352 protein-coding genes, 3 tRNA genes and 4 pseudogenes (2 of these 359 only partly in view) are annotated in these 461,373 nt (G+C 60.1%); 222 read left to right on the top strand and 137 right to left on the bottom strand.

What is annotated here, in order from left to right; all coding sequences use genetic code 11:
- Positions 1-946 carry the 3' portion of an acetylornithine deacetylase gene (gene argE, locus H2O77_RS12565; protein WP_240548601.1) on the top strand. Its footprint begins 293 nt before the window's first position, so only the last 946 of its 1,239 coding nucleotides appear in the window; the start codon falls outside the window, past its left edge; the stop codon is at positions 944-946.
- Positions 947-985: 39 nt separating this feature from the next.
- On the opposite strand, the gene H2O77_RS12560 is transcribed toward argE, so the two are convergent.
- A complete protein-coding gene (locus H2O77_RS12560; protein ID WP_215823224.1) occupies positions 986-1,924 on the bottom strand; it encodes a LysR family transcriptional regulator ArgP in 939 nt (312 codons plus the stop codon).
- A gap of 135 nt (positions 1,925-2,059) precedes the next feature.
- Here H2O77_RS12560 and H2O77_RS12555 point away from each other — a divergent pair, with 135 nt between their 5' ends.
- The gene (locus H2O77_RS12555; RefSeq protein WP_043331275.1) at positions 2,060-2,665 is read left to right on the top strand and encodes a LysE/ArgO family amino acid transporter; all 606 of its coding nucleotides are present in this window, start codon (positions 2,060-2,062) and stop codon (positions 2,663-2,665) included.
- A 358-nt stretch (positions 2,666-3,023) separates the two neighbouring features.
- The gene (hppD, locus tag H2O77_RS12550) at positions 3,024-4,103 is read left to right on the top strand and encodes a 4-hydroxyphenylpyruvate dioxygenase (RefSeq protein ID WP_153636268.1); all 1,080 of its coding nucleotides are present in this window, start codon (positions 3,024-3,026) and stop codon (positions 4,101-4,103) included.
- Between the two features lie 126 nt (positions 4,104-4,229).
- Here the strand turns inward: hppD and H2O77_RS12545 are convergent, their stop codons facing one another.
- Entirely contained in the window at positions 4,230-4,718 is a 489-nt protein-coding gene (locus H2O77_RS12545; protein ID WP_043331273.1) for an Lrp/AsnC family transcriptional regulator, read from the bottom strand.
- A gap of 557 nt (positions 4,719-5,275) precedes the next feature.
- On the opposite strand from H2O77_RS12545, the gene H2O77_RS12540 reads away from it, so the two are divergent.
- The gene (locus tag H2O77_RS12540) at positions 5,276-7,000 is read left to right on the top strand and encodes a 2-isopropylmalate synthase (protein ID WP_043331272.1); all 1,725 of its coding nucleotides are present in this window, start codon (positions 5,276-5,278) and stop codon (positions 6,998-7,000) included.
- Between the two features lie 457 nt (positions 7,001-7,457).
- Positions 7,458-8,648, top strand: a complete 1,191-nt coding sequence (gene gltS / locus H2O77_RS12535) for a sodium/glutamate symporter (RefSeq protein WP_043331271.1) — start codon at positions 7,458-7,460, stop codon at positions 8,646-8,648.
- 232 nt (positions 8,649-8,880) lie between these two features.
- Here the strand turns inward: gltS and H2O77_RS12530 are convergent, their stop codons facing one another.
- Entirely contained in the window at positions 8,881-10,377 is a 1,497-nt protein-coding gene (locus tag H2O77_RS12530; protein WP_215823223.1) for an SLC13 family permease, read from the bottom strand.
- A 523-nt stretch (positions 10,378-10,900) separates the two neighbouring features.
- Here H2O77_RS12530 and galE point away from each other — a divergent pair.
- The 15 genes from galE to ihfA all read left to right on the top strand — a co-directional run bounded on the left by galE (position 10,901) and on the right by ihfA (position 28,173).
- Positions 10,901-11,923 (top strand): UDP-glucose 4-epimerase GalE, encoded by a 1,023-nt coding sequence (gene galE, locus H2O77_RS12525; protein ID WP_054555473.1) that lies wholly within the window; start codon positions 10,901-10,903, stop codon positions 11,921-11,923.
- 229 nt (positions 11,924-12,152) lie between these two features.
- On the top strand, positions 12,153-12,980 hold the full coding sequence (cysQ, locus tag H2O77_RS12520) for a 3'(2'),5'-bisphosphate nucleotidase CysQ (RefSeq protein ID WP_107336293.1): 828 nt from the start codon (positions 12,153-12,155) through the stop codon (positions 12,978-12,980).
- Between the two features lie 79 nt (positions 12,981-13,059).
- Positions 13,060-14,910, top strand: coding sequence for a phosphoethanolamine transferase (locus H2O77_RS12515; protein WP_215823222.1), 1,851 nt, complete (start codon positions 13,060-13,062; stop codon positions 14,908-14,910).
- Between the two features lies 1 nt (position 14,911).
- A complete protein-coding gene (locus H2O77_RS12510; protein WP_215823221.1) occupies positions 14,912-16,264 on the top strand; it encodes a UDP-glucose/GDP-mannose dehydrogenase family protein in 1,353 nt (450 codons plus the stop codon).
- Positions 16,261-17,394: a glycosyltransferase family 4 protein gene (locus H2O77_RS12505; protein ID WP_215823220.1), complete on the top strand. Its 1,134-nt coding sequence runs from the start codon at positions 16,261-16,263 to the stop codon at positions 17,392-17,394. The genes H2O77_RS12510 and H2O77_RS12505 overlap by 4 nt, the downstream gene beginning before the upstream one ends.
- 231 nt (positions 17,395-17,625) lie before the next feature.
- Positions 17,626-18,138, top strand: coding sequence for a DUF2489 domain-containing protein (locus tag H2O77_RS12500; RefSeq protein WP_082388255.1), 513 nt, complete (start codon positions 17,626-17,628; stop codon positions 18,136-18,138).
- Positions 18,139-18,158: 20 nt separating this feature from the next.
- Positions 18,159-19,313 (top strand): amidohydrolase, encoded by a 1,155-nt coding sequence (locus H2O77_RS12495; protein WP_215823219.1) that lies wholly within the window; start codon positions 18,159-18,161, stop codon positions 19,311-19,313.
- 277 nt (positions 19,314-19,590) lie between these two features.
- Complete coding sequence (locus tag H2O77_RS12490) at positions 19,591-20,466, top strand: OmpA family protein (protein ID WP_043335655.1); 876 nt, start codon at positions 19,591-19,593, stop codon at positions 20,464-20,466.
- A gap of 338 nt (positions 20,467-20,804) precedes the next feature.
- Entirely contained in the window at positions 20,805-22,703 is a 1,899-nt protein-coding gene (thrS, locus tag H2O77_RS12485) for a threonine--tRNA ligase (protein ID WP_043335653.1), read from the top strand.
- A gap of 34 nt (positions 22,704-22,737) precedes the next feature.
- Positions 22,738-23,277, top strand: coding sequence for a translation initiation factor IF-3 (gene infC, locus H2O77_RS12480; RefSeq protein WP_082388253.1), 540 nt, complete (start codon positions 22,738-22,740; stop codon positions 23,275-23,277).
- A 100-nt stretch (positions 23,278-23,377) separates the two neighbouring features.
- Positions 23,378-23,572: a 50S ribosomal protein L35 gene (gene rpmI, locus H2O77_RS12475; protein WP_043335648.1), complete on the top strand. Its 195-nt coding sequence runs from the start codon at positions 23,378-23,380 to the stop codon at positions 23,570-23,572.
- A gap of 45 nt (positions 23,573-23,617) precedes the next feature.
- Entirely contained in the window at positions 23,618-23,971 is a 354-nt protein-coding gene (rplT, locus tag H2O77_RS12470; protein ID WP_043335644.1) for a 50S ribosomal protein L20, read from the top strand.
- A gap of 358 nt (positions 23,972-24,329) precedes the next feature.
- Complete coding sequence (gene pheS / locus H2O77_RS12465) at positions 24,330-25,349, top strand: phenylalanine--tRNA ligase subunit alpha (RefSeq protein ID WP_215823218.1); 1,020 nt, start codon at positions 24,330-24,332, stop codon at positions 25,347-25,349.
- 56 nt (positions 25,350-25,405) lie between these two features.
- Complete coding sequence (pheT, locus tag H2O77_RS12460; RefSeq protein ID WP_215823217.1) at positions 25,406-27,790, top strand: phenylalanine--tRNA ligase subunit beta; 2,385 nt, start codon at positions 25,406-25,408, stop codon at positions 27,788-27,790.
- A 26-nt stretch (positions 27,791-27,816) separates the two neighbouring features.
- On the top strand, positions 27,817-28,173 hold the full coding sequence (ihfA, locus tag H2O77_RS12455; protein ID WP_107336300.1) for an integration host factor subunit alpha: 357 nt from the start codon (positions 27,817-27,819) through the stop codon (positions 28,171-28,173).
- A 125-nt stretch (positions 28,174-28,298) separates the two neighbouring features.
- On the opposite strand, the gene H2O77_RS12450 is transcribed toward ihfA, so the two are convergent.
- Together H2O77_RS12450 and H2O77_RS12445 are read right to left on the bottom strand one after the other, a co-directional pair.
- Positions 28,299-29,693, bottom strand: coding sequence for a potassium transporter TrkG (locus H2O77_RS12450; RefSeq protein ID WP_215823216.1), 1,395 nt, complete (start codon positions 29,691-29,693; stop codon positions 28,299-28,301).
- Positions 29,690-30,343, bottom strand: a complete 654-nt coding sequence (locus H2O77_RS12445; protein ID WP_215823215.1) for a TrkA family potassium uptake protein — start codon at positions 30,341-30,343, stop codon at positions 29,690-29,692. The genes H2O77_RS12450 and H2O77_RS12445 overlap by 4 nt, the downstream gene beginning before the upstream one ends.
- 448 nt (positions 30,344-30,791) lie before the next feature.
- Here H2O77_RS12445 and H2O77_RS12440 point away from each other — a divergent pair, with 448 nt between their 5' ends.
- On the top strand, positions 30,792-32,255 hold the full coding sequence (locus H2O77_RS12440) for a sodium-dependent transporter (protein WP_215823214.1): 1,464 nt from the start codon (positions 30,792-30,794) through the stop codon (positions 32,253-32,255).
- A gap of 171 nt (positions 32,256-32,426) precedes the next feature.
- On the opposite strand, the gene lapB is transcribed toward H2O77_RS12440, so the two are convergent.
- From lapB to H2O77_RS12425, 3 genes are all read right to left on the bottom strand, one after another.
- Positions 32,427-33,605: a lipopolysaccharide assembly protein LapB gene (gene lapB, locus H2O77_RS12435; protein WP_043335632.1), complete on the bottom strand. Its 1,179-nt coding sequence runs from the start codon at positions 33,603-33,605 to the stop codon at positions 32,427-32,429.
- Positions 33,606-33,911, bottom strand: a complete 306-nt coding sequence (locus tag H2O77_RS12430; RefSeq protein WP_054555462.1) for a LapA family protein — start codon at positions 33,909-33,911, stop codon at positions 33,606-33,608.
- A gap of 242 nt (positions 33,912-34,153) precedes the next feature.
- Positions 34,154-34,450 carry an integration host factor subunit beta gene (locus H2O77_RS12425; protein ID WP_043335630.1) on the bottom strand — a complete coding sequence of 99 codons (297 nt, stop codon included), beginning with the start codon at positions 34,448-34,450 and terminating at the stop codon, positions 34,154-34,156.
- A gap of 269 nt (positions 34,451-34,719) precedes the next feature.
- On the opposite strand from H2O77_RS12425, the gene H2O77_RS12420 reads away from it, so the two are divergent.
- Positions 34,720-34,995 (top strand): succinate dehydrogenase assembly factor 2, encoded by a 276-nt coding sequence (locus H2O77_RS12420; protein WP_043335628.1) that lies wholly within the window; start codon positions 34,720-34,722, stop codon positions 34,993-34,995.
- Positions 34,955-35,821 (top strand): hypothetical protein, encoded by an 867-nt coding sequence (locus H2O77_RS12415; protein ID WP_215823213.1) that lies wholly within the window; start codon positions 34,955-34,957, stop codon positions 35,819-35,821. The genes H2O77_RS12420 and H2O77_RS12415 overlap by 41 nt, the downstream gene beginning before the upstream one ends.
- A gap of 5 nt (positions 35,822-35,826) precedes the next feature.
- Here H2O77_RS12415 and nadB read toward each other — a convergent pair whose 3' ends face one another.
- Entirely contained in the window at positions 35,827-37,533 is a 1,707-nt protein-coding gene (gene nadB, locus H2O77_RS12410) for an L-aspartate oxidase (protein WP_215823212.1), read from the bottom strand.
- The gene (locus H2O77_RS12405; protein ID WP_215823211.1) at positions 37,530-38,879 is read right to left on the bottom strand and encodes an FUSC family protein; all 1,350 of its coding nucleotides are present in this window, start codon (positions 38,877-38,879) and stop codon (positions 37,530-37,532) included. Before H2O77_RS12405 ends, nadB begins: the two co-directional genes overlap by 4 nt.
- Before the next feature lie 570 nt (positions 38,880-39,449).
- Here H2O77_RS12405 and H2O77_RS12400 point away from each other — a divergent pair.
- The gene (locus tag H2O77_RS12400; protein ID WP_215823210.1) at positions 39,450-40,841 is read left to right on the top strand and encodes a class II fumarate hydratase; all 1,392 of its coding nucleotides are present in this window, start codon (positions 39,450-39,452) and stop codon (positions 40,839-40,841) included.
- 104 nt (positions 40,842-40,945) lie between these two features.
- On the opposite strand, the gene glpD is transcribed toward H2O77_RS12400, so the two are convergent.
- Together glpD and H2O77_RS12390 are read right to left on the bottom strand one after the other, a co-directional pair.
- A complete protein-coding gene (gene glpD / locus H2O77_RS12395; protein WP_215823209.1) occupies positions 40,946-42,448 on the bottom strand; it encodes a glycerol-3-phosphate dehydrogenase in 1,503 nt (500 codons plus the stop codon).
- Positions 42,449-43,036: 588 nt separating this feature from the next.
- On the bottom strand, positions 43,037-43,828 hold the full coding sequence (locus tag H2O77_RS12390; protein ID WP_215823208.1) for a DeoR/GlpR family transcriptional regulator: 792 nt from the start codon (positions 43,826-43,828) through the stop codon (positions 43,037-43,039).
- A gap of 471 nt (positions 43,829-44,299) precedes the next feature.
- On the opposite strand from H2O77_RS12390, the gene glpK reads away from it, so the two are divergent.
- The 6 genes from glpK to H2O77_RS12360 all read left to right on the top strand — a co-directional run bounded on the left by glpK (position 44,300) and on the right by H2O77_RS12360 (position 48,177).
- Positions 44,300-45,832 (top strand): glycerol kinase GlpK, encoded by a 1,533-nt coding sequence (glpK, locus tag H2O77_RS12385; RefSeq protein WP_215823207.1) that lies wholly within the window; start codon positions 44,300-44,302, stop codon positions 45,830-45,832.
- Positions 45,833-45,834: 2 nt separating this feature from the next.
- The gene (locus H2O77_RS12380; protein WP_052384798.1) at positions 45,835-46,557 is read left to right on the top strand and encodes an MIP/aquaporin family protein; all 723 of its coding nucleotides are present in this window, start codon (positions 45,835-45,837) and stop codon (positions 46,555-46,557) included.
- Between the two features lie 216 nt (positions 46,558-46,773).
- Positions 46,774-47,496 carry an MIP/aquaporin family protein gene (locus H2O77_RS12375; protein ID WP_215823206.1) on the top strand — a complete coding sequence of 241 codons (723 nt, stop codon included), beginning with the start codon at positions 46,774-46,776 and terminating at the stop codon, positions 47,494-47,496.
- Positions 47,497-47,859: 363 nt separating this feature from the next.
- Positions 47,860-47,936: transfer RNA gene (locus tag H2O77_RS12370), tRNA-Val, on the top strand.
- Between the two features lie 37 nt (positions 47,937-47,973).
- A tRNA-Val gene (locus H2O77_RS12365) sits at positions 47,974-48,050 on the top strand.
- 50 nt (positions 48,051-48,100) lie between these two features.
- Positions 48,101-48,177, top strand: a tRNA-Val gene (locus tag H2O77_RS12360).
- 125 nt (positions 48,178-48,302) lie between these two features.
- Here the strand turns inward: H2O77_RS12360 and H2O77_RS12355 are convergent.
- The 5 genes from H2O77_RS12355 to H2O77_RS12335 form a co-directional block, all read right to left on the bottom strand.
- Positions 48,303-49,352 carry an alpha/beta hydrolase gene (locus H2O77_RS12355; protein ID WP_276315206.1) on the bottom strand — a complete coding sequence of 350 codons (1,050 nt, stop codon included), beginning with the start codon at positions 49,350-49,352 and terminating at the stop codon, positions 48,303-48,305.
- A 163-nt stretch (positions 49,353-49,515) separates the two neighbouring features.
- Entirely contained in the window at positions 49,516-50,004 is a 489-nt protein-coding gene (locus H2O77_RS12350; protein ID WP_131432461.1) for a GAF domain-containing protein, read from the bottom strand.
- 217 nt (positions 50,005-50,221) lie between these two features.
- A complete protein-coding gene (locus H2O77_RS12345; RefSeq protein WP_043335679.1) occupies positions 50,222-51,040 on the bottom strand; it encodes a MetQ/NlpA family ABC transporter substrate-binding protein in 819 nt (272 codons plus the stop codon).
- Positions 51,041-51,200: 160 nt separating this feature from the next.
- On the bottom strand, positions 51,201-51,854 hold the full coding sequence (locus H2O77_RS12340) for a methionine ABC transporter permease (RefSeq protein ID WP_107336314.1): 654 nt from the start codon (positions 51,852-51,854) through the stop codon (positions 51,201-51,203).
- Positions 51,835-52,878 carry a methionine ABC transporter ATP-binding protein gene (locus H2O77_RS12335; protein WP_192837611.1) on the bottom strand — a complete coding sequence of 348 codons (1,044 nt, stop codon included), beginning with the start codon at positions 52,876-52,878 and terminating at the stop codon, positions 51,835-51,837. The genes H2O77_RS12340 and H2O77_RS12335 overlap by 20 nt, the downstream gene beginning before the upstream one ends.
- A 693-nt stretch (positions 52,879-53,571) precedes the next feature.
- On the opposite strand from H2O77_RS12335, the gene H2O77_RS12330 reads away from it, so the two are divergent.
- The 8 genes from H2O77_RS12330 (at position 53,572) to H2O77_RS12295 (ending at position 60,602) form a co-directional block, all read left to right on the top strand.
- Complete coding sequence (locus H2O77_RS12330) at positions 53,572-54,183, top strand: riboflavin synthase subunit alpha (RefSeq protein ID WP_215824598.1); 612 nt, start codon at positions 53,572-53,574, stop codon at positions 54,181-54,183.
- A gap of 300 nt (positions 54,184-54,483) precedes the next feature.
- Entirely contained in the window at positions 54,484-55,785 is a 1,302-nt protein-coding gene (locus H2O77_RS12325; protein WP_192837612.1) for an NCS2 family permease, read from the top strand.
- Positions 55,785-56,330, top strand: a complete 546-nt coding sequence (locus tag H2O77_RS12320; protein WP_043335609.1) for an adenine phosphoribosyltransferase — start codon at positions 55,785-55,787, stop codon at positions 56,328-56,330. Before H2O77_RS12325 ends, H2O77_RS12320 begins: the two co-directional genes overlap by 1 nt.
- Positions 56,331-56,501: 171 nt before the next feature.
- Positions 56,502-56,999, top strand: a complete 498-nt coding sequence (gene gpt / locus H2O77_RS12315) for a xanthine phosphoribosyltransferase (protein ID WP_043335607.1) — start codon at positions 56,502-56,504, stop codon at positions 56,997-56,999.
- 1 nt (position 57,000) lies between these two features.
- Entirely contained in the window at positions 57,001-57,702 is a 702-nt protein-coding gene (gene ung, locus H2O77_RS12310; RefSeq protein WP_215823205.1) for a uracil-DNA glycosylase, read from the top strand.
- Positions 57,703-57,769: 67 nt separating this feature from the next.
- Positions 57,770-58,894 carry a UDP-N-acetylglucosamine 2-epimerase gene (gene neuC / locus H2O77_RS12305; RefSeq protein WP_215823204.1) on the top strand — a complete coding sequence of 375 codons (1,125 nt, stop codon included), beginning with the start codon at positions 57,770-57,772 and terminating at the stop codon, positions 58,892-58,894.
- Entirely contained in the window at positions 58,891-59,568 is a 678-nt protein-coding gene (locus H2O77_RS12300; protein WP_215823203.1) for an acylneuraminate cytidylyltransferase family protein, read from the top strand. Before neuC ends, H2O77_RS12300 begins: the two co-directional genes overlap by 4 nt.
- Positions 59,565-60,602, top strand: coding sequence for an N-acetylneuraminate synthase family protein (locus H2O77_RS12295; RefSeq protein ID WP_215823202.1), 1,038 nt, complete (start codon positions 59,565-59,567; stop codon positions 60,600-60,602). The genes H2O77_RS12300 and H2O77_RS12295 overlap by 4 nt, the downstream gene beginning before the upstream one ends.
- A gap of 61 nt (positions 60,603-60,663) precedes the next feature.
- Here the strand turns inward: H2O77_RS12295 and H2O77_RS12290 are convergent, their stop codons facing one another.
- Both H2O77_RS12290 and H2O77_RS12285 read right to left on the bottom strand, forming a co-directional pair.
- The gene (locus H2O77_RS12290) at positions 60,664-61,647 is read right to left on the bottom strand and encodes a polysialyltransferase family glycosyltransferase (protein ID WP_192837617.1); all 984 of its coding nucleotides are present in this window, start codon (positions 61,645-61,647) and stop codon (positions 60,664-60,666) included.
- Between the two features lie 309 nt (positions 61,648-61,956).
- Complete coding sequence (locus tag H2O77_RS12285) at positions 61,957-62,889, bottom strand: glycosyltransferase family 8 protein (protein ID WP_215823201.1); 933 nt, start codon at positions 62,887-62,889, stop codon at positions 61,957-61,959.
- A gap of 332 nt (positions 62,890-63,221) precedes the next feature.
- Between H2O77_RS12285 and upp the strand changes: the two genes are divergently transcribed.
- The 3 genes from upp to H2O77_RS12270 all read left to right on the top strand — a co-directional run bounded on the left by upp (position 63,222) and on the right by H2O77_RS12270 (position 66,672).
- Positions 63,222-63,851 carry a uracil phosphoribosyltransferase gene (upp, locus tag H2O77_RS12280; protein ID WP_043335602.1) on the top strand — a complete coding sequence of 210 codons (630 nt, stop codon included), beginning with the start codon at positions 63,222-63,224 and terminating at the stop codon, positions 63,849-63,851.
- A gap of 120 nt (positions 63,852-63,971) precedes the next feature.
- Positions 63,972-65,258, top strand: a complete 1,287-nt coding sequence (locus H2O77_RS12275; protein WP_215823200.1) for a uracil-xanthine permease family protein — start codon at positions 63,972-63,974, stop codon at positions 65,256-65,258.
- Positions 65,259-65,448: 190 nt separating this feature from the next.
- Positions 65,449-66,672, top strand: a complete 1,224-nt coding sequence (locus H2O77_RS12270) for a glycosyltransferase (RefSeq protein ID WP_240548599.1) — start codon at positions 65,449-65,451, stop codon at positions 66,670-66,672.
- 508 nt (positions 66,673-67,180) lie between these two features.
- Here the strand turns inward: H2O77_RS12270 and H2O77_RS18120 are convergent.
- The 3 genes and pseudogenes from H2O77_RS18120 to H2O77_RS12255 form a co-directional block, all read right to left on the bottom strand.
- Positions 67,181-67,390 (bottom strand): annotated as a pseudogene (locus H2O77_RS18120) (helix-turn-helix domain-containing protein); the annotation flags it as partial.
- Between the two features lie 198 nt (positions 67,391-67,588).
- Positions 67,589-69,856, bottom strand: a complete 2,268-nt coding sequence (locus tag H2O77_RS12260; RefSeq protein WP_215823199.1) for a cache domain-containing protein — start codon at positions 69,854-69,856, stop codon at positions 67,589-67,591.
- Positions 69,853-71,439, bottom strand: a complete 1,587-nt coding sequence (locus H2O77_RS12255; RefSeq protein WP_215823198.1) for a sigma-54 dependent transcriptional regulator — start codon at positions 71,437-71,439, stop codon at positions 69,853-69,855. Before H2O77_RS12255 ends, H2O77_RS12260 begins: the two co-directional genes overlap by 4 nt.
- Positions 71,440-72,078: 639 nt before the next feature.
- Between H2O77_RS12255 and H2O77_RS12250 the strand changes: the two genes are divergently transcribed.
- The 10 genes and pseudogenes from H2O77_RS12250 to H2O77_RS12205 all read left to right on the top strand — a co-directional run bounded on the left by H2O77_RS12250 (position 72,079) and on the right by H2O77_RS12205 (position 81,186).
- Positions 72,079-73,002 (top strand): substrate-binding domain-containing protein, encoded by a 924-nt coding sequence (locus H2O77_RS12250; protein ID WP_215823197.1) that lies wholly within the window; start codon positions 72,079-72,081, stop codon positions 73,000-73,002.
- 26 nt (positions 73,003-73,028) lie between these two features.
- Positions 73,029-73,703 (top strand): ABC transporter permease, encoded by a 675-nt coding sequence (locus H2O77_RS12245; protein ID WP_199852303.1) that lies wholly within the window; start codon positions 73,029-73,031, stop codon positions 73,701-73,703.
- Between the two features lie 118 nt (positions 73,704-73,821).
- The gene (locus H2O77_RS12240) at positions 73,822-74,634 is read left to right on the top strand and encodes an ATP-binding cassette domain-containing protein (protein ID WP_215823196.1); all 813 of its coding nucleotides are present in this window, start codon (positions 73,822-73,824) and stop codon (positions 74,632-74,634) included.
- A 153-nt stretch (positions 74,635-74,787) separates the two neighbouring features.
- Complete coding sequence (mobA, locus tag H2O77_RS12235; RefSeq protein WP_215823195.1) at positions 74,788-75,504, top strand: molybdenum cofactor guanylyltransferase; 717 nt, start codon at positions 74,788-74,790, stop codon at positions 75,502-75,504.
- Between the two features lie 516 nt (positions 75,505-76,020).
- Entirely contained in the window at positions 76,021-76,620 is a 600-nt protein-coding gene (gene mobB, locus H2O77_RS12230; protein WP_215824595.1) for a molybdopterin-guanine dinucleotide biosynthesis protein B, read from the top strand.
- A complete protein-coding gene (gene glp, locus H2O77_RS12225; protein ID WP_215823194.1) occupies positions 76,617-78,056 on the top strand; it encodes a gephyrin-like molybdotransferase Glp in 1,440 nt (479 codons plus the stop codon). The genes mobB and glp overlap by 4 nt, the downstream gene beginning before the upstream one ends.
- A gap of 163 nt (positions 78,057-78,219) precedes the next feature.
- Complete coding sequence (gene moaC, locus H2O77_RS12220; RefSeq protein WP_215823193.1) at positions 78,220-79,053, top strand: cyclic pyranopterin monophosphate synthase MoaC; 834 nt, start codon at positions 78,220-78,222, stop codon at positions 79,051-79,053.
- Between the two features lies 1 nt (position 79,054).
- Positions 79,055-79,516, top strand: a pseudogene (locus H2O77_RS12215) (molybdenum cofactor biosynthesis protein MoaE); the annotation flags it as partial.
- Positions 79,517-79,671: 155 nt separating this feature from the next.
- A complete protein-coding gene (gene moaA, locus H2O77_RS12210) occupies positions 79,672-80,661 on the top strand; it encodes a GTP 3',8-cyclase MoaA (RefSeq protein WP_054556294.1) in 990 nt (329 codons plus the stop codon).
- Between the two features lie 240 nt (positions 80,662-80,901).
- Complete coding sequence (locus H2O77_RS12205; RefSeq protein ID WP_043336782.1) at positions 80,902-81,186, top strand: hypothetical protein; 285 nt, start codon at positions 80,902-80,904, stop codon at positions 81,184-81,186.
- Positions 81,187-81,395: 209 nt separating this feature from the next.
- Here H2O77_RS12205 and H2O77_RS12200 read toward each other — a convergent pair whose 3' ends face one another.
- Positions 81,396-82,976 carry a ribonuclease J gene (locus tag H2O77_RS12200; RefSeq protein WP_043336797.1) on the bottom strand — a complete coding sequence of 527 codons (1,581 nt, stop codon included), beginning with the start codon at positions 82,974-82,976 and terminating at the stop codon, positions 81,396-81,398.
- Positions 82,977-83,390: 414 nt separating this feature from the next.
- Here H2O77_RS12200 and purU point away from each other — a divergent pair, with 414 nt between their 5' ends.
- Positions 83,391-84,245, top strand: a complete 855-nt coding sequence (gene purU, locus H2O77_RS12195; protein ID WP_043336780.1) for a formyltetrahydrofolate deformylase — start codon at positions 83,391-83,393, stop codon at positions 84,243-84,245.
- A gap of 117 nt (positions 84,246-84,362) precedes the next feature.
- Here purU and dinB read toward each other — a convergent pair whose 3' ends face one another.
- Positions 84,363-85,421, bottom strand: coding sequence for a DNA polymerase IV (gene dinB / locus H2O77_RS12190; RefSeq protein WP_054556292.1), 1,059 nt, complete (start codon positions 85,419-85,421; stop codon positions 84,363-84,365).
- Positions 85,422-85,585: 164 nt separating this feature from the next.
- On the bottom strand, positions 85,586-86,932 hold the full coding sequence (locus H2O77_RS12185; protein WP_213114862.1) for a Na+/H+ antiporter family protein: 1,347 nt from the start codon (positions 86,930-86,932) through the stop codon (positions 85,586-85,588).
- A 330-nt stretch (positions 86,933-87,262) separates the two neighbouring features.
- On the opposite strand from H2O77_RS12185, the gene H2O77_RS12180 reads away from it, so the two are divergent.
- A complete protein-coding gene (locus tag H2O77_RS12180) occupies positions 87,263-87,880 on the top strand; it encodes a YrbL family protein (protein WP_043336773.1) in 618 nt (205 codons plus the stop codon).
- Positions 87,881-88,018: 138 nt separating this feature from the next.
- Here H2O77_RS12180 and bioA read toward each other — a convergent pair whose 3' ends face one another.
- Positions 88,019-89,329 carry an adenosylmethionine--8-amino-7-oxononanoate transaminase gene (bioA, locus tag H2O77_RS12175; protein WP_240548597.1) on the bottom strand — a complete coding sequence of 437 codons (1,311 nt, stop codon included), beginning with the start codon at positions 89,327-89,329 and terminating at the stop codon, positions 88,019-88,021.
- 75 nt (positions 89,330-89,404) lie between these two features.
- Positions 89,405-89,602, bottom strand: a complete 198-nt coding sequence (locus H2O77_RS12170; RefSeq protein WP_152965394.1) for a hypothetical protein — start codon at positions 89,600-89,602, stop codon at positions 89,405-89,407.
- Positions 89,603-90,046: 444 nt separating this feature from the next.
- Between H2O77_RS12170 and H2O77_RS12165 the strand changes: the two genes are divergently transcribed.
- Positions 90,047-90,430 carry a histone-like nucleoid-structuring protein, MvaT/MvaU family gene (locus H2O77_RS12165; protein WP_043336770.1) on the top strand — a complete coding sequence of 128 codons (384 nt, stop codon included), beginning with the start codon at positions 90,047-90,049 and terminating at the stop codon, positions 90,428-90,430.
- Positions 90,431-90,660: 230 nt separating this feature from the next.
- Here the strand turns inward: H2O77_RS12165 and H2O77_RS12160 are convergent, their stop codons facing one another.
- Both H2O77_RS12160 and H2O77_RS12155 read right to left on the bottom strand, forming a co-directional pair.
- Complete coding sequence (locus tag H2O77_RS12160) at positions 90,661-91,485, bottom strand: anti-sigma factor (RefSeq protein ID WP_215823191.1); 825 nt, start codon at positions 91,483-91,485, stop codon at positions 90,661-90,663.
- A complete protein-coding gene (locus tag H2O77_RS12155) occupies positions 91,482-92,060 on the bottom strand; it encodes a sigma-70 family RNA polymerase sigma factor (RefSeq protein WP_043334088.1) in 579 nt (192 codons plus the stop codon). The genes H2O77_RS12160 and H2O77_RS12155 overlap by 4 nt, the downstream gene beginning before the upstream one ends.
- 323 nt (positions 92,061-92,383) lie before the next feature.
- Between H2O77_RS12155 and H2O77_RS12150 the strand changes: the two genes are divergently transcribed.
- From H2O77_RS12150 to H2O77_RS12130, 5 genes are all read left to right on the top strand, one after another.
- Entirely contained in the window at positions 92,384-93,268 is an 885-nt protein-coding gene (locus H2O77_RS12150; protein WP_043334090.1) for an NAD(+) kinase, read from the top strand.
- Between the two features lie 16 nt (positions 93,269-93,284).
- Positions 93,285-94,361 (top strand): metallophosphoesterase, encoded by a 1,077-nt coding sequence (locus tag H2O77_RS12145; RefSeq protein WP_052384625.1) that lies wholly within the window; start codon positions 93,285-93,287, stop codon positions 94,359-94,361.
- A gap of 301 nt (positions 94,362-94,662) precedes the next feature.
- Positions 94,663-95,568 (top strand): rhomboid family intramembrane serine protease, encoded by a 906-nt coding sequence (locus H2O77_RS12140; protein WP_215823190.1) that lies wholly within the window; start codon positions 94,663-94,665, stop codon positions 95,566-95,568.
- Between the two features lie 138 nt (positions 95,569-95,706).
- Positions 95,707-95,982, top strand: coding sequence for a DUF1315 family protein (locus H2O77_RS12135; RefSeq protein ID WP_131432440.1), 276 nt, complete (start codon positions 95,707-95,709; stop codon positions 95,980-95,982).
- Entirely contained in the window at positions 95,970-96,941 is a 972-nt protein-coding gene (locus H2O77_RS12130) for a DUF2797 domain-containing protein (protein WP_240548596.1), read from the top strand. Before H2O77_RS12135 ends, H2O77_RS12130 begins: the two co-directional genes overlap by 13 nt.
- Positions 96,942-97,099: 158 nt before the next feature.
- On the opposite strand, the gene H2O77_RS12125 is transcribed toward H2O77_RS12130, so the two are convergent.
- Positions 97,100-98,695 (bottom strand): RimK family protein, encoded by a 1,596-nt coding sequence (locus tag H2O77_RS12125; protein WP_346428185.1) that lies wholly within the window; start codon positions 98,693-98,695, stop codon positions 97,100-97,102.
- A gap of 168 nt (positions 98,696-98,863) precedes the next feature.
- Between H2O77_RS12125 and H2O77_RS12120 the strand changes: the two genes are divergently transcribed.
- From H2O77_RS12120 to pepN, 6 genes are all read left to right on the top strand, one after another.
- On the top strand, positions 98,864-99,505 hold the full coding sequence (locus H2O77_RS12120) for an N-acetyltransferase (RefSeq protein ID WP_215823189.1): 642 nt from the start codon (positions 98,864-98,866) through the stop codon (positions 99,503-99,505).
- 78 nt (positions 99,506-99,583) lie between these two features.
- A complete protein-coding gene (locus H2O77_RS12115) occupies positions 99,584-100,072 on the top strand; it encodes a YajQ family cyclic di-GMP-binding protein (RefSeq protein ID WP_054556286.1) in 489 nt (162 codons plus the stop codon).
- 301 nt (positions 100,073-100,373) lie between these two features.
- Positions 100,374-101,216, top strand: coding sequence for a S1-like domain-containing RNA-binding protein (locus H2O77_RS12110; protein WP_054556285.1), 843 nt, complete (start codon positions 100,374-100,376; stop codon positions 101,214-101,216).
- Between the two features lie 162 nt (positions 101,217-101,378).
- On the top strand, positions 101,379-102,590 hold the full coding sequence (locus H2O77_RS12105) for a glycerate kinase (RefSeq protein ID WP_215823188.1): 1,212 nt from the start codon (positions 101,379-101,381) through the stop codon (positions 102,588-102,590).
- 264 nt (positions 102,591-102,854) lie between these two features.
- The gene (locus H2O77_RS12100) at positions 102,855-103,280 is read left to right on the top strand and encodes a YbaN family protein (RefSeq protein ID WP_225996323.1); all 426 of its coding nucleotides are present in this window, start codon (positions 102,855-102,857) and stop codon (positions 103,278-103,280) included.
- Positions 103,281-103,379: 99 nt separating this feature from the next.
- Entirely contained in the window at positions 103,380-106,031 is a 2,652-nt protein-coding gene (gene pepN, locus H2O77_RS12095) for an aminopeptidase N (protein ID WP_215823187.1), read from the top strand.
- 215 nt (positions 106,032-106,246) lie between these two features.
- Here pepN and H2O77_RS12090 read toward each other — a convergent pair whose 3' ends face one another.
- The 10 genes from H2O77_RS12090 to H2O77_RS12045 all read right to left on the bottom strand — a co-directional run bounded on the left by H2O77_RS12090 (position 106,247) and on the right by H2O77_RS12045 (position 116,915).
- On the bottom strand, positions 106,247-106,534 hold the full coding sequence (locus H2O77_RS12090) for a hypothetical protein (protein ID WP_043334097.1): 288 nt from the start codon (positions 106,532-106,534) through the stop codon (positions 106,247-106,249).
- Between the two features lie 61 nt (positions 106,535-106,595).
- Complete coding sequence (locus H2O77_RS12085) at positions 106,596-108,803, bottom strand: EAL domain-containing protein (RefSeq protein ID WP_215823186.1); 2,208 nt, start codon at positions 108,801-108,803, stop codon at positions 106,596-106,598.
- A gap of 232 nt (positions 108,804-109,035) precedes the next feature.
- Positions 109,036-109,671, bottom strand: a complete 636-nt coding sequence (gene nth / locus H2O77_RS12080) for an endonuclease III (protein WP_043334098.1) — start codon at positions 109,669-109,671, stop codon at positions 109,036-109,038.
- Between the two features lie 90 nt (positions 109,672-109,761).
- On the bottom strand, positions 109,762-110,472 hold the full coding sequence (locus tag H2O77_RS12075) for an electron transport complex subunit E (RefSeq protein WP_043334099.1): 711 nt from the start codon (positions 110,470-110,472) through the stop codon (positions 109,762-109,764).
- A complete protein-coding gene (gene rsxG / locus H2O77_RS12070; protein WP_215823185.1) occupies positions 110,465-111,244 on the bottom strand; it encodes an electron transport complex subunit RsxG in 780 nt (259 codons plus the stop codon). The genes H2O77_RS12075 and rsxG overlap by 8 nt, the downstream gene beginning before the upstream one ends.
- Positions 111,241-112,281: an electron transport complex subunit RsxD gene (rsxD, locus tag H2O77_RS12065; RefSeq protein ID WP_153636224.1), complete on the bottom strand. Its 1,041-nt coding sequence runs from the start codon at positions 112,279-112,281 to the stop codon at positions 111,241-111,243. Before rsxD ends, rsxG begins: the two co-directional genes overlap by 4 nt.
- Positions 112,282-112,372: 91 nt before the next feature.
- Positions 112,373-115,387 (bottom strand): electron transport complex subunit RsxC, encoded by a 3,015-nt coding sequence (gene rsxC / locus H2O77_RS12060; RefSeq protein WP_215823184.1) that lies wholly within the window; start codon positions 115,385-115,387, stop codon positions 112,373-112,375.
- On the bottom strand, positions 115,387-116,025 hold the full coding sequence (rsxB, locus tag H2O77_RS12055) for an electron transport complex subunit RsxB (protein WP_043334101.1): 639 nt from the start codon (positions 116,023-116,025) through the stop codon (positions 115,387-115,389). The genes rsxC and rsxB overlap by 1 nt, the downstream gene beginning before the upstream one ends.
- Position 116,026: 1 nt before the next feature.
- Positions 116,027-116,608, bottom strand: a complete 582-nt coding sequence (gene rsxA / locus H2O77_RS12050) for an electron transport complex subunit RsxA (protein WP_043334102.1) — start codon at positions 116,606-116,608, stop codon at positions 116,027-116,029.
- A 16-nt stretch (positions 116,609-116,624) separates the two neighbouring features.
- On the bottom strand, positions 116,625-116,915 hold the full coding sequence (locus H2O77_RS12045; RefSeq protein WP_215823183.1) for a hypothetical protein: 291 nt from the start codon (positions 116,913-116,915) through the stop codon (positions 116,625-116,627).
- 29 nt (positions 116,916-116,944) lie between these two features.
- Between H2O77_RS12045 and H2O77_RS12040 the strand changes: the two genes are divergently transcribed.
- Positions 116,945-117,451, top strand: a complete 507-nt coding sequence (locus H2O77_RS12040; protein ID WP_043334103.1) for a DUF3465 domain-containing protein — start codon at positions 116,945-116,947, stop codon at positions 117,449-117,451.
- 125 nt (positions 117,452-117,576) lie between these two features.
- Here H2O77_RS12040 and metG read toward each other — a convergent pair whose 3' ends face one another.
- Complete coding sequence (gene metG, locus H2O77_RS12035) at positions 117,577-119,628, bottom strand: methionine--tRNA ligase (protein WP_043334104.1); 2,052 nt, start codon at positions 119,626-119,628, stop codon at positions 117,577-117,579.
- A gap of 249 nt (positions 119,629-119,877) precedes the next feature.
- Between metG and H2O77_RS12030 the strand changes: the two genes are divergently transcribed.
- Entirely contained in the window at positions 119,878-120,351 is a 474-nt protein-coding gene (locus H2O77_RS12030) for a TerB family tellurite resistance protein (RefSeq protein WP_215823182.1), read from the top strand.
- A 193-nt stretch (positions 120,352-120,544) separates the two neighbouring features.
- Here H2O77_RS12030 and H2O77_RS12025 read toward each other — a convergent pair whose 3' ends face one another.
- On the bottom strand, positions 120,545-121,222 hold the full coding sequence (locus H2O77_RS12025) for a cell wall hydrolase (RefSeq protein WP_192837648.1): 678 nt from the start codon (positions 121,220-121,222) through the stop codon (positions 120,545-120,547).
- A gap of 619 nt (positions 121,223-121,841) precedes the next feature.
- Here H2O77_RS12025 and H2O77_RS12020 point away from each other — a divergent pair.
- From H2O77_RS12020 to H2O77_RS12005, 4 genes are all read left to right on the top strand, one after another.
- The gene (locus H2O77_RS12020; RefSeq protein ID WP_159055855.1) at positions 121,842-122,555 is read left to right on the top strand and encodes an RNA pseudouridine synthase; all 714 of its coding nucleotides are present in this window, start codon (positions 121,842-121,844) and stop codon (positions 122,553-122,555) included.
- Between the two features lie 162 nt (positions 122,556-122,717).
- Complete coding sequence (gene apbC, locus H2O77_RS12015; protein WP_276315243.1) at positions 122,718-123,554, top strand: iron-sulfur cluster carrier protein ApbC; 837 nt, start codon at positions 122,718-122,720, stop codon at positions 123,552-123,554.
- 125 nt (positions 123,555-123,679) lie between these two features.
- Positions 123,680-124,246: a dCTP deaminase gene (gene dcd / locus H2O77_RS12010; RefSeq protein WP_043334107.1), complete on the top strand. Its 567-nt coding sequence runs from the start codon at positions 123,680-123,682 to the stop codon at positions 124,244-124,246.
- Positions 124,247-124,607: 361 nt separating this feature from the next.
- Positions 124,608-126,593 (top strand): autotransporter domain-containing protein, encoded by a 1,986-nt coding sequence (locus H2O77_RS12005; protein ID WP_215823181.1) that lies wholly within the window; start codon positions 124,608-124,610, stop codon positions 126,591-126,593.
- Between the two features lie 154 nt (positions 126,594-126,747).
- Here H2O77_RS12005 and purN read toward each other — a convergent pair whose 3' ends face one another.
- Positions 126,748-127,524 carry a phosphoribosylglycinamide formyltransferase gene (purN, locus tag H2O77_RS12000; RefSeq protein ID WP_054556275.1) on the bottom strand — a complete coding sequence of 259 codons (777 nt, stop codon included), beginning with the start codon at positions 127,522-127,524 and terminating at the stop codon, positions 126,748-126,750.
- Entirely contained in the window at positions 127,521-128,603 is a 1,083-nt protein-coding gene (gene purM / locus H2O77_RS11995) for a phosphoribosylformylglycinamidine cyclo-ligase (RefSeq protein ID WP_054556274.1), read from the bottom strand. The genes purN and purM overlap by 4 nt, the downstream gene beginning before the upstream one ends.
- Positions 128,604-128,915: 312 nt before the next feature.
- On the opposite strand from purM, the gene H2O77_RS11990 reads away from it, so the two are divergent.
- The 3 genes from H2O77_RS11990 (at position 128,916) to H2O77_RS11980 (ending at position 131,340) form a co-directional block, all read left to right on the top strand.
- The gene (locus tag H2O77_RS11990) at positions 128,916-130,025 is read left to right on the top strand and encodes an AI-2E family transporter (RefSeq protein WP_215823180.1); all 1,110 of its coding nucleotides are present in this window, start codon (positions 128,916-128,918) and stop codon (positions 130,023-130,025) included.
- Between the two features lie 40 nt (positions 130,026-130,065).
- Positions 130,066-130,764, top strand: coding sequence for a DnaA regulatory inactivator Hda (gene hda, locus H2O77_RS11985; protein WP_043334111.1), 699 nt, complete (start codon positions 130,066-130,068; stop codon positions 130,762-130,764).
- A 102-nt stretch (positions 130,765-130,866) separates the two neighbouring features.
- The gene (locus H2O77_RS11980; protein WP_107336345.1) at positions 130,867-131,340 is read left to right on the top strand and encodes a phosphate-starvation-inducible PsiE family protein; all 474 of its coding nucleotides are present in this window, start codon (positions 130,867-130,869) and stop codon (positions 131,338-131,340) included.
- 58 nt (positions 131,341-131,398) lie between these two features.
- Here H2O77_RS11980 and H2O77_RS11975 read toward each other — a convergent pair whose 3' ends face one another.
- Positions 131,399-131,830, bottom strand: coding sequence for a secondary thiamine-phosphate synthase enzyme YjbQ (locus tag H2O77_RS11975; protein ID WP_215823179.1), 432 nt, complete (start codon positions 131,828-131,830; stop codon positions 131,399-131,401).
- A 172-nt stretch (positions 131,831-132,002) separates the two neighbouring features.
- Between H2O77_RS11975 and H2O77_RS11970 the strand changes: the two genes are divergently transcribed.
- The gene (locus tag H2O77_RS11970; protein WP_215823178.1) at positions 132,003-133,793 is read left to right on the top strand and encodes an anti-phage dCTP deaminase; all 1,791 of its coding nucleotides are present in this window, start codon (positions 132,003-132,005) and stop codon (positions 133,791-133,793) included.
- Positions 133,794-133,923: 130 nt separating this feature from the next.
- On the opposite strand, the gene H2O77_RS11965 is transcribed toward H2O77_RS11970, so the two are convergent.
- Positions 133,924-134,832 carry a LysR family transcriptional regulator gene (locus H2O77_RS11965; RefSeq protein WP_043334115.1) on the bottom strand — a complete coding sequence of 303 codons (909 nt, stop codon included), beginning with the start codon at positions 134,830-134,832 and terminating at the stop codon, positions 133,924-133,926.
- A gap of 698 nt (positions 134,833-135,530) precedes the next feature.
- Between H2O77_RS11965 and H2O77_RS11960 the strand changes: the two genes are divergently transcribed.
- From H2O77_RS11960 to H2O77_RS11950, 3 genes are all read left to right on the top strand, one after another.
- A complete protein-coding gene (locus H2O77_RS11960; RefSeq protein WP_215823177.1) occupies positions 135,531-137,552 on the top strand; it encodes a TonB-dependent receptor in 2,022 nt (673 codons plus the stop codon).
- A 347-nt stretch (positions 137,553-137,899) separates the two neighbouring features.
- On the top strand, positions 137,900-138,361 hold the full coding sequence (locus H2O77_RS11955) for a flavodoxin domain-containing protein (RefSeq protein WP_043334117.1): 462 nt from the start codon (positions 137,900-137,902) through the stop codon (positions 138,359-138,361).
- A gap of 69 nt (positions 138,362-138,430) precedes the next feature.
- Positions 138,431-138,847 (top strand): hypothetical protein, encoded by a 417-nt coding sequence (locus H2O77_RS11950; protein WP_215823176.1) that lies wholly within the window; start codon positions 138,431-138,433, stop codon positions 138,845-138,847.
- Positions 138,848-139,049: 202 nt separating this feature from the next.
- Here H2O77_RS11950 and ppnN read toward each other — a convergent pair whose 3' ends face one another.
- A complete protein-coding gene (ppnN, locus tag H2O77_RS11945) occupies positions 139,050-140,462 on the bottom strand; it encodes a nucleotide 5'-monophosphate nucleosidase PpnN (RefSeq protein ID WP_276315205.1) in 1,413 nt (470 codons plus the stop codon).
- A gap of 16 nt (positions 140,463-140,478) precedes the next feature.
- Positions 140,479-140,778, bottom strand: coding sequence for a hypothetical protein (locus H2O77_RS11940; RefSeq protein WP_043334118.1), 300 nt, complete (start codon positions 140,776-140,778; stop codon positions 140,479-140,481).
- A 307-nt stretch (positions 140,779-141,085) separates the two neighbouring features.
- Between H2O77_RS11940 and H2O77_RS11935 the strand changes: the two genes are divergently transcribed.
- Both H2O77_RS11935 and H2O77_RS11930 read left to right on the top strand, forming a co-directional pair.
- Positions 141,086-142,027 carry a LysR family transcriptional regulator gene (locus H2O77_RS11935; protein WP_043334148.1) on the top strand — a complete coding sequence of 314 codons (942 nt, stop codon included), beginning with the start codon at positions 141,086-141,088 and terminating at the stop codon, positions 142,025-142,027.
- A gap of 324 nt (positions 142,028-142,351) precedes the next feature.
- On the top strand, positions 142,352-144,088 hold the full coding sequence (locus tag H2O77_RS11930; RefSeq protein WP_240548595.1) for an acetyl-CoA hydrolase/transferase family protein: 1,737 nt from the start codon (positions 142,352-142,354) through the stop codon (positions 144,086-144,088).
- Positions 144,089-144,188: 100 nt separating this feature from the next.
- Here H2O77_RS11930 and H2O77_RS11925 read toward each other — a convergent pair whose 3' ends face one another.
- From H2O77_RS11925 to H2O77_RS11905, 5 genes are all read right to left on the bottom strand, one after another.
- On the bottom strand, positions 144,189-144,518 hold the full coding sequence (locus H2O77_RS11925) for a YkgJ family cysteine cluster protein (protein ID WP_054556269.1): 330 nt from the start codon (positions 144,516-144,518) through the stop codon (positions 144,189-144,191).
- Positions 144,519-144,597: 79 nt separating this feature from the next.
- On the bottom strand, positions 144,598-147,072 hold the full coding sequence (locus H2O77_RS11920) for a YjbH domain-containing protein (protein ID WP_215823175.1): 2,475 nt from the start codon (positions 147,070-147,072) through the stop codon (positions 144,598-144,600).
- A 113-nt stretch (positions 147,073-147,185) separates the two neighbouring features.
- Positions 147,186-148,076 carry a hypothetical protein gene (locus H2O77_RS11915; RefSeq protein WP_215823174.1) on the bottom strand — a complete coding sequence of 297 codons (891 nt, stop codon included), beginning with the start codon at positions 148,074-148,076 and terminating at the stop codon, positions 147,186-147,188.
- Positions 148,070-148,858, bottom strand: coding sequence for a YjbF family lipoprotein (locus H2O77_RS11910; RefSeq protein ID WP_215823173.1), 789 nt, complete (start codon positions 148,856-148,858; stop codon positions 148,070-148,072). The genes H2O77_RS11915 and H2O77_RS11910 overlap by 7 nt, the downstream gene beginning before the upstream one ends.
- Positions 148,858-149,298 carry a hypothetical protein gene (locus tag H2O77_RS11905; RefSeq protein WP_215823172.1) on the bottom strand — a complete coding sequence of 147 codons (441 nt, stop codon included), beginning with the start codon at positions 149,296-149,298 and terminating at the stop codon, positions 148,858-148,860. Before H2O77_RS11905 ends, H2O77_RS11910 begins: the two co-directional genes overlap by 1 nt.
- A 788-nt stretch (positions 149,299-150,086) precedes the next feature.
- Between H2O77_RS11905 and H2O77_RS11900 the strand changes: the two genes are divergently transcribed.
- The 12 genes from H2O77_RS11900 to glmS all read left to right on the top strand — a co-directional run bounded on the left by H2O77_RS11900 (position 150,087) and on the right by glmS (position 167,137).
- Entirely contained in the window at positions 150,087-150,263 is a 177-nt protein-coding gene (locus tag H2O77_RS11900) for a hypothetical protein (RefSeq protein ID WP_160317867.1), read from the top strand.
- Positions 150,264-150,741: 478 nt separating this feature from the next.
- A complete protein-coding gene (locus H2O77_RS11895) occupies positions 150,742-151,941 on the top strand; it encodes a polysaccharide export protein (protein WP_215823171.1) in 1,200 nt (399 codons plus the stop codon).
- A 73-nt stretch (positions 151,942-152,014) separates the two neighbouring features.
- Positions 152,015-154,378, top strand: coding sequence for a GNVR domain-containing protein (locus H2O77_RS11890; protein ID WP_215823170.1), 2,364 nt, complete (start codon positions 152,015-152,017; stop codon positions 154,376-154,378).
- Positions 154,379-154,576: 198 nt separating this feature from the next.
- On the top strand, positions 154,577-155,872 hold the full coding sequence (locus tag H2O77_RS17935) for a sugar transferase (protein ID WP_052384635.1): 1,296 nt from the start codon (positions 154,577-154,579) through the stop codon (positions 155,870-155,872).
- 2 nt (positions 155,873-155,874) lie between these two features.
- A complete protein-coding gene (locus H2O77_RS11880) occupies positions 155,875-156,942 on the top strand; it encodes an EpsG family protein (RefSeq protein ID WP_215823169.1) in 1,068 nt (355 codons plus the stop codon).
- Positions 156,939-158,330, top strand: coding sequence for a hypothetical protein (locus H2O77_RS11875; RefSeq protein ID WP_215823168.1), 1,392 nt, complete (start codon positions 156,939-156,941; stop codon positions 158,328-158,330). Before H2O77_RS11880 ends, H2O77_RS11875 begins: the two co-directional genes overlap by 4 nt.
- Positions 158,331-158,481: 151 nt before the next feature.
- Complete coding sequence (locus H2O77_RS11870) at positions 158,482-160,017, top strand: polysaccharide pyruvyl transferase family protein (RefSeq protein WP_159055858.1); 1,536 nt, start codon at positions 158,482-158,484, stop codon at positions 160,015-160,017.
- A gap of 1 nt (position 160,018) precedes the next feature.
- A complete protein-coding gene (locus H2O77_RS11865) occupies positions 160,019-161,293 on the top strand; it encodes a glycosyltransferase (protein ID WP_215823167.1) in 1,275 nt (424 codons plus the stop codon).
- The gene (locus H2O77_RS11860; protein WP_043334128.1) at positions 161,286-162,041 is read left to right on the top strand and encodes a glycosyltransferase family 2 protein; all 756 of its coding nucleotides are present in this window, start codon (positions 161,286-161,288) and stop codon (positions 162,039-162,041) included. The genes H2O77_RS11865 and H2O77_RS11860 overlap by 8 nt, the downstream gene beginning before the upstream one ends.
- Positions 162,025-162,975 carry a glycosyltransferase family A protein gene (locus H2O77_RS11855; RefSeq protein ID WP_043334129.1) on the top strand — a complete coding sequence of 317 codons (951 nt, stop codon included), beginning with the start codon at positions 162,025-162,027 and terminating at the stop codon, positions 162,973-162,975. The genes H2O77_RS11860 and H2O77_RS11855 overlap by 17 nt, the downstream gene beginning before the upstream one ends.
- 649 nt (positions 162,976-163,624) lie before the next feature.
- Entirely contained in the window at positions 163,625-164,971 is a 1,347-nt protein-coding gene (locus H2O77_RS11850) for a UDP-glucose/GDP-mannose dehydrogenase family protein (protein WP_153636201.1), read from the top strand.
- A gap of 207 nt (positions 164,972-165,178) precedes the next feature.
- Positions 165,179-167,137, top strand: coding sequence for a glutamine--fructose-6-phosphate transaminase (isomerizing) (gene glmS / locus H2O77_RS11845; RefSeq protein ID WP_215823166.1), 1,959 nt, complete (start codon positions 165,179-165,181; stop codon positions 167,135-167,137).
- A 125-nt stretch (positions 167,138-167,262) separates the two neighbouring features.
- Here the strand turns inward: glmS and H2O77_RS11840 are convergent, their stop codons facing one another.
- Both H2O77_RS11840 and H2O77_RS11835 read right to left on the bottom strand, forming a co-directional pair.
- On the bottom strand, positions 167,263-167,589 hold the full coding sequence (locus H2O77_RS11840; RefSeq protein ID WP_215823165.1) for a hypothetical protein: 327 nt from the start codon (positions 167,587-167,589) through the stop codon (positions 167,263-167,265).
- A complete protein-coding gene (locus H2O77_RS11835; RefSeq protein ID WP_215823164.1) occupies positions 167,589-168,350 on the bottom strand; it encodes a sulfite exporter TauE/SafE family protein in 762 nt (253 codons plus the stop codon). Before H2O77_RS11835 ends, H2O77_RS11840 begins: the two co-directional genes overlap by 1 nt.
- Before the next feature lie 699 nt (positions 168,351-169,049).
- Between H2O77_RS11835 and H2O77_RS11830 the strand changes: the two genes are divergently transcribed.
- From H2O77_RS11830 to H2O77_RS11755, 16 genes are all read left to right on the top strand, one after another.
- On the top strand, positions 169,050-170,102 hold the full coding sequence (locus H2O77_RS11830; RefSeq protein ID WP_107336366.1) for a glycosyltransferase family 2 protein: 1,053 nt from the start codon (positions 169,050-169,052) through the stop codon (positions 170,100-170,102).
- Positions 170,099-171,280 carry a glycosyltransferase family 4 protein gene (locus H2O77_RS11825; protein ID WP_215823163.1) on the top strand — a complete coding sequence of 394 codons (1,182 nt, stop codon included), beginning with the start codon at positions 170,099-170,101 and terminating at the stop codon, positions 171,278-171,280. Before H2O77_RS11830 ends, H2O77_RS11825 begins: the two co-directional genes overlap by 4 nt.
- Before the next feature lie 119 nt (positions 171,281-171,399).
- Entirely contained in the window at positions 171,400-172,509 is a 1,110-nt protein-coding gene (locus H2O77_RS11820; protein ID WP_240548809.1) for a glycosyltransferase family 4 protein, read from the top strand.
- A gap of 1,646 nt (positions 172,510-174,155) precedes the next feature.
- Positions 174,156-175,274 (top strand): polysaccharide export protein, encoded by a 1,119-nt coding sequence (locus tag H2O77_RS11815; protein ID WP_054556249.1) that lies wholly within the window; start codon positions 174,156-174,158, stop codon positions 175,272-175,274.
- A gap of 90 nt (positions 175,275-175,364) precedes the next feature.
- The gene (locus H2O77_RS11810; RefSeq protein ID WP_107336369.1) at positions 175,365-177,584 is read left to right on the top strand and encodes a polysaccharide biosynthesis tyrosine autokinase; all 2,220 of its coding nucleotides are present in this window, start codon (positions 175,365-175,367) and stop codon (positions 177,582-177,584) included.
- 55 nt (positions 177,585-177,639) lie between these two features.
- Positions 177,640-178,950 (top strand): exopolysaccharide biosynthesis polyprenyl glycosylphosphotransferase, encoded by a 1,311-nt coding sequence (locus H2O77_RS11805; RefSeq protein ID WP_225996327.1) that lies wholly within the window; start codon positions 177,640-177,642, stop codon positions 178,948-178,950.
- Positions 178,951-179,128: 178 nt separating this feature from the next.
- On the top strand, positions 179,129-180,271 hold the full coding sequence (locus H2O77_RS11800; protein ID WP_054556247.1) for a DegT/DnrJ/EryC1/StrS family aminotransferase: 1,143 nt from the start codon (positions 179,129-179,131) through the stop codon (positions 180,269-180,271).
- Positions 180,272-180,273: 2 nt separating this feature from the next.
- The gene (locus H2O77_RS11795; protein ID WP_215823161.1) at positions 180,274-181,113 is read left to right on the top strand and encodes a WbqC family protein; all 840 of its coding nucleotides are present in this window, start codon (positions 180,274-180,276) and stop codon (positions 181,111-181,113) included.
- A complete protein-coding gene (locus tag H2O77_RS11790; protein WP_153636194.1) occupies positions 181,104-182,573 on the top strand; it encodes a lipopolysaccharide biosynthesis protein in 1,470 nt (489 codons plus the stop codon). The genes H2O77_RS11795 and H2O77_RS11790 overlap by 10 nt, the downstream gene beginning before the upstream one ends.
- The gene (locus H2O77_RS11785) at positions 182,567-183,691 is read left to right on the top strand and encodes a glycosyltransferase (RefSeq protein WP_107336372.1); all 1,125 of its coding nucleotides are present in this window, start codon (positions 182,567-182,569) and stop codon (positions 183,689-183,691) included. The genes H2O77_RS11790 and H2O77_RS11785 overlap by 7 nt, the downstream gene beginning before the upstream one ends.
- Before the next feature lie 143 nt (positions 183,692-183,834).
- Positions 183,835-184,824 carry a phosphoribosyltransferase family protein gene (locus tag H2O77_RS11780; RefSeq protein ID WP_215823160.1) on the top strand — a complete coding sequence of 330 codons (990 nt, stop codon included), beginning with the start codon at positions 183,835-183,837 and terminating at the stop codon, positions 184,822-184,824.
- A gap of 114 nt (positions 184,825-184,938) precedes the next feature.
- Positions 184,939-185,736: a glycosyltransferase family 4 protein gene (locus tag H2O77_RS11775; RefSeq protein ID WP_215823159.1), complete on the top strand. Its 798-nt coding sequence runs from the start codon at positions 184,939-184,941 to the stop codon at positions 185,734-185,736.
- A gap of 8 nt (positions 185,737-185,744) precedes the next feature.
- Positions 185,745-186,863, top strand: coding sequence for a hypothetical protein (locus tag H2O77_RS11770; RefSeq protein ID WP_052384903.1), 1,119 nt, complete (start codon positions 185,745-185,747; stop codon positions 186,861-186,863).
- Positions 186,864-187,069: 206 nt separating this feature from the next.
- Positions 187,070-188,236: a glycosyltransferase family 4 protein gene (locus H2O77_RS11765; RefSeq protein ID WP_215823158.1), complete on the top strand. Its 1,167-nt coding sequence runs from the start codon at positions 187,070-187,072 to the stop codon at positions 188,234-188,236.
- A gap of 17 nt (positions 188,237-188,253) precedes the next feature.
- On the top strand, positions 188,254-188,733 hold the full coding sequence (locus H2O77_RS11760; protein WP_215823157.1) for a hypothetical protein: 480 nt from the start codon (positions 188,254-188,256) through the stop codon (positions 188,731-188,733).
- A gap of 692 nt (positions 188,734-189,425) precedes the next feature.
- A complete protein-coding gene (locus H2O77_RS11755) occupies positions 189,426-190,532 on the top strand; it encodes a glycosyltransferase family 4 protein (protein WP_215823156.1) in 1,107 nt (368 codons plus the stop codon).
- A gap of 14 nt (positions 190,533-190,546) precedes the next feature.
- Here H2O77_RS11755 and H2O77_RS11750 read toward each other — a convergent pair whose 3' ends face one another.
- The 3 genes from H2O77_RS11750 to H2O77_RS11740 all read right to left on the bottom strand — a co-directional run bounded on the left by H2O77_RS11750 (position 190,547) and on the right by H2O77_RS11740 (position 194,013).
- Positions 190,547-191,803: an FAD-dependent oxidoreductase gene (locus H2O77_RS11750; protein ID WP_215823155.1), complete on the bottom strand. Its 1,257-nt coding sequence runs from the start codon at positions 191,801-191,803 to the stop codon at positions 190,547-190,549.
- 243 nt (positions 191,804-192,046) lie between these two features.
- A complete protein-coding gene (locus H2O77_RS11745; RefSeq protein ID WP_215823154.1) occupies positions 192,047-192,619 on the bottom strand; it encodes a carboxymuconolactone decarboxylase family protein in 573 nt (190 codons plus the stop codon).
- Positions 192,620-192,684: 65 nt separating this feature from the next.
- Positions 192,685-194,013: an aspartate aminotransferase family protein gene (locus H2O77_RS11740; RefSeq protein WP_215823153.1), complete on the bottom strand. Its 1,329-nt coding sequence runs from the start codon at positions 194,011-194,013 to the stop codon at positions 192,685-192,687.
- 166 nt (positions 194,014-194,179) lie between these two features.
- Between H2O77_RS11740 and H2O77_RS11735 the strand changes: the two genes are divergently transcribed.
- From H2O77_RS11735 to eat, 5 genes and pseudogenes are all read left to right on the top strand, one after another.
- The gene (locus H2O77_RS11735; protein WP_107336380.1) at positions 194,180-195,112 is read left to right on the top strand and encodes a MurR/RpiR family transcriptional regulator; all 933 of its coding nucleotides are present in this window, start codon (positions 194,180-194,182) and stop codon (positions 195,110-195,112) included.
- A 178-nt stretch (positions 195,113-195,290) separates the two neighbouring features.
- Complete coding sequence (locus H2O77_RS11730) at positions 195,291-196,697, top strand: ethanolamine ammonia-lyase subunit EutB (RefSeq protein WP_215823152.1); 1,407 nt, start codon at positions 195,291-195,293, stop codon at positions 196,695-196,697.
- Positions 196,694-197,014 (top strand): annotated as a pseudogene (locus H2O77_RS18115) (ethanolamine ammonia-lyase light chain EutC); the annotation flags it as partial. The gene H2O77_RS11730 and the pseudogene H2O77_RS18115, both read left to right, overlap by 4 nt.
- A gap of 19 nt (positions 197,015-197,033) precedes the next feature.
- Complete coding sequence (locus H2O77_RS18110; protein WP_346428204.1) at positions 197,034-197,546, top strand: ethanolamine ammonia-lyase light chain EutC; 513 nt, start codon at positions 197,034-197,036, stop codon at positions 197,544-197,546.
- Positions 197,547-197,619: 73 nt separating this feature from the next.
- Entirely contained in the window at positions 197,620-199,038 is a 1,419-nt protein-coding gene (eat, locus tag H2O77_RS11720; protein ID WP_215823151.1) for an ethanolamine permease, read from the top strand.
- 120 nt (positions 199,039-199,158) lie between these two features.
- On the opposite strand, the gene thiE is transcribed toward eat, so the two are convergent.
- Both thiE and thiM read right to left on the bottom strand, forming a co-directional pair.
- Positions 199,159-199,782 carry a thiamine phosphate synthase gene (gene thiE / locus H2O77_RS11715; protein ID WP_215823150.1) on the bottom strand — a complete coding sequence of 208 codons (624 nt, stop codon included), beginning with the start codon at positions 199,780-199,782 and terminating at the stop codon, positions 199,159-199,161.
- Positions 199,772-200,611 carry a hydroxyethylthiazole kinase gene (gene thiM, locus H2O77_RS11710; protein WP_215823149.1) on the bottom strand — a complete coding sequence of 280 codons (840 nt, stop codon included), beginning with the start codon at positions 200,609-200,611 and terminating at the stop codon, positions 199,772-199,774. Before thiM ends, thiE begins: the two co-directional genes overlap by 11 nt.
- A 406-nt stretch (positions 200,612-201,017) precedes the next feature.
- Between thiM and H2O77_RS11705 the strand changes: the two genes are divergently transcribed.
- Positions 201,018-202,103 carry an endonuclease/exonuclease/phosphatase family protein gene (locus tag H2O77_RS11705; RefSeq protein ID WP_215823148.1) on the top strand — a complete coding sequence of 362 codons (1,086 nt, stop codon included), beginning with the start codon at positions 201,018-201,020 and terminating at the stop codon, positions 202,101-202,103.
- A 143-nt stretch (positions 202,104-202,246) separates the two neighbouring features.
- Here H2O77_RS11705 and yghX read toward each other — a convergent pair whose 3' ends face one another.
- A complete protein-coding gene (yghX, locus tag H2O77_RS11700; protein ID WP_215823147.1) occupies positions 202,247-203,179 on the bottom strand; it encodes a YghX family hydrolase in 933 nt (310 codons plus the stop codon).
- Positions 203,180-203,539: 360 nt separating this feature from the next.
- Between yghX and H2O77_RS11695 the strand changes: the two genes are divergently transcribed.
- From H2O77_RS11695 to H2O77_RS11670, 6 genes are all read left to right on the top strand, one after another.
- Entirely contained in the window at positions 203,540-204,622 is a 1,083-nt protein-coding gene (locus tag H2O77_RS11695; RefSeq protein WP_215823146.1) for an iron ABC transporter permease, read from the top strand.
- Positions 204,619-205,470, top strand: a complete 852-nt coding sequence (locus H2O77_RS11690; protein ID WP_215823145.1) for an ABC transporter ATP-binding protein — start codon at positions 204,619-204,621, stop codon at positions 205,468-205,470. The genes H2O77_RS11695 and H2O77_RS11690 overlap by 4 nt, the downstream gene beginning before the upstream one ends.
- Positions 205,467-206,690: an ABC transporter substrate-binding protein gene (locus tag H2O77_RS11685; protein WP_240548594.1), complete on the top strand. Its 1,224-nt coding sequence runs from the start codon at positions 205,467-205,469 to the stop codon at positions 206,688-206,690. The genes H2O77_RS11690 and H2O77_RS11685 overlap by 4 nt, the downstream gene beginning before the upstream one ends.
- A gap of 119 nt (positions 206,691-206,809) precedes the next feature.
- Positions 206,810-206,980, top strand: coding sequence for a hypothetical protein (locus H2O77_RS11680; RefSeq protein ID WP_153636178.1), 171 nt, complete (start codon positions 206,810-206,812; stop codon positions 206,978-206,980).
- 51 nt (positions 206,981-207,031) lie between these two features.
- Positions 207,032-207,415, top strand: coding sequence for a Lin0512 family protein (locus tag H2O77_RS11675; protein WP_215823144.1), 384 nt, complete (start codon positions 207,032-207,034; stop codon positions 207,413-207,415).
- Positions 207,412-207,780 carry a Lin0512 family protein gene (locus H2O77_RS11670; protein WP_215823143.1) on the top strand — a complete coding sequence of 123 codons (369 nt, stop codon included), beginning with the start codon at positions 207,412-207,414 and terminating at the stop codon, positions 207,778-207,780. Before H2O77_RS11675 ends, H2O77_RS11670 begins: the two co-directional genes overlap by 4 nt.
- A gap of 135 nt (positions 207,781-207,915) precedes the next feature.
- Here the strand turns inward: H2O77_RS11670 and H2O77_RS11665 are convergent, their stop codons facing one another.
- From H2O77_RS11665 to H2O77_RS11655, 3 genes are all read right to left on the bottom strand, one after another.
- Positions 207,916-209,010 carry an NAD(P)-dependent alcohol dehydrogenase gene (locus tag H2O77_RS11665; RefSeq protein ID WP_215823142.1) on the bottom strand — a complete coding sequence of 365 codons (1,095 nt, stop codon included), beginning with the start codon at positions 209,008-209,010 and terminating at the stop codon, positions 207,916-207,918.
- A gap of 156 nt (positions 209,011-209,166) precedes the next feature.
- Positions 209,167-210,195: an HlyD family secretion protein gene (locus H2O77_RS11660; RefSeq protein ID WP_054556224.1), complete on the bottom strand. Its 1,029-nt coding sequence runs from the start codon at positions 210,193-210,195 to the stop codon at positions 209,167-209,169.
- A gap of 86 nt (positions 210,196-210,281) precedes the next feature.
- Entirely contained in the window at positions 210,282-211,889 is a 1,608-nt protein-coding gene (locus H2O77_RS11655; RefSeq protein ID WP_215823141.1) for an MFS transporter, read from the bottom strand.
- Positions 211,890-212,009: 120 nt separating this feature from the next.
- Between H2O77_RS11655 and H2O77_RS11650 the strand changes: the two genes are divergently transcribed.
- Positions 212,010-212,759: an IclR family transcriptional regulator gene (locus tag H2O77_RS11650; protein WP_215823140.1), complete on the top strand. Its 750-nt coding sequence runs from the start codon at positions 212,010-212,012 to the stop codon at positions 212,757-212,759.
- Between the two features lie 261 nt (positions 212,760-213,020).
- Here the strand turns inward: H2O77_RS11650 and H2O77_RS11645 are convergent, their stop codons facing one another.
- Positions 213,021-213,716 (bottom strand): haloacid dehalogenase type II, encoded by a 696-nt coding sequence (locus H2O77_RS11645; RefSeq protein WP_215823139.1) that lies wholly within the window; start codon positions 213,714-213,716, stop codon positions 213,021-213,023.
- Between the two features lie 336 nt (positions 213,717-214,052).
- On the opposite strand from H2O77_RS11645, the gene H2O77_RS18080 reads away from it, so the two are divergent.
- Entirely contained in the window at positions 214,053-214,178 is a 126-nt protein-coding gene (locus H2O77_RS18080; protein ID WP_276315204.1) for a hypothetical protein, read from the top strand.
- 448 nt (positions 214,179-214,626) lie between these two features.
- The gene (locus tag H2O77_RS11640) at positions 214,627-214,872 is read left to right on the top strand and encodes a hypothetical protein (RefSeq protein ID WP_043333917.1); all 246 of its coding nucleotides are present in this window, start codon (positions 214,627-214,629) and stop codon (positions 214,870-214,872) included.
- Between the two features lie 154 nt (positions 214,873-215,026).
- Here the strand turns inward: H2O77_RS11640 and H2O77_RS11635 are convergent, their stop codons facing one another.
- Entirely contained in the window at positions 215,027-215,542 is a 516-nt protein-coding gene (locus H2O77_RS11635) for a lactoylglutathione lyase family protein (protein ID WP_043333918.1), read from the bottom strand.
- A 203-nt stretch (positions 215,543-215,745) separates the two neighbouring features.
- Here H2O77_RS11635 and H2O77_RS11630 point away from each other — a divergent pair, with 203 nt between their 5' ends.
- The gene (locus tag H2O77_RS11630) at positions 215,746-216,621 is read left to right on the top strand and encodes a LysR family transcriptional regulator (protein ID WP_215823138.1); all 876 of its coding nucleotides are present in this window, start codon (positions 215,746-215,748) and stop codon (positions 216,619-216,621) included.
- Between the two features lie 67 nt (positions 216,622-216,688).
- Here H2O77_RS11630 and H2O77_RS11625 read toward each other — a convergent pair whose 3' ends face one another.
- The 8 genes from H2O77_RS11625 to H2O77_RS11590 all read right to left on the bottom strand — a co-directional run bounded on the left by H2O77_RS11625 (position 216,689) and on the right by H2O77_RS11590 (position 224,822).
- Positions 216,689-217,018: a gamma-glutamylcyclotransferase family protein gene (locus H2O77_RS11625; protein ID WP_215823137.1), complete on the bottom strand. Its 330-nt coding sequence runs from the start codon at positions 217,016-217,018 to the stop codon at positions 216,689-216,691.
- 76 nt (positions 217,019-217,094) lie between these two features.
- On the bottom strand, positions 217,095-218,078 hold the full coding sequence (locus tag H2O77_RS11620) for a LysR substrate-binding domain-containing protein (RefSeq protein WP_165873978.1): 984 nt from the start codon (positions 218,076-218,078) through the stop codon (positions 217,095-217,097).
- 284 nt (positions 218,079-218,362) lie between these two features.
- Complete coding sequence (locus H2O77_RS11615) at positions 218,363-218,839, bottom strand: GFA family protein (protein WP_054556217.1); 477 nt, start codon at positions 218,837-218,839, stop codon at positions 218,363-218,365.
- Between the two features lie 198 nt (positions 218,840-219,037).
- Positions 219,038-219,364, bottom strand: coding sequence for a gamma-glutamylcyclotransferase family protein (locus tag H2O77_RS11610; protein ID WP_054556216.1), 327 nt, complete (start codon positions 219,362-219,364; stop codon positions 219,038-219,040).
- A 257-nt stretch (positions 219,365-219,621) separates the two neighbouring features.
- A complete protein-coding gene (locus H2O77_RS11605; protein WP_054556215.1) occupies positions 219,622-220,221 on the bottom strand; it encodes an HD domain-containing protein in 600 nt (199 codons plus the stop codon).
- Positions 220,221-221,390, bottom strand: a complete 1,170-nt coding sequence (locus H2O77_RS11600; protein ID WP_054556214.1) for a TauD/TfdA family dioxygenase — start codon at positions 221,388-221,390, stop codon at positions 220,221-220,223. The genes H2O77_RS11605 and H2O77_RS11600 overlap by 1 nt, the downstream gene beginning before the upstream one ends.
- A gap of 1,207 nt (positions 221,391-222,597) precedes the next feature.
- On the bottom strand, positions 222,598-224,127 hold the full coding sequence (locus tag H2O77_RS11595; protein WP_215823136.1) for a DEAD/DEAH box helicase family protein: 1,530 nt from the start codon (positions 224,125-224,127) through the stop codon (positions 222,598-222,600).
- On the bottom strand, positions 224,124-224,822 hold the full coding sequence (locus H2O77_RS11590) for a hypothetical protein (RefSeq protein WP_215823135.1): 699 nt from the start codon (positions 224,820-224,822) through the stop codon (positions 224,124-224,126). Before H2O77_RS11590 ends, H2O77_RS11595 begins: the two co-directional genes overlap by 4 nt.
- 1,463 nt (positions 224,823-226,285) lie before the next feature.
- Here H2O77_RS11590 and H2O77_RS11585 point away from each other — a divergent pair.
- On the top strand, positions 226,286-228,778 hold the full coding sequence (locus tag H2O77_RS11585) for an EAL domain-containing protein (RefSeq protein ID WP_215823134.1): 2,493 nt from the start codon (positions 226,286-226,288) through the stop codon (positions 228,776-228,778).
- Between the two features lie 307 nt (positions 228,779-229,085).
- Here the strand turns inward: H2O77_RS11585 and betT are convergent, their stop codons facing one another.
- Positions 229,086-231,215, bottom strand: a complete 2,130-nt coding sequence (betT, locus tag H2O77_RS11580) for a choline BCCT transporter BetT (protein WP_215824588.1) — start codon at positions 231,213-231,215, stop codon at positions 229,086-229,088.
- 788 nt (positions 231,216-232,003) lie between these two features.
- On the opposite strand from betT, the gene H2O77_RS11575 reads away from it, so the two are divergent.
- Positions 232,004-232,939, top strand: coding sequence for a LysR substrate-binding domain-containing protein (locus H2O77_RS11575; RefSeq protein WP_215823133.1), 936 nt, complete (start codon positions 232,004-232,006; stop codon positions 232,937-232,939).
- A gap of 276 nt (positions 232,940-233,215) precedes the next feature.
- Here the strand turns inward: H2O77_RS11575 and H2O77_RS11570 are convergent, their stop codons facing one another.
- From H2O77_RS11570 to H2O77_RS11555, 4 genes are all read right to left on the bottom strand, one after another.
- Positions 233,216-234,988 carry a GMC family oxidoreductase gene (locus H2O77_RS11570; protein WP_215823132.1) on the bottom strand — a complete coding sequence of 591 codons (1,773 nt, stop codon included), beginning with the start codon at positions 234,986-234,988 and terminating at the stop codon, positions 233,216-233,218.
- A gap of 13 nt (positions 234,989-235,001) precedes the next feature.
- On the bottom strand, positions 235,002-236,390 hold the full coding sequence (locus tag H2O77_RS11565) for a cytochrome c (protein WP_215823131.1): 1,389 nt from the start codon (positions 236,388-236,390) through the stop codon (positions 235,002-235,004).
- Positions 236,391-236,520: 130 nt separating this feature from the next.
- Positions 236,521-237,246, bottom strand: coding sequence for a gluconate 2-dehydrogenase subunit 3 family protein (locus H2O77_RS11560; protein ID WP_215823130.1), 726 nt, complete (start codon positions 237,244-237,246; stop codon positions 236,521-236,523).
- 1,205 nt (positions 237,247-238,451) lie between these two features.
- Positions 238,452-238,637 (bottom strand): DUF2188 domain-containing protein, encoded by a 186-nt coding sequence (locus H2O77_RS11555; protein WP_215823129.1) that lies wholly within the window; start codon positions 238,635-238,637, stop codon positions 238,452-238,454.
- A 298-nt stretch (positions 238,638-238,935) separates the two neighbouring features.
- Here H2O77_RS11555 and H2O77_RS11550 point away from each other — a divergent pair, with 298 nt between their 5' ends.
- The gene (locus H2O77_RS11550; RefSeq protein ID WP_276315203.1) at positions 238,936-239,316 is read left to right on the top strand and encodes a helix-turn-helix domain-containing protein; all 381 of its coding nucleotides are present in this window, start codon (positions 238,936-238,938) and stop codon (positions 239,314-239,316) included.
- A 775-nt stretch (positions 239,317-240,091) separates the two neighbouring features.
- On the opposite strand, the gene H2O77_RS11545 is transcribed toward H2O77_RS11550, so the two are convergent.
- From H2O77_RS11545 to H2O77_RS11525, 5 genes are all read right to left on the bottom strand, one after another.
- Complete coding sequence (locus H2O77_RS11545) at positions 240,092-240,556, bottom strand: RES family NAD+ phosphorylase (RefSeq protein ID WP_082388599.1); 465 nt, start codon at positions 240,554-240,556, stop codon at positions 240,092-240,094.
- On the bottom strand, positions 240,553-241,005 hold the full coding sequence (locus H2O77_RS11540; RefSeq protein ID WP_215823128.1) for an antitoxin Xre/MbcA/ParS toxin-binding domain-containing protein: 453 nt from the start codon (positions 241,003-241,005) through the stop codon (positions 240,553-240,555). Before H2O77_RS11540 ends, H2O77_RS11545 begins: the two co-directional genes overlap by 4 nt.
- Positions 241,006-241,279: 274 nt before the next feature.
- The gene (locus tag H2O77_RS11535) at positions 241,280-242,284 is read right to left on the bottom strand and encodes a methylenetetrahydrofolate reductase (protein ID WP_215823127.1); all 1,005 of its coding nucleotides are present in this window, start codon (positions 242,282-242,284) and stop codon (positions 241,280-241,282) included.
- On the bottom strand, positions 242,281-242,745 hold the full coding sequence (locus H2O77_RS11530; RefSeq protein WP_077373944.1) for a methylenetetrahydrofolate reductase C-terminal domain-containing protein: 465 nt from the start codon (positions 242,743-242,745) through the stop codon (positions 242,281-242,283). The genes H2O77_RS11535 and H2O77_RS11530 overlap by 4 nt, the downstream gene beginning before the upstream one ends.
- 152 nt (positions 242,746-242,897) lie before the next feature.
- A complete protein-coding gene (locus tag H2O77_RS11525; protein WP_131432367.1) occupies positions 242,898-243,779 on the bottom strand; it encodes a LysR family transcriptional regulator in 882 nt (293 codons plus the stop codon).
- A 114-nt stretch (positions 243,780-243,893) separates the two neighbouring features.
- Between H2O77_RS11525 and H2O77_RS11520 the strand changes: the two genes are divergently transcribed.
- The 6 genes from H2O77_RS11520 (at position 243,894) to H2O77_RS11495 (ending at position 251,187) form a co-directional block, all read left to right on the top strand.
- The gene (locus tag H2O77_RS11520) at positions 243,894-245,360 is read left to right on the top strand and encodes an aldehyde dehydrogenase family protein (protein ID WP_215823126.1); all 1,467 of its coding nucleotides are present in this window, start codon (positions 243,894-243,896) and stop codon (positions 245,358-245,360) included.
- 9 nt (positions 245,361-245,369) lie between these two features.
- Positions 245,370-246,371, top strand: coding sequence for a dipeptidase (locus H2O77_RS11515; protein ID WP_215823125.1), 1,002 nt, complete (start codon positions 245,370-245,372; stop codon positions 246,369-246,371).
- 119 nt (positions 246,372-246,490) lie between these two features.
- Complete coding sequence (locus H2O77_RS11510) at positions 246,491-248,107, top strand: BCCT family transporter (RefSeq protein ID WP_215823124.1); 1,617 nt, start codon at positions 246,491-246,493, stop codon at positions 248,105-248,107.
- A 1-nt stretch (position 248,108) separates the two neighbouring features.
- Positions 248,109-249,908: a hypothetical protein gene (locus H2O77_RS11505; RefSeq protein ID WP_215823123.1), complete on the top strand. Its 1,800-nt coding sequence runs from the start codon at positions 248,109-248,111 to the stop codon at positions 249,906-249,908.
- Entirely contained in the window at positions 249,905-250,693 is a 789-nt protein-coding gene (locus tag H2O77_RS11500; RefSeq protein WP_215823122.1) for a DUF3726 domain-containing protein, read from the top strand. The genes H2O77_RS11505 and H2O77_RS11500 overlap by 4 nt, the downstream gene beginning before the upstream one ends.
- 98 nt (positions 250,694-250,791) lie before the next feature.
- Positions 250,792-251,187 carry a RidA family protein gene (locus H2O77_RS11495; RefSeq protein WP_215823121.1) on the top strand — a complete coding sequence of 132 codons (396 nt, stop codon included), beginning with the start codon at positions 250,792-250,794 and terminating at the stop codon, positions 251,185-251,187.
- Positions 251,188-251,302: 115 nt separating this feature from the next.
- Here the strand turns inward: H2O77_RS11495 and H2O77_RS11490 are convergent, their stop codons facing one another.
- The 4 genes from H2O77_RS11490 to H2O77_RS11475 all read right to left on the bottom strand — a co-directional run bounded on the left by H2O77_RS11490 (position 251,303) and on the right by H2O77_RS11475 (position 258,357).
- A complete protein-coding gene (locus H2O77_RS11490) occupies positions 251,303-254,002 on the bottom strand; it encodes a hypothetical protein (protein WP_215823120.1) in 2,700 nt (899 codons plus the stop codon).
- The gene (locus H2O77_RS11485; RefSeq protein ID WP_215823119.1) at positions 253,999-256,440 is read right to left on the bottom strand and encodes a hypothetical protein; all 2,442 of its coding nucleotides are present in this window, start codon (positions 256,438-256,440) and stop codon (positions 253,999-254,001) included. Before H2O77_RS11485 ends, H2O77_RS11490 begins: the two co-directional genes overlap by 4 nt.
- Positions 256,437-257,249: a hypothetical protein gene (locus H2O77_RS11480; RefSeq protein ID WP_215823118.1), complete on the bottom strand. Its 813-nt coding sequence runs from the start codon at positions 257,247-257,249 to the stop codon at positions 256,437-256,439. The genes H2O77_RS11485 and H2O77_RS11480 overlap by 4 nt, the downstream gene beginning before the upstream one ends.
- A gap of 115 nt (positions 257,250-257,364) precedes the next feature.
- Positions 257,365-258,357 carry a site-specific integrase gene (locus H2O77_RS11475; protein ID WP_240548592.1) on the bottom strand — a complete coding sequence of 331 codons (993 nt, stop codon included), beginning with the start codon at positions 258,355-258,357 and terminating at the stop codon, positions 257,365-257,367.
- Positions 258,358-259,019: 662 nt separating this feature from the next.
- Here H2O77_RS11475 and urtA point away from each other — a divergent pair.
- From urtA to zigA, 14 genes are all read left to right on the top strand, one after another.
- Positions 259,020-260,294 (top strand): urea ABC transporter substrate-binding protein, encoded by a 1,275-nt coding sequence (gene urtA, locus H2O77_RS11470; RefSeq protein ID WP_215824586.1) that lies wholly within the window; start codon positions 259,020-259,022, stop codon positions 260,292-260,294.
- A 135-nt stretch (positions 260,295-260,429) separates the two neighbouring features.
- Positions 260,430-262,082 carry an urea ABC transporter permease subunit UrtB gene (gene urtB, locus H2O77_RS11465; protein ID WP_240548591.1) on the top strand — a complete coding sequence of 551 codons (1,653 nt, stop codon included), beginning with the start codon at positions 260,430-260,432 and terminating at the stop codon, positions 262,080-262,082.
- A gap of 3 nt (positions 262,083-262,085) precedes the next feature.
- Positions 262,086-263,267: an urea ABC transporter permease subunit UrtC gene (urtC, locus tag H2O77_RS11460; RefSeq protein ID WP_215823117.1), complete on the top strand. Its 1,182-nt coding sequence runs from the start codon at positions 262,086-262,088 to the stop codon at positions 263,265-263,267.
- Positions 263,264-264,091 (top strand): urea ABC transporter ATP-binding protein UrtD, encoded by an 828-nt coding sequence (urtD, locus tag H2O77_RS11455; protein WP_175089551.1) that lies wholly within the window; start codon positions 263,264-263,266, stop codon positions 264,089-264,091. The genes urtC and urtD overlap by 4 nt, the downstream gene beginning before the upstream one ends.
- Positions 264,092-264,138: 47 nt before the next feature.
- The gene (gene urtE / locus H2O77_RS11450; RefSeq protein ID WP_215824584.1) at positions 264,139-264,888 is read left to right on the top strand and encodes an urea ABC transporter ATP-binding subunit UrtE; all 750 of its coding nucleotides are present in this window, start codon (positions 264,139-264,141) and stop codon (positions 264,886-264,888) included.
- Between the two features lie 32 nt (positions 264,889-264,920).
- A complete protein-coding gene (locus tag H2O77_RS11445; protein WP_240548808.1) occupies positions 264,921-265,823 on the top strand; it encodes an urease accessory protein UreD in 903 nt (300 codons plus the stop codon).
- A gap of 41 nt (positions 265,824-265,864) precedes the next feature.
- The gene (ureA, locus tag H2O77_RS11440) at positions 265,865-266,167 is read left to right on the top strand and encodes an urease subunit gamma (RefSeq protein WP_024952521.1); all 303 of its coding nucleotides are present in this window, start codon (positions 265,865-265,867) and stop codon (positions 266,165-266,167) included.
- An 11-nt stretch (positions 266,168-266,178) separates the two neighbouring features.
- Entirely contained in the window at positions 266,179-266,541 is a 363-nt protein-coding gene (locus H2O77_RS11435) for an urease subunit beta (protein ID WP_215823115.1), read from the top strand.
- Between the two features lie 114 nt (positions 266,542-266,655).
- Positions 266,656-268,359: an urease subunit alpha gene (gene ureC / locus H2O77_RS11430; RefSeq protein ID WP_215823114.1), complete on the top strand. Its 1,704-nt coding sequence runs from the start codon at positions 266,656-266,658 to the stop codon at positions 268,357-268,359.
- Between the two features lie 48 nt (positions 268,360-268,407).
- Positions 268,408-269,061, top strand: a complete 654-nt coding sequence (locus H2O77_RS11425) for an urease accessory protein UreE (protein ID WP_215823113.1) — start codon at positions 268,408-268,410, stop codon at positions 269,059-269,061.
- Complete coding sequence (locus tag H2O77_RS11420) at positions 269,051-269,752, top strand: urease accessory UreF family protein (protein WP_024952524.1); 702 nt, start codon at positions 269,051-269,053, stop codon at positions 269,750-269,752. The genes H2O77_RS11425 and H2O77_RS11420 overlap by 11 nt, the downstream gene beginning before the upstream one ends.
- 81 nt (positions 269,753-269,833) lie before the next feature.
- On the top strand, positions 269,834-270,472 hold the full coding sequence (gene ureG / locus H2O77_RS11415; protein WP_175089557.1) for an urease accessory protein UreG: 639 nt from the start codon (positions 269,834-269,836) through the stop codon (positions 270,470-270,472).
- Positions 270,473-270,575: 103 nt separating this feature from the next.
- Positions 270,576-271,160, top strand: a complete 585-nt coding sequence (locus tag H2O77_RS11410; RefSeq protein ID WP_215823112.1) for a HupE/UreJ family protein — start codon at positions 270,576-270,578, stop codon at positions 271,158-271,160.
- A gap of 301 nt (positions 271,161-271,461) precedes the next feature.
- A complete protein-coding gene (gene zigA, locus H2O77_RS11405; protein WP_215823111.1) occupies positions 271,462-272,718 on the top strand; it encodes a zinc metallochaperone GTPase ZigA in 1,257 nt (418 codons plus the stop codon).
- Positions 272,719-272,868: 150 nt separating this feature from the next.
- On the opposite strand, the gene H2O77_RS11400 is transcribed toward zigA, so the two are convergent.
- Positions 272,869-273,738, bottom strand: a complete 870-nt coding sequence (locus tag H2O77_RS11400; protein WP_215823110.1) for an EamA family transporter — start codon at positions 273,736-273,738, stop codon at positions 272,869-272,871.
- A 133-nt stretch (positions 273,739-273,871) separates the two neighbouring features.
- On the opposite strand from H2O77_RS11400, the gene H2O77_RS11395 reads away from it, so the two are divergent.
- The 4 genes from H2O77_RS11395 to H2O77_RS11380 all read left to right on the top strand — a co-directional run bounded on the left by H2O77_RS11395 (position 273,872) and on the right by H2O77_RS11380 (position 278,116).
- Complete coding sequence (locus tag H2O77_RS11395) at positions 273,872-274,357, top strand: MarR family transcriptional regulator (protein ID WP_024952529.1); 486 nt, start codon at positions 273,872-273,874, stop codon at positions 274,355-274,357.
- An 871-nt stretch (positions 274,358-275,228) separates the two neighbouring features.
- Entirely contained in the window at positions 275,229-276,203 is a 975-nt protein-coding gene (locus tag H2O77_RS11390) for a TRAP transporter substrate-binding protein (RefSeq protein WP_215823109.1), read from the top strand.
- Positions 276,204-276,206: 3 nt separating this feature from the next.
- Positions 276,207-276,836: a TRAP transporter small permease subunit gene (locus H2O77_RS11385; RefSeq protein WP_215823108.1), complete on the top strand. Its 630-nt coding sequence runs from the start codon at positions 276,207-276,209 to the stop codon at positions 276,834-276,836.
- Positions 276,833-278,116 (top strand): TRAP transporter large permease, encoded by a 1,284-nt coding sequence (locus tag H2O77_RS11380; RefSeq protein WP_215823107.1) that lies wholly within the window; start codon positions 276,833-276,835, stop codon positions 278,114-278,116. Before H2O77_RS11385 ends, H2O77_RS11380 begins: the two co-directional genes overlap by 4 nt.
- Before the next feature lie 187 nt (positions 278,117-278,303).
- On the opposite strand, the gene H2O77_RS11375 is transcribed toward H2O77_RS11380, so the two are convergent.
- Entirely contained in the window at positions 278,304-279,245 is a 942-nt protein-coding gene (locus H2O77_RS11375; RefSeq protein ID WP_276315202.1) for a DMT family transporter, read from the bottom strand.
- Between the two features lie 204 nt (positions 279,246-279,449).
- On the opposite strand from H2O77_RS11375, the gene H2O77_RS11370 reads away from it, so the two are divergent.
- The gene (locus tag H2O77_RS11370) at positions 279,450-280,370 is read left to right on the top strand and encodes a LysR substrate-binding domain-containing protein (protein ID WP_215823105.1); all 921 of its coding nucleotides are present in this window, start codon (positions 279,450-279,452) and stop codon (positions 280,368-280,370) included.
- Between the two features lie 128 nt (positions 280,371-280,498).
- Here the strand turns inward: H2O77_RS11370 and H2O77_RS11365 are convergent, their stop codons facing one another.
- The 12 genes from H2O77_RS11365 to H2O77_RS11310 all read right to left on the bottom strand — a co-directional run bounded on the left by H2O77_RS11365 (position 280,499) and on the right by H2O77_RS11310 (position 294,174).
- Entirely contained in the window at positions 280,499-282,079 is a 1,581-nt protein-coding gene (locus tag H2O77_RS11365) for an aldehyde dehydrogenase (NADP(+)) (protein WP_215823104.1), read from the bottom strand.
- A 42-nt stretch (positions 282,080-282,121) separates the two neighbouring features.
- Positions 282,122-283,186: an amidohydrolase family protein gene (locus H2O77_RS11360; RefSeq protein WP_215823103.1), complete on the bottom strand. Its 1,065-nt coding sequence runs from the start codon at positions 283,184-283,186 to the stop codon at positions 282,122-282,124.
- A gap of 43 nt (positions 283,187-283,229) precedes the next feature.
- Positions 283,230-284,165, bottom strand: a complete 936-nt coding sequence (locus H2O77_RS11355; protein WP_215823102.1) for a YncE family protein — start codon at positions 284,163-284,165, stop codon at positions 283,230-283,232.
- Positions 284,166-284,249: 84 nt separating this feature from the next.
- Positions 284,250-285,302: a TRAP transporter substrate-binding protein gene (locus H2O77_RS11350; protein ID WP_215823101.1), complete on the bottom strand. Its 1,053-nt coding sequence runs from the start codon at positions 285,300-285,302 to the stop codon at positions 284,250-284,252.
- 129 nt (positions 285,303-285,431) lie between these two features.
- Positions 285,432-286,712: a TRAP transporter large permease subunit gene (locus H2O77_RS11345; protein WP_084208304.1), complete on the bottom strand. Its 1,281-nt coding sequence runs from the start codon at positions 286,710-286,712 to the stop codon at positions 285,432-285,434.
- On the bottom strand, positions 286,709-287,413 hold the full coding sequence (locus tag H2O77_RS11340) for a TRAP transporter small permease (protein WP_215823100.1): 705 nt from the start codon (positions 287,411-287,413) through the stop codon (positions 286,709-286,711). Before H2O77_RS11340 ends, H2O77_RS11345 begins: the two co-directional genes overlap by 4 nt.
- A 145-nt stretch (positions 287,414-287,558) precedes the next feature.
- Positions 287,559-288,602: a TRAP transporter substrate-binding protein gene (locus H2O77_RS11335; RefSeq protein WP_215823099.1), complete on the bottom strand. Its 1,044-nt coding sequence runs from the start codon at positions 288,600-288,602 to the stop codon at positions 287,559-287,561.
- 68 nt (positions 288,603-288,670) lie between these two features.
- A complete protein-coding gene (locus H2O77_RS11330) occupies positions 288,671-289,705 on the bottom strand; it encodes an amidohydrolase family protein (RefSeq protein ID WP_215823098.1) in 1,035 nt (344 codons plus the stop codon).
- Between the two features lie 38 nt (positions 289,706-289,743).
- A complete protein-coding gene (locus tag H2O77_RS11325) occupies positions 289,744-290,742 on the bottom strand; it encodes a TRAP transporter substrate-binding protein (protein ID WP_215823097.1) in 999 nt (332 codons plus the stop codon).
- A gap of 146 nt (positions 290,743-290,888) precedes the next feature.
- Positions 290,889-291,902, bottom strand: a complete 1,014-nt coding sequence (gene araD1 / locus H2O77_RS11320) for an AraD1 family protein (RefSeq protein ID WP_215823096.1) — start codon at positions 291,900-291,902, stop codon at positions 290,889-290,891.
- 10 nt (positions 291,903-291,912) lie between these two features.
- A complete protein-coding gene (locus H2O77_RS11315; RefSeq protein ID WP_024952543.1) occupies positions 291,913-293,085 on the bottom strand; it encodes an L-rhamnonate dehydratase in 1,173 nt (390 codons plus the stop codon).
- A 60-nt stretch (positions 293,086-293,145) separates the two neighbouring features.
- Positions 293,146-294,174: a 4-hydroxythreonine-4-phosphate dehydrogenase PdxA gene (locus H2O77_RS11310; protein WP_215823095.1), complete on the bottom strand. Its 1,029-nt coding sequence runs from the start codon at positions 294,172-294,174 to the stop codon at positions 293,146-293,148.
- A 224-nt stretch (positions 294,175-294,398) separates the two neighbouring features.
- Between H2O77_RS11310 and H2O77_RS11305 the strand changes: the two genes are divergently transcribed.
- A complete protein-coding gene (locus H2O77_RS11305) occupies positions 294,399-295,127 on the top strand; it encodes an FCD domain-containing protein (protein ID WP_215823094.1) in 729 nt (242 codons plus the stop codon).
- A 254-nt stretch (positions 295,128-295,381) separates the two neighbouring features.
- On the opposite strand, the gene H2O77_RS11300 is transcribed toward H2O77_RS11305, so the two are convergent.
- From H2O77_RS11300 to H2O77_RS11275, 6 genes are all read right to left on the bottom strand, one after another.
- Positions 295,382-296,047, bottom strand: a complete 666-nt coding sequence (locus H2O77_RS11300; protein ID WP_215823093.1) for a GntR family transcriptional regulator — start codon at positions 296,045-296,047, stop codon at positions 295,382-295,384.
- Between the two features lie 174 nt (positions 296,048-296,221).
- Positions 296,222-297,370 carry a mandelate racemase/muconate lactonizing enzyme family protein gene (locus H2O77_RS11295; protein ID WP_215823092.1) on the bottom strand — a complete coding sequence of 383 codons (1,149 nt, stop codon included), beginning with the start codon at positions 297,368-297,370 and terminating at the stop codon, positions 296,222-296,224.
- Between the two features lie 47 nt (positions 297,371-297,417).
- Positions 297,418-298,059 (bottom strand): 2-dehydro-3-deoxy-6-phosphogalactonate aldolase, encoded by a 642-nt coding sequence (locus H2O77_RS11290; RefSeq protein WP_215823091.1) that lies wholly within the window; start codon positions 298,057-298,059, stop codon positions 297,418-297,420.
- On the bottom strand, positions 298,053-298,973 hold the full coding sequence (locus H2O77_RS11285) for a 2-dehydro-3-deoxygalactonokinase (RefSeq protein WP_215823090.1): 921 nt from the start codon (positions 298,971-298,973) through the stop codon (positions 298,053-298,055). Before H2O77_RS11285 ends, H2O77_RS11290 begins: the two co-directional genes overlap by 7 nt.
- Before the next feature lies 1 nt (position 298,974).
- The gene (locus H2O77_RS11280; protein ID WP_215823089.1) at positions 298,975-299,646 is read right to left on the bottom strand and encodes an RraA family protein; all 672 of its coding nucleotides are present in this window, start codon (positions 299,644-299,646) and stop codon (positions 298,975-298,977) included.
- Positions 299,647-299,680: 34 nt separating this feature from the next.
- Positions 299,681-300,670, bottom strand: a complete 990-nt coding sequence (locus H2O77_RS11275; protein ID WP_215823088.1) for a C-terminal binding protein — start codon at positions 300,668-300,670, stop codon at positions 299,681-299,683.
- A 436-nt stretch (positions 300,671-301,106) separates the two neighbouring features.
- Here H2O77_RS11275 and H2O77_RS11270 point away from each other — a divergent pair, with 436 nt between their 5' ends.
- From H2O77_RS11270 to H2O77_RS11260, 3 genes are all read left to right on the top strand, one after another.
- Positions 301,107-302,093 (top strand): TRAP transporter substrate-binding protein, encoded by a 987-nt coding sequence (locus tag H2O77_RS11270; RefSeq protein WP_192837794.1) that lies wholly within the window; start codon positions 301,107-301,109, stop codon positions 302,091-302,093.
- Between the two features lie 88 nt (positions 302,094-302,181).
- On the top strand, positions 302,182-302,679 hold the full coding sequence (locus H2O77_RS11265; RefSeq protein ID WP_192837795.1) for a TRAP transporter small permease: 498 nt from the start codon (positions 302,182-302,184) through the stop codon (positions 302,677-302,679).
- Complete coding sequence (locus H2O77_RS11260; protein WP_215823087.1) at positions 302,676-303,956, top strand: TRAP transporter large permease; 1,281 nt, start codon at positions 302,676-302,678, stop codon at positions 303,954-303,956. Before H2O77_RS11265 ends, H2O77_RS11260 begins: the two co-directional genes overlap by 4 nt.
- 266 nt (positions 303,957-304,222) lie before the next feature.
- On the opposite strand, the gene H2O77_RS11255 is transcribed toward H2O77_RS11260, so the two are convergent.
- The 4 genes from H2O77_RS11255 to H2O77_RS11240 form a co-directional block, all read right to left on the bottom strand.
- Positions 304,223-304,846 carry an XRE family transcriptional regulator gene (locus H2O77_RS11255; protein ID WP_215823086.1) on the bottom strand — a complete coding sequence of 208 codons (624 nt, stop codon included), beginning with the start codon at positions 304,844-304,846 and terminating at the stop codon, positions 304,223-304,225.
- Between the two features lie 270 nt (positions 304,847-305,116).
- Entirely contained in the window at positions 305,117-305,497 is a 381-nt protein-coding gene (locus H2O77_RS11250; RefSeq protein ID WP_215823085.1) for a nuclear transport factor 2 family protein, read from the bottom strand.
- A 144-nt stretch (positions 305,498-305,641) separates the two neighbouring features.
- Positions 305,642-307,018, bottom strand: a complete 1,377-nt coding sequence (locus H2O77_RS11245) for an FAD-binding oxidoreductase (RefSeq protein WP_215823084.1) — start codon at positions 307,016-307,018, stop codon at positions 305,642-305,644.
- A 140-nt stretch (positions 307,019-307,158) separates the two neighbouring features.
- On the bottom strand, positions 307,159-308,922 hold the full coding sequence (locus tag H2O77_RS11240) for a BCCT family transporter (protein ID WP_215823083.1): 1,764 nt from the start codon (positions 308,920-308,922) through the stop codon (positions 307,159-307,161).
- A gap of 1,103 nt (positions 308,923-310,025) precedes the next feature.
- Between H2O77_RS11240 and H2O77_RS11235 the strand changes: the two genes are divergently transcribed.
- From H2O77_RS11235 to H2O77_RS11215, 5 genes are all read left to right on the top strand, one after another.
- Positions 310,026-326,156: an Ig-like domain-containing protein gene (locus H2O77_RS11235; protein WP_346428184.1), complete on the top strand. Its 16,131-nt coding sequence runs from the start codon at positions 310,026-310,028 to the stop codon at positions 326,154-326,156.
- Between the two features lie 10 nt (positions 326,157-326,166).
- Positions 326,167-328,035, top strand: coding sequence for a TolC family protein (locus H2O77_RS11230; RefSeq protein WP_215823081.1), 1,869 nt, complete (start codon positions 326,167-326,169; stop codon positions 328,033-328,035).
- A 21-nt stretch (positions 328,036-328,056) separates the two neighbouring features.
- Positions 328,057-328,926, top strand: coding sequence for an efflux RND transporter periplasmic adaptor subunit (locus tag H2O77_RS11225; protein ID WP_215823080.1), 870 nt, complete (start codon positions 328,057-328,059; stop codon positions 328,924-328,926).
- Positions 328,927-328,959: 33 nt separating this feature from the next.
- Positions 328,960-330,300, top strand: coding sequence for an HlyD family efflux transporter periplasmic adaptor subunit (locus H2O77_RS11220; protein ID WP_215823079.1), 1,341 nt, complete (start codon positions 328,960-328,962; stop codon positions 330,298-330,300).
- Positions 330,301-330,432: 132 nt separating this feature from the next.
- Positions 330,433-332,466 carry an HlyD family efflux transporter periplasmic adaptor subunit gene (locus tag H2O77_RS11215; RefSeq protein ID WP_215823078.1) on the top strand — a complete coding sequence of 678 codons (2,034 nt, stop codon included), beginning with the start codon at positions 330,433-330,435 and terminating at the stop codon, positions 332,464-332,466.
- A gap of 28 nt (positions 332,467-332,494) precedes the next feature.
- Here H2O77_RS11215 and H2O77_RS11210 read toward each other — a convergent pair whose 3' ends face one another.
- Entirely contained in the window at positions 332,495-333,610 is a 1,116-nt protein-coding gene (locus tag H2O77_RS11210) for a nitronate monooxygenase (RefSeq protein WP_240548588.1), read from the bottom strand.
- A 193-nt stretch (positions 333,611-333,803) separates the two neighbouring features.
- Between H2O77_RS11210 and H2O77_RS11205 the strand changes: the two genes are divergently transcribed.
- Positions 333,804-335,534: a thiamine pyrophosphate-dependent enzyme gene (locus H2O77_RS11205; RefSeq protein ID WP_215823077.1), complete on the top strand. Its 1,731-nt coding sequence runs from the start codon at positions 333,804-333,806 to the stop codon at positions 335,532-335,534.
- A 152-nt stretch (positions 335,535-335,686) separates the two neighbouring features.
- On the opposite strand, the gene H2O77_RS11200 is transcribed toward H2O77_RS11205, so the two are convergent.
- The 4 genes from H2O77_RS11200 to H2O77_RS11185 form a co-directional block, all read right to left on the bottom strand.
- Entirely contained in the window at positions 335,687-337,915 is a 2,229-nt protein-coding gene (locus H2O77_RS11200; RefSeq protein ID WP_240548587.1) for a YjbH domain-containing protein, read from the bottom strand.
- A 65-nt stretch (positions 337,916-337,980) separates the two neighbouring features.
- The gene (locus tag H2O77_RS11195) at positions 337,981-338,913 is read right to left on the bottom strand and encodes a capsule biosynthesis GfcC family protein (protein ID WP_215823076.1); all 933 of its coding nucleotides are present in this window, start codon (positions 338,911-338,913) and stop codon (positions 337,981-337,983) included.
- A gap of 109 nt (positions 338,914-339,022) precedes the next feature.
- Positions 339,023-339,742 (bottom strand): hypothetical protein, encoded by a 720-nt coding sequence (locus H2O77_RS11190; RefSeq protein WP_215823075.1) that lies wholly within the window; start codon positions 339,740-339,742, stop codon positions 339,023-339,025.
- Between the two features lie 10 nt (positions 339,743-339,752).
- Positions 339,753-340,979 carry a hypothetical protein gene (locus tag H2O77_RS11185; protein WP_215823074.1) on the bottom strand — a complete coding sequence of 409 codons (1,227 nt, stop codon included), beginning with the start codon at positions 340,977-340,979 and terminating at the stop codon, positions 339,753-339,755.
- 1,698 nt (positions 340,980-342,677) lie between these two features.
- Between H2O77_RS11185 and H2O77_RS11180 the strand changes: the two genes are divergently transcribed.
- From H2O77_RS11180 to H2O77_RS11160, 5 genes are all read left to right on the top strand, one after another.
- A complete protein-coding gene (locus H2O77_RS11180) occupies positions 342,678-343,832 on the top strand; it encodes a polysaccharide export protein (protein ID WP_240548586.1) in 1,155 nt (384 codons plus the stop codon).
- Positions 343,833-343,911: 79 nt separating this feature from the next.
- Positions 343,912-346,110: a polysaccharide biosynthesis tyrosine autokinase gene (locus H2O77_RS11175; protein WP_215823073.1), complete on the top strand. Its 2,199-nt coding sequence runs from the start codon at positions 343,912-343,914 to the stop codon at positions 346,108-346,110.
- 51 nt (positions 346,111-346,161) lie between these two features.
- Positions 346,162-347,457, top strand: coding sequence for an exopolysaccharide biosynthesis polyprenyl glycosylphosphotransferase (locus H2O77_RS17930; RefSeq protein ID WP_240548585.1), 1,296 nt, complete (start codon positions 346,162-346,164; stop codon positions 347,455-347,457).
- Positions 347,458-347,555: 98 nt separating this feature from the next.
- Positions 347,556-349,376, top strand: coding sequence for an ABC transporter ATP-binding protein (locus H2O77_RS11165; RefSeq protein ID WP_215823072.1), 1,821 nt, complete (start codon positions 347,556-347,558; stop codon positions 349,374-349,376).
- Between the two features lie 45 nt (positions 349,377-349,421).
- A complete protein-coding gene (locus tag H2O77_RS11160; protein WP_215823071.1) occupies positions 349,422-350,342 on the top strand; it encodes a glycosyltransferase family 2 protein in 921 nt (306 codons plus the stop codon).
- Between the two features lie 375 nt (positions 350,343-350,717).
- On the opposite strand, the pseudogene H2O77_RS11155 reads toward H2O77_RS11160, so the two are convergent.
- Positions 350,718-351,554 (bottom strand): annotated as a pseudogene (locus tag H2O77_RS11155) (IS5 family transposase).
- A gap of 102 nt (positions 351,555-351,656) precedes the next feature.
- Between H2O77_RS11155 and H2O77_RS11150 the strand changes: the two are divergent.
- The 11 genes from H2O77_RS11150 to H2O77_RS11100 all read left to right on the top strand — a co-directional run bounded on the left by H2O77_RS11150 (position 351,657) and on the right by H2O77_RS11100 (position 363,903).
- On the top strand, positions 351,657-352,622 hold the full coding sequence (locus H2O77_RS11150; RefSeq protein WP_215823070.1) for a glycosyltransferase family A protein: 966 nt from the start codon (positions 351,657-351,659) through the stop codon (positions 352,620-352,622).
- Positions 352,623-352,676: 54 nt separating this feature from the next.
- The gene (locus tag H2O77_RS11145; RefSeq protein ID WP_215823069.1) at positions 352,677-353,750 is read left to right on the top strand and encodes a glycosyltransferase; all 1,074 of its coding nucleotides are present in this window, start codon (positions 352,677-352,679) and stop codon (positions 353,748-353,750) included.
- Positions 353,751-353,770: 20 nt separating this feature from the next.
- Positions 353,771-354,895 (top strand): glycosyltransferase family 4 protein, encoded by a 1,125-nt coding sequence (locus H2O77_RS11140; RefSeq protein WP_215823068.1) that lies wholly within the window; start codon positions 353,771-353,773, stop codon positions 354,893-354,895.
- Positions 354,882-355,694 (top strand): glycosyltransferase family 25 protein, encoded by an 813-nt coding sequence (locus tag H2O77_RS11135; protein WP_215823067.1) that lies wholly within the window; start codon positions 354,882-354,884, stop codon positions 355,692-355,694. Before H2O77_RS11140 ends, H2O77_RS11135 begins: the two co-directional genes overlap by 14 nt.
- Positions 355,695-355,708: 14 nt before the next feature.
- Positions 355,709-356,536, top strand: a complete 828-nt coding sequence (locus H2O77_RS11130; RefSeq protein ID WP_215823066.1) for a glycosyltransferase family 2 protein — start codon at positions 355,709-355,711, stop codon at positions 356,534-356,536.
- Positions 356,536-357,867, top strand: a complete 1,332-nt coding sequence (locus H2O77_RS11125) for an O-antigen ligase family protein (protein WP_215823065.1) — start codon at positions 356,536-356,538, stop codon at positions 357,865-357,867. Before H2O77_RS11130 ends, H2O77_RS11125 begins: the two co-directional genes overlap by 1 nt.
- Positions 357,864-359,012, top strand: coding sequence for a glycosyltransferase family 4 protein (locus H2O77_RS11120; RefSeq protein WP_215823064.1), 1,149 nt, complete (start codon positions 357,864-357,866; stop codon positions 359,010-359,012). Before H2O77_RS11125 ends, H2O77_RS11120 begins: the two co-directional genes overlap by 4 nt.
- Entirely contained in the window at positions 359,009-360,172 is a 1,164-nt protein-coding gene (locus tag H2O77_RS11115) for a glycosyltransferase family 4 protein (RefSeq protein ID WP_215823063.1), read from the top strand. The genes H2O77_RS11120 and H2O77_RS11115 overlap by 4 nt, the downstream gene beginning before the upstream one ends.
- Before the next feature lie 94 nt (positions 360,173-360,266).
- Positions 360,267-361,433, top strand: coding sequence for a nucleotide sugar dehydrogenase (locus tag H2O77_RS11110; protein WP_215823062.1), 1,167 nt, complete (start codon positions 360,267-360,269; stop codon positions 361,431-361,433).
- Positions 361,434-361,682: 249 nt separating this feature from the next.
- Positions 361,683-363,020 carry an O-antigen ligase family protein gene (locus tag H2O77_RS11105; protein ID WP_215823061.1) on the top strand — a complete coding sequence of 446 codons (1,338 nt, stop codon included), beginning with the start codon at positions 361,683-361,685 and terminating at the stop codon, positions 363,018-363,020.
- A gap of 232 nt (positions 363,021-363,252) precedes the next feature.
- Positions 363,253-363,903, top strand: coding sequence for a DsbA family oxidoreductase (locus tag H2O77_RS11100; RefSeq protein ID WP_215823060.1), 651 nt, complete (start codon positions 363,253-363,255; stop codon positions 363,901-363,903).
- Between the two features lie 179 nt (positions 363,904-364,082).
- Here the strand turns inward: H2O77_RS11100 and H2O77_RS11095 are convergent, their stop codons facing one another.
- The 6 genes from H2O77_RS11095 to H2O77_RS11070 form a co-directional block, all read right to left on the bottom strand.
- Positions 364,083-365,420, bottom strand: coding sequence for an aminotransferase class I/II-fold pyridoxal phosphate-dependent enzyme (locus tag H2O77_RS11095; protein WP_215824579.1), 1,338 nt, complete (start codon positions 365,418-365,420; stop codon positions 364,083-364,085).
- A 331-nt stretch (positions 365,421-365,751) separates the two neighbouring features.
- The gene (locus H2O77_RS11090) at positions 365,752-366,090 is read right to left on the bottom strand and encodes a hypothetical protein (RefSeq protein ID WP_107336470.1); all 339 of its coding nucleotides are present in this window, start codon (positions 366,088-366,090) and stop codon (positions 365,752-365,754) included.
- A gap of 153 nt (positions 366,091-366,243) precedes the next feature.
- Positions 366,244-367,431, bottom strand: coding sequence for an HlyD family efflux transporter periplasmic adaptor subunit (locus H2O77_RS11085; RefSeq protein WP_215823059.1), 1,188 nt, complete (start codon positions 367,429-367,431; stop codon positions 366,244-366,246).
- Positions 367,428-369,683, bottom strand: coding sequence for a type I secretion system permease/ATPase (locus tag H2O77_RS11080; protein WP_215823058.1), 2,256 nt, complete (start codon positions 369,681-369,683; stop codon positions 367,428-367,430). The genes H2O77_RS11085 and H2O77_RS11080 overlap by 4 nt, the downstream gene beginning before the upstream one ends.
- A complete protein-coding gene (locus tag H2O77_RS11075) occupies positions 369,680-371,002 on the bottom strand; it encodes a TolC family protein (RefSeq protein ID WP_215823057.1) in 1,323 nt (440 codons plus the stop codon). Before H2O77_RS11075 ends, H2O77_RS11080 begins: the two co-directional genes overlap by 4 nt.
- A gap of 204 nt (positions 371,003-371,206) precedes the next feature.
- Positions 371,207-382,834, bottom strand: coding sequence for an Ig-like domain-containing protein (locus H2O77_RS11070; RefSeq protein WP_215823056.1), 11,628 nt, complete (start codon positions 382,832-382,834; stop codon positions 371,207-371,209).
- Between the two features lie 574 nt (positions 382,835-383,408).
- On the opposite strand from H2O77_RS11070, the gene H2O77_RS11065 reads away from it, so the two are divergent.
- A complete protein-coding gene (locus H2O77_RS11065) occupies positions 383,409-383,804 on the top strand; it encodes a helix-turn-helix domain-containing protein (RefSeq protein ID WP_107334472.1) in 396 nt (131 codons plus the stop codon).
- A gap of 108 nt (positions 383,805-383,912) precedes the next feature.
- Here H2O77_RS11065 and H2O77_RS17925 read toward each other — a convergent pair whose 3' ends face one another.
- The 5 genes from H2O77_RS17925 to H2O77_RS11035 all read right to left on the bottom strand — a co-directional run bounded on the left by H2O77_RS17925 (position 383,913) and on the right by H2O77_RS11035 (position 399,076).
- Entirely contained in the window at positions 383,913-392,123 is an 8,211-nt protein-coding gene (locus H2O77_RS17925; protein WP_240548584.1) for a type I polyketide synthase, read from the bottom strand.
- Entirely contained in the window at positions 392,120-393,841 is a 1,722-nt protein-coding gene (locus H2O77_RS11050) for an LTA synthase family protein (protein ID WP_215823055.1), read from the bottom strand. Before H2O77_RS11050 ends, H2O77_RS17925 begins: the two co-directional genes overlap by 4 nt.
- A gap of 378 nt (positions 393,842-394,219) precedes the next feature.
- Positions 394,220-395,104 carry an SDR family NAD(P)-dependent oxidoreductase gene (locus H2O77_RS11045; protein ID WP_240548583.1) on the bottom strand — a complete coding sequence of 295 codons (885 nt, stop codon included), beginning with the start codon at positions 395,102-395,104 and terminating at the stop codon, positions 394,220-394,222.
- A 132-nt stretch (positions 395,105-395,236) separates the two neighbouring features.
- The gene (locus H2O77_RS11040) at positions 395,237-396,451 is read right to left on the bottom strand and encodes a capsular biosynthesis protein (protein WP_215823054.1); all 1,215 of its coding nucleotides are present in this window, start codon (positions 396,449-396,451) and stop codon (positions 395,237-395,239) included.
- A 258-nt stretch (positions 396,452-396,709) separates the two neighbouring features.
- Positions 396,710-399,076: a capsular polysaccharide biosynthesis protein gene (locus H2O77_RS11035; protein ID WP_240548582.1), complete on the bottom strand. Its 2,367-nt coding sequence runs from the start codon at positions 399,074-399,076 to the stop codon at positions 396,710-396,712.
- A 368-nt stretch (positions 399,077-399,444) separates the two neighbouring features.
- On the opposite strand from H2O77_RS11035, the gene H2O77_RS11030 reads away from it, so the two are divergent.
- The 22 genes from H2O77_RS11030 (at position 399,445) to H2O77_RS10925 (ending at position 426,539) form a co-directional block, all read left to right on the top strand.
- Positions 399,445-401,205, top strand: coding sequence for an SLC13 family permease (locus H2O77_RS11030; RefSeq protein ID WP_215823053.1), 1,761 nt, complete (start codon positions 399,445-399,447; stop codon positions 401,203-401,205).
- Positions 401,206-401,295: 90 nt separating this feature from the next.
- Positions 401,296-402,144 (top strand): 3'(2'),5'-bisphosphate nucleotidase CysQ, encoded by an 849-nt coding sequence (cysQ, locus tag H2O77_RS11025; protein ID WP_240548581.1) that lies wholly within the window; start codon positions 401,296-401,298, stop codon positions 402,142-402,144.
- Positions 402,145-402,304: 160 nt separating this feature from the next.
- Complete coding sequence (gene cysD, locus H2O77_RS11020; RefSeq protein ID WP_131432150.1) at positions 402,305-403,246, top strand: sulfate adenylyltransferase subunit CysD; 942 nt, start codon at positions 402,305-402,307, stop codon at positions 403,244-403,246.
- Between the two features lie 171 nt (positions 403,247-403,417).
- On the top strand, positions 403,418-405,331 hold the full coding sequence (cysN, locus tag H2O77_RS11015; protein ID WP_215823052.1) for a sulfate adenylyltransferase subunit CysN: 1,914 nt from the start codon (positions 403,418-403,420) through the stop codon (positions 405,329-405,331).
- A gap of 62 nt (positions 405,332-405,393) precedes the next feature.
- A complete protein-coding gene (locus H2O77_RS11010) occupies positions 405,394-405,822 on the top strand; it encodes a DVU3141 family protein (RefSeq protein WP_215823051.1) in 429 nt (142 codons plus the stop codon).
- Positions 405,823-406,073: 251 nt separating this feature from the next.
- Positions 406,074-407,717, top strand: coding sequence for a polysaccharide biosynthesis/export family protein (locus tag H2O77_RS11005; protein WP_240548580.1), 1,644 nt, complete (start codon positions 406,074-406,076; stop codon positions 407,715-407,717).
- A gap of 26 nt (positions 407,718-407,743) precedes the next feature.
- A complete protein-coding gene (locus tag H2O77_RS11000; RefSeq protein ID WP_215823049.1) occupies positions 407,744-408,574 on the top strand; it encodes an ABC transporter permease in 831 nt (276 codons plus the stop codon).
- Between the two features lie 3 nt (positions 408,575-408,577).
- Positions 408,578-409,660, top strand: coding sequence for a chain-length determining protein (locus tag H2O77_RS10995; protein ID WP_215823048.1), 1,083 nt, complete (start codon positions 408,578-408,580; stop codon positions 409,658-409,660).
- 2 nt (positions 409,661-409,662) lie between these two features.
- A complete protein-coding gene (locus tag H2O77_RS10990; protein ID WP_215823047.1) occupies positions 409,663-410,790 on the top strand; it encodes an ABC transporter ATP-binding protein in 1,128 nt (375 codons plus the stop codon).
- 40 nt (positions 410,791-410,830) lie between these two features.
- On the top strand, positions 410,831-412,402 hold the full coding sequence (locus tag H2O77_RS10985) for a glycosyltransferase family 4 protein (protein ID WP_215823046.1): 1,572 nt from the start codon (positions 410,831-410,833) through the stop codon (positions 412,400-412,402).
- A complete protein-coding gene (locus tag H2O77_RS10980) occupies positions 412,399-413,886 on the top strand; it encodes a CDP-glycerol glycerophosphotransferase family protein (protein WP_215823045.1) in 1,488 nt (495 codons plus the stop codon). Before H2O77_RS10985 ends, H2O77_RS10980 begins: the two co-directional genes overlap by 4 nt.
- On the top strand, positions 413,883-415,277 hold the full coding sequence (locus H2O77_RS10975) for a mannose-1-phosphate guanylyltransferase/mannose-6-phosphate isomerase (protein ID WP_215823044.1): 1,395 nt from the start codon (positions 413,883-413,885) through the stop codon (positions 415,275-415,277). Before H2O77_RS10980 ends, H2O77_RS10975 begins: the two co-directional genes overlap by 4 nt.
- Positions 415,278-415,292: 15 nt before the next feature.
- Positions 415,293-416,528 (top strand): hypothetical protein, encoded by a 1,236-nt coding sequence (locus H2O77_RS10970; RefSeq protein ID WP_215823043.1) that lies wholly within the window; start codon positions 415,293-415,295, stop codon positions 416,526-416,528.
- Complete coding sequence (locus H2O77_RS10965) at positions 416,525-417,316, top strand: hypothetical protein (RefSeq protein ID WP_215823042.1); 792 nt, start codon at positions 416,525-416,527, stop codon at positions 417,314-417,316. Before H2O77_RS10970 ends, H2O77_RS10965 begins: the two co-directional genes overlap by 4 nt.
- An 11-nt stretch (positions 417,317-417,327) precedes the next feature.
- Positions 417,328-418,164, top strand: a complete 837-nt coding sequence (gene kdsA / locus H2O77_RS10960; RefSeq protein ID WP_215823041.1) for a 3-deoxy-8-phosphooctulonate synthase — start codon at positions 417,328-417,330, stop codon at positions 418,162-418,164.
- A gap of 21 nt (positions 418,165-418,185) precedes the next feature.
- Positions 418,186-419,475, top strand: coding sequence for a 3-deoxy-manno-octulosonate cytidylyltransferase (gene kdsB / locus H2O77_RS10955; RefSeq protein WP_240548579.1), 1,290 nt, complete (start codon positions 418,186-418,188; stop codon positions 419,473-419,475).
- A gap of 67 nt (positions 419,476-419,542) precedes the next feature.
- Positions 419,543-420,490 carry a KpsF/GutQ family sugar-phosphate isomerase gene (locus H2O77_RS10950; protein ID WP_215823040.1) on the top strand — a complete coding sequence of 316 codons (948 nt, stop codon included), beginning with the start codon at positions 419,543-419,545 and terminating at the stop codon, positions 420,488-420,490.
- Positions 420,491-420,524: 34 nt separating this feature from the next.
- A complete protein-coding gene (locus H2O77_RS10945; RefSeq protein ID WP_215823039.1) occupies positions 420,525-421,541 on the top strand; it encodes a phytanoyl-CoA dioxygenase family protein in 1,017 nt (338 codons plus the stop codon).
- A 456-nt stretch (positions 421,542-421,997) separates the two neighbouring features.
- Positions 421,998-423,071, top strand: coding sequence for a dTDP-glucose 4,6-dehydratase (gene rfbB, locus H2O77_RS10940; protein WP_215823038.1), 1,074 nt, complete (start codon positions 421,998-422,000; stop codon positions 423,069-423,071).
- A gap of 321 nt (positions 423,072-423,392) precedes the next feature.
- Positions 423,393-424,319, top strand: coding sequence for a glucose-1-phosphate thymidylyltransferase RfbA (gene rfbA / locus H2O77_RS10935; protein ID WP_215823037.1), 927 nt, complete (start codon positions 423,393-423,395; stop codon positions 424,317-424,319).
- Positions 424,320-424,644: 325 nt separating this feature from the next.
- On the top strand, positions 424,645-425,697 hold the full coding sequence (locus H2O77_RS10930; protein ID WP_215823036.1) for a glycosyltransferase: 1,053 nt from the start codon (positions 424,645-424,647) through the stop codon (positions 425,695-425,697).
- A gap of 173 nt (positions 425,698-425,870) precedes the next feature.
- Entirely contained in the window at positions 425,871-426,539 is a 669-nt protein-coding gene (locus H2O77_RS10925) for a DUF938 domain-containing protein (protein WP_215823035.1), read from the top strand.
- Between the two features lie 417 nt (positions 426,540-426,956).
- Here H2O77_RS10925 and H2O77_RS10920 read toward each other — a convergent pair whose 3' ends face one another.
- From H2O77_RS10920 to H2O77_RS10905, 4 genes are all read right to left on the bottom strand, one after another.
- Positions 426,957-427,133 (bottom strand): hypothetical protein, encoded by a 177-nt coding sequence (locus tag H2O77_RS10920; protein WP_159055698.1) that lies wholly within the window; start codon positions 427,131-427,133, stop codon positions 426,957-426,959.
- A gap of 131 nt (positions 427,134-427,264) precedes the next feature.
- Positions 427,265-427,582, bottom strand: a complete 318-nt coding sequence (locus H2O77_RS10915) for a hypothetical protein (RefSeq protein ID WP_215823034.1) — start codon at positions 427,580-427,582, stop codon at positions 427,265-427,267.
- 86 nt (positions 427,583-427,668) lie between these two features.
- Positions 427,669-428,037, bottom strand: a complete 369-nt coding sequence (locus tag H2O77_RS10910; RefSeq protein ID WP_054557116.1) for a PH domain-containing protein — start codon at positions 428,035-428,037, stop codon at positions 427,669-427,671.
- A gap of 280 nt (positions 428,038-428,317) precedes the next feature.
- Positions 428,318-429,214: a LysR family transcriptional regulator gene (locus tag H2O77_RS10905; RefSeq protein ID WP_215823033.1), complete on the bottom strand. Its 897-nt coding sequence runs from the start codon at positions 429,212-429,214 to the stop codon at positions 428,318-428,320.
- Positions 429,215-429,668: 454 nt separating this feature from the next.
- Here H2O77_RS10905 and H2O77_RS10900 point away from each other — a divergent pair, with 454 nt between their 5' ends.
- From H2O77_RS10900 to H2O77_RS10815, 18 genes are all read left to right on the top strand, one after another.
- On the top strand, positions 429,669-431,186 hold the full coding sequence (locus tag H2O77_RS10900) for a CoA-acylating methylmalonate-semialdehyde dehydrogenase (RefSeq protein ID WP_107334494.1): 1,518 nt from the start codon (positions 429,669-429,671) through the stop codon (positions 431,184-431,186).
- A gap of 74 nt (positions 431,187-431,260) precedes the next feature.
- The gene (locus H2O77_RS10895; protein WP_215823032.1) at positions 431,261-433,018 is read left to right on the top strand and encodes a GMC family oxidoreductase N-terminal domain-containing protein; all 1,758 of its coding nucleotides are present in this window, start codon (positions 431,261-431,263) and stop codon (positions 433,016-433,018) included.
- 26 nt (positions 433,019-433,044) lie between these two features.
- On the top strand, positions 433,045-434,457 hold the full coding sequence (locus H2O77_RS10890) for a CoA transferase (protein WP_240548578.1): 1,413 nt from the start codon (positions 433,045-433,047) through the stop codon (positions 434,455-434,457).
- A gap of 156 nt (positions 434,458-434,613) precedes the next feature.
- On the top strand, positions 434,614-435,375 hold the full coding sequence (locus H2O77_RS10885; RefSeq protein WP_131433075.1) for an enoyl-CoA hydratase-related protein: 762 nt from the start codon (positions 434,614-434,616) through the stop codon (positions 435,373-435,375).
- Between the two features lie 68 nt (positions 435,376-435,443).
- Positions 435,444-435,812 carry a tautomerase family protein gene (locus H2O77_RS10880; protein WP_215823030.1) on the top strand — a complete coding sequence of 123 codons (369 nt, stop codon included), beginning with the start codon at positions 435,444-435,446 and terminating at the stop codon, positions 435,810-435,812.
- 196 nt (positions 435,813-436,008) lie between these two features.
- Positions 436,009-437,646 (top strand): BCCT family transporter, encoded by a 1,638-nt coding sequence (locus H2O77_RS10875; RefSeq protein ID WP_215823029.1) that lies wholly within the window; start codon positions 436,009-436,011, stop codon positions 437,644-437,646.
- Between the two features lie 99 nt (positions 437,647-437,745).
- The gene (locus H2O77_RS10870) at positions 437,746-440,256 is read left to right on the top strand and encodes a CoA transferase (RefSeq protein WP_215823028.1); all 2,511 of its coding nucleotides are present in this window, start codon (positions 437,746-437,748) and stop codon (positions 440,254-440,256) included.
- A 514-nt stretch (positions 440,257-440,770) separates the two neighbouring features.
- The gene (locus H2O77_RS10865; RefSeq protein ID WP_215823027.1) at positions 440,771-441,628 is read left to right on the top strand and encodes an N-acyl homoserine lactonase family protein; all 858 of its coding nucleotides are present in this window, start codon (positions 440,771-440,773) and stop codon (positions 441,626-441,628) included.
- Positions 441,625-442,002 (top strand): hypothetical protein, encoded by a 378-nt coding sequence (locus H2O77_RS10860; protein ID WP_107334499.1) that lies wholly within the window; start codon positions 441,625-441,627, stop codon positions 442,000-442,002. Before H2O77_RS10865 ends, H2O77_RS10860 begins: the two co-directional genes overlap by 4 nt.
- Before the next feature lie 273 nt (positions 442,003-442,275).
- Entirely contained in the window at positions 442,276-443,367 is a 1,092-nt protein-coding gene (locus H2O77_RS10855) for a zinc-binding dehydrogenase (RefSeq protein WP_215823026.1), read from the top strand.
- Between the two features lie 150 nt (positions 443,368-443,517).
- Positions 443,518-444,870 (top strand): adenylosuccinate lyase family protein, encoded by a 1,353-nt coding sequence (locus H2O77_RS10850; protein ID WP_215823025.1) that lies wholly within the window; start codon positions 443,518-443,520, stop codon positions 444,868-444,870.
- Positions 444,871-445,147: 277 nt separating this feature from the next.
- The gene (locus H2O77_RS10845; protein WP_107334502.1) at positions 445,148-446,740 is read left to right on the top strand and encodes a BCCT family transporter; all 1,593 of its coding nucleotides are present in this window, start codon (positions 445,148-445,150) and stop codon (positions 446,738-446,740) included.
- Positions 446,741-446,881: 141 nt separating this feature from the next.
- Positions 446,882-447,805, top strand: a complete 924-nt coding sequence (locus tag H2O77_RS10840; protein ID WP_215823024.1) for a LysR substrate-binding domain-containing protein — start codon at positions 446,882-446,884, stop codon at positions 447,803-447,805.
- Positions 447,806-447,935: 130 nt separating this feature from the next.
- Positions 447,936-449,360 (top strand): NAD-dependent succinate-semialdehyde dehydrogenase, encoded by a 1,425-nt coding sequence (locus tag H2O77_RS10835; protein WP_215823023.1) that lies wholly within the window; start codon positions 447,936-447,938, stop codon positions 449,358-449,360.
- 552 nt (positions 449,361-449,912) lie between these two features.
- Entirely contained in the window at positions 449,913-451,520 is a 1,608-nt protein-coding gene (locus H2O77_RS10830) for a BCCT family transporter (RefSeq protein WP_215823022.1), read from the top strand.
- Positions 451,521-452,231: 711 nt separating this feature from the next.
- On the top strand, positions 452,232-453,770 hold the full coding sequence (locus H2O77_RS10825) for a catalase (RefSeq protein WP_276315201.1): 1,539 nt from the start codon (positions 452,232-452,234) through the stop codon (positions 453,768-453,770).
- A 192-nt stretch (positions 453,771-453,962) separates the two neighbouring features.
- A complete protein-coding gene (locus H2O77_RS10820; RefSeq protein WP_215823021.1) occupies positions 453,963-454,553 on the top strand; it encodes an ankyrin repeat domain-containing protein in 591 nt (196 codons plus the stop codon).
- Between the two features lie 229 nt (positions 454,554-454,782).
- Positions 454,783-455,127, top strand: coding sequence for a hypothetical protein (locus tag H2O77_RS10815; protein ID WP_153636037.1), 345 nt, complete (start codon positions 454,783-454,785; stop codon positions 455,125-455,127).
- A 330-nt stretch (positions 455,128-455,457) separates the two neighbouring features.
- Here H2O77_RS10815 and H2O77_RS10810 read toward each other — a convergent pair whose 3' ends face one another.
- The 3 genes from H2O77_RS10810 to H2O77_RS10800 form a co-directional block, all read right to left on the bottom strand.
- Positions 455,458-456,153, bottom strand: coding sequence for a fibrobacter succinogenes major paralogous domain-containing protein (locus H2O77_RS10810; protein WP_215823020.1), 696 nt, complete (start codon positions 456,151-456,153; stop codon positions 455,458-455,460).
- A gap of 49 nt (positions 456,154-456,202) precedes the next feature.
- Positions 456,203-457,291, bottom strand: coding sequence for an SDR family oxidoreductase (locus tag H2O77_RS10805; RefSeq protein WP_240548577.1), 1,089 nt, complete (start codon positions 457,289-457,291; stop codon positions 456,203-456,205).
- A 497-nt stretch (positions 457,292-457,788) separates the two neighbouring features.
- A complete protein-coding gene (locus H2O77_RS10800; RefSeq protein ID WP_215823019.1) occupies positions 457,789-459,030 on the bottom strand; it encodes a DUF2235 domain-containing protein in 1,242 nt (413 codons plus the stop codon).
- A 347-nt stretch (positions 459,031-459,377) separates the two neighbouring features.
- Here H2O77_RS10800 and H2O77_RS18075 point away from each other — a divergent pair, with 347 nt between their 5' ends.
- A complete protein-coding gene (locus H2O77_RS18075) occupies positions 459,378-459,506 on the top strand; it encodes a hypothetical protein (RefSeq protein ID WP_276315200.1) in 129 nt (42 codons plus the stop codon).
- Between the two features lie 102 nt (positions 459,507-459,608).
- Here the strand turns inward: H2O77_RS18075 and H2O77_RS10795 are convergent, their stop codons facing one another.
- Positions 459,609-460,277 (bottom strand): HAD-IA family hydrolase, encoded by a 669-nt coding sequence (locus H2O77_RS10795; RefSeq protein ID WP_215823018.1) that lies wholly within the window; start codon positions 460,275-460,277, stop codon positions 459,609-459,611.
- Positions 460,278-460,553: 276 nt separating this feature from the next.
- Here H2O77_RS10795 and H2O77_RS10790 point away from each other — a divergent pair, with 276 nt between their 5' ends.
- The gene (locus tag H2O77_RS10790; RefSeq protein WP_200906817.1) at positions 460,554-461,000 is read left to right on the top strand and encodes a MarR family transcriptional regulator; all 447 of its coding nucleotides are present in this window, start codon (positions 460,554-460,556) and stop codon (positions 460,998-461,000) included.
- On the top strand, positions 460,993-461,373 hold the 5' portion of the coding sequence (locus H2O77_RS10785; RefSeq protein WP_215823017.1) for a siderophore-interacting protein. The gene runs 366 nt beyond the window's last position; the window shows 381 of its 747 coding nt (coding positions 1-381); it begins with the start codon at positions 460,993-460,995; its stop codon lies off the right edge, out of view. Before H2O77_RS10790 ends, H2O77_RS10785 begins: the two co-directional genes overlap by 8 nt.

Raw genomic sequence — 461,373 nt, 5'->3', positions numbered from 1 at the left:
GGTGGAGGGCCAGGCCTGGGACAGCGATCCCTTCACGCTGCGTGAGGCCGAGGGTCGCCTTCATGGGCGCGGTTCCGCCGACATGAAGGGCTTCATCGCCTGCTGCATGGCGGCGGTGCCGGCGCTGGTGAATGCCCAACGTGCGGGCACGCTGAAAAAGCCGGTGATTCTTGCCTTCTCCTATGACGAGGAGATCGGCTGTCTGGGCGCGCCGCGCATGATCGCACGCCTGCGTGACCGCCTGCCGCGTCCGGCGGCGGTGCTGGTGGGCGAGCCGACCATGATGGCGATCGTCGATGCTCACAAGGGCATTACCGATCTGCGCACCACGGTGACCGGCAAGCCGTCGCATTCCAGCCTGGTCTATCAGGGGGTGAGTGCCATCCATCTGGCGGCGCGCATGGTGACCTTCATCGAGGACCGCATGCAGGCGCGCATCGACTGCGGCCATCTGGACGAGCGCTTCGATGTGCCCCACGCCAGCCTGCACGTCGGGCGTATCGAGGGCGGCACGGCGGTCAACATCACCGCCGGGGAGTGCATCTTCGACTGGGAGCTGCGTCATCTGCCGGGCGAGGATGTCGAGGCGATGCTGGCGGAGATCGATGCCCACGCCGAGCGTCTGGTCGCCCCCTATCGTGAGCGGGCGCCAGAAGTGGCGATTCGTAGCGAACGCACGGTGGAAACGGTGCCGTCGCTGGGGCATGGCGATCGGGATCCGGCCATTCGCCTCTGCCAGCGTCTGCTGGGCGATGAGCGGGCCAGCGAGGCTGTGGCGTACACCACCGAGGCGGGCCAGTTCCAGAGCGAAGGCTGGCCGACGGTGGTCTGCGGGCCAGGCTCCATCGGGGTCGCGCACCAGGCCAATGAGTATATCGAGCTCAGCCAGCTGGCGGCCTGTGATCGCTTCCTGGCCCAGCTGGTGCGTGAGCAACAGGGCGGCTGAGGCTTTGTGTTGAGCCTGATGCACGACTGACACGTGCTCTCACAGCATGCCGGGGCGGGGCGTCTCCTGCTCCGGCATCGGGCGCAATGCCGTGGCACATTCCCGCAGCAGATGGTCGGTGAGCTTGTCCAGCGTGCTGCCACCGTGGCGCCAGTGATGCCAGTAAAGCGGCACATCGAGGGCATGGTTCGGCGCGATATCCACCAGCTCACCACTGGCCAGCAGATGCGCCGCCTGCTGCTCGGGAATCATGCCGTAGCCCATGCCGCTCAAGGCCAGGCGCACGAAACCTTCCGACGACGGGCAGAGATGGTGGGGGAAGGGCTCATCGAAGCCCATGGTCGACAATAGCCGGTGCTGCAGGCGGTCATCACGGCCATAGACGATGGCGGGCATGCTGCGCAGGGTCTCGGCCGGCAGAAGGGGCGGGATGGCGTGGCCTTTTTTCGCGATATGGCGCTGCACGAAGTCCGGGCTGGCCAGCGCCCGATAGCGCATGCTGCCCAGCGGGTGGGAGCGCGCACCCTGCACCGGGCGCGGCGTGGCACAGATGCAGCCCGCGACTTCCCCATCACGCATGCGCCTGAGCGCCACTTCCTGATCCTCCACCAGCATGTCCAGCAACAGGTCACGCTCGCGACAGAAACTGCCGGTGACGGTCGGCCACCAGGTGGCCAGCGAATCGGCATTGATGGCGATGCGCAGCCGCTGCTCGCTCTCGCCGAGGGCGGGAATCTGGTCGAGCAGGTCGTGCTCCAGCAGGCGCACCTGCTGGACATGATTGAGCAGGCGCCGCCCGAGCGGCGTCGGCCCCAGGCGTGGTGTACGCACTAGTACCGGCTGTCCCAGCCGTGCCTCCAGCAACTTGATGCGCTGCGAGACCGCTGACTGCGTCAGCCCCAGTGCTCGCGCCCCGCGTTCAAAGCCCGCCTGATCGATGACGGCCGCCAGTGCCTCCAGCAGTTTATAGTCCAGCATCAGTATTCCTTATGATCCATTCCCTGAATCAATTTCCTTGATGGATTCATCCTAGCGTACTCTGCCTGCCTCAGCACTGACAGCCGTGGCAGGCGTCGTCAGTCACGGCAACGACACGACGAAAGGACAGGCGATATGTGGTGGTCATTCTTCAATGGGGCAGGGGTAGGCGCAGGCTTGATCATCGCCATCGGGGCGCAGAACGCCTTCGTGCTGGGGCAGGGACTCAAGCGCGAGCATCAATGGTGGGTGGCGGGGCTCTGCGCGCTGTGTGATGGCGTGCTGATCATCGCCGGTGTGCTCGGGCTGGGGGCGCTGATGCAGCAGTCGCCGCTGTTGATGAGCATTGCCCGCTGGGGCGGGGTGGCGTTTCTGCTCTGGCAGGCACTCAAGGCGTTGGGGCGCATGCGCACTGGCGGCCAGCTGACGGCGAGCAATGCCCTCAAGGCCAATCTCGGCAAGGTGCTGGCGGCGACCTTGGCCGTCACGCTGCTCAACCCGCAGGTCTATCTGGATACGCTGGTGATGCTGGGCGCGATCGGCGCGCAGCAGCCGTCCCCGCAAAGCTTCATCGTCGGGGCGAGCCTGGCCTCCTTCGGCTGGTTCTTCGGCCTGGTGGCATGTGCCGGTTGGCTGGCGCCACGCCTGACCAGCCCGCGTGCCTGGCAGGTCATCGAGGCCTTCATCGCCACGATTCTGCTGTGGGTGGCCTGGCAGCTGGGCAGCGGTGCCTGGCTCTAGCGGCCAACGCAAGATGGGAAAGAGGCAACAGCAGGCGTGACGCGCCGATAGGTGTAAAGAAAGCATGACGCAGTGTCAGGCGCTGGCGGCAATGGGAATGCCCCGAGGGGGCAGTGTCGAGATGGCCGTCAGCGCCATGGCAGGGTTTCGTTACATGTCTGGCGTGAGAAGAGGCCGGACACGGCACCAATGAGGGCGCAAGGCGCATGGGCAGGGCGGCAGGCAAGGCATAGATTTCCGATAACGGAATCGGGACACGACAGGTGATCATCGCGATCCGTTCGCCTGTCGTGAAGGATGTTGCCCGCCTTTTCTCTACCTTGCCTGCCTTGTCGGCAGCCTGACTCAGGAGCCCCTCATGAACGCACCGGCGCGTATCGAACAGCACAATCCCATCGGCACGGACGGCTTCGAGTTCGTCGAATTCACGGCCCCGGATGCGGCCGGCATCGATGCCTTGCGCAAGTTGTTCAACCAGCTCGGATTTACCGAGACCCGTCGCCATCGCTCCAAGCAGGTGTTCCTGTTCCAACAGCACGGCATCAATGTGGTGCTCAACGCCGAGCCGAACAGCCCGGCGGCGGAATTCGCGGCGATCCACGGACCGAGTGCCTGTGCGATGGCCTGGCGCGTGGCGGATGCCGAGCAGGCGCATCGCTACGCCCTGGCGCACGGTGCGCGCAGCGTCGAGCATCCGGTCGGGCCGGGCGAGGTGGGCATCCCCGCGGTGCAAGGCATCGGCGGTTCGGTGCTGTACTTCGTGGACCATCACCGTGAGCGCTCGATCTACGATACCGACTTCGTCGCCATCGACGGCGCAATCGAGAATGCCAACAGTGTCGGCCTGCATACGCTGGATCACCTGACCCACAATGTCGGGCGTGGCCAGATGGATGTGTGGGCAGACTTCTATGCGCGTATCGCCAACTTCCGCGAGATCCGCTATTTCGATATCGAAGGCAAGATGACTGGGCTCTTCTCGCGCGCGATGACGGCACCGTGCGGCAAGATGCACATTCCCATCAACGAGTCAGCGGATGATGACTCCCAGATCGCGGAATTCATCCGCGAATACCATGGCGAGGGCATCCAGCATCTGGCGATGGCGACGGATGATATCCATGCCACCGTCAAGGCGCTCAAGGCCAATGGCGTCACCTTCCTGACCACGCCGGCCACCTATTATGAGAAGGTCGATGCGCGGGTGCCCAACCATGAAGAGAATGTCGAGGACCTCAAGGCATTGAATCTGCTGGTCGATGGCGCGCCGGGGGAGGGGATTCTGTTGCAGATCTTCACCGAGACGGTGATCGGACCGATCTTCTTCGAGATCATCCAGCGCAAGGGCAACGATGGTTTCGGCGAGGGCAACTTCAAGGCGCTGTTCGAATCCATCGAGGAAGACCAGATCCGCCGCGGCATCATCGGCGCCGAGTGATCCACCCATTCCGGCACGCCCTGATCACCGCGTGATCACGATGGTATCTTCAGCAACACGAAAGCCCCGCCGGTGATAGCCGACGGGGCTTTCGTGTTGCTGAAGTCTTGATTCAGGCAGTCAGGCTCAGGAGGTCGTCGGGACGCGCTGGTGATCGATCACCTGGCGCAGCACGAAGCTTGAATGCACGCCGGTCACACCTTCGATCCGCGTGATCTGCTTGAGCAGCAGGTCGTGATAGTCATCCATGTCCTTGACCACCACCTTGAGCTGGTAATCGGCTTCCTGGCCGGTGATCAGCAGGCATTCCATCACCTGGGGCAGCGAGGCGATGGTGTCCTCGAAGTTGGTGAAGCGCTCCGGGGTGTGGCGGTCCATCGAGATATGCAGCAACGCCATCAGGCTGAGGCCCAGCTTGCGGGCATCTATCTGGGCGCGGTAGCCGGTGATCATGCCGCTTTCTTCCAGCGCACGGACACGGCGCAGGCAAGGCGACGGTGACAGGCCAATGCGCTCCGCGAGTTCCTGATTGCTGATGCGACCCGAGTGCTGAAGCTCGTCAAGAATGCGACGGTCGAAGCGGTCCAGTGTCGGGAGAGGAATATTCTGGCTCATTTTCGCAATCCATTAGCGGTGAAGATGTGAATGGTGAAATAATCTGCTTTTAAGATGGCGATGTCATGTGGTTTTCGCAATCGTCCGCCCTGATATGCGGCATATACTGTAATCACTGCTCAGCGATGAAGACGCCCGTTCGGGTCGTGGCTGTCGCATGACACGACGCACGACACGAACGACAGACCTGAGCAGGATGAGCCACCGGCGCTGGCGACACGCCTCTTGCAACCGGTGAACGCGGAACGCAGTCGGCTTCTGATCGAAGCGAGGCTGCCGAAAGGGCTCTGGTGGTGATCCCACCGTCCTTCTCTTCGCGCTGGTGACCGTGATCCGGTCCCGGAGCTTGCGGCGGGCAGTGACGTTACGCTGCCCCCGACTTGCTTGCTTGCCCTGCTGACGGCAAGCTTTCGGATGCAAGGCCTTCACGCCTTCGTCATCTCACATTTACTCAGGCGCCCCGATTGGGACACTGTTGAGTGCGAAAGGTGCCATCGATCTCCCGTATCGGGCCTCGATTGCCGGTTTTTCGCACCCAGACCGCCAAGGACACGACCATGACTGCTGCATCCACGCCAAGTGCTGCCTTCGACCACACCAAATATCGCCCCGTGACCCCTGTTGCACTGACCGACCGCCAGTGGCCGTCGCGTACCGTGACCCAGGCGCCGCTATGGGCGAGTGTCGACCTGCGTGATGGCAATCAGGCGCTGCTCGAGCCGATGACGGTCGAGCAGAAGAAGCTGATGTGGAAGCTGCTGGTCAAGATCGGCCTCAAGGAGATCGAAGTCGGTTTCCCCTCCGCCAGTCAGCTCGATTTCGACTTCGTGCGCTGGTTGATCGAGGAAGACCAGGTCCCGGAAGGCGTCAGCATCCAGGTGCTGGTGCAGGCGCGTGAGCATCTGATCGCGCGTACCTTCGAATCGCTGGTCGGCGCGCGTGATGCCGTCGTTCACGTCTACAACTCCACCTCCACCGTGCAGCGTGAGCGGGTGTTCGAGATGGACCGTGACGGCATCAAGGCCATCGCCGTCGAGGGTGCACAGCTGGTCAAGGACTACGCCGAGCGCTACCCGGACACCAACTGGGTGTTCCAGTACTCGCCGGAGAGTTTCACCTCTACCGAGATGGATTACGCCGTCGAGGTATGTGAGGCGGTGATGGATGTCTGGCAGCCGACGCCGGAAAAACGCTGCATCCTCAACCTGCCGGCCACGGTGGAAGTGGGCCCGGCCAATCACTTCGCCGACCAGGTCGAGTACTTCATCAAGCACCTGAGCCGTCGTGACTGCGCGATCATCTCGCTGCACACCCACAACGACCGCGGTGGCGCCGCTGCCGCCGCCGAACTTGGCCTGCTGGCCGGCGCTGATCGCATCGAAGGCACCCTGCTGGGCAACGGTGAGCGCACCGGCAATATGGACCTGATCACCCTGGCGATGAACCTCTACAGCCAGGGCATCGATCCGGAGCTGGATCTCTCCAACCCGGACGAGATCATCCAGGTCTACACCGAGTGCACCAATCTGCCGGTTCACCCGCGTCACCCGTGGGTCGGCGAGCTGGTCTACACCGCCTTCTCCGGCAGTCACCAGGACGCCATCCGCAAGTGCCTCAAGAAGCAGCAGCCTGACGAGCCGTGGCAGGTCGCCTATCTGCCCATCGACCCGCAGGACCTGGGCCGCGACTTCCAGGCGGTGATCCGCGTCAACAGTCAGTCCGGCAAGGGTGGCATGGCCTTCCTGCTCGAGCGCGATCATGGCATCAGCCTGCCGCGCTGGATGAGCCTCGAGCTTGCGCCGCACGTGCAGAAGGCCAGCGAGCAGGTCAGTGGTGAGCTGTCCAGCGACCAGATTCGCGCGATTCTCGATGCCAGCTTCAAGCGTGAAGCGCCGCTGAGTCTCAAGGGCTATCGTCTGGATCGTGAAGGGGCCGAGCAGCTCACCGCGACACTGGTCGATGACAAGGGCGAGCAGATTGCGCTGGCCGGCGAAGGCAACGGTGCCATCTCCGCCTTCATGGATGCCTGGCAGCGTCACACCGGTTCCACCGTCAGCGTGGTGGACTACGGTGAGCACGCCCTCGGCGAAGGCAGCGATGCCGTCGCGGTGGCCTTCGTGATGCTCAACCTGGATGGCAAGCGTGTCTGCGGCATGGCCGAGGATGGCGATACCGTGAGCGCATCGCTCAAGGCCGTGCTGTCGGCGGTCAATCGCGGCCTGGAAAGCAGTGCACGCAGCGAAGCGGAACGTGCCGAGGAAGCCGGCCCGGTCGCTGTCTGACGACAACACGCCTCATGCATGACTGATCAGGGGCTTTTTTGCCTCTCTCGAGACCCTCGCTCATCAGAGCGGGGGTCTTTGCGTTTCGCGGCAGGGCAGAAGTTGTCCAGCTGGCGCTCACGCCCGCCGTTGCTGGGCTGACACGGGCAGGCTTGCGTGGAAAATACGTGTCATGCTCGCCAGGCCGCTATAGACTTTTGTCTGATGTTGACGGCTCAGTCAACATCCGGGCTTGCACCGGTGCCCACCCTGCGTATCATCGCTGCACCCGCATAATGATAACGATCTGGTGGCAGACCGGATTCGAGAACACAACAATTCCAAGCGGTGCAAAGGCAAACCCCCTGATTGAAGAGATAATGGATGCGTCCCCATCCCTGCTCTGATCGGGCATCGCCAGTGCACCTCTCGTTCAGGAGGTCCGCTAGAACAACCCACAACTACTCATCGGTATCGCATGATTCAACTTGATGCTATCACCACCCTGTTGCTGGCGGCGCTTGTCCTCGTCGTTGGCCATCTGATCGTCGAGCGCGTGCGCGTGCTGCGCGAATTCAATATCCCCGAGCCTGTGGTCGGCGGCCTCATCGCTACCATCATCGTCACCGGCCTGCGCGGCCTGGGTTACGAGTTCCAGTTCTTCGGCGGTCTCCAGACTCCCTTCATGTTGCTGTTCTTCGGCTCCGTCGGCCTGTCGGCAGACGTGCGCATGATTCGTGCCGGCGGCAGCAAGCTGGTGCTGTTCCTCGCGCTGGTCATCGGTCTGCTCATCCTGCAGAACCTGCTGGGTGTCGGTGTTGCCAGTCTGTTCGGTCTTGATCCGGTACTGGGTCTGCTCGGCGGTTCCATCACCATGTCCGGTGGCCACGGTACCGGCGCGGCATGGGCCAACGTCTTCGCCGACGAATATGGCATCAATGGCGCGATGGAAGTCGCGATGGCCTGTGCCACCTTCGGGCTGGTGTTCGGTTCCCTGATCGGTGGGCCGACGGCGCGTTTCCTGATCAATCGCATGAAGCGTGAAGGGCAGGACATCAACGCCCAGGTCAGCGATTCCGAATATGACGAGACGGAAGTCCAGCATCCGCTGAATACGTCCAATGCCCTGAAGACACTCTTCATGCTGCTGCTCGGGGTCGTCTGTGGCCAGCAGCTGCAGTCACTCACGTCGGGCACCGCCTTCTCGCTGCCGACCTTCGTGTGGGTGCTGTTCAGCTGTATCGTCATCGGCAACGTGGTGCGCGCCTTCGGCGACAAGCACCTCAATACCCACGCCGTGGATGTGCTGGGCAACATCAGCCTGTCCATTTTCCTCGCGCTGGCGCTGATGACGCTCAAGCTCTGGGATCTAGCCAATCTGGCACTGCCGATTCTGGCCATCCTGCTGGCACAGGTCGCGCTGGTGTTCCTCTACACCACCCAGGTCACCTTCCGCCTGATGGGCAAGAACTATGACGCTGCGGTACTGGTCGCGGGTAACTGTGGTTTCGGCATGGGTGCCACGCCGACGGCGATCGCCAACATGCAGGCGGTCACGCAGCACCACGGGCCGTCGCGTCTGGCCTTCATCATCGTGCCGGTGGTGGGGGGGTTCCTGATCGATATCGCCAACTCGCTGATCATCAAGGGCTTCCTCGGCTTCTTCTGAACATCACAGCAGGTGTCATGATGAGAAGTCGCAGAATCTGCCTGGCATGAACGACAACGCCGGACTCCATTGGAGTCCGGCGTTGTCGTTTCGGGGAGGCTGAGGCTTGCAGGTTTCCAGGGCTCAGGCTTCAAGGGCGGTGAGAAGCTCGTCAGGCGCTTGTGCTCTCGCCCTCGTTCTCACCTTCGCTTTCACCTTCGTTCTCTTCCAGGCCCCGCGTCAGCACTTGCCTCTACACCCACAGTGCCACGATCAGGCCATAGGCCAGCAGGGTGACGACCACGGTACCGGCCAGGTTCAGGAAGAAGCCGGCGCGCATCATGGTCTGGATCTTGAGGTGGCCGGTGGCGAACACGATGGCGTTGGGCGGAGTCGCCACCGGCATCATGAAGGCACAGCTGGCCGCGATGGCCGCCGGCACGGTGATCAGCAGCGGATCGATGTCCAGTGACAGCGCCAGTGCTCCCAGCAGCGGCAGGAAGGCAGCTGCCGTCGCGGTATTGGAGGTGACCTCGGTCAGGAAGATGATCACCACGACCACGATGGCGACCAGGCCGATGAGCGGCAGCACGCTGAACATCGATAGCTGGCCGGCGATCCACTCGGCGAGGCCCGAGCTCTTGATCACGCCCGCCAGTGCCAGACCACCCCCGAACAGCAGCAACACGCCCCAGGGCAGGTCACGCGCGTCTTCCCACACCAGCAGGCGGCGGCCGCGTGAGGTGCCGGAGGGAATGGCGAACAGGCCCACGCCGATGGCCATGGCGATGCCGGTGTCCGACAGCCAGGCAAGGCCCATCTGGTTGATCAGCGGACGGAACATCCACAGCAGGGCAGCCACCAGGAAGGCGACGCCGACACGTTTCTCGGCGCTGCTCATGGCGCCCAGTGCCTTGAGCTCACGGCTGATCATCTCGCCGCTGTCTGCCGTCTCGGACTTGAAGGAGAAGGGCGTGCGCGTCAGCCACCACCAGGTGATGGCGCACATGGCGATGGCGACCGGTAGGCCGACGACCATCCACTGGGCGAAGCCGATCTCGATGCCTTGATCGCTGGACAGGTAGCCTGCCAGCAGGGCATTGGGCGGCGTGCCGATCAGGGTCGCGATGCCGCCGAGGCTGGCGGAGTAGGCGATGCCCAGCAGCAGGGCGGCGGCGTAGCGCTTCAGTTCCGGGTCATTACTGTCGCGCTCATCCTGACCACTGGACATCAGGCTGACCACTGACATGCCGATGGGCAGCATCATGATGCTGGTGGCGGTGTTGGACACCCACATGCTGATGAAGCCGGTGGCGATCATGAAGCCGGCGATCTGGCGGCGCGGCGAGTGACCGGCAAGCTTCAGCGTATGCAGGGCCACGCGGCGATGCAGGTCCCAGCGCTGCATGGCGATCCCGAGCAGGAAGCCACCGAGGAACAGGTAGATGGTCGGGTTGGCATAGGCGGCGGTGGTGCTCTTGATGTCGTCGATGCCAAGCGCCGGCACCAGCACGATGGGCAGCAGCGAGGTCACCGGAATCGGCAGGGCCTCGGTGGCCCACCAGGTGGCCATCAGCAGGGCCAGGCCGACGCAGAACCAGGCGCTGTCCGGCATGTCACCCGGCGCCGGTGTCAGCCAGGTCAGCAGCAACAGGAGGGGTCCGAGTATCAGGCCGATGCGCGCCGCGAGTGGCGCTTGTGGCGGCGTAGTGGATTGATCAGCGACGTGATCGGGAGATTGCTCAGGCATGTCGACTCCAGAGAAGCCGGTCGGCGACTGGCTTCCTCATCATGGTGGTCATCGTGTTGTTGGTATGGGTCATGGTAGGTGATGGCGAGTTGTCGTATTGGTGTTATTCATTACATGTCGCGCATGTATCCCCGGTCGGGGTGACGTGCACGGCGTGTCATGTTGCCTGCCTTGTCAGAAAGTCGCTCGCGAGTCGATCAGCCGGGCGCTCAGGCGGCAAGGCGCGGCCATTGTCTCAGCATTGCGGCGCGGCTCAATAGCCTTCATTGCCTGTTTTGAAACTCCGGCAAGTGAAACCTTGACGCCGCGCAAGCGCGGCGCTTGATCCGAGGTGCTCACACCTCGGGCCAGGCCCTGTGTGACGCCATCTTGCACGGGTCAGGTTGCTGTCTGGCGACAGACGCTGTCGTTGGCTGTGGACTTGTGAGCGCAAGGGCTGGAAGGTAGGGTTAGCAGCCATGAACAGGGCCAGCGCAGGACAACTGCGTGGCCCACTGTCGCGTTACTTTCACAAGGAAGATGATTGATGATTCTGGTCACGGGTGGTGCAGGCTACATCGGCTCTCATACGGTATTGGCGCTCATGGAGGCCGGCCATCAGGTGCTGGTGCTGGACAACCTGTCCAATGCCAGTGAAGCCTCTCTTGCGCGTGTGGCGACGCTTGCCGGACGCGAAGTGCCGTTCGTCGAAGGGGATATCCGCAACGGCGCGCTGCTCGACAGCCTGTTCGAGCGTCACGATATCGAGGCCGTGGTCCACTTCGCCGGGCTCAAGGCGGTCGGCGAGAGCGTCGCCAAGCCGCTGGCCTATTACGACAACAACGTCAACGGCACCCTGGTGCTGTGTGACGCCATGGCGCGTGCCGGCGTCAAGCGTATCGTGTTCTCTTCCTCCGCCACCGTGTATGGCGATCCGGCCTCCACGCCTATCCGTGAAGACTTCCCGACTTCCGCGACCAACCCCTATGGCCGCTCCAAGCTGATGGTCGAGGAAGTGCTGCGCGACCTGGCCGTCGCGGATGACAGCTGGCGCATCGCGCTGCTGCGCTACTTCAATCCGGTGGGCGCTCATGAGTCCGGCACCATCGGTGAAGACCCCAACGGCATCCCCAACAACCTGGTGCCGTATATCAGCCAGGTCGCCGTGGGCCGCCTCGAGGAACTGGCCGTGTTCGGTGATGACTACCCGACGCCGGATGGCACCGGGGTGCGCGACTACATCCACGTCGTCGACCTGGCCGATGGCCACCTCAAGGCGCTGGATTACCTGGCCGGTGATGCGCGGGATGGCGTTCATACCTACAACCTGGGCACCGGGACCGGCTACAGCGTGCTGGACATGGTCAAGGCGTTCGAGAAGGCCAGCGGTCGTCCGGTGCCGTATCGCATCGCACCGCGTCGCGCCGGTGATATCGCCGAATGCTGGGCAGAGCCGGACAAGGCCTTCAACGAGCTGAAGTGGAAGGCCGAGCTGGGTCTCGACCGCATGATGGCCGACAGCTGGCGTTGGCAGTCACGCAACCCCAACGGCTATCGCAGTGCCTAAACCTGACACTGCAGGGTCAGTGCGCCGAAGTTGACCGAGCTTGAATTGACCGAGCTTGAGTTTACCGAGCTTGAGTTGACCAAGCTTGAATTGACCGAGCTTGAGTTGACGGCGCTTGTGTGAAGACCTCTCGAAGCGGTCGCGGGCAGCATCCGCGGCCGCTTTTGCGTATGATGACGGCGGGCCGAAGGGCCCGTGTCGACTCCTTCGAATTCTCTGCGAGACCCCCATGACCCAGTCTGATGTCACCCTCGATCTTGAACTGCTGACGGCCATTGAACAGCTTTGCCGTGAAGCGGGGCAGGCGATACTCGCCGTTGCCCGTGGGGGAGAGCTCGGCACGCGTGCCAAGGCGGATGACAGCCCCGTGACGGCGGCGGATATGGCGGCGCATCATGTGCTGGTCGAGGGGCTGGCCCGCCTGACGCCGCAGATTCCGGTGCTCTCGGAGGAGAGCGACAAGGCCGATATCGCGGCGCGGCGTGACTGGCAGACCTTCTGGCTGGTCGACCCGCTGGATGGCACGCGTGAATTCGTCACCGGCAGCGGTGAATACACCGTCAACGTGGCACTGATCCAGGGTTCGCGCAGCGTGCTGGGCGTGGTGGATGCGCCGGTGCTGGAGACGACCTGGAGCGGGCTCGCCGGTGTGGGGGCCTTCCGGGAAGACGCCACCGGGCGTGTCGCGATCACGGTCAGCCCGGAGCCTGAGGTATTGAGAGTCGTGGCCAGCAAGTCGCATCTCGATGCGCGCACGGCGGCGCTGATCGAGCGACTGACACCGGTGGAGAACGTCAGCTGTGGCAGCTCGCTCAAGTTCTGTCGCATCGCGGAAGGCAATGCGGATCTCTATCCGCGCTACGCGCCGACCAGCGAGTGGGACACCGCGGCGGCCCAGGCCGTGTTGGAAGCGGCCGGCGGCCAGGTCTTCGATGCCGAGTCATTGCCCGCACAGCCGCGTCGTCTGGACTACAACGCCCGCGATACGCTGGTGAATCCCTTCTTCATCGCCTGTGGCCAAGCGGATGGTCGCTGGCGCCAGGCGCTGGACGTCTGAGGGTGGCCGGGGCTCGACGGCTCGTGCATCTGCTGGCTCGCGTAAGGGCTGAAGCGTTCATGCCGTTGCGGGGACGTTCATGAAGGGCCTGCTGCAGCGCCTCGTCCGTCGCCTGTTTGCGCGCAGCGATCAGGCGAGCAAGCGGGCCGGGGTGATCTCCGCCATCACGCTGGCCCTGCTGGCGAGTCTGGTGCCGTTGATCTATCACGGCCTGCTCGAGGGCGGCCTGATCCTGCTCGGCAATCTGTTGCTGTGGCCGTGTCTGCTGGCGGCGCTGCATCGTCCGCGCTGGCGTTGGCCGGCGCTGGGGCTGATGGCGGCGCTGGGCGTCAATCTCTCCGCAAGCGTGGTCAGCGCCGTCTATTACGATTCCCGCTATGGGCTGGCCTTTGCGCTCAGCTCGCTGGATACCAGCCGCAGCGAATCGATGGCGATGCTGTTCAAGTTTCCGCTGGCCCTGATCGTTCCGCTGGGGTTCTTCCTGCTGGCGCTGTCACTGGGCAATCGCTTCGGAGCGGGGCTGGCTCGCGCCCGGCTGGGCGGGCGCAGCGGAATCGCCTTCGTGCTCTGGATGCTGATGCTGCTGGCCGGCAGCTGGCAGTGGGGGCGGGCCAGCGTGCCGTTGGCCATCACGACGCTGTCGGTCTCGCCGGGCTGGAACCTGGCCACCACCTCGCATGCCTGGTGGGAGAAGGAGCGCTACAAGGCGCTGATGGCGGATGACTATGATTTCGGTGGCGTCTCGCGCAGCCCCGAGGTGTCGGATGACGCCGTCTTCGTCCTGATCATCGGCGAATCCCAGCGCCGCGATCAGCTGTCGCTGTATGGCTATTCCCGCGCCACGACGCCGAATCTCGATGCGCGTCGCGACGAGTTGGTGGTCTTCGATCAGGCCATCGCGCCGGCGCCGCAGACCGTGCTGGCGGTACCGATGCTGGCCAGCCTGACCGACCCGCGGACCTTCTCGCCGCGCTACCTGGACGCCAATCTGATCTCGCTGGCCAATCAGGCCGGCTATCATACCGAGTGGCTGTCGCGCCAGGGGCTTGATATCACTTCCGAGCGCACCTGGATCACCGCCATCGCCCAGCGTGCCGATGTCGCTCGCACCATCATGACCGACTATGACGATGGCTTGCTGGATGCACTGGATGAGGCGCTGGCGCGCGAGGTCGAGGGGCCGCGGCTGATCGTGCTGCATCTCTACGGCAGTCACCCGCCGGCCAGCCTGCAGTACCCGGATTCACTGCGCTATTTCCTGACCCCGGACAGCCGCTCGCCGCTGACCGATGCCTACGATGACAGCATCCGCTTCACGGATCAGGTGATCGAGGGTGTCTTCCAGCGCCTCGAAGGACGACCCGCTGGCGTGCTCTATCTATCGGACCACGGCCTCGAGCATGACCCGCTCAGTGACGCCTATGTGCATGGCGGTGACCGCCCCAGTCAGGCGCCGTACCGCATTCCGCTGTGGCTGTGGCAGACGGGGCAGGCGCCCAATCCCGCGCGCGAGCTGACGCGCCTGCGCTCGCACGCCGATGAGCCTTTCGCCAGTTTTGACCTGCCCTATCTGGCCAGCGACTGGCTGGGCATCCGTTTCTCCGGTGACAAGCCGTGCCTGTCGCCCTGGGCGGTCTGCTATCAGCCGCGTGAGCGTCATCCGGTGCTGGACCAGCTGGGACGATTGAACTTCTATGAAGCCCTGCCGTCGGACTTTCTTTCCCGACCTCTCGCGCCGGGTGCCGAAGAGCTCGAGGAAGCGGTCGAGGCGACCACCGAGCTGCTGGAGCGTCCGGAGTTCATGTCCGGGCAGGGCGCGAAACGCGACGGGCAAGCCCCACAACCGGATTCCCGCGTGACGCCGTCAGAGGATTCATCGGCGTTCACCTTGTCACCTGCTTCATTACCTTCAGAAACCCTCAAGGACTGACATGAAAATCACTGTCTTCGGAACAGGCTACGTAGGCCTGGTGACTGGCACCTGTCTGGCCGATGTCGGCCATGACGTGATCTGCATGGACGTTGATGCGGCCAAGATCGATGGCCTCAAGCAAGGCGAGATCCCCATCTTCGAGCCGGGGCTGGAGAGCATGGTGCTGCGCAATGTCGAGGCCGGCCGTCTCAACTTCACCACTGACGCGCGTGAAGCCGTCGAGCATGGCGTGCTGCAGTTCATCGCCGTGGGCACACCGCCGGACGAAGACGGCAGCGCCGATCTCAAGTACGTGCTTGCGGTGGCCGGCACCATCGGCGAGCACATGAATGACTACAAGGTCATCATCGACAAGTCCACCGTGCCGGTGGGCACGGCGGATCGTGTCACGGCGCGAGTCGCCGAAGTGCTTGCCGAGCGCGGCGAACGTGTCGACTTCGATGTCTGCTCCAACCCGGAATTTCTCAAGGAAGGCGCGGCGCTGGAGGACTTCACGCGTGGCGCGCGCATCGTGGTCGGCACCGATTCCGAGAAGGTGCGTGAGCGCATGCGCGAATGCTACGCGCCTTACAACCGCAACCATGAAAAGCTGATGTTCATGGACGTGCGCGCCGCCGAGCTGACCAAGTACGCCGCCAACGCCATGCTGGCGACCAAGATCAGCTTCATGAACGAGATCTCCAATCTGGCCGAGCGCCTGGGCGCGGACATCGAGGAAGTGCGTCGCGGCATCGGCAGTGATCCGCGTATCGGTTACCACTTCATCTATCCGGGCTGTGGTTATGGTGGCTCCTGCTTCCCGAAGGACGTCCAGGCGCTGGCACGTACTGCCAGCCAGATCGGCTATGAAGCCGAGTTGCTGACCGCCGTGGAATCCGTCAACAAGCGCCAGAAGGTCACCCTGTTCGACAAGCTGTCGCGGGCCTTCGATGGCGACCTCAAGGGCAAGACCATCGCCGTCTGGGGGCTGGCCTTCAAGCCCAACACCGATGACATGCGCGATGCGCCGAGTCGCACGCTGATGGAAGCGCTGTGGGCCGCTGGTGCGACCGTGCAGGCCTATGACCCGGAAGCGATGAAGGAATGCCGCCGCATCTACGGCGAGCGTGATGAGCTGGTGCTGGTCGCGGACCGTCAGCAGGCGGTCAAGGGCGCCGATGCGCTGGTGGTGTGCACCGAGTGGAAGGAATTCCGCACCTTGGATGGCGAGTGGCTTAAATCCCAGCTTGGCTTCCCGGTGGTGGTCGATGGCCGCAACCTGTTCGAGCCTGCCGCCATGAAGGCCGCCGGCCTGATGTACTACGCGGTCGGCCGCGGTGACTCCATGCGCCGTGTGCAGGAGGCGTCGTGAGCACTGGTGCAGGCAAGCTGGCCGCGATCGCCATTCGTCAGGTCGAGAAGAACACCGGTGCCAGCCGCAATGCCTTCGAGCAGGCGGATGCGTTGCGCGCGCTGGGCTATCGCGTGGTGATTCTCGCCGAGCGCGGCAAGCCTGAACTGGCTCGCGCCCACGGCGCGGAGCTGGTGCGCCTGTGGCGCTGGCCCTTCAAGGGGGCGTATCGACGTTTCTGGTTCAATCGCCGTGTTCAGGCCTGGGCCAGCCGTCATGCGCCCGACCTGCTGATCAGCCATGGTGACTGCGAAAGCCCGGATACCGTCTATCTGCACAATTGCGTGCACCTTGCCTCGCAGTGCATCCATGGCCGTGAGCTGCCTCGCGACCACGAAGTGGCGGCGATTCATGATCACGTGCTCAAGGGTGGCAAGTTCCGTCAGGTTGCGGTCAATTCGCGCATGATGGGCGAGGACCTGATGGCGCGCTACGGTATCGCGCCTGAGCGGATCGAGATCAGCTACCCGGGCTATGACCCGGTGCAATTCACGGTCGAGCGCGCGCGCGCAGGGCGCACCGCCCAGCGTGAGGCATTGGGCGTGGCTGAGGATGAGCTGCTGGTCGGTCTGGTGTCGTCCGGCAACTTCACCAAGCGCAACGTGGCCGGGTTCGTGGCGATGGCAGCGCTGATGGAGCAGGCCTCACCGGGCCGCTATCGCTTCCTGGTGGTAGGCAAGGATGATGCCGCGCCTTACCAGCAGCAGGCCAGGGAGGCGGGCATCGCCGAGCGCATGATCTGGCGCTCGACCATCCCGGAAGTCGAGACGCTCTATGGTGCGCTGGACCTGTTCGTGATGCCGGCCCATATCGAGGAGTTCGGGCGTGTCGCGCTGGAGGCGATGGCCTGTGGTGCGCCGGTGCTGCTCAATGCGCGGGTTGGCTCGGCTGAGCTGCTCGATGACCACCCTGAGCTGGTCATGGCGGCAGAGTCCACGCCACAGCAGTGGGCCGAGCGCTGCACCCATCTGCTCGAGAGCGACACGCAGGCGCTGAGCGCTGCGCTGGCCAGTCTGGCACGCAATTACTCGCATCAGGCGCAGAATCTCAAGCTCAAGGCCAGCTTCGAGGCCTTGATGGCGGGGCGGTGAAGATCTGCGCTGACAGATTGATCGCTCGCGTGCCGGACGAAGCATGAGTGCGACAGAGAAAAGCGTGCAAGAGTGAATGACGCGACTGGCCCCGTATCCCTGATGCGGGGCCTTTTGTTGACGCAAGGGGTGGGCGAGGGCGGGCTGCGTGGTCATCGGTCGCAGTGCCCCGCCTTGGGTGTCGCGTGTGCAGTCCCTATACTCATGGCTTGTTTACCGCAGGAGAAAGGCATGTCCCTGACTATCAGCATCATTCTGGCCGTCATCGCGATCATCATCATCGCGGGATTGGCGTTCTATGCCCTCAAGCTGCGCCGCGAGGTCAAGGTGCGTGAGGCGCGTCGTGAGCAAGAGCTCATCCAGGCGCGCGCCAACTGTCTGGAAAGCCTCGAAGCCATCGCACGCGCCATGCAGGCCGGGCAGGTCGACATGGTGGAAGGCGGTCTGCGCTGCAAGGTGTTGATCGAGATTCTCGATACCAGTTTGGCCGAAGATGACGTGCTCTCGGTCTTCGGTGTACTGCATGGGCGGGTATCACACCTGCACACCCATTCGGCGCGCAAGGAGCTGTCGCCGCGTGAACGCCTTGCCGAAGACAAGGAGCGCATCGCCGTCGAGGAAGCGCTGGCGGAGCCGCTGCAGCTGGCGGCGAGTCGCGTGCTGAGCAACATGGAGTTCTGGCATCAGCATTACCTGGGGCGCAAGCGTCCCGCTTCGCCAGCAGATCTGGGGCAGGCCGTCTGATGAGTCTTCACGAGGCAGGCATGAACACGACACTTTCCTTGCTGGGCACGCCGCTGGCCGAGCTGCGTCACGCGCTGCACCGCTCACCGGAACTCTCCGGACAGGAAGCCGCCACGGCGGCCTGCATCGCCGGCTGGATGCAGGAGGCCGGCGCCGAGGTGGTCAGCGGGCTGGGTGGGCATGGTCTGGCCGCCATCTTCCGCGGTACTGAGCCAGGCCCGCGCGTCATGCTGCGCTGTGAGCTGGATGCGCTGCCCATCGATGAGGCGCCACGCGGCGACTGGTCCTCCTGTCACCCGCATGTCGGGCACCTGTGTGGCCATGACGGCCACATGAGCTGGATGCTGGGCGTGGCGCAGCGCCTGGCGGCGTCTCCGGTCGCCAGGGGCGAGGTGGTGTTGCTGTTCCAGCCCGCCGAGGAAACCGGCGAAGGCGCGCGCGCCGTCGTGCGCAGCAAGGCCTTTGCCGCGCTCAAGCCGGACTATCTCTATTCGTGCCACAACTTGCCGGGGCGCCCCCTCGGGGAAGTCAGCGTGCGCGACCATGCCTTCACCTGTGCCTCACGCGGCATGATCGTGCGGCTTTCCGGGCTCTGTGCACATGCGGCCCACCCGGAAAATGGTCGCAGCCCGGCGATGGCCATGTGTCGCATCATGCAAGGCCTGTCGCGTCTGCCGTTGCAATTTGCCGATGAGACCGGACTTGCGATGGTGACCCTGATTCATGCGCGCCTGGGCGAGGTCGCGTTCGGCACCTCACCGGGCGACGCCGAGGTGATGGTCACCCTGCGCACCGAGAGCGATGACATGATGAAGGCGCTGGCCGAAGCGGCGGTCTCACTGGCACGCAGCGAGGCGGAAGAAGACCGTCTGGGCATCGATGTGGACTGGTGTGACACCTTCGATGCGACCTGGAATTCGCCTGAGGCGAACGACATGATTCGCCGCGTGGCGCGACAGCAAGGGCTTGATTGCGTGGAACTTTCTCAGGCACATCGCTGGTCCGAGGACTTTGGCGTGTTGGCACGTGACTGCCATGCCGCCATGTTCACATTTGGCGCAGGTGAGGAAATGCCGGGGCTTCACCACCCCGATTACGATTTTCCTGATACGCTGTTGGCGCCCGGCGTCGAGATTTTCGAGGGGCTGGTGCGCCAGCACCTTGGAAGAGAGTAAAACAGCGGTTTTACAGCGTCGCCATTCTGATACAGTTAGTGTCAAAGTTTTTCGACGTTGCAAAAAACACTGTTTTCCTTCACCGTATGCCTGAGGATCGGTACCGTTTTCAAGGGAAACAGACCCGATCAGAGCTGGAAGGACGCACCTGCATGTGCTTTCTTCTTAAAGGAAGATTTGAATAAAATTCCTTTCATCGTAACGAGTTCGGCTCTTATACTGAGTCGATACGTAACACCCTCGTTACATATTGCGCTGTGTTAAGAAGGAGTCTTACATGAAAAGATCTACGACTGGCCTGGTTCTGGGTTCTGCATTGGTTGTTGGCCTGTCTGGCTGCGCAAGCTCTGCTTCCCAGTCTTCATCTGCTGAGAAGCCCTGGTACAGCCAGCCGTTCGTCTGCGGTCTGGCCGGTGGCCTGATCGGTGGCGGGATTGGTTACGGCGTCTCTGGCGACAGCGACGAAGACACCGGCGCTTCTCTGGGTGCTGTCGGCGGCGCGACCGCTGGCGCACTGCTGTGTGCTGACGATGCTCCGAAGTCCATGGACGACGATGGCGACGGCGTGCCGAACGACCGTGACGAATGCCCGGGGACTCCGGCAGGCGTCGCTGTTGATGCGAAAGGCTGCCCGCTGGACACCGACGGTGACGGCGTTGCTGACTACAAGGACCAGTGCCCGGGTACTCCGGCCGGCGTCACTGTTGACGCGAAAGGCTGCCCGCTCGATTCCGACGGTGACGGCGTGCCGGACTACCAGGACCAGTGCCCGAACACCCCGGCCGGCGCCAAGGTCAATGCACTGGGCTGTGTCGCTGACCTCGTCCTGCGTGACGTGAACTTCGAGTTCGACTCCGCCAAGCTGACTGCCAACGCTGAGAAAGTGCTGAACGGTGTGGCGGCCAAGCTGGTCTCCAACGAGAACGTCCGCGTTCGCGTCGAAGGTCACACTGACTCCGTGGGTTCTGACTCCTACAACAAGCAGCTGTCCCAGAAGCGTGCTGACTCCGTGAAGGCCTACCTGGCTTCCGAAGGTGTTGGCGCCAACCGTATCCAGACTGTGGGTTACGGTGAAGAGCAGCCGGTCGCCAGCAACGATACCGCTGCAGGCCGTGCCGAAAACCGTCGTGTCGAGCTTGCTGAAGTCAAGTAAGCCGAACGCGGTAAGCTGAATCAGACGGGGCGCCTCAGGGCGCCCCGTCTGCGTTCGTGTCGTGCATGGTCTTCAGTGGCTCAAGCGTATCTTTACGACTTTTGAACGGGCTGCTAAGGTCTTGCCTCGCTCATGTTCCCGCGTTATGTGTCCACACCCTGACTGGTCGCTCGATCATCATGGGGCAGTGGGCGGCGCCCCAGGCATTGTAGGCCGGGGTCAGTAGCGTGAGGGGCGTGATCGTCATTGCCCCCATTTCGAGCCGACGCCCCGTGTTCGGCCAAATTCGCTTCACGTGACCCTTGGTAAGGGCCACCACTGAACGCAAGGAATTCTTCATGCCTATCGTTACTCTGCCTGACGGCAGCCAGCGTACCTTCGATACCCCGATTTCCGTGATGCAGCTGGCCGAGTCCATCGGTCCCGGTCTTGCCAAGGCCTGTGTGGCCGGCAAGATCAATGGCGTCGAGGTCGATGCCGCTGACATGATCACCGAAGACGCCAACGTCGCCATTCTCACGGCGCGTGATGCGGAAGGCCTGGACGTGATTCGTCACTCCTGCGCGCATCTGATCGGTCATGCCGTCAAGCAGCTCTACCCGGAGGCCAAGATGGCCATCGGCCCGGTCATCGATGACGGTTTCTATTACGACATCGACTTTGGCCGCTCGGTCACCCCGGAAGATCTCGAGACCATCGAGAAGCGCATGAAGCAGCTGATCGACAGCGAGTACGATGTGGTGCGTGAGTATGTCTCGCGTGACCAGGCCATGGCCGCTTTCGAGAAGCGCGATGAGCCGTACAAGCAGGAGATCATCGAGGGCATCGGCGAAGGCGACACCATCCGCCTTTACCATCACGAAGAATACACCGACATGTGCCGCGGCCCGCACGTGCCGAATACCCGTCACCTCAAGCACTTCCAGCTGCTCAAGCTGGCCGGTGCCTACTGGCGTGGTGATTCCACCAAGCCGATGCTGACTCGCATCTATGGCACCGCCTGGCCGGACAAGAAGCAGCTCAAGGCCTACCTCAAGCGTCTCGAGGAAGCCGAGAAGCGCGATCACCGCAAGCTGGCCAAGAAGCTGGACCTCTTCCATATGCAGGAAGAAGCGCCGGGCATGGTGTTCTGGCACCCGAATGGCTGGACCATGTATCAGGTGCTCGAGCAGTACATGCGTCGTATCCAGCGTGCCAATGGCTACCAGGAGATCAAGACGCCGCAGGTGGTCGATCTTTCGCTGTGGAAGAAGTCCGGGCACTGGGGGCATTACAACGAGCTGATGTTCACCACCGAGTCCGAGAAGCGTGAGTACGCGGTCAAGCCGATGAACTGCCCGTGTCACGTCCAGGTCTTCAATCAGGGCCTTAAGAGCTACCGTGACCTGCCGTTGCGTCTGGCCGAGTTCGGCTCCTGCCATCGCAACGAGCCGTCCGGCTCTCTGCATGGCCTGATGCGTGTGCGTGGCTTCACCCAGGATGACGCCCACATCTTCTGTACCGAGAATCAGGTCGAGTCCGAGGCCGAGGACTTCATCCGTCTGACGCTGGAAGTCTACCGTCAGTTCGGTTTCGAAGACGTCGAACTGAAGCTCTCCACCCGTCCGGAATCCTTCATCGGTGAGCCGGAAGCGTGGGACAAGGCCGAAGCCGGCCTGCAGGCAGCACTGGATGCGACTGGCCTGCCGTGGGAGCTGCAGCCGGGTGAGGGTGCCTTCTATGGACCAAAGATTGAATTCTCTCTGCGAGATTGTCTGAATCGTGTCTGGCAGTGTGGTACTCTACAGCTCGACTTCAATCTGCCTGAGCGTCTCAGTGCCCAGTTTGTCGATGAAAGTGGAGAGCGTCGCATGCCGGTCATGTTGCACCGCGCGATTCTCGGCTCCTTCGAGCGCTTCCTCGGCATCCTGATCGAGCACCACGCAGGCGCGATGCCATTCTGGCTCGCCCCGGAGCAGGTTGTCGTAATGAATATCACGGATTCCCAGGCAGAATATGCCAAGGATCTGGTCTCCCGCCTCGAGAAACATGACATCCGTGTCAAAGCAGACTTGAGGAACGAGAAGATCGGCTTTAAAATCCGTGAGCATACTCTGCAGAAGGTTCCTTACCTCATCGTCGTTGGCGACAAGGAAGTGGAAGCTGATGCAGTAGCTGTCAGAACCCGTTCCGGTGAAGACCTCGGCACCATGAAAGTTTCAGAATTCATGGAACGCCTGAAGGAAGAACAGGTCTGACAGTAACGAATTTCAGCCAAACGGAGACGCAACGATCAAGCGGAATAATCAGCGCGGACGCCCCCAGGAAAAGCGGGCTCCCATCAATGACCGTATTCGTGCGGACGAAGTCCGCCTCATCGACGCAGATGGCGAGCAGGTTGGCGTAGTGTCAACCAAAGATGCGCTTGTCAAGGCCGAAGAGGCAGGGCTCGACCTCGTCCAGATTTCCAATGCCGACCCCATCGTCTGCAAGATCATGGATTACGGCAAGTTTCTTTTCGACGAGAAGAAACAGAAGAATCTGCAGAAGAAGAAGCAGAAACAGATCCAGGTCAAGGAAGTCAAATTCCGTCCTGGTACCGATGAAGGCGATTATCAGGTCAAGCTACGCAACCTGACTCGCTTCATCGAAGGCGGAGACAAGGGTAAGGTAACCTTGCGCTTCCGTGGTCGCGAAATGGCGCACCAGGACATCGGCCGCAAGCTGATGGAACGGATCGCCGGCGACCTCTCGGAGCTCGTGACCGTCGAGTCCTTCCCGAAAATGGAAGGCCGTCAGATGATCATGATTCTCGCGCCGAAAAAGAAGTGATCCATAGGCAGTAAAACGGACACATCAGGGTCACGCCTGCGGGCGTGGCTCTTTTTGTCGGCCCTGGATTTTCTCAAGAAACCGAGCGGAGTTAATACTCATGCCGAAGATCAAGACTAACCGCGGCGCTGCCAAGCGCTTCAAGAAGACTGCCAACGGCTTCAAGCACAAGCAGTCCTTCCGTAGCCACATCCTGACCAAGAAGTCGACCAAGCGTAAGCGTCAGCTGCGTGGCATGAAGCAGGTTCACGCTGCAGACAAGGCGCTGATCCAGCGCATGCTGCCGAACCTGTAAGCCGTCCTTACCTCGGTCCAACTTTCTTAATATCAGGAGTACGCTATGTCCCGCGTCAAGCGTGGCGTCGTCGCACGTCGCCGTCACAAGAAGATCATGAAGCAGGCCAAGGGTTACTACGGAGCGCGTTCACGCGTCTTCCGCGTAGCCAAGCAGGCTGTCATCAAGGCCGGCCAGTACGCTTACCGTGACCGTCGTGTCCGCAAGCGTCAGTTCCGTGCCCTGTGGATCGCGCGTATCAACGCTGCGGCCCGCATCAATGGCATGTCCTACAGCCGCTTCATCGCTGGTCTGAAGAAGGCCAATATCGAGATCGACCGCAAGGTCCTCGCCGATATCGCGGTTCACGAAAAAGCTGCCTTTGCTGCCATCGTCGAGAAGGCCAAGGCTGCTCAGTAAGTGACCGGATCAGATGTCGCCCAGTCCCGGCGAGCCGCTCATGTGGCGAACCGGGCCGTGACTGTCGAATGCTTGCATTGGACAACTCAGGCGGTATCGAGATGACGTGTTACGTCACAGGGGAAGAGCAGCCGCTCTTCCCCTGTTTTTGTTTGGCCTGCCGTCAGAGAACCGGCGGTGGGTCAGCAGCGACATGAACGGGATTGGCCGCGTTGTGGGCCGGTCTCTGGCAAGGGCGCGATCGTCTGCGTGACTCACCGCAGGCGGAGCGCTCTCCCTGCCGACCTTCGGGTCGGCGCGACTTCCATTGGTGGCGGACATTGCCGCGCCAGTGACTCAAGCGATCGGAGCTGAACGGATGGAACATCTTTCCACCCTGGTGGACGAAGCACGCACCGCGATCCAGGCGGCCGAAGACGTCCAGACCCTCGACGAGGTACGGGTACGTTTTCTCGGCAAGAAGGGCGAGATCACCGCACTGCTCAAGGGCCTCGGCAAGCTGTCCCCCGAAGAGCGTCCCAAGGCCGGTGAGACCATCAACGAAGCCAAGCAGCTGCTGAGTGGCGAGTTGGATGCACGTCGCAATATGCTGGAAACGGCGGCGCTCAATGCGCGTCTTGCCGCCGAGCGCGTCGATGTGACCCTGCCGGGCCGTGGTGAGCCGGTAGGCGGCCTGCACCCGGTCACCCGCACGCTTGAGCGTATCGAAAGCTTCTTCTCGCACATCGGCTACGGTGTCGCTGAAGGGCCGGAAATCGAAGATGACCATCACAACTTCGAAGCGCTGAACATCCCGTCGCATCACCCGGCGCGCGCGATGCATGACACCTTCTATTTCGATGCCACGCGTCTTCTGCGCACTCACACCTCACCGGTGCAGGTACGCAGCATGAAGGCCAGTGAGCCGCCGCTGCGCATCGTCTGCCCGGGCCGCGTCTATCGCTGCGACTCCGATCTGACCCATACCCCGATGTTCCATCAGGTCGAGGGTCTGCTGGTCGACGAGAATGTCAGCTTCGCCGACCTCAAGGGCACCGTCGAAGAATTCCTGCATGCCTTCTTCGAGCGTGATGACCTGGAAGTCCGCTTCCGTCCGTCCTACTTCCCGTTCACCGAACCGTCCGCTGAAGTCGATATCCAGTGCGTGATGTGTGCCGGTGACGGCTGTCGTGTCTGCTCCCACACCGGCTGGCTCGAGGTGATGGGGTGCGGCATGGTGCATCCGGAAGTCTTCCGTCACTCCGGTATCGATAGCGAGCGCTTCCGCGGCTTCGCCTTCGGCATGGGCGTGGAGCGTCTGGCGATGCTGCGTTACGGCGTCAACGACCTGCGGTTGTTCTTCGAGAACGACCTGCGTTTCCTTCGCCAGTTCAGCTAGGCACTCATTCACGTATCGCGCCTTGAGGGCGTGAACTTACGGAACAGGACAGCAAGATGAAATTTTCCGAACAGTGGCTGCGTGAGTGGGTGTCGCCGGAACTGAACACCCAGCAGCTTGCCGATCAGGTCACCATGGCCGGTCTGGAAGTCGATGGTATCGAACCGGTCGCCGGTGAGTTCACCGGTGTAGTCGTGGCCGAGGTCAAGGACAAGCAACCGCACCCGGAGGCTGATCGCCTCAATGTCTGCCAGGTGGATGATGGCAGCGGTGCGCTGGTGCAGGTCGTCTGTGGCGCGCCGAATGTCGCCGCTGGCCAGAAGGTGCTCTTCGCTCAGGTCGGCGCCAAGCTGCCGGGCGACTTCAAGATTCGCAAGGCCAAGCTGCGCGGTGTCGAATCCCGCGGCATGATCTGTGGTGCCTCCGAGCTGGGCCTGGAAGCCGAGGCCTCCGACGGCATCATGGTGCTGGCCGCGGATGCGCCGGTGGGCCGTGATGCACGTGACTTCCTGAATCTTGACGACAACGCCATCGAGGTCGATCTGACCCCGAACCGCGGCGACTGCCTGAGCGTCAAGGGTCTGGCGCGCGAAGTCGGCGTGCTCAACCGTCTCGCTGTCACGGCGCCGAGCATCGAGCCGGTCGCCGCCCAGATCGACGATACCTTCCCGGTTACCGTCAGCGCGCCAGAGGCGTGCCCGCGCTATCTGGGGCGTGTCGTGCGTGACGTCAATGTCGCCGCGACCTCGCCGCTGTGGCTCGAGGAGCGTCTGCGTCGCAGTGGCATCCGCAGCATCGACCCCGTCGTCGACGTCACCAACTACGTGCTGCTCGAACTCGGCCAGCCGATGCACGCCTTCGATCTGGCACGCCTGAACGGTGGCATCGAGGTGCGCATGGCAGCCGCTGAAGAGCCGCTGACGCTGCTCGACGGTCAGGAAGTCGCGCTGCGTGACGACACCCTGGTCATCGCCGATGAGAAGGGCCCGCTGGCCATCGCTGGCGTGATGGGCGGCGAAGGCAGTGGCGTGAACGCCGAGACGCGCGACATCTTCTTCGAGTCGGCCTTCTTCGCGCCGTTGAGCGTCGCTGGCAAGGCGCGCAGCTACGGCCTGCACACCGACAGCTCGCATCGTTTCGAGCGTGGTGTGGACGCCCAGCTGCAGCGTGATGCCATCGAGCGCGCGACGGCCCTGCTGCTCGAGATCACCGGCGGCAAGCCGGGCCCGATCATCGAGGTCGCCAGCGACTCAGCACTGCCCAAGGCCGCCGTCGTCAGCCTGAGCGGCGCCAGTGTCGAGCGCACGCTGGGCATGGCGCTGCCGGATGACGAGATCGTCGAGATTCTCGAGCGTCTGGGCATGCAGGTCGCCGCGAATGGCGATAGCCAATGGCAGGTGACGGTGCCGAGCTGGCGTTTCGATGTCAGCATCGAGGCTGACCTGATCGAAGAGCTGGCGCGCATCCACGGCTACAACAATCTGCCGGTCAGCCGTCCGAATGCGCGTCTGGCACCGGCCGTGGCCAATGAGACCACCCAGCCGCTGACCAGCCTGCGTCGTCAGCTGGTGGCGCGGGGCTATCAGGAAGCGATCAGCTACAGCTTCGTCGCCCCTGAGCTGCAGAAGACGCTGGACCCGCAAGGGGTGGCACCGGCACTGGCCAACCCGATTTCCAGCGACATGGCCGTGATGCGCAGCTCGCTGCTGCCGGGGCTGGTCAAGGCGCTGAGCCACAACCTCAATCGTCAGCAGTCGCGCGTGCGCCTGTTCGAGACCGGGCTTGTGTTCCGCGGCGAGCTGGACTCCCTCGAGCAGACGCCGATGATCGGCGGCCTGATCACCGGTGCACGTCTGCCGGAAGGCTGGAATGGCGGTCGTGACAAGGTCGACTTCTTCGATCTCAAGGGCGATGTCGAGGCACTGCTGGCACTGGGCGGCAATCTGGATGCCTGGCGCTTCGAAGCCGCCGAGCATCCGGCACTGCACCCGGGCCAGTGCGCTCAGCTGTTCTTCAATGGCGAGCAGGCGGGCTGGATGGGGGCCCTGCACCCGGCCGCGCGCGCCGAGCTTGGCCTGAAGGTCGAGGTGTTCGTGTTCGAGATCACGCTGGCCTCTGCCTGCGCTGGCCGTCTGCCGCGCTTCGCGCCGCTCTCCAAGTATCCGGAAGTGCGTCGTGACCTAGCCTTCGTGGTCAAAGAGGGCGTTCACGTGCAGTCGCTGCTCGACGCCATCCGCGCGCAAGCCGGTGAATGGCTGACGGACCTGCGCCTGTTTGACGTCTATCAGGGCCAGGGGGTAGCCGATGGTCACAAGTCGCTCGCCCTGGGCTTGACCTGGCAGCATCCTTCGCGCACGCTGAATGATGAGGAAATCAATCAGTTAGTCGATGCGATCGTCACCGATGGCCACACACGTTTCGGGGCGGCGCTGAGAGCATGAGTCGCCACTTGAACGAGGGAGCGGACATGGGAGCGTTGACCAAGGCGGAACTTGCCGAGCATCTGCACGCAGAACTCGGCATGTCCAAGCGCGAAGCCAAGTCGATGGTAGAGGTATTCTTCGACGAGATTCGCGGTTGTCTGCGGGAAAATGAACAGGTGAAGCTGTCCGGTTTCGGCAACTTCGATCTACGTGACAAGCGCGAGCGTCCGGGGCGCAATCCCAAGACAGGCGAGGAGATTCCGATCTCCGCGCGTCGCGTGGTGACATTCCGCCCAGGTCAGAAGCTCAAGGCCCGAGTGGATGAGTACGACGGCGAGACGCACGCACATCAGCGTCTTGAAGAGCATGATGACCACGATGATCATGATGATGATCACTGAGGTCATTGCCTGATCGCACCCGCCGCTCCCTGAGCGGGTGACCATGCTCACGAAAGCCCCGACGCCTTGCGTCGGGGCTTTCGTCGTTCTGAGGCATCGTTTGTTGTGTCATCAGCCGTGCGTCATCAGCCGATCGAGAGCTCGGTGCGTGCATAGCTGATGCCGGGGCGGCTGCGGGTCGCCAGCAGATAGCCGAGGGCGAGTGGTCCGGTGCGGCCCAGCAGCATGGTCGCGATGATCAGCAATTGCCCGCCGGGCGAGAGCTCGGGCGTCAGGCCGTGGCTCAGGCCGACGGTGCCGAAGGCCGAGACGGTCTCGAAGGCCAGCGACAGAAAGGCGTGGTCCGGATCGGTGATGGTCAGGCCGAACAGCATGCTGAAGATCAGCAGCATCGCCGCCAGTGCCACGGCGATCGACTTGAAGACGGTGTCATCGCCGATGCGGCGGCCATGCAGGGTGGGGGAGGGCTCGCTGCGCAGAAAGGCGCGCGTGGTCAGCAGCAGCACCACGAAGGTGGTCAGCTTGATGCCGCTGGCCGTCGAACCGCTGCCGCCGCCGATGAACATCAGCGCCATGGTCCACAGGGTCGAGGCTTGTGTCATCTCGGCGGAATCAATGACGCTGAACCCGGCGGTGCGCGGTGTGATGGCCATGAAGGCAGCGGCGAGCAGGCGTTCGCCATGACTGGCCATGGCGCCCAGCGTGCCGGGGTTGCGCCATTCAAGCGCCAGTATCACCACCAGGCTCAGCAGGTTGAGTGCCACGGTGGCTTCGATCACCAGGCGTGTCTGCACCGAGAAGCGTGACGGCTGCAGCAATACGCGCCAGCCATGTTGGCGACGCCGCTCGCGCAGCTCGCCGATGACGGCAAAGCCGATGCCGCCGGTCATGAACAGGATGCCGATCACGCCGCTGGTCAGAGGGTTGGCCGCCTCGCGCATCAGGCTGTCCGGCCACAGGGTGAAGCCGGCATTGTTGAAGGCCGAGACCGAGTGGAAGAGGCTCAGCCAGAGCCCCTCCTGCCAGCCGTACTCGGGCACCCAGTCCAACGCCAGCAAGGAGGCACCTGCCAGCTCGAGCGTCAGCGCAAAGGCGGTGATGATCTTGAGCAGGCGGCCTATCTCGCGTGAGCTGCTGCGATTGAGCGCCTCGCGCAGCAGGCTGGTCTGATGCATCGGCAGGCGCTGGCCCAGCATCACCAGCGACAGGGCGGCGATGGTCATGAAGCCGAGTCCACCGAGCTGGATCAGTATCAGCACGATGGTCTGGCCTGCGAGGGTGAAGTCGCTGAGCGGAGTGACGGAGAGGCCGGTGACCGTGACGGCAGAGGTCGCGGTGAACAGCGCCGACAGCCAGCTCAAGCCCTGCTGATGCATGCCGGGCAGTTTCAGCAGGCAGGCGCCCAGCATGCCGAGGCCCAGAAAGCCGCTCAGCAGAATCTCCGGCGGCGATAGATGGATGATGGGCCCGCGTGGGCTGCGGGTCAGGGGGCGGAGATAGCGCCGGTAGCGCTGCCTCATAGATGCGCTCCCAGCTTGCGCAGCGCGCTCAGCTCGCCGATCAGAACCAGATGGTCGCCGGCGGCCAGTCGCGTGCTGCCGGAGGGTTGGCGATCGAGTGTCTTGCCCTTGCGCAGCGCGATCACACTGATGTCGTCATCGATGGGCAGCTGATTGAGCTGCTGGCAGTCATCGCCCAGTCGTGCACTGACCTCCAGCTCGACCACGAACTGGTGATCGCCGAGATGGATGAAGTCGACCATGGCATGGTAGGCGAGGCTTTCCGCCACGCGCACGCCCAGGTCGTACTCCGGATGCACGATGTGATCGACACCCAGACGACTGAGCAGCTTGTGGTGTGCATCCGAGGTGGCCTTGACCCACAGCTCCCTGGCGCCGAGCTCCTTGGCCAGCAGCGCGCAGATCAGGCTCTGTTCCATCGAGTCGGCCAGATCGATCAAGACGGCGTCGTACTGCTCAAGCCCCAGCTCCTGCAGGGCATGTTCGTCGGTGGGGTCCGCGATCACGGCCTGGTTGAGCAGGTCTGCCACGGCATTGAGGCGCTTCTCATCGGCGTCCACGCCGAGCACTTCATGGTCATGGCGCCTGAGCTCCCGCGCGACGGTGCTGCCGAAATAGCCCAGTCCGATAACCGCGAATTGACGATGCATGACGACTCCTTGTCTGCGCTGCTGGGTGAGGCCAGACGCTCTTTGTCCCGACGCTTTCTGGCCAGGCACTCTCAGGCCCAGCACTCTCTGGCCCAGCCCGCTCTAGCCAGAGCGTTCTGGTCGGCGCCTCTTGAATGAGCCTACTCCAGTGATGCGTTGATGTCGGGTCCTTTTGCGGCGCGGTGCGTCTCAGGCGAGGTTGCTTGTCAGGCCTGGGAGGCAGGCATCGTTTCAAATGTTACCAATTTGAAGCATCTAATGTAGAGTGATTGCCGTCGTGTGGTGATGGCGTTTTCGCAGACGAATTCTGAGGGAATCGTGGTGATTTTCGATGGGAATCGCGGACGAACCTGCTTCATATCAGTAAAATGGTCTGTGTGAGCACCCAAGACGGCCAGGAGTTGCGTCGATCACCACTGGCTCACAACAATAACTCGTAAGGTATTCCATGACGGCAAGACAGCAACCCAAGAATCTCTGGATCAGTCGCTGGGGCTTCATCCTTGCAGCTACCGGTTCCGCGGTAGGGCTGGGCAATATCTGGAAGTTTCCCTATATCACCGGTGAGTACGGCGGTGGCGCCTTCGTGCTGGTGTATCTGGCCTGCATTCTCGCCGTGGGCGTGCCCGTGATGATGGCGGAGATCGCCTTCGGGCGGCGCGGGCGCGGCAGCCCCATCGAGGCGATTGCCAATCTGGCGCGTGAGGCGGGGGCCAGTCCGTTGTGGAAGGTCTTCGGCTGGATCGCGATGCTGGCCGGCTTCATGATCCTGTCGTTCTATGTCGTGGTGGCGGGGTGGTCGTTCAGTTACCTGTGGAAGATGGCCAGTGGCGCGTTGTCCGGACACAGCGTCGCGGAGCTGGGCGCCATCTTCGAGGCCGGCAACGCCAACCCCTGGGCGCTGGGTGGCTGGGCCACGCTGGTGACGGTGGTGACGATGCTGATCGTCGGGCGAGGGGTGCAGGAAGGCGTCGAGAAGAGCGTGCGCTGGATGATGCCGGGCATGGTGATCATGCTGCTGATCATGATCGGCTATGCCCTGACCTCGGGCAACTTCTCGGCAGGCTTCCACTTCCTGTTCGATTTCGATGTCACGCGCTTGAGCAGCGAAGGGGTGCTGGCCGCGCTGGGGCATGCCTTCTTTACCCTGTCGCTGGCCTCCGGTGCCATCCTCACCTACGGCTCCTACCTGCCGTCGGGCACCTCCATCGCCCGCACCACCTTCACGGTGGCGATCGCCGATACCCTGGTGGCACTGATGGCGGGGTTGGCGATCTTCCCGATCATCTTCGCCAATGGCATGGACCCGTCCTCCGGGCCGGGGCTGATCTTCATGAGTCTGCCGGTGGCCTTCAACCAGATGCCCTTCGGGCAGCTGTTCGGGGTGCTGTTCTTCGCCATGCTCTCGATCGCCGCCCTGACTTCTGCCATCTCGATGATCGAGGCGACCGTCGCCTGGCTGAGCGAGAACCGCAACATGAGCCGCATCAAGGCCTCATGGCTGGCTGGCAGCGTGCTGTGGCTGGTGGCGATGTTCGCGATGCTGTCGTTCAATCTCGGCGCGGACTGGACGCTGGCCGGCAAGCACTTCTTCGACTGGCTCGATTACCTGACCTCGCGCTGGATGATGCCGATCGGTGGCATCGCCATGGCGCTGCTGGCCGGGTTCGTCTTCAAGAGCAGCATGCTGCGCGATGAGCTGAATCTGAGCGATGCCGGCTATCGTCTGTGGCTGTTCATGATTCGCTATGTCAGTCCGGTCTGCATCCTGGCGATCTTCGTCGATGCCCTGGGCGTCGCAGAGCTGTCATTCGGCGACTGGCCGTATTTCGTGGCCGTCATCCTGGCAGCCTGTCTCGTGGGCGAGCTGCTCTCGCCGCGCCTGCGCGAGCGTGCCGCCGAGCAGGGCTGATATGATCGCTGGCGTCAGTTCGATAGCGCCAGCCCGGAAGCCATGAAAGCGGCATGAAAAAGCCCCCTGCAGCGTGCTGCAGGGGGCTTTTCGTTCTGATGTCTGTGGTCTGTCTGCTGGTATCTGTCTGCTGGTATCTGTCTGCTGGTATCTGTCTAACAGCTGGCGCCGTTACTCGCCTTCCAGGCCGGTGATCGGCTTGACCGTGCCCCAGTGGCGGCACTTCGGACATTGCCAGAGCAGCATCGAGGCTTCGAAGCCGCAGCGATGGCAGCGATGGCGAGGACGTGCCTGGATCAGTTGCTGGGTATGACGCTTGAGCAGATTGAAACGCTCGGTCTCGCGCTCATCGGCGTCCAGCAGGTAGAGATCGAGCAGGTAGTCGACGCCGCGCAGGCTGGGGTGACGATGCAGTTGCTCGCTGGCGAAGCTGGCGGCGGCCTCGACGCCCTCGCGGCGCTCGATCAATTGCGCAAGGCTGATGACCGTCGTGGTGTAGGGCGCGCGCTCGACTTCCTGATGCAGCAGGCGTACCAGGCCGCTCTCGTCATCCAGCATGCGAAAGGCGTTGCCCAATGGCTCAAGGATGATGGGGGTGAAGCCGGTGTCCTGACGCGGGATGCGCTGCAGCAGGCGGATGCACTGCTTGTAGTTGGCATGATCGAATTCGATCTCGGCCAGCATCCAGTTGGCGCGTACGCATTTCTCATCGGTGGAGAGCGCCTGCTTGAGGCGCTTGCGGGCCATCGCCTGACTGCCTTCGGCGATATCCAGCGCGGCCAGTTCGCAATGCCAGTGGGCCGCCGCGCGGCGGATGCCACCTTCCTGGCGCAGAATGGCGTGGGCGACTTCGAGTGCGGCTTCCCATTCGCGTTCCCGCTCGAGGAGGTCGATCAACAGGCGGCGGCCGGCACGCCGATGGCTGTCGTGCTGCGCTTGCTTGAGGAGGGTTTCCAGCAGCTTCTCGGCGCGGTCATAGACACCGCTGCGCATGAAGTCGCGGGCCAGTTCCAGCTGGACACGCTCGCCTTGTTCGCTATCCAGGGCAGGGCGGGCCAGCAGGTTCTGGTGAATCTTGACGGCACGATCGACTTCGCCGCGACTGCGATAGAGATTGCCCAGCGCGATGTGGGTATCGACGGTGTCGCTGTTGACTTCCAGGGCCTGAACGAAGGTTTCGATGGCACGATCAGGCTGCTCATTGAGCAGATGATTGAGGCCGACGAAGTAGTCGCGGGACAGGGTGGCAGGAGCCGGTGCTTGTTCATCGGGGCGACGATCACGCCGCCCCAGCCAGAATCCGATGGCGATGGCCGCCATCAGCAATCCCAGCAATATCAGATCAGGCATTTATGCCACTTCCTTGATCTCCTGGATGCGCAGTTGGTCCAGTTCCTTGCGTTGCTGCTGGTTGCGGCGCTGGGCACGGGTCAACAGCGTGCGCAGGCGCAGGTACATGCCGGTCATCGCGACCATGCCAAGCACGACGCCGACGGCCAGCGAGAACAGCAGCCACATGGAAAGGGACGCAGCAGGCAGCTCTACCCAGATGAGGTCGAGGGGCACGGCTTGCTGGTTGTGAACGGCAAAGAGAATACCGACCAGCAGGACGATCAGCAGGATCACGGCCAGAACGAGACCTTTTAGCCAACGCATAACGGTTTCCTTGTCATGAAATGCAGTCGTGAATCATCTGGGAGCGAGTGTATCACTGCCCATCGCGCGAGTCTTGGCGGCGACGCCGTGAGGTGGGTGGCTGTCGTCTCTGGCATGACGGCTTGAGCAGATATCGGCCGGCACTGAGCCAGCCGGCCCCGTCACGCCGGGTCTTCCTCTGCGGGCAACGCTGTCAGTCAGCCGCGCCGTCGTCTTTGGCACTGTCATCAGTCGCGCTGTCGTCAATACCCCAGGGCGCGACTGGCATCGACCTGCTCGCGCAGCTCCTTGCCGGGTTTGAAGTGGGGGACGAACTTGCCATCCAGGTCCACCGGCTCACCGGTCTTGGGGTTGCGCCCCAGTCGCGGCTCACGGTAGTGCAGCGAGAAGCTGCCGAAACCGCGAATCTCGACGCGACCGCCATGGGCCAGGGCGTCTGTCACATCATCGAGGATGATGCGAACCGCGGCCTCTACATCCTTGAGCGACAACTCAGGCTGTCGCATGGCTATCTGTTCGATCAGCTCGGACTTGGTCATCGGATCTCTCCATGCCTGCACCTTTCTCGCGAAAGGCGTTCGTGATGCGGCAGCCGGGCGACCTCTTGTCACCGGACAGGCACACGCATCCTTGTGATTGTTATCTCCTCAGCATAATGGGCAAATCCTGAGAAAACAACGCACTAGGGACATCATTGCCGATCACGGCACGGATTGCCAATTCCTGCCCGAGCAACGGGTCAACGGATGCCGCTGACGCCCCCCTCGGGTATACTGCGCGCATTGATGTGACGACTGAGGTTCAGGCAATGGAAGATGTGATTCGCAAGCGGCTTCATTGGCATTCGCGTCGCGGCATGTGGGAGCTCGATCTGCTGCTGCTGCCGTTTCTGGAGCAGCGTTTCGACGCCTTGAGCGAAGACGACAAGGCGCTCTATGTGCAGCTGCTGGCCGAAGAGGACCAGGACCTCTTCGTGTGGCTGATGAAGCGCGACCCGTGCGGCAATGCCGAGTACCAGCGCCTGATCAACATGGTGATCGCCAATGCCGAGAATGGCGAGCGCGATCAGTTCAAGGGCCTCTAGACAGGCGTTCGCGACCCACGCCAGCCTGCGCGTCGGGCTGTTGGCGGCGAGTCTCGCCTTGTGGGTCTGGCTTGCCGAGCTGGCGACTGGCCAGTTGGTTGTCAGTACGTGGTGGACCTGTCAGTGGCAATATCTACGCAATGCCCTGCCTTTCGAGGCGGGGCATTGTGCGTTTGAGGGGCTCGCTCAGCTGCCGGATGGCGTCATGGCGCTGCTGGGCGTGATGGGGCTGGGCTGGCTGCTGCAGGCCGCAGAGCTGGTGTCATGGTGGCGCCAGGCTCGGCGGCGCCTCACGGACCCCGAGGCGCGAGTCTGGCTGGCCCTTGGGGGCAGCCTCTGCGCCGATGCGGCGCTTGCCAGCGGTGGCCAGGCGCTAGTGCCGGAGAGCGAGGCTGAAGCAGAGAGCGATGCCGAGACCGAAGCCAGTGACACCCCGCCTGCGTCAGATGCGCGCCATCGTCACCCGGAGATGCAGCTCTGCTGGTGGTGGGCCGATGGTGCCTCACGCAGCTGGCAGCCCGTCAATGTGCGCTGCCTGTGGTGCTCACCACGTCTGCTGGGGCTCGAGATCTCGCCGCAGGGCTTCGGACCACAGGGGGTGGGGCCACAGGGGATGGGGGCGCAGGGCTTGAAACAGCAGGGGCCGGGACAGCAGCACCTGAAAACCCAGCGGGTATGGCTGTGGCCGGATAGCGCCTCCAGCGAAGACCTTCACCAGCTGCGCCTGTGGTTGCTGTGGCCGCCCTTGCCGCATGGCTTGCCGCGTCAGCCGCCGCCATTGGAGGCCCTGCGGCGCGTCGCTGCCCAGGGCTCCCGCCCACGCTGAACCGCTCAGGTCGCGGCAGCGAAGGCCGAGAGGCGAATGACGCTATCGCGGGCACGCGGCGCCGGCATCGGGAAGTCGCGGATGAAGTGCAGGCCACGTGACTCATGGCGCTGATGGGCGCTGAGCAGCAGCAGCGGTGCCAGCGTCAGGGCCTGATAGAGCGCAAGGTGATCGAGCCCTGCACGCGGCGCTGAAGCTTGCCTGTGCTGCTCGGTCTCCGCCGTTTGCCCCGCCTCCAGCGAGACCCACTGCGCTATCTGCTTCAGCGCCTCCCTCAGGCCGTGCTGGCTGCGCTCGATCCCCGCCTGCAGACTCATCAGCTGGCGCAAGCCTTGCAGGCGCGTGCGCGCCTCGTCGGCGCTCAGATGCATCACGCAGCGCCAGACCTGACCATTGTCGGCAAGCTGTGTGAGCAGGGCGGCGTGCTGCGGCATCAGTGAGTCGAGCGTGCTCATCAGGCGTGGCTCGTCGGCGCGGCGCGGCTGCCCCAGCGCTTCACCACAGGCGCGCGCCTGCACCAGGCACTCGAGCAGCGAGTTGCTGGCCATGCGGTTGGCGCCGTGCAGGCCCGTGCAGGCGACTTCGCCGATGGCCCACAGGCCCGGCAGGTCGCTGGCGCCATCCAGCCCGGTGGCGATGCCGCCGCAGCTGTAGTGGGCGGCAGGGACGACGGGAATCGGTGCATGACGAATATCGATCCCGCGTGCCAGGCAGTGCTCGGCGATGGTCGGGAAGTGGTGCTCGATGGCCTCGGCCCCCAGCGCGCTGATATCCAGACAGACATGCTCGAGGCCATGCGTGCGCATCTCGGCGAGGATGGCGCGTGCCACGACATCACGCGGCGCAAGTTCCAGGCGCGGATCATGATCGGCCATGAAGCGATGCCCATCCGGGCGCAGCAGCAGTCCCCCTTCGCCCCGTACCGCCTCGGAGATCAAAAAGGGCGTGCCATCGGGGTCATACAGGCAGGTGGGATGAAACTGCTGGAACTCCAGGTTCATCAGGCTGGCGCCGGCGCGGGTCGCCATCGCCATGCCATCACCGACGCTGGCGCTCGGGCTGGTGGCGTGGGCGAACAGGCCGCTGGCGCCGCCGGTGGCCAGTACCAGGTCATTGGCTGCCAGCCATTGGCGCTGGCCCGTGCCATCCATTACCCACAGGCCACTGGCGCGACCCGCGTTGACCGCGATGTCGACGGCCAGCAGGTCTTCGAGAATCTCGATGTTCGGGTGGGCTTCGACGTGGGCGCTGAGCGTATCGAGCAGCGCCCGCCCGGTGGCGTCGGCGGCGTGGATGATGCGGCGGCGACCATGCCCGCCTTCACGGGTGAGGTGGAAGGGGTAGCTGGCGTCGGCGTCGGCCGGGGTGAAGGGCACGCCGAGTGCGATCAACCATTCGATGGCCTCCCGCGAGTGACCGACGGTGAAGCGCACCGCACGTTCGTTGCACAGGCCATCGCCGGCAATCAGGGTGTCGGCGACATGGGATTCCACATCGTCCTCGGGCGCCAGCACCGCCGCGATACCGCCCTGCGCCCAGCGGCTGGCGCCCTGGGCCTCACGCGCCGGACGCAACAGCGTGACGCGGCGGGTGCGCGGGCCGGGAGGCAGGCGATTGGCGAGGCTGAGGGCCAGGGTCAAACCTGCCGCGCCACCACCGACGATCAGCACGTCATGCTGGCTTGCGGGAGTCACTCCGGATACTGAGTTCATGTGTCTTTCCTGGCAGTCTCATTGCCGGCCGAGTCCGGCTGGTGCCTGTCGTGGCGGTCTGGCTCATCACTGCTGTTGTCACTGATGCTGTCATCACTCGCCGGCGCTTTGTTGGTCGTCTCATTATTGGCCGGAGCTTTGCTGGCCGGCGCTTCACTGACCGAAGAGTGATGCTCGCCAGCGCTGTTCTCGCGCCTGGTGGGGGCTGCCGTATCGCCCGGTGTCGGGTCTTCGGGCAGGAACAGGCGGCGCGCATCACTGATCAGGCCATGGCCCGGCAGACGGCGTTGCAGGCGCTGGCTCGGCAGACGCTCCAGCAAGGCCAGGCGCTCGCCCAGGGCTTCGGTCAGGCGTGCCAGCTCGCGGTTGAGCCACAGGTAGCCTGCCGGGCTGAACAGTGCGCGGCCGTTGCGGCTCTCGACATTGCGGACATCGGCATAGCGTTGCAGGTCGAAGGGCGTCACCGTCAGTTCGATGCTCTGGCCGGTGCGCACCTGAAAGGCCAGGGTGCCAAGGGCGCGGGCCAGACGATGCTGGGCATCGCGCAGGCCATCCAGCCCCTCGATGAATTCATGCCCCTCGCGGGTGTTCCAGTGGGTTTCCTGCAGCAGTTCGATGGTCGAGATCATGCGGCGCTCGAAGGACAGGATTTCCTCGATGTCGGCACGATTGATACGGCCTTCCTGAGCGACGGCATCGACCAGCCCGCGCTGCTTGACCAGCTGCGCCGAGGTGGCACGCACCAGCGCGAGACCCTCATTGACGCCCTCACGCTCGGCCTTGGTATGACCGTGGTAGAGGCGTGCCAGCTTGTCGAGGTTGTCGGCCAGCAGGAAGCGGAAGACATCCGTCGCCTTCTGGGGCAGCAGCACCATGCTGACCACGATGCTGATCAGGGTGCCCAGCACCACATTGAAAACGCGCCATAGCCCGATGCCGAGATCATGATTGCCATCCCCGATCACCATCAGCAGCGTGACGCAGAACAGCAGCGAGCTGTAGCCATAGCGATTGCTGAAGGTGGCATTCAGCGCCAGGGCGATGCCGACGATGCTCCAGAAGGGCACCACGCCCGGCAGAGGCTCGGCGACCAGAATCAGGATTAGGCCCCACAGGCCACCAAGCAGGGTGCCGACCAGACGTTGCCAGCCCTTGTCGATGACACCGCCGACGTGGGGCAGGTTGCCCATGACCATCACGGTGCTGACCAACGCCCAGGAACTGTGCGGCAGGCTGAACAGTTCGATGATGGAAAAGCACAGCGTCAGGGCGACGGTCACGCGCAGGATATGCAGGCGCTGGCGGTGCAGGTAGGTGAAGTAAGGATTGTGCGAGAACCATTTCATGATGCGATCTCCCCTCCGGCAGGCACGAGGAAGTGAGGGATGGTGCGCACCGCACACACGGCGGGTTTCAGCAGCGAAGAGGTGGACATCAGGTTCGCGGTCATTCCGTCGACAGGATTCAAGAGGCGTGGCCAAGGGGGCCATGACCATGGTGGAAGCGCTGCACAGTGTAACCGACCCCTCAAGGTCGTCCCAGAGGCTTTCAGGCCCTTGCGGCGCACTGTGACGCTGCGCCCTTGCTCTGCGAATGCTACTGATGGCGCTCAGGGCAGAGACCGGAAGGCGGTCATGAGAGCCCGCTCAAGAGAGATCGAGCAAGAGAGGGGAGGTAAGAGGAACAGGCAACGAGAGATGCGTACAGAGCGCGCGCCATCAAAGGGAAAGATCGAAAAATGGCGATTATTATTGATAATCACTCTCATCAAGCGGCTTGATTGGTATCCTGTACGTCCCCAAGTGATCATCAGGGGATCGAAGCTGGCGATCAGGTCATTGATCAATTATTGCCAGCCGCCCATCAGTGACGCCAGCCAGGTGCGACGTCATATGCAACAGCACAGGGAGACAAGCATGAGCAGCCAGACCCGCCGTGAACGCGACAGCATGGGTGAACTCGAAGTGCCGGCCAGCGCACTCTATGGCGCCCAGACTCAGCGAGCGGTCGACAACTTCCCCGTCAGTGGCCAGCCGTTGCCTGCTGCCTTCATTCGCGCCGTGGCGCGTATCAAGCTGGCCGCAGCCGAGGTCAACCGTGACCTGGAGCTGCTGGATGACGTGCGTGCCGAGGCGATCATCAAGGCGGCGCGTCAGATCATCGACGGTGAGCACGCCGACCAATTCCCGGTCGATGTCTTCCAGACCGGTTCCGGCACCTCGACCAACATGAACGTCAACGAGGTGCTGACGCAGCTTGCCAATCAGCATCTGGGTGACAAGGACGTGAGCGTCGGCGCCAACGACCACGTCAACATGGGCCAATCGAGCAATGATGTCATCCCGACGGCCATTCATCTGTCCGCCGTCATCGCTGTCTCGGACACCCTGTTGCCGGCGCTGCGCCATCTGCATGAGGTGATCTCCCGCAAGGCCTCTGAGGTGGACGATGTCGTCAAGACCGGCCGCACTCACCTGATGGATGCGATGCCGATTCGCATGAGTCAGGAGCTGGGCGCCTGGCAGGCGCAGGTCGGGCAGGCCATCGAGCGTATCGAGCAGGTGCTGCCGCGCCTCGAGCGCCTCGCCCAGGGCGGCACCGCCGTCGGCAGTGGCATCAACGCGCATCCGGAATTCGCCGAGCGCATTGCCGACCGCCTCTCGCACCAGACCGGTCATGCCTTCCGTCCCGCCGAGAGCTTCTTCGCGGCGCTGTCCTCCCAGGACACGGCAGTCGAGCTTTCCGGCCATCTGCGTACCTACGCCGTGGCGATGATGAAGATCAGCAACGACCTGCGCTGGATGAATTCCGGCCCGCTGGCAGGGCTGGGCGAGATCGAGCTTGAGGCCCTGCAGCCGGGTAGCTCCATCATGCCGGGCAAGGTCAATCCGGTGATTCCCGAGGCGGCCGCCCAGGTGGCGGCGCAGGTGATGGGCAATGACGCCACCATCGGCATCGCCGGGCAGAGCGGCAACTTCCAGCTCAATGTCATGCTGCCGCTGATCGCCAACAACCTGCTGTCCTCGATCACGTTGAGTGCCAATGTCAGCCGCCTGCTGGCGGACAAGGCCATTGCCACCTTCAACGTGCGTCAGGACAACATCGAGGCACCGCTGGCCAAGAATCCGATTCTGGTCACGGCGCTCAATCCGGTGATCGGTTACAACGAGGCGGCGCGAGTGGCCAAGGTGGCCTATCAGGCCGGGCGTCCGATTCTGGATGTGGCCGAGGAAGAGACTGAGCTGTCACGCGAGGAGCTGGAGCGTCTGCTCGATCCGGCCAAGCTGACGGCGGGCGGTATCCAGTAAGTCGTCAATACATGACCTAAAATTCCGCCTGTCCCTGAACGAAAAGCCCGCCCCTCCGGCAAGGATGGGGCGGGCTTTTTTGCTGCTGGCTCAGCCGGTTTTCATCAGGCGGCGCGTGCCAGTAGGCGTTCCTTGAGGTAGTCGCCGATGCGCGTCTTCTGCTCATCGCTCAGGCGCAGCGTCAGCTTGGTGCGGCGCCAGACGACATCCTGCACCTCACGCGCCCATTCGTGCTCGACCAGGTAGTCGATCTCGGCGGCGCTCAGGCCGGCGCCGAAGTCCTCGCCCAGCTCCGCCTCGCTCTTCTTGCCGTCGAGGAAGTGCAGGCACAGGCTGCCGTAGCTTGAGGCGAAGCGTCGGGCGCGTGCTTCGCCGAGGAACGGGTAGTCGCGCTGCAGCTGGCGGGTGAAGGCTGCGCGGCTCTCGATATCGCCACCGGGCAGGGCCTTCTCGTGGGTCCACGGCTCGCCCATGCTCGGCAGCAGCGGCTTGAGGTCTTCGAGTGCCGATTCGGCCAGCTTGCGATAGGTGGTGATCTTGCCGCCGAAGATGGACAGCATCGGTGCGCCGCTGTCATCCAGATGCAGGGTGTAATCACGCGTCATCGCGGACGGGTCTGCCGACTCGTCGTCACACAACGGGCGCACGCCGGAGAAGGTCGAGACCACGTCATCGCGGCTCAGCTTGCGCTTGAAGTGATGGTTGACCACCTCGAGCATGTAGTCGGTCTCATCGCTGGAGCAGGCAACTTCGGAGGGGTCGCCCTTGTAGCGCACGTCGGTGGTGCCGATCAGGCTGAAGTCTTCCTGATAGGGCAGCACGAAGACGATGCGCTTGTCCTTGTTCTGCAGGATGAAGGCGCGGTCATCGGTGTTGATGCGCGGCACGATCAGGTGGCTGCCCTGGATCATGCGGATGCCATAGCGCGGCGTGCGTTCGGTAGCGCCCTTGATGAAGGATTCCACCCACGGGCCTGCCGCATTCACTAGAGTGCGTGCGCGGCGGATGAAGGTCTCGCCGCTGCTGACATCTTCAAGCGTCAGCTCCCAGTGGCCTTCGACATCACGGGCGCCGACACAGCGGGTGCCCGTCATGATCTCGGCGCCCTGCTCGCGCGCCTGCAGCGCATTGGTGATGACCAGACGAGCATCATCGACCCAGCAATCCGAGTATTCGAAGCCTTGGTTGATCTCGCTGACCAGCGGGCTCTGCTCGCCGAACTTGAGGCCCTTGGAGGCTGGCAGGGTCTCGCGCTTGCCGATGTGGTCATACAGGAACAGGCCCGCACGAATCATCCACGCCGGACGCAGATGCGGCTGGTGCGGCAGGATGAAGCGCAGCGGCCAGATGATATGCGGTGCCTTCTTGAGCAGTACCTCGCGCTCCTGCAGTGCTTCGCGCACCAGACGGAATTCGTAGTGTTCCAGATAGCGCAGGCCGCCGTGGATCAGCTTGCTGCTGGCGGAGGAGGTCGCGCTGGCGAGGTCGTTCTGCTCGCACAGGGCCACGCTCAGGCCGCGGCCGCTGGCATCGTTGGCGATACCGGCGCCATTGATGCCGCCGCCGATGATGAAGAGGTCAAGAAGTGCATCGTTGTCGCGGGACATGGGCTGCTCCTGCTCGTGCCCGGCGCTACCGGGTGGGGCGAATGAGTCTGCACCGGCAAGGTGCGCGATAATAGGTTTTCGAAAGTGAACATAGCTTAGCAAAAGTCGAACATCAAGGGGATTCTTCTGCGCTGATGATTTTCGAAAGTGATCATTTGGGCGAGTGTCTGGCAACCGAGGATTGCCTGATATTCAACCTGTTGTCTTGCCGGTGTTTTTTCTCAGTCTCTGATCATGGCGTGACATTTTCATGAAGCGCCTGGCTGTCATGTTGCCGCGCGGGCGGCGCAGACGATGCCCGCAGTGACGGATCAAGCGTCCTGACAGGTTATACGGAGACGAAGCGGTGCCGCTGGGCAGCGCACAGTCCGCAGCTGGGTAGCTTTCGTGATATGCGAGGTTCATCGGTGCAAAGGGGGCAAAAGGGGGAAAAGGGGGAAAAGGGGGAAAAGGGGCGAGGGATAAGGGATGAGAGCCGGGCCAGGCTGCACGTCGGCGTATTGCCTGGCCCCTTGATTGCGCGATGACCTGATTGCGCGATGACTTGTTGGTGAGGCGACTAGTGGGTTGGGTGACGCGTCATCGAGCTCAAGCGTCGCCAGTCTCGCCCGACGACTCGTCACCGGCGACATGCAGCGCGACTTCGTGCTGACGCATCAGGTTCAGGATGCTTTCCGGGGGCTGGATGTCGGTGAAGAGCGCATCGAGCTGGCTCAGGTTGCCCTGGCGCACGACCGCATTGCGCTGGAACTTGGAGTGATCCGCGATCAGGAAGACCTGGCGTGAGTTGTGGATGATCGCCTGGGCGACACGCACTTCCTGATAGTCGAATTCCAGCAGCGAGCCATCTTCATCGATGCCGCTGATGCCAATGATCCCGAAGTCGACCTTGAACTGGTTGATGAAGTCGATGGTTGCCTCGCCGATGATGCCGCCATCGCGGGAACGCACCATGCCGCCGGCCACGATGACATTGAAATCCTCCTTGTGCTGGAGGATGGCCGCCACGTTCAGGTTGTTGGTGATGACCTCAAGCCCGTGGTGATCACACAGCGCCTCGGCCACCATCTCGTTGCTGGTGCCAATGTTGATGAACAGCGAGGCGTGGTCAGGAATCTGCCTGGCCAGGGCCGCCGCCATGCGCCGCTTGGCGCCCAGGTTCAATGTCTTGCGGGTGCTGTAGGCGGTGCTGACGGTACTGGACTCAAGCCCCGCGCCCCCGTGCACGCGCTTGAGCGCGCCGGCCTCGGACAGCTGATTGAGGTCGCGACGAATGGTCTGCGGCGTGACCTCGAAGTGACTGGCCAGCTGCTCGATGGAGGCATATCCCTGACGCGTGATCAGTTCGACAATGGCGCGATGGCGCTTTGGCTGCATCATCCTGCTCTCTTGTTGTCAGCGGCTTGCGGAACGTGAGTTCACTTCATGTCAGGAAGCGCACATCACGGTTGCCGTTGGGGAGTGGGGTCGTCCAGTGAGGGTACATCCTAATCCAACAGGGGGGCGTCAGTGCAATTTGACGAATGGCGTCAAGGTGTTGCGAAGCTGCAACAGGCCATGTCGGCGCAATGGACATGAGACCAAGGTACAATGATATTGATTGGTAATACGTTTGTGATAGCGCGCATTTGGCGCTAACGTTTGCAGCGATATTCGAAGACGAACATTTCGTGTTCGGTTGTGATGGTTCAAGAGAAAGTGTTCTCGCTGCGCCTGCCAAGCGCGAAGAGGACAAAGCCAACCCGCTTTCTCCTGTCGCCCTCACATGATACCCGAGCCAATATAGTGAAGTACCGCAGTCTCCGCTGACGTGTACTCTCAGAAGCAGCCTCGAAGCCAAGGACAGTCATAATGTCTAGCCCCAAGCCAGAGAAAGACTCTCGCGTCGATGGACCCACGCGCATTCTCGCGATCGACCAGGGTACCACCAGCTCCCGCGCCATCCTGTTCGATCGTGAAGGGACGGTGACAGGTCTGGCCCAGGAAGAATTCCCGCAGCATTTCCCGGATAGCGGTTGGGTCGAGCACAACGTCGATGATATCTGGGGGTCGGTGAAGCGCACCGTGCGTCAGTCGCTGATCAACACCAATGTCGGCGCCGAGCAGGTGGCCGCCATCGGGATCACCAACCAGCGTGAGACCACCATCGTCTGGGACCGCGAGACCGGCGTGCCGGTCTACAACGCCATCGTCTGGCAGGACCGCCGCACCCACGAGTACTGTCGTGAGCTTTCCGATGCCGGTCATGGTGACATGATCCAGCAGAAGACCGGTCTGCTGATCGACCCATATTTCTCCGCGACCAAGCTGCGCTGGATTCTCGAGAATGTCGAAGGTGTTCGCGCACGCGCCGAGAAAGGCGAGCTGGCTTTCGGTACCGTCGACAGCTACCTGATCTGGAAGCTGACCGCCGGCAAGCGTCACGTCACCGATGCCACCAACGCCTCGCGTACTTGCCTGTTCAACATCGTCGATCAGTGCTGGGACAGCGAGCTGCTGGAGCTGTTCGGTATCCCGGAAAGCCTGCTGCCGCAAGTGCTGGATTCCAGTGATGATTTCGGCACCACCGACCCGCAGCTGTTCGGCGCGACGATGCCGATTCGCGGCGTGGCCGGCGATCAGCAGGCGGCGCTGGTCGGTCAGGCCTGCTTCACGCCCGGCATGAGCAAGAGCACCTACGGCACCGGCTGCTTCATGATCATGAACACCGGCGAGAAGATGGAGCTGTCCCGCAATCGTCTGCTGACCACGGTGGGTTATCGCCTCAATGGCAAGCCGACCTATGCCATGGAAGGCAGCATCTTCGTGGCGGGCGCTACCGTGCAGTGGCTGCGTGATGGCCTGAAGCTGTTCTCCGATGCCTCCGAGACCGAACCGCTGGCGCGTGCGGCCAAGGCCGACCACGGCGTCTACATGGTGCCGGCCTTCACCGGCCTTGGGGCACCGCACTGGGATCCGCAGGCACGTGGCGCGATTCTGGGGCTGACCCGTGGCACCGGCATCACCGATATCGTGGCGGCCGGCCTGCAGTCGGTGTGCTATCAGACGCGTGACCTGCAGGAGTGCATGCTGGATGACGTGGCCATCAACTGCGCGAATCTGCGCGTGGATGGCGGCATGGTCAGCAACAACTGGGTGATGCAGTTCCTGTCAGACATGCTGGGCGTGAAGGTGGATCGTCCGCGCGTGCTGGAGACCACGGCGCTGGGTGTCGCGTATCTGGCTGGCCTGCATATCGGCTGGTATGAAAGCCTGGATGAGATCAGCGAGCTGTGGCACTGCGAGCGTACCTTCGCGCCGGAAATGGCGGAAGAGCAGCGTGAGCGCCTCTACGCCGGCTGGCTGGAAGCGGTGGAAAGAGTGAAAAGCGACGGAGGCCACTGAGCATGTGGACCGATGTCATGACAGGCGAGTTTCTCGGCTGTCTGTTCCTTATCCTGTTCGGCGGTGGCGTGGTCGCCAATGTGGTGTTGTCTGACACCAAGGGCAATGGTTCCGGCTGGATCGTGATCACCACCGGCTGGGGCTTTGCCGTGATGATCGGCGTGTTCGTGGCCGTCTCGACCGGCTCGCCCCAGGCAGACCTCAATCCGGCGGTGACGCTGGCCAAGTATCTGCTTGGGGTGCATGCCACCCTCATGGATGTGGCGCGGCATGTCATCGCGCAGATGCTGGGTTGTTTCGCCGGTGCCGTGATGGTGTGGCTGGCCTATCTGCCGCACTGGAAGCGCACCAGCGATGCTGGCCTCAAGCGGGCAGTGTTCTGCACGGACCCGGCAGTCGAGTGTCGTCTGGGCAACATGCTCAGCGAAGTGATCGGGACCGTGGTGCTGATCTTCGGTATCGGCGCCATCGTCGGTTCCGGCACCATCAGCGCTGGCCTGCTGCCGTATCTGGTCGGCATGCTGGTATGGGCCATCGGCCTCTCGCTGGGTGGCGCGACAGGTTATGCCATCAATCCGGCACGTGATCTGGGCCCGCGTATCGCGCACTCCTTGTTGCCGATCCACGGCAAGGGCGCCTCCGGCTGGGGGTATGCCTGGGTACCGATCGCCGGCCCCCTGGCGGGTGCCTTGATCGCGGCCTCCATGTGGCATCTGCTGCTGTAACAAATCCTTGCCGCACTCCGCTGGAGCAGCCCCCTGCACCTGTGGCACTGTAGCCTGACTTCGCCCCGTCCCTCGACGGGGCGAAGTCATTTCGGGTCTCCGCCTTTTCTTGCCATCACTCGGCGATAGCACCACTCCATCGTCATGGGGCGCGTTCGTGTGGGCGAGAGGTGGCGGTAGACGACTGACAGGGGGCAAGTGGCGGAGGTCATCAAGATGTGGACTGACGTCATGACGGGCGAGTTTCTGGGCACCACCTTCATGATTCTGCTGGGAGGTGGCGTGGTCGCCAATGCGATGCTCAGGGGCACCAAGGGAGCGGGTTCCAGCTGGTTGATGATCAATGCCGGCTGGGGATTTGCCGTGATGGTCGGGGTGCTGGTCTCGACCTCGACAGGGTCGCCCTACGGCGATCTCAATCCGGCGGTGACGATCGCGAAATACCTGCTGGGCGTGCATACCGACGAGTTCAAGGTCGCGAGGATGATGCTGGCGGAGCTGCTCGGCTGCTTCATGGGGGCGGTACTGGTGTGGGCGGCCTATTACCCGCATTGGGAGGTGACCCGAGACCCGCTGCGCAAACGCGCGGTCTTCTGTACTGATCCCGCAGTGGCCAACAAGGCGGCCAATGTCATCAGTGAAGCGATCGCGACGGTGTTGCTCATCTTCGCCATCGTCAGCATGGTCAACAGCGCGCTGATCACCGATCAGGCGCTGCCGTATCTGATCGGTGTGCTGGTCTGGGCGATCGGCCTGTCACTGGGTGGGCCGACCGGCAACGCGATGAACCCGGCGCGTGATCTGGCGCCGCGCATCGCGCATTGGGTGTTGCCGATTGCCGGCAAGGGCAGTTCGGGCTGGCAGTATGCCTGGGTGCCGATCGCCGGTCCCTTGCTGGGGGCCGTGTTGGCAGCTGTGCTGCGTCGGGTCTTCCTCTAGCCGTCGAGGTGCCGCAGTCAGTCATTGTCGTGTCCGTGCGCTGCCAGCCAACCTTGTGCCATTCGGCAAGAGTGGCTGGCGGCGTAGGGCAGAGCAGGGCAGATCAGGCCAGACCGGGTGAGTTCTTTTCAGGCCTGGCCGCGATGACGTGCCTCGCTTGCGTGCCGCACGCGCGGCCGACCCGTGCTCGTTCTGTGTCCGCTCTGTTCCCGTTCTTTTTACCTGATCATGGCAAGGCGGAATGGCGAGAAAATTTTTTATCATCAGGGGGTTGCATCAAAACGGGAGTTGCGTAGAATACGTCCTCGCTGACAGGGCAAAGCACTTCGCATCACACTGCTTCGCATTTCAGCATGCTGACATAGGACCATAGCTCAGTTGGTTAGAGCGCCACGTTGACATCGTGGAGGTCGGCGGTTCAAATCCGCCTGGTCCTACCAGCATCGGCACTGATGGCAACATCACGCCACTTGATTCAGGACCATAGCTCAGTTGGTTAGAGCGCCACGTTGACATCGTGGAGGTCGGCGGTTCAAATCCGCCTGGTCCTACCAAGCCGTTCCACGGTATGTTTCAAGTGTTCCTGTGTCATCTGCCACACTTCAGGACCATAGCTCAGTTGGTTAGAGCGCCACGTTGACATCGTGGAGGTCGGCGGTTCAAATCCGCCTGGTCCTACCAGATTCCAGAAAACGCCCGGCTCATCGAGTCGGGCGTTTTCGTGTGCGTATCCTGATAATCTGCCGCGGGATTGGTGTGTGACAGCCGCGTGACCGGCTCGTGGCATCTGGCGAGAGAGGCGCCGCTCAGGCAAGCGTAGTGTCGAGGAATTCGCGTGCTTCCTTGAGGGCGGCATTGGCAGCGCTCAGCAGCGGGGCGAAGCCGACGAACACATGCGGCATGTCCGGCCACAGACTCAATGTGACGGGCGAGCCGCAGTCCTGCGCCTGAGTGGCGTAGCGACGGCTGTCATCGAGCAGGATCTCCGCTTCGCCGCACTGGATCAGCGTCGGAGGCAGGTCAAACAGATTTCCCTCCAGCGGCGAGATGCGCGGATCGCTCATGTCGGTACCGTCCTGCACATAGGCCATGCTCACGAAGGGCAGCAGGTTGGGGTCGAGGATCGGGTCCACCTCGGCCTTGCGCGACAGCGAGGCGCTGCCCCAGCTGAGGTCCGTGGCGGGCGAGAAGGCGATCACCGCATCCGGCAGCCGCTCGCCTGCGCTCTTGAGCGCATTCAGGGCCGCCAGCGTTAGGTTGCCGCCCGCGCTGTCACCGGCCAGCAGCAGGTGGTCCTGCGGGTATTCGTCACACAGCCAGCGCCACGCGGCCAGCACGTCCTGCAGGCCGGCCGGGAAGGCGGCCTCTGGCGCGAGGCGGTAATCCAGGGTGTAGGTCTCGGCGCGTGCCGCTCGGCCAAGACGGCTGGCCAGAGGGCGATGGCCGGCAGGTGAGCCTGCGATCCAGCTGCCGCCATGCACATACAGCAGGCGACGCGGGCGCGCTGGCGTGTCATCGGGTGCCGGCAATACCTCACAGACACGCTCTCCCTCACCACCCGGCACCATCGCGAGGCGCGGTGTCACGCCGGTGTCGAGAATGCTGGCATCGGCAGCGAAGTAGGCCTCTAGCAGGGTGCGCTTGGCACCGAGGTCATTGCCGGTGCGCGCCGTGAAGGCCTTGATACACTCAAGATGCTTGATGACTCGCTCAAGGCCGGCATGCGCATCGTCGTGATTTTGCAGCGAGGCCTCCGCATGTGGGGGCGGCGAATCTTGGGAGGAGGGCGAAGTAGAGGATGATGTGGAGGGCGATGTAGAGCGCGACGAGGGATGAGATGGCGACCGGGATGACATGTTTGGCTCCTGTCGGGGGCGAGAGCTCTTAACCTGTCATCTCGTACGGGGCTGTGCAAGGCCTGACAGGCCACAACGCAAACCGCCCGCCTGCGAGTGGCGGGGCGGGCGGCAGAGCGTGATGCTGTCATTCAGGCTGTCTGACAGGCGGGCGCTCAGTTTGTCAGGCGGGAACGCTGTCGAAGTCGCTGGAGGCGATGAAGATCTCGACCAGGCGCTCGATGCCGGCCTGGTCCTCTTCGTCGAAGCGCTCGGGGCTCGGGCTGTCCAGGTCCAGCACGCCCCACAGCACTTGCTGGCCGTCCTGCTCGATGAGCACCGGGATGACCAGCTCGCTGCGCGAGGCGGCGTCACAGGCGATATGGCCCGGGAAGGCGTGTACGTCCGCGACACGCTGGGTGGTGCGCTCGGTGGCGGCGGCGCCACACACGCCCTTGGTGAAGGGAATCGGGTGGCAGGCCGGCTGACCCTGGAACGGCCCCAGGTGCAGGATTTGCGGCTGACGTTGCACATAGAAGCCTGCCCAGTTGAGGTTCTCCACCGTCATGTTGACGAAGGCAGCCGTCTGGGAGGCATTGGTCAGCCAGTCGCGGGTATCGAGGATGGCATCCAGCTGGCGGGCCAGCAGTGAATAGTCGGGGCGAGTGGCCATGAGGGCTCCTGAGGGATAGGTAAGGTGGCGAGATGGCGCAAGAATGCGGTCGCGGGTCGCCTGTTTCAAGCGTGTCCTGCGCGTGTGTCTTTCCGCGCTGCGTCGGCATCTGGGTGTGATGAGATGCGTGACGAGATGAGTCATCCACCGGATGAAAAGCGCCGACCAGTGGTCGGCGCTTTGCGTTCAGGCGTCTGTCAGCGACATGGGGTGAGGCTTACTTCCAGCCCGGCACCGCCGCGCCCTTGAACAGCTCTTCCGCCTTGGCTTCGACTTCCGGCGTCTGATAGGCCTTGACCAGCTTCTGCACCTTCTCGCTGTCTTCATCGCCCTGACGCACGACGATCAGGTTGACGTACGGAGACTCGGCGCCTTCACGGATCAGCGCGTCTTCCGGCTTCAAGCCAGCCGGCTGGGCGAAGGTGTTGTTGATGAAGGCCAGGTCGACGTCCGGCAGGATACGTGGCAGCTGGGCAGCCTCGATTTCCTTGAACTGGTAGTCATGCGGGTTCTTGGCGACGTCGATCGGCGTCGCTTCGAGGTTGCCCTTGTCGGTCAGCTCGATCATGCCCAGGTCGTGCATCAGGATCAGGGAGCGGCCTTCGTTGGACGGATCGTTCGGCAGGGCGATGGTCGCGCCGTCCGGCAGTTCGCTGATGTCTGCGTACTTCTCGGAGTAGGCGCCGATCGGGTACACGAAGGTCTTGCCGGCGCTGGCGAACTTGTAGCCACGCTCACGCACCATGGATTCCATGTACGGCTGATGCTGGTAGGCGTTGGCATCCAGAGAGCCGTCGGCCAGCGCGGCGTTGGGAGACACGTAGTCGGTGAATTCGGTGATCTCGACGTTCAGGTCGTACTTTTCCTTGGCGATCTCGGCCGCGACCTTCATCACTTCGGTTTCCGGACCTGCGACGGTGCCCATCTTGAGGGTGTTCTCGTCGGACGCGTCGTTGCCGCAGCCTGCCAGCAGGGTGGCGCCGAGCAGGGTGGCAGCGCCGGCAAGGCGCAGCGGGGAAGAAAGCGTGGTCAGCATGTTGCGCATCGATGTTCTCCTTGTGATCCGACGTGACCGGCGGGGTCCGCGGGATGTTATGAGTGACGGCTCATGGTGATGAGCCGTCACGATACCGAAAGCCGTGTGATTTGTAGATCGAACGCCGCTTCTATATCAGTCGCTGCTCATGGAGCGGCGCTTACTTGTGGTTCGACTTGCGCACCAGATGGTCGCCCAGGCTCTGGAAGCCCTGCACCATGACGACGAGGATGACCACGGTCACCAGCATCACCATCGGGTCGAAGCGGTTGTAGCCGTAGCGAATGCCGAGATCCCCCAGGCCGCCGCCACCGACGGTGCCGGCCATGGCGGAATAGCTGATCAGCGTCACCACGGTGATGGTCAGGCCATTGATGATGCCGCCGCGTGCTTCCGGCAGCAGTACCTTGGTGATGATCTGCATCGGCGTGGCGCCCATGGCCTGTGCGGCTTCGACCAGCCCCGGACCGACTTCATTCAGCGCGCCTTCGATCAGGCGGGCGACGAAGGGAATCGAGGCGATGGTCAGCGGCACGATGGCGGCATTGGTGCCGATGGAGCTGCCCGCGATCAGGCGCGTCAGCGGGATGATCGCCACCATCAGGATGATGAACGGCACCGAGCGACCGATGTTGGTGATGATGCTCAGCACGCTGTTGAGTGCCGGGCGTGCGAGAATCTGGCCGGGGCGCGAGGTATAGAGTGCCACGCCCAGGGGAATGCCGAGTGCCGCGGAGATCAGGCCTGCCACCGCGACCATGTACAGGGTCTCGAGGGTGGAGGACAGGACGAGTTCAAGCAGTGCGGGTGACATGACCGAGCACCTCCACTTTTAGGTCGTGGGATTCGAGATAATCGAGCGCTTGCTGGGTCTGGCGGCTGTCGCCCATCAGTTCGGCGATCATCAGGCCCAGGGTGCGGTCCTGAATGGATTCCACCTTGGCCTGCAGGATGCTGACATCCACCTGGCATTCACGTGCCAGACGGGAGATCAGCGGAGTGGAGACGGCGTCGCCGCTGAAGGCCAGGCGCACCACCGGGTGGGTGTGCGGGCCGGCCGTGGCTTCGAGGCGCTCGACCAGCGCACGCGGCGGCTCAAGTTCCAGGAAATCATTGAGGAACTCGCGGCCCAGGCGGGTCTGCGGTGCGGTGAAGAAATCGCCTACCGAGGCCACTTCCACCAGTTCACCGCCGCTGATCAGGGCGACTTGATCACAGATACTCTTGACCACTTCCATCTCGTGGGTGATCAGCAGAATCGTCAGGCCCAGCTTGGTGTTGATGTCCTTGAGCAGCTCAAGGATGGAGGCGGTGGTCTGCGGGTCGAGCGCCGAGGTGGCCTCGTCACACAACAGCACCTTGGGGCGGCTGGCCAGGGCGCGGGCGATGGCCACGCGTTGTTTCTGACCCCCGGACAGCTGGGCAGGATACTGGCCGGCCTTGTCGCTCAGGCCGGTCAGCTCCAGCAATGGCTCGACGCGCTTTTTGATCTCGTCTTTCGAGATGCCAGCCAGCTCCAGCGGCAATGCCACATTGGCGAAGACCGTGCGTGAGGAGAGCAGATTGAAGTGCTGGAAGATCATGCCGATCTGGTGACGAGCGCTGCGCAGGGCGGACTCGTCGAGCTCGGTCAATTCCTGGCCATCGACGACGACGCTACCGGCAGTGGGGCGTTCGAGCAGATTGACGCAGCGAATGAGGGTCGACTTGCCGGCACCGGACAGGCCGATGACACCGGTAATGGCGCCCTGAGGAACCGTGAGGCTGGCATCCTTGAGCGCGACCACGGCCTTGTCACCACTGCCGTAAGTCTTGGAGACGTTCTTGAGTGTGATCATGGGGGTCCGAGTGGTTAAGGCACCAACCGGATTGCGGGCGAAGGTCTGTAGAGGACAGAACGTTCTGCCGGCGTCTGCGCACATGGCAGACAGCGAAGAGGGGAGCGATCCAGTGGGGAGAAAAAAGACCACCCAAGACGGGTGGCCATCAACGCTGGACACACCCTTTTAGCAGAACTTGCACCCCGTGAGACCAGCTCTCGTGGTGGGCGCCCGCAATCCGGGTACAAATCGGCGCCAAACAGATTTGAGGCGCATTCTATCAGTCACCTTGGGGGTGTCAACGACTTTGGTCTTGCGCTGGACGTTTATTCGTACTGGCGTTCGATATGGCAATTCGGCGATACGCTCTGTAAGCCATTTCTTACAAGACTCTTGTCGTGACGCAGGTTTCAACCGCCAGCGACGGCTTTCCTGTCTTGACGGTCAGTCGGGGATGAGTTGCGGCCCGCTCTTTCTGCTCTGCGTTCGCGGTGGCAGCCGTGCTCGTCTGTGGCGGGAGACGGGAGACGGGAGACGGGTGGCGAGGGCGGCAACGCCGCGCACTCCCACGGCAGACAACGCCAGCATGTCGACGGCTAGTCCACCATGCTAGGATTTCGGCTGGGCATGCCGGTCATCTCGCTGCTGCATGCCGTCCCTTATTCACGGCTTCTCGACAGCAAGAAGCAGCAGTGCAAGGAAAGATCACGCATGTTCACGGGTATCGTACAAGGCATGGCGGAAGTGGTGGCCATTGAAGAACGCACTGACTTTCGCACGCATCAGGTCCGGTTGCCGGCGGGACTGGAGGCGGGGCTGGAGCTGGGGGCCTCGGTGGCCCATAACGGTTGCTGTCTGACCGTGACGGCGCTTGAGGGTCAACTGGCCAGCTTTGACCTGATGCGCGAGACGCTGCGTCTGACCAATCTGGGCGAACTCGAGGTGGGCAGCATCGTGAACGTGGAGCGAGCGGCACGCTTCGGCGACGAGATCGGCGGGCACTCGATGTCCGGGCACGTGATGGCGATGGTGACCATCGATGCCATCGAGGCCACCGCCGACAATCGTCGTATCTGGTTCCAGGCACCGGCCGAGCTGATGCGTTTTCTGTTCGACAAGGGCTATGTGGGACTTGACGGTGTCAGCCTGACGATCGGTGAGGTGCAGGGCACACGCTTCTGCGTCAATCTGATTCCCGAGACGCTCGAGCGCACCCTGATGGGCGTGCGCGCCGTCGGTGATCAGGTCAACCTTGAAGTCGACCCGCAGACCCAGGCCATTGTCGAGACCGTCGAGCGGGTCATGGCCTCCCGTCTGGCATGAGGCTTGCAGGTCTGCAGCGGATCAACTCACTGGCAGGACGCCAGAACTCGTCTGACTGGTCAGGAAATATGCCGGGAATGCTCGATTCGCTGCAGACCTTTGGGTACCATGTTGCGCCTTTCGATGCCCTGCCGCTGGCGGGGCATCGTGGTTCAGGCAGGCTGAACAGGGGAAAAGCTTCATCCAACGCCCTGTGCGGCATACCTGTCCGAGCGAGTTCGTCTTGATCTGCTGATTCTGACAATCACCGACCACTGCGCCTTGCCGGACAGGCACTGCTCAAGGATAGGGGCTACCTCAATGCTGGAACGTCTTTTCAAGCTCTCCGAGCACGGTACCAATGTGCGTACCGAAGTCATCGCAGGATTTACTTCCTTCCTCGCGATGGCCTATATCATCTTCGTGGCTCCCTCGATGCTGGCCTCTACCGGCATGGATCACGGTGCCGTGTTCGTCGCGACCTGTCTGGCGGCCGCCATCGGCTGTCTGGTCATGGGGCTCTACGCCAACTACCCGATCGCGCTGGCGCCGGGCATGGGGCTGACGGCTTTCTTCACCTATACGGTCGCCGGCCAGATGGGCGTGCCCTGGCAGGTCGCGCTGGGCGCGGTCTTCCTGTCCGGGGTGAGCTTCTTCCTACTGTCCGCCTTCAAGATTCGCGAGTGGATCATCAATGCCATTCCGGCCTCGCTGAAGACCGGCATCGCCGCGGGCATCGGCCTGTTCATGGCGATCATCGCCCTGCAGGGCAGCGGCATCGTCGTCGATGCCCCGGGCACGCTGGTCACGCTGGGTGATCTGTCCTCGCCGGCGGCCATGTATGCATTGCTCTCGTTCTTTTTGATCGTCGCGCTGTCGTATCGGAAGGTGATCGGTGCGGTGATGATCGGCATACTGCTCGTCACGCTGCTGGCGACCCTGACCGGCAACAACGATTTCCACGGCTTTGCCTCGATGCCGCCGAGCATGCTGCCGACGCTGGCGGAGCTCGATATCGCCGGCGCCTTCAATCTGGGCATGGTGTCGATCATCTTCGCCTTCCTGTTCGTCGATCTGTTCGACACCTCGGGCACGCTGATCGCCGTCTCCCAGCAGGCTGGCCTGACCAATGAGCGTGGCCACCTGCCGCGCCTGGGACGGGCCTTGATGGCCGACTCCAGCGCCACCATGGTCGGCTCTGTCATGGGCACCTCGAACGTGACCAGCTACATCGAATCCGCCACCGGCGTGGCCGCCGGCGGACGTACCGGCCTGACGGCCGTCGTCGTTGCCGGCCTGTTCCTCGTCAGCCTGTTCCTGTCGCCGCTGGCGACCTCGATTCCGGCCTTCGCCACTGCCGGTGCGCTGCTGTATGTCGCCTGCCTGATGACGGGCGGCCTGGCACGCATCGACTGGAACGACATTACTGAAGCGGCACCGGTGGTGATCGCTACCCTGGTGATGCCGCTGACCTACTCGATTGCCAACGGGATCGCGCTGGGCTTCATCAGCTACGCCGTGATCAAGCTGTTCTCCGGCCGTTATCGTGATCTGAGCCCGGGGCTGGTGATTCTCGCCATCCTGTTCGCCTGCAAATACCTGTTCCTCGACGGAGCCCTCTAATGAGCATCTACAGCGACTACATCAAGTCTGTCATCCGCACCGTGCCGGACTGGCCCCAGGAAGGTGTCAACTTCCGTGACATCACGCCGGTGCTGCAGAACTCCGCCGCGTTCCGCAAGCTGATCGACTCCTTCGTGCACCGCTATCAGGAGATGGAAATCGACGCCATCGCCGCCATCGATGCGCGTGGCTTCATCATCGGTGCTCCGCTGGCCTACGAGCTGGGCTGCAGCTTCGTGCCGGTGCGCAAGAAGGGCAAGCTGCCGTTCAAGACCATCAGCGAGACCTACTCGCTGGAATACGGTGAGTCCACCGTCGAGCTGCACTCCGATGCCTTCCGTGAAGGCGATCGCATCCTGGTGATGGATGACCTGATCGCCACCGGGGGTACAATGCTGGCGGCCTGCAAGCTGATCGAGCGCACCGGTGGTGTGGTCGTCGAGACGGCAGCCATCATCGATCTGCCGGAAATCGGCGGCTCCGCGCGCATTCGTGAAGAAGGCCACAGTGTCTTCGCGGCGTGCAGCTTCACCGAATCCGAGTAATGCCGGCTTGACGCGATGGCCCTGTCTTCTGGCAGGGCCATCGTCGTTGCTGCGGGCAGCGAATCTGAGGCCCTTGTCCGCGCTCTGGCGTGGCTGAGTGGATCTTCCCCTTGTGCGGTGGCGCGCCAGCCACCATGCTTTCCTTCTGTTTCGTCATTGCGAGTGACCCACATGTCTTCCGAACGCTACCACGACCACTTCATCGTCTCCTGGGACCAGCTGCACCGTGATGTGCGCGCGCTGTGTCACGACCTCAGCGGTCGCGATTTCAAGGGCATCATCGCCATCACCCGCGGTGGCCTGATTCCGGCCGGCCTGATCGCCCGCGAGCTGGGTATCCGCCACATCGATACCGTGTGCATCAAGAGCTATCACGACCACATGGAGCAGGGTGGTCTGGAAGTGGTCAAGGGCGTCGACCACGACGGTGACGGCTGGCTGCTGGTCGATGACCTGGTCGACACCGGCAACACCGCACGTGCGGTGCGTGACATGCTGCCCAAGGCGCACTTCGTGACCGTCTATGCCAAGCCGGAAGGGCGTCCGCTGGTCGATGGCTTCATCACCGAAGTGCCGCAGAACTGCTGGATCCAGTTCCCGTGGGATATGGGCATCGCCTACGTCGAGCCGATCGCCGAGCAGCTCAAGAAGCAAGAGAGCGATAGCTGACATGCCGTTGGAGACTGCCGCGACTGGCCGCTCCGAGGTGTTGCCTGCCGATTGGCAGGCGCATCTTGGCCAAGAGTTTCAGGCTGACTACATGCAGCGCCTGCGCGACTTTCTGCGCGCCGAGAAAGATGCCGGCAAGGTCATCTATCCGCATTCCGATGACTGGTTCCGTGCCTTCTGGCTGACGCCACTCTCCAACGTCAAGGTCGTGATCCTCGGGCAGGACCCGTATCACGGCCCGGGCCAGGCGCATGGACTGTGCTTCTCGGTACGCCCCGGCGTACGCCCGCCGCCTTCGCTGAAGAACATCTACAAGGAACTGGCCACCGATGTCGGCGTCGAACCCGTCGATCACGGCTTCCTTGAAAGCTGGGCGAAGCAGGGCGTCTTGCTGCTCAACAGCGTGCTGACCGTCGAGCAGGGCAAGGCCGCCTCGCATCAGAAGCAGGGGTGGGAGCAATTCACCGACCGCGCCATCGACGTGATCAATCAGCACTGTCAGGGTGTTGTCTTCCTGCTCTGGGGCAGTCATGCCCAGAAGAAGGCCCGCGCTGTGGACACCCAGAAGCACCTGGTGCTCCACGCGCCGCACCCATCTCCCCTCGCAGCGCACCGCGGTTTCTTCGGCTCTCGCCACTTCTCTCAAGCCAACGCTTGGCTGGAAGCGCGTGGGAAAAAGCCGATCGACTGGCAGTTAACGTAATGTAGCGTTCTTATTTATAAATTTTAAATGGCTATATATTGCTGGTTGATTACGTTTAGAGGTATAGATGAGAAAAATATTAATTTTGACTGGCACTCGGGCTGATTTTGGCAAGCTCAAAGGAATCATGCAATTTATTGAAAAACATGATGACTTGGAGTTGCATATTTTTGGTACTGGTATGCACATGATGAAGCGATATGGATCAACATATCGTGAAATCGAGAAAGAAGGTTTTCAACATACCTACTTTGTTCCCAATCAGAACTCGAGTGAACCAATGAGCTCGGTTTTGGGCAATACAATATCTATTTTCTCTAGGTTAACTGAAGAAATTTCTCCCGATCTGATTATTATCCATGGTGATCGACTTGAAGCCTTGGCTGGGGCTGCTGTGGGGGCACTACAAAATATATTAGTGTGTCATATAGAAGGTGGCGAGGTTTCTGGCACTGTAGACGAGTTGATTAGACATTCTGTAAGCAAGCTATCTAATATACACATGGTTGCCAACGAAAGAGCAAAAAAAAGACTAATGCAAATGGGGGAAGGTAGCGAATATATATATATCATCGGATCTCCTGATCTTGATGTTATGAATAGCAAGACACTACCATCCTTACAAGACTCAAAGCGAAAGTACGAAATAGAATTTCCTACATATTCGATAGCGCTATTTCATCCTGTTACAACAGAGAAGTCTTCATTTAAAGACTATTCCTCGAGCTTTTTTAACGCGCTTAAAGCTTCTAATAAAAACTATATTGTCGTATATCCTAATAATGATGATGGTTCAGACTTCATCGTTGATGAAATTAGTCGCTTGAGGGATGATGATAATTTCAGAGTATTCCCCTCGATAAATTTTGAGCACTTTTTGGTATTGTTAGAGAATGCCGAAATGATCATTGGAAACTCTAGTGCGGGTATAAGAGAAGCACCATTTTATGGTGTTCCAACTGTGAATGTTGGTACTCGTCAGCAGAATAGGTATTCTGGTAATACAATTATTGATGTTGACTATAGCTGTGATAGTATTTTAGCTGGTATTGAAAAAGCTGCTCGGATAACTGAAGTTGCAAAAGACGATTGGTTTGGTGATGGTAATAGTTTGGCTTTATTCTCTGCAGCATTGAAAGATGATAATTTTTGGGCCACACCGACACAAAAGTTATTTATGGAGCTTGAATGAAAAAAATTGCAATCATCACCGCCCGAGGTAATTCAAAGGGTGTGCGTAGAAAGAATTTACGTAAGATAGGCGGTGATTCACTGCTCGCCATCACCTTCAAGTCTGCACTGGAATCAAATATTTTTGATAGTATCGTTGTATCTTCCGACAACGACGAGATACTAACACACGCCAAAGCATTAGGTGCCGACATTATAAAAAGACCATCATCCTTATCACAAGATGGCTCTAAAAGTATTGATGCAGTTTTGCATGCACTGGACTCAATGAAAATAGTACAGGGTGAAGTTACACTACTTCAGCCGACTAGCCCCTTCCGAACATCGGAACATATTTTAAAAGCTTATGAAGGGTTTAATGATAACGCTGTGAACAGTGTTATTTCTGTATGTGAAATGCATGATCATCCTTTCAAGTCTTTTGTTATGGAAGGCAGTCATGCCTCACCTGTTCGTGATTTTAAAGACTTAGAATCACCTAGGCAGCAGTTGCCACTAGCGGTCAAACCGAATGGTGCTATATATATTGTGTCAATTGCCGAATTGATTGCATATAAAACGTTCTTTGTTAAACCTTTCAGTCTTTATCAAATGACTAAAGATGCATCATTAGACATCGATACTGAAGCTGATCTTGAACTGGCAAACTATCTTTATTCTAGGAGAGCTATATGAGTTATTTTAAAATTGGTAACGTCGAAGTGGGCAATGCTTGCCACCCCGTTGTTATTGCTGAAATTGGCATTAATCACGAAGGGGATTTGACAGTTGCAAAAGAAATGGTTGATGCAGCTCACCGTGCTGGAGCTCAAATTGTCAAACATCAAACTCATGTTGTCGAAGATGAGATGTCGGACGAAGCGAAAGAAGTCATCCCCGGAAATGCCGATGTCTCGATATATGAGATTATGGCAAGGTGTGCATTGAATGAGGCAGATGAATTGAGTCTCATGCAATATGTGCAATCTAAAGGTATGGAGTTTATCAGTACGCCTTTTTCAAGAGCCGCAGCCTATCGGCTTGCAAAAATGAATATTCCAGCATTTAAAATAGGCTCTGGGGAGTGTAATAATTACCCACTGGTCAAGCTGGTAGCTTCTTTCGGTAAGCCTGTAATATTGTCTACTGGCATGAATAGCATCGAAAGTATCGAGAAATCTGTTAATATTTTGAGAGAGGCTGGAGTCCCGTTCTCATTATTACATTGCACTAATGTTTACCCAACACCTTATAATCTTGTGCGTTTAGGTGCCATGACTGAGTTAGCTCAATGCTTCCCTGATGCTGTCATTGGCTTATCTGATCATACAGTTGATAATTATGCATGTCTTGGAGCTGTAGCTCTAGGTGCAAGAATACTTGAAAGGCATTTCACCGACAAAATGTCACGTCCTGGTCCTGATATAGAGTGTTCGATGGATCCGGGTGCTCTCGAAGATCTTGTTAAAGGATCTAAAGCTATATATCAAGCAAGTGGAGGTAGTAAAGGGCCAGTTGCTGAAGAGCGTGTGACCATGGACTTTGCTTTCGCCTCAGTTGTCGCGGAAAGAGATATATCTGAAGGTAGCATGATCTCAGAAGATGATATATGGGTAAAAAGGCCAGGTAGTGGTGACTTTACCGCGGAAGACTATGAAATGCTTATAGGTAAGAAATTGAAAAGGGATGTTGTAAAAGGATCGCAGTTAAAACGCGAAGATATCTTTTGATCTAATACACGCGACCACGTTTGTCGTGGTCGCGTGTTATTTACAATGCATTAACTGACTGTTAGTCGATTACTTCGATTCCAGATTTATAGTATTCTTCATATACATTGTTTATTGTATCTACATGTTTCGGATTTAAATGCTCATTGGGTATTTTAAAAGAACATATAGAATTAAAGTCAGCAATGCTTTTAAGGCTTATGAGCGCGCTGGTGTATGCGCCAGCTATCCCCCATGGCATCTTGTTTAATGTCAATATATATAGCTCTGCTGGTAAACCGAGACTATTTGTTTCGACTCCTAATGTACCTTCAATAAGCGAAAGTTTTTTTTCAGAATCTCCCCTATGGGGGATATAAATTAATTTTTTATTTTTTTTACTATAATAAGAGTTGACTTTTTCTATAAGCGAGAGTTCATTTTCTAAACTCATTATACCACCCTCACTATATTTTGAACCAAAATATAGTACAAGTTCATCATCTACCTGCTTTGTGTCATTCTTGCTTCGCAATATTCGGTAATCATTATGTATAATCCTCTCTTTTTTAGAGTCATTAAGAAAAGAGGTGAAGATAATCGGCCGCGAATAATTATCGTGCTCAATGTTCTCCTTTTTTTTGGATACGTGATGAATTCCCTTGTCGATGTATTGTTTTTTAACGGTAATGATCGCTGCTCCATCATCCGATAAATATAGATTAAGAGGTGATATGCGTTCTTTAATGTCATGCATCCAAGCGCTACGAAATTCTCCCATACATAAATTGTTTACTTTGTTTTGATATTTTTTAGTGATTTCAGAAATATGTTTTCTTTTCTTAAGCCATGATAATTGTTGCAGGCGATGTTTGAAAGAAATCTCAATTACCTCGTCCCAATCGAGTGCCTCTACAGTTCTTCGAATCTGATAGTCATGGGTTTCTTTTTTACTCTCACCAGAGTATTTTACAACTAGGACATTTTTCTGCCCCTTAAACAACTGAGCTGCAAGTTCGTAGCAAGAGATAATCTGTAAGGGCGATTCAGCTAAAAACAAATTCATAAGTTACTCATTGTGGTATAAAGTATATGTCAATATGCAGTTCTTATAAGTGCAATATTTGCTGCGCTTGCCGTTTAGTCAAGAGTATACAGCTATGCTTGCGGAGTGGCAAAGAAGTAGCTTTCTTCTTTAGCTTTTTATAGTATTTTGAGATCTTATTTTTGTTGTCATTGTTATGGATTTGAAAGCCAAGATTTTCATGATGTTCCAGTAAGAGTATCCAATACAGGGAGGGGCGGATACGACTTAGTATGCAAAAAAGGTTCAGCTCTATTATGGTTGGCGCGTTAGTTTTTGCGCCAACCATGGTTAGGCGCTTTCGTGCATGTCGATCAATTGTTTGCTCATTCTTCTTCTCTTTTCGTAGAGAAATAGTTTCTGTACTGATGCATAGAATCTTATTCTTCTATGTAATGCAGTTTTCTGGGTTTTAACTGGCCATGGGGTTTTGCGACGATAAATAGTATATAATGCTTTTAATGGATGCAAGCTATGAGCATCCCAAGGTTTACTGTTTTTTCCCATATAGTGAACCATGATCGGTTCCTGAATTGATTTCAAGAATTCATTTTTATCCCTATGCTGTTCGTTCATACGCTTTTCTAAAATTTTATAGGCAGGTCGTTGAGCATTCCAAGTCAATGGAAGACGATACCATTCCCCTTGGACGACTTTGTTAATTGCGCATTGTTCATTGTGTGCACACAATTCAGGATGAGCTAATAAAAACTCCAGCCCTCTCTTTCCTATTTTTTCTTCTTTCCACTGCTTCATATTGATAAGCATTAATCCACAGTTGAAGTAATCACCTTTTTTCAAACCAAGACGACTATATGGAGATCTACCGATATTTTCCACAGCAGCAATTGTGAAACTTTCCCCACTGGTTTCCCCATATATATCTGATAAATCGCCGACGACAACAGTGTCACAATCCAAACATAGAACTAGTTCTTCATCATCAAGCAATTCATCAAGGTAGAATCTGAAGTAAATTGACTTGCCGTAGCGCTTTATTTTTAGGCCACTAAATTTACTGTCGTCTAGATAAACAAATGCCACATGAGATCCATATTTTTCTATCATGGATGTCAATGTTGATCTTGTGTCTGCTTTGAGCCCAGCGTCACCAATGATAAATTTGAGCTTTTCAGGCTCTTTACAATTGATGATTGCCGATATGATAGTGGTAGCAAGATGCGCGGAGTAATTTTCATCGCATGATATAAATATAGGTAGCATTAATTCCTCTCGTGTAAAGTACTTTTGATATTTACATATGATAATGTTTGTGTGCTTTCTAAGCAATGCTGTAAGGTTATCTCCATGAATAGTTACTGTTCGGTTACGAAAACAACTCTGGATACCTGCTCAGGGCGAGGATTGTGTTGCTGGCACGGAGGCTTAGCCCTTGTGGCTAAAGGTAAGGGGGGACAGGGTGGTGGTACTTAACTTGTAAGCCTGCTTCCGCTAGAATGCGCTCAATTTACCAGCCTTCCCGCTGCTATCGTCCGAGCCGGCGGGGGTAGTGCTGCGTATCGTTTGCACCATCTTCTGTCCCAAGAGGTATTTCCATGAGCGTCCATGCCATCAATCATCCACTGGTCCAGCACAAGCTCGGCCTGATGCGTGCAGCAGGCATCAGCACCAAGAGCTTCCGTGAGCTGGCCAGTGAGGTCGCCAAGCTGTTGACCTATGAGGCAACCCAGGACCTGGAGCTGGAAACTACCACCATTGATGCCTGGAGCGGCAACGAGCTGGATGTCCAGACCATCAAGGGCAAGAAAGTGACCATCGTCCCGATCCTGCGCGCCGGCCTGGGCATGCTGGATGGCGTGACGGACCTGATTCCCCCGGCACGCATCAGCGTCGTGGGCCTGTACCGTGATGAAGAGACGCTGGAGCCGGTACCGTATTTCGAGAAGTTCGTGTCAGATCTCGACGAGCGTCTGGCCATCGTGATTGACCCGATGCTGGCGACCGGCGGCTCCATGATCGCCACGCTGGACATGCTCAAGGCCAAGGGCTGCCAGCAGATCAAGGTCATCGTGCTGGTCGCGGCGCCTGAGGGGATCGCCAAGGTGCAGGAATCCTACCCGGACATCGAGATCTACACCGCCTCCGTCGATGACCGTCTCGACGAGAACGGTTACATCGTGCCGGGTCTCGGCGATGCCGGTGACAAGATCTTCGGCACGCGCTGAGCGCCGCCAGAGATGACAACGCCCTGCGTATCTGCGCGGGGCGTTTTTGTATCTGTCTGACCTGTCTGAGCAGTCAGGATCAGGCGGTTGACTCCTCCGCCCGTGAAAAGAAGTGCTGCCATGTCGTCTTCATCACCGTCCTCTGATACCTCCTCTCCCCATGCGTCGTCTGCCCATGTCCCCTTGCCGGAACAGGAAGGGTTCTCGCTGACGACTCTCGTCACCGGCGCGCAGATGCTGTTCGTCGCCTTTGGTGCGCTGGTGCTGGTTCCGCTGCTGACCGGGCTTGACCCCAACGTCGCCCTGTTCACGGCCGGTGTCGGCACCCTGGTCTTCCAGTGCGTGACCAAGGCCAGCGTGCCGGTCTTCCTCGCCTCATCGTTTGCCTTCATTGCGCCCATCCAGAGCTCGGTCGCGAACTTCGGCATTCCTGCCACCATGGGCGGCTTGTTCGTCGCGGGCCTGGTCTATGTGCTGCTGGCGCAATGCATTCGCCTCAAGGGGGTCGGCATCGTGCATCGTCTGCTGCCGGCCGTCGTGGTCGGTCCGGTGATCATGGTCATCGGCCTGGCACTGGCACCGACGGCGGTGCAGATGGCCACCGGCGAATTCAGCGACAACATCTCGCATGCTCAGGCGCTGACATTGTCATTGGTCAGTCTTGGCGTGACGCTGGTGCTGTCGATCTTCGGGCGTGGCATGTTGCGTCTGGTACCGATCCTCGGCGGTATCCTGACGGGGTATGTGCTGGGGCTGGTGATGGGAGTGATCGATCTCTCGCCGGTGCATGCCGCTGAGTGGCTGGCGCTGCCAAGCTTCACTGCGCCGACCTTCGAATTTTCCGCCATTCTGTTCATGATTCCCGTCGCCATCGCGCCTGCCGTCGAGCACATCGGCGACATGGTGGCGATCGGCTCGGTGACACGGCGCGATTACCTGAAGAAGCCGGGACTGCATCGCACGCTGCTCGGCGACGGCCTGGCGACGTCGGCGGCGTCACTGTTCGGTGGTCCGCCCAATACCACCTATTCCGAAGTGACCGGCGCGGTCATGCTGACTCGCAACTTCAATCCGCGCGTGATGACGGTCGCGGCCTGTGTCGCGATCTCGCTGGCCTTCATCGGCAAGGTCGGCGCCGTGCTGCAGACGATCCCCACGCCGGTGATGGGCGGCATCATGTGCCTGCTGTTCGGCTCGATCGCGGTGGTCGGCATGAACACGCTGGTGCGCGCGGGGGATTCACTGACCGCACCGCGCAATCTGGTGATCGCCTCCTTGATCCTGGTGTTCGGGATCGGTGGCATGCAGGTCGGTGGTGGTCAGTTCACGCTGCAGGGCGTGAGCCTAGCCGCCATTCTGGGCATCGTGCTCAACCTGATTCTGCCGCCGGCGAAAGAGGGAGAATGATTACCATTTGATGAGTGGTCGCAGGGAACATTCCCGCGAATGACGGTTCAGATAAATGCAACTCCCATGTGCTGAGTGACTGGCACATGGGAGTTGCATTTTTCGTTTTCCTACCAGACGCCAGCTATCGTTTTCGCATGTCTTGCACGCGACACAAAGCGGTACTGGCGGACATTCGAAGGAGTGATGCTTGCGTACCCTGGTCGTAGTGAGAAGCCTGAAAATGGGCGGCATGGAGCGAGTGGCGGTCAATCTTGCCGACAGTCTGGCCGCGAATGACCACGAGACACATATGGTCATCTGGCGCGGTCGTGATCAGGTGCTGGAGCCGCAGGATACCAGCGTCCAGCAGCACGTCGTGCCGATTCAGCAGCGCGTCCAGCGTTCCGTCGGCGGCGCCCTGACGACTCTGGCGTCACGTCTGGTGCTCAATCCCGTGATCCGTCGCTCCAATTTCGTGTGGGTCGGCAAGGCCGGTGGCGAGGAATTCGCCGCTTGGCTCAAGGAATTCGAGCAGGAACATGGCAAGGTTGACCGCATCATCTTCCGTGGCCTGGGAACCTTCGAACAGGTGTGGGGATTCAAGGATTCCCGTGCACGTTACGTGCTGGAAAATCGTGTCAACTTCACCGGCCCGCAGTGGAAGCAGCGCATGTTTGCCCGCTGTCTGCTGGAAGACAAGCATCTGGTGGCGGTGTCCGAGGATGTGGCGCAAGGGGCACGTGACATCGCTCGCCAGCACGGGGTGGCACCGGCGCATATCGAGACGATCGTCAATGCCTGTCCGATCACCCGGATCCGCGAGCAGGCCGCCATGGATGAGCCGGATATCCCGGCTGAACCCTTCATTCTCAATGTGGCGCGTCTGGTGCCGCAGAAAGACCACGCCCTGTTGCTCGAGGCTTATGCCCTGGCCAATCCGAAGGAGCCGCTGGTGATCGTGGGGGCGGGCAATTGCCGGGAAGCCCTGGAAGTTCAGGCTGAAAGGCTTGGCATCGCCGAGCGGGTGATCTTCGCCGGTCAGCGTGACAACCCCTATGCCTGGATGCGTGCCGCCAGGCTGTTCGTGCTCAGCTCGCGTGTCGAGGGCATGGGTATCGTGCTGATGGAGGCGCTGGCTTGCGGCACACCGGTAGTTTCGGTGGATTGCCGTGGTGGAATACGCGAGATCCTCAAGGGCGAGCTGGAACACGCCATCGCGCCGCATTCCGCCGAAGGCCTCGCGCGACGCATGAACGAGTTGTTGGCAGAGGAAGGCTATCCGATTCGCGAGGAATGGTTGGCAGATTTCTGTCCGCACACCATGGTGGAGCGTTTCCTGGCCGAGCCGGCCACCAATGACCCCTGGGATGAGGCGCGCGAGCAGTCGCCTGATGCTGCGGACCAGCCTCCCTCCCGCGCTGCAAGAGGCTAGCGACGCGCTTTACGCCAACTTGACCGAGCTGGCCAGGGCCGAGCTGGCAGGGCCGAGCAGTTCTCGAGCGAATGCCTGCCTAGCGACTCTGTGCGATGCATAGCCACTGGCAGTCTGGGGCCTCGGCAGCGCCGGAGGTCCCGTGGTGGTTAACTTCACTGCTTGAGAGTTCATGGCTTGCGGCTTGCGACGCCTCAGGCTTGCGCCAATGCAGTTGATAACGCTCCCCGGCATGCAGTCGCGCAGCATCACCACATTCGAGAAGTGCCTCCTGGCAGGCCGCCGTCGCGGGGAACTCGATACACAGTGCGCCGTGCGTGACCAGCACCAGGCTGTCATGCGCAGCCTGCAGGTAGGCGCTGCACTCCGGTGCGAGGCTGCCCAGCTCGATCTGGGGCTGTGGCGATGTCTGTCGGGATTGATCAATGCGCCGCAACGTGAGTCCCGGTCCACAGCCCGCAATCGGCTCATGCTCGTTGCCACGCAGGATGCGTGGTGGTTCGACGGGTATCTCATCGCTGAAGAAGTCGCTCAGCGAGATCGGAAATACCTCGAGAATCTTGTTCAGCGAGCTGACGGAAGGGCTGACCGCGTCCTGCTCGACCTGCGAGATGGTCGAATTGGTCACCTGAGCACGCTTGGCCAGTTCGCGCTGAGAGAGGCCATGACGCGTGCGCAGTTCGCGCAGCCGCTTGCCCAGCGTGCGAGACGCTGTCATTTCCTCGTCTGCCATTTTCTTGTCGTCAGTGGGCTGCGCTGCCTTGCCGGCAGTGAGAGGTTCTGAGGCAGTAGGGGAGCTATCGTGCGACATCAGTGGTGCCTGATTGAGTGAGCATGCGCGCAGGCTAGCACGCGGGTGGGAGTGCGTGGCAGTGCGCCTCGTAACGCCCAGGGGAGTTCATTTGTTGCTTGTGGCTCAAGGCGAGCGACTGCTGCCCCCGGCGCTGAGCGTCTCGAGCAGATGGCGCCCTTGATCATCCTCATGATGCCGGCGTGCGATGCACGGCAGCCACAGGCAGAAGGTGGCGCCGCCACCAGGGGTATCTTCCAGCCATAGCCTGCCTCCCAGCTGGGTGATCAACCCGGATGAGACCGACAGGCCGATGCCCGAGCCATTGGCGCGCGTGGTGAAGAAGGGCGTGAAGATGCGCGACTTCAGGTGCTCGGGCACGCCAGCGCCGTGATCGATGACGCGTATCTCGACTCCCGCCACGGGGGCGAGTTCCGTTGGCACTGAGGCTGGCGCTGGCGCTGAGACTGACGTATCCGGACGGCTGTTTGGCTCATCATTCATTACGGCCAGCGCTGCATCACGATCACGGCTGGTGATGCACAGCGTATCCGGCGCAGGCGCCATCTCGATGGCGTTGATCAGCAGATTGACCAGCACCTGGGTCAGTTGCGCGCGATCGGCCTCGATCAAGCGGGTCGCCGCCAGCTCATGCTGCAATTGATGGCCATGATGATCCAGCGCGTGCCTGACCAGCACCTCGACACTGTGGATCGCCTCATCGGGATGAATCTGGCTGAGGTGAGGCGCGCCGAGTGACGGCGTCAGTGAGTTGCCGTCGCCAATGTCGTTTGAGGCGAGCGGATCGCGTGCGTACTGACGCAGGTTGTCGACCAGCGCGCGAATGCGCTCGACCTGATGGATGATGGTGGCGATTTCCTCGCGCACCGGCTCGGCCTGTTCACCGAGTATCACCTCGATCAACTCGACATGACCCAGAATCACCGCGGCGGGGTTGTTGATCTCGTGGCCGATACCCGCCGTCAGCTCGCCTAGTGCCGCCAGTTTCTCGCGGGTCAGCAGGCGTGCACGCGCTTCGCGCAGCAGGCGGACGTGCTCCTCCAGCGCCTGACTGCGTTCGCGCAGCGTGGCGGTCTGGGCGCTCAGATCGCGGGTACGATCCTCCACCTGGGCTTCCAGCGTCTGGGCCGCGAGCTGTATCTCGTGGCGGTGCGCTTCCAGTCGCGCCAGCATGGCGTCGAATTCCTCGGCCAGTTCATCCAGCTCATCACCGTGCCGCTGCGCCGGCCCCAGTGAGGACAACGGGCCTATGCGCAAGCCTTCCTGTGAGGGGGTATCACGCACCGCATGCACCACACGGCGAATCTGTCGGATCGGCTGCATCAGACGCTCGATGCTGCTCCACACCAGCAGTACCCCCAACAGACTGACCGCGATCAGCACCAGGCTGATATGCGTCAGCGTCTCGCGATAGAGTCGCGCGTAGGGCGCCTGCGGATAGCCTGCGTAGATCATGCCGATCCGCTGGCCATCCAGAGAATCCAGCGGGGCATAGGCGGCCACGAACCAGTCACGAACCACGAAGGCACGATTGATATAGCGCTCGCCATTGCCGATCACCTGACGCTTCACCTCCAGCGAGGCGCGCGTGCCCAGTGCACGCTCGCCGCTGGCATCGGTGACATTGGTGGCGATGCGGACATCATCGAGAAACAGGGTGATGGTGCCGGTGCCATCTTCCGGCAGGGTGCCGGGGCCATAGAGCAGATCGCGGATTTCATCGACCAGACGCGGGTCGCGATTGAGCAGGCGGCCCGCATCCAGCGCGCCCAGCAGCTTGCCCTCGCCATCGAGGATGGGCACCAGCGCCCGCAGCAGCATGCCGCGGTTTTCCTCGCGACGGGCACTGGGTTGTGCGTAGGGCGTCTGGCGCAGCGCAAGGCGCGCACGCTCGGCAAGGACAGGGTCCAGCGTCGCCAGTGAGTCGCTGGACAGCATGTCGAGGCCATCCAGACTTTCGCCGCGCGCCAGTTGCGGAATCAGCGCGGCGACGCCGGGCGTCTGGCGCAACTGGTCGGTGGGCAGCCAGCGCAGCCAGTCGGCATTGAGGGTGTCCCGCATGGTATCCAGGCGCGGCACCAGGCGTGGCAACAGCTGCGCGGTCTGCTCATCGGGCGCCAGCAGCTGGCGCAGGTTGCGGCGCATCGCCTCCAGGCCATCACGCAGGCGCTGATGCTGGCTCTGCAGTGTGCGGCTGGCGACATCGAGATCGCTGCGCACGTTCATGTATAGCTGGCGGTCGGTATAGGCCGTGGTCCAGTAGGCGGTCAGGCCGACCAGCGCCAGCATCAGCGCCAGCAGCGGCGCCAGTGTCAGCAGCAGCAGCCTGCGCCGCAGCGAACCGGCGAAGTAATGGCGCAGGCGCTTGATCATGCGCTGCCGTCGGCTCCGTAGGGAGCGGCGGAGGTGGTGGGGGCGGGTTGATCACTCTCAGCGCCGCTCTCAGTACCACTCTCAGTGCCACTCTCAGTGGCATTCTCAGCGCCGCTGTCCTCACTGATTTGCTGCTCGGCGCGCCAGGTGGTCAGTTTGCGATCCAGCGTCTTGCGCGAGATGCCCAGCTGGCGGGCGGCGGCTGACTTGTTGTTGGCATGTCGCTCCAGTACCGCGCACAGATGGGCCTTTTCCACCGCATCCAATGACCACTCGAGCGGATAGCCGCTGCTGGTGGCCTCTTCCTCGGCGGAGGTGGTCGCGTCTCCGCTGTCGTCCCATATCTCGTGGCCTGCTGCCTGTGCGGCCTGACTGTCGACCGGCAGGGTATCGCCGGGCAGGCGGCCGAGCAGCAAGGCGCGCTCGATGACGTTCTTGAGTTCCCGCACATTGCCGGGCCAGGAATAGTGGCACAGGCGAGTGAGATCAGAATGCTGCCAGGGCACGGCGGGGAGGTTGAGCTCACGCGACAGTTGGCGCGAGAAATGCTGGGCCAGCGCCGGGATGTCTTCCGGGCGCTCGCGCAGGGCCGGCAGTGTCAGGCTCAGCACGTTGAGGCGATAGTAGAGGTCTTCGCGGAAGCGGCCCGCGGCCACTTCCGTCTCCAATGTGCGGTGAGTGGCGGCCACGATACGCACGTCCACCGCCTGTTCCTGCTCGCCGCCGACGGGGCGCACGCGGCGCGTCTCCAGCACTCGCAACAGCTTGGCCTGCATTGCCAATGGCATCTCGCCGATTTCATCCAGGAACAGCGTGCCGCCATCGGCGAAGCTGAACAGGCCATCACGGCCACGGTGGGCGCCGGTGAAGGCCCCCTTGAGGTGGCCGAACAGCTCGCTCTCCAACAGCTCCGGGCTGATGGCACCGCAGTTGACCGGCACGAAGGCGCCGCGCCGACCGGACAGGCGATGCAGATCACGCGCCGCCAGCTCCTTGCCGGTGCCGGATTCCCCCAGAATCAGCACCGGAGAGGGCGCGGGAGCAACGCGCGCGATGATATGCGCCAGCTCCTGCATGGCAGGGCTCTCGCCCTTGAGGCTGGCCTCTTCCTGCTGATGGCGGGCATTGTCGCGACGGAGCAGGAAGTTTTCCCGCGTCAGCTGGCGGCGCTCAAGGCAGCGGTCCAGCGCAGCCTGCAACTGTTCGAGACGAAACGGCTTGATGATGAAATCACAGGCTCCGGCCCGCAGCGCGCGCACAGCGGTCTCGAGATCGGCGTAGGCCGTCATGAAGATGACATCGCTGACCGAAGAGGGCGCAAGCGCCTCATCCCAATCCAGGCCATCACGCCCCGGCAGGCGAATGTCGAGCAGGATGAGGTCGAAATGCAGGCGCGAGCGCAGGGCTTCGGCCTGCTCGACACTGTCGGCACATTCGATCAGCGCGAAGCGCGAGGACAGTGCCTTCTCCAGATAGCGGCGCATGCCGGGCTCGTCATCGACGATCAGTACCGAGGCGGTGGGGAGGGGGTCGCTGCCGCTACGCCGGGTCTCACGGGGTGTGGAGGGGGCGTGGGCAGTCATGGCGTTCCTCGGGTCAACAGGGCAGTAATGGTCGCAGGGGAGATCATCTCTATCATGCGGGCATTGTGGCGTGCTGCTCACTGGTAATCTAGCGCTGGATGCCACATTGCTGCCTCTTTCTGCTTACGCTGGCCACAGGCAGGGCCTTGCAGCCTTGTCAGCACGCGGTGCTGGTGGGCAGGGTTGGCAGGCTGTCCCGTTGCGCTACGCAAGGCCCGGCGATGACTCGGCAATCGGGTCGTCATGGGGCAGTGGTGGTCATGCCTGGGCTTATTGTCAGTATTTTCTCGGCCATTCCGGCAGTGCCATTCCCGCAGTGCCATTCCGGTAGCGCCATTCGCTCCAGTCGATATAGCGACGTCAGCAGGGCGACAGGGGCGTCAGGGATGAGAGGGGCGTCAGGGACGACAGCAGGCGGGTACCGGCAAGTCTGCCTGCTGGAGAAGATTCCGGTATCATCGCCGGCTGTCTTGCGTGCCAGTCCATGTATCAGCGCTGTCTGGCAAAGCCTTGAAAGCCTTTATTGGATCGTCCGTTTCGTCACCACAGCGCTTTCGGCATGTCGTTTGCAGAGTCAGCATTCACGCTGATGTCATCAAGACCGTCACGCCAGAAAAAATATTCAGGGAGCACCCCCCCATGCCGCAACGCCATACCTTGTCTTCTCGTCGCCTGCTGGCCACCCTCGCAGGCCTGTCATTCGGTGCGCTGAGCATTCTGCCGGCCCAGGCAGCCGACGACATCATCCGTCTGGCCACCACGACCAGCACCTACAACTCAGGCCTGCTCGATCACCTGCTGCCGGAGTATGAAGAGGCCCACGATGTCACCATTCAGGTCATCGCGGTCGGTACCGGCAAGGCGTTGCGCATGGGCCAGGATGGCGATGTGGATCTGGTGATGACTCACGCCCCGGGCGCCGAGCGCAAGTTCGTCGATGCCGGCTACGGTGTCGAGCCGCATGGCGTGATGTACAACGACTTCGTGCTGCTCGGCCCCGAGGCGGACCCGGCGGCCATCGACGGCATGCAGGATGTGGACGCGGCACTGGGCAAGATCGCCGGCGCCAATGCCGGCTTCATCTCGCGCGGCGATGACTCCGGCACCCACAAGAAGGAATTGGCCCTGTGGCAGAGTGCCGATGTCACCCCTGACTTCTCCGGCTACAAGGCCGTCGGCCAAGGCATGGGCAAGGTGCTGAGCATGGCCAGTGAGCTGCAGGACTACACCCTGAGTGATCGTGGCACCTGGCTTGCGATGGAAGACAAGCTCGAGCTTGAGATTCTGGTCGAGGGCGATGCGCGCCTCTTCAACCCCTATCAGGTGATTCTGGTCAACCCGGCCAATCATGACGGGCTCAATACCCGTGGTGCGCGTGAGCTGGCCCAATGGCTGATCTCCAGCGAAGGGCAGCAGGCAATCGATGATTACCGTCTCAAGGGCAAGGCGCTGTTTCATGCCAGCCACGGCGAGACCGGCTTCGATGCTCGCCAGACAGCGGACCGCGCCTCTGAGCGCACGCCGGTGAAGGCGCAGGGCGCACAGGCTGAGCCGCGTTCGTGAGCTTGTGGCAAACCACGCAGGAGGCCATGAGCCTCCTGCTGAGCATGGATGGCGCGCTGTGGGAGATCATCGGCGTGTCGTTTCGTGTCTCGTTGATGGCGATGTTGATCGCGGTGCCACCGGCGCTGTTGATCGCCTTCGTGCTGGTTCGCTGTGCCTTCCCGGGGCGCTGGCTGCTGATTTCGCTGATCAATACCCTGATGGCCGTGCCCACCGTGGTGGTGGGGCTGCTGCTGTTCATCCTGCTGTCGCGCGCTGGCCCGCTGGGCGACTGGCATCTTCTGTTCACCCAGCCGGCGATGGTGATCGGGCAGATTCTGCTCGCCCTGCCGATTCTGGTGGTGATGCTGCATGCCGCGCTGGCGGGCGTCGACAAGCGTGCCTGGGAGACGGCCTTGCAGCTGGGGGCGTCGCGCCGGGCGGCGCTGTGGCGGCTGGTGATGGAGGCCCGGTTCGGCGTGATGGCGGCGTTGGTGGCCGCGTTTGGTAGAATCATCGCTGAAGTGGGTTGCGCCATGATGGTGGGTGGTAACATTGCCGGTTTCACGCGCAATATCACCACGGCCATCGCGCTGGAAACCCTCAAGGGCGAGTATGCCCAGGGGGTCGCCCTGGGCATGGTATTGCTGGTGTTGGCGCTGGCGCTCAATCTTATGCTGGGGCTGTTGCGTGGTCGCGGTCAGCTGGTGGTGCAGGCGTGACCCGCGGTCTCACCAACAGTCATGTTCTGCTCCCGCAGCCTGCAAGCCGCCTGCCTGCCAGTTGAGACAAGCACACCAGCACTGATCGCGTCAGGCTGAATCGTCGTATGGAGTCATGATGTTCCCCCCTAGTTCTTCGTCCTCGTCTGTTCCCCCGGGCGACCCCTCCTGCCCGGTGGCGGGGACTGGCTTCGCGCAAGCCGCGCCGCCTGCTGCCCAGGTACTCGCTGCCGACGCAAGCGTTGCCCCTCTGTTGCGTGTGCGCGGCCTCGAATATCGCTTGCCGCCTGCGGCGCAGGCATCCGGCGAGGGCACCGAGGCGCAAGGTCGCCTGTTGTGGCATGTGGCGGCGCTGGATTGGGCGCCGACCCCGGCGTCCGGCTGGGTGCACCTCAAAGGCGACAACGGCAGCGGCAAGACCACGCTGCTGCGCGTGCTGGCCGGCATGCAGCCAGCGACTGGCGGCAAGCTTGAATGGCAGACCCGTGACGCTCATCCGGTGCGCTACCTGCACCAGCAGCCGTATCTGTTCGACACCAGCGTGGCCGGCAATCTGGTGCTGGCGGCTCGCTGGCAACCCGACAGCGGCTCTGCCGGCCAGCAGCGCGATCAGGCCGAGGAGATGCTGCGCTGGAGCGGGCTGAGCGATCAGGCCCGTCAGCCCGCCCGCTCATTGTCGGGTGGCGAGCGGGCGCGACTGGCATTGGCGCGCGCCTGGTTGTCGCGTCCGCCGGTGCTGTTGCTGGATGAGCCTGCCGCCAATCTGGATCAGGCCGCCGTCGAGCAATTGGCGCTGCGGCTGGAGCAGATGTGCCAGCAGGGGTGTGCGGTGATCCTGTCCTCGCATCAGGACAATGCCTTGAGTCAGGGCTCGAGTGCGCGCTGGACGCTGAGCGCTGCCAGCCTGCACACTGAGCCCTCAGCGGGCTGAGTTGCCTTCAATAGCTGAGCCTTCGGCTCAGGCGCCTCAAGCTTCAGGGTTGAGAAAGCCCTGTTCATCAGCCGCTTGCACTGGATGCCCTGCCAGCAGCCCTGCTGCATGACATTACCTGCGCCTTTGCGCACTCGACCGGGATACGCCTTCATGCCGAGCTCCAATCACACCTCTGACGCCACGCCACTGCCGAGCGATGCCGAGCAGCTCAAGGCCTCGCTCACGCCCGCCAATATCACCGGGGTGGTGCTGGCCGGTGGCCAGGCGCGGCGCATGGGTGGCGTCGACAAGGGACTGGTCATGCTCAATGAGGTGCCGCTGGTGGCGCATGTACTGGCGCGCCTGACCCCTCAGGTGGGTGAGCTGCTGATCAATGCCAACCGCTCGCACGCCGAATATGCCGCCTATGGTCATCCGCTGGTCGAAGACAGCGAGCAGGGCTACCACGGTCCCCTGATGGGCATGGCCAGTGCGCTGGCGGCAGCGCGGACGCCCTGGGTGATGATGGTGGCCTGCGATGTGCCGCACCTGCCCAATGAGCTGGTCGAGACGCTGAGTGTGGCGCTGATCGATCATGCCAACGGCGATCAGCTGGAAGGCTTCACTGTCGAGGGCGGTCACGCGGTTGATGCCGGGCCTGCGCTGCTGGCCGTGGCGGGAGACGAGTTCCGTTACCATCCGGTGATCTGTCTCATGCATCGTGGCCTGTTGCCTTCGCTGCAGGCGGCGCTGGCCGCTGGCGAGCGCAAGATCGACCGCTGGTTCGATCAGCATGTCTGGCTCAAGGTGCAGGCGGGCAGCGAGCAGGACTTCGCCAATCTCAATACCCTTGAAGAATGCCGCGAGATGGAAGCCGGCTCGCGCTGAGCGCGCTTCTTTCCTGACGTCCTCTGCGTGTCATCCGTTCCCGCTTGCACGCCCAGAGTGTGTCATTGTGATGCAGGTGGTCATCGCCGGGAGCGTCTCTTCAGGAGTCTGGCGGGTTATTGTCTTTGCCTGTCCGGTATTGATGGCCTTGGCGTTGCACCTTGAAAGTGTCGTGTCTGGTGGTTCTGGCGGGTGTCTTGCCACTCTGCGTCGTTGCCCCCATTGAACCCTTGCTCATATCGAGCCGTTACCCCATTGAAATGAGCGCCGTGCGTGTTCACCTTCATGGCATCCGCTCAGCCCGCATTGTCATCGTCATCTTTTCCCTTGCGGGCGCGGGAGCGCTGCGATGGGCCCGTCGACAGGCCGCCATACGCCGGAATCATCAAGAGAACCTTCATGCCTGAGTCTTCTTCCACGACTGACCAGCGTGCTGATACCGCTGTCAGTGCTGAACATTCCTCCCCCCGCAGTGACGCACCCACGCCGCGTGGTGATATTTCTCATGAAGTCGGGATGTCGCCCGCCTGGCAGGCACGTCTGGCGGCGTCAGCGTGTCCGCTGCTGGGCATCGCGGCCTGGAGCGGCACCGGCAAGACCACGCTGCTCGAGCAGCTGCTGCCCGAGTTGAGAGCTCGCGGCCTCCGTGTCGCCGTGATCAAGCATGCGCATCATGCCTTCGATGTCGATACGCCGGGCAAGGACAGCCATCGTCTGCGAACGGCCGGTGCCGTGCCGATGCTGGTGGCGTCCGCCAAGCGCTTTGCGCTGATGATGGAGACGCCGGACCAGGCGGAGGCCGATCTGGAGCAGCTGGTGGCGCAGCTTGCGGGGCTGGAGGTGGACCTGATTCTGGTCGAGGGCTTCAAGCAGTGGCCGCTGCCCAAGCTTGAGCTGTACCGCGAGGCCGTGGGCAAGCCGCTGCGAGCCCCAGAGGACCCCTGGATCCATGCGCTGGCGACACCGGCGGCGCAGCTGCCGCCTCGTGATGATGTGCCGCAGGACCTCAAGCGGCTGGATCTTGACGATCCTCAGGCGCTGGCCGCCTGGATCGCCGCCTGGCCGGTGCATTGGCGTCTGGAAGGCGGCAAGCCGCGTGGCGAGGTGGGCGCATGAGTCTGTCGTGTTTCGATCCGCGTTTCGGCGAGCGCATGCTGAGCGTCGATGAAGCCTTGAGCGTGTTGGGGGAGAGCCTGGCGGGCGTGATGCGCACGCCGCGCAGCGAGCGTGTCGCCCTGGCGCAGGCGCCCGGACGTGTGCTCGCCGAGACGGTCATCTCGCCGCTGGATGTTCCGGCGCAGACCAACGCAGCGATGGACGGCATCGCGCTGGCGCAGACTTCATTGCCAGACGCGGCGAGCGGCGAGCCCCTGAGCGATCGCGGCGAATTGAGCGATCACTGCGAGCTGAGCGTGATCGGCAGCTCGCTGGCGGGCCATCCCTGGACGGGGCGGGCGCTCGCCGCGGGGGAGGCCATGCGCATCACGACCGGCGCGGCCCTGCCCGCAGGCGCCGACACCGTCGTCATGCAGGAGCAGCTCGAGTATCGCTCCGCGCAGGGCGAAGGGCAGGGCGAGGGCTTGATTGAGAGCGAAGCAGGCGAGCGGGTGGTGATCGAGGGCGTGACCAGCATTCGCCGTGGCCAGAATGTGCGTCAGGCCGGTGAGGACATCGCGCGCGGCAGCCAGGTGATGGCGCCTGGCCAGTGGCTGACGCCTGCCGCCGTGGGCGTGCTGGCGTCGCTCGGGCTCGCCGAGGTCGCCGTCTATCGGCCACTGACGGTGGCGATCTTCTCCACCGGTGACGAGGTCACGGCCCCCGGCGAGACGCTGCCGGCCGGCGGCCTCTATGACGCCAATCGCTTCAGCCTCGTGGCGCTGCTGCGCGACCAGGGCATCGAGGTGCTGGATCTCGGCATCCTGAGCGATGACGAGGCGAGCGTGAGTGCTGCCCTGCGTGATGCCGCGACGCGTGCCGACATGGTCATCACCTCCGGCGGCGTGTCGGTGGGCGAGGCCGATCATGTGCGCAGCGCCCTCGCTGCCTGTGGTGAGCTCGCCCTGTGGCGCATCGCCATGCGTCCGGGGCGCCCGCTGGCGTTCGGCATGTTGCGTGCCACATCCGCCGCCGACGCGTCGTCATCTGGTCAGGTGCCGTTCTTCGGCTTGCCGGGCAATCCGGTGGCGACCATGGTCACCTTCCTGCAGTTCGTGCTGCCCGCGCTGCGCCTGTTGTCGGGCCAGCAGCGGTTGGCGAAGGCTGAGGAGGGCGCCTCCGCGACGACACTGGCACAGTGGCAAGCCCCGCGCCTGCAGTTGATCGCCGGCGAGACGCTGCGCTCACGTGCCGAGCGTGTCGACTATCATCGCGGCCAGATCGTGCTGGATGACCAGGGGCGTCAGGTGGTGATGACCACGGGGCGGCAGGGCTCGGGTATTCTGACCTCGATGTTGCTGGCCGAATGCCTGATCGAGATTCCCGCCGGCTGCGCCACGCTTCACGCCGGCGAGCCGGTCATGGTGCAGTGGCTGGGCAGCCGCGGCATCGTCTAGGCGATGCCCGCGCAGTGGTCATGCCAGCTGATTCATGAAAAGATAGTCTGCTAATTTCTTGGCCAGTCCTGTCCATCAGGGCTTGCCTGCCTGCTTCTTCAGGCATTGGTATTTCAGAGATTGCCGCCAGTCAGGCGCACCCGATACGGATACGAGACAGCTCATGAGCCTTACTCATCTCAACGCACGCGGCGAAGCCCATATGGTGGATGTTGCGGACAAGCAGGAAACCCGCCGCGAGGCGCGAGCCAGCGCACGCGTCAGCATGCTGCCTGCCACGCTCGCTCTGCTCGCCGAAGGTGGCTTGCCCAAAGGGGATGTGCTGGCGACGGCGCGTATTGCCGGTATCCAGGCGGCCAAGCGCACTCATGAGCTGATTCCACTCTGTCATGCCTTGATGCTCTCCAAGGTGACCGTCGACTTCACGCTGGACACCGCCAACAGCTGCGTGGAAATTCAGGTGCTGTGCCGCCTCAATGGGCGTACCGGTGTCGAGATGGAGGCGCTGACGGCGGCCTCGGTGGCGGCATTGACGCTCTATGACATGTGCAAGGCGGTCGACAAGGGTATCGTGATCGGCGATATCCAGCTCGAGACCAAGACCGGTGGCAAGAGTGGTGACTGGCAGCGCCCGGACGAAGCCGCCGCTGTCGAGCAGACGTCGTCTGAACCAAGCCGTTCTGCGACAGCTGAGCCCATCGAAGCGACAGCGGGACAGGCCGCTCCGGCGGCACGCGGTGATGCCACCGTGCGGGTCCTCTTCCTGGCGGAACTGCGGGAACGTCTGGATCTCGACAGCCTGGCGCTGAATCTGACGACGCTGTCCCAAGCGACGGTCGGGGGCCTGAAGCGCACCCTGGCGCTGCGTGACCCTCAGCTTGAAGCGCTCAATGACACTCGCGTGCTGTGCGCCGTCAATCAGGACATGGTGCGCGATGACCACCCACTGAATGCCGGTGATGAAGTCGCCTTCTTCCCGCCGGTGACGGGGGGCTGACATGACCCAGGTCGCAAACGAAGCCTCGCAGGCCTTTTCGGTCAGCATTCAGGCCAGCGATTTTGATCTGCGTATCGAGCAGGACATTTTGACGCGTGGGCGCGGCGACATCGGTGCCGTGGTGTCCTTCACGGGGCTGGTGCGTGATTTCAATCAGCGACCGGATGTCGTCGCGCTGACGCTGGAACACTACCCCGGCATGACGGAGCGTAGCCTCGAACGCTTGATCACAGAGGCGCGCGAGCGCTTCCCGCTCACCGGGGTGCGCATCATTCACCGTGTCGGACGGCTCGAGCCCGGCGACAATATCGTGCTGGTGCTGGTCGCCAGTGCGCATCGTCAGGCTGCCTTTGCCGGCTGTGACTTCCTGATGGACCACCTCAAGTCGCGGGCGCCTTTCTGGAAAAAGGAGCACACCGCCACGGGAGATTATTGGGTGCGGGAGCGCTCGAGCGATCGCGAGGCACTCGAGCGCTGGCATCCAGAGTCCGCGGTGACGGCAGAGGGTGAAGCGGTATCCCCCCTTGCCGAGCAACACAAGGCTGATGACTCATTGGCCGAGGCCAGCGGCGAAGAGAGACAATCAGCGCTGGCAACACCCAAGTTTTCGGGAGAGTCATGATGGAAACCCTGGTCGATGACTTCGGTCGTCGCATCCGCTATGTTCGCCTGTCAGTGACGGACCGCTGTGATTTTCGCTGCGTCTATTGCATGAGCGAAGAGATGACCTTTCTGCCGCGCGACGAGGTGTTGAGCCTTGAAGAGATCGCGTTGCTGGCGCGCGCTTTCGTGGAATTGGGGGTCGAGAAGATTCGCCTGACCGGAGGGGAGCCGCTGGTACGGCGTGATATCGGCAAGCTGGTTGATGAAATCGGCGCGCTCGAGGGGCTCAAGGACTTCTCGATGACCACCAACGGCGCGGGCCTTGCCAAGCACGCCGCGCAGTTGAAGGCCGCCGGCATGTCACGGCTGAATATCAGCCTTGATTCTCTGGACCCGGAGCGCTTCAAGGCGCTGACGCGTACCGGCGACCTGAACAAGGTGATCGCCGGCATCCGTGCTGCGCGCGAGGAAGGCTTCCGCATCAAGCTCAATGCAGTGGTGCTGAAAGGGCGCAATGATCACGAAGTGGTGTCGCTGGTCGAATTCGCGCGTGAGGAAGGGTTGGACATCAGCTTCATCGAGGAGATGCCGCTGGGCCAGGTCTCGGACCACGGTCGTGATGAGACTTTCTGCTCCAGTGATGATGTCCAGGCGCGCATCGAGACGCGTTATCCGCTGATTCCCACGCTTGAAGACAGCCTGGGGCCGGCGCGTTATTTCCGCATGGCGGACAGCGAATCACGGGTGGGATTCATCTCACCGCACAGTCATAACTTCTGCTCGACCTGCAACCGCGTTCGCGTCACGGTAGAGGGGCGTCTGTTGCTGTGTCTTGGCAATGAGCACTCGCTTGACCTGCGTGACATCATGCGTCGCCACCCGGGTGACATCGAGCCGCTCAAGGCCGCGATCATCGATGCCATGCACCTCAAGCCCGAGCGTCATCACTTCACGACGGATGGTGATGTCCAGATCGTTCGCTTCATGAACATGACGGGAGGCTGAGTCCTTTTTCGTCATCAGTCGTGGCGCTCATGTTGATCGAGCCATCTCGGATAACTCACAGGCGCTGACAAAAACCCCGCTATCAAGCGGGGTTTTTGTTGGTCTATCCTATGGAAACACTGCCTTGCTTTTGACAAGGCTTGTTAGTTCATATTTAGCGCTTATACTTTGCTGCATTATCACATCCAATGCGATGACTCGCAGGGATTCCAGCTCAGTGCATATGGTGGAGGTAGCGAAATGACAGCCGATTCTCTCGAAAAGATCGCTCGTAACAAGAATGTTGCTCGTGCAGCAGCGCGTCAGCTGTCCATGGAACAACTGCACAAGCTCTCCGAGGTCATCAATGAGGTGATCGAGCAGAAAGCCGAAGAAGACGAGCAGCGCCGCGAAGAAGAAATCGCCAAGGAGCGCAAGCTTGCCGAGATTCGTGATGCGATGATCGAAGCTGGCCTTTCCGTGGATGATCTGGTCAGTGATCAGCCCAAGCGTCGTGGCCGTCCGCCGAAGAACAAGTCCGTTTGAGACCTTCGGCCTGACGCCATGGAGGTGGCTGAAGCGCTTGAGATCGAGATTGCCAGCCGGCAAGTCGGCAATCTCGCCATCACCAGTCCCTGAGCGCCTCCCAGCAGCAGAAAAGCCCGCCCGGTATTTCCCGAGCGGGCTTTTTCATGCGCTGCTTTGTGCAGGGCGGTGAGCTAAAGGCGGCCATCACTTCAATGATGGCGCGACACTCACTCCTGATTCATGGCCATGATATGCAGGAAGAGCACCGGCTCATGGCGCAGGTGGTTGCGCAGCCAGCGATTGATGCGGCCATCGAGTTGCTGCTTGAGTTCACGTTCATTGCTGGCATCCAGGCCTGCCAGGGTGTCATCCAGCCACTCGGCGAAGCTGTCTTCATCCAGGCTTGAGGTGCCGCTGATATCCAGCATCAAGCGGCCGATGCGAACCCAGCCGGCCTCCTGCAGCGTGACGGGCAACGCCAGCGAGACGCTGCCATGCCGGCCGAGACGCGCGCGGGCACGGCGGTCCATGGAATCCAGCGGACGCACCTTGTCATGCTCGATGATGCGTTCGTGCAGTGTCAGGCGTTTCTCCACCGACAGCCCCTGAGCATCGAGGCGAATCACGTCACCATTGACGGGAATCAGCGGTGCCTCGATGCCCAGGGACTGTGCCACCTGGGTGTGAGCGAGCTGGTGGCGATATTCGCCATGCACCGGCAGCAGACGTACCGGTTTCAGCCAGCCATAGAAGGTGCGCAATTCTTCCTGCGCCGGGTGCCCGGAGGCGTGCAGGTCCGGGAACTGCTTCTCTTCCATGATGCCGACGCCAAGGCGTGTCAGGGCGTTGTGCAGCTTGCCGATGGCCAGCTCATTGCCGGGAATCGCCTTGGAAGAGAAGATCACGGTGTCGCCGGCAGCCAGCTCGAAGTCCGGATGGCGGGAATTGGCCAGGCGCGACAGCGCGGCGCGCGGCTCGCCCTGACTGCCGGTGGCGATCACCATGACTTCTTCCGGCGGCAGATAGCCCAGGTCCTTCACCGGGACCAGCGGCGGGAAGTCTTCCAGATAGCCGAGACCGCGGGCGACGCGCACCATGCGCTCCATCGAGCGACCCAGCAGCGTGATCCGGCGACCATTGCGTGCGGCGGCGCGCCCCAGTGCCAGGATGCGGGCCAGGTTGCTGGCAAAGCAGGTCACGACGACGCGTCCGCGACAGCCGGCCAGCGTCTTCTCCAGTGCGCGTGCTACCTCGCCTTCACTACGCGAATGACCCGCCAGCGGCGCATTGGTGGAGTCGCCGACGACCAGATCGACCGGCGCCAGTGCCTGATAGCGCTCCGGATCGGTGGGCTCGCCGATCAACGGCTCCGGGTCCAGCTTCCAGTCGCCGGTATGCATCACGCGATATTCCGGCGTGACGATCAACAACGAGCAGCTTTCCGGAATGGAGTGGGTCAGTGGCAGCAATCGCAGCGCGAAGGGGCCGGATTCAAAACCTTCATCCACCTCGATGATCTGCAGGCTGGAGGTTTCCAGCTCGCGCTCGGCAAACTTGGCGCGCAGCAGGCCAGCCGCCAAGGGCGTGGCGATGATCGGGCAGCGCCATTTCGGCCACAGCCAAGCGACTGCGCCGATGTGGTCTTCGTGGCCATGGGTGATCACCAGCATCTGCGGGCTGATGCCCAGGCTTGCCAGGGACTCGATATCCGGCACCTGCAGCGGGCCCTCCGGCAGGTCCTGGCGAATCATCATGCCGCAATCCACGGCAATCCAGTGATCCTGATAACCATACAGCGTCAGATTCATGCCGATCTCGCCGCAGCCACCCAGCGGTAGCAGGTGCAGCGGCGGACGTTGTCTCTGACGGACTTGAACGCGGGGTTTCAACATGGATGTCATGCCATCTATAAAATGTGGCTCAACTATACGGGAATCCCGCGAAGCGCCACAAATGGCGCTGTTGTCCGGTCGAGTCGATTCGAGAGCGCCCCGGCCGTCCGCGTGACGCCTTGAGGTGGGCCGGCGTGATGGCCGCTGATCGCAATGTCGTATTGACCATATGGACAGAATCGGGGTGCAGCACTGTTTCAGGCCGCGTGATCAGCTACAATAGCCCACCTTTGCCGAGGGGCTGCTTACGGGCGGTGTCATGATTCCTCGCGCAGGCCGGCGCTTCGCCGGCTGAACATCATTCCCGCTATCACAATGGTTGAACTTACGATGTCTCACGCCTATCGCCTGGTGGTGTCCTGCCCTGATCAGGTCGGAATTGTTGCCCGAGTTTCCACTTTCATCGCCGAGCAGGGCGGGTGGATCACCGAAGCCAATCAGCATTCTGATCTTGGTGCCGGTCGTTTCTTCATGCGCTATGAGATCAACCCCGAAACCATCGGTCTGAGCGCCGCTGAGCTCGGCAAGCGCTTCGCCCCGATCGGTGAAGAGTTCGGCATGCAGTGGCGCGTGCATGACACCGCTGCCAAGAAGCGTGTCGTGCTGATGGTCTCCAAGGACTCCCATTGCCTGGTGGACCTGCTGCATCGCTGGCAGTCCGGTGATCTGGATTGCGAGATTCCCTGCGTCATCTCCAACCACGATGACATGCGTTCGCTGGTGGAATGGCACGGCATTCCGTTCCATCACGTGCCGGTCGACAAGAATGACAAGGCGCCGGCTTTTGCCGAAGTCGAGCGTCTGGTGGAAGAATCCCGGGCCGATTGCATCGTGCTGGCGCGCTACATGCAGATCATTCCGCCGAGTCTGTGTGAGCGCTATGCCGGTCGCCTGATCAACATCCACCACAGCTTCCTGCCTTCCTTCGTGGGCGCCAAGCCGTATCACCAGGCCTTCGGGCGTGGGGTCAAGCTGATCGGGGCGACCTGTCATTACGTGACCGAAGAGCTGGATGCCGGCCCGATCATCGAGCAGGACATCCATCGCGTCACTCACTGCCATACCGCCGAGGAACTGGTGCGCATCGGTCGTGATGTCGAGCAGAAAGTGCTGGCGCGCGGCCTGCGCTGGCACCTGCAGGATCGCGTGCTGATCCACGGCAACAAGACCATCGTCTTTGCCTGAGCCTCGCTTGCTCAACGCATGAGTCTGTCACCGACCTGAGGTCGTGACGAAGAAGCCGGTACCTGTTTCAGGTGCCGGCTTTGTTGTTTGCGGGATGGGGTGGGCGCCTGGCGCGAGCTAGAACAACCCCAGCTGCTGGGCGTCCTCGCGGGCCTTGAGGCGTACGCCGACGCCCAGCAGACGGACAGGGCGATGGCCGCGTTGCCAGGCTTGCTCCATCAGCAGGGCGAAGCTGTTGGCGCTCGGCAGCGTGGTGGTCGAGGCGGGGAGCAGGCTTTCCAGCGTGGTGCTCTCGAAGTTGCTGAAACGGATCTTGACGAACTGCTTGGCCAGCACCGGCTGGTCATGACGGGCATGGCGGCTGGTCAGGCGTTCGAGCAGGGCGGGCAGGCGCTCGAGACAGGCCGGCAGATCAGGCAGGTCGTGATCGAAGGTGTGCTCGACACTGATCGACTTGCGCTCGCGCTCGACACGCACCGGTCGCTCATCGATGCCGTGCGCCAGTTCGTGCAGGCGGGTGCCGAACTTGCCGAAGTGCTCGGCCAGTGTCGTCAACGGCGTGGTGCGCATGTCCTCGCAGGTGGTGATGCCCAGGCGCGTCAGACGCGCCAGCGTCGCGGGGCCGACTCCGTGCAGCTTGCCGACGGGCAGCTGGCGGATGAAGGCGTCGCTGGTCTCGGGCGTGATCACCGTCAGGCCGTCGGGCTTTTCCCAGTCACTGGCGATCTTGGCCAGAAACTTGTTGGCGGCCACGCCAAGGGAAAGCGTGATGCCGGTGCGCTTGAGCGCCTCTTCCTTCAACCAGCGCGCCATCCAGGTGGCGCTGCCCTGAAAGTCAGTCACGGCGCTGACATCCAGATAGGCTTCATCCAGCGAGAGGGGCTCCACCAGGGGCGTCAGCTCATGGAAGAGTGACTGGATCTCGGCGGAAACGGCGCGGTAGCGCTCGAAGTCCGGTGGCACCAGAATCAGCTGTGGGCACAGGCGCAGCGCGCGGGCAGTCGACATCGCCGAGCGTACGCCGAAGGCACGCGCGGGATAGTTGCAGGTGGCGATGACACCGCGTTGCTCGGTGCGGCCACCGATGGCGATGGGCACCTCGCGCCACTCGGGATGGCGGAGCATCTCGACGGCGGCATAGAAGCAATCGCAGTCGGCGTGGAGGATCTTGCGCATGCGCGCATCATGCTAAAAGACTGGATGGCTGTCCAGTAGTTGTGCCCATTCATTGCGCCTGAGCCGGCCCAGCAACGACAACGCCCGACAGTGAGGAAGGTCCTCTCTGTCGGGCGTTGTCATGTCTGGCATCTCGCTTAGGCGCGAGACTGTCGCTCAGCGGATTACAGCGTCATCGCGGCCACCCAGCCGAACACGATCAGCGGGATGTTGTAGTGGATGAAGGTCGGCACCACGCTGTCCCAGATGTGGTCGTGCTGCTGATCGACATTCAGGCCGGCAGTCGGGCCGAGGGTCGAGTCAGAGGCCGGTGAGCCGGCATCCCCCAGCGCGGCGGCGGTGCCGATCAGCGCGACGGTGGCCAGTGGCGAGAAGCCGAATTGCAGCGCCAGCGGCACGTAGATGGCGGCAATGATCGGAATGGTCGAGAAGCTGGAGCCGATGCCGAGGGTGATGAACAGGCCGACCATCAGCATGACCAGCGCGGCCAGCGGCTTGTTGTCACCGATGATGTGGAAGGAGGCGTCAACCAGGGTCTGGATGTCGCCGGTGGCCTTCATCACGGAAGCGAAACCTGCCGCCGAGATCATGATGAAGCCGATCAGCGCCATCATGCGCATGCCGGACGTGAAGAGGTCATCCGCTTCGTTCCACTTGAACAGACCACCCAGCGAGAGGATGGCGAAGCCGACCAGGCCGCCGAGAATCATCGAACCGGAATACAGCTGAATGCCGAGGGCGGCGATGATGGCGATACCTGCCATGATCAGGCCGCTCTTGGACGGCGTGTGCATGGGCGTGTGGTGCGGTACGTTGCTGGACTTGATCTCGCGGGTCGCGTAGTCACGCGGCTTGCGGTAGGAGACGAACAGCGCCGTCAGCAGGCCGAGGAACATGCCGCCGACCGGAATCGCCATCGCCATCGGCACCATGCCGCGGGTCACGTCGAGACCGAGCGACTGACCGGCCTCATTGATGTTGGCCAGCAGGATGTCGTTGAGGAAGATGGAGCCGAAACCGACCGGCAGCAGCATGTAGGGCGCGGTCAGGCCGAAGGTCAGTGCACAGGCCACGGCACGACGATCCAGGCGCAGGCGGTTCATGGCGACTAGCAGCGGCGGAATCAGGATCGGGATGAAGGCGATGTGGACCGGAATCAGGTTCTGGGAGGAAATCGCGACCAGAGTCACGCTGCCCAGCAGGCCGTACTTGATGGCTGTCTGGCGGCGCGGCGTGCTTTCGCCATTGAGCAGGCCGATCAGGCGTGCGGCGAGCAGGTCCGGCAAACCGGAGCGAGACAGGGCGACGGCGAAGGCACCGAGAGTGGCGTAGGCCAGCGCGACCTTGGCGCCGCCGCCGACACCGTCATTGAAGGCGCCGAGCGTGTCGGTCAGTGACAGACCGCTGAACAGACCGCCGACCAGGGCGCCGGCGACCAGCGCGAAGACGACCGAGACGCGAGCCAACGACAGGCCGACCATGACCAGGACGGCCAGAATTACCGCATTCATGCGAGTACCTCTATGTGGGGTTGTGCCAGCTTTGGGAGTGTTGCGGACAGAGCGGGCGAACTGTGGGTGCGTGGCCACCCGATCCCGGGGCAATGCCTCGCATGACGTGTACATTCGTGACGAATGCCTTGCTGTCGCAGTGTTCCTGCGGCTTCCTCCTGAATGCCGTCAAAAACGGCGCATTATCTTACCAGAAGGGCGACGCAAGCTGAATGGCCGATGAACGTGGGCGCTGCCAAATGCCACAAGTTGGCGTGCCATGACGGCTTTTTGTAGAATGCCACGCTGCCCGGCGGCTGCAGTCGCAGGCGTTATTCAACAGGAGTGCGCATGCTGGAGCTGGAAAATGCCCGCGTCATCGGCATGGGAAATGATCGGCGTGTCTATCAGGACCCGAACGACCCCCATCGCTGCATCAAGGTCCCGCGTTACCCTGACAAGGGCAGCCGCCAGAATGAACGCGAGCAACGCTATTTCGAAGGCCTGGTCAGACGTGGCATGCGCGACTGGTCCTATGTGCCTGCCTACCACGGCAGTGTCGCCACCGCCGAGGGGCTCGGGCTGGTCTTCGATCTGATTCTCGACAGTGACGGCTCCACGTCACGCCGACTGCGCGAGGTGCATCTCGAGACCCCCGAGCGCCTGAGCGCCGAGGTGCTGGTGAGCGAGCTGGCCAATCTCTATCGCTATCTCGAGAAACGCTGGTTGATACCGTCTGACCTCAATGATCGCAATATCGTGGTCCAGTTCAGCGACGACCAGCCGCCCAGATTGTGGCTGATCGACGGTATCTCGAATCCTGACTTCATTCCGCTGGCGACCAGTGTCGCCTGGCTGGCGCGGCGCAAGGTCGCGCGTCGTTATCGTCATTTCCTCAAGAAGCTGGTCAAGGGTGGTCAGCTCTCGCCAGAGGATTATCAGGCACTCGAAGCCCGTCTGTGGGGGTGAATGCCTCTGATGGTGATGGCTTTCGAGACTGGTGGCGCTCGAGAGTGACTGCCCCTGATGGTGCTTGTCGCTGATGGCAATCGCCTTTGATGAACATCGCCAGGGGCAGTCGTGTTGTGTATCAGTGCAATCAGTGCATCAGTGTTCCAGGGTCTCGAAGTAGCTGGTCATCGCATGGGTGATCTGGCGCAAGTCCTGCGGCGAGGTGATATAGGCCGGCATGGTATAGAGCCAGCGACCGAAGGGGCGTAACCAGACACCCAGTTCACGGGCATGGGCCTGAGCGCCTGCCAGACTGCTGGCATCGTGCACTTCTATCACCGCCGTGGCACCCAATACGCGTATATCGCGAATGGCGGGGTGGGAGAAATTCAGCAGGGTATCGCGCAACAATTGATTGAGCTCGGCAATCTTGCCCAGATAATTCTCTTCCTCGAATACCGCGAGACTTTCCAGTGCTACCCGACAGGCCAGCGGATTGCCCATGAAGGTCGGGCCGTGCATGAAGGCGCTATTGGCATCCTCGCCATCAAATGCATGGAAGATATGACTCTGGGCCAGGGTGGCGGCATGTCCCAGATATCCCCCCGTCAGTCCCTTGGAGAGCACCATGATGTCAGGAGAGACATTGGCGTGTTCACAGGCAAACATCTTGCCGGTCCGACCGAAACCGGTCGCGACTTCATCGAAGATCAATACGATTCCGAACTCATCACATAACTCGCGCGCCGCCTCGAGATAGTAGGGCGAGTACATGTTGAGGCCACCTGCCGCCTGCAAGAGAGGCTCCATCAACAATGCCGCTATCTCATGCTGGTGTGTTTCCAGGCAGGCGCGCAATGCGCTGATATCGTCTGCTACCTCGTCACGACTGGCGCTGAAACCGGCAGTCGGCGCCGGTGCGAAATGATGTCTGGGCAGGAAATCGGCGAACAAGGAATGCATGCCTTCCTCGGGGTCACACACTGCCATGCAGCCCGCCGTATCGCCGTGATAGGCCTTCATCAATGACAGCATGCGCGTTCGTCCGCGCGTGCCATCGCGGTCTTTGCGCTGTTGCTGATATTGCACTGCCATCTTCATGGCGACTTCCATGCCCACCGAGCCGCTATCCGAGAAGAAGACATGATTCAGGCCCTCGGGGGTGACGCGCACCAGCGCATCGGCAAGCTCCTTGGCCGGTCGATGGCGGATGCCGCCCAGCATCACATGGCAGAGTTCTGCCGCTTGCTGCTGAATGGCCGCGACGAGGCGCGGGTGTCCGTAGCCATGGATCATGCACCACCAGGAACATGTCGCATCCAGCAGTGTCTCACCTCCCGCCAGTGTCATGCGGGCTCCCGTGCCACCGACCACCTCCAGTGGCGCTGGCATGTCCTGCATCTGGGTATAAGGGTGCCAGAGAGAAAGTGAGTCCGTATCGCGGGTCGGCATCTGGGAAAATGGCATGGAGTGTCTCTGCGAGTGGCGGGAGAGTGGAATGGCGTGATGACGGCTCAATCTTTGTCAACTTTGACCATTCTATCAGGTTGACGGTGTTTTTGAAGTGACGCTTTCTGGAGAAAGTGTTGCATTTTGCACCACTATTAGTTCGCCACCTGCTTTAGTATGGACTTCTGTTGTTCGTTCAGGTGCATGCTTTTCGAGGTGCGCAGGCAATGACAGCTCTACATCGAAAGTCTGCAATCTGACGCCGCCACGCCAACGGGAAAGTGGTTGCATAATACTCCGTTGTGGGTTGTTGTCATGAATTGTGCATATCCCGTGAATATTGGAGGTCCAGTGATGGCGGGCCCTCAAGCCTGATATCAGGTCGTGGTAAAGACTTCTTCGTGTTGTTGCAGAGACGCTTTTGGCAGACCTGTCTTCAGTTGTGACAGGGGATAATGAAGTGCCTGGGCAGTGAGTACTGTTTTTTTGCTGGCTATTGCATTGATCGGAAAGATTGCATACTTTGGAAACATGTTATTTAAGACTTCACCTCGCAGTTGACTCGGTCTATAATCGCCCTTGATCTGGTGTGGGCGCTTAACTGTCCCGAGTGTCCTGCACAAGTCTTTATGAAAACGCGCTGTTAAACATGTACGGCAGATGAATATCGCCGAGCCTCTTTCAGCATCGTGTTTTCGTGACTCAACTGTCTGTCCCGACATCCTGGAGATACTCATGTCCCTGTTGACTGATTTCATGCAGAAAGAGCAAGAGCTCAAGAAACTTCAAGAGCAGCTGGAAAGCCTGCGCAATGATGACCGTCTGAAGAACGAACTCGAATTCAAGGACAAGCTGGACGCGCTGATGGGCGAGTACGGCAAGTCCACTCGTGACGTCATCACCCTGCTGGACCCGAAAGCGTCCCAGGCGCCGGCTGCTGCTGCACCGGAAAGCAAGACCGGTGGCGTGCGTCGCAAGCGCAAGCTGAAGGTCTACAAGAACCCGCACACCGGTGAAGTCATCGAGACGCGTGGTGGCAACCACAAGCAGCTGAAAGAGTGGAAGGAAGAGCACGGTGCTGAAACCGTCGAATCCTGGCTCGAGCGCACTGAAAGCTGAGCACTGGCATGCCAGCTAGCTAGCTGACGCTGCCAGACATGAAAAAGCCCCGCGATTGCGGGGCTTTTTCATGTCTGGCGTTTGACTGACGCTAGACGACGGACTCCCTCTTTTGAGAAGGCCTTGAGCAGACCGATAGGGCGCTTTCCCGTGAGACTCGCTGTGAGATTACGGCGTCAGAAAGCGCCACTATCGGCAGCCGTCATACCTGAGGGCTACCTCGAGGGCTATCAGCTATCACGCTGATTGAGGTCCACCAGGCGACCGATGGCGAGAATCTTGCCCGTCGGTTTGCCGGTCGGCGAACCGCCTTCTGGCTCCAGTGTCATCTCCAGCAGCTGGCCCGGGCTCATGCTGCCGATCTGCTCGGCGCTGAGTTCGATGCCGGCAATCGGGTCGACCAGCCCCAGTGAGCGCGGCCCTTCTTGCGGGTCGGTCAGGGTCCACAGTTCGATGGCGCGATCCGTCGGGCGCTCGATGGAGACCTTCGGTGTCAGCTGCAGGCCACCGCTGGGCGTGACATTGGCCACCCAGGTCGGTGTGCCCGGATCTTCCAGTGTCTGCAGGATAGCGACCATACGTTGCGCGTCGCCGTCAGGTGTCTGGGTCGCCACCTCCGGTGACGTGCCTTCCAGCGGCGCGCTGGGAGAGAAGGGCCCCATCTGCATGACCAGCGCCAGGGCGAGACCTGCCCCCAGACCCAGTCCGAGGCCACCGCCGAGCCAGCGCAGTAGCCAGGGCGCCTTGGTAGAGGTGCTTGCCTGATCTGCGTCATGTCGAGCGGCGTCATCGCGGGTGGCGGAGGACTGCTTGAGGCGCACCAGGCTGGCGTCGATGCGCTTCCATAGTGAGTCGGAAGCGGGCTCCGGCGGTAGGCGATCACTCACGCTCAGCCAATGTTGCTGCCAGCGCAGGGCCATGCGTGCGGCATTGTCATCGCGCTCGATCCAGGCGCGTACTTCGGCCTCGCGCTCAGGGTCCAGCAGCCCGAGGGCATGCTCACCCAGCAGCAGGTTCTGTTCTTCGGGAGATTCGGGAATCAGGGGGCTATTCATCGTGACAGGCACTCCTGCAGTAGCTTGAGACCGGCGCGGATGCGTCCCTTGATGGTGCCAAGCGGTGCGCTCAGCTTCTCGGCGATCTGTTCGTGTGTCAGTCCCTTGAAGAAGGCCAGCAGAATGGGCTCGCGTCGTGGCACTTCCAGCTCACCCAGGCAGTCGCTCAACTGGTGCGCCGTCTGGCTGTCATCGGCCGCGGTTTCCGGGTTGGCGAGCAGATCGGCCAGCGTGTCGAGCGCATCGCTGTCGCCGCGTGGCGTCCGCCCCTGGGCGCGTAGCTGATCCAGAGCGCGATAGCGCAGGATGGTAAACAGCCAGGCGCGACCATTGCCGAGTTCGCGGCGGTACTGGCCCGCGTTGGACCACAGCTTGATGAAGGCGTCATGGACGGCATCTTCCGCCTGGTCGCGGCTGTTCAACAGGCGCATGGCGAGCGCCAGCATGCGGCCCGATTCAAGATCATAGAGGCTGCGGAACGCGGCCTCGTCTCCGCGTGCACAGGCTTCTATCGCACTGGCGTGGTCAAAGCTTTCCGCATCTGGCGGACTGACTGACGGCTTCTGTGCTGGCATGGGGCGGCCGGCTCCTTTGGCAGGGGGTCCATTGATCAGCTGACGGTAAGTGCACCGCCGAGGAATCGCAAGTTGCATGATAGAGGCCTTTGTTCGGGAAAGAATCAACGCCCGTGACGGTCGGGATGGCGGTGCGTCAACTGCGGGGGATAGTCAGGTAACGTCCAGCTTCCCGCCTTGGATGTTCGCGGCCGGTTTTCAAACGTGTCTGGGCGTGGCGTCAGCTGGTCACCTCACATCCGCTGGGAAAAGCGCGGCGCGGCTGCATTGCTGCTCGCGCGGTGAGTCCGCATAATGGCCGGCATGACAGCCTGGGAGGCGTGATGAAGCAGCAATTCAATACGATCGGCGTGATTGGCCGACTGGGCAGTGCCCAGGTGGTGGATACGCTCAAGCGCTTGATTCGCTTTCTGGATTCCCGTGGCCTGGCCATGGTGATCGAGGAACGCACTGCCACGCTGCTGCTGGACCACGGTCTGCAGGTGGCCAGCCGCCGCCAGATGGGCGAGCAGTGTGATCTGGTGATCGTGGTCGGCGGCGATGGCAGCCTGCTGGGCGCCGCGCGCGCGTTGTGCCGCAGCGGCACGCCCGTGCTCGGCGTCAATCGTGGGCGACTCGGTTTTCTGACCGACATTCGCCCCGATGAGCTCGAGGAGAAGGTGGCCGAGGTGCTGGGCGGTGACTATCTCAGCGAGCAACGCTTCCTGCTCGAGGCCGAGGTTTACCGCGAAGGCGAGCGCATCGGGGCGGCCGATGGCCTCAATGATGTGGTGCTGCACCCCGGCAAGGCGGCGCGCATGATCGAGTTCGAGCTGTTCATCGATGGCCAGTTCGTCTACTCCCAGCGCTCGGATGGCTTGATCGTCGCCACGCCGACCGGCTCGACCGCCTATGCGCTGTCCGGTGGCGGCCCCATCGTGCATCCGCGTCTCGAGGCGATCACCCTGGTGCCGATGTTCCCGCATACCCTTTCCAGTCGTCCGATCGTGATCGATGCGGCCAGCGAGATCATCCTGCATATCAGTGCCAGCAACTCGACCTATCCGCATATCAGCTGCGATGGCCAGACCCAGGTGGTGGCCAAGCCCGGGGATGTGCTCAAGATCCGGCGCAAGAGTGAGCGTCTGACGCTGATTCATCCGCTGGAGCACAACTATTTCGAGATCTGTCGCACCAAGCTCGGTTGGAGCAATCGCCTCGGCGAATGACCTCAAGGCTCACAGCATGCAAGCATTCGTGGCGCCACAGGATGGCTATGACCTTATCGGCGATGTACACGGCTGCGGCGCCACTCTGGCGACGTTGCTGGAGACGCTCGGCTATCACATCGTCGATGGCGTCTATCGCCACCCGACCCGCAAGGTCATCTTTCTCGGCGATATCATCGATCGTGGTCCGCGCATCCGCCTGGCGGTGCAGCTGGCCAGCAGCATGGTCAATGCCGGCGAAGCGCTGATCGTGATGGGCAATCACGAATACAACGCTCTGGCGTATTGTCGGCGCGCACGCCCGCGTGCAGGCGGCGAGCATCGTGATTTCCTGCGCTCGCATACCTCACGTCACAATCGCATCATCCGCGAGACGCTTGACCAATATCAGCATCATCCCGATGAGTGGGACGAGGCGCTGCGCTGGTTCATGCGCATGCCGCTGTGTCTGGAGCTGCCGCCGCTGGCCCCCGGCCAGAGCGGGCTGCGCGTGGTGCACGCCTGCTGGGACGAGCCACTGGTGCGTACCTTCCTGGAGCGCTACCCCGATGGCTGCATCGATGAAGACTTCCTGCATGAGTCCATCGAGCACGACAGCTTCGCCTATCGCGTGCTGGACCGCATGACGCGCGGCGCGAATCTGCGCTTGCCGGAAGGGGTCGAGATCCATTCCGGCGATGGTTTCACGCGCCGAAGCTTCCGCACGCACTTCTGGGCACGTGAGCCCCGCACCTACGGCGATGTGGTCTTCCAGCCCGACAACCTGCCCGGTGAGCTGGAATCGCGCTGGCTGAGCGAGCAGGAGCTGGCCAATCTGCCTTACTACGGGCCAGAGCAGCCGCCACTGTTCCTCGGGCACTACTGGTGCGAGGGTTTGCCGGCGCTGCCGGCCCCCAACATCGCCTGCCTGGATTACAGTGCGGTCAAGTTCGGACGCTTGGTGGCATATCGCTTCAGTGGTGAAGCCACGCTGGATGCCGCCAACTTCGTGTGGGTGCCGGTACCGCGTGAGCCTTCCCGACGCCCCGTGCCGGAAGAGCTGTCCCGCGACACCCTGTCGAACCAGTCATTCGCCAATGGCGCCAGTCAATAGGATTGGCCATTGGCACTGGTCATGGCTACGCCCCAATAGCGTCAGTGATTCTGGCGGCGTATGGCGATTGTTTTTTACAATCACATGTCAGTGAACCAAAGCCCGATTGCGCACTCTGAGTAAGTGTTCCCTTGAATGATCCTTGCTCAGTCCGGTGCCCCCCACCGGGCTTTTTTTATGTCTGTCACAAAGGCCAGACGCCTGCGGCGCTGTGGTAGATTTTCGCAGGCTGGTCTGACTTCTCCTTGTTTATCAACGTGTACTGAGTCTGTTCAGTCGCGTGTCATCTTCAGAGGCACACATGTTCAAGGTTCTGACGCTGCCCGAATCCTTCGACAGCCGCCCCCTGCGTGAAGCCCTGTGGGCCGAGAAGATCGGTCACCAGATCACCCTGAGCCAGGCTCGCCCGACAGAGGCTGTGTCTGGCGACGATGCCGAGAGCCACGATGGCGGCCAGGAGCTGTGGCTGGCCGACCCCGAGCAACTGCCGCGCGTCATCGCGATGCTCGAGCGCCAGTCACGCGGTGAACCGCTGCGGGACGCCTCTGTGGGCGCCGCGACGCGTGGTACCGCCAGTTCTCAGTCCCTCATCGCCCTGATGCGCCAGACGCCGCTGACCTGGCTGGTCGGTCTGGCCTGCTGCGTCACGGTGCTGTTCCAGTATGCGCTGGGTCAGGCGGCGGTATTCGAGTGGCTGGCCATCGTGCCCTTCGAGCTTGTCGGCAGTCAGCACATCGCGCCTGAGCCGCTGTCCGTGACGCTGGCGGGGGAGTGGTGGCGGCTCTGGTCGCCGTCGTTGATGCACTTTGGGGTACTGCACCTGGTGTTCAACCTGCTGTGGCTGTGGGTGTTCGGGCGCCAGATCGAGGCCATCGATGGCGGTTGGCGCTTCGCGCTGGTCGTGGTACTGAGCGGCGTGGCGGCCAATCTGGCGCAATACGCCACCGGCAGCGTGCTGTTCGGTGGGCTGTCGGGGATCGACTTCGCCGTCATCGGCTATGTCTTCATCGCCGCCCGCCGCCGCCCCGCGCTGGGCTATCAGATGCAGCGCTCGCTGATGATCTTCATGCTGATCTATCTGGTGCTGTGCATGACGCCGCTCTCGAGTGCCATCGGCCTGGGCGCCATCGCCAACGAGGCGCATCTTGGCGGGCTGCTGACCGGTCTGCTGCTGGGCTGGCTGCTCCCCAGGCGCAGCGCAGCCTGAGCCTTGGCGCTTCGGCCCCGGGGATGGCACTGCCGGAAATGACACTGCGCGAAACGACAATGCTAGAATGGCGGCCATCCCCAGTGACTCCGATGGTCCGCCTTCGGCAGTCGTGGACCCGTATCAGGAGAGTATGTGATGAGCAACATGTCCTTTGACGGCATGGTCGAGCAGATGACGCCGACCATCTACGAGAGCCTCAAGCAGTCCATGCAGCTGCGTAAATGGCCGGATGGCCGCGTGCTGACCCAGGAGCAGGTCGAGCTGTGCATGGAAGCCGTCATCAAGTACGAAGCGCACAACAACGTGCCTGCCGAGTCGCGTGTCGGCTTCATCGACAACGGCACCTGTGGGCCGCGTGATGACGACAGCACCGCAAGCGATGAGCCGGAGCAGATCAAGTGGGTCAACTGACGCTGGATGATGCCCTGAGTGCGGATGAGGCCTCCGGCACGGCGCAGGAAGCCAGTGCTCAGGCTGCGGCGCCCATCACGCTGAGCGGCAACCTCCACAAGATGTCCATCGTGCCCGCCGGTGAGGCGCTTGCGATCGATACCTCGTTTGATGCGCCGTCGGTCACGCGGGAGCCGCTGGCGGCCAACTATGGCCTGCGCCTGGGCGAGATCACCCAGCCGTTGAATGCCTATATCGGCCACAAGGTGCGATTGAGCTTCACCGGTCAGATCCACTGCAGCCATTGCGGTCGCAAGACCAAGAAGAGCTTCGCGCAGGGGCATTGCTATCCGTGCTTTCGCAAGCTGCCGCAGTGCGATGGCTGCATCATGAAGCCAGAGACCTGCCACTACGCCGAAGGCACCTGCCGTGATCCGCAGTGGGGTGAGGAGCACTGCTTCCAGCCGCATATCGTCTATCTGGCCAACTCCTCCGGCCTCAAGGTCGGCATCACGCGCAAGACCCAGATGCCGACGCGCTGGTTCGATCAGGGCGCCATCCAGGCGCTGCCCATCGTCGAGGTGTCCAATCGCCTGCAGTCGGGGCTGGTCGAGGTGCTGTTCAAGCAGGCGTTGAACGACCGCACCAACTGGCGTGCGATGCTCAAGGGCGACGTGGCCGAGCTGGACCTGGAAGCCGAGCGGGATGCCTTGCTGGCCCAGATGTCAGAAGGTCTGGCGGCGCTGCAGGCGCATTGCGGCGAAGGCGCCATCCGGATGCTCGACACCACGGCGCTGGCCTTCGAGTTTCCGGTGCGCACCGCGCCGACCAAGGTCACCTCGTTCAACTTCGACAAGACGCCAGTGGTGGAAGGCGTGCTCGAAGGGCTCAAGGGTCAGTATCTGATTCTCGACAGCGGCGTGATCAATCTGCGCAAGTTCACCGGCTATGAGATCGAGGCCCAGCTCGGCGAGCAATGAGCCGCGGCTGAGCCATAGCCAAGAGCTCAGCACCGCACACACGACAGCGCCCACGCTCCGTCACGGAGGGTGGGCGCTGTCGTTTCAGTGCCTCTAGTTTCTAGTTTCTAGTTTCTGGTTTCTCGCTGCTTGCCACAGGCATGCAGACTCGGAGCGTGTCAGCCCAGCACGGGCTGGCGGCGCGCCTGCATGCGCGCCAGAAATACCTGCATCACGCGCCGGTAGAGCTCGCGCCCCAGTACCACATCCTCGACGCCGGCATCCAGATTCGGATTGTCGTTGACCTCGATGACCACCACGCGGTCCTCCAGCTGTTTCAAGTCGACGCCATAGAGGCCGTCGCCGATCAGACGGGTCGCCTTCAGGGCTGCCTTGATCACGGCCGCTGGCACCTCGCTCGGGTCGACCGTCGCGAAGCCGCCGGAGCGGGTACGCGCGCCGCTGTGGTCGTAGATCTGCCAATGGCCGCGCGCCATGTAGTAACGGCTGGCGAACAGCAGCTTGCCGTCGAGCACGCCGATGCGCCAGTCGAACTCGGTCGGCAGCCACTCCTGCAACAGCAGCAGGGCGGAATCATGGAACAGCCGCTCGGCTTCGCGCACCAGTGTCTCGGGGCCATCGATCTTGACGATGCCGCGGGAGAAGGCGCCATCCGGCACCTTCATCACCAGCGGGTAGCGCATGTGTTGCCCGCGCTCGCCCAGCTGGCGCAGTTCGCCCCGATGGATCAGGCGACCCTGCGGGGCACTCAGGCCGCGTGCCTTGAGAAGCTCATGCAGGAAGACCTTGTTGGTGCAGCGCAGAATCGACTGGCTGTCATCGATCACCACCAGCCCTTCGTGCTCGGCACGCTTGGCCATGCGGTAGGTGTGGTGATCCAGACTGGTCGTCTCGCGGATGAACAGGCCATCGAACTCGGCCAGACGGCCTTCATCGCGCCGGGTGATCAGGCTGACATCGATGCCCAGGCGCCGTCCTTCGCGGATGAAATGCTTGAGCGCGGTACGGTTGGACGGCGGCAGCGCCTCGTCCGGGTCGACCAGCATGGCGAGGTCGAAGCGGTAATGGCGGCGTGCCTTGGGCGTGCGCCACACCTTGCGCGAATGGCGATTGAGCGCCTGGGCGAAGCGGTCTTCATCCGCCGCTGCCAGGTGGCTCAGGGATTGCGGGCGCACTCGCTTGAGCACCCAATGATTGCCACGGCCTTCAAGACGCACCTCCAGCAGCGGACAGGGCAGACGCTCGAACAGCTTGCGTGCGAGACGCGCAAGCGCGGGGTCTGCGCTCTCGCCGAAGGTCAGCAGCAGGTCGAGTCGTGGTGGCTTGCCAGCCCCATGCGTCACGCCTTGCGGGGCGGGCAGGGCGCCCTTGCGTGTCAGCTCCTCGAGCAGCACGCGGATGCCGCCCAGTTCCATGTCGATCAGCGACTTGCGTGACAGCTGATTGAGGGTCTCCACTGACGGCAGCGCCTTCTGGCCGCGCGCCTGAGCCAGCAGCGAGACGTAATAGCCGATGCCCAGATAATCCAGTCCGCCGCACAGATTGATGACGTGGGTGGCGGGCTGCGGCGCATCGTCGGCGCGCTGGGCTGGCGCATCGCTTGAGAGTTCGGAAAGAAAGTCATTGGCGCTGATGACATCATCACTGGGATAGAAGGCGCGCCAGTCAGACACACGGTCAACCACGATACGCAGGCGGGACATTGCGAAGCCTCGCAAGGCGGGCACCGAAGCGGTGCCGAATGCGCGCATCATGAGAAACAATCCCCGTCATCGCAATAGGCTGGAAAGTGAAATAATTTCATGCAAAGAGACCAAGACAAGACGCGCCTGCATGCCCAGAATGCAGCGCATTGCTACCGCCCCGCGACACGCTGATCCTCGGACGGCGTCAGGGCGCTGACAGGCGGGAGAGCCTGCACCATGACCCCCATTCTGCGCCCGGCCATCCGGGCCGATCTCGACGCTCTGGTAGAGCTCGAGGAAGTCAGTTTCGACAGCGACTGGTTCAGTCGTCGTCAGCTATCCCATCTGATTCTGCGTGCCCATGCCCGTACCCTGGTGATCATCCAGCCCGATGACGATGTCATCCCGACCGCAGCGGCGGTGGACGATGTCATGGCCGCGCTATGGCCGGCCGGTAGCGTCGAGCGCGATGACGCCACGCCGCTGCGCAGCGTGCTCGGCTACGGCACCGTGCTGTTTCGGCGCAATTCACGCCGGGCGCGACTCTATTCCTTCTGCCTGCATCCGGAATCGCGTGGCCGCGGCCTTGCCCAGCGCATGCTGACATCGCTTGAGCAGCTGGCCATCGCGCAGGGCTGTACGCAGTTCGATCTTGAGGTGCACACCGGCAATGGCGCGGCGATCGCGCTCTACGAGCGTCACGGCTTCGAGAAGTGTGGTCGCCTGCGCGATTACTATGCCGACGGGGCCGCCGCCTGGAAGATGCGCAAGGCATTGACGCTGGATTCGCCGGCGCCGATGGCTGAGGAACTCGCGGCCGGTGATGCCGGTGAAGCGCACCCGGGGGCGCCCTCGACGGTGAATGCCGGCGCCGCCTGAGCCAGGGGCATGGCGCGCGTGGCCCCCATGGGCTAGGATGCGCTGTTTATTCTTCATGGCTTCAAAGGAATCGCTCCCATGCCGTCATTCGATATTGTCTCCGAACTCGACAAGCACGAAGTTCAGAATGCCGTCGATCAGGCCAATCGCGAACTCGCGACGCGCTTTGACTTCAAGGGCGTGACTGCCAGCTTCGAACTCGAGAAGGAAGAGAACGTCAATCTGGAAGCCGACGCCGACTTCCAGCTGCGTCAGATGATCGAGCTGCTCAAGGGCCGTCTGATCGCGCGCGGCATCGACGTGCGTTGCCTGGAAGAGAAGGACGCCGACACCGCTGGCGTGCGTGCCCGTCAGCAGTTGGTGCTGCGTCAGGGGCTGGACCAGCCGACCGCCAAGAAGATCGTCAAGGCGCTCAAGGATGCCAAGCTCAAGGTCCAGGCGCAGATCCAGGGCGAGAAGGTCCGCGTCACCGGCAAGAAGCGTGATGACCTGCAGGGCGCCATGGCGCTGCTCAAGGGCGATGAGAGCCTCGAGCTGCCGCTGCAGTTCAACAACTTCCGCGATTGATCCAGCGCGCAAGTGCCTGGCGATCGCCATTCTCAGCACCGTTCGCTATCGGCGTGCGGTGCTGTCTTCGTTTGATTCGCTGATTTGCGGTGTCGTGAGAGTCACTGATTCGCTTGTTTTCTGGATCAACAGATTCGCTTTGAAAGCGTCATGTCTCGTCGCTGGCGCTACGCTTGTCCAGCCCGGTGCTTCACTCGAGACGAACGGACGCGTCGCTTTCAAAGCGTTTCACCCTATTCGTACGTAATATCTGCGCCATGCGGGCCGCTTCGGCACCCGACAACGCGCAAAGAGAGGTTATATGTCTGCTCCGCTCGCTATCGGCCAGCGCAACACCCTGACGATCACCAAGCGGGTCGGCTTCGGCGTCTTCCTCGATGGTGGGGATCGCGGGGAAATCCTGCTGCCGACGCCCTTCATTCCGGCGGGGGCCGACATCGGTGACGAAGTCGAAGTCTTCGTCAGCCTGGATGATGAAGACCGCCTGCTGGCCACCACGCGCTATCCGCGTGCCATGGTCGGCGAATTCGCCGCGCTCAAGGTGGTCGAGGTCAATGACATCGGCACCTTCCTCGACAATGGCCTGGGCAAGGACCTGCTGCTGCCCTACGGCGAGCGCAAGCGTGAGCTCAAGGCCGGCCAGTTCGCCATGGTGCACGTCGGTCTCGACAAGCACAGTGACCGCATGGTTGCCTCGATGCGTCTGGATCGCTGGCTCGACAAGACCCCGGCCACCTATACCGCGGGCCAGGAAGTCTCCGGTCTGGTCGCTGCGCGCACTGACCTGGGCATGAAGATCATCATCGACAACGCCCATTGGGGCCTGGTGCACCACGACCGTATCTTCACGCGTCTGCGCATCGGCAACCGTCTGCGTCTGTGGGTGTTGAAGAATGACGGCAACGGCAATGTCGATCTCACGCCGCAGGCGCCGGGTCCGGCTGGCCATCAGCAGCTGGCGGACCGCATTCTGGCCGCGCTGGAAGCCAGTCAGGGCGTGCTGCCGCTGGGCGACAAGAGCGAGCCGGAAGCCATCAGTGAAGCCTTCGGTGCCAGCAAGGCCAACTTCAAGCGCGCCATCGGTCACCTGAAGCGCGAAGGCAAGGTCACGCTGGCGCCCACCGAGACGCGTCTGGTCAAGTAAGTCACTGCTGTCAGCCTGTGCTGCCACTGCCACCCTCGGGAGACCGACGGGTGGCAGTTTGCGTTTCAGGCTGCCGCATGGCACCAATGACAGCGTATCATGGGGGTATCTTGTGCTGAGTTGCCCCCATTCGCTCCTTCACTTTCGACAAGGAATGTCTGCATGACTGTCTCTGCTTCTGCTGCCTCCTCCGCTTCTGCTGCCTCCGCTTCTGCTGGTTCGCCGCGTCTGTTGATTGCTCCTGACAGCTTCAAGGAAGCGCTGGCAGCCAGTGATGCCGCCGAAGCCATGGCGCGTGGTGTTCGCCGAGTATTGCCCGAGGCACAGATCGATCTCTGCCCGCTGGGGGATGGCGGTGAGGGCACGCTGGCGGCGTTGTTGGCGGCGGCCAGTGAAGCAGACCCCATCGAGGCGCGCAGCGCTCAGGTGCGTGATCCGCTCGGGCGTGACGTCACCGCCCAGTGGGGTTGGCAGCCGGGTAGCCGAACGGCCATCGTCGAGCTGGCCGAAGCCAGTGGTCTGCATCTGGTCAGCCCTGATGAGCGCGACGCGCGGGTCGCCGATACGCACGGCGTGGGGGAGCTGATCCTGGCGGCGCTGGACGCCGGTGCCGAGCGACTGATCGTCACGCTGGGCGGCAGTGCCACCAACGATGGCGGCAGCGGCATGCTGCGCGCGCTCGGGCTGCGTCTGCTCGACGCTGACGGCAATGAGCTGCCCGCAGGTGGCGCGGCCCTCGCGCGCCTGGCGAGCCTGGACGTCAGTGCGCTGGACCCACGTCTGGCCGATCTCAAGGTGTCTGCCGCAGTCGATGTCGACAACCCCCTGTGTGGCCCGCGCGGCGCGAGCGCCGTGTTCGGCCCGCAGAAGGGCGCCGATGCCGCGGTGGTCGAGGAACTGGATGCGGCGCTGGGCCACTTCGCGCGCCTGAGCGCGGAAGTACTGGGCGCAGACCAGCAGCAGTTGGCCGGTGCAGGGGCCGCAGGCGGCATGGGCTACGCGGTGGCGGCCTGGTTGAACGGCGAGTTGCGCCCGGGCATCGAGCTGGTGATGGAGCGCCTCAACGTGAGCGAGCGCCTGGCGGGCTGTGATCTGCTGATCACCGGGGAAGGCGGCCTGGATGGCCAGAGCCTGGGCGGCAAGACCCCCATCGGTGCGGCGCGAGCCGCGCGAGCCGCCGGGGTGCCCGCCATCGTGTTGGCGGGGCGACTGGCCGAGGGCTGGCAAGCCGCCCATGATGAGGGGGTCAGTGCCGTCTTCACGCTGTGTGACAGTGCCATGCCGCTTGAGCAAGCGCTGGCACGCACCTCGGAGCTGCTGGCTGACCGCTGCGAGGCCATCATGCGTCTCTGGCAGTTGGCGCAACGTAGCTGAACGCAGCCCGGCTGATCGCAGCCCGGCTGACCGCCGCTAAGCCACGCCCGGCTCGACGGATTGCGGCATCGGATCCGGCCGCAGACAGCGGCTCACGGCCCCCATGGCGGGGGGCGTGGCCTTTCGCGATATCGGCAAGCCCGTTACCATGCACGCAGTTGCTATCAGGCGGATAGTCAGAAAGTACTTTTCCCATGAACGACTTGGCGTTTGACTGGTAGCAGGAAGCACACGGTGTGTGACCGCAGGTGGTGAGGAACCGACATGATGATCTTTCGGCGCATGAAGCGTATCTGCTGGCTTGGCCTGGCCTGGTTGTTCTTCGGCATCGGCTTCGCTGGCATGTTTCTGCCGCTGCTGCCCACCACCGTCTTCATGCTGCTGGCGCTGGCCTGTGCCAGCCGAGGCTCACCGCGCTTTGCGCGCTATATCCGTGAACATCCCCAGATCGGGCCGACGCTGGTGGCCTGGGAACGCGAACGCGCCATTCCGCTGCGCGCGCGCATCATGGCGGTCAGCATGCTGGCCGTCTCGATGCTGATCATCCTGTTCACCGTCTCAGTGCTGGCCGTCAAGGTCTCGCTGCTGGTCTTCCTGTCGCTGCTGGCACTCTGGCTGGCCACGCGCCCGGAGCCCAAGGGCGAGGGGGCGAACCTTGCCGTCAGTGGCGAATCCCTTCCGCGCGAATGAGCGCTTCATCGCGGGCAGGTGAGGTGTCTGCTCCCTCGCTGTCCGCTGTCTTCCTGCCGTGAGGAGTCCTCTCCCGCGGCGCTGATTGCGGAGTCTTTGATGTCACAACCTGCAGCGATTCATCTTGCCGATTATCAGGCACCCGCCTGGCGTGTGCTGGACACCCGCCTGACGTTTGATCTGGCACCGTCCGCGACCCGTGTGACGACCGTGCTGACCCTCGAGGCCAATCCCGATGCCGCCGTGGGCAGTGATGCCACGCCGCCGCTGGTGCTCAATGGCGAGCATCTGACGCTTGAGTCCGTGCGTGTCGATGGGCGAGCGCTGGCCAGTGATGAATACAAGCTCGACGAGACTCACCTGACGCTGGCCGGCCTGCCGGCCAACTGTGAGCTCGAGACGGTGGTGGTGATCGATCCGGCCGCGAATACCGCGCTGGAAGGCCTCTACGTGTCCTCAGGCATGTTCTGCACCCAGTGCGAGGCCGAAGGCTTCCGTCGCATCACCTACTACCCGGACCGTCCGGACGTGATGTCGGTGTTCACCACCACCATCATCGCCGACAAGGACAGCTACCCGATCCTGCTCTCCAACGGCAATCCCGTCGAGCGTGGAGAGCGCGAGGGCGGTCGTCACTTCGTCACCTGGCAGGACCCGCATCCCAAGCCGTGCTATCTGTTCGCGCTGGTGGCGGGAGACCTGGTCAAGCATGACGACAGCTTCACCACCATGAGTGGCCGTGACGTCGCTCTGGAAATCTGGGTCGAGCCGGAAAATCTCGACAAGACCCAGCACGCCATGAACTCCCTCAAGGCCTCCATGAAGTGGGACGAGGAAGTCTACGGTCGCGAATATGATCTCGACATCTTCATGATCGTCGCGGTCAACGACTTCAACATGGGCGCGATGGAGAACAAGGGCCTCAACATCTTCAACAGCGCCTGCGTGCTGGCCAACCCCGATACCACCACCGACGCCGCCTTCCAGCGGGTCGAAGGGGTGGTCGCGCATGAGTACTTCCACAACTGGTCGGGCAACCGCGTCACCTGCCGTGACTGGTTCCAGCTGTCCCTGAAGGAAGGCTTCACCGTCTATCGCGATCAGACCTTCTCCGCCGACATGAACTCGGCGCCGGTCAAGCGTATCGAAGACGTCGCCATGCTGCGTACCGCGCAGTTCGCCGAAGATGCCGGCCCCACCGCACACCCGGTACGCCCGGCGTCCTATATCGAGATTTCCAACTTCTACACCCTGACCATCTACGAGAAGGGTTCCGAAGTGGTGCGCATGGTCGCCAATCTGCTCGGGGAAGAAGCCTTCCGCCGTGGCAGTGACCTCTACTTCGCGCGCAACGATGGCAGCGCCGCCACCATCGAGGACTTCATCAGCGCGATGAGCGAAGCCTCCGGTCGCGACTTCAGCCAGTTCATGCGCTGGTACTCCCAGGCCGGAACGCCGAACATCGCTGCCAGTGGCACCTTCGATGCCCAGGCAGGCACCTATTCCCTCACGCTGCGTCAGTCCACGCCGCCGTCACCGGGGCAGGCGGAGAAGCTGCCGCTGGTGATTCCGGTGCGCATGGGGCTGGTCGGCGCCGATGGCAACGATCTGACGCTGACCCTCGATGGCGAAGCGCTGGGCACGGAAACCGTGCTGGAGCTGACCGAAGCCGAGCAGACCTTCGTCTTCACCGGCCTTGCCGGCGATGCCGAGCCGGTGCCGTCGCTGCTGCGTGGCTTCTCCGCGCCGGTCAAGCTGGCCTTTGACTACAGCCGTGAGCAGCTGGCCTTCCTGATGCAGCACGACAGCGATGGCTTCAACCGCTGGGATGCCGGTCAGCGTCTGGCCATGGCAGCGCTTGAAGACCTGATGGCGGCCTGGCAGCGTGGCGAGCAGGAGGCCCAGCTGGATGAGCGCCTGCTGGCCGCCTATCGCTTCCTGCTCCAGAGCGAGGCTTCCGATCGTGCGGTGCTGGCCGAGATGCTGACGCTGCCCTCGGAGGCCTATATCGCCGAGCAGCAGAGTGTCGTCGACGTCGATGCCATCCACTGGGCGCGCAAGACCGCCAAGGCGCAGCTGGCCAGCGCGCTGCGCGACGACTTCGTGGCGCTCTATCACGCCAATGCGCAGCAGGGTGACTACGCGCCGACCTTCGAGCAGATGGCGCGTCGCAGCCTCAAGAATGCCGCGCTCAGCTATCTGATGAGCATCGAGGACGAGGAGGGCGTGCGTCTGGCCCAGGCTCAGCTGACGGCGGCCCACAACATGACCGACGTGCGTGCCGCGCTGACGATGCTGGTGCACTCCTCACGCACCGATCTGGGTGACCCGGCGCTCAAGTCCTTCGCCGAGCGCTGGTCGCATGATCCGCTGGTGATGGACCAGTGGTTCTCGATCCAGGTCACGCGTCCGCAGGCCGATGTGCTGGACCGCGTGCGCTTCCTGATGGAGCACCCGGCCTTCTCGTTGACCAACCCCAACAAGGTGCGTGCCTTGATCGGCGCCTTCGCCGGCCAGAACCGCGTCAACTTCCACCGTCTCGATGGCGAAGGCTATCGTCTGCTGGCGGATGTGGTCATCGAGCTCAATCGTCTGAATCCGGAAATCGCGGCGCGCATCATCACGCCGCTGACGCGCTACAAGCGTTTCGATGCCAAGCGTCAGGACTTGATGAAGGCAGAGCTTGAGCGTATCCGTGGCGAGAAGCTCTCGAACAACCTGTATGAAGTCGTGGAGAAGGCGCTGGCCTGATCCTCTGAGCTGACCCTTGAAGACAGACGGCAGTCATCGCGCGATGCGATGACTGCCGCCGACATGAAAAAGCCCCTGCCGAATGGCAGGGGCTTTTTCATGTCACGAGCCTGGCGCAAGTCCCGTCAGGGCATCGCCTTCAAGACCATCGCGTATACGGTCATTGCGTACACGGTCATCGCTTTCAGGGGCATCGCTTTCAGGGTCATCGCGCGTCAGGCAATCATCCAGCCCAGGAAGGTCAGGCCGATGAAGGTCATCAATAGCCCGCCGATGATGGAGCCTCTCAACAGTGACGTGATGCCCTTGAAGAGCAGGTAAAGTCCCAGAATCAATCCCAGCAGGCTGAACAGCGAAGTGCTGAGCCCCAGCTCACCAGTGAGGCCATTGAAGAATCCCGATAGGGCATCATCGAAGTTGGCGAAGAAACCGCCCAGGCCTTCGACGATGAAGCGAATGGCGGCACCCAGTTGCGTGCCGATCCAGTTGAAGAAGTCTTCCATAACGCATGATGTCCAGACAGAAAAGAGGCCCCAGTGTGCCATGAAAGACGCGGATGCGCTGTCATCCGAGCTGATACTTGGCGGTGAATGCCTCGATCGCCATCGGCTTGTCCATCAGATAGCCCTGCAGGGCATCACAACCCATCTCCAGCAGCAGTTCGCGCTGCCTTGGGGTCTCGACGCCTTCCGCCACCACGCACATGCCCAGCTCACGCCCCAGCTGCACCATGAAGTTCACCATGCGGCGGTTCATCTCGTCGTTCTCGAGATCATTGACGAAGCTGCGGTCGACCTTGAGCTCATCGAAGGGCAGGTGCTTGATGTAGGTCAGGGAGGAGAAGCCGGTACCGAAATCATCCAGCGACAGGCGCAGGCCCAGCGAGCGCAGTTCGTGCATGCGTGCCACCGTGGCGGGCATGTCGGTGGCGAAGACGTTTTCGGTCAGCTCCAGCTGCAGATATTGCGGGTCAAGCGTGTGTTGGCTGAGCGTCTTGGCGACATTGCCGACGTAGTGAGGGGAGTCCAGCTGCTTGACGCTGACATTGACCGACAGGTAGATCCTGGCGAAGGCGGTGCCTTTCTGCCAGTCCTCCAGCAGCTTGCAGGCCTGCTCCAGCACCCAGTCGCCGAGGCTGTCGATCAGCTGGCTCTTCTCGGCCAGCGGTATGAACTCATAGGGCGAGATATTGCCGAGCTTGGCGTGTCGCCAGCGCAACAGGCACTCGGCGCCGACCAGCTTGAGTCCCCGATCGAATTGCGGCTGCAGTTCCACGTAGAGCTCTTCATTCTCGATGGCGCGGCGCAGGTCATTTTCCAGCTGCACGGCGCGCTCAAGCTCCACGCGCATGCTGGGATCAAAGCGGACGGTCTGATTGCGTCCGGCTTCCTTGGCGCGATACATCGCGATATCCGCGCGCCGGATGAGCTCCTCCGCACTCAGATGGCGATCATGGAACATGATGCTGCCCAGGCTCGCCGAGCTGTGATGTTGCAGCGGCTGCGACTGTGGGCCCAAGAGCGAATACGGCTGGTTGAGCGCCTGCTGCAGGCGCTCCATCAGCTCATCCAGTTCGCGACAGGCAGTCTGTGGATCATGGCTCAGGGGCTGAACCAGGATGACGAACTCGTCCCCGCCGAAGCGTGCTACCAGGTCGCTGTCACGCACCGTGGAGCTCAGGCGGTGGGCCACCTCGATCAACAGATGGTCGCCGGTGGTATGCCCCAGCAGGTCGTTGATCTTCTTGAAGTGATCCAGATCGATGAAGATGAGCGCGCCGTGGGTGTCACGGGCGTCGGTGATGATGATGGCCTGCTGCAGGCTGTCGATCAGCGTGGCTCGGTTGGCCAGCTTGGTCAGCGAGTCGAAGCGACTGTGCTGGTGCAGCAGGGCCTCTGATTCGACGATACGCGTGATATCGGTGATCGAGCCGATCATGCGTAGCGGATTGCCTTCGCTGTCACGCTCGATGACATCGCCCTTGTCGATCACCCAGACGACGTCGCCACCGCGGGTCAGCATGCGGTGGCGGTGGTAGTAGGCCGTCTTGCCCGCCATGCAGTCCTGGATGGCGATCATCGCCTCGGGCTTGTCCTCGGGGTGCAGCAGGCTTGCGAATTCTTCCAGGCTGTTGCTGAGCTCGCTCTCCGGGATGCCCAGAATCTGTGACCAGCGGCGATTGTGCGTCACGGAGCTGGTCAGGATGTTCCAGTCCCAGAAGCCTTCCAGCGAGGTGTCATAGATGTGGTCGATCTGGCGGGTCTTGCGCTCATGCTCACGGACTTCTGCCGTGATGTTGTGCGCCAGAACGGCGACCAGCGGCTGACCGTGAATGTCATGGAAGGGTTGCTTGATGGAGCGGAAGTGGTTGACCTCACCGGTGGTGCCGTCGGTGGCATCCTCGAAGACCGTCTCGCGCTCGAACCTGCTGAGCACCTGCTCCACGCTGCGCCGAAAGAAGTGGCTCTGCTCGGTATTGCCGGTGTAATGACTGTCATCACGTCCGACGATGTCCTCGCGCGAGGTGCCATAGAAGTCGGTCAGGGTGCGATTGGCGTAGCGAAACAGACCCTTGGCATCCTTGATGAACAGGATGTCGGGGTGGGTGTCGACCAGTGTGCGCAGCAGGTGGTTCTCGGCTTCCAGTGCCTCGAGACGTGACGACATCTCCAGCAGGCGCGAGTGCAGGCTGCTGTCATCAGGCTGGCGGAAATCGTTGGAGCCTTCTGGGCGCGGATAGGGGCGATCCCCGGCATCGGAAGGTGCGGTCATGGCAGGTTCCTGAGGCGACGGTCTGTGCTCTCAGTCTACGTGGCCGCTCGGTTGAATAGGTGGGGAGGCGGGGGTCATGCTCAATCAACGATCACGCATGCAGCCCACGCTGCAGGCCACGCAGGCAGTTCACGCAGGAACGGAGCTTTTGCCAGGCGCCTGGTGATCAAGCCCCAGTCATCAAGCTGTTGCTCACAAAGTCCCAGACATCAAATCCTTGAGGCTTGAGGCGTTACAGGTCGACCTTGTCCTTGTATTCGCAGAGGTCTTCGATGATGCAGCTGCCGCAGCGCGGCTTGCGTGCCACGCAGGTGTAGCGGCCATGCAGGATCAGCCAGTGGTGGGCGTCGACCAGAAACTCCTTGGGCACATGGCGCATCAGCTTGTGCTCGACTTCCAGCACGTTCTTGCCCGGGGCGATGCGCGTGCGGTTGGAGACGCGGAAGATGTGCGTGTCCACCGCCATGGTCGGCTGGCCGAAGGCGGTGTTGAGCACCACGTTGGCGGTCTTGCGGCCCACGCCCGGCAGCGCTTCCAGCGCCTCGCGGGTCTGCGGTACCTCACCACCATGCCGTTCGATCAGCATGCGGCAGGTCTTGATGACGTTCTCGGCCTTGGTGTTGAACAGGCCGATCGTCTTGATGTACTCCTTCAGGCCCTCGACACCCAGCGCGAGGATGCTCTCCGGCGTATTGGCGACCGGATACAGCTTCGCCGTGGCCTTGTTGACGCCCACATCCGTCGCCTGCGCCGACAGCAGCACCGCGATCAAAAGCTCGAAGGGCGTTGACCAGGCAAGCTCGGTGCGTGGCTCAGGATTCTCGTTGCGCAGGCGGGTGAAGATCTCGAGGCGTTTCTGGGCGTTCATGGTATCTCGGGTACGGCGGTAAGGGCTTGGGAGCAGACGTCGTCGACACAGGCTGTCAGCCAGCGGGCTGACAGCCTGTGTGAGAGGGGCTCAGGAGATGGTGCCGGTCACGCGTACACGACGCGATACCTTGGGCGCATCGGCGTTGGCCGCCTTGCGGCGCTGCTCGAGGCGCTCATCGATGGTCTTCTTGCCTGCGATGATCAGCCCCATGCAGAAGAAGGCGCCCGGCGGCAGCACCAGGAACAGGAAGGAGTAATCCGGGAAGATCGTCAGCTGCCAGTCGGCGGCCATCGGCCCGACGAGCAGTTCCATGCCGGCAAACAGCGTGCCCTGGCCGAACAGCTCACGCATGCCACCCAGCAGCACCAGCACGGCCATGAACCCCAGCCCCATCATCAGGCCATCGGTGGCGGCCGGCAGCACGGGATGCTTGGCGGCGAAGGCATCGGCACGCCCGAGAATCGCGCAGTTGGTGACGATCAGCGGAATGAAGATGCCGAGAATCTGATAGAGCTCATAGGTGTAGGCCTTCATCAGCAGCTCGGCACAGGTCACGAACGAGGCGATGATCATCACGAAGGCCGGCAGGCGCACTGCAGAAGGCACCAGATTGCGGATCAGCGACACCGCCACGTTGGAGCCGATCAACACCAGCAGCGTGGCAAGCCCCAGCCCGATGGCGTTGACGACGCTGGCGGTGACGGCCAGCAGCGGACACAGGCCCAGCAGCTGCACCAGCGCAGGGTTGTTGTCCCACAGGCCGTCGCGGCTGATCTTGCCAAGCGAGATATCACTCATGAGGTTCGTCTCCGCCGTGTTCAGAAGGCGCTGATGGCGTGAGCGTGCCATCAGCGGTGGGAGCTTGCATGTCTTGCTGGGCCCTGGCGGCGCGGCGGGTCGCGGTCAGCGTCTCGCTGTCGCCGGCCAGCAGCGCCGTGCGGTGCGCCATGAAGTAGATCAATGCCTGACGAACGGCACCCACCACGGCACGCGGGGTGATGGTTGCACCGGTGAACTGGTCGAAATCACCGCCATCCTTGTTCACCTTCCACTCCACCGAGCTGAGCGTCTGGTCATCGAATTCGTGAATCCAGTCGGACTTGCGCGCTTCGATCTTGTCGCCCAGCCCCGGGGTCTCGGCGTGCTTGACGGCGCGTACACCGGCCACGCTGCCATCGGCACGGATACCGACCAGCAGGCGGATGTCGCCACTGTAACCCTTGCCGGTCACCACCGGCAGCAGCACCGCGACGGTCTCGCCATTCTGGGTGGCGCGCCAGCCGGTATCGGCGCTCTCCAGACCCAGCACCTGGGAGGGCGGCAGGGCGAAGGCCGCGTCGAGCAGGTCATTGTCGTGCAGCGACGGCGGGATGATCTCGGCCAGCGCCGCGCTCTGGGCGGCACGTTCGTTGTCGGCGATGGTCTCGGCGGTGGTCATCTGGGTCACGGCGACGACGCCGGCGGTGACGACGGCGAAGACCGCCAGACCCAGCGCGGCCCGCGCGATGGTGTGCTTCAGGCCCTGCGCGGCCTGGGCTTGCTGTTCGGGCTGATCAGGCGTCAGGCTCATGCCTTGTCCTCCAGCTTGATGCCGCGACGGGCCTTCTTGTGACCATAGCTGCGTGGCTGGGTGTAGTAATCGATGAACGGCACGCTGAAGTTCATCAGCAGCACCGCGAAGGCGATGGCGTCAGGGTAGGCGCCGAAGGTACGAATCAGGTAGATCAGCACGCCGATGCCGACGCCGTAATAGAGCTTGCCCTTGTTGGAGGTCGCCGCCGTGACCGGGTCCGTGGCGATGAAGAAGGCGCCGAAGATCGCCGCACCGCACAGCAGGTGGAAGAGGGGGCTGGCGTGCTGCTCGCCATCCACGAAGGCGAAGATGGCGGAGATCACCGCCAGGCTGCCCAGCATCGCTACCGGGATATGCCAGGTGATCAGGCGACGCGCCAGCAGCACCAGGCCGCCGAGGCCCCAGGCGATGGCCGTCTGCTGCCAGGCCAGCAGGTTGGCGGCAGGCAGCAGGCTCGGGTCTGCCCAGAACTCGCTGCTGGAAAGCTCGCCCTTGTTGCGGAAGGCGTCCAGCGGCGTGGCGCCGGTCAGGGCGTCTGGCGTGGCGATCACGCCGAAGAACTGCTGCAGGCTGTCAGCGAAGCCGAGTGCGAAGCCATCCGGGGATGACCAGCGCGACATCTCGACCGGGAAGGAGATCAGCAGCAGCGCGTAGGCGACCATCGCCGGGTTGAACGGATTCTGGCCCAGACCACCGTAGAGCTGCTTGGCGACCACGATGGCCGCGATCACGCCGGTCAGTACCAGCCACCAGGGCGCCAGCGGCGGCAACGACACCGCCAGCAGCACGCAGGTCACCAGCGCCGAATTGTCCTTGAGGAAAAAGCTGACCGGACGGCCACGCAGCTTGAGCAGCAGCGCCTCGAGGGCGACACCTGCCAGACAGGCGAAGACGAGGTTGAACAGCACACCCCATCCATAGTGCCAGCACAGCACGGCGATACCCGGCAGCGTCGCGGCCAGCACCCAGGCCATCACGCGCGAGGTGGCGGTTGGCCCGTGGGCATGGGGGGAGCTTGCATGCATCAGGCTCATGAGACGGTCAGATCCTTGCGGTAAATGGGCAATGACACGAGGCGTGCTTCAGGATGAGTCGCCATTGGCGCGCTTGAGGGGCTCAGGTCACTCATTGGGCGTCCACCAGTGCCTGCACCTCGGCCAATGATTCGCGGGCGTGTTCCAGGTTGCGGCGCGTGCGGTCGACCTTGGTCGCCAGGCGCTGACGGTTTTCGTCATCCGTCTCGCTCAATGCCGCCTCTGCCTTGCGGTGGGCTGCCTCGGCCGCCTTGACCGCGATGCTGACCTGCTTGTGACGCTTGGCGAGGTTCTCGGCGCGTGATGCCTCGATCTCGGCCTGCGAGAGCGTCACGTTGCTGGCCATGCTGCCACGCCCGACAGAACCCGCGGCGGGCTTGGGCGCCTCGGGAATCAATTCGCCCGCACCCTTGGCGGCAGGCGTCGCGTCAGTGCTGCCAGCTTGCGCGCTGTTGAGGCGTACCTCGGCGGCGCGCAGGTTCTCCTGGGCCGTGGCCAGCAGGGTCTGCAGGTCCTCGATATCGCCTTCGCCACTTTCGCTGGCGCGGGCCAGGGCCTTTTCGGCCTTCTTGACCGCGATATTGGCCGCGGCGCGTGCTGTCTTGAGTGCCTTGATATCGGCGCTGGGTGCCGCAGCTGCCGGCGCAGCAGCGTTGGCAGAAGAGCCAGCCGAACCTGTATCAGTGGTTTGAGCAGAGCCAGCCGCAGCGCTTGCCACAGGGCCTTTATCAGCGCCTTGAGCAGCGCCAGCGGCGTCGGTCGCCGCCTTGAGATCGCCCTCAGCCTTGGCAAGGCGCGCCTTGGCATCCGTCACGCTGGCCTCGAGGGCAGGGATGTCACCCTCACCGCTGTCCTGGGCGGTCTTGAGGGCCTTCTCGGCCTTCTTGACCGCGATATTGGCCGCGGCACGCGCCGTCTTGAGTGCCTTGAGATTGTCTGCCGGGGCAGCCGCGCCTGTCGATGAAGTGCTGGTCGCCGCAGGGGCAGCTGACTCGCTGGCCTCGCTGGCGGCCTTGAGGTCGGCTTCGGCCTTGGCCAGTCGCGCCTTGGCATCCGTCACGCTGGTCTCGAGGGCGGAGATGTCGCCCTCTCCGCTGTCCTGGGCGGTCTTGAGGGCCTTCTCGGCCTTCTTGACGGCGATATTGGCCGCGGCACGCGCCGTCTTGAGCGCCTTGAGATCGGCGGCGGGAGTAGCCGCACCGGTTGTCGCAGTGCTGACTGTCGAAGTGCCGGCAGCCGCCGGGGCAGCTGACTCGCTTGCCTCGCTGGCGGCCTTGAGGGCGCTCTCGGCGCTGGCGAGCTTGGTCTTGGCCGCGGTCACGTTGGCCTCGAGCTTGGCGATATCGGTCTCGGCGCTCTCACCGCCATCCTGCGCTGCCTTGAGGGCCTTCTCGGCCTTCTTGAGAGCGATGTTGGCCGCGGCGCGCGCCGTCTTGAAGGCCTTGATGTCGGTGGCCGGTGCCGGCTGGGCAGCGGCGGCCGCTGTGGTGGCCGAGGCCGAAGTCGTGTCTGCGGCGGCGCTTGCATCGGCGCGGGCGGCAGCGGACTTCTGTGCCGCCTGAGCGCGTTGCTGGCGCTTGGCTTCCTTCTCGGCTTCCTCGCGTGCCATGCGCGCCTGCTTGAATTCGAAGCGGTGACGCGCGCGCTCGGACTTGCGCGCCTCGTGCTGGGCACTGCGAATCTCGCCCTTGGCGAAGCGGTAATACTGCACCAGCGGAATCTGGCTGGGGCAGACATAGGAGCAGGCGCCGCATTCGATGCAGTCCGCCAGATTGTAGAGCTCGGCCTTGTCGAACTCGCGTGCCTTGGAGAACCAGTAAAGCTGCTGCGGCAGCAGCTCGGCCGGACAGGCCTGCTCGCACATGCCGCAACGGATGCACGGCTGCTCGACCGCCGGTGCCGGCAGTGACTCGGGAGAGGAGGCCAGTAGGCAGTTGGTGGTCTTGATGATCGGCAGGGCGTCGCTCTCGAGCGTGAAGCCCATCATCGGGCCACCCATCACCAGGCGTGCGATGCCCGTCGGCGCAGGCGCCGCCAGACGCAGCAGGTCTGCAATGGAGGTGCCCAGGCGCGCCTCGACATTGTGCGGGTGCTGCAACGCCTCACCGGTCAGGGTGACGACGCGCGAGATCATCGGCTCGCCGAAGCACACCGCACGCTGCACGGCGCGCACGGTGCCCGGGTTGTGCACCACCACGCCGACATCGGCGGGCAGGCCACGGCTGGGCACTTCGCGGTCAGTCAGCAGCTTGATCAGCTGCTTCTCGCCACCGGAGGGATACTTGGTCGGTACCACCACGACTTCGAGGCGTGAATCCAGCGGCGGCAGGCGCTTGTCGGCGCGGCGGGCGCGAATCGCCTGTTCCAGCGCGATGACGGCCTCGGGCTTGTTGTCCTCGATGCCGATCAGGATGCACTCGGGGCCGATCAGGCTGGCGAGAATCTCGAGCCCTTCGATCAGCGCTTCCGGGTGCGTGCGCATGGTCAGGTCATCAGCGGTGATGTAAGGCTCACACTCCGCCGCGTTCAGAATCAGGGTGTCGATGGCGTGGCGCTCACGCACCCGCGCCTTCACCGCCGAGGGGAAGCCGGCACCGCCCTGGCCGACCACGCCGGCGTCCTGCAGGCGCTGGATCAGGTCCTGGGCTTCCTGCTGACGCCAGTCGCGCCAGGCTTCCAGGCGCGCCCATTCATCGATCTCGCCGTCGCGTTCGATCACGATGCACAGGTCTTCCAGGCCCGAGACATGGGGAATCTGACGCGGCTCGATGGCGGTGACCACGCCGGTGATGCTGGCATGCACCGGGGCGGAGATCATGCCCTGGGCGCGCGCGATCAGCTCGCCTGTCTTGACGCGCTGGCTGATCTCCACCAGCGGTTGGGCGGGCGCGCCGATATGCTGGCTGAGCGGCAGCACCACCTCACGGGGCAGCGGGGCGGCTACCAGCGGGGCGCGGTTGGAGAGCGCCTTGTGCTCCGGCGGATGGATACCGCCGTGGAAGTCGAACACGCGGGGCGCGCCCTGACCCTTCTGCGTGTGTTCCGCCTCCGCCGTGGCAGCGGAACGTGAGGAAGTCACCATGGATTTGAGTAACGACAGAACCATCAGGCGACATTCCTTGCAGATGTGGCAGTAGAATCGGCGGCATCGGTCACGATCAGATTGCCGCTGAAGCGGGCATTGTCGCGGGTCGGGCCCGCCGGTTGCGGCCAGTGCCAGCTGCGCACGTCAGTGGCGACCGGTACCATGTCGATGCAATCGACCGGGCAGGGCTCGACACACAGGTCGCAGCCGGTGCATTCGTCGGCGATCACGGTGTGCATGTGCTTGGCGGCACCGAGAATGGCATCGACAGGGCAGGCCTGGATGCACTTGGTGCAGCCGATGCACTCGTCCTCGCGAATCACCGCCACCTTGGGCGTGTTGTCGCTGTCGCCATCCAGCGGGGTGGCCTCGCGGCCTAGCAGGTCGGCCAGCGAGGCGATGGTGCTCTCGCCGCCCGGCGGGCACTTGTTGATCTCGTCGCCTTCGGCGATGGCCTGGGCGTAGGGCTTGCAGCCCGGATAACCGCACTGACCGCACTGGGTCTGCGGCAGCAGCTGGTCGATCTGCTCGACGATGGGGTCGCCCTCGACCTTGAAGGCCACGGCGGCGAAGCCGAGCAGACCGCCGAAGACGACGGCCATGGCCACCAGTGCGACGATGGCGGAGATCAGCGTATGGTCGTTGAAGAATTCGAGCATGTCAGATCTGCACCAGTCCGGAGAAGCCGAGGAAGGCCAGCGACATCAGGCTGGCGGTGATCATCGCGATGGCCGGGCCCTGGAAGGGGCGTGGCACATCGGCGACGGCCAGACGCTCGCGCATGGCGGCGAACAGTACCAGCACCAGCGAGAAGCCGACGGCCGCGCCGAAGCCGTAGAGCGTGGCTTCCATGAAGCTGGAATTGCGGTTCAGGGTCAGCAGCGCCACGCCGAGTACCGCACAGTTGGTGGTGATCAGCGGCAGGAAGATGCCCAGCACCTGATAGAGCAGCGGGCTGGTCTTCTTGACCACCATCTCGGTGAACTGCACCACCACGGCGATCACCATGATGAAGGCGATGGTGCGCAGGTACTCGAGCCCCAGCGGCGCGAGGATGAAGTGATAGGTCAGGTAGGCGCACATCGACGACAGCGTGAGCACGAAGGTGGTGGCCAGCGACATGCCCATCGCGGACTCCAGCTTGTTGGACACACCCATGAAGGGGCACAGGCCGAGGAACTGCACCAGTACGAAATTGTTGACCAGGATGGTGCTGATCAGGATAAGAAGGTATTCACTCATCAGGGGCGTCGCTCGGTCAGGGTGTTTCGAAGGCGCTTCCGTGCTCGCGGCATGCATGAACCGGCGCTCGCAGGCGATCAGGGCTGTTGCTGCCGCAAGCTGTCAGGAAGCTGCACGGCAGGGGATCGTCGAGCGCGGCGGTATTATACGCAAGATGCTGCTGGCCGACAGCCTGTAGCGTGGCAAGCGAGGCGTAGTGTTGCCAGCATGAGACGACCATTGTTTCGCGTTTTGCTTGGTTCTTGAAGTAATAAAGAAGAATTCCTTTATTACTTTTATTGATTATGGCGTGATCAGAGACTTTCACGTCATCCGGGGTGGCACAAGGAGCGGGATATGCGCAGGACAGGAACACGCGGCCGTCGGCCGTTATGGGTCATCATCCTGGTGGTGGCGATGGCGGGCATCTCGCAGCTGACGGGCAATGGCAACTTCTCGCTCTCCCAGCTGTGGAATGACTTCCAGTCGCCGCAGGCCGAGGCGACGCAGGGGGAAGGCGCTTCCTCGGCGGACGAGAGTCGACTCAGGCGTGCCATCAGTGCCCAGCAGAGTGATGTGCAGGTGCGGGGTGTAGGCGAGGTGACGCGTCTGCTCAGGGATGATCTCAAGGGCAGCCGTCATCAGAAGTTCCTGATCCGGGTCGCGGGCGGCACCACCATTCTGGTGGCGCACAACATCGATCTCGCGCCACGCATCGACAGTCTTCAGGTCGGTGATCGCATCGGCTTCTACGGGGAATATGAGTGGACCGACAAGGGCGGCGTGATCCACTGGACGCATCATGATCCCGGTGGCCGCCATGTGGATGGCTGGCTGGAGCATGCCGGTCGCCGCTACGAGTAGCCGTCCCGCCGACCGGATGTGACGCATGAACGACAACGCCCCGCCAGAGAGTCTCTGGCGGGGCGTTGTCCTGAAGAGGCTTCAGTGAGGCTGAATCAACACAGCATCAGTGCATCATCACTGTATCAAGTGACGCGCTGGCCCGGCTTGGCGCCGGTGTGCGGCTCCAGCAGGTAGATGCCTTCGTCGTCACCGGCAGCCAGCACCATGCCCTCTGACACGCCGAAGCGCATCTTGCGCGGCGCCAGGTTGGCGACCATCACCGTCAGACGACCTTCCAGCGCTTCCGGCGCGTAGGCGGACTTGATGCCGGAGAACACGGTGCGTGTCTCGCCACCGATATCCAGCGTCAGCTTGAGCAGCTTGGCCGCCTTCTCGACGTGCTCCGCCTTGACGATCTTCGCCACGCGCAGGTCGGTCTTCATGAAGGTATCAAAGTCGATCTCGTCGGCGATCGGGTCGGCGTCGAGCGGGCTCGGCGCGGCCGCGGCTTCGGCCTTGGCGGTGCCGTCCTTGATCTTCTGCTCCTCGACCAGCACTTCGCGCGAGGCTTCGAGCATCTTGTCGATGCGCTCCGGCTCGACGCGGGTCAGCAGCGGCTTGAACTTGTTGATCGCATGATCGGTCAGCACGCTTTCACGGCTGGCCCAGTCGAGGCTCTCGAGGTTCAGGAAGTCGCGTGCCTTGTCGGTCAGCTCCGGAATCACCGGCGCCAGATAGACCATCAGCTGACGGAACAGGTTGATGCCCACGGAGCAGACGTCGAGCACTTCCTGCTCGCGGCCGTCTTCCTTGGCCATCGCCCACGGCGCCTTGTCGGCGATGTAGGTGTTGGCTTCATCGGCCAGCTCCATCACCTTGCGCATGGCGCGCGCGAATTCACGGGCTTCGAAGTCCGCCGCGATGCCTTCGCCAGCGGCGATGAAGCGCTCGACCAGCTCCGGCTCGGCGCAGGTCGCGGACAGCTTGCCGTCGCCGAACTTCTTGACGAAACCGGCGCAGCGGCTGGCGATGTTGACCACCTTGCCGACCAGGTCGGAATTCACGCGGGCGGTGAAGTCGTCGAGGTTGAGGTCGAGGTCATCGACGCCGGAGGTCAGCTTGGCGGCGAAGTAGTAGCGCAGGTATTCCGGGTTGAGGAACTGCGCGTAGGTGTCGGCCTTGATGAAGGTGCCGCGCGACTTGGACATCTTGGCGCCATTGACGGTCACGAAACCGTGGCAGTTGACGCCGGTCGGGGTGCGCATGCCGGCACCTTCCAGCATCGCCGGCCAGAACAGGGCGTGGAAGTAGACGATGTCCTTGCCGATGAAGTGATAGACCTCGGCGTCGGAATCGGCCTTCCAGTAGCTGTCGAAGTCGATGCCCTGCTTCTCGCACAGGTTCTGGAAGCTGGCGAGGTAGCCGATCGGCGCGTCCAGCCACACGTAGAAGTACTTGCCCGGCGCGTCGGGAATCTCGAAGCCGAAGTAGGGCGCATCGCGGGAGATGTCCCACTCGGCCAGACCCGCCTCGAACCATTCCTGCAGCTTGTTGGAAATCTGGCTCTGCACGCGGCCGCTCTTGGTCCACTCCTGCAGGAACTCGGCGAAGTTCGGCAGCTTGAAGAAGTAGTGGGTGGACGTGCGCATTTCCGGCGTGGCGCCGGAGATGGCCGAGACCGGATCGATCAGCTCGGCCGGCGTATAGGCCGCGCCGCAGGCTTCACAGTTGTCGCCGTACTGGTCTTCGGTCTTGCACTTCGGGCAGGTGCCCTTGATGAAGCGGTCGGCGAGGAACAGGCCCTTGACCGGATCGAACATCTGCTCGATATCGCGTGTGGCGATATGACCGGCATCGCGCAGCGCCAGATAGATGCGCTCGCTGTGGGCGCGGTTCTCCGGCGAGTGGGTGGAGTGATAGTTGTCAAAGCCGACGCCGAACTTGGCGAAGTCGGCCTGGTGCTCGTCACTCACACGCTGGATCAGCTGCTCGGCGGTGACACCTTCCTGCTCGGCACGCAGCATGATGGCGGTGCCGTGGGCGTCATCGGCGCACACGTAATGGCATTCGTGGCCACGGCTTTTCTGGAAGCGTACCCAGATGTCGGTCTGGATGTACTCAAGCAGGTGACCCAGGTGGATCGACCCATTGGCATAGGGCAGGGCACTGGTAACCAGAATCTTGCGCGCTGACATGAGGCCTCGTCTTGACGGTAAAGGGCGCCTGCTGCGCAGTGCGCAGCCACTCGCCGGGATGACTCGTGATAAGGGGCGAACGCATCGCCCCGTCGGGATGGGCGCTACTATATCGCGAAGGTGCGGGCGGCGCGAAGGGCGCGTCGCGTCACCGGCAACGCTGGCGTGCGCAACTGCGAGGTTGCAACCCGTGCCGCTGCCCTCATGAAGGATTCAAGGACACTACATTTTCCGTTTCTGGAGGTCAGCATGCCAGCACAGCTATCCGTCGCCGGTCAGATCAATCGTCTCATCCGCCAGGTGATGATGCCCGGCAGCAACTCCCGTCCCAACGAGGAGCCCGGCCCGGAACTCGCCATGGCCGTGCTGATGTTCGAGGTGGTACGCGCCGATGACCATCTCGATGTGCGCGAACGTGAAGCCCTGGCGCGCCAGCTTGCCGAGCGCTTCTCGCTGGGGGATGAGGAACTTGCCAGCCTGCTGACCCAGGCCGAGCAGGATGCCGAGCAGGCCACGGACCACTACCGTTTCGTCAAGCAGCTCAACGAGCACATGAGCCTTGAGGAGCGCAGCGAGCTGATCGGCATGCTCTGGGAGCTGGCCTACGCCGATGGCGAGCTGGACCCGCAGGAGGAGCACCGCATCCGCCGTCTTGCAGGCCTGCTGCATGTCAGCCACAGCGAGTTCATCCGCACCAAGCTGGCGGCGCAGCCAGACACCTGATCCGTCAGGCGTCTTATATACGCTCCCCTATCCAAGCGTCCCTGCCTGGACGCCCCTGTCCAGACACCGCTATTCAGGCATTCTCAAGCAGACGCCCCCGTTGCCAATGGCAGCGGGGGCGTCGTGTTTGCGACTTCTGGTCGCAGTGTCGGCTAGCTCTCAACAGCAGTCATCCAGCAGCAGCGGCTCGCGCTCAGTTGCGATAGAACAGGTGCTGACCGATGCGCGCGGTGCGCACGAAGCGCTTGGCCCAGTAGGGCGTGGCGTAGCGGGCGTGGAAGTAGAGGGCGCCGTCGGTGACATCTTCCAGCTGATGGTTGAGCGCCTGACGGGCCACGTCGCGTGCCTCGGCGTAGGCGGCGGGTTCGCGAATGCGGTCGGAGCGCCCATCACACCACCAGGAGAACTGGCAGCTGCCGCTTTCGCCACCCTGCTTGACCACGCCGCACAGGCTATCGGGGAAGCGCGGGTCGGCGGCGCGGTTGATCACCACATTGACGATGCCCTGCATGCCGCTTCTGCCTTCGCCCTTGGCTTCCCAGTAGGCGGCGCGCGCCAGGCAGGTCAGCGGGTCATCCACCGGACGCTGGCCGTTGGGGTCGATCGCCTTGGCGCCAGCCTTGCTGAGCAGCAGGCTCTCGGGCACATCGCTCTCGCCTTGCACCAGCAGGCTTTCCAGCCGTTCGGCCTTGACGGCTGCCTTGGCCGCGGTGGTCGGGGCGGCAGGCGCGTCCGAGGCGTGCGGCGCGGAGCAGCCCGCGGCCAGCGTCAGGCCGAAGATCAGTACCAGATGACGAAGCGTGCGTGCACTGCTGATGGCGTAGCGCCGAGTGTGAGTCAGTGGGCGGCGCGATGTGGGAGATAAACGCATGCAAGATACCTGTGAACGTGGCCTGGGAAGCGCAGCAAGGCGGGATGGCGCGCAGGGTCAATCCGGGTCGATCGCACACCTTCGGTTGGCGAGTCACTGACGGAGACTGAAGCGTTGGCCACCGGCTTCCTCGGTAGCGACAGTCGACGCGCAAGCGCATCAGTTTGCCTGACCCTGACCTTGTATGGCCCAGAGTGAGCTTCAACGCAACTCTGACGCTTTGCTGCGCAAAGGGTTCCGCAACTGTCACCACGCGGTTGCGTAGCGATGGCGCGGGCAGCGCATTGTGCCTGCCAGCGCACGATCAGGCGTGCCAGAGGCAGCCAGATCGCTTGCGCCAGAGGGGCGGATGACCAGGCGTAGTGGATCAGATGCGCTGGCGGAGAGCGTCGAAGGACCTGGTGATGAGCATCAAATGATCTGCTGAAGCGCACTGCGCCGATTTCTGGCCACGCAGCCTAGCATCTTCAGCGCGTCTCGTCCGTGCCATCCTCGGCGCATGCCGTTATCATGGCGGGCTAGCCTTGATGACCCTGTCAGGCTGTCCCACTTCTTTTTATCTGCGCTTCTGCGTGCTGCTGCTCTGCCTGTTGCCTGCGTCGCTGCCTCGAGAGTCCCCATGACCGAACCCGTCCGTCTTTCCAAGTTTCTGGCCCATCAGCAGGGCATCTCGCGCCGTGAGGCCGAGCATCTCATCGCCAAGGGGGTGGTACGTGTCGCGGGCGAGATCGTGGAAGCGCCGTTCTTCAAGGTTACCGATGAGGAGGTCACCGTCGATGAAGGCGCCAGCATGGCACCCATCGAGCCGCTGACTCTGGTCTGGTATCAGCCGCCGGGCACGCCGCTGCCGGACCCGCTGACCCTGCGTGACGGCGCGCCGCGCAGTGCGCTCGACAACAGCGGTGCCGACTGGCTCAAGGTGCATTTCCTGTCCCAGCAGCCGCTGGCCGAGCTCGGCGAAGATGAGTCCGGTCTCGCGGTGTGGTCACAGAACCGTGGCGTGATCCGCAAGCTGGGCGATGACCTCGACCAGCTGGAGCAGGAATACGTCGTCGAAGTGGAAGGAACGCTGGACGACGAAGGCCTCAAGCGTATCGGCTTCGCGCTGTGCGCCGACATCCGCGGCCGCAAGCCCAAGGTCAGCATCAGCTGGCAGAGCGACACCCGTCTGCGCATCGCCATGAAGCGGGTGCCGGTGGGGGGTATCCGCGGCGCGGTCGAGGAGCAGGGCCTCAAGGTCATCGAGGTGCGTCGTCTGCGTCTGGGCGCGATTCTGCTCGGTCGCATGGCGCCGGGCGAGTGGCGCTTCCTGCCGGTCGACGTGCGCTTCTGAGACGTGCGCTTCTGATTTGCGCCCAAGGCCATGGCTTCCTGAGGCATGGCTTCCATGGACATGCTTCATCGGCTTGGCCCGTGTAGCGGTGGCAGGCATACTGTGCCCATCGTGTTCCACGGCTTTTTTCGCTGACAGTTCAGACGCCTGCGCGCCACATTCATCGCGCCGCGCAGGCCGTCACAGGAGTTTCAAGGTATGGAAGGTATCAAGCACATTGTCGCGGTCGCTTCCGGCAAGGGTGGCGTCGGCAAGTCCACCGTCACCGCCAATCTGGCGCTGGCATTGGCGGCGGAAGGTCTCAAGGTCGGCCTGCTGGACGCCGACATCTATGGCCCGAGTCAGGCGCAGATGTTCGGCGTGCCGACCGGTCAGCGTCCGGAAATGGCCGGTGAGCAGGTCTTCAGCCCCATCGAGGCGCATGGCATCAAGACCATGTCGATGGCCTATCTGGTCGACGTGAAGGACCCGATGGTCTGGCGTGGCCCGATGGTCGCCGGTGCCTTCCAGCAGCTGCTCAACCAGACCGCCTGGGGCGAGCTTGACGTGCTGCTGATCGACATGCCGCCGGGTACTGGCGACATCCAGCTGACCCTGTCGCAGAAGGTGCCGGTCTCCGGTGCCGTCATCGTCACCACGCCGCAGGACATCGCACTGCTGGACGCCCAGAAGGGCATCGAGATGTTCCGCAAGGTCAAGGTGCCGGTGCTGGGGGTGGTCGAGAACATGAGCACTCACACCTGCAGCCAGTGTGGCCACAGTGAAGCGGTATTCGGCGCGGGCGGTGGTGAGCGTATCGCCGATGAGTACCAGACTCGTCTGCTGGGCCAGCTGCCGCTGACCCTGAGCATTCGCGAGAATGCCGATGGCGGTCGCCCGAGCGTGATCGCGGAGCCGGACGGCGAAGTGGCCGCGAGCTTCCGTGCCATCGCGCGTCAGGTCTCCGAGTCACTGGAGAGTGCCGGTGCGGACGAAGGCCCGAGCATCAGCTTCAGCTGAGCCCGACGCGCCAGGCGCAAGCCGCGCGTGCCGAGGTTTCCAGCGACACAGCGGGCCGGTATCATGCTGGCCCGCGTTTCATGGCGCTCACGCGTCTCTCCCCATCAGTCAGTCAGGTACGCTCGATGAGCATCAAATCCGACAAGTGGATCCGTCGCATGGCCGAAAGCCACGACATGATCGAACCCTTTGAGCCCGATCAGGTGCGCTTTCACGATGAGCGCCGTGTGATTTCCTACGGCACCTCCAGCTACGGCTACGATGTGCGCTGCTCGGATGAGTTCAAGGTCTTCACCAACATCCATTCGGCGACGGTGGACCCCAAGCACTTCGACGAGAAGAGCTTCGTGGACGTGAAGGGCGACTCCTGCGTGATTCCGCCCAACTCCTTCGCGCTGGCCCGTACCATCGAGTACTTCCGCATTCCGCGTAACGTGCTGACCATCTGCCTGGGCAAGTCCACCTACGCGCGTTGCGGCATCATCGTCAACGTGACGCCGCTGGAGCCGGAGTGGGAAGGCCACGTCACCCTCGAGTTCTCCAACACCACCAACCTGCCGGCACGTATCTACGCCAACGAAGGTGTGGCGCAGATGCTGTTCCTCGAGTCCGATGAAGTCTGCGAGACCAGCTACAAGGATCGCGGTGGCAAGTATCAGGGCCAGCGTGGCGTGACTCTGCCGCGTACCTGATACCCCTTGCTGCACGCCTGGGTACTGCGTTCACGCAAGTGCCCCGCACGCCGCAGGCCAAGAGTGCGGCAAGACAAGAGTGTGGCAAGCCAAGAGCGCCTCCTTCGGGAGGCGCTTTTTTGTGCCTGCTTGTGCCTGCTCGTGGTGATGTGTGCCGACGGTGGCAAGAAAGAGACGGCGGTGGCAAGAGAGACGCCGGTGGCAGGTAGCGAGAACGTGACACGCTCACAAGGCGCTGAGTCTTAGCCGGAAGTTGAACGAAACATGTGATTCAATCACTCGTTTTATTGCCTATGCTTGTCTGCAGGCCACCTCCAGAGTGGCTGCAGGACGGATACCTCCCACAAGCAAGGGGCACGCCATGCCATCGCGTTCACATCGCGCTGTATTCCCGCCGGCCAGCGCCAGCGGTCTGGTCCGACGTTTCACTCTCACGAGTCTCGCCCTCGCCATCAGCACCACCTTGTTGGCGGCTCCCGCGCAGGCCTATTCCAATCTCTATCTCTTCGGCGACAGCCTGAGCGATTCCGGCCAGTTCCCCGATACCACCCTGGGCGGCCTCAACAGTCTGCGTTTCACCAATCGCAGCGGCCCGGATTACGAGAACTCGGCCTATGGCAGCGTCTCGACCCAGCTGCTGGCCACGGAACTGGGGCTGGCGGCCGAGCCTTCCACCTCGGTGATCTATCAGCTGGCCGGCTTCAGTGACGGCACCAACTACGCGGTGGGCGGCTACACCACGGCGCAGATTCTGGCCTCGGTGACCGACGAGGATGGCTCCGAGGTGGTCATCCCGCCGGGCAGTACCGGTGCGGGAACGGTGCTCAGGGTCGAGGATGGCTATCTGGTCAGCACCGGCGGCAGTGCCGACCCGGACGCCCTCTATTACGTCAACGGCGGTGGCAACGACTTCCTGCAGGGCGTGATCACCTCGCCGGCCACTGCGGTCGCCTCCGCCGGCAATCTGGCCTCCGCGGTGGAGGCGCTGGCAGCGGCGGGTGCCACCACCATCATGGTCTCCAACCTGCCGGATGTCGGCAGCACTCCGGCCGGCCAGTCAGCGGGCGCGGCGCAGGCAGCGGGGACCTCCGCGCTGGTAGACGTCTTCAATGATGCGCTGGGCGCGCGACTGGCGGCGCTGGATGGCGAGGTCAACATCATCCGCCTGGATACCGTCGGCATTCTCGAGGAGGTGCTGGCATCACCGGCCGAGTTCGGCTTCGCCAGCGACGTGCCGCTGACCCAGGTGTGCTTCTCGGACAGCTGCAATGTCACGCCCTACGGGCTGGGCGGCGCCGCGGAAGACCCCGACAAGCTGCTGTTCAATGATGGCGTGCACCCGACCACCGCTGGCCAGGAGATTCTGGCCGACTACGCCTATGCGATGCTCGCCGCGCCCTCGGTGCTGGGGCTGGCGCCGCAGCTGGGCACGGGCGCGCTCAATGCCAGTCAGCGCCGCCTCGGCGATGAATTGCGCCCCGGCGCGCAGGACAGACGCTCCGGGGAGGGCGTGCGCGTGTTCGCTATCGGCTCGGCCAGTGGTGGCACCGGCGATGGCGAGACTTCCAGCGGCCAGCAGGGCTTTGACAGCGAGCAGCGCGCTGCGGGTGTCGGCGTGATGCTGCCGCTGGACAACGCGCTCGGCCAGGCCTGGGGCGGCGTTGCCGTCAGTCAGCGCACTGCGGACTTCGATGTCGATGATGGCAGTGAGCTGGAGCTGGAAGGCCAGGTGTTCAGCCTGTTCGCGCGTCAGCAGCTGGGCAGGTTTGGCGTTCAGGCGGTGGCCAGCTACGGCGACTTCGATTACGACCTCGATCGCCATGTCGCACTGGGCCAGTCATCGCGCACCCTGTCCGGTGAGACCGATGGCGATGGCTTCAGCGCCGAGGCACGACTCGATTATCGCCTCACCGCCGCCGATTCGCTGTGGTACAACGCGCCCTTCGTGGCCTACCGCCACATCGAGTCCGACATCGATGGCTACACCGAATCCGGTTCCGCCGCCAACGCCCTGAGCGTCTCGGATCAGACGCTGCGCGATCGCCGGGTCGAGGCCGGCTTCATGGTCGACCGTGCCATCGCGGAGGGTTTCGGCCTCTACGGTGAGCTGGCCTACGGCAAGCGTCTGGATGACGACGCTGACAGCGCCGAGGTGCGTCTGGCGAGCCTGCCGACCAATGCCTACCGCGGCGAGGATTTGGATCGCGGCAGTGACAATTACCTGCGTGTCGATGGCGGCTGGCGCATGCAGCTGGGCCGCAATGCCATGCTGCATCTGGGCGCCGGTATCGAGACCTGGGATGAGGTGACGGCGCGCGGGGAGGTGGGGGTGAGTTACACCTTCTGAAAGCGAAAGCCGCTGAGAGAGGAGTGAATCAGTAGAAACAAGAAGACCCCGCGACATCTGCATGTCGCGGGGTCTTCTGTTTTCAGCTCGCTGTCAGCGCGCCATCAGCTTGCTATCAGATCAGTCGGCCTTGCCAGCAAGGCAGCGTCACTGATCAGTCTTCTTCGCCTTCCGGCAGCTCATCGCTGAGCTCTTCTTCCACATCGGCGTGGGAGAGGCGCAGACCGCCCACCGGCAGGTTGTGGCCGTCGAGCTTGGCCACTTCACCGTCGAGCTTCAGGCGGCCTTCGAGGAACCAGCGCACCGCGATCGGGTAGATCAGGTGCTCACGCGTGTGCACGCGCTCCTTGAGGCTGGCTTCGTCATCGCCTTCCAGCACGTTGGCGACGGCCTGGATCGCGACCGGACCACCGTCGAGCTCCTCGGTGACGAAGTGCACGCTGGCGCCGTGTTCCTTCTCGCCGGCTTCCAATACCTTGCGATGGGTATCAAGCCCCGGCCAGGCCGGCAGCAGCGACGGGTGAATGTTCATCAGACGCCCGAAGAAGTACTGCACGAACAGCGGTGACAGGATACGCATGAAGCCGGCCAGCACGATGAGGTCCGGTTCATGACGCTCGATCACCTTGATCAGCGCGGCGTCATAATGCTCGCGGGACTCATACTCCTCATGCGGCAGCGCCACGGCATCGACACCGGCGTCACGCGCACGCACCAGGCCGTAGGCATCGGCCTTGTTGGAGATGACCGCGACCACGTCGCCGCCCAGCTCGTCGTGTTCCTGTGCTTCCAGCAGCGCCTGCAGGTTGCTGCCGCTGCCGGAAATCAGTACCACGACGCGCGGGCGAACCGGCGCATCGTCTGCCTCGAAACCGTTGCCGAAGCCGCCGAGAGTGTCACCGTTGGAGGCGTTGGTATTCGGTTCGATCATGCGGACAGATTCTCCAGCTGGACCTGCTCTTCCATGCCGTTGCGGGCGCGGATGCTGCCGAGGGTGAAGACGGTCTCGCCCTGGGCTTCCAGGTGAGCGCGCGCGGCGGTGGCGTCGGATTCAGCGACGACCACGACCATGCCGACACCGCAGTTCAGTACGCGGTGCATCTCGTGTTCTTCGACGTTGCCCTGCTGCTGCAGCCAGTCGAAGACCGCCGGACGCTTCCAGCTGGCGACGTCGATCTCGGCGGTGCAGTCTTCCGGCAGCACGCGCGGGATGTTCTCGAGCAGGCCGCCACCGGTGATGTGGGACATGGCGTGCACGGACAGGCCGCTTTCCTTGAGCAGCGACAGCAGCGGCTTGACGTAGATGCGCGTCGGCGCCATCAGGGCGTCAGCCAGCGGCTGGCCGTCGATTTCCTGCTCCAGCAGGGAGGCATCGGCGACTTCGAGAATCTTGCGGATCAGCGAGTAGCCGTTGGAGTGCGGGCCGGAGGAGGCCAGACCCAGAATCACGTCGCCTGCGCCGACCTTCTTGCCGTCGAGGATCTCGGACTTCTCGACCACACCGACGCAGAAGCCGGCCAGGTCGTAGTCGCTGCCTTCGTACATGCCCGGCATTTCAGCGGTTTCGCCGCCGACCAGCGCGCAGCCGGACTGCAGGCAGCCTTCGCCGATACCGGTGACGACGTCAGCGGCGATGTCGATGTCGAGCTTGCCGGTGGCGTAGTAATCGAGGAACTGCAGCGGCTCGGCACCAGCGACCACCAGATCATTGACGCACATGGCGACAAGATCGATGCCGATGGTGTCGTGACGGTTGAGGTCCATGGCCAGGCGCAGCTTGGTGCCCACGCCATCGGTGCCGGTGACCAGCACGGGCTGGCGGTAGCCTGCCGGCAGTTCGCACAGGGCGCCGAAGCCACCCAGACCACCCATCACTTCCGGGCGGTGAGTGCGCTTGGCGACACCCTTGATGCGTTCGACGAGGGCGTTGCCTGCATCGATATCGACACCTGCATCCTTGTAGCTCAAGGAAGTCTTGCTGGGCGAGGAGTCCTGGGGGCGTTGCGTCATGTGAGGTTCCTGTCGGTGCGGCCTGGGCGGTGAGACACGATCGATCGCGGGAAAAGAAAGGCGGCCATTGTAGCATTGCGCTTCGCGGCTGACACTGTGCCGATTCACAAAACCGCATCAAAATGTGAAAAGGCCGCCACGCCAGTCATGGCAGGCCTTGTCGCAGCTTGGGTGGCGCCGGGGGAGGCAATGTCAGACGCGTGAGCGGCGCGTGTCTTGTGGGTGACTCGGCGACAGGCAACAATGGGTGATGCGTGCGCCGTCGGCAGTCAGCCGTCACGAGTGCCCCACGGCTTGTCTCAAGGAGTGAAGATGCAGCGTAAATGGTGGTTGCTGGCCGCAGGCGTGGCCTTCCTCGGCCTGTTGGTGATGCTCGAACCGATTCTGATGCCGTTCTTCATCGGCATGATTCTCGCCTATCTGGGTGACCCGCTGGCCGACTGGCTGGAAGACAAGGGCCTGTCGCGCCATCTGGCGGTCACGCTGGTGTTCAGCGTGCTCTCGGTGGTGCTGTTGATCGCACTGCTGGTGCTGGTGCCGCTGCTCGGGCGTCAGCTGGCGCAGTTGATCAGCTTCATGCCGGTGGTCTTCAACTGGATACGCGAGACGGTGCTGCCGGAAATCCAGTCGTTCACCGGGCTGGATTTCAGCGCCGACTTCGATCAGGTCCGCTCGCTGCTGCTGGGCAACTGGAAAGAGACCGGCACCTTCGCCGCTGCGCTTCTGGGCACCGTCTCCAAGTCCGGGTTGGCGATGGCCATCTGGCTGGGCAATCTGGCGCTGATCCCTGTCGTCACCTTCTATCTGCTGCTCGACTGGGACCGCATGAAAGAGAAGCTGCAGGGCCTGCTGCCGCGCCATATGGAGCCCACCGCCACGCGTCTGGCGCATGACTGTGATGAGGTGCTGGGCGCCTTCCTGCGCGGGCAGTTGCTGGTGATGCTGAGTCTGGGCATCGTCTACGCCATTGGCCTGGCGATCATCGGGCTCAAGTTCGCGCTGTTGATCGGCCTGGTGGCGGGGCTTGCCAGCATCGTGCCGTATCTGGGCGTCATCGTCGGTATCCTGATCGCGGCGACGGTGGCCTTCTTCCAGTTCGGAGAGTGGTGGGCGCTGCTGGCGGTCGGTGGAGTCTTCGCGCTTGGTCAGCTGCTGGAAGGCGTGGTGTTGCAGCCGCTGCTGCTGGGCGACAAGATCGGCCTGCATCCGGTTGCGGTCATCTTCGCGGTGATGGCGGGCGGCCAGCTGTTCGGCTTTACCGGCATTCTATTGGCCCTGCCGGTAGCGGCCGTGATCATGGTGCTCTTGCGTTATCTGCATGATCGCTATAAAAACAGTACTTTATATGACCAACAGCGTGATTCTCGCCCCGCGGTGGCAGCAGATCAGCCAGTGCCGCCGGCGGCAGAGGATACCCAGTGATCGAGAGACGAGATCACGGCAACAACAATCAGCATGACGGATGGCAATGACTCAGGGACAGATGGCACTCGGCGTCGGGGTACGTGACGCCGCGACCTTCGACAACTACCACTTCACCTCGACCTCGCTGGCGGAGGCCCTCAAGGGGCAGCTTGCCGACGGCGGGGAGCCCTTCGTCTATCTGTGGGGCGGCGAGCAGAGTGGGCGTAGCCACCTGTTGCAGGCGGCCTGTCATCTGGCGGGCGAGCAGGGCAAGCGTGCCTTCTATCTGCCGCTCAATGAGCTGGGTCACTTCCCGCCGCATATGCTCGAAGGGCTGGATGAGATGGACCTGGTCGCCATTGATGACCTGGATGTGGTGATCGGTCGTCAGCGCTGGGAAGAGGCGCTGTTCCACCTCTACAACCGCCTGCGTGACGGTGGGCGGCATCTGCTGGTCAGCGCCAGCTGCGCACCACGCCTGCTGCCCGTCATCCTGCCGGATCTCGCCTCACGGCTCTCCTGGGGCGTCACCTTCCACCTCTCGGGGCTGGATGACGCCCAGCGCCTCGAAGCGCTCAAATTGCGTGCACGTGACCACGGCCTTGCACTGCCCGACGAAGTCGCCCGCTACATCCTGCATCGCGGGCCGCGCAGCCTGCCGGGCCTGTTCGCGGCGATGAGCGAACTCGACAACGCCTCGCTCTCCGCCCAGCGCAAGCTGACCATTCCCTTCGTCAAGCAGACGCTCGGCTGGTAGGGCAGCGCCTGCGCGGGCCCGGTGGCCCAATCTTGCCTTCATCACGACCGCGGCACCGATATTGCAGTCTCTTTCCATCATCTCTGTCTGAGGACACGCGGCATGAACAGGTTAGACAAGCATCGGGAGCGCATGCACAAGCAAGCCAACTCGATCGGCAACTTCCTGGTCGAAGGCTTTCACTATCTCGGCCTGTTCGCCATCGGCGGCGCGATTGCCATCGCCTCGGTATCGGCCTTCTTCGAGATGTTCGCCAAGGGCTCGGCCAGCGTCGATGACATCCTGCTGCTGTTCATCTATCTCGAACTCGGCGCGATGGTCGGTATCTACTTCAAGACCAACCACCTGCCGATCCGCTTTCTGCTCTACATCGCCATCACCGCGCTGACGCGCTACCTCATCGGCGATGTCTCCCACCACAAGGCCCCCGATATCGGCCTGCTCTACCTCTGCGGCGGCATCTTCTTCCTCGCCCTCTCGGTACTCGCCGTGCGCTTCGCCTCCTACAAATACCCCTCCAGCAAAGCCATCGACCCAATGGGCGGGACGGTAGGGGACGAGGATTCGACGCGATAAGCCCGTGTTTCAGTAGCTCTTGAAGACCCAAAAGGCCGCGATCACTCGCGGCCTTTTTTCATTCTCCACTCAGCGTCAGACACAACCTGCGGCTGCCGCCGTGATCGCGGTGTTCGCCGAGCCAGATGCCTTGCCAGGTGCCGAGGGCGAGGCGATTGACGCCGCGACGGGCTTCGACAGGCAGCGTGAGTTGGGTACCGAACAGGCTGGCGAGTACGTGGGCGGGCATGTCGTCATCGCCTTCCAGTGTGTGTCGGAAGTAGGGCAGGTTGCCGGGCACCAGACGGCGCAGGAAGGCGTCCATGTCGTGACGCACGTCGGGGTCGGCGTTCTCGTTGAGCGTCAACGATGCAGAGGTGTGCAGTAGCTGCACATGCAGCAGGCCGACACTGACCGGCGGCATTTCGGCCAATGCCTGCTCCATCTCGTCACTGATGAGGTGAAAACCGCGCTTGCGGGCGGAGAGGGTGAGAGTGTCGCGTTGCCACATAAATATCTGCTCACTTATAGAATTTCATAGATGTTTAGTGGTTTTTTCTCATACAGGAAACTACATGACAAATGAGTTTTTGTGTATTAGATTATATTTTTAATAGGTTTATTACATTTTTCTATCATTTTCTTTTTTGTTTGGCATGCTGATATTTTATACAGGAGATGCAATGATGATATACACAGGGACGTATCAAAGTTTGAAAGAACTTTTCGACGGAATTGGTGGAGAGTGGGATGAAAAATATAGCGATAAAAAAGTATACAGGGCTAATGGCGGCTTGATGAATTGGTTTGTAACTAGTGGCAAAATTAACTTTCAAGGTAAACAAGAAAGTAAGGAGTGGTTGGAGGCTCAGGCTAAGTCTATATTAGCCAATCTTGAAGCCGTCGATCCCTTGAATGAAGATCATTTGGGTAATGGTATAGCTAAACCCCCACCACTTTCACACTTAAAAATCCCTTCGCATTCAAGTGTTGAAACGGATTATCTTACCTCAAAAGTAATTGAAGGAGAGCTGGTAATCGGTATCGTGGCCGCTGTCGGTACTGAATCTAAACTTGTTATAGGGGCTCTAATAGATAGATTGAACATATTCGGATATAACGTAAAGGAGATTAGGGTTTCATCGATATTAAAGAAATTTGTTGGCAGCGGAGGTGAGTATGAGCGTATTAGACATTATATGCAGTGTGGTGACTCACTTCGTGGTGAGAGCTCGAATAATGCTATTCTTGCAGCTGGGGTGGCTAGCAAAATAAAAGAATTACGAGATGAGTCTGAACCAAAGCGTGCCTATATTGTTAATTCTTTAAAACATCCTGACGAAGTTGAGATGCTTAGGAAGTTGTATGGCCCAGGCTTCTGTTTGATTGGTATTCATGCAGATGAAGCTAGACGGCATAATTATTTGACGCAAGATAAAGGGTGCGAGAGTTTACAAGCTGAAGAGCTGATTAAAATAGATGAGAATGAAAGTATTAGCTATGGTCAGAAAACTAGGGATACATATCATTTGGCAGATTTTTTCTTGAGTGTAGGTAATAATAGCGATCAAGTTAAAAACCGTCTTCAGCGATTTTTAGAGTTGGTTTTCTCTCATCCATATAAAAACCCGACGTTTGATGAGTATGCAATGTTTATGGCTTTCAATAGCTCAGCAACATCTGGTGACTTATCGCGTCAAGTCGGGGCCGTAGTTGCTAAAGAAAATCAAGTGGTTGCCACAGGTGCTAACGATGTCCCTAAAGCTGGTGGTGGTTTGTACTGGGCAACGGTTGATTTGAGTACTGGGGAGGTTATCGATGATGATGATGGAAAGGATTATAAGAGAGGCTGCGATTCTAATAAAAAAGAGCAATTCGAAATAATCGAAAGCATCAGAGATAAACTGGTGGAAGAGGGGTTAATTGCTGAGGAGCAGCAAGTTAAGTTAGTGGAAATCCTGAGAAAAAGCCAAGTTTCTGATTTGACTGAATTTGGGCGCATTGTACATGCAGAAATGGATGCTCTGACTTCGTGTGCACGAGAAGGCATCTCTACTAGGGATACGACATTATATTGCACTACTTTTCCTTGCCATAATTGTGCAAAACACATAATTGCAAGTGGTATAAAGCGTGTGGTGTATGTAGAGCCATATCCAAAAAGTCGTGCTCTAGATTTTCACTCAGAATCTATATTTTTGAAGTCAAATTTTGATAATAATAAGCCAGATGATCCATCGTCTAAGGGTAAAGTGATTTTTGAACCATTCATAGGCGTTGGCCCGCGACGATTTCTCGATCTTTTTTCCATGAACTTGGGTGCCGGGTCCAAGATGAAACGTAAAGATAAAGAAGGCAAAGTACTAGCTTGGGATAAGTCTTCTGCAGGTATTAGAGCCCCACTATTACCTAGTTCCTATTTGGATATAGAGAGTGCTGCTATTCAAATTTGGGATAATCATGCCGTTAGCTAACTTGATCATAACTTCATAACCGCATGATATAGGCAGCAAAAAGGCCAGCCCCTGAGGGCTGGCCTTTTTGCTGCGTGTAGCGCTGATTCAGCTCAACGCGAGAGTGAGGGCCAGCGTTGCAAAGCTTGAATCAACCGGCAGTGGTAGCGGCTTCGCTGACGGTGCGGCGGGCGGCCTTGGCGGTGACGCGCTCCGGCTCTGACTTGCCGATCTCGCGGGCGAGCCAGTCGGCAAGCATGCGCACGCGGGTCGGGATCGGGCCACGCGGCAGCAGCATGCCGATCTCGACCGGCGGGATCTCGCTGCATTCCAGACGCTTGAAGGACTGGCCATTGCGCTCGCTGAGGGTGTTGACCCAGTCGGTCGGCAGCACGGCACGAATCAGGCCATCGGCCACGTAGTCGGTGAGGACTTCGAGGTCATCTGACTGGATGTGATTCGGGCGCGGGTCTTCCGGGTGACGCGAGAGGGAGGTGCCGGACACCAGCGGTTCCAGCTCGCCCCACGGCAGTTCTTCCGGGTTCTCGACGTGAGAGGCCGCGTAGGCCGCCTGATGCCAGTGGGTCAGCGGGCGGAAGACGTGGGTGCTGCCGGCCAGATGCGGGAAGCCGATCACCAGGTGCGGCTGGTTCTCGAGAATCTCGCGACCGTTGTGCCACAGCTTCAGCTTGATATCGACGCCTTCGTGTTCCGACAGGAAGCTGGTCAGTGCGTGACCCAGGAAGTGACGACCCAGCGACGGCGTGGCGTGGATACGGATGGTGCCGGTGAGGTCTGACTGGCGGTCTTCGATGGCGCGGTGCGCTTCATCATCGAGATTGGCCATCGAGCGTGCGTAACGGTAAAGGGTCTCGCCGGCTTCTGACAGGCGAATGCCACGATGACCACGCTCGACCAGGCGAGTGCCGAAACGGCCCTCAAGGGCGTCGAGGCGACGGCTGACGGTGGACTTGGGCAGGCGCAGACGTTCTGCTGCGCGGGACAGGCTGCCGAGGTCTGCGACCATCAGGAAGGTGTTGTAGGCGTCGATATCGCTCATCGAATAGGTCCGGTTGTTCAGAGGGTCGGGGTGTGCCGTCAGGGAAACACCCACCTTGTACGGGCCAAACGGGCCCGTTGCAGCGCCAGTCGCTGCACAACGGATTGCCTGTCGATGACCGTGCCCCTCAGGCCGCAGGGGGATGCCCCCGGGCAAAGACGCGCTCATCGATCAACAACCGTCACTGCCAGCCGAGCACCTTAGCGCGCGGCGACAGGTCTTGCATCTGCTGCAGATATCCTCAGGGCCGAGGCCATGACAGCAAGCGCCCTTAATCTGAGCACGCTAACTATATCACTCTGGATGTAGTGTTGCATCTAAAGTCGCATGCATTGCGCAAATCCGATCTCCGCAGGATGAAACTCTGCCGTGAAGCGAGAAATTTGCGTGGGCCAGGCACTTGTCGAGGCACGTCGGCTAAGACGTCAGTGGCTGGCGATGGTTCCGTATCTGATGACAGACAGTTGATAAAAAAGTGAATTTGGTGGCTGCATGGGTGAAAAAGTGTGCAAATCGGGCCGTTTTTGGCAGTTGAGGCACAATCCGGCGCTGCAAGAGGCGAGAAATGACGTGGCCTGATTGCAGAAGTTGCAGAGCGGCGTTGCAGGAAGTGTTGATGACGCAAATGTGCAAACGCGTGCATTATCTCGTTCGCAAAGAGAATCATTATTATTATTAATCTTGGGAACCCTCCGCTCATGACCGATCGCCTCTCTCCGTGCGTGGCAGCCAGCGCTTCCCGCGCCACTGCTTTCACTCCGCGTCCGCTGGTGGCAGCCATTGCGCTGCTGTGTGCCAGTACTGCCCATGCAGAGACGCTGCAGATGGACACGCTGCAGATCGAGGACGGTCGCCTCAACGCGACCGCGGTCATCGATAGCGAAGAGATCGCGCTGCATCAGGCGCATGATCTCAAGGATGTCTTCCGTGATACGCCGTCCGTCACCGTCGGCGGCACCACTGCCTCGTCGGAGATGATCTACGTGCGCGGTCTGGAAGACACCAACCTCAACATCAGCGTCGATGGTGCCAGCCAGAATGGCTACCTGTTCCACCACAGCTCCAGCTTCAACATCGAGCCGGAACTGCTCAAGCGCGCTGAAGTCCAGGCCGGACCGGGCGCCGCCGACAATGGTCCCAACGCCCTGGGCGGCAGCATCAAGTTCGTCACCAAGGATGCCCAGGACCTGCTCGAGCCGGGTGAGACCTTCGGCGGCATGGTCAAGGGCAGCACCGAGTCCGCGGCAGATGCCGTCAAGGGCACGCTGTCCGTCTACGGTGAAGTCGCGCCGAACGCGGGCCTGCTGTTCTCGACCAGCGCACGCAACAGCGATGACTACCGCACCGGCGGCGGTGATGAAGAGGAAGGTACCGGCGGCCATCAGCGCAGCTACTTCGGCAAGTTCAGCCTGCTCGACCAGGGCGCGCACAGCCTGCGCATCAGTGCCGAGCACAACGAGGACAGCGGCATCTACTGCACGCGTCCCAATATGGAATGTCAGCCGTTCAACAACGTGAAGGTCGACACCGAGCTGAGCCGCGACACCTATACCGCCAACTATGACTATGAGCCGGGCTCGCGTCTGGTGGATGTGCACACCAACGTCTTCCACACCAAGACCGAGCTGGACCGCACCACCGTCACTACCGGCGATGAGCTGAACGCCGATGTCGAGAGCTACGGCGGCGATCTGAACAACACCTTCCGTTTCGGCCCCGAGGACATGAACAACCGCCTGACGCTGGGTAGCGATTACGTCTACGACGAATCCAGCACCGGCAGCTTCGACGAGAAGGCCCGCAACCTCGCGCTCTACGCCCAGCACCGCATGACGCTGGGCGCGGTGGACCTGTCTTTCGGCGCGCGTGTCGATGACTACAAGACCGAATACGCCAATGGCGAGACGCTGGATGACACCGATGTCAGCCCGAACGCGAGCCTCAACTGGCGTGTCGGCGGCGGTGTCGAGCTGTTCACCGGCTACTCCACGGCAGTGCGCGGCAACAAGGGCCGTGAAGCCATCCTGGCCGACGATGGCGTCGGTGTCGGCGAGACGCTGACCGTCGAACCGGGTCTCGAGGCCGAGACCTCGCGCAGCACCGAGATCGGCGCGCGCTGGAAGGGCAATGACCTCCTCACCCAGCGTGACCGCGCTGGCCTGGAAGTCACCTACTTCGATACCCACTTCGACAACTACATCACCGATGAGACCGTCGGCAGCGAAACCACCATCTACAACATGGAAGGCATCGTCACCAGCAAGGGTGTCGAGGCGCGTGCCACCTACGGCATCGGCGGCTGGGACATGACGCTGGGCTACCTGACCATGGACCTGGAAGACAATCAGGGCGAGACCGTGGTCGACGACATGGGCCTGGGCAACCAGGCCGGTGATCGCTGGAGCCTGGACAACCGCTACACCTTCGTTGACCCGCAGATGACGATCGGCTGGACCGTGACCGCCTACGAGCGCCTCACCGACCTGCCGGATGATCAGAGCGAGCGCGCCGGTTACGCCACGCACGATGTCTACGCCAGCTGGGTGCCGCGTGACATGCAGGACCTGACGCTGACGGCCGGTATCTACAACCTGTTCGACAAGGAATATACCGACCAGAACACCTACTTCCTGGAACCCAACGATCGTCGCGGCATCACGACGGGCGCCATCACCAGTCCGGGGCGTGACGTGCGTCTGTCAGTGGTGTACCGCTTCTGATCAGAAGGCTCTGAGCCCGCAAGTTCGCACCTGACAGGGTGTCATCGCCAGCGATCGTGATCCAGGCTCGCAACGCAGGATGCTTCACTGGCAAGACCCTCGCAGCGCCATCGTGTTCTTCACGGTGGCGCTGTTTCGTTTGCGGGGCGCACAGAAGGGCGGGGCTGCCTGCTGCCTGCGTCCCGCCGGCGCGCTGTGCTATCGATTCATCGCACCAGGCCCGCCTGCGTCTCGCAGGCGCGCTGTGCTACCATCGCGACCAAATGTCGGAGAGCGTCTGCGCGACTCTTCGCACTGCACTCACGTTCCCGCCACTGGCGGGTGATCGTTCGAATAAGGAAGGATGCATGGCGCTTCTGAAGATTTTTGTCGGCACGATGTATGGCGGTTCACTGGATGTGGCCGAGCAGGTTCAGCCGTTGTTCGAGCAGGCCGGCTATACGGTCGAGGTGCTCGACCAGCCGACACTGGCTGACCTGACTGACGCGCGCCCTGATCTGGCGCTGTTCGTCACCTCCACTACCGGCAGTGGCGATGTGCCGGGCAATCTGACCGGCTTCCTCAATGCGCTGTCTGCCGAGTCCCCGGCGCTGGATTGGCTGCGTTATGGCCTGATCGCCCTGGGCGACAGCTCCTACGGCGAGACCTACTGTGGCGCGGGGCGTCATCTGGATGAGCGTCTGGCCGACCTGGGCGCCACGCGCCACGGCGAGCGCCTGGAGATCGACGCCATGGAAACCTTCATGGCCGACGACGCGGCGCTGCCGTGGGTCGAGAGCTGGATTCCGACCCTGCCGGCCACGGCCTGATCCTGCGGCGGTGGGCTGCCCCGCCGCCTGCTTCTTCTGTTGTCCGTTCTTTCATCGAGACTGCTTCACATGCCGAAACTGAATCCTGATCATCCGCGTGCCCGCAACCTGACGCCGCAGCGCGTTTCCGTGCTGGCGGGTCTGGCGGTGGTAATGGTCGCCAATATTCCGCGTTTCCTGATCAGTGGCGAGAATACGCGTCTGATGCTGATCGTCGGCTTTGCCGTCGCCGTCAGCGCGCTGGGCATCTATATCTATCGCCAGCTGTCAGAGACCGCCAAGGCCAAGGTGCCGACGATGATGCGTCGTCTGCTGGTCTGGCTGGTGGTGGGGCTGGCGGCGATGGCGGCGTTCAACTTTGCCGCGCCGATGCTCAACCGCCCTCAGGAAGGTGCGCTTGAGGTGCTGGTCGATGGCCTGACGCTGGGTCTGCTGGCGCATGTGATCAGCATGTGGATGCAGCGCCGTCGTGGTGAGGAAGGCTGAGCCTCGACTCTTGAGGCCCTTGAGGTCTTCGAGGCCCTGTCAGCAAGATCTTCCAGATAGACCTTTAGACTGGTCTTGCAGAGGTAGCAGCACGTACCAACAAGAACGCCCCGATCAGCGATGATCGGGGCGTTCTTGTGATGGCGCTCTTGTGATGGCTGATGAGGTGACGACATGCCTCAGCGTGCCATCACCGGGCCATTTACTTGCACAGGGTGTAGCAGGGCACGTAATCGCTGCCCGGCAGCTTCATGCGGCCCTGGGCGACGAAGGAGGTGAGCAGGGCGTCGAGACGCTCCATCAGCTCGGCTTCGGCGGTCAGGCGGAAGGGGCCGTCGCGCTCGATCTCCTCGATGCCTTCCTTCTTGACGTTGCCGGCGACGATGCCCGAGAAGGCACGACGCAGGTTGGCCGCCAGTTCGTGCACCGGCTGGTTGCGATGCAGCGCCAGGCCCGACATGTTGGCGTGGGTCGGCGCGAAGGGCTGCTGGAAGTGCGGGGCGATATGCAGGCGCCAGTTGTAGTAGAAGGCATCCTGATGCTGGCGACGGAATTCCGCCACCTCTTCGATGCCACCGCGCATGGTGCGTGCCACCTCGACCGGGTTGTCGATGATGATGGTGTAGCGCGAGCGAGCTTCCTCGCCCAGGGTGTAGGCGATGAACTCGTCGATCTGCTTGAAGTACTCGGCGCTGGACGCCGGGCCGGTGAAGATGACCGGGAACGGCAGCTCGCTGTTTTCCGGGTGCAGCAGAATGCCGAGCAGATAGAGAATCTCTTCGGCGGTGCCCACGCCGCCCGGGAAGACGATGATGCCATGTGCGGTGCGCACGAAGGCTTCAAGGCGCTTCTCGATGTCCGGCATGATGATCAGTTCATTGACGATCGGGTTGGGCGATTCGGCGGCGATGATGCCCGGCTCCGAGATGCCCAGATAGCGACCCTCCGTGCGACGCTGCTTGGCGTGCGCGACGTTGGCGCCCTTCATCGGGCCCTTCATGGCGCCCGGGCCACACCCGGTGCAGATATCGAGATCACGCAGGCCGAGGTGGTAACCCACGTCCTTGGTGTACTCGTATTCCTCGCGGTTGATGGAGTGACCGCCCCAGCAGGTGACCAGACTCGGCTCACGCGAGGACTTCAGCGCCCCGGCGTTGCGCAGGATATGGAACACCGCATTGGTGGTGCCTTCGGTGGTCGTGAGATCGAAACGCGGGGTGTTCTGGATCTCGTTGGCCACATAGACGATGTCACGCAACACGCTGGAGAGATGCTCGCGAATGCCGCGGATCATCTTGCCGTCGACGAAGGCATCGCCGGGCGCATTGTCGAGCTTGAGGCGAATGCCGCGGTCCTGCTGCAGCACCTCGATCTCGAAATTCTTGTGTGCGTTGAGCACCGCGACGCTGTCATCGGTCTGGCTGCCGCAGTTGAGCACGGCCAGCGCACAGCGGCGCAGGATGTCATGCAACCCGTTGGAGGAGGTATCGCGCAGGCGATTGACCTCATCCTGGGAGAGCACTTCCAGGCTGCCTTCCGGCGAGATGATGGTCGAGACCAGCATGGAGCTGGCATCACGTGAATAGGTCGTCGCTTCGCTGGTGACAGAATTCATGACTGTCTTCCTTGTGTCAGGCGCCCACGGTGGTCTGGGCGCGTTTCCGGGCTTCTGCCCAGAGTTCAGCAATGCGCTCGCGGTCGTCCACGCTCATGCTGTCCTGGGCAAAGGCGTGCTGCATCCACTCTTCAAAGGTGGCGTCAAAGTCTTCCGCGACCACATCCTCGGGATCGTAATCGGCGTTTTCCAGCACCAGTTCCACCTGGGGGATCATGTACCCCAGCGGGAACAGGTCATTTTCGGCACAGTCGCTTTCCATGGCGAGCAGCGCCTTGTGAATGGCTTCGCCGCGTGCAGCCAGAGCATCAGACATCTAAAGCATCTCGTGTTTCGGGCCAGTCCGAAGATTGGCCAGGACAGGGGTAAAGCGCCGGGCCCTGGCGCGTCGCCGTGGCGTTGAACACGGCAGACGCAGCCAAGGTGGCAGCTGGCATTGTCCATGATGCTAACACGCGAGAGTGGCGGGGCGCAGCGCTGCGCATGGCGGCCAGCTCTGGTAGAATCATGTGCTTTGCGGGTCGGTGGCACCTGTGCAGACATGGCAGTTGCGTCATGCAGGTCGTCGCCGGCAACACGATGCGCCGAGTCGCGTCCCCCGTTCGTGAGTGGTCAGTGCCTTCATGTTCAACGCCCAGTATTTTCGTACCTTCATCACACTGGTGGAGACCGGCAGCTTTACCCATACCGCGCGCAAGCTGGAGATGACCCAGCCCGGCGTCAGCCAGCATATTCGCAAGCTGGAGCAGTATCTGGGCCGCTCGCTGCTCAATCGCCAGGGACGCAAGTTCTCGCTGACCGCAGCGGGGCGTCGCTGCTATGACTACTCCATCAAGCTGTTCGCCGAGCACACCCAGTTCATGCACTCGCTGGATGATGACTCCCCGGACAGCGGCGAATGTCGCGTGGCCAGTCCCTCAAGCGTCGGGCTGATGTTCTACCCGTTCACGCTGGGCTATCAGCAGCAGCACCCGGGGCTGACGGTCAGCTACAGCTTCGCCTTCAATTCCGAGATCGTGCAGGACGTGCTGGCGGGTCGCTTCGACCTGGGCATCGTCACCGAGCCGGTCAAGCATCCGGACCTGAATTTCGAGCTGTGGCATCAGGAGCCGCTGTGCCTGGTGGTGCCCGCCGACTTCGCCGGCAACAGCCTCAACGAGCTGATGGCGCTGGGCTTCATGAATTACGCCGATGGCGTCAACAATGCCAGTGCCTTGTTGCGTGAGAACTTCGCCGGCGAATTCCGCTCCATGAGCCACTTCCCGCAGCAGGGCTTCACCAACGATATCGGCATGGTGCTGGACGCCGTGGCGCGTGGTCTGGGCTTCACTGTCGTCTCGCGCACGGTGCTGGAAACCTCGCCGTGGCAGCGTCAGGTGCGCGAGATGCCGCTGACCGAAGCCGTCTACGAGAACCTCTACATCGTCACGCGTGACAATGCCGAGGTGCCGCGCCGCTACGAGCAGCTGCTGGGTGAATTCCGCCTGCAGCGTCGCAACACGCTCTACGGCTACGCCGATGCGCCGGAAAGCTTCGACAACATGGACTTCGACAGCATGGTGTAACGCCTCGCGTCATCACCTGCGCCTCCCGAAAGCCCGCTCTTCATGAGCGGGCTTTTTCGTGTCTCGCCGTCGCCATCTGCGCCGCGCGAGGCGTCGCCCTTTGTGCACCACCTGGTTCCAGCCGCTGCCGCTGCCTTGCGACCAAGGCCTGATGCGGGGGCGGCGTACTGCGTGGGATGCTGAAAGCCAGCGCCTGGTGATTACAGACCTGTTTATTACAGCCCTGGCTATTTCAGGCTTGGCTATGCTGGGTCTGGTCAGCGTCTTGCCAGCGCCTTGTTTGCTCATTTCGTGGTGTCTTGCCCATCAGGAGGTTCTGCCGTCGTGTCTTCATCCGGTTCTCGCTCCAGTGTCACGCCTCATGCCCAGGCGGTCTCCGCAGAGCATGCGCCAGCCTCCACAGCTTCCGAGGCCTCAGCCGCGCCTGCCGCATCAGCTGCATCAAGCGAGGTCTTCTCGCTGCTGGCGCGCATGGAGGTCGGCGAGCTGACCCCGGAGCAGCACGCCGAGGTCGCGCGTCGCTGCCGCTGGCCTGACTGGCAGTCGCGCCAGATGAGCGCCAGCCAGGCCGCCGAACTGATTCACGATGGCATGACGGTGGGCATGAGTGGCTTCACGCGGGCGGGGGAGGCCAAGGCTCTGCCGCTGGCGCTGGTCGAGAAGGCGCGCCGCGAGCCGTTCTCCATCACGCTGATGACCGGTGCCTCGCTGGGCAATGACCTCGACGGCCAGATGGCGGATGCCCACATGCTGGCGCGACGCATGCCGTTTCAGGTCGACCCGGTGCTGCGCCGCGCCATCAATGCCGGCGAAGTGATGTTCATGGACCAGCACCTGTCCGAGACGGTGGAGCTGTTGCGCAATCACCAGCTGAGCGACATGAATGTCGCGGTGATCGAGGCCAGCGCCATCACCGCCGATGGCGGCATCGTGCCGACCACTTCGGTGGGCAACTCGGCCAGCTATGCGATTCTCGCCGACAAGGTGATCATCGAGCTCAATCTCGAGTCGCCGGCGGCGCTTGAAGGACTGCACGACATCTACATTCCGCAGATGCGCCCCAGCCGGCAGCCGATTCCAGTGGTCGCGCCGGACTCGCGCATCGGCACGCCGTATATCCCGATGGATCCCGCCAGAATCGCCGCCATCGTGCTGACGCGCGGCAGTGACAGCCCCTCGACCTGCACGCCGCCGGATGACGGCACCCAGCGCATGGCGGGCCATCTGGTCGAACTGCTCAAGCAGGAAGTCGCGCTGGGGCGTCTGACACCGGCATTGCTACCGCTGCAGGCGGGCATCGGCAGCATGGCCAACGCGGTGATGAGTGGTCTCAAGGAAGGGCCCTTCGAGCACATGACCATGTACTCGGAGGTGCTGCAGGATTCCACCTTCGATCTGCTGGATGCCGGCAAGCTCGATTTCGCCTCCGGCTCCTCCATCACGGTCACCGAGGAGCGCGGCCGCACGCTGTGGAAGGACCTCGAGCGCTATCGTGATCGCCTGATCCTGCGCCCGCAGGAGCTATCCAATCATCCGGGCATCGTGCGGCGCCTCGGCGTGATCGCGGTCAATACGGCGCTGGAATTCGATATCTACGGCAACGTCAATTCCACCCACGTCTGCGGCACGCGGATGATGAATGGTATCGGCGGTTCCGGCGATTTCGCGCGCAACGCCCAGCTGTCGGTGTTCATCACCAAATCACTGGCCAAGGGCGGTGATATCTCGAGCGTGGTGCCGTTCGCCAGCCACGTGGACCACACCGGGCACGATGTCGATATCCTGGTCACCGAGCATGGGCTGGCGGACCTGCGCGGCCTGGCACCGCGCGAGCGGGCGGTGCAGGTGATCGAGAACTGCTCGGACCCGAGCTATCGCCCTGCGCTGCGCGCCTACTTCGAGGAGGCGTGCCGGCGTGGCGGCCACACCCCACATTGTCTGGAGCAGGCGCTGAGCTGGCATCGCGAGGTAGAGGTGAAAGGGCATATGCGCGCCATGCGCACGGCACCCGAGTCAAGTCTTGAAGAGGCGGCCCCGTCGCTGCCGGATGCCACTGCCTGATCGCACGCCAGGCAGGGCGCTTGGTAGAGACAACCACAGGCAGGGCACTCTCAAACAGGGCACTCAGTAGAAACAACCAGGACGAGCGCTGACAGGCGGCCTACTGATCGAGGCCGTTTTCCAGGCGCTCGTCTTCGCATTCCGGGCTACCCATCTCGTAATCGCGGCACAGCTGCGGGCGGCGGTCGTAGATGGTGCACATCAGCGTCTCGCGGTCGACGGCGGCACACCAGCCATCGTCGAGGCGGCGCATGACTTCGCCGCCCCATTCATCCTCGTCGATCAGGTAGTCCGGCACGCCGGTATCGGTGAGCAGGATGACCTCAAGTCGGCAGCAGCAGGCCTGGCAGTTGCTGCAGGCGATCTCGTGATTGGCGGGTGTCGCAGCGCCGGCAGTGGCCGGCGAGACGTCGGTAATCGGAATATTCATCGGGTCAGGGTCAGCCACAGTGAGTCAGGCGCCAACATCGGCACGCTTCAGCCGGCAGTGAAACACACTCACGCACGGATTACTTGTAGACCTTGTCGATGCCTTCCCAGTAAGTCTCGGGATCACGATCGCGCGTCATGTCGTACAGCTGATAGCGGCGGTTGAGGCGTGCGCCACCATCACGGGTCAGCGGTGCCCAGGCAAAGCCGGTGCTGCCCTTGCTGGAGGTGGTGAAGAAGGCATCCAGCGGGATGCTGACGTAGAGCCCCTTGTCGAAGCTACCCTCGCCGTAGTCATCGCCGGCATCGGTCAGGGTCGCCCAGGCGCCGACGCTGACTCCGTTGGAGAAGCTGCGCGAAAGGTCCAGCGTCGCGCCGACATCGCCGGCCAGATAGCGCCCCACCGAGCCCTTGACCAGCACATCGTGCCAGCCGGACTGCCAGTAGGCGGTGGCATGACCGGTGGTGACCGAGTAGTCACGCAGGCCGAATTGCTGGTCGAACTCGCGCTGGCGGACGCGATTGATATCCAGCCCCAGCGCCAGCGAGCTGTTCATCGGGCGATAGAGCAGCTCGGCACCGACCCCGGCATACATCATCTCGAGAATGCCGCCATAGGCCTGGGCGTACCAGTCGCGCCCGAACTGGTGGGTGCGGTTGTACTGCAGGCTGGTGATGCCCAGGTCGGTTTCCTTGATGTATTCCCCGACGTAGGTGCGCACACGCGGCAGCTCGGAATCGGCGATGTACTCGTAGCTGTCGAAGTTGTCGGCGAGCTGATAGGTCGCCACGCCGGTGAACCAGCCATTGCGGTCGGTGCGCCACAGGGCGTCCAGCTGCAGGTTGAGCTGATAGAGGTAGCCATCGGGACCGCCGAAGTTCTGCTTGAGGCTCGGCGAGAAGCCCCAGCTGAAGCCGAACGGCTCGCGTGCCAGCTTGACGCCATCCCCTGTCGCCTGGCGTGCCGCGTCATCGGCGCTATTGGGCGAGATGGCACGGGGCGAGGCGGCATGGGCGGTGATGGAGTGCTCGTATTCGGCGCCGAAGCGACGATCATTGGCGGCGGCCACGAAGGGCTGGCGCGGATGCTCATCTTCACGCAGCGCCAGACCATTGCTGCTCAGGCGATAGCGGAAGGTGGTGATCTCGGCGGGCAGGCGGTTATGCAGCACGCGGTTGGCGCGGCCTTCGGCCTGCAGGTCATCACGGAAGCGCGTCGCCTCGGCCTCGACGATCAGGGTGTCGCCCTCGACCCGCAGCTGTGACACCTCAAGCCCACTCTGGGCGCGCAGGGTATCGGCCAGCGCGTCCCAGTCGACGTCGGCAAGGCGCGGGAGATCTTCTGCCTGCGGGCCGTCAGCTGCGCCCGGCTCGAGCGGGGAGTCCGCGGGCGCGCCGCTGAACGAGTCGAGTGTCAGCAGGCGGCCTTGCTGATCCTTATTCGCTGATGGCTCTCTGTTCGCTGACGGCTCTTCATGGGCTGACGGCTCTGCCGCCACGCCTGCCGGTTGGGCAGCGCTGGCGGTGGAGGCGGAGGGCGCTGTGCCCGAGGAGGCGTTCGCGTTGAGCGAGCGCACGCGGAAGGCTTCGGGTGTCTGGTCGTTGCGATAACGGCTGTGGGTGCTGGGGGCGACCGCTTCCGGCGTGCCGTCGTCCTTGGCCTGGGCGAGCCCGGCCAGATTGGTCGATAGCGACAGCCCCAGCATGGCGGTGTTGCCTCGCTCCCAGCCGCCATGCAGCGACAGGCTGTCATTGACCTTGACGGTCGCGCCCAGATTGACCGGCGAGTCTTGCTCGATCTCCACCGTCAGTGGCTCGTCGGAGTAGTCGTTGCCTTCGTATTCCAGCATCAGGGTCAGCGGGTCCCAGGGCGTCTGGTATTCGATGCCGCCGAAGACGGCCGGGCTGCCGCTGAACATGCTGCCGAGCTGGAAGTCGCCGCCGTCATCGCTGGTCGAGTCGCTGCGCGTCTCAAGGCTGCTTCTCACCACGGCCAGCGGGTTGCTGAAGTCGCCGCGCGTGCCCAGATAGCCCCAGCCGAGGCCCAGGCTGAAGTCGAGGTCGCCGTAGCGCTTGCTGGCGACCAGATACTCGGAGCTGAACAGGCCCGTACCGCCGAGATCTCGCAGGCCCACCGCGACTTCGGGCTGATAGCGGCCTTCCTGCAGCAGGCGGAACTTGGTGTCGAAGGATTTATCCAGGTAGTCGCGGTCCGGGGCGGCCGCGCCATAGCTGACAGTTTCCACCGAGACATAGCGAAAGCCCAGCTCCATCCAGTCGAAGGGCGCCGCATTGACGCTGAAGCGCTTGTAGGGCTGGGTGCGGCTGTAGGTGAAGCTCAATTCGCCCTGGGGCGCAAAACGCGCCGTGGGCGTCTGCATCAGGCCCACGCCACCGAAGTCGCTCTGGGATTCGCCGGTCGCCGCATGGGCGATCTGCGCGCCCAGCAATCCGCCCGCCATGCCGAGTGCCAGCCAGCCATTGCGTGCCAGGGCGGGGCGCTGCTCGGGGCTTGAGTGCGTAACGTGATTGGCAGGGCGAAAAGGACTCGACATGGGCGTCTCGCATGCACGCAAGCCAGGGGCTCACGTACGTGAATAAGGGATTGGGTTCGCGGTCAGGCGCAGTGTGCTGCGCCGGGGCAGCCTCGCCGGCTAGCGCGGGGGTGTCATGAGGTCGGTAGCTCCGCGGCGTCCAGCTGCCAGCTCTGGCAGGCATGGCCCGGCAGGCGGCTGGCAAGCCAGGCCGGTAGCGCCTCGTTCACCCACTGCTGCGCGGTGTCGATGCCCGGCGTGCTGATCACCACGCTGGCGCCGGGGGCAACGGGCAGGTCGGCGTCGCCGCTGGTTAGACGATTCCAGCTCGCCACCGGGCGGGTCAGCACCTGGCCCTGCGGCGTCACCAGACTGACCTCGACGGCTGGCCCGATACCGCCGGCAGTGGCGCGCTCGTCGATCAGGACGTCCAGACTGAGATTGGGCGTCCACTTGCGTTCGTGAACCCCGGTGGCGTCCAGAATCACCACGCTGCGCGGCGCCTGGCAGGCACCGACCACCATGCCCGGGGCGATGCGGATCGCCTGCGGGCCATCGCGCATGTCGCGGCGCGGGTCGAGCTGACCCGGCAGGCGTGCCACCACGGCGTCAGTGTCCGGCGCGCGGCCCTGCTCGACATAGGCCTGCCAGGCCTGCAACGCCTCGGCGTAACGTGCCTGAGGGCTTTCGTCCTTCGCGCCGACGGCGTAGCGCGCCGCGATCAGTTCGAGCTCGGCGCTGACGCGGTTGGCCCGCGCGGCCATCTGCTGGCGAATCAGCGGCGTGCTGACGAAGCTGTAACGCCAATCCAGCGCTTTGGATGGCGCCAGGCCATCCCATTGCGCCTGCAGTACCTGACTGGCCAGCGGCGTGCTCGCGGCACTGAACGGCAGCGGGGTGTCAGCAGCGCTCGCCAGGGGCGCGGCCAGCAGTGTGCTCAGCCCGAGCGGCAGCAGGAGGGCGGTGCTGTTCAGGCGGGCCTGTGATGACAGACGGGCCAGCGATGAGAAGACGGGGATCACCATGCCTTGGCGACCTCCCAACCGAACCGCGGGCCATCGGGCCAGGCCGTCATGTCGGCCGCCCAGACGCGATTCTCGTCGCGCCACAGGTCATTGCGCGTGGTGCTGCCGTCGTCCCAGCTCAGAATCTCGCGGCAGTGCTGCAGCGGCAGTTCTGCCAGCGGCAGCGAATAGGGGGCGGCGGCCTCGCATTCGAGTCGCGCCGTGGCCTCGTGTACCTGCATCACGGCGACGTCGTCCTGGCGCTGGCTGCCGGTGGAGGCGGCATCCTGACGCTCCAGCCGACGAGGGTAGGGGGACAGCGCACTGACACTGACCTGATAGGTCGTGCCACTGGCCATCAACCAAGCCGGACGCGCCAGAGCGCGCCCGGTAGTACTTTGCTCACGCCTGTCTGCCACATCACGCGCAAAGCCTGAAGTGGCGGACAGGACGCCATCGCGCAATTCGAGGATGCCGCGGTCGCGACTCTCGAAACGCGCGATGCGCCCATTGCCTTCCAGCGTCGCCAGAACCACCAGCGCGGTGTTGTTGGCATGCTTCAGCTTGAGAGAGGCATAGGGCAGCTCGCTGGCACGTGTGGCGTCAAACTCGTCCTTGCCCATCACGTCACTGAGCGAACTCGAGACGATCTGGGCACAGCCGGAAAGCGACACCAGGCACGCGAGGGTACCGAATGCCGCCAACGACCTGCTGCGCAGGACACGGGAGACCACCGAGGTAGCCGCCGTGCCCCGCGCAGGGCTTGAGAACGTGAAGCGTTGCGTCACACGTGCCATCTTCATCAGCGAGTCCCGGTTGAACCAGTGGTGCCGGTTGTCCCGGTGGTACCGGTCGTGCCAGTGCCGCCGCCGACGGTGCCGGTGGCCGCACCTGCAGCGACGCTGCCGCTGCTGGCACTCGGCGTCACGCTGCCGGTGGCATTCTGGCTGGCAGTGCCGGTGCCGGCTGCGCTACCTGTCGGCACAGTGCCGGTAGTGCCAGTCGTGCCAGTGGTGCCGGTGGTACCGGTAGTCCCAGTCGTACCAGTCGTACCAGTGGTGCCGGTAGTGCCGGTAGTCCCAGTCGTGCCGGTCGTGCCGGTGGTACCAGTCGTGCCGGTAGTCCCAGTCGTACCGATGGTGCCGGTCGCACCCTGAGGCGCTTCTTCTTCCGCGATGGCATTGCCAGCGAGAAGCAGGGCACCTGTCAGGCCGATGATGGCTCCGAGATGTGTCTTGCGCATGGATAACTCTCCTTGATGAGCATTGTCGGCGGTCAGCCGACCAGGGAGGGATGTCAAACCACGACGTGATGACTCAAGGACTGAGGCATCGGCGTCGAGGCTGCCAGCAGATGCTGGCGATCATCCAACCTGCTGCTGAAGATATCGATAGAGGAGAAGAGCGCCGTCCCTGACACCATCCCTGGCATCCTCCGTGGCGCGACCTCGTCCTGAGGTGTTCCTGTCATGACCGTATTCCCTGGTCATGCGCTTGCCGAAATTCATCGTTGCGCCTTGCTGTCTGCGTCTGACAGTCCTGTCAGGTGTCAGCCGCTGAGCGGTTGATGCAGGAAGTCCTTCTCCGCACAGACACAAAGCCGATGAGTCGTGGCAAAGCGAGGCTCATGTTAACGAGAATATGTGAACTGTCTAGCGTGAAGCCTTGCGTATTATTCGCGTTGATCGCTTGAGGATTATTTATGTAAAAAAGAGTAATTGGGGTGTGGATGATTGGCGACGTGACTGTCGATGATCCACCGGGCGCTACGCCAGACGGGGCCCGCGTGGCGACTGGAATCCTGCGCTTGAGTGTGTCGCATTGCCGACGAAATGGGGTTTGGGGTGTCTGTCATCGGCAACGCGTCTTTCGTGGAAGTGGCGACATCGAGCGTACTTGCGGCGCTACAAACCAATGTTTTTATTGGATTTTTGTAACAGGGCGCTGATTGGCGGGAGGCGTGTATCAGGTAAAATGCACGGCAGACAGGGTTTGGTCACCTTGCCAAAAACGCCACGAATGGCGTGATCCAATGCACGGCGATGCCACGGCATTGGTATTACTGATTCAGCGGCAGATCCTCTGGCAGCTCCATGGGTCGTGGGCTGTGGTCGAAAGAGGTGTGCCGCATTTTGGTAAAAAAACTACAGAAAGTTTGCTCTGCAATGGCGCTGAAGATATTGCCCAAATGACAGCAAGAGTGGCATGAAGGCCGCCATGCAGAGAGTGGTGTCAGAGCCGCAAGTGGAAAGCACATTGAATGCACCTTCCGTCTGAGCATCGTCGGTTGCGGTTCAGGGTCGTGTTCTGAGTATCTTGAACGATGCGCCTACATTCTGACTGGGGATGACGGCGGGATATGACAAGCCATGTGCATGATTCATATGGCGGAAATATCGCTGTAAGCGTTGAGGGTCACACTGGCGCAGCGTGAATGAGGTCGCAGCAGCCAGTCGAAAAACGCCAGTCGCAAGACACCGAGACCGCCAGGGTCCGGTACCTAAATGCACGAGGGCCCACCCTCGGCAGCCGCGTGACAGCCAGGCAAGGCCGGCGACACGCATGACGCAGCAGGAACTGAAGACGTTATCGAATCCATCCCGGCGGCCATGTGCGGCGGGGGAAGGCGCGATGATCATGGCACTGGGGTGCCGGGTCATCGGGCCTGTCGACTCAACGGACTTCAGATGAAAAATGCACTGATAGCACGACTTCTGGGCGCCAGCTTGAGCATCGGCGCCCTCACCGGGCTCGCCGGGTGCGTCTTCGCCCCCGGTGGCAACATCGACTACGACACCAGCGCTGCGCCGGTGGACGACATCGTCGATGTGGAACCGATCACCTTTGGCCTGATCAAGGCCCAGGCGCGCGCAGACGCCGAATCACGCCAGTCCAATGGCGATGACAAGCAGCGTCGTGAGCTTGAAAAGGCGCTGGCCCAGGAGCTCAACAGCAGCACGCGCGCCAGTCTGGCACCGGACTATCAGTACCGTGTCGGCCCCGGCGACATCCTGACCATCATCGTCTATGACCATCCCGAGCTGACCTTGCCGACGGGTTCCGAGCGCAGTGCGCAGGAAGCCGGCAACGTCGTGCACGCCGATGGCACGCTGTTCTATCCCTATGTCGGTCGCGTCAAGGTCAGTGGCATGACGCTGGACCAGATTCGCCGTGATCTCGGCGAGAAGCTGCAGCCCTACCTCAATGCGCCGCAGATCGACGTCAAGGTCGCCGCCTTCCGCAGCCAGAAGGTGCGGATCACCGGCGAGGTCCAGTCTCCCGGCGTGCAGCCGATCAGCGATGTGCCGCTGAGCCTGCTGGACGCCATCGCGGCGGCGGGCGGTCTGTCCGAAGACGCCGATTGGCACAACGTGGTGCTCAAGCGCAATGGCGAAGAGACCACCATCTCCCTCTATGAGCTGCTGGCCGAGCGCAATGGCGCCAACGATGAGGCGGGCAATGATCGCCTGCTCAAGGATGGCGACACTCTCTACGTGCCGGACGTCGGTACCCAGAAGGTGTTCGTGATGGGCGAGGTGGACAAGTCCATCAGCCTGCCGCTGGGCAGAAGCCCGATCTCGCTGACCGATGCCATCGCGCGTGCCGGCGGCATCAAGGAAAACTCCGCCGATGCGTCGGGCATCTTCGTCATCCGTCGTGATCGTGAAGACCCCGAGAAGCTGGCCACCGTCTATCAGCTGGATGCGCGCAATTCCACGGCGCTGATTCTGGGCGCGGACTTCGGCCTCAAGCCGCAGGACGTCGTCTATGTCACCGCCGCACCGGTCTCGCGCTGGAACCGTGTGATTACCCAGCTGCTGCCGACGGTGAGTTCCATCTACTACAGCACCGAAATCCAGGACAACCTCGATACCCTCGGCCAGTAAGGCGAGGGGTCGTCAAGGCGTCCCTGCTCGGCACCGCCGTGGCCGGGCAGGACACCAGGAGAGTGACCCAACGATGTCGAACCGCAATTCCCACACCACGCGTCAGGCCTCGGCCAGCGAGTCGTCAAGCGTGCCCGCGCGCACCAGTCTTGATCTCGGCCGCATGCTGGGCCAGCTGTATGACAGCCGTCTGACGCTGGCGCTGATCACCGGCACCTTCACCGTGCTGGCGGTGCTCTACGCGCTGCTGGCCACTCCGATCTACAAGGCCGATGCGCTGGTGCAGGTCGAGGAGGGCGGCGGCAACATGAATCCGCTGCGTGATGTCTCCAGCCTGCTGCGTGGCGAGGCGCCGCCGTCCGAGTCCGAGATCCAGATCATCACCTCACGCCTGGTGCTGGGCGAGACGGTCAAGAAGGAGCAGCTGGATCTGGTGGTCAAGCCGTATCAGTACCCGCTGATCGGCACCTTCCTGCGCACCCACGAATTCGCGCGTCCGAGCTGGCTTGCCGGTTCCAGCATGGTCTGGGCAGGCGAGTCGATCGACGTGGCCAGCCTGGAAGTGCCGGCGGCCTGGGACGATGTACCGCTGACGCTGGTGTCGCTGGGAGAGGGTGGTGAGTACGAATTGCAGTACGACGGCGATGCGCTGGGCACCGGTGTGGTCGGCGAAGCCTCACGCTTCGATGGCCCGCTGGGCGAGGTGACGCTCAAGGTCAGCGCACTGGACGCGGCCAGGGGCGCTGAATTCACGCTGATGCATCAGTCGACCCTGGAAGCGACCAACGCGCTGCGTTCGCGCTTCGCGGTGGCCGAGATGGGCAAGGAAACCGGGGTATTGGGCCTGGCGCTGGTCGGCGAAGACCCGCTGCGTACCCAGCAGACCCTGCAGCGCATCACCGATACCTACCAGCAGCAGAACATCGAGCGTCAGTCCGCCGAAGCCGAGAAGTCGCTCGAGTTTCTCAAGAAGCAGGTACCGACGGTGCGTGAGCGCCTCGAAGTGGCCGAGAACCGTCTCAATGCCTATCGCGGCAAGAGCGATAGCGTGAATCTGGATCTCGAGACCAAGTCGGTGCTCGAGCAGCTGGTCAATATCGACAATCAGATCAACGAGACCCAGCTGGAAGAAGCGGAGCTGTCAGGCAAGTTCAACCCCAGCCACCCCAACTACGTGGCGCTGCGCAAGAAGCGTGCGGACCTGCAGCGCACCCGCAAGGAGCTGGAGAAGCAGGTCGGTGACTTGCCGGACACCCAGCAGGAAATCCTGCGTCTGGAGCGTGAAGTCGAGGTCAATCAGCAGATCTATGTGCAGCTGCTCAACAAGACCCAGGAAATGAACATCGCCCAGGCCAGCACCATCGGCAATATCCGCATTCTGGACGAGGCCGTCGCACAGCCACATCCGATCAGCCCGCGCAAGGCGATGATCGTGGTGATCGCGACCCTGCTGGGCGGCATGCTCGGAGTGGTCTTCGTGCTGCTGCGCTCCATGCTGCATCGCGGTATCGAGACGCCGTCGGAGCTTTCCGACCTGGGCCTCAATGTCCACGCGACCCTGCCGCTCTCCGAAGAGCAGGCACGCCTCAACCGTCGTCTGGCGCGTGGCTTCAAGCGCTTCACCGGGCGTGGTGTCGCCGCAGCGGCCAATGACAATGTCGCGCCGGGTCTGCTGGCGATCCGCAATCCGGCGGATCTCTCCATCGAGGGCCTGCGCGGTCTGCGCACCAGCCTGCACTTCGCGATGATGGAAGCCCCCGACAATCGCCTGATGATCTGTGGCCCGAGCCCGGGCATCGGCAAGAGCTTCGTGTCCGCCAACCTGGCCGCCGTCTGTGCCCAGGCCGGCAACCGGGTGCTGGTCATCGATGCCGACATGCGCCGTGGCCATGTCCACCAGAGCATGGCGGGTGTCCAGCACAGCGACGCCGCACCTGGCCTGAGCGACTTCCTGCTCGGCAAGGCCGACCGCGACAGCATCGTGCGTGGCATCACTGATCCGAGTCTGGCGATGTCCGAGACCGCCGCTGCGGCGCCTGGCGAAGGGGTGGCCGCCAATGGCGCGCCGAGCAACCTGTGCTACGTGGCACGCGGTACCTCGCCCTCCAATCCGTCGGAGCTGCTGCTGCAGTCACGCTTCAGCGACCTGCTGACGTGGGCCAGCGCCAACTTCGACATGGTCATCGTCGATACACCGCCGATTCTGGCCGTCACCGATGCCGCCATCGTCGGCAAGCAGTGCGGTGTCAGCGTGATGGTGACGCGCTTCATGCATAACTCGCCCAAGGAAATCGAAGCGGCACTGGAGCGCTTCGCCTCCAGTGGCGTGCACGTCGATGGCGCGATTCTCAATGCGGTCGAGCGCAAGGCCACCACGACCTACAGCTACGGCTACAGCTATCACGATTATCAGTACCAGGGTGGCGCCAAGGGTTAGCGGCCACTTGCATTAGAGCCCGCGAACCCGATGTCCGAGACTGCGTGCCTCGTTGGCAGTGGGGATCGGCAGTCGAGGCGAGAGCCGAGGCAGTACGGGTGAAGCATCGGGTAGCACGCCGTCGAGCGACGGCACCAGCGGCTCCGAGCGTGATGAACGGAACCACAACACGAACGCAAGCCAAGGGGGTAACGGCATATGAATACCACGACGAACCATGCAAGCTCCGGGCTGGAAGGGCGTCAGCGCCACTCCCGCATGTACGAGCGACTGATGTTCAACTCGCTGTGTCAGGCCATCGTCGGTCTGATTCTGGCAGTGGGTGTCCCGCTGCTGCTGATCAATGGCCTGCGCCCGTGGGTCAGCGAGATGCGCATGCACAGTGTCATCGCCGCCAGCGGCGGCTTCCTGCTCGCATTGCAGGCGATTCGTCACATGTCGCGCTACCCCGGCGCCAAGGCCTTCGCCTACGTGCTGCCGGCCATCACCATCAGCTATCTGCTGGCGATGAGCGTGCTGATCGCGCTGGATCTGCGCTTCAGCCGCATCGTGCTCGGCAGCTCGTGGCTGGCGGCGATGCTGATCTGCTCCATCGGCTTCTGGGCCGAGCAGCGCACCCGCATCCGCAAGCTGGCCGTGGTGCCCTTCGGTGACTATCGCAGCCTGTTCACCACCCGTGGGGCACGCTGGAACCTGATGCGCGCGCCGGACCTGGGCGAAGAGCGCTACAACGGCGTGGTCGCCGATCTGGAAGCCGACATGCCGGCAGAATGGCAGCGTTTCCTGGCCAACTGCGTGCTGCATCGCATCCCGGTCTATGACGCCAGCGAAGTCCGCGAGTCGCTGACCGGTCGTGTCGAGCTCGATCAGGTGCGTGAGAACAGCTTCGGTCAGCTGGCCCCCAACAGTGAATATGAGCTGTTCAAGCGTCTGTTCGACATGCTGGCCGTGCTCGCCGTGGCACCGTTCGTGCTGCCGATCTGCCTGGTGACCGCCGTGCTGATCCGCCTCGATTCACCGGGTGGCGTGTTCTTCGTGCAGGAACGTGTCGGCCAGGGTGGGCGTCCGTATCGCATGTTCAAGTTCCGCAGCATGTGCCACGACAGCGAGAAGACCGGCGCCCAGTTCGCCCAGGCCAATGACATGCGCGTGACCCGCATAGGTCGCGTGATCCGCAAGACCCGCATCGATGAGCTGCCGCAGTTCATCAACGTGCTCAAGGGCGAGATGAGCCTGATCGGCCCGCGTCCGGAGCAGGTCAAGTTCGTGAATGAATTCGCCGAACAGATTCCGTTCTACAACTACCGTCACGTGGTGCGTCCGGGCATCACCGGCTGGGCACAGGTCACTCAGGGCTATGCCTCTGACGCCGACGAGACCCGCGAGAAGCTCGAGCACGATTTCTACTACATCAAGCGCTTCTCCGTGTGGCTCGACCTGCTGATCGTCGGCCGTACCATCAAGACCATGCTGACCGGCTTCGGGGCACGCTGAGCATGCTGACCGTCAGTGGCTATTACGTCGGCTTCATGGCCCTGCTGGTGGCAATCCTGCCGCTGGCCGCCAACGAGCGCACCCGCATGGTGGGTGCCTGGTTTGCCGGTGGGCTGTGTCTGGCGTTCATGGCATTGCGTTACGACGCAGGGTACGACTACTTCTCGTACCGCCAGATGGCCACCTGGCAGGTCGACCTGAGCTTTCTCGAGCCCGCACCTGCTGCCCTGGCGCGCATGGCGCGGGCCTGGGGCGAGCCGCAGCTGTTCTTCATCATCACCGCCATCCTCTACGTGTCGTGCTTCGTCTCGGCACTGGTGATGAGCCGTCGCAATCTGGCCTGGTGCCTGCTGTTCTTCGTCTGCCTGCCGCTGATCTATCTGTCGGCCTTCGGGTTCGTGAAGCAGCACGTGGCGATTGCGCTGTTCATGCTGGCGATGGCGTGTCTGGAGCGTGGCATGCGGCTGCCCGCGCTGGTGCTGATGCTTGTCGGCACCAGCTTCCACTACACCCTGGCACTGTATCTGCCCCTGCTGGTGATCTATCCGCTGCTGCGTCGTGCCTACCCGTTCTGGCTCTACCTGGGGTTGCTGCCACTGTGCTTCGTGGCCGGGCCGCTGGCCAAGAGCGTACTCAGTGCGCTGGGCCTCTATGCGCATTATTTCGAGGATTTCTCCGGCGGTGGCGAGAAGCTCTACGTCATCTACCTGTTGATCTGCCTGGGCACCCTGGTGCTGTGGAAGCATTTCCGCCTGTCACTGGACCCCTGGGCCTTCAACCTGATGTTCATCGGCGTGGCGCTCTACACCCTGTTCATCACTTACGGTGAGCATGTGGCACGTGCCAGCTATTATTTCCTGCCGTTCGCCATCTTCGTCATCTGTGACGTGATCGAGCACTTCCGCGACAAGCTGTTGCCCAGTCTGATCAGCGGCGTGCTGATGATGGCGCTGTTCTTCATGTCGCTGAAGGTGGCGGCCGGCAATCAGGACCACGATTTCTTGAACAACTACGAGTTCTATTTCCTCAGCGATGAAGCCCTGGTCGTCGGCAACGGAGGCCAGTCATGAGCGAAGCGCTGATCTTCTCGCTGTTCAATCTGATGGCGCGCGGCCTGTCCTCCGCCGCGGGCCTGCTGCTGGCACGTGCCGTGGCGCCGGAGGCCTTCGGTGAATACGCACTGGCCCTCAACTACGCGGTATTGCTGGGCGTACTGGCGCGCATGGGCGGCAACGAGGTGTTGCTGGTCACCCGCGACGGTGCCAGCGCGTCGGCACTGCGCCGCTGGATGGGCGTCGGTATCTCGCTGTATGCCTTGCTGGCGATCGGCTTCGCCGTCGGCATCGCGCCGCTGCTGGGTCTGTCGGCCTTCATCTTCGCCTTCTGTGCGCTGCGCGCCGCGGCGGAGCAGGTCGGCCTGCAGATGATCAACTCACGCCTGCAGCGTCAGGAGCGCCTGGGTCGCGTCAATCTGATGACGGTGCTGATCTCGCTGGCGGTGGCGATCGCCGTCGCCTGCGCCGCGGGCCCGGCGCTCTATCATCAGGGCGTCGAGCTTGTCACCGGCGCCGAGTTCAGCGCTGACCTGACCACCCCCGCCGGCTTGTTCGGCCTGGCACCGGTGCCGACCTTCGTGATGGTCAGCGCCATCGCGCTGGTCATCGTGATGGCGCTGGGCATGTGGCTGTCGCGTGATGCGCTGGCGGACGCCCGGGCCGAGGCCGACGCGGCGGCTGGCCATGAGGGCGCGGACCAAGAGGGCGCGGGCCAGCGTCGCCTGCCGAGCAAGGCCGATTTCGCGCGCGGTCGCGGCTTTCTCTACAACAACCTGATGTCGTTCGCCTACCTGCAGGCCTGGGTGATTCTGGCCGGGCTCGCCTTTGCGCCCGCTCAGGTGGCCAGTGTCTCGGTGGTGACCTCCATCGTGTTCGCGCTCTATGTCTTCCCTACCAGCCTGTATCGCTACTACCTGCCCAAGCTGACCCACGGCGATGCGCGCCTCAAGGAGTATCTGGTCATCGCCAGTGGCTTCGCGCTGCCGGTGGCGGGAGGACTGGCGCTGATCGCGCCGTGGCTGGCGGAACACTTCCTGAGCGGCGCCTACCCGCGCCTGACCCTGACGCTGCGCGCCTTCGCGCTGGTCTATCTGGTGCACGCCTTCGTCACCTGCGCCTTCACGCGTCTGGCCGCGCTGCGCCTCAACGGCAAGCGCCTGCTGTGCCAGAGCACCGGCGCCACGCTGGTGGTCGGCGGGGGCCTTGCGATCGCGGCGCTCAATCACTCGCTGGGCAACGCGTCCGGCGACACCGGCAGCCTTCTGGGTGTCGATCTCTACAGCCTCTTCCTGTGTGTGCCGGTCGCCGCCGAAGTGGTGATGCTGGCGATGGCGATCCTCTTCCAGCCATCACTCTCCCGCGGCGGCAAGGCACACGAAGACAACGCTGCGGCGAGTGCCTGAGCCTGACCGGGCTTCACGAGCGCAGCAGGAATCGGAAGGTCAGCATCTGTGCCTTCCGGTTGATGACATGACGGCGATGCCGGGCATGCAGACACAGCCCTCAGGCATCGCGCGTTCGAATCGCGACATTACGGACAGAAGGACGAACAGCATGGCCAAGATATGCATGACGCACGGATGGCATGACGACAACAAGGGCGACTCCGCCATCCTGATGGGCACCATCGACTTCCTCGATCAGCTGATCGATGCCGAACAGGGCCGCAGCGATGTCTCCGGCGCCGGTGTGGCCAAGGCCGAAGGCCACCGCATCGACATCCTGCCCATCGATGATCAGGTGTTCGCCACCGAGCGCGGCCCGTTCCGCCATATCCGTCGCCGCTACCGTGAACGCGTCACCGTCGGCCAGCCGCTGATGCCGCCGATGCGTGACAAGCTGCGCTTCGTGACCTCGCTGCTTGGCCTGGGCGCCAAGATGATGTTCGGCAAGCAGGGCAAGAGTGGCAACGACATCATCGACGCCGCGGACCTGGTGGTCGTCAAGGGCGGTCATATCTTCCACAACGGCAGCTTCAAGAAGACGCTGTCCTCATGGCTGGCGCTGATCGGCTATCTGGCGCCGGTGATGCTGGCCCGCAAGGCCGGCAAGCGCGTCTTGCTGCTGGGTCACTCCTTCGGCCCGTTCAAGACCCCGGCCCAGGAGCGCTTCTTCCTGCGCACCCTGAGCGATTGCCTGGTGGTCTCGCGTGAGGAAATCACTCACGCCATGACCCAGAAGGCCGACCCGAAGCTGCCGCACGCGCTGCTGGGCACCGACATGGCCTTCGCCATGGCCCCGCGCGCCAGCGACGAGCATGCCGCGGTCAAGGCGCCGAATGGCGTGGCCTCGCCGTACGCCGTGATCACCCTGCGCGACTGGTGGGGCCTGGATCAGCAAGCCTTCGCCGAGCGTGTCGAGGTGCTGTCGCGCTCACTGCTGGAATCCCGCGAGCGTCTGGGTATCGAGCGCCTGCTGGTGGTACCGCACGTGCTGGGCCCGACCGATATCGAGAATGACCAGCGCATCTCCCAGCTGGTGTTCGATCATCTGCAGAAGGCATTGGCCACGGCGGGCGGTGAAGACCTCGCCACGCGTGTCGAGCTGGTGCAGGGCGATCCGAGCCCTGACGCGCTGGTCGATCTCTACCGCGATGCCCAGTTCCTGGTCGGCACCCGCTTCCACTCGGTCATCTTCGCGCTGATGTCCGGCACGCCGGTCTACGCGCTGTCCTACTGCGGTCCCAAGGCGCCGGGCATCATGCGTGACTTCGGTCTCGGCGACAGCGTGCAGGACATCGAGAACTTCGACCCGGCGCGCATCGTGGCCGATATCGAACAGCTGGTCGCCGACAAGGCCTTCCCGGCGCTGGCCGAGAAGGTCATCGCCGAGAAGCTGGCGATCACCGCCGACATCACGCGTGACTTCCTGCGCCGTGCACCGGGACGTGCCGGCGTCTGGGGTCAGCGTGAATTGAAGCTCAATGACGCTGCCTTCCCGGCACCGGTGGCCACTGCCACCACTGCTGCGCCAGTCAATTCTGCGCCGGCCGATGCCGCAGCGGCCGATACCATGGCCGCGGATGCGCCTGCCGGCGACAACAGCGCGACTGCCGCTCACGACAGCGAGCCTGTCGTGCGAGGAGCCTGATATGGCACATGTCGCTCTGTTGATTCAGGACATCAGTGCTTGTGGTGGCGTCGAGAAGGTGATGCATGGTCTGGCGCGGGACCTTAGCGCCAGCCACCGGGTCACGCTGGTCTCGGTGCGCGAAGGCGAGCCCTACTGGGGGCGTCTGGAGGGTGTCGAATATCGCACCCTCGGACTGCCAGCCACCGGCACGCGCCAGAACTTCCGCCATTGGGTGACGCATCTGCGTCGCCTGATGCTGGAGGAGCGGGTCGAGGTGATGGTCAGTGGCTACTTCGCCTTCCATCTGGCGGCGCAGCTGGCGGCACGCGGTACCGGTGGCGTCGATGGCGAGGGGCGCCCGCGTCCGCGCACGCGCATCATCGCCCAGGAGCACAGCGCCTATCATCACGACCGCCGTGCCAAGCGCATCGTCAAGCAGCTGGCCTATCGCCACCTCGACGTGCTGCAGGTGCTCAATGAGGTCGATGCCGAATGCTGGCGTCGCCGCGGCCTCACGCCGACGGTGATTCCCAATTATCTGGATGACCAGTGGGCGGACGAGGCACGCAGCGGCTGCGAGCATCAGGTCGATGTGGTGATGGTCGGGCGTCTGGCGCCGATCAAGCGCCTCGATCTGGCGATTCGTGCCTTCGCGGATTCCGGCTATCGTCGCGGCCGCCTGGTGGTGGTCGGTGACGGCCCGGAGCGTGAACGTCTGCTGGCGCTGTGCAACGAGCTGGGGCTGCGCGTCTTCCAGGGCGCCAACGACAGTACGGTGCCTGCCGGCACTCAGGTGCTGTTCACCGGCGCGCTCAGGGATGTCTCCCACGAGCTGCGGCGTGCACGCCTGTTGCTGCTGACCTCGGAGCGCGAATGCCTGCCGATGAACGTGATCGAGGCCAAGCGTGAGGGGCTGCCGTGCCTGTCGCGCCCGGTGCGTTCCGGCCCGCTGGCGCTGATCGAGCATGGTCGCGACGGGATGCTCAGCGCGGAACCGGATGGCAGTGAGGATGCCGCCATCATCGCCGAGCTTGCCCACGAGCTGGCGCGCCTCGAGTTCGATGACGAGCTTCTGCTGCGTCTCTCGAACGGTGCCTGGCAGAGCTTTGATCGCTACAGCGCACACGCGGTGCTGCCGCAATATCAGCGTCTGATCTCGCGTCTCGCGCCGCCGACGCCCGGCGATGCGGCGACTACCGAGCAGGCGCATCAGGACTCATCCGCAGACACGCGCCCAGACACACACTCGCGTCGCGTTCAGCGACAGCCGCTTGAGGAGAAGGCCCATGGCTGATGTCTCCGTCATCATGCCCAACTACGGCTATGACCGCCGCCTGCACGCCGCCGTCGACTCGGTACTGGCCCAGAGCGAGCCGGTACGCGAGATCCTGATCAGCGACGATGCCTCACCGGATGGTGCCGCCAGTCGTCTGCGTGACGACTTCGCGGCGCTGGACACCGCTGGCGTCGAGATCCGCGTGCTGGAAACCGACACCAACGGTGGCCCGGGTCGGGCACGCAACCGTGCCATCGCCGAGGCCAAGGGCCGCTACATCGCCTTTCTGGATGCCGACGATGCCTGGCTGCCCGAGAAGATCGAACGCCAGATCGCCTTCATGCAGGACACCGGTGCCGGGCTTTCCTACACCGGCTACGAGATGGTCGACGAGCAGGGCGAGCACGTCTCGTACTTCGCGCCGCCCGAGCGCCTGACGCGCGATGACATGCTGCGCTCCAACTCCATCGGCTGCCTGACCGCCATCTATGATGCCGGTCGTTATGGGCGCTTCTACATGCCGACGATCCGCAAGCGTCAGGACCTGGCGCTGTGGCTGATCATCATCGGTCAGCTGGGCCCGGCGCAGGGCATGCCGGAACCGCTGGCGCGCTATACGCGTCGCGAGAGCAGCGTGTCGTCCAACAAGTTCAAGGCCGCCGCCTATCAGTGGCGTCTGTATCGTGAGGTGCTGGGGATGGATGTGATCAGCGCCAGTCGCAACTTTGTCCATTACGCGGTGAACGGTTATGCAAAACATCGTTGAACAGGATGTCGCGGCGTCCGCGACACCTTCCACCGAGTCCACGGCGGCTTCCCGCCACGCCGATGCAAGCGCGCAGCCGACCCTCGACTCGCGCCCGCGCGTGTTGGTCGGGGCACGCCAGGTGGATGACAGCGCGCGTCGCCAGGTGCCGGAGCTGACCTTCCTGATCTCGACCCTGGATGACGGTCTCTACAGCGTGCCACGTCATGATGCACTGCCCGGGGCGCGTTTCCTGATCGTGCATCAGCTGTCTGACCCTGCGAGCCGCGAGCAGTACCGCGAGTACGCGCTGGCCAATTTCGATAGCCGTTTCGAGTACCTGGCGATCGACGGGCGGGGTCTGTCGAAGAGTCGCAACACGGCGCTGGCCGCCTGTGCCACGCGCTACGCCTATGTGCTGGATGACGACATCGAGCTGCATCCCCAGGCTGTCGCGCTGGTGATGGAAGCCTTCACCTGCACCGAAGCGGCCGCGATTAGCTTCCCCCACGTCAAGGCCTTCCCGCTGCATGAGCGAGACCCGGATCGGCCCGCGCCACCGGTGTCCTTCAAGACCCACAGCCTGATGTCACTGGCGCGCGTGCGCTCGGTCGACATGGCGCTGGATCTCTGCCAGTTCCATGCACGTTTCGATGAGCAGTTCGGCCTGGGCACCGATCAACCCTCCGGCGAGGAGTTCATCGTGCTGAGCGATGCGCGTCGTCAGGGCGCGCGTCTGATGCGTGCCAATCTGGGCATCGTCGCCCATGCGGGGGTCACCTCCGGCAGCGATTTCTACAGCACGCCGGCCAAGGCGCGCACTAAGGGGCGCATGTTTGCCCGCGCCACCGGCAGTCGTTTCTCGCCGTTGTCATTGGCCTTTTTCCTGCGCAAGGCGCCGGTCGCCATGAAGCATGGCCACCTGGCGACCTTCGCGAAGCATTACTTTCGCTGATGGCTGCCGCACCGCTGACGGCTCTCATTTGCTGATGGCTCTGATTTGATGGCGACTCTAGCGCGAAGGCATGGCCATCCATGAGATGGCCATTGCCGCCCGGGTAGTCAATTGATCAAGCGGCATATCAGGGAAGTTGCGACAGGCAGGATCAGAAAGATAAGTCACAAGTTATATAGGGTCATGTTTTGGATCATATTGCGCCCGACAGGATGACTTTTCACGAAGTTGCTTTATAACAGAGCCACACTTCGGGCAGCGATGATTGCCCGTCACTGACTCAAGCGGCGCGTCTTTTCCCTGCGAGCTACCTGCAATCACCTGCGAGCCTTCTGGCCCGTGGGCTGGGTAACCTCGCGCCGCTGTCACGAAATATCGCTGTTCAATGGGGGTGGATCCTCTTGCACAGGACATTGTCGGCATTTCATTTTCGGCCAATGAAGGCGGGAAATTCCGCCTGCGAAGACATCTCTTGAGAGAGACTAAAGGGAATCGCGAGGGACAAGGACTTTACGGCGAAATGCCCTGGAGTCCGCCTCGATTGCCGCTGAAAAGCCGTCAGATGTGCACGAGATTCTGCCGTCATTGCCTCGTTTCACTTTGAGTATCACGACACGATCTGGCGACAAGGCCAGCAAGGATGACATCAATGAAGATCACGATTTTTGGAAGCGGTTATGTCGGTCTGGTCACGGGTACCTGCCTGGCCGACGTCGGCCACGACGTAGTGTGCATGGATGTGGACGCCGCCAAGATCGAGGGTCTCAAGCAGGGCGAGATTCCCATCTATGAGCCGGGCCTGGAAGGCATGTTGCTGCGCAACGTGGAAGCCGGTCGTCTGAGCTTCACCACCGACGCGCGTGAAGCCGTCGAGCATGGCGTGCTGCAGTTCATCGCCGTGGGCACGCCGCCGGATGAAGACGGCAGCGCCGACCTCAAGTACGTGCTGTCCGTCGCCACCACCATCGGCGAGCACATGAATGACTACAAGGTCATCATCGACAAGTCCACCGTGCCGGTGGGCACGGCAGACCGCGTCAAGGCGCGGGTCAAGGACGTGCTCAAGGACCGTGGTGCAAGCGTCGATTTCGATGTGTGCTCCAACCCAGAATTCCTCAAGGAAGGCGCGGCGCTGGACGACTTCACGCGTGGCGCGCGCATCGTGGTCGGCACCGACTCCGAAGCGGTGCGTGAGCGCATGCGCGAATGCTACGCCCCCTACAACCGCAATCATGAAAAGCTGATGTTCATGGATGTGCGTGCCGCCGAGCTGACCAAGTACGCCGCCAACGCGATGCTGGCGACCAAGATCAGCTTCATGAACGAGATCTCCAACCTGGCCGAGCGTCTCGGCGCGGACATCGAGGAAGTGCGTCGCGGCATCGGCAGTGACCCGCGTATCGGCTACCACTTCATCTATCCGGGCTGTGGCTATGGTGGCTCCTGCTTCCCGAAGGACGTCCAGGCGCTGGCACGTACTGCCAGCCAGATCGGCTATGAAGCCGAGCTGCTGACCGCCGTGGAATCCGTCAACAAGCGCCAGAAGGTCACCCTGTTCGACAAGCTGTCACGCGCCTTCGATGGCGACCTCAAGGGCAAGACCATCGCCGTCTGGGGGCTGGCCTTCAAGCCCAACACCGATGACATGCGCGATGCGCCGAGCCGCACGCTGATGGAAGCGCTGTGGGCCGCTGGCGCGACCGTGCAGGCCTATGACCCGGAAGCGATGAAGGAATGCCGCCGCATCTACGGCGAGCGCGATGAGCTGGTACTGGTCGCGGACCGTCAGCAGGCGGTCAAGGGTGCCGATGCGCTGGTGATCTGCACCGAGTGGAAGGAATTCCGCACCCTGGATGGCGAGTGGTTGAAGTCCCAGCTCGGCTTCCCCGTGGTGGTCGATGGCCGCAACCTGTTCGAGCCCGCCGCCATGAAGGCCGCTGGCCTGATGTACTACGCGGTCGGCCGCGGTGACACCCTGCTGTTGAATCAGGCTTGAGCTTGCGGCTTGGCATCACTGCCCGGGCGTCAGTGCTCAAACGTCAATGCTCAATCGTCAGTGCTCAGCCATCAAGGCTCAAGCAGGCATTGAACGTCGCTGAAAGATTCAGCACGCGTACCTGATCTGCGTACGCACTCCCTGAAAGACATCCATTCAGTCGTGCCACGCTCTCCATGAGGGTGGCACGCAGTAGAGGAATTTCTCATGTGTGGCATCGTTGCCGGTCTGGCTCAGCGTGATATCAGCAAGATTCTGATCGAGGGGCTGCATCGCCTCGAATACCGCGGGTATGACTCCGCCGGCGTGGCGGTCATCGACCCTGCCGGTGAACTGCGTCGTGCGCGTGCCGTGGGCAAGGTGCGTGCGCTGGAAGACGAGCTGCGCGAGGCGCCGCTGTCCGGCGCCATCGGCGTGGCGCACACCCGCTGGGCGACCCACGGGCGTCCTGCCCAGCACAATGCGCACCCGCATCTCTCAAGTGAGCGGGTCGCCGTGGTGCACAACGGCATCATCGAGAACCACGAAGCGCTGCGCGGCGAGCTGGAAGGCGCCGGTTATGTCTTCACTTCCGAGACCGACACCGAGGTGGTCGCGCACCTGGTCGATCGCGAACTGTGCAGCGGTCTGGCACTGCCGGAGGCCGTGAATGCGGTCACCGCGCGTCTCGATGGCGCCTTCGCGCTGGCGGTGATGGAGCAGCGCAACCCCGAACTGCTGGTCGGCGCCCGTCAGGGCAGCCCGCTGGTGGTCGGCGTGGGGATCGATGAGCACTTCATCGCCTCTGACCCACTGGCGCTGCTGCCGGTTACCGATCGCTTCATCTATCTCGATGAAGGCGACATGGTCGCCATCACGCCGGCGGGTATCCAGGTGCTGGAACGTACCGGCGACCGCGATGAGCTGACGCCGGTCACGCGTGAAGTGGTGCGTTACGAACACAGTGTCGAAGCCGCCGGCAAGGGCGAGTATCGCCACTTCATGATGAAGGAGATCATGGAGCAGCCGCGTGTACTGTCGCGCACGCTGGCGGAGCGACTGGACCCGAAGGGCGTGCGTCTGGAGGCCTTCGATGTCTCGCGCCATTCCTTCCTCGCCGCCAGCGCTGGCAGCGAGAAAGGCAACGAGAAAGGCAAGCAGGTCGTGGATGTGGCACGCCTGACACAGCTGTTCGCCGATGTGCGTCAGGTACAGATCATCGCCTGTGGCACCAGCTATCACGCCGGCATGGTGGCGCGTTACTGGCTGGAAGAGGTCGCGGGCATTCCGGCTCAGGTCGAGGTGGCCTCGGAATTCCGTTATCGCGAGCGGGTCGCGGCGCCGGGGACACTGTTCCTGACCCTGTCCCAGTCCGGCGAGACCGCCGATACGCTGGCGGCGCTGCGTGACATCCAGAAGCTCAACCGTGAAGGCCCGCAGGCCGGTCACTATCTGGCAAGCCTTGCCATCTGCAACGTGGCGGGCAGCTCGCTGGTGCGTGAATCCGACCTGTCACTGCTGACCCATGCCGGGCCGGAAATCGGGGTTGCCTCCACCAAGGCCTTCACCACCCAGCTGGTAGCGCTGATGCTGACCACCCTGGCGCTGCGTCAGGCCAAGGGCGATGGTCAGACGGATGACCTGCTGAGCCGTCAGCTGCTGATGCGCCTCAAGGACCTGCCGCACGTGATCGAGCAATCCCTGGCGCTGGATGGGGAAATCGCGCAGCTGGCGGAGAAGTTCATGCATCGTCACCACACCCTGTTCCTCGGGCGTGGCAGCCAGTACCCCATCGCCATGGAAGGGGCGCTCAAGCTCAAGGAAATCTCCTACATCCACGCCGAAGCCTACGCGGCAGGTGAGCTCAAGCACGGCCCGCTGGCGTTGATCGACGAAGACATGCCGGTGGTGGCGGTCGCGCCGATGGATGACCTGATGGAGAAGCTGAAGTCCAATCTGCAGGAAGTCCGCGCCCGCGGCGGTCAGCTGTTCGTGTTCGCGGATCCGGAAGTCAGCCTCAAGGCCGGTGAAGGCGTTCACGTCGTCACCGTGCCGGGCGTGTGTCGCTTCCTCGCACCGATCGTCTACGCGGTGCCGCTGCAGCTGCTCTCCTATCACGTCGCCGTGCTCAAGGGCACCGACGTCGATCAGCCGCGCAACCTGGCCAAGAGTGTCACGGTGGAGTGATCGACCGCGCTTGAGGCCATGAAGCAAACGAAAGGGACTGCCCATGGGCAGTCCCTTTTTTGTTGCAGGCTATATGGAGGGCTTTATCGCGAGCTTTCTCGAGGGCTTGGCCTCGGGAAATCCCGTCAGCGCTTCACGCGCGCCAGCAGATGCTGCCAGCAACGAATCATCAGTGACTGGCGATGCGTGTCAGCGTCTGGCTCACACTCGTCATCAGAGTCTTCATCAGTCTCTTCATCAAGGGTTGGGCCGGAATGGCGAATGCAGAAGCGCTCCCCCGACGGTGCCATCATCCAGCGCGAGCTGCCCGCAGGAAGCCGTCCCGCCTGCACGTCCTCATCGAGCTTTCTGCCCGCCGCCTTGATGGCGTCAATCGTGCTCTCCGACAACTCGATGAAGCCTTCATCGTCTGCTGAATCAGTTGTGTCCTGTGCTGGTGGAGTCTGAGTCATCAGATCAGGCCCTTGATGATCAGATTGACGCTCGAGACCAGCAGAATGGCATAGGCGACCTGACGCAGACGATTGTCACTCAAGGGCGGTGGGAAGCGACGCGCCAGCTCGGTGAAGAGCATCACGACGAGGGCGCCCGACAGACCCACAAGCAGCAGCTGGGGCAGGGTGTCGCCGATACGCCCCGGGGCCGCGATGCTGAGGCCCATGCGCACGATGCCGGTGACGATGAAGACACCGAACAGCGTGCAGCGAATGGCGATCAGGGTCATCGGCTGACGATAGAGCACGACCACCAGAGGCGGGCCATTGGCCGCGAACAATCCCCCCATCAGGCCTGACAGCACACCGGCGGTATGAAAGTGCCAGCGTGGCGATGTCGTGGCACGCGGGCCCGGTTGAGCCAGCAGGGCGAGACAGGCGATCAGGATGACGATGCCCAGCAACATGCCCAGCAGGGGGGCTCTTTCGCTGCCCAGCCAGATGGCCAGGAAATAGCCCACCGGCAACATTGGCAGGCTGGTGACCAGCAGGCGGCGTGCCAGGCGCGGATTGATCTCTCGCCAGTGCCCGCGCATGGCCATCCCGTTGTTGAACAGGCCCAGCAGAGTACACAGCAATGCGGCGCTCTCGATGGGCAGCACATCGAGGGTCGCCAGCAGACCCATCACGATCAATCCGAAGGCGAAACCGGTCAGGGTCTGGATATAGCTGGCGAGTGCCAGACTCATCATGATGGCGACAAGTTGCCAAGGCTCCATGAAGTCTCCGTGGGCAAGGGGGGATAGAACAGAAAGGGCAGGGCGGCGCTGGCTTCAACATGCGCGAGGCCTGGCGCTGGCAGGCAAGGGCGCTTGAGAGTGGGCGCCGTGCGCGTACGGGGAGGCCGACCAATGCCTGCCATCATAGCCTGCATCGCGCTCTGGCAGTATGACACTCGCGCAAAGTGCTCACGTTGATGTGCGTCACATAAGGCCGCGGGCATGACGGCTTTGGTCGTGCTGGCTCAATTGGCTCAGTGGGAGGGGCGTATTTCAGTAGTCACTGATTATCAGTATCTGGCATGAGTTGCCGGAGGATTGGCGCATAAACGCTCATGATTTCGGCTTTTGGCGACAGCGCAGCTTGTTTGGGCTGAGGGGGATTATTAGTCTGTGGTCAACGGCGGGGCAGGAAGTGTCGCCATTTGCTGCCACTTTCTGCCACTTTCTGCCACTACCTGTCTCACGAGCGGACATCCCTCCAGTGTCCACTCCTCAGGGTGACGCCGTTCACCTGTCATCTTCAGTGCAGGATCAGCTCCTGTCGGATGATCGGGACTCAAGCACTAAAATCCAAGAAATTGCGAATAAAAGTCAGTCGCAAGAACTGACCCACTCTTCAGTGCAGTGTGTGCTCTGCTTCGAGGGCGCTGGTCGGCTGTGCTGGTCAATGACAGTGAACAATAAAGAAGGCAGGGCATGGAACGCTATACAGGGAAGTCGCCTTACTTTTCCATCGTGACGCCAAATCACAATTCAGGGGATGGTCTTGCGCGCTGCATCAACAGCTTGCGTGACAACCAGGCATCCTATGAGCACATCATCATTGATGATTGCTCGACGGATGATGGATTCCTGTGGGCTGAGCGACAGGCGCAGCAGCAAATGGAGCAGCAATCCTCAGTGTCCACGCCGCCCGGCGAGACGCCTGACATCCCCGGGCGGCTGGTCCTGCGCCGCAATCCTCACAACATGGGGCCGGGTGGCACGCGCAATCATGGTCTGAGCCTGGTCAGCGGCCGCTATGTGCTGTTCTGTGACGCCGATGATCATTTCGCGCCTGGCGCGCTGGATATTCTGCAGGCCCGCATCGAGGCGTTCGACTCGCCCGAGGCGGTGGTCTTCCGCTACTGCCTGCAAGGCCCCAAGGGCGATCACGACAGCCTGGCATTCTGCCAGCAGGCCGAGGAGCGTCCGCTGGCCCGGGCCTTTCGTGACTTCATGCATGACACCATCGTGTCGTCTCCCTGGGGCAAGGCGATCCGCGCCGATCTGGCCTGCTCGCTGAGCTTCCCTGATCTGCCCGTCTCGCAGGATGGCCTCTATAACCTGGATCTGTTCGGACGTGCAGAGCGCGTGCTGTATCTGCCCGAGGTGCTGTATTACTTCGACAAGCGCAGTGACGGCTCTCTGACGCGCAAGCCGTTCAGCAACCAGGAACTGGACAAGTTCCACCGCAGCTGGCGGGTCTTCGCGGAGCATTATCGTGAGCATTTCGCCGCGACGCATGGCATGGCCCTGCTGGAAATCCGCGGCCTGCGGTTCGTCGGCGTCAGCTTCATCATGCGTCAGGCGATCAACAAGACGGCGGATGATTCGCGGGTGCGCAAGGTCGTGCTCGATCAGGTGCGACAAGCGTCCTGGTCATCTCTGCGCCAGCTCTCGCTGAAGGAGCAGGCGCTGTTGATGAGCTATGCAGTGAGCCCGGCATTGTCCCGGCAACTTGTCCGCCGGAGCCAATACGCCTCATGAGCACTCATAAACATATCCTGTTCTATACCGGTGCCCAGTCACGCACTGGCGGCACCGAACGTGCCTGCGCCGATACCGCCAACATGCTGGCCGCCAGTGGCGATTATCAGGTCGAGATCCTCAGCGAATATGGCCCGGCGGAGAGTCCCTATCCGCTGCATGACGATATCGTGCACGAATCACTCTATCCCGAGCGCTCGCATCTGGGCGCCGTGCGTGGCCTGTGGCTGTTCCTGCGTCTGCTGTGGGTGGTGCTGCGCAAGCGCCCGGACGTGGTGGTGGTGGTCGAGAGCATCGGCTTCCTGCCCTTCCTGCTGCCGACGCTGCTCTGTCGCCGCACGCGCTACCTGTGCTGGGAGCACTTCAATGCCACCTCGGATCTCGGCATTGCTCGCCGTGATACGGCGCGGCGTCTGGCGGCGCATCGCGCCGACCGCATCGTGGTGCTGTCGCATGAAGACCGCCAGTACTGGGAGCGTCTGCATCCAGCCGCGCGCGAGCGACTCAGCGTGGTGCCCAACCTCAATCCGCTTGAGCATGTCGTTGCCGAGCGTCAGGCGCTTCAGAGCCGTGAGAGCAGTGCTGAGCAGGTGGCGGACTTGCGAGACGCCAGGTCGCCCAGGGTGGCGGTGGCCGTCGGCCGCCTCGAGCCGCAGAAGGGCTTCGATCTGCTGCTTGAGGCCTGGGCGGCGTTGCCTGAGGCGACCCGTGATGGCTGGGTCTTGCGCATCGTCGGCGAGGGTGCAGAGCGTGGCGCCCTGATGGAGCAGGCCGAGCGCCTGAAGATCACCCATCAGCTGCAGATGCCGGGCCAATGCCGGGACATCCGGCGCGAATACGCCGCGGCGGACCTGTTCGTACTCTCGTCGCGCTTCGAGGGCTTTGGCCTGGTGCTGGTCGAGGCGCTGAGCTGTGGTGTGCCCTGTGTCAGCTTCGCGTGTCCGGCCGGGCCGGGCGAGATCATCAAGCATGGCGTCAATGGCTATCTGGTCGCGCAGGGTGATGTGGAGGCCATGACCCGTCAGCTTGATGAGGTGCTGGGGGATAAGGCGGTGCTCGACAGGTTGCGCGCCAATGTGGATTACGGCCTGGACCGCTTCTCGCGCAATACCGTCGAGGCCAGCTGGCGCACGATGCTTGAGGGGCTGGAAGCCCCAGCGCTGTTGAAGGTGATCTGATCGGCATGACGACCGCCTGGATGAGGGTGGTAGGCAAGACAGCCAGTGGACAGACAAGTGAGGGCAGCCGCCCTCACTTTTTTCATGAACGACAGCAGGAGGCTATCGCCGTGAGAATCATGCATGTCATCTCGACTCCCGCCTCTGGCGGCGCCGAGGTCTACGTCAAGGACCTGAGTCTGGCGATGGTGGCCGCTGGCCACAGTGTGCATATCACCTTTCTGGAAACCGCCGCGGAATGTGGCCGTGACCTCGAATACGAGCATCGCTTTCTGAGCCAGCTGAGTGCCGGCAATGTCAGCTACTCGTTTCTGGGCATCGAGACACGCCGCCGCCCGTGGCGAGGCGCGACGAGACTGCGCAGGGAAGTGACGCGCTTCGCGCCGGATGTGGTGCACTGCCACCTGTATTACGCACTGATGTTCGCCTTTGGATTGCCGCGTCAGTTACCGGTGATGATGACGGTGCACAGCATCGAGCTGGGCGCGCCGGCCTGGATGTTCCGGCTGTTTGATCGTCGCGTGACGGCCTACGTCGGTATCTGTCGCGCCTGCACCGACAAGCTGGCGCCGATTGCGGCGCGTCCGGTGGTGCAGATCGACAACGCCGTTTCCGGCGCGCGTCTCAAGGCCAGTGGTTGGCGGGAGGCGAATCAGCAGGCCCCGGTGCAGCTGGCGGCGATCGGACGTCTGACCGATGCCAAGCAATACCCCCTGATGCTGGAAAGCTGCGCCAGACTCAAGGCGCAGGGCCTGGCATTCACGCTCAGGATCGCCGGCGAGGGGCCGCACAAGGCACAGCTGATGGCGCAGATCGAGGCGCTCGGGCTCGATGATGAGGTCAGCTTGCTGGGCAATATCTCGGATGTGGCGGGGCTGCTGGCCAGCGCCGATGCCTTCATCATGTCATCCGCCTGGGAAGGGCTGCCGATCTCGCTGCTGGAGGCGACGCTCAGTGGCCTGCCGGTGCTGGTCACCGATGTCGGCGGCTGTGCCGAGGTGGTGCATCGGGTCGGCAACGGCCTGGTGGTCGACCAGCACACGCCTGAGCGCTACGCCGAGGCGTTGGGGCGACTGGTGGGAGATGCTGAATTGCGGCGTGCCTTCGCCCGCAACGCCCGCCGTTACGGGGCCAGTTATCACATCGATACTGCCCTGAGCGGGCATCTGGCACTGTATGGCCGCCACCAACCGGCGCAGGACACCTCGGGGCTGGAGGTGACGCCCTGAGTGTCCGCAGCGGACACCGAAGTGACGGAAAGGCATGTTCAGGAAAGGCATGGTCAGGAAAGCCGGCCACGTTGTGTCGCTCATGATCGTTATTGGAAAGGCCAGGGGGTGTCGCTGACACCCCCTGGCCTTTTCGCCTTTGGGGCGTGTCCAGGCGTGGTCGAGGCATCTGCGCGGTATCTGCTAAACGTTTGCGGGGCGTATCCAGGGATCTGCGGAGCGTATGTGGGGCCTGTGCAAAGTGCAGTTGGGATTTCTCATTCTGCGAAGGTGAGTCAGATGATGAGTTGTTGCTAAATTAAAGTAGTTTTATTTCGCAATATGCATTAGATGCGCTAAGGGTAATCTGTCGTCTGTCGGGTACCTGACTGCCAATGATGAGGATTAGGGGAAGCAGCTTAAAGTTACCACCGCCAGTACAATCGTCTCGACGACCCGACAATTCCTTGCTGTTGAAGTCAATTGATTTATTATCAGCCCTGTTGAAGAGGGGACAGTAATGTCGCTTATTGGCGAATCAGACGTCGCCGGTAAAGCGCCAGGTTCTCTTCGCTGCGACGTGCGTCATGTCATGGCCTATCGAGGTCGCCGGGCATGGCCGAGGCATGCAGACAGCATGTGCAGGAGTCGAGCGACACAAGCGCGATACAAGCGCGATACAAGCACGAGACAAGAGCAGGCCGGGCCTCGCAGATGGGCAGTCAGGCGGGTAGAGGTACCGCTCCAGCGTGCGACACCGGGTACGGCGAAATGCCTCATGAGAAGGCATCAAGTCCCGGGGTCGAGTCTGGGGTCGGGGTCATTGCCGCCGGGTGGTCAGTCAGACCCGAGCTTGCCACAGACGTACAGGATAGTGCGTCAGCTCAGGCAGAGAATGTCAGTAACACATTGTATTAAATGGATTTGATATATTGGACGTGATTGAAGAAGTCGTCGGTGCCTTACGCGCCAGCGGCCGTGTCCCTTGCCTTGCGGGGCATTGGGCGGTCGCCTCATTCGAGGTCGCGCTACCTGCCAGGTCGGGCAGATGGCGCAGGCGCATCCGGGCGATCGAACGTTGCACCTCAATCATCGCACCTCTCCATGGAATGCATGCGGGCATGAATTCTCATCCCGTTCTGACGCTGCCGTACCAGCTGACTCGCCAACGAGATCGACAGGTCTCGCCTGCTTGAAGGGGCGGCACAAACCTTCCGTCGACAGTGGCCCCTGACAGGTTCAAGCAACGAGTCGCTTGAACAGAAATGTCAATAAAAGTGCAAGAAAGAAGTAATCAGTAATGTTGGTGCGATCAATCCTATAAGTATCGGTTAATCAAATGAGTCATGTTGTCTTGATTGATGAGAAAGTCGATCAATGCAATATGTTTCATGTGTTAGATGCCTGGTAGTGAATTACTAAAATACTAATAAACGTTCCATTTCGGAGTTCGGTCATGGGCATGTGTCATGGACACATGCCTGACGTGTGTCCGGTGATATCGCAGGGGTATCGAAGGGCAGGCGTGACCACTCCATGACAGATGACATGTACGCCAACAGGGCGCCGCTATCGGCAGCAGGGGAGAACGCCAGTTCCTCGGGGCGGTAGCGTGCCGAAACAGCGCCTGGCGGTAGCGGTCAGGATCACAGGGGAAGAGACAGGATATGGATATACCGGTCAGAACGACGCTCCGGGCGTTCTCATTTGCCGCCGTGGTATTGGCGATGAGCGGGTGTGCCTTCGCGCCCGGTGGGCACATGGATTATGAAGCCGAGGTCGCGCCGCTGACCGACCAGGTGGAAGTCACGCCGATCACCCCCGGGCTGATCTCCAACTATCGCGCACGCCCCGCCCAGACTGCTCCCGCGCCGCCTGAGCTGGTCGATGACATCAAGCAGTACGTCTACCGCGTGGGCGGCGGCGACATCCTGGCCATCAACCTGAGCACGCCGCTGGACCTGGCTCAGGAAAGCGGTGTGCAGCGTCAGACGGTCGAGGCACTGACCTACATCGTCCAGCCGGATGGCACGCTGTTCTACCCCTATGTCGGGCGCATCAACATTCGCGACATGACGGTGGATGAGGTGCGCGCCGCGCTGGTCGCGGGGCTGTCCCGTTACATCACCGAGCCGCAGGTCAATGTCTCGGTGGCGCAATTCCGCTCCAAACGCGTCTATCTGAGTGGCGCCGTGACCGAGCCCGGCTTCGTGCCGGTCACGGATGTTCCGCTGACCCTGATCGATGCCATCAGTGCCAGCGGCGGGGTCACCGCACTGGCCAATACCCACAACATCACGCTGACGCGCGACGGCCAGCAGGAGCACCTGAGTCTCTATCAGCTGCTGCAGCAGGGCGACATGCGTCAGAACCGTCTGCTCAAGGATGGCGACGTGATCAATGTGCCGGTGGCGGAAGACCAGAACGTCTTCGTGCTCGGTCAGGTACTCAAGCCCGGCAACATGCCGGTGGGCAATGAACGTCTGAGCCTCACCGATGCGCTGTCGCGGGCCGGTGGGGTCGATGAGGACCGCGCCAATCCGTCAGGCGTCTTCGTGGTGCGTGAAAATTCGCCGGAGTCCGACAAGCTGGCCACGGTCTTCATTCTCGATATCTCGGATGCGACCTCGCTGATGCTGGGCGCGCGCTTCCCGCTGCAACCGCGTGATGTGGTCTACGTGACCGCCGCGCCGGTCAGCCGCTGGAACCGTGTGCTGAGCCAGCTGCTGCCGTCCGTGACCAGTACCGGGGCCTTCGTCTCGGTCATCGATGACATCGAGGATTGAGGTCATGTCCCACTCCCGCATGGCAGGTCGCGTCGCGACCTGCCGTATCACCTGCCTGCCGGGCCTGAATCGTTTACTCAAGGCGGCGTCATGAATCAGTACACCTCTCCCATGCCATCCTCTTCTGCACAGCCAGGCAAGGACACCACGCGCCGACTCGATTTCAGCACCATTCTCGCCTTGCTCTGGCATCGACGCTGGTGGCTGATCGGCAGCACGCTGCTGTTCACCCTCCTGGGCATCTATCTCGTCGGTAGCCAGCAACGCATCTACCTGGCCGATTCCCTGATCCAGATCGAGGACAAGGGCGGCAGCGCCAGCCTGCTGGGGCCGCTGGCCGGTCAGGCAACCGGCAGCGATGAGAGCAGCACCAGCGATGAGCTGGAAATTCTCGCCTCACGACTGGTATTGGGCCAGGCCGTGGACCGCGAGCGACTCAATATCGTGGTCTCTCCGGTGCGTTACCCGGTCATCGGTGACTGGCTCTCCAACCGCCATCTGCGCCTGCCGGCCAGTCTCGGCGGGCAGGATTACGCCTGGGGCGATGACACCCTCAAGGTCACCACGCTCGAGCTGAGTGGTCCGTGGCAACAGCAGACGCTGACCCTCGAGGCCCTGGGCGATGAGCGCTACCGCCTGCTGGATGCAGAGGGGCAGGCGATCGTCGATGGCAAGGTGGGCGAGAACGCGCTGGCGGAAGGCATCAAGGTCTTCGTGCGCGAGTTGTCAGCCGAGCCGGGGGCGCGCTTCACGCTGACCAGCATCTCGGACCTGAGCGCCATCAACTCGCTCAAGTCGCGCTTCACCGCCGTGCGCAATGGCACCGACACCGGGGTGGTCACGCTGAGCCTGTCCGGCAGTGACCAGACCGCCATCGTCAACACCCTGGACACCATCACCAATGTCTTCCTGCAGCAGAACATCGAGCGGGAGTCCGCCGAGGCGGACAATCAGCTCGGCTTTCTGGGCGACCAGATCCCGACGCTGCGTGGCCAGCTCGATGAGGCGGAATCGGCACTCAACGACTATCGCCGCCGTCGCGACTCGGTCGATCTGACCGCCGAGAGTCAGCAGGTGATGGAGAATCTCGTCGGGCTGGACAATCAGCTGACCGAGATCAAGCTGCGCCTGGCCGAGCTGTCCCGAGCCTACACCAGCGAGCACCCGGCCTATCGGGCGCTGGTGGCACGTCGTGATTCGCTCAATCAGGAGAAGGCGCGCGTGCAGAAGCAGGCCGAGCAACTGCCGGCCGCCCAGCGCGAGGCGCTCAACCTGAACCGCAATGTCACCGTCAGCCAGGAAATCTATGTCGCGCTGCTCAACAAGCGCGAGGAAGTGCGCCTCAAGAAGGCCGGCACCGTCGGCAATGTGCGCATCCTCGACCCCGCGGTGCTGCAGCCGGTGCCCATCTCGCCGAAGACGTCCCTGATGCTGGCCGTGTTCTGCATGATCGGCCTGATGCTGGGCACGCTGGCCGCGCTGCTGCGGCATGCGATGCGCAAGGGCATCGACACCGCCGAGCAGATCGAGGCGCTGGACCTGCCCGTCTACGCGACGGTGCCGCTGTCGCCGCAGCAGCACAACATGATGCGCCGCGTGCGCCTCAAGGGCGAGAAGGGCGGCCGCGAGATCTATCAGGGGGTGCTGGCCACCTCCCAACCGTCGGACATCAGTATCGAGGCCCTGCGCAGCCTGCGTACCAGCCTGCACTTCGCCCTGCTCGACAACCGCCGCAAGTCGGTGATGTTCACCGGGCCGAGCCCGGGCATCGGCAAGAGTTTCGTCAGCCTCAATCTGGCGGCGGTGAGCGCCGAGGCCGGTCAGCGCGTGCTGCTGATCGATGCCGACATGCGCCGCGGCCACCTGCATCACGCCTTCCAGCGTACCTCCGAGCAGGGTGGTCTGTCGGATGTGCTCAGCGGTGCCAGTCCGCTGGACAGCGTGCTGTATCACTCGCGCATCGACAATCTTGATTTCCTGGGCCGTGGCGTCGCGCCGCCCAACCCGTCGGAGCTGTTGATGCAGCCCAATTTCGCCGAGCTGCTGGAGCAACTCGGTGAGCGTTACGACCTGATCATCATCGACACGCCGCCGGTGCTGGCCGTGACCGAAGCGCTGATCATCGGTCGTCACGTCGGCGCCAGTCTGATGGTGGCGCGCTTTGGCATGAACCAGGTGCGCGAACTCGAGCATGCACGCAAGAAGCTCGAGAACAATGGCATTCACGTCAAGGGCGCCATCCTGAATGCCATCGAACCGCAAGCTGGCGACAAGCATGGCTACGGTTATTACAACTACAGCTACGCCTGACATCGTCTCGCTTGGCAGCTCTCATGACGCTTGAATCACGGAGGAGGTAAGCACGATGAGCGGTATACCCTTGTCGATGGAGCACCAGCGGCGTTACTCGCATCACTACGAGCGCTTGCTGGCCAGCAAGCGATTGCAGCTGATCTTCGGGATGCTGGTGGTGGTCATCGCGCCGGCACTGTACCAGGCAGGGTTGAACCAGCTGATGCAGGGTGACACCCACTGGTGGCTGACCAGCGATGATCAGTGGCATGCCCTGCTGGGCACCGGCGTGGCCTACACCCTGTCGGTGACGGCGGTCAATCGCCTGTCCCGCCTGCCGGGCACGCGCTCCTACCTCTATGTCGTGCCGGCGATCGTCATCTCCTATCTGACCTTGATGATGGTGCTGGGCGTGCTGGGGCTGGAGTATTCGCGCCACCAGGTCGGCCTGTCCTTCCTGCTCGCGGTGAGCCTGTGCACGGCCTACTACTACATCGACACCCGACTGCGCCGGATGCGCTTCGCGGTGGTGCCCTACGGCAAGGCGCCGAGTCTGTGCACCCGCCCGGGCGTCGAGTGGCTGTCGTTGCGCGGGCCTGACCTGGTCGGCCTGCCGCGTATCGACGGCGTGGTGGCGGACCTGCGCGGTGAGCTGCCCAGCGAGTGGGAGAGCTTCCTGGCCGACTGCACCATCCACCGCATCCCGGTCTATCACGCGACCCATGCCCACGAGATGATCACCGGTCGCGTGCTGCTGGATCACCTCTACGCCAACGAGTTCGGCTCGCTGACGCCACGGGAAGACTATGAGGTCATCAAGCGCTGGATGGACTTCACCGTCGCCGCGCTCATGCTGCCGCTGCTGGCGCCGGTCATGTTGCTGACGGCGCTGGCGATTCGCCTCGACAGTCCCGGGCCGGTGATCTTTCGCCAGCCGCGCATGGGCTTTCACTGTCGCCCCTTCACCGTCTACAAGTTCCGCAGCATGTATGACGGCATGAAGGGCGCCGGCTTCACCCAGGAAGGCAGTGATCCACGCATCACGCGAGTCGGGCGCTTCATCCGCAAGTGCCGTCTCGATGAGCTGCCCCAGCTGTTCAATGTGCTCAAGGGCGACATGAGCCTGATCGGCCCGCGCCCCGAGTCGATGAATCTGGCCGACTGGTATCGCAAGGACGTGCCGTTCTTCCACTACCGCCATGTCGTGCGCCCGGGCATCACCGGCTGGGCGCAGGTCGAGCAGGGTTACGCCGCTGAAGTGGAAGGCATGATCCGCAAGCTGGAATACGACTTCTTCTACATCAAGCACTTTTCCTTCTGGCTCGATCTGCTGGTGGTGATCCGCACCATCAAGATCGTGATCAGCGGCAACGGCTCGCGCTGAGCGGGCCTGCACTATCTATAGACGTCTGTAGACGAGTGTCTCCGCAGGCGAGTGTGCGGCACTTCTCTGAAACGTGTAGCGAGTCGCTGCCAGAGGAACCCGGCAGCGAACGCGCTGCACCGGCACTCGTCTGCTGTCAGAGCCAACCTTCATCTGATGTACGAAAGGAGTCGATATCATGATTACGGTGACGCGTCCCTACTTCCCGGAGCGGGAGAATTTCGACCGCTATGTGGATTCCATCTTCGAGGGGCGCTGGTTGACCAACCACGGCCCGCTCGAGCAGGAGCTCACTCGACGTCTGGAAACCTACCTGGGCGTCGAGAACCTGCTGCTGGTCAGCAATGGCACCCTGGCGCTGCAGATCGCCTATCGCGCGCTGGGCATCGCCCAGATGCCGGGCCAGTACGAATCGGCGGAGGTCATCACCACGCCCTTCACCTTCATCGCCACCGCCAGCAGCCTGAAGTGGGAGGGCATGCAGCCGGTATTCACGGATATCGACCCCGACACCCTGTGTCTGGACCCGGCACGCATCGAGTCGGCCATCACGCCACGCACCCGTGCCATCGTGCCGGTGCACGTGTTCGGCAATGCCTGTGATGTCGAGGCCATCGATGCGCTGGGCGAGGCGCATGACCTGAAGGTCATCTATGACGGTGCCCACGCCTTCGGCGTGACCTATCGCGGCAACAGCCTGCTGTCACATGGCGATGCCAGCACCCTGAGCTTCCACGCCACCAAGCTGTTCCACAGCATCGAAGGCGGCGCGATCATCTTCAAGCGCAAGGAAGACCTGGAACGCGCCCGCAAGTTGATCAACTTCGGCATCACCGGCCCGGAGTGCATCGAGGAGCTGGGCATCAACGCCAAGATGAATGAGTTCCAGGCGGCGATGGGGCTGTGCGTGCTGGATGAGATCGAAGGCAACCTGGAGAGCCGGGCGCTGGTCTGGCATGCCTATGCCCAGGCGCTGCGCGGCAATGTCCAGCTGCAGACCCGCCAGACCGGCGCCAGCCTGAATTACGCCTACTTCCCGATCATTCTCGAAAGCGAAAGCATGCTGCTCGAGGTGATGCAGCGTCTGCAGCAGGAAGGCTATCTGGCACGACGTTACTTCTGCCCGTCGCTGGAATCGCTGTCCTTCCTCGGCCGGCCCGCCGCCGAATTGCAGGACGAGGATGTCATCACCCCGCAGATCGTGCATTCCACCGATATCGCCAGTCGTATCCTGTGCCTGCCGCTCTACTCGGGGCTTGAGGTCAGCGAGATCCTCGGGGCGGTGCGCATCATCGTCAATCGCCACGTCAAGGCCGCCTGATCATGAACATCGCGATCATGCAGCCCTATCTGTTCCCGCATATCGGCTATTTCCAGCTGATGCATGCCTGTGACGAGTTTCTCGTCTATGACGATGTCGCCTTCATTCCGCGTGGCTATATCCATCGCAACAATGTGCTGCTGGGCGGCAAGGCGCATCGCTTCACGCTGTCGGTGCCCAAGGCATCGCCCAACCGCTTGATCAGCGAGCTCCTCTTCGGCCCGACACCGGACAGCCTGCTGACCACGCTGCATCACGCCTATGCCAAGGCGCCGTATTACGCACAGGTCATGCCGCTGCTGCAGGCGGTGTTCCAGCACGAAGACCGCCGCATCGGGGCGCTGTGCAAGTACAGCTTCGAGCGGGTGTGTGACTACCTGGGGCTGGAGTGTCGCTTTCTGCTCACCAGTGAGCTTGAGCACGATCGCAGCCTCAAGGCCCAGGACCGTCTGATCGAGATGTCACTGATGCGCGGGGCCGAGGGTTACATCAACAGCATCGGCGGCCGCAAGCTCTACCAGGCGGCGCCCTTTGCGGCCAATGGCATCACGCTGTCATTCCTCGCCAGCCAGCCGAGTGACTACTGCCAGACACCGCTTGATTCACGTCGCTCGAGGCGTCAGGCGGAGTTCGTCGCCGGCCTGTCGATCATCGATGTGCTGATGTGGTGCTCACCGGGCGAGGTGCGCGACAGACTCGCCGAGTACCAGCTGCTGCCGGAAGACCTGGAGTTGCTGCGCGCCGCGGGCAATGTTGCGGGTGATACGGCGTCTGTGCCGGGGCCGCTGGCGCGCGATGTCTCGGCCCATCCGGTTCAGGGAGGCCTCGCCTCGTGTCACTGAGCAACAAGACCGCCATCGGCATTCTGTGGAATTTCTCCGATCAGCTGTTGCGGCGTGGCATGGCCAGTCTGGTCACGCTGCTGCTGGCGCGGCTGCTGGTGCCGGAAGATTTCGGGTTGCTGGCGATGGTGCTGGTCTTTCTGACCATCGCCTCGGCCATGATGGATTCCGGTCTTCAGCAAGCCATTCTGCGCATGCCGACCCTCGGGCCGCGTGATGCCAGCACCGCCTTCTTCAGCAATATCGCCTTCGGGGTGCTGGCCTACGGCCTGCTGTATGCAAGCGCCCCCCTGATCGCCGATTTCTATGCCGAGCCACGCCTGATCGTGCTGGTGCGTATCGGCGGCATCGTGGTGCTGATCAATTCCTTCGAGGTCATTCAGGGCGCGATGCTCAACCGTGCGCTGGATTTTCGCACGCGCATGAAGGCTGGCATTCCCGGCAGCGTGGTGTCGGGCGGGGTGGCAGTGCTGCTGGGCTGGCTGGGCTTCGGGGTCTGGGCACTGGTGGGGCAGATGTTGACGGCGGCGCTGGTCACTACCGCCCTGATGTGGTGGTGGGGCAGCTGGCGGCCGCGGCTGGAATTCGATGTGGTGTCGTTCAAGGCGATGTTCCGCTTCGGCTACAAGATGTTCCTGTCACGCATGCTGGATGTGCTGTTCGTCAATCTCTATGTGCTGCTGATCGCCAAGCTGTTCTCCGCTTCGGTGGCGGGGTTGTTCTTCTTCGCTGAGCGTCTCAAGGAGCTGGTGATCAATCAGCTGGTGACGGCGGTGCAGAACGTGACCTTCCCGGCGCTGGCGAGCATCCAGGCGGATCCGGTGCGCCTCAAGAGTGCCTATCGTCAGATCCTGCAGGTCATGGTCTATCTGCTGTTCCCGGCGATGCTGTTGCTGGCGGCGCTGGCCGAGCCGCTGTTCCTGACGCTATTGCCCGAGCGGTGGCTGGCGGCGGTGCCTTATCTGCAGCTGATGTGCATCGCGGCCGTCATGTATCCCCTGAGCACGCTCAATCTCAATGTGCTCAAGGTCAAGGGGCGCTCGGACCTGTTCCTCGGGCTCGAGATCGTCAAGAAGGTATTGATCTGTGCGGTGCTGGCGGTGACCTGGCGCCATGGCGTGATGGCGATCCTGATCGGGCAGATCGTGGTGGCGGTGGTGTCCTACATCCCCAATGCCTGGTTCTCGCGGGAGTTGATCAACTACAGCATCCGCGAGCAGCTGGCCGACTTCCTGCCGGCTCTGCTGCTGGCCAGTGCGGTGGCGGGCACGACCTGGTGGGCCGTGCCTGCGCTGTTGGCCATCTGGCCGGCGCCGGTGGTGCTGGTGGTATCAGGCCTGCTGGCAGGGGCGGCCTATCTGTTGCTGTCCTGCTGGCTGCGTTTCGCGGCCTGGCAGTATGGCGCCGGCTGGATCCAGGAGCGTCTTTCACAACGGAAAGTGGGGAATACTGCATGTTAGAACTGAGTTATGCCCGGGCACTCGCGACGCCCCTCATGGATGGCACACCGCAGTCAGGCCCCTTGCCTGTGCCGCCGGCGCCCGCCGAGGAAGCCGCCATCATGGCCGAGTGGGAGGGCGATCTCAGCGCCCCGCGCGTCTCGGTGATGTGCTTCGCCTTCAATCATGGCGACTACATTCGCATGGCACTGGATGGCTTTCTGATGCAGCGCACGCGTTTTCCGTTCGAGATCGTCGTGCATGATGATGTCTCGACGGATGGCACGCGGGAAATCATCGAGGAATATGCGGCCCGTTACCCGAACATCGTGCGGCCGATCCTGCAGGACGTGAACCAGTACTCGCAACATATCTGGCCGATCACCTTCTGCATGCCGGTGATGCGCGGCGACATCATTGCCTATTGCGAGGGCGATGATTACTGGATAAAACCCGACAAGCTGGCCCGTCAGGTCGCCTTGTTCGACGCCTATCCCGAGGCGACGGTCTGCTTCCATCCGGCGCTGGAATTCAATGAAGCCACCGGCGAGCATTCGCTCATCTGCCGCTATGCCGATAGCGTGAAGAAGATCTCTGCCGAGGCGGTGATCGGGCTGCGCGGTGCCTCCATTCCGTCACCGGCCTTCAGCTTCCGACGCGTCGATGCCACCGTCGACGCGATGATGGCGTCCTATCGCGGGGCCCCGATCATGGACTTCTTCCTGCAGTCCTACATGGCACTGCAAGGCGAGACTCTCTATTACGAAGATGCTGCCTGTGTCTATCGCCGCAATGCCAAGGGTTCCTGGACATCGCAGCAGCAGGAAAGCGAGGCCGAACAGCGCTATCAGCGCGACATGATCTCGGCCATCGACGTCTTTCATGCCAATACCCGGCATATGCCGCATTCCGACAGCCTGTATATCCCGCTCTATCACTACTTCAAGCAGTACGTGATGGCGCCCGCGAGCCCCATGCAGCGCCTGGCCAACTTCCGCCAGGGGGTCGCGCTGCTCTCGCACATGGACCGCAGTCGGCTGCTGCGCCTCGTACGTCAGGATGTGATGACCAGGTTGATAGGCACTCGTCGCCGTCGTGTGACATCCGACAGCGCAGTGCAGAAGCGTAAAAGCGCCTGAATGCCCCCGGTTATCGGGGGGATGAGGGCGAGAGAAGCGTTTGATGACAGGACGTCGTCAATAACATCAAAAAAGCGCTGCAACACACAAAAGCGCGAAGGATATCGGCCTTGGGCCGTCGTGAGTCGCAAGGGGACCGCAACATGAATTATCGCAGTTACGCCGACCTGAGTTCGGATATCGCCAGACAGTTGTCGCGCCTGCAGGCCGGGAATTTCGATCTGATCGTCGGGATCCCGCGCAGTGGAATGGTGCCGGCCTACATGATCAGCGCCATGCTCAATCGGGCCTGCACGGATCTCGATACCTTCATCGCCAACGGCTCGCCCGGCAAGGGAATGACACGCAAGGTCCGGGGGGCGGCGCAGAGCGCCTGGGAAAACCAGCGTGTGCTGCTGGTCGACGACAGTTTCAACAGTGGGGCCTCGCTCAAGGCCTCCCTGGCGCGCATTCCGCAAGAATGCCCCTGTGACATCACCACCTGCGTCATCTATGCCAACCCGGCACCGGTGGTGGGGGTGGACATGTATCTGGTCGAGCTGGAGCACCCGCGTGCCTTCCAGTGGAATCTGTTTCATCACCCGGCGCTGGCCGATAGCTGCCTGGATATCGATGGCGTGCTGTGCCTTGACCCGACGCCTGAGCAGAACGATGACGGCCCGCGCTATCGCGACTTCCTGACCAACGCGGCACCTCTGCATATCCCGACCTACCGGGTGCACTCGCTGGTCACCAACCGGCTGGAAAAATATCGTCCCGAGACGACCGCCTGGCTGGCCCGTCACGGTGTCGAGTATGACCACCTGATCATGCTTGACCTGCCCAGCAAGGAAGAGCGTCTGCGCCAGAATCGCCATTCGAGTCACAAGGCGGATTACTACCGTGACTCCGGCTGTCGCCTGTTCATCGAAAGCGAGGTGGGGCAGGCCACCAACATCACGCGCATGACCGGCAGGCCTGTCTATTGCGTGGACGCCCACCAGATGATCACCCCCGAGTGGGCCTCGATGTCAGCGCAGAAGAAGGGCCAGGTGCTGGTGTGCACGTTCAAGCGCATGGCGCGCCGGGTCGTGACCTGGTTGCCGGCGCCGCTGGCCCGCCAGGCGCGCAGTGTCTATCAGCGCCTGGCCTGAACGCACCGAAGGAAGTGGGGCTGACGATGACCGCCATGCGCAGATGGCATGGCGATCATCGTGAATTGACTCGATCAAGCCTGGCTCAAGGCTAACACTGGCGAAGGAGTGGCAATGAAGACGCATCGGATGGCGCTTTTGGTCGTGGCACGGCAGATGACCCTCGAGACTCGCCAGATGCTGGCGTTGGCGGCGGGGCTGACGCGCCTGGGTCACGAGGTGGACCTCATCGTGCCCCAGGCCCATGAGGAGTTGATCGAAGGTCTGGCACATGGGGTGCGGCTGGTAGAGCTGGGCGTGCACACTGAGTTGACGGGCGTGCTGGCCCTGACGCGCTATCTGGCGCGTCATCGTCCGTGTGTCCTGTTGTCCAGTGGTCTGGAAGCCAACCTCAATGCGCTCAAGGCGCGCCGTCTGGATCGTTGGCGCGTGCCGGTGATTGCGCATCATGCCGTGACACCGGCCAGTGAACTGGTGGCGGCGGGCAGCAAGGCGCGGGGCCTGAGGCGCCGGATGGCGCTCAAGTATCCGCATGCGGCACTGGTGCTGGTCGAAAGCGATGAAGCCGGCTGCCAGGCACGCCACGAGGGCGGAATCGAGGCAGCGCGCGTCGTGACGTTGCCGTTGGCCCCTGATGAGGAGACGGGCGCGCTGAGCGAGCATCAATTGATGCAGTGCCTGTCGCTGATGCTGTCGGCAGCCGAGGTCGAGGGCGCGTCACCCTTCTCGTCCCAACGCTGGCAGGTCAGCAGTGGGGGAGCTGCGGCTGGCCTCGCGCAGTCCTCGTCAACGCTTGATACCTCTGGCGTGGTGAGTCGGCAGGCCACCAGCGCTGATACCGACGCGTCCGCGCCCCTCATGTCATCCGCCAGTCTGCAGGCCGAACTGGCCAACAGCGGCGCACGAGAATAAGTCTTTCCATGGAACACATTCTGCTCGACCTGCCCAACCTGCTCGTCTGTCTGGTACTGGTGATGGTGGGCTTTCTGCGTGGTTGGGTGACGCGCAATGTCGCGATCATCCTGAGTCTGAGCAGTGCGGTGCCGTACCTGTTGAACAATGTGCTGTTCGATGCCGAGTACATGCCGGACCAGTTCCGCTACTGGGAGCAGGTATTGGCCATGCGCAGCATGGACTGGGGAGCGATGGACCACTCCCTGACCGTCTCGGTCTCGTCGGGGTTTCTGGCGCTGTTGCCGTTGCCGCTGGCGGAAACCATCACCAGCCTGGGCTTCTTCAACAAGTTCCTCTATATCGGCGCGCTGATGGTGCTGATTCGCCGCGGCATCATCTCCCACGCGGTACTGCTGTTCGTGCTGTGCTACCCGAGCCTGGTGCTCTACAGCTCACTGAGCCTGCGCGATACCCTGGTCACTGGCTTCATGCTCGGCAGCTTCCTGCTGGCCATCGAACGCCGGCCGATGTGGGCACTGATCTTCCTGTTGCCGTTATGGATCATCAAGTTCCAGAACGCTCTGATCATGCTGATCTTCCTCGGCATCTATCTCCTCTACGACGTCAGCCGTCAGGGCCTGTCGACCAAGCGATTCTGCTGGTTGCTGGTCGGGCTGGCCGCCAGTGTGCTGGTCATCTATCCGCTGGCGGTGGACCAGATCAACTTCTTCCGCGCGGCCATGTATCTGGAGGATGGCGGCAAGATCGAGGATGTGGAGGTGATTCAGGGCTTCGGGGACTTCGTGGTGACGGGAATCCAGGGCGCGCTCTATTTCCTGATCAAGCCATTGCCCTGGGAAGCCGCCAATGCGCTGCAGTTGATCCAGTCGGGAGAGAACCTGCTGGTGGTCGCCTTCCTCGTCTGGCTGACCCTCAAATGCTGGCAGGTCCAGCGCGAGAAGACGCTCTTCTGGCTGCTGTATCTGATTGGCGCCTTCACCATCTATGGACTCGTCGTCTTCAACTACGGCACCGCGGTGCGCTATCGCTTCCCGTTCCTGGTCATCTATGTGGTGTGCATGGCGCATGACACAGGGCTGGTGCGGCTGTGGCAGCAGCAACGCCGGCCTGCGTTGCTGGACTGAGTTGCTGGACTGGGTTTCTGGACCGAATTGCTGGACCGAGTTGCCGGCCCGAGCCACGACGTCTTTCCTTTCGCGCTGGTGTCGCTTCTCGATCGTTTCTCTTGTCGATGGCTCTCCTTATTCAAGGTTTCTCTCCCGGATGCTTCCGGTCGCGCGGGCTCATGCTCGCGCATGTTCTTCTTCGCATGACACGCAAGGAATGCCCCATGCCAACACGTGATGCACAGCCCTCCACGGTGGTGCTGGTCTCCAACTCGTCGTTCTTTCTCTACAACTTCCATCGCGGCGTCATCGAAGGGCTGCGTGATTCGGGCTATCGCGTGGTGTGCCTTGCGCCCACCGATGCGCATAGCGCGTACCTGGTGGACGAGCTCAGGGTCGAGCATCGTGCGCTGGGCATGGAAGGCAAGGGCACCTCGCTGATCGGTGAGGGCAAGAGCCTGTTGGCGCTGCTGGGGACATTGCTGAAACTCAAGCCACGCTATGTTCTCAACTTCACCATCAAGGCCAATGTCTATTCGGGGCTGGCCTGTCGGCTGCTCAAGATCCCCTATACCAACAACGTCTCGGGGTTGGGCACCGCCTTCATACACGACAGCTGGCTGTTTCGTCGGGTACGGGCGCTGTATGGCTTCGCCAACCGTGGCGCGCGTTGCGTGTTCTTCGAGAACCGCGATGACCAACGTCTGTTCATGCGCCTCGGGCTGCAGAAGTCCACGCCGTCTGTCGTGCTGCCCGGCGCCGGTATCGACCCGCAACGCTTCGCCTTTGCGCCGCAACCGCAGACGCCACCGCTGACCTTCGTGATGGTCGCACGCCTGATCGGCGACAAGGGGGTGCGGGAATACGTGACGGCGGCCGAGCGTCTGCATGAGCGTTATCCGCAGGCACGCTTCTGGTTGATCGGCCCGTCGGGAATCAGCAATCGCACCGCGATCAGCGATGAGGAAATCGCTGCCTGGCGCGAGCGCGGCATATTGCATTACCTGGGCGAACAGCGGGATGTGCGCCCCTTCCTGGCCGAGGCCAATGTGCTGGTGCTGCCGTCGTACCGGGAAGGCATGCCGCGCACGGTACTGGAGGCGGCCTCGATGGGGCGTCCGGCGATCGTCAGTGATGTGCCGGGCTGTCGCAGCTCAGTCAAGCCTGGCGTCACTGGATGGCTGTGCGAAGCGGCCAATGTCGAGTCTCTTGAGCAGCAGATGCAGGGCTGTCTGGACATGCCGCATGCGGCATTGATGGAGGCGGGGCAGGCGGCACGCGTGCGTATCGAACGTGAATTTGATCAGCAGATCGTGGTGCGTGCCTATCTGGGCTGTCTGCAGCACACACTGGATATCGAGTTGCGTAAGTCAGTACTCGCTACCGCCTGAGGCGGGGCGCTAACATATTGACACCGTTGGATTTTCGTCAGGAAGATGAAGAAAATCGTTCTCGACAGTTGGGCAAATATCAGGAACTGCTGCTGGATTTAACGCGCATAATGGCCCCGCGAGTGAGAGTGACAGGCGCCTGCCTGGAGAGCTCAATCGGTCGGGACAGTGCTTCTTCTGGCAATGGCACACCGCGTGTCGCTGAACAGGCCGTCTCGCTGGAACGCGATCGATCGTTATCAAAGGGAAGGATGCCCGTGAACACCATCAACAGAGAGCAGAATGTCGTCATGAGTGGATATCGTTTCTGCGCCCAATGCGGGGGCGCCAGCGTACATCGCGTAAAACGCCATTGGTGGCAGCGACTGGCCGGCAAGGCGCCGCTCTATCACTGTGAAGACTGCGGCATCATCCATCGCGTCTCGACTGAAGCCATCACTGCCAGCCGGACGAGCCAGCAGGACGCTGAGTCGTCGCACCCGATGGCTGGCCGCTGATCCTGTCTTCAGGTGCCAGCATTGAGCTATCGAGCTATTGAGCTATTGAACTGAGCTTGGCGCGCCGGCATTGGATTTACCTCTTCATCACCCATGCCACGGCGCGCGTTGTACGCTCACCATGATTCAGGACAAGCGTGCTTCTCAGAAGGCGGGGGTGGGCAAGACGCGTTGAGCTGGCATCTCGCATGATGCCTGGCAGCGTTCGTTCAGCGCTCAGGCCGCTTGCCACTCTCGCTTTTCGAACTCACTTTTCGAACCCGCTTTCCGTACTAGCTCCCCGTGCCCGCTTACCGCGCACGCCCCTCTTGCCGTGTTGTCTTGCTGACGCGATGTCCTGCAGACGCGCTGTCCTGCTGGCGCTTTATCTTTCTAACGTGCTGTCTTTCTGACGTACCGTCTTTCCAAAAAATGCCTGAGGCATTGTTCTTCATGAAGCGGTCAAGACGTGGTGACCGCCGCTCGTCTTGCTGTCAGCCGTTTTGCGCAACCGTTCCTGCGCTAGCATTCTGCATTAGCGTTCTGCACTAGATCGCACCGCTTCATGTCATACCCCCTATCTCCCGCCATCGACCCTCGTCGGTGGCGGGTTTTTTCTGCGCCGCAGTTGAGCATTTCGATCAAGCAAGGCGATATCGCGCCTGCGGTCGGCTGCCTCGCGGCGAGCATTTCCCTGTGGAGCGCATGAGCCAATGAAGATTCTGTTTGTCGTCGGTAATCTTTCCAGCGACGGAGGCACGGAACGTGTCACATGCGAAATCGCCAGCGGACTGGCGCGCTCGGGTCATGAGGTGATGATCGCGAGTCTATTCGGGCCAGCGACCAGCTCGTTTTCCCTGGAGGACAGCATCACGACCTGTTGCCTGAATCTGAAGGAAGCCAGAGGCGGGGCAAGACGTTCGCTGGGCATCAGTTCGGCGCTGCTGACCAAGGTCCGTCATCAACAGGCCGATGTGGTGGTGCTGGTGGATTCGATCCTGTTCGCCTTCTGTGCGCCGTGGGCCCCGTTCCAGCGCGCTCGGATCATCTGCTGGGAGCATTTCAATCTCGCCACCGATCATGGTTCACGCCTGCGTTCGGTGGGGCGCTCGACCGCCGTGCGCCTGGCCGACGCCATCGTGGTGCTCACCGAGCGGGATGCCGAGGCCTGGCGAGCGCGCTATCGCATCCGCGACAAGGTCGGCGCGATCTGGAATCCGGTGCCGCACTTTCCCAAGCCCAGTGAAGAGGACGCAGCGTCGCGTACCGTGCTTGCCGTCGGGCGCCTGACGGAGCAGAAGGGCTTCGATGTGCTGCTGAACGCCTGGCACAAGGTCGTGTCGGTCCACCCTGACTGGCGGCTGCGCATCGTCGGCTGGGGCGAGGACGAAAATGACCTCAAGGCCCAGGCCTGGACACTGGGCCTGAGTGACAGCGTCGTCTTCGTGGGCCGCACCTCACAGGTGGAAAAGGAGTATCAACGCGCGGCGCTGTACGTGATGAGCTCACGCTGGGAGGGGCTGCCGATGACCCTGCTGGAAGCGCAATCCTTCGGCTTGCCGGTGGTCTCGACAGACTGTGAGACAGGGCCTGCCGAAATCCTGGCCGGCGGCAGCGGCGTGCTGGTGGATGTCGAGGACGATGAGGCTCTGGCGCGCGAGATCCGTGATCTGATCACGGATGAAGCCCGCCGCAGCGAGATGTCCCTGCTGGCACGCGACAATGCCGCGCGCTTCGATGCGGACACCCTGTGCGGCGAGTGGCAGCAGCTACTGGAGCGCCTGACCTCCGGTCGAGCCCGCATCGCGGATGCCTCGTGAATCCTCCCAGAGTGTCAAAATCGGGCCGGCGAGCAGGGCGTGATCCACTCTGGTGAGCCTTTGGCTAAACATTCGCTGACCAGGCGCCCAGTCACGCCTGCCAGTGTCACCCCGATATGCTGATGGCCAAAGGCATGGATCACGCGTGGCTCATTGGGTGACGGGCCGATCACCGGCACGGAATCGGGCAGGGTGGGACGAAAGCCCAGCCAGCGCCGGGCCACCGGGGCGTCAATGCCCAGCACCTTGCGCACCCGGCTTTCCAGATAGTCGAAACGGGCCGGGTTGGCCGGCCCCGCAAGCGAGCTCAGCTCCACGGTGCCGGCCACGCGCAGGCGAGCACCCTCGGCACTGTGCAGTGGCGTCATGTAGAAGGCGCTTTCCACCGGGCAGGTCGGGCGGTTGAGCGGTGATTGCTCGAGATCGAATTCGATGTGATAGCCACGCTCGGTATCCAGCGGAATCCGGTCTCCGATCTGGCGCGCCAGCTGTGCCGACCAGGCCCCGGCTGCCAGCACCACTCTGTCTGCCTTGAGTCGCCGGCCATCGGCGTACTCCAGCAGCATGCCGGAGGCCTGTCGACTCAGGCGGGTGACCTCGGCGCTGACGATCCGGCCCTCTTCGCGTAGCGGGGTGGCCAGGGTGTCGATGAACACCTGCGGGTCATCGAGGTGACAGGAGGAGGGGAACAGCACGCCACCCGCGGTGTGGCCCTCCATGGCCGGTTCCAGCGCGATCAGCTCGTCCGCCGTCAGCACCTGCTGGTGGATGCCGAGCTGGTCGCGCAGTCGGATATCGCCCTGTGCGGCCTGCAGGTTCTCGGCCTTGCCGTAGGCATACAGACAGCCCTTGCGCTGAATCATCGCGGCGGCGGCGGGGGCATCGTCCAGCAGCGGCTGGTAGTCCGTGTAGGTATGGCTGAGCAGCTGGGCCAGTATCTCGCTGTTGGCGCGAAAGCGAGTGGCGTTGCACTGGCCCATGAAGCGCATCAACCAGGGCGAGAGCCTGGGCAGGCATTTCCAGTCGATGACGAAAGGCGAGTCAGGTGACAGCAGCAGCGACGGCATGCTGCGCCAGATTTCCGGACGGGCGATGGGCAGGCAGCCGTAATCCGCCAGGGTACTGGCATTGCCGAAGGAGGTGCCGCTGGCGATGCCTTCACGTTCGATCATCGTCACCTCGTGGCCGCTGCGCCGCAGCCACAGGGCGCAGGCGACACCCACGGCGCCCGCACCTATCACCGCCACTTCCGTGTGTTCGCTATCACTCATTGATCGCTCACCTTGTGGTCATCTTGTTGTTATCGAGGTGTTGTCATCCTGGCGTCGATATCGAAGCGTCGTCATCGAGGTATTCGCGCCGCAATGACGCACGCCCCGGGGGTGGCCGGGGCGCAGCAGAGGGCCTTTCGAGCATGCCTCGCGCGCGACAGCTCGGCAAGCGCGCTGTCACCGGGCGTGCCGTACTCAAGCGTTCCGGGCGTGGCGCAATCCAGGCCCTTCAAGACACGCGTTTCAAGATCGGCTCGGCTCCTCGAAGGGCAGCGGGATGTCATCACCACGCCGGACGGCAAAGACATTCAGCGTCATCGCCACCAGGGCGTAATAACCCAGCACCCCGACCAGCTCCACCACCACGGTTTCGCCGAACATCGCGACGGCCTCGCCGTACAGGGCATCATCGACGCGCCGCTCGGCGTAGAGGGCGCGGGTGATGCGATAGACCAACCGCTCATCGTCTTGTTCAAACGCGGGTTCACGCTCCTCGCGCAGCGCCGTGATGATCTCGGGCGCGAGGCCGGCCTGCTCGGCAATCGGCGCGTGAATCTGCCATTCAGCCTGGGATTTCCACCACACCGCCGTGGTGAGAATCGCCAGCTCGCTGAGGCGCAGCTCAAGGCCGGTGGCGTAGCGGCAGAAGGCGCCGAGGCGCTGGGCATGATTGGCAAGCTCGGGGCTGTGGATCCAGGCCAGGAAGGGGCCGTCCAGATTGCCGCGCGGGCCGCTGAGAATCTCGGCCAGCACCTCGCGCTGAGCCGCGCTCATGCTGGCGTCATCCAGTTCGGTCAGGCGCGATGTGATCGCCATGAAAGTCACTCCATTCAAATCCATTCAAAGATCGTTAGGTAGGCAATGCGCCTTCAGCTGAGCCGTCACAGGCTGGCCAGCGTGGTGTCGATGGCACGCCCCAGCTTGGCGGTGATCTCGTCCAGATGCGACTCCTGCAGAATGAACGGCGGTGCCAGCAGGATGTGATCGCCCTGGCGACCATCGAGGGTGCCGCCCATCGGATAGCACATCAGGCCTTCGGCCATGGCGGCCTTCTTGAGTCGCGCATGCAGCTTGAGGGAGGCGTCGAAGGGCTTTTGGGAATCGCGATCCGCCACCAGCTCCAGCCCCTGGAAGAGGCCGCGACCGCGGATGTCGCCGACATGGGCGTGATGCGCGAAGCGCTCGTTCAGGCGCGCCTTGAGCCCCTCGCCGAGGACATTGACGCGAGTGAGCAGGTCGCGGGCTTCGATGGTCTGCTGGACTGCCAGCGCTGCGGCACAGGCGGTGGCGTGGCCGATATAGGTGTGGCCGTGCTGGAAGAAGCCGGAGCCATTGGCGATGGCATCACGGATGCGCTGGCTGACCAGGGTTGCGCCGATCGGCTGGTAGCCGGCTCCCAGGCCCTTGGCGATGGTGATCAGGTCCGCCGTGACACCTTCCTGCTCGGCGGCGAACAGACTGCCGGTGCGCCCCATGCCGCACATCACCTCGTCAAGAATCAGCAGCACGCCGTAGCGATCACAGACCTCGCGGATGCGTCTGAAGTAGCCTGGTACCGCGGTGACGGCGCCCAGGGTGGCACCGACCACCGGCTCGGCCACGAAGGCCATCACGTTCTCGGCGCCCAGACGCAGGATTTCCGCCTCAAGTTCCGCGGCAAGACGAATGCCCATCGCCTCGGGCGTCTCGTCAGGCTGCTGGTCCCGATAGGCGTAGCAGGGGCTGACGTGGCTGACGTTGATCAGCAGCGGCTCGAATTGCTGACGCCGCCAGGCATTGCCGCCGGTGGCCAGCGCGCCCAGCGTATTGCCGTGATAGCTCTGGCGCCGCGCGATCAGATGCTTGCGCTGGGGCTGGCCGATCTCGACGAAATACTGACGGGCCAGCTTGAGTGCCGCCTCGACCGCTTCCGAGCCGCCGGAGACGAAGTAGACGGCGTCGAGTCCAGCAGGGGCGCGTTCGATGAGAAAGTCGGCCAGCTGCTCCATCGGGTCGCTGGTGAAAAACGAGGTGTGCGCGTAGGCCAGTTGGCTGACCTGATCCTTGATGGCCTGCGCCACGGCCTCGTCGCTGTGCCCCAGGCATGACACGGCTGCGCCACCGCTGGCATCCAGATAACGGCGTCCCTCGCGATCGACGATGTAGGGGCCATCGCCCTTCACGGCGGTGGGATACTCCTGATTCAGGTTGCGATGCAGTACGTGGCTCATGCGGGCTCCGTGGCGGCAGGGGGGTGAACACTGAATGCAAATATGGAATGCATTTATGGTTTGTGCAATAAATAATTGCATATGGTCGCTTGTGCCTTCGGACTCGACCGGCCAGAGATGCTACCGTTGCCGCCATCTGTCCTGTCCCTTGCCAAGGAGGTATTCCATGCCCCCATCCTCCCGAGCCCCCGGGCCCGCATCCCCTGACTCGCCGCCGGAGACCCTGGAGGGGTTGAAGCAGTTGCTGGCGGCGATCGATCGTCGTGAGGTGGAGATTCGTCTCGGCGCGAGTTCCCGGCGCGTGCTGGCGGTGTTGATCGAGTCCCCGCAACGCACGGCGGTGTCTTCCATCAGCCAGCTGGCGGAGCTGACCGGCGTCAACGCCTCGACCTTCTCGCGTCTGGCCCAGCGGCTGGGCTACGAGGGCTTCAGCAGGTTTCAGGATGTCTTTCGCCAGGCGGTGACGGATGGCGAGCATTTCTACAGCCAGCAGGCCTCGCAGCTGCTGGCGCGAGACGCCGATAGCAGCGCCATGGCCCAGCTAGCGCGGCTGGGGCGTCAGGAGAGCGCCAACATCCTCAGCATGCTGGAGAGGGTGGACGCCGCGGCCTTCGAGGCCGCGACCACCTTGCTGGCCGAGGCGCCGCGCGTGCGCCTGCACGGCATGCGTCAGTTCAATTCCCTGGCGCTGTTCATGGCCTATGGGCTGGGCATGCTGCGCCCTGACGTGGCGCCGCTGGATGCCAGTCGTCAGGGCGTGGCCGATGCACTGGCCCAGCTCTCGGCCGGTGACGTGCTGGTGGTGGCCAGTTGCTTCCCCTATACCCCAAGCGTGGTGGCCTGCGCCGAGGTGGCGGTCAAGCGTGGTGTCGAGGTGATCGCGCTGACCGATTCGGCCAGCTCTCCGCTGGAGCCGCTGGCGCGCTACAGCTTCCATGTGCCCAATCACAGCCTCTTCTACAGCAACAGCATGAGCGCCTTCATGTTTCTCGCCGAAGGACTGCTCAGCGAGGTGGCCAGCAAGCTGGGCGATGCCGGGGTGGCTTCGCTCAAGCAGCGCGAGGCGATCATCACGGAGCTGGGGGGCGCACGCGGCTGATGTACGCGATGCACTGCACCGAGCGTGAACGCGGTCATGCACCACGGTGGTGCGGGCGCAGACCTGCGCAATGCGGCTTCAAGGCGCATGCAGGACCAAAGAGGCATGGAGGGAGATTGGCGTGATTCCTGCAAAACGACTGATATGAAATGACATCCGTCAGGGCAAGGAATTTCCCATGAGCCGCGAGTACCGTTACACCCTGGGCAGTCAGGTCCATCGTTTTGCCAATCTGGCCGAGCTGATGGCCAAGGCGACGCCCGCCCGCTCCGGAGATCGTCTTGCTGGCGTGATCGCGGAAACCGCCGAGGAGCGAGTCGTCGCTCAGCTGTGTCTGGCGGAGTTGCCCCTCAAGACCTTCCTCGAAGACGTGCTGATTCCCTACGAACAGGACGACATCACCCGCCTGATCATCGATGAGCATGATCCGGTGGCGTTCCTGCCGATCGCCCATCTCACCGTCGGCGACTTCCGCAACTGGCTGCTGAGTGACCTCGCGACCCCCGCGCTGCTGGCGCAGGTGCGCGCCGGCATCACCCCCGAAATGGCCGCCGCGGTCAGCAAGCTGATGCGCAATCAGGACCTGATTCTGGTCGCGAAGAAGTGCGAGGTGGTCACCGCCTTTCGCAATACCATCGGCAAGAGTGGCCATCTCTCGACCCGCCTGCAGCCCAACCATCCCACCGATGACGTCACCGGCATCGCGGCCAGCATTCTCGATGGCCTGCTCTACGGCAACGGCGACGCCGTGATCGGCATCAACCCGGCCACCGACAACGTGGCGCAGAGTATCAAGCTGATGCGTCTGATGGATGAGGTGATCCAGAAGTACGCGATCCCCACCCAGTCCTGCGTGCTGACCCACGTCACCAATACCCTCGAGTGCATCGAGCAGGGTGCCCCGGTGGATCTTGTCTTCCAGTCCATCGGCGGCACCCAGGCCACCAACGAGAGCTTCGGTGTCGAGCTTTCCGTGCTGGCGGAGGCGCAGCAGGCTGCGCTGTCGCTCAAGCGCGGCACGGTGGGCGACAACGTGATGTATTTCGAGACTGGCCAGGGCAGTGCGCTGTCCGCCGATGCCCATCACGGCCTGGACCAGCAGACCTGCGAGGCGCGCGCCTATGCGGTGGCGCGCAAGTACTCGCCGCTATTGGTGAATACCGTGGTCGGCTTCATCGGCCCCGAGTATCTGTTCAATGGCAAGGAGATCATCCGTGCCGGCCTCGAGGACCACTTCTGCGGCAAGCTTCTGGGCCTGCCGATGGGCTGCGACATCTGCTACACCAATCATGCCGATGCCGATCAGAACGACATGGATACCCTGCTGACGCTGCTCGGGGTGGCGGGCTGCAACTTCATCATGGGCATCCCCGGCTCGGATGACATCATGCTCAATTATCAGACCACCTCCTTCCACGATGCTCTCTATGCACGGCGGGTGCTGGGTCTGGGCCCGGCGCCCGAATTCGCCGCCTGGCTCGAGGAGATGCAGATCTTCACCGATGTCGCCACCCAGGCACTGCCGAGCGAGATGCCCGACCGCTTCGCCAATTCACTGCGTCAGGTGACAGGAGGTGACGCATGAACCCTGACAAGCCCTCTGCTGACGCGGTCTCGCGCAGCCTCGAACCCGGTGCCATCGTCACGCCCAACCCCTGGCAGCGGCTTGGCCAGTTCACGGATGCGCGCATCGGCCTTGGCCGTGCCGGCATCAGCCTGCCGACCAATCGTTCGCTGGAATTTCAGCTGGCGCACGCCCGCGCCCAGGACGCCGTCCACCTGCCGCTGGAGATTCCTCGACTGATCGAGGACCTCAATCAGCTCACAGCGCTCGAGAATGCTCCGCAGATCCAGCGACTGCACAGTCGCGCCGTGGATCGCACCACCTATCTGCAGCGCCCCGATTACGGGCGGCGTCTCGATGAGGATTCGCGTCAGCAGCTGTCCGCCCTTGACGCCCAGCCTGCCGATCGTGGTCGTCGATGGGCTCTCGTCTCTGGCGGTGCAGAACAATGCCGCGCCCTTCATCGCCGCATTGCTGGAGGCGCTGGCAGAAGACGGGCCGGATGCCTGGTCATTGGCACCGATCAGCGTGGTGGAGCAGGGGCGGGTCGCGATCGGCGATGAAGTCGGTGAGCTGCTCAATGCCCGTGCAGTGCTGGTGATGGTCGGCGAGCGTCCCGGCCTCAGCTCTCCGGACAGCCTCGGGCTCTATCTGACCTGGCAGCCGCGCGTCGGCCTGAGCGATGCCAGCCGCAACTGCATCTCCAACGTGCGCCCGGCAGGGCTCGACTTCGCCATGGCCGCCCAGCGTCTGCATTACCTGCTGCGTGAGGCACGCAAGCTCGGCCTCACCGGCGTGGGCCTCAAGGACAGAAGCGGCGAGACGGCGCTGGAAGGTAGCTCCGGTATCCAGAACTTTCTGCTGTCCTGATGGGACGGCAGCGCAGCAGCGGGAATCTCCCGATCCAACAATGACAAATGCTTGACGGAAACAAGGCGGCACCATGACTCGCGACACGAATCACGACACGAATGAGCAGGACTATCTGGCCAGGCGCCAATTGAAGAAAGGGACGGCAGGCTGGGTCCTGCTGGCGGGCCTCGGGGTCTCCTACGTGATTTCCGGCGATTTCGCCGGCTGGAATTTCGGCATCGGCGAGGCGGGCTGGGGCGGCTTCGCGATCGCCGCGCTCTTGATGGGCATCATGTATCTGGCACTCGTGCTGTCGCTGGCGGAAATGTCAGCGGCCATTCCGGCTGCCGGCGGCGGTTACAGCTTCGCCCGCCAGGCGATGGGGCCGGCAGGCGGCTACCTCACCGGCCTTGCCGTGCTGATCGAATATGCGCTGGCCCCCGCGGCCATCGTCATCTTCATCGGCAGCGCGGTGGAATCGTTGCTGGGCATCAATGGCCCGATCATCTACGCCATCTTCTATCTGGTGTTCATCGGCATTCACCTGGCGGGAGTCGGCGAGGCACTCAAGGTGATGATGGTGATCAGCGGCCTGGCCGTGTTCGCGATCATCGCCACCGCCGTCGCGCTGATCGGTGACTTCGACAGTAGTCGCCTGTTCGATATCGCTCCGACCGATGCCTGGGGGGCCAGCGACTTCATGCCCAATGGCTGGTATGGCATCTGGGCGGCGCTGCCCTTCGGCATGTGGCTGTTTCTGGCCGTGGAAGGGGTGCCGCTGGCGGCGGAGGAATCACGCAACCCGGCCCGTGATGTCCCGCGCGGCATCATCGGCGCCATGCTGTTTCTGATGTTCACCGCCGTGCTGGTCGTCTTCCTGCTGGCCGGCGCTGCGGGTGCCGAGGCGATCGGCAGCAGCGCCGTGCCGCTGGTGGATGCCCTCAAGGCCACCGGTAGCGATGGGCTGGCGACACTGGTCAATGTGCTGGCCCTGGCGGGGCTGGTGGCATCGTTCTTCTCGATCATCTATGGCTACAGCCGTCTGGTCTTCGCGCTGTCGCGGGCCGGGTATCTGCCCAAGACGCTGTCGCTGACCAGCAAGCGCAAGGCGCCGACCTGGGCGCTGGTGGTGCCGGGCATCTTCGGGTTCCTGGTCTCGCTGACCGGCGAGGGCGATCTGATTCTGGGCATGGCGGTGGTGGGGGCGACAGTCTCCTACGCGCTGATGGCGGCCAGCCATATCCTGCTGCGCCTGCGTCAGCCGGCGCTGGCACGCCCCTATCGCACGCCGGGCGGCATCGTGACGTCCGCCATCGCGCTGGTGCTCTCGCTGATCGCGCTGACCGGGGTCTATGCCTTCGATCCGCGTGCCTTCAATTACACCCTGGTGCTGTTCGTGGTGGGCATCGCCTACTACGCCATCTTCAGCCGTCATCGGCTGGTGGCGAAGACCGCCGAGGAGGAGTTCGCGCTGGTGGCGAATGCCGAGAGTGACCTGGCGACCAGCTGATCCGCTCAAGCAGCTCAAATAGCAAAGACGACAACGCCCGCCATGGCTGACCATGGCGGGCGTTGTCGTGACTGACGGGCTTGGATCCGATCCGAGCAATTCAGTTCAGCTCATCTTTGATCAGAAAGGATACTGCGCCAGGAATTGCTGGGCGGCCGCGGCGGGGTCTTCGGCACTGCACAGCGCCGAGACGACGGCGAGGCCGTCGGTGCCACTGGTCATGACTTCGACGGCATTGGCCAGCGAGATGCCGCCGATGGCGACCGTCGGCAGCGGGCTTGAGCGCACGAGCTGCGTGAGCCCCTCGATGCCCAGCGGCGCGGCATGATCCGGCTTGGTCGGGGTGGCATGCACCGGGCCGAGGCCGAGGTAGTCGATGCGCTCGACATCGACGGCCTTGAGCTGCTCAAGCGTCTGGACCGACAGGCCGATCAAGGCGTCCTCGCCGAGACGGCGGCGCGCCTCGACGGGGTCGCCATCGCTCTGACCGATGTGCAGGCCATCGGCGCCACTGGCCAGCGCGACCTCGATGCGGTCATTGATGATCAGCGGCACCTCGTACTCGTCCAGCAGCGCCTTGAGGCGGATGGCCTGGGCGATCATCTCCTCGTCGCTGGCATGCTTGTCGCGCAGCTGCACGACACTGACGCCGCCGCGCACGGCGGCCATCACGGTGGCTTCCAGGCCGCGCTCTGCGCACAGAGCGGGGTCGGTGACCAGGTAAAGGGATAGATCAAGTGACATCGGTCAGCTCCAGACGAGAGGCTAGCGGGGTGGAATCGGCGTCGAGAGTATACAGGGCATCCATGAAGCGTGGCACGAAGCTGCCCGGGCCTTGCGCCGACTGGCCCGCCATCTCACCTGCCTCGGCGTAGCAGGCCAGCGCGGCGGCGGTGGCGTGCAGAGTGTCGTCATGCCCGGCGAGGGAGGCGGCGAGGAAGGCGGCGACCACACTGCTCAGCGCGCAGCCCATGGCAGTGACGTGGCCCATCAGCGCATGACCACCCTGAACCGTGATTTGCCGCTGGCCATCGGTGACGACATCGACACGGCCGGTCATCGCCACCACGCAGTTCTGCGCGCGTGCCAGCGCGACGGCGGCCCGATTGGCGCGCTCCAGCGCATCCTCACCGTCATCGCCGCTGTCCACGCCGCGACCCTGATTCATCTCACCGGCCAGTGCCAGCACTTCGGAGGCATTGGCACGAATCACGCTGGGGCGATATTCCAGCAGAGCGCGGCACGCATACTGGCGCAGGCTGGAGGCGCCGATGCCGACGGGGTCCAGCACCCAGGGTTTGCCATCGCGGTGGGCGCACATCGCGGCCAGCTGCATGGCCTCGATCCAGCTGGGTGACAGGGTGCCGATATTGATCGACAGCGCCGCACTGATGGCGGAGATCTCCTGGATTTCCTGCTGCGCATGCGCCATCAGTGGCGAGGCACCGATGGCCAGCAGGGTATTGGCGGCCGGCGTCATCGCGACGTGATTGGTGATGTTGTGCACCAGCGGCGTGGTCTGGCGCAGCTGATTCAGCAGGCTGCCGGGAGAAAGGGATGACGATGGGGTCATGGGATCTCGTGACTGGAGAAAGGAAGCATCAGCGCTCGAGAGTAAAAGCTGGCGCTGAAAGGTCAAGTGGCAAGGTCCGGCGCTGACGGTGGCGTGACGCGCTAGCTCTCTGTCATCTATCAAGAGTCGCGCAAAGGATAATAAATAATATCGTGGTTCTATAAACCTTGACGACAAGTCCATAAGATACAGTCTCTTACGGTCTTTTGTGTACGAGTCATCAGTCAAGGGTCACGCAGTGATACGGACAGGTCAGCGCAGTAGCGTCAGCAATTCGAGCAGCAGTCACCTGGATATCGCTAGCCACAGTAATGGCGGCAGCAGTACGAGCAACAACAGCAAGCCCGCGCGCGGCCGGCAGCCGTCTGGCGGTTCTCGGCTTGAGCGCATCGCCAGAAGCGTGGTGATGGCGCTGACAGTGCCCGTGCTGTTGGGCGCTGCGGCCAGCAGTCAGGCGGATGCGGTGATCGCCAGCTGGAATCTCAAGCATGCCGGCTGGAACAACGGCAAGCATCTCGAGCAGGTCGCGGCGGTGGCAAGCCATATGGACCTGATCGGCCTGCAGGAGGTGATGAAGGAGGAGGTCGTCAGCGAGCTCGAGCAGCAGCTTGAGGCGCTGACCGGCGATGAGTGGGACAGCCTGGTCAGCCATGCGGTAGGGCGCAGCACCTATACCGAACGTTACGCCTATCTGTATCGCGACAAGACGATCGCCTATCAGGGCGGGGCTACCGTCTATCTCGATCCCGAGGATGTGTTCTCGCGTGAGCCGCTGCTGGCCACCTTCGTCGACAAGGACAGCGGGCGGGCCTTCAGCGCCGCCAACGTGCATATCGTCTATGGCGACAGCAAGGCGGATCGCGCGCCGGAAATCCGTGCGCTGGCGGATATCTACGACCTGATGAAGGAAATCTCGCCCGGCACCCCGGCGATCATCATGGGCGACTTCAACATGGCGCCGGATGAGCCTGCCTGGGGAGACCTGCGGACCCTCGGCCTGCGCCCGCTGATCACCGAGGGGGCGACGACGCTCTCCAAGACCGATGGCCGCTATGCCTCGCTCTACGACAACATCTGGTATGTGCCGAGCGAATGGCCCAGCGCCAGCGGCGATGTGTTCCGCTTCCCGGACTATCTGGGCATCAGTCATGAGGCGGCGCGTGCCGATGTCTCCGATCACGCCCCGATCTATCTGTCGGTGACCGGCGAGACACTGGCGTTGCTGCCGCTGGACGGCGGCCAGCCGCAGGCGGCGGGCACAGAGGTGGCCAGTCGTGTATCCAACGCCTCCAGTTCGGCGAGTCAGACCTGTATCGACCTCAATACCGCCAACGCTGATCAGCTGGATCGCCTGCCCAATATCGGGCCGGCACGCGCGGCCGATATCATCCGTCAGCGTCCATGGAGTTCCAGTGGTCAACTGACCCGTATCAGCGGCATCGGCAAGGGCACGCTCAGCGAGATCGTCGCCAGTGGCATGCTGTGCAGCTGAGCTGTGTTTAGAGCGGGTCTGAGCCTGAAGAGACCGGTATCGGTCTCACTCGAAAATGACGAAGCCAGCCATCACGGGGATAGCGTGATAGCTGGCTTCGTTGCCTTGAGGCGGGCAGGCCGTCTTCCTGGTGCCGTCTGAGGTCAGCTCAGATACTTCTCGAACCAGGCAAGGGTTCTGTCCCAGGCGAGCTTGGCGGCCTGTTCGTCATAGCGCGGGGTGGAGTCGTTGTGGAAGCCGTGGTGGGTGTCCGGGTAGATGTAGGCCTCATAGACCTTGTCGTGCTCCTTCAGCGCGGCTTCATAGGCGGGCCAGCCGGCATTGACGCGCTCATCGTGCTCCGCATAGTGCAGCAACAGCGGGGCCTTGATGGCGGCGACTTCCTCGGCGCGCGGCTGGCGGCCATAGAAGGGCACGGCACAGGGAAGCTCCGGATAGGCCACGGCGGCGGCATTGGAGACGCCCCCGCCATAGCAGAAGCCGGTGATGCCGATCTTGCCGGTGGTGCGGTCCTCGCTCATCAGGTAATCGATGGCGGCGAAGAAGTCGTTCATCAGCTTTTCAGGGTCTACCTGTGCCTGCAGCTCCTTGCCCCTGGGGTCATTGCCCGGATAGCCGCCCACCGAGCTCAGCCCATCCGGGGCCAGCGCGATATAGCCGGCCTTGGCCACGCGGCGCGCCACGTCCTCGATATAGGGGTTGAGGCCACGATTCTCATGCACCACCACCACGCCCGGCAGCGGGCCGCTGGCCTTGGCGGGCTTCACCAGATAGGCGCGCACCTCGCCGTGGCCCTCGGGGGACGGGTAGGTGATGTATTCGGCGACGATATCGGGGTCGGTGAACTCGACCTGGGAGGCCAGCGCGTAGTCGGGGCTCAAGCTTGCCAGAATCGAGGTGGCCGTCATGCCCGCAACGGCAAAGGCCGCCGCGCGATCCAGAAACTGGCGGCGAGTGATGTTGCCATGCACATATCCGTCGTACAGCTCCAGCAACTCGGGAGCAAAATCACTTTGCAGTGAGGCGGGCCATGTCAGACTCCTGAGCAAGAGAAGGGGCGAGCGAGTCTTGAACATAGCAACCCGCCATGACGCTACCAAGTTTTTGCCGGCCTGTTCACCGAGTCTGTCATTTTCCGGGCCTGACATTTTCTGAGTCAGGTATTTGCCGAAGCGTGCGTGAGCAGGGCGGGTGTGGGAACCACTGGTGTAGGAAGGACTGGCGGCGCCGCATGGCTGGGTTGAATGGGCGTGAGCCGAGTCGCGTATATCGCCAGCCGCGGCCGTGCGCATTGTGACTGCAGGCGTCAATCATTATCATCTGCGCATGATTCATGCTGATAGCCGAGCTGCCTGGCGGCTCCGGTGGGCCCTGATGCATGGAAGTTCACTTCCTCCTCCTAGTGGCAGACCTTGCTGGTGATTGAAAAAAGTCCGATGTCTCCCCCCGCGCACGCTCAGGCCTCAGCGCCTGAGTCGTCGCCTACGCTCGCCCAGCAATACCGGCGCTTCGCCTGGAAACGTGTGGTGATTCTCGCCGCGCTTGGCCTGGCACTGCTGTTGGCCATCCTTGGCGACATCATGACCGGCCCTGCCGATCTCGCGCTGTCTGATCTGCTGGGCGAACTCATCAATCCCGGTTCGCACGGGCCGATCAATGAAGCCATCGTCTGGCAGATTCGTCTGCCGACGGCGGTGATGGCGGCGCTGGTCGGTGCCGCTCTGGGGCTTGCGGGCGCCGAGATGCAGACCGTGCTCAACAACGCCCTGGCCAGCCCCTTCACGCTGGGCGTGGGCGCCGCGGCGACGCTTGGCGCCTCGCTGGTCATCATCCTGGATGTCGCCTTGCCGGGACTGCCGCCCAGCTACACCATCGCGCTGATGGCCTTCGTGTTCGCGGCGCTGTCGATTCTGGCCATCGATGCCGTGGCCTCGCTGTATGGCGCCAGTCGCGAAGTCATCGTGCTGTTCGGCATCGCGCTGGTCTTCGTGCTCAACGCCGTCAATGCGCTGGTGCAGTTCGTGGCCAGTCCCGATGCGCTGCAACAGCTGGTGTTCTGGACCATGGGCAGCCTGTCGGAAGCCTCGTGGGAGCGAGTCGCGATCATCGCCAGTGTGCTGGTCGTCTGCCTGCCCTTCGCCATGCGGCGTGCCTGGGCGCTGACAGCGCTGCGTGCCGGGGAAGACCATGCGCGCAGCTTCGGCGTGCCGGTCACCCGTCTGCGCCGCACGGCGCTGTTGCGCGTCAGCCTGCTGGCGGCAGTGGCGGTGGCCTTTGTCGGCACCATCGGCTTCATCGGCCTGGTCGGGCCGCACATGGCGCGTCTGGCGCTGGGGGAAGACCATCGCTTCTATCTGCCCGGCAGTGCGCTGGCGGGGGCGCTGGTGCTGTCCCTGGCCGCGACGGCCAGTGAGTCGCTGGTGCCCGGACTGGTGCTGCCGGTGGGGATCGTGACCTCGTTGATCGGCATCCCCTGTTTCCTCGGCTTGCTGCTCGGTCAGCGCAGGGGGCAGGGATGAGCCATCACGTCTTTGATTCGCAAGCATCCTTGAAGATCTCGCAGCTGACCACCGGCTATCAGCGGCGCATGATCTTCGATCAACTCGACCTGCCACCGCTGCCGGCGGGCTCATTGGTCGGTGTGCTCGGGCCGAATGCGGTCGGCAAGTCGACCTTCCTCAAGGCGATTGCCGGCATGCGCCCGGCCAAGGGCGACATCCACCTCGGCGAGCTTGCGCTGTCGTCGCTGCACGGGGCAAACCGCATGCGTCATGTCGGCTACCTGCCGCAGACGCTGCCGCAGCCAACCAGTCTGGTCGTCTATGAAGCCGTGGCCAGCGCCTGTCGTGCGGCGCGTGCCGAACTGAGCCGCGAGGCCACGGATTCGCTGGTCGAGCAGGTCTTCGCACGCCTGTCGCTGCATTCGCTGACCTTCCGGCGCATGGACACGCTCTCCGGTGGCCAGCGTCAGATGGTCGGTCTCGCCCAGGCGCTGGTGCGCCAGCCGCAACTGCTGCTGCTGGATGAGCCGACCAGTGCGCTGGACCTGCGCTGGCAGCTGGCCTTGATCGAAGGCGTGCGCGGTGTGGTGCAGGAGCAGCAGGCCATCTGCCTGATCGCGCTGCATGACATCAATCTGGCGCTGCGTTTCTGTGATCAGATCATCCTGTTCGCGCCCTCCGGCCTGTTGGCCACCGGGGCCCCGCGGGAGGTGATCACTGCCGAGCATCTGCGTGAGGCCTACGGTATCGAGGCACGGATCGAGAGCTGCTCGCTGGGCCATCCGGTGGTGCTCACCGACCGCGTCGCCGACTCGGCTCACGCCGATATCGGCCATATCACGCGCGATGTCGGAGCCAGACGATGATGGCGGTGCGCAAGACTGAGCTCAGAAGCGAGTCCAGAAGACTGGCAGGCGCCTGCCTGCTGGCACTCGCCAGTGTCTTCGCAGGCGCTTTCTCGAGCGCGCCGGGCAATCTTGCCCATGCCGCCGAGCCGGTCGCCAAGGTGCAGACCCGGGCCAGCTTTCCGCGTCAGGTCACGGATCTCGCCGGGCGCGAGGTGACGCTTGCGGCCTCACCGCAGCGCATCTTCCTGGCCCAGCCGCGCCAGCTGTATGCGCTGCTGACGCTATTGGATGCGCCGCTTGAGCGTATCGTCGGCTGGGCCTACCCCTTGGCGGTGTTTGACCCGGCGATGACCGAGCGTCTTGAAGCGCGCTGGCCGCAACTTGCCACGCTGCCAGCGCTGAGTCGCGCCTCGACGCCGAGCCTCGAGGGCGAGGCCCTGCTGGCGCTGACGCCGGACCTGGTGCTGTTCGATCTCTCCCAGCGCTCACGTATCGAAGGCTCGCCGCTGGCGGCGCTGCTGGACGAGGTCGGCACTCCCTATCTGTATGTCGAGTTCAATCATCATCCGCTGCAGGATGCTCCGGTCAGCGTGCGCCTGCTGGGTGAGGTGCTCGGTGTCGAGGCGCGTGCCCGCGAGGTGGATGACACCATCGCGGCGCATCTGGCGCTGATTGACGAACGTCTGGCGACGATAGCCGAACGGCCGCGTGTGCTGATCAACATCGCACCGGGCGTGAAGGTGGATTGCTGTCGTACCAATCTGCACAACGGCGTGGCGGACCTGGTCACGAGGGCCGGTGGGCGCAATCTGGCCGCTGAACTGGCGCCGGTCAGCGGTGCCACCCTCAGCAAGGAGTGGGTGCTGGCACACCCGCCCGAGGCGATTCTCAATACCGGCGGCCAGTGGGCCAAGGGCGATGGCCTGCGTGCCGGCATCGGCATCTCGGGGGGGGATATCCAGCACGATCTGGCGCGCATGGTGCAGACACTGCCCGGCTGGCAGTCGCTGGATGCCGTCAAGCAGGGCCGGGTGATGGCGCTGTGGCATGGCTTCCACCAGGGGCCCTATGCCATCGTCGCGCTGGAGGCCATCGCGCGCTGGTTGCACCCTGAGACCTTTGCCGACCTCGACCCCATGGCCACCTTTGCCTACCTGATGAATGACCCGACGCTGTCGCGCGGCAGCGGCCACTTCTGGGGCCAGCTGGCGCTCGAGGCGCCTGACACGACCCGATGAGTTGATCGGGGCTGGTGCTCGGGGACGGAAGTCTTATTTTCTACTTGAGGCTTTCCTGAAACGATGGGGCGACGTTGTCATCGCCTGATGAAGATATCGGGCCAGCGACGGGAGGCCGCATGTCAGAGCAGGATGACCGCAAGCCCACAGCGACGGTCAGCCCGGTGCGCAGTGCGCAGCTGGTGGCGATCGTCCTGGCGCTGATCGAGCTGTTCCAGGGAGATTGGCAGGGCGCCCTGCTGCTGGGCGGGTTAGGTTGGGTGATCGGGCTTTTCAAGCATCCGCGCTGATAGGCGGCGCGAATGGTACGTCTTTTCCGTGACAGGAAATCAGGGGGTAATGTGGCCAAGACACGCATGGTGACCCAGTTCGGCATGGGCACCTCCATTCGCAGCCAGAACTACACCGAGGCGGCGGCACGTGGCATCCGCGATGCCCTGTGGCACAACTCGCTCAACGTGGCGGACGCCTTCGGCTTCCCCAAGGAGGCGATGCTGATCGAGGTCGAGATCGGCGTGCAGCAGCCCGACAAGGTCGACAGTGATGCCCTGCTGGGCATCTTTCCCTACGGTCAGCCCAGTGTGCGCGTGGTCAAGGGCGGGCTGGACGTCGCCAAGCCGGATGGCAGCGGGGTCAGCGTGATCGCCAATGTCGCCATCATCGTGTCATTCGACATGGCGGCCACTTCTTCCACGCCCGGGCAATCGGCAGGAGGTCAGTCATGAGCGAGCAACGCATCATTCTCGAGATGGGCACCGGCAATGACCTCTACGGCATGGACTACACCAAGGCCGCCTGCCGTGCGGTGCATGATGCCCTGCATCATTCCTCCATCGTGATGTTCCAGTCACTCGGCATCGATCACCACCAGATGCGCGTCGAGGTCACCATCGCGGTGCAGGAGCCGGACGCCGTGGATGCGGACGTGGTGGCGCGCGAGCTTCCCCGTGGGCGCGCCGAGGTGACGGTGGTGCAGGGTGGCCTCAATGTGCATGACGAGGTCAGTGGCCAGACGCATGTCATCGCCTCGGCCGCCATCGCCGCCATGCTCGATATCGACCACGACGCCTGGCAGCTGTGTCAGTCGTAGGCGAGCGCGCTGACTGAGGTCGTGGCGTGAGGCGACTGGCTGAGGTTGTGGCATGAGGCGACCAACAAAGAAAGCCCCCGTGCGTCAGTGACGCACGGGGGCTTTGCGGTTCAGGCCAGGTGGCGCAGGCGCTGATTACAGCGAGCTGATGCGCAGCACCGGCTTGACGGTCAGGCCTGATTTCGAATCCGCGAAGGCCTGTTCGATGTCATCGAAGTCATACATCTGGATCAGCTTGTCGAAGGGGAAGCGGCCTTCCTTGTAGTAGCCGACCAGACGCGGGATGAAGACGCGCGGCACGGCGTCGCCTTCGATCACGCCGATCATCGACTTGCCTTCCGCCATCAGGTCGTGGTGCACGTCCAGGGTCACATCGTGGGTCAGGCCGACGATGGCAGAGGTGCCCAGCGGACGCAGTACCTGCAGGGAGCTGCGTACCAGCATCGGCACGCCGGTGGTCTCGAGGGAGAATTCGCTGCCGCCATCGGTGATGCGCTTGATCTCGCCGACCAGGTCCTCGGTCTTGCCGTTGACACTGTGGGTCGCGCCCAGCTCATGGGCCAGCTCCAGACGGCTCTCGTGCAGGTCGACCGCGATGATGTTCTTGCAGCCGGCGATTTTGGCCGCCATCACGGCACTCAGGCCCACGGCGCCACAGCCGAACACGACGAGACTGTCACCGAAGCCCGGCTTGAGGCGATTGAGGATGGTGCCGGCGCCAGTCTGAATGCCGCAACCCAGCGGACCCAGCAGGGCGAGATCGACATCGCTGTCGACCTTGACGGCATTGCGCTCGCTGACCACGGCGTGAGTGGCGAAGGACGACTGGCCGAAGAAGGTGGCGATGTCATGGCCGTCACAGCTCAGACGCTTGCCGCCATCATCCATCACACCGCCGAAGTTGAGCTCACCGCCACGCTCGCAGACGGTCGGGTGTCCGGTCAGGCAGTGGCTGCAATGACCACAGTGTGCGAAGGACAGCACCACATGATCGCCCACTTCCATGTCGCGGACATTGTCACCGATCTGCTCGACCACGCCGGCGCCTTCATGGCCGAGCACGATCGGATAGGGGGCGATGCCCAGGTCGCGTGCGGCGGCGTCGGTATGGCAGACCCCGGTGGCCACGACACGTACCAGAATCTCGTCACCCTTGGGGGACGCCAGTTCGACGTCCTTGAGGTCGAAGGGCTGGCCTTGGGTGGCGGTGACGGCGGCGCGAATTTTCATGGTGTTGATCCCGTTGATGATCGAGTGATGGCGTGATGGCGTTCTTCAGAGGCGTCCCGGGGCGGCGTGCCCTCTGGGACGGTTCTCTTGACTGTTTCAGGGCTGTCGCAAGGCGCTCAGGACTGTCTAGCGTCGTTCAAGACTGTCCCAAGTCGCTCAGGGCTGCTGGGTCGTGACATGGGCAATCACGGACATGCCGATGCGTACCTTGTCGAAGTCGGGCTGGTTCGGCTCGAACACTATCTTGACCGGCATGCGCTGGGTGATCTTGGTGAAGTTGCCGGTGGCGTTCTCGCTGGCCACGGCCGAGAAGGCGCTGCTGGAGGCCGGTGCGATGCTGTCGACATGGCCAGTGAAGGTCTTGCCCGGCAGGCTATCCAGCGTCATCTCGACCGGTTGGCCCGGCTCCATCTCGGCCATCTGGGTCTCGAGATAGTTGGCGACGACATAGGCTTCCTTGTGCGGCACGATGGCCAGCAGCGAATCACCCGGTTGCACGTAGGCACCGACACGCAGTGAGCGCTGGGTGACGATGCCGTCCTTCGGCGCACGAATGACGGTATAGCCGGTGTTCAGTTCTGCCTGCTCGAGCGCTGCACGAGAGCGTTCGACCTCGGCCAGGGCTTCCACGCGCTGGGCTTCAAGGACGCCGATCTGCTTTTCCGCCGAGCGCTGAGCCGCCTGGGCCTGCACGAGATTGGCTTCCCAGATGCCCTGCTGTTCATCGGCCTTTTCCTTGTCCTGCTGGGAGGCGGCGTTGGTCATGCGCAGGCTGCGGTAACGCTTGGCATCATTGCGCGCATAACGCAGCGAGGCCTGGGTGGACTTCACTTCGGCGATGGACTGCTGCACGACGGCGTGCTGACGCTCGATGTTGGCATCCAGGTCACCGACCGCTGCCTGCTGGGCGGCGAGATCGGCCTGGGCGGAGTGCAGGGAAGCCTGGTAATCGCGGTCATCCAGCGTGGCCAGGATCTGGCCTTCCTTGACCACTTCGTTGTCTTCCACCAGCACCTTGTCGATCTGGCCTGCGACGCGTGTGGTCACCATCACGCTATCGGCGCGCACATAGGCATTGTTGGTGGCTTCGCGGCCATCGTGGCCCTTCCAGTAGAGGCCCGCGTAGGTCGCGACCAGCAGGAGCGCCAGAACGCTCAACAGTAGGGTGGTACGTGTCTTGTTCATGTCGGTGTCGTATCTCGTCGTCTATGTCGAAGAAGGGGGAAGTGGCTGAATCCTGGCTGGCGGGCAGCCGCCGGCTTTGTCTGTATCTATGCCCCGGAGGGTTGTGCTTGAGGGGGCTGAGACTGAGAGGGCTGAGCCTGAGGGGGCTGAGACTGAGTGCGCTGTGCTGGCTCTGGTTGAGGTGCCGGTGCCGGCGCCGGTTGTGGCGGATAGGCGCGGATCGGCAGCACCATGACCAGTATCAGCAGCGCCACCACGAAGGGGATGATGGCGAGGTAGGCATCCGCATAGCTCATCACGGAGGCCTGCTCGGAGATGCGCGTGGTGATATCGCTTGCCGCATCGACCTGGATGAGTCCGGCGGGCTGATTGCCCTGCAGGCCGAGTGCCTCGCCCAGGCGGGTGGTGTGCAGGGCTTCACGCGTGACGAGGAAGCTTCCGTAGACCGTGGAGGCCACCACCGTGAACAGGGCGCGCAGCGAGTTGACCATCGCGGTGGCGAACGGCCCTTCCAGCGGGCTGAGTGCCCCGGTGGCATTCATCAGCAGCGGTACCACCACCATCGGCTGGCCCAGGGTGTTGAGCACCTCGATGAGATAGAAGTTGTCGCGATTCCAGTCGCTGGTGAGCTGCGAGCCCAGCAGGCAGCTGATCAGGATCAACACCAGGCCCGTGGCCATCACGTAGCGGCTGTCGACGCTCTTGCGGTTGATCAGTGTCGCCACCAGCGGTGCCAGCAGCAGCTGCGGCAGGGCCATGGTCAACATGACCGGGAACAGCTGCATGGGGCGATAGCCCTGCACTTCCCCCAGGAAGGCGGCGGGAATGGTGCCGGCGGCCAGGGTCAGGAACATGAAGGTACACAGGGTGATGATGCCGAAGGCAAAGTTGCGGCGTGCCAGCAGCTGCAGCTTGTAGAGCGGCATCGGGTGGAACCACTCATGGATCAGGAAGGTCACGAAGACCAGCCCGCCCGTGGTCAGCAGGGCGACGATCAACGGCGAGTTGCCCCAGTCGAGTCGCTCACCCTGGGTCATGCCGGCGACCAGCGCGCAAAGGGCGGTGACGCCCAGCAAGGCACCGAGCCAGTCGAACTGCTTGCAGCGTTCCAGCTTGAGCGGGTCCTGCGGCAGGCCCCAGGAGACCAGCGCGGCGGCGAGAAGGCATACCGGCGCGGTTTCCCAGAACACCAGATTCCAGTCGCCCAGGTCGCCATAGAGAGCGGCCAGCGGTGCCGACAGATAAGGGCCGAAGGTGGCCGTCATCGCATAGGCCGACAAGCCATAGAGCTTGCTGTGCCACGGCAGGAAGCGCAGCGCCGACATCATCAACAGCGGCAGGATGCTGCCGGAGGCCAGGCCCTGTGCCACGCGCAGCCCCGCCATCAGCGGGAAGCTGTCGGCCAGGGGCACCAGCAGCGAGAACAGGGCCAGTGACAGGCAGGCACCGATCGCGAAGCGGCGCAGGCTGAAGGTGACGGCCAGCCAGCCGGCGAGCAGCATCATCGAGACTTCCGCCGCGCTGTAGATGGTGGTCAGCCAGCTGCCCTCATCGTGGGAGAAACCGAAGTGTCCGACCACATCCGTCAGGACGGTCTGCGTGACACGCTCTCCCACACCGGACATCAGCGATGCGAGCAGAATGCCCACAAGACCGAGTGCGAGTCGTAGATTGAAGGGTTGAGGAGCGGCCACTGTAGAGTTCCCGTTTTGAGGTGAAGCGCTAGACACCTTGGGGGTGTCTCGTTATGCGGTACACTGTACCACTTGGTGGTTTCGTTAGGCAAGTAGTTAGCTTGTTAAGGAGTTGTGTCTGTGTCCACAAGAGAAGGTAGTGGCGTGCAGGTCGTGGCCAGGGTGGCGGCGATTCTCAAGAGTCTGGAAGGCAGTGAGCAGGGCATGAGCCTGGGGGAGATCGCCGCCAAAAACGATCTGCCGCGCTCGACCGTCAAGCGGCTGGTCGATGCGCTGGCCCAGGAAGACCTGCTGGAAATCCACGGCCATGGCGGGATACGGCTCGGCTCTGCGCTGATGCGGCTGGCGCGCCATAGCCAGCTCGATATCACCACGCATGCCAAGTCGTTTCTGGAGGCGTTGAGCGGCACCACCGAGGAAACGGTGGTGCTCTGCAGTCTGAGCGGCAACGAGCTGCTGATACTGCACTCGGTGTTGTCGCCGCTGCCGCTGCGGGTATCACCGATGGCCGGCAATTTCCTGTCATTGCATGCGACAGCCAGCGGCAAGGTGCTGCTCTCGCATCTCGAGGATGAGCAGGTGGAGCGCCTGCTGGGCACGGAACTCACGGCCTACACGAACAACACCCTCGCGATGCCGGCACTGCTGACGCAACTGGCCGAGGTGCGTCGCACCGGCATTGGCCATGATGAGGACGAGCATATGCAGGGGGTTGGCGCGATCGGAATCGGCCTGGAAACCAGCCAGGGTCATTACTCCGTGTCCGTGGTCGGCCCCTCGTGGCGCATCAGCGAGCGCAGGGCGGAGATTCAGGCCGCGCTGCAGGCGACACGTGACGAGATGCTCAAGGCCTTTCGTTCACTCAAGTGAGCGCGTCCCGCCAAGGCGGCAAGATGCCGTGTGCGGCGGCGGATCGAATGGCGAGATAGTGGAAAAAGCGAATAGAAAGGCAGGCACAAACACGCCGCCCGTCCGAATGGGCGGGCGGCGTGTTTATACGAGGCAGCACTCAGAGACAGAGCTGAGAAACTGAGTTTGGAAAGAGAGTTTGGAAAGAGAGTTTATAAAGAGAGCCTAGAAAGAGAGTTTATAAAGAGAGCCTAGAAAGAGAGCTCAGAGGCCAAAGCTCGCTCAGGCCTCTCTGGCCGCGATCAGCTGGTCCGCCAGGGTCATCAGCTCCGCGGCGATGAAGTCCGGGGTCGGCACATTCTCGGCGGGTAGCACGGCATTGTGCGGGCGCGTCAGCAGGGCACCCTGCATGCCGGCGGCCTGGGCACCGATGGTGTCCCACACATGGCAGGCGATCATGCACATGTCGCCCAGCTCGACCTCGAGCTGCTCGGCGACATGCTGATAGGTGGCCGGCGCCGGCTTGAACTGCTTGACGCTGTCGACGCTGAAGTGCTGCTCGAAGGCCTCGCTGATACCGGCCTTCTCCAGCGGCGTCGGGGAGGCACCTGCGGGGGAATTGGTCAGCGTCACCAGGCGAAAGCCGGCCTGCTTGAGGCGCTCAAGCGCCGGGGCGACATCGGGATGGGCCGGCATCTCGGCCATGCGCGACTTGAGCTCATCGATATCGCCATCCGCGAGTCTGACCTGATGGATGTCAGCGACCATCTTCAGGGCGCCCATGCCGAGCGCCCCGAAGGGGGTATAACGTTGTGAGAGCGTCATGGTCTGCGAGTACAGCACTAGTTGTGCGAACCATTCACGCAACACGCTTTCATCACCGAACACGCGTGCGAACAACGGCGAGAGAGTGGTGATGTCGAGCAGTGTCTCGTTGACGTCAAATACCAGTACGTCGGGAAAGGTCGTGTCAGACATGGTGACTCCTGGGGTGATATTTCAGACATGCAGTGGACGCGAAGCGAGGTAGCAGGCCGACGGGGAGCGTCAGGGGGTCAGTGCCAGCGGATCAGCGCTGGCAAGCCCGCGTCACTTTCTTCATGACGCAAGACTACCCGTTGTTGAGCGATTGCTCAAATCATGGCCGTTGGCAGTGTGATGACGCCGGTCAGAGGTCTGGAATGGCACCGGCAGTCTCAGCGCCAGACGGCGGTCGATATTTTCATGATCAAATGTTGTACAAAGATTGAATTTACGCCATATTGCGTCGCAGAAGGGCTGAAAAAACCAAGAAAACAGCAGGGGTAAGGGACAATGAGCAATATCGCTATCTGGATGGGGCTTGGCTTGGCCGTCACCTTTGTGCTGTTGGCGACTGGCGTCTTTGACAAGCTACTGACCCGCATCGAGCAGGATGATTCGGCGCGCAAGATGGAATGATCTGTTGGCGGTAACAGCCGAAGGGATTCACGTAAAACCCACCCTCCAGGGTGGGTTTTTTCATGCCCGTTTGGCGACAGAGCCTGCAGGGTGTGCGCGCTTGATGGTTTCGCGAGTCTGAAGCCGGCTCGCCATCGGTCAGCGAATGTAGTCTTGCGTATCGCTGTGTAATCATGGAGAAGTGATTTGCTATCGGGATGTTCGTCGCGGTCATGGTGACTGGCGAGTCGCGATGAGATCAACGTGCTGAACACGCCAGCGAGTTACCACTGGTTAACGTTTCGAGAAATGTCGCCCACAAGAGAGAGTTGTACAGATATCACATCATGGATAGTGTGAGTTCAGCGGGTTTTACAGAGTATGAGGGATGTTCACACCCGTAATGGTTACCTGAACGCGTGTGATCATTGCCGTGAATTCAATCAGTGTGGCTCCAGGGAATCGAATCATGGATGAGAAAGCCAACGCCGTTCTGTCCTGCCCGGTATGTAACTGCCTGAGCATGGATTACCAATATCATGAGCGCTCTGATGATTACCTGGTGCACTGTGGTGAGTGTGCCGAGTTCATCGGCACCTGGTCGTTGTTGCAACGTGAGCTTGCAGTGCAGAAGGCACGGATTGCCTTGCTCAGTCCGGAACTCGCCAGTCAGAGTCTTTACCGTCGTGTGCGCAGCATGCCCGTCATCCACTGAGGCGTGAGCGGGTGGGCTTTCGCTGAGCTCGCCCGACAAAGGTCATCGTGTGTTGCTCTCGAAATTCCTGTCGGGATGTCTCGAGCACAAATGTCAGATACAGCAAGGCCCCGCCATGGCGGGGCCTTGCTGTATCTGACGTCTGCGGCCGTGCTCAGTTCTGGTAGGCACCGGCTGCGTAGGTCATTTCATAGCTGTGGCTATAGACCTCGAGGATGTTGCCGAACGGGTCTTCCATGTAGACCATGCGGAACGGCTTCTCGCCCGGGAAGTACTCGCGTACCGGCATGCGCTGCTTGCCGCCGGCGGCGACGATGCGCTCGGCCAGTCCTTCGACGTCCGGGTCCTGGACGCAGAAGTGGAAGATGCCGGTCTTCCAGTACTCGAAGTTGTTTTCCGGCGTCTCGTGGTTCGGGAATTCGAAGATCTCGACGCCGATACGGTCGCCGGTGGACAGGTGGGCGATGCGGAAGCTGCCCCAGCCCGGACCGAAGACATCGCTGCACATCACGCCGATGGCGGAGTCATCTTCGGTGATGGTGGTCGGCTCCATCACCACGTACCAGCCCAGCACTTCGGTGTAGAACTTGACTGCGGCTTCCACATCACCAACGGACAGGCCGATGTGGGAGAAGGTGCGCGGATACGGTGTGTTCTTTTCGTTGCTCATGAGTCACCTCGATATGTGAGTCGTGAAGGAAATGGCTCGGTCACTGCCTGCGTGACGTTGGAAGCCATCTTGGGCGTCATGAGCAATAATGAAAACTACGTAGCTGTTATGATAATGATAAGACTTGCTTATGGTGATGTGGGTTCACCGTCGCAGACTTGCTGATGCTGCCACCCTGATTCTTCCAGCCTCCAGGAGCTTGAATGCTGCAACCCCAATGGCTACGCACCTTTCGCACCCTGGTGAGTGTCGGCAACTTCACGCGCACCGCGGAGCAGCTCGATCTGACCCAGGCCGCTGTCAGTCAGCATGTGCGCCAGCTGGAAACCCGGCTTGGCACGCTGTTGATTCGTCATCCGCGCAAGATCGAACTGACGCCGGCCGGCCATGCACTGCTGGATTTCGCGCGTGAGATGGAAACCGCCGAGCAGCGCCTGACCCAGCGGCTGGCGGGCAATGAAGACAGTCATGGCGACATTCGGCTGATCACGCCGGGCAGCATTGGCCTGGCGATCTATCCGCGCTTGCTGGCGCTTCAGCAGGAGTCGCCGGGTCTCAATGTCCACCATCGCTTCGCGCCGACGCGCGAGGTGGTGGAGGCCGTGTTGGAGAATCGCTTCGAATTGGGGATCGTCACGCTCAAGCCTGATGACCCGCGTCTGAGCGTGACGGAGTGGGCGCGTGAGCCCCTCGAACTGGTGGTGCCGGTGGGAGTCGAGATCCATGACTGGGGGGATCTCGAGACATTGGGCTTCATCGATCACCCGGATGGTCAGGACATGGCCTCGCGCCTGTTGAGTCGGCGCTTTCCGGGCAATCCGGGTATCAGCTCATTGCCGCGCAGTGGCTCCACCAACCAGATCAGCCTGATTCTGGAGCCGGTCGCCCGTGGGCTGGGCTTCAGCGTCGTGCCGCGCCATGCCCGCGAGGCCTTCCCTGATCATCAGGCCATCCGGGTGGTGCCACCGCCTGAGGGCAGCACGGAGGTGGTCGATACCCTGTGGCTGCTCACGCGAGCGGAATGGCCGCTCTCGGCGCGCGCCAGACGGGTGTTGGAGTATCTGGAGGCGTCGCTGTAGCGCGCCGAGGCATCAGTGCTCAGACCTCGGCGCACTGATCAACTTATGGAACAGTTCATGGAGCAGCTCACGGCTGGCTCAGCGCATAGACCTGTGCCGTCAGGGTGCTGCCATCTTCCAGCGTGATCGTGGCCGGCTGGCGAAGGTATTCGCTGCCTTCGAAATCATCCAGCGCCTGCCAGTGATCGGCCAGGTTGTCGGAGGAGAAGACGTGACCGCGGATGGTGTCGCCCGCCTCGTCCAGTCTCAGCCCCGGAAAGCCCATCTCAGCCCCCCAGCCAGCTGCCTCCAGGCGGCCCTTGAGGGTGCCGGGTGTCCAGCTGCCGCCAATGTTGAGCATGACGTGTTCGTTGGGGCCGCCCGGGCCCAGGGTGCCGTAGATGAAAAGATGCTGCATGGGAGTCTCTGTCGTTCGTCGGGGGAGAAGCCTGTCTCGGCGGCGCGCGCCGGACGGAGCGAGGGCTTGCGGCAACTCACGGCTGCCTTGAGGTAGGCCCCGGAATCTCGAGGCCGGAAAATTCGCGTGTCAGCCAGCGGGTGATCGGTTGGATCACGGCGCTGTTGGGATGGCGGACACTCATGCGATAGCCGTGGCGGTCCCGCGAGATATGCGGCGTCAGGGCGATCAGCGAGCCGTTGTCGAGCAGGTCCTGGATGACGTGGCTCCAGCCCAGCGCGACGCCCTGATGATTGACGGCAGCATTGAGCGTCAGCGGGAAGTTGTTGTAGGGGAAGGCCTTGTCGAGGCGCGGCACCGGCAGCCCCGCATGGCGGCACCAGGTGGCCCAGTCCAGCCAGCGGGTATCGCGCATGTCCAGATGCAGCAGGGTGATGCGCGACAGCGCCTCGGCGTCCAGTCCCTTCTCGAGCCCATGACGCCGCGCGTAGTCCGGGGAGCAGACCGGGAAGGCGCGCTCCGCGACCACCAGCGTATCGCGATGATCACCCGTCAGCGGCGGGCCGAAGCGGATCGCGATGTCGGCCTGCTGCATCTGCGGGTCTTCATCGCGATCGATCGGCAGCAGCGTGAAGTGACAGTCGGGAAAGTCCTGTTCCAGCCGCTCCAGGCGCGGGCGCAGCCAGACATGTGCAAAACCGGCGCCCGCGGCGATGGTGATACGCGGCGTCGGCTTGTGCACCTTGCGGCGTGCTTCCGTGACGGCGCTGCATACCTTGCCCAGCCCGCCTGCCAGTTCGGCATGGAAGCTCTCGCCGTAGTGGTTGAGGATCAGCCGGCCGCCCTGGCGATCGAACAGCGGATGGCCCAGATGCTCCTCCAGCGCGCGGATGCGCTGGGAGATGGTGGGTTGGGTGGTATCCAGCTCACTGGCGGCGGCCGTCATCGACCCCAGACGGACCGTCACGTCAAAGGCGACCAACCCGCGCAGGGAGGGCAGGTCATCCAGAGGGCTTGCGCTTTCCAGCGGCGCTGGGGAGCTTGTCTTTCGGGCCGGCACGAGAGTCCTCACTGTGATGCGCTGTCGCGGCGCTCCTTCCGTACTGTACGGCCTGGCTGATGGCTAGGGCGATTGCCTGGATGAGGCATGAGAAGGCATCAGCCAGCAACTACCGGATACGAACAGGAGTGCCGCCTTGTATAGGCGGCACTTATACGCGACGCAGCGAATGACATCAACGCTCAGCCCGGCGGATCAGGCCATGAGGTCGCAACGGATCCTGACCAGCGTCGCATCGGATCCTGATCGAGGCGTCGCTGGTCCTGATTGACGCGCGGCTGATATCAGTCGGTGTCGCGCTCGGCAATCCGCGCATGCCAGGCGGCAATGCTCTCTTCGGGATACTCGGCGTGATGAGCATCACGCGCTTCGTGCGCGACTTCCACCCAGTTGGCCTTGCTGTCGAGCATGATGTGGACATGCTCCGGCGGCACGGGCAGCGGGGTGTCGATCGCCCCCGCCTGAGGGTGAATCAGCTCCGGCCAGCGGGCATCGTAGAGCCACAGCGCACTGCCGCAGCGCTTGCAGAAGTGGCGCTCCGCCGGACTTTCGACCCCGTCAGTCACCGCGTGATAGATGGAGAGATTGTCCCGGCCTTCCACCTTCAGGGTGTTGGCATCGCCCGCCAGATTGATCGCGTAGCCACCGCTGCCCGCCGTCTTGCGACAGATCGAGCAATAGCAGCGCTGATACGGATAGGGGTGCGGCGATTCGAGCTGGAATGTGACGGCCTTGCAGTGGCAGGAACCTTCAAGCTGCATGAGGAATCTCCCTTGTGATGCATGAATGAGGACGCTGGCACTGACTGGCCATGCATCGCCCGAAGGGCAATGTTACTCCATCCGGGCGCAAGGCGGCGGGCCGCCATTCATCACTTGCCACGATCAATCCATCACTAGCCACGATCCATCCATCTCTTGCCACGAGCCAGCAATCGCTATCCGTGCCGCGCGTGAGTCTCACTGCGGCAGGGCGTAGACATAGGCCTCGAGTTCACGATTGTCATCGAGAATGACGGTGGTGACGGTGCGCTGATAGATGGGGCCCTCGAAGTCATCGAGGGCATCCCAATGCTCGGGCAATTGCGCCGAGGAGAACACGTGGCCGCGTATCACCTGGCCCGTGTTGTCGACGACCAGCCCCGGGAAGTTGTGCTCATCGCCGTGATCGGTGTTTTCCAGTCGGCCGCGTAGATAGGCCGAGCTCCATTCGCCATCGATATTGGCGATGACATGTTCGTTTAGGCCGCCGGGGCCCAGTGGACCGTAGATGAAGAGATGTTCCATGCGTCTGCCTGTCGGGTTGGGGAAGGGGGGGATGATCCGCGAGGGAAAGACGGCCGTATCGGCACCGCCTTCATTGACGCTGACGTTAGCCAATGATGATGAAGGTTGAGTGGCGAGGTTCAACCCCTTGTTGACGTGAAGCACTCAACGCAACGCCCACAAACCAGATTGCCCCCACTGGGCGGGCCAGTGGGGGCAATGGTCAAGCGGGGGAGAGGAGCAGGTCAGGCGCGTTTCACGCCCCCGCCTTCACACGCTCAGACGCGGCTGTCGAAACCGCCGGCCGGCTCTTCGCCGATCACGTCCGGATCGAAGGGCTTGCGCGCGAAGACGCGACGCAGTGCCGGTTCGAAGTGCTCCAGCGGCGGGGTCGGGTAGTCGGGATCGAAGGCCGCCTGATCATAACGCTCGCAGAAATCCACGCACTTCTGATACCAGGGATGGTCCTTGTAGATCTCGCGCTCGTTGCGGTCCTCGCCGTAGAAGTGACCGTAGTAGAACTTCTGGAACAGTCCATGATGATGGATGATCCAGGTCACTTCGGCACGCACGTACGGGCGGATGATGGCGGCGGCCAGCTGCGAGTGATTGTAGGGCGCCAGCTCATCGCCGAGATCATGCAGCAGGGTGGCGACGACCAGGTCGTCATCGGCGCCATCGGCCTCGGCGCGCGCCGCCGACTGCAGGGAATGCTCCAGACGGCTGACCTTGTAGCCGCTCAGGCCATCATCGAGCTTGCGCAGGGCAAGCTTGAGGCGCTCCACCAGCCCTTCATTGAACTGATCTTCAAGACGCTCGAGCAACGCATAGTCTTCTGCGGTGCCGTCCTTCATCTGGGTGAATGAAACCTGATCCATTACGCCATTTCCTCACGGTTTTCTTGTTGTGCCTGCTGCTGACGCTGACGCATCAGGGTCGTGGCGAAGCGCTCACGCGGGCCATCGCTATCCATGTAGCAGCCCTGCAGGTGGCGGTGCCCCTCATTGGTGTCGAACGCCGTACGGCCATGCAGCACGCGGGTGTTGTCGAACATCATCAGCTCTCCGGATTCGAGTTGGAAGCGAATCTCGTTGGCCGGGTCCTGGAACAGCTGCCCCAGACGCTGGCGGGCCTGATGGTAGCGGCGAGTGTTTTCCAGCGACATGTGCGGCAGATGATCGAGGCGCGGGCTGTAGTTGACGCCGATGGGTTCACCATCGGAATTCTCGCGAATCACGCAGCGACGGGTGGTCAGCTCGGTGCCGGCGTCCAGGAAGCGGAAGCCGACCGGCGTGGTGCGCAGCAGTTCATAGCCTTCCGGCATCTCGGCCTTGAGCTGCTTGAGCGCATTGAGGCTGTCGACCAGCGTGGACAGGCCGCCGGTGGTCTCGTTGACCAGGCAATGCAGCATCTGGATGCCCGGCACCGGATCACGATACGGGTTGTCGGTGTGCGGCCCGAGCGCCACGCTGCGGTAGGCCAGGTCATTGCCCGTCGGACGCGAGTACACCTCGAAGTAGCTGCCGAAGTTGGTGTCCTTCACGTAGCCGAAGTGACCGGCCACTTCCAGAATGCGCTCCGGGTCGGTCGGCACGTTCTGCACGATGATGTAGCCAAAGCGCAGATAGGCCTTCAATGCCTTCTGGAAGTCCTCATTGTTGCCCATCTTCTCCCAGTCGACGCGCTGCGCCTGCTGATCGATGCTCGCATCCCAGCTTTCCGGCTTGGGGAACGGCGTGATGCCCTGCAGTTCATGCGCCAGCATGGTGAGGTCATACACCTCGCAATGCCCGTCACTGAAGGTGAATTCCACGTGCGTCTCGTCGACCGGGCGCGCCGCGGTCAGCTCGAGGTTGACGTCGATGGCATGCGAATCGAACAGACGCTGGGTGGTCACCTCATCGAGCTGCTCCGGGTCCTGGGTGCGCTCGCGCAGCCACAGCGGGCTGACCGGCTCCAGGCCTTCGGCTGTGATCAGGTTCAGTGACAGCGGCGACTCGCTCAGGGTCAGCGGCAGCGCGTCGGACAGGGCATTGGTCAGGGACATGCAGGCATCTCTCCATTAGCACGGTTGTATATCGTGGCCATTATGGGAGCGAGGCATGGGACCTAAGTAGGGGGTGAGTGTTATCGGAGGGTATGCATTTTTCTTATGGGGTGGATAGAACCCGAGAAAATGGCTCGTGAAGTGTACTGGTGAATTGATACAAGGGGTCAATGATGTTCACTTCGAGCCGTTGCAGGGAACAGTCAACTGACTTGCCTGTTTCCTGCAGTGCGCTGCAGTGGAGGTGAGCTCTGAAAAGTTGTTCGTTTCGGTGTGTAGTTTCAGAGATTTCTGGCACTGACTTCGGTCAGACCTGATGTAATCCCAATTATTTTATGTGCTTAATTAAATCAATCACTTGCTGTAGGGCAATAGGTGCGAAATCGCACTTTGTTGTCATATGGTAAGCCATTCTAGTGGTCAGCGTTTCTTGTCATTCAGTAAAGCTTGTCGATTTTATGAGTTACGTCAACAGGTTATGTTGGCTGCAGGAGGTGTGAGTCGAGCGCAGTGCGCTGACCGGAAATTTCCGTCTCTGAGGGCATATCGAGGGGTGTGGAGCGAGGATAAGTGAGGTGACATCGTAACGCGGTGCCATGGTGAAAGGGAAATGATTTGTGGTTTTTTATTATGATGAGCGCCGCATTATATAGGGTTTATTGCGTTCGTTATTTAGGGTATGGATATAAGGGATGACGACTGATTACGCCGTATCGTGGCTTTTATCCGGGAGGCCCAGCGTATTGCGCTGACTCTCTGGGCAGATATCTCCGATGGGATAGCCCTACCCGAGTGGTCTTCACGAGCCGCTATCCGGTCAGGCCGAGGTGGGGACGGACCATGGAATATGACCAGTAGTCCTCACGTCGGGAAGGGGAGCAGAGGTGTCTTCATGCGGCAGCAGGTGGCTGTCCTCAAAGGACATCGCCTCCTCCTGATGGTGGGTGTGTCGTTCCGTGTTCGACCAGGAGGATAGGAAAGAGGACGCGACGATGGCCTGACAGCCTTTCACGTATCGCGCCCTGTGGCTGGCATGCCTACTGTGTCATCTGACGTGCGGTAGCCGCAGCGTGATGGAGGCGTCTGGACAGGTTTCTGGCGCCTGAAGGGGGAGGCCGCCTATCCACCCGACGTACCGGCCTCTCTCGAGAAAGGCCGGTACGTCGGGTGAAGCGGTGTGGGGCGATAGACACTCTCGCCCGATTCGTCATGTGAGGAGAATCACGTGCGTGATGAAGTCGTGAGAGAAATGGATCCCCGAGAGCAGTCCCTGATCTGTCTCGGGCTGGCGTCTTCCTGCTGCTAGCGAAGGTGAATGATAGGGTGGGAGAGTGCCGGGTGGCCGTCTGTGTGGAGGCAGCAACGCATCCCCCTCTGCTGTGACGTCGAAATTTGGGGCTTGGCGTACCGGTAGCGCACGAGACGAGCGCTGGACGGGGCTGCCGGCGAAGCTTGAGTACTGGATTCGCGAGTGTGGCTCCGGCAGGTCTTCCAGCACGCGCTTGGCATAGCGTTCCAGCAAGGGGTCTTGGAGCATATAGAAGTCACAGCGTGCATCATGGTGGCGCTGACGACGAATGATGCGGCCCAATGCCTGGCGAAAGTACTGCTCGGTCTTGATATGGCTCAGATAACAACACACGCGAAGCCGCGGTAAGTCGACGCCTTCGCTGACCATATTGACGGAGACGATCCATTGCGTCCGAGCCTGCTGAAAGCTCGCTAACCTCTCGTGGGCATCAGGTGACTGGCTGGTAACCAGGCAGGTGGTATACCCCTGCTGCTCCAGCAGACCCGCAATGGCGTTGGCATGGGCAATATCGGATGCGATCACCAGTCCACCTGCCTGTGGATCTTGCTCCCGCCATCGAACCAGGCTGTTAGCGGCCAGCATCAGAAGATGCCTGCTGAGCTCGCGATGGCGTACCAGACTCGCATACGGCACCTTGGGATGCCGCATCAGTGCGGGGAGGCTTTGGTAGCGCTGTACCGTCGTGTGATAGGTGCTTGCTGTCCTGGTTCGCAGCAGAATGTCGCGATTATCCAGCAGATGAATCGTTGGGGTTCTGCACACTTGATCGTCGATGGCGTCTCGCAGCGAGTAGACGAAGTCTGGAACCAGGCGACGAGACGGGCGGTGCGCAGCCTTGGGCGAGGATGTGTCGTGCTCATGGTAGTGCAATAGCGGGAGACAGCTGCCATCTGTCCGCCACGGCGTGCCGGAAAGCGCGAGGGTGAAACGAACGTGTTGCTCAAGGCACAGCAGGGCTTTCCCCCATTGATTCATCCCCGAGGTATGCTCGCCATCGAGGCTGGTCTGGCTGGCGGCATGATGACTTTCATCCCAAACCATCAAGACTCGGTCTCGCTGACAAAGCGTCTTCAGCTCCTCGAGTCGATGATGAAGCGCCTGATAGGTCACGCAGGTGCCCACGTCGTTGAGGTTCCCTCGCAATGGGCGTCCCAGCACCTGTTCAAACTGCGTTCTTGCATGCTGAACGACCGCCGTTGTCGGGCCCAAGTAGAGAACCCGATCGATGCTGCCATTGAGTATCAGCTCTTCGGCCAGAACCGCCGACATCAGCATCTTTCCGGCCCCCGGGGTGGCTTGACACAGGAAGTGAGGGCGGTCCTCACTCAATGTCTGCAGTGCGGTTTCGATACATCGTGCCTGCCAGCCACGCAAGGGGGGAGTTGCCCCGCCCTTCAGTAGACGGTTTTGCGATCGACGTCTCATGTGTCGCCCTCCGTCGTCGGTTGTTCGGAGAGGGTGAGGAATGCCTTGTAATACGCCTTTGCCCGGATCGCCCTCGCGGCAGCCTGCTCTCGGCAATGATGAAGCGGGTGGCACCATTTCGGCTTTTCGTTCAGCAGAAAGTCGAAACACTCGATCATGCGTTCGCTCTCTTCCAGGGTGATGAGTTGTTGACGTGCCAACTCCTTCAAGCTGCGCTTGTCCTCGTCAGTGAATTCAGGATCGGAGGCTGGGGAGGAGGTGGAAGGCATCTCGGTCTTGGTCGCCTCAGGCAAGAGAGGCGTGGCGGAGAGGGGGGCGGTTCGATTGACGGCACGTGGTCCCGTCGGAGGGCAGAGCATTTGAAAGATCTTGCGTTTCTTGCCCTGGATACCCACCTCGATGGCGAACCCTTGTTCGATGCAGGTCTTCAAACGTTTGGCGATAAATTTATACAGAGAGTTCTTGTTGATGGTGGTGAGCGATGCTTCCGCTAATAGGGCATCTCGACACGTCACAATCGTGAAGTGAGATTTCTGTTCGGCATAATCACTCAGAAGAGGGATCAATACTCGATTGATACGTTCACTCTGGGGGCACGTGTTGTTGTCAACGGGAAGGTTGTCAGCATCCCGGAAGATATTGGTATACGATGCGTTCGAGTCTGTCATGGAGGTCAACCTCGGATCGATAATCATGAATTGGATCATGGTCCTGACAAGTGGTTGTCAGTTATTTCGACCTTACGACAGCGAGTGATTCTGGGAAGTCGATCTTCAGAACGCGGATTCCTCACGATTTCATTCTGAGCGACAGAGGTTAAATTGTTGGGGAAGCAAGCTTGTGATGTTTTAACCTGTTGTTATAAAAGGATTTTTGGTGTTCGGCGTGCAAATGGTATTGGGTTTACAGAATGGAATCGTGAGGATGGAGAAGCTCAATGCACTATGTAGAGAAGTAAATTGATTGGTTGCCATGAAATGAAAGCGGAGAGGGGTAGCAGTCGGAAGACGTTGGGGAGGCGACATTTCATGTTGCCGCGATTTGTTATCCACTTTCAGATGAATGCATTCCAATAAGAATGTTGACAAGCCCGCAAGAGTCTTCAGTGACATATCTCCGTCGATGGAATAAAAGAAGGTTGTCGAGACATCAGTCAGGTGTTCCATCATGATGGATAACGCGCTTATCTGTCTGGGTGAGGTGTGGTCTCAGTCTTTGCAAGCCGATGAGATTACGCGAAGGTCCAGGGCGGTGGCTTACGACATGACCTGCTACCGATCGTTTACGGGAAAGCGACGACCAATCGCGTGTCGTCTCTCTGGGTGACTACGACGCAATCGGAGGAGATGCGCGCCAAGGGGCTGGCATCGTTGCGGGGGCAAGGCGCGGTATTAGGCCGGCCCGGCATGCGACAGGGAGACAGTGCTTGCGACTCAGGGCCCTCCTCCCCGGGAGCGAGCTTTCCCGATTCCACATGATGAACTGACTCCTTGACGTGGTGAGCCACAGGGTCAACTTGCCAGAGGGCCACCTGTGATCCGTCACCTCACGTTGAAGTCATCGATTCAGTAATAGCGGGCGCAGCATATGAGAATACGCACCTCCCTTTCTGCCCGCCTCGATGGCTACCGGAGCATGACACTCTTGGCGCCGTGATGGAGGGGCGCTTTCTGGTGTAATGAGATCGATTAAATTTTAGGGGAACGCAGCTGCTTAAAGCGGCTGATAGTGGGCATGCGGGGTAGCTCAGGATAATTTGCGTTGAGTCTTAAACGGCAAGTTTCTTTATCATCGAGACTACGTTCTGGTAGGTGGGTCGTCTTTCCCGCCCCAGGACCCGCATAAGGTGAATGGATCTTGTTTCATGCCCTTTACACCAGAGAGTCTCGAGTCAGCCTGTTCTCTGATTGCTCTCGGACACTGTCTGAAATAGGGATAGGGAGAGGCGGCTGTCACCATGACGCGTTAAAGGATGCCCCACAACGGCCGTTAACCACTGTATCAGTCTTCGTGTCAGTGTCTGCCGTGATCGAGCATGATATGCGACTTTCAACAGCTTTTAACTCGCCGGATGACCATGACGCCATATTCTGAACCTCCCCCAGTTGAGAAGGGTTCTCACTACACTGACGCCACCCGCCTTGCGTCACGACTCCTCATGTACGTTATCGTCGCCCTGTTTCTTTTGTCGGGTGGCGGCCTGATTTACCTCAGTCTGGCGGTCGACGAAGACCAGCTGGCGCATAACAAGTCTGATGTTTCATTGGCATTGAATAGCCGATTGGAACAGATTGCCATCGCCCTGGACGACTATGCCTTCTGGATTGATTCCTATGACTATACCTATGGTGAAGTCGATCATGAGTGGGCGTATGAACGAGATAATATTGGGGCTTCTCTATATCCCACCTATGGATTGAATGGCGTATTTATTGTGGGGCCTGCAGGCGCTACCCGTTACGCTCTCATCAACGGTGAATTGAAGGATATCAAGGTAGAGGAGTGGATCCAGAGTGATCTGCCACGCCTACTGGAAAAAGCCAGAGAGGGATCACTGGAGGATGAGGTCGCGTCTGAATATACGGCAGTCAATGGCGTACCCGCTGTCGTATCGGCTGCCGTCATTCGGCCGGATAGTTCTTATGTACAGTTCGAGACGCTTTCCTATCTTTTGTATGTTGACATCCTGGATGCGACAAAACTGGCCGCACTGGCCGAAAGTTATGACTTGAAAGGCTTGCGTGCTGGCATTGGAACAGGGGAAGACCTCGAGGAACCCTACCTGATTCTCGCCAGCGAGGAGGTTGGGGATATTGTGGTGCAATGGCAGAAAACCGCTTATGGCCAAAATATCCTCATCAAGGTACTGCCTATCTGGGTACTGGTAGGGGGGCTGGTACTGTTCCTGTTGATATGGCTTCGCAAGCGTATCAATCATGCCAGCAAGGTTGTGGATGAAGTGCAGGGCGCCTTGAAAGTCAGCGAGCAGCGTTTCAAGAATCTGTCAGAAATTTCGTCCGACTGGATCTGGCAATCCGATACAGACCAGGTCTTGGTCTATCTGTCTGAGCGCTTCGAGCCGCTGACAGGGTTATCGACTTCGGAGTGGATCGGAAGGCCGTTGTCAGAGCTTTTGCATTACAACGCGTCGACCTTGGTGGCCATTGCCACACGTGGAGCGGCGGCCGGGCGTCAGCCTATCGAGTGTGAGCTGCGGGATGGCGAGGGACGCGTGAGATATTGTCAGATTTTTGCCTGTGAATTTCGTGTCGGGGGAGAGCTAAAGGGCTATCAGGGAACCGTGTGTGACATTACGCGTGAAATGGAAGCCAAGGCCAAGATTGAACATATCAGTCAACACGATCCGTTGACCGGTCTCGCCAATCGTCACCGCCTTGACCGGTTCCTTGAAGAAAAATTGAGTACTGGAGTGAGCGGTCATCACCCGTTATTCGTGCTGGCCCTCGATCTTGATCGCTTCAAGCCGGTCAATGATACCTACGGCCACGCTATCGGAGATCATGTGCTCTGTGAAATCGCGAAAACGATACGCGATTGCACCGATGATCGGGACATGGTCGCAAGGCTCGGGGGAGATGAATTCATCGTTGTGGCGACACAGTGCAAGACATCCCATGATGCAGAGCAGCTGAGTCAGTGCCTGATTGACAAGATCAACCAACCGATCAAGGTCGAGAAGAACGTCATCCATGTTGGAACGAGTATTGGCATCGTTGCGGCGCCGTATCATGCATTGACGCACGATGCGCTTTTGCGAAGTGCGGATATCGCGCTCTATGAGGCAAAGTCGCAAGGCAGAAATCTGGCATGTGTCTATGACCCCTCAATGACTGAGCGCATCATGGAGCGGCGCCAGTTGGAAATGGATCTATGCCAAGCTGTCGCGCGCAAGGAACTTCAGCTTGAGTTTCAGCCTCGTGTCGATGCGGTAACCCAGGAGGTTATCGGTGCTGAAGCACTGGTGCGCTGGCACCATCCTATCCGGGGGGTATTGGGGCCTGCCTGCTTCATTCCTTTGGCGGAAGAAAACGGCATGATCTTCGAAATCAGTGACTGGGTCTTGCGCGAGGCGTGCCGGAATGTCATGAGCTGGAAGGACACGCTGTGGGTGTCAGTCAATCTGTCGCCCGTGGAGTTCCAGCGCCATGACCTGGTGCAGCGTATCCAGCGAGTGCTCGAGGAGACCGGCTTATCTCCTGACCGGTTGGAGCTTGAGTTTACCGAAAGCATCATGCGGGAGGACTCTGAGGCAGTACTGACGACGATGAGCAACCTGAAAACCCTTGGGGTTCGGTTGTCGATGGATAACTTTGGAACGGATTACTCTTCCATGGGGTATCTGCAAAGCTATCCATTCGATGGCATCAAGATTGATCGTAGTTTTCTGATGTACCTCGATCATTCTGAGCGTCATGAGGCGGTCGTGGATGCCATTATCCGAATGGGTCACGCGCTATCACTCAATGTGACCGTCGAGGGGGTCGAGACGACTGAGCAGTTTGAGAAAGTCACCAGTTTGTCCTGTGATCAACTTCAAGGGTTTTACCTTGGTCCGCCAGTCTCTCCGAGTTCCTTCCGGGAGCTGCTGAGTGATGATATGTCCCGCCAACGCTGGGGGGGAGTGCAATAGAGAGACGTCATACAAGGAGGGGAGGCTTTTGCACTGGGAGCCTGTCAGGTCGGCACACAGACATTCTGTCAGGGATGTGGCTTCCCATTGGCGCGTGCCATCGACCTGCTGAGGCGCCATCGGTGAATTGCACCCGCGACCACGTGGGCACTCAAGGGGGGGAGTCCAGCTTGGCGGGACGCAATAGCATGCACTCAGGCATCCATTTCCCGTGAAGGAAACGACACAGGCACCCGCTTTCGGGTGCCTGTGTCGTGACAGGACGGTGGCGCTCCCCTGCGTCATGCGATTGAAGAGCTCACGACTCTCAGCCAGGGCCCGCCAAGGGTGTTGTCGTGGTGGGTTGCGAATCCTGGGGCGACTGAGAAGGCGCTTCATCCATCGGCTCCGTCATCATGTGTCCCCCCGGGATATTGGCCAGATCGAGGTTTTTATCGACCTGACTGAGGAATTGCAGATGCCGCTGGTATTCATTCAAGACGTCATGAATGACCTGCGTGCGTGTGAAGCCATTGAGATCCTGACCGATGCCCCCTTCGGCGAGATGCACATCCAGTCGTAGATAGTAGTCATCATCTGCCGGTAGGAAGCTCGGGGTACGCATGCGGCATGGACGCACCTGATACAGGAAACTGGGTGCGCCAGGGAAATCAACCTGCAGGGTCGGACACCCACCCTCCACCTCTTCACTGTCGCGGTTCGTGACCGACGCCTGATGTCCGTGTGCTTGCAACTCGCTGGCCAGCTGCTGCAATGCCGGACGCACAGAGTGCTTGAGTATGCTGGCAGCACCATGACGTGTAGAGCCATCGAGGGTACGCGTCAGTCGTTCACGCCAATCGCTGTCTTCACCGCTGACAACGGAAACCATCTGACGGGCTTCGGATTTCTCGCTTTCAATGCTCAGCGCGCGGTACATGCTGATCATCACCATGAAGATGACGATAGAGAAGGGGAGAGCCGTGATCACGGCAACACTTTGCAGGGTCTTGAGGCCACCGGCCATCAAAAGCGCGATGGTGATGACCCCAATGAGGACGGACCACAGGATGCGTAGTCGAATGGGGGCATCGTGGTTCACGTCACGTAGCACATAGGTGAAGTTGGCGAGTACCAGTGCCCCGGAATCTGCTGATGTCACGAAGAACACGATGCTCAGCAGTGTCAGCAGGCTCGCAGTAAAGCCGACACCGGGCAATTGTTCGAGGAAGGTGTAGATGCTGGTTTGCGGTGTATTGAGCGCTTGCTCGCCCAGTTCCACGGCACCGGATTGCACCAGTTCAATGGCCGAGTTACCGAAGACGCTCATCATGATCATCACGAAAGACAACGGGATGAAGAGCGCGCCGGCCACAAACTGGCGAATGGTTCGACCGCGGGAGATACGTGCCAGGAAGAGGCCTACGAACGGGGCCCAGGAAATCCAGAAGCCCCAGAAGAAGACGGTCCAGCTATTGAACCAGGACTGTTTGTCGGGGGCATAGGCGTAGGTTTCGAAACTCAAGCCCAGATAGGCGGTGGTATAGTCACCAACATTGGTCACCAGTGCATTGAGAAGATGTAGCGTGGGCCCCTGAAGTAGCACGAACAGCACCAGCCCACCGACCAGCAGCAGGTTCAGTTCTGACAGGCGACGGATGCCCTTTTCGACACCCGATACCACAGACATCGTGCCCAGTACGATGACCATGATGATGATCAGAATCTGAGAGACCAGCCCCTCATCGACGCCGAACAGATAGTTCAGGCCGTAATTCATCTGCATCACGCCTATCCCGAGTGCCGTGGCGATCCCGAAGACGGTGGCGAGTACCCCCGTGATGTCCACCGCATTGCCAATGGGGCCGTAGATACGCTTGCCAAGCAGCGGGAAAAGGGTCGAGCGAATCGCAAGCGGCAATCGGTGACGATAGCTGAAATAGGCCAGCGCCATCCCCATCACCACAAAGACTCCCCAGCCGGAAATCCCCCAGTGCATGAAGGTCTGCACGATGGCCCGGCGTTGCATCTCTTCCGTCGTCCCTGAGCCACCCGGAGGTGTCAGAAAGTGCGACAGTGGCTCGGATACCACGAAAAAGAGGATCGCGCCGCCGATGCCCGCGGCGAACAGCATGGCCGCCCAGGATAGCGTCGAGAACTCGGGACGCGAGTGGTCAGGTCCGAGTCGTATGCGCCCGAAGCGTGACATGCCGATACCGACCACGAAGATGACATAGAGTGTGACGGCCAGCATGTAATACCAGCCGAAGGTATTGCCAATCCAGTCGAGGCAATACCCGAAGAAGGCGGTGGCCTGTTCTGTGAAGCCCATGGCGTACGCCACGAGCAGTACGATGGCGATCAGTGAATAGCGAAAGACCGCGTGGTTGAGGTGATTGCTGGAATCCGTTTGAGGCACATCATGCGTGGCAAGATGCGCTACATCCTTTGGTGTCATGCTCAATCTCAAGCTCCTGCGATAACGGGGAGAGGGGAGTTGATACGACGATGTCCTGGAAAACCGTGTCAGCCGGACAGGGCTTCAAGGGGGAACAGGGTCGCCGCTCGCCATATTGATCTCATGGGTATCAGTGCACTTGCAGGCTGTAGACATCGAGGTGGCATGCCTTGAAGCCTGTGGTGCCTCTTGTCTTATGGATGCTGCTCATCACTTGTGGTGCCTGACGGTCCTGCAGCCATATTGTTTTTCGTCATAGCGCCTTGCCTGCGAGTGGCGATTTTCGCGCGTGGTCTAGCCGTGAGCTCGACGTAACGGTGATTCACATCCTGATAATCGAGTAGCCGGTGGTTGAATGAGTCGGATCAGCGAAGTGAATGCGCGAGAGCGCGCCGGGTTGGTGACAGCATCATGAGCCCCAGGCCTCGTGCCCCCTGAATGATTCGCTGCTCTTGACGCTGTGGCCCTGTCCTCAAGCGGGGAGGATAAGCGGCGGCTGACACCCTGCGCAGGGCCTCGATACTGCAGGCGCACAAGAGGGGAAGTCGCTACCCAGTAAAGGGGGAGATAGCTCGATAGCAGGCAATCGTCTGGTGTGGCGCAGGACATGAAAGGGCGGCTAGTCGAGTCATAAGCTCTTTGCATCATTTTTGGTTATGGAGCATGCCGTAACGGCGGTATCTGAGAGGGCTGGAGCATCATAAGATATTATGCAATTCGCGAGTCTCCATGAGCGGCATTAATCTGTAAACTGGCCCATTGTTAATCAGAGGGTATTACCTGAGCTTATGGCAAACATCGGTCGTCATGTGTCACCCAATCTGTTGCGCGTGTTCGAGGTGGCGGCACGTCATCGTGCTTTCACGCACGCTGCCCAGGAATTACGCTCGACCCAATCTGCCGTCAGTCAGCAGATCCGAGCGCTCGAAGATGCGTTGGGGGTGACGCTCTTCAAACGAGTGCATCGTGGAGTCCGCTTGACGGAAGCAGGTGAGCAGCTGTTCCAGAGCGTGCAGGAAGGGTTTGCTGTCATCGAGAGAAGTATCAACGACATTCAGCAGCTGACGACTCCCCCGTCTCTCAATATCTTGACCGATTTCGCCTTTGCCAGTGCATGGTTGATGCCTAACCTGCCCGAGTTCCGACGGCTCAATCCGGGCATTGCGGTTCACTGCATGACCAACCAGGGCGTGCTCGATCACTCGATGCAGGATATCGACGTGGCATTGTTGTTCTGTGCGGAAGAGGACACACGACCTCGGCTGTTGCGTGAGCGAGTCTTTCCGATCTGTAGCCCTGATTTTCTGGCACGCCACGGGCCCATTGAGCATCCTGAACAGCTTTGCCAACTCCCGCTGCTGACCTTGTCGGCTGCTCAGGGACAGGCCTGGATGGATTGGTCGGCGTATTTCATGGCTCAGGGGGTCAAGCATGGCGTCGGGCAGCGAGAGTTGGTCATGAACAACTATCCCCTCCTGTTGCAAGCTGCCGCTGCGGGACAAGGCGTAGCGTTGGGATGGGAAGGTTTGTGTGATGAAGCGCTAACGTCTGGGAGTCTGGTGGCGCTTCGTGAGTTTTGTCATGACACACATCATGGTTACACCTTGATCGAGGTTGATCCCTCCGAGCATTCCCAGGCCAAGCAGGCCTTGGTTGACTGGATCACCGCCCATTTCGATGATCCCGAGGCTGTCACGGAGATAGCGTCAGATACGTCATGCTGAAATGAGGCGGCTGCATGAGGGCCGCTGAGGGAAGTGTTTGGCAAGGGGCGTCGCCTCGTTGCAGCATTATCGTCGGAGCGTTTTTGGCGCTCGCCAAGTGGGTATCACCACCCAGATAGCCTGTGGATCGGAGATGTCATGAAAGGGGAGGGGCTTCCCCGACGCCTGGGCATTCTGATCTGAAAGCACCAGGCGACGTGGTTTCGTACGACATGCCACTGCGTGGTTGGAAGGCCTCATTGAATTCAGTGCATGCCTTGCCGTGGCGAGGGGGAGTCAACTGGGTGACATCAAGGGTCCCGGGTTATCCAGATAGCGTTCTCGAATATGCTGTGCCGACCAATAGGTAAGAGCTGCGACCGTCCCCGTAGGGTTGTGCTGCATATTCTGCGGGAAGGCACTTGCGCCCATGACGAAGAGGTTATGCGCATCCCAGTGCTGTAAATATCGATTGAGGACCGATGTTTTGGGGTCTGTTCCCATGATGGCGCCACCGGTTATGTGGGTTGATTGATAGCTCGAAGGATCAAAGTGATCGCCTCGCTGTTTGACACTCTCGGTGTGGTAGTCCGGCTGTAACTGGGCGACGATCTCACGCATTCGCTCCGCCATGAACTCCGTCATGCGTAGATCGTTTTCCTTCCAGTCATAAGTCATGCGCAGCAAGGGATCCCCATGCGGATCCTTGTAGGTGGGGTCCAGGTCGAGGTAGACATCCCGATAGGACATGTTCGTCCCGGTCGTGCCTATCATCATGTGATGGCCATAATGCTGGCGAACCTGCTTTTTCCATTCACTGCCCCACTGTGGTGTTCCCGGAGGCGTGCGCAGTGCACCGATAGCGCCTCCCGGGCCTTGGGTGGTGTAGATGTATGAGCCCCCGATGAAACCGTGTTGCTCGGTATCGAAGGTATCGGGGCTGAAGTCATCAATTACCTGTCCACTGCCACCAGCCGAGATGAAGGGGTTGAATTGATGATCCTTGAAGTAAAGATCCATGGAGCCCGTGATCTGGTAGGAGAAGTTGCGTCCCACCACCCCGGTGTTGCTTTCCGGGTCATAGGGTTCTCCAATCTCGGACAACAGCAACAAGCGGACATTGGATAAGGGAAATGAGGCAAGAATGACCATGCCCGCAGGCTGAAAGACCTCATTGCCATCAGCATCGCGATAGATGACCCCTTTGACCGTCTCATCTTCCTCGTGCTTCACGATCCGTGTGACTTCACAGCCCGTCCGATACGCGAAGTTCTCGCGTTGCTTGAGTGCATCAAGCGTGCAGGTCTGTGGGGATGCCTTGGAATAGTTGAGGCATCCGTAGTTGCTGCAAAAGCCGCAGAAGTTGCAGGGACCCAATTGCATGCCATAGGGGTTGGTCCAAGCGCCCGATACATTGGCAGAGGGGTAGGGATATGGATGCCAGCCCAGTGCCTGGGTCGCCTTGGTGAACAAGGTGTCCGTCAGGGTTCTCGGCAAGGGAGGGAGTGGGAATGGATTCTTGCGCGGACCTTCGAAGGGATTTCCTCCTTCGATCATTTCTCCCTGGATATTGCCAGCCTGGCCGGATAAGCCTGCGACCTTTTCGAAGAAGTCATAGTGAGGTTCCAACTCTTCATAGCTGACGCCATAGTCCTGGATGGTCATGTCCTCAGGCAAAAAGCCTGGAGAAAAGGTGCGATCGGCAAAGCTCTTCAGTGCCAGTTCGTTTGGTGTGGCGCGATACAGCACGCCTGTCCAGTGCGAACCTGCACCGCCCACCCCATCACCGGGATGGAAGGTTGTCCAATGGCGTTGGGGGATGGCCTGCTCCTGGCGATTGCGTCGTATCGTGACGGTGCTCTGACGTGGGCGTTGCATCATCTTGAGGCGTACGCCGTACTTGAGCTCATCCGCAGGTTTGGGATACAGGAAGTCCTCTTTGCTCCGATCTGCTCCGCGCTCAAGCGCCAGCACGTTCAATCCAGCGCTCGTCATTTCCAGGCCCATGATCGAGCCGGTCCAGCCAAGACCGATGATGACGACATCGACGTCTGGTTGTGTGATGGTCATGTCGTGATTCCTTTCAGTTCGACGGGGAAGTGGAGGCAGCGTCTTCGCGAGCATGATCCAGGAAGTCTGGATGCCCTTGTTGCGCCGGCTTACCAGGCCCGTGCGCCTTTCTCACCTCAGCCACCTGCTCAGGAGTCACCCTGGAGGCATCATTGCTCCAGCTCTGTCGGACGAAACTTGCCAGGCTGGCGGCTTCCTCGTTGCTCAAGCGCCAGTCAAAGCCTGGCATTTGCAAGCGTTCCGGGCGTTTTGGCGTTGACGGCAACTGTGCGCCATACAGGATGGTGCTGATCAGGGCTGTCGGGTTGTCAGCGTTGACCTGGGTGTTGCCGGAAAGCGGGGGGAAGACGCTATCTGCGCCTCTACCATTGGCGAAATGACAAGCATTGCAGTTATCCAGATACAGACGTGCCCCCTCGTCGAGGGAAGTCGCGCTCGTCAGTTGCCGTGTCGTGGCATCCGGTGCTGTGTTGGAAGGTGGCGTCGAGACGGGGGCGGGCGAGACGCGTTGCTTGTCCGTGGCACCCAGCGTCGTCAGGTAGGCAGCGATGGAAGACAAGTCCGCATCAGTGAGGTGGGACGTACTGTGCTGAATGACAGAGGTCATTTCGCCGCCAGTCGCGGCGTGGCGATTGCGTCCAGTGGCCAGATAATCGATGACATCGTCTTCCGACCAATCGCGTAATCCCGTCGAGTCGCCGCCACGCAGTGAAGGAACCTGCCACTCGTTCAGCTCAGTTCCAGCCAGGTAGTTGTCGCCGTCTTGGTCGTTGAGCGCTTTTTCCTGCATGAACAGGCCGCGAGGGGTATGACAACTGCCGCAATGCCCCGCGCCTTGTACCAGGTAGCGTCCACGCTCCAGCTGTTGCTGTCGATCACCAGAGAGATCACTGGAATGATTGGCGGAAGAGGTATTCGATACATCATCGACGAACAGCCAGTTCCAGAACCGAATCGCCCAGCGCTGATTGAATGGGAAGCTGAGAGAGGTCTCCGGTGCGGGCTCGGTGACAGGGTCCACCCCTTTCATGAAATAGGCATACAGTGCCTTGATATCGTCGTCACTCAGACTGGCATAAGACGGGTACGGCATTGCCGGGTACAGATAACTGCCATCCGCACGAACCCCTTGTCGCAGGGCGGCGGCGAAATCCTGCTCACGATATCCTCCGATCCCTGCCTTGGGGGCTGGTGTGATATTGGTCGCGTAGATAATGCCGAAGGGGCTCTCGATGGGGCGCCCCCCTGCGTACTCTTTACTCGTACCCTCACGGGTGTGGCACGCCATGCAATCTGCTGCTCGGGCCAGGTAGGCGCCGCGCTGGATCCGTTGGGTATCGGCTGTAATATCCGTGCTGGTAGGCGACGGATTATTTGTGGGGCTGTCACCGAGAACGGCCATTGCCGCACCTGCGGCACTCACGGCAGCCGCCAAGAGCGCGAGGCGTACTGGCCAATTTCTGTAATGGGGCATCCGTTGCTCCTGTTACCCGTCGTCCGGAGGGGAGTGGCTGACTTTTGAGCGGTGCTGGTCAGCCGCGCTTGCCGGCAAGGCTGACTGGGCCGAGCGGATAGGGCACATCATGCTGTGTGACCCACTCACGGAAGCTGGCGCGAGCACCTGTGAAACCAAGCATCTTCCAGCCCACCATGTCCCGGTTTCCCCCATACATGGGATCCGAGAGATACCCTTCGCGTGTGTTCTGCAAGAGAAAGGCAAAGAAGGTGGCGGAGGGGAGGTCGGGTATCCCGGCGGCTTTAAAATCAGCTCGTCCATTTTCCAGGTCGGCTAACAGCGCCTCCTGCTGCTCTGATGAAAGGTCAGTGAATTCCTGTCCCGTTTTTTGCTTGGCATGGTAACGAGCGCCCTGAATTCCCAAGCGATAGAGTGCTGCAGGTGTGTGGGGGAGCTGATACCCAAAGACGGGATCGGCGTTCGGGTGAAAGGGGCCTTGCATGTACCAGTCGCTCGCTTGCCCGTAGTCTCCACTCAGCTCCTTGTCGATGAAGACTGGGACGTTGGCCGTCAAGGCCCCGGCACCATGTTCATCTTCAGGTATCAGGCGATCGGTGGCGGCGAGAATGAATTCCCATTCTTCCGCGTTGAAAAACGCGGGGGCGTACTGATGAAGAGATGGGGTCGCCGCATCCGACGTCTGGCTGAATAGCAGGCTTGGGGCCAAGGTGACGGCAGGAATGACGGTCAGTGAGTCCCGCATGAACTCACGGCGTTTCTGGCCTTCGGGATCAAGCGACATATTGCCTCCTTACGCGCGGTGCATCGGTGACTCGCTTAACTTCTCAGCGAGTGCTCAACGCGATATCTGGCTGACTCCTTCGGGAGCGGGGCACACCATATGACGACTCATGCCGCCTCTCTTCGACGTCACTCCTGTCATGGGATGATGATGCCTAGAGGATGCCGAGGGGGTGTCAGAATGCTGTGCTGCAATATTAGAATAACAGCATGATTGGTTGCATTTGAGAGGAGAGAGTAAAGAGTTGGTGTGACGCAGCGTTGCGTTTACCAGTCTGCTAGGCGTGAGAGGCTTGTCGGTAGGTAATGGCGTGTGGAGTGATGCAATACTTCTAGACTCCAACGTGATGGGTAAGGTTGCCCCCTCAACGAAAGGTTACCTGACCCAGGAAGTGTCGTGCATTCTTCTGTCGCTTAACGTAGAACGTTTCTCGCCTAGGGTTAGGTCAAGGTCATCTGATGCGACTAGTCAGTGTCTTTGGAAGCTGGTGAAGCTGATTTCTACGCAGGATCACCCTATTAGTGGAGGCCGCGAGAAGTCATGCTGAAGGAAAACGTTATCTTCAGAGTCGGCAAGCTCAAGGAGTACAGCGCTGGTAGTAATATCGTCGATAACGATAAGTTCTGACGTTGAAATATTATAGCTTTCTTGATATTGGCTGCGACAAAGCAAGACGCTGCATGGAGGCTTGGGAGTGAACTGGAAGCATCTAAGCCAAAGGCTTGAAAATAAGCCATGGTGGGGCGACTTGGTGTTCTAGGTTGTTAGGTCCCAGGCTGTGCAAAGGCGCGGCTCAGTCAGCCCTGATGATATTATTTTTTTTGGCGTAGTCATCAATGAAGCGATTGGGCCTCTGGTGTTGTATCTGTCTGCTCGCAGAGTGGTTGATTGTGATACGTCTTACGGGCCGGTAGGTCTGGTGGGGGAAGCGCTAGGTCATGCTTGAAGTCATGGGGTGGCGTTCAGAGAAGGGATGCTCCTCACCAACCAGTGAAGCTCTTAGACCGGCTGCCAATCCTGTGGAAAACTTGGCGCTCTTGAATGCTTCAGAGTATTTGCCAGCGGAAAGCTGCTAGGAACGCCTCAACCGAGTGGCTATGCCCGAGTCCCAAAGTGAGAGTCTTTAACGACTGTCAAAAATATGCGTGTTGCTGAATTTCGTGAAATGAGTCGGTTGGACAGCTGAAATGAAACGCTACCCGTTATCATGGCTTACCCAGCATATTGATATTCGTGCGAATGACAAGATCGGCCTTCATTGCCTTGGCAATTTCACGTCCGTAGGAGACTGCCGCCTTCTGTGTGGTGAATAACTGAGTGTGATGATTGCGTTCATCGCTCTTGACGAGCCATGCCCCTGATTTGGCTATTACGAAGACAGTACGAAACATAGTTAACTCTCATGTAAAATGGCGATCCTACATTAACGTATTATGAATTAATACTAAAGTTTTACATTCCCCTTCTGTGAATATTGGATGCTGGCAATGATTCTATTAGTGTAAGTTATCTTGTCGTGTGTGGCGCATAATCGGAAATAATTTGAGAGGCTTGATTTTTGCCTAGTGAAAATCCTGGATTCATAGACTTGGATTCATAGAATAACCGCAGCACTTTGGACCGCACGGTAGAGGCAGGAGGGCCAGCGCCGGTACCCTTCTCGGCTCACCGACCAAAGTGAAGCAGAGTATGGAATACCGACAGCTGACCCAGCCCCAACGATACCTGATCCACGCCCACTATGATTTGGGCATGAGCCAGCGCCAGATCGGCAGGGAGCTGAATCTCCACAGCAGCACGATCAGCCGTGAGATTCGCCGCAACGCCACCGCTGATGACTATGATCCCGAGCAGACTCAGACACTCAGTGATCATCGTCACCGCACTGCTACCAAGTGGATAAAGCGCCTTCCAAGCATGATGGCCGCCGTTGCCGGTGAGCTACGTGAGGAGTGGAGCCCACAGCAAATCAGTGGCTTCATGGCGTCCTTGGCCAGCGTTAGTGTCAGTCATCAATGGATTTACACCATGTTAGTAATGCAGAGTTACCCAAGATGGTTGAGAAGCTGAATGGCCGTCCTCTAAAGCGGGTCGGCTACTGACTACCGACTACCGGCGTAGGTGTTTCTGGGGAATGCTCAGGAGGCCTGGATATCCTACAGATATGTCTTGATCGAGGTAAATCCGATGAGCATTCTTTGACCAGACAGGCACTTATGGACTGGATCAAGGTGAATTTACAGCGTCGGTTGCGGATATCTCATGAGAGATGACGTGGCCCGTGTCGGTATTGATGATTGCTCCAAAGCAGCATGGCCCTCTCGTTAAGCCTACAAGCATTTTTGAAACCCGATCATTCGGCCTCGGCGACGGCGATGATGGGGGTGTAGGTTACTATGCCCCAAGCCTTAAACTCTACGCCACGCAGCGCGATAGACGGGTGCTCGGGGTCCCCCGACAGCAACGCCGCTGGCCATGCCATTGGCCCAACATGCTGTCGCCCTTGGCTCGACAGACGTTGCTGGCGCTGGGGTGAGGGATCAGGTGTTCGGTGGGGCCCAAGACGTGATCAAGTGCCGCATCCGCGTGGATGGAAACCCGTCCCGAACCTCCCCAGCCATCAACGGCAGGGTATAGCGAGAATCGCTAGGCGACTGCCCCGGCATTTCGACTCTGCAAGGGGTAGCGTCATCATGTTGGAAGGGCAACGTCTCCCTCTCGAGTGCTGTGCAGGCAGACAGTGTCAGAGGGGCGAAGGAGCGAGGCAATAGCGCTCCTGACAGAAAGAAAGGGCAACACACGGCTTTCCCTGTCCAAGGGAAGCGCTGACACGGAGGAGCGGGCACTACAGGCGACGATCTGGAGTGAAATCGACCTCTTCGGCACCCTGGGCCAGCGCCAGAAAAGCGGGGTGCTCTGGATTAACGAGGTAGTTCGTTTCTCGGGGCGCGACCACACTCGGAACCGCCAGAACTAGGCTCGACTGTCCCTCAAGCCAGTCGTCACCGATCTCGGCTGTGGAGGGTGGCGCCGGCTCAGCTCGCCAATCTGCTGGCAGAACGTCCTCCGGGAGCTGCATTAGCACCTCCTCCCGGAATGTCACCTCCAGGAGCGCATACTCCTTCAGCAGCTGATTGTCTTCCAGGTGAACCATCACCTCGAGCATGGCCAATGACTCTGTGCTCGCGAGGTACACACAGGCCTTGCCTTTGCTGTTCCAGCGCCCGCCGTACAGCCGAGCCCCTTCCCCATCAAAGGCTGTCTTTAGCCACTTCCGCTTAACGAGCCGATAACCGCGCACCACAGTCATGCAAAGACGCCATGCTCAAGCCGGCCGATCAGATCTAGAACGGCTTCGGCGCCAGCAGTGGTAGCCACCATCTCGACCGGTAGACGCCCCCCCAGCCCACGCACGGGGCTGAGCAACCATTCTTTCGCCTTCGCCTTGTCGCCTTCGAACAGGTCCACCGCGCTCTTGTACACCTCAGCGAAACGGTAAAGTCGATCGCCCTCGGCAGGTTTGAAGTAGCCAGTATCGGCACGACGCTTCAGGGTTGCCGGAGGAATGACCACATACCGTGCCAACTCCTTGCTCTCAAGCCCGGAGGCCTCAGTGAGCTTGGTATAGACTTTGTACGAGATGCCAGCATTCAGCGCTTCATGCAGCTTGGCTCCACGCGAGGGAAGACCCAGAGCCCTCCAGAAGTCGTCCTTCCGAGCGGCTGGTTTTGGGCGATACTCTTTGATAGCGGCTTGCATAGCTCTCTCCCGTGACTTCATCTGATACCTCTTCAGGGTATCAGATGATTCATTTGACAGCATCTCGTATCGTTTGTCGGCTTCCTGAGGTAGTACTGGCCGTAGGCCAAAACCTGAACCGGCATCAGACAGAAGAACACAAACGCCGCCACTAGCCTCGCCAACGCCCGCGTGATATCGGCAAGAGTGCCCGAGCGGATATCACTCTCGTTGTTGGTCATCACTCTGTCGTTGCTTCCTGAAGTGTGACGCTATGAGTCAGAGCCTAGCGGGTTTACGAAAAAGGAGTTGGGCGAGGTTCGGGTGTCCATGGCATGCGCGCCCCTGGAATGCCCGCGCGCTGGATGATTTCGGGCACGAAGGCTTCCTGACGATGCGCCATGATATGTACGCCGCTCACACCTTCTATCTCACGTAACTGCTGGATCATCTCGATGCAGAGGTCTCGGCCTTCCGCCTTCTGATCCCTGGCCCCTTTCAAGCGCTTGAGTACGTCATCCGGGATATGCACGCCAGGAACATGGCGGCGCATCCACTCGGCGGTGCGTGCCGAGGCCAGCGGGCCGACGCCGGGCAGGATGAAGCATTTCTCCAGCAGGCCCAGATCACGGGCACGATGCATGAAGTCCTGAAAGCGCGGCAGGTCGAAACAGTACTGTGTCTGGATGAACCGGGCGCCGGCGGCAATCTTCTTGGCCAGGCGATGAGGGCGAAACGCGAAGGGCGGGGCGAAGGGGTTGGCGGCTGCGCCCAGAAATACCTGGGGCGCTGAGGTCAGTGTCCGGCCGCTGGCGTAGGCGTGCTTGTCACGCAGCCCGGCGACGATTTCCAGCAGCGACAGGGAGTCGAGATCGAACACCGGCTTGGCCTCGGGGTGATCCCCGACCTGCACGCCATCCCCGGTCAGACACAGCAGGTTGCGGATGCCCAGCGCCGCAGCCCCCAGTACATCGCCCTGGATGGCGATGCGGTTTCTGTCACGACACGAGATCTGCATCACCGTCTCATGGCCTTCGCGGGCCAGCAGGGCACACATCGCCACGCTCGACATATGGCAGTTGGCACCCGAGCCATCGGTGGCGTTCATGGCATCCACATGGCCGGCAAACAACTGCGCGCGCGCATGCACTTCCTGTGGATCGGCCGAGTCAGGCGGTGCCAGCTCGGCGGTGACGGCAAACTGACCGCTGCGAAGCACTCTCTCCAGGTGACCGACGTTGCTATCGCGCTCGGTAGGTGGCGGTTGGGTGTTGTCCGGGATAGTGAGTCTGGAGGTCATTTCAGGCTCTCTCGGCGTTCAGCGGCTTGCCGAGCCACGCGCAGCCAGGATGAGGTGCCCTGCAGGCGATGGTCCACCGGCAACTGCACGATCTGGATCGCGTCGTTGTCCTTCATCCGCTGGCTGCCTTCCCAGGCTTCCACCCAGACACAGCGCGTGTCCGGTTCGACTTCACAGTTGCCATTCTGCATGACACCGCCGCAGGGGCCGTTGCGCAGGTGCTTGGGGCAGTTCATTGAGCAGGACATGCCGGTCGAACTCAAAATGCACTGGCCACACATCTGACAGTCAAACAGCAAGCCCTTGCAGGCTTGCTCCAGCCTGGCGACAGGCTTCTCGGCGCGTGCGTAACCGACGGACTTCCACAGCGGCTGCAGTTTGATGATCACCGGCTCGACGGCCTGATAGGTGAGCTCCAGCAGTCGCGCGTGACGTGCGGCCCACAGACGAATCGAATACACGCATGCCTCCTGTCAAAACCTGGCGGGGGTAACGCCCTGGGCGTTTCGGAGCGCTATCTTCGCATGGCCGCCACCCGGGCCGACATCCCGTGGGCGGCAGCGTCACTATCGAAAGGCGCAGGCCAAGGCGCAGGCGACGGGCCATGAAGGACTCATTGTTCGGCGCCGAGGCTTTCAATGATGAAGCTCTCCATGGCCTGCGCCGCCGGCGACAAGCTGGCGCCCTTGCGGCGAATCAGGCCCACTTCGCGACTAACCCGCGGTTCAGCTAGCTCAATGAACCGCAGGCGCTCATATTCCTGCGGAAATGCCAGGCGGGGCAGCGTCGTGACCCCCATCCCGGCGACCAACGTGGCTGTCAACGAAATCATGTTGGAGATATACAAGGCATGCATCTCGAGCAGTGACTCGGCCGCCGTGCCCTGCAATAGCCGCGAGGTGCCATTGCCGATCAGGGATTCTGTCTCCAGTGCTTGCCATGTCAGAGTCTGGCGCTCGGCCAGGGGGTGATCGTCACGGCAGACCACGCCGACTTCGTCATGAAACAACGGATGAAAGAGCAATTCTTCCTCCAACCCCCACAGGCTGGTGATGCCGATGTCGACCTGACCGCTGATGACCTGCTCGCGGACAAAATCGGCGTTGCCATCGTGGAGACCGACCTTTATCCCCGGATAGCGACTGACGAACTCGGAGAGCAGTTTCGGCATCAGTCGGCTGGCCACTGACGGCACCACTGCCATGTCCAGTTGGCCTGCCTCCTTGGCGGCGCGCGCCTGCAGCTCCCGGCTCAGACGATCATGCTGATTGATCAGCTCCCGAAAGCGCGGCACGCAGTAGCTGCCATAGGGTGTCAGAGTCGCCTTGGCACCCTTCTCGAACAGCGCCTCTCCCAGGCGGTTTTCCAGCTCGCGGATGGCCATCGACAGGGCAGGCTGCGTGCGATGCAGATAACGAGAGGCAGCGTGAAAACCACCGTGATCCACCACTGCCAGGACATAGCGCAGCGGCGTGATCTTCAGCTCTGCGACCATCGCGTCGATCCTCTTCAAAGTGGTAAGGGAAATTTATCATAGGGTATTTATTATTGATTATCTTTATCCCTCTGGGCCTCCTAGTCTGTTGTCACCGCGTTCAAGGAGGTTCACATGTCACACCACACCACTACCGCCACTCACGCCGCTGTTCACGATCTCTACATCGATGGTCAGTGGGTCGCAGGTCAGGGCAGCATCGCCAATCTCAATCCGTCCGATACCCGTGATGTCATCGGCCATTATGCGCAGGCCAGTGTCGATCAGGTCGCCGATGCCATCCAGGCGGCCAAGCGTGGCCAGGCACAATGGGCACAGTCAGGCCTCGAGCAACGTTATTCCGTGTTGATGGCCATCGGCGATGAGCTGATCGCCCGCAAGACGGAGCTGGGTGAGTTGCTGGCGCGTGAAGAGGGCAAGACCCTGGCGGAGGGAGTGGGTGAGGTACATCGCTCCGGGCAGTTCTTCCATTACTACGGCGCTGAAGTGCTGCGCCAGATTGATGAGCGCGCAGACTCGGTGCGTCCTGGCGTTGAGGTCGAGGTCCGTCGGGAGCCTGTCGGTGTCGTCGGTGTGATCAGCCCCTGGAATTTCCCGATGGCGACAGCGGTCTGGAAGATTGCGCCTGCGCTGGCCTTCGGCAACTCGGTCGTCTTCAAACCGGCCAATCTGGTCCCTGCGAGCGCATGGGCGCTGACCGAAATCATTCATCGCCAGTCACTCCCGGCAGGCACTTTCAATCTGGTGATGGGCCCGGGCAGCAGCATCGGGGATGAACTGATCTCCAGCCCTGACATTCATGCCCTGTCCTTTACCGGCTCTCTGGAAGTGGGGCGCCGAGTGGCGGCGGCCACTGCTGCCAATCTGGTCAAGTGCCAGCTGGAAATGGGCTCCAAGAACGCCCTGATCATCGCCGATGATGCCGACATGGAGCTGGCCGTCGAGGCAGCCTTCAATGGTGCCTACTCGGGCACTGGCCAGAAATGCACAGCATCTTCGCGGCTGATCGTGATGGAATCAGTCCATGACGAATTCGTGGAAAAGCTGACTCAGCGACTGTCTCAGGTACGCGTCGGCCACGCATTGGAAGAGGGCGTGCACATGGGGCCTGCAGTCGATGCCAGACAGCTCGAGTCCAACCTGTCCTGGGTGCAGCGCGCCCAGCAAGAGGGGGCAACGTTGGTCTGCGGCGGCGAGCGTGTGGAGTGCGCCACCGACGGCTACTTCATGAGCCCAGCGCTGCTGGTAAATACCAGCAACGACATGGCCATCAATCGCGAGGAGATCTTCGGTCCCATCGCCTGTGTCATCAAGGTGAGCGACGCAGAAGAAGCCATCAATGTGCTCAATGACACGCACTTCGGGCTCACGGCGGGCATCATCACCAACTCCCTGAAACTGGCCAGCAGCTTCAAGGCGCGTGCCGAAACCGGCTGCGTGATGGTCAATCTGCCGACTGCGGGGACCGATTACCACGTGCCCTTCGGCGGACGTAAGGCTTCAAGCTTCGGGCCTCGTGAGCAGGGGCGATACGCGCGCGAGTTCTACACCATCGTGAAGACCTGCTACATCAAGGCGTGAGGAGGCCCCATGTCAAAGACAATGCTGACGATCGATGGCCTGCAGTATTCCAACTGGTCACGCGAGATATTTGAACAGATGCGTGAAGGCGGGCTGGACGCGGTACACGCCACCCTCGTGTACCACGAGACGACGCGAGAGACCTTGTCGCGTCTTGGCGAGTGGAATCGCCGTTTCGAGGCCTGGCCTGATCTGATCATGCCCGTGCATGTGCCGCAGGACATCGCGGTTGCGCAGGCCAGCGGGCGTGTCGGCATCATCCTGGGGGCGCAGAACTGCTCCCCCATCGAGGACGATATCGACATGGTCGAGGTGATGCGTGACCTCGGGTTGATGATCATGCAGCTGACCTACAACAACCAGAGTCTGCTGGCCTGCGGGTGTTACGAGTCGGAAGACAGCGGGATCACTCGCTTCGGACGCCAGGTGATCCGTGAGATGAATCGCGTCGGCATGGTCATCGACATGTCGCACAGCGCAGAGCGCTCCACGCTCGAGGCGATCGAGATATCCGAGCGCCCCGTGATCATTTCCCATGCCAACCCGGAAAGCTTCCATCCGGCAAAGCGCAACAAATCCGACAAGGTGCTCAAGGCCATCGCGGAGAGTGATGGCCTGCTGGGGTTCTCGGCGTATCCCTTCCACCTGCGCAATGGCTCCGACTGTACCCTGACTGAATACTGCGAAATGATCGCCAGAACCGCAGACCTGATGGGCGTCGAGCACCTGGGGATCGGCACCGACCTGTGTCAGAACCAACCGGTGTCTATTCTGGAGTGGATGCGCAATGGCCGCTGGTCCAAGGACATGGATTACGGTGAAGGCAGTGCCAGCAACGCTGACTGGCCGCGTCCGCTGTCCTGGCTGCGAGACAGTCGTGACTTCCCCAACCTGATTGCCGGTTTGCGCAAGGTCGGCATGTCCGGGGACGAAGTGGCCGGCATCATGGGCAAGAACTGGGTCGCGCTCCTCGAGCGCGCCGCGACCCGTCAGGAGACCGCGCCCGCCTGATCGCCGTAACGCTATGCCATGGCACCTGTGCCGAGCCAGGAATCCTCAGGGTATCGCTCGGCAACCAACAACCATAATAAATGCCTGCCAATGACGAGAGCTCGTCAGAGGAATGCCACATGACTTCATCTCGCAAGACCACGACGTCTGCCACGTCGGATGCGTTACCACAAGGTCAGTACCGCTTTGGTGACCCTGTCGTTCTGACCTGCAGCATCGGCTTCATACTGCTGTTCGTCGGCCTGTCCCTGTTTGATCTTGAAGGGGTCGCGCAAGCCATCAGTGCCGGCTTTGCCTGGACCGCCAGAACACTGGGCAGCTACTTCCAGATTCTGTTGCTGCTCACCTTCTTCATTGCCCTGGGGCTGACCGCGACGCCTGCGGCCAGTGCCCGTATCGGTGGCACGCGAACGCCTGAGCTATCCACCTTCAAGTGGGTGTCGATCATCATGTGCACCTTGCTGGCGGGAGGTGGGGTCTTCTTCGCTGCCGGCGAACCGGTGTACCACTTCTTGGTGACGCCGCCTGCCTTTGATACCGAGCCGGGCACTGCGAACGCCATCGCGCCTGCACTGGCGCAATCCTTCATGCACTGGGGCTTTCTTGCCTGGGCCATTCTGGGCAGCCTGACCGCCATCGTGCTGGCGCATGCCCATTACGACAAGGGCCAGCCCCTGCAGCCGAGAACGCTGCTGTATCCCGTATTCGGCGAGAAGATCATGAAGGGCAAGCTGGGCGGCGTGGTGGATGCCATGTGCGTCATCGCCGTGGTGGCAGGAACGGTGGGCCCCATCGGTTTTCTGGCCACCCAGGTCAGTTTTGGCCTGCATGAGCTCTTTGGCGTGACCAATGACTATTCGACGCAGCTGAGCGTGCTGGTAGTGCTCGGGGTGATCTACGTCACCTCGGCCGTGACCGGCATCGACAAGGGCATCCAGATCATGTCGCGCTTCAACGTCTTCCTGGCGCTGGGCGTGGCAGCGGTAATCTTCGTCTTCGGGCCGACCCTGTTCATGGTCAATGCCTTCACCCAGGGCTTTGGCGAGTATCTGAGCTCGTTCTTCACCATGTCGACCATGACGGCACAGAGCGCTCCAGACTGGTGGATGCAGTGGTGGACCGTATTCTTCTTTGCCTGGTTCCTCGGCTATGGCCCGCTGATGGCGATCTTCGTGGCGCGCATCTCCAAGGGCAGAACCATCCGTCAGATGATCCTGACCGTTGCCGTGCTGGCGCCACTGGCCACCGCCGTCTGGTTCACCCTGCTGGGCGGGGCGGGCATCTTCTATCAGTTCACCGGCGTGATCGACCTCACCGAAGCGCTCAACAACTTCCAGTTCGATGTCGCGACCCTCACCGTGGCGCAGGCATTGCCCGGCGGGACCGCAATGGCAGCTGCCATCCTGACGCTGACCACCATCTTCGTCGCCACCACCGGTGACTCGATGAGCTACGCGATCGCCGTCGTCAGTGCCGGACACGATGACCCCAGCCCGCTGGTGCGTGCCTTCTGGGGCATCAGCATGGCGTTGATGGCTGCGATACTCCTCTATATGGGGGCCGGTCAGATCAGTGCGCTTCAGCAGTTCATCGTCATCACGGCCATCCCTGTTTCGCTGGTGCTGCTGCCCTCATTGTGGACAGGACCTCAATCAGCCTTCGCGATGGCACGTGCGCAGGGAATCACCAGCCAGCGGTCCGCCATGCCGGCCCCGGAAGACGCAGGAGAGCGTTGATATGTCTCGCAATCACCAGGGCGCGCGCCTCTCGTCCACCGAGCAACGGCTGCGGCTGCGGGCACCGGACGATGTGATGCAGCTGGAGCGCCTCGGCAGCCTGCATGCCAGTCGTCTGAGTTTCGTGAGAAGTCTGGTGCGCCAGATGGCACATGAAAAATGGAAGATCACCACGACCCGCTTCGAACTGGATGCCCTCGGTCACGGTGTGGCGATCTACTGCCTGCAGACGCCCAGCAAGCGTTATCACGGCGTCATATTTTCTCAGGCGCTTGAGGATTCCGCACGCTCTGACCGCGTCATCGCCGAGGCCTGGGATGTCACCTTCGGCGTAGTGGAGGGGGATGTGGATGATGCGCTTCTCGAGCAGATGGCGGCCAATGTGCCGTTGCAGGAAGCCGGGCGCCAGCACCCGAGACTGCTGGTCCTTTCGCGTGCCAATCGCAGCTTGCGTAACTTCGCAAGCTTCCTGGAGGCACTGAGTGCAGGCCAGCAACCTGATCCTGAGTGGCTGACCCGGGTCGGCTATCTGTATCGGACTACGGCCGTCTATGGCAATGGCAAGTTCGGCATCGCGGATTATGACCGTCTCAAGGACAACGCGGATTTCCATCGGCCATTTTCTGCCCAGATGCTGGGTGTCTATCTGCTGCGTCACTTCTCGATCCAGCAGATAGAGCACATGGCCCGTGCCCAGGCACCCGAGACCGCCGCACCTCTGGCAACCTCATTGAAGCGCTATCTGGGCATCGGCAACTCCACTGGCCTCGGGATGGCGCCGTTCCTGATCAATCATCCGCAGTTGGTACAGCGCTGGGTGGAAAGCCGAGAACTGGCGCTTGCCGAGGTGACGGCACAGGCACCGGGAGAGCAGGAGCGTTCACGTCTGCTGGCACTTCTGCAGCGCGCCGAGACTCATCTGCGCCAGACGGTCACGGATGATCACGAGCAGACCCTGCGCAACCAGGCCACGGTGGCGTCGTTGCCTGAGCTGATGACCTGGCTCGAACTCGTGCCGCTGTCGCCGGAGCTCTGGCAGGAGCTGATCGACTGGAATCACCAGCAGCATGGGCTCGAGGCTCAGGAGCTGGTGAACACTCTGCTGCTGGAGCTGTATCCGAGCATCGTCGACCGCTATGAGGACCTGATGGCGGTGGAAGAAAGCCTGGAGCTGACCCCTGACATGCCGCTGGTTCACCTCAAGCAAGTGATCGAAACGCACTACGACTGGGCGTTACGCGTCGATTTTACACTCGCCGAGAATCGCCACTGGTTCTGGTATCGCTCGGTCGAGAAGGAGGAGCCCCGTCTGGGAGTCCGCGACAGGGAAGCGGGTGCCGACAAGGAAATGAAGCTGGCGATTGCCCCGCGTGTCGCCGATACCCATGCGGCGATCAGTCAGTACCTGGAAGATCACCCTCGTGCCTTGGTGGTGGAATTCCTGATCCAGTGCCCGCGCCACAAGGATATCGTTCGCCGCATTCAGAGCATGGCCAGCACCTCTTTCGGCGAGATACGCGCCAACCTGTGGGCGCGCGACATGAAGCCCATGCACTTGCTGCGAACCAAGCTGTCGTTCTTCGGTGCCAGCCGTTTCGACCCGAAGTCTGACCGTTGGGTGCGTATCACGCTCTTTCAGGGGGCTCCGCTGGTGGAGGAACTCAACGCCGAGCCGCAGGATCCTGTCGCGTTTGATGATTGGAGCTTCCCGCTGGCACCGCAGATTGCGCGCACGGTGCTGCCAGAGATGACCGCCGACCCTCGGCAGGGCAATACCACGACAGTAGGAGGAATGTCATGAAGGTCTCCTACAACGAGCTTCACGGACTGTGTCGCAAGGCCTTTCAGGCGATGGGCTTTGAAGACGGTGACGCCGGGGATGCCGCCGACATGGTGGCCTGGATGCAGCTCTATGAGCTGGAAGGGCTGGCGGCGCTCAATCGCGGACTGCGTTTCTTGCTGGAGGATACCGATGAGCGTCCGCCGGAGATCGTCTATGCCGATGGCGACCTCGCGGTACTCGACAGCCACGGTCACAGCGTATTGAAGAGCTCATCTCTGGCGCTGGAACTCGGCTTCGCCAAGGCACGTGCGCGTGGCCTCGCCGTCATCAAGATCCAGCATTGCCACAATCGGCAGCTGATCATGGGCTATCTGGCGCGCCTGGCGGGGCGTGGCATGAATGTCACCGCCTTCTGGCGCAACGCCCAGGATGTGGACGAGGCGATCGGCTGCCCCATGATCGAGCAGGTCGTGGGCTTCAGAGCCAACAGCTCGGTCCCCGAGATACGGGTCTATGCCGTGCGTGAAGTGCCAGAAGAAAATGAGCCCAATGATGGCATCACGCTGGTGATGGCCAACCATGTCGATCTGCTGCCATCCCTTCGCTCCGACTATGACGTTGACCTGCTGGCCTGTCATGAAGAGTCGAAGCTGCTCGCCTGTCGCCAACGTGCCATGCAGGAAGGCATCGAGGTGGATGACGAACTCTGGTCACGCCTGAAAGCACTTTCGACACGCCTGTTGGTCGAGGCAACGGAAGACTCTCGCAGCGGTGCCGGCGCCGGTTCCACCGACAACGACTGACCTTTCGCGTCTCAATACGCCCCATCACTCCATGATTCGCCGCTCTTGCGTCGGCGGGTCATGGAGTGCGCCCATCGAAAGATTCTCGAGGAATACCCATGGTTCATCCCGTCAAGACTGATCTGTTTGCCTCTCGTGCGCCCCTGTCATGGGCGAGTGTCGGCAATGGCATCCTGTTCACTGCCCAGATTCCAATCGATGCCGCCGGCAATGTCGTGGAGGGCGGGATTGCTGCCCAGACCCGCCAGACGCTGGATAATCTGATTCATACCCTGGAATGCGCCGGTGGTGACGCCTCTTCGCTGACTCAGGTGCTGATCTATGTGACTGATCGCGAGCACCTGGCGACAGTGAATAGCCTCTATGCAGAATATGTGCGTGAGCCCTATCCCAATCGGGCTGCCATCATCGTCTCCGGGTTTGCACGTGAAGAGATGCTGGTCGAGATGGTCGCCTACGCCGCATTGGAAGGCGATACAGGCAGCTCTGCTTAGAGCCCCCTCTGTAAGATTGATCAGCCGGATACCATCGCTCAAAGAATAAGCGTTCCGAGATCACCCGCGCGCGTTCACGCCAGGTGCCTATCTAGTCATTGATGGGCGCCTGAGTTCATTGCACTGGGGCTGACCAGGGCGTAATCGCCTGGGTGTACTTACTGGCGCGTCGCATGGCCTGACGATGCAGGTACTCCAGGCTATGGGCATAGTGCGTCAATGTCTGCTCCGGTGTGCGGTGGCCGATCCAGATGGCGAGTTGATACAGCAACATGCCACGTTCCCGGCTATCTTCCCCGGCATAGCCCTTAACTCCCTCAAGAAAGCGTTTCAGGGGCGCTTTTTGCAAGCCCCAGGAGCCGTGCTCCTGCAAGTCATCGAGAATGTCTCGATTCTGCGCTGCTTCAAGACGGATCAGCCACCAGCTGACGGCTGCGTGACGTAACGAGTGAAAGTCGATAGCGTTTCCCAGTACATCTCTCATGGTGTCGATCGCCGGGGCGATCAGACCGGCGTGGTTGAAGGCCAGACCGCTGTCACTCGGGCCGAACAGGGCGATGTCAGAGAGAGCTGTCGTGGGGAAGCATCGCCGCCGATAAACCCACCACGCTGCCAACAACTGGATATCTCCGAAGAATGTCAGAAGGTGCAGCGGAAGTACGCGCCGTGCCGCAGGGGTCTTTCCGCCACGAATATAAACGCGGCACTCAATCTCTGGCAATGAACTCAGCTGCTCACTCAACGCCTCGCGAATGGTCTCCATCTCATGCGATGCAGGAGGTGAGAGCTCTGTGTCAGATAGCGCCGGTAAGGGGGTGGCCGGGCATTGATCTTCCAACCAGTGCTCGAGCGAGAAGGTTCCCTGAGGACATTCGATGCGAATGTCTCGTAGCGTCAGGGCGCAGACTTCGCTGGCGCGCATACCACCGTGGAAGCCGAGGGCGATGCTGAGCCATTGCATGGTGGCATCAGGCGTTGTATCGGGCTTGGAGAGTAGATGGCCCCGTACCTTTTCCATCTGTCTCAGGGTGGCAAAATGAATTCGTTTGGCGCTGGGAGCTTTACTGTTGCCTGATATCGGCGGCTCGACGTCCAGCAGTACTCCCATACTGTGCATGAAGCGGATGAGTTGCCCCATATTGCCAAGAAAGCTCTGTGTCGTGCTGGCAGACCAGCCCATATCGTGTGGCACACACCAGCACATTTCCTGAGCACTGTCGTTGTCCCATTCCTGGATATCGATCGACAAGGCGTAGTCCGCCATCGCCATCGGCAAGCTGCGAGACAGGTAGGTGTGCAATGAGCTGACGCGAAGCATGCGAGTCACGCGCAGATCGTGGAGCCAATAGAGCACCATGGCCGGATAGCTATGGCGGATACCCATGAGCTTGGTGAGACGCCTGCTTGTCTCGAGTAACAGAGCCTCCAGGCGCCCTCTGACCTTCTCGTCGCTTGTCTTGCGCAGATAATCAGAGGAAATGACACCGATCCATTGCTTGATGATACGTCTTGCAGAAGGAAGCCAGTCAATTGACCAGAAAGCTCCGCTAATCAAGCGCTGCCCCGGAGGTTGTGTCAGCACGGTTGGGGGATATGGAGCCTTCGTTTCTGATGCCTCGGCTGCGAAAAGATCCACGGTGCTCATCTTGTCGTCATTCGCCACAGGCTCATGCTGGCGGTCGATGGAATGAGCCGCCATGACGGGGCTGGGAGGAGGGGCCTCCAGCCGAGCGAAATACGAGTGGGGCTCATAAAGCCCTTGGGCGCTACTGTAGGGAATCGGATAGCGACTGAACTGACTCACCCAATAGCCTGGCAACCCTCCTAGTACTGCGGCATGGGGCAATGCTCTCAACAGAGTCGTTAGTTTTAGCGTCCGGCGTTCCTCGATCGTCAGGGGCAGTGTGGTGACCAGGGACGCCAGCTCCTGTCTCATGCGACCCTTGACGCTGCGAATCCGCTCGGTAATCGAGAGAGGTTCGTCTTCCGGCCTCTCGGCCAGTAACCATTTGTCCTTGGCGGCGGCGGGTTTCTTGGCTCTCAGTGTCTTGAATGCTGTCGCCAGTGTCGACTCCAATGGCAGACGGTAGGCCGTCAGGTGAGACGACATGATCCGTGGTGGGGTCGAGTGAGCAGGGATCCAGACCCACTCATTAGGGGTATTTCGATCACCCTCGAAGTGACGGCGCGTGAGGCAGGCCAATGTGACCAGAATAACTTGTTGCCCCAGCCCTGCACGCACGCCGAGCTCTACGGCAGCGCGTAGCAGGGGAAAGTCAGTGCCGGAACGACGTAGCTCGCGGATGATCGGCAAGACCCTTGCCGTGCTGGCCAGTGCCTTCGCATCCATTGGCAGCACGCTTTTGCGCCTGGCTAGCGTGGGCCACTGTGGCAGCATCGCCAGGACTCCCGGGCTTTGATTGACCTCCTCCAGAAAGTGGCCGATGACGCCGTAGGCTTCGCGACGCCCTATCGGGCGACGATGGTGCACACTTCTCCACCGCATCAGTTCCTCGACCATGCCTTCGGCTTGCGTGTAGTCGAGTGCCAGCGTAATGCTCCCGGCCTCTGCTGGTACATCGTTGGCTGGTTGGCGCTTGGCGTGACGCTCGAGCCAATACAGAAGGTGCAGGCTTTGCTGGCGCTGCCTGCCCTTGACTCGATCAAGTCGGCGCTCCTCCCATCGCCGCCAAAGCTCCTGCATGTGGTGGGTTTTCATGAACTTTAGGTGCAAGTCAGGATCGGGGCGGGTCAGTAATCGGGTTACTGGAGCATCCTTTTCACGAGCAATGGAAAATATCCAGTCTCCGCTCATGGCAAATCCTTGAGAGGTAGTACCCTTATCCTCAACTCCTCGGACAAGCCCCCCAAGAGGCGTTGCATCTCGGGTGGTAGGCAGAGGTTGCTGGCATAGGGGGCGTGACGCTGCTGGCCGCGTTTGACATGGCCCAGCAGCATATCCAGCGTGTTTGCTTTCATTCGGCCATCAAGTGTCTGGGTGACGAAATGACGCGGGGCGTTATCGGGCAGTGCCAGCAGGGTATCGAGTGCACTGCGTGATGATGTGGTCAGCTGCGGTGCCTGATGGCGTGCGCTGATCCAGTCTCGCATGTAGGTCTGTCGGAAAGGCTTTGCTGTCAGGTTGAGGCTCGCCCTGCGCCTCGACCACCACATGGCCAGTGCCTCCTCGTTTTCAGGCCATGACAGCCAAGTCTTTCCCTTTCGTGGCCAGTTTTGACGCCAAGCGGTCTGCCACGCCTCTAGGGTATCGAGGTTCTGGCAAACCGGGAGAGGTAGCGGGATTACCCGGCTTTCTCTGTAGTGCCCCGAATCCTTGTCAGCGACCCAAAGCAGACGTCCACGCCGAGACATTCGCGTAGTGGGGCCTATCGGGCGCAGTCCTGCTGTCAGCTGAACGCCCAGGAGTGTGTAGCAGCAAAGGGCGCTATTGAGTTCGATCAAGGCCGAGCAGACATCTTGCGAATGACTTTGCGTACGGGCGACTTTGGGGAAGTCAGAAAGGCCAGCTTGCACCAGATCATACAAGCCCTTCAGTGCCTCTCTGGCCGTATGGAGCGTCAGTGTCACGCTCGAGCCCAAGGCCGTGATGGCTTGTGTCTCATTGGGAAGTGCAACCGCTTTCTTTGGTATTGCGATTCCCCACCATTCAAGCGACGCGTTCATGAGCCGCTGTAGCTCACGCATGGGCATCTTGCGGTAAGCGGCAGGCGCTGCCGTTTTCAGACTGAGTTCCCCGTTAAGCCACTCTGCTTCGATATCCGTCTTCGCCATGCCGAGAATGTGATGCCGCGCGGCTCTGACAACGCGCTGAGCCGTGGGGGTGGTGCCAGTGTCTGACCTCATGTGTTGCACCAGCTGGCGATTGAGCAGCGTCAGGGTCTTTATCAGAGGCTGAGTTGTCGCATCACTCAATTGATTGAGTGATGCCGCGAGGGTGTTCGGTAGTCGTAGAGAGAGTGGTGGACTGCCTGACGGTGCATGAATGACGGGGACGTAGAGTGTCTTGCTTTCAGCAACCCACTGCAGCGGTTGACCACGCGATACCGGCGTAGTGCGGAGCAGCGCTTCCTGCGCTACATCCGTCACACGCATCTGGCTGAGACGCACTGGGGCAATACCAGTCGCGAGTACAAGCTGCACCAGCAGTTTGGCATCAGGCGGCAGAGGTAATGCCAGTATCGTGCGGATCTGCCCCTGAGTCGTGGCGAAAGTCGACAGACTTCCCAGGCTCTGCGCGATAGAGGTTTGTTGACGCTTGCGAGCGATTACCCTGCAATCTTCCGGTGTCAGCAGGCTGTCCCCCTTGCGATAGAAGGGGGCTTCCTCTTCTTGCTGGTGTGAGACGCTGTCTCGTTCGAGGCTGGCATCCTCGTCCCCGTCCGGGCGCAGTGGTGCATCGAGTGTCTCAGGTAGTTCAGGGCTGGAGGCAACAGGCGAGAAGTTGTGCTTGAAAGTGTCTTGAAAAAAGACAGAGCGTTGCGGGCTTCGTTTCGTGTAGCGCGCGCGTCGAGTTCCAAGGGCTGGATTACCGGAGAGCAGTTCATAGGCTCGATTCAAGCGGTTATAAAGCTTCGACTTATCGTTCGCCAGCCAGGGCATGCTTTTCCAGGCACTGAGCAACGAGAGACTGGCAGAATGACTCCATACGATCGGGTGCTGCCAACGTGGCAACATGTACCTCAATGCGATGCGTAACGTCGACAGATGTTGGTAATAGATACTGGGATCGACAAGAGGGCCTGAGTGGTAACCCGCCATGTCGCGCAGGGCGAGGCGAATCAATCGTCGATTGTGCTCAATGGGAGACTGCTCGCCATTGTTTGGCAAGAATGCGAGGTAGGGTGTTGAGGCTGTACCGTGGCGTGCAATCTGTGATGCCTGAGTTGCGATATCTGTTCGCACCATGGTGGGGCCGAATTTGTCGGGAAAGGTCAGGTGACTATGTAAGGGATGGCTCTGACGTATTGTCTGTAAAGGGCCCGGCTCAAGTGGGAGAAGCCTCAGGAGCTTGCTGATGAGGTCAAGCAATTCAGGATCGTTCTCATCCTGCGCATGAATCTGAGCGGATATCCAGAGGTCCGCTTGGCTGCAGGGGGGGAGGTTGCGCTGAAGAAACGGCCAGAAGTGCCTTTCCTCTGAAGCTGACAATACTCGGTCACCCAGTTGATCTGCCCATTGGCGGAGTATTGTCTCGGGGAGCCACGTCTTGCTCTCGAGAGTGTCATGCGTCATGACGAGGAGCTCTCTGTGTCGTCCTGCTGATCGTCAAGCAGATCGCCGATCTTTTGGTTGGCTACCTGAGGCTTGCAAGTCGGTGAGGGGGCGGGATTCACTGTATCCGGGGGTGTGCTCAGCGCTTTTTGCCATCGGGGCGGCGTTGTCGGCTTAGACGCTGGGGGAGTGATAGTCGCTGAGGTGGGTGCCTCCTTTTGTGCCTCGTTCTCCCGTTTTGTCGCGGTAGAGGGTGACTCTGACACCACGGGCTCATCGTCGGGACTACGCTGCCCTTTCGGGCTATGAGCGCGTTGCAGCGTACTCTTGGCCCAGCGTCCTTGGGTCAAGATCATGAGGCTCTTGATATCCAGGGTGGGTTTCGATAACCCGAATACGATGCGAGCCAGTTTCTCTTCCAGTCCAGGCTTTTCGTTGAGCTGCTTGATGAAAGCTCGGGCGTCCATCACGTGTGAGGTATTGAAAAGCTCCTGGGGCAGTACCTCTGACAGGTAGCGCAACACCTCCAGCTCCTCATAGGTGAGGGTTTGTCGGTCCACCTCGAAAACCTGAAGGGAATGGAAGTTCTCGAGAGTGAGCCCACTTAATTGGCGCAAGAGCGTCCCATTGTTGAGCAACTCAGCATGGCCCTGAGCACTGACAAGCACGATGGGTAGGTGCCGGAGCAGAACACGCTTGTGAGATATCGTTGTGCCTTTGCGCGAGGGGGGAAGGTGGATGAGATAGCCAAGGGAGCGTCGTGAACGACTCCGTAACTTGCCTGAGATGACAAACTCAGCCTCAGGTAGTGGGGCGTAGGTATCGGTCATGATCCCTCCTTGGTGTCTTATTAATTACCTCATCCTTATAGTAGGATAAATATCACCTCATTGGTGTCCATGGAAGTGCTACCGTCCTTGGCAGCGCTTTTCAGAGTGCGAGCTATCAAAAGATGTCGTTGCCCGGGTCATGCATGTCATCCGCCATGCGAATGTAGCGTTCGAAGGTTTTCTGGTCCCGGTGTCCGCTGATGCGCTTTATCTGTTGGTCGCTCTTCCCGCGGAGATGTGCTTCGGTAATGAAGCCAGCACGGAAGCTGTGGGTCGTGAAGCCTTCCTCTGCTAGACCCGCCCGTATGAGCGCCTGTTTGAGAAGGTTGCTGAAGGTGACAGGATGCATTCTGCCGGCTCCCAGCCCGCCTCCCTGATCAATGGATCGATATAAGGCACCTCGCTGAATACCGCTCCGCTCCAACCAGGCTTCCAGCAGACTCACCGGACAGCAACGACCGCCCGCAGGATTACGGGGAAGCGTCTTTTGCTCGATCCGTCCGCTTTGATTGGTTTTACTGTGGCGCAACGTGATCACGATACCGCCATCACGCCACTCGATATCCTCCCTGTAGAGTGCGACCACCTCACTGGAGCGAAACGCTCCGTAGAAACACAGACAGAACATGCTGGCATTACGTAAATCCCGCGGTGACTCGAGATCCAGCGCATTCAGCAGCTGTTGTAAATGATGGAGTCGCAATGCGGGCGCTTGACGTTGCCGTCCATCACTCTTGCGATGAATCCCCTTCAATACGCCCTTCACTTCCAGGCTCAGGGTGGGAGAGGGCAACTGCATGTAAACATGCCAGGTGCCCAGCGAGCTGGCATGGCGGGAAATCGTGGCAGGCTTGCGGCCTTTGATATGCAACTCGGCCAGATAATTGGCAACTTGCTGGGCAGTGGCGGGAAGTGAGTAGCCGGCTTTCAAGAAGCCTCGAATATCTGATCGGAATGCCAGAATCGTGTTCTTGGCCATGCTGTCAGACAGCAATCGTCTGGCAGCGCGTGACAATTCCATATCGCCTGTCAGCGCATGGCTATCTTCCATGCCGGACCATGACGACACATCGGTGGGCAGGCCTACGGCCTTCTTCTTAGGCGACATGATTTCCTCCTTGCGATGTGGCTGAGCAGAAGGAAGGAAGACACATTGAGGGTGTTCGCTTTACACCGAAGAATAAAGGAATACATGGCAGTGGGATGATCATGAAGTACCTCGATTAGCAGGCAGTATCTGACGCCGGTTCGGTGGCGCCTCTTGTCCTGCGGAGTCGCTTGCAGGCAACTCCCACGCTATCGAGCTTCGTGAAGCTGGGAAGGCAATTTTCAGTGGGCCGATGGCTGTAATCCTGCAGTCTATATAACAGGTGCCACTCTTGTTCGAGGGGAACGAGATAACACAGGTGAGGGAAGTATGACTGGCATGACATATCGCCTGTGTTCGATGTGTCGTTAGGTAGGGCTGCACCAGTAAGCGACACAGCACTTAGAAGAAGGATTTTAACTCGCCATGTGGCAGAGCACAGACCAAGAAAATTGCGAAAGATCACCAGGTTGGTGCGCATGGGAAGAGATATATTTTTCTATGCACCTGATTAGTGCGCTCAGGATATTTAATTCTCTACCGAAAAATAGTGGTGGCGGTGGAATGTACTAAGCAAGTCGGCCTTATGCCATTGATTGGCATATCGATTGCACTACACGAGGAGGGATAACAAGTACAACAAGACACGAGGGAATGTCGTGAACAAGAAAATCGCTGCCGCAATGCTATCCGCCTGTGTCGGTTTCTCGCTGGCCAATGTCGCCCAGGCAGAAGAGGGGCCGATCAAGGTCGGCATCCTGCATTCACTGTCCGGCACCATGGCGATCAGTGAATCGACACTGAAAGACACCATGCTGATGCTGATCGAGAAGCAGAACGAGCAGGGCGGGCTGCTGGGACGCAAGCTGGAGCCTGTCGTGGTCGACCCGGCCTCCAACTGGCCGCTGTTCGCTGAGAAGGCGCGTGAGCTGCTGGCGCAGGACAAGGTCGACGTGATCTTCGGCAACTGGACGTCCGTCTCGCGCAAGTCAGTGCTGCCGGTGGTCGAGGAGCTCAACGGTCTGCTGTTCTATCCGGTGCAGTATGAGGGCGAGGAGTCCTCGGAGAACGTCTTCTACACCGGAGCGGCGCCCAATCAGCAGGCGATTCCGGCAGTGGATTACCTGATGAACGACGTGGGCGTGGAGCGCTGGGTGCTGGCGGGCACGGATTATGTCTATCCGCGTACCACCAACAAGATCCTGGCCGCCTACCTCAAGTCGAAGGGCGTGGCGGACGAGGATGTGATGGTCAATTACACCCCCTTCGGCCATTCCAACTGGCAGTCCATCGTCTCGGACATCAAGTCCTTCGGCAGTGCCGGCAAGAAGACGGCCGTGGTGTCCACCATCAATGGCGATGCCAACGTGCCGTTCTATCGTGAGCTGGCCAACCAGGGCATCAATGCCGAGGACATCCCGGTGGTGGCCTTCTCGGTGGGCGAACAGGAACTCTCGGGCATCGATACCGCGCCGCTGGTCGGCCACCTGGCCGCCTGGAACTACTTCATGAGCGTGGACAGCGACACCAACTACGACTTCATCGATGAGTGGATCGATTACACCGGCAAGGAAGATGCGGTCACCAACGACCCGATGGAAGCCCACTACATCGGCTTCAACATGTGGATGGAAGCCGCTCGCAAGGCCGGCAGCGTCGAGGTCGATGCGGTCAAGGACGCCATCATCGGTGTCTCGGTGCCCAACCTGACCGGCGGCTACGCCACCATGATGCCCAACCATCACATCACCAAGCCGGTGCTGATCGGCGAGATCCAGGACAACGGTCAGTTCTCCGTCGTCTGGCAGACCCCATCCACCGTGGCAGGCGATGCCTGGTCGGACTATCTGGAAGGTTCCAAAGACCTGATCAGTGACTGGCGCAAGCCGATGGAATGCGGCAACTACAATGTCGTGACCCATTCCTGTGGGGCTCAACAGAGCGTTGCGGCGCAATGATGCGTAGCACGTTCTGAGAGCGAGGCGGCGTGCTGGCTCACCTGCATGCCGCCTCGTTGAGTGTCAGTCTCCGAAGCCGCGATGCCCTCGGAGACTGATGACGCCTTTGCGCGTTCACCATGGATGGCCTTCTTGATGTCTATCTCCGTTGCAACGATGTACCGCGGGTGCTGGCAGTGGATGCTGCTGGTCTGTCTTTTGTCATTCCCCCTGTTTGCCGCTGCCCAGTCCGAGTCCGCGACTGGCCAGTCTGCGCGCCTGTCCGATGGCGCTGCCCAATCCCTGTTGACCCGGCTTGCCGAGGCACGCAACCCGGTCAAGCCGGCCGTGATCGATGAGATCGCCATGAGCGGCGATGCGCGTGCGCGTGGCTGGCTGGAAGCCTTTTCCGCCAGCAAGCTGGCTCGCCTCAAGGACGCCGAGCGCTTCTTGATCATCGACAACAATCGCGGCCGTGAGTGGGCCGTCTCCGACGCCCTGTCGGGAGAGTCGGCGGGCAAGGTCTCGCGCCGCGACCTCAAGACACTGCGCAGCAACAACTCGCTGCGTGGGCATATCGATGGCGTGCTCTCGATGATCGACCTGTCTTCGCCGGATGCCGAGGTCAGACTCGCGGCGGCGCGCGGCCTGCGCGGCAGTGTCGATGAGGCCATGGCCGAGCGGTTGCCGAGCCTGATCGAGCAGGAAGGCGATGACGCTATCCGCGCCACTCTCGAGGAAGCGCTCGCCATCCAGCAGCTGGAAGCCACTGGCGACCCCGCAGCGCTGGACACACTGTCCGGCAGCCTGAACGCCGCCGCGATCGCTGCCATCAATGGCGCCGCGGCGAGTGATGATCCGCAGCTGGCCCAGGCCGCCAAGGTGGCGCTGGCCGGTATCGAGCAGAAGCTTCAGCTCAACAGCGGGCTCGAGACGCTCTACTTCGGCCTCTCGCTGGGCTCGGTACTGGTGCTGGCCGCCATCGGGCTTGCCATCACCTTCGGTGTCATGGGCGTGATCAACATGGCGCATGGCGAACTGATCATGCTGGGCGCCTACACCACCTGGGGCATGCAGCAGCTGCTGCCCGGGCAGCCGGGGCTGGCGCTGCTGCTGTCGATTCCGGCGGGCTTTCTGGTCGCGGCGGCGGTGGGCATCATCATCGAGCGCAGCGTCATCCAGCACCTCAAGGGGCGTCCGCTGGAGACCTTGCTGGCCACCTTCGGCATCAGCCTGATCCTGCAGCAGCTGGTGCGTACCACCATCTCGCCCTTGAATCGCATCGTGGTCACGCCGGAGTGGATGAGTGGCTCGCTGATGATCAACGAGGCGCTGTCACTGACGCTCAATCGCCTCTACATCATCGGCTTCGCGCTGTTCGTGTTCGCCGGTCTGATGCTGATCATGCGCCGCACCCGTCTCGGCCTTGAAGTACGTGCGGTGACCCAGAACCGTGCCATGGCGCGCTCGATGGGCATCAAGGCAACCCGTGTCGACATCATGACCTTCGCGCTGGGCTCCGGCGTTGCCGGCCTGGCCGGTGTCGCGCTCTCCCAGATCACCAACGTCGGGCCGAACCTGGGCCAGAACTACATCATCGACTCCTTCATGGTCGTGGTGTTCGGCGGGGTCGGCAATCTGTGGGGCACGCTGGTGGCCGGCATGTCGCTGGGGCTGCTCAATCAGTTCCTCGAGCCCTGGGCGGGTGCGGTTCTCGCCAAGATCGTGGTGCTGGTCTTCATCATCCTGTTCATTCAAAAGCGCCCGCGGGGACTCTTCCCGCAGAAGGGCCGCGCCGCGGAGGGTTGATCCATGCCTGATTCACGTTCCTGGCTGGCGCGCCCCTTCACGGAGCGCTCCACCCAGACCTTCCTCGCGGTGCTGACGCTGTCGGTGCTCGCGATCACGCTGCTGCATGTGCTGCTGCCCGAGGGGCATCCGCTGCATGTCAGCACCTTCACCGTCACCCTGCTGGGCAAGTACCTGTGCTATGCGCTGCTGGCGGTCGCGGTGGATCTCGTCTGGGGCTACCTGGGCATTCTCAGCCTGGGCCACGGCGCCTTCTTCGCGCTGGGCGGTTACGCCATGGGCATGTATCTGATGCGCGAGATCGGTGACCGCGGCGTCTATGGCAATCCGGAACTGCCGGACTTCATGGTCTTTCTCAACTGGCAGGAGCTGCCGTGGTTCTGGCAGGGCTTCGACATGCCGGCCTTCGCCTTCCTGATGGTGCTGCTGGCGCCGGGGCTGCTGGCGCTGGTGTTCGGCTTCCTCGCCTTCCGCTCCCGCGTCACCGGTGTCTATCTCTCGATCATCACCCAGGCGCTGACCTTCGCCTTGATGCTGGCGTTCTTCCGCAACGAGATGGGCTTCGGTGGCAACAACGGCCTGACCGACTTCAAGGACATTCTCGGCTTCGATCTGCGCACGGATGCGGTGCGCATCGCGCTGTTCATCGCCAGTGGCGTGGCGCTGGGGCTCGGCTATCTGCTGTGTCGTGGCATCGTCGGCTCCAAGCTGGGGCGGCTGAGCATCGCCTGTCGCGACGCCGAGGCGCGCACGCGCTTTCTGGGTTACCGCGTCGAACGTGTCCAGCTGTTCATCTTCGTGGTCTCGGCGATGCTGGCCGGGGTCGCGGGTGCGCTGTACGTGCCGCAGGTCGGCATCATCAATCCCGGCGAGTTCTCGCCGCTGTTCTCCATCGAGGTGGTGGTGTGGGTGGCGCTAGGTGGCCGCGCGACGCTCTACGGCGCCGTGCTGGGCGCGCTGATCGTCAACTACGCCAAGACGGTATTCACCGGCATCATGCCGGACGCCTGGCTGTTCGCCCTTGGTGGTCTGTTCGTGCTGGTCACCGTGCTGTTGCCCAAGGGCATCGCTGGCCTGTTCGCCCAGCGTGGCTGGGGCAGACGCTCGCAGTCGTCCAACGCGAAGAGCGAACCGCCGTCCGAATCGGCATCCGGTTCCCGTCCCATCGAGGAGGCCACCGCATGAGCCTGTTGAAAGAGATGGCCACGCGTGACCGCGTGTTCGACTTCCTGACCCCGCGCATCTCGCCGGTGGACGTGACCCACGGGCCGATCCTCTATCTGGAGGATGTCAGTGTCAGCTTCGATGGCTTCAAGGCGATCAATGACCTCAACCTGACCATCGACGATGGCGAGCTGCGCTGCATCATCGGCCCCAATGGCGCGGGCAAGACCACGATGATGGACATCATCACCGGCAAGACGCGCCCCGACAGTGGCTCGGTGTGGTTCGGCAGCCGGCACGATCTGCTGCGCATGAGTGAGCCCGAGATCGCCACCCTGGGCATCGGGCGCAAGTTCCAGAAGCCCACCGTCTTCGAGGCGCTCAGCGTGTTCGAGAATCTCGAACTGGCCATGGCCACCGACAAGCGCATCTTTCCGACGCTGGCCGCGCGCATGAGCGGTGAGACCCGCGCCAGGATCGAGGAAGTGCTCGAGACGATTCACCTCAAGGAGTGGCATGCGCGCGAGGCGGGCATCCTGTCCCACGGCCAGAAGCAGTGGCTGGAGATCGGCATGCTGCTGATGCAGAAGCCGCGGCTGCTGCTGGTCGACGAGCCGGTGGCCGGCATGACCGAGCAGGAGATGGAGCGCACCGCGGAGCTGCTGACCAGCTTGGCGGGACGCCAGTCGGTGGTGGTGGTCGAGCACGACATGGGCTTCGTGCGCTCCATCGCGCGCAAGGTCACGGTGTTGCATCAGGGCGCGGTATTGGCGGAAGGCAGCATGGATGCGGTATCGAGCGACCCGAAAGTCGTCGAGGTCTACCTGGGAGAGAGTGACGGATGACGCAAGCGCTGAACACCAAGGCACCGATGCCGGGCGGCGAGTCGCCGCTGCTGACCATCGACACGCTCAACCAGTTCTATGGGGAAAGCCATACGCTGTGGGACCTGACGCTGGAGATTCCCGTTGGGCAATGCACCTGCGTGATGGGCCGCAACGGCGTCGGCAAGACCACGCTGATGAAATGCATCATGGGCGAGGAGAGCGCCCGTGACGGCAAGCTTCTGTACCGCGCCGATGGCGATGCCAGTGGTAGCGATTCCGGTCGCGATGTCAGTAGCAATGAGCCGCTTGATCTGACGCGGCGCAAGCTCGAGGAGCGCGCCCGCCTGGGGGTCGGCTACGTCCCCCAGGGGCGGCAGATCTTCCCGATGATGACGGTGGAAGAGAATCTGCGCACCGGGCTTGCCGTGCGCCGCGATGGTCTGCGCCAGATTCCCGAGCGCATCTATGAGCTGTTTCCCGTGCTCAAGGAGATGCGTCACCGCCGCGGGGGCGACCTGTCCGGTGGTCAGCAGCAACAGCTCGCCATCGGTCGCGCGCTGGTGATCGAACCGCGCCTGTTGATTCTCGATGAGCCCGGTGAGGGCATCCAGCCCAACATCGTCGCCCAGATAGGCGAGGTCATCCGCCGCCTGATCAAGGAAGACGGCCTGACGGTGCTGCTGGTCGAGCAGAAGCTGCCCTTCGCGCGCAAGTACGCCGATCGCTTCGTGATCATGGATCGCGGCCGCCGGGTGGCCGAAGGCGAGATCGCGGCGCTGTCCGATGAACTGATCAAGCAGCACCTGACCGTATGACGATCCGATGCGTGATTCCCGCTGACGGCGCGATGGATGCCGTGCGCAGTGAGGCCAATGCCTCCGGCCACCGCTTCGATGACCAGCGCCAGTGGCAGGCCTCGCTGGCGCTGCGTTTCGAGGCTGATGCGCGCGACACCAGTGATGGCGGGCGCGCCATCACCCGCCTGACGCGCAGACGCCATCATGGCCCGCTGCGCGTGCAGCGGCCGTTCTATCCCGAGGGCCGCCACGGCTGCTGCCACGTCTATCTGCTGCATCCACCGGGTGGGCTGGTCAGTGGCGATGCGCTGCAGATCGAGGCCGAGGTGGAGGAGGGCGCGCATGTGCTGTTGACCACGCCGGCGGCGGCCAAGCTCTACAAGGCCGACCGCAACGGTGTGGCCTGGGGCCAGCATACCCATCTCAAGGTCGCCGACGGGGCCACCCTGGAATGGCTGCCCCAGGAGACGCTGGCGTTCAATGGCTCGCGCGGCGAGCAGACCACCACCCTCGAGCTTGCCGGCTCTGCACGCTGTCTGGGCTGGGAAGTGCTGGCACTGGGGCGCCCGGTCGGTGAGCTGCCCTTCGTCAGCGGCCATCTCGAACAACGCTTTCGCCTGACCCGTGACGGCAAGCCAGTGTGGATCGAGCGCCAGTCGCTGGACCCGCTGCATCCGCGCTTCACCGGGCACTGGGGGCAGGGCGGTTGCAGTGTGCAGGCGACGCTGTGGGCGGTCGGACTCGAGGATGAGGCGGCGGCCATCGAGGCCCTGCGTGAGGCGATACCTGCTTCCCCGCGTTGGGCGGTGACCCGCCGCGAAGGCGTGTTGCTGCTGCGCTATCTGGGCCATGAACGCAACGAGGCCTGGACGCTGTGCCAGCAGGCATGGCAGCTCCTGCGCCCCCTGATGACGGGACTTGAGGCACAGGTGCCACGTATCTGGCTGACCTGATCTCGAAAGCCCCACTGAATGACAACCACAAGAGCCACGACATGGAACTGACGCCAAGAGACAAGGACAAGCTGTTGCTGTTCACCGCAGCGCTGCTGGCGGAACGCCGCAAGGCCAAGGGCCTCAAGCTCAACTACCCGGAATCCATCGCCTTGATCAGCGCCGAGATTCTGGAAGGCGCACGCGAAGGCTTGAGCGTGGCCGAGCTGATGGGGCGCGGCGCGGAGGTGCTGACCCGTGACGACGTGATGGAAGGCATCGCCGAGATGATTCCCGAGGTGCAGGTCGAGGCGACCTTCCCGGACGGCACCAAGCTGGTGACCGTTCACAACCCCATCGTGTGAGGCGAGCAATCATGATTCCCGGTGAATATCTGGTGGCGGACGGCGAGATCTCTCTCTGCGAAGACCGCCTGCGCACCACGCTCTCGGTCGGCAATACCGGCGACCGACCGATCCAGATCGGCTCGCACTATCACTTTGCCGAGGCCAATCCAGCGCTGGTGTTTGATCGCGAGGCCGCCCTCGGGCAGCGCCTGGACATTGCCGCCGGCACGGCGATTCGCTTCGAACCGGGGCAGACGCGTGACGTCACGCTGATTCCCTTCGCCGGCAGTCGTCATATCTATGGCTTCCGCGGCGAGGTGATGGGGCAACTCAAGGATGACGGCAGTGTCGAGCGCTGCCCCTTGCGACTAGGCGTCAGGCAATGGCGCTGACAGGCAATCGGCTCGGAGCACACTTGGCGACTGCAGTTCAGAAACTGCGGATTAGCAACTGCAGCTCAAAAGCGTTGGCTTAGAAGCTGTGGCTCAGGGATCAAGAGGCAACCCATGAAGATAACGCGACAGGCCTATGCCGACATGTACGGCCCGACCACCGGGGACCGCGTGCGTCTGGGCGATACGGCGCTGTGGATCGAGGTGGAGAAGGATTTCACCCATTACGGGGAAGAAGTGAAGTTCGGCGGTGGCAAGGTGATCCGCGATGGCATGGGTCAGAGCCAGCGCGCCGATGACAGCGTGATGGATACCGTGATCACCAATGCGCTGATTCTGGACTGGTGGGGCATCGTCAAGGCGGATGTCGGCCTCAAGGCCGGGCGCATCGCGGCCATCGGCAAGGCGGGCAACCCCGACACCCAGCCTGATGTGGACATCGTGATCGGCCCGGGCACCGAGATCATTGCCGGTGAGGGCAAGATTCTCACCGCCGGTGGTGTAGACCCGCACATCCACTTCATCTGCCCTCAGCAGGTGGAAGAGGCGCTGATGAGCGGCATCACCACCATGCTCGGCGGCGGCACCGGGCCGGCCACCGGCACCAATGCCACCACCTGTACGCCGGGGCCGTGGCATATCGGCAAGATGCTGCAGGCGGTGGATAGCCTGCCGATGAACATCGGCTTTCTCGGTAAGGGCAATGCCTCGCTGCCACAGGGACTGGAGCAGCAGATCGAGGCCGGCGTGATCGGGCTCAAGCTGCATGAGGACTGGGGCACGTCGCCGGCCTCCATCGACAACTGTCTGACCGTCGCCGATGCCTATGACGTGCAGGTGGCGATCCATACCGACACCCTGAACGAGTCGGGCTTCGTCGAGGACACCCTGGCGGCCTTCAAGGACCGCTGCATTCACACCTTCCACACCGAAGGCGCCGGTGGCGGCCATGCCCCGGACATCATCACCGCCTGCTCGCGGCCCAACGTGCTGCCGTCTTCCACCAACCCGACGCGCCCCTACACCATCAACACGGTGGATGAGCATCTCGACATGCTGATGGTCTGCCACCACCTGGACCCGAGCATTCCCGAGGATGTCGCCTTCGCCGATTCGCGCATTCGCCGTGAGACCATCGCCGCCGAGGACATCCTGCATGACCTGGGTGTCATCTCGATGATGTCCTCGGATTCCCAGGCGATGGGCCGCGTGGGCGAGGTGATCTGCCGTACCTGGCAGACGGCGCACAAGATGCGCGAACAGCGCGGGCTGCTGGCAGAGGACAGCGAGCGCGGCACCGACAACTTCCGTGCGCGCCGCTATATCGCCAAGTACACCATCAACTCGGCCATCACCCACGGCATCGCCCACGAGGTCGGCTCAATTGAAGTCGGCAAGCTGGCGGACCTGGTGCTGTGGTCACCGGCGTTCTTCGGCGTCAAACCGGCGTGCATCCTCAAGGGCGGCATGATCGCCGCTGCACCCATGGGCGACCCGAATGCCTCGATTCCCACGCCGCAGCCGGTGCATTACCGCCCGATGTTCGGTGCCTTCGGCAAGGCAGCCAGCGCCACGCGCCTGACATTCGTCTCCCAGGCGGCGCTCAAGGCTGGTGTCGGGGAGGCGCTCGGGCTCGACAGCCCGCTGTCCGCCTGCCGCGACGTGCGTCAGGTGCGCAAGTGCGACATGAAACTCAATGACGCCTGCCCGGAGCTCAAGGTCGACCCCGAGACCTACGAAGTCTTCGCCGACGGCGAGCTGCTGACCTGTGAGCCTGCCAGCGAGCTGCCGCTGGCCCAGCGCTACCACCTGTTCTGAAGGCCCGTTTTAAGTGCCTGTTCTGATTCCCTATTCGAGATCGACGCCATGATGGAACTGATACATCGCCTGCCAGACGCCAGTGGTTCAGGCTCCCCAGCGAGCACTCACACCGACGCCGAGCCTCTCGACACCCTGACCCTGCCGCTGGAGCTGCGCATCCGCGGTCGTCTGCGTGCCACCACGGATGGCGGACGCGAGGTCGGCCTGTTTCTGGATCGCGGCCCGGTACTGCGTGACGGCGATCGGCTGGCCTCGCGCGAGGGCGAGGTGATCCGCATCCGCGCCGCAGATGAGCCGGTAGTGACTGCCCACATCGCCGCCGGGCGCCCGATGGCCGCGCTCTGCTATCACCTGGGCAATCGCCATGTGCAGCTCGCCATCGGCATGCAGACGCCTGACACTGGCAGTAGTGAAGGAAAGGCCGAAGCAAAGGGCGAAGCAGAGAGCGCAACCGGCTGGGTGCGCTTCCCGCCGGATCACGTGCTGGAAGAACTGGCCGAGCGCCTCGGCGCGACCCTCACCCATCACGAGGCGCCTTTTGACCCTGAGCCGGGTGCCTATGCCCAGGCGGGGCAGGGGCATGCTCATTCACACGGTCATGGCCACGGCCACTCACATGCTCACGACCATGCCCATGCCCATGAGCACAGCCACGGCCATTCTCACAGCCACGCCCATGAGCACACGCATGAGCACTGATGCTATGGCGGGCCTGCCGGCGCAGGAGGATCTGGCGCTGCTGGGGCTGTTGCAGCTGGTGAGTCCGGCCTTGCCCATCGGCGCCTTTGCCTGGTCTCAGGGGCTGGAGAGTGCCTTCGAGCTTGGCTGGGTCACTCAGGAGCAGGAGCTTGGCGAGTGGATCGATGGCGTGCTGGAAGACGGGCTTGGCCGTTGCGAGCTGCCACTGTTGGTGCGTCTGCAGCAGGCGTGGGCCGAGGGGGATGCACCGGCGCTCGACGAGTGGGATGGCTGGCTCAAGGCGACCCGTGAAACCGCCGAACTCAGCGATGAGGACGCGCGTCTCGGGGCGGCGCTGTTGCGCCTGCTCAGAAGTCTCGAGCTCGAACCGCCAGTCGCGCTGATGCCCCAGGCGCCCGGCTACGTCACGGTGTTTGCCTGGGTGGCGCATCAGCGGGGAGTGCCGCCGCGTCAGACCTTGATCGGCTTCGCCTGGGCCTGGCTCGAGAATCAGCTGGCGGTGGCCTGTAAGGCCATGCCGTTGGGACACACCGCCGCCCAACGTCTGACCGAGCAGCTGCGCCCCCGCGTGGTGGAAATCGTCGCTCAGGCGCTTGAGCGTTTGGATGGTGAGCTTGGCCCGATATTGCCGGGGCTGGCGCTCGCCTCCGCCCAGCACGAAACACAATATTCCCGTCTGTTCAGGAGCTGAGCCAAGGCCGCCTGTCTTGAGGCGGCGGCGCCTGAACCGACCGACATGAACGTCTGATATCTCACGAGAAAGGAAGCTGCCATGAAGCATTGTCTACGCGTAGGAGTGGGTGGGCCGGTGGGCTCCGGCAAGACGGCGCTGCTGCGCCAGCTGTGTCTGGCCCTGCGGGATCATTACGACATCGGGGTGGTCACCAATGACATCTACACCCGCGAAGATGCCGATTTCCTGCTGCGCCATGAAGCGCTGGACGCGGACCGCATCCTCGGGGTCGAGACCGGTGGCTGTCCGCATACCGCGATTCGCGAGGATGCCTCGATGAATCTGGCGGCCATCGATGATCTGCAGGCGCGTCACCCGGACATGGAGCTGGTGCTGGTGGAATCCGGCGGCGACAACCTGTCCGCGACCTTCAGCCCCGAGCTTTCCGATCTCACCCTCTATGTGATCGATGTCTCGGCAGGCGACAAGATTCCGCGCAAGGGCGGGCCGGGCATCACCAAGTCAGACCTTCTGATCATCAACAAGATCGACATCGCCGAGCAGGTGCATGCCTCGCTCGAGGTGATGGACCGCGATTCGCGCAAGATGCGCGGTGAGCGGCCCTTCGTGTTCGCCAATCTGTATGACGGTGTCGGGCTGGAAGAGATCATCGCCTTCATTCTGGATCGCGGCATGCTGCCGGAGCGTCGTCCGCAAAAGCTGGCGGCACAGGCCTGACCGCGCAGCGTTTTCTGCCGCTGGCTTAGGGTTCATTGTCTCCCGGCATTCGTCTCACCACGGGTGTCGGGGGATTCATCATCATCTTGTTCAGGAATGACACATGAAGCGTTCTCACTCCGCACTGCTTGCCACCTCGCTGCTGCTGGTGGCGACCTCGGCCTCTGCCCACCCCGGCCATGATGCCCAGGGGCTGATGGCGGGCCTGTCGCATCCCTTCACCGGGCTGGACCACCTGCTGGCCATGCTGGCCATCGGCATCTGGAGTGCGCGTCAGTCGCGAGCGTTGACGCTTGCCACGCCGTTGTTGATGGTCGTCGGCATGCTGGCGGGGGCGGGCATTGCGCTGCTCAGCGGTGGTCAGGCGCTGCATGCGCTGATCGCCGAGCAGGGCATCCTGCTCTCGGTGCTGGCCTCTGGCGCGCTGGTGGCGCTGCTGCTGCGTCTGCCGACCCTGGCTGGCGCCGTGATGGTCGCCGGTTTCATGGCCTGCCACGGCTTCGCCCATGCGCTGGAAATGCCGGCGGCTGGCAGCGCCGCGGGCTACATGGCGGGCTTCGTGATCGCGACGCTGGCCCTGGCGTTGCTGGGCCGTGCAATCGGCCAGCGCCTGATGGGGGTACCTGCCATCGCTTCACGTCTGGTGGGCGGAGCGGTGATGGCCTCTGCCGTGATGATGGCGGTCTGATCGTCAGCTGAGAGTTGCTCGCGGACTAAAACACACCGCTGATTTCACCACTTCACGCTCCGCTGGCCTGCCAGCGGGGCGTTTTTGTCTTTTGGAAAAAGGGGTAAGGGATTGTCTTGTAGAAATGTTATAACGTATCATTTTGGGGTCGAGTCGATGATGGCGCATTCCTCGACCGGCCGCGTAATCGTGCTTGCTGATGCAAGGCCTCTGACAAGGGCTATGTGAGACAAGTCCTCATGGACGTCATGCAGCACCTGATTCGGCGTGATGCCCCCTCATGAATCCAAGGCAAAGACTGATGACAACTCTGCAATCGACTTCCTCTCCTGACAGGCCCGCTTCACTGCCTCCTGCTCTGCCAGTCACTGTGCTGTCCGGTTTTCTGGGTGCCGGCAAGACGACTCTGCTCAATCACATCCTTGCCAACCGCGAAGGGCATCGAGTGGCGGTGATCGTCAATGACATGAGCGAGGTCAACATCGATGCCGCTATGGTGCGTGGCGCACCCGGTGCGGACAACGAGGTGACGCTCAATCGTGCCGAGGAGCAGCTGGTCGAGATGAGCAATGGTTGCATCTGCTGCACGCTGCGTGAGGACCTGCTCATCGAGGTACGGCGACTGGCCGAGGAAGGGCGCTTCGATTGCCTGGTGATCGAATCCACGGGCATTTCCGAGCCGCTGCCGGTGGCGGAAACCTTCACCTTCGAGGACGAGGACGGCCAGTGTCTCTCCAGTGTCGCGCGTCTCGACACGATGGTCACGGTCGTGGATGGCGCCAACTTCCTCACCCAGTATCGCGAGGCGCAGGCACTGGCGGAAGTGGGGGAAAGTCTCGGTGAGGACGATGAGCGCAATGTCGCCGACCTGCTGGTCGATCAGATCGAATTCTGTGATGTGCTGTTGATCAGCAAGACGGACCTGCTCGATGCCTCACAGCTTGACGAGCTGAGCGCGGTGCTGCGCTCGCTCAACCCGGAGGCCGAGATTCTGCCCATGGCGCGGGGCGCCGTGCCGCTTTCCAAGGTGCTGGATACCGGTCGCTTCAGTTTCGATCGTGCACAGCAGGCACCGGGCTGGCTGAAGGAGATGCGCGGCGAGCACGTGCCGGAGACCGAGGAGTACGGCATCTCGAGCTTCTCCTACCATGCGCGCGTGCCGTTCCATCCCGAGAAATTCCACCAGCTGCTTCACGGTGACTGGTTCGGTGGCAAGCTGCTGCGCTCCAAGGGCTTCTTCTGGCTGGCCACGCGCCCGCAGTTCGCGGGGCAGTGGAACCAGGCCGGTGGCATCGCGCACTACGGGTTCGGCGGCATGTTCTGGAAGGCAGTGCCGGAGGTCGAATGGCCAGAAGACCCCGAGTATCTGGAGTCGATCCGGGAAAAGTGGCAGGAGCCGTTTGGTGACATGCGCCAGGAGCTGGTATTCATCGGTCAGAACCTGGATGAAGCCCGTATCCGCCAGGCGCTGGATGAGTGTCTGCTCGATGACGCCACGCTGCTGGCGGGCAAAGAAGCCTGGCGTGACCTGCCGGACCCGTTCCCCGTCTGGGAATGAGCGACGGCACCTGAGTTTCTGATCTGCTGACACTCGCCTAGACACCCCACTGATCCGCGATCAGTGGGGTGTTCTGTTTCTACGTTCCTTGCAGAGATGGCCTTCCCGTTAAAGGCCGGCTGCCCATGCACGTCGGTTTCCCCCGGTGGGTCATGGAGTCAACTCATCACGGCTTGGCTGAGCGCTACGTCGCTTGAGCGATACCCAGAGGGGGAATGTCAGGGCAGAAGCGATGCAGAAAGTGCCAAGCCATTGAAGGGGCCCGAATGACTCGCCCATCCACACAAAACCCAGCACCGTTGCCGTCAGCGGGCTGAAGATACCCAGCAGTGATGCCGAAAAGGCGGGCAATCGCTGGATGCCGGCAAACCAGAGGCCATAGCCGAGCACTCCACCCGGCAGGATCAGGTAGCCATAGCCCAGCAGATGTTGCAGCTCGAGATTGGTCGGTATGCCTTCCGACCAGGCGGCCAGGGGCAGCAACAACAGTCCACCGAAGATCAATTGCCAGCCCGTCAGGCTCAATTGACTGACGTCGGGCGGACGTTGCCAGCGCTTGCTGAGTACGATGCCGGCGGCCATCGAGACAGCACCGATCAGCGCGATCCCGACCCCTGTCATGTCCAGCCCACCTTGGCCGGGATTGAGCAGCAGCACCACTCCGACCATGCCCAGTCCACACTGCATTGCGGCTGTCATGCTGAAGCCTGTCCCCAGCCACCAGCGGCTCAGCAGTAGAACCCACACCGACTGACTTGCCAGCAGCAAGGCGGCCATGCTGCCGGGGATGCGGTAGGCAGCGGCAAACAGGCAGGTAAAGAAGAGTCCGATATTGAGAGTGCCCAGCACCATGGCTTTCACCCACCACCCTCCCGACAAGGTCTGTCGAGTCCAGAGCAGAATCAGCAGTCCCGCGGGCAGGGCGCGAATGGTGGCTGCGGTGAGTGGGGTGTCGGCAGGGAGAAGGGTCTGTGTCACCAGGTAAGTACTTCCCCATATGATCGGGGCCGTGGCGGTCATGGCGACAACCTTCAGGTGTGAAGATGGCATATTTGTCTCTCCTTGAAGTATCTTTCTGAAAAGATAGAGGTGAGAGTACTCGCAAAACCGCCGTCATCAAAGTATCTTTTTGGAAAGATAAATGGGAGGTTTCATGATGACGGATGCCGTGGATCGCATTCTTGCGCAGTGGGAGGAGGCTCGCCCCGATCTGGATTGTCGGCCGATGGGTATATTCGGGCGTATCAGTCGGGCAGGTCGCGTGTTTGGCTCGAGGATGGAGCAGGTATTCGAGAAGGAGGGCCTATCGACTGTCGAGTTCGACATCCTGGCGACGCTGCGACGTTCACAGGCGCCATTGACCCCGACTCAGCTGTATCAGACGTTGATGCTCTCTTCCGGTGCCATGAGCACGCGGATAGATCAGCTGGTGAAGCGAGGGTTGTTGCAGCGCCAGGCCAGTGATGAGGATCGGCGCAGCAATCGCGTCGCGCTGACGGAAGCAGGGCGTCATCTGATCGACACCACTCTGGAAGCGCATGTCGAGAATCAGCACCGGATGGCGAGTGCGTTGGACAGTGATGAGCAACATCAGCTTGCCTGTCTGCTGCGCAAGCTGATGACTGATGAACAACGCTAGCTATCGTGCAGCACCCATCGGGCCTCTGTATGGGCATGCACCAGCTCACCCTTGAGGAGACGCTTCGCTGCCGGTCTGTGAGATAAGGCGTGAGATGCGTGCCGCTGCACTGCTCAGGGCAAACAGCAGGGTGGCCAGGCACACGATGGTGGGGCCGGTGGGGGCACCCAGCCACTAAGATGCCTGCAGTCCGCCGGTGGTGGAGTCTTCGCCGATGATGGCGGCGGCTATAGTCATCAGCTCCGGGGTGTGACAGAAGCGGCGCTCAATGGTCAGAATCTGATGTTCGTCGAAGGCGCCGCACGCAGGTTGATCAATGGCTGGCGATCACCGAGGGCGAGGCATATGTCCACCTGCGGCATGTCGAAAGTATGCACCCTCACGACGCCGTGGCTTGGGGTCGCCGTGACTGAGTGACGTCTAGCCTGGTCCTTCAGCTTCGTTCTTCAGTTACGCCCTATTTCGAGGCGTTGACGTCTCTGGTCCGCATGCACGCCCCGCCGAGGAAATCGGCGGGGCTTTTGGTTTTGCAGGCCTGAAAAACCTCCAAACACGGCGGCTGACGACAGCAGACGGTTGATGTCGGCATGTGGTTTGCCATCCAGTCCAGATGAAGCTGTGGAAGGAGGATTGTTGCGTGTTTCGCTAGACAAAGGTCTATTTCTGCGGCGCTATGATTGACCGATGCGGCGGTGGGCGACTAAGTTTTGCTTCATCTGGTATGGTTTGCAGTCCACTTGGGGGGGTGAAATTTGAACGTGACGCACGTGAGTCAGTCTCGCCAACACAGACTCAGGTCCGGAGCGATCAAGCAGCAAGCCAGACCCGATACGTCCATACCCCATAACAGAACAATCAAAGGGATTCGACAATGAAGCGAGCCATGCTTGCCGCCACGCTGTTAGCCGCCGCCTTGGGTACCACCACTGCGCATGCCGAGAAGATCGTGTTTGCCATCGGTGGTAGCCCCAACAGTCTGCAGGGCCAGACTGCACAACATTTCGCCGATAGCCTGCAGGCTCGACTCGGGGGTGAGCATCAGGTCGAGTACTACCACAGTGGCCAGCTGGGCGATGAGCGCCAGCTGATCCAGAAGCTGCGCCTCGGCACGGTCGATCTGGCCGCGATTTCCTCGGTGATGTCGTCTGTCTCGCCAAGCTTTGCGCTGTTTGACATGCCGTTCATGGTCAAGGATCGCGAGCACCTCAAGCGCATCGATGACGAGATCGTGATGACGGACCTGGCCGAGGATGCCAAGGCCAAGGGCCTCAAGCTGGTCTCCACCTGGGAGAACGGCTTCCGCCAGATCACCAACAATGAACATCCCGTGGTGGAGCCGGAAGATCTGGACGGGCTGAAGCTGCGTACCCCGCAGAGCGAATGGCGTACCGGCATGTTCACGGCGTGGGGCGCCAATCCGACACCGATGGCCTTCTCGGAAGTCTTCGTGGCACTCCAGACCGGGGTGGTCGATGGCCAGGAGAACCCGCTGTCCAACATCGATGGCGCCAAGTTCCAGGAGGTCCAGAAGTACCTGTCACTCTCCAATCATGTCTATTCGCCCATCTGGCTGACCAGCAGTCAGGCCGGCTGGGGCAAGATGCCCGAGGACGTGAAGGCCGCGATTGCCGATGTCTCCGCCGAGACCCAGAGCTGGGCCTTCGCCAAGGGGGCAGAACTGGATGACAAGCTGCTGGCGAGCCTCAAGGCGGGCGGCATGGCCGTCAATGAGGTGGATCGGGATGCCTTCGTCACCGCGAGTGCGCCGGTCTATCAGGCGTTCTCCGATAAGGTCGACGGTGGCCAGGCACTGGTTGACCGAGCCATGGCACTGGCCAAGGAGTAAGTCATGAGCTCGCATTCCCATGCGGCCAAGGCAACCTTCCCCACCGAGAGTGGGGAAGGACTGACGGCCACGGCTGACGTGACGCTGCTGGACAGAGTCAATCGGGTGGTGGAACGCTGCCTGGAAGTATTCACCGTCGGGTTGCTGCTCTCGCTGACGGTGATCGTGCTGGCGGCGGTGGCCTTGCGCACCTTCGGTGGCTCCTTGCCCTGGTATGACGAGGTCGCCTCGATCAATCTGGCCTGGCTCAGCTTCTATGGCGCTGGTCTGGCGGCTCTGAAGCGTTCCCACATGGGCTTCCCTGGTCTGATCACCAAGGCGCCCATCGCACTGCGCAGTTCGCTGTTCATTACCTCTGAGCTAATCGTGATCGGATTCTTTGCCGTGGTGGGCTGGTTCGGTTACCAGGTGCTGGACGTGCTGGCCTGGGACTCCCTAATCGCCTTGCCGACCATCGGTCTGGATGTCACCCAGTCGGTGATTCCGATCAGTGCGGCGCTCTTCATTCTGTGTGAACTGCTGAGTCTGCCTCATGCCTGGCGCAAGATGTGTGCAGGCGTCAACAGTGAAGAGGAAGAGATCGCGGAAGCTATCCGTCTCGCCGAGCAAGACCTCAAGGAGCACCGTTCATGACGCTACTGATCATTATCGCGGCGCTGTTCGCATTGGTGTTGATCAACGTGCCCATTGCGGTCGCCATCGGCACCGTCGGGGTCGTCGGAGTGGTGATCTTCATGGGCGTGGACGCGCTGGTGAACGTGCCGCTGACGCTCTTCAATGGCGCCACCAAGTTCCCGCTGATCGCGATTCCGCTGTTCATTCTGGCCGGCGCGCTGATGAATACCTCGGGCATCTCCATGCGACTGATCAACCTCGTCACGGCCATGGTCGGGTTCGTGCGCGGTGGTTTGGCGATGGTCAATGTCGGGGTATCTATGTTCTTCGCCGAGATTTCCGGCTCCGCAGTGGCCGATGTGGCCGCGACGGGTTCGGTGCTGATTCCCGAGATGAAGAAGCGCAAGTACACGCCGCAGTTCTCGGCGGCGATCACGTCGTCTTCGGCGTCGCTTGCCATCATCATTCCGCCGTCGCTGTCGATGATTCTCTACGGGGCCATCGCGGACACGTCCATCGTCAAGCTGTTCGTCGCCGGCATCATCCCGGGGATTCTGGGTGGCCTGGGGCTGGCGATGCTCTGCTATTACTACGCCCGCAAGTACGACATGCCGCGTGAGGCTGCCTTCTCGCTGTCGACACTCGGCAAGGCGTTCCGCGAGGCCTTCTGGGCCCTGACGCTGCCGGTCATCATTCTGGGCGGCATCTTCGGCGGCTTCGTGACCGCTACCGAAGGCGCGGGCATCGCCGTGCTGGCGGCACTGGTCATCGGGGGGCTGATCTATCGTGAGCTGAACCTGCAGGTGCTGTATCGTGCGGTGATCGATGGCGTGATCCAGACTTCCGTCGTGATGCTGCTGGTCGCCACATCCGCGGTGCTGGGGCTGTTCCTGACCGAGATGCAGCTGCCGCAACAGCTGGCCCAGGAGATCACCGCGATCACCACGGACCCGGTGGCGGTGTTGGCGTTGCTCAACATCCTGCTGCTCCTGCTCGGCATGTTCCTGCATGGTGCCGCTGCTATCATCCTGGTGGTGCCGATCGTGATGCCGCTGATCCAGCAGATCGGCATCGACCCCATCCACTTCGGCCTGATCCTGACCCTCAATCTGGCCATCGGTCAGCAGACACCACCCGTGGCCTCGGTACTGGCCACCTCATGCTCCATCGCCAAGACGGACATGTGGGAAACCACCAAGGTCAATCTGCCGATGATCTTCGTGCTCTTCCTGGTGCTGATGCTGGTCACCTACGTGCCGGCGATTCCCATGAGTCTTGTCGAGCACTTCTATGGTTGAGAGCTCTGGTTGAGCGCCATGGTTAAGCGCTATGGCTGAGAGCAATGGTTGAGAGGGCAGTGAGGGAGACTGCTCGCCAGACACGCCAAGGCCGCCCTTTGAGGCGGCCTTGGCGTGTCTGAAATAGGTGAGTGAAATGTGCGGGGAGTGACCATCGGCCAACCCAGGCTTCATCAGGCGGGGTATTTCACTGATCTGATCCCGTAACAGGTACGCCTTTCGCAACCTCCCGAGGGCCGGGCACACGCTGCTCGGCGCGCAGCGTCCACATCACACCGCCGAGAATCAACAGCATGCCCAGCACTTCATTGATCTGCGGCCATTGCCATGCCAGCAGATATCCGTAGAGCAACGCACAGCAGGTCTCGAAGACGATCATCTGTCCGCCTACCGACACCGGCAGGCGCTGGGCCGAGGAATTCCACAGGGCATTGGCGATCCAGGAGCCACCGACCGACATGAACAGGGCTGCGGCAGCGAAGGCCAGCCAGCGTTCAGACGAGAGCTCCAGCGGCAATATCCGCGGCTGCAAGACGGCGACCAGCACAAGAATCATCACTGCCACGACCCCGGTCGCGATGCCTTGCAGGGTGGACCATTCACGCGCGGAAAAACGACCGGCCTTGAGCTGCTGGGCATTGCGCAGCGCGAACCATGCCCAGGACATCACGCCGAGCGAGCCACACAGCACGCCGAGCAGGTCTTGCCACTCTCCTGCCCCCTGCAGGAAGCGAAGCAGAGCAGGCACGTTCATGCAGACGATTCCCACCCCGATCAACGTCAGGGACAGGCTCACGGACAGGCGGCTCGCCTGAATATGGCGTCTCCCGATCAACATCACCGCCACCGGCACCAGCCCGTTGAGCAATGCCGCGATGGCCACGCCGGCATATTGAACGGCCGCCGTCAGCAGGATGAAATACGCCACATTGCCTGTCAGCGCCAACTCCAGCAGCAGGCGGGTATCGCGCACAGTGAGGCGAGCAGACAGACGGCGAGCATGGGGTAACGCGATCGCCGCGGCAAACAGTCCGTAGAGCCCGAAACGCGCGCAGCTGATGACCACTGGATGGATGTCGCCAAGCAGTGAGGGCAACACGATGACGCCTCCCCAGAGGGCGCCTGACATGCCAGAATGGACTATTGCTTTCTTCATGATGAGTCGCCCTTGTCTTGATCAAGTGGCCACTCTAATGCGTTACTTCGCGATGAAGCAGCGACTTTTCCGCATCCAGACATTCCATCAAGGAATGTGAGGCGAAAGAGCTGCATGGAACCATCTGCGCGAGCTCAATGACGAACACAGACACAATTTCAAATACAGGGAGCCCCCATGGCAGGACGTTTTCGCCATCTTCCCTCACTGGAGGGACTCACGGCCTTCGAGTCCGTGAGTCGCTTGGGAAGCTTCACCCGCGCCGCCGATGAGCTGTGCCTGACCCAGAGCGCCATCAGCAAGCAGATTCGCGCGCTGGAAGCGTCACTTGGCACGCCGCTGTTCGTGCGCAAGGCGCGCGGAGTCACGCTCTCCAATGCGGGAATGCTCTACCAGCAGCACATTCTCCCGGCGCTGCAAGGGCTCGAGATGGCTGGACAGCGTCTGCGCGCACTGCAGCATCCTGACACCGTCAGCGTGCTGGCAACACATGCCGTCTCCCAGTATTGGCTGTTCCCCTGCCTGTTGAGCTTCAGCGCCGAGCATCCCGATATCACCGTGCACATCCACGCCTGCAACGAGATGGATGCCAGCATGGTGCCGGACCATGATCTCGCGATCCTCTATGGCGACGGCGAATGGCCAGCTCTGGGTGCCACGCCGCTGATTCACGAAGATATCTATCCGGTGGCGCGCCCGGATGTAATCAAGGAGCAGGGACTTTCGCTGGAAGAGCTGGCCCAGCGGCCGCTGATTCAGCTGGACTCCTCCTGGAACTGCATGGACTGGTCTCATTGGTTCGCCCATTTCGGTATTCGCTACCGTGCGCCCAAGTCTGACATCACCTTCAATCAGCTGACGCTGACCTACGCCGCCATTCAACGAGGCGCCGGCATCGGGCTGGCGTGGGACTTCATGGCGGCGGACGCCATCGCCAAGGGCGAGCTGGTACGTGTCACGGATCAGCGCGCGATCACCGGCCTCGCGGAGCATCTCGTGTTTGATCTCGATCGACCGCTCTCGGCCTCCGCGCGATTGTTCCGGGATTGGCTGATCGCCAAGGCTGGGGAGGGCGGTGTGACTAGGCAGAAGGACTGAGCAGAATGTCTGAACATGAGCCTTGAGCACAGTGTCTAGACATGAGTCCTGAACGTGAAAGAGCCACCCCGTGGGGTGGCACTTCTGGCAGGCGTGAACTGCACTACACCTTGTTCAATGGCGGGGTATCAGCCCTCCCGCACTCCATCCACCAGTCGGCTGATGTCGGAGGGCGCGTCGTGCTTGAGTTCCGGCGGCAGCAGGGCATCCGGCAGGTCCTGATAGCAGACCGGGCGCAGGAAGCGGTGAATCGCGGCGGTGCCGACTGAGGTGGTGCGGCTATCGGAGGTGGCGGGCCAGGGGCCACCGTGGACCATGGCGTCACAGACTTCGACCCCTGTCGGCCAGCCATTGACGAGGATGCGTCCGGCGCGACGCTCCAACACCGGCAGCAGCTGACGTGCGGCATCGTGATCGGCGTCATCCAGGTGCAGAGTGGCGGTCAGCTGGCCTTCCAGCGCGCTGCAGACCTGCTTGAGCTGAGCGAGATCATCGCATTCGATGATCAACGAGCTGGAGCCGAAGACTTCCGCCTGCATGGCCTCATTGGCCAAGAAGTCACTCGCCCGGGTGCTGAACAGCTGGGTCTGGCAGGGGCTGGCGATGGGCGAGTCGCTTTCGCCACTGGCCAGGCAGGTGATGCCGGGCTGTGAGGACAGGCTCGCCACGCCCTCGGCATAGGCCTTGTGGATGCCCGGCGTCAGCATGGTCTGCACCGGACTTGCCTGGATGGCGGGAATGGCAGCTTGCTTGAAGCGCTCCAATGCTTCGCCCTTGATGGCCAGCACCAGCCCCGGGTTGGTGCAGAACTGACCGGCGCCCATGTTGAGCGAGCCGACGAATGCGCTGCCCAGCGCTTCGCCGCGGGCTTCCAGTGCGGCCGGCATCAGGATGACCGGGTTGATGCTGCTCATCTCGGCATAGACCGGAATTGGCTGCGGGCGCGCCTGAGCGAGGGCCAGCAGAGCGGTGCCGCCGCTGCGCGAGCCGGTAAAGCCGACCGCCTGGATCTCTGGATGCTTGACCAGCGCCTGGCCGACCTCATTGCCCGGGCCGAGCAGCAGCGAGAAGACGCCTTCCGGCATCTCGCAACGCTTGGCGGCGCGCGCCACGGCCTGACCGACCAGTTCCGAGGTGCCCGGGTGGGCCGAGTGTCCCTTGACCACCACCGGGCAGCCCGCGGCCAGCGCGGAAGCGGTATCGCCACCGGCCACCGAGAAGGCCAGCGGGAAGTTGCTGGCCCCGAAGACGGCCACCGGGCCCAGCGGGATCTGACGTTGGCGCAGGTCGGCACGCGGCAGGGGCGCACGTTCCGGCAGCGCAGGGTCGACTCGCACATCCTGCCACTCACCGCGGCGCAGTACCTTGGCAAACAGCTTGAGCTGCCCGCAGGTGCGGCCGCGTTCACCGTTCAGGCGTGCCTCGGGCAGGCCGGTCTCCTGCATGGCGCGCTGGGTCAGGGTATCGCCCAGTGCATCGATTTCCTCGGCGATGGTCTCGAGGAAGACGGCTCTCGCGTCGGGCGACGTGGCGCGATAGGCGTCGAAGGCCTGACTGGCCAGCTGGCAGGCCTCTTCCACCGTACTCGCGTTGGCACCCGGATAGGCGGGCTCCAGACGCTCACCCGTGGCTGGATTGATGGCGTGGATCGCCTCGCCCTGAGCGGCGAAGCTGCGTTGTCCGATAAGCTGATGACCGTTGAGTGACATCGTGTCTTCTCCTTGATAAGTGAAGCCCTGAGGCAGGTTGAGTCAGGCCGTGGGTGTCGTATGGGTTGCAGTAGAGGACGTAATAGAAGGTGTAGTAGCGGTGGAGCTGGGGACATCGGCAGCATCCGTAGGCGATGCGATAGTGGCAATCGCCAGCCGATACCAGTGAATGGCGTTGTCGTGCAGTACCTTGTCGAGGGTGTGCTGGCGCAGGTCGGCGCTCGTCATCTGTTCAATGGCGCTGGTCACCAGCGATAGCCAGTCGCCATAGCTGACCTTGAGGCCGGAGACCGGGAAGTTACTGGCGAACAGGCAGCGCTGGGCACCGAAGATATCCAGCACTTCACACAGCAGCTCGCGATTGGCCCTGGCATCCCAGGCATGCCAGGGCGTGCCCAATTCCGATAGTTTGACGGCGACATTCGGGTTCTCAGAAAGCGCCCGCATGCCTGCGCGCCACTGGGCGAGGCCTTGCGGCGTGCGATCCCACGGCAGGCCGCTGTGATTGAGGATGACGCGCAAGCCGGGGAAGTCCTCAAGCGTCGCGGCCGCCTCTTCAAGATGCCAGGCGGGCACGCGCAGGTCCCAGCTCAGACCACGCTCCTTGAGCAGCGCCAGTCCCTCGCACCAGCGCGGGTCCTGCAGACTGCCGCTGGTGCCCGACACCGACTGGCGGGTCTGCGGCGTGGCAGCGGTGATCGGCTTGGCGCGCACGCCGCGAAACAGCGGCGATTCACATTGAGCGTCCAGCTGTGCGGCGCACTCGTCAGTGCCGAAGGCGGCCCAGCCGACATGCGCGCTGGGTAGTGCATGAGTGGCCTGCTGTCGGGTGATCCAGCGCGTCTCTTCCAGTGCCTGCGAGCGTGCGGCCTCAGCTTCACAGTGCACACTGCCCACCAGCCGGAAGCCCTCAGGCACCAGGCGCTTCAAGTCCGCGGCCACAAAGGGTCGGCGGATCGCGGCGTAATCGCCGAGAAAGAAGTTCTCCACCGGTGACTCTTCCAACCAGGGGTACGCCACCTGGCCATCCAGTGCCCAGAAGTGATGGTGTGCATCGATCAGCGGCTGGCTGTGTGAAGGCTCGTGCCTGAATGTGGTATCCGTCATGACTGGCTCGTGTCCTGGTTGGAAGCATCAAGTGCCGATTGACTCAGTGGTCACGCACCAGCAGGCAGGACACGTCCGGCTCGGCGCGTGTCGCGAAGCTTCTGCGTACCTGGCCGCTCTCCAGATCCAGCACCGCGATGCGATCGCCCTTGAGCGAGACGAAGGCCTGCTCGCCATCCGGATGGAAGCTCATCGCGATGGGAATCGCCTCAAGCTGGATGGTGCCCAGTGGCGCCAGCGCCTCATCGAACAATGACAGCGAGCTTTCCCCGTAATTGGTGGTGATCAGGCGCCCCTTGGGGTCACGGTAGATGCGGTTGGGATCTCGACCAGTGGTCGCCGAGGCGCGCACGGTCATCGATTCGGTATCCACCGCCACGATGCTGTCGTCATCGCGGTTGCTGATGAAGAGGGTACGGCCATCTGCGGACAGACTGTTGCCCTCCGGCTTGCGGCCCGGAATCATCGCGATGGGCGTGAAGGTGGCATCGTGGGGCTTGAACTTGGTGATGGTAGTGCTGAGCAGATTGATGCCGTAGGCCCAGTCGCCGGCCTTGGTGAGCGCGAACAGGTGCGTCTTGTAGCCACCGGAGGACACGGCCAGATCCGGCGTGGTCTGGGTCAGGGGCGTGTTGAACAGCAGCAGGGTGTTGTGGCCTTCGCTCATGGCGTAGAGGCGGTCCTGGTCATCGATGCCCAGACCGTGGATGCGATAGTACGGCCAGGTGCTGAGCGTATTGACCAGCGTGAAGGTCTCGAGATCGACCACGAATACCGAGCAGCCGCCCTGGTCGCCGATACAGTCGGCACCGAGGATGCCGTAGTGACCCACGAAGGCGTAGCGGCCGGTGGAATCCACCACGAACTCATGCGGGTAATCCGGCAGGCGCAGGTGGTGGAGTTCCTCGCCGCTGGTGGCGTCGAACAGGCTCAGGGTGTGTGCGCATTTCTGGTTGAGCAGCAGAACGTCTCGGGACATGACATTTCTCCAATCAGCGAGGGTGCCGTCAGGGCGCATGCCCTCGCTGGGTGACAGGTAAGCAGGCGATAGAACGAATGGGCGTTACTGCGTCACGGCTGCCGTGGTCTTCTGCGTGACTTGCGGCTCGACCTTGGCATCAACATCGACATCGGCGCTGGCCTGGCTGGCGCCCTGAATGGCATCGATCCAGTCGCGGCCATTGGCGGCGATATAGCTGTCCCAGGTTGGCAGCACGACTTTCTGGAAGGCGGCGGTATCGACGTCGGTCTCGATCTTCATGCCCTTGTCGGCCAGCTCAGCGAGAATCTTCTGCTCGTTCTTCGCGTTCAGTTCACGCTGATAATCGCCGGCCTCGCGCGCCGCGCTTACCAGTACCTGCTGATATTCTGGTGACAGGCTTTCGAACTTGTCGTCGTTCATCACCATCAGCAGCGAGGTGTAGGCCTGGTTGGTTAGTGATAGGTAGTCCTGGACCTCATAGAAGCCCGCCGACCAGACGATGCTGATCGGGTGGTCCTGCGCGTCGACCGTACCGGTTTCCATCGCGGTGTAGAGCTCACCCAGCGGCATCGGCACCGGATTCGCTCCCAGCAACGAGAAGGCCTCTATCAGCGACTTGTTGGAGTTGGTGCGCATCACCAGGCCATCGACATCGGCGGGGGTCTTGATCGGGTGTTTGGAGTTGGTCATCGCGCGGAAGCCGACCTCCCAGAAGGCCAGGCCCTTGAGGTTGTCTTCCTTGAGCAGAGCCAGGGCATCGTCGCCGACCTTGCCGTCCAGCACCTGATAGGCCGTCTTGCGGTCCGGGAAGATGTAGGGCAGATCGAAAGCGCCCAGCGCCGGCTGCAGACCCGCGAAGTTGGGGTTGCCGGACATCTCGATATCGATGGTGCCGCTGCGCACGCCGGCGATCATCTGCTGGTCGCCCCCGAGCACACCATTGCCGAAGATGTTGACGGTGATCTCGCCATCCGTGCCTTCCTTGACCAGCTCGGCGAAGCGCTCGGCCGCCTGCTGCTGGGTATCGGTGGTCGGGGCGGCGTGGGCCAGCTTAAGCGTCATCTGGGCATGGGCAGCACTCAGAGGGGCGATCAACAGCAGGCTGGCGAGGGTCGTCTTGATCATGGGTGTCATTGAATGGCTCTCTTGTTGTCTTTGTGGCGGCTGTCTTTGTTTGCGACTGTCTAAGCAATTGGCGTGTCGTTGGCGTCTTGCCTTCTTTCAGTCTTCCTTTGCGGCTTCGTAGTTGTGGTTGTCACGGGGTCAGTCGGTCATCCAGTAAAGCGGTACGGTGATGATCTGCGGGAAGGCGACGAACAGCAGCAGAATCACCACATAGGCGAGGGCGAAGGGCGCGACGCCACTGACCGCCTTCTCGAACTTGAGGTTGCCGACGCTGGTGATCACGTTGAGCACGTTGCCGACCGGCGGGGTGATCAGGCCGATGGCGCAGTTGAGAACGAACATGATCCCGAAGTAGACCGGGTCGATACCGGCCAGCTTGACGATGGGCATCAGGATCGGCGTGAGCACCAGAATGGTCGGCGTCAGGTCCATCACCATGCCGACCACCAGCACGATGCCCATGATGGCGAGCATCAGGATGCGCGGGTCATCGGCGAGCGGCTGCAGCAGTCCGGCCACCATCAGCGGCAGCTGGGCGATGCTGATCAGCCAGGAGGCGACCATCGCCGCGGCGACCAGGAACATCACGATGGCGGTGCTGCGGGCGGCCTGGGCGAGCACGGCGTAGAGCTGGCTGAGGTCGAGTTCGCGGTAGACCACGGTGGCGACGAAGATGGCGTAGACCGCCGCGACCACACCGGCCTCGGTCGGGGTGAAGATGCCGCTCTTGATGCCGCCGATGATGATGACCGGCAGCATGATGGCCCAGAAGCTGTCCTTGAGTGCCTTGAGGCGTTCACGCCCGCTAGCCTTCTTCGTGACCACCAGATCTTCCTTGCGGGTCATGAACAGCCACATCACCACCAGGGTCACGCCCATGATCAGCCCCGGCACGATACCGGCGAGGAACAGCTTGCCGATAGAGATGCCACCGGCGACCCCGATGATGATCAGCGGAATGGAGGGCGGGATGATCGGCGCGATGATGCCACCGGCGGCCATCAGGCCGGAGGAGCGGCCGAGCGGGTAGCCGGCCTTGCGCATCATCGGCAGCAGCATGCTGGCCAGCGCCGCGGTATCGGCGACGGCGGAACCGGACAGGCTGGCCATGACGATGGCGGCGAAGATGGCGACGAAGCCGAGCCCGCCCTTGCGGTGGCCCACCAGTGACATCGCCAACGTGACGATGCGCTGGGAAAGCCCGCCGCGCGACATCACTTCGCCGGCGGTGAGGAAGAAGGGAATGGCCAGCAGGGTGTAGCTGTCGGCGCCATTGACGAGGTTCTGGGCCAGGATCTGCGAGTTGAACAGATCCAGATGCAGCATCAGCACGATGGCACTGACCAGCAGGGCGAAGGCGATGGGGAGGCTCAGGCCGATGGCGGCCAGCAGGGAGCCGAGGAAGAGCCCGATGGTCATGGCGTATCTCCTTGCGAATCAGAGGCGTGGCTCGGCGCGACGCGCGGCGTGACAGCATGCAGTGTCAGCGGCGTCAGCAGACGCCAGAGCAGAATCAGGGACATCAGCACGCCCGCCATCAGGCCGGCGAGATAGAAGACACCGACCGGAATGCCGCTGATGGGAGAGAGGTTGCTCCAGTTGAGCACCGTCTGGGCATAGCTGCCCTTGAGCAGCATCAGACAGCAGCCGAGCATCGCCAGGGTCACCAGCCGATCAAGCCCGGCGCGCATGGCCGCAGGCAGCTTGTCGGCGAAGGTATTGACGCTCAGGTGCTCCTGACGGATCAGCGCCGTGACCGCGCCCATGAAGGTGACCCACACGAACAGGAAGCGGGACAGCTCGACACTGATCGAGATACCGCTGTTGAAGCCGTAGCGCAGCACCACATTGACGAACACCAGTACGATCATCGCCACCAGCGCCAGCACCATCAGCAGGGTCAGGGTCTTCTCGAGTCCCTTGAACAGCGCCGTGATGCCGTCGGCAATGCTCGAGGGGGCGGCCGTGTCCTGCGGGGCTGTCTTTTCCTGCACAGTTGTCTTGTCCTGCGGAGCTGCCGTGTCCTGCGCAGCGCCAGCGGCCTTGCGGGACTCGGCGTGCGTGGCAGAGGGCGGTTTGATCGACATGGATAACGGCATCTCTTGGGTCAGTTTGTTCATGGTGTCATCCCCGAAGGAGGCATCTCGATGACGGTGCGGCAGCGCTGTCATTGCGCCCCTCTGGTTGCAGCGAAAAGGGCGCTGCCGCGTGTCGGTGGCTGGGACTGATGTCAGGGACCGATGACACAGGCGCTGATGAAAGTGTTCAGCGCGCGTCGGTCAGGGCAGCCTGGAACTGCTTCACCACGTCTGCGTCAAGCGCCTGGGTGTGCTGCTCGATCACCGGTGCCAGAGCCTCACGCATGCGCTGGCGCTCACTGTCCGCGACCACGTTGACGGCCATCTTCTTCTCAAGGGCACTCAGCAGCTCCTCGTTCAGGGCGCGACTCTGTTCGCGCTGATAGAGCGTGGCTTCCCGGGCGGCCTCGCGGACCAGCTGGCGCTGCGCCTCATCGAGTGACTGCATGAAGCCTGCCGAGGCGACCAGCACCAGGGCGTCATAGGCATGCGCGGTGCGCGAGAGATACTTCTGGACCTCGAAGAAGCGCTTGGCGTCGATCACGGTGTAGGGGTTTTCCTGGCCATCCACCGTGCGGGTTTCCATGGCGGTAAACAGCTCATTGACCGACATGGGCACGGCATTGGCACCCAGCCCATTGAAGAGGTCGATGTAGAGCGCGTTCTGCATGGTGCGAATCTTGAGGCCTTCGATGTCCTCGAGCGTCTCGATGGGGCGGCGGCTGTTGGTCATGTGACGGAAGCCGTTTTCCCAGTACTCGAGTGCCACCAGCTGCTTGTCATCGAGACTTGCGAGCAGGGCTCGGCCGGCCTCGCCATCCAGCACCGCGTCCGCATGTGCACTGTCATCGAACTGGAAGGGCAGGCTGACGATGTTGAAGTCAGGATTGAGACTGCTGAGGGTCGCGGTGGACGGTACGGTGAAATCCAGGGTCCCGGACTGCAGCATCGAGGTCATGTTGACGTCGTTGCCCAGAATGCCGTTGGAGAACACCTTGACGGTGATCTCGCCGTCCGATCTTTCCTCGACGAGCTCTGCGAACTTCTTGGCCCCCAGCGTCTGGGGGTGGGCATCCGGCAGGCTGGTGCCCATGCGCGCGGTGATCTCGGCGTGGGCAGTGGTCGCGAAGGTCAGCATCAGTCCCAGCGCGGAGACTGTCTTGAGCAGGCCTGTCTTGATCAGGGCTTTGTTGGACAGAGCTTTATGGGACAGGGCGTGGCGGGTAAGCATGGCGAATTCCTTGCAAGTTGTTGTTATAGATGCTGTTCTCATGGCAATCGCTGTCGTGGCGGTCGTCGTCATTCCGGCCTGGCGGTAGCGTTCAAGCGGTAGCGGTGCACGGCGTTGTCACAGAACAGCTTGAGGCGGTGTTCGGGACTCAAGGAGCGGCTGAGGTCCTTGAAGGCCTGCAGCAGCGTATCGAGTGAGGTCACCAGCCCATCGACCGGGAAGTTGCTGGCGAACATCACGCGGTGGACCCCGAAATGGCGCAGCACGATGGCAAAGACCTCACGGTTGTCTTCCAGCCGCCAGGGCTGACCCGCGATGCCAAGCCCCGAGAACTTGATCATCACCTGTGGCCAGGCGGCGACCTTGGCGAGGGCCCGTGACCACTGACGCAGGGTGTCGGGATGACGATCACCGGGCACGCCGGCGTGATTGATCACCACCGGCATCTCGGGGTGGCGGTCCAGCAGAGGCAGCAGTTCCTCGAGGTGCCACCAGGGCACCTGCAGCTCGAAGATCAGCCCACGACGCGCGACTTCACTGACGCCGTACTGATAGCGCGGGCAGCGCAGCGAGCCGGGCATGGCGTGGGTGGCAAGCCTCGGATCGTGACGTTCCAACGCGGCCGGCTTGTGTCGAACGCCCATGACCAGGCTGCCTCCGGGGGCACGTGGCTCACACAGCGTTGCGAGTTGCTCGGCGATGTCGTCCTGATCCAGCCAGGCCTGGGCGATCATGGCATTCGGCCAGCCGGTCTCGCGGGCAGTCTCCTCGACCCAGCGCACTTCCTTGAGCGCATCGCCCCGTGCCCATTCCGCTTCCATGTAGACGCAACCCATCACGCGATGCGCCTTTCCCGCTGCCTTGAGGTGCTCGGCGGGCAGGTAGGGGCGACGAATCGCGGCATAGTCGCCGTAGCGGAAGGCAATCATCGGCTCATCGCACAGCCAGGGGTGGTAATTGCGCGTCGGGTCCCAGACATGCATGTGGGCATCGATGAGCGGCAGGTCATCATCCTGCTGCGTGGCCAGATAGCGCTCGCGTTGCTCGCCCAGTTCGGCAAGAGACGCAGGCATCACCGGGGATTGGAGTGAGTCAGAGAGCATGGCGAGCTTCCTTCCAGTGGCGAATCAGGCGAGCGTGATCAGTGGGCAAGAGCGGCGTCGATGCGTTCCAGCAGCTCGCTGCCGTGCTTGGCGGTGAACTCGGCGCGCACCGGCTCGGCGACCTTGGCCCGCATGCTGGCGGTATCGGGTTCGCGCACGACCTGCATGCCCTGTTCCTCGAGGAAGGCCAGGTCGCCCTGTTCATTGTCATGATTGAGCTGGCGCTGATAGCGGGCCGCTTCGCGGGCTTCTTCCTTGATCAGCGTCTGCAGTTCGGGGGCGAGGCTGTCGAATTTTTGCTTGTTCATGATCAAGGGCGCGGCGGTATAGGCATGCGCGGTCAGCGACAGATGGTCCTGCACCGAATACAGGTTGGCGGAGCGAATCAGGCTGACCGGATTCTCCTGGCCATCCACGGTGCGGGTTTCCAGCGCGGTATAAAGCTCCGCGAAGGGCATCGGGGTCGGGTTGGCGCCGAGGGCCTGGAAGGCGGCGATATGCGCCGGGTTCGGGGTGGTGCGCAGCGTCAGGCCGCTGATGTCATCGGCGGTCTCTACCGCGCGGCGCGAGTTAGTCAGGTTGCGGAAGCCGATTTCCCAGAAGGCGAGCCCTTCGATCTGTTGCGGCTGCATGGCAGTCAGCAGGTCCTGACCGACCTCGCCGTCCAGTACCTGATAGGCCTGCTCGCGGGTGTCGAACAGGAAGGGCAGGTCCAGCACGTTGAGTTCGCTGACCAGACCACTGAAATAGGGATTGCCGGAGAGCTCCAGGTCGATGGTGCCGCTGCGGACACCGGAAATCATCGCCTGGTCATTGCCCAACTGGCCGTTGGGGAAGATCTTGACCGTCAATTCTCCCGCGCTGCGCTCGGCGAGACGTTCGGCGAAGCGCTCGGCGGCCAGATGCTGCGAATCGGTGACCGGGTGGGCATGCGCGAAGGTCAGCGAGGTGGCGGCAGTGGCGGTGCCTGTCATCGCCAAACTGAGCAGGGCGGCGGACAGGAGGGTGGCGGTGGTGTGGTGGCGTGAGGTTGTCATGGCGAAACCCTTTTCTCGTTATTGTCGTGATGCGTTGGCGGCGTGTTGACGCTGGTGCTGCTGGTGCTGCCGGGATCAGGGCCGTGTGATGGCGGAAATCTCAAGACCCTGATCCTTGCTCTACTTGTTGTGCTGATCGGCAGTGTTCACAGCACTGCCATGGCGGATGGCTGCTCCGCTTGGTTGTCGTGGGACTCGAACGCGACCGGGTTGCGCAGCGCGCGCCCGAAGGCCGGCAGTTCGATCTCGAAGCGGTCCCCTTCCTGCACCTTGATCTGATCGGCGAAGCTCAGCGTGGCGGTGCCGAAGAAGTGCACATGCAGGTCTCCGGGCGCGCGGAACTGGGCGTACTTGAAATGGTGGTGTTCCAGGTTGGCCAGGCTGTGGGCCATGTTGGCCTCACCGGTCAGGAAGGGCTTCTCCCACAGGGTCTGGCCTTCGCGGGTGATGCGGCTGGTGCCTTCCAGGTGCTGGGGCAGTTCGCCGATCAGCAGCTCAGGCCCGTAGCTGCAGGCGCGCAGTTTGGAGTGGGCCAGCCACAGATAATTGGCGCGCTCGGTGATGTGGTCGGAGAATTCGTTGCCCACGGCGTAGCCGATACGGTGCGGCTGGCCATTGGCATCGTTGAGGTACAGGCCGACCAGCTCGGGCTCTTCGCCGGCATCCTCGGCGAAGGCCGGCACGCTGATCGCGGTTTCCGGCGCGACCACGATGCTGCCGTCACCCTTGTAGAACCATTCCGGCTGCGTGCCGACCTGACCCGCGGCGGGCTTGCCGCCTTCGAGGCCCATGCGGAACATGCGCATCGAGTCGGTGACGTTGGCGTCATTCTCGCTCTGTGCCTGGGCGGCGGCATGCATGGCGTCGCGGGTATCGGCACTGCCCAGGTGGGTCAGGCCGGTGCCGGTGACGGTGCAGCGCGCGCGGTCGGGGTGGGTGACCGGCGGCAGCAGTTCGCGGCGATCGATCGCCTGCTTGTAGTCGACCAAGGTGTGCGAGTAGTGCTGTTCGATCAGCGCGCTGAGCCCGATGCCCAGCTCGATGGCGCGGGTGGCCAGCTCATAGGTGCCACCGGGGAAGTCGAGCAGGCGCAGCTGGTCGCGGCTTTCGACCACGGCGACCCGCGGGCCATTGGCGGTGCGAAGTTGGACGAGTCTCATGATGGCTTCCTCACTCGATGATGTTGAACTGATCGAAGTAATCGCTGTTCAGCTCGAGGCCCAGCCCCGGGGTCTCTTCGTCGAGATCGATGAAGCCGTTCACCGGCTCCGGGTCACCCTTGAAGATGTAGTAGAAGAGCTCGTTGCCGATCTCGACATCATGCACCGGGAAGTATTCGCTCATCGGGGAGGCCAGTGAGGCCATGGTCAGGTGGTAGTTGTGCATCTGGCCGGCGTGCGGGATGACCGGCACGCTGAAGGACTCGGCGAGGGCGTTGATCTTGCGCGCGGCGGTGATGCCACCGACCCGGTTGGTGTCGTACTGGATGACGGAGACGGCGCGCTTTTCCAGCAGCTGGCGGAAGCCGTAATGGGTGAATTCGTGCTCACCGCCGGAGATGGGAATGCTGGTCAGCTGATTGAGTTCGGCGTAGCCATCGATGTCATCGGCGATCACCGGCTCTTCCAGCCAGCGCGGCTGAAAGCGTTCCAGCTTCGGCAACATGCGCTTGGCGTAGTCCAGGTTCCAGCCCATGTAGCACTCGAGCATCAGATCGACATCCTCACCGATGACTTCCCGCACGGCGGCCACGCTATCCAGGTTGGCACGCACGCCCTCGACCCCATCACGCGGACCATAGCCGAAGCGCATCTTCATGGCGGTGAAGCCTTGATCCAGATAGGACTGGGCCTCTTCCTGCATGCCCTTGAGATCGGTGCGGTAGAGCTTGGAGGCGTAGCAGGGAATCTTCTCCTTGGTACGTCCGCCCAGCAGCTTGAAGACCGGCTTGCCGACCGCCTTGCCCATGATGTCCCAGATGGCGATATCGACGCCGGAGATGGCGGCCATGCCGATACCCTTGCGGCCCCAGGCGTGGGTGGAGCGGTACATGCGCTGCCACAGGTATTCGTAGTCGAAGGGGTCCTGACCGATGATCAGCGGCGTGAGGTACTGATCGATGATCGCCTTGGCGATGCGCGGCGCCAGCGCCACATTGCCCAGCCCGACCAGGCCGTTGTCGGTCTCGATCTCCACCACTGTCCAGCCGTGGAAGCGGAAGGTGCCCATCGAGTCGCCCTTGTCCCACAGCTCGTCCATGGCGTTGGAGCAGAAGTGGGCGGTCGGGGGGACGGTGTGGCCTTTCCATTCGAAGACGCGAGTTCTGACGTTGGTGATCTTCATCGAATTATCCTTGTTGTGGATGGCGTTGATTCAGGTTCATGAGCGAGAGGCGCAAGCGCATCAGGCAGAAGCGGTCTCGAGACGCAGTGCACGCAGGTTGGTGCCCATGCGCTTGGCGATCGCGAAGGCATTGCGGGTCGGGTTGACGTCCGCCTTGCCCTGACCGGCGATATCGAAGGCGGTGCCGTGGGCCGGCGTGGTGATGGGAATAGGCAGGCCGCCCTGGACGGTGACGCCGGATTTGAAGCCCAGCAGCTTGATCGCGATCTGCCCCTGGTCGTGGTACATGGTCACGATGGCGTCGTACTCGCCATCGCGCGCCTTGATAAATATGGTGTCGGCCGGGAAGGGGCCCTCGACCGGGTAGCCCTGTTCATTGCAGCGCGCGACGGCCGGCGCGATGACGTCGATTTCCTCGCGCCCACAGGTGCCACCTTCGCCACCGTGGGGATTGAAGGCAGCCACGGCGATGCGCGGGCGCTCGAAGCCGGCCAGTTTCAGCGAGTCATGAATCAGCTGGCTGGCGGCGATGATGCGCTCCTGGGTGACGTACTCGGCGGCGTCCTTGAGCGGAATGTGCGAGGAGATGCGCGAGGTCCACAGCGTCCCCAGGGTGTTGAACTCGCAGAAATAGCCCTCGACTCCCAGTTTCTCGGCGAAGAAATGCAGCTCGTCCTCGTGGCCGAGGCCACCTTTCTTCATCGACAGCTTGTTGAGCGGCGCGAAGCAGATGGCGTCGACTTCCTCGTTCTGGGCCGCCTCCAGGCAGCGGGACAGCACCGCGAGGGTCGAGGCGCCACAGGCGGCGCTTTCCTCGGCCAGCGTCACCTCCTGCTGCGCCACGCTTTCCACCAGCATCAATGACAGCCCTTCATGCTCGCGGGCCTCGGCGAAGCTTGCGACGCGTGGCAGCTGGGTGAAGAGACCGGCCTGGCGTTGGCCCTGCTCCCACAGCCACTGATCGCCGACCAGCACGCTGTGGGTCTCGGCGAATTGCTCGGGTTCCGCGACCAGGCGCGCGATCAGCTCCGGGCCGATACCGGCGGGGTCACCAAGGGTGAGGGCAATGACAGGGCGTGTTGCTGACATGTGAATTCCAGCCTTGTGAGAGTTGGCGTTGTTGTTGGTTTCTTCAATCAATTCGCACTTTATGGTCTGCTGGTTGGTTTACCGGACCAGTTGAGATAAAAATTAGCCGAGCCCACGCTGATCGGTCAAGGTTTTCTCGAAAATTGCGACCATGGTCGGTTTGTGGATGCGTGATATGCCGTTGTCGGTTATGCTGGTATGAAATCTATACCAGTGGAGGCTGCATGAAGCAGACGCCTTTCGCCTTCGAGAAAGCGCTGAAGAATCAGACCAAGAAGGAAATTCTCGCCGACAAGCTCATCGAGATGATCCTGACGGGGCTGCTGCGCGATGGAGATGAGCTGCCCAGCGAGCGTGAGCTGGCGCAGTTGTTTGAGGTGAGCCGTGAGACGGTGCGCGGGGGGCTGGCGCTGTTGACGGGCTATGGCCTCTTGAATGTCTCGCACGGCAGCAAGTCACGGGTCTGTGCCAGTGAGGCCGTGATCGACAGCTTCCGCAATCATCCCGCGCGTCAGCAGGGCGATGAGCTCAACAACCTGGATATCGAGAGCGTCTTCGAGAGCCGGATCGTGGTGGAATCCGCCATCGCCCGCCGCGCCGCGCGACATATCGATGAGGTGGGGCTCAAGAAGCTGGACGCCTTGCTGGAAGCTCAGTCACAGCACTTCGACTCGCCGGTGAACTTCCAGCTCTCGGACCAGAACTTCCATCACGTCGTCGCCGAATACTCGCGCAACGAGATCCTGATCCGCTATGCCGATGAGCTTTATACCTACGCGCTCAACATTCGCCGCCAGGTCATGGCCGAACACGGCTCGATCAAGCGCAGCTATGAAGAGCATGTGCGTATCGTCGAGGCACTACGTGCCGGTGACCCGGATGCTGCTGAACGCGCGATGCTCTCGCATATCGATAGCGTCTATTACACCACGCGGGACAAGATGCCGCGCTGATTGATGGTGTTTATATCGGCTAATCCTAGCAGGCGGAGTCGACTGTCATATCGCAGTGCTAGCTCGCTCACCGGCTATTGGTGAGTTGCCAGGCCCACATGATCCCCTTTGGGATATGGCGGTCGGATTGAGTAATGATAAACGCTCAAGTCTTACTCTACGCACAGATGATGGCCAGACCTTTTCCAGAAATAGAGCTCACATGAGGTGGTAGCCAGTGCGATAGTTCGATGACTTTCCTGTGGGCACTGATTTTACAGTTGGGTAATGTCTTCCACGCCAACTTCGTAAGTCTCTTGGGTGCGGCCAATGTGTGCATCCAATAGCGCGCGCAGAGCGGTGATGTCCTTGTTTTGAACAGCGTCGACTATCTCGGTGTGTTCTCTGAGCGAAAGGCGGGTATGGTCCGGCCGGGTTGCCAGGTGAGTGCGTAGGGCAGCGATCTTTCCAGCGTACTGCTCGTAGGAACTCTTTAAATAGGCGTTTCCACAATGGTTGAAGAAGGCCATGTGGAAGTCCGAATCCAGATCCAGGTAATCGGTTATGCGCCCAGATCCATGTGCTACTTGCATCTGGCTTTCTACCTGTCGGAGCTCGTGATAGAGGCCAGGCTGATCAAACTCGATTGCCAATGCCAGGGCGGCTGGCTCCAAGGTACGGCGAAAGGTACAGATGTTGCCGACTTCGCGGGCGCTAAGGGTGAAGACCTGAGCACCGGACTGCGGCTTAATGATGACCAGGCCTTCGTGCTTGAGTCGGGTCAATGCTTCACGCACCGGCGTCTTGGATACATTCAGCAGTGCCGATATACCGCGTTCGGAGATAGCTTCGCCCAAGGCAAGCTCCCCTCGTACGATCATGTTACGTACGTGATCAGTGACGAGAGCTCCTAGGGAGGGAGGGCGTTCAAAGTCCTGCATCTCGGTCCTTGTAGGCTGTAGTGTCGGCCCGAGAAGGGCCATGGAATTTTTCCACAGAGTAGCACAAACGACTGGAATACCAGATGCCTATGCCATTGGGAAGATTGACCTCAGATTTTAGACTTATGGCAGCAGTGGCGAGCAGGCATATGAACTTGATTTCCAATCCGTGTGTCAGTAAGGACGGGCGTGTTCACGTAGAAAATCGCGATCGATGGTAAACCCGAGGCCGTCACCTGTAGGGACGTTGACCCAGCCTTCACTCTGAGTGATCGCTGCGGTGACCAGATTGGATCGGAAAGGATGGCTCGAGGTGTCGTACTCGAAGATCGGACCGCTGGCTGCCAAGGTGGGATTGACCAACGGCATCGCGGCGATGGCATGCAGCGATGCATACTGACCGATCGCGGTCCCCCAGACATGGGGGTTCACCTGGATACCGTTGGCGAGGGCCAAGGCGGTGATATGCGTCATCGCGGTCAAACCGCCGGCCATGGCCACATCTGGCTGAGCGATATCGATACAGCGCCCGGCCAGTAGGTCGCGAAATCCGAAGAGGGTGAATTCTGCTTCGCCACCGGCTAGGGGGATCAGAGTCTTCTGCTTCAACAGACGATAGCCCTCCTTATCATCGGGGTTCACCGGCTCCTCGAACCATCGCAACCCGTATGTCTTGAGGCCATCTGCCAGCTGTGCTGCCTCGCTGACGGTATAGGCGTGATTGGCATCAATCATCAGTTCGACGTTATCGCCCACAGCATCACGTATATCGGTCATGACTTTGATGTCATTGGCCACCCCGAAGCCCAGTTTGATCTTCATGCTGACAAAGCCTGCGTCACGGTGGCGACGCGCTTCTTCGACAAGACTAGCGGTGTCTGTACTAAGTTCGATACGAAAGAAGCCAGTAGCGTAGGCTTGCACCTGTTTGCGAAAACCGCCGCCAAGTAGTTCAAAGACAGGTCGTTGCGTGATCTTGCCCTTGAGATCCCAGAGTGCGATATCGAGAGCACTGATAGCAGCGATGACGATTCCCTTACGACCGTAGTCTCGAGTGTGATTGTAGAGCTCATGCCAGATGACCTCGCTATCGAACACTGAACGGCCGATCACTAATGGCGTAATTATGTACTTGAGGACTGAAGCGGACAGCTCCGGTTCCAGCAGCCCTGAGCATAGCGCTTCGCCCCAGCCGCTTTGTCCATCCTGAGTTACCACTTCCACCAGCGTTGCAGATCGACGGGTGATCCATTGCTGGGAGAATGCGAAGGGACGTGGCAGCTCGGATGTCATGGTATAGACGTTGATTTGCTTGATGATCATGGAAGTGCTCAAGCTGAGGTAAGGGGTTTGCAGGCGCGTTGTGCTATCTATTGCTTGGCAGTCGCAGCCCAGCTGGCGTGAGCTTCGATAAATGCTCTTGCTCGCCTGGCGACCTCCGTATTGGCGATGCCAGGTTGATAGAGCGCGCCGCCGAGGCCGAATCCCCGTGCTCCTGCCTCGAGGTAACCCGCCATGGTGGCCGGCGTTATGCCACCCACTGGCAACAACGGCGTTGTCTCGGGTAGCACAGCACACATGGCCTTGACTGCTGCAGGCGAGATCGCCTCGGCAGGGAATAGTTTAAGAAAGTCGGCACCGAACTCGATGGCAGTGAAAGCCTCACTGACAGTGCCTACGCCGGGGCCGTAGATCAGCCCTCTGACCGTGGCTTCGCTTGCGATCCGGGGGTCCAGGTTAGGGGCAATTATCAGGCGGCCACCTGCCTGCTCAACATCGGCTACGCGATCTGGCGCGGTGACTGTCCCTGCTCCTACTAGACCATCGTCCCCGACATGGGCTGCCAGGCGACGAATGCTTTCCAGTGGGTCGGGAGAATTGAGTGGGACCTCGATTAACCGGAAGCCTGCCTCAAGCAGGGCATCGGCTACCGGTATGACTTCCTGGGGTTTGATACCGCGCAGGATGGCGATGAGAGGGCAGGCGTCGAAGGCCTGTTGCCAGTTCAGCATGTAATCAGCTCCGCGGCTCTTGCGATGGCCAGCTGCCCGTGGCGTGAAAGACCGGGCGTCGCCATAGTGGAGGGTAGCGACAGAAAGTCGGTGGCAATACGGTATCGCTCCGCAAGATCATGGCGGCCGATGATGGTGACCTTGTCAGGGGCTGACCCCTGTTGTAATTGGCCGAGGCATTCCTCGCCGATTAGCAGGCCGGAGAGATAGTCAGCGCTTTGCTCTAGGGATAGCTGGTCGAATAGGTGAAGCGCGCGAGTGGTGAACAGGGTCGCTAGCAGTTGTCCGGGGTGCTGGCGGGCGGTCTGTAACCCACGCTGAAAGGCTTCTGGTGAGAACTCGCCTTGGCGTATGGTGCGGCCAAGCAGTGAGTGCTCTCGAAGGATTGCATAGAGTTCGCCGGTCATGCAGGTGACAAAGCGGGTGATCTTACCGTGCTCGACTGTCAACCATTTGTTGTGTGTTCCGGGTAGTAGGAAGGTGCCATCGCTGACACCTTGAGTAGACAGATACCCGACTATCTCGGTTTCTTCACCGCGTATGACATCGGGGCGCTCGCCATCGGGCGACTGCACTGCGCCAGTGACGAAGTGCACCTGACCGAGGTCGGGAACGGTTTCACAGACCAAAGCATTGGCCAGCTCAATGATCCCCAGAGGGAGAGGTTGGTAGGGCGTCTCAATCCAGCCATTACGGCTGGTGATCATGCCCGAGGCAAGAATCGGTATGCCGGGGAAGTCGGTCAACCAGCTTTTGATGCTGTGACGAAGGAAACCTGCAAAGTCCCTGTCGGATACCGCGAGAATCCCATTGGGACTCTCGCGGGTATCGAGGGCCTCGCCGTGACGATCGACGAGGCTTGCACGAAACGATGAGGTTCCCCAGTCGATGCCAATCATAAGGGGATGCGACATCCTAGATTCTCCCGAACTCGGCCAGCAGGTCTTCGACGGTCTTGCCTTGCTGAACCCATGCGCGGGTAGCTTCCTCACGCTCGGCCTGCTCCAATGCCAGTTCGACTACCTCGGCTGCTCGGGCCAGCGGAATGACGGTCACACCCATCACATCGGCCACGATGAAATCACCAGGATTGACCGGTACGCCGCCACAGGCGATAGGCACGTTGATCGACAGCTCCTCCTTGCGATCGGAGAACATGGTGTGGGTACCACGCGGAGTGATGGCGCGTGTCCAGATCGGCCATTGGATATCTTCGAGTTCATCGGTATCACGTCCCGCGCCGTCCACTACCATGGCTCGAATGCCACGATTCTGTGCCAAAGCGCCCATCAGGCCACCACACACAGAAGTGTTGGGATCCCCACCGGCATCGACAACGATGATATCGCCTGGCTGGCCCATCTCCAGTGCCTTGAGGGGGTCGACCAGGTCGCCCTTCGATAGCTGAACGGTAATTGCTTGGCCACAGACCTTGGCGCGGAAGGCGGGTTTGATGCCGCTATCCATCACCCCAGTGCGATATTGGGAGTCGGCGAAGACAGCCGTGGCGGAGTAATAGGACAACGCCTTGTCGAATTTTTCGAGCAGTGCTGGATCACGCTTGAAATCATTGAATTGCTTGAGCATGGGATAGTTCCTCAGATCGTTATGTTGTTGTCTTTCAGCGAGCCGGCGTGTTGACCGGATTGAGTGGTGCCTGATCGGTCAGCATCCGGGCAACTTCTTGGGCGGCGATAGTGCGGGCCGCACGCAGTGATTCCTCCGAGTAGTAGGCGGCATGAGGGGTCACGATGACGTTGGGGAGTGAGAACAGAGGGTTGTCGTTGGGGGACCAGTGTTTACGTTTGGCTGGCTCCTCCTCGGGGTCATCGAGTCCCGCCCCAGCTATCCAGCCCTCTGACAACGCCTTGTAGAGCGCGCGGTTATCGATGGTGGGGCCGCGGCCAGTGCAGACTACCAATGCGTTGGGTTTCATTGAGCGAAACTCCTCCTCGCTCAAGAAGTGACGAGTTTCCGTTGTCATTGGCACCTGCATCATGACCACGTCTGACTCTGCCAGCAGAGCACCCTTGTCCACTGCTGCAACCTGATGGGCCGCGATGGTTGCGCTATCGACGTAGGGGTCGTGAGTGATCACCTGAGCGCCGAAGGCCTTGGCACGCTGCGCGATGGCCTGGCCGATGGCGCCAAATGAAACGATGCCAACAGTCTGGCCACGTAGACGATGTAGAGGAGCCGCACTCTGCCAGCGCCATTCACCTCGATGAGTGGCCCGGTCGTAGGCGAACAGCCCGCGCGCCAAGGCCAGCCAGAGACTGATAGCGTGGTCAGCAACTTCCTCGGTGCAGTAATTGCGCACGTTGGTGACTTGGATCCCCCTGGCGGTGGCCGCCGCCACGTCAACGATGTCGGTACCGACGCCGTAACGGGCGATGACCTGGCAGCGCTGCATGGCGGCGATGGTGCTGGCACCGATGTAGGCATATTGGTTGATCATGGCAGCGCAGTCGGCAGCGTGTTCTAACAGGTCCTGCTCCGATTTGGCTTGCAGGGCTATCACTTGGGCTCCAGCCTTCTCGAGAATTTCGCGCTCCAACTCGATATCGGCGAAGTCGTGATCAGTGATGATCACCTTAGGTCTGGTGGGCATGGCACTACCTCGTAATTGTTCGTTGCTGTCTTTTGCTCAACTGGTGTACCAGGCACCAGATGGAGTGAAATATACAAGCTAGCGTCGAGCTGTCAAAGAGGATCGATTGATAACGTCATTAGACATTGGTCATGTAAAGTACAGTAGCTACGGTGCCAAAGTCGCCATCTTAAGGTATTGGGTATCGATGGATTATTCTCTTTTTTATCCAATAATTATTCATTAAAAACAGAATCTTATCTGTGTTTTTCAGAAAGCGTGACGCTACCGATTTGGCGGGAAAGTAAGTCAATGCAAAACAGAGGTAGATCGGGTGGGGAGCGATAGCGCCATGGCGCTTTCTTGACAGATCCTTTTGGCATCAATCAATCTTCATACCGAAATCTGGAATACCAGTTTCGGATTGACTTCTTAATAACAATAGTGAGAGTTCGCCATGATCAAGAAATGGATGCTTATCAGCCTGCTGGTCGCCGCCACGCCGGCTCAGGCCACCACTGTCATCAAGCTGGGACACGGGACCAATGAAAATTTCCATATGGCGCGAGCGATGGTGGAGTTCGAACGCCTGGTGGAAGAAGGGGCTAATGGCGAGATTGACGTACAGATATTCCCGTCATCCCAGCTGGGGGGGGATCGATCCATGATTGAAGGGGTGCAGACCGGCATTCTGGAAATGGCGGTGTCACCGTCGTCGTTCTTCACCAACTGGGACCCCGCTTTCGGCGTGATCGAACTGGCCTATATCTATCCGGACAAGGACACTGCGTTGGAAGTACTCGATGGCCCAGAAGGGGATGCCATGCTGAAACGACTTGATCGGATCGGCCTGAAGGGGTTGGGCTGGGTCGAGAGTGGCATGCGTCACCTGACCAATAATGCTCGCCCGATCAAGGCTCCTCAGGATCTGGAGGGCATCAAACTGCGCACCATGAAGGTGCCTGCCCATGTCGATACCTTCAAGGCGCTGGGGGCCAACCCGACACCGATGAATTTCGGTGAAGTCTATTCCGCTCTACAACAGGGAGTCATCGATGGGCAGGAAAACCCGCTTTCGTTGATCGACACGCAACGCTTCTATGAGGTGCAGAAGTACCTGACCCTTACGGCGCATATCTTTACGGCCTATACGCCGGTCATCTCCAAGACCTTCTTTGACTCCCTGCCTGAAGGACAGCAGCACTTGATTGAGCAGTCGATGGATCAGGCTATCGCCTACGATCGTGAACTGGTAGCAGAGGAGGATGCCGATCACCTAGCGCGTATCCAGAATTCTGGTGTTGAGATAAACAAACTGTCCGATGAACAGCATCAGGCCTTTGTTGATATCGCTGCAGACGTTAACGCTCAATATCGCAAGCGTATCGGTGCAGATGTCTTTGATGGGTGGATGGCTGCCATCGATCGCGCCTCTGAACAGTGATTAAGCACAGAGCCGGCACGCTAATCGCGAGAGGCGCCCAACTGGAAGAGATCCCTCACTCATTACGTGAAGCCGGAAAGTCGAGGACATGCCGATGATTCGTTGGCTGAATGAAAGGTTGGAAGAGTATCTGTCAGTTGTGCTGCTAGCACTGATCGTCGCACTGGTATCTGCCAATGTGCTGGCGCGCTATGTGTTCAACGCGTCCCTGTCTTGGGGGGAAGAGCTGGTGGGTTGGCTCTTCATCTGGTTTATCTGGATAGCAGTGAGCTACGTCTTTCGTCAGGATAAGCATATCGAGATTGCCTTTCTGAAGGAGCAGCTGCCTGAAGCGATACAGCGTTACTTGACACTGGTGGTTAGGCTGATCGTGGTTGCATTTTTGATCACCATCAGCCTCTACTGCATCCAGCTGATGCTTAATCCCATGGTGCGGTATCAGGTATCGGTGGTGCTCCAGATACCGATGCCGCTTTACTACGCCTCGGCGCCCGCCGGCGCGCTATTGTCAGCGTTTCGCATTCTGCAACATTGTTGGCTGGCGTGGCGATTTCCTCGCACCAGCCTTGAAGGAGGTGCCCTATGATCGCTGTTCCACTGATCGGCATGTTATTCGCCTTTATTGCTGTTGGCATGCCGGTGGCCATGGGGATGGGGCTTGCCACGCTGCTGGTGATATTGCTGGTCGATGGTGCGCCACCAGTGGTGCTTCTAGCGCGTTCGCTGGTAACAGCAGCGGACTCCTTTCCGCTGATTGCCGTCCCCCTTTTTGTGCTGGCCGGCGATCTGATGCAGATGGGGGGCATGTCACGACGCATCGTCGGTTTTGCCCATTCGCTGGTAGGGCATGTCAAAGGCGGTTTGGCCTATGTCAACGTGCTGGCTTGCTGCTTCTTTGCTGCCATTTCCGGCTCGTCACCGGCTACCGTGGCAGCGATTGGGTCGAACATGGTGCCGGAGATGGAAAAGGTCGGTTATCCACGACGCTTCTCGTCTGCTCTTACGGCAGCCGGAGGCATGGTGGGGGTGATGATTCCACCGTCCATTCCCTTCATCATCTATGGCGTATCCGCGGAGGTCTCGATCGGCAAGCTATTCATGGCCGGGATCGTCCCTGGCATCATGTTTGGTATTGCCTATATGCTGACCGCACGACTGATGCTTAGGCACAATCGTAAGTTGTTGGAGGAGCGCACCAGCTTCTCGAGCAAGGCGGTGACCACTTCGCTGCGCGATTCGATCTGGGCGCTGCTGGTCCCGGTCATTATCTTGGGTGGGATTTATGGTGGGATATTCACTCCTACCGAAGCGGGTGGGGTAGCCGTCATCTACTCGATCATCATTGGCGTCTTCGTCTACGGTGATATCCGCTTGTCGGAGTTGCCCAAGGTGTTTGCGCGTAGTGCTTCGACTAGCGGACAGATCCTGATCCTGGTAGTGGTGGCCGGTGGCTTTGGCCAGTTACTGACCATTGCCCAAGTGCCGAAAGATCTTGCGGCTGCCATTACCGGGTTTTCGACCAACCCTTTGGTACTACTACTGATGATCAACCTATTGCTACTGATCGTCGGCATGTTTATGGAGACCATTGCAGCAATCATCATCCTGACACCACTTTTATTACCGGTAGCGATTGCCGCGGGCGTCGACCCGATCCACTTCGGGGTGATCATGACCGTAAATCTTGCCATCGGCTTCTGTACGCCACCTCTAGGGGTCAACCTGTTCGTTGCCTCATCGGTGTCCGGTGTCAAGATCATGGAGGTGTCAGCGGCGATCATTCCTTACTTCGCGGCCATGATCGCGCTGCTGCTGGCCATCACCTATCTGCCGGGCATCTCGATGTTCCTTGCGGGCGGCTAGCTGCACGAATGGATATTTCACACCGTTGCATGCACTCTTAAACCGGCGCTTCGATCCAGTATCGTGTGCCGGTTTTTTGTATGTGGTCGCATATCGATACTTGGCTTCTCCTCGATATAGCATGTCGAATCAGCGAGTTGGCTCAGTGAGGGCTTGCTGTGTGGAGAACTTTCGCGAGGGAGCAATATTCGAACGGGGCACAGCGTTGGGCTTAGCGAGGCGACCTCCCAGCTCCCTTTTCAGAACTAGCCTGTTACCCCATTGCGTCAATACTCGACGCCCGTCATCACCCAGACGATGCGGGTCTCGGTCTCGCCGGGGTTGCGAATCCAGTGGGGTTCTTCTCCGGTCAGCGAGAAGCTGTCGCCCGGATTGAGCAGAAAGACCTGCTCGCCGAGGGTCAGTTCCAGCTGGCCGCTTTCCACATAGCCCGCTTCCTCACCGCGCCGTTCACGCGGTGTCTCGCCGCCGCTGCCACCGGGCTGAAGGCGGGTCATGATCAGGATGAGCTGACCGCTCAGGCGGGGGGAGAGCAATTCTTCCCGCGCGCCGATGGCGCCGAGGTTCATGGCGCGGCGCTGATCCGCGCGCACGATGGTTTCCTGCTCGGCCGCCGAATCACTGCCGCCCGGCTGGAAGAACCAGCTGACGCGCACGTCGAGGGCGTCACTCAGCGTCTGCAACACCCCGATGGGCAGCGAGGAGACGCCGCGTTCCACCTGGCTGAGATAGCCGACGGATTTGCCGACGCGTTCCGCCAGTTGGGTGAGGGTCAGCTGGCGGGACTTGCGCAGGTCGCGCAGCTGCCGGCCGATACGGCGGTCTTCCTGTTCTGCATTGCTGAGTGTGCTGCCGGTTGATGCCTGTGAGGAATCTGTGTCCGTGGTCATCCGGTTTCCTCTTGGCAATGGGTGCTGGCGGTCAATGAGTGGCGTTTCATGTGGATGAAAAGCATGCAGCGGTTTTCATCAGCAAGATTATCAGCATGCGGCGTCGAGAGATAAGCCTGTGTCGTTATCAAATCGTCGTGTCGAGGCGGAGATTGATAAGGGCTGGCGATCTTGATGAGGGGGTTGAGATAGCGGCTTCTGAGATAACGCTTGAGACGCAAAAGGCCAGTCATCGCGACTGGCCTTTTGCGTCTGTGCTGCCCGTGACGATCACGCGGCTGGCGTAAAGGCCGGTCGCTGCTTGCGGAAGGCCTGTTTGCGGGTGATCTTGCCCTTCTTGAGGGTGAAGAGATCCACGCTATCGGCCTCGACACGCAGGCCATCCGGCTGGGTCGCCATGAAGGTGCATTCGGAGACGACGCGCTGATCAGCGAAGAAGAACTCGCCCTTGGCCCACTGCACATCGGGCATGGTCGTCCAGGTATTCACGAAGGCGTTGCGCACGGCGGACTTGCCGACGATACGCGTGCCGTGCGCCTCATCGCCGGACACGGTGTCGAAGACCACATCGTCGGCGAAGTACTCCATGACCTCATCGATGGCGTGGCGATTGAAGGCATCGAACATGGCGGTCATCTGTTCACGATTCATGGTGCGTCTCTCTGGTGCTTGCATGCCGCAAGAGGCATGTCAGTGGGAGGTGCCGCGACGGAATTCGAGTGCGCCGCGGCGTGTCGGGAAGTGATGGCGGGAAGTGATAGGGCGATCAGTGGCGGAACTCGCGCGGCGCGTGACTCAGCTCACCTTGTCCAGCACCTGGAAATACTTGTAGAGCAGGTGTTGGCCCATGCGCCGGATCGGTCTGAGCGGATGGGCGGGCAGCGGCGAGTTGAAGATCGGCAGATGGAGCTCCGGCAACGACTGCCCGGCGATCAGCGCGGCCAGCTGCTTGGAGGCATAGGCCGAGAACGACACGCCGTTGCCGCTGTATCCTTGGGAGTAGAAGATCTGCTGTTTCGGGTCTGGCTGCACGATGCGCGGCATCATGTCGTGGGAGATATCCATCCAGCCATGCGAGAACCACGGTGTCTCGATACCGGCCAGCGCCGGGAACTTGCGCGCGATGGCCTCATGCACCACATCTAGATGCCGGGCGTTCTGCGCATCCGCGCCACTGATGGCGCTGCGCGTCCCGATCTGCAGGCGTTTCTCGGGTAGTAGTCGATAGTAATAACGCAGCTTGCGTGTGTCCGTGGTCAGGATGGTCGAACGTAGGCCACAAGCCTCTATCTCCTCGTCGGTCAGCGTACGCGTCCACACCGAGTTGGCCATGATCGGCATGTTGCGATAGGCGGTCAGCGAGTGAAGATTGGGGCTGGTATAGCCCGCCGTGGCGATGCCCACCGCGCGCGCCTTCACCGTGCCACCCGGCGTCTGCAGATAGTGGATGCCGTTCTCGATCGTCCAGTGCTGCACCGGGCTGCTGGTGTGGATTCTGGCGCCGTGGCGGCGCGCGATACGCGCGTAGCTGTAGGCCAGCTTGAGCGGCTGCACGGCGATGCCTTCAGGCTCGAGCATCGCGCCGTGACTCTCCTGATCGCCCATGAAGTCACGATGCACTGACGCGCGGTCCAGCGTTCGGGTCCGATAGCCGAGGATGTTGTTGCACAGGCGCGATTCGGCCTCGAGATGCTGCATGGCCTGCGGGCTATGGGCGATCAGCAGATTGCCCAGTGGCTGAGGCTCGCAGTCCACCTCCGGGTCCTGGGTCAGGGACTTGAAGACCTCGAAACCCTCCAGGCTATTGGTGTGCAGCTGGCGCGCCATGTCGACGCCCCATTTCCTGACCCACTGGCTGCGGCTCAGGCGCCCCCAGGCCAGATGCCCCTGGCCGCCATTGCGGCTGGTGCAGCCCCAGCCGATCTGATTGGCCTCCAGCACCACTGCCTTGATGCCATGCTCACGCGCCAGGAACATCGCCGTGGCAAGGCCGGTGAAGCCGGCACCGATCAGCACCACGTCTGCCTCCATGTCGTCAGTGACCGGGCCATCATCCTCGGGCGGCGGCCCTGCGTGGTAGCGCCAGTAGCTCGGCGCATAATCCACTCCTTCGCCCGGGGAGCTGTCCTTGAGAGGGTCGTAGTGAGGGTTGTAAGGCTGCTTGACAGTCATCGTGGGTCACCATCCGTCTTGTTGTTGGCGATCGTTGTCATTGGTGATCGTTGTCATTGGCGATCAATGGCGGTGCCGGTTCGTGCGCGTTGCGCTCTGCTGGCTTGCCTGCTCGAGACGACGTGAGTCCGTCATGCCGTTCATGTCGCGCCCGGGATGGGTTGGCTTCCCGACCCCGGGAGGGCGGGCGGCGTGGGCGTGGTACTTGGCGAGGTACTGGGCGTGCTAGCTGGCGTGGCCCTTTTCACAGCGCTGGAGGCTTCCGGCTCAGCGGTTTCGGCAGGCATCGGCTTTACCTGAGGGGCCGGCTGCATGGCCGTCGCGGGCTGTTCATGGGTCGCCTTGAGCATGCGATAGACCGAGAACATGTAAGCGATGCTGACGAGGAAGAAGGGCGCGCCGACCACAATCGCCAGGCTCTTGATGGCGTTGAAGCCACCGGCGAGCTGGAAGACGATGCCGGTGACACCGATGATCACGCCCCACAGCAGGCGCATCAGGATCTTTGGATTCTCGTTGCCATTGGAGACCTGCATGGCCGAGAAGAACGAGGCCGAATCCGAGGTGGTGACGGCAAAGACGATGATGTTGAACAGTACCGCGAGGCACAGCCACCAGCCGCCGGGCATGCTCTGCAGCAACAGGTAGATGCCGGATTCCGGATTGCCCTGCACGCTTTCCCACAGCGGCACGATCTGATTGACCTCGGCATAGCCGGCCGAGCCGCCCCAGATGCTGAACCACACGATCGACAGCAGCATCGGCACCACCACTACGCCGAACACGAATTCGCGCAGGGTGCGGCCACGGGAAATGCGTGCGATGAAACCGCCGCAGAAGGGGATGTAGGAGATGTACCAGAGCCAGTAGAAGATCATCCACCAGCCCACCCACTCACGCTGTTCGAAGCTGCCCGCGTCGGTCCAGAACTGGTTGACGAATACCGAGCCGAAGTAGTCACCGAACTGCTGGGTGATCATGTTCAGCAGGTACTGCGCCGGGGCGTGACCGAAGGCCAGCAGCACCAGCAGAATGGCGCCGGCCATGATCATGTTGAGCAGGCTGAGGTACTTGATGCCGCGCTCGATGCCGGTCGCCGCCGATGCCACGTAGGCGATGATGATCACCAGCATCACCATGGCCTGACCGAAGGCACCGAACTCGAGTCCGAACAGCACCTTCAAGGCATAGCTGATGGAGGTAACGCCCAGCCCGATCATGGTGGCATTGCCACCGATGGTGCCGATCACACCAAGCCCGTTGGCAAGCTTGCCCCACAGACTGCTGTTGCAGCGCTCCCCCAGAAGACCGTAGAGGCCGGTGGCGACCGTCAGCGGCTGCCCGAGGCGATAGGCCGGAAAGGCGATGGCCCAGGCGGCCACGGCAAACAGTGCCCAGCCATTCATGCCCCAGTCCATCAGGGTGTTGCGGATCGCAGTCGATACCCCGGCCTGCTGGCCGACTTGATTGAGGTCCTTCACATGCGAGGAGGTATAGAGATGCGTCAATGGCTCGGCGACGCTGAAGAACACGAAACCGATGCCCAGCCCGCAACTGAAGATCATCGAGATCCACGCCACATAGCTGAACTCCGGGCGTGAATCATCCGGCCCCAGGCGGAAGCCGCCGAAGGGGCTGAGCAACAGATAGAAGCTGAAGATCAGCGTCGCGGCGACCCCGAGCACGAAGCTCCAGCCGAAATTGAAGATCAGGAAGTCACGTATGCCGGATAGCGCCGCGCCGGTCTGCTCCGGCGCCGCCAGGACATAGATCATGATCAGGGTGTAGATGCTGAGGACGGGCCAGAACAGCCCCTTGTCGTAGTCGCCAAGCAGACCGGATGAGCGCGGAACGCCGTTGCTGCCAGCGCGCTCAGTCGCTGCGGGGTTGCGTGTTGCTGTCACTGGGGTGCCTCCAGGAAGGGGCCCTGATGCTCCACGCCAGATCTCGTCAGACACCTGACAAGCCGACAGGAATATCGAGAGCAGATTTTATTGTTGTCATGGGAGCGGGGGCTGGGACGTCGCCACTCATCGAACCGGCTAGGTCCCCATCCATCGTCAGTGAATGCGCTATAGCTGATACAGCACTCGATGAATCTTCTCGCGTCACAAATGAAAATAGGCGGCGATTAAAATCGCAAAAGTGAAATTTCTCATTATTTTTTCATTTATATGTAAAGAGTTTAGCTGCCGTCATTAACATCTTGAAATACAGAAGAAATAACGCCGATGCGCAGCCTGGCTCGATGGTGGCAGGCGGGCTAGCAGAGGGCGTGAGGGCAGAGGGCGTTAGGAGGAGCAGGGAAAGAATAGAGGGAGGCGCGATTTAATACAGTGTGCTGCAAGCCAATTGTGCAAGACCCCGATCAGATGTCTCTCAATAATTTGCGGTGGCCAGATCTTGAGCTCTTGTGCTGTTCAGCAGGCAGCCAATGTTTTGACTGGTCGAGATGGAGGTCAAGAGGAGGGATGTGAAGATGCATGAGGCAAGTGTATTGAGGGGTAGTCAGCAGGGCCAGTTAATGTTGACAGCAGGCTGGCCAATGTTGTAATGGAGCCTGTTTCTCGTTTCCCTACTGCTGCTTTCCACCTTTGCTGTCTCGTAAATGCTGTTGTGTGGAATCAAGGATGTGTCAAGTCGAAAATCAACATCGGCTGATAGTGTTGTCTCTCATCGAAGGGTTGAGACCTGATTGTACATGATACTGTCAAGATTGAGATTTCGATCCTGGCGTATATGGAGTCGTTTCTATTATGTGGCTTGGCTCTTGGTACATTGCCTTGAGTGCGACAAATGGCCAGTGAATACTGCTGAGTATGGCCTTGTTTGTCATGCTAAAGTATGAGCACTTCTCTGTTGGCGATTCGGAAATTCAATTCGGTGTGCCTATGCTGGCTGAGCCTTTTCCATTCATGAGGATTATCTTACACTGTCAAGATGACGATTTTTGGGGGGGGCTTGATCTGGATGCCTTTCTTCAGCGTACGGTTGAGATTAAGCCAAAATGCTGATGCGCTTGATTGTCGCACAGCCCCCCCCCTTGACGAGCATGGACCGCGAGGTTAGGAGCGATAAGATGAGTGATAACAAGACCCCCAAGAAACTACGCCCAGCATTGATTCGCTCTTTGGAACCCCGGTTCCTGTTTGATGGTGCCGCTGTCGGCACTGCCGCCGATACTGCGACGGATCAGGATTATTCCGTTAGTCATGGTGAGGCAGATCACTCTCAGCAAGACAGCATGACGGCTGAAGCTGTGGCAGCTCAGTCCCAGTCTCCGGCCACCAAGGCGTTGCAAGCCAGTCAGTCGGCGCGGCAGCAGGATGAAGCCACCAGTGATCGACAGTCTTCTGCCAGTGATACTGCTGATGACACTGAGAAGTCTGATACAGCATCACAAGCCTCTCGCGCTGTCATCTTCGTCGATAGCAATGTCACCAATTATGAGTCACTGGTTGATGAGTTGGATCCCGAGGCTGAGGTTATAGTCCTCAATGGAGAGGCTGACGGTGTCAAGCAGATGGCCAGCTACCTGGATGGTCAGCAGGATATTTCAGCCGTTCACATTCTGTCTCATGGGGAAGAAGGTGAGCTGAGCCTCGGTACCGCAACGCTCGACGCGGCAAGCATGGCTGGTGAATATAGCGATGAGTTGGCAACTATCGGCAGCGCCTTGACGCAAGAAGGGGACATCCTTCTCTATGCTTGTGACTTTAGCTCTGGTGGTTTGGGCTTAGAGGCAGCGACTCAGCTCGCCAATCTCACAGGGGCTGATATTGCTTCATCATCTGATGACACCGGAAGCCAGGCTCTGGGGGGGGACTGGGACCTGGAAAACCAGACGGGTGATATTGAAGCTGTTTCAATCGCTGCGACTGATTGGGGGGGGAAGCTGGCAGCTACAGTAGAACTGGACTTCTCGGCTACTCCGACCCTTGAAGAAGGTGTCGATAGACAAGCTGGTGCTGTGTATCGATTCAGTAACGTTGCAGATGGGCTTGATGCGATTGTAACGGTTGATGCAATCGCAAACAATGTTACTTTGGATGTACTCGATGAAAATAGAACGGGGCTTCCAACTGGGTTTATTAGTGCTATTAGCTCAAGTAATCCTGAAGGATTTGTAGATTATACAATTGATTTTGTTGATGCAGGTACCTCTAATTCACGATTTATTAGCTTCACTGCTACAGGCTTGGATTTAGATAACGTCGTAGAGTCGATGACGTACTATGAGGCAAATAATTATAAGATTGAGTCGGGGTCGGCCGTAAGTGTGACGGTTGATCCTGAAACAAGCTCTATAACCGCGGATGGTTCTGGAAATAATGTTCCAAATGGTCGAGATCAAACTAATAATATGATCTCGGTGGGGTACGAGAATGTATCATCGTTTTCATACCGAGCTGGAGTCGCTGGTCCTGGTCGTTATATTGGTGCGCTGTTCGAAGAAGTCGATACAGGTGTCCCAGGTGATATAAATTATACTGCCCCAGTAACAGTTGATCTCCCCGCAGCCCGTGATGATTTTACTTCTACTGAAGCCAATACCCCAGTCACCATTGATCCGTTGGCCAACGATGGACAGGGCGGTGGAAGTCTGACGATTTCGCAAATTAATGGTATAGCAATTGAGTCAGGTGGCGATAGTATCAGCGTGGAAGGCGGCAGTGTGGCCCTGTCAGCGGATGGCGAATTGATATTTACGCCTGATGCTGATTATGCCGGTACGTCAGATTTCCAATACACCGTAATTGACGTCAATGGTAATCAGTCTACTGGGCAGTCCAGTGTTGCTGTTATCACACCGTATGAAAGCCAGTTTTCTTCTGATGGTGATTTATTTGCCTTGGAGGCGGCCGGGGTCTTTGGTGCTCTGGATAACTATGATGACTTGACGTATACGGCCACAGGCCTGCCAGAAGGGCTCTCGATAAACGCCGAAACCGGGGAGATCACAGGAGAGCTCACTGCTGATAGTTCCGCAAATGGCCCATATTCCATTACTGTGGTGGGCACTGACTCACAGGGTAATCAGGTCTCGGATACTTTTGATCTGTCAGTCAATAATCCCGCGCCAGTGGCCGCTGCAGATACTGTGACTGTAGATGAGAAATCACCAGTATCAGGTAATGTACTAGTAAATGATAACGATGGTGGCAACGACACTGATAACCTGACTGTAAGTCAAGTAGGCGAAGACCCCGCCAATGTTGGTCAGCCGACAGCCGGTGATAACGGTGGCCTATTCACTATCAATTCGGATGGTAGCTATGACTTCGCTCCGGGGGAGGACTTTGATGACCTTGCGGTCAACGAAAATCGCACTACCACCATCAGTTACCAGGTTAGCGATGGACAGGGGGGCTTCGACACCGCCACGCTGAACGTTATCGTTAACGGTACGAACGACGCGCCGATTGTCAGTGCTCCGACAGATGATCTAACAGCTAATGATGCGGATGAAATTGATATCCCCGCGGGGGATGCTTTCAGCGATGTAGATGCCAGTGATGTGCTGTCCTTTACCGCTACGGGCTTACCGGCTGGCCTCAGCATCAACCAGACGACCGGTCGTATCTCGGGAACACTGGCATCGGATGCCTCTCAGTCTGGGCCCTTCAATATTATCGTCACAGCTGACGACGGTAATGGAGGTACTGTGACGGATACCATTCTGCTGGAAGTATCCAATATTCCTCCGGAGGCCAATCCCGATCAGAAAACGACAGGTGAGAATGCGCTCGCCGTTGGTAATGTGCTCCTGAATGATACCAGTGGTGATAATGATGCCTTGGTGGTGAGCCAGGTGAATGGCGAATCGGAAGGTGTCGGGCAGGCTATCGCTGGCACGCAGGGCGGGGAGTTCACTGTTTCTGAGGATGGTAGCTACGCCTTCATTCCAGGCGCGGACTTCGATGACCTCGCGGTCGGAGAAAGCCGTACTACCACCCTCAGCTATCAGGTCAGCGATGGTCAGGGCGGTGTCGATACCGCGACCCTGAGTGTCACCGTGACCGGTACCAATGACGTGCCGGTCGTCAGCACGCCGACGCCTGACGCGACTGCCGAAGATGGCGATGCGATCGATATCCCGGCGGGTGATGCCTTCAGTGATGTGGATGGCAGCGATGACCTGACCTTCACCGCCGCGGGTCTGCCGGACGGTGTCACCATCGATCCGGACACGGGCCGCATCACGGGTACCCTGACGCCGGATGCCTCCCAGAATGGGCCCTTCGAGATCACCGTTACCGCCGATGATGGCAATGGCGGCACGGTCACCGACACCTTCACGCTGACGCCGAGCAACACCGCACCGGTCGCGCAGGATGACGCCGTGACCGTCGCCGAGAAATCCCCGGCCTCCGGCAACGTGCTGGCCAACGATGCGGACGGTGGCAACGACACGGATGCCCTGGCGGTCAGCCAGGTCGGCGAGGATGCCGCCAATGTCGGTCAGCCGACTGCCGGTGACAACGGTGGCCAGTTCACCGTCAATGCCGACGGCAGCTATGACTTTGCGCCAGGCGCGGACTTCGATGACCTCGCGGTCGGAGAAATCCGTATTACCGCTATCAGCTATCAGGTCAGCGATGGTCAGGGCGGTGTGGATACCGCGACCCTGAGTGTCACCGTGACCGGTACCAATGACGTGCCGGTCGTCAGTACGCCGACGCCTGACGCGACTGCCGAAGATGGCGATGCGATCGATATCCCGGCGGGTGATGCCTTCAGTGATGTGGATGGCAGCGATGACCTGACCTTCACCGCCGCGGGTCTGCCGGACGGTGTCACCATCGATCCGGACACGGGCCGCATCACGGGTACCCTGACGCCGGATGCCTCCCAGAATGGGCCCTTCGAGATCACCGTTACCGCCGATGATGGCAATGGCGGCACGGTCACCGACACCTTCACGCTGACGCCGAGCAACACCGCACCGGTCGCGCAGGATGACGCCGTGACCGTCGCCGAGAAATCCCCGGCCTCCGGCAACGTGCTGGCCAACGATGCGGACGGTGGCAACGACACGGATGCCCTGGCGGTCAGCCAGGTCGGCGAGGATGCCGCCAATGTCGGTCAGCCGACTGCCGGTGACAACGGTGGCCAGTTCACCGTCAATGCCGACGGCAGCTATGACTTTGCGCCAGGCGCGGACTTCGATGACCTCGCGGTCGGAGAAATCCGTATTACCGCTATCAGCTATCAGGTCAGCGATGGTCAGGGCGGTGTGGATACCGCGACCCTGAGTGTCACCGTGACCGGTACCAATGACGTGCCGGTCGTCAGTACGCCGACGCCTGACGCGACTGCCGAAGATGGCGATGCGATCGATATCCCGGCGGGTGATGCCTTCAGTGATGTGGATGGCAGCGATGACCTGACCTTCACCGCCGCGGGTCTGCCGGACGGTGTCACCATCGATCCGGACACGGGCCGCATCACGGGTACCCTGACGCCGGATGCCTCCCAGAATGGGCCCTTCGAGATCACCGTTACCGCCGATGATGGCAATGGCGGCACGGTCACCGACACCTTCACGCTGACGCCGAGCAATACTGCGCCGGTCGCGCAGGATGATCAGAGGGAAACTGCCGAGAATGTCTTGGCAATTGGCAATGTTCTGGCCAATGACACCGACGGGGGCAACGACACGGATGCCCTGACCGTCAGCCAGGTCGATGGCAGTGCCACCGCTATTGATCAGCCTGTTACGGGAAGTAATGGTGGCCAATTCACGATAGGGGAGGATGGGGGGTATGCCTTCAATCCGGGGGCGGACTTCGACGACCTCGCGGTTGATGAGACCCGTACTACCACCATCAGCTACCAGGTCAGCGATGGTCAGGGCGGTGTCGATACCGCGACCCTGAGTGTCACCGTGACCGGCACCAATGATGTTCCGGTCGCTGTGGCAGATACCAATGTCACGACTGAGAACAGCTCTGTCAGTGGCGATGTCTTGCTCAACGACAGTGATATCGATGCCAGCGATACCCTGACTGTCAGTCAGGTCGGCGAGGATGCCGCCAATGTCGGTCAGCCGACTGCCGGTGACAACGGTGGTCAGTTCACCGTCAATGCCGACGGCAGCTATGACTTCGCGCCGGGCGCGGACTTCGATGACCTCGCGGTCGGAGAAAGCCGTATTACCGCTATCAGCTATCAGGTCAGCGATGGTCAGGGCGGTGTCGATACCGCGACCCTGAGTGTCACCGTGACCGGTACCAATGACGTGCCGGTCGTCAGCACGCCGACGCCTGACGCGACTGCCGAAGATGGCGATGCGATCGATATCCCGGCGGGTGATGCCTTCAGTGATGTGGATGGCAGCGATGACCTGACCTTCACCGCCGCGGGTCTGCCGGACGGTGTCACCATCGATCCGGACACGGGCCGCATCACGGGTACCCTGACGCCGGATGCCTCCCAGAATGGGCCCTTCGAGATCACCGTTACCGCTGATGATGGCAATGGCGGCACGGTCACCGACACCTTCACGCTGACGCCGAGCAACACCGCACCGGTTGCCCAGGATGACGCCGTGACCGTCGCCGAGAAGGCGCCGGCCTCCGGCAACGTGCTGGATAACGACGCGGACGGTGGCAACGACACGGATGCCCTGGCGGTCAGCCAGGTCGGCGAGGATGCCGCCAATGTCGGTCAGCCGACTGCCGGTGACAACGGTGGTCAGTTCACCGTCAATGCCGACGGTAGCTATGACTTCGCGCCGGGCGCGGACTTCGATGACCTCGCGGTCGGAGAAAGCCGTATTACCGCTATCAGCTATCAGGTCAGCGATGGTCAGGGCGGTGTCGATACCGCGACCCTGAGTGTCACCGTGACCGGTACCAATGACGTGCCGGTCGTCAGCACGCCGACGCCTGACGCGACTGCCGAAGATGGCGATGCGATCGATATCCCGGCGGGTGATGCCTTCAGTGATGTGGATGGTAGCGATGACCTGACCTTCACGGCCGCGGGTCTGCCGGACGGTGTCACCATCGATCCGGACACGGGCCGCATCACGGGTACCCTGACGCCGGATGCCTCCCAGAATGGGCCCTTCGAGATCACCGTTACCGCTGATGATGGCAATGGCGGCACGGTCACCGACACCTTCACGCTGACGCCGAGCAACACCGCACCGGTTGCCCAGGATGACGCCGTGACCGTCGCCGAGAAGGCGCCGGCCTCCGGCAACGTGCTGGATAACGACGCGGACGGTGGCAACGACACGGATGCCCTGGCGGTCAGCCAGGTCGGCGAGGATGCCGCCAATGTCGGTCAGCCGACTGCCGGTGACAACGGTGGTCAGTTCACCGTCAATGCCGACGGCAGCTATGACTTCGCGCCGGGCGCGGACTTCGATGACCTCGCGGTCGGAGAAAGCCGTATTACCGCTATCAGCTATCAGGTCAGCGATGGTCAGGGCGGTGTCGATACCGCGACCCTGAGTGTCACCGTGACCGGTACCAATGACGTGCCGGTCGTCAGCACGCCGACGCCTGACGCGACTGCCGAAGATGGCGATGCGATCGATATCCCGGCGGGTGATGCCTTCAGTGATGTGGATGGTAGCGATGACCTGACCTTCACGGCCGCGGGTCTGCCGGACGGTGTCACCATCGATCCGGACACGGGCCGCATCACGGGTACCCTGACGCCGGATGCCTCCCAGAATGGGCCCTTCGAGATCACCGTTACCGCTGATGATGGCAATGGCGGCACGGTCACCGACACCTTCACGCTGACGCCGAGCAACACCGCACCGGTTGCCCAGGATGACGCCGTGACCGTCGCCGAGAAGGCGCCGGCCTCCGGCAACGTGCTGGATAACGACGCGGACGGTGGCAACGACACGGATGCCCTGGCGGTCAGCCAGGTCGGCGAGGATGCCGCCAATGTCGGTCAGCCGACTGCCGGTGACAACGGTGGTCAGTTCACCGTCAATGCCGACGGTAGCTATGACTTCGCGCCGGGCGCGGACTTCGATGACCTCGCGGTCGGAGAAAGCCGTATTACCGCTATCAGCTATCAGGTCAGCGATGGTCAGGGCGGTGTCGATACCGCGACCCTGAGTGTCACCGTGTCCGGTACCAATGATGTTCCGGTCGCTGTGGCAGATACCAATGTCACAACTGAGAACAGCTCTGTCAGTGGCGATGTCTTGCTCAACGACAGTGATATCGATGCCAGCGATACCCTGACTGTCAGTCAGGTCGGCGAGGATGCCGCCAATGTCGGTCAGCCGACTGCCGGTGACAACGGTGGTCAGTTCACCGTCAATGCCGACGGCAGCTATGACTTCGCGCCGGGCGCGGACTTCGATGACCTCGCGGTCGGAGAAAGCCGTATTACCGCTATCAGCTATCAGGTCAGCGATGGTCAGGGCGGTGTCGATACCGCGACCCTGAGTGTCACCGTGACCGGTACCAATGACGTGCCGGTCGTCAGCACGCCGACGCCTGACGCGACTGCCGAAGATGGCGATGCGATCGATATCCCGGCGGGTGATGCCTTCAGTGATGTGGATGGTAGCGATGACCTGACCTTCACGGCCGCGGGTCTGCCGGACGGTGTCACCATCGATCCGGACACGGGCCGCATCACGGGTACCCTGACGCCGGATGCCTCCCAGAATGGGCCCTTCGAGATCACCGTTACCGCTGATGATGGCAATGGCGGCACGGTCACCGACACCTTCACGCTGACGCCGAGCAACACCGCACCGGTTGCCCAGGATGACGCCGTGACCGTCGCCGAGAAGGCGCCGGCCTCCGGCAACGTGCTGGATAACGACGCGGACGGTGGCAACGACACGGATGCCCTGGCGGTCAGCCAGGTCGGCGAGGATGCCGCCAATGTCGGTCAGCCGACTGCCGGTGACAACGGTGGTCAGTTCACCGTCAATGCCGACGGTAGCTATGACTTCGCGCCGGGCGCGGACTTCGATGACCTCGCGGTCGGAGAAAGCCGTATTACCGCTATCAGCTATCAGGTCAGCGATGGTCAGGGCGGTGTCGATACCGCGACCCTGAGTGTCACCGTGACCGGTACCAATGACGTGCCGGTCGTCAGCACGCCGACGCCTGACGCGACTGCCGAAGATGGCGATGCGATCGATATCCCGGCGGGTGATGCCTTCAGTGATGTGGATGGTAGCGATGACCTGACCTTCACGGCCGCGGGTCTGCCGGACGGTGTCACCATCGATCCGGACACGGGCCGCATCACGGGTACCCTGACGCCGGATGCCTCCCAGAATGGGCCCTTCGAGATCACCGTTACCGCTGATGATGGCAATGGCGGCACGGTCACCGACACCTTCACGCTGACGCCGAGCAACACCGCACCGGTTGCCCAGGATGACGCCGTGACCGTCGCCGAGAAGGCGCCGGCCTCCGGCAACGTGCTGGATAACGACGCGGACGGTGGCAACGACACGGATGCCCTGGCGGTCAGCCAGGTCGGCGAGGATGCCGCCAATGTCGGTCAGCCGACTGCCGGTGACAACGGTGGTCAGTTCACCGTCAATGCCGACGGTAGCTATGACTTCGCGCCGGGCGCGGACTTCGATGACCTCGCGGTCGGAGAAAGCCGTATTACCGCTATCAGCTATCAGGTCAGCGATGGTCAGGGCGGTGTCGATACCGCGACCCTGAGTGTCACCGTGACCGGTACCAATGACGTGCCGGTCGTCAGCACGCCGACGCCTGACGCGACTGCCGAAGATGGCGATGCGATCGATATCCCGGCGGGTGATGCCTTCAGTGATGTGGATGGTAGCGATGACCTGACCTTCACGGCCGCGGGTCTGCCGGACGGTGTCACCATCGATCCGGACACGGGCCGCATCACGGGTACCCTGACGCCGGATGCCTCCCAGAATGGGCCCTTCGAGATCACCGTTACCGCTGATGATGGCAATGGCGGCACGGTCACCGACACCTTCACGCTGACGCCGAGCAACACCGCACCGGTTGCCCAGGATGACGCCGTGACCGTCGCCGAGAAGGCGCCGGCCTCCGGCAACGTGCTGGATAACGACGCGGACGGTGGCAACGACACGGATGCCCTGGCGGTCAGCCAGGTCGGCGAGGATGCCGCCAATGTCGGTCAGCCGACTGCCGGTGACAACGGTGGTCAGTTCACCGTCAATGCCGACGGCAGCTATGACTTCGCGCCGGGCGCGGACTTCGATGACCTCGCGGTCGGAGAAAGCCGTATTACCGCTATCAGCTATCAGGTCAGCGATGGTCAGGGCGGTGTCGATACCGCGACCCTGAGTGTCACCGTGACCGGTACCAATGACGTGCCGGTCGTCAGCACGCCGACGCCTGACGCGACTGCCGAAGATGGCGATGCGATCGATATCCCGGCGGGTGATGCCTTCAGTGATGTGGATGGCAGCGATGACCTGACCTTCACCGCCGCGGGTCTGCCGGACGGTGTCACCATCGATCCGGACACGGGCCGCATCACGGGTACCCTGACGCCGGATGCCTCCCAGAATGGGCCCTTCGAGATCACCGTTACCGCTGATGATGGCAATGGCGGCACGGTCACCGACACCTTCACGCTGACGCCGAGCAACACCGCACCGGTTGCCCAGGATGACGCCGTGACCGTCGCCGAGAAGGCGCCGGCCTCCGGCAACGTGCTGGATAACGACGCGGACGGTGGCAACGACACGGATGCCCTGGCGGTCAGCCAGGTCGGCGAGGATGCCGCCAATGTCGGTCAGCCGACTGCCGGTGACAACGGTGGTCAGTTCACCGTCAATGCCGACGGTAGCTATGACTTCGCGCCGGGCGCGGACTTCGATGACCTCGCGGTCGGAGAAAGCCGTATTACCGCTATCAGCTATCAGGTCAGCGATGGTCAGGGCGGTGTCGATACCGCGACCCTGAGTGTCACCGTGACCGGTACCAATGACGTGCCGGTCGTCAGCACGCCGACGCCTGACGCGACTGCCGAAGATGGCGATGCGATCGATATCCCGGCGGGTGATGCCTTCAGTGATGTGGATGGTAGCGATGACCTGACCTTCACGGCCGCGGGTCTGCCGGACGGTGTCACCATCGATCCGGACACGGGCCGCATCACGGGTACCCTGACGCCGGATGCCTCCCAGAATGGGCCCTTCGAGATCACCGTTACCGCTGATGATGGCAATGGCGGCACGGTCACCGACACCTTCACGCTGACGCCGAGCAACACCGCACCGGTTGCCCAGGATGACGCCGTGACCGTCGCCGAGAAGGCGCCGGCCTCCGGCAACGTGCTGGATAACGACGCGGACGGTGGCAACGACACGGATGCCCTGGCGGTCAGCCAGGTCGGCGAGGATGCCGCCAATGTCGGTCAGCCGACTGCCGGTGACAACGGTGGTCAGTTCACCGTCAATGCCGACGGCAGCTATGACTTCGCGCCGGGCGCGGACTTCGATGACCTCGCGGTCGGAGAAAGCCGTATTACCGCTATCAGCTATCAGGTCAGCGATGGTCAGGGCGGTGTCGATACCGCGACCCTGAGTGTCACCGTGACCGGTACCAATGACGTGCCGGTCGTCAGCACGCCGACGCCTGACGCGACTGCCGAAGATGGCGATGCGATCGATATCCCGGCGGGTGATGCCTTCAGTGATGTGGATGGCAGCGATGACCTGACCTTCACGGCCGCGGGTCTGCCGGACGGTGTCACCATCGATCCGGACACGGGCCGCATCACGGGTACCCTGACGCCGGATGCCTCCCAGAATGGGCCCTTCGAGATCACCGTTACCGCTGATGATGGCAATGGCGGCACGGTCACCGACACCTTCACGCTGACGCCGAGCAACACCGCACCGGTTGCCCAGGATGACGCCGTGACCGTCGCCGAGAAGGCGCCGGCCTCCGGCAACGTGCTGGATAACGACGCGGACGGTGGCAACGACACGGATGCCCTGGCGGTCAGCCAGGTCGGCGAGGATGCCGCCAATGTCGGTCAGCCGACTGCCGGTGACAACGGTGGTCAGTTCACCGTCAATGCCGACGGTAGCTATGACTTCGCGCCGGGCGCGGACTTCGATGACCTCGCGGTCGGAGAAAGCCGTATTACCGCTATCAGCTATCAGGTCAGCGATGGTCAGGGCGGTGTCGATACCGCGACCCTGAGTGTCACCGTGACCGGTACCAATGACGTGCCGGTCGTCAGCACGCCGACGCCTGACGCGACTGCCGAAGATGGCGATGCGATCGATATCCCGGCGGGTGATGCCTTCAGTGATGTGGATGGTAGCGATGACCTGACCTTCACGGCCGCGGGTCTGCCGGACGGTGTCACCATCGATCCGGACACGGGCCGCATCACGGGTACCCTGACGCCGGATGCCTCCCAGAATGGGCCCTTCGAGATCACCGTTACCGCTGATGATGGCAATGGCGGCACGGTCACCGACACCTTCACGCTGACGCCGAGCAACACCGCACCGGTTGCCCAGGATGACGCCGTGACCGTCGCCGAGAAGGCGCCGGCCTCCGGCAACGTGCTGGATAACGACGCGGACGGTGGCAACGACACGGATGCCCTGGCGGTCAGCCAGGTCGGCGAGGATGCCGCCAATGTCGGTCAGCCGACTGCCGGTGACAACGGTGGTCAGTTCACCGTCAATGCCGACGGCAGCTATGACTTCGCGCCGGGCGCGGACTTCGATGACCTCGCGGTCGGAGAAAGCCGTATTACCGCTATCAGCTATCAGGTCAGCGATGGTCAGGGCGGTGTCGATACCGCGACCCTGAGTGTCACCGTGACCGGTACCAATGACGTGCCGGTCGTCAGCACGCCGACGCCTGACGCGACTGCCGAAGATGGCGATGCGATCGATATCCCGGCGGGTGATGCCTTCAGTGATGTGGATGGTAGCGATGACCTGACCTTCACGGCCGCGGGTCTGCCGGACGGTGTCACCATCGATCCGGACACGGGCCGCATCACGGGTACCCTGACGCCGGATGCCTCCCAGAATGGGCCCTTCGAGATCACCGTTACCGCTGATGATGGCAATGGCGGCACGGTCACCGACACCTTCACGCTGACGCCGAGCAACACCGCACCGGTTGCCCAGGATGACGCCGTGACCGTCGCCGAGAAGGCGCCGGCCTCCGGCAACGTGCTGGATAACGACGCGGACGGTGGCAACGACACGGATGCCCTGGCGGTCAGCCAGGTCGGCGAGGATGCCGCCAATGTCGGTCAGCCGACTGCCGGTGACAACGGTGGTCAGTTCACCGTCAATGCCGACGGTAGCTATGACTTCGCGCCGGGCGCGGACTTCGATGACCTCGCGGTCGGAGAAAGCCGTATTACCGCTATCAGCTATCAGGTCAGCGATGGTCAGGGCGGTGTCGATACCGCGACCCTGAGTGTCACCGTGACCGGTACCAATGACGTGCCGGTCGTCAGCACGCCGACGCCTGACGCGACTGCCGAAGATGGCGATGCGATCGATATCCCGGCGGGTGATGCCTTCAGTGATGTGGATGGTAGCGATGACCTGACCTTCACGGCCGCGGGTCTGCCGGACGGTGTCACCATCGATCCGGACACGGGCCGCATCACGGGTACCCTGACGCCGGATGCCTCCCAGAATGGGCCCTTCGAGATCACCGTTACCGCTGATGATGGCAATGGCGGCACGGTCACCGACACCTTCACGCTGACGCCGAGCAACACCGCACCGGTTGCCCAGGATGACGCCGTGACCGTCGCCGAGAAGGCGCCGGCCTCCGGCAACGTGCTGGATAACGACGCGGACGGTGGCAACGACACGGATGCCCTGGCGGTCAGCCAGGTCGGCGAGGATGCCGCCAATGTCGGTCAGCCGACTGCCGGTGACAACGGTGGTCAGTTCACCGTCAATGCCGACGGCAGCTATGACTTCGCGCCGGGCGCGGACTTCGATGACCTCGCGGTCGGAGAAAGCCGTATTACCGCTATCAGCTATCAGGTCAGCGATGGTCAGGGCGGTGTCGATACCGCGACCCTGAGTGTCACCGTGACCGGTACCAATGACGTGCCGGTCGTCAGCACGCCGACGCCTGACGCGACTGCCGAAGATGGCGATGCGATCGATATCCCGGCGGGTGATGCCTTCAGTGATGTGGATGGCAGCGATGACCTGACCTTCACCGCCGCGGGTCTGCCGGACGGTGTCACCATCGATCCGGACACGGGCCGCATCACGGGTACCCTGACGCCGGATGCCTCCCAGAATGGGCCCTTCGAGATCACCGTTACCGCTGATGATGGCAATGGCGGCACGGTCACCGACACCTTCACGCTGACGCCGAGCAACACCGCACCGGTTGCCCAGGATGACGCCGTGACCGTCGCCGAGAAGGCGCCGGCCTCCGGCAACGTGCTGGATAACGACGCGGACGGTGGCAACGACACGGATGCCCTGGCGGTCAGCCAGGTCGGCGAGGATGCCGCCAATGTCGGTCAGCCGACTGCCGGTGACAACGGTGGTCAGTTCACCGTCAATGCCGACGGTAGCTATGACTTCGCGCCGGGCGCGGACTTCGATGACCTCGCGGTCGGAGAAAGCCGTATTACCGCTATCAGCTATCAGGTCAGCGATGGTCAGGGCGGTGTCGATACCGCGACCCTGAGTGTCACCGTGACCGGTACCAATGACGTGCCGGTCGTCAGCACGCCGACGCCTGACGCGACTGCCGAAGATGGCGATGCGATCGATATCCCGGCGGGTGATGCCTTCAGTGATGTGGATGGTAGCGATGACCTGACCTTCACGGCCGCGGGTCTGCCGGACGGTGTCACCATCGATCCGGACACGGGCCGCATCACGGGTACCCTGACGCCGGATGCCTCCCAGAATGGGCCCTTCGAGATCACCGTTACCGCTGATGATGGCAATGGCGGCACGGTCACCGACACCTTCACGCTGACGCCGAGCAACACCGCACCGGTTGCCCAGGATGACGCCGTGACCGTCGCCGAGAAGGCGCCGGCCTCCGGCAACGTGCTGGATAACGACGCGGACGGTGGCAACGACACGGATGCCCTGGCGGTCAGCCAGGTCGGCGAGGATGCCGCCAATGTCGGTCAGCCGACTGCCGGTGACAACGGTGGTCAGTTCACCGTCAATGCCGACGGCAGCTATGACTTCGCGCCGGGCGCGGACTTCGATGACCTCGCGGTCGGAGAAAGCCGTATTACCGCTATCAGCTATCAGGTCAGCGATGGTCAGGGCGGTGTCGATACCGCGACCCTGAGTGTCACCGTGACCGGTACCAATGACGTGCCGGTCGTCAGCACGCCGACGCCTGACGCGACTGCCGAAGATGGCGATGCGATCGATATCCCGGCGGGTGATGCCTTCAGTGATGTGGATGGTAGCGATGACCTGACCTTCACGGCCGCGGGTCTGCCGGACGGTGTCACCATCGATCCGGACACGGGCCGCATCACGGGTACCCTGACGCCGGATGCCTCCCAGAATGGGCCCTTCGAGATCACCGTTACCGCTGATGATGGCAATGGCGGCACGGTCACCGACACCTTCACGCTGACGCCGAGCAACACCGCACCGGTTGCCCAGGATGACGCCGTGACCGTCGCCGAGAAGGCGCCGGCCTCCGGCAACGTGCTGGATAACGACGCGGACGGTGGCAACGACACGGATGCCCTGGCGGTCAGCCAGGTCGGCGAGGATGCCGCCAATGTCGGTCAGCCGACTGCCGGTGACAACGGTGGTCAGTTCACCGTCAATGCCGACGGTAGCTATGACTTCGCGCCGGGCGCGGACTTCGATGACCTCGCGGTCGGAGAAAGCCGTATTACCGCTATCAGCTATCAGGTCAGCGATGGTCAGGGCGGTGTCGATACCGCGACCCTGAGTGTCACCGTGACCGGTACTGATGATGCTCCTGTGGTTGTCTCGGAAATTCCGGATCGCATTGTGGGGAATGGCGGTGACATCTCGATCCCGGCAGGTGAGGCTTTTGCGGATACGGATGCTTCGGATGAGCTGACCTACTCGGCAACAGGCTTGCCTGAAGGCTTGGCCATAGACCCGTCAACCGGCCAGATTACCGGTCAGCTGGCCCTTGATGCTTCATTGAATGCGCCCTATGCCATCACTGTCACGGCTGATGACGGGAATGGTGGGGCTGTCAGTTACAGCTTTACATTGACCGTCCCGAATGAGCCGCTTGCATCACCGGGCACTACTCAAATATCAAGTAGCTTTGTACCTGATAATCGCGTAACGGACCCTTATGCCAATGAAGTGCTTGGCGCTGATGGAGTCGCTGCTGGCAGTGATGCGGGTCAAGAACAGGCAGGCGGCAGTGATATCGGAAATCTGGATAACTTCCTCCGGGCGGGAGCAGGTGTCGGCCTGACTGATATTGGCCAGTTCGGCTTGCCAGAAGGCATGACGGTTCGATATCAGGGAACCCAGACTGATGGGTCTCCGCTGCCGGGGACCTTGACGGTGGAAGGCTCCACTGGCCAGTTGTCCGGGAAGCTACCGCCGGGCATGGAGCGTGCGCGTATCACCGTGATCGGAATTGATGAGTACGGTAATACTAAAACTCGCGAAGTGCTTGTCGATGCAAATGGCAGGGTTCTCGAGGAGCGAGAAGACCAAGTGCTGTATCGCCGGCTTGAGATCAGTATGGGGGCTCAGGGTACGGTGGAGGTCGTGCACGAAGAAAATACCGGTAACGATATGCACATTGATCGTATGAGCATTTCCGGGACACGGCTCACCATTACCTTGAATGATCCACGTGCAGCAGAAGTGGCCCGTTATGAGGGCTCTCTCGGCAATGGCTCGGCTTTGCCTGACGGGGTAAGAATTGACCCGCAGACTGGGGATATCACGGGAGATGTGGCAGGGCAGGGTCACTCTTTGGATGTGCGAATCGTAGCGGTTTCGGGGGATGGAACCGTCCGTATATTGTCCTTGGATATCGCATTACCTGAAGGAATGGATACCGCGGATGCTCGCTGGCAGTCACTGGACCAGCAAGCGGAAGCTGCTTTGGCGGAAGCTGGGGATAATCACCAAGAAGAAAGTTTGGCCAATCGACTGGCCCGAATGCTTCAGCTGTCATGAAGCATCGAGAATGAATGTGAACAATGAACAGAATTCCAACGATCTGACTTCAGGAAAGGGACTCATGAGTCAAAAGCTACTCGCGGTATCACCTTTGGCAGCACTGCTGCTCCTCAGTGGTTGTGCTGTAAACCCTAGCCCACTGACGATGGCAGAAATACAGCCAAAAGCAGCGGAGGACGTAAAGGAGCTCAATGCTTCACAAAACAAGATGACTGGGCTGCTGACGCCAGAAATGGCGGTGGCGCGTGCGCTTCTCTATAACCGTGATCGCCATGTGAAGACGATGCAGAGGGCGCTGCGGAGTCTGCAGCTGGATGCTGCGAACTATGACATGTTGCCGTCACTCACAGCCCGTGCGGGCTACACGACGCGCAGCGAGTATGAAGCTACGCAGAGTGTACCGTTCGTGGATGGTGAGCCAGGGGAGCCCGCCAACGACAACAGTTATAGCGTGTCACAAGAGCGCAATCGCAAGACCTATGGTGTCGATTTCACTTGGAGCATTCTGGACTTTGGCCTGTCCTACGTGCGAGCCAATCAGAGTGCCGACCAATACCTGATATCTGTCGAGGAAGAGCGTAAGGCGGTGCAGAACCTTGCACAGGAAGTGCGTACCGCCTATTGGAAGTCCGTCTCCGCTGATCGTCTGTTGAGCAAGGTCGAACCGCTCATGGTACGAGTCAACGAGTCGTTGGAGCGAAGTCGCACGATTTCTCGTCAGCGCCTCTCCAATCCGCTCGATAGCTATTCCTACGAGCGCAGCTTGCTGGATGTGAAGCGCAGCTTGGATAGCTTGCGTAATGAGCTGATTGGGGCGCGCGAAAAATTGGCTAGTCTGATGGGGCTACCGCCGACTACGCCGATCGAGCTTCCACAATATGATACGGCGCAGCTCAAAGCGCCCAAGGCCAAATTGGACGTGGCGACCATGGAGCAGACGGCGCTGCTGATGCGCCCGGAAGTATTGACAACACATTATCGTGAGCGTATCGCTCGCGATGAAGTGCGTGCATCTTTACTCAAGATGTTCCCGGACCTGAGTTTCTCGGCGAGTTATTCCTATGATGACAACCAATATCTTCTGTTCCAGGACTGGACAAGTGCTGGTGCTGCAGTAAGTTATGACCTGCTCAATGTCTTTCAAGCCAGTGCCAACAAGGAGGCAGCTGAAACAAGCGTAGAGATCACTCGTCAGGAACGTTTGGCCGCATCCCTCGCTGTCTTGACTCAGGTCCATCTGGCGCAGCTTAAGTACATGGCGGCCAATCGTGACCTCGGAACAGCCCAGAATTACCTGCAGGTATCGCGCAACATCTCGGACCTGGTCACTCAGCAGTCACGTTCAGGCAGTATTGGCGAGCTGACAGCCATCAAAGAACAGCTCAACTCCTTGATCGCAGAGCTGCGTCGTGATCTTGCATATGCACAGATTCAGAATGCTTATGCGCGTGTCTACCAGAGTATCGGTCTTGACCCTTACCCTAAACTGGAAGACAAATCTGAGCCGGCACAGCTTGCTAGTGCATTAGTACAGCGTCGCCAAGATTGGGATGATGGCCAGATAGGTGTTGTGGTGAAGCCCATTGCTGAGCAGTCTCCGGTATTGACTCAAGGCGATAATGGAGAGGCACCGTCCTTCAGCTTTGACGCCGATACCTTCGCGGTGGCGGGGCCTTTGCACTATAGCTTCTCTACCCCAGCAGGGGAGGGTCTTCCGCAATGGCTGACATTCTCTGAGGCTACGCGTACCCTCACGGCTGTACCGGGAGCGCCTGCGACGCCCGTGACCATTATGGTCAAGGCCGAGAATGACAAGGGCGTCTATGCGCTGGATCGCTTCATTCTCGCACCGGGGGATGGCCTGACAGAAATCTAGATTTCAGAAGCGAGTACCTCGTTGAGTGAGCGCCGTCTCTCGTGGGCGGCGCTCCTTTTGTTTCGCCTGCCAGAAAAGGTGACTTCACCTATGAACATCCGCGATGTACGACATCGTTACCCACAGAATTTGCGCTGTCTCGTGATGCTGTCCTGTGCCACTTTATTGATGTCGAAGGTGCAGGCATCCGAGGCCATGAACGAAGCTCAAGCAACATTGGAGCCTCAGCGCGCAGTTATCGAGGCTACTGACAGGGCCACTATCAGCAGTGAAGTGAGCGGGCGTATTGAGTCTATGACTTTTCGTGAGGGAGATGCCTTCACGAAAGGGCAGACGCTGGTAAAGATGGATTGTGGTCAGTATGTAGCCGAGCGTGACCGAGTGGGGGCCAGATTGGCCAGCGCTCGCCGCAAGTTGGAAAATAATCAGCGGCTTCTGGAATTGCGCTCTGTAGGTCAGCTGGAGGTGGATCTATCCCGCTTGTCTGTCAATGAAAATGCTGCGGAATATCAAATTGCGCGTACTAACGTGAATCGCTGTGCCATCAAGGCACCTTACGCTGGGCGTGTTGTCGAGCGTAAAGCAAATGTAGGGCAAAGTGTTCAGGCCCAGGCTGAGTTATTGGCGATCGTTGGTCAGACACTAGAAGCACGTGTGATCGTGCCTGCAGACTGGCTTTCCTGGCTCAAGCCGGGGCGTCAGGCGCAGTTGACCATCGAGGAAACCCGCGAGAACGTCCCTGCCAAGGTGACGAGAATTGGAGCGAGTGTGGATCCGGTCAGCCATACCATTCCCATCTGGGTCGATATTGAGGTCACGCCTTCGCTGCGCCCGGGCATGACAGCCTCCGCTGTTTTCACTCCGCCCATCGATGTTGCTCAGGAGCAGTAAGGTTATGCATTGGTCAGCCGGAGTGAGAAAGACGTGAGTGAGCCGAACCAGTTCGATACCCCGCGTCTGTCGGCTCTATTTGATGTCGAGCATCGGATACGCCGAGCTGAGACGCTCAAGGCACTGCGCTATGTCGCGGTCAATGAGTCCCGACAGGTCGTCGATTACCAGCAGGCTGCCATGGTGGAGAGGGCAGGGCCCAATGGATGGCGCGTCACTGCACTGGCCAATGTGCCATCGGTAGACCGCAACAGTCTCTATGTCCAATGGGTCGAACATGTCATGTGCCGCTACTTGCCAGATAGTATCGAGCCATGCGTCCTCAAGCCTCAGGGGATGGATGATTGGACGCTTGATACCTGGCGAGAAGTCTGCCCGGGTGAGGTACTACTGGTACCTTTGGAAATGCGAGAGGGTACTAGAGCATGGTTGTTACTAGCACGTGAAGCTCGTTGGCAGGCTGCGCCGATGAATCTCGCAGCGCATCTGGGAGAAGTCTTGGGTCATGCTTTGCATGCCTTCCTCGAAACTCGCAAGCGGCGTCAGTTGCGCAATTGGTTGAGTTCGTCACGTTTGTGGTGGGGGGCGCTTGTCCTTCTTCTGTTGATCCTGTGTTTACCAGTACGCCTCTCTGCACTGGCACCTGCCGAGTTGGTCGCCAAAGCGCCGCGCGTGGTATCAGCCCCGATGGACGGAGTGGTAGATCGTGTGTTGGTTGAGCCAAATGCGCAGGTAGTACCAGGGCAACCGTTGGTCAAGTTGCAGGATATTGAAGCTAAAGCCAGGTTCAAGGTGGCGGATCAGGCTCTCAATGTGGCGCAGGCGCGCTTTGAACAGGCGCGGCAGGAAGCTTTTGGCGATGCAAAGTCACGCGCCAGCATGGTGGCGCTGAGTGCCGAAAGGGATCTGCGCGAAGTTCAGCGCAGCTACGCCGAGACCCAATTGGATCAGGTGGTGCTCAAGGCGGAGAGTGCCGGGCTAGCAATTTTCGATGACCCCAATGATTGGGCTGGGCGTCCGGTACGGACAGGAGAGCGCATCATGCAGCTGGCAAATCCGGCCGAGCGCAAGGTGAGTATCGAGCTACCAGTGGAAGATGCTCTGGTGTTGTCCCAAGGAGCTCCCGTAACGCTGTTTCTCGATTCCCGTCCATTGTCGCCGATAGAAGGCGAGGTCGAGAGGGTCAGTTATAAGCCGGTGGTCAACGGCCGCGACCAGCTTGTCTATCATGTCTCGGCGACACTCAATGAGTCACCCGACTTCTTGCGTATTGGGTTAAGGGGTACTGCGCGCGTCAGTGGTGATCGCGTATCACTGGCCTATTACCTTTTCCGCCGCCCCTTGGCGGGGCTGCGTCAGGCACTGGGGGTCTAGGCCATGCATACCGGTGGGGTGCCGCTAGGTACCGGCTTGGATCAAACAACACAGGAAGAGACGAAGCCGTTACCGGAACTTCGAGCAGATCTGCGCCTGAGCCGAAGTGCGCCAGATACTGACGGAGCGCCGATGTGGACGCTGTTCGATCCCCTGCGTGGCTTGTATTTCCATCTGCACTTGAGCGGGTTGCGGCTTATCCGCTTATGGCGACATTGCTCGACACAAGGCGACTTGGTGTCACGTGCCCGTGCTGAAGGCGCCGATGTAGAATTAGATGATATCGAAGGCTTGGTACGTTTTCTGCAAGCCAATCATTTGGTTGTGGCCACATCACAGCAGGATCAGCAACGACTAAGTGATGCTGATTCCAGCCGTAAGACTAGCGGCGTCAATTGGCTCTTGCATCATTATTTGTTCTTTCGTATTCCGCTTGTGCGGCCTGATCGTCACCTAGATAGTTTATTGCCTACGGCCCGTCGACTTGTCAGCCTGCCCGCCCAAATACTGCTGCTATTTCTAGCATTGCTTGGGGGCTACTTTGTCGTTCGCCAGTGGCCTGATTTCGTTGGCACTCTATTGCGCTTTCTATCTTGGGAAGGAGTGTTCTGGTATGCACTAGCGCTGATGGTCGTGAAGTCTGCGCATGAGTTGGGGCATGCATTGGTCGCCAAGCACTATGGATGTCGAGTCCCTACCATGGGGGTGGCGTTTCTTGTCATGTTTCCCATGCTCTATACCGATGCGACGGACACTTGGCGGCTGGAGAATGATCGTGACCGCTTGAGAGTCGCCATGGCCGGGGTCATGACAGAGCTGTCTATCGCTGTGTTGGCTACTGTCTGTTGGGGATTATTGCCGGAAGGTCCCTTGCGGCAAGCGGCCTTTTTTCTTGCAACTACCAGCTGGATGACATCACTGCTGGTAAATCTTAGTCCCTTCATGCGTTTTGATGGCTATCATGCCTTGAGCGATCTCTGGGGCATTCGCAATCTTCAGCCACGTGCCTTTGCCGTCACGCGCTGGTGGCTGCGTGAGATGCTGTTTGGTTTCCGCGAAGCGCCGCCAGAGGCCTTCACACGACATCGTCGACAGTGGTTGGTGCTTTATTCAATCGGCACATGGATCTATCGATTCTTCCTCTTTCTCGGCATCGCGTTGCTGGTTTATCACTTTGCTTTCAAGGTGCTGGGTATCCTGCTGTTTGTGGTCGAGATTTACTGGTTCATCCTGCGTCCCATCATGAGTGAGGTAAGTGAAGTGAGCAGACGCCGTATCCCCTGGAATATTCGCACTGCCCTCACATGCTCGGCAGGCTGCTTGATACTTGGTCTGCTATTCATTCCGTGGCGGGGGCACGTCACGCTTCCTGGCGTGTTGGAGGCGGATGCTCATCTCGCGCTTTATCCACCAGAGCCTGCGAGGCTCAAGCAGCAACGTGTGGTTCAGGATGCCCATGTCGAGGCAGGCCAAGTGTTATATGAATTTGAACAACCGGAAATCGCGATAGGTTTGATCCAGGCCGAGCGGCAGCTTCAGGCGCTTGAAGCACGCCTAGCCCGCCGGGCAGGTTCTGCTGAAGATCTAGCACAGCAGGGGGTGCTGCGTAATCGACAGGCAGAGCTTCAAGCTGAGATCAGTGGCCTTGAATCGCGAGCGAGCTCGCTGCTAGTGCGTGCCCCTATAGCGGGGCGTGTGGATATGCCAGAGGCATTGCATGTAGGGCAATGGCTTGATTCACGTCAGAAATTGGCAGACCTAGTCAGTCAACGTAGCGTGCGAGTCAATGCCTTCGTGCAAGAGCAGGATCTGGAGCGAGTGAAGGTGGGTAGCCATGCGCGCTTTATTCCTGACGATGGCAACCACTCAAGCGTATTACTGACGGTACGCGATATCGATAATATTGGGGCAGAGCGCTTAGCCTACCCCGGTTTGGCCAGTCGTTATGGAGGGCCGCTACCAGTAGAGAATCGTCGTCGCGATGAATCAGATGGCTTGCGCCTTGAAGATGGTATCTATCGCGTCACCTTGGTGCCGGATAAGGCAGCCTCTCTGGATGCTTGGCAGGTCTATGGCGAGGTGTCTATCGAAGGTCCCGCTGAGAGCCTGGCCGGAGTCATCTTCCGCCACGCGGCAAGTGTGATGATACGAGAGAGTGGTTTCTGAGGCTGCTATGGCACTCTCGCGGCTTTACTCACGCCTGAGTGGCTTCCCATTCTCGAATCAGTACTTTCATCAACTCTTCCGCTGGAATCGCCCTGACCAGCGGGGCCCCTTTTCCCGCCCATTGCGCCCCAAAACCGGTTTCCCCTTTTGATCTGGCTGCAGCGTTGAGCGCCTTGCCGGCGGCGTAGGTGAGAGGGTAGTCCGGTGGTGTGGGGCATGATGGGTCTTCCATCAGGCTGACGAATCGATTGGCGAGAATGCGCGCGGGGCGGCCCGAGACGATCGAGGTCATGCGAGTGTCATGCGCTGCCGGTCCGGTGAGTGCGTCTCGATAGGCGGCATCGGCGCTGGATTCCGGGCAGGCGATGAAGGCGGTTCCGAGTTGGGCTGCCACGGCGCCATTCGCGAGAGCGGCGGCAATAGCCTCACCGTTCATGATGCCTCCTGCGGCAATGATCGGCAGGTGCGTGGCGTCTACCAGCTGCCTGGTCAGGGCGGCAGTGCTCAGCTGGGTATCCGCGGCTTGCGGATCGAACATGCCGCGATGTCCCCCGGCTTCAAACCCTTGCGCCACGATGGCGTCCAGACCAGCTCGTTCAATGGCGATGGCTTCCTCAAGGCTGGTCGCCGTCGCGAAAAGCGAGATGCCCGCTGTCTTCAAGGCAGCAATGGCCTGCGAAGAGGGGAGTCCGAAGTGGAAACTGACAATCGGCGGACGGGTCTCGAGCAACATCGCCAACATGTCAGGATCATCGGTAAAGCTGGTATAGAGCGCATCGAGCTGGGTAGGAGGCTCTGTGTCGAAGGCCTGGAAGTGAGGGGCCAGCCATTTGAGCCATTCCGTTTGATGTTCTGTGTCATGAATGGGTGCCTGATGCACGAATACATTGATGTTGAAGGGCTTGTCGGTCAGTGACTGCAACTCGTGGATCATGCGGCGTGCGCCTGCTGCATTTGTGGCTCCTGCTCCCAGCGAGCCCAGTCCACCGGCATTGCAGACAGCGGCCGCCAACTGTGGAGTCGAGACCCCGGCCATCGGGGCTTGGATGATCGGCAGCTCGACACCCAGCAGTTCGCTCATGGACGTGCGTTTGCTGTCGGGATTGAGGCTGATTGAGCCACTGCTTCCCGCTGCTTGCTGCATGGTGTTCTCCTCAAGCCTCCAGAATGTATGGCCTCATCGTACGCTTGACGCAACGCCGTGTGCCAGCGTGAGTTTCGGGGTTCGCCATTGTTTTCCGCGGCTTGGACCCAAGGTCTTGTTCACTGTTTATTCGAATGAGTGAATGCATTGCTCATCCTGACCCGAAAGTTCACCGGAAAAGGAAAGCACATCCATGGCACTAACCACATCTTCGTCAGCGTCCGTCTCCGAGATCATCGTCGACTCACTGCTTGAGGCCGGCGCCAAGCGTTGCTACGGCATCGTGGGTGACACCATCAACCACTTCACCGACGCCATTCGGCGCTCCGAGATGGAGTGGGTGCATGTGCGGCACGAGGAGGTGGCCGGTTTCGCGGCAGGGGGCGAGTCCTTCATCAGTGGCGAGCTTTCCTGTTGTGCCGGCACCTGCGGGCCGGGCAGCACGCACTTTCTGAATGGTCTGATCGAATCACATCGCAATGGCGCACCGGTGGTGTTCATCGCCTCGCAGATCGATACCGCCGAGATGGGCGTCGGCTTCCCGCAGGATGTGGATCAGAAGGCGCTCTATTCCCAGTACAGCGTGTTCTGCGAGTACCTGACCAATCCCGAGAATGCCCGCCGCATGGTGGCCATCGCGGCGCAGAAGGCGCTGGCGGAAGGCGGGGTCGCGGTGCTGATAGTCCCGGGGGATCTCTTCACCCAGAAGCCCAAGGGCTCGCTGCCGTGGCGTGCCCATCGCTTCGCGCCGGTGATTCGCCCCGGCGAGCAGGAGCTGGCCGCCGTCGCCGAGGCACTGAATGCGCCGGGCAAGGTCTCGATCTATGCCGGTATCGGCTGTCAGCACGCGCAGGAGGAAGTGCTGGCGCTGGCACGGCGACTCAAGGCGCCAATAGCCTGGACGTCGCGCGCCAAGGACTTCATCGAGCCCAACAATGAGCTCGAAGTCGGCATGACCGGCGTGTTCGGACTGCAGGGCGGCTACGAGGCCGTCGCAGAGTGTGACACCTTGCTGCTGCTCGGTTGCAGCTTCGCCTGGACCCAGTTCTATCCGGACAAGGCGACGGTGATTCAGGTCGATCTGGACCCCGGCAAGATCGGTATTCGCCATCCGGTGGATCTCGGGGTCGTCGGTAGCGTCAAGGACACCTGCGCGGCGCTGCTGACCCGCGTCGACCCGCGTGACGACAGCGCCTGGCTCGACAGCTGCCGCAAGAAGTATCTCGAGGCGCGTGACGATGCCGCCGTCACCTCCGATGACGAGCGTCTCATCCACCCGCAGGAGCTGACACTGGCGCTGGATCGCCACGCCAGCGAAGACGCCGTCTTCACCGCCGATGGCGGCAGCCCGATGGTGTGGTGCCTGCGCCACATTCGGGCCAACGGCAAGCGCCGCACGCTGCCGAGTTTGATGCATGGCACCATGGCAAACGCCTATCCTCAGGCCATCGGCATCCAGAAGGCCTACCCGCAGCGTCAGGTGATCGCCATGTGTGGCGATGGTGGTCTTGCGATGCTGATGGGTGACTTGCTGACTCTCAAGCAGGAGAAGATCCCGCTCAAGATCGTCATCTTCAACAACAGCACGTTGGGCTTCGTCGAGCTCGAGCAGAAGGTCGAGGGCATCCTGGATACCTACACCGAGCTCGAGAATCCCGACTTCTCGCTGCTGGCACAGTCCATGGGGCTGTGGGGGCGTCGCGTCGAAGAGAAGCACGAGCTGGATGAGGCGGTGCAGAGCCTGCTGGCCCAGGATGGCCCCGGGGTGCTCGAGGTCAAGGTCAACCGCATGGAGCTGGTGATGCCGCCGCATGTGGAGGCCGGGCAGGTCGCCTCCACCGCGCTCTACTCCGCCAAGGCGGTGCTCAATGGCCGCCTGGATGACGTGGTTGACCTGGTGCGCAACAACTTCACCAAACGCTGAACAAATGACGTGAGCCGGTAAGCGGCTCAGTTGTCTGTGCGAAGCTGATGCGAAAGAAGGCCCCGACCCTGTGGATCGGGGCCTTCTTGTGGGTGCGGCTATCGACCTTTGACTTAGGTCAGCTCATTACGTAGCTCAGCTCATGGCGTTGTTCACTTCCAGACCTGGGAAGCGAAGCCGCGCCAGTAGTCATCCATGTCGCGATAGCTGGTCATGTCATACAGGCTGAACTTGCGATTGAGGCGTGCGCCACCATCTCGGGTCAGCGGGTTCCAGGCCAGGCCGACAGTGTCGCGGCTGGAGTGCATGAAGAACGCATCCAGCGGCAGCACGATGTAGAGGCCCTTGTCGAAGCTACCCTCGCCGAAGTCGTCGCCGGCATCGGTGAAGGTGGCCCAGGCGCCCATGCGTGCGCCATTGGCGAAGCCGCGTGAGACATCCAGCGTCATGCCGACATCTTCTGCCAGGTAGCGGCCGAAGCTGGCCTTGGCCAGTACGTCTTCATAGCCGGTATCCCAGTAGATGCTGGCATGGCCAGTGGTGGTCGAGTAATCGCGCAGGCCGAACTGTTGATCGAACTCGCGCTGCTTGACCCAGTTCACATCGACCCCGTAGGCCAGTGGTGAGCCGAGCGGGCGGTAGAGCACCTCCGCGCCCACACCGGCATACATCATCTCCAGAATGCCGCCGTAGGCCATGCCGTACCAATCGCGCCCGAACTGGTGAGTGCGGGTGTACTGCAGGTTGTCGATGCCGACGTCGGTCTCTTCGATATAGCGACCGATATAGGAGCGCACCCTGGGCAGCTTGGAGTCCGAGATGTAATCGAACTTGTCGAAGTTGTCGAACAGGGTCAGCTGTGCCGAACCGGAGAGCCAGCCGTGACGATCGGTACGCCAGGCAGCGGAGCCGCGCAGATAGGCCTGATACAGATAGCCATCCGGACCGCCGATGTTCTGGTTGAGGCCAGGCGAGAAGCCGGCACTCCAGCGATCATTGGGATTCTCGAGCAGTACCTTTTCACCGCTGTAGCGGGCCGCACCTTCGTCATCTCCATCGGTCGGCTCGGTAGCCGCCAATGCATAGACGCTGTGGGTATAGCGCAGCTGCTGGCGCGCATCGTGTCCGGCGCTGACGACATCGGCGCGCGAGTGGACATCTTCGCGCGTGTCCAGGCCGCCAGAACGCAGGCGGTAATGGAAGCTCTCGAAATAGTCATCCATCCGGTTGTGCAGCACGCGGTTGGCACGCCCTTCGGCCTGAGCGGTGGAGCGGAAACGCGTGCTCTCGCCACTGACGATCAGAGCCGTTCCCTCACGTGAGAGGCTATCGACGCGAATGCCCGATTGCGCCTGAATCTCGCGGGAGAGCTCAGGCCAGCTGACCTGGTTGCGCGTGGGGGCCTCGGCATTCAGGCGCTCCGGCGGGCTATCCAGTTTGGCCTGCGAGAGCCCGGCGAGATCCACCCCGAAGTTGACGCCGAACATCGCGGTATTGCCACGCTCCCAGCCGGCCTTGACGGTCAGGTTGTCGGTCACGCTCAGGCGGGCACCCAGGTTGATCGGGCTGTCCTGCTCTTGATCGTTGTCCTGCGGCTCGCTCTGATAGTCATTGCCATCCAGCTCTGCCATCAGCACCAGCGGGTCCCACGGTGTCTGCCATTCCACGCCGCCGAAGATACCGACATCACCCTTGAACAGGCTGTTGAGGGAGAACTCACCGCCCTGATCACCGCCGGTCTCGCCACGCCCGGGGCGGTCGTTGTAGCTGTCACGCACCCAGCCGAGCGGGTTGCTGATATCACCGCGTGAACCGAGATAGCCCCAGCCAAGCCCCAGCGTGAAGTCGAGGTCATACCAGCGCTTGCTGGCGACCAGATACTCACTGCCGAACAGGCTGGTACCGCCCATGTCGCGCAGGCCGACTGCGACTTCGGGCAGATAGCGACTCTCTTCCCACAGACGGAACTTGGCGTCGACACCCTTATCCAGGTAGTCACGGTCACCGGCGATGGCTTCGCCATATAGGCGGTTGGTGACTTCCGTGTAGCGGAAGCCGACCTCCAGCCAATCGAGCGGCTGCAGGCTGACGTTATAGCGTCGATACGGTTCGACCTGGCTATAGGAGAAGTGAATGCTGCCCGGTTTCTGCATGCGCGCGGTCGGGGTCTGCATCAGGCCGACGCCACCGAAGTCCGATTGCCCATGCCCCAAGCCACTGAGACGTGTCTCGATCGGCTGCGGGCCATCCAGCAGGCCGGCATAGCTCATCGGGGCCAGCAGCACGCCCGCACTGAGCATGGCCAGCTGCCGTATGGCGCGCGTCAAGGGAGTGAGCCGGGCACGCACCGGCGCCATGGAAGTGAAGTGCGAAAGATCCATGCTGTCTGCTGCCATCCTTTGCCTGCCTGAGCACGAGGCGTCCTGCTGTGTCATTGTCACGTCGCTCATGGAGTGTCGCCCTGAGGGAGCGAGCCACTGTCCTTGTCATCGCGGTGATCACTGTCATCACTGTCAGCGTATTGCCGCGCTACCTGTAGATAGTCGCGCTGCTGCGGCTCTCCCGTGATGGCATCCACGCTGCGGCACTCCTTGCCCGGCCATTGCAGACTCAACCACTCGGGCAGGCTGCGATTGACCCAAGCGGCGGCCGCCGAGATACGCGGCATGTTGACCACGACACGGTCTCCCGGCGCCAGCGTATAGGGCTGGTCATTCCAGGCGCTGATGCCGCGGACGATGATTCTGCCGCCCAGCGTGATGACACTGGCGTGTTCCGAGTCCGCCTGCGCGCCCGGCAAGCCAGCGATGGCGTCGTGCAGCGTCAGGCCGGGGCGCCAGTCCAGCTGACGCACGCCAACGGCACTCCAGAGCTGAATGCGCGTCTCGGCCTGACATTGGCCTATCCAGTCACCCGTCGTGAGCGTGATGTCCAGGCGCGGAAAACGCCACAGGGCGATGGGATCGATCCGCCCGACCTGACGCCCCTCGATCGGCGTGCGGCCGATGATGCGCATCCAGTGCTTGAGGCCTTCAGCCGACAGCCGATCATCAAAGACGGCCTGCGAGCTCAGTTGACGCAGCTCGAAGTACAGGCGGCGCCCCAGCTCACGTGTCCTGTCGCGTGTCTGCTGGGTGGCCACGAACGCATGCGGCCACTCGATACCATTGGCATTTGTCAGCACGCCGAGCTGGCGCGATAGCGCCTCACTGATGGGCAGAGTCTGGGCGCTGGCCTCCTGGTCTTGGGGCGGGGCTGACGATGATGCCGGAGTCTCGCTGGCCAGCGCTGTGCCAGGCAGCAGGAGTGCACCCCAAGCAGATGCGAGCATCGCTACGCCAAGGGCGATCTTCAGACGTTCATGCAGATAGCTTTTCACGACACCTCGACGGGCAAGAGACACGACACCTAGATGGACAGAAGACACACTGCCGACTCGTGCAGCCGGGGCGGCATGATCATGGCGCTGAAAGAAAATTTCTTGGCACTTACCACCAGCCACGCGCGACCTCCCAGCTCCAATAATGAGAACCCGGCCAGGGTTGAACATCTGCCGCCCAGATTCTTGGTGCCGCATTGGCATCAGTCGCGGGGGCAATCGCATAACGATTGACGCTACGCGAGCCATCTTGCCAGAGGATGTTTTCCTCACACTGGGCCACTGTCTGATCGCCCAGCGGCAAGGCCTGCACGGAGGGGGCCGCGCATTGCCAGCTTGCCTGGCCCTGCGCATAGCCCTCTATCCCGTTGGCGCGCTGCCAGCGAGAGTGAATCACGTAGCTGGGCGTGGATTCGCTCCTGTCCAGCGCAGACATCAGCGTGGTCAGTGATACATCGCGTCGCATGTCCAGCAGGTCGGTCACGAAGCCGGCGGTACCGCTAAGCCAGCCGTTTTCCAGACGCACGAAGGCATGATCCGCGGTTTCGAAACGTGCCATCTCTGTCGTGCTCGAAGGCTGTCTTGCCGTCGATTCAACAGGCGTGGCGGAAGAGGGCAGGGCTGCCAGAGGTGTCAGCCCTGTGTGTTCTTGCTGATAGATCGCGTCCGTTGCGTCCATGTCTTTGCGGGGCGCTGTCTCCAGAGACGCCAGCACCACCATCCCGGTGTTGCCGTCATAGCTGAAGCGCAGCGTGGCATAGGGCAGGGCGCGCGCACGCTCGGCATCGAATTGATCGCTGCCGAGTATTGCGCTGGCCGTCTGCCCCAACTGCCCCTGCTCAAGTGCGGAGCAGCCCCCAAGCATCAATGCGCCGGACACAAGCAAAGGGGCCGCCAGGCGGCCACCCATCGTGATGGATGTCGGCTTCATGGTGATCAGAGGGTACCTGTGGTGCCGGTGGTGCCTGTCGTACCGGTAGACCCTGTAGTGCCGGTGGTCCCGGTCGTACCCGTTGTGCCAGTGGTCCCGGTCGTACCCGTTGTGCCAGTGGTACCGGTGGTGCCCGTTGTACCGTCGCCATCACCCGGCTCGCCGCCTTCATCTGGATCACTGCCGTCATCAGGGTCGGTGGTACCGGTAGAGCCTGTGGTCCCAGTCGTGCCGGTGGTCCCAGTCGTGCCGGTGGTACCAGTCGTGCCGTCGCCGTCATCTGGATCTGTGCCACCATCGCCACCATCGCCACCATCACCCGGATCAGTGCCACCATCGCCACCATCACCCGGATCAGTGCCACCGTCGCCGCCGTCACCCGGATCAGTGCCGCCGTCGCCACCGTCACCCGGATCAGTGCCGCCGTCGCCACCATCACCCGGATCAGTACCGCCGTCGCCACCATCGCCCGGATCAGTGCCACCGTCGCCGCCGTCACCCGGATCAGTGCCGCCGTCGCCACCGTCACCCGGATCAGTGCCGCCGTCGCCACCGTCACCCGGATCAGTGCCGCCGTCGCCACCGTTCCCCGGATCAGTACCGCCGTCGCCACCATCGCCCGGATCAGTACCGCCGTCGCCACCATCGCCCGGATCAGTGCCGCCGTCGCCACCATCGCCCGGATCAGTGCCGCCGTCGCCACCATCGCCCGGATCAGTGCCACCGTCGCCACCATCGCCCGGATCAGTGCCGCCGTCGCCACCGTCACCCGGATCAGTGCCGCCGTCGCCACCATCGCCCGGATCAGTGCCACCGTCGCCACCATCGCCCGGATCAGTGCCGCCGTCGCCACCGTCACCCGGATCAGTGCCGCCGTCGCCGCCGTCACCCGGATCAGTACTGCCATCACCACCAGTGCTACCGCCACTGCTGCCGTCACCACCGGAGGCGACAGTAGCAGCGACACCGACCGCCGCCGCCAGGCCAGCGGCGACAGCTGCAATGGTGCCAGCGGCCATGCCACCAGCGGCGCCAGCGCCTGCTGCCGTACCGCCAGTACTGCTGCTTCCTGTGCTGGAAGATCCTGTACTCGAGGGTGCCGAACCTGTCTGAGCCGGTGCTTCACTTTCGGCACGGGCTATCCCGGCAACCAAAGGGGATAAAGCCAGTCCCGCGATGACCAATGTTGTAGCAGTACGTTTCATGTGCGTTCCCTTGTCTTCCCGTGTAGGAAATTCTCACGCTCTCTGTGTTGGCACAGGCGATGATATGACTTGCTGGGCGATTGGTTCTTGTTGTGAAACAATGGAGGGTGTTGAGAGTTTGTCATGCACAACGTTCTATCGTCTCTTCTGTCAGGTTTCAATACGTGAATGTTGTGAAAATTAACAGAGTTCAGGTTGTTGGTCGACTGACATCTAACCGTAAACAACCTTCGAATATGATGATCGCATCGACATGCTTGACGAGAACGCCCTTGGGATCTCGACAATAATCACTAGAAATGGCAGTGGGCAAAAATCGGTCAATCTCAGAATAGAGGGTTCGGGTTTGAATTCTGGATCGTGAAACTCGGTATTTTTATTGGGAATACCATCTCAATATTGGTTGATAAATTTTTGATGGCTTGTCTAATCAACCCATAACTGAGTAACTGGTACTTTATGTAACCTTAGTGTTTCCAATTGATTTCAGTATGTGTGTTGGTCAGTTGTGGCTATGGTTTATGTCGCATTTTGGCTACGCAATTGTTCATGATCAGATGTGCTGCTATACAGGCTCTGGTGCTTAAGATCTGAAAAAATGATATAAATATCAATAATTTGGCCTGTATCTTCGCTGTAGCTTGCTCGGCGAGCAGCAAGGGGAATATGAATAAAGGGTGGAACGAAAGTCACAGAATGCAGTATCATGAGTCCCTTATTGAAATTCTGTGTTTCTTTTTTGCGACATGGTTAGGATGGGGCACCGGTTGAACGTCATGCCGTGTTGACGACACGCAGGAAGGATCTTGCGCATGCGGTGCTGGTGTCTCTACCAACGCTCGATAGATTTTTTCCTCAGCATTGTCGGTAACAGGCTGTCATGGCGTGTCAGCCATTGGATTTGTAGTGACTGGTACCATCCAAGCAGTGCGAGCCGATAGGATTGTACAAGTCTTATTGGTTTGAAACCTGAATTCTGTACGCATTTGAAAAAACAAGTCCTCATCTGATAGCACTGGCGATCTACAAGACGATTGCTCTGCTAGGGTTTGTTGCGTCTTGAATGTCGAGATGGCTTTTCTGGTTATTAAGTATCAGCTAATTGAATTTTGTGCTCAATATCTGCTCGCGAGATCAGCGTGTCGGGTTTTCCTCAAGAGGACTGACCTTGCTTTGAATCCGGGTTGCCACTCGCAGCAAGGCTATCTTGCGCCAGTGAAGGATTGATGCTGCCTGGGAAACAGGTGGCCAGGCAAGACACAAGCTTGAAGACATGAAGAGCTTCATGTCAGGGCCTCAGGGATGCGCCGTCAACCACCTTGGGGCGGTAGCGTGCCTAAAACCAAGTCGCGATCACGAACAGTCGATGGGGTCGGGGAGACACATCACAGGGCTTGCGCAATGCAGGCCGATATCAGATAGCTTTCTGGCTATCCTCGAGATTCACTCAGCGCATCCTTTCTCTACATTCTGTCTCTTCACCCTGACTGACACGTCGGGACTCCGCTGCTGGGCCAATTTTCGGTTGACGACTTTCGATTGACTACGTCGCGGACTGAGCACGACGCCTTCTCTTACAGGGCAGCATGAGGCTGCCCATTCCATCTTGCAGTTTTCGGGGGTTTTACATGATCAAGGTCACCATGTTTGGCAAGGGCTGTGCGCTGTCGCCGCGCCCCCGCCTGGCAATGACCACCGCGCTGTTGATTGCCATGTTGTCTACCACAGGTTGTGCTTTCGCACCGGGTAGCCATATGGATTATCAGGCAGAAACGGCAGATATCGATGAGTTGGTTGATATCCAGCCGATTACACCGGGGTTGGTGGCAAGCTATCGAGCAATGCATTCTCATAGTGGTCACCCTATGCCAGCTGAGCTTCGCGAGGCGATAGATGAGTATGTGTATCGCGTCGGGAAGGGGGACGTTCTCGATATCATTGTTTACGACCACCCGGAGCTGACATCACCTGCAGGAGAAGAGCGCGGTGCAGTGGAGGCTGGGAACTTAGTGCGCAATGATGGGACTCTTTTTTATCCTTATATTGGGCGCGTGAATGTCAGTGGTCTGACCTTGGACGAGATTCGTGACCTGCTGACGCGGCGCCTCTCGACTTATCTCACCGACCCTCAAGTGGACGTCAAAGTTGCTGCCTTTCGTTCCAAGCATGTTTATATCTCTGGTGAAGTCGGCACCCCGGGACAGTTACCCATCACGACTGAACCCCTCACTGTGCTCGATGCTTTGAGTCGAGTTGGCGGTGCAACATCACGTGCCAATTGGCATCGTGTGATTTTGACGCGTGATGGACAAGAAACCCAGATCTCACTATATGCGCTCATGCGCAAAGGTGATCAGCGAGAAAATCACCTATTACGAGATGGGGATGTAATACATATTACTAGCGCAGAGGACCAAGGAGTCGCAGTGATGGGGCAGGTACTACGCCCTGGCAATGTGGCTCTGGGGAACGAGAGGTTGACACTGACGAATGCGATTTCACGTTCTGGGGGAATCAACGAGACTAGTGCTGAAGCTTCCGGGATTTTTGTCATTCGCAGCAAGTCTGAGTCAGAACAGCAGCTGGCAACGGTCTATCAGCTCGATGTCAAAAATGCAGCAGCATTTACACTAGGTCAGCGATTTATCTTGGAACCTGGGGATATAGTCTATGTCACCACGGCACCTGTCGCTCGTTGGAATCGTGTTATAAGTCTGCTGCTACCAAGCGTCGAGCTGCCTGGATCTATAGTCGATACCTCAAGTGATATCAGCGATCGGTAGACACCTTATTGCTTTTATAAACTGAGCACGCGCAACACTTTATCTTTGCCTTCTTGCACCTTAACGCTCCGGTACTCTCATGCAACAGACTCCTACTACGGCCGCCTCAGCAGATGACGACCTCGATCTCGGACGGTTATTTGGCCTTTTGGTTGATCACAAATGGTGGATCCTCGCCATTACAGTCCTCTTCGGGGTGATGGGGAGCGTTTATGCCACGCTTCAGACCCCTATCTATCGCGCAGACTCACTCGTGCAGATTGAAAGTGGGGCGAATGCTGGTCCTATTCAGGGTCTAGCTTTCATGGCAGGCGAAGAATCCAAGATCGAGGCTGAACTAGGAATTTTGCAATCCCGTATGGTACTGGGACAGGCCGTTGACCAGCAGCAGCTCACCTTGTCAGTCTCACCGGTGCGTTTTCCAATCATTGGGGAGTTCCTCTCGCGCCAAGGTATGACAAAACCTAGCTTTTCTGACAAGAGTGTATGGGCTGGTGAGAACATTAGTGTCGCTAAGCTACAAATGGATACTGCATTAAATGGCCAGGCTCTACAAGTACGCATTCTCAATGAAAAACGATATAGAGTAGTACTAGCAGAGCGGGATCTAGGCGTTGGGGAGGTCGGAGTTAATGAAAGCTTTGCCGGTGGGAGTGTAGTACTACGTATTGCAGATATACAAGCAAGGCCGGGTTCGACTTTTAATTTGCGTTTGTCATCACGACTTGCAGCCATCAACAGTTTACGTGGTCGCTTAAGTATCAACTTGCAAGGTAAGGATAGCGGTCTATTGCAATTGGCTTTGCAAGGGCCTGATGCTGATCAGGCTCGTCGTACGTTGGATACCATTAGCGAAATCTATCTATTACAGAATGTTCAACGACAAGCTGCAGAAGCTGAAAAGAGTCTTGCTTTCCTTGAAGAACAAGCCCCAAAAATACGCAAGGAACTCGGTAATGCGGAGGATGTTCTGAATGCTTACCGCTCGAAGCAGGAAAGTGTTGACCTTTCCATGGAAACGCAAACGATGCTGACACGCTCAGTCGAGCTGGAAAAGCAACTTAATGAGCTGAATTTCTCTGAGAAGGAGCTCCGACGTCGTTTCACGCCAAGTCATCCACAGTACCAAGCGCTGATGGAGAAAAAAGCACAAGTAAGTAGAGAGAAAGAGCAGCTAGAGTCACAGGTGGAGGGGTTGCCGGAAACTCAACAGCAGATCTTGCGTATGCGCCGTGATGTAGAGGTCAACCAAGAAGTTTACGTTCAATTGCTTAACAAGATCCAGGAGATGCGTATTGCCAAGGCAGGTACCGTTGGCAATGTGAGGATACTGGATGAAGCTGTTGCACAGCCTGGCCCTATTGCCCCTCGCAAGAAACTCATAATTGTATTGACAACTCTGATGGGGGGCATGCTATCAGTGGTAGGTGTGTTGGTGTTGGGAATGCTACGGCGCGGTATCGAGACACCTGATCAGTTAGAAGCGCTCGAATTGCCGGTATACGCCACAGTCCCATTGTCAGATGAGCAAACGAAGCTTTCCGAAAAGAATAGTTATTATACTCAACACAAACTACGTAAGCTTAATCGAGAGCATGGGCTAAATGGCTTGCTGGCATTGCGAAACCCTACAGATATTTCTATCGAGGCACTGCGTGGCCTTCGTACTAGCTTACACTTCGCAATGCTGGAGGCACACAATAATTGTGTAATGATTACTGGCCCATCGCCCGGAGTCGGCAAAAGCTTTATTAGTGCTAATTTTGCTGCAGTATGTGCTCAGGGTACACAGCGTGTATTGGTGATTGATGCTGATATGCGCAAGGGGCGCATGCACGAGGCTTTCGGTGGTAAAAGTGCGGATGGTCTATCTGACTTGCTATCAGGTACCAAGCAGCTGGATGACGTGATTCGTATTAGTGATATTGACGGGCTCTCATTCATGTCCCGAGGGATTGCTCCACCTAACCCAGCGGAGCTTTTGATGCAAGAATCCTTCTCACGAATGCTACAGGAAGTCTCTGAGCGGTTTGACCTTGTCATCATTGATACGCCGCCGATACTCGCGGTGACAGATGCTGCTATTGTTGGCAAGCAGGTAGGTACTAGCCTATTGGTGGCACGCTTCTGTAAGAATCCACCTAAGGAGATCAGTGTGGCTAAGCAACGCTTGGGTAACAGTGGCGTATCGGTGAAAGGGGCAATCCTCAATGCTGTAGAGCGTAAGGCAGCCACTAGTTACGGCAATTATGGCTATTACAACTACAGCTATAAATGATCGTTATCGCCTTGGGGTAATGGAGCATATGGATGCTCGAAGGGAACTGCAATGAAAGAAGATACTACTACAATGGAACACCAGCGCCGTTACTCACGTCATTATGAACGGTTGATAGCGAGTAAGCGGTTACAAATATTTTTTGGTCTTTTGCTAGTGGTTGTATTACCTGCCATGTACCGCTGGGGTAGCGATTTTTGGTTGACCTCAACGACAGCGCAATGGAATGCCTTCATTGGCACCGCGGCAGCGTTTACGTTGTCAATGACTTTCGTCAATCGCTTGTGTCAGTTACCAGGCACCAAATCCTTCGCATATGTCATTCCTACGGTTACAGTGTCCTATGTAGTGCTGGTCATCTTCTATAGCCTATTGGAAATTGCTGTTTCTCGATTGCAGATCGGTATCTCTTTTGCTATGGCTGTGGTATTTGGCAGTATCTTCTATTACGTTGATTCCAAGCTTACTACTAAGCGGATGGCGGTAGTGCCTTTTGGGAAGGCCTTGACACTCTGTGTGCGGAAGAATGCCTCTGTCCGCTGGTACATGCTGAATAGCCCTTCGCTGGTTGATGTAAAGCGTATCGATGCTGTAGTAGCGGATCTGCGTGGTGATCTCCCAGAAGAGTGGCAACGCTTTCTGGCCGATTGCACCATTCACCGCATTCCTGTGTACCATGCCACTCAGGTGCACGAGATGATAACCGGCCGTGTGCTTCTGGATCACCTGTATGCTAATGAATTCGGATCGCTTTCACCTAATGAAGGTTATGAAGTGGTCAAACGCGGTCTGGATATCCTGGGGGCTCTGCTTTTGCTGCCATTGGTAAGTCCTATCATGGTACTTACGGCTATCGCCATCCGGTGTGATAGCCCGGGTCCGGCACTGTTCTGCCAGCCACGCATGGGCTTTCATTGCCGACCCTTCAGCGTCTATAAATTCCGGAGCATGTATACCGATCACAAGGGTCAAGGATTCACCGAAGGTGACAATGATCCGCGCATCACACGCGTAGGTCGAGTCATTCGCAAATATCGACTGGACGAGCTACCTCAGCTTGTGAACGTGCTTAAAGGCGACATGAGTTTCATCGGACCACGGCCAGAGTCCATGTCATTGGCTAGTTGGTATGAGAAGGATGTACCGTTTTTCCATTATAGGCATGTAGTGCGTCCGGGGATTTCAGGCTGGGCCCAGGTAGAGCAGGGTTACGCCGCAGAGGTTGATGGTATGATTCAGAAGCTGGAATACGATTTCTACTACATCAAGAACTTCTCCTTCTGGCTCGACATACTCATTGTACTTCGCACTATTCGTACCGTCGTGACAGGCAATGGAAGTCGCTGATTCGAGCGTAACACCAATCATGTGTGAAAATTAGTATCGCCATCCTGGCGGACACTAGCACATGGCATTGCAAAGTTTTACTTCTGATAGAGAGTCATATGTTCAATCAGCTCCTAGAATTGTACTCATTATTAACGGCTGAACAACGAAGAAAGCTGAAGCGCTTGCAGGTGCTCGTAGTGCTTATGGCCTTCGCAGAAATTGCCGGCGTCGCCTCTATTGGTCCTTTCATGGCTTTGGTAGGGGATATTTCTCGATTGCAAGGAGATGGTATTGTCGCTCAGATTTATCGCGCGAGTGGTATTGCAGAGCCCCGTGATTTTCTTTTCTGGCTTGGGGCCGGTGTGCTGGTCGTACTAACAGTAGCGGCATGTATATCGATGTTTACTGTTTGGAAACTCTCTATGTATGGGCAAGTAGTAGGTGCTGAACTCAGTAGCCGAATATTTAATTATTATATGCATCAGCCGTGGTTATTTCACGCAAATGGAAATAGTAGCCAGCTAACAAATAAAGTTTCTCAAGAGTGTCAGCGAGTTACCAATAATATTGTCAACTCACTAATGAAAATGAATGCGAAGGTAGTTTTAGTAAGTTTGATGATAGTTGGTATTTTTGTTTATAATCCTTTAGTAGCAATCACTGGGCTCTTTATATTTGTGATAGCGTATGCCTTACTATTTCGTACTGTCCGTCAAAAGTTAATACGTAATGGTGAGAATGTGTCGAAGGCACAACAATTACGTTTCAAGTTACTGAGTGAAGGTCTAGGTGGTATAAAGGATGTGCTGTTATTAGGGAGACAAGACATATTCACGGATCGCTTCGAAAAAGTTAGTATGAATTTTGCTAAATCGCAAGGAACCAATAATGCCTTAGCTATGTCTCCAAGGTATGCTATGGAACTAATAGCATTTGGTAGCGTAATATTTTTAATACTGTATCTTCTCTCTGCTCATAGTGGGGATTTAGGTGCTATCTTGCCTATACTATCTGTATATGCATTGGCTGGGTTTAAATTGTTACCGGCATTCCAGCAAATATATACTAGCTTATCTACTATACGCGGAAGTCTAGCTGCTTTTAATAACATACGTAATGACTTAAGCGAAAGTAAGGATACAGTGACAAGTGATTACACTGGTCTTAACGATAATAATGCGATAGTAAGTAATGATGCATTAAAGGTAAGGAGTAGTATAAATTTAGATAATGTTTCCTTCACGTATCCTGGAAAAAAATCTGCTGCATTAAACGCCTTATCCATGAATATTCCGGCAAACAAAACTATTGGAATTATCGGTTCATCGGGCTCTGGGAAGTCGACTGTAATTGATATTATTTTAGGTTTAATTGATCCGGATACTGGTAGCTTGTATATCGATCATACCCTTGTCAATAATAAGAATAAGCGAAGTTGGCAAAATACGATTGGTTTTGTACCTCAGTCAATTTTTTTATCCGACGGCTCTATTAGAGAAAATATTGCCTTTGGCATCCCAAATGAACAAATTGATGATGATAGAATTGATAGTGCGGTAATGATGGCACAATTGAATGATATGCTGTTAGATTTACCTGATGGGCTATTAACAAAAGTGGGTGAGAGAGGTGTCCAGTTATCTGGAGGTCAACGGCAACGAATAGGTATCGCAAGAGCTTTATACAATGATGCTGACATCCTCGTATTTGATGAAGCGACAAGTGCACTAGATGGTATTACTGAAAGATTGATAATGGATGCGATCGAAAGTTTGTCAGGCAGTAAAACAATAATAATTATTGCTCATCGACTAGCAACGGTTAAGGCATGTGACAATATTTACATGTTATCGCATGGTGCTGTAATAGCAGAAGGGAAATACCAATCTCTTTTAGAGTCCAATGAACAATTTAAAGCTATGCACAAACATTCTTAAAGTATATTTTATAGTTAACATCATAAAAGTCAAAAGGTGCGCTTAATGTATAATATTAGCGTTATAATCCCAGCATACAATGTTGAAAAATATATAGCTGATACACTTTTATCTATACTAAAACAGAGCTTGCTGCCTTATGAGATTATTGTTGTTGATGATGGTAGTACCGATTCCACATTACAAGTAATCAATGAGTTAAAAGTACATTCCCATCTTCCTTTAAAAGTTATATCTACAGATAATAGAGGCGTAGGCGAAGCTAGAAATATTGGTTTAAAGCATGCAAGTGGTAACTATGTCTACTTTTTGGATTCAGATGATTTAGTGAAACCAGAATTTATAAGCGAAATAACGCTAAAGATTAAAAATAATAATTTTCCAGATATAGTTTTCTTTGAAGCAGAGAGCTTCAATGATAATAATCTTAGTCAGTCAAGCTTTAAACCAGATTACGAGCGTGAGTTTACTGGGTATTATAGCGGAAGGTCATTTTTTTTAAATGAATATTTAAATCAAAAGAGCTTTTCTTCAAGTCCTTGTCTGTATATTTCCAAGTTAAATTTATGGAGCGATAATGCGCTGCAATATTGCGATTATTATCATGAGGATGAAGTGATTTTTCATCAATTAATTTTATCTGCAGATACTTTCCTAGTCCTGAACGATTCTTATTATTTTAGGCGTATTAGGCAGGATTCAATTATGACACAGGGTAAAAACTCAAAACATGCTTTGGGAATCGAGGCAGTTTTAGATAGTACAAGCTATGCATATAGCTATTCGAAAAATAGTGTAGAGAAAAATTTTTTGAAGAAAAGGGGTTATAGCTTTATATATAAGTATTTTAACGTTTGCAAACAGTCTAAAAAAAAGTTAAGTTTTATTAAATCATTGAAGTATACGTGGAGGTTTAAAAGTCCATATATATTCGCGAAATTAATTTACTATAGGTTGTTAAAATAATCATATTTGATTAATTTTTATGAGTTTGGCCAAAGGTTATAATGCAACTCCTGATTTTCTGTAGTCTATTACACTTGCGTCATGCTAATAACTAAACCTTACCGATCATGCCTCTACCCAAGTTTGTCCCACTTAAGGCTGATGCCTTCGAACCATTGCTCAATGTTTGGGACGGTCTTCTTCTACAATTAATCGCAAAATCATCGATATAATGATTCAGAGGTGGGCTACCGAGCTTACTGAGCGCAAGCCTGACGACTCAGGTGTCGGCATTTTGCTGGCCCGAGCGTAAGCTTTACATCGGTAGTGTGTGGCTCAGGTCTGTCGCGCACCTACTTCGGTGCTACTTATCATCAAAGCAGACCCCCTACATGGCTAGGTTCTGTACGAAAAGTTGGCTCGTAGACAGCGGCGTATGCAAGCTACGCATACCATCGCATAAAAGCTACGGGCCAACTTCTCATATCGCGTCGCAATACGACGGAACTCTTTCAACCAACTGAAAGAGCGCTCCACGATATTTCGCTGACGGTACATGGGTTTATCGAATCCCCGTGGGAGACCTGGCCGGGGTTTCCGCTTCATCTTTCGTTGAGCGATGATCGGCTTGATTCGTACACGGTCGCAGTAACGGCGTAACTCGTCACTGTCATAGCCCTTGTCTGCCACGATGTAGCGGCAACGTTTTCGTGGCCGACCAAGACTCCCCGGTAGATGAACCTTTTCCAGAGTGGGCATGAAGTGCCGTGTATCCGACTCTTGCCCCGCCGACAGTGTGAAGGCAATCACAGATCAAATGGATTTTGGTCGTGATGCCGCCACGACTCCGGCCCAACGCATGGTCTAAGGGTTCCTCAGATCCCCCTTTTTGCCTCCACCAGCGGAGGCCCGTGTTGTACGAACGGCGGTTGAGTCGATCATCCAGGTCTCGAGATCCATCAGGCCATCTTCACGAAGCCGAAGTTGAAGCCGCGCCAAGACCGCCTCAAAGGTACCGTCATCACGCCATTGTCGGAACCTGGCGTAGACAGTACTCCAAGGGCCATAACGTTCGGGAAGGTCGCGCCACTTGGCGCCAGAACATAGGGCCCAAAAGATGCCGTTCAGCATCTGTCTGTCGTTTTTCCTGGGCCTGCCCATAGATTGAGGCGCTGAGACAATGTCTTCGATCAACTGACATTGGCTATCCGAGATTTCGTAGCGTCCTGCCATACCGCACCTATGCTGGATATGCATGGGCCACATTAGCCAAAATGACTTTTCGTACAAAACCTAGTAAGTGTTATGGTATTTATCGTCTATTGAAATGATTTGGTGAGAAAATTGGATAAAAATTTAGTTAGTGTAATAATCCCAACTTATAATAGGGAGTCATTAGTAATTGACTCCTTAAATAGTATTTTAGAGCAGTCTTATAGACCTATTGAAATTGTCTTGGTGGATGATGGATCTACAGATAATACTGTGAGTGTTGTCCGTAAATGGAGAAATCGGATAGGTGACCATACAGATTTTACTGTTAATATAGTGCAGCAGTCTAATTTAGGCGCTCCTAGTGCTCGTAACTTAGGAATAAAAAAATCCAAAGGCAGGTATATACAGTTTTTTGATTCAGATGATTTGCTCGATGCAAAAAAAATTGATATTCAGGTTTCTTACTTGAAAAATAACCTTAATATTGATTATGTATATGCTCGTGCACAAATTTTTGAAAATGTCATTGGGGATACTGATAAGTTTATTGGCTCGGAAAGATCAGGCACAATAGCTGGGCACATGGGTGCACATGCATTAAAGACAGATTTAGGAATTTATAGGCGTAGAATAATTGAAAAAATGGGTTTTTGGAATGAAAATATGAAAGTCTGGCAAGAGGGAGAATATAACCTACGTTTATTCACAAATAAAGCCAATATACACTATATGCCAGAAGTTTTAGCTTACTATCGTATCCATAACAATGGACGTATATCCTCTAATATTTCGGAATATAAATTTATAGATAGCTTAAAGTCCACGGAAGAGACTGCTGTGAGGGGCTTAGAACGTCATGAACTGAGAGATTTTTATGATGCCTTAACGTCTCGATACTATAGTATATTTAAGCATTCGGTTGAAAGTCAATCGCCGCATGTTGCGTTTAAAGCCGCACGTAAATCCTTTATTCCAGCCATTCGTGCCCATAATCTTGGAAAAATCTTTAAAAGTACAGTATTAATTCTATTATGTGCGACATTACCTGTGAGTATTAATCGATTATTACTAAGAAAGTTCAGGTAATAATATACTCTCCTTTTACGACCCCACATTTAAATTTAGAACTTTTTGGATTCTATGAAAATCATACACATTTTAGAGTGCTGGGGGAATGCAGGTACTGAGCGATATGTTACAAACTTAGTAAATGCATCTAATAAAAGTATAAACCACCTAGAATTTGCTATTTTAGGTGAGATATCACATCGCTCAAGTTGTACTTTTCTACCTGGTCGTATTAAGAATTTTTGTAACAATAAATCACCTGTAATTGCTCTAATATTTTATATACTCAAAACAAAAACTAAAGATACGATATGCCACTTACACTTATACTCGTCAATTTTTCCCGTATCTTTGTTGCTTAAAATAATAGGTGTAAAATTTGTTATTACATATCACGTACCACTTTCTCAGTGGAACGTAAAGCATAGAATACTTTGGATAGCGTCGGGCTATTTGGCTGATAAGAGAATTGCTGTATCGAGTTTTATTCGTGAAGAATTTAAGAAGTTTTTTACTACCAGAGTCATTTTTCCTCCAGTATGGAGTAAGGCTGATATACCAAAAGATCAAGAATTAAAACCATCAATAAGCTCAGAAATACAGACACTTAAAATTATATGTGTAGGTAGACTGGAAAATAAACAAAAAGACTGGCTAACACTCATCGATGCAATTTCTCAACTGACCCTAGCGAGTCAAAATATAGTCAGTGTTTTAATAATCGGCGACGGTCCGGATAAAGAAATAATACAAGATTACATAGCAAAACATAATCTTGGCAAAGTTATAGAGCTAAAAGGACATCTTGAGAAAGACCAAGTGTTTGCGTATCTTGAAGAATCTTCGATATCGGTGCTTCCTTCTAAATTTGAAGGCTTTGGAATGTCGGCAGTAGAAAGTATGTCACGGGAAAGCCTTACGATAACAAGCGACTTTCCTGCTTCGTTTGACTTTATACAACATGGGGTTACTGGATATCACTTTAAAGTTGGTGATTCTAAGGGCTTAGCTGTTATTCTTGAGCTAGTTATAAATGATGATAAACTGAGAAATAAGGTCGCTTTACAAGGAAAAAAATTTGCGCGTCAGGAATTCAGCGATAGCCTATGTGCTTTAGAGTATTATAAGCTGTATAATTCTCTTTAACCTTTAAAGGATAGTTGAGGATGAGATTTTGTTTTGTAGATCGAGATAGCGCACATTCAATATGGTCTTTGATAGATAAAATTGCACAGTCTCTGATTGAAAATGATCATAAAGTTATTTATTGTATCCTAAGGGAGGAAGGAAGTACACATACTCGCTCATATCCTGATGGTGTTGAAATTAAATATATTGAAGTACCACGTAAGAAAAATATTTTATTTTTACTAATAGCTATCATCCGATTTACGAGAATATTCAAAAAAATAGTCAGTTGCATTGATGTGCTACATACAAACTTTGCTTATCCTGGAGTTTTTGCGAAGTATATTGCATCTAAGCATAACGTTAAGGTTATTACTACCCACCATGAAATTTACTCTTCTATGAATTTTTATTGGAGAATAATGGTTAGGTTGACACAAAAAATGACCGATGCCGGTGTGTACATATCTGACCAAGTTTGTGAATCATTTAAACCTTTACATAATTTGCCCAGAAGAGAAATAACTATAAAGAATGGTGTAGATATAAGCTACTTATCCACTTTTTGGCCTGACTCATCGGTATCGAATGATAAATACCGAGTTGTATGTCCTGGGCGGCTTGTGCCTGAAAAAGGGCAGCAATACCTTCTTGATGCTTGGCCGGCTGTATTGCTGAAGTATCCAACAGCTCAACTGTATATTATTGGTTCTGGTACTAATAAAGCCTATTTGCAAGATAGGGCAAAGGCACTTGGAATAATAGCTAATACTCATTTTACGGGTTGGTTACCAAAAGAAGATACACTCAAGTTGATGTCGACAGCCGATACCTGCGTCATACCTAGTGATGGAACTCAAGAAGGTTTTGGTTTGGTTGTAGCTGAGGTTATGGCAATGAAAGTACCATTAGTTTGTTCTGATATTCCAGTATTTAGAGAAATAGCACAAGATACTGCAATATTTTTTACTAAATGTAATAGTATTGCATTAAGCAAGGAGCTAATCAACACGATAAATATTGAAAACAACGTAAAAAATAGAACTGATGCTGCCTTTACACGTGTTAATACATGTTTTGATGAGAAAATTATGGTAAATAACTATTTAGAGTTATATAATAATTTATTAGACAAAAATGAGGGGCGCCGTGAGCTCATCTAATCAAATACCTATATTCGTAATTAGTCTTAGCGATGCCAGCGAAAGGCGAAATTCTATAAGAAATAAACTTGATAAATTAAAACTTGATTACCAAATTATTGATGCCGTGGATGGACGTAAACACGATTTTAGAGAAAGTCATAAAGACGTCATCGATGAAGAATGGTATAAAAAAAGAAAAGGGGATCCTTTAAAAGCTTCAGAGATAGCCTGTTCACTTTCTCATATTAACATTTATCTTCAGATGTCTAAGAATGACATTAAAGAAGCCATTGTTTTAGAAGATGACGCTATTCCTGTGGATGATTTTAGTAAGTTTGCAAAAAAAGAAATGCCTGAGTCTGCTTACTGTAATATTACAATACTTCACATATATAATCAGCAATATGCCATTCGAAAAAGGATAGTATTGGATAATATATATAGCTTGTATACGCCTTACCAAAGATTTCTAGGAGCTTGTGGTTATTATATAAAGTTATCAGCTGCTGAGCATTTGTACAATAAAGCATTACCAGTCTGGTCAACATCTGACTGGCCTATAGCTATAGAAAAAGTTTTTGATGCCAAAGGTATTGAGCCTCCTCTAGTAAACCAATCCAATGATTTCGATAGTCAGATACAAACATATAAGTCACGCTCAATACCTATGCATGTATTATTAGGTAGACTCTTTTTAATTCCCACAATTATTTATCCAAGTTATTTTGGATCTAGGTGGAAATCACTATACGCTTGGCAAGCAGTTGTTAGAAGAATTAAAGTTAAATTTTTTGCACGAAAGCCATCGAGCAATTAATAATGGAGTTTCTCATGTGTTGTCCTAAAGTGAGTGTAATTATTACGGTTTACAATGAGAAAGAATTAATTTCTCGTGCAATTCAATCTATCCTAAATCAGACTTTAGGAAATATAGAGATTCTTGTTGTCGATGATGGATCTGATGATGGGACGGCTGACGTACTAAAATCCATCGCTAGTGTTAATAGCAATGTTCGCTTTATTCTGGCTGATAGAATAGGGCGTGCTCATGCCCTTAAATTGGCTTGCGAAGAAGCTAAGGGTGAATATATTGCAAACTTAGACGCTGATGATGTTGCATATCCGGAAAGATTAAAACTTCAAACAAATTTTTTAGATAATAATCTAGACCATGCATGGGTTGGTTGTGGAGAAGAAAGACGAGATAGCCAAAGAGATGAACATATTAATCGTGTTTATCCACTGACAGATTTTGAAATACGTAAACAGTGCGCCAAGTGTATTCCCTATACTCATAGTGGTATTACCTTCAGGAAATCTCTAATTGATGAAGGAATAAATTACGATCCTACTCAGCCTTATTTAATTGACTTTGAATTTTTTCTACGTGTTGCTAAAAAATACAAGGTCGCGAACCTTCCAGAAATATTGGCCTGTCGTTATGTGAGAAATGAAAGTTTTTTTCAAAGTCGGTTCAAAACTCAAAAGCAGAATCGTAGATTGGCAAGGTTCGGCCTACAGTCAGTATTTTGGTTTAGACTTTCTCCGCATTATATTGTATACCCGATTGCACGCTTGATATATCCGTTACTACCTAACCTGATCAAGAAAAAAGTACGTGCAGGTCAAGGGCTTAGTGAGGGTAAAGGAACAACTTAATGTTTTTTTATATATCGATAATATTTGCATTATGTGTTCTTTTCATACTGTTTAAGTGGATAGCCAAAGCTCCTGAAAGAGGTATTTATACCGCCTTTTTTGCATCTGGAATATTAAATACGATATCACTAGGACCTTTGAGGGAAAAGGTGGGGCTTACTGAAGTCGTGGTGGTAATAACGTGGTTTGCAATGCTCTTCAACCGTAAATGGATGAGTCTTAGAATAAGGTTTTCAGGTTACCAAGTATTGGCCCTTATATTTTTAGCTGGTTTTATATTGATTGAATGGATTTCATTCTCTATCAATAATGTAAGCTACTATGGCCATCTTACAGGTAGCTTGGTCGAATCTTTGAATATAACATATGGTGCGTTGATGATGGCTACTGTATTGTTACTGATTCAAACCGAAGATCAATGGAAAAAATGTATCATAGGTTGGTTATGTGGTTCTGCTGTCGTAGTTACCGTTGGCTTATGGGCAATGACTGGAACCGCACCATCATGGACTATAGATGAGTTCACAGGACGTATATCATCTACTTTTAAATTTGAAAATCAAATGGCGTCTTATCTAATACCATTGATGGTTATTGTACTAGCTTGGTGTGTGACTCGTACTATATCTACTAATTTACGTAATGTTATATTGCTATTGATAGCTGGTATGGCAACAGTATTGATTGGTACAGGTAGCCGTACTGCCTTTTTACTTATTATATTAGTAGCTCTCTGTATGGCTGCTTTATACATGTTTCAATTTAATAATAATGCACTTAGACGTGGCTATCTAGGGGGGGCAATTATTACTTTTATCGCCGGATTGGTCCTCTATGTTGTTGCTGTAATGAGCATGTTTGATGGTGTATATCAACTAGGCAAGACACCTTCTTGGCAAAGACCTGTCGTCATGATGTATCAGAATATGACCGAGGGGAAAGGGCTTGATGAAACTCGAGAAGAACAAGCCAGTGTTGTTCTTGATAACGCCGATACAGCCATTTTCATCGGAAATGGTCCAAAGCTATACGGTTCCAAATTTCATATCTCGGAGATACACAATACATACGCTGGTATATTTATAGAGACAGGTATTGTAGGCCTAGCCTTATTATGTTTTTTCTTGTCAATTCCTCTCCTTACATCTACTAAGGCTCTTGCTAGTCCTGAAATGAAACTATTATTCATTGCAGCGGCAATGGGGTTTGTATTGCTGCTTGCTTATAACCTTACTATGTATGGATTAAGGCAAAGAACGATTTGGTTGATGGCTGGTTTGTTATTGAGTGCTAGTTCTGTATCCCGGCATTGGAAAGCAAAATTCATATGAAAATAATATTTGTTGAGAGTTATCCACAAGTCATTTTTGGGCAACAAAAAACCTTGTTGAGCTTGCTAGGGACCTCTCGGGATGCCAAGCATCATTCCATTTTGGCTACTACGAGTCATGGACCTTTTGTTGACACAGCTAAAGCCGAAGGGTTTGATTCTACCATCTTACCATACCCAGAGTCTTTATCTACTTATGGAGGCGCTATATACCGCTATGGCTGGCGTAGAAAGATTGGCATGCTTTTCCAGCTTGGAAACTATATCCTGGAACTTCGGAAATGGTTGAAGGTTATATCTCCGAATATCCTTTTCTGTAATGATATGCGTGGTTTGCTCACAATGGGCGTTGCTGCAAAATCTCTTGGTATACCAGTTGTCATCTGGGATAAACTGGATAAGCCACATGGCATCCTCGACTGGTTTCAACTCCCTCTGGTCAAGTTGAATATCGTGATTTCTGATGCAGTAGAGGTAAAGTACCCCAATTGGCAAAAACGTCTATATAGAAAGCGGATCATCAAGAACTATAATGGAGCATTGCTAAGTAGGTTTGATGATATTTCGTCGGCTAGAGCTAGTCTTGGACTTTTTCCTGAGCATATTGCTTTCGCGATGGTGGGTTCCATCAATGAACGCAAAGCACAGGATCGTATATTGCGCTTGATGCCTGAACTAGCTGAACGCTGCCCCAATGCAAGAGTTCTTATCGTTGGTGAGGCTGAAGATGGCGCTCTGGAGTACTTTGAAAGTCTACCTAACGTTGACCACCCTCATGTCATCCACACTGGTTTCAGGGACGATATACCCCAGATCATGGCGAGCATTGACAGTCTCTTGATTCTTTCCAGGCAGGAAGGAATGGGCCAAGTCACTGTTGAAGCCATGGCCGCGAGTAGACCTGTCATTGGTACGCGTGCAGGTGGTATCCCTGAAGTCGTAGTTGACGGTGAGACAGGCTTGCTGGTGGAAGGGGATGATGATGAAGCGCTGCTCAATGCTATTGCTCAACTATGTGATGATCCAGATAAAAGGCAACGCATGGGCAGTGCAGGACGTGCTCGTGTAGAGGCCAATTTTGATCGTCCCAAGCAACACCGCAAGGTGATCAAGTTGATGGAACAGTTGGTTGAGGGGGCACGATGACTGCGCCAATACTTCATATTACTCACTTGCAACTATTACCCCTCTTGAGTGGTGTTCAGCGTGTATCACTTGATGAGCTTGAAAGGTTGGATAGTCAAACGAGGAAAGTCCTGGTCTGTCAGAGTCGAGGTCCTCTGACCGAAGGCGCTGAAGCCAGCGGTGCTGCCGTTATCGTGGCTCCGGATCTTGTGCGGGAAATCAATCCGATACGGGATATGAAAGCCCTCTGGTATCTCTGGAAGTGCTTTCGACGTGAAAAATTTGATGTTGTTCATACGCACTCCAGCAAGACCGGTGTGATAGGCCGATTGGCAGCAAGGTGGGCAGGTGTGCCATGTATCGTTCATACTGTGCATGGATTCGCCTTCCCCGCAGCGACAAGCACGCTGCAACGTAAAATCTTTCATGCGATGGAATGGATAGGCGCCCGCTGCTCTCATCGGGTTGTCTGTCTGCATGAGGATGATGCCAGAATTTGCCGAGATGAGTTGGGGTTGTCTGATGAGCGCATCGAGATCATGGCGAATGGAATAGACCTTCAAAAATTCCACCCGTTATCTCCTGAGGCTAATCGTGATGCCTTGAGAGAGGGGGCAGGCCTTCCAGCTGATCGTAAACTGGTCATGATGGTAGGGCGATTATGGGAGCAGAAGAACCCGGCGTGCCTCGTTGAAGCTTACTGCCAACTCTGGGAGTCAGGTGACCCAGGAGCAGACCTGGTACTGGTGGGGGACGGTGCCTTGAAGGAGTCCCTGGAAGCTAGGGTCAAGCTTGCAGGCCTTGAGTCACATGTCCATTTTCTGGGGTGGCGGACTGATACGCCGGAACTGCTTCGTCTCTGCGATGTCTTTGTCTTGCCTTCTCGGTGGGAAGGAATGCCCTTGGCGATCCTTGAAGCGATGGGTTGCGGGCTGCCAGTCATCGTCTCGGACATCCCCGGGAATCGACATCTTGTCCGCGATGCGGAGAATGGGCTGCTGTTCCCCGTGGAAAACGCTGGGTCTCTGGCCAGTGCGTTGGTAGAGCTGCTCGAGAATGCTAGCTTACGTATCCGCTTGGGCGCCGCCGGCAGAGCCAAGGTAGAGGCTGAGCATGATATTCAACAGAGAGTACGAAACATGGAAGCGCTGTATCGTGACGTGTTAAGCGCTGGTGACTAGCCAAGATGTCTGATATCCGGCCTTGCTACCATGGCCGTTCATTTTCACTATGTTGGCTTTCTTCGCCACTTCATCATATTCACAGGATTCAGCAATGAAAATCGCCATCGCAGGTACCGGCTATGTCGGCCTCTCCAACGCCATGCTGCTCGCACAGCATCATGAAGTGATCGCACTGGATATCGTGCCGGGGAAGGTGGAAGGGCTGAACCGTGGTGTCGCACCGATTGAAGACACCGAGATTGACGAGTTTCTGGCCCGCGGGGACCTGAATTTCCGCGCTACCCTCGACAAGAAAGAGGCTTATCTCGATGCCGATTTCGTGATCATCGCGACGCCGACGGATTACGATACCACCACCAACTACTTCAATACTTCCAGTGTTGAAGCGGTGATTCAGGATGTGCGCGACATCAATCCTGACGCGGTGATGGTGATCAAGTCGACTGTGCCGGTGGGCTATACGGTAGAGGCGCGTGAGCGTTTCAATACCGAGAACCTGATCTTCTCGCCGGAGTTTCTGCGCGAAGGCAAGGCGCTGTACGACAACCTGCATCCGTCTCGTATCATCGTCGGTGAGCGCTCAGAGCGTGCCGAGGTGTTCGCTGGACTGCTCAAGGAAGGCGCGATCAAGCAGGGTGTTGATGTGCTCTTCACTGACAGCACCGAGGCGGAAGCCATCAAGCTGTTCGCCAATACCTACCTGGCGATGCGCGTTGCCTACTTCAATGAGCTGGATACCTACGCCGAGTCGCATGGCCTGGATGCCAGGCAGATCATCGAGGGTGTGGGACTGGACCCGCGCATCGGGCAGCACTACCACAACCCGTCATTCGGGTATGGGGGCTACTGTCTGCCGAAGGATACCAAGCAGTTGTTGGCCAATTATCAGGAAGTGCCCAACAACATGATCCAGGCCATCGTCGATGCCAACACCACGCGCAAGGACTTCATCGCGGACTCCGTGCTCAAGCGCAATCCACAGGTGGTGGGGGTGTATCGCCTGGTGATGAAGTCTGGCTCTGACAACTTCCGCGCCAGTGCCATGCAGGGTGTGATGAAGCGCATCAAGGCTAAGGGTATTGAAGTTATCGTTTACGAGCCGGTGCTGGAAGAAGACACCTTCTTCGGTTCACGCGTCACGCGGGATCTCGAGGCGTTCAAGCAGGAGACGGATGTCATTCTGAGCAATCGCATGGCGGAAGAGCTCGCTGATGTGGTCGACAAGGTCTACACCCGTGATCTGTTCGGCAACGATTGATCCAGAGTTCTGATTCTTGATCAAAACTCAAACGCCGCATCCTCGTGATGCGGCGTTTTCGTATGGGTTCACAGGATACGGGGTAGAGGGAGCAGGTGATGACTTTCATGCTGCCCGCCTGATGCCAAGGAGGAGGGCAGTTGTGTCAGGCTATCCCGCTCATCAAGCTCACGATAACTTTCTGCCGAATTCGGCTGAGTTGCCCGTATCACCGTTCACATCGTCATCATTGGATCAGGAAGGCAAGGTATGCCGTCATTCGCTTCTGCTGCGCGCTCGGATTCATCCGGTGTTGCTCCGTATTTTCCCCCTATGATCTCGCGCGCCGTTTCCTGCAGTGTCTTCCTGTTCGGCTTGCTCAGCCTGGTGATGCCTTCTGGCTATAGCCTGGGACCGGCTTTGCTGGTGTTGAGCAGTGGCTATTGTCTGCTGCGAGAGCCGCGTGCGCTGTTGAGGGCTGCCTATAAGGAAGACCTGGCGGTGATTGGCGTGGTGGCAGGCCTCGCAGCCTTGTTACTGGTGAGCATCCTGCTGCAGGGGGATGCATGGCAGACAACAGGCGTGCCGATTCGTCTGTTGTTGGCTGTGCCGGTGCTGTTGCTGGTGTTGTCATGCCCACCCTCGCTCGGGGCCATGTGGGGCGGGTTGATCCTCGGCAGTGTGCTGACCGGCAGTTGGGCGATGTGGCAGAAGCTGGTGTGGGGTGTGCATCGTGCGGGTGGCTTCACCAATACCATCAACTTCGGCGATATCTGCATGTTGATGGGGCTGATGTGTCTGGCAGGCTTGGGCTGGGCGATGAGGCAGGCGGGGGCTCGGCGGCGCTATTGGTTACTGGCGCTGCTGATTGGCGGTGCGTTCGGCATCATCGGCTCCTTGATGTCGGGGACGCGCGGCGGTTGGATCGGCTTCCCGTTTGCCGCCTGGGTGTTGTATCGCAGTTATGGTGAGGTGATCTCGCGGCGTGTGCTGCGGCTGGGCGTCTTCATGTGTGCCGGGGTGATCGCCTTGATGGTGATGACGCCGGCGACCGGTATCCAGCAACGTGTCGAAGCCGGTGTCTCGGATGTCACGAAGTATGTGGAGGACCGCGATGCCGGCACCTCGGCGGGGGCGCGTCTCGAGATGTGGCGAGGCGCCTTGTTGATGATTGCCGAGCAGCCGTGGCTGGGCAGGGGCGAGACAGGCTACGCCGAGGCGCGTGATGCGATGATCGAACAAGGCGAGCTGAGCCGCCATGTGCAGGAGTATTCGCACCCCCATAACGAATTTCTCGATGCATGGGTCAAGCGCGGGATATTGGGGCTGCTTGCGTTGCTGGCCCTCTATCTGGTGCCGCTGCGCCTCTTCTATCGTCGCCTGGACAGTGACGACCTAACATTGCGCTCACTGGCTGTCGCCGGGGTACTGCTGCCGCTGACCTTCCTAGATTTCGGCATGACCTGGGTGATGTTCTCCCAGGCCAGCGGCGTGATGGTCTACGCCTACTGGCTGGCGATCGTCTGGGGCACGCTGTGCGCCCATGAACGTCGCCTTGAGATAGTGCCGCCTGCCGCTTTCGATACAGCCCAAGGCAATCATGACTGATCGGGATGTCTGCATGGAATATCAGACCTGAAGAGGCGACAGCGTTCAGCGCATGGCGCTCTCGAGATTCAGTCCTTGGCGCTCTGGTGATTAGACACTCTGGCGATCCGACACTCTGCAGAGGCTTTGACCTGAGCACGCTCGGGGTCTACAGTACGCGCAAATTTGAGCAGTCGCTCACGAATATTGACGAGCGGTGAGGCGTGCTGCCTCGCCGCTCAGGAGAATGAATATGCAAGACAAGCTCAAGATCGACATCGTCTCTGATGTGGTGTGCCCGTGGTGCATCATTGGCTACAAGCGCCTCGAGAACGCCATTCAGTCACTGGGCCTGGAAGACAAGGTCGAGATCGAATGGCAGCCCTTCGAGCTGAACCCGGACATGCCGGCACACGGCGAGAATCTGCGCGCCCATATCGAGCGCAAGTACGACACCACGCCCAAGGCCAGTGCCGAGGCACGTCGCAATCTGACCGCTCTGGCGGCCGAGGAAGGCCTGGTCTTCAATTTCTTCGACGACATGCGCATGGTGAATACCCTCGAGCTCCACGTCCTGCTCGAGTACGCCGCCGAACAGGGCATGCAGCATGATCTGATGATGCAGTTCTACGCTGACTACTTCACCTTGCAGAAGGACATGTCGGACCGCGCCGTGATGGCGGACTCGCTGGCCGCGGTCGGGCTGGATGCCACGGAAGGGCTCGCGCAACTCGATGATGCCGAGGCACGTGAGCTGGTGGTGCAACATGAGAACCACTGGAAGCAGATGGGGATTTCCAGTGTGCCGACCTTCGTCTTCAACCGCCGCAGTGCACTGAGCGGTGCCCAGCCCAAGGAAGTGTTCGAGCAGGTGCTGAGCGAGCTGATGGCAGAGCAGTCTTGAGTCACTGATACCTGGCACCGCCACTGATTCCTGTCGTGACAACAACGCGGCCCCGCTGAAAAGCAGGGCCGCGTTTTTCGTTGTGGGGCGTCAGCAGCGAAGGCTGCGAAATCCCGATCAGCCTTGGCTCACGATTCTGACTTCCTGCGCTGACTTGTCACTCTGGCTCACAAGTCTGGTCAAAGACCCGCCTTGATATTGCTCAGCTGCTGCATGAGCGTGTCGAGAACGGCGTCGACTTGCGCTTCGGTGTGCTCGCAGGAGAGGAAGAAGCGCAGCCGCGCGCTCTTCTCCGGCACGGCGGGGTGCAGGATGGGCTGGACATTGAAGCCCGCCTCGAACAGCTGGTTGGAGAGGCGGGCGGCGACGATGGAGCTACCCAGAATCACCGGTACGACGGCAACGCCCAGGCTGTCGCCGACATCGAGCCCCAGTGCGCGGGCGCGCTTGAGGAAGTAGCCGGAGACATCGTGCAGGCGGGCGATGCGCTGCCTGGCATCGTCGCCCTGGAGCAGTTCGAGAATCTTCAGCGATGGGGCGGCGACCTGTGCCGGCATGCCCACCGAGTAGAGGAAGCCCGGCGCGAAGTAGCGCAGCATGCTGACCAGTTCCTTGCAGCCGGCGATATAGCCGCCGCAGCCGGATAGCGTCTTGCTCATCGTGCCCATCCAGATATCGACGTCACGCGGCTCAATGTCGTAATGCTCTCTCAGGCCGAGACCGCGCTCGCCGAGCACACCGAAGGAGTGGGCTTCGTCGACCATCAGCCAGCAGCGGTACTTCTGCTTGAGGGCGATCAGGCGCGGCAGGTCCGGCACGTCGCCGTCCATGCTGTAGAGGCCTTCGGTGACGATCAACACGCGCTCGAACTTGCCCCGCTGGGCACGCAACAGCGCTTCCAGCGCGTCCGTATCATTGTGCGCGAAGGGCATGCGGCGGGCGCCGGACAGCTGGGCGCCGACCAGCGAGCTGTTGTGGATCCACTCGTCATGCAGGATCAGGTCCTTCGGCCCGAGCAGATAGCCCAGCGTGGAGACATTGGTGGCGTGGCCACTGACGAAGACCACCGCATCCTCGACGTCGTAGGTGCGCGCGACGGCGGCTTCCAGCTGCTGGTGGATCGGTCGCTCGCCGGAGACCGCGCGAGAGGCCGACACCGAGGTGCCATAGTGCGCGGCAGCGTCAGCCGCGGCCTTGACCACGTCTGGATGGCGCGAGTAGTCGAGGTAGTTGTAGCTGGCGAAGTTGACCAGCTCACGCCCCTCGATACGCGTCGTGGCACCGGCACAGCCGTCATGCACGCGGAAGAAGGGTTCCGGCACGCCAAAGGCGGCACCGGCCTGCTGCATCATGCTGAGTTGCTGATAGCCGGGTTGGCGATCGAAGCGCACGAAGTCGTCGCTGATCTCCAGTGTCGGTGTCCTGGGGGCAAACACATCATTGTCAGCCTCGCCCGCCATGGCGGCGGTAGCTTGGGTGCGACGGGCACGCGCTTTGTCCAACAACTGTTGTTTCATGTCGCGGGGGTTGGGGCCGGAGGAGTGACGAGATGCCAAAGAGGAAGTCCTTGAAGTAGAAGCAGTCTTTTCCCCGATGATGAGTGTGCACGCGCAAGAGGGCAAGTCTTTGCAGATGTGGGGACGAATCTCTCAGGCTTTCAGGAGGCGTCTTGCAGGCAAGCGTGCGAGGTCGTGAATGCACTGAGATCATGCTGGTCGAAGAGGGGACGGCACGGGGCGATGCGCGCACAATAATGTCCCTTATCGCGGGTAGCGTGCCACTTCAAGCGGTTAGGGGCCGCATAAAAGTGGCCGGCCAGCTGAGGTCGTGTCAGTTGGCCGGCACTCCTTAACCCGTGGGCCCGAGAAAATCGCTGGGCAAGGGCGTGCGCGGTAAATGATCCTTGGCCTTGAGCCTGATATGCATATCGAGATCGTCGCATTCAATCCCCGGGTGTCGGCGAATGTGCTCATCAATCAGCTGAATGATGAATTCCGCATAACGCGCAGAGGCGAGCTCCACCGTCGAGACCGTCCGCCCCATGTGCTGGGCAATCACGAGATAGGTAGCGCCTTGTGTCTTGGCAAGCAGCAGCGTGAAGCCCTCCGCGCTTGTCATGATCGCCAAGGGGGCGTGATCCTTGAGGTCATGATGTGCATTGACAGACAGGATGGTCATTTCGTCCATGAGGGGGATCTCGTCTCGTAAAGGCGGGGGAAAGCAGCTGGAGTGGTTCACCGGACGCTCCGTGTTGTCCGGTGAACCAATGGCGCATGATATCGCAGTCTAGTCAGCAGCTCATTCTGCGGCTATGTGATTTTCTGCTTTTCTGGCAATAGGTTAGCGCAACTCAAGGCGAGTGAAGGGCCTCAGCAGGTAGGAGAGCACGCTGCGCTCGCCGGTCTCGATGTCGACCGTGGCGACCATGCCCGGCTTGATCGGCAGCGTCTCGCCGTTGTGATCAAGCGCCGCGGTGTCGCTGCTGACCAGCACGCGATAGTAGCTTTCCTCACCGCGTGGCGTTTCTTCCTCCAGGGTGTCCGAGCTGATGCGCTCCACCTTGCCCTCCAGCGTGCCGTAGACCGCATAGTCGTAGGCGCTGATGCGGATCGTCGCCGGCATGTCCGGGGCGATGAAGGCGACATCCTGCGGGCGAATGCGCGTCTCGAACACCAGGGTGTCCTCCAGCGGGGTGATCTGCATGATCTCCTCGCCGGGCGGAATCACCCCACCGCGCGTGGTGATGGCGATGTTGTTGACCACCCCGCGCACCGGCGAGAGCAGCCGGGTACGGTCCAGCTGATCACGCCGCTGCACGCTGGTTTCCTCAAGGGCGGCCAGCTCGGACTTCTTGTCGGCAAGCTCGGCGTAGGCATCCTGCAGATAGGTGTTGCGGATCTCGGCCTGACGACCGTTGAGCTCGGCGATCTCGCGATCCAGCCTGAGCATCTCCATCTCGCCCACGGCGCGCCGCTTGACCAGCGGACGGATCACCGCGAGCTGACGCTGAGCGGCACTGATTTCCTTGCTGACCGCATTCAGGGCGCTGTCACGCTTCTTGCGCCGAGCTGTGAACAGTTCACGCTCGGTGGCGGTCAGTGCCTCGTTGTCACGCACTTCCTCGGGGAACTCGATGCTCGACTTGTCCAGCACCTCGGCCTCCAGACGGGCGATGGTGGCGCGCAGCGCCTGCGCCTGACTCAGTGACTCCATGTAAGCGGAGCGGAAGCGGGTCTCGTCGATGGCAGCCAGCAGCTGACCGGCCTCGACGATCTCGCCCTCGCTGACCATCATCTCGTCGAGGATACCGCCCTCGAGACTCTGGATGGTCTGCTGGCGCGAGGAGGGGATGACCTTGGCTTCGCCACGCGCCACCTCATTGACCTCGGCCCAGCTGGCCCAGGCGATGAACAGTGCGATGACCAGGAAGCTGGCCCACAGCAGCGGACGCGACCAGTGGCTTTCCAGCTTCTGGTCCGGCGCGCCCAGCTCGCGTTTGATGAGTTCGGGATCGAAACGCTGGCTCATGAGGCCTCCTGGCGCTGACGGGATGCGGAGGTGGCCGGTGTCTTGCCGGCCGATTGTCTGGCCATGATCTGATCCAGCGGGCCGTCCATGACGCGCTTGCCGTGGCGCAGCACCAGGGCGCGTTCGACCCAGCCGAGCAGTGACTTGCGGTGTGTGGCCAGCACGAGGGTGCGGCCGGCAAGCCAGGGGCCGAAGGTCTTGATGACGTGTTGCTCGGTGGCCTGATCCAGCGAGGCGGTGGGCTCATCCAGCAGCACGACGGCGGGGTCCTGCAGGACCAGGCGGGCAAGGCCGAGGCTCTGACGCTGGCCACCGGACAGGCTGTGGCGATCATGCAGCATCATGTCCAGCCCCAGCGGGTGGCGGCGTACGAAGTCGCCCAGTCCGGTCATCTCGATGACCTCCAGCAGGCGCATGTCGCTGACATCCCGCCCGTCGATGCACAGGTTGTCGCGCAGCGTGCCGCTGAACAGACTGATGTCCTGCGGCAGATAGCCGATGGCGCGCTGGCGGTCGGCAGGGTCGATCTGACTCAGGGCGAGGTTGTCGAGGGTCAGCTCGCCACTGGTGGGCGTGAAGTAGCCGGCCAGTAGACGCAGCAGGGTGCTCTTGCCGGCGCCGTTGCCTCCCAGCAGGGCGAGGTGCTCACCGGGTGCGATGCTCAGGCGGTCCAGTGCCAAGGCTTCCGGGGCCTCCTCGTCGTAGCGCCAGTGCAGATTCTCGGCCTGGTAGTGCCCGCGTGCCTGGGCGAGGCGCGCGAAGCGACGATCGCTGGGACGCTCGATGTCAGTCTCCATCAGTGCATCCAACCCTTCCTTGGCGACCTTGACGTGCTGCCAGCGACTCAGCAACGCACTGATCTGCAGGGTCGGGCCGATGGCGCGCGACGAGAGAATCGAACAGGCGATCAGGGCACCGACACTCAACTCGCCGGCCATGATCAGGTAGACCCCGGCGATGATGACGCCGACATAGGCCAGCTGCTGCATGCCGGTGCCCCAGCTGGTCAGCCAGGCGACGGCGTGGCGGAAGGTGACGCCGCGGTGTGTCTGCTCGGAGGTCAGGCGCTGCCACTGACGGCTGGCATGGCCCTCGGCGCGACAGGCCTTGAGGTTCTCGAGGTTGTCGAGGGTCTCGAGCAGCACGCCATTCTTGACCGCCGATTCGCGCATGCCTTCACGCGACAGGCGTGACAGCCACGGTTGCGCCAGCAGCACGGGAATCAGCATCAACACGATCGCCGCCACCGGCACCCAGACCACCGGGCCACCCAGCAGGGCGATCAGGCCCAGGAACAGCAGCGCGAAGGGTAGATCCCCACAGGCGCCGAGGGTCGAGGCGGTGAAGAACTCGCGAATGGCATCGAAGTCACGAATCTGGCTGGCCATCGCCCCGGTCGAGCGCGGCTTGGCGGCCAGGCGCATCTGCACGGCGTGGCGGAAGATGTGATCGTTGAGTTCGAGGTCGATCTTCTTGCCCGAGTTCTCGATCAGCTGCGCCCGTAATGCGCGTAACAGCGCTTCCAGCCCGATGGCGAGCATCACGCCGATGCCCAGCGCCCACAGCGTATCGACGGCGCCGGTCGGCACCACGCGGTCATAGACCTGCATCGCGAACAGGGCCGTGGCCACGGCCAGCAGGGCGGCAAGCGAGGAGGACAGCGCGACCTCGGCGAAGACGCGCCAATGCGACTTGAGCCGTGAGGTCAGCCAGTGCCCCTTCTGGGTCTGGCTGTAGCCTTCCGCGCGCTCCAGCGAGATCTCGCCATGCGCAAACAACGCAATGCCGGCGTAGGCGGCAGCCAGTTCGGCCTGTGTCAGCCAGTAGGCGCCACCGGACAGGGGATCGAGCAGCTTGTAGCCGGGGCCGCTGGGGGTGGTGTCCAAGTCATCGTCTACCTGGGTGTCGCTGCTCGATTCACTGCTCGACTTGTCAGGCCACCGATGCGAGGCCTCATGGGACAGCAGCACGCGACTGCTGCCGTCTTCCAGCAGCACGACACAGGGCATCAGGCTTTCGGGAATCTCGCTGAGCGGCGCCTGACTCAGGCGCGCGGCGATGCCCTGGCGCGACAGGGCCTGCTCCAGATCCTGCGGCGCCAGCTCACCCTTGGTGAGTGGCATGCCGTGTCGCAGGCGCTCGAGATCGATGCCGTGGCCCTGCAGACGCAGCAACTGGCGAACGCTCTCCAGCAATGGGTCGGGTTGCGATGTCGCCGTGGCCGAGGAGGCGGTGGTCTGTGGGGCGCTCATGGGCTGACTCCCTGGCTGGCATGGTGATGAGAGTGGGGCAGCGAGGTGCGCGCCGTCTCTGGCGGGGTGGCAGCGGCTTCAGCCCGATAGGGCGAGGAGACCAGCGGCAGGGCACCCAGCTGGGTCGCCAGGTCATATTGATCGGTGAGCAGCTGGGTGTTGAGCTCGATCATCTGGCGCCGTGCGGCGAAGATCTCGCTCTCGATGGTCAGCAGATCCTCGATATTGCGCGAGCCGGTGATGAACTGGTCGCGATAGCTGCTGCGCAGTCGTTCGCCACTGCGCGCCTGCTGATCCAGCGCCTTGATGCGCGCCTCGACCGCGGGCTGACTGGCTGACAGACGCTTTATCTGGCGGCGTAGCTCGCGGGCGGTGGAGGCAGTCTCGAACTGGGCGGCGGTCAGGCGTGCGCGGTCCGCTTCGGGCTGGCGCAACGGCGTCAGACTCTGGAACACCGGGGCCTCGATGCGCAGACCGATGCTGGAGTCGCTGACCATGTCGTCGTTCGACTCATAGCGTGAGCTGGTCGCCTCCAGACGCAACTCCGGCCAGCGCTCGGCCTCGCTCAGGCTCAGGGCGTGGCGCGCGGCATTCTGCTGACTGACATGACTGCGATAGGCCGGCGCGTTGGTGATGGCGGCATCGGTGGTGGCGGGGTCGCGGGCCAGATCCGCCACGATCGGCAGCGGCGGCGGGGCGCTCAGGGCAACATCCCTGAAGGAGCGACCGCTGAGTATCTCGAGCTCCTGACGGGCAGTGTCGGCATCGCCCTGCAGACGTGCCAGCCACTCGCGGGCACTGGCCAGATCAACGGCAGCCCGGTCCAGCTCGACCCGATCCCCATAGCCCGAGAAGGTGCGGTCATTGGCCAGACGCTCGAGGCTTTCGAGCTTCTCGATGTAATCGCGCACGCGGCGCATCATGGCGCGATTGGCGCCCAGATCGATATAGGCGGTGATCGCCTCCTGGGCGATTTCCATGCGGGTCTGATCCAGGGTGTCACGCTCGACGTTCCGCTCTGCCTTGCGCTGCTCGACCTCGGCCTCCACCTGGCCCCAGTCGTACAGCATCTGGCTCAGCGTGAGCCGGTAGCCGCCTTCGGTGAAATTGTCCTCGGTACCGACACTGCTCTCCAGGCGCGGCCAATAGCCATCCTCGGCGATCTCGATTTCCGTACCCGCGGCACGCACATTGGCCCGAGCGGCCTCGATGCGAGGGTCATGGGCAAGCACATCGCTCAGCACGGCGGCGAGATCGCGATTCGTCTGGGCAGTGGCCGGGAGTGATAGCGTCAGACCGATCAGAGCGGTAACGGTCAACCTCGGGGGATGAGAAGGTTGGCGCAGTCGCTTCCACTCACATAAGAGTAGAAAGCGGAATAATGGGGACATCGTGCCTCCTGGTCCCGTTGACTTGTTGCTGTCATCCCGTCGTCCTGACGTGATGAATAACGCTCAACGTCTTGTATACAGACACACAAAACAGCCACCCGTTATCGGGTGGCTGTTTTGTCCTTTTCTTGCTTAGGCGTTGTTGGTGGTGACCGTCACATCCTGATCGATGTAAAGAGTGGCGGAGCCTAGTGCATAGGTGTCATAGGTGGCACCGTTGATCACTTCCTGCCCCGTCATTTCCGCACCATCCGCTTGGACGGAATCGTTGCTGTCGCCTTCAATACGCAAGGTGTCATTGTCATCTGTCAGGTTTAACACGGCGTCAGTATCGAGTGTCAGGGTCGAACCCGTTTCACTACTTTCGCTGATATCCAGAACTTCGATATTAAGCATCTCGCTGGTGCCAGTATTCGTGTCCAGCAGGCTACTCAGGTCGATACTTTCACCGGTACCGTCGAACTGCACCGTGTCTTCGCCAAGGCCACCATCGATGGAGAAATCAAGCGTGGAGGTCACGATGGTGTCGTCACCCAACCCGCCATCAAAGGTATTGTCGCCAGCTTCGCCAAACAGCAAGTCATTGCCCGCGCCACCGGTCAAGGTATCGTTACCCTCACCTCCGCGGAGGAGATCATTGCCAGAGCCGCCTGTCAGAGCGTCATCCCCCTCCAGACCGTAGAGGCTGACATTGATACCCGCTGCGCTGGCATCAAGAACATCAGCACCAGTCTCATCGATGAAGACAGAGCTCCCCTCTCCACTATCCAGGACATTCGCATCCAGAAGTGAGCTAAGTGACAGGGATGTGGTGGCTCCATCATCATCCGTGGCGCTGACTGTCAGATAGTCGAGGAGGCTCAGGCTGAGAAGATCGCTTTGATTGAAATCGAGCGTGCTCAACAGCTCATTGATCTGCAGGTTGTCGATCGTCTCACCTTCAGCTGCTGAAATGGTGACAGATGCCGAAGGCGCCAGAAGTCCCAGCAATCCCGCACTGCTGGTGGTCTCCACCGATAGACCGAATTCCTCTGCAAGCGCAGTGTTGACCGTCAGCTCCGGCGCACCAAGCAGACTGCTGAGGTCGACATTCAGCAAGGGTGAGAAGGCAATGGTGACACTTTGCAGATTGCCATCGGCGTCAGCCACGAAGAGTGCATTCTGTGAAAGGTCAACAAGACCGAGCGCATCGAGACCGACCAGGCCGAGAAGTTGCTGGCTTGCTCCCACAATGGTCGGAGCTGAGTTGGAAGTATCCGTAATCGATGGTGCATCACCAGAGAATTCCAGCTTGCCTTGAACCGAATCACCATCACCGTCTGTGTAGGTGAGGTCAACTTCGCGAGTAATGTCCTCCAGGACCGTGGTAGAAGTCGCTTCATCAACCAGCAGCTTACCTTCCGAGATCAAGCGCGCGATCAAGTCCGCACTATCTTCATCTCCTTGGAAAAGAGACGTCCCTTCGAAGGTGATGATTTGGTCAACCAGATCACTATCGGTTGTTTCACCCGTAAAGTCGCCGGTGGTGCTGATGGACAGCACCGTGTCGCCCCCTTGCTCAGCAAAATTCAGGTAGCGGGACAGGTTGCTGATCTCGGCCGTTACATAGCCTTCGCCCTGTAGCAGAGTCCGCAGGTCAATGATATCCCCAGAAGAGCCAGTAGTGAGCCCACTGGGGTCAAAGTCAGTGATGAGGTCTGTAGCCGGAGCGCCAACCGCCCCCTCATGACCGTCCTCCCAGCGGAAGATATCGATGCCGGCACCACCGGTCATGGTGTCGTTGCCGGTGCCACCGATCATCAGATCGCTGCCGGCGCCACCATTCATCGAGTCGTTGTCAGCTCCCCCGCGCAGAATGTCGGCTTGATTGCTACCCGTGATGGTGTCATCGCCATCGTACCCGTACAGACGCGTGCTGGTATCAGCCGGAGCTGTGAGCGTGGTTAAGTCAGCATTGTCAGTACCGGTCAATACATTGGCCCCTGAACCACCGGCAGTCAGTAGTGACAGATCCAGTAAGTCGGTGGCACTGGTATCAACAGTGCCTTCACTATCAGTGGCGGACAGCGTCACGGTCGGCACCAAGTTAAGTCCCAGTACGGAGTCCGGCAGGAAAACGGTTGCCAAGAGCTCATTGACCGCTTGGGCATCCATGGTGCTGCCTTCAAGTGGTGTGATGGTGAGACCTGCAACATCACCAATGCCCAGGAAGCCTGGATCAAAGGTCGGCGTGACTTGGAGTCCCAGTTCGGTGGCAAGCTCTTCGTTGTAAGCCCACTCAAAACCAGTAAGGCTCAGCACTGCGGTGTATTCGAGAGAGACAGAGGTCAGGTCGTTATCGGGGTCTGACACCGTGAAGATCTGCTGCTCGGAAATATCGATCAAGCCAAGCGCATCAAGGTTGATGATTCCCAGCAGTCCACCGGACTGGTTGATAGCGGGTGTCGGCGCCGTGTTGCCATCATCAACAATGGCGAGATCACCGTCATAATCATAGGTATAGGCACCCGTTACCAAGTCGATAGTGAAGGTTTCCCCCAACAGAGTTGTCAGGGTCATTCCATCATTTGTGACGGAAACGGGCGTCGAAAGATCAAGAAGCTCTGATGCGCCTGAAGTGGTGACATTGAAACCTTGGGTCAAAGCATCTTGTTCGATGGAGAAAGTCACTCCATCGAAAGTGATACTGCTGATATAGCCACCATCTGCCCCAAAACCAGCAACACCAAGCAAGTTGTCCCCTACAGCGTTGCCAGCGGCAGTGACATCGTGATGCAGGAAGGACGTCGAAAGCTCCGGAGTATCGTCGATAACTTTGACGCTGATACTGCTGTCAATCACTTCTTCGCCATCGGTCAATACCACACCAACGGAGAAGTTCAGGCTATCGGCTCCCTGAAGAGTGTGATCCAGCTCGGAGAATAGCTCTGTTGTGTAACTACCCCTATCATCGATGCTGATCTGCAAGACAGTAGCAGCGATATCACCAGCATTGTTTACTGCCTGTAGCGTCTTGCCATCCTCGCTCAAGACCCAGTCAAGCTCGGCACCGTCTTGAGTCAGGGTTGCATCAGTCGGTACTTCGAGAGCAAAGGAGGCGGTATCTGACACATTCGTATAGGTCAGCTGGCCCGTGGAGACAGTGTCGTCAACCGTAGCATCATTGTCAGAGGCAGGGAGTGCAGCGAAGCTTGCAAAGCTGAAGGCCATCAAGGCTGGTTCGGCTGCAGGGGCGCTAGTGCCGAGCGCATCCTCTGTAACAGCGGTGCTGCCCGTGCTGAGCGTTGCAACGGTGTCCTTGGTGCTGGTGTCAATGAAGTCGGTGCTATTGCCGGCTTCATCAGTGACATTCATGGTCACGGTCAGCTCCCCTTCGGCCAGACCGGAAAGGTCTTGCCCAGTGGTGCTGAGGATGCCATCCGTGATCGTGATATCCGCCACATCGACGCTAATGGAGCCACTCTCGCTATCGGTGATGGTAATCACGACATCGTTGCTATCGATGCCATCTTCCACTGCCCCTGTCAGCTGAACGCTGGTGATCTCATCAAGACTCAGCGTTTCGTCTCCACCATCCACGAAATCGATGGAGTTATCCGCCGCTGACGGCGCGGTCGCATCGATAACGACATCCTGCGAGGTCGCCGGGCCAATGTTGCCGGCGGCGTCCTGCACACGGAGCTGAACGGTGGCGGACTCGGTGAGGCCGCTGTCGTAGCTGACCGCAGTGCCGATTACGCTGGCTGCGGGGACATCAATCCAAGTGGTGCCATCGGTGCTGTACTGCAGAGTCTCATCTGCGGCCAGCGGCGCAGCCAGGGTGGCCGTGATGGTCAGCCCGTCATTGTCGCTGGTAATGAAGTCACCCGCGGTGCCGGTGTCTTCACTGATGGCGTCGATGGTGACGGTGGTGGTCGGTGTGGTCGTATCGATCACGACATCCTGCGAGGTCTCCGGGCCAGTGTTGCCGGCGGCGTCCTGCACACGGAGCTGCACGGTGGCGGACTCGGTGAGGCCGCTGTCGTAGCTGACCGCAGTGCCGGTCACGCTGGCTGCGGGGACATCGATCCAAGTGGTGCCATCGGTGCTGTACTGCAGGGTCTCATCTGCGGCCAACGGCGCAGCCAGGGTGGCCGTGATGGTCAGCCCGTCATTGTCATTGGTGATGAAGTCGTCTGGTATTCCGCTGTCCAGACTAATGCTATCGATTGTGACCGTAGTGTCGGGAGCTATGGTGTCAATGATAATGGCTTTTTCAGCTACAGGACCGTCGTTACCTGCGGTGTCTCGCACTTTGAGCTGCACAGTAGCAGACTCTGTAAGGGTCGCATCGTCATGGTTGATGGCTGAGCCACTGACACTGGAAGTGATATCAACCCAAGTGACACCACCATCGACGCTGTAGAGTAAAGCTTCACCATCTTCCAATGGAGCATCCAATGTGCCCGTTAGTGTCAGGCCGTTGTTGTCACTGGTAATGAAGTCGTCAGGCAGACCAGTATCGACACTGATGGCATCTATGGTGACTGTTGTGGTGGGGGCTACAGTATCAATGACGATAGGCCGCTCTGCCCGGGCGCCATCGTTACCAGCAGTATCTTGGACTTTGAGCTGTACGGTGGAAGATTCTGTGAGAGCGGTATCGACATAGCTGATGTTCGTACCATTGACGCTGGTGGTGATGTCGACCCAAGTAACTCCGTCGGTGCTGTACTGCAGGGTCTCGCCCTCGGCCAATGCCGCATCCAGGGTGGCAGTGATAGTCAGACCATCATTGTCACTGGTGATGAAGTCGCCAGCGGTACCGGTATCGTCGCTGATGGCATCGATTGTGACTGTGGTGGTGGGGGCAAGGACATCGATTTCGGCATTCAAAGCTACGATATCGCTCGTATTCCCCGCTAGGTCACTCTGGCGGACTTGAATGGAATCGTCGTTGTAGATGCCTTGATCCAGATCGAACGTTGCACCTATACCGGTTTCCCAAGTGTTGCCACCATCGATTGAGTACTCCCATGTGGCGGCCTCTTCAAGGCCATCGACTGTAACCTCTCCAATGCTTGTGATGTTGTCGCCATCAATATTGGTATCAGTGGTCAGACTGAGGGTAGGAGTTACCGGAGAAGTGGTGTCGACCGTAAGGCCCTCCAGATTCCCCGTCTCGCTGGTGTTTCCAGCGACATCAATTTGGCGGGCCTGGACGTCGCCTGTGGCGTAAACACCTTCGCCAAGGACAAAGCTGTTTCCAGTGCCTGCCTGCCAGTCTGTCCCGCCATTAACGCTGTATTCCCAAGTAGCGCCAGCTTCCAAGCCAGATACCAGGACTTCACCCTCGTTGGTGACACGATCTCCGTCTACATTCGAATCGTTGACGAGCTCTAGTATAGGAGCGTCGGGAGCGGTGGCATCGACATTGACGGCAATTGCGTTGGACTCGGCAGAGCTGTTGCCCAGAGCGTCAGTGATCACGGCAGTGGCGGTATAGCTGCCATCGGCGATGGCATCGGTGACTTTGACCGCAATGCTGTCGTTGGTGATGTCCTGGGCCGTGACAATGGCTTCACCGGTGATGGTGCCGCCGTTGCCGTCGTCGAGGGTCACGGTGACGGTGTCACCTTCTTCTGTGCCGTTAGTGAGGGTGACGCTGGTCTGCAGGCCATCGGCCAGTTCGGCAGCGGTCACGCCATCGGCGGCTTCATCGATGGTGAGGACTGGCGCATCGGTGCCGTCTTCGCCGCCCGGTGAGGTGGCATCGACATTGACGTCAATCGCGTTGGACTCGGCAGAGCTGTTGCCCAGTGCGTCAGTGATCACGGCAGTGGCGGTGTAGCTGCCATCGGCGATGGCATCGGTGACGCCGACCGCAATGCTGCCGTCGGTGATGTCCTGGGCCGTGACGGTGGCTTCACCGGTGATGGTGCCGCCGTTGCCGTCGTTCAGGGTCACGGTGACGGTGTCACCTTCTTCTGTGCCGTTAGTGAGGGTGACGCTGGTCTGCAGGCCATCGGCCAGTTCGGCAGCGGTCACGCCATCGGCGGCTTCATCGATGGTGAGGACTGGCGCATCGGTGCCGTCTTCGCCGCCCGGTGAGGTGGCATCCACGGTTGCCGTGGTCGGACCACTGGTGTTGCCTGCCGGATCGGTCGCAGTCGCGGTCAGATCCGCGCCATCTTCCTGGACAGGGTTTAGCGGGGCAGTGAAGTTACCTTCCTCATCGACGTCTGCAGAGCCGATGACATTTCCGTTGTCATCAGTGATGGTGACAGTGGTGTTCGGTTCCCCGGTACCTGTCAGTTCACTGCCATCAGTGGCCTCGAGTACGGGAGCAGCCGGGGCAATGGTGTCCTTGGTCGCGACATCGTCGAACTGGGCAGCGTTGCCGGCGTTGTCAGTGACGGTCAGCGTCGCGGTCAGCTCGCCTTCGGCCAGCTCGGACAGATCTTGGCCAGCGACCGTCAGGGTGGTGCCATCGACAGTGATATCGGCGGTGTCGACGGTGACGGAGCCACCTGCGCCGTCGGTGATGACCAGCTGGATGTTGCCGCTGTCTAGGCCGTCCTCGATGGTACCGGACAGAGTGACGTTGCCGATTTCGTCGGCATTCAGGAAGCCGTCGTCACCATCGCCGAAAGCAATGCTGTTGTCGGCAGCGACCGGAGCAGTGGCATCCACGGTGGCCGTGGCCGGCCCGCTGGTATTGCCCGCATCATCTGTCACAGTCGCGGTTAGATCCGCGCCATCTTCCTGGGCAGGGTGCAGCGGGGCAGTGAAGTTACCTTCCTCATCGATGTCTGCAGAGCCGATGACATTTCCGTTGCCATCAGTGATGGTGACAGTGGTGTTCGGTTCCCCGGTACCTGTCAGTTCACTGCCATCAGTGGCCTCGAGTACGGGAGCATCCGGGGCAATGGTGTCCTTGGTTGCGACATCGTCGAACTGGGCAGCGTTGCCGGCGTTGTCAGAGACGGTCAGCGTCGCGGTCAGCTCGCCTTCGGCCAGCTCGGACAGGTCCTGGCCAGCGACCGTCAGGGTGGTGCCATCGACAGTGATATCGGCGGTGTCGACGGTGACGGAGCCACCGGCACCGTCGGTGATGACCAGCTGGACGTTGCCGCTGTCGAGGCCGTCCTCGATGGTGCCAGACAGGGTGACGTTGCCGATCTCATCAGCATTCAGGAAGCCGTCGCCACCATCGCCGAAGGCGATGCTGTTCTCGCCTGCCGCCGGCGGGGTGGTGTCAGTGGCGGTATCGACGGTGACCGGGTTGGACGGACCACTGGTGTTGCCGGCCGGATCAGTCGCGGTGGCAGTCAGTTCGGTGCCGTCTTCCGGCATCGGGTCGAGTTCGATAGAGAAGGTGCCATCCTCTTCGACTTCGGTCGTGGCGACCGGATTGCCATTGCCATCGGTGATCTCGATGGTTGCACCCGGCTCACCGGTACCTGAGAGGGTGGTGCCGTCGGTGTCGTTCAGGGTCGGCGTGTCGGTGACGGTGTCTTTGACGCTGTCAGCCGTGAATTCAGCCGCATTATCGCTGTTGTCAGTGACGGTCAATGTTGCAGTCAGCTCGCCCTCGGCCAGACCGGACAGATCCTGGCCGGCAACCGTCAGGGTGGTGCCATCGATAGTGATCTCGGCGGTGTCGACGGTGACGGAGCCACCGGCACCGTCAGTGATGATCAGCTGGACGTTGCTGCTGTCCAGGCCGTCTTCGATGGTGCCAGACAGGGTGACGTTGCCGATCTCATCAGCATTCAGGAAGCCATCATCACCGTCGCCAAAGGCAATGCTGTTGTCGCCTGCCGCCGGCGGGGTGGTGTCAGTGGCGGTATCGACGATGACCGGATTGGACGGACCACTGGTGTTGCCTGCCGGATCAGTCGCGGTGGCAGTCAGTTCGGTGCCGTCTTCCGGCATCGGGTCGAGTTCGATAGAGAAGGTGCCATCCTCTTCGACTTCGGTCGTGGCGACCGGATTGCCATTGCCGTCAGTGATTTCGATAGTGGCGCCCGGCTCACCGGTGCCGGCGAGGGTCGTGCCATCGGTGTCGTTCAGGGTCGGCGTGTCGGTGACGGTGTCTTTGACGCTGTCAGCAGTGAAGTCAGCCGCATTATCGCTGTTGTCAGTGACGGTCAATGTTGCAGTCAGCTCGCCCTCGGCCAGGCCGGAGAGATCCTGGCCGGCAACCGTCAGGGTGGTGCCATCGACAGTGATATCGGCGGTGTCGACGGTGACGAAGCCACCGGCACCGTCAGTGATGATCAGCTGGACGTTGCTGCTGTCCAGGCCTTCCTCGATGGTGCCGGTCAGGGTGACGTTGCCGATTTCGTCGGCATTCAGGAAGCCGTCGCCACCATCGCCGAAGGCAATGCTGTTCTCGCCTGCCGCCGGCGGGGTGGTGTCAGTGGCGGTATCGACGATGACGGGGTTGGACGGGCCACTGGTGTTGCCGGCCGGATCAGTCGCGGTGGCAGTCAGTTCGGTGCCGTCTTCCGGCATCGGGTCGAGTTCGATAGAGAAGGTGCCATCCTCTTCGACTTCGGTCGTGGCGACCGGATTGCCATTGCCGTCGGTAATGTCGACGGTCGCACCCGGCTCACCGGTGCCGGCGAGGGTCGTGCCATCGGTCTCTTCGAGTACCGGCGCTTCTGGCGCAGTGGTGTCCTTGATGCTGTCAGCAGTGAAGTCAGCCGCATTATCGCTGTTGTCAGTGACGGTCAATGTTGCAGTCAGCTCGCCCTCGGCCAGGCCGGAGAGATCCTGGCCGGCAACCGTCAGGGTGGTGCCATCGATAGTGATATCGGCGCTGTCGACGGTGACGGAGCCACCTGCGCCGTCAGTGATAACCAGCTGGACGCTGCTGCTGTCTAGGCCGTCTTCGATGGTGCCGGACAGGGTGACGTTGCCGATCTCGTCGGCATTCAGGAAGCCATCGCCACCATCGCTGAAGGCGATGCTGTTCTCGCCTTCGGCCGGCGGGGTGGTGTCAGTGGCGGTATCGACGATGACCGGATTGGACGGACCACTGGCGTTACCTGCCGGGTCGGTCGCGGTGGCGGTCAGTTGGGTACCGTCTTCCAGCGCCGGGTCGAGAGTGATTTCGAAGTTGCCTTCATCGCCCACTTCGATGCTAGCGACGATATTGCCGTCGCCGTCGGTAATGTCGACGGTTGCACCCGGCTCACCGGTACCGGCGAGGGTCGTGCCATCGGTCTCTTCGAGTACCGGCACTTCTAGCGCAGTGGTGTCCTTGACGCTGTCAGCAGTGAAGTCATTCGCGTTGTTGCTGTCATCAGTGACGGTCAGGGTGGCGGTCAGTTCACCCTCGGCGAGCTCGGACAGGTCCTGGCCAGCGACCGTCAGGGTGGTGCCATCAACAGTGATATCGGCGGTGTCGACGGTGACGGAGCCTCCTTCGCCGTCAGTGATGATCAGCTGGACGTTGCTGCTGTCCAGGCCGTCTTCGATGGTGCCGGACAGGGTGACGTTGCCGATCTCGTCGGCATTCAGGAAGCCATCGCCGCCATCGCCGAAGGTGATGCTGTTCTCGCCTGCCGCCGGCGGGGTGGTGTCAGTGGCAGTATCGACGATGACCGGATTGGACGGACCACTGGTGTTGCCGGCCGGATCAGTCGCGGTGGCGGTCAGTTCGGTACCGTCTTCCAGCGCCGGGTCGAGAGTGATTGCGAAGTTGCCGTCATCGCCCACTTCGATGCTAGCGACGATATTGCCGTCGCCGTCGGTAATGTCGACGGTTGCACCCGGCTCGCCGGTACCGGCGAGGGTTGTGCCATCGGTCTCTTCGAGTACCGGCGCTTGCGGCGCAGTGGTGTCCTTGATGCTGTCAGCAGTGAAGTCAGCCGCATTATCGCTGTTGTCAGTGACGGTCAATGTTGCAGTCAGTTCGCCCTCGGCCAGGCCGGAGAGATCCTGGCCGGCAACCGTCAGGGTGGTGCCATCGACAGTGATATCGGCGGTGTCGACGGTGACGGAGCCACCTTCGCCGTCGGTGATCACCAGCTGGACGTTGCCGCTGTCGAGGCCCTCCTCGATGGTGCCGGACAGGGTGACGTTGCCGATCTCATCAGCATTCAGGAAGCTATCGCCACCATCGCCGAAGGCGATGCTGTTCTCGCCTGCCGCCGGCGGGGTGGTGTCAGTGGCGGTATCGACGATGACCGGGTTGGACGGACCACTGGCGTTGCCTGCCGGGTCAGTCGCGGTGGCGGTCAGTTCGGTGCCGTCTTCCGGCTTCGGGTCGAGTTCGATAGAGAAGGTGCCATCCTCGCCCACTTCGGTCGTGGCGACCGGATTCCCATTGCCGTCAGTGATTTCGATAGTGGCGCCCGGCTCACCGGTGCCGGCGAGGGTCGTGCCATCGGTCTCTTCAAGTACCGGAGCTTCCGGTGCCGTGACATCGATGGTTATTACGAAAGCATCAGATGGATCGCTGACATTTCCTGAGGCGTCGGTCGCAATGGCGGATAAGTTGTGTTCACCCTCAGCCAAAGGCTCGCTCAGCTCCAGACTCCAATTGCCCTCGGCATCGGCTTCAACAGTCTTGAGTAGGGTATCGCCGTCATAGACAGCGACCGAGCTGCCTGCTTCAGCGGTACCCATCAGGGTCGGCGTCTGGTCGTTAGTGCTATCACCAGAACTCAGCTCGCCTGTGACTGGTTCGGCATTGTCGTTCACCGCAGTTATGAGCGGGGCTTCAGGAGCAGCTGCATCTACTGTTATTGGGGCAGATGACTCACTTTCATTACCTGCTCCATCTGTCGCAGTAGCCGTTAGCTCGGCTCCGTCTTCTTGTTCCGGCGATAGGTCGAGAGTGAAGTTTCCATCATCATCTACCGTCGTCTCACCGACAATTTCACCCTCGTTGTTGATGACCGTGATGGCTGAGCCAGGTTCGCCGGTGCCGGAAAGGGTGGTGCCGTCAGAATTTTCCAGCTCGGGAGCGTCAGGGGGCAGGGTGTCGATAGTGATAATGAATGCGTCGGAAGCATCACTTATATTGCCCGCGGGGTCTGTCGCCACTGCCGTCAAGCTGTGTTCCCCTTCGGACAATGGGGTGGTCAATTCCAGAGACCAGTTACCCTCGCCATCAGCCTCGACGGTATCAAGTAGGGTGTCGCTGTCATAGATTGCAACAGAGCTACCGGCGCCGGCAGTGCCTGTCAGTGTCGGAGTCGTGTCGTTGGTATCGGCTCCGGATTCGAGCTCGCCGGTGCTAGGTTCAACATTGTCAGCGACTGAGCTGATGATCGGAGCCTCGGGGGAGACTGACGTGTTTGAGTCCTCGTCATCTCCACCGCCCGAGTTCACGCCCCCTAGCATCAAACCGGTGGCCCCGATGACACCCAGTGCCGCTAAGGTAGTGCCCGCCGCACTGAAGGGGGCTCCCAACACAGCGGACTCGATAGTGTTTTCGACGGGGATTGCTTCATAGGGAACGTTGCCCGGCGAAGTGCTTGCCATGTCAATGCGATAGATATCGCCCGCAAACTCATCACCTTCTAAGTACAGGTGGCTTTGTTCCTGCGGATCAATATAGAAGCCATCCAGGGTGATTACTTCACCATTCTGCAGCGTCAAAACCAGATCATCACCGGAGCGAGAAAGACTCGCGATATCTTGTGGCGTGATGTCCAGTGAGATGTCTGATGCTTCGTTGAGGTGGACCTCGGTTATCTGCTGAAGAACGGTATCTTGCAGCCCAAGTCCACTATGGTTTGCAACCTTCGCATTGACTGGCATGGGTAGTGCTTCATTGATTTTTTTCTTTCAGATCCCCTCTTGTGGACGAATCATAAATATTGATCTGGGTCAGTACTACAGGGCTTTTGCTTGATTGATGCTTGTTGCTTCCACAATTTCTAGGGAGAGATAGTCACCATCGTTTACTAATAGTTTATGGGAGTTATGATTTTTAGAGTGTTCATGTCCTTGATGTTTCAATGCTGTATAAAACGGTAACATTGAGTATTTATAAGAGCTTTATGTTTCTTGAATGTATATTTGAGTGTCTGTTGGTTTTTGTGAGGTGATGTCGATATTCCTTCGCTCATATTTTTTGGCTAGACTAAATAATTAGATCTAATGCTTGATGCTATTATTTTTTTGATAATATTCTTAACGATGAGTAAACGAGGATGGTGATTTTTTGAACACATGGTCAATTAACATAAGCTATAGTCGAAAAGGGTTCTTTGGTGTGAGGCTATACCAAGCATGATTGGTGGAGGCTAAGATATCGGTATGTACCTATTGATGTCTGATTTAGAGCTGATATCTGCAAGAGGAGGTGTCGGTGTACCAACAGGAAGCGGTCATGCTAGACACGAATGAGCGGGCGATATTGCGTGAGTTTGCCCAACAGAAGAAAGGGCGAAGAGAGGCATTACGAGCTGCTGCATTGCTAATGATAGACGAGGGACATGATGATAAAACTGTGGCAATTAGGCTAGGCGTTAGACGGGAATCGATCACTAAGTGGAAGGAAAAGTGGCAGGTTGAGAGGCTAGGGCTTCTGAGGGACAAGCAGAGGCCTGGGCGCCCTCCGAGATTTTCGGATAAGGATATGGGGCAAATAGCAGCGTTATTGCTCGAACATGATCATGATCTTGTCAAAGTGCAATTCTACTTTGAAGCGAACTATGGAAAGAAGATAAGTCTGACGACCTTGCGACGCTTTCAGAGGTCAGACAAGCTTTCCCCCTACCTCTAGAGTCAAGGTCATCTCCTATGGATGTGAACATGACCTTGTCGATTCCGCTATAGAAAAACGGCAAGGCACCAGGAAGTCGGCGCCTTGCCGTAGCTAGCTAGCGTTTAACTACTTGCTGACCATCTCTCCCCGCTCTGTCAGCGTGGCCGTCTCGCCGCCATGCTGCTTCACCAGCTGCGCCATGGCCTGGTCTTCAGCGCTGCTTTCGGCCTCCTCGCCGTCGGTATTGCCCATCTTGTGCATCAGGCGCTCCGCGAGTCGCCACAGGGTGGCGGCTTCACTGATCATCATCACCGGAATGCTGATCCCCAGGCGCGCCTCGACCGCCGTCATCAGCTCGACCCCCATCAGCGAGTCGAAGCCCATGTCGTAGACGCTCTTGTTGACGTCGATGGCGCTGGCGTCGATCAACAGAATCTTGCTCAGCTCGCCCTTAAGAATCTCGACGATGGCGGTCTGCAGCGCTTCACCGGACAGGCCCGCCAGTGCCGCGGCGATATCATCCTGCTGCGCCTGGCTATTGTCATCCTCACCGGCGCGGCGGGCGATTTCCTCGAAGCGGGGCGTGGCGGCGGTCGGCAGGAAGCGTGCAAGCGCGCCCCAGTCCAGTTCCAGCACGCCCAATGAGCGTCCCGGCAGGCCGAGTGCCTGGGCCTGCTGATCCGCGCTGATCATCTCACCGAGACAGGCCAGTGCGTGGTCTGCCATCAGCGCGTCGCCGCCGAGGCGATTCTTGAGTGCTTCGCGGGTCTTTTCGTTGCGTGCCAGGAAGCCGGCATCCTCGATCGCGCCCCAGCGTGCGCAGGTGGCGGGCAGGCCACGCGCACGACGGTTGGCGGCGAGGCCCTCCAGCCAGTGGTTGGCCGCCACGTAGACGCTCTGTCCCGGGTTGCCGAACAGGGTGGTGGCCGAGGAGTAGAGCACGAAGAAGTCCAGCGCATGCTCGGCACTCAGGCGGTCCAGCAGGCGAGCACCTTCCAGCTTCGGCGTCATCACGCGCTGGATGCGCTCGGCATCGAGATGGCGAATCAGCGCATCATCGATTACCGCGGCGGCATGAATGATGCCTTTGAGCGGGGCGATACCATCGCTGTTAGCGGACTTGCCGAAGCGTGCGAACACCTTTGACAACGCGGCGTCATCGGCGACATCACAGGCCAGCGCATGTACGTTTACGCCTTGGGCCTCGAGACGCGCGACACCTTGCTGCGCTTCTTCACTGGCCGCACCGGAGCGCCCGAGCAGTACCAGCTCACGCGCGCCCATTGCAGCCAGCCACTCGGCGCTGCGCAGGCCAAAGCCGCCCAGACCGCCGGTGACCAGATAGCTGCCAGCCGGGTCGATCGTCAGTGTCTTTTGATTGGCCGTTAGCGCGTCGCGCTGATGGGGCATTGCAGCAGCACCCGCCCCCGCACTTGTCTGCTCAGCGGCGTGTTCGGCGACGCGCTGAGTGACGACGACCTTGCCGATCTGGCGGGCCTGCTGCATGTAGCGGAAGGCCTCGACCACCTGGCTGGCATCGAAGGTGGTGTAGGGCAGCGGCGCCAGGGTGCCGTCCTCGAACAGCGCCATCATCTCGCGGAACAGGCGCGTGGTCAGGCCCGGGCATTCCTTCATCAGCTGATCGGAATCGATGCCGAAGTAGCTGAGGTTATTGCGGAACGGACGCAGCCCCATCGGGGTGTTCTCGTAGAAGTCGCGCTTGCCCAGCTCACAGAATCGCCCGAACGGCTTGAGCACGCGCAGGTTCTGGGCGATGGCTTCACCGGCCAGCGAATTGAGCACCACATCGACACCGCGGGCATCGACGGATGGATCGCGCTGCTGGCGTGCGGAAAGATCAGCCAGGATATCCTCGGCGAAGCCATGGCTGCGCGAGTCATAGACGTTGTCGATGCCCATCAGCGCCAGGAAGTCGCGCTTGGCCGGCGAGCCGACGGTGGCGAACACCTCGGCGCCCAGCCACTCGGCGATCTGCAATGCCGCGATGCCCACGCCGCCGGCGGCGCCGTGAATCAGTACCTTCTCGCCTTCTTCCAACCGCGCCAGATGCTTGAGCGCGTAGTAGACGGTGAAGAAGGTGGTCGGGATGGTCGCTGCGGCTTCCAGGCTGACGCCGTGGGGCACATGGGCCAGCGCCGTATCGGCAATCACCAGGCGGTCGGAGAAGCTGGCTGGGCCGAAGCCGACCACGCGCTCGCCGACCTTGAATTCGGCATTGGCACCGGCCTGAGTGACGATGCCGGAGAACTCGAGTCCCAGGCTCGGGCCGGAGAAGCCGTGCTCGATGGCCTCATCCGACAGCAGGCCGAGGGTGTACATGACATCGCGGAAGTTGAGACCGGTCGCCTCGACACGCACCTCGACTTCGCCGGCTGCCACGGCGGGCAGAATGCGTGGTTGCCATTCCAGATTGCGCAATTGGCCGGGCTGGCTGAAGCCGAGGCTGACGGCGGGGCGCTGAGCGCCTGGGGCTTTAGAGGCTGATGTCTGCGAGCCTGACGACTGCAAGCGGGCACTCTCGCCACCAGCGGCCTGCTGAGGCGCCGCCACCTGACGCAGGCGTGTCGCGAAGCGCGCGCCGGTGGCATCCAGCACCACTTCCTGTTCGTGGTCCGGCGCTTCGAGTTCCTGCACCAGCGCGCCCATCAAGGCCGGCGTGTAGGCGGCATCGTGCTCAAGCGTCGGCGTATCCAGCAGGCGGATGGCCAGCGACTGGCTCTCGTTGGCCAGACTGCGTGCAAAGCCCCAGCTGGCCGCGTCCGCTGGCGGGGTCGCTGCGGGCGCGTCGCTTGTCTGCCACAGCGTCGCCACGTCATGTGTCAGCACCCACAGGGTCGGGGCCACGCGGCTGTCGTCCTGCTCCTGGGCGCTGTCAAAGGCCTGGGCGACTTGCGTCAGCAGTTGTTGGCGTGCGCACTGGAGAGCATTGGTGTGATCCGCACCATTCTGCTCAGCTGTCGCCGCAGCACTGGGCAGCGCGATCAGGTGATCAACGTCGCCAAGCTGCTCGATCAATGCTGACACGTCCGCGGGCAGGTTGGCTGACAGGCGCTGATGGCTGACCTGATGACCACGCGCGGTCAGTGAGTCGCTCAAGCGCGTCAGCAGTGCCTGATTCGCCGGTGCCTGCGGGCAATCCAGCAACGCGATGGAAAGCGTGGCGGCTTGGCTTGCTACTGATTCACTCTCGACTGATTCACTTGCCGTCGTTTGGTCTTCAGCGGTTTTCGCAAGAGCCGTAAGCGGTGCCTGAGCGGCAAGTGTCGCGGACAGCCACCAGGCGCCTGATGTTTCAGTACCCTGATTATGGCTGGCCAGGCTATCGCTGCCAGGCGCTGGTGACTCGATGTCGAGGCCCAGCTGGGTCAAGAGACGCTGCCATTGCGCATTGCCCGGATGACTGCGCAGCTGCTCACCATCATCGAGGGCCAGAATCGGCCCGGCCCAGGCCGCCGGTTCACAGCCACACAGCAGCAGCTGCGCGCCGGGGGCCAGACGTGCGATCAGCGCTGTCAGCAGCTCGCGCGCCTGTGACGGTGCCTCGAAGTCCAGATGCACGATGGCGAGCTGCGTCTTGTGGGTCGGGGCTGTGTCCTGGAAGGCCTCGCCCGCGATCACGTCGATCAGCGGCAAGTCATCCTGCAGGCGATTGGCTTCACTGAGGGCGCCGGCACTGGCGGCTACGAAGCGGTAATCCAGCGCGGCGTAGCGACCGTTGCGTGCATCCGCCTCGCGCAGTGTCGCGAGACGCTGGCCCAGCCAGGGGCCGCCGGCACCCAGTTCCAGCACATCGAGGCGCTTGCCGGCAGGCAGTGTGGCAAGCGCGCTGCTGATGCGTTGATCGAGCTGTGCGCTCAACCACTGCCAGCCGGCATTGCCGACCGCCGTCTTGAGCAGCGTCTGGATCAGTGGCTGGCGCAGATGTTCCAGTGCGGCACTGGCGTCCGTCGAGAGCAGTGCCTCGCGATCTGCCACCGCTTCATCAGCGGTGCCGTCCAGCTGAGTCCCTTCTGACTGAGCGCCGTCCAACGGCATGCCGCGATTGAGCCATTCATCCAGATGCAGGTGCAGGCGACCGGCGGCATGCGTCAGCGGGAACTGGCCCGGGTAGTCGCGTACCAGCAGCTGCCAGATGTCATTGGCGGCGGGCAGATCCAGCGAGTTGATCTGCCAGTCGCCGTTGTCGAGTGCTTCCGTCAGGCCTTGTGATTCGGCCCAGTCGAGCAGGGCACGGCTGAACAGCGGACAGCGTCGCTGCCAGCGCGACAGTGCCTCGTGATCCAGGTGGGCAAGCTCCGGGTCGCCCGGCGCGGCGTGACGCAGCAGAGTCTCCTGGACGCTGGCGAGCATCAGGCTGTCGAGCAGCGGCTCCAACTCATCGCGGAAACATTGGCTGTCGGCCATCAGCATCTGTGCGCTGGCGGCCGCGTCGCTCTCACCAACATTCGCATCACCATCCTCATCGCCATCGGCAGCCTCTGTGGCTTGCATGGCGTCATTCACCAAGCCTGCGAGATCCAATACCGGTGCGGACGGCTGAGTGAGCGGGTGCGGTGCGGAAGTCAGTTCGATATCCAGGTAATCCAGATGCGCCGTGCCATCACGTCCCAGGCGTACGGCGCGGAAGCGGGCCTCTTCGGCAACTGCCACGGCGCGGCCTTCGGCGTCGAACAGCTCGAAATCGGCACACAGGGAGTGCGGGCCACGCGAGCGCAGCACGACACGCGCGGTGACGATCTGCGAGGCGCGTACTTGCTCACGCACCTGCAGGCGTCCGACGCGCACCGGCACGAAGGCCATGCCATTGTTGGCCGCCATCTGGCCCTTGAGCACGCCCAGCAGAGGAATGAACAGCTGGAAGGCGCTGTCGAGCACGCCGGGGTGCAGGTGGAAGTCTGCGTCCTGGGTGACCATTTCCTCGGTCAGCGAGAAACGGGCCAACACCTGCGGACGCACAGTGCCCGGTGCGTGATTGTCGGCGCCCGCGTCGACCCAGATCTGCTCGGCGGCGCGGAAATGCGGGCCGTAATGCAGGCCGAGTTGTGCGGCAGCGGCCACGTGCTCATCGCGTCCGAAATCGGCGGCGCGAGAGGGCATGATCGGTGCAGTGCGCTCCAGTAGGCGTCCACGGGTGGCGGTGAAGGCGCGCGCCACGGCGTGCAGGTTCCACTTGTAGGCATCTTCTGCGCGAGTCTCACGACTTTCCAGACGCATTGCGCCATTGGCGCTGTCCAGTGACAGGCGGGTCAGGCGCAGGGTGCTGTCATCGAGCAGCAGCGGGGCGCGAATCTCGAAGTCTTCCAGATCCAGCACGTCGGGCAGGCTGTCCGCATCGGCGCTGGCGGCTAGCCATTCGTGGGCGGCGGCCAGGCACTGCTCCAGATAGCCTGCCCCCGGGAAGACGGCGCTCTCGCCGACCTGGTGGTCGGCCAGCCACGCGACCTTCTGGGTATCGAGCTGGGCTTCCCAGGTCAGGCGTTGCTGGGCGAGACGATAGCCGAGCAGCGGATGCACGTAATGACGATCCAACAGACGCTGGCTTTCGCTGGTGGTCTGGAGCCAGCACGGGATGCGTTGCCACGGGTAGCTTGGCAGCTCGACGAACTGGCCGGCGACCGGGAACAGGCCGGTGATGTCGACGGCGCCGGAGAGCAGTACGCGACCGCGCAGGTGCTCCAGGGCATCTACTCCGGCATGGCGGCGGTCGAGACTGGCGAGCACCTGGCCGGCGGGCGCCTCTTCACTGCGCGCCTTGAGGATGTCGTTCAGGTAGCTGCGCAGGATCGGGTGCGCGCCGATCTCGATCAGCAGGCGATGGCGGCCGAGGACAGCGTTCTCTTCCGCCTCGGAGTGCCAGTTGACCAGTGAGGTGACGGCGGCCTCGAACATGACCGGCTGACGGATGTTCTCCCACCAGTAGCGTGCATCCAGCTGCTCGCCGGCAATGACGCTGCCGGTGACGGTGGAGATGAACGGGGTATGGGTGGCGCGGGGCGTCAGGCCGTCGAGGGATTCGAGCAGGCCTGACTTGATCGGGTCCATCGCCGGGCTGTGGAAGGCGTAATCCAGACCCAGCACCCGTGCGAAGGTGCCCTGGGCGGAGAGCTCCTTGCTCAGCGCTTCCAGCAGCTCACGCTCGCCGGCCAGGGTGGTGCCGCGCGGGCCATTGATGCCGGCCAGTGACAGCGACGCCCATTGCGGCTGCTCCAGCCACTCGCGCATTTCGCACTCGCCGAGGCCGACGGCCATCATCGCGCCGGTGCCACGGGTACGCCCCTGGTGGTAGCTGCGCTGGAAGATGACGCGGGTGGCCTGTTCGAGCGTCAGCGCGCCACTGGCCCAGGCGGCAGCGACTTCGCCGACACTGTGACCGGTGACGGCAGCAGGGCGGATACCGCGTTCGATCAGCCACTCGGTGACTGCGATCTGAAGCGCGAACAGCGTCGGCTGGGCGATCTCGGTGGCGTCCAGGCGGTTCTCGCCTTTCTCGCTCAGGCTGCCGTCCAGCTCCTTGAGCAGCTCGAAGCCATTGAAGTCGCGGAAGGCGACATCGAGGCGCTCTAGGCAGGCGCGCACGCTGGCGGATTCTTCCAGCAGGGCGCGGCCCATGCCGGCCCACTGACAGCCATTGCCGGAATACACGAACACCGGGCCGCGCTCTTGCTGCACGCTGCTGATGACTTTTGCGCCCTGGCGTGGCGATGCACCATTGTCGCTGGCGCTCGGCAATGCCGGCAGCCGGTCTGCCAGGGTGATGCGCGGATGGTCACCGAGATCCCCTTCGCTGCCGAGGATGTCGAGGTCCTCAAGCAGGGTAGTGAAGGTGTCTGCGCTGAGCAGGGCACCATGCACATGGTGCTCGCGGCGGGCGGCCAGCTGCCAGGCGAGATCGTAGAGGCTCGGTGCCATGTCGTGGGCGGCCAGCTCACGCAGGTGCGCTGCAAGCTCCAGCGCGGATTGCTTGAGCGCCTGTGGCGAACGGGCGCTCAGGCGCAGCGGCGGCGTCTGTTCACCTTCACTGCTCGGTTGCGCTTCAGACTGTTCGGGGGCACTTTCCAGCAGCACGTGGGCATTGGCGCCCCCGAAGCCGAAGGAGTTGACGCCGACGACCAGGCGCCCGTCCGCCTTGAGCTTGCGCGGCTGGGTGACGATATCCAGATTCCACTCGTCAGTGCGAATCTTCGGATTCAGACGCTCGATCTTGATCGTCGCGGGCACTTCACGGTGCGCGATCACGCCGAGTGCCTTGGCCAGGCCTGCCACGCCAGAGGCGGTTTCCAGGTGACCCATGTTGCTCTTGATCGAGCCGATCGGCAGCGGGCTGGAGCGCTTCTGGCCGATGGCCGCGCCGATGGCGCGGGTTTCCAGCGGGTCACCGACTGCGGTGCCGGTGCCGTGGGCCTCGAGATAGTCGATCTCGTCCGGCCTGATGCCGGCCTGCTCGCAGGCCTGCTCCATCAACTGGGTCTGCGCCGACGGGTTGGGCACGGTCAGCCCGGACTTGTAGCCGTCGGTATTGACCACGGAAGACGCCACCACGGCGAGAATGCGGTCGCCATCGGCGATAGCCTGATCGAGATCCTTGAGCAGGAAGACACCGCCGCCTTCGGAGCGCGCATAGCCGTCGCCGGCTTCATCGAATACCTGGCAGCGCCCGGTCTTCGACAGCATCGTGGCCTTGGAGAAGATCAGGAAGCCGTAAGGATGCAGATGCAGGCTGATGCCGCCGGTCAGCGCCATGTCGGTCTCGCCGCTTCTGATCGACTGGCAGGCCTGATGGAAGGCGACCATTGAAGAAGAGCAGGCGGTATCCAGCGACAGGCTCGGGCCGTGCAGATCGAAGGCATACGACAGGCGGTTGGAAGCTACACTGGAGGTATTGCCGGTCGCGGTATTCGGGCCGATGGCGCTGAGGTCATCCGCCATGCGATAGGAGTAATCCAGGCTGGCGATGCCCATGAAGACGCCACAGCGTGAGCCGCGCATCTTCTCGGCCGGGATGCCGGCGTGCTCGATGGCTTCCCAGCTCATCTCCAGCAGCATGCGCTGTTGGGGGTCCATGCTGGCGGCTTCGCGCGGGCTGATGCCGAAGAAGGCGGGGTCAAAGCCCGTGATGTCACCCAGTGAACCTGCGGCGAAGCTGTAGCTCATGCCCGGGGCTTTCTTGTCCGGGTGCGAGAGGGACTCCTTGCTCCAGCGGTCGTCGGCGACTTCGGTCACCATGTCCTTGCCGGCCAGGAGGTCGTCCCAGAGGGTGGCCTGAGTGGTGCCGGGGAAACGGCTGGCTGCGCCGATGATGGCAACGCGTCGGGTCATGACAAGCTCCTGAACTTCTGAGTCACGGCACTGTGGCGAGCATGTTTCGCGGTCGCCTTCAGCAGCGCACTTCCTAATGTATCGATATTGATGACGCGCGGGTCGCCCTTGCGGCATTGCTCGTCAGTCTTGAAGGGCCCTTCGCAGTCGAGGGCCCACTCCATCAGCTCCGGGTCCTTGTCGCGCACGGCCGCCATGGTCTGGCGGGCGGTGTCGTCGGACTCCGGCAAGGCGCTGGACCAGATGAAGCTGTCGGTCACGCCATTGGGCTCGCCCAGGGTCGTATAGACCTCGGGCATGATCGGCACATGGTCTCCATAGAAACACAGCAGCCCGCCGCGCGGCAGTCTTGCCAGCGTGGTGGTGAGCTGATCGATCATCGCATCGGCATTCACCAGATGGCGCAGATAGATGCCCAGTTCCTGACAGTTCTCCGGCAGGTCTCCGTCATACCACTCCTGCAGACGTGCGCGGTCGAAGGTTTCCAGATGCAGCGGGCCGTGATTCTCCATGGTGATCACCTGGATGAACAACGGCGTGTCACCGGCTTCCAGCAAGCAGTCTTCGACCTTGGCGGCCACGGCGGCATCGCTGATGTACTGGCCACTCTTGTCGGCATCGCTGAAGTGGGCGATGTCGAGGAATTCATCGAAACCGAGCTGTTTCAGCACCTGATTGCGCAGATAGAAGGTGCCGGGATAGGGATGGATACACATCGTGCGATAGCCCATTGCCTTGTAGCTGGCGGCCAGGTTGGGCACGGCGCGATGCGCCAGCTGATGGTAGGGGTTGAACTGGTGCACGCCGAGCTCCTCGGCGGTCAGGCCCGTCAAGAAGGCGGTTTCGGTGCGCACGGTATTGGCGCCCCAGGCCGGCACGGCCAGACGACCACACGGCAGGCCCTGGGCCAGGGCGGTGAAGTGGCAGCGGTCCAGGTTCGGCAGCAGATTGTCACGTACCCGGGGATAGACGCGGCGAGCATCGAAGAAGGACTCGCTCTGCACACTGACGACATGGGGCAGTGCCTTGGTGGCGTCCTCGTCATCGAGTTCGCACAAGGTGGCGTCGAGTTCGCGCTGTGCCTCCTCCAACGGATTGCGCAGCGGCGTCAGCGGGCGACGCGCCAGCCGCGCATAGGCCAGCAGATAGGCCACCATGCCCAGCTCGCTCAGGTCGAACTCGGGGACCAGCATTACCTTGCTGGCCAGACGGTTGCCCAGGGCGTAGGTCAAGACGCTCGCGCCGATCAGTACGCTGATCAGCGGCACCAGCCATAGAGCGGCGTTGTCTGAGTAGGCGGCGGAGAAGCCCAGCGCGGGCTCGAGCCAGAGCCCCAGACCGATCGCCAGCGCCCCTGCCGTGGTCGCGGCGATGGTCAGCCCGATGCCGAAGAAGGGGATGTACAGGCGCGGGTGCTTGATGGCGTCGGTGAAGTACTCGAAGTCCTGGCTGAGGAAGGGTTCGCGCAGCGACACATACTTGGTGTGGCTGACCTGTAGTACCACCAGCCACAGCGCATTGACGACGATCAGCGAGAACCAAGGGCGCTGGGTAATCATGGTGCACAGAGACCAGCTGGCGCACCAGTACCCGACATGTGCCAGCCGGGCGCTGACGGGGCGACGCCAAAATGCGGCTGGCGGTGTCGTCATCTGTTTCAGCAGCAGATGCTCAAGCCCCAGCGTCAACCCGAGGCCGACCAGCAGTGGCCCGGCCATGAAAGACACAAACGCAATGACAAACTCCATGTAATGCCGACCTCGTTAGCCTCTGTCGTCGCAGGGGCTGTGTAGTGTCCGGTCGAGTACTCGACCCTGATCAAGATCCATGGCGGCCAGGGGAGTGACAAGTCGGCCCCTCGCCGCAGTATTTTCAGGCGCTCTGGTGTCCAGATCCTGATCGTTCCAGCGTGTTCAACTGCCGCTATGGCGTTCCCGCCACGGTCTTTCCCATCGATCCTGCACGATGTACTCCAGTGGCAGGTACTGGGGTATTACGCTAACTCATTGTCATGACAATGGAAAAACGCTGAGTCATCGCCTGCTGCGCATGGCGGGCCGGCTCACAGCTCAGGCTCACGAAGACGCAAGCCCCGATCAATGAGTGTAATTGAACCACCCGAGCAGGCGCTGGGAGATTCCGGCGGGCAGGACGCTCAACCACCAGCACCCGAAGTTGAGCGGGAAGGGGAAGCTGATACGCGCCCGGTTACGCGCTGCGCCCTTGAGAATGCGGCGTGCGGCCTTCTCGGGTGGCATCTCGAAGGGCTTGGGTCCTGGCATGGCTTCACACATCGGCGAGGTGACATAGCCGGGCATGACGACGGTGACACCCACGCCATGGGGTTTGAGCCAGCTGCGCAGGCCTTCGCCATACGCCTTGACCGCCGCCTTGCTGCCGCTGTAGCTGGGCGTCAATGCCAGGCCATGCCAGGCCGCCAGGGAGCTGAGCAGTACCAGCTGGCCACTGCCGCGCTGTTTCATCGCCATGGCCAGATGGTGAGCCATGCCCAGCGTGCCAATCACGTTGGTCTGCAGCAGGCGGCGTGAATCCTCCCAGCGCTCTCCGTTGCCCTGGGGGCCGATATCGGTATTCATGCCGGCGTTGGCGATGGCGATGTCCGGCACGCCGCGCGCGCAGACTTCATCCAGCCAGGTGAACAGGGTCTCTTCATCACACAGATTGAGTACCGTGCATTCCACCTCGGCGCCCAGCTTGCGGCAGTCGTTGGCGATCGCATCGAGCTTGCGCTGCTTGCGGCCGGTGAGAATCAGCGTGGTGCCCGTCTCGGCGTAGGCGCGTGCCAGGGCGCCGCCGATCTCGCCCGTGGCACCGGTGATCAGGACGCGCCGCAGGCGGCTGGCATCCTGCGCGGCTTTCGCACTGGCGTCGCTCTCTGCAGGTCGACTATCCGCTCGGTGATTGCCAGCGGCGCGTTCAGCGTCGGTAGGCTCTGGCTGCTGGGGGGGCATGGCCGTCATCTTTGGTCTCCTTGAATCCCGACACCGAAGGTCGGCAGTTCCCTTGCGTTTCTCGTTATGGTCGGGTGAGAGAGGCTGCCATCATTGGCGTGTCTCACCGTTATTGCGTGGTCCAGCAGTCTTTTTGCATGTTCAGCAGCGGCTCAGCATATTCTCCAGCGGCGAGCGTTCGGCGCACAGTATCTTGGAGGCGCCCAACACGGCCAGTTGCATGCCCGGCTTGCAGTAGAAGCCGCCATTGAGCTGCACGGTATGAATCACCGTATTGCGGAAATGTCGGAAGAGCGTCGTGTCAGGGCGCTGGCCCTGGGTCCAGAAATCATGCAGCGAACCCTGGAAGGTCAGGCCCGGCAAGTTGAAGATCGGGTCGCCCATGCAGAAGGTCGGGCAGCGATACTGCAGCGCCACGTTGCCGGTCGTGCTGTTGACCGTGATCATGCCCTTGGCCTGCTGCAGCAGCTTCTCCAGGTTGCCGCTCTCCAGGTAGACGATACGCCCGATCAGGTCGTAGCGGCGCTCCAATGAGCGAATCAGCCCCGGGTAATCCACCAGCCCCATGTCGAGTGGGTGGTTCTTGATCACCAGGCGTGCACCGCGTGGCGCATTCAGGGCGAAGCTCTTCATTACCCGCTGAATGACCTCCTGCATGTTGGCGAAGCGCGAGTGATGACGTATTTGGGCATCGGTATTCAGCTGCAGCGGCAGCATGTAGTAGGGCGCGCCACTGCCCATCAGCTGATCGATACGCTTCGCATCACGCCGCTTGTACCAGGGCATCAAGGGCAACCGTGTCGCATAGCCCGCGTATTCCTGCACGGCGTGAATGCTGTGTGGCCGATAGCGCGGGAACAGCAATGGATTGGCCGCTCCCGCCAGGTGGTAGGTGATGTCATGGCGCGCACGTTCACTGAAAGGTGCCTGGAAACGCTGCGGCGTGGGGGCATCTTCGAGATGCTTGCCTGCCTCACGGAACCAGTCAGGGTCGCGTGGCAGCAGGGAGTGGCCATTGACACCTTCGCGCTCCAGCGTCACCCAGTAAGGACGGAAGTAGCCCTCCTCGAACACGTGGGTACGGATGCCGAGATATTCTGCCTTGAGCACGGCATCACGATGTACCGGGCGTCGGTCGCCGAACAGCACCTGATCCGTGACGTGATGCTTGCGCCAGAGTTCGGCGATCCAGTCCCCTAGGTCCTCGAGCTTGCCGCGATAGGCATACGCCTTGTCGTGGCGCCAATAGAAGCTGTCACCGCTGTTGAAGTTGACTTTGATGACCTCATGGCCATCCTGCTTGAGCTTTTTCGCCAGCTGCAGGAAGAAGGGCGAGCACACCCCCTGCAGCAACATGAAGACGCGCCGGCGTCCCCCCTCACGGGGGCGCAGCTGGATATCGGGTGCCTTCGATGCTGCCCAACCATCGCTGATGAGAGGGGCTGAAGGCTGATTCAGCGGGGGCGTCAAGACGGTATCATCAGACAGCTTTGCAAGAGCGCCATCGCCCATGATCCGCTCCAACGCCTGGCCAAGCCTTGTGCTGACAGGCATGCCGGCACCGGCTGGTGGCGTGAGGCTGAGGATTGGTGTCAGACGTCCATGTTCCATGAGTCAGTGCTTCCCGATGAACAATGCTCGATAGCCGCGATATAGCCGGGTTTTCCAGGGTAATGAAAGTCGCATGGTGCCATTTCTGAGCATGGTTCGTTGGCGTTCAAGTATCGTGACAACTGTTTCGGCATTGCATAAGTCCCCCCGATCGGGATCCACGTAGATCGGATATTCGATCAGCGCACCAGCGACAAGGGCATCCACGCTCAAGGTGCGCGTCCGTCTTGGACAGTCGATCTGGTCATCGGTCAACCCCCAACCGGCATAGAAGGGCAGGCCATGGGTCGTGACGGGCACTCCTCGTATCAGGGCTTCAAAGCCGGCCAACGAGCACAGCGTATGCAGGCGGTCGATCTGTGTGAACAGATCACTGATATTGCCCTTTGAAAGCTCGAGGTCATAGGTGCCGGGCGTTTGCGATACTTCTCCCACACGGCCTCCTGATACAACGTCAGGATGCGGCTTGTAGATCACGTAAGCTTCAGGATGCAATTCGCGCGCCGCCTCAAGCAAAGCCTGGTTGGTACGAATGCCGGGGCAGGCATGGCGAATGGAGGCGTCCGATTCCACCTGGCCCACCACAAGGACAATCTCCCGATCCTGAGCAAGCTCTCGTAAGTCGGGCAACGTGTCGTCCTGAGAGTTGTACTTGCTCAACCCTAGCGAAATGATGCGCTCTCTCAGTCGGCGTGCACGGGCCAGCTCTGCATCACTTGGCTCATGATGCTCCAGCCACTCTTCTAGCGTGCTGGCTCGACTGGCATCGAAATGCATGGCCTTGTCGTCAACTACCAGCGACAGGGGGCGGGTGAGGTCGACACCCAGGCCGACTGAGCGCAGAAAGCCATCTTCCATCATCCAGAGTTCACCACCTGCCTCTTTGACCTGCGCCTGGCGCTCTGGCGGCGTACGGCCAGCCCAGCTCAATATTCTCTGGGGGGGCGAGCCGGTGTCCTGCGGAGAAAGACGTTGCAGCGCGCGTTCAGGCTTCTTCTCGAAACGCAGCTGAGACCAGGGGCCAAGGAAATAACCGATGAACTTCTGCTTCCAGCCAGAAAACTCGAGCCCCTGCCAGTGACCTGCCAGTCTGGTAGCCATTCGCTTCTGGTCTGCAAGCAGCTGAATGATCTCTTCGAGCGTCGCGGCCTGCTGGGTATAGGGGTTGGCATAGCGGCTGTATTCGAGATAAGCCGCAGCAAACATCTGCTCAAGCGTGCGTGACTGGCCTCGGCGCGGACATTGCTGCCGATCATCCGTCAGGCCCCAGCCGGCATAGAACGGCATGCCGTGGCAGGTCACCGGCAGGCCTGCCATCAGGGCCTCGAACCCAAGCTGGCTGGTCACGACATGGACGCCATCGATTTGTTCGAACAGGCACCAGGGGTTGATGTCGTCACTCAGCAGCGTGCAGCCAAGCTTGCGCGCCTCCTCCAGCAGATAGCCGCGCTTCTTGCCGGCGATCACATCCGGATGCACCTTGACCCACACCTCGGCTCCTTCGATGGCGCAGGCCTCCCTCAGCATGGCAAGGAAAGTCTCTGGGTTGGCCATGCCACCCACGACAGACGCATCCTCGGCGGTCTGGTCCACGATGAGGAGTCGCTGCATGCCAGGCTTTCGGGCTGGCAGGTTGCGCTCTGGTGCATGGTTGTATTTGCTCAAGCGATGCATGCGCAGGCTTTCGATAGCCGCGCGCGCCCGGGCCAGCAATGCCTCTGTCTGGCGCGTCGGCGCTTCCTTGATCAGTTGCTCGAGATCGCTCGTTTGGCGCGCATCGTAATAGATGCCTTGGTGATCGACCACCATCGCCATGCCTGGGTAACCGGCGCTTGCCAAGGTCAGAGAGCGCAGGAAACCATCCTCCAACGCGACGTAGGGCAATCCATGTTCAAGCGCATATTGGCGCGCACGTTTCGCCGTGGGTTTATGTCCCCAGCCGACGACGCGCATGATGTTTGTCGATGATTTCTGGCCCGCGAATTCTGGCGCAGTATTTATCCCTTTCGATGCCCCGAGTTCTGGCAAAGAATCAGCCTCGCTCGCTGATGGGTGTTGTTCTTTTCCTACATTTTTTTCGCTCAGTGTACCTGTCGGGGCACGTCGCCTGGCAGCGAAAGATAAATCCTTGAAGGCAGGTGAGTTGTCATTGTTCTGACACGAAAGGGGTGTAGGCCCTCTTGTCAGTGGCAGCAACTCGGGAATGAAGCAGGCAAGAAGTGGTTGGCGATAAATACCTGAAGAAAAACAGAGCGATGCCCCAGAGGTCGCGTCATTCGTGACATCTGCTGATCCGTGCCGAGCGTGAGAGGCGCAGGGCAGAGCACGCATGAGAAGCTCCCATCCTTGGTTCATTGCCGCCTTCAGCATGCAGGGTGTCCGTTTCAGATAAGAAAAGTGACTGCTTACTCGTGATGCTCAGCACGCCTGGTGAGACTGTCGTGTGAGACCGTTGACTCAGAGTCCGCAAATAGGGAAAGTACGCAAAGTGACGAACGAATTCAATCAAGTCTTTGCTTGCGATATTGGTAGCAGGCAAATGATTAACCTGTGCTTTATTTTGTTTGTCAGCTTTTTCACTGCACGCTTCAGCAGTAATTGCTTTACTGCTAAAGTGCCACGCTCTGCGATGCATTTTCATTAATGCTTGAGCTTCATGTGAACGTGAAGCGCAGGGCTTGACCAGAAGAAGTGGCAGGACGCCAAGGGAACGCTAGTAGATGGAAATCGCGCAGCACATGGATGCTTTTGTCACCCTGGTGGTGACGGTAGGAGTGTTGGCAGGGCTTGTCTGGAATCGTTGGCCGGCGGAGTGGCTGATGATGGCCGCTGCCGTGTCGTTGATCCTGCTGGGCGTCATTTCTCCGGCGACCTTCCTGGCCGGATTCGCCAATCCGGGCATCATGACCATCGGCGCGCTTTTCGTGGTCGCCGCCGGCGTACAGGAAACCGGGGCGCTGCGCTGGATGCTCGAGCGTCTGCTCGGACGCCCCAGCTCTCCCTCTTCAGCATTGGCACGCCTGATGCCGATCACCTCGCTGCTCAGCGCCTTTCTGAACAACACCCCCGTCGTCGCACTCTTCATTGGCCTGGTTCAGGGCTGGTGCGCGCGCATGAAAATCTCGCCTTCGCGTCTGCTGATGCCCATGAGCTATGCCGCCATTCTTGGCGGCACCTGCACCCTGATCGGCACCAGTACCAATCTGGTCGTCGACGGCCTGCTGCAGTCCCAGGCCAATCTGCCCGGGCTCGGCATCTTTGATATCTCTGCGCTGGGCGTGCCTGTGCTGATCATCGGCACCCTGTGGATGGTGCTGATCGGCTGGCGTTTCCTGCCCCAGCGCAAGGGGCTGGTCGAACAGCTCGGCAATGGTCGCGAGTATTCCGTGGCCATGCGAGTCGCCGACAAGGGGCCGCTGCACGACAAGAGCATCGAAGAGGCGGGCCTGCGCAGTCTTCAATTCGGCTATCTGGCCGAGATCGAACGTTCCGGCAAGCTGCTGTCCATGGTCGGCCCTGACACCATTCTCCAGTCCGGTGATCGCCTCATCTTCGTCGGTGTCGCGGATACAGCGCATGAAGTGCGTGTTTTCCGCGGGCTGGAGAGCGATGCCGCAGGCCTGGACCTGGATCATCACCAGCGCCGCATGGTCGAGGCCGTCATCGCTCCAAGCTCCCCCGTCGTCGGCATGAACGTGCGTGAAGCTCGCTTTCGTACTCGCTATCAATCCGTGATTCTCGCCGTGTCACGTGATGGTGAGCGCATCAACAGCAAGGTCGGTGACATCGTGCTGCGTCCCGGTGACACCCTGTTGCTGGAAGCCGCTGCCGATTTCACGCGCCTGCATCGTTATAACCGCGAATTCCTGCTGGTCAGTACGCTGGATGGCAATGGCATGCCCAACCTCACCAAGGCGCCCATCGCACTCGCCATCATGAGCCTGATGATCATCACGCACCTGGCGGGCATGGCCGAGCTGGTCGAGGCGGCCGTGGCGGCCGCCATTCTGATGGTCTTCACCGGTTGCCTCCCGGCCTCGCAGGCGCGTGCCAGCATCGATGGCAGCGTGCTGGTCGTCATTGCCGCTGCCTTGGGGCTGGGACAGGCGATGACCGACAGTGGTGCGGCCCAGATGGTGGCGGACCAGCTCATGCAGCTGGGCGGGGGGTCGCCGCTGCTGATGCTGGCACTCGTCTATCTCACCACGACGCTATTTACCGAGATCATCACCAACAACGCCGCCGCCGTGTTGATGTTTCCGATCGCCATGGCAGTCAGCGAGCAGCTGGGGGTCTCATTGATGCCCTATGCGATTGCCATCATGTTCGCGGCCTCGGCCAGTTTCCTTACCCCGCTGGGCTATCAGACCAACCTGATGGTGATGGGCCCGGGGGGCTACAAGGTGTCCGATTACATGAAGGTCGGTTTGCCGATGAGCCTCATCGTCGGCGTCACCTCGGTCGCTCTGATTCCGCTGATCTGGCCATTCACGGGCTGAACCATGTTCTGCTTCGTCTGGTAGTCGCTGGCGAGCGTTATCATTTTCATCGTCAGCCTGGCTGGCGAATTCACACTGACAGGAAGGCACATGACGGATACGACAGTGAGCACGACCGACAGCACGACACGCGCCATGTTGAATGCGTTGGAGGCCATTGCTCGCAAGGCGGGCGCTGCCATCATGGAGATCTACGAGAGCGGTGACTTCACGGTCGACATGAAGTCGGATGATTCCCCGCTGACCACGGCAGACCGCGCAGCGCACGCCGTCATCGTCGATGGTCTGAAGGCCATGGACGCCGAGTTCGGCGCCACACCGATCCTGTCCGAGGAAGACGCGGACATCAGCTGGGACGTGCGCAGTGACTGGACGCGTTACTGGCTGGTCGATCCCCTGGATGGCACCAAGGAATTCATCAAGCGCAATGGCGAATTCACCGTCAACATCGCGCTGATCGAGCAGGGCGTGCCGACCATGGGCGTCGTCTACGCGCCGGCCATCGAGACGCTCTACGTCGGTGCCCAGCAGGCGAAAGGCCAGGCCGCCATCGCCGAGAAGCAGGTTGGCGAGGGTGAGCGTCAGGCCATCGCCGTCAGTGACGTGCCGAGCACCACCGACAGCTGGCGCATCGTCGGGAGTCGCTCTCACCAGACCGAAGAATTCAAGGCGTTCGTCGCCGACTTCGCTGCCTGCGATATCGTCGCCATGGGCAGCTCACTGAAGCTGTGCCTGGTGGCGGAAGGGGCGGCAGATCTCTACCCGCGCCTCGGCCCGACCTGTGAATGGGATACCGGTGCCGCGCATGCGGTGGTCGAAGCCGCGGGTGGCCAGGTGCTGAATGCCGAGACCCGTCAGGCGCTGCGCTACAACCAGCATGACAGCGTGCTCAACCCCTATTTCATCGTCTGTGCCAAGCCGGCCGCACCCTGGGCATGAACCAGGCGCTAGACAGAGGGTAGGCAAGCATCACCGGACTGACGCCCGAAGATGTCAGTCTCGTGTCAAAGATACTATGTTCTCTTCGCAGCGAGTTTCGTGTGTCAGCGTGTGCGGAGAGGATAAGGACAACTAGCAGAGTGATCTCAAGGAACCTGTAATGACTGCATCATCTACGGCCGACAAGCTCGGCATCACACCGGAACGTCAGACCCACCTCAAGCAGCTTGAGGCCGAATCCATTCACATCATCCGTGAAGTGGCAGCGGAATTTGCCAATCCGGTCATGCTGTATTCCATCGGCAAGGATTCCGCCGTCATGCTGCACTTGGCGCGCAAGGCCTTTGCGCCGGGCGTCCCGCCGTTCCCGCTGATGCACGTCAACACCACCTGGAAGTTCCAGGAAATGATCAAGTTCCGCGACGAGATGGCCGCGGAAGTCGGCATGGAATTGATTGAGCACATCAACCAGGAAGGCGTCGCGGCGGGCATCAACCCGTTCGATCACGGCAGCGCCAAGTACACCGACATCATGAAGACCGCCGGTCTCAAGCAGGCACTCGACAAGCACGGCTTCGATGCCGCCTTCGGTGGCGCACGTCGTGACGAGGAAGCCTCGCGGGCCAAGGAGCGCGTCTACTCCTTCCGCGATCAGTACCACCGCTGGGACCCCAAGAATCAGCGTCCGGAGCTGTGGAACATCTACAACTCCAAGATCAACAAGGGTGAGTCCATCCGCGTCTTCCCGCTCTCCAACTGGACCGAGCTGGACATCTGGCAGTACATCTACCTCGAATCCATCAAGATCGTGCCGCTGTACTACTCCGCCGTGCGTCCGGTGGTGAAGCGTGACGGTCTCGACATCATGGTCGACGACGACCGTCTGCCGCTGGAAGAAGGCGAAGTGCCGGAAATGAAGTCCGTGCGCTTCCGTACCCTGGGCTGCTACCCGCTGACCGGCGCCGTGGAATCCACCGCCGCGACCCTGCCGGAAATCATCCAGGAAATGCTGCTGACGCGTACCAGCGAGCGCTCCGGGCGTGCGATCGATCACGACCAGGCAGGCTCGATGGAGAAGAAGAAGCGCGAAGGTTATTTCTAGGCCACGCGCCAGGTATCCGGCTCCGTCGCCAGCAACGGCGATGGCATGCTTCAAGGCAAGCAAGACTCAACGAAATTGACAGGACGAGGGATGTCCTCAGCGCTGGAAGCGTCGCGCCTCGTACGCCACAAGACGCTCGCGCCGGACAGGCCTCGTTCAGGGAGAATGACAGTGTCACACCAGTCGACGATGATCGCGGAAAATATCGAAGCCTATCTCAAGGAACACGAGCAGAAAGACCTGCTGCGTTTCATCACCTGCGGCAGCGTGGATGACGGCAAGTCGACCCTGATCGGTCGCCTGCTTCACGACTCCAAGATGATCTATGAAGATCAGCTGGCCGCCATCACCCGCGATTCCAAGAAGAGCGGTACCACCGGCAAGGTCGATCTGGCGCTGCTGGTCGATGGCCTGCAGTCCGAGCGTGAGCAGGGCATCACCATCGATGTCGCCTACCGCTACTTCTCCACCGACAAGCGCAAGTTCATCATCGCCGATACCCCGGGGCACGAGCAGTACACCCGCAACATGGCGACCGGGGCGTCCACCGCGAGCCTGGCGATCATCCTGATCGATGCGCGTTATGGCGTGCAGACCCAGACCCGTCGCCACAGCTACATCTGCTCGCTGCTGGGCATTCAGCACCTGGTGGTCGCGGTCAACAAGATGGATATCGTCGACTACTCCCAGGAACGCTTCGATGAGATCGTCGCGGACTACAAGGCGTTCGCCAAGGACCTGGAAGTCCCGGATATCCGCTTCGTGCCGTTGTCCGCGCTGGAAGGCGACAACGTCGTTTCCATCAGCGAGCACACCCCGTGGTACGACGATGCCGCCACCTACGAGGCGCGTCCGCTGATGGACATCCTCGAGACCGTCGATGTCACCGAGGACAGCAACCTGACCGACCTGCGCTTCCCGGTGCAGTACGTCAACCGCCCGAACCTCAACTTCCGTGGCTACTGCGGCACCCTGGCCGCCGGTACCGTCTCGCCGGGTCAGCAGATCAAGGTTCTGCCGTCCGGCAGCACCTCCACCGTTGAGCGTATCGTCACCTTCGATGGCGATCTCGACATCGCCTGGCCGGGTCAGGCCGTCACGCTGACCCTGACCGACGAGATCGATATCTCGCGTGGTGACATGATCGTCGCCGAAGATTCCGATCTGGAGCCGTGCACCGCCTTCACCGCGGACGTGGTGTGGATGCACGAGGACCCGCTGATCGTCGGCAAGGAATACGAGCTCAAGCTCGGCACTTCCAGTGTCATCGGTCGCGTCGGTCGCATCATCCACCAGACCGACGTCAACACCATGGCGCGCAACGAAGCGGAGAACATCCCGCTCAACGGCATCGCCCGCGTGCAGGTCGAACTGACCCAGCCGCTGGCCATGGACAGCTACCAGCGTTCACCGCATACCGGCAGCTTCGTGTTCATTGATCGTCTGTCCAACATCACCATCGGTGCAGGCATGGTCAAGGAGACCCTGAGTGCCAGCAACATCGTGTGGCACGACATGGCGGTCACCAAGCAGCGCCGCGCCGATCGCAACAAGCAGAAGCCGTGCATCATCTGGTTCACCGGTCTGTCCGGTGCCGGCAAGTCCACCGCCGCCAATGCGCTGGAGCGTCAGCTGTTCGCCATGGGCTACAACACCTACCTGCTGGACGGCGACAACGTGCGCCACGGCCTGTGTGGTGATCTGGGCTTCAGCGAAGACGACCGCGCCGAGAACATCCGTCGTGTCGGCGAAGTCGCCAAGCTGATGGTCGATGCCGGCATGATCACCCTGGTCAGCTTCATCTCGCCGTTCCAGGCCGATCGCCAGACCGTGCGCGACATGGTCGGCACTGACGAGTTCATTGAAGTCTTCGTCAACACGCCGATCAGCGTCTGCGAAGAGCGCGATCCCAAGGGCCTGTACCGCAAGGCGCGTGCCGGTGAGATCAGTGACTTCACCGGCATCAGCTCGCCGTATGAAGCGCCGGAGAACCCGGAAATCGAGATCAACACGGGTGAACTGAGCCTCGAGCAGACCGCACTCAAGCTGGTCAATCAGCTCAAGCACTACAACGTCATCGGCTGATGCATTCACGCCGATCAGCCCTCGCCGCAAGGCGGGGGCGTTTGCCGTTTCAGGACTCTTACATGACTTTATCCCGATTCAAACAGCGCTTGCCGCATGTCGTGCGTCTCGTGGCAGTGGCAGGCCTGGCACTGGCCATCACCGGTTGCGCTACCTCCTACCCGGAATCCACCGGTGCCGGCAGTACCAACCTGGCCAACCTGACCGGCGCTGCGTCGCTGCCGGCGGATGTCTCGTCATTTCTCGACAGCGCGGCCCCCGGCAGCGTGATTGCGGTGCCGACCAGCCCTTGGGGCAGCAACGTCGAAGTGGTCGCCCATGAGCGCTACTTCGCTGCCAGCGGGCGTATCTGTCGTGAGCTGACGGTCTCCAATCAGCGAGACCTGCCCAGCAAGGAGCTGGCGTGCCGGACCAGCAATGACGGCAAGGCCGGTGAAGGCACCTGGGTGACCCAGCGGTTGGTGACCGGCCTGCTGGAAGAGGCCCGCTGAGGAGCTTCTCGATAACTTCTCAGCAACTTCTCGGTACCTTTTCGCTGAAAGGCCCGCACCTAGCTTGGCGTGAAACGACGATTGCAGGAAGCAGGCTGGCCTGGCCGACGCTGTCATTCCTGACCGACACTGCTCTATTTTTTGCACGATTTTCTTTGCACTACGAGGGGCCTAGCCCGATGACAATTTCCAGATTCTTGCTCCGGGCCGGGTGCCTGGTGGCGGTAGCGTGCCTGAACGCCAGCCCTGCCATGGCAGCCGGCCTGGACAGCGGTTCCATCCTGTCCAGCAATGACCAGGCCTCCAGCATCCCGCAAAAGACGGATAGTGTAGAAGACAAGGCGCGTGCCGATTGGCGCAGCGGAACCTACGGGCCGCTGACCTCCCGTGCGCAGACCGACCCTGATTCCCTACCGCCGTTCGGCGAAAACCTCTTTACCGGTGGTTTCCGCGGCATGATGGCCGATGGCCTCAACAGCAGCTACACCATCAAACCGGGTGACCAGATCACCCTGCGTGTCTGGGGTGGGGTCGAGATGGAGTCCGTGCTGCCTGTCGATGCGCAGGGCAACATCTTCCTGCCGGGCATCGGTCCGGTGAAGGTGCAGGGCACCACCAATGCCCAGCTGGATGGCAAGGTACGCAGCGCCATTCAAGAGGTGTATCCCGAGAACGTCAGCGTCTACACCAACCTGCAGGGCGTGCAGCCGGTGGGTATCTTCGTCACCGGGTATGTCAAGAATCCGGGCCGCTACGCCGGTACCCCGAATGATTCCATGCTGTATTTCCTCGATCAGGCCGGCGGCATCGACCAGGCACTGGGCAGCTACCGCAAGATCAAGATCAAGCGCAATGGCCGCGTCATCAATACGGTCGATCTGTATGACTTCCTGATCAACGGCGAGATCGCTCGTCCGCAGTTCCGCGATGGCGATACCGTCGTCGTCGAGGAGCGTGGCCCGGCGATCAGCGTGGTCGGGGATGTCGAGCGTGACTATCGCTATGAGCTCACCGACTCGCGCCTGAGTGGCGAAGACGTCCTGAACCTGGCGCGTCTCAAGTCGGGTGTCTCTCACGTACTGCTGCGGGGATCCCGTCCCGACGGCCCCATCTCGCGCTATCTGCCGGTGACGGAATTCCGCGGCGCTGATGTGCGTGCAGGGGATGAAGTGCTGTTCAGTGCCGACCAGCGTGATGAGACCATCGTCGTACAGCTGGAAGGTAGCTTCTATGGCCCGTCGCGTTATGCACTGCCGCGCGATGCCCACTTGGGCGAACTGCTCAATGCCGTCGGGGTGCCGAAAGGGCTGACCGATTACCAGAGCGTTTCCATCCGCCGTGAAAGCGTCAAGGAGCAGCAGGCGCAGGCACTGCAGGACAGTCTCAAGCGTCTTCAGGCCACCTATCTCGGCGCGTCTTCCTCGACCACTGAAGAATCCGAGCTTCGTGTCCAGGAAGCCGAGATGATCGAGAAGTTCGTCGAGCAGGCCAAAAAGGAAGAGCCGACCGGACGACTGGTCGTGGCACGTGAAGACGGCAACATCGCGGATGTGCGCCTGCAGGATGGCGATGTCATCACCATTCCGGAAATCAGCGATTCCCTGCTGATCAGCGGCGAAGTCGTGGTGCCTCAGGCCATGGTCTACACCCAGGGCATGACGGTGATGGACTATATCAATAGCGCCGGTGGCTTCACGCAGCACGCGGATGAAGACCAGATTCTGGTCGTGCGCCAGAACGGTGCCGTGCGTCGTGCCGAGGAAGTCGAGCTGCGCTCGGGTGATCAGATTCTGGTACTGCCGGAACCGCCGACCAAGAACCTGCAGCTGGCCACCAGCATCACGCAGATCCTCTATCAGGTCGCCGTCGCCACCAAAGTCGCGATAGACCTCTGATCATGGCCAGTGACATGAACGGTGACATGAGTTCCCCAGCAGATCACTCTGCAGGTGACAACAAGGGCGGGCCCAAGGCCCGCTCCGCCTGGGCCGTAACGCGCAGTGTCTGGTACGCCATGTTCATTCGCGAAGCGATTGGACGTACGATGACAGACCGTATGGGCTGGTTCTGGATGGTTCTTGAGCCCTTTGCCATGGTAGCTCTTATGGTGGGTATACGTTCCTTTATAAAAGGGGATGGACTCATCATGAATGCCCCCTTTATTCCATGGATGGTAACTGGCCTGATGGGGTTTTATTTACTGCGTGATGGGATGATACGCGGCATGGGAGCGGTCAAGGCAAATCAAGCGTTGTTTACGTATCGGCAAGTGCAGACTACAGACCCTGTTATTGTTCGAATTTTCCTTGATGGAATGCTACGAACCTTTGTATTGATGATTTTTATTTGTATCGGCGTGTTGTTGGGCTTAGAACTCTATCCAGATAATGTAGTGAAATCATTTTTTAGTTGGTTTTCACTCTGGGCTCTCGGTTTAGGGCTGGGATTGACGTTATCAGCGCTGGCAACACTGGTTGAGGAAATAGAGAAAATAGTAAAACTGGTCAGCTTGCCTTTGCTCATCATCTCTGGCGTGATGTTTCCCTTGAATCATTTGCCTCATTGGCTTCTTGAGTATGCGATGATCAACCCGATCCCTCATGGTTTAGAGATGTTAAGGCTGGGCTTCTTTGAAAACTATCATGTTGTCAAAGGGACAAGTGAGTTGTATTTGTGGGCGTTTATATTGGGTTCAAACGCCTTAGGTCTTATGTTGCATATCCGTTTTTCCCATAAACTCAAGGCACAGTAATCAATGAAAGCCTTCATCCAACGTCAGCCTCATTGGGCAATAGCAATACTTGCTATTTTACTCGTAACGCTTTATTGGAGCTTCTGGGCAACAGATCGCTACGTATCCAGAGCAACGGTTGTGCTGGAAAGTCCTCAGGTAACTTCTACAGAAGTCAATTTCTCTTCAATATTGACAGGGGGAGGCTCAGATAAAGACCTTCTTTTGTTAAGGGAGTACCTGCTTTCTACTGATATGCTCAAGGTGGTTGATGAGAAACTAGGGTTCCGTCAGCATTATAGTGAGCACGGAGACTATTTCTCAACTCTGGGAGATGCAAATGCCCCTATTGAGGAGCTGCATGATTATTACTTGAAACGTGTCAGTGTTGAAATGGATGACTATGCAGGAGTTCTCAATGTGGAGGTTCAGGCATATACGCCTGAGTTTGCACACCAGATGACCCAGTTACTACTCGATGAAGGCGAAGCTCATATGAATGATATGGGCCGTCGTTTAGCCGATGAGCAAGTTACGTTTCTAGAAAAGCAATTGGGTCGGCTAGAAGCAAGGTTGGATCACACTCGGGATGATCTTCTAAAATTCCAGAACAAGGAAGGCTTGATATCTCCGACAAGCACCGTGGAGAGCATCAATCAAGTTGTTGCAACTCTTGAAGGACAGCTCGCGACGCTACAAGCACAGCGTAAAGCATTGGCAAGCTATCAAAGTGAACGCTCTTCTGACATGAAAAGAGTGACTTCTGAAATTGAAGCGATGCGTGAGCAGATACTGAAGCAAAGAGATAGACTAGCTCAGGCAACAGGTGATTCTTTAAATAAAGTGTCATCTCAGTATCAATCTTTGGAATTGAAAGCAAAATTTGCGCAAGAGACCTATTCTGGTGCCATTGCCGCATTGGAAAGCACTAGGCTCGAGGCTGCACGTAAATTGAAACAAGTCAGTATTCTGCAAAGTCCATTAATGCCAGAATACTCTACCGAGCCGAAAAGAATTTATAATATTACGGTATTCGCGTTGATTACTATCTTCTTGGCATTTATTGCTAGCATGCTGATTCTGATTATCAAAGAGCATCGGGATTAATCATGATAGAGATAAAGAGTCTCTATAAGAGATATCATAATCACCATAGTAATGAATGGGTGTTACGTGATATTAATATCACAATACCCACTGGTGTAAGTGTCGGATTGATTGGCGGCAATGGGGCAGGGAAGTCTACCTTATTGAGGCTAATCGCTGGTATGGACACGCCTGATAGAGGGGAAGTCGTTCGCCATAGCCGTGTGTCATGGCCAGTCGGTTTGTCTGGGGGGATGCAAGGTAGTCTGACCGGCCGACAAAATGTGAAGTTTGTAGCCCGAGCACAAGGCCGCCGGAAGGATGTTGAACGGATTGTCTCTTTTGTAGAAGATTTTGCTGAAATTGGCAGAGCATTTGATGATCCGGTCAAGACGTATTCTTCAGGCATGAAGTCACGGTTGTCCTTTGGGCTTTCATTAGCCTTCGATTTTGATGTGTTCATCTCTGATGAAGCCACTGCTGTCGGAGATCGTGCATTCAAGGCAAAGGCACAGGCACTTTTCAAGAGCAAAGTGGGTAAGTCTTCCTTGATTATCGTATCTCACGGGGAAGGTATACTACGTGAACTTTGCCAGGCCGGTATTTATCTAAAGAATGGTTCTGCTTATTGGTTTGATGATATCAATGATGCAATTATTGCTTATCATGAAGATGGTGATAAGGCCAAAAAGGTAGCAGCCTCGACAGCTAGTAAAGATAGTGATGATGGTGAGGTTGAACTTGAACCTAGTGACGGTGAATTGACGACCGAACGATTGGAAGAAGTAAGGAAAGCGATTAAAAACTTGCAGCCAATTGTTGCAGGGCTAGGAATAACTGTCAATAAAGCCAAGCAAAACAACTGGGCTGCTGAAAAAATAAAAAAACTTAACGGATTGCACAATAAAACTAAAAAAGAGATGAGAGTCCTTCAAGAGTTAATAAGCGAAGATGACCGGATAAGGCTAGAAGAAGAAAAAAAGAATTTGAATCAGTCCAACAAGTCAATCAAGTCGCTACAGTACCTTAAAGGCCACTCACAAAAATATGAGCTTGAATCCGAACAGCTTGATGTTATAGAGAGTGCGTTAGAGTTGATGCAGAAGAACAAGTTGAAAGCTAAAGCTAATATAGAAAGTTTGGAAGATTGAATCATATTTCTCACAATTTGTATTAAAGGAATTCTGTACGATGGAAAGCATCATATACTCAAAAATTTCTGATAAGATAATATTCGAACAGGCGGCAAAAAAAGTATATGACTCTTTTCCTGGTGAAGAATTCAGTGTTTTAACCTCGTCTTGCGAAGAGCGTGAGTCTGTTCATAATATTATTGAGCTGACCGATGATGAAGGATTGAAAAGCTTCTTGACCGGAAAAACGCTCAAGCGTGTAATCTTATTGGGATTTGAAAGAACAGAGATCCTTCCGATAACATGGATAGTCGAGTTTCTTTCTCATGGAGCTGACGCTATAAGTGGATTGTACGATGGTGCTATTGGGCGCTACTCTCCTTTCAAGGGGTATGAAGCTAATACAATATTGGTTTTTCCAGGCTCAATGTTACCTTTGTCCATGGGCTCTCACCAAAGATCTTTTTTACTGTTAGCAGCTTTGAACTACTCTGGTTATTATGCTGATGTAATAATAACAGGTAGCAACAGTAATGCTTTAAGTCGTGCACGTCGTCTTCTGAGCGCAATTGCTCCCAACGTCTATATCTTCAAGAATAATAAACGTAAGTTGCCAGATGCATTATGGTTAAGGCGTGAAATCGAGCGAAAGTATCGTAAGTTAACGATAAAAGATAATAAAGTACCTGAGCTCTTTGCCGATCGTTATTCGAACAAGGCAACAGAATCTCTCAAGATCACGCTTGCCAGGCTACACGACGAGAATGAATACAAGAACATAATAGTAAGCTACGCTTGGATGACCAAGTGTTTGGATTACATCCCTGACGAGAAGTTGAAAGAAACAACTTTAATATGTGATACACATGACGTTCAGTTCGTTCGTAATCTGTCAGCCAATAAGCATGAAAAGCGATTCATGTCGCTCCAGAAATATGATAAGTGGTTAGAGAAGAAAGTACTGGCTAGATATGATTATATTGGTGCTATTTCAAAGTCTGACTCTAAAGAATTACGTAAGCATAAAGAACTTGCCAAGAAAGTGATAAATGTAACAAGTGCTTTCAACTATGCTTTGAAAAAGCCTCGTAAAATCGGTCACAAGCCTTGTCTGCATTATGGTTTTATTGGCGGAGGCATGGATGCTAACGTTAAAGCTTTAGCTTATATATTGGATGAATGGTGGCCAGTGATGAATTCTTATTCACCCAATAGTAAATTTTATATTGCTGGTAGTATTTGCAGGAATCCTCTTATCGCAAGCAAAGTCTTTTTCGATGAAAGTATTGTGAAAATGGGCTTTGTGGATAGTATTTCAGATTTTTACGATAAAATAGATATTTCTCTGAATCCAGTACTTGTACAAGGTGGGCTGAACTTCAAATCCGTTGAAGCTGTACTGGCAGGTAAGTTGTTGATTACCAATCAGTTGGGGAGTCAGTGCCTTGGCGAGACCAATATCGCCACTATTGCTGATACGCAAAAAGAATTTCTCGATATAGTGCAGAAAATTGAGATCATGCCTGGGCGTGAATTCAATCAATTATTGGAGGTTCGTCAAAAAAGAGCACTGGAGGAGTTCGGTGAGGCAACAGCCTACAATGAATTGAAAAAGGTGTTAGTCTCATGAAGTGTGCGCTAATTCAATCGGGTGATCATTTTGAAAATCAAAATAGAATACTACCACTAGCGTTACACCTTAAGGCTAGTGATATTGAGCCGATTATTTTATTGTATTCCGAAAATGCAGCTAAACTCTTCACACGATATAATTTACAAGTTGTATATCTAGATAGATTTCGTAAGGAAGTTAATAGTAAGCCTATTTCTTTCCCTTATGATTATGAAGAAGTAATGTTTATCGAAAGGCAGAGGGCATATTCCAGATTCAATAAGCCGCATAAAATAAAGCATGAGAAGTTTAAAATCGATAGAGATTATACTGCGTTATCAAATATACTATCTCAGATTTCGCCTGAATATGTATTTATATGGAATGGTTTTACTGGTAATGTCGCAAATATTCTAAGAGTCATAACGTCAAGGTCCCAAGATTATAAAACCTGGTTCCTTGAGCGCTCATTTTATAAAAACTCTCTTTTTGTTGATTCAACTGGAGCTAATGCTGCTGCCTCGATAGCTCGACATTTTACTGAGTTAGAAGATAATTTAATACCTGAGTTTTATGTGATGGATAAATTGATTTCTGATGATGCGATCCCTTCTAAAGACGCATTATGCAAAGACGATTTTATCTTTGTCCCACTACAGGTTCAGACTGATACCAACAATATCCTTTACTCTCCCTATATAAAGAAAACCAGAGCACTGGTTATTGCTACAATCAGAGCGGTAGAGCGAATAAACCGTAGTTTGGATAAACAATATAAGATTATCGTTAGAACACACCCCGAGGAAGTTGACCCTAATATCAATTTACCTCAACACCCGTTAGTATTGTATCGAAACACGGGTGCTATCAAAGACTGGTGTTATCACGCCTCCGCAGTCGTCAATGTCAACTCGACTGTAGGAATGGAGGCTATCTATATTGATAAACCTGTAATTTCGTTTGGTCATTCTCTGTTCTCACATGAAGAGCTGACTGTCATGTCAGATCTACCAGGCTATAGAACTAAATTAGAGTCTGTACTATCGGGCGAGATCATGACTCCTAAACCGGATAGTAAGATATCGTTCTTCAATCATTTGTATCTATACAATACAAGTAATGTTGAGAATTTCCCTAAAAGTGTGTCCTCAGTATTGAACCTTGAACCAGATATTTCCAAAGCACCTGTTCCGTATTCAAGCTTAACCAAGAAGTTGACTAATAAAGAAGGACTGACGGTGGGGTGTTACCTAAATTATGATACGACTTTAGATTTGACATATCGAAAAAATAAAGAAGAAATCACACCGGATCTTTATAGAAAACTGTTTGAGGAAAGATACAACTATACAGGTAAGATTAAATTCAAACTATTAAATGCTGATCGTGATAATATTGACCTTGACTCTTTTGATCTGATTATTAGAGACGAAAGACACTCCTCTCTAGAAATAAAACATGATCTCATACTCGATGAATATCTTCTGGAGGTAAATAGATGAACATCTGTATCATGGCTGGTGGGTCAGGGAAACGCCTTTGGCCGAAATCACGTAAGAATTATCCAAAACAGTTCCTGAACCTTATCTCTGAACGCTCCATGTTTCAGGAAACAGTTCTGCGCGTTGAAAAACTGGCATATGAGAATATGTATGTCATTTGCAACGAAGAGCATCGCTTTCTCGTTGCAGAGCAATTAAGAGAATTGGATGTTCATGCCAGTATCTTACTTGAACCTACTGGTAGGAATACTGCACCTGCAATTGCTGTTGTCAGTCATCTTGCAAATAAAACAAGCAATGAGCCAATGCTTGTTTTGTCGGCAGATCATTATATTGGCGACTCTTCCGCTTTTTGTGATAAAGTTGAAGAAGTCATTGTTGATGATGCAATCAAAAATTCTATCGTCTTGTTTGGTATCACTCCAGAATATCCCTCTTCTGAGTATGGTTACATTCAGCCACAAATAAAGAGTGAATTGTCAAGGGTATCATCTTTCAAGGAGAAGCCTTCAAAAGAACTTGCTTTAGAATATATAGACTCCGATGACGGTTATTTGTGGAATTCAGGCATGTTCATGTTTACACCTGAAACTATCCTTAATGAGCTCCATGAGCATGCTTCTTCGGTCTATAGCATTTCTGAAGCGCTTGTGGAAACAGCACAGAAAGATGCAGATTTTATCCGCTTTGATTCTGAAATCTTCTTGTCATTCCCGGACATCCCTATTGATATAGCAGTACTTGAAAAATCCAAGAATGTATTTGTGTATCCCTTTGATATCCAGTGGTCTGATGTTGGTACCTGGGGGTCGCTACATAATGTAAAAGTAAAAGACGAAAATTCCAATAGCTTCTCCGGTGATGTCATTGACTTTGATACGACCAATTGTCTGGTCAATGCAGAAGATAAGCTGGTTGTAACACTAGGTGTGTCAGATCTTGTTGTTATAGAGACAACAGATGCAGTTTTGGTCTCGACTCTTGACCAGGTCTCTAAAATTGGCTGTGTGGCGAACAAGCTTTCCTCCTTAGGCCGTACAGAACATATAGTACACCGAGAGGTTAACCGTCCTTGGGGTAAGTATGATTCAATCGATAATGGCTCTCGCTACCAGGTCAAAAGAATAACAGTAAAACCTGGTGGTCAATTATCTCTACAAATGCACCATCATAGAGCTGAGCACTGGATTGTAGTAAAAGGCACAGCAAAGGTTACTAATGGGGATAGCGTTTTTCTAGTCTCAGAAAATGAGTCTACTTATATTCCTTTAGGTACTACGCACAGGCTAGAAAATCCAGGAGCTATTGAGCTAGAGATGATAGAAGTGCAATCAGGCTCATACTTGGGTGAGGATGATATAGTACGTTTTTCTGATACCTACGGACGCTAATTTAAAGAGATTTTTATGTCATTATATACTCGGCTTGACAACACATCTATCGACGTAGTCAAAGGTATAAAAAATGTATGTGCTAAAGGCGAAGATGATTTTCTAAACAATAGCTTTCCTGACATTTATAATGTTGCGTTATTGTACCATCAGAAAAAATGGCAAGCTGTAATAGAGGAAGCCAATAAGCTAAATGCTAGATGTGGTCCGTATATAATGGAAATTATTTCCTATATACGCTGCCTAGCCTCTTATAATATACATATTGACAAAAATCCTCATCAATTTCTCTATAATGTTGAGCTGCTGCCTTATTATATGCAGGATTATTTCTTAGGGCTTCATTATTACAATAGCAACAGATATGAGGAGGCATATTCATCTTTTTCTAAAGCAAGATTTAACTTGAGCCCATTCGTAAATGAGAGATGGGATTATTTAGAATCTTCTATGCGAGGGATTAACTCCGCTATTAGCTTCGCTGAACTTGATGGTTTGTATAATAAATTCCCAGAGGTACCTTTAGATGCATTCGGTTATAGCTTGAGCGACTATAAAACAAAAAATACTATAGCTCATGTTGTTGGATGTGACTCTAATTATTTTGAAAAGTTTTTTTTAGATTTTTTGAAATCTTTTGATGAAACTACTGACGGTAGTATTGATTTATGTGTACATATTTCTAATCCGACAGATAGTGTACACAAGATTATCAAAAAATTATCTAATAGAGAAAATATATTTTTTTCTTACGACAACCTTCAATATAAAAATATTAAGACATATTTTACTGAAACTAGATTTATTCTCGCATACCATATACGTAACAAATATGACAAGTTTGTATTTTCTGATGTGGATATCGATTTGAAGACAACATATAATGATTTTGTTGCCTCAAATGATTATGATGTCTATATGAAAAAAACTAAAGCACCCAAAATCCCTTGGCGCGGCGTTGATGCAAAATTTATTATTGTTTCTGCATTGGATAAAGAAAAGTTTGATATATTCGTTGGTGGTATGGTAAGGCATTTTTTATATACTTTTTTGCCGGATTTAAATCCCAATGGAAATCGTCAGTGGTGGATAGACCAGTATTCTTTGGCTATTATCGCTGATTCTATTAGATTAGGACGCAAAGGCTATAATGGTATAAATGTCAGGTATTATGATCCCAAAGAGATACCTGTCATTGTGGCGGAAGATTTTAATATTTCACGAGAAGATTTTTCAAGGAGAAACCAGTGAAGTTCTTTATTCACAGTGGCTTTCCTAAAGCTGGCTCTAGCTTAATCCAAGAGTCTCTGTACCTTAATCGAAAGAAATTATTAGATATAGGTTGGCAAGCATATACATATCATAATTTGGAAAGTGAGCAGTTTTTCCAAACCGCTAGAGATATTATGTTTGATAGAATCGAGCTCGATTCTATAGATTATGATGCTTTAAGTAATACTATCGCTAAAGACAAAAATATTATTGTATCTTTTGAAGATTTGTTTTTCGTGCCTAATAATATTTTTAAGAAAAAGGATATTTTTTACAATACCGATAAAATCGCAATATACTTTAAAAAACTTGCCTCAGCTGTGGGCGCTAAACTTGAGTTGTTGTTCTATATAAGAGATAAAGAATCTTGGTTAGAGTCTTATTATGTGCAAACTATACATAAAGGACGCTCTTGGGGTTACTTAGAGTTTATTAAACAGTGTGACACTAACTCTTTTAGTTTAGATAAATTAACTGCGGTAATGAAAGAAGTTGGCTTAGAATATTCATTTAAAGATTTCTCTACAATAAAGTTAGGGCAAGATACATTTTTACAGCATTTTTATGATAAGGCTGGCATATCTTTAGAAGATGGAATAAAGGTAACCAAAAGAATAAATACTTCTTACTCTCATCAGGCTATTGAGATCGCAAGAGTAGCTAATAAAGTTTTGACCAATCAAAAAGATAAAGATAAGTTACGAGTTTTCTTGCAAAATAATTTCTCTACCGAAACACATATTAAATTCTCATCTGTTGACCAATAACTAATAGGTTTATGATGCTAAAATCAAACAGTTTGTCGAATAATAGTAACTTCCATCTATTTGGAGGGATCAATGTTCTTGAGTCTCGTGATCTTGCGATGCGGGCTTGTGAGCATTACGTTGAGGTTACCAATCGGCTTGGTATCCCCTATGTCTTCAAGGCCAGTTTCGACAAGGCCAATCGGTCCTCGATTCATTCGTATCGTGGCCCGGGCCTCGAAGAGGGCATGCGAATCTTTCAGGATGTAAAGGCTGAGTTCGGCGTCAAGGTCATTACGGATGTCCATGAGACATGGCAGTGTGAGCCTGTGGCGGAAGTTGCCGATATCCTGCAGCTACCGGCATTTCTGGCTCGCCAGACGGACCTGGTGGTAGCCATGGCGAAAACAGGCAAGACGATCAACATCAAGAAGCCACAGTTCCTGAGCCCTGGCCAGGTGGTAAACATCGTCGAGAAGTTCAAGGAAGCGGGCAATAGCGACCTCATTCTCTGTGATCGTGGTACCAGCTTTGGCTATGACAATCTGGTGGTCGACATGCTCGGCATCGATGTCATGAAGCGCGTGACCGGGAATCTTCCAATCATCTTCGATGTCACCCATGCGTTGCAGCAGCGTGAAGCGACCGGCGCCGCTTCTGGTGGTCGTCGTCAGCAGGTGGTGACATTGGCGAGAGCCGGCATGGCCACTGGCCTGGCGGGCTTGTTCCTGGAAGCGCACCCGGACCCCGACAATGCCAAGTGCGATGGGCCCAGCGCTTTGCCGCTGCATCAACTCGAACCTTTTCTGCAACAGGTCAAGGCTATCGATGATGCAGTGAAGTCGCTTCCAGAGCTGGTCATTGAATAAGTCTGCAAAGGGAATAGCGTCGTGACGATTGAGATGAACCAGAAAACGGTCATCATCATTCCTGCCCGTTACGGCTCCAGCCGTCTGCCAGGGAAGCCCCTGGCAGACATTGCTGGCAAGCCGATGGTGCAGCATGTGGTGGAGCGTGCGACTCAGGTATCTGGCATTGATGCTGTATGGGTTGCCACGGACGACGAGCGGGTATTCGACGCTGTAGAGGCTTTTGGGGGGCAGGCAGTCATGACCTCACCAGAGCATGCCTCTGGCACGGACCGTCTGGTTGAGGTTATGCAGAAGGTTCCCGCCGATATCTACCTCAACGTGCAAGGCGATGAGCCATTGGTACGGCCGGGGGACCTCGAGCTGCTGGTGGCGTCCATGCAGAATAGCCAGGCAAAAGTGGGGACACTTTGTCATGCTATCTCATCGGAGGAAGCCAAGAATCCGAACACGGTCAAGGTTCTGTGCGATCAATTCGATGATGCTTTGTACTTCAGTCGCTCTCCGATTCCTTACCCTCGCGAGGTTGAAGAAGCCAGCTATCGTAAGCATGTCGGTGTCTACGCCTATCGACGCGAGGTCTTGGAAGGATATTCACGGCTACCCCAGTCCATGGCAGAACGTGCTGAATCGCTGGAACAGCTTCGCCTCATGCATGCCGGTATCAAGATCCATGTCATTGAGGTAGAGGAAACCGGGCCTGGCGTTGATACCCCCGAGTGTCTGGAGAAGGTACGTGCCCTGATAGAAGGCCGCACGCCGCAGAGCAAGCCTGATCCATTGGCTCAGACTCGGCTACTGATTACGGATGTTGATGGTGTCTTGACTGATGGTGGTATTTATTACGATGCCTCGGGTGAATCCTTGAAGCAGTTCCATGTCCGGGATGGCCTGGGAATCCGCTTGCTGGAGGAGTCAGGCATTCAGGTGGCGGTCCTTTCGGGGCGCGATTCTGCCACGCTGCGCAAACGCATTGCCGATCTCGGGATCTCTCATGCCAAGCTTGGCGTGAAGGATAAACACGCTGCATGCCAGGAATTGATGGCGGCAGCGGGTGCGACTGCGGAGCAGACAGTATTCATTGGCGATGATGTCATAGACCTCCCAGCTTTCGAGGCGTGTGGAAGAGCCTACGCTGTCGCGGATGCACCGGACTATATCAAGGCACAAGCCGATGAAGTGTTGTCACTGCCAGGGGGCAAGGGCGCTGTCAGAGAGCTGGCCGACCGAATCCTATTGGCACAGGGGAGGGAAGCGGTTTATAGCACTGCTTCGGGTTTCCTCGGCAATGTTGCCAAAGTTGCACAATAAACAATGAAGGAAGCTGCTCAGCACATCACTGCTGGGCAGCCAGGCATCATGGACAGAGGGTAAGGAAATGCCAAGCGTCGAGATTGGAAAGAAAGTATTCGTGACTCAGGCGGAGGCACTGCAAGCGACTTCTGAGCGTTTGGGAAAAGAGTTTGAAGAGTCGGTACGCATGATCATGACGACTTCAGGTCGAGTGATCGTCTCCGGGATGGGCAAGTCAGGCATCATTGGCAACAAGATTGCAGCCACCTTGGCTTCGACCGGTACGCCCAGTTTCGCGGTACATCCAGCAGAGGCCTATCATGGCGACCTGGGGATGTTTACCAAAGGGGATGTGGCCATTTTAATTTCCTACAGTGGAGAAACTGAAGAGGTCATTCGCCTGATTCCGTCACTGAAACACTTCGGGGTCAAAATCATTGCCTTGGTAGGCAACCCCGGTTCGACCCTTGGCAAGAACAGTGATCTGGTACTGGATGTCGGTGTTGATCGTGAGGCGTGCCCCAACAATCTGGCGCCTACTACCTCGACCACTGTGACATTGGCCATGGGGGACGCGCTTGCCGTTGCCTTGATCGAGCGCCGTCATTTCATGCCTCAGGATTTCGCGGTGTTCCATCCCGGCGGCAGCCTTGGTCGTCGTTTGCTGACGCGTGTCCGTGATGTCATGCACTCCCCAGTCCCCTGTAATACCCCGACAGATTCCTTGCGCGAAGTGATCATGACGATCACGCAAGGCGGGTTGGGGCTGACCGTCATTGCTGACAATGGCATTATTCATGGCTTGATCACGGACGGTGACTTGCGTCGCTCACTCTTCGATAATCAAGGGCTGGATGGCGTGACAGGGGGCGATATCATGACCCGGACCCCCATGACAATCAATGAAAACGAAATGTTCTCGGCTGCCGAGAACACCATGCTGAAAGCCAATGTCACCTCTCTGTTGGTGGTAGATGACAATGGTGCTTTGACCGGAGTTCTCAAGCTCCAGGATGCTCGGAAGATCGGTTGAGTTTCTTGCCGACAATGTGGTGAAGGAGTCAGACATGCGGTCTGTTGCTGCTAGATGCATGGATACACTAGGGGTATTCACGGGTGCCAAGTCCTTCGTGGCCAACCCTGTGCTGGGGAACCCCGGGCTGAACCGTCGCGGGCTTCATCTTGTGCGCTTGCGCGCCGCGCATTGGATGATGCGTGTACGTCAGGCCTGGTTTGCCTATGGGGTGCCGCGAGAGCAGCGCAAGGCCTTTCAGCATGATGGCTACCTGATGCTGGAGGATTTTCTGCCTGCGGAGCAGTATCAGCGATTGGTCAGAGAGGCTGAGGGGGCACGTGGCGAGATTCGTCAGTGCCGCCAGGCAGATACCTTGACCCGTCGTCGTGTGATGGCGCCGGAAAATGCCGCAGTCTTGCCGGAAATGCAGGCCTTGATGCGTGACAAGCGGTTCCGGCGCCTGATGCGTTACTGCAGTGGCCATGCGCGACAGCCCATCATGCATCTGGAGCGTATTCACAATGGCGTGCTGGAAAGCCATGAGCGCGATCCCCAGAAGTCCCTGCATGTGGATACCTTCCAGCCCACCATGAAGTTCTGGCTGTATCTGCAGGATGTGACGCCTGCCCAGGGGCCTTTCATGTTTGTCCCGGGCTCCACGCGCATGTCATCAGCGCGTCTGTCGTGGGAAAGGCACATGAGCCTGATTGCACGCGACCATCCCAATCGATACACACAGCGTGGGTCTTTCCGTGTGGATGAAGGAGATCTCGAGCGATTTGGTCTAGGTGAGGTCAAGCACTTTGCCGTCAAGGCCAACACACTGTTGATCGCCAATACCTATGGCATGCATGGCCGTGGTGAAGCAGAGCAGGGCAGTACACGATTTGCACTGTGGGGGATGAGTCGCACGACTCCTTTTTCCCCCTTGCCGGGACTTGGCTTCGAGTGGATCAATCGTCTCCAATATCGTGTGCTGGAAGCGGAGCGGCAGCGTGATGATCGCAAGGCCGCCGTGCGAGGTGAGAAGGCTTCCTGGTTTGTGCCTGCTGACAATGGGGATCTTTGACCCGGGCTCATGTGACAGAGCCTTGTGACAGGGCGTTGTGACAGCGCCAGGAGTCAGTGAGCTTTATTGCTGACGTCAGATTTTGCGTGTCATCAAGCCCTGAGGCTCATCCTTTAGCCACCTTGGCAAGCCAAGCCTCCCTCATGATGGACGAGAGAGTGAAAAGCCCCGTTCGCTACGCGTACGGGGCTTTTTTATGCCTGTCATACTGGAGACGGAGTCATCTCGCTCTCTATATAAGCTGGTTCTCATCATATGGGTATGACGTTCGGGCGAGGAATTTCAGCTGTGGTACTGCACGCTAATCGGCCAAGGGCGGATGGGGCGGTGGCGTATCATCAGAGAGACAACAAGGGACGAGCCTGGGGACGTTGTGTGGCAGCCCCATGACTCTGACCCTTGATTCTCTGCACTCTCAATTTTCTTTCTGCGCCGAGTGCGTGGCTGAGGTGAAGCATGAAGTTCCTGATTACCGGCGGTGCCGGGTTCATCGGCTCTGCCGTGGTGCGCGAGCTGATCGATTCGACATCCCATGAAGTGGTCAACCTGGACAAGCTGACCTATGCGGGCAATCTGGATTCGCTGGAGTCCTTCAGTGGCCATCCACGGTATGTCTTCGAGCATGCAGACATCTGTGATGCTGAGGCACTGACACGAATCTTCAGTGTGCATCAGCCGGATATCGTCATGCACCTTGCCGCCGAGAGTCATGTCGATCGCTCCATCGATGGGCCGGAGGCCTTCATCGAAACCAACGTCATGGGCACCTGCCGGTTGCTGGAGGCGTCACGCCGTTACTGGAAGCAATTGGCATTGGTTAACCCTGCCAAGGCTGAGACATTCCGCTTCCATCATATCTCGACCGATGAGGTGTTTGGTGATCTTGCAGAGGATGACCCCGGCTTCACGGAGCAGACACCCTATGCGCCGAGTTCGCCCTATTCGGCCAGCAAGGCGGGGTCGGACCATCTGGTAAGAGCCTGGCAGCGGACCTTCGGTCTACCGACAGTGATGACCAACTGCTCGAACAATTATGGCCCCTATCACTTCCCCGAGAAGTTGATTCCCCTGACCATCCTCAATGCCCTGGCGGGCAAGCCACTGCCGGTGTATGGCAATGGCTATCAGGTGCGCGATTGGTTGTATGTCGAGGACCACGCGCGTGCCTTGATCAAGGTGGCGTGTGAGGCGCCGTTGGGGGAGAGCTACAACATCGGCGGGCATAACGAGCAGCGCAATATCGACGTGGTTCGCCTGATCTGTGAGACGCTGGAAGCCTTGGTGCCGCAAAAGCCTCAAGGCCTTGCGCACTACCGTGATCTGATCACCTTCGTGACCGACAGGCCCGGGCACGATCTGCGTTATGCCATTGATGCCGACAAGATAGCGCGTGATCTGGGGTGGCGGCCGCGGGAGACCTTCGAGTCGGGCCTGCGCAAGACGGTTCAGTGGTATCTGGATAATCCTGAGTGGTGGCAGCGGATTCGTGATGGCCGCTATCAGGGAGAGCGTCTGGGAGCCGAGATCTGATCCGGGCACCATGCAGGAGCTGAAGTGACTCAACTGCCTGAGGTGACTTGGCATGAGTCTCATCATGCTCCTGCCTTGCCCAGCTCTGAGCTATATATATTGATTTAGTGATATTTTGATAAGCAGTATAAATAGCAATAAAATGCGCAATCTTGCGGCGAAAACCATGCTGCAGGCTGCCTTCTTGCTGTTTACGCTATGAGCTGAATCAGATGCTGCGTCAGGGAGCCCGGTGAGCTTGTCAGTTCGCTGGGTCTGGGAGCGTAGGCACTGACTGATCCGCGACGACAGCGGAAATTCAGCAGGGACAGGGAGCGTAACATGGCACGGAAAGGCATCATTCTCGCGGGGGGCTCCGGCACTCGCTTGCACCCGATCACGTTAGGCGTTTCAAAGCAGTTGCTGCCTATCTACGACAAGCCGATGATCTTCTATCCCGCCTCGGTCCTGATGTTGGCCGGCATCCAGGACATCATGATCATCTCGACGCCTGAGGACTTGCCGCAGTATCAGCAGCTGCTGGGCAGTGGTGAGCAATATGGCGTTCGCTTTGAATATGCCGTGCAGCCTAGTCCGGACGGGCTGGCTCAGGCTTTCCTGATCGCCGAGGACTTCATCGGTGATGATGCTGTGTGCCTGGTGCTGGGGGACAACATCTTCCATGGCCCCAACTTCACGGGTCAGCTCAAGCATGCCGCGTCACGCGCCACGGGGGCGACCGTCTTCGGGTATCTGGTGCAGGACCCGGAGCGCTTTGGCGTGGTGGAGTTCGACGAGCAGGGCAAGGCGCTTTCCATCGAAGAAAAGCCTGCCCATCCTCGTTCGCCCTTTGCGGTGACCGGCCTTTATTTCTACGACAACGACGTCGTGGAGATCGCCAAGCGCGTCAAGCCTTCCTCTCGGGGGGAGCTGGAAATCACCTGCATCAACAATGCCTATCTGGAGCGGGGCGACCTGCATGTCGAGCGCTTGGGGCGTGGCTTCGCCTGGCTGGATACCGGCACGCATGACAGCCTGCTGGAGGCGGGGCAGTACGTGCAGACCATCGAGCATCGTCAGGGGCTCAAGATCGCCTGTCTGGAAGAGATCGCCTGGGGCAATGGCTGGATCGATGACGATGAGATGTTCGCGCTCGGCCAGCGTCTCAGTAAGACTGGCTATGGCCAGTACCTGCTCAAGCGACTGGAGGATGTTCGCCGTGCCACGGCACTCGGTGAAGACCGCCACGAACTGATACGCGTGGCGTGATGAGAGTCAGCTTTACGCAAGGCAAATGACCTGGTTCGACATCGGGTTCATCAACCCACAAGGCCCGCAGCTTACCCTGCGGGCCTTGTCGTTTCTGGTCTTGGGGCCGTCCAATCTGCCACTGCCAGCGACGATTCAGCGCCCAACGCAGGTAACACGTTGATTACATCCGCTACACACCAGCAAAATTTGAGTGGTGTGATGCCCAGAAATCATTAAGCTCAAAGTAAGCGTCCCAGAGTCAGTGTGTGCTCTCGCTCGCGCTTGTTTGGCGGTCACGCCGAACGTGCCGGGACCATGAATGCCTCGAGTAAAGGAGACTGACATGACCGCCTTCCCGACCACTCCTCGTTGGATCGTACTCAGTGATGAAGCCCAGGCGCTGGAAGATATCTACTTTTTCCTGCCTGCCATGGCCGCGTTGCGCAAGGAAGGCACACGTGTCGAGCGTTTTGAAACCCGCCGCTGGAAGTTCTCCCCCAAGCTTGCCCAGGCGCGCCTTACCGGCGCCTGCCTGCTGATCGCGCGTAGCCTGGGGCGGGAATGGATCGAGATGCTGGAAGCACACCGTGAGCAGCTCGGTCGTATCTGCTACCTCGTCGATCATCTGTATTCGCCTGAGCTGTTGGCAGCGGAGCAGGGCACCTCCCCCCCTGAAGCAGGCTCTGAGTCTGAAGCGGCTCAGTTGCAGCAGCGATTGTTCGCGCTGGCGGATGAGGTCGTCGTGGTCAGCGAGCAGCTGGAGGCCGCTCTGGCGAGCCTGCATCCCAAAGTCAGCCTGTTGACGCCGCCACTGACCGGCAAGCTGCCGGATCTTCACCATCTCGAGCAGAGCGATTGGTGCATCGGCTTTCACGGCACTCTGGCGCATCGTGAGGACATCCTCACACTGGCTCCCGTGCTGCGCGATATCCAGACGCGGCATTCGGACAGTGAGGTGGAACTGATGATGGGCCGCCACCTGCCGCTGGCGCTCAGCGATATTCCCCGCCTCAAGACGATGGAGGCCGTCAGCTGGGAGGCCTTTCAGGATTATTGCTCGCGGCGCCGGATCGCCATCGGTCTGGCGCCCTTGATGGAGAATTCCGACAACCGTGCTGCTTCCTGGCTGCGATTTCTCGATATCACCCGCATGGGCGGGGTGGGCATCTACAGTCGCCGGGCGCCCTATGTGGATTTGATCGAGGACGGCGTCGATGGCCTGTTGGTCGGGGATGCCCCGGCAGAATGGACTGCCGCCCTCGAGCGTCTGCTGGGTGATCGTGATGCGACGCGTGCCATGGCGCACAACGCGCAACACAAGGCCCATGAAGTGGGCGACCCGCTGCGGGTACTGGATTTCTGGCGCGCGCGTTCGACGGTGGCGCGTGCCCGCTAGCGTAGTCATCTGTAATGGCCTGATTCAGATAGCCCGAACGAGATAACCTGTCCGAAATGCCCCGATCCAATCACTGTTTGCTCAAGCGCCGTGCCCCTCAGGGGTGCGGCGCTTTGTTATGATCTAGCCATCTTTTCGTTCTGAGTCATTTGCCCTGTTGAAAGGAGTGCTGCATGGCCACCCCCGAGTTACCCGATGACTTGCCAAGCGTTGCGTCGCAGTCGTCACAGAAGGATGCCGAGGTGGCGCACAGCCAGCGTCTCGCCAGCCCGGCGGTCGCTCGCAATCGTGACGTGATTCTTGATGTCCTGCGGGATGTGCTGGCACAGCGACGTCAGGTGCTGGAGCTGGCCAGTGGCAGTGGCGAGCACGCCGTGCATTTCGCCCACGGATTGCCTCATCTGGAGTGGCAGCCCAGTGATGCCAGCCCGCGTGCCTTGGAATCCATCGCGGACTGGCGCGCCGAAGCCGCACTGCCCAACCTCAAGGCGCCGATCACGCTGGATGTACAGGCCGAGTGGCCTGAGGTGGCATGCGATGCGCTGGTGGCGATCAATCTGATCCACATCTCGCCGTGGCGGGTCACATCCGAGCTAATGTTGCAGGCCGGTCGGCGCCTCCCGAAGGACGGCGTGCTGTATCTCTACGGCCCCTACAAGCGGGGAGGGCAGCACACGGCGCCGAGCAACGAAGGCTTTGATGTGCAGCTCAAAAGCCGCAACCCGCTATGGGGCGTGCGTGATCTGGAGACGGTCATCGAGGAAGCGGAGCGCAACGGCTTGCGGCTCGACAAGGTGGTCGAGATGCCGGCGAACAATCTGAGTGTGGTGTTTCGGCGTTAGCGCTAGCGGTCAGCGGGCCGTCAGAGGTGGTGAGTTCACCTCATGTGGCCCATTCACTACGACAATGCCCCGCCCTGTCGCCAGGTCGGGGCATTGTCGTGTCTTGGCGAAGGAAATGCGGCTGCACGGGAGTGCGCAAGCGCTTGAATCCCCGACTCACCTTCAATAATGGCCGCTATCTATCTACCTATGTATGTATTGATGCTACCAACCTGACTGACATCAAACGGCAAATATCACAGACCTTCTGCCGCGTGGCGAATGCCATAAAAAAATTTTGCTTGCGTCGGCCTGGGAGGTGGTTCAGCGGGCAGTGTCGAGGAATGTGGCGTTTACCGGGGCGGACGTTTCCAGGTGATCGCTTCGCGAGAGGCCGAGCACGTTTGCCATACATCAGGGCAGCGCAAGGTCGGTAACTCACGCGTCTGGCGTCTCGCCGCCGTCGTCTTCCTTGAGCGAGCCTTCTGCCAGAGGGGATGAGAAAGGTTGCGGGTCGTGAGAGGCAGACCTTGCGTCACTTTCCATAGTAAAGGGCAGGAGGGCTGACAACAGGACCGCCGCGAACAGCGAGAACAATGAATCGAAGTGTTTCATGCGCATACCCCTCTAGACCGTGAGTGTGTCTACAGAGCCTATGCCGCCCAAGGTGTGATTGCCTTTCGGTAATCTCGATATGGGCTAGTGGCGCAACCGATGTCGCCCCCTCAGGCGAAGTGGCCGAGGTATCAGCGAACGTCGGGTTCTCGCTCGGTATCATTCCAGTCGATCACATGGCTGATGATCTTCCAGCCGGCCTTGCGTGCCGCTTTCTCGGCATGGATGCGCGCTTCCATTCGCGAGATGCTGTCGGTCTGCACCGTGAAGGGCACTTCCAATGCCAGCCGCTTCTGCTTTACGCCAAGCGTCACCCGCAGTCCCTTGAGGGGAGTGGTGGTCTCTCTGGCGCGTGGTGCTTCAGGACGCGCGCGGGGAGCGGACTCACGGGAGGTTGAGCTGGCGGTTCTGTTGGTACTTCGCACGAACTTGTCGAGTTCGCGTTTCATGCTTTCTTCGAATTGGTCGACTGACATGTCACTCATCTGGGTAACCCCGTTTGATCAAAGGAATTCACATCTGAAGCAGCAGGGAGTCAACACACATAGGTGGTGATGACTTGCGAGATTTCGGTAAGGCGTGTCTTGCCGGTAAATTCAAATCTCACCGTACCGAGTGCCGAGAAATAGATCGTGAGCTCTGAATCAAGATCAAAGGTGCCGGAAGTTTCGATGGAATAGGTTTCAATCTTCTTGTAAGGGAGGGAGGTGAAGTCTTTCTTGCTGCCCGTCAATCCTTGAACATTGACAGCGATAATACGCTTGTTGGTAAACACGACCCCGTCACGCATTGATTTATAGGCTGAAATGATTTCTTCGCCATCGATCAGCAGGTCATTGACGCGTTCGGCATATTCATCGTTCTGTTTGAGTTTAAAAAAGCCTTTGTTATTGAAATCTATCATTGTATTACCTTGTGATTCGACAGTGCTGCCATCTGGGGATACTTCGCTAACGCATGAGAAAGGGCCATCCCTCGGCCTCTGGCGGGACATGCGGCTTTTTCAGTATCACGACTAGAATAATCCATCCCGCGCCAACGGAGTAGCCCCGCGCCCTGACACCAGAGCTCCGAGGCGATCAAGTGTGCTGCATGGCCGTGCAAGAAGGGAGAACGCCGGAATTCACACCTGCCGCTCTGGTCAGCATGACGCTTGCTGTCCGATCTCGGGAGTCCTCCTTCCTTCACTCAGCCGGCCAGACCTCTTCGAGACTTTGCAGAGCGGCTTCGACACAGGGTTCGTGTTGCTTGTCGTGACGCCATACCACGCTCAAGGCGCAGGGCAGGCGGGTATCCGGCACGATATTGAGGCCACGTTCCTGACGCTCGGCCAGCGCCAACACATCACGGGCCAGTGTCAGCCCGACGCCGGCGCGCACCAGGTCCAGCATGCAGACTTCCTGATCCACCTGCGCTACGCGGTGAGGAGAGCACTGACTGTCACGCATGGCATGCGCCAGCAGGCGTGAGTGAACGGAATTTTCCGGCGTCACGATCCACGGCAGGGCGGCCAGGGAGGGCCAGTCAGTCTCCGTCAGGCGCGCTGACCAGCCGCTGGGGGCGAGAATGAAGTAGTCGAAGAATGCCAGCTCGCGATAACAGAGGGAGTCATCGCGTGGTCCTTCTCCGGGGGGAGCGAGGTAGAAGCCGATTTCCAGCTCATTCTGGCGCAGTGCCTTGAGGACGCAGCCGCTCATGCCGTGATGGAGTTCCGTTTCCAGATTGGGTGCGCGTTCCAGCAGATGGCGCAGCAAGCTGCCCAGACGAATGAACTCCGGGTCGACGATGGTGCCGATGCGCAGCTTGCCGCGCACTGTGCTGTGCAGTGCCGCGGCGGCCTGCTCGAAGCCACGCGCGCTGGCCAGGGTCTTCTCGGCACTGGGCAGCAAGGCCTGGCCATCGGCCGTCAACAACAGGCCATGGGGGTGACGCTCGAACAGGCTCAATCCCAGGCCTTCCTGCAATTGCTTGAGCTTGAGGCTGATCGCGGGCTGGGTGAGGTGCAACGCCTGCGCCGCTCGCGACACGCTGCCGGTGCGCGCCACGGTGACAAAGGCGTTGAGTCGGGACAGATCCTGCATCAGTGACATCCATGTGTTTGGCATTTTCTGGCCGGCGAGACGCGTGCTGCTGGCCCTGCATCACGCATTGTGGCCTGAATGCGTTCGCTGCCACCTATTGGCCATTGGTCGCGGTAAGCCGTGCTCACTCGGGATAGGCCTCGTGATCGAAGCGCCTACCGCTGTCGAAACCTCTTCCTGCTTTTCCGTTGTAACTGATTGATTGTAAACGCTTAACTGTTGCTCTGGTTCTCGAGGGAAGCGGAGAAATTTCTGAGCGAAATCGGATATCAGCAATCGTTATATCTCACCCAAGAATTACTCAATTGCACCCTGCGCGTGGCGGCGTAATTTCATGAACACCTGCTGATGGCATGTCCTCGTTCGTCATTGACCAGGCGAAGGACCTTCAGCGCCAGACATGTGCATTACACAGGCTTATTCCTATAAAACACCGCCAGCGGAGATCAGCACCATGACGACAGCAGCCAACGCTATCCAGCATTTCATCAACGGCCAGGTGACCCGAGGCGATTCCAGCGCCACTCAGGATGTCTTCAACCCGGCCACCGGCAAGGTGACCGGCCAGGTCGCGCTGGCACGCAACAGTGATGTCGATGCCGCCGTGGCTGCTGCCGACGCCGCTTTCCCGGCCTGGGCCGACACGCCGCCGATTCGCCGTGCCCGAGTGATGTTCAAGTTCCTCGCGCTGCTCAACGAGCATAAGGACGAACTGGCGGAGGCGATCACCCGCGAGCACGGCAAGGTGTTCACCGACGCCCAGGGCGAAGTGGCACGCGGCATCGATATCGTCGAATTCGCCTGCGGTATCCCGCAGCTGCTCAAGGGTGACTTCACCGACCAGGTCAGCACCGGCATCGACAACTGGACGATGCGCCAGCCGCTGGGCGTCGTCGCCGGCATCACGCCGTTCAACTTCCCGGTGATGGTGCCGATGTGGATGTTCCCGGTCGCCATCGCGGCAGGCAACAGCTTCGTGCTCAAGCCGAGCCCGCTGGACCCCAGCGCCTCGCTGATGATGGCGGACCTGCTCAAGCAGGCGGGCCTGCCGGATGGCGTCTTCAATGTGGTGCAGGGCGACAAGGATTCCGTCGAGGCGCTGATCGATCACCCCAAGGTGCGCGCCCTGTCCTTCGTGGGCTCGACCCCGATCGCCAACCTGATCTATGAGCGCGGCGCACGTCACGGCAAGCGCATCCAGGCACTGGGTGGCGCCAAGAACCACATGGTGGTGATGCCGGACGCCAATCTCGACAAGGCGGTGGATGCCCTGATCGGCGCGGCCTACGGCTCCGCCGGCGAGCGCTGCATGGCCATCAGCGTCGCGGTGATGGTGGGCGATGTGGCGGACACCCTGGTGCCGCGTCTGGCCGAGCGTGCCCGCGAGCTCAAGATCAAGGACGGCATGAACCTGGATGCCGAGATGGGCCCGATCGTCACCCGTCAGGCGCATGAGCGTATCTGCGGTTACATCGAAAAGGGCGTCGCGGAAGGCGCCGAGATGATCGTCGACGGGCGTGAATTCACCGGCAACGACATCGGCGGCGACAGCACTGAAGGCTTCTGGATGGGCGGCACGCTGTTCGATCACGTCACGCCGGACATGACCATCTACAAGGAAGAGATCTTCGGCCCGGTCCTGGCCTGTGTCCGCGTGCCGGACGTCGCGACCGCCATCCAGCTGATCAATGACCACGAATTCGGCAACGGCGTGAGCTGCTTCACCGAGAGCGGCAGTGTCGCGCGGGAATTCGGGCGCCGCATTCAGGTCGGCATGGTCGGCATCAACGTGCCGATTCCGGTCCCGATGGCCTGGCACGGTTTCGGTGGCTGGAAGAGCTCCCTGTTCGGGGATACCCACGCCTACGGAGAAGAGGGTGTGCGTTTCTATACCAAGCAGAAGTCCATCATGCAGCGCTGGTCGGATTCCATCGATGCCGGTGCCGAATTCGCCATGCCGACGGCCAAGTAAGTCGCTCGCGACTGCGGTCATCTGCATTCTGGTTATCTACCAGCATACGCCAGCTGTCTGGAGAGGGACGCGCCATGTCAGACAACAAGAACAACCCGCATCGATCCCCGGAGGGCGAGCAGGACGCTCGCCCCGCCAAACCGGGCGACGATCTCTCTGAATTCGATTACATCATCGTGGGCGCCGGTTCCGCCGGCTGCCTGATGGCCAATCGCCTCAGCGCCAACCCTGACCACCGCGTGTTGCTGGTCGAGGCGGGCGGACGTGACAACTACCACTGGATTCACATTCCGGTGGGCTATCTGTACTGCATCAACAATCCGCGCACCGACTGGATGTTCCGCACCGAGCCGGACAAGGGACTCAACGGCCGTTCGCTGATCTATCCGCGCGGCAAGACGCTGGGCGGCTGTTCCAGCATCAACGGCATGATCTACATGCGCGGCCAGGCGCGGGATTACGATCACTGGGCCGAGGTGTCCGGAGACGACGAGTGGCGTTGGGAGCAGTGTCTGGCTGACTTCATGCGTCACGAGGATCACGCGCTACTGGATGACGGCGCCAGCAGTGACCCCGAGCAGCGTGATTTCCACGGTCACGGCGGGGAGTGGCGCGTCGAGCGTCAACGCCTCAACTGGGAAGTGCTGGATGACTTCGCCAGTGCGGCCGAGCAGGCCGGCATTCCGCGCACCAAGGATTTCAACCGCGGCAGCAATGAAGGGGTGGCCTATTTCGAGGTCAACCAGCGTGCGGGCTGGCGTTGGAACACGGCCAAGGCCTTCCTGCGCCCCGCGCTCAAGCGCAGCAACCTGACACTGTGGCATTCCACCCAGGTCAATCGTCTGCTGTTTGAGGGCGGCGAGCAGGGCATGGGGGCTGAAACAGGGGCGGCGAAAGAAGCTACCGATCTGCGCTGCACGGGGCTGCAGGTCGTGCGTGACGGCAAGGTCATCAACCTCTCGGCGAAGCGTGAGGTCGTGCTGTGTGCCGGCGCCATCGGCTCGCCACATCTGCTGCAGGTTTCGGGCGTCGGGCCCAGGGCACTGCTGGAGGAGCATGGCGTCGAGGTGGTGAAGGACCTGCCCGGCGTCGGCGAGAACCTGCAGGACCACCTGCAGATCCGCTCGGTCTACAAGGTCACCAATGCCAAGACCCTGAACGCCATGGCCAGCACCTTGCTGGGCAAGATGGGCATCGGCATGCAGTACCTGTTCAAGCGTTCCGGGCCGATGAGCATGGCGCCGTCGCAGCTGGGGGCCTTCACGCGCAGCAGCGATGACTACGCCCACCCCAATATCCAGTACCACGTCCAGCCGCTGAGCCTCGAGGCCTTCGGGCAGCCGTTGCATCCCTTCCCGGCGATCACCGCGAGTGTCTGCAATCTCAACCCCACCAGCCGTGGCACGGTGCGTCTGCAGAGCGCCGACCCGCGTCAGGCCCCGGCCATCGCGCCCAACTACCTGAGCACGGAAGAAGACCGCAAGGTCGCGGCCGATTCCTTGCGGGTCACGCGGCGTATCGCCTCCCAGCCTGCCTTTGCGCGCTACAAGCCCGAGGAGATCAAGCCGGGGGTCGAATACCAGACTGATGAAGAGCTCGCCAGGCTGGCCGGCGATATTGGCACCACCATCTTCCATCCGGTGGGCACCACGCGCATGGGGCGCGCGGATGACCCGATGGCGGTGGTCGACAGCCGTCTGCGTGTGCGCGGTATCCAGGGTTTGCGGGTGGCCGATGCCGGCATCATGCCGACCATCGTGAGCGGCAATACCAACTCGCCGACCCTGATGATCGCGGAAAAAGCCGCGGGATGGATCCTGAACGCACAGTAATACGCCACGACTTTGGGAGTTGACCGATGGCCATCTCGACGCAGACGGAACTCAAGAAGGGGCCACTGGACGGGATCACCGTGCTGGATTTCTCACGGGTACTCGCCGGGCCTTATTGCACCATGGTGCTGGCTGACCTGGGCGCACGTGTCATCAAGGTGGAGAAGATCGGGACCGGAGACGATACCCGCGAATTCGGTCCCTTCGTGGAGGGAGAAAGCGCCTATTTCAGCTGCTTCAACCGCAACAAGGAAAGCATCGTGCTGGACATCAAGTCGCCTCGTGACCGCGAGCTGCTTGAGCGCCTGCTGGATGAGGCGGATGTGCTGGTGGAGAACTTCCGCCCCGGGGTGATGGACCGCCTGGGCTATGGCCCTGAGCGCCTGGCCAGAACTCATCCTCACCTGATCTATTCCTCGATCTCGGGCTTCGGGCACACCGGCCCCTTCAGCGAACTGCCCGGCTACGACATGGTCGTGCAGGCCATGGGCGGCATCATGAGCCTGACCGGCTGGCCTGACGGTGAGCCCGCCCGCGTGGGGACCAGCTTTGGTGACCTGAGCGCGGCGCTGTTTGCCGCGGTGGGCATTCTCGCATCGCTCTATAGCCGCACCCGGGATGCCCAGGGCACGCGGGTGGATATCGGCATGCTCGACTGCCAGGCGGCGCTGATGGAAACGGCGCTGGCGCGCTTCGATATCGAGGGCAAGGTGCCGCATCGCACCGGCGATTGCCATCCTTCGCTGGCGCCGTTTGAAAGCTTCAATGCGCAGGATGGCAAGCTCGTCATCGCGGCCGGCAACGACACCTTGTTCCTGTTGATGGCCGATGCCATCGGTGCGGCGCGGTTGGCCTTCGATCCGCGTTTTCTCAGCAACGACATGCGCTGCAGGAATCGTCCGGAACTGGTGATCGAGATGGAGAGGATCCTGGTGCAGCAGCCGGTTCAGCATTGGGTGGATCTGCTCAATGAGGAGGGCGTGCCGTGCTCGCCGATCAATACCATCGACAAGCTGTTCGATCACCCGCAGCTGAAGGCCCGCAACATGATCGTTCAGGTCCAGGGCAAGGCCGGCAAGCCATTCAGGACGGCGGGCAATCCGATCAAGCTCACGGGGCGCCGGGACATCGACAGTCAGGTGCCCTGCAGTGCGCCGGGCCTTGGCCAGCATCGCGAGGCGATTCTGGACGAGTTGATGGCACGCCATGGTGCCTATCATCTTCCCGAATCTGACCGCCAGAAAGACGGCGGACAGCCTGTTGAGAATGGTAGCGAACAGACAGTCGAGCATCGCAGCGAGAATGGCAGCGCACACAAGGCCCGTCCGGCTCGCAAGTCATCAGGTAGCGCCACGAAAACGCGCGGCGCAGCGCCAGACGCCTCGTCATCCAGTGACGCGTCATCGCCCAGTACCGCAACGTCCTGCGATGCGCAGTAAGTAAGCGGCTTGGCCGAATTTACGCAGAAGTTACGCCAGGGCTCACGCCAGAGTGACGCCACCCGACATCGGGAGACAAGAATGAACAAGATGGTGAAATCGCAACCCCAGGCCAAACAGTCGGCGTCTGACGCGCCGGAGCCGGAAACTCTCGAGATGATCGTCGTCGAGCGCCGCGAGCGCGTCGGGTTGATCATCCTCAATCGCCCGAAAAGCCTGAATGCGCTCAACCGCCAATTGGCCGAGGAGACGCTGGCGGTCCTCCGCGAGCTGGACGCCGACCCGGGCATCGGCGCCATCGTCATCACCGGCAATCCCCGCGCCTTTGCCGCCGGTGCGGACATCGAGGAAATGGCCGAGAAGTCTTTCACTGATTTCTACATGGATGACTTTCTCTCGCCCTGGGACGAGGTGCGCAGGATTTCCAAGCCGATCATCGCCGCCGTCAGTGGTTTTGCCCTCGGTGGCGGCTGTGAACTGGCCCTGCTGTGCGACTTCATCATCGCCTCGGAAGACGCCCAGTTTGGCCAACCTGAAATCAAGCTGGGCATTCTGCCGGGCATCGGCGGATCACAGCGCCTGGCCCGCTCGGTCGGCAAGGCGATGACGATGGATATGGTCTTGACCGGCCGCAACATCGGCGCTCAGGAGGCCAAGGAGATTGGCCTGGTGGCGCGGGTCGTGCCCAAGGATGAGTTGATGCAGAACGCGCTCGAGGCCGCGCATACCATCGCGGGCTACAACACGCCGGCGGTCAAGATGGCCAAGTCAGCCGTCAACACGGCATTCGAGACCCCGCTCAATGAGGGGCTTCGTCAAGAGCGTCTGCTCTTTCAGGCCGCCTTCGCGACCGAGGGCCAGAAGGAGGGCATGAGCGCCTTCGTTGCCAAGCGTGCGCCGGTCTTCCGTCATCGCTAGGCCCCGGGGTCTGGCAAATTCGATGTTCATTCACCGCACCCCTTGCCCGGGTGCCAGCGGAGGCAATGATGCCCTTTGTCACGATCAATGTTCTGAAAGGCAAGTCTGATGCTTATCGCAAGGCGATTGCCGATGAGGTCAATGCCGCCGTCATCGAGACCCTGGATTTCCCGGCAGATGATCGCTACCAGGTGATCCATGAATGTGCCGATCAGGACCTCGAATTCCAGTCACGCGATCAGGACCGCGTGATGATGCATCTGGTGATGCGCAGCGGGAAGCCGGACCAGGCCAAGAAGGCGTTCTACGCCAGAGTGGTCGAGGCGCTGGCCAGAAACCCGGGGATTGCCCCCGGCAACGTCCTGATCACGATCTCGGAGAATCACGATATCGATTGGTCATTCGAGGATGGCATTGCGCAATTCTGTCCCGATTGAGCGGGGCGGATGAGCCTCGGCATCGTTTATGCCGTGTCTGAGAAGTGGCGGCAATCGATGTGACGTGTCAGAGATTTCGGCTTTAGACAGCCATACCCTTTCAACAACATGCGTTGAGTGGTCCACCAGCGATACGCCAATCGCGGTGGACCTCGCCTAAACACCGAATCGCATAACCACAATAACGGTGATCAACATGAGCAGTTCTGCGCCCAAGACGTCTTCCGGCAGCGGGAGCCCGACACGCGAGCCCCGTGCCTCCCACAAGGCCCGCGACGAGATCGACTGGCGGGTTTTCCTGCCCTCGGTGCTCGTCATCGCTGGCCTCATCATTCCCATCATCCTGTTCCCCGAATCCGGTGAGGCTGCCGTCAATGCGGCCTTCGCCTTCGCGACCGGCAATTTTGGCTGGCTTTACCTGCTGGCGGGCTTCTCCGTCGTCGTGTTCCTGATCGGTCTGGCGTTCAGCCGCTACGGCAACGTCCGTCTGGGCGGCCCGCAGGACACACCGGAGTTCTCGTATTTCAGTTGGGTCGCGATGATCTTCGCCGGCGGCATCGGTATCGCCATCGTCAACTGGGCGTGGGTCGAGCCGATCTACTATTTCACCGGCCCGCCATTTGACGTCAAGGCCGGCAGTGATGCGGCCGCCGAGTGGGCGTTGGCCTATGGCCAGTTTCACTGGGGGCTGACGCCCTGGGCGTTCTATTGCCTGCCGGCGATTCCCATCGCCTATTCCATGTATGTGCGCAACCGCCCGGGCGTGCGTCTGTCCGTGGCCTCCAGCGGCGTGCTCGGCAAGCGTGCCGATGGCTGGTGGGGCGTGTTGCTGGATGCCGTGGTGGTGTTCGGCATCGTCGGCGGTGTCGGCACCTCGCTGGGGCTGGCGGTGCCGCTGGTATCACGACTGCTCGGAGACCTGCTGGGCATCGAGCCGTCCTTTGCGCTCAATCTGGGAGTGCTGCTGATCTGGACGGCGATCTTCTCCGCCAGTGTCTGGTTCGGGCTGGCCAAGGGCATCAAGATTCTCTCCGACATCAACGTGATTCTGGCCATCGCCTTGCTGGCCTTCACCTTCATCGCCGGGCCGTCGCTGTTCATGGTGGAAGGCTGGGTCAACAGTCTCGGCACCATGCTGTCGAGCTTCGTGACCATGAGCCTGTGGACCGACCCGGTGGGCGATTCGACCTTCTGGAAGGACTGGACCGTCTTCTACTGGGCCTGGTGGATCGCCTACGCACCGATGATGGGGCTGTTCGTCGCCCGTATCTCGCGGGGGCGCACCATCCGTGAGCTGATCATCGCCGAGCTGGTGTTCGGCTCGCTGGGCTGCTGGGTGTTCTTCGCTGTCTGGGGCGGCTATGCGCTGGACCTGCAGGTGAGTGGCACCCTGGATGTCGCGGCTGCGCTAAGCGACGGCGGTATCCCCGGTGCCGTGTCCGCGATTCTCGCCACGCTGCCGTTCTCCGAGCTGATCACCGCAAGCTTCATCCTGCTGTGCTTCATCTTCCTCGCCACCACCCTGGACAGCTCGGCCTATGTGCTGGCGTCGGTGACCACGCGTGAGCTCTCCGGCTATCAGGAGCCCAAGCGCAGCGTGCGCCTGATCTGGGCCTTCCTGATCGCCGGTGTCGGGGTGGCATTGATCCAGCTGGGCGGCCTCAAGGCGGTGCAGACTTCCACCATCGTGGTCGCGCTGCCGATGATTCCGGTACTGTTCATCCTGACCTGGTCGCTGGTGCGCTGGTTGCGCCAGGACTTCGCGCGCAAGGTGCTCGAACCGCATCTGGTGCTGGAGACCCCCAGCCCGCGCGATGACGCCAAGCCTCGCTGAGTGCACTTTTTCCTGTCTCTCTCAATACATGCTCTCAACACATGACGCTCACCGGGGCTGACGCAACCCGCATGCCCCCCGGACAGAAGGATCGCACCGATGACAACCCACTCCGAAACCCGCCTGCCGCTGACTGACGTCAAGGTCATCGATTTCGGTCAATACATGGCGGGCCCGGCCGTCGCCATGATCCTCGCCGACCTGGGCGCCACCGTGGTTCACGTCGACCCGCCCGGCGGGCCGATGTGGCAGTCGCCGGCCAACGCCACGCTCAATCGCAACAAGCTGATCGTCTCGCTGAACCTCAAGTCAGAGGAGGGCGTCGAGCAGGCGCTGGCGCTGATCGAGGAGGCCGACATCGTGATCGAGAGCTTCCGCCCCGGGGTCATGAAGCGGCTGGGCATCGACTTCCAGGCCCTGCGCGAGGAGCGCAATGAGCTGATCACGCTGTCGATTCCCGGCTTTGCCTCCAATGACACCCTGCGCCGCGACTGGCGCGCCTTCGAGAGCGTGATCGCCGCCAATTCCGGCGTCTTCACCGACATGGGCCTCAACCGGGTGCTGATGGGCATCAACCCGTCCTTCTCGCCGCTGCCGCTGGGCTCGGCCTACGGCACCATGCTGGCGGCTTCCTCAGTGGTGCTGGCGCTGCAGGCCCGCGAGCGGACCGGCATGGGCGATGAGATCGAGGTGCCGCTGGTCTGCGCGCTGATGGAGGGGCTCTGCTACAACTCGATCAAGATCGAGGGCCTGCCGGAGCGCTACAAGACCCAGCGCGAGAAGGAGATCGAACGCCGGCGTATCGAAGGCCAGCCGATGAATCTCGACTACGACGAGCTGCAGGAGCTGCTCGATCCCTTCTATCGCAGCTACAAGTGCAAGGATGGCCGCATGTTCTATGTGGTCTGTCCGAGTCACCGCGAGCACGCCAAGCGCTGCCTGAAGGTGCTTGGCCTCTACGATGAGCTGGTCGCCGAAGGCATGAGCGAGGAGCCGGATACCTATCGCCCGAGCAGCGAATGGCAATCCGACATGTCGCTGGGCGTCTATCCGTTGCCCAAGTCCTGGGCGGACCATATCGCGGCGCGCATGAAGGAAGTCTTCCTCACGCGCACCTCCAAGGAATGGGAGAAGATCTTCGGCAAGGGCAAGTTCCCCGGCGCGCCGCAGCGCTGGCTGCAGGAGTGGATCCACGATGACCACGCCGAGACGGCGGGCCTGATGGTCGAGGTCGAGGACCCGGAATTCGGGCTGATGATCCAGCCCGGCCCGATGGTGTGGATGGCCGACAGCGGCCAGGAGATGTTGACGCCCAGGCCGCGGCGCTGGGTGAGCGTCACCCATGCGCTGTCGGTGCTGACCCGCATCGAGACCAAGCTGCCGCGGGTGCGGGCACGCAATGCCCGCGATGGCTGGCTGGAAGGCGTCAAGATTCTGGACCTGTGCAACGTGATCGCCGGGCCGCACTCGGTGGCGTATCTGGCGCGCTTCGGTGCCGAGGTCATCAAGGTCGACCCGGCCAAGCCGTTCTATGACTGCTGGAATACCGTCATCTTCGGCCTGTCGCACATGCGCTCCAAGCGCTCGCTGCTGACCGACGTCAGACAGCCCCGCGGGCGCGCCATCCTGGATGAGCTGATTCGCCAGAGTGATGTGGTGGTCTGGAATGCCACCGACCGGCAGGTGGCCTCCATGGGCCTGAGCGAGGAGGCCATGCGCGAGCTGAATCCGGACGCCGTCTTCTGTCAGCTGGACTGCTTCAGTGGCGTGCTCCCCGGGCCGCGCACCAACTACCTCGGCTATGACGATCTGGTGCAGGCCACCACCGGCATCATGCTGCGCTTCGGCGGTAGCATGGACACCCCGGAAGAGCACGCCCACGTCGGCACCATCGATGTCATGTGCGGCTTTGGCGCGTCGCTGGGGATTGCCACCGCGCTGTATCGCAAGCTCAAGACCGGCCGCACCTCGCGCATCAAGACTTCGCTGTCGGCACTGAGCGGTCTGGCCCAGTTGCCGTTCTGCTATGACTATGAGCGCCGTGGCCTGTTCGACGAGCCGTCCGGTCGTGAGGCGACCGGCTACGATGACCTGGCGCGTTTCTATTCGGCCTCCGATGGCATCCTGCTGGTCAGTGCCTATGAATCGGAGCTGGAGAAATTCCGCAAGGTCGAGGGACTGGAAGAATTGCCGGAAATCCCGCGTGAGGAGCGTGCCGCCTACCTGGCACCGCGTTTCATCAGCGCGCGAGCCAATGACTGGGTCGAGCGACTGCAGGCCGCGGATATCGCCGCGGCCGTGTGCGAGAACCTGGAGACATTGCGCTCCTACAACGTCCACCCGGCTGGCGAGCGGACCGGGATCGATGCCGGCAGCTATTCGTTCTCGGTCTACTCGGACCACCCCAGCGGTCACGAGATCACCCAGCTTGACCCCTATGCCATCCGTCCGCGGCGTGGACGCATCTACCCGCTGTCGCCGGCCGAGAAATACGGCGCCTCGACTCGCTCGGTGCTCAAGGGCCTTGATCACAGCGATGAAGAGATCGATCAGTTGATCGAGGAGGGCGTGGTGTCCGAAAGCTGGAGTGAGGAGTACCTGCCAAGCTGATCCCGCCATACGGTGCTTGTCCACCGAGGGCCGCCGACAAAAGCGATCTATAGCGCCTGAGACGTTCCAACGCCCCATCTCGTGATTCACGAGGTGGGGCGTTTTTTTGTGCTGATCGGCTGGCTGATCTCAAGGCGGCTTGTACGTGAGCGCTGCAGGAAAACCTTTCGCGAAGTGGGTCAACTGCACCCATCACGACCCTGCTGTGCGCTGAGCCACCACAGGTGTTGTCTGGCGCTACGTCATTAGTCGCAGGCAGGCGGAAAAACGGGGGGATTGCATGCTGAATAGCCGAGGCTTCCCACCTGCTTGCAATCTGCAAGAACCCAGTCGCCATGCGGGGTGACGGGCCACAAGAGGGGGGCGTCGCAGTGGCATTTTGCAAACATAAGTAAACCTAAGGGGTAACATTAAAAAATAGCGTTTGTCACTGATTGGGCGTGGGTCGATATTGCCTGAGCGCCAACGATAACTATGACAATAACGACATGCCAAACGCCGAGGTCGTACAGAAATGTCCAACCTGATCAAGCAGTATCCCAAGGTTTATGTGCTGGATAATGGACGCATGAAGATGGACAAGAACTTCATGGTCAGCATGCATGATCCCGCCAGTGCGCAGGATCCACACAAGCCGAACACGCTGGTCGAATTCCCTGTCTATACCGTGTTGATTGATCACCCTGATGGCAAGGTATTGTTCGATACTGCCTGCCATCCGGATGGCATGGGCGAGAATGGCCGTTGGCCATCGGCGATCCAGAACCTGCTCCACTTTACCGCCGAAGTGGACGGTCAGGATTGTCATCTGCACAGCCGACTCGAAGAGATTGGCATGAACCCGCGCGAAATCGACTATGTCGTGGTGTCGCACCTGCATCTTGATCACTCAGGATGTCTCGAGCTTTTCATCAATGCACAGATCATCGTTCATCAGGATGAATTCAATGCCGCCCTGGTGCATTACGCCCACAACCGTGATGCCGATGGCTTCATCTGGGCTGATATGGATGCCTGGATAAAGAGCAACCTTGCCTGGCGCATCATCAAGCCGGAAGAAGACAACCTTACCTTGCTGGATGGCATCGAGATTCTCAACTTCGGCAGTGGTCATTCCTACGGGATGCTCGGTCTGAAGATCGAGATGGCCGGCAGCAACAACATCATCCTGGCCTCCGACGCGGTCTACTCCGCCGAGAACTACGGGCCTCCCGCACGCCTGCCCGCCACGCTCTATGACTCCATCGGTTACATGAAGACCATCGAGCGCATCAAGAAACTGTCGGCCGCAAGCAAGGCTGACGTCTGGTTCGGTCATGATGGCGAGCAGTTCAGCACCCTTATCAAATCGACTGATGGATATTACGAATGAATAGCTCAGTGGCGTGCGACATCCAACTGGTAGAGTCCTACCGTGTTCGCGTCTTTGTTCTTGAGGAATACCTCGAGAAGGTGTTGGCATCAGTCAAGACGGCGACCAACCTGAAGTACGGCAATTATGATGGGGTTTCCTGGTGTTCGCATTCCGGTACCGAGCGTTGTACGCCGCGTGCCGGCTGCGATACCTATGCGGGAAATATCGATGAACCCTACATGACGGATTCCACACTGGTCGAATTTTCCATCGTGCGTGACAAGAAGATTCTTGATCAGGTGATTCTGAGTATCTTTGCCAGTCATCCCTGGGATGAGCCGGTCATTTCCATCCAGGAAACCCTGGAAACACGCAAGAATGGTGTGATCTGATTTTTTTGGCGATCCACCCCGTCATTACGCGGCTGTTGAAAGCGCGATTGAGAGCATGATTGAAAGGGCTGTTGCGCACTTGTTGAGCGCCTGTTGATCAACTTTCGCGAGCCAGTCGAGAGCCAGTCGAGAGAGAGAATTGAACGGGCTCCACAGAAAGCCCCCTTTTTACCAGTCTTGCGTTTGGGTAGCGCGCCATTGGCGGGTACGACGTCTTGTTCAAGTACCCGTATTTTTATCGCGCAAGCTGGACACATAATTCAGAGGTGGAACATGAAAGGCAAGATTGCAGTGATGAGTGAGCCGGGCAAATTGGGCTATCAGGAATTCGATGTGCCAGCCCCGGGGCCGGGCGCCGTGGTGGTCAAGGTATTGTGCAGCAACGTCTGCGGGTCAGAGCTGCATATCTGGAAGGGCGAGCATCCCAAGAAGAGCGGTGGTCTGGGACATGAGACCGTCGGGGTGATCGATCAGCTGGGCGAGGGCGTCACGACGGACAATGCCGGTGTGCCGCTGGCCGTGGGCGACCGCATCGCGGCGACCTATTTCATCGCCTGCCAGCGCTGTCCGGCCTGTCAATCCGGCAAGCTGAACCTGTGTGAGAACGCCTACAGCTTCTGGGCCAGATCCCCCCAGGAAGCGCCGCACTTCCACACTACCTTCTCTACCCACTACTTCATCCATCCTGGCCAGTTCTTCTACAAGGTGCCGGACAACGTGCCCGACAAGCTGGCGGCAGGCGCCAACTGCGCCCTGTCACAGGTCTTCTATGGCCTGGATCTGGCGGAGGTCAAGATGCAGGACCACGTCGTGGTCCAGGGCGCTGGTGGCCTCGGCATCTACGCCACGGCGATCGCCCATCGCAAGGGCGCGACTGTCACCGTGATCGACGCCGATGAAGGGCGCCTGGTACTGGCGCGGGAGTTCGGCGCCGACAACGTGATCAACTTCAAGGACTACCCGAGCAAGGAATCGCGTATCGAGCGCCTCAAGGAGTTGACCGGTGGCAATGGCGCCGATGTCTGCCTGGAAGTCGCGGGCGTCCCGGAAGCGTTCGTCGAGGGCATCGAGCTGGTGCGTAGCGGCGGCAAGCTGGTGACGATGGGCAATGTCACGCCGGGCAAGACCATCGCCGTTGACCCGGGCTTCATCACCCGTCAGCAGGTCACCATCATTCCGGTGATGCGCTACCAGCCTCGCTATCTGTGGCACTCGCTGAAATTCCTCAGCGACAACATGACGACATTGCCGTTCGAGAAGCTGCTGGATACCGAGTACTCCCTCGAATGTGTCGAGAATGCGCTGGCCGATTCACTGGCTCGCAAGGTGACACGCGCCTCCATCGTGATGAGCGACGAGGGCTGATTGCCCACAGGGACAGCCTGGCTGTCTCTGCCACTCGCCTCTATCCGCTTCTTCATTCGTCAGCCGCTCAGCCAATGATCCGTGACAGGGGAGTCCCTTGCGCGGCCCATCAAGCGCTCCCTGTCACCGGGGAGCCGCCAGGACATCGTCATGACCGCTTCCATTACCGACTCACAGCTCTTCGCGCCGTTGTTTCACTCCGAGGCCATGCAGGCCGTCTTCAATGATGAGGCGCGGGTAACCGCCATGCTGCAGGCGGAGGCCGCCCTGGCGCGCGCCCAGGCACGGCTCGATATCATTCCTGCCCAGGCAGGCCAGCAGATCGATGACGCCGCGCGCGAGATGCGCGTCGACATGCCGCGCCTGGCACGCGACGCCGGCATCGTGGGCTACCCGGTACTGGGACTGGTGCGTCAACTGTCCGAAGCCGCCGGCCCCTCGGCCAGTGGCTATGTGCACTGGGGGGCGACGACCCAGGACATCATGGATACCGGCACCGTGCTGCAGATACGCGAAGGTCTGGCATTGATCGATCGCGACCTTGAGCGTGTCGAGCAGGCACTGGCGGCGCTGGCACGAGAGCATCGTGAGACGGTGATGGCGGGGCGCACGCATCTGCAACATGCCTTGCCGGTGACCTTCGGCTACAAGGCCGCCATCTGGCTGGACGGCGTGCGGCGAGCGCGTACCCGCCTGAGCGAGATGCAGCCGCGGGTGCTGAACGCCCAGCTGTGGGGCGCTGCCGGCACGCTGGCCTCCATCGAGCACAATGCCGAGGCACTGACCTCAGCCTTCGCCGAGGAGCTGGGGCTGAATGCGCCGCAGGTGCCCTGGCATGCGACCCGCGATGGCTTTGCCGAAGCCGGTTGCCATCTGGCGCTCATGACCGGAGCGCTGGGCAAGATCGCCTTCGACATCATGATCATGTGCATGGATGAGATTGCCGAGCTGTCCGAGCCGTTCGTCAAGGACCGCGGAGCCTCTTCCACCATGCCGCAGAAGCGTAACCCCATCTCCTGCGAGGTGATTCGTGGCTGCAACATGGGCGTCAAGAAGGCGGCCGCGCTGCTGATGGATGCCCAGGAAGCCGATTTCGAACGCGCAACCGGCCCCTGGCATGCCGAGTGGATCGGGCTCCCGCAGGCCTTCGTGCTTGCCCATTGCGCGGTCTCCCAGGCGGTCTTCGTGCTCGAGGGGCTGGAAGTCTTCCCGCAGCAGATGGAGAAGAATCTGGGGCTGAGTCAGGGCCTGATCGTGGCCGAATCGGCGATGATGGCGCTGGCCAAGGGCATGGGGCGTCAGGAAGCCCACGATGTCGTCTATGCGGCCTGCCGTGACGCGCAACGTGACGGTATCTCGCTGCATGCCGCGCTGTGCGCCAATCCGGCCGTCACCGGTCACCTGAGTCCGGAGCAGCTGGCCACCGTGCTGTCGCCTGCCTCCTACCTGGGCATGGCGACCACCATCGTCGATCGCATGACGACGTCGGCCCGGGCTGACTGACCCTCTGCGCCAATTAAAGGACCAGAGCTTGAAAGACAGGTCTTGACTACAGGATTTGAAAAAAGGATTTGAATAAAAGAATTTGAAAGAAAGGATTTGAGGAATACGTCGCGAGACGACGAGCCATGTTTGCGAAGCGCCATCGCCATGCCTGCCAGGCATCGGCTCGGACTCCTCGGGTGCGCCAACCCGAGGAGCCCACCCCGCATTCAGGCCGAGCGTTCGCCACGCCGATTCAACAGCACCATGCACTTATAACGATAAAAAGGATAACGCCATGTCTTACGCCGCCTCTGATAAGGGCGCGCAGGAGAGATCTGCCTCCGCGCCGTCCAACAGCAATCGCAGAATGCAGATCATCAGCATCCTGATCGTCGCCGCCGTCGCCTTGCCATTGATCCTGTTCCCCGAGCAGGGCAAGCAGTCGATGGACATGATCTTCGGTTGGATGACGCGCAACTTCGACGTCGTCTTCCTGGGCATGCCGCTCGCCTGCATGCTGTTTCTGGTCTATCTCGCCATTTCACGCTTCGGCGACATTCGCCTGAGTGCCCGCCAGACCGACAAGCCCGAGTTCTCCAAGAGCTCGTGGATCATGATGGTCTTCCTGGCCGGCAACGCGACCGGGCTGATGCTGTGGGCGGGCACCGAATGGGGCTTCCACTTCAATTGGCCGCCACTGGGCATGGACGCCAAGGACCCCGCGCTCTACACCATCGGACAGGCCTACGGCATCTTCCATTGGGGGCCTTCCGCCTGGGCCATGTACTGCGTCCCCGCCGTGGCGATGTCCTACATCTTCTATGTACGCCAGACCCACATCTACAACCTCAGTGAGTCCTGCCGTGGCGCTCTGGGCGGGCTGGTGGACGGACCGCTTGGCACCGCGATCAATTACCTGTTCCTGTTCGGCATGCTGGGCGCCGCCGCCACCTCGCTGGGGCTCGGCACTCCGATGATCAGCACTGCGCTGGCGAGTGTCTTCGGTCTGACACCGGGGGTGGAGCTGGATATCGCCATCATTCTGGTCTGCACCGCTGTCTTCACCATCAGTAGCGGTCTTGGGCTGGACAAGGGCATCAAACGACTGAGCATCTTCTCCACCGTCGTCACGCTGGCCATCGTGGCCTACATCCTGCTGGTCGGTCCGACGCACTTCATCATCAGCCTGGGCTTTGATTCCGTCGGCTATACGCTGCAGCACTTCCTCGAGCTGAGCACCGTGACCGACAGCGTGGCCAAGGGCGGCTTCCCGCAGGCATGGACCGTCTTCTACTGGGCCTGGTGGATCGCCTACGCCCCCTTCATGGGCATGTTCGTGACGCGTATCTCCCAAGGGCGCACCATCCGCGAAGTCATCGTCGGCATGCTGGTCTTCGGGACCGCCGGCACCGCGCTGTTCTATGTCGTGGTCGGAGGGTATTCGGTGGATCTGCAGATGACCGGTCAGCTGCAGGTGGCAGAGCTGGTCAATTCCGCGGGGGCGCCGGCGGCGGTCATCGAGGTCTTCAATCAGCTGCCCGGCGCTGCCCTGGTGCTGATCGCGCTGGTCATCTCCGGCATCGTGCTGCTGGCGACCACCTTTGACTCGGCGGCCTATGTGCTGGCCTGTGCCACCTCGCGCCAGCTGGGCGAAGGGCAGGAGCCTGAAAAGAGCAATCGCCTGTTCTGGTGTTTCGTCATCACCATCTTCCCGCTGTCACTGCTGTTCGTGGGTGGCCTGAAGAGTCTGCAGACCGCCTCGATCATCGTCGCCTTGCCGTTGGTGTTCGTGATGATCGCGATGATGATCTCCACCTTCCGCTATCTGCACGCCGATGCGGACTTCGAGAGCGTCAAGATCAAGCTCAAGCCGGTGGAAAAAGTCTGAGAGTGGTCGTAATGCCGCGTGCCTGTCAGGCGAGAGCGTTAGGATGCCAGGCACGCGGCCCCGATCAAGGAAGCGACGGGGTATCGAGGCTCGAAATCGGAAGGTTCGAGCATGGTCCAGGCAGGCAGCAGAGAAGCAGCGATGAAACGTCCCCCTCCCCATAACTGGTTGTTCATCTTCAAGGCCGTCGTCGACGCCGGCTCCATCACGCTGGCGGCTGAACGCCTCAGCGTGACCCAATCCGCGGTGAGCCAGCAGCTCAAGTCGCTGGAAGAGTATCTGGGCAAGCGGTTGATTACCCGCAGCAAGAAGGGCGTGGCGCTGACCGATGTGGGACGCCATTACTACAACGTCATCAAGGTATCGCTGGACAGCATCTCGAACGCGACCGATCAGATGTTCGGCCGTGATCGACGCGACACGGTCACGGTGCGGGCGAACTACTCCTTCGTGGAGCACTGGCTCACCCGCCACCTGCATGAATTCCATGCCCTGTGTCCGGGCGTCTCCTTCGAGCTTTACACCGGGTTCTGGTTGTCGGACTTCGATCAGAGCAGCGCCGGTGTCGAGATTCGCTACGGCGAGGGCGGCTGGGCAGGCTATCACTGCCATCGCCTGAGCCGGGACACCACCTACCCCGTGTGCTCGCCCGAATTGGCCGCTCGGATCACCTCGCTGGAAGACGTCTTGACGCATCCACTGGTGGCCATCATGGGCAATCGCACCGGCTGGCTGGAGTGGGCCCACCAGAATGGCATCCCCCTGCAGAGCTGCCAGCCGGCCCTGTCGGTGGAGAACAATCTGCTGGCCTATGAGCTGGCCGCCAATGGGCCTTACGTCACGCTGGCACTGGACTCGCTGGTCGGTGACCACCTGGCCAGCGGCCAGCTGGTCAAGGTTCCGGGCGGCGAAGTCGCCAGCGTCGAGGATTTCTATGTGCTCGAGCCGGCCAATGGCACCCATACGCCAGGTGAGGCGATGTTCATCGACTGGTTGAAAGGCAAGTTCAAGGCCGGTTCAGCGGCGCCGGAATCTGCGCCGCAACCGGCAGGTATCGCGCGCTGAGTCAGGCAAGCCCCCGGGTTCACGCAAGTCTTCAGTTCACGCAAGCACGTGATTTCACACACGTCATAATCCCTTCGCTATGGCCGGCTCAGGCCGTCATCAGCGAGCTAGATGTCACCAAGAGGACGCCATGAACAATTACAAGCTTTTGATCAATGGACACTGGACCGATGGCAGCAGCGACGTTCGCGAGCAGGTCATCGACCCGGCCAACGAGTCGGTGATCGGGGAGTTCCTGCATGCCAGCGCCGAGGATATCGACGCTGCAGTGGCTTCCGCCAAAGAGGGGCTCGAGGAGTGGAAGACGGTACCGCAGTGGAAGCGCGGTGAGATCCTCAAGCGTTCTGCCGATCTGCTGCGCGCCCGCAAGTCGGACATCGCGGCCATCCTGACCCAGGAGCAGGGCAAGCCGCTGGCGGAGTCAGAGGGTGAGATCGAACGCGCAGCAGACTTCCTGGAGTGGGGCGGTGAAGAAGCGCGTCGTATCGCCGGGCGCTTGATTCAGGGCCGTACGCCGGGCAATCGCATCGAGATTCGCAAGATGCCGGTGGGCGTCGTCGCCGCCTTCTCGCCGTGGAACTTCCCGGTCGTGCTGACGGCCAAGAAGCTGGCGGGGCTGCTGGGGGCGGGTTGCTCCTGCGTGCTCAAGCCGGCGGAAGAGACGCCGGGCTCGTCGATCGCGCTCGTGCAGGCCCTGCTGGATGCCGGTGTCCCGGGCAAGGCCATCAACCTGCTGCTGGGCAAGCCGGGGGATATTTCCTCGCGCCTGATCGAGCATCCTGCCGTGCGCAAGATCACCTTCACCGGCTCATCGCCGGTGGGCAAGCTACTGGCGTCCAAGTCCGGTGAGTACATGAAGCCGGTCACCATGGAGCTGGGTGGCCATTCGCCGGTCATCGTCGCGCAGGACAGCGACGTGGAGAGCGTCGCCAGAATGCTGGTGGCCAAGAAGTTCTTCAACGCCGGTCAGGTCTGTGTCTCGCCGACGCGCTATTTCGTGCACGAGAGTGTCTATGAGCGCTTCGTGGCGACCTTCACTGCCGCTGCCGCCGAGTTGAATGTCGGTGATGGCCGCCAGGCGGGTACGCAGATGGGGCCCTTGGCCAACATCCGTCGTCTGGATGCCATGCAGGCTCTGGTGGATGACGCCTGCCATCGTGGTGCCAAGGTGGAAGTCGGCGGCAAGCGTCTGGGCGACAAGGGCTTCTTCTTCGCCCCGACCGTACTGACGAATGTGCACCCGGAGTCCGAGTTGATGAAGACCGAGATCTTCGGCCCGGTCGTGCCCATTACGCCTTACCGCACGGATGAGGAGGTCATCGCGCTATCCAACAGCGTCGATTACGGCCTGGCGGCCTATGTCTTCACGCACGACCCGACGCGTCAGCAGTTCTTCAAGGACAACATCTATGCGGGCACGATCGGCGTGAATGACGTGCCGGCGCACTTTGCCGAGGTGCCGCTCGGGGGCTGGGGCGATAGCGGCTATGGCGTCGAGGGGGGCATCGAAGCGTTGGATGCCTATATCAAGACCCAGTACGTCAGCCAGTGCTGATCGCCCAAGACCGGCTTGTCTGACCCTGAGCTTGCAGGGGGCAGCTTTCCGCGCATGAGAAGTGCTCAAGCGCTGAGCTTCTTGTGACACGAAGTGAGCGTTGGTGATGCTGCCCATGATAGTGGCGCATCGGCTGGGGTGACCCTCGCGAAGCAAGGGGCGGAAAGACTGCCGCGTCAGGTGCTGACTTCTGCGTGACAGTCGCCGCTCATGAGCGCTTGAGAACCACAGGCCGCCGACATTGACGTGTCGGCGGCCTGTTCGCGTCTGGCGGAAACTTGGTCGAGGAAGGCGTGAGGATGGTGTGAGTTGGGCGCAGAAGGGGGAGCGCGCAGCGCGATGTTGATGAATGAAATTCATGTTTGTATGAGAAAATACCGTGTCGCGATTCATGCTCCCCGCGGTTGCCGGGAAAGTATAATGCGCGTGGAATAAAAAAATGTATAATACCGCGCTCTTTTCATTACGAAAAATTATTGAATACAGCGAACTGCCCGAGCAAGAGCGACGTCTCGCCCCTCTTGCTCGGGCTTTCTCACTAAGGTGGTAGTCGTGCAAGAAGCAGTTCCCCCCGCCAGTGATGGCGATCATCTGGACCCGCGTGTCTTCATCCCCGCCGTATTGGTCATCCTGGCCTTCATCGGCCCGGTCATCCTGTTCCCGGATGCCAGCACCGCGCTGATCAATGCCGCTTTCTCCTTCGCCACCGGCAAGTTCGGCTGGCTGTATCTGGTGGCCGGCCTGAGCGTCGTCGGATTCCTCATCTGGCTGGCCTTCAGCCGCTACGGCAACGTCCGACTGGGCGGGGCAGAGGACACGCCCGATTTCTCCTACTTCAGCTGGGTGGCGATGATCTTCACCTGCGGGATGGGGATCGCGATCGTCAACTGGGCGTGGGTCGAGCCGATCTACTACTACACCTCGCCGGCCTATCACGTGGCGGCCAAGAGCCGTGAGGCCGCGGAGTGGGCGCTGGCCTTCGGTCAGTTCCACTGGGGGCTGACGCCGTGGGCCTTCTATTGCCTGCCGGGCCTGCCGATCGCCTACTCCATGTACGTCAAGAAGCGTGATGGCGTGCGTCTGTCCGTCGCCTCGCGCGGCGTGCTGGGTCGTCATGCGGATGGCGCCTGGGGCGTGCTGCTGGATTCCATCGTCGTGTTCGGGATCGTCGGCGGCGTCGGCACTTCGCTGGGGCTGGCGGTACCGCTGGTGTCACAGCTGGTCAGCGGCATCCTGGGCATGGAAGCCAACTTCGGGCTGGAAGTCGCGGTACTGTGCATCTGGACGGCGATGTTCTCCGCCAGTGTCTGGTTCGGCCTGGCCAAGGGCATCAAGATTCTCTCTGACGTCAACGTGATCCTGGCGATCTTCCTGCTGGCCTTCACCTTCATCGTCGGTGACTCGCAGTTCATGGTCGAAGGCTTCGTCAACAGCCTCGGCAAGACCCTGGGCAACTTCATCCCGATGAGCCTGTGGACCGACCCGGCGGGGGATTCCACCTTCTGGAAGGACTGGACCGTCTTCTACTGGGCCTGGTGGATCGCCTACGCGCCGATGGTGGGTCTGTTCGTGGCGCGTATCTCGCGCGGCCGTACCATCCGTGAGCTGATCATCGCGGAGCTGGTGTTCGGCTCGCTGGGGACCTGGGTGTTCTTCGCGGTGTGGGGCGGTTACGCGCTGGACCTGCAGATCAGCGGCGCGCTGGACATCAAGGCGCTGCTGGACAGCGGCGGTATCCCGCTGGCGGTGGAAGGCATTCTGCAGACCCTGCCGTATGCCAAGCTGGTCACGGTGGCCTTCATCCTGCTGTGCTTCATCTTCCTGGCGACCACGCTGGACAGCTCGGCCTACGTGCTGGCCTCGGTGACCTCACGCAAGTTGTCCGGGTATCAGGAGCCCAAGCGCTCGTTCCGCTTGATCTGGGCCTTCCTGATCGCGGCCGTCGGCGTTGCGCTGATCCAGCTGGGTGGCCTGCAGACGGTGCAGACCTCGACCATCGTGGTGGCGCTGCCGATGATTCCGGTGATGCTGATTCTGGCGCTCTCGATGCTGCGCTGGCTCAAGAATGACTTCCCCAAGGAAGAGCTGAATCCGGTACTGGTCATCGATGACATGCCGGCCTTCCAGCGCAAGCCGAAGAAGATGAATCGTCAGGCGTAACCGCGCCATGCGCTGAAAGAGACGTCGCAAGACCTAACGACAAGGGCCCCTCAACATGAGGGGCCCTTGTCGTTTCTGGCGTATGCCAACGCCTGACAAGGCGCAGGTTTGGCCTGGCTCAGGCTTACCATGCCCGGCCCTTCGCTCGGCCATGTCTCTCGGCCATGTCTCTCGGTCCTTCCTCTTTGTCATCTCAGGCAGGGCCGAGCAAGCCAAATAGCGCTTGGCAAGAGGTGCTCAACAGTAGGCTCTCAGCAACAGGCGGCCGGCAGCGGACGACAAGGCAAAAAAGGGGGAGTGCACGGATGGTGGGACTTCATCCACGTGTATTCGTGGTGGGCGACGGCCAGCATCGAGTATCTTGAGACGCCCGGATTGGATGACAGGACGCAACAATCCTCGCCTGAACGTCTGGCCCTCAGCCCTTGGCTTGGCGGTCTTTCGCTGGGCGATTGATGACGGTGAAGTTTGCATCTGACCTGAAAACCGCAGCAGCACGACACCTGTATGCATGAACATGCAGCAAGTCGTGGCCGTCGTGCCGGACGCCACCTCGGGTTCTTCGCTGGCGGGATGAATAAACTGGTGCTTATATTGCAACACATTAGGTTTTCGCTATTCCCTGGTTAGTTATTATTTATTTTTGCTATGGGAACTTCTCGCCAATACTCCTCGCCCCGTTACTCCCTGATTTAACGAGGAATTTGCGAGATGCTGAACGTACGTTTTCCCATGAAGACCCTGACGGCCGTGATGGCGCTGGGCCTTTCTGCCAGCAGTCTGGCGCAGCAGGAAGTGATGACTCGCTCCAATGGTGCGCCGGTCGGCAACAACCAGAACTCCCTGACCGCCGGCCCGAACGGCCCGACACTCCTGCAGGACCACCACCTGCTGGAGAAGCTGGCGCACTTCGAGCGTGAGCGCATTCCGGAGCGTGTCGTCCACGCTCGCGGTACCGGTGCCTACGGTGAGTTCCGTGCCACCGCGGACCTGACCGACCTGACCGTCGCGGCACCTTTCCAGGACAAGGGCCAGGTGACGCCGGTCTTCGTGCGCTTCTCCAGCGTGATCAACAGCAAGGGCTCGCCGGAGACCCTGCGCGACCCGCGTGGCTTCGCCGTCAAGTTCTACACCGAGCAGGGCAACTGGGACATCGTGGGCATCAACTTCCCGGTGTTCTTCATCCGCGATGCGATGAAGTTCCCGGACATGATCCATGCGCTGAAGCCGGACCCGCGTACCAACCTGCAGGACCCGAATCGCTACTTCGATTTCTTCAGCCATATCCCCGAAAGCACCAACATGCTGACCTACCTCTACTCGCCGCTGGGGATTCCGACCAGCCTGCGTGAGATGGATGGTTCCGGCGTGCATGCCTTCAAGTTCGTCAATGCCGAAGGCGACTGGAAGTACGTGAAGTTCACCTGGAAGTCGCGTCAGGGCAACCACGGCATGACGCCGCAAGAAGCTGCCAAGGTGCAGTCCACTGACTTCAACCATCTGACCGATGACCTCTACACCCATCTGGATGCCGGCGATGACCCGGTCTGGGATCTCTATATCCAGACCCTGGACCCGAGCAAGCTGAACAGCTTCGATTTCAATCCGCTCGATACCACCAAGATGTGGCCGGAAGACCTGATTCCTGCCCGCAAGGTCGGTGAGCTGACGCTGAATCGTACGCCGGACAACTTCTTCCAGGAAACCGAGCAGGCGGCCATGTCGCCGGCCAACCTGGTGCCGGGTGTCGAGCCGTCCGAAGACCGCATGCTGCAGGGGCGTCTGTTCGCCTACGCCGATGCCCAGCGTTATCGCCTGGGAGCCAACTTCATGCAGCTGCCGGTGAATGCGCCCAAGAATGAGGTGCACAACAACCATCAGGACGGCGCGGGTTACTCCAAGCCGCGTTCCGGCTCCATCAACTATCAGCCGAGCCGCAACGCCGACTCGCTGGTGGATGACAGCCAGTACGAGTACAAGCGCTACACCCTGAATGGCACCACCCAGCAGCAGCCGATCGGCAAGCAGCAGAACTTCGCTCAGGCCGGTGAACTGTATCGCTCCTTCTCCGAGCAGGATCAGGACGCTCTGATCCAGGCGCTGGGGACTGACCTGGGCAAGGTCAAGAACGAGGAGATCCGCGAGATCATGGTCAGCCACTTCTACCAGGCCGACCACGAATACGGTGAGCGTCTGGCCAAGGTGGCAGACGTCGACATGGACGACGTGGAAGAGCTGATCGAGGACTGAGACATCTGAGTCAGCGGCTGAAAGCAAAGCGTATGAAGAAAAGCGTGATGCGATCGCGATCAACCGCTGCCGGAAGTCCCGGGCCTGTTTCACCCGGCAGGGGAGCTTGCGCTCCTCTGCCGGCCGGCACACGAGCGCAACATGTGCGCCAGACGAGCGCAACACGAGCGAAAGACGAGAGAGGAGCGCAAGATGCATACGATGCGAGCCACAGACCCCATCGGGCAGCAACACGGCCTGGGCAGAAGATGGCTGGCGGTGTTGGCCAGTCTGCTGATGATGGTGATGGCGGGGCAGGCTGTCGCGGCTGGCGACATCGATATCTTAGACGCCGCACGCGATGGCGACAATGCCGCGATCCGTGAATATGTTCAGCAGGGCGGTGATCTCTCGGTCACCAATTCACGCAGCTATACCCCTTTCATTCTCGCGGCCTACTACGGGCATACCGACACCCTGGCGCTACTGAAGTCTGCCGGTGCTGACGCCTGTGCACTCGATGAGAAGGGCAGCAATGCCTTCATGGGGGTAGCGTTTCGCGGCTTTGACGAAACAGCCAGATGGCTGATCGCCAATACCGACTGTGATGTGAATCATCGCAATTACAGTGGCCAGACGGCGCTGATGATGGCGTCCCTGTTCGGCAATGAAGACATCATCAAGCTGTTGCTGCAGGCAGGGGCGGACCCCTCGATCCAGGATGCGCGTGGCAATACTGCGCAGTCATTGGCCGCGGCCCAGGGCCTGTCACGTATCGTGACATTGGTGAAGTTCAATATGTGAGGTCAGGCGTGGTCAAGGGTGGCCAGTGAAGCCTGTTCGGGCAATCAATCGGCTGACAACGCGCTTGGCTCACAGGCCCTTGGCTCACAGGCCCTTGGCGCCACCAACCTGACGTTCTATCGACTTTACGTTCTATCGATCTTGAGCTCTATCAATCTGACGTTCAGCAAATCGCTAGTCTTGCAGATCTGACCAACCCAACCCAACGCAAAAGACGAGAAGTGACATCATGAAAGCCATGAAAGTACTGTGTGTGACAGCTGCGCTGTGTGCTGTGAGCAATGCGGCATTTGCCGACAATGGCGAAAGCGACACCCGTGTCCGTGAGGCGTTGAGCGAGAGCCGTATCATGGGGCAGGCGCAGCCGGCCGAGCGCAGCACGCAAGTCTATGTGGAAAGCGGCATGAGCGTGGCGGCAGGCAGGGTGCAGCATGCCTTGAGTGAAGAAGGCAGCCGCGGACATGCTCGCAAGTGGGCCATTGAAGACAAGAATCACGCGACGGATTTCGTGAATGATGCCGGCAAGAGTGTTCCCGCCACCCGCATCGAGCATGCCTTGAGCGAGAGCGCCTGACAGCCGATATCACCTCCGGGATGGAGTGTGCGTGACATCATGGTCGAGTCTTTCTGAGCGCTAGCTGCCAGCCAGCAATGATCAGCACGACACAATAACGTGAAGCCCGCCATTTGCGGAAAGACGCTTGACCATGACGATGTCATCTTGCTCCCGGAACCGGCAGGAACCCTTCAGCAAGGATTCTTGTTGAACCACGCGTTCAATCGCTGACGCCCGAATGTCTTCAATCGGGGTGATTCAGCGGAACAGAGTCCTTGCTCAAGCGCTCCTCGCGCCTATATCACTACCGACTGTGCCCCTCCCATTACCCCCAGTGTTGTGATCTGATCAGTCCTTCACGCATCTCACCGAGAACATGCCATTCTTGCCAAGTGTCGCTCGGCGGATCTCGCCCTTGTGCGGGTTCCACCAGGAGTAGGCCAGTGTTCTGGCAAACGCTTTGGTCGGCGTCGCTTCACTGCGGGTCCAGAATTCTGTGTAGGCGCCCTGGGTGATATACCAGCCCTTCCACTTCACGCCCGCCGGTCTGGCTGAAAAGCCGGTGAGATTGATGCGCGCCTGATCGAAGGACGTCAACAGGGAGTCGGGCTGAGCCGCCTTGAGCGTGATGGCGATATCATCATCGCCACGCCAGCCCGTCGAGTCGATCTCCTTTTCTGCAATTCCGATGGCGCGTTCCAGCGCTTTCCAGTCCTCATCCGAGGCGACTCTCCAGCCCGCCGGACAGAGATTGCGAGCATCACTGACATCATGCCAGTCATACAGACGGCCATATGACAACAGGTTGACGGGGTCATCCTCAGGAATGAATGCCGTTCGGATGGGCGAGCCATCCTGAAAGCGAGTCGTTCTGAGGTTGTCGGCAAGCCAGGTCTGAGCGCCGATCTTCACGCTGCGATAGGTATTGCCTTCACTGTCCTGAATCGAGGTCTCCGGCTGGATAATCTCGTCATAAAGGCTGTTGGCAAACGACATGTTCGGAATCATCATCAGAAGACCTGTCACTACCAGTGATACATTCATGGGATTCGCCTCCCTGAAGGTGGCGGGAAGGTCGGTGGTCGGCTCAAGGTCAAATCGACCAGCTCAACTGCGTTGCCTTCTCCGAGACTTGCCATAGTCGGGTCATGACGCTCTTCTCCAGAACGAATGCCCCCAATTCACACTCGCCCACCGGCCCGCCGAAATTCATCAGCCCCGTCGGGCCATGGTAGGCCCGCTGCCTGAGGGCCTCCTCGGTGGCGCACATGACTTCCGGGTAAGCGCCTTTCTCGGCCGTCTGCGCCATTCCCGTCTTCACCATCACTGCCCAGCTGAGTCGAGTCGCCAGATTGGCGTTGTCACGAATCAGTGAGGTGTTGGACGCGCCCGGATGGCAGACAAAGACGTTTACCTGGCGACCTGCCGCCTCAATCCTGTCCTGCAATTCATAGGCGAACATCATCTGTGCCAGCTTGCTGTGGCTATAGACCTTGTTCGGGTGATAGTTGTGCTCCCAGTTCATGTCATCGAACTGGATGGTTTTCAGGCCCATCTTGTGGCCTTCACTGGAGACCACGACGATCCGCCCGTTGGAGGCATCGATACGCTCGAACAGCAGCCCGCACAGCAGGAAATGCCCGTAGTGATTCACGCCCAGCTGACTTTCGAAGCCGTCGACGGTGAGTTGCTGTCGGGAAACCTGAGCGATGGCGCCATTGCAGATGAGGGCATCGATCTGCGGGACCTTCTCCAGGACTTCCGCGGCCGCGCTGCGTACGCAGGCCAGTTCCGCCAGGTCCATGCGTATATGACTGACATTCGCCGCGGGGCCAAACTCCTCTTGCAGCGCCGCGATGGCCGCCTCTGATCTGGTCGGGTTGCGATTCAGCATCACGACGGCGGCACCCTTGCTCAGCAATATGCGCGTCGCCTGAAAGCCCGCGCCGCTATTGGCGCCGGTGATGAGATAGGTCTTGCCGACGAGCGAGCCGATTCTGTCCGGGGTCCAGCCCTTGGGGCCATATGGGGTATTGCGAGTCATGGTCAAGATCCTGATGGCAGGTGTGCGGCGGTTGCGCTTGGGATACGTGAGGTGCGCGCACGAGAGCTGCGTCTGGCTTTGCGTACGGTCGTGTCCTGCGAGCCTTGCGTATCTGATGCGTGTTTGCTGTAGAGACACTATAAGTATCGAGAAGGGCGATATATAGGCGCTATAGTCGCTAAAACTTGCCTATTCGTATCGGTTGGGGGGCGGCTAGCGGCATTCGCGAACGGGAGTGCTGGTGGCTGCGACAGGCAAAGCGAGTCACACCACGAGCAGCCTGTCTTGTGCGCCAGGCATGAAAAATCCCGCCTCAGGGGCGGGATTCTCGCTGCGGGATTTCACGAGCTGGGGTTTCACGAGCCGGGGGGGCATGGTGCAGGGCCTGTCACGTATCGTGACACTGGTGAAGTTTAATCTACAGTGAAAACTGTCTTGAATATCGTCATCGAATCTAGTGTATGAAGGGCTAGGTCAGAGCGTTGCTTGTAACGTGCCAGCTATCTGTACTTGTTGTCAGAATCCGGGAGATGATGTGCGGTGGTAAATTCCTTTAAGGGACGAAAATTTTAGAATATTGTTGGTTGCAGTGTTCAATATACTGCAACCAACAAGTCTCGGCTTTATACAAAGAGTCAATCCACTACAGTAAAGCAATCACTGTTATATTTATATTTTATACCCTCGGTGCTGCAGATGAAGCAGTCTTGAAACTCACTCCTCCCGGTTTCTCCCAGCTCGCACCATTGGTATTCAAAGCTTCTCGGTATTCTTGCATTCAGTCTGTTCAATAATGAACGATGCAACTTGAGCTTATGATCGTTGTATCTGCTTGTCTCCGCGTACTCGAACAAGCTTCGGCTGGCTTTCCTGTAGATCAGTCCCCAAGCGCCATGCTCAGGATTATGGGTCAGGTCCAGTGGGTCAGCATAGACACTGGAGTTCGCAGGGACAATGTCATAGTCTTGAATCTTCTGTAACATCCAGTTCAGAGATACGCCGTCTATGTTGGTATCGGCGTAACCCCCACCGACATCTGAATGGGCGCCTGCAAACCATACCTCATCCACAATATCATCGATAACGACCTTTTCTTTGCACTCTCTTGTCAGTTCTGAATATGTTAATAAAATAGGCGTGAATGCACGTGCTCTATTGTCGTCAGCTGACAGCGCGTGCGCTGCAGACTTTATGTTGCATAACTGATCCCCATACCGCCTGTTGGGAAGTTTCGTATCTTCCTTGTAATCTGGCGTCCCCAGCGCTTCTACCGTATCCCACAGGCCCAGGAATTCGATGTCTCGAGATACAAGAGGTAGCTTGGCAACAGTCGCTACGTCCTTCCTTCTCTGTGTCAGCGACTTCTCGCCTTTATAGGCATCATAGAGTTTGTCAATGTATTCGTGGCCGGCTTTATCATCCATTTTCGAGATATCCTGTATGCCGGCTGTATGTATCAATGCAGCGAGTATTCGGGCGGCATAAGCTCCACGGCTAAAACCGAAAATGTAAATCTTGTCTCCTCTTTCATAGCGATAGTTGTTCGCCAAGAATGAATATCCTTGACGAACATCATGACCAATTCCCCAGCCCATCGCCATGCCTATTATATTGGTGTTGGTGCCGACTCCTTCTATATAAGTCGTGATTATGTCACTTCGCCCCTGTAGTGAGACAAGGCTATGGAGTTTGGAGATATTAGTGCGACTGATCTCATCATTGGCAGTCCCATCTAGGAATATCACCAGGCTTTTCGGCTCGTCATCTTTTGATTTGGGTATTTGATCCACAGATTTCACATGACTGCAGCCAGATAATACAATGCACACTAGTGCAAAGGTGGCAGTTTTCCATGAGATAGTGTCCCAGAGGCTCATGTCATATCCCTCGACGATTGTTTTATATGTAGTCTCCAAGTGTTGCTGTCTTATGTAATACAACATAAGACCTATTACTATAGGTTGGTTTTGCTACTTTTGCTGTCAGTCGTTTCATCAATCGTGCGCTGCACAAACCATTATTCCACGAGGAGACGATGCTGACGTATTTGAATGGATCTAGCCGAGCAGTTATAAAGACGCGCTGATCGAGGTGCTGGTCGACCACTCGGCTATCTGACCCTGCGTTCTTGTTGAGACGACAGGGGCCACGCTTTTCTGTCGTGATACCCCTGATATGGCCCGTCTGACTGGCAGCGCCTCATTCTTGCCAGGCACGAGCCGTCATGACTCGCGCTGAGGAGATCTCGCAGGTCCGCTATCGTAAATCGCTGTCACCCAGTGCGCTGTCTTCTGTCGCGCTGAGCATCATTGCCTCGCTGAACGACATTCCTGCTCTGAAGGCCTTCTGGTAATTGACGCGTCGTCTCGCGCGAAGCGGACGCTTCATCACTGCGGCGTTATGCAAGGAGTGGTGGGCGGATGGCGCGCGATCGCCTTTGGAATCCTCAATGGATTCAGTGGGCGATGCGTTGTGAAATCTGCGCCACCAGTCTCGGTAGCTCGCGCGCGTGGTGCATGCGCAGTGCGCCGCGCGGCGTTTCATGGCCGTCGTCGTGATGGGCGAAGTGGATGACCTGCATACCGGCATCCAGCCCTGCCTGTACCCCGACGATGGCATCATCGATCACCACGCAATGTGATGGCGAAAAGCCCATCTGCTCGGCTGCGAGTCGATAGATGCGCGGGTCCGGCTTCCACACGCCCAGGGTATAGGCGCTGTAGATATGGCCATCGAAGAAGCGCGCCAGGCGTGTGGTATCGAGCGCCAGACGCACCTTGCGCTCAGGCCCGTTGGACACCACGCCACAGGGGTAGCCTTCAAGCTCCATCAAGGCGGCTGACATGCCGGGCATCGCCGTCAGGTGTGCCTTCATCAACTCTTCCAGCAGGGCGCGCATCTCGCCTTCCATGCGCCGTGTTGGCTCTTCTTCCAGAACGCCATGGGCTGCCTCCAGCGTGCGCACGATGCTCATGAAGCGCATGCCGCGAAACTCGTTCATGTAGCGGTCGCTGGTAAACGGCAGACCATAGCGGGGCAGGGTGCTGGACATGGCCTCGGCGAGGAGGATTTCGCTATCAACCAGGGTGCCATCGGAATCAAACAGCAGGCAGAGTTCAGCCATCGATGCCTCTCGTGGGCGTCAGGAATGTGTGGCCTTCGACCTTAGCAGGTTCCCGCTCGCTGTCACCATGTCACGCAGCAAGAGTTGCCGAAAGCGCGCTTGGCAGTGGATAGAAGAGTGATAGGCATATGAGATTTTCGGCATTAAGATGAGAATGCTTCTCGATCATATTTCTGTTGACAGTATCAACCATCTGCCAATATAGTTGACCTATACCAACCATATGGTGAGTGACACATGAGTCAGGCATCACTCAATGATGTGCTGCATCAGCTGATGCATGTCTATCGCAGGCAGCTTCGTCTGGGCATCCAGCGCTACCAGCTTGATCTGCCTGTCACGCACATTCGGGTGCTGAAGGGCATTGGCCGTACCTCCGAGTGCACGGCGCACAAGATCGTGCAGCATCTGGGGCAGGACAAGGCGCGCGTGACGCGGGTGCTCAATGAATTGATGACGGCGGGATTGATCATCAAGACGGAAAATCCGCAGGACCGTCGCAGCCTGTTTCTCGCCCCTACCGAGGCGGGCCACGACATGCTCAAAGAGATTGAAGCCCTGGAAGATGAGACCGCTCGGCGGATGGCGGGAGACCTCAGCGATGAGGAGGTCGCCACCTTCCTGAAAACGGCATCTGCCATGATCCACAATACAAGCGAGTGTGAAGCACGCGATGCTGAACAACTTGAAGGCGTTTGCCAGAGGAGTGCGCAAGATGGGTAAGCCCGCAATGCGAGAGCTTGAAGTGATTCGTTCCACCCCGGTGACGGAGCATATGCTGCGCGTCACCCTGGGCGGGGAGAATATCGGCTCCATCCCCGAGGGGCAGGAGAGCGCCTATATCAAACTGGTGTTTCCGCGCGGGGAAGGCGAGCGCCCGATGATGCGCACCTATACCATTCGTCATCAGCGTGCGACCGAGATCGATGTCGACTTCGCGCTGCACGACCACGCCGGCCCGGCTTCTGCCTGGGCCGTCAGCGCCCAGCCGGGGGATCGCATCACCATCGGCGGCCCGGGGCCAAAGAAGCTGATCAACATGGAAGCCGACTGGTTCCTGCTGGCGGGTGACATGACGGCCTTGCCGGCGATCAGC

Origin of the sequence: Cobetia sp. 4B (assembly GCF_018831605.1) — a bacterium.
Taxonomy (GTDB): Bacteria; Pseudomonadota; Gammaproteobacteria; order Pseudomonadales; family Halomonadaceae; genus Cobetia; species Cobetia amphilecti.
Note: the sequence above shows the minus strand (reverse complement) of the source record. Positions and strands in the feature narration are given on the sequence as shown.

Bases quoted from the DNA above. Each gene is read 5' to 3' on its own strand.
- H2O77_RS12560 (WP_215823224.1), bottom strand. From the start codon at position 1,924: ATGCTGGACTATAAACTGCTGGAGGCACTGGCGGCCGTCATCGATCAG.
- H2O77_RS12555 (WP_043331275.1), top strand. From the start codon at position 2,060: ATGTGGTGGTCATTCTTCAATGGGGCAGGGGTAGGCGCAGGCTTGATC.
- hppD (WP_153636268.1), top strand. From the start codon at position 3,024: ATGAACGCACCGGCGCGTATCGAACAGCACAATCCCATCGGCACGGAC.
- H2O77_RS12545 (WP_043331273.1), bottom strand. From the start codon at position 4,718: ATGAGCCAGAATATTCCTCTCCCGACACTGGACCGCTTCGACCGTCGC.
- H2O77_RS12540 (WP_043331272.1), top strand. From the start codon at position 5,276: ATGACTGCTGCATCCACGCCAAGTGCTGCCTTCGACCACACCAAATAT.
- gltS (WP_043331271.1), top strand. From the start codon at position 7,458: ATGATTCAACTTGATGCTATCACCACCCTGTTGCTGGCGGCGCTTGTC.
- H2O77_RS12530 (WP_215823223.1), bottom strand. From the start codon at position 10,377: ATGCCTGAGCAATCTCCCGATCACGTCGCTGATCAATCCACTACGCCG.
- cysQ (WP_107336293.1), top strand. From the start codon at position 12,153: ATGACCCAGTCTGATGTCACCCTCGATCTTGAACTGCTGACGGCCATT.
- H2O77_RS12515 (WP_215823222.1), top strand. From the start codon at position 13,060: ATGAAGGGCCTGCTGCAGCGCCTCGTCCGTCGCCTGTTTGCGCGCAGC.
- H2O77_RS12510 (WP_215823221.1), top strand. From the start codon at position 14,912: ATGAAAATCACTGTCTTCGGAACAGGCTACGTAGGCCTGGTGACTGGC.
- H2O77_RS12500 (WP_082388255.1), top strand. From the start codon at position 17,626: ATGTCCCTGACTATCAGCATCATTCTGGCCGTCATCGCGATCATCATC.
- H2O77_RS12495 (WP_215823219.1), top strand. From the start codon at position 18,159: ATGAACACGACACTTTCCTTGCTGGGCACGCCGCTGGCCGAGCTGCGT.
- H2O77_RS12490 (WP_043335655.1), top strand. From the start codon at position 19,591: ATGAAAAGATCTACGACTGGCCTGGTTCTGGGTTCTGCATTGGTTGTT.
- thrS (WP_043335653.1), top strand. From the start codon at position 20,805: ATGCCTATCGTTACTCTGCCTGACGGCAGCCAGCGTACCTTCGATACC.
- rpmI (WP_043335648.1), top strand. From the start codon at position 23,378: ATGCCGAAGATCAAGACTAACCGCGGCGCTGCCAAGCGCTTCAAGAAG.
- rplT (WP_043335644.1), top strand. From the start codon at position 23,618: ATGTCCCGCGTCAAGCGTGGCGTCGTCGCACGTCGCCGTCACAAGAAG.
- pheS (WP_215823218.1), top strand. From the start codon at position 24,330: ATGGAACATCTTTCCACCCTGGTGGACGAAGCACGCACCGCGATCCAG.
- pheT (WP_215823217.1), top strand. From the start codon at position 25,406: ATGAAATTTTCCGAACAGTGGCTGCGTGAGTGGGTGTCGCCGGAACTG.
- ihfA (WP_107336300.1), top strand. From the start codon at position 27,817: ATGGGAGCGTTGACCAAGGCGGAACTTGCCGAGCATCTGCACGCAGAA.
- H2O77_RS12450 (WP_215823216.1), bottom strand. From the start codon at position 29,693: ATGAGGCAGCGCTACCGGCGCTATCTCCGCCCCCTGACCCGCAGCCCA.
- H2O77_RS12445 (WP_215823215.1), bottom strand. From the start codon at position 30,343: ATGCATCGTCAATTCGCGGTTATCGGACTGGGCTATTTCGGCAGCACC.
- H2O77_RS12440 (WP_215823214.1), top strand. From the start codon at position 30,792: ATGACGGCAAGACAGCAACCCAAGAATCTCTGGATCAGTCGCTGGGGC.
- lapB (WP_043335632.1), bottom strand. From the start codon at position 33,605: ATGCCTGATCTGATATTGCTGGGATTGCTGATGGCGGCCATCGCCATC.
- H2O77_RS12430 (WP_054555462.1), bottom strand. From the start codon at position 33,911: ATGCGTTGGCTAAAAGGTCTCGTTCTGGCCGTGATCCTGCTGATCGTC.
- H2O77_RS12425 (WP_043335630.1), bottom strand. From the start codon at position 34,450: ATGACCAAGTCCGAGCTGATCGAACAGATAGCCATGCGACAGCCTGAG.
- H2O77_RS12420 (WP_043335628.1), top strand. From the start codon at position 34,720: ATGGAAGATGTGATTCGCAAGCGGCTTCATTGGCATTCGCGTCGCGGC.
- H2O77_RS12415 (WP_215823213.1), top strand. From the start codon at position 34,955: ATGCCGAGAATGGCGAGCGCGATCAGTTCAAGGGCCTCTAGACAGGCG.
- nadB (WP_215823212.1), bottom strand. From the start codon at position 37,533: ATGAACTCAGTATCCGGAGTGACTCCCGCAAGCCAGCATGACGTGCTG.
- H2O77_RS12405 (WP_215823211.1), bottom strand. From the start codon at position 38,879: ATGAAATGGTTCTCGCACAATCCTTACTTCACCTACCTGCACCGCCAG.
- H2O77_RS12400 (WP_215823210.1), top strand. From the start codon at position 39,450: ATGAGCAGCCAGACCCGCCGTGAACGCGACAGCATGGGTGAACTCGAA.
- glpD (WP_215823209.1), bottom strand. From the start codon at position 42,448: ATGTCCCGCGACAACGATGCACTTCTTGACCTCTTCATCATCGGCGGC.
- H2O77_RS12390 (WP_215823208.1), bottom strand. From the start codon at position 43,828: ATGATGCAGCCAAAGCGCCATCGCGCCATTGTCGAACTGATCACGCGT.
- glpK (WP_215823207.1), top strand. From the start codon at position 44,300: ATGTCTAGCCCCAAGCCAGAGAAAGACTCTCGCGTCGATGGACCCACG.
- H2O77_RS12380 (WP_052384798.1), top strand. From the start codon at position 45,835: ATGTGGACCGATGTCATGACAGGCGAGTTTCTCGGCTGTCTGTTCCTT.
- H2O77_RS12375 (WP_215823206.1), top strand. From the start codon at position 46,774: ATGTGGACTGACGTCATGACGGGCGAGTTTCTGGGCACCACCTTCATG.
- H2O77_RS12355 (WP_276315206.1), bottom strand. From the start codon at position 49,352: ATGTCATCCCGGTCGCCATCTCATCCCTCGTCGCGCTCTACATCGCCC.
- H2O77_RS12350 (WP_131432461.1), bottom strand. From the start codon at position 50,004: ATGGCCACTCGCCCCGACTATTCACTGCTGGCCCGCCAGCTGGATGCC.
- H2O77_RS12345 (WP_043335679.1), bottom strand. From the start codon at position 51,040: ATGCTGACCACGCTTTCTTCCCCGCTGCGCCTTGCCGGCGCTGCCACC.
- H2O77_RS12340 (WP_107336314.1), bottom strand. From the start codon at position 51,854: ATGTCACCCGCACTGCTTGAACTCGTCCTGTCCTCCACCCTCGAGACC.
- H2O77_RS12335 (WP_192837611.1), bottom strand. From the start codon at position 52,878: ATGATCACACTCAAGAACGTCTCCAAGACTTACGGCAGTGGTGACAAG.
- H2O77_RS12330 (WP_215824598.1), top strand. From the start codon at position 53,572: ATGTTCACGGGTATCGTACAAGGCATGGCGGAAGTGGTGGCCATTGAA.
- H2O77_RS12325 (WP_192837612.1), top strand. From the start codon at position 54,484: ATGCTGGAACGTCTTTTCAAGCTCTCCGAGCACGGTACCAATGTGCGT.
- H2O77_RS12320 (WP_043335609.1), top strand. From the start codon at position 55,785: ATGAGCATCTACAGCGACTACATCAAGTCTGTCATCCGCACCGTGCCG.
- gpt (WP_043335607.1), top strand. From the start codon at position 56,502: ATGTCTTCCGAACGCTACCACGACCACTTCATCGTCTCCTGGGACCAG.
- ung (WP_215823205.1), top strand. From the start codon at position 57,001: ATGCCGTTGGAGACTGCCGCGACTGGCCGCTCCGAGGTGTTGCCTGCC.
- neuC (WP_215823204.1), top strand. From the start codon at position 57,770: ATGAGAAAAATATTAATTTTGACTGGCACTCGGGCTGATTTTGGCAAG.
- H2O77_RS12300 (WP_215823203.1), top strand. From the start codon at position 58,891: ATGAAAAAAATTGCAATCATCACCGCCCGAGGTAATTCAAAGGGTGTG.
- H2O77_RS12295 (WP_215823202.1), top strand. From the start codon at position 59,565: ATGAGTTATTTTAAAATTGGTAACGTCGAAGTGGGCAATGCTTGCCAC.
- H2O77_RS12290 (WP_192837617.1), bottom strand. From the start codon at position 61,647: ATGAATTTGTTTTTAGCTGAATCGCCCTTACAGATTATCTCTTGCTAC.
- H2O77_RS12285 (WP_215823201.1), bottom strand. From the start codon at position 62,889: ATGCTACCTATATTTATATCATGCGATGAAAATTACTCCGCGCATCTT.
- upp (WP_043335602.1), top strand. From the start codon at position 63,222: ATGAGCGTCCATGCCATCAATCATCCACTGGTCCAGCACAAGCTCGGC.
- H2O77_RS12275 (WP_215823200.1), top strand. From the start codon at position 63,972: ATGTCGTCTTCATCACCGTCCTCTGATACCTCCTCTCCCCATGCGTCG.
- H2O77_RS12260 (WP_215823199.1), bottom strand. From the start codon at position 69,856: ATGATCAAGCGCCTGCGCCATTACTTCGCCGGTTCGCTGCGGCGCAGG.
- H2O77_RS12255 (WP_215823198.1), bottom strand. From the start codon at position 71,439: ATGACTGCCCACGCCCCCTCCACACCCCGTGAGACCCGGCGTAGCGGC.
- H2O77_RS12250 (WP_215823197.1), top strand. From the start codon at position 72,079: ATGCCGCAACGCCATACCTTGTCTTCTCGTCGCCTGCTGGCCACCCTC.
- H2O77_RS12245 (WP_199852303.1), top strand. From the start codon at position 73,029: ATGAGCCTCCTGCTGAGCATGGATGGCGCGCTGTGGGAGATCATCGGC.
- H2O77_RS12240 (WP_215823196.1), top strand. From the start codon at position 73,822: ATGTTCCCCCCTAGTTCTTCGTCCTCGTCTGTTCCCCCGGGCGACCCC.
- mobA (WP_215823195.1), top strand. From the start codon at position 74,788: ATGCCGAGCTCCAATCACACCTCTGACGCCACGCCACTGCCGAGCGAT.
- mobB (WP_215824595.1), top strand. From the start codon at position 76,021: ATGTCGCCCGCCTGGCAGGCACGTCTGGCGGCGTCAGCGTGTCCGCTG.
- glp (WP_215823194.1), top strand. From the start codon at position 76,617: ATGAGTCTGTCGTGTTTCGATCCGCGTTTCGGCGAGCGCATGCTGAGC.
- moaC (WP_215823193.1), top strand. From the start codon at position 78,220: ATGAGCCTTACTCATCTCAACGCACGCGGCGAAGCCCATATGGTGGAT.
- moaA (WP_054556294.1), top strand. From the start codon at position 79,672: ATGATGGAAACCCTGGTCGATGACTTCGGTCGTCGCATCCGCTATGTT.
- H2O77_RS12205 (WP_043336782.1), top strand. From the start codon at position 80,902: ATGACAGCCGATTCTCTCGAAAAGATCGCTCGTAACAAGAATGTTGCT.
- H2O77_RS12200 (WP_043336797.1), bottom strand. From the start codon at position 82,976: ATGAATCTGACGCTGTATGGTTATCAGGATCACTGGATTGCCGTGGAT.
- purU (WP_043336780.1), top strand. From the start codon at position 83,391: ATGTCTCACGCCTATCGCCTGGTGGTGTCCTGCCCTGATCAGGTCGGA.
- dinB (WP_054556292.1), bottom strand. From the start codon at position 85,421: ATGCGCAAGATCCTCCACGCCGACTGCGATTGCTTCTATGCCGCCGTC.
- H2O77_RS12185 (WP_213114862.1), bottom strand. From the start codon at position 86,932: ATGAATGCGGTAATTCTGGCCGTCCTGGTCATGGTCGGCCTGTCGTTG.
- H2O77_RS12180 (WP_043336773.1), top strand. From the start codon at position 87,263: ATGCTGGAGCTGGAAAATGCCCGCGTCATCGGCATGGGAAATGATCGG.
- bioA (WP_240548597.1), bottom strand. From the start codon at position 89,329: ATGCCATTTTCCCAGATGCCGACCCGCGATACGGACTCACTTTCTCTC.
- H2O77_RS12170 (WP_152965394.1), bottom strand. From the start codon at position 89,602: ATGCAACCACTTTCCCGTTGGCGTGGCGGCGTCAGATTGCAGACTTTC.
- H2O77_RS12165 (WP_043336770.1), top strand. From the start codon at position 90,047: ATGTCCCTGTTGACTGATTTCATGCAGAAAGAGCAAGAGCTCAAGAAA.
- H2O77_RS12160 (WP_215823191.1), bottom strand. From the start codon at position 91,485: ATGAATAGCCCCCTGATTCCCGAATCTCCCGAAGAACAGAACCTGCTG.
- H2O77_RS12155 (WP_043334088.1), bottom strand. From the start codon at position 92,060: ATGCCAGCACAGAAGCCGTCAGTCAGTCCGCCAGATGCGGAAAGCTTT.
- H2O77_RS12150 (WP_043334090.1), top strand. From the start codon at position 92,384: ATGAAGCAGCAATTCAATACGATCGGCGTGATTGGCCGACTGGGCAGT.
- H2O77_RS12145 (WP_052384625.1), top strand. From the start codon at position 93,285: ATGCAAGCATTCGTGGCGCCACAGGATGGCTATGACCTTATCGGCGAT.
- H2O77_RS12140 (WP_215823190.1), top strand. From the start codon at position 94,663: ATGTTCAAGGTTCTGACGCTGCCCGAATCCTTCGACAGCCGCCCCCTG.
- H2O77_RS12135 (WP_131432440.1), top strand. From the start codon at position 95,707: ATGAGCAACATGTCCTTTGACGGCATGGTCGAGCAGATGACGCCGACC.
- H2O77_RS12125 (WP_346428185.1), bottom strand. From the start codon at position 98,695: ATGATGCGCGCATTCGGCACCGCTTCGGTGCCCGCCTTGCGAGGCTTC.
- H2O77_RS12120 (WP_215823189.1), top strand. From the start codon at position 98,864: ATGACCCCCATTCTGCGCCCGGCCATCCGGGCCGATCTCGACGCTCTG.
- H2O77_RS12115 (WP_054556286.1), top strand. From the start codon at position 99,584: ATGCCGTCATTCGATATTGTCTCCGAACTCGACAAGCACGAAGTTCAG.
- H2O77_RS12110 (WP_054556285.1), top strand. From the start codon at position 100,374: ATGTCTGCTCCGCTCGCTATCGGCCAGCGCAACACCCTGACGATCACC.
- H2O77_RS12105 (WP_215823188.1), top strand. From the start codon at position 101,379: ATGACTGTCTCTGCTTCTGCTGCCTCCTCCGCTTCTGCTGCCTCCGCT.
- H2O77_RS12100 (WP_225996323.1), top strand. From the start codon at position 102,855: ATGATGATCTTTCGGCGCATGAAGCGTATCTGCTGGCTTGGCCTGGCC.
- pepN (WP_215823187.1), top strand. From the start codon at position 103,380: ATGTCACAACCTGCAGCGATTCATCTTGCCGATTATCAGGCACCCGCC.
- H2O77_RS12090 (WP_043334097.1), bottom strand. From the start codon at position 106,534: ATGGAAGACTTCTTCAACTGGATCGGCACGCAACTGGGTGCCGCCATT.
- H2O77_RS12085 (WP_215823186.1), bottom strand. From the start codon at position 108,803: ATGACCGCACCTTCCGATGCCGGGGATCGCCCCTATCCGCGCCCAGAA.
- nth (WP_043334098.1), bottom strand. From the start codon at position 109,671: ATGAACGCCCAGAAACGCCTCGAGATCTTCACCCGCCTGCGCAACGAG.
- H2O77_RS12075 (WP_043334099.1), bottom strand. From the start codon at position 110,472: ATGAGTGATATCTCGCTTGGCAAGATCAGCCGCGACGGCCTGTGGGAC.
- rsxG (WP_215823185.1), bottom strand. From the start codon at position 111,244: ATGAGCCTGACGCCTGATCAGCCCGAACAGCAAGCCCAGGCCGCGCAG.
- rsxD (WP_153636224.1), bottom strand. From the start codon at position 112,281: ATGAGCCTGATGCATGCAAGCTCCCCCCATGCCCACGGGCCAACCGCC.
- rsxC (WP_215823184.1), bottom strand. From the start codon at position 115,387: ATGGTTCTGTCGTTACTCAAATCCATGGTGACTTCCTCACGTTCCGCT.
- rsxB (WP_043334101.1), bottom strand. From the start codon at position 116,025: ATGCTCGAATTCTTCAACGACCATACGCTGATCTCCGCCATCGTCGCA.
- rsxA (WP_043334102.1), bottom strand. From the start codon at position 116,608: ATGAGTGAATACCTTCTTATCCTGATCAGCACCATCCTGGTCAACAAT.
- H2O77_RS12040 (WP_043334103.1), top strand. From the start codon at position 116,945: ATGCGCAGGACAGGAACACGCGGCCGTCGGCCGTTATGGGTCATCATC.
- metG (WP_043334104.1), bottom strand. From the start codon at position 119,628: ATGTCAGCGCGCAAGATTCTGGTTACCAGTGCCCTGCCCTATGCCAAT.
- H2O77_RS12030 (WP_215823182.1), top strand. From the start codon at position 119,878: ATGCCAGCACAGCTATCCGTCGCCGGTCAGATCAATCGTCTCATCCGC.
- H2O77_RS12025 (WP_192837648.1), bottom strand. From the start codon at position 121,222: ATGCGTTTATCTCCCACATCGCGCCGCCCACTGACTCACACTCGGCGC.
- H2O77_RS12020 (WP_159055855.1), top strand. From the start codon at position 121,842: ATGACCGAACCCGTCCGTCTTTCCAAGTTTCTGGCCCATCAGCAGGGC.
- dcd (WP_043334107.1), top strand. From the start codon at position 123,680: ATGAGCATCAAATCCGACAAGTGGATCCGTCGCATGGCCGAAAGCCAC.
- H2O77_RS12005 (WP_215823181.1), top strand. From the start codon at position 124,608: ATGCCATCGCGTTCACATCGCGCTGTATTCCCGCCGGCCAGCGCCAGC.
- purN (WP_054556275.1), bottom strand. From the start codon at position 127,524: ATGATCGAACCGAATACCAACGCCTCCAACGGTGACACTCTCGGCGGC.
- purM (WP_054556274.1), bottom strand. From the start codon at position 128,603: ATGACGCAACGCCCCCAGGACTCCTCGCCCAGCAAGACTTCCTTGAGC.
- H2O77_RS11990 (WP_215823180.1), top strand. From the start codon at position 128,916: ATGCAGCGTAAATGGTGGTTGCTGGCCGCAGGCGTGGCCTTCCTCGGC.
- hda (WP_043334111.1), top strand. From the start codon at position 130,066: ATGGCAATGACTCAGGGACAGATGGCACTCGGCGTCGGGGTACGTGAC.
- H2O77_RS11980 (WP_107336345.1), top strand. From the start codon at position 130,867: ATGAACAGGTTAGACAAGCATCGGGAGCGCATGCACAAGCAAGCCAAC.
- H2O77_RS11975 (WP_215823179.1), bottom strand. From the start codon at position 131,830: ATGTGGCAACGCGACACTCTCACCCTCTCCGCCCGCAAGCGCGGTTTT.
- H2O77_RS11970 (WP_215823178.1), top strand. From the start codon at position 132,003: ATGATGATATACACAGGGACGTATCAAAGTTTGAAAGAACTTTTCGAC.
- H2O77_RS11965 (WP_043334115.1), bottom strand. From the start codon at position 134,832: ATGAGCGATATCGACGCCTACAACACCTTCCTGATGGTCGCAGACCTC.
- H2O77_RS11960 (WP_215823177.1), top strand. From the start codon at position 135,531: ATGACCGATCGCCTCTCTCCGTGCGTGGCAGCCAGCGCTTCCCGCGCC.
- H2O77_RS11955 (WP_043334117.1), top strand. From the start codon at position 137,900: ATGGCGCTTCTGAAGATTTTTGTCGGCACGATGTATGGCGGTTCACTG.
- H2O77_RS11950 (WP_215823176.1), top strand. From the start codon at position 138,431: ATGCCGAAACTGAATCCTGATCATCCGCGTGCCCGCAACCTGACGCCG.
- ppnN (WP_276315205.1), bottom strand. From the start codon at position 140,462: ATGAATTCTGTCACCAGCGAAGCGACGACCTATTCACGTGATGCCAGC.
- H2O77_RS11940 (WP_043334118.1), bottom strand. From the start codon at position 140,778: ATGTCTGATGCTCTGGCTGCACGCGGCGAAGCCATTCACAAGGCGCTG.
- H2O77_RS11935 (WP_043334148.1), top strand. From the start codon at position 141,086: ATGTTCAACGCCCAGTATTTTCGTACCTTCATCACACTGGTGGAGACC.
- H2O77_RS11925 (WP_054556269.1), bottom strand. From the start codon at position 144,518: ATGAATATTCCGATTACCGACGTCTCGCCGGCCACTGCCGGCGCTGCG.
- H2O77_RS11920 (WP_215823175.1), bottom strand. From the start codon at position 147,072: ATGTCGAGTCCTTTTCGCCCTGCCAATCACGTTACGCACTCAAGCCCC.
- H2O77_RS11915 (WP_215823174.1), bottom strand. From the start codon at position 148,076: ATGGTGATCCCCGTCTTCTCATCGCTGGCCCGTCTGTCATCACAGGCC.
- H2O77_RS11910 (WP_215823173.1), bottom strand. From the start codon at position 148,858: ATGAAGATGGCACGTGTGACGCAACGCTTCACGTTCTCAAGCCCTGCG.
- H2O77_RS11905 (WP_215823172.1), bottom strand. From the start codon at position 149,298: ATGCGCAAGACACATCTCGGAGCCATCATCGGCCTGACAGGTGCCCTG.
- H2O77_RS11900 (WP_160317867.1), top strand. From the start codon at position 150,087: ATGCACGGCGATGCCACGGCATTGGTATTACTGATTCAGCGGCAGATC.
- H2O77_RS11895 (WP_215823171.1), top strand. From the start codon at position 150,742: ATGAAAAATGCACTGATAGCACGACTTCTGGGCGCCAGCTTGAGCATC.
- H2O77_RS11890 (WP_215823170.1), top strand. From the start codon at position 152,015: ATGTCGAACCGCAATTCCCACACCACGCGTCAGGCCTCGGCCAGCGAG.
- H2O77_RS17935 (WP_052384635.1), top strand. From the start codon at position 154,577: ATGAATACCACGACGAACCATGCAAGCTCCGGGCTGGAAGGGCGTCAG.
- H2O77_RS11880 (WP_215823169.1), top strand. From the start codon at position 155,875: ATGCTGACCGTCAGTGGCTATTACGTCGGCTTCATGGCCCTGCTGGTG.
- H2O77_RS11875 (WP_215823168.1), top strand. From the start codon at position 156,939: ATGAGCGAAGCGCTGATCTTCTCGCTGTTCAATCTGATGGCGCGCGGC.
- H2O77_RS11870 (WP_159055858.1), top strand. From the start codon at position 158,482: ATGGCCAAGATATGCATGACGCACGGATGGCATGACGACAACAAGGGC.
- H2O77_RS11865 (WP_215823167.1), top strand. From the start codon at position 160,019: ATGGCACATGTCGCTCTGTTGATTCAGGACATCAGTGCTTGTGGTGGC.
- H2O77_RS11860 (WP_043334128.1), top strand. From the start codon at position 161,286: ATGGCTGATGTCTCCGTCATCATGCCCAACTACGGCTATGACCGCCGC.
- H2O77_RS11855 (WP_043334129.1), top strand. From the start codon at position 162,025: ATGCAAAACATCGTTGAACAGGATGTCGCGGCGTCCGCGACACCTTCC.
- H2O77_RS11850 (WP_153636201.1), top strand. From the start codon at position 163,625: ATGAAGATCACGATTTTTGGAAGCGGTTATGTCGGTCTGGTCACGGGT.
- glmS (WP_215823166.1), top strand. From the start codon at position 165,179: ATGTGTGGCATCGTTGCCGGTCTGGCTCAGCGTGATATCAGCAAGATT.
- H2O77_RS11840 (WP_215823165.1), bottom strand. From the start codon at position 167,589: ATGACTCAGACTCCACCAGCACAGGACACAACTGATTCAGCAGACGAT.
- H2O77_RS11835 (WP_215823164.1), bottom strand. From the start codon at position 168,350: ATGGAGCCTTGGCAACTTGTCGCCATCATGATGAGTCTGGCACTCGCC.
- H2O77_RS11830 (WP_107336366.1), top strand. From the start codon at position 169,050: ATGGAACGCTATACAGGGAAGTCGCCTTACTTTTCCATCGTGACGCCA.
- H2O77_RS11825 (WP_215823163.1), top strand. From the start codon at position 170,099: ATGAGCACTCATAAACATATCCTGTTCTATACCGGTGCCCAGTCACGC.
- H2O77_RS11820 (WP_240548809.1), top strand. From the start codon at position 171,400: ATGCATGTCATCTCGACTCCCGCCTCTGGCGGCGCCGAGGTCTACGTC.
- H2O77_RS11815 (WP_054556249.1), top strand. From the start codon at position 174,156: ATGGATATACCGGTCAGAACGACGCTCCGGGCGTTCTCATTTGCCGCC.
- H2O77_RS11810 (WP_107336369.1), top strand. From the start codon at position 175,365: ATGAATCAGTACACCTCTCCCATGCCATCCTCTTCTGCACAGCCAGGC.
- H2O77_RS11805 (WP_225996327.1), top strand. From the start codon at position 177,640: ATGAGCGGTATACCCTTGTCGATGGAGCACCAGCGGCGTTACTCGCAT.
- H2O77_RS11800 (WP_054556247.1), top strand. From the start codon at position 179,129: ATGATTACGGTGACGCGTCCCTACTTCCCGGAGCGGGAGAATTTCGAC.
- H2O77_RS11795 (WP_215823161.1), top strand. From the start codon at position 180,274: ATGAACATCGCGATCATGCAGCCCTATCTGTTCCCGCATATCGGCTAT.
- H2O77_RS11785 (WP_107336372.1), top strand. From the start codon at position 182,567: ATGTTAGAACTGAGTTATGCCCGGGCACTCGCGACGCCCCTCATGGAT.
- H2O77_RS11780 (WP_215823160.1), top strand. From the start codon at position 183,835: ATGAATTATCGCAGTTACGCCGACCTGAGTTCGGATATCGCCAGACAG.
- H2O77_RS11775 (WP_215823159.1), top strand. From the start codon at position 184,939: ATGAAGACGCATCGGATGGCGCTTTTGGTCGTGGCACGGCAGATGACC.
- H2O77_RS11770 (WP_052384903.1), top strand. From the start codon at position 185,745: ATGGAACACATTCTGCTCGACCTGCCCAACCTGCTCGTCTGTCTGGTA.
- H2O77_RS11765 (WP_215823158.1), top strand. From the start codon at position 187,070: ATGCCAACACGTGATGCACAGCCCTCCACGGTGGTGCTGGTCTCCAAC.
- H2O77_RS11755 (WP_215823156.1), top strand. From the start codon at position 189,426: ATGAAGATTCTGTTTGTCGTCGGTAATCTTTCCAGCGACGGAGGCACG.
- H2O77_RS11750 (WP_215823155.1), bottom strand. From the start codon at position 191,803: ATGAGTGATAGCGAACACACGGAAGTGGCGGTGATAGGTGCGGGCGCC.
- H2O77_RS11745 (WP_215823154.1), bottom strand. From the start codon at position 192,619: ATGGCGATCACATCGCGCCTGACCGAACTGGATGACGCCAGCATGAGC.
- H2O77_RS11740 (WP_215823153.1), bottom strand. From the start codon at position 194,013: ATGAGCCACGTACTGCATCGCAACCTGAATCAGGAGTATCCCACCGCC.
- H2O77_RS11735 (WP_107336380.1), top strand. From the start codon at position 194,180: ATGCCCCCATCCTCCCGAGCCCCCGGGCCCGCATCCCCTGACTCGCCG.
- H2O77_RS11730 (WP_215823152.1), top strand. From the start codon at position 195,291: ATGAGCCGCGAGTACCGTTACACCCTGGGCAGTCAGGTCCATCGTTTT.
- H2O77_RS18110 (WP_346428204.1), top strand. From the start codon at position 197,034: ATGAGGATTCGCGTCAGCAGCTGTCCGCCCTTGACGCCCAGCCTGCCG.
- eat (WP_215823151.1), top strand. From the start codon at position 197,620: ATGACTCGCGACACGAATCACGACACGAATGAGCAGGACTATCTGGCC.
- thiE (WP_215823150.1), bottom strand. From the start codon at position 199,782: ATGTCACTTGATCTATCCCTTTACCTGGTCACCGACCCCGCTCTGTGC.
- thiM (WP_215823149.1), bottom strand. From the start codon at position 200,611: ATGACCCCATCGTCATCCCTTTCTCCCGGCAGCCTGCTGAATCAGCTG.
- H2O77_RS11705 (WP_215823148.1), top strand. From the start codon at position 201,018: ATGGCGCTGACAGTGCCCGTGCTGTTGGGCGCTGCGGCCAGCAGTCAG.
- yghX (WP_215823147.1), bottom strand. From the start codon at position 203,179: ATGTTCAAGACTCGCTCGCCCCTTCTCTTGCTCAGGAGTCTGACATGG.
- H2O77_RS11695 (WP_215823146.1), top strand. From the start codon at position 203,540: ATGTCTCCCCCCGCGCACGCTCAGGCCTCAGCGCCTGAGTCGTCGCCT.
- H2O77_RS11690 (WP_215823145.1), top strand. From the start codon at position 204,619: ATGAGCCATCACGTCTTTGATTCGCAAGCATCCTTGAAGATCTCGCAG.
- H2O77_RS11685 (WP_240548594.1), top strand. From the start codon at position 205,467: ATGATGGCGGTGCGCAAGACTGAGCTCAGAAGCGAGTCCAGAAGACTG.
- H2O77_RS11680 (WP_153636178.1), top strand. From the start codon at position 206,810: ATGTCAGAGCAGGATGACCGCAAGCCCACAGCGACGGTCAGCCCGGTG.
- H2O77_RS11670 (WP_215823143.1), top strand. From the start codon at position 207,412: ATGAGCGAGCAACGCATCATTCTCGAGATGGGCACCGGCAATGACCTC.
- H2O77_RS11665 (WP_215823142.1), bottom strand. From the start codon at position 209,010: ATGAAAATTCGCGCCGCCGTCACCGCCACCCAAGGCCAGCCCTTCGAC.
- H2O77_RS11660 (WP_054556224.1), bottom strand. From the start codon at position 210,195: ATGAACAAGACACGTACCACCCTACTGTTGAGCGTTCTGGCGCTCCTG.
- H2O77_RS11645 (WP_215823139.1), bottom strand. From the start codon at position 213,716: ATGTCTGACACGACCTTTCCCGACGTACTGGTATTTGACGTCAACGAG.
- H2O77_RS18080 (WP_276315204.1), top strand. From the start codon at position 214,053: ATGAGCAATATCGCTATCTGGATGGGGCTTGGCTTGGCCGTCACCTTT.
- H2O77_RS11640 (WP_043333917.1), top strand. From the start codon at position 214,627: ATGGATGAGAAAGCCAACGCCGTTCTGTCCTGCCCGGTATGTAACTGC.
- H2O77_RS11635 (WP_043333918.1), bottom strand. From the start codon at position 215,542: ATGAGCAACGAAAAGAACACACCGTATCCGCGCACCTTCTCCCACATC.
- H2O77_RS11630 (WP_215823138.1), top strand. From the start codon at position 215,746: ATGCTGCAACCCCAATGGCTACGCACCTTTCGCACCCTGGTGAGTGTC.
- H2O77_RS11625 (WP_215823137.1), bottom strand. From the start codon at position 217,018: ATGCAGCATCTTTTCATCTACGGCACCCTGGGCCCGGGCGGCCCCAAC.
- H2O77_RS11615 (WP_054556217.1), bottom strand. From the start codon at position 218,839: ATGCAGCTTGAAGGTTCCTGCCACTGCAAGGCCGTCACATTCCAGCTC.
- H2O77_RS11610 (WP_054556216.1), bottom strand. From the start codon at position 219,364: ATGGAACATCTCTTCATCTACGGTCCACTGGGCCCCGGCGGCCTAAAC.
- H2O77_RS11605 (WP_054556215.1), bottom strand. From the start codon at position 220,221: ATGGATCAGGTTTCATTCACCCAGATGAAGGACGGCACCGCAGAAGAC.
- H2O77_RS11600 (WP_054556214.1), bottom strand. From the start codon at position 221,390: ATGTCCCTGACCAATGCCCTGTCCGACGCGCTGCCGCTGACCCTGAGC.
- H2O77_RS11595 (WP_215823136.1), bottom strand. From the start codon at position 224,127: ATGAGACGTCGATCGCAAAACCGTCTACTGAAGGGCGGGGCAACTCCC.
- H2O77_RS11590 (WP_215823135.1), bottom strand. From the start codon at position 224,822: ATGATTATCGATCCGAGGTTGACCTCCATGACAGACTCGAACGCATCG.
- H2O77_RS11585 (WP_215823134.1), top strand. From the start codon at position 226,286: ATGTACGTTATCGTCGCCCTGTTTCTTTTGTCGGGTGGCGGCCTGATT.
- betT (WP_215824588.1), bottom strand. From the start codon at position 231,215: ATGACACCAAAGGATGTAGCGCATCTTGCCACGCATGATGTGCCTCAA.
- H2O77_RS11575 (WP_215823133.1), top strand. From the start codon at position 232,004: ATGGCAAACATCGGTCGTCATGTGTCACCCAATCTGTTGCGCGTGTTC.
- H2O77_RS11570 (WP_215823132.1), bottom strand. From the start codon at position 234,988: ATGACCATCACACAACCAGACGTCGATGTCGTCATCATCGGTCTTGGC.
- H2O77_RS11565 (WP_215823131.1), bottom strand. From the start codon at position 236,390: ATGGCCGTTCTCGGTGACAGCCCCACAAATAATCCGTCGCCTACCAGC.
- H2O77_RS11560 (WP_215823130.1), bottom strand. From the start codon at position 237,246: ATGTCGCTTGATCCCGAAGGCCAGAAACGCCGTGAGTTCATGCGGGAC.
- H2O77_RS11555 (WP_215823129.1), bottom strand. From the start codon at position 238,637: ATGTTTCGTACTGTCTTCGTAATAGCCAAATCAGGGGCATGGCTCGTC.
- H2O77_RS11550 (WP_276315203.1), top strand. From the start codon at position 238,936: ATGGAATACCGACAGCTGACCCAGCCCCAACGATACCTGATCCACGCC.
- H2O77_RS11545 (WP_082388599.1), bottom strand. From the start codon at position 240,556: ATGACTGTGGTGCGCGGTTATCGGCTCGTTAAGCGGAAGTGGCTAAAG.
- H2O77_RS11540 (WP_215823128.1), bottom strand. From the start codon at position 241,005: ATGCAAGCCGCTATCAAAGAGTATCGCCCAAAACCAGCCGCTCGGAAG.
- H2O77_RS11535 (WP_215823127.1), bottom strand. From the start codon at position 242,284: ATGACCTCCAGACTCACTATCCCGGACAACACCCAACCGCCACCTACC.
- H2O77_RS11525 (WP_131432367.1), bottom strand. From the start codon at position 243,779: ATGGTCGCAGAGCTGAAGATCACGCCGCTGCGCTATGTCCTGGCAGTG.
- H2O77_RS11520 (WP_215823126.1), top strand. From the start codon at position 243,894: ATGTCACACCACACCACTACCGCCACTCACGCCGCTGTTCACGATCTC.
- H2O77_RS11515 (WP_215823125.1), top strand. From the start codon at position 245,370: ATGTCAAAGACAATGCTGACGATCGATGGCCTGCAGTATTCCAACTGG.
- H2O77_RS11510 (WP_215823124.1), top strand. From the start codon at position 246,491: ATGACTTCATCTCGCAAGACCACGACGTCTGCCACGTCGGATGCGTTA.
- H2O77_RS11505 (WP_215823123.1), top strand. From the start codon at position 248,109: ATGTCTCGCAATCACCAGGGCGCGCGCCTCTCGTCCACCGAGCAACGG.
- H2O77_RS11500 (WP_215823122.1), top strand. From the start codon at position 249,905: ATGAAGGTCTCCTACAACGAGCTTCACGGACTGTGTCGCAAGGCCTTT.
- H2O77_RS11495 (WP_215823121.1), top strand. From the start codon at position 250,792: ATGGTTCATCCCGTCAAGACTGATCTGTTTGCCTCTCGTGCGCCCCTG.
- H2O77_RS11490 (WP_215823120.1), bottom strand. From the start codon at position 254,002: ATGAGCGGAGACTGGATATTTTCCATTGCTCGTGAAAAGGATGCTCCA.
- H2O77_RS11485 (WP_215823119.1), bottom strand. From the start codon at position 256,440: ATGACGCATGACACTCTCGAGAGCAAGACGTGGCTCCCCGAGACAATA.
- H2O77_RS11480 (WP_215823118.1), bottom strand. From the start codon at position 257,249: ATGACCGATACCTACGCCCCACTACCTGAGGCTGAGTTTGTCATCTCA.
- H2O77_RS11475 (WP_240548592.1), bottom strand. From the start codon at position 258,357: ATGTCGCCTAAGAAGAAGGCCGTAGGCCTGCCCACCGATGTGTCGTCA.
- urtA (WP_215824586.1), top strand. From the start codon at position 259,020: ATGCTATCCGCCTGTGTCGGTTTCTCGCTGGCCAATGTCGCCCAGGCA.
- urtB (WP_240548591.1), top strand. From the start codon at position 260,430: ATGTCTATCTCCGTTGCAACGATGTACCGCGGGTGCTGGCAGTGGATG.
- urtC (WP_215823117.1), top strand. From the start codon at position 262,086: ATGCCTGATTCACGTTCCTGGCTGGCGCGCCCCTTCACGGAGCGCTCC.
- urtD (WP_175089551.1), top strand. From the start codon at position 263,264: ATGAGCCTGTTGAAAGAGATGGCCACGCGTGACCGCGTGTTCGACTTC.
- H2O77_RS11445 (WP_240548808.1), top strand. From the start codon at position 264,921: ATGGATGCCGTGCGCAGTGAGGCCAATGCCTCCGGCCACCGCTTCGAT.
- ureA (WP_024952521.1), top strand. From the start codon at position 265,865: ATGGAACTGACGCCAAGAGACAAGGACAAGCTGTTGCTGTTCACCGCA.
- H2O77_RS11435 (WP_215823115.1), top strand. From the start codon at position 266,179: ATGATTCCCGGTGAATATCTGGTGGCGGACGGCGAGATCTCTCTCTGC.
- ureC (WP_215823114.1), top strand. From the start codon at position 266,656: ATGAAGATAACGCGACAGGCCTATGCCGACATGTACGGCCCGACCACC.
- H2O77_RS11425 (WP_215823113.1), top strand. From the start codon at position 268,408: ATGATGGAACTGATACATCGCCTGCCAGACGCCAGTGGTTCAGGCTCC.
- H2O77_RS11420 (WP_024952524.1), top strand. From the start codon at position 269,051: ATGAGCACTGATGCTATGGCGGGCCTGCCGGCGCAGGAGGATCTGGCG.
- ureG (WP_175089557.1), top strand. From the start codon at position 269,834: ATGAAGCATTGTCTACGCGTAGGAGTGGGTGGGCCGGTGGGCTCCGGC.
- H2O77_RS11410 (WP_215823112.1), top strand. From the start codon at position 270,576: ATGAAGCGTTCTCACTCCGCACTGCTTGCCACCTCGCTGCTGCTGGTG.
- zigA (WP_215823111.1), top strand. From the start codon at position 271,462: ATGACAACTCTGCAATCGACTTCCTCTCCTGACAGGCCCGCTTCACTG.
- H2O77_RS11400 (WP_215823110.1), bottom strand. From the start codon at position 273,738: ATGACCGCCACGGCCCCGATCATATGGGGAAGTACTTACCTGGTGACA.
- H2O77_RS11395 (WP_024952529.1), top strand. From the start codon at position 273,872: ATGATGACGGATGCCGTGGATCGCATTCTTGCGCAGTGGGAGGAGGCT.
- H2O77_RS11390 (WP_215823109.1), top strand. From the start codon at position 275,229: ATGAAGCGAGCCATGCTTGCCGCCACGCTGTTAGCCGCCGCCTTGGGT.
- H2O77_RS11385 (WP_215823108.1), top strand. From the start codon at position 276,207: ATGAGCTCGCATTCCCATGCGGCCAAGGCAACCTTCCCCACCGAGAGT.
- H2O77_RS11380 (WP_215823107.1), top strand. From the start codon at position 276,833: ATGACGCTACTGATCATTATCGCGGCGCTGTTCGCATTGGTGTTGATC.
- H2O77_RS11375 (WP_276315202.1), bottom strand. From the start codon at position 279,245: ATGTCAGGCGCCCTCTGGGGAGGCGTCATCGTGTTGCCCTCACTGCTT.
- H2O77_RS11370 (WP_215823105.1), top strand. From the start codon at position 279,450: ATGGCAGGACGTTTTCGCCATCTTCCCTCACTGGAGGGACTCACGGCC.
- H2O77_RS11365 (WP_215823104.1), bottom strand. From the start codon at position 282,079: ATGTCACTCAACGGTCATCAGCTTATCGGACAACGCAGCTTCGCCGCT.
- H2O77_RS11360 (WP_215823103.1), bottom strand. From the start codon at position 283,186: ATGACGGATACCACATTCAGGCACGAGCCTTCACACAGCCAGCCGCTG.
- H2O77_RS11355 (WP_215823102.1), bottom strand. From the start codon at position 284,165: ATGTCCCGAGACGTTCTGCTGCTCAACCAGAAATGCGCACACACCCTG.
- H2O77_RS11350 (WP_215823101.1), bottom strand. From the start codon at position 285,302: ATGACACCCATGATCAAGACGACCCTCGCCAGCCTGCTGTTGATCGCC.
- H2O77_RS11345 (WP_084208304.1), bottom strand. From the start codon at position 286,712: ATGACCATCGGGCTCTTCCTCGGCTCCCTGCTGGCCGCCATCGGCCTG.
- H2O77_RS11340 (WP_215823100.1), bottom strand. From the start codon at position 287,413: ATGAACAAACTGACCCAAGAGATGCCGTTATCCATGTCGATCAAACCG.
- H2O77_RS11335 (WP_215823099.1), bottom strand. From the start codon at position 288,602: ATGCTTACCCGCCACGCCCTGTCCCATAAAGCTCTGTCCAACAAAGCC.
- H2O77_RS11330 (WP_215823098.1), bottom strand. From the start codon at position 289,705: ATGCTCTCTGACTCACTCCAATCCCCGGTGATGCCTGCGTCTCTTGCC.
- H2O77_RS11325 (WP_215823097.1), bottom strand. From the start codon at position 290,742: ATGACAACCTCACGCCACCACACCACCGCCACCCTCCTGTCCGCCGCC.
- araD1 (WP_215823096.1), bottom strand. From the start codon at position 291,902: ATGAGACTCGTCCAACTTCGCACCGCCAATGGCCCGCGGGTCGCCGTG.
- H2O77_RS11315 (WP_024952543.1), bottom strand. From the start codon at position 293,085: ATGAAGATCACCAACGTCAGAACTCGCGTCTTCGAATGGAAAGGCCAC.
- H2O77_RS11310 (WP_215823095.1), bottom strand. From the start codon at position 294,174: ATGTCAGCAACACGCCCTGTCATTGCCCTCACCCTTGGTGACCCCGCC.
- H2O77_RS11305 (WP_215823094.1), top strand. From the start codon at position 294,399: ATGAAGCAGACGCCTTTCGCCTTCGAGAAAGCGCTGAAGAATCAGACC.
- H2O77_RS11300 (WP_215823093.1), bottom strand. From the start codon at position 296,047: ATGCAGGACTTTGAACGCCCTCCCTCCCTAGGAGCTCTCGTCACTGAT.
- H2O77_RS11295 (WP_215823092.1), bottom strand. From the start codon at position 297,370: ATGATCATCAAGCAAATCAACGTCTATACCATGACATCCGAGCTGCCA.
- H2O77_RS11290 (WP_215823091.1), bottom strand. From the start codon at position 298,059: ATGCTGAACTGGCAACAGGCCTTCGACGCCTGCCCTCTCATCGCCATC.
- H2O77_RS11285 (WP_215823090.1), bottom strand. From the start codon at position 298,973: ATGTCGCATCCCCTTATGATTGGCATCGACTGGGGAACCTCATCGTTT.
- H2O77_RS11280 (WP_215823089.1), bottom strand. From the start codon at position 299,646: ATGCTCAAGCAATTCAATGATTTCAAGCGTGATCCAGCACTGCTCGAA.
- H2O77_RS11275 (WP_215823088.1), bottom strand. From the start codon at position 300,670: ATGCCCACCAGACCTAAGGTGATCATCACTGATCACGACTTCGCCGAT.
- H2O77_RS11270 (WP_192837794.1), top strand. From the start codon at position 301,107: ATGATCAAGAAATGGATGCTTATCAGCCTGCTGGTCGCCGCCACGCCG.
- H2O77_RS11265 (WP_192837795.1), top strand. From the start codon at position 302,182: ATGCCGATGATTCGTTGGCTGAATGAAAGGTTGGAAGAGTATCTGTCA.
- H2O77_RS11260 (WP_215823087.1), top strand. From the start codon at position 302,676: ATGATCGCTGTTCCACTGATCGGCATGTTATTCGCCTTTATTGCTGTT.
- H2O77_RS11255 (WP_215823086.1), bottom strand. From the start codon at position 304,846: ATGACCACGGACACAGATTCCTCACAGGCATCAACCGGCAGCACACTC.
- H2O77_RS11250 (WP_215823085.1), bottom strand. From the start codon at position 305,497: ATGAATCGTGAACAGATGACCGCCATGTTCGATGCCTTCAATCGCCAC.
- H2O77_RS11245 (WP_215823084.1), bottom strand. From the start codon at position 307,018: ATGACTGTCAAGCAGCCTTACAACCCTCACTACGACCCTCTCAAGGAC.
- H2O77_RS11235 (WP_346428184.1), top strand. From the start codon at position 310,026: ATGCTGATGCGCTTGATTGTCGCACAGCCCCCCCCCTTGACGAGCATG.
- H2O77_RS11230 (WP_215823081.1), top strand. From the start codon at position 326,167: ATGAATGTGAACAATGAACAGAATTCCAACGATCTGACTTCAGGAAAG.
- H2O77_RS11215 (WP_215823078.1), top strand. From the start codon at position 330,433: ATGTGGACGCTGTTCGATCCCCTGCGTGGCTTGTATTTCCATCTGCAC.
- H2O77_RS11210 (WP_240548588.1), bottom strand. From the start codon at position 333,610: ATGCAGCAAGCAGCGGGAAGCAGTGGCTCAATCAGCCTCAATCCCGAC.
- H2O77_RS11205 (WP_215823077.1), top strand. From the start codon at position 333,804: ATGGCACTAACCACATCTTCGTCAGCGTCCGTCTCCGAGATCATCGTC.
- H2O77_RS11200 (WP_240548587.1), bottom strand. From the start codon at position 337,915: ATGGATCTTTCGCACTTCACTTCCATGGCGCCGGTGCGTGCCCGGCTC.
- H2O77_RS11180 (WP_240548586.1), top strand. From the start codon at position 342,678: ATGATCAAGGTCACCATGTTTGGCAAGGGCTGTGCGCTGTCGCCGCGC.
- H2O77_RS11175 (WP_215823073.1), top strand. From the start codon at position 343,912: ATGCAACAGACTCCTACTACGGCCGCCTCAGCAGATGACGACCTCGAT.
- H2O77_RS17930 (WP_240548585.1), top strand. From the start codon at position 346,162: ATGAAAGAAGATACTACTACAATGGAACACCAGCGCCGTTACTCACGT.
- H2O77_RS11165 (WP_215823072.1), top strand. From the start codon at position 347,556: ATGTTCAATCAGCTCCTAGAATTGTACTCATTATTAACGGCTGAACAA.
- H2O77_RS11160 (WP_215823071.1), top strand. From the start codon at position 349,422: ATGTATAATATTAGCGTTATAATCCCAGCATACAATGTTGAAAAATAT.
- H2O77_RS11145 (WP_215823069.1), top strand. From the start codon at position 352,677: ATGAAAATCATACACATTTTAGAGTGCTGGGGGAATGCAGGTACTGAG.
- H2O77_RS11140 (WP_215823068.1), top strand. From the start codon at position 353,771: ATGAGATTTTGTTTTGTAGATCGAGATAGCGCACATTCAATATGGTCT.
- H2O77_RS11130 (WP_215823066.1), top strand. From the start codon at position 355,709: ATGTGTTGTCCTAAAGTGAGTGTAATTATTACGGTTTACAATGAGAAA.
- H2O77_RS11125 (WP_215823065.1), top strand. From the start codon at position 356,536: ATGTTTTTTTATATATCGATAATATTTGCATTATGTGTTCTTTTCATA.
- H2O77_RS11120 (WP_215823064.1), top strand. From the start codon at position 357,864: ATGAAAATAATATTTGTTGAGAGTTATCCACAAGTCATTTTTGGGCAA.
- H2O77_RS11115 (WP_215823063.1), top strand. From the start codon at position 359,009: ATGACTGCGCCAATACTTCATATTACTCACTTGCAACTATTACCCCTC.
- H2O77_RS11110 (WP_215823062.1), top strand. From the start codon at position 360,267: ATGAAAATCGCCATCGCAGGTACCGGCTATGTCGGCCTCTCCAACGCC.
- H2O77_RS11105 (WP_215823061.1), top strand. From the start codon at position 361,683: ATGCCGTCATTCGCTTCTGCTGCGCGCTCGGATTCATCCGGTGTTGCT.
- H2O77_RS11100 (WP_215823060.1), top strand. From the start codon at position 363,253: ATGCAAGACAAGCTCAAGATCGACATCGTCTCTGATGTGGTGTGCCCG.
- H2O77_RS11095 (WP_215824579.1), bottom strand. From the start codon at position 365,420: ATGAAACAACAGTTGTTGGACAAAGCGCGTGCCCGTCGCACCCAAGCT.
- H2O77_RS11090 (WP_107336470.1), bottom strand. From the start codon at position 366,090: ATGGACGAAATGACCATCCTGTCTGTCAATGCACATCATGACCTCAAG.
- H2O77_RS11085 (WP_215823059.1), bottom strand. From the start codon at position 367,431: ATGAGCCAGCGTTTCGATCCCGAACTCATCAAACGCGAGCTGGGCGCG.
- H2O77_RS11080 (WP_215823058.1), bottom strand. From the start codon at position 369,683: ATGAGCGCCCCACAGACCACCGCCTCCTCGGCCACGGCGACATCGCAA.
- H2O77_RS11070 (WP_215823056.1), bottom strand. From the start codon at position 382,834: ATGCCAGTCAATGCGAAGGTTGCAAACCATAGTGGACTTGGGCTGCAA.
- H2O77_RS11065 (WP_107334472.1), top strand. From the start codon at position 383,409: ATGCTAGACACGAATGAGCGGGCGATATTGCGTGAGTTTGCCCAACAG.
- H2O77_RS17925 (WP_240548584.1), bottom strand. From the start codon at position 392,123: ATGACCCGACGCGTTGCCATCATCGGCGCAGCCAGCCGTTTCCCCGGC.
- H2O77_RS11050 (WP_215823055.1), bottom strand. From the start codon at position 393,841: ATGGCCGGGCCACTGCTGGTCGGCCTCGGGTTGACGCTGGGGCTTGAG.
- H2O77_RS11045 (WP_240548583.1), bottom strand. From the start codon at position 395,104: ATGACGGCCATGCCCCCCCAGCAGCCAGAGCCTACCGACGCTGAACGC.
- H2O77_RS11040 (WP_215823054.1), bottom strand. From the start codon at position 396,451: ATGTTGCTGCAGGGGGTGTGCTCGCCCTTCTTCCTGCAGCTGGCGAAA.
- H2O77_RS11035 (WP_240548582.1), bottom strand. From the start codon at position 399,076: ATGCTGAAGGCGGCAATGAACCAAGGATGGGAGCTTCTCATGCGTGCT.
- H2O77_RS11030 (WP_215823053.1), top strand. From the start codon at position 399,445: ATGGATGCTTTTGTCACCCTGGTGGTGACGGTAGGAGTGTTGGCAGGG.
- cysQ (WP_240548581.1), top strand. From the start codon at position 401,296: ATGACGGATACGACAGTGAGCACGACCGACAGCACGACACGCGCCATG.
- cysD (WP_131432150.1), top strand. From the start codon at position 402,305: ATGACTGCATCATCTACGGCCGACAAGCTCGGCATCACACCGGAACGT.
- H2O77_RS11010 (WP_215823051.1), top strand. From the start codon at position 405,394: ATGACTTTATCCCGATTCAAACAGCGCTTGCCGCATGTCGTGCGTCTC.
- H2O77_RS11005 (WP_240548580.1), top strand. From the start codon at position 406,074: ATGGCAGCCGGCCTGGACAGCGGTTCCATCCTGTCCAGCAATGACCAG.
- H2O77_RS11000 (WP_215823049.1), top strand. From the start codon at position 407,744: ATGAGTTCCCCAGCAGATCACTCTGCAGGTGACAACAAGGGCGGGCCC.
- H2O77_RS10995 (WP_215823048.1), top strand. From the start codon at position 408,578: ATGAAAGCCTTCATCCAACGTCAGCCTCATTGGGCAATAGCAATACTT.
- H2O77_RS10990 (WP_215823047.1), top strand. From the start codon at position 409,663: ATGATAGAGATAAAGAGTCTCTATAAGAGATATCATAATCACCATAGT.
- H2O77_RS10985 (WP_215823046.1), top strand. From the start codon at position 410,831: ATGGAAAGCATCATATACTCAAAAATTTCTGATAAGATAATATTCGAA.
- H2O77_RS10980 (WP_215823045.1), top strand. From the start codon at position 412,399: ATGAAGTGTGCGCTAATTCAATCGGGTGATCATTTTGAAAATCAAAAT.
- H2O77_RS10975 (WP_215823044.1), top strand. From the start codon at position 413,883: ATGAACATCTGTATCATGGCTGGTGGGTCAGGGAAACGCCTTTGGCCG.
- H2O77_RS10970 (WP_215823043.1), top strand. From the start codon at position 415,293: ATGTCATTATATACTCGGCTTGACAACACATCTATCGACGTAGTCAAA.
- kdsA (WP_215823041.1), top strand. From the start codon at position 417,328: ATGATGCTAAAATCAAACAGTTTGTCGAATAATAGTAACTTCCATCTA.
- H2O77_RS10950 (WP_215823040.1), top strand. From the start codon at position 419,543: ATGCCAAGCGTCGAGATTGGAAAGAAAGTATTCGTGACTCAGGCGGAG.
- H2O77_RS10945 (WP_215823039.1), top strand. From the start codon at position 420,525: ATGCGGTCTGTTGCTGCTAGATGCATGGATACACTAGGGGTATTCACG.
- rfbB (WP_215823038.1), top strand. From the start codon at position 421,998: ATGAAGTTCCTGATTACCGGCGGTGCCGGGTTCATCGGCTCTGCCGTG.
- rfbA (WP_215823037.1), top strand. From the start codon at position 423,393: ATGGCACGGAAAGGCATCATTCTCGCGGGGGGCTCCGGCACTCGCTTG.
- H2O77_RS10930 (WP_215823036.1), top strand. From the start codon at position 424,645: ATGACCGCCTTCCCGACCACTCCTCGTTGGATCGTACTCAGTGATGAA.
- H2O77_RS10925 (WP_215823035.1), top strand. From the start codon at position 425,871: ATGGCCACCCCCGAGTTACCCGATGACTTGCCAAGCGTTGCGTCGCAG.
- H2O77_RS10920 (WP_159055698.1), bottom strand. From the start codon at position 427,133: ATGAAACACTTCGATTCATTGTTCTCGCTGTTCGCGGCGGTCCTGTTG.
- H2O77_RS10915 (WP_215823034.1), bottom strand. From the start codon at position 427,582: ATGAAACGCGAACTCGACAAGTTCGTGCGAAGTACCAACAGAACCGCC.
- H2O77_RS10910 (WP_054557116.1), bottom strand. From the start codon at position 428,037: ATGATAGATTTCAATAACAAAGGCTTTTTTAAACTCAAACAGAACGAT.
- H2O77_RS10905 (WP_215823033.1), bottom strand. From the start codon at position 429,214: ATGCAGGATCTGTCCCGACTCAACGCCTTTGTCACCGTGGCGCGCACC.
- H2O77_RS10900 (WP_107334494.1), top strand. From the start codon at position 429,669: ATGACGACAGCAGCCAACGCTATCCAGCATTTCATCAACGGCCAGGTG.
- H2O77_RS10895 (WP_215823032.1), top strand. From the start codon at position 431,261: ATGTCAGACAACAAGAACAACCCGCATCGATCCCCGGAGGGCGAGCAG.
- H2O77_RS10890 (WP_240548578.1), top strand. From the start codon at position 433,045: ATGGCCATCTCGACGCAGACGGAACTCAAGAAGGGGCCACTGGACGGG.
- H2O77_RS10885 (WP_131433075.1), top strand. From the start codon at position 434,614: ATGATCGTCGTCGAGCGCCGCGAGCGCGTCGGGTTGATCATCCTCAAT.
- H2O77_RS10880 (WP_215823030.1), top strand. From the start codon at position 435,444: ATGCCCTTTGTCACGATCAATGTTCTGAAAGGCAAGTCTGATGCTTAT.
- H2O77_RS10875 (WP_215823029.1), top strand. From the start codon at position 436,009: ATGAGCAGTTCTGCGCCCAAGACGTCTTCCGGCAGCGGGAGCCCGACA.
- H2O77_RS10870 (WP_215823028.1), top strand. From the start codon at position 437,746: ATGACAACCCACTCCGAAACCCGCCTGCCGCTGACTGACGTCAAGGTC.
- H2O77_RS10865 (WP_215823027.1), top strand. From the start codon at position 440,771: ATGTCCAACCTGATCAAGCAGTATCCCAAGGTTTATGTGCTGGATAAT.
- H2O77_RS10860 (WP_107334499.1), top strand. From the start codon at position 441,625: ATGAATAGCTCAGTGGCGTGCGACATCCAACTGGTAGAGTCCTACCGT.
- H2O77_RS10855 (WP_215823026.1), top strand. From the start codon at position 442,276: ATGAAAGGCAAGATTGCAGTGATGAGTGAGCCGGGCAAATTGGGCTAT.
- H2O77_RS10850 (WP_215823025.1), top strand. From the start codon at position 443,518: ATGACCGCTTCCATTACCGACTCACAGCTCTTCGCGCCGTTGTTTCAC.
- H2O77_RS10845 (WP_107334502.1), top strand. From the start codon at position 445,148: ATGTCTTACGCCGCCTCTGATAAGGGCGCGCAGGAGAGATCTGCCTCC.
- H2O77_RS10840 (WP_215823024.1), top strand. From the start codon at position 446,882: ATGAAACGTCCCCCTCCCCATAACTGGTTGTTCATCTTCAAGGCCGTC.
- H2O77_RS10835 (WP_215823023.1), top strand. From the start codon at position 447,936: ATGAACAATTACAAGCTTTTGATCAATGGACACTGGACCGATGGCAGC.
- H2O77_RS10825 (WP_276315201.1), top strand. From the start codon at position 452,232: ATGCTGAACGTACGTTTTCCCATGAAGACCCTGACGGCCGTGATGGCG.
- H2O77_RS10820 (WP_215823021.1), top strand. From the start codon at position 453,963: ATGCATACGATGCGAGCCACAGACCCCATCGGGCAGCAACACGGCCTG.
- H2O77_RS10815 (WP_153636037.1), top strand. From the start codon at position 454,783: ATGAAAGCCATGAAAGTACTGTGTGTGACAGCTGCGCTGTGTGCTGTG.
- H2O77_RS10810 (WP_215823020.1), bottom strand. From the start codon at position 456,153: ATGAATGTATCACTGGTAGTGACAGGTCTTCTGATGATGATTCCGAAC.
- H2O77_RS10800 (WP_215823019.1), bottom strand. From the start codon at position 459,030: ATGAGCCTCTGGGACACTATCTCATGGAAAACTGCCACCTTTGCACTA.
- H2O77_RS18075 (WP_276315200.1), top strand. From the start codon at position 459,378: ATGACTCGCGCTGAGGAGATCTCGCAGGTCCGCTATCGTAAATCGCTG.
- H2O77_RS10795 (WP_215823018.1), bottom strand. From the start codon at position 460,277: ATGGCTGAACTCTGCCTGCTGTTTGATTCCGATGGCACCCTGGTTGAT.
- H2O77_RS10790 (WP_200906817.1), top strand. From the start codon at position 460,554: ATGCATGTCTATCGCAGGCAGCTTCGTCTGGGCATCCAGCGCTACCAG.